The sequence below is a fragment of the Pseudomonas sp. MPDS genome (assembly GCF_013283895.1).
Classification (GTDB): Bacteria; Pseudomonadota; Gammaproteobacteria; order Pseudomonadales; family Pseudomonadaceae; genus Aquipseudomonas; species Aquipseudomonas rhizophila.
The window spans coordinates 5440001-5901373 of sequence record NZ_CP054128.1; the positions used below are offsets into that span (position 1 = coordinate 5440001).

At 61.0% G+C, this 461373-nt stretch carries 387 protein-coding genes, 8 tRNA genes, 4 rRNA genes, 5 pseudogenes and 1 riboswitch (1 of these 405 running past the window's edge); of the genes and pseudogenes, 185 read left to right on the plus strand and 219 right to left on the minus strand.

All coding sequences use genetic code 11. The annotated features are described in order from the left end of the window. The 7 genes from HQ912_RS24195 to HQ912_RS24225 all read right to left on the minus strand — a co-directional run. A 16S ribosomal RNA gene (locus HQ912_RS24195) occupies positions 1–719 on the minus strand; it reaches 818 nt to the left of the window's first position. 541 nt (positions 720–1260) lie between these two features. After that, entirely contained in the window at positions 1261–1881 is a 621-nt protein-coding gene (msrQ, locus tag HQ912_RS24200; protein ID WP_047229828.1) for a protein-methionine-sulfoxide reductase heme-binding subunit MsrQ, read from the minus strand. Continuing rightward, the gene (gene msrP, locus HQ912_RS24205) at positions 1881–2894 is read right to left on the minus strand and encodes a protein-methionine-sulfoxide reductase catalytic subunit MsrP (protein ID WP_047229829.1); all 1014 of its coding nucleotides are present in this window, start codon (positions 2892–2894) and stop codon (positions 1881–1883) included. Before msrP ends, msrQ begins: the two co-directional genes overlap by 1 nt. A 63-nt stretch (positions 2895–2957) precedes the next feature. Next, positions 2958–3815 (minus strand): CDP-diacylglycerol--serine O-phosphatidyltransferase, encoded by an 858-nt coding sequence (gene pssA, locus HQ912_RS24210; RefSeq protein WP_076386334.1) that lies wholly within the window; start codon positions 3813–3815, stop codon positions 2958–2960. Positions 3816–3958: 143 nt separating this feature from the next. Beyond that, positions 3959–4975, minus strand: coding sequence for a ketol-acid reductoisomerase (ilvC, locus tag HQ912_RS24215; RefSeq protein ID WP_003228216.1), 1017 nt, complete (start codon positions 4973–4975; stop codon positions 3959–3961). Between the two features lie 45 nt (positions 4976–5020). After that, on the minus strand, positions 5021–5512 hold the full coding sequence (ilvN, locus tag HQ912_RS24220; protein WP_003205610.1) for an acetolactate synthase small subunit: 492 nt from the start codon (positions 5510–5512) through the stop codon (positions 5021–5023). 2 nt (positions 5513–5514) lie between these two features. Continuing rightward, the gene (locus tag HQ912_RS24225; protein WP_047229879.1) at positions 5515–7239 is read right to left on the minus strand and encodes an acetolactate synthase 3 large subunit; all 1725 of its coding nucleotides are present in this window, start codon (positions 7237–7239) and stop codon (positions 5515–5517) included. 400 nt (positions 7240–7639) lie between these two features. Here HQ912_RS24225 and HQ912_RS24230 point away from each other — a divergent pair, with 400 nt between their 5' ends. Further along, positions 7640–8062, plus strand: a complete 423-nt coding sequence (locus tag HQ912_RS24230; protein ID WP_409078025.1) for a DUF4124 domain-containing protein — start codon at positions 7640–7642, stop codon at positions 8060–8062. Positions 8063–8069: 7 nt separating this feature from the next. Here the strand turns inward: HQ912_RS24230 and HQ912_RS24235 are convergent, their stop codons facing one another. The 3 genes from HQ912_RS24235 to mrcB are packed head-to-tail and all read right to left on the minus strand — an operon-like array spanning position 8070 to position 11453. Then, a complete protein-coding gene (locus tag HQ912_RS24235; protein ID WP_047229832.1) occupies positions 8070–8399 on the minus strand; it encodes a YqcC family protein in 330 nt (109 codons plus the stop codon). Then, entirely contained in the window at positions 8399–9118 is a 720-nt protein-coding gene (locus HQ912_RS24240; RefSeq protein WP_047229833.1) for a tetratricopeptide repeat protein, read from the minus strand. Before HQ912_RS24240 ends, HQ912_RS24235 begins: the two co-directional genes overlap by 1 nt. Before the next feature lie 16 nt (positions 9119–9134). Then, the gene (gene mrcB, locus HQ912_RS24245; RefSeq protein ID WP_047229834.1) at positions 9135–11453 is read right to left on the minus strand and encodes a penicillin-binding protein 1B; all 2319 of its coding nucleotides are present in this window, start codon (positions 11451–11453) and stop codon (positions 9135–9137) included. A 127-nt stretch (positions 11454–11580) separates the two neighbouring features. Here mrcB and HQ912_RS24250 point away from each other — a divergent pair, with 127 nt between their 5' ends. The 3 genes from HQ912_RS24250 to HQ912_RS24260 all read left to right on the plus strand — a co-directional run bounded on the left by HQ912_RS24250 (position 11581) and on the right by HQ912_RS24260 (position 14052). Then, entirely contained in the window at positions 11581–13137 is a 1557-nt protein-coding gene (locus HQ912_RS24250) for an AAA family ATPase (RefSeq protein ID WP_076386338.1), read from the plus strand. A gap of 91 nt (positions 13138–13228) precedes the next feature. Continuing rightward, the gene (locus HQ912_RS24255) at positions 13229–13570 is read left to right on the plus strand and encodes a pentapeptide repeat-containing protein (RefSeq protein ID WP_047229836.1); all 342 of its coding nucleotides are present in this window, start codon (positions 13229–13231) and stop codon (positions 13568–13570) included. Positions 13571–13779: 209 nt separating this feature from the next. Beyond that, positions 13780–14052 carry a TfoX/Sxy family protein gene (locus HQ912_RS24260; RefSeq protein ID WP_047229837.1) on the plus strand — a complete coding sequence of 91 codons (273 nt, stop codon included), beginning with the start codon at positions 13780–13782 and terminating at the stop codon, positions 14050–14052. Positions 14053–14234: 182 nt separating this feature from the next. Here HQ912_RS24260 and HQ912_RS24265 read toward each other — a convergent pair whose 3' ends face one another. From HQ912_RS24265 to HQ912_RS24280, 4 genes are read right to left on the minus strand one after another with little or no spacing between them, the layout of a single operon-like run. Continuing rightward, the gene (locus HQ912_RS24265) at positions 14235–15122 is read right to left on the minus strand and encodes a ChaN family lipoprotein (protein ID WP_173407387.1); all 888 of its coding nucleotides are present in this window, start codon (positions 15120–15122) and stop codon (positions 14235–14237) included. Between the two features lie 21 nt (positions 15123–15143). Then, positions 15144–15911, minus strand: a complete 768-nt coding sequence (locus HQ912_RS24270) for a heme ABC transporter ATP-binding protein (RefSeq protein WP_173407388.1) — start codon at positions 15909–15911, stop codon at positions 15144–15146. Next, complete coding sequence (locus HQ912_RS24275; RefSeq protein WP_173407566.1) at positions 15911–16894, minus strand: FecCD family ABC transporter permease; 984 nt, start codon at positions 16892–16894, stop codon at positions 15911–15913. The genes HQ912_RS24270 and HQ912_RS24275 overlap by 1 nt, the downstream gene beginning before the upstream one ends. A 50-nt stretch (positions 16895–16944) precedes the next feature. Further along, on the minus strand, positions 16945–17823 hold the full coding sequence (locus tag HQ912_RS24280) for a hemin ABC transporter substrate-binding protein (protein ID WP_173407389.1): 879 nt from the start codon (positions 17821–17823) through the stop codon (positions 16945–16947). Positions 17824–18087: 264 nt separating this feature from the next. Between HQ912_RS24280 and HQ912_RS24285 the strand changes: the two genes are divergently transcribed. Further along, positions 18088–18411, plus strand: coding sequence for a Rieske (2Fe-2S) protein (locus HQ912_RS24285; protein ID WP_047229841.1), 324 nt, complete (start codon positions 18088–18090; stop codon positions 18409–18411). On the opposite strand, the gene sfsA is transcribed toward HQ912_RS24285, so the two are convergent. Further along, complete coding sequence (gene sfsA / locus HQ912_RS24290; RefSeq protein WP_107322945.1) at positions 18361–19101, minus strand: DNA/RNA nuclease SfsA; 741 nt, start codon at positions 19099–19101, stop codon at positions 18361–18363. The two genes, HQ912_RS24285 and sfsA, sit on opposite strands and share 51 nt — an antisense overlap. Further along, positions 19101–20273 (minus strand): pyridoxal phosphate-dependent aminotransferase, encoded by a 1173-nt coding sequence (locus HQ912_RS24295; RefSeq protein WP_139051179.1) that lies wholly within the window; start codon positions 20271–20273, stop codon positions 19101–19103. Before HQ912_RS24295 ends, sfsA begins: the two co-directional genes overlap by 1 nt. Before the next feature lie 342 nt (positions 20274–20615). On the opposite strand from HQ912_RS24295, the gene dksA reads away from it, so the two are divergent. The 15 genes from dksA (at position 20616) to HQ912_RS24370 (ending at position 40740) form a co-directional block, all read left to right on the plus strand. Next, positions 20616–21059, plus strand: a complete 444-nt coding sequence (gene dksA, locus HQ912_RS24300; protein WP_047229844.1) for an RNA polymerase-binding protein DksA — start codon at positions 20616–20618, stop codon at positions 21057–21059. Positions 21060–21292: 233 nt separating this feature from the next. Next, positions 21293–22183: a tRNA glutamyl-Q(34) synthetase GluQRS gene (gluQRS, locus tag HQ912_RS24305; RefSeq protein ID WP_173407390.1), complete on the plus strand. Its 891-nt coding sequence runs from the start codon at positions 21293–21295 to the stop codon at positions 22181–22183. Between the two features lie 77 nt (positions 22184–22260). Next, positions 22261–22437: a hypothetical protein gene (locus HQ912_RS24310; protein ID WP_003176118.1), complete on the plus strand. Its 177-nt coding sequence runs from the start codon at positions 22261–22263 to the stop codon at positions 22435–22437. Continuing rightward, the gene (locus HQ912_RS24315) at positions 22421–25375 is read left to right on the plus strand and encodes a sensor histidine kinase (RefSeq protein ID WP_160893587.1); all 2955 of its coding nucleotides are present in this window, start codon (positions 22421–22423) and stop codon (positions 25373–25375) included. Before HQ912_RS24310 ends, HQ912_RS24315 begins: the two co-directional genes overlap by 17 nt. 22 nt (positions 25376–25397) lie before the next feature. Continuing rightward, positions 25398–26828 (plus strand): sigma-54-dependent transcriptional regulator, encoded by a 1431-nt coding sequence (locus HQ912_RS24320; protein WP_076386346.1) that lies wholly within the window; start codon positions 25398–25400, stop codon positions 26826–26828. A gap of 715 nt (positions 26829–27543) precedes the next feature. Beyond that, positions 27544–28941 carry a polynucleotide adenylyltransferase PcnB gene (locus HQ912_RS24325; RefSeq protein ID WP_173407391.1) on the plus strand — a complete coding sequence of 466 codons (1398 nt, stop codon included), beginning with the start codon at positions 27544–27546 and terminating at the stop codon, positions 28939–28941. A 3-nt stretch (positions 28942–28944) separates the two neighbouring features. Beyond that, positions 28945–29430 (plus strand): 2-amino-4-hydroxy-6-hydroxymethyldihydropteridine diphosphokinase, encoded by a 486-nt coding sequence (gene folK / locus HQ912_RS24330; RefSeq protein ID WP_173407392.1) that lies wholly within the window; start codon positions 28945–28947, stop codon positions 29428–29430. 402 nt (positions 29431–29832) lie between these two features. Beyond that, a complete protein-coding gene (panB, locus tag HQ912_RS24335; RefSeq protein WP_047229849.1) occupies positions 29833–30633 on the plus strand; it encodes a 3-methyl-2-oxobutanoate hydroxymethyltransferase in 801 nt (266 codons plus the stop codon). After that, positions 30630–31490 carry a pantoate--beta-alanine ligase gene (gene panC, locus HQ912_RS24340; protein WP_047229850.1) on the plus strand — a complete coding sequence of 287 codons (861 nt, stop codon included), beginning with the start codon at positions 30630–30632 and terminating at the stop codon, positions 31488–31490. Before panB ends, panC begins: the two co-directional genes overlap by 4 nt. A 243-nt stretch (positions 31491–31733) precedes the next feature. Further along, positions 31734–32114: an aspartate 1-decarboxylase gene (panD, locus tag HQ912_RS24345; RefSeq protein ID WP_047229851.1), complete on the plus strand. Its 381-nt coding sequence runs from the start codon at positions 31734–31736 to the stop codon at positions 32112–32114. Positions 32115–32430: 316 nt separating this feature from the next. After that, the gene (gene pgi / locus HQ912_RS24350; RefSeq protein ID WP_076386350.1) at positions 32431–34095 is read left to right on the plus strand and encodes a glucose-6-phosphate isomerase; all 1665 of its coding nucleotides are present in this window, start codon (positions 32431–32433) and stop codon (positions 34093–34095) included. Positions 34096–34300: 205 nt separating this feature from the next. After that, positions 34301–36238: an acetate--CoA ligase gene (acs, locus tag HQ912_RS24355; RefSeq protein WP_047229853.1), complete on the plus strand. Its 1938-nt coding sequence runs from the start codon at positions 34301–34303 to the stop codon at positions 36236–36238. Positions 36239–36372: 134 nt separating this feature from the next. Next, on the plus strand, positions 36373–37389 hold the full coding sequence (locus HQ912_RS24360) for a class I SAM-dependent rRNA methyltransferase (RefSeq protein ID WP_047229854.1): 1017 nt from the start codon (positions 36373–36375) through the stop codon (positions 37387–37389). Positions 37390–37508: 119 nt separating this feature from the next. Beyond that, positions 37509–40442 carry a DUF748 domain-containing protein gene (locus HQ912_RS24365; protein ID WP_047229855.1) on the plus strand — a complete coding sequence of 978 codons (2934 nt, stop codon included), beginning with the start codon at positions 37509–37511 and terminating at the stop codon, positions 40440–40442. Between the two features lies 1 nt (position 40443). Further along, positions 40444–40740: a DUF2845 domain-containing protein gene (locus HQ912_RS24370; protein WP_047229856.1), complete on the plus strand. Its 297-nt coding sequence runs from the start codon at positions 40444–40446 to the stop codon at positions 40738–40740. 322 nt (positions 40741–41062) lie between these two features. Here HQ912_RS24370 and HQ912_RS24375 read toward each other — a convergent pair whose 3' ends face one another. Continuing rightward, on the minus strand, positions 41063–41416 hold the full coding sequence (locus HQ912_RS24375; RefSeq protein ID WP_047229857.1) for a BON domain-containing protein: 354 nt from the start codon (positions 41414–41416) through the stop codon (positions 41063–41065). Between the two features lie 280 nt (positions 41417–41696). Next, the gene (locus HQ912_RS24380; RefSeq protein ID WP_047229858.1) at positions 41697–42116 is read right to left on the minus strand and encodes a pilin; all 420 of its coding nucleotides are present in this window, start codon (positions 42114–42116) and stop codon (positions 41697–41699) included. A 225-nt stretch (positions 42117–42341) separates the two neighbouring features. Between HQ912_RS24380 and pilB the strand changes: the two genes are divergently transcribed. Genes pilB through yacG form a run of 5 tightly spaced genes read left to right on the plus strand, consistent with a single transcriptional unit; the run spans position 42342 to position 46965 of the window. Beyond that, positions 42342–44042 (plus strand): type IV-A pilus assembly ATPase PilB, encoded by a 1701-nt coding sequence (gene pilB, locus HQ912_RS24385; RefSeq protein WP_047229859.1) that lies wholly within the window; start codon positions 42342–42344, stop codon positions 44040–44042. Between the two features lie 2 nt (positions 44043–44044). After that, positions 44045–45262, plus strand: coding sequence for a type II secretion system F family protein (locus HQ912_RS24390; RefSeq protein WP_076386354.1), 1218 nt, complete (start codon positions 44045–44047; stop codon positions 45260–45262). Position 45263: 1 nt separating this feature from the next. Continuing rightward, positions 45264–46133, plus strand: a complete 870-nt coding sequence (locus HQ912_RS24395; RefSeq protein ID WP_047229861.1) for a prepilin peptidase — start codon at positions 45264–45266, stop codon at positions 46131–46133. Between the two features lie 11 nt (positions 46134–46144). Continuing rightward, positions 46145–46768: a dephospho-CoA kinase gene (gene coaE, locus HQ912_RS24400; protein WP_047229862.1), complete on the plus strand. Its 624-nt coding sequence runs from the start codon at positions 46145–46147 to the stop codon at positions 46766–46768. Then, a complete protein-coding gene (gene yacG, locus HQ912_RS24405) occupies positions 46765–46965 on the plus strand; it encodes a DNA gyrase inhibitor YacG (RefSeq protein ID WP_047229863.1) in 201 nt (66 codons plus the stop codon). Before coaE ends, yacG begins: the two co-directional genes overlap by 4 nt. Before the next feature lie 32 nt (positions 46966–46997). Here yacG and HQ912_RS24410 read toward each other — a convergent pair whose 3' ends face one another. Both HQ912_RS24410 and HQ912_RS24415 read right to left on the minus strand, forming a co-directional pair. Beyond that, positions 46998–47213 carry a hypothetical protein gene (locus HQ912_RS24410; RefSeq protein WP_076386357.1) on the minus strand — a complete coding sequence of 72 codons (216 nt, stop codon included), beginning with the start codon at positions 47211–47213 and terminating at the stop codon, positions 46998–47000. Positions 47214–47276: 63 nt separating this feature from the next. Continuing rightward, positions 47277–47963 carry an energy-coupling factor ABC transporter permease gene (locus tag HQ912_RS24415; RefSeq protein ID WP_047229865.1) on the minus strand — a complete coding sequence of 229 codons (687 nt, stop codon included), beginning with the start codon at positions 47961–47963 and terminating at the stop codon, positions 47277–47279. Between the two features lie 145 nt (positions 47964–48108). On the opposite strand from HQ912_RS24415, the gene HQ912_RS24420 reads away from it, so the two are divergent. Genes HQ912_RS24420 through HQ912_RS24435 form a run of 4 tightly spaced genes read left to right on the plus strand, consistent with a single transcriptional unit; the run spans position 48109 to position 50844 of the window. Next, entirely contained in the window at positions 48109–48735 is a 627-nt protein-coding gene (locus HQ912_RS24420) for a DUF1780 domain-containing protein (RefSeq protein ID WP_047229866.1), read from the plus strand. Further along, a complete protein-coding gene (locus HQ912_RS24425) occupies positions 48732–49259 on the plus strand; it encodes an MOSC domain-containing protein (protein WP_107322954.1) in 528 nt (175 codons plus the stop codon). Before HQ912_RS24420 ends, HQ912_RS24425 begins: the two co-directional genes overlap by 4 nt. Positions 49260–49311: 52 nt before the next feature. After that, positions 49312–49485, plus strand: coding sequence for a DUF3094 family protein (locus tag HQ912_RS24430; RefSeq protein ID WP_076386361.1), 174 nt, complete (start codon positions 49312–49314; stop codon positions 49483–49485). 60 nt (positions 49486–49545) lie between these two features. Next, complete coding sequence (locus HQ912_RS24435; RefSeq protein ID WP_047229869.1) at positions 49546–50844, plus strand: NAD(P)/FAD-dependent oxidoreductase; 1299 nt, start codon at positions 49546–49548, stop codon at positions 50842–50844. Positions 50845–51001: 157 nt separating this feature from the next. Here HQ912_RS24435 and HQ912_RS28235 read toward each other — a convergent pair whose 3' ends face one another. The 9 genes and pseudogenes from HQ912_RS28235 to rluD all read right to left on the minus strand — a co-directional run bounded on the left by HQ912_RS28235 (position 51002) and on the right by rluD (position 57879). After that, the gene (locus HQ912_RS28235) at positions 51002–51865 is read right to left on the minus strand and encodes a methyl-accepting chemotaxis protein (RefSeq protein WP_371517269.1); all 864 of its coding nucleotides are present in this window, start codon (positions 51863–51865) and stop codon (positions 51002–51004) included. Further along, a pseudogene (locus tag HQ912_RS28240) lies at positions 51857–52627 on the minus strand (MCP four helix bundle domain-containing protein); the annotation flags it as partial. The gene HQ912_RS28235 and the pseudogene HQ912_RS28240, both read right to left, overlap by 9 nt. A 144-nt stretch (positions 52628–52771) precedes the next feature. Further along, positions 52772–52848, minus strand: a tRNA-Pro gene (locus HQ912_RS24445). A 94-nt stretch (positions 52849–52942) separates the two neighbouring features. Next, positions 52943–53018, minus strand: a tRNA-Lys gene (locus tag HQ912_RS24450). A 5-nt stretch (positions 53019–53023) separates the two neighbouring features. Then, positions 53024–53100 (minus strand) — tRNA-Pro (locus HQ912_RS24455). Between the two features lie 7 nt (positions 53101–53107). Next, a tRNA-Asn gene (locus HQ912_RS24460) sits at positions 53108–53183 on the minus strand. Between the two features lie 316 nt (positions 53184–53499). Beyond that, positions 53500–56064, minus strand: a complete 2565-nt coding sequence (gene clpB / locus HQ912_RS24465) for an ATP-dependent chaperone ClpB (protein WP_047229871.1) — start codon at positions 56062–56064, stop codon at positions 53500–53502. A 130-nt stretch (positions 56065–56194) separates the two neighbouring features. Next, positions 56195–56920, minus strand: coding sequence for a peptidoglycan editing factor PgeF (gene pgeF, locus HQ912_RS24470; RefSeq protein ID WP_076386367.1), 726 nt, complete (start codon positions 56918–56920; stop codon positions 56195–56197). Next, a complete protein-coding gene (rluD, locus tag HQ912_RS24475; protein WP_047229873.1) occupies positions 56917–57879 on the minus strand; it encodes a 23S rRNA pseudouridine(1911/1915/1917) synthase RluD in 963 nt (320 codons plus the stop codon). Before rluD ends, pgeF begins: the two co-directional genes overlap by 4 nt. A gap of 151 nt (positions 57880–58030) precedes the next feature. Here rluD and HQ912_RS24480 point away from each other — a divergent pair, with 151 nt between their 5' ends. The 4 genes from HQ912_RS24480 (at position 58031) to HQ912_RS24495 (ending at position 62329) form a co-directional block, all read left to right on the plus strand. Continuing rightward, positions 58031–59047, plus strand: coding sequence for an outer membrane protein assembly factor BamD (locus HQ912_RS24480; RefSeq protein WP_047229874.1), 1017 nt, complete (start codon positions 58031–58033; stop codon positions 59045–59047). A gap of 123 nt (positions 59048–59170) precedes the next feature. Beyond that, complete coding sequence (locus HQ912_RS24485) at positions 59171–59404, plus strand: PP0621 family protein (protein ID WP_047229875.1); 234 nt, start codon at positions 59171–59173, stop codon at positions 59402–59404. Then, the gene (locus HQ912_RS24490) at positions 59394–60986 is read left to right on the plus strand and encodes a nitrogen regulation protein NR(II) (protein ID WP_173407393.1); all 1593 of its coding nucleotides are present in this window, start codon (positions 59394–59396) and stop codon (positions 60984–60986) included. The genes HQ912_RS24485 and HQ912_RS24490 overlap by 11 nt, the downstream gene beginning before the upstream one ends. Beyond that, on the plus strand, positions 60983–62329 hold the full coding sequence (locus HQ912_RS24495; RefSeq protein WP_076386371.1) for a sigma-54-dependent transcriptional regulator: 1347 nt from the start codon (positions 60983–60985) through the stop codon (positions 62327–62329). The genes HQ912_RS24490 and HQ912_RS24495 overlap by 4 nt, the downstream gene beginning before the upstream one ends. A 50-nt stretch (positions 62330–62379) precedes the next feature. Here HQ912_RS24495 and HQ912_RS24500 read toward each other — a convergent pair whose 3' ends face one another. The 8 genes from HQ912_RS24500 to HQ912_RS24535 form a co-directional block, all read right to left on the minus strand. Beyond that, positions 62380–62745, minus strand: a complete 366-nt coding sequence (locus HQ912_RS24500) for a DUF6124 family protein (protein ID WP_173407394.1) — start codon at positions 62743–62745, stop codon at positions 62380–62382. A gap of 1247 nt (positions 62746–63992) precedes the next feature. Beyond that, positions 63993–65093: a glycine oxidase ThiO gene (gene thiO, locus HQ912_RS24505; RefSeq protein WP_047230179.1), complete on the minus strand. Its 1101-nt coding sequence runs from the start codon at positions 65091–65093 to the stop codon at positions 63993–63995. 55 nt (positions 65094–65148) lie between these two features. After that, on the minus strand, positions 65149–65550 hold the full coding sequence (locus HQ912_RS24510) for a type IV pilin protein (RefSeq protein ID WP_076386375.1): 402 nt from the start codon (positions 65548–65550) through the stop codon (positions 65149–65151). Positions 65551–65560: 10 nt separating this feature from the next. Then, positions 65561–68662, minus strand: coding sequence for a pilus assembly protein (locus HQ912_RS24515; protein WP_160893360.1), 3102 nt, complete (start codon positions 68660–68662; stop codon positions 65561–65563). Further along, positions 68649–69128 carry a PilX N-terminal domain-containing pilus assembly protein gene (locus tag HQ912_RS24520; RefSeq protein WP_076386379.1) on the minus strand — a complete coding sequence of 160 codons (480 nt, stop codon included), beginning with the start codon at positions 69126–69128 and terminating at the stop codon, positions 68649–68651. Before HQ912_RS24520 ends, HQ912_RS24515 begins: the two co-directional genes overlap by 14 nt. Positions 69129–69137: 9 nt before the next feature. After that, positions 69138–69851: a PilW family protein gene (locus HQ912_RS24525; RefSeq protein ID WP_160893358.1), complete on the minus strand. Its 714-nt coding sequence runs from the start codon at positions 69849–69851 to the stop codon at positions 69138–69140. Continuing rightward, positions 69848–70309, minus strand: coding sequence for a type IV pilus modification protein PilV (pilV, locus tag HQ912_RS24530; protein WP_047230174.1), 462 nt, complete (start codon positions 70307–70309; stop codon positions 69848–69850). Before pilV ends, HQ912_RS24525 begins: the two co-directional genes overlap by 4 nt. Further along, the gene (locus HQ912_RS24535) at positions 70306–70779 is read right to left on the minus strand and encodes a GspH/FimT family protein (RefSeq protein ID WP_047230173.1); all 474 of its coding nucleotides are present in this window, start codon (positions 70777–70779) and stop codon (positions 70306–70308) included. The genes pilV and HQ912_RS24535 overlap by 4 nt, the downstream gene beginning before the upstream one ends. Positions 70780–70893: 114 nt before the next feature. Here HQ912_RS24535 and HQ912_RS24540 point away from each other — a divergent pair, with 114 nt between their 5' ends. Continuing rightward, entirely contained in the window at positions 70894–71409 is a 516-nt protein-coding gene (locus tag HQ912_RS24540) for a GspH/FimT family pseudopilin (RefSeq protein WP_076386386.1), read from the plus strand. Here the strand turns inward: HQ912_RS24540 and ispH are convergent. The 6 genes from ispH to murJ form a co-directional block, all read right to left on the minus strand. Continuing rightward, on the minus strand, positions 71386–72333 hold the full coding sequence (gene ispH, locus HQ912_RS24545; protein ID WP_047230171.1) for a 4-hydroxy-3-methylbut-2-enyl diphosphate reductase: 948 nt from the start codon (positions 72331–72333) through the stop codon (positions 71386–71388). The genes HQ912_RS24540 and ispH overlap by 24 nt on opposite strands. A 128-nt stretch (positions 72334–72461) precedes the next feature. Continuing rightward, the gene (gene fkpB / locus HQ912_RS24550) at positions 72462–72905 is read right to left on the minus strand and encodes an FKBP-type peptidyl-prolyl cis-trans isomerase (RefSeq protein ID WP_173407395.1); all 444 of its coding nucleotides are present in this window, start codon (positions 72903–72905) and stop codon (positions 72462–72464) included. Continuing rightward, positions 72898–73419: a signal peptidase II gene (gene lspA / locus HQ912_RS24555; protein ID WP_047230169.1), complete on the minus strand. Its 522-nt coding sequence runs from the start codon at positions 73417–73419 to the stop codon at positions 72898–72900. The genes fkpB and lspA overlap by 8 nt, the downstream gene beginning before the upstream one ends. Continuing rightward, entirely contained in the window at positions 73412–76243 is a 2832-nt protein-coding gene (ileS, locus tag HQ912_RS24560; RefSeq protein ID WP_173407396.1) for an isoleucine--tRNA ligase, read from the minus strand. Before ileS ends, lspA begins: the two co-directional genes overlap by 8 nt. Positions 76244–76256: 13 nt before the next feature. Next, positions 76257–77195: a bifunctional riboflavin kinase/FAD synthetase gene (gene ribF / locus HQ912_RS24565; RefSeq protein WP_047230167.1), complete on the minus strand. Its 939-nt coding sequence runs from the start codon at positions 77193–77195 to the stop codon at positions 76257–76259. Positions 77196–77325: 130 nt separating this feature from the next. Next, positions 77326–78864 carry a murein biosynthesis integral membrane protein MurJ gene (gene murJ / locus HQ912_RS24570; protein ID WP_047230166.1) on the minus strand — a complete coding sequence of 513 codons (1539 nt, stop codon included), beginning with the start codon at positions 78862–78864 and terminating at the stop codon, positions 77326–77328. Positions 78865–79118: 254 nt separating this feature from the next. On the opposite strand from murJ, the gene rpsT reads away from it, so the two are divergent. Continuing rightward, positions 79119–79397: a 30S ribosomal protein S20 gene (gene rpsT / locus HQ912_RS24575; RefSeq protein ID WP_003185593.1), complete on the plus strand. Its 279-nt coding sequence runs from the start codon at positions 79119–79121 to the stop codon at positions 79395–79397. Positions 79398–79577: 180 nt separating this feature from the next. On the opposite strand, the gene HQ912_RS24580 is transcribed toward rpsT, so the two are convergent. The 5 genes from HQ912_RS24580 to rplU form a co-directional block, all read right to left on the minus strand. Further along, on the minus strand, positions 79578–80042 hold the full coding sequence (locus HQ912_RS24580) for a CreA family protein (RefSeq protein WP_076386392.1): 465 nt from the start codon (positions 80040–80042) through the stop codon (positions 79578–79580). A 9-nt stretch (positions 80043–80051) separates the two neighbouring features. Continuing rightward, positions 80052–81170 (minus strand): glutamate 5-kinase, encoded by a 1119-nt coding sequence (gene proB, locus HQ912_RS24585; protein WP_047230164.1) that lies wholly within the window; start codon positions 81168–81170, stop codon positions 80052–80054. A gap of 278 nt (positions 81171–81448) precedes the next feature. Further along, positions 81449–82672 (minus strand): Obg family GTPase CgtA, encoded by a 1224-nt coding sequence (gene cgtA / locus HQ912_RS24590; RefSeq protein ID WP_047230163.1) that lies wholly within the window; start codon positions 82670–82672, stop codon positions 81449–81451. 190 nt (positions 82673–82862) lie between these two features. Then, on the minus strand, positions 82863–83120 hold the full coding sequence (rpmA, locus tag HQ912_RS24595; RefSeq protein ID WP_003205738.1) for a 50S ribosomal protein L27: 258 nt from the start codon (positions 83118–83120) through the stop codon (positions 82863–82865). Between the two features lie 35 nt (positions 83121–83155). Continuing rightward, positions 83156–83470: a 50S ribosomal protein L21 gene (rplU, locus tag HQ912_RS24600; RefSeq protein ID WP_003176051.1), complete on the minus strand. Its 315-nt coding sequence runs from the start codon at positions 83468–83470 to the stop codon at positions 83156–83158. Between the two features lie 239 nt (positions 83471–83709). On the opposite strand from rplU, the gene HQ912_RS24605 reads away from it, so the two are divergent. The 3 genes from HQ912_RS24605 to HQ912_RS24615 all read left to right on the plus strand — a co-directional run bounded on the left by HQ912_RS24605 (position 83710) and on the right by HQ912_RS24615 (position 85668). Continuing rightward, on the plus strand, positions 83710–84678 hold the full coding sequence (locus HQ912_RS24605) for a polyprenyl synthetase family protein (RefSeq protein ID WP_047230162.1): 969 nt from the start codon (positions 83710–83712) through the stop codon (positions 84676–84678). Positions 84679–84866: 188 nt separating this feature from the next. After that, positions 84867–85208 carry a zinc ribbon domain-containing protein YjdM gene (locus HQ912_RS24610; protein ID WP_076386396.1) on the plus strand — a complete coding sequence of 114 codons (342 nt, stop codon included), beginning with the start codon at positions 84867–84869 and terminating at the stop codon, positions 85206–85208. A gap of 202 nt (positions 85209–85410) precedes the next feature. Then, the gene (locus HQ912_RS24615) at positions 85411–85668 is read left to right on the plus strand and encodes a hypothetical protein (protein WP_047230160.1); all 258 of its coding nucleotides are present in this window, start codon (positions 85411–85413) and stop codon (positions 85666–85668) included. A 127-nt stretch (positions 85669–85795) separates the two neighbouring features. Here HQ912_RS24615 and HQ912_RS24620 read toward each other — a convergent pair whose 3' ends face one another. The 4 genes from HQ912_RS24620 to HQ912_RS24635 form a co-directional block, all read right to left on the minus strand. Further along, positions 85796–86413 carry an FKBP-type peptidyl-prolyl cis-trans isomerase gene (locus tag HQ912_RS24620; RefSeq protein ID WP_025215564.1) on the minus strand — a complete coding sequence of 206 codons (618 nt, stop codon included), beginning with the start codon at positions 86411–86413 and terminating at the stop codon, positions 85796–85798. Positions 86414–86618: 205 nt separating this feature from the next. Further along, the gene (locus HQ912_RS24625; protein WP_047230159.1) at positions 86619–87107 is read right to left on the minus strand and encodes a TIGR00645 family protein; all 489 of its coding nucleotides are present in this window, start codon (positions 87105–87107) and stop codon (positions 86619–86621) included. Positions 87108–87239: 132 nt separating this feature from the next. Next, positions 87240–87581, minus strand: a complete 342-nt coding sequence (locus HQ912_RS24630) for a hypothetical protein (RefSeq protein WP_047230158.1) — start codon at positions 87579–87581, stop codon at positions 87240–87242. 346 nt (positions 87582–87927) lie between these two features. Then, positions 87928–90366: a Lon protease family protein gene (locus HQ912_RS24635; RefSeq protein WP_047230157.1), complete on the minus strand. Its 2439-nt coding sequence runs from the start codon at positions 90364–90366 to the stop codon at positions 87928–87930. Positions 90367–90638: 272 nt separating this feature from the next. Here HQ912_RS24635 and HQ912_RS24640 point away from each other — a divergent pair, with 272 nt between their 5' ends. The 4 genes from HQ912_RS24640 to HQ912_RS24655 all read left to right on the plus strand — a co-directional run bounded on the left by HQ912_RS24640 (position 90639) and on the right by HQ912_RS24655 (position 94104). Further along, the gene (locus HQ912_RS24640; protein ID WP_047230156.1) at positions 90639–91127 is read left to right on the plus strand and encodes a DUF3015 domain-containing protein; all 489 of its coding nucleotides are present in this window, start codon (positions 90639–90641) and stop codon (positions 91125–91127) included. 89 nt (positions 91128–91216) lie between these two features. Next, positions 91217–93070: a DUF4105 domain-containing protein gene (locus HQ912_RS24645; protein ID WP_173407397.1), complete on the plus strand. Its 1854-nt coding sequence runs from the start codon at positions 91217–91219 to the stop codon at positions 93068–93070. Positions 93071–93188: 118 nt separating this feature from the next. Beyond that, a complete protein-coding gene (locus tag HQ912_RS24650; protein ID WP_047230154.1) occupies positions 93189–93542 on the plus strand; it encodes a hypothetical protein in 354 nt (117 codons plus the stop codon). 70 nt (positions 93543–93612) lie between these two features. Then, a complete protein-coding gene (locus tag HQ912_RS24655; protein WP_047230153.1) occupies positions 93613–94104 on the plus strand; it encodes a GreA/GreB family elongation factor in 492 nt (163 codons plus the stop codon). A 383-nt stretch (positions 94105–94487) separates the two neighbouring features. Here the strand turns inward: HQ912_RS24655 and ettA are convergent, their stop codons facing one another. Continuing rightward, entirely contained in the window at positions 94488–96152 is a 1665-nt protein-coding gene (gene ettA / locus HQ912_RS24660) for an energy-dependent translational throttle protein EttA (RefSeq protein ID WP_047230152.1), read from the minus strand. Between the two features lie 270 nt (positions 96153–96422). On the opposite strand from ettA, the gene HQ912_RS24665 reads away from it, so the two are divergent. The 6 genes from HQ912_RS24665 (at position 96423) to HQ912_RS24690 (ending at position 105606) form a co-directional block, all read left to right on the plus strand. Further along, on the plus strand, positions 96423–100271 hold the full coding sequence (locus HQ912_RS24665) for an EAL domain-containing protein (RefSeq protein WP_047230151.1): 3849 nt from the start codon (positions 96423–96425) through the stop codon (positions 100269–100271). Positions 100272–100510: 239 nt separating this feature from the next. Beyond that, positions 100511–101764: a serine hydroxymethyltransferase gene (gene glyA, locus HQ912_RS24670; RefSeq protein WP_047230150.1), complete on the plus strand. Its 1254-nt coding sequence runs from the start codon at positions 100511–100513 to the stop codon at positions 101762–101764. A gap of 200 nt (positions 101765–101964) precedes the next feature. Beyond that, positions 101965–102495 (plus strand): hypothetical protein, encoded by a 531-nt coding sequence (locus HQ912_RS24675; RefSeq protein WP_047230149.1) that lies wholly within the window; start codon positions 101965–101967, stop codon positions 102493–102495. Positions 102496–102786: 291 nt separating this feature from the next. Continuing rightward, positions 102787–104100: a C4-dicarboxylate transporter DctA gene (locus HQ912_RS24680; protein ID WP_076386402.1), complete on the plus strand. Its 1314-nt coding sequence runs from the start codon at positions 102787–102789 to the stop codon at positions 104098–104100. A 59-nt stretch (positions 104101–104159) separates the two neighbouring features. Beyond that, positions 104160–104864 (plus strand): FadR/GntR family transcriptional regulator, encoded by a 705-nt coding sequence (locus HQ912_RS24685; RefSeq protein WP_047230147.1) that lies wholly within the window; start codon positions 104160–104162, stop codon positions 104862–104864. Between the two features lie 22 nt (positions 104865–104886). Continuing rightward, complete coding sequence (locus tag HQ912_RS24690) at positions 104887–105606, plus strand: GntR family transcriptional regulator (protein ID WP_173407398.1); 720 nt, start codon at positions 104887–104889, stop codon at positions 105604–105606. Here HQ912_RS24690 and yjiA read toward each other — a convergent pair. The 3 genes from yjiA to HQ912_RS24705 form a co-directional block, all read right to left on the minus strand. Then, the gene (gene yjiA, locus HQ912_RS24695) at positions 105598–106566 is read right to left on the minus strand and encodes a GTPase (RefSeq protein ID WP_173407399.1); all 969 of its coding nucleotides are present in this window, start codon (positions 106564–106566) and stop codon (positions 105598–105600) included. The genes HQ912_RS24690 and yjiA overlap by 9 nt on opposite strands. Positions 106567–106876: 310 nt before the next feature. Continuing rightward, positions 106877–107074, minus strand: a complete 198-nt coding sequence (locus tag HQ912_RS24700; protein WP_047230563.1) for a YbdD/YjiX family protein — start codon at positions 107072–107074, stop codon at positions 106877–106879. 16 nt (positions 107075–107090) lie between these two features. After that, complete coding sequence (locus HQ912_RS24705; RefSeq protein WP_076386404.1) at positions 107091–109157, minus strand: carbon starvation CstA family protein; 2067 nt, start codon at positions 109155–109157, stop codon at positions 107091–107093. 159 nt (positions 109158–109316) lie between these two features. Between HQ912_RS24705 and HQ912_RS24710 the strand changes: the two genes are divergently transcribed. Then, positions 109317–109685: a PilZ domain-containing protein gene (locus HQ912_RS24710; RefSeq protein WP_107322961.1), complete on the plus strand. Its 369-nt coding sequence runs from the start codon at positions 109317–109319 to the stop codon at positions 109683–109685. Between the two features lie 31 nt (positions 109686–109716). Here the strand turns inward: HQ912_RS24710 and radA are convergent, their stop codons facing one another. From radA to katB, 3 genes are all read right to left on the minus strand, one after another. Continuing rightward, a complete protein-coding gene (radA, locus tag HQ912_RS24715) occupies positions 109717–111084 on the minus strand; it encodes a DNA repair protein RadA (protein ID WP_030140305.1) in 1368 nt (455 codons plus the stop codon). Between the two features lie 43 nt (positions 111085–111127). Further along, complete coding sequence (locus tag HQ912_RS24720) at positions 111128–111679, minus strand: ankyrin repeat domain-containing protein (protein ID WP_372241376.1); 552 nt, start codon at positions 111677–111679, stop codon at positions 111128–111130. 148 nt (positions 111680–111827) lie between these two features. Then, positions 111828–113369, minus strand: a complete 1542-nt coding sequence (gene katB / locus HQ912_RS24725) for a catalase KatB (protein WP_173407400.1) — start codon at positions 113367–113369, stop codon at positions 111828–111830. Positions 113370–113651: 282 nt separating this feature from the next. On the opposite strand from katB, the gene mscL reads away from it, so the two are divergent. Further along, on the plus strand, positions 113652–114065 hold the full coding sequence (mscL, locus tag HQ912_RS24730) for a large-conductance mechanosensitive channel protein MscL (protein WP_047229580.1): 414 nt from the start codon (positions 113652–113654) through the stop codon (positions 114063–114065). Between the two features lie 56 nt (positions 114066–114121). On the opposite strand, the gene HQ912_RS24735 is transcribed toward mscL, so the two are convergent. Continuing rightward, positions 114122–114898, minus strand: a complete 777-nt coding sequence (locus HQ912_RS24735; protein WP_076386408.1) for a ferredoxin--NADP reductase — start codon at positions 114896–114898, stop codon at positions 114122–114124. A gap of 291 nt (positions 114899–115189) precedes the next feature. On the opposite strand from HQ912_RS24735, the gene HQ912_RS24740 reads away from it, so the two are divergent. The 3 genes from HQ912_RS24740 (at position 115190) to HQ912_RS24745 (ending at position 117224) form a co-directional block, all read left to right on the plus strand. Further along, entirely contained in the window at positions 115190–115744 is a 555-nt protein-coding gene (locus HQ912_RS24740; protein ID WP_260990054.1) for an autoinducer binding domain-containing protein, read from the plus strand. A 32-nt stretch (positions 115745–115776) separates the two neighbouring features. Continuing rightward, positions 115777–115902: a LuxR C-terminal-related transcriptional regulator gene (locus HQ912_RS27960; RefSeq protein ID WP_260990097.1), complete on the plus strand. Its 126-nt coding sequence runs from the start codon at positions 115777–115779 to the stop codon at positions 115900–115902. Positions 115903–116084: 182 nt separating this feature from the next. Continuing rightward, entirely contained in the window at positions 116085–117224 is a 1140-nt protein-coding gene (locus HQ912_RS24745) for a methyltransferase (RefSeq protein WP_107322962.1), read from the plus strand. Between the two features lie 20 nt (positions 117225–117244). Here HQ912_RS24745 and HQ912_RS24750 read toward each other — a convergent pair whose 3' ends face one another. Genes HQ912_RS24750 through HQ912_RS24760 form a run of 3 tightly spaced genes read right to left on the minus strand, consistent with a single transcriptional unit; the run spans position 117245 to position 119881 of the window. Next, a complete protein-coding gene (locus HQ912_RS24750) occupies positions 117245–117409 on the minus strand; it encodes a DUF2474 domain-containing protein (protein ID WP_076386412.1) in 165 nt (54 codons plus the stop codon). Positions 117410–117430: 21 nt separating this feature from the next. Next, complete coding sequence (cydB, locus tag HQ912_RS24755; protein WP_173407401.1) at positions 117431–118438, minus strand: cytochrome d ubiquinol oxidase subunit II; 1008 nt, start codon at positions 118436–118438, stop codon at positions 117431–117433. 3 nt (positions 118439–118441) lie between these two features. Further along, positions 118442–119881, minus strand: coding sequence for a cytochrome ubiquinol oxidase subunit I (locus tag HQ912_RS24760; protein WP_047229575.1), 1440 nt, complete (start codon positions 119879–119881; stop codon positions 118442–118444). A 505-nt stretch (positions 119882–120386) separates the two neighbouring features. Here HQ912_RS24760 and HQ912_RS24765 point away from each other — a divergent pair. Beyond that, on the plus strand, positions 120387–121625 hold the full coding sequence (locus HQ912_RS24765; protein ID WP_173407402.1) for an MFS transporter: 1239 nt from the start codon (positions 120387–120389) through the stop codon (positions 121623–121625). On the opposite strand, the gene HQ912_RS24770 is transcribed toward HQ912_RS24765, so the two are convergent. The 5 genes from HQ912_RS24770 to HQ912_RS24790 all read right to left on the minus strand — a co-directional run bounded on the left by HQ912_RS24770 (position 121622) and on the right by HQ912_RS24790 (position 126750). After that, complete coding sequence (locus tag HQ912_RS24770; protein ID WP_047229573.1) at positions 121622–123823, minus strand: xanthine dehydrogenase family protein molybdopterin-binding subunit; 2202 nt, start codon at positions 123821–123823, stop codon at positions 121622–121624. The two genes, HQ912_RS24765 and HQ912_RS24770, sit on opposite strands and share 4 nt — an antisense overlap. Then, entirely contained in the window at positions 123823–124812 is a 990-nt protein-coding gene (locus HQ912_RS24775; RefSeq protein WP_047229572.1) for an FAD binding domain-containing protein, read from the minus strand. The genes HQ912_RS24770 and HQ912_RS24775 overlap by 1 nt, the downstream gene beginning before the upstream one ends. Further along, the gene (locus HQ912_RS24780) at positions 124809–125330 is read right to left on the minus strand and encodes a (2Fe-2S)-binding protein (protein WP_047229571.1); all 522 of its coding nucleotides are present in this window, start codon (positions 125328–125330) and stop codon (positions 124809–124811) included. The genes HQ912_RS24775 and HQ912_RS24780 overlap by 4 nt, the downstream gene beginning before the upstream one ends. A 322-nt stretch (positions 125331–125652) precedes the next feature. Continuing rightward, positions 125653–126219, minus strand: coding sequence for a DJ-1 family glyoxalase III (locus HQ912_RS24785; RefSeq protein WP_047229570.1), 567 nt, complete (start codon positions 126217–126219; stop codon positions 125653–125655). Between the two features lie 75 nt (positions 126220–126294). Then, complete coding sequence (locus HQ912_RS24790; RefSeq protein ID WP_076386416.1) at positions 126295–126750, minus strand: DUF4879 domain-containing protein; 456 nt, start codon at positions 126748–126750, stop codon at positions 126295–126297. 204 nt (positions 126751–126954) lie between these two features. On the opposite strand from HQ912_RS24790, the gene HQ912_RS24795 reads away from it, so the two are divergent. From HQ912_RS24795 to HQ912_RS24810, 4 genes are all read left to right on the plus strand, one after another. Further along, the gene (locus HQ912_RS24795; RefSeq protein ID WP_173407403.1) at positions 126955–128250 is read left to right on the plus strand and encodes an NCS2 family permease; all 1296 of its coding nucleotides are present in this window, start codon (positions 126955–126957) and stop codon (positions 128248–128250) included. Next, on the plus strand, positions 128247–129326 hold the full coding sequence (trmA, locus tag HQ912_RS24800; protein ID WP_173407404.1) for a tRNA (uridine(54)-C5)-methyltransferase TrmA: 1080 nt from the start codon (positions 128247–128249) through the stop codon (positions 129324–129326). Before HQ912_RS24795 ends, trmA begins: the two co-directional genes overlap by 4 nt. Before the next feature lie 295 nt (positions 129327–129621). Next, on the plus strand, positions 129622–130062 hold the full coding sequence (gene aroQ, locus HQ912_RS24805) for a type II 3-dehydroquinate dehydratase (protein WP_014340320.1): 441 nt from the start codon (positions 129622–129624) through the stop codon (positions 130060–130062). A gap of 5 nt (positions 130063–130067) precedes the next feature. After that, positions 130068–130919 (plus strand): shikimate dehydrogenase, encoded by an 852-nt coding sequence (locus tag HQ912_RS24810; protein WP_409936834.1) that lies wholly within the window; start codon positions 130068–130070, stop codon positions 130917–130919. Positions 130920–131029: 110 nt separating this feature from the next. On the opposite strand, the gene HQ912_RS24815 is transcribed toward HQ912_RS24810, so the two are convergent. From HQ912_RS24815 to HQ912_RS24825, 3 genes are all read right to left on the minus strand, one after another. Then, entirely contained in the window at positions 131030–131707 is a 678-nt protein-coding gene (locus HQ912_RS24815; RefSeq protein ID WP_047229564.1) for a TetR/AcrR family transcriptional regulator, read from the minus strand. Positions 131708–131811: 104 nt separating this feature from the next. Further along, positions 131812–133713: a 3-dehydroshikimate dehydratase QuiC gene (gene quiC / locus HQ912_RS24820; RefSeq protein ID WP_047229563.1), complete on the minus strand. Its 1902-nt coding sequence runs from the start codon at positions 133711–133713 to the stop codon at positions 131812–131814. A gap of 128 nt (positions 133714–133841) precedes the next feature. Next, positions 133842–133982, minus strand: coding sequence for a hypothetical protein (locus tag HQ912_RS24825; RefSeq protein ID WP_157952141.1), 141 nt, complete (start codon positions 133980–133982; stop codon positions 133842–133844). A gap of 3 nt (positions 133983–133985) precedes the next feature. Here HQ912_RS24825 and HQ912_RS24830 point away from each other — a divergent pair, with 3 nt between their 5' ends. Continuing rightward, entirely contained in the window at positions 133986–135323 is a 1338-nt protein-coding gene (locus tag HQ912_RS24830) for an MFS transporter (protein ID WP_107322969.1), read from the plus strand. Between the two features lie 136 nt (positions 135324–135459). On the opposite strand, the gene HQ912_RS24835 is transcribed toward HQ912_RS24830, so the two are convergent. Both HQ912_RS24835 and HQ912_RS24840 read right to left on the minus strand, forming a co-directional pair. Beyond that, the gene (locus HQ912_RS24835) at positions 135460–136338 is read right to left on the minus strand and encodes a DMT family transporter (protein ID WP_047229561.1); all 879 of its coding nucleotides are present in this window, start codon (positions 136336–136338) and stop codon (positions 135460–135462) included. Positions 136339–136389: 51 nt separating this feature from the next. Beyond that, positions 136390–137166 (minus strand): IclR family transcriptional regulator, encoded by a 777-nt coding sequence (locus HQ912_RS24840; protein WP_047229560.1) that lies wholly within the window; start codon positions 137164–137166, stop codon positions 136390–136392. Positions 137167–137399: 233 nt separating this feature from the next. Between HQ912_RS24840 and HQ912_RS24845 the strand changes: the two genes are divergently transcribed. Continuing rightward, the gene (locus tag HQ912_RS24845) at positions 137400–138284 is read left to right on the plus strand and encodes a neutral zinc metallopeptidase (RefSeq protein ID WP_173407405.1); all 885 of its coding nucleotides are present in this window, start codon (positions 137400–137402) and stop codon (positions 138282–138284) included. Next, entirely contained in the window at positions 138284–139231 is a 948-nt protein-coding gene (locus HQ912_RS24850) for an alpha/beta hydrolase (RefSeq protein WP_173407406.1), read from the plus strand. Before HQ912_RS24845 ends, HQ912_RS24850 begins: the two co-directional genes overlap by 1 nt. A gap of 140 nt (positions 139232–139371) precedes the next feature. Here HQ912_RS24850 and HQ912_RS24855 read toward each other — a convergent pair whose 3' ends face one another. The 4 genes from HQ912_RS24855 to HQ912_RS24870 form a co-directional block, all read right to left on the minus strand. Next, positions 139372–139965 carry an HAD family hydrolase gene (locus HQ912_RS24855; protein WP_047229557.1) on the minus strand — a complete coding sequence of 198 codons (594 nt, stop codon included), beginning with the start codon at positions 139963–139965 and terminating at the stop codon, positions 139372–139374. After that, the gene (tesB, locus tag HQ912_RS24860; protein WP_047229556.1) at positions 139962–140831 is read right to left on the minus strand and encodes an acyl-CoA thioesterase II; all 870 of its coding nucleotides are present in this window, start codon (positions 140829–140831) and stop codon (positions 139962–139964) included. Before tesB ends, HQ912_RS24855 begins: the two co-directional genes overlap by 4 nt. A 102-nt stretch (positions 140832–140933) precedes the next feature. Beyond that, positions 140934–141503, minus strand: a complete 570-nt coding sequence (locus tag HQ912_RS24865) for a GNAT family N-acetyltransferase (RefSeq protein WP_047229555.1) — start codon at positions 141501–141503, stop codon at positions 140934–140936. A gap of 200 nt (positions 141504–141703) precedes the next feature. Next, positions 141704–142369, minus strand: coding sequence for a GntR family transcriptional regulator (locus tag HQ912_RS24870; RefSeq protein ID WP_076386424.1), 666 nt, complete (start codon positions 142367–142369; stop codon positions 141704–141706). Positions 142370–142646: 277 nt separating this feature from the next. Between HQ912_RS24870 and HQ912_RS24875 the strand changes: the two genes are divergently transcribed. From HQ912_RS24875 to HQ912_RS24910, 8 genes are all read left to right on the plus strand, one after another. After that, a complete protein-coding gene (locus HQ912_RS24875; RefSeq protein ID WP_047229583.1) occupies positions 142647–143879 on the plus strand; it encodes an NRAMP family divalent metal transporter in 1233 nt (410 codons plus the stop codon). 28 nt (positions 143880–143907) lie between these two features. Then, positions 143908–144678, plus strand: coding sequence for a LamB/YcsF family protein (locus HQ912_RS24880; RefSeq protein WP_160892561.1), 771 nt, complete (start codon positions 143908–143910; stop codon positions 144676–144678). After that, the gene (locus HQ912_RS24885) at positions 144675–145481 is read left to right on the plus strand and encodes a putative hydro-lyase (protein ID WP_107322972.1); all 807 of its coding nucleotides are present in this window, start codon (positions 144675–144677) and stop codon (positions 145479–145481) included. Before HQ912_RS24880 ends, HQ912_RS24885 begins: the two co-directional genes overlap by 4 nt. A 9-nt stretch (positions 145482–145490) precedes the next feature. Continuing rightward, on the plus strand, positions 145491–147107 hold the full coding sequence (locus HQ912_RS24890) for a 5-oxoprolinase/urea amidolyase family protein (protein WP_173407407.1): 1617 nt from the start codon (positions 145491–145493) through the stop codon (positions 147105–147107). Then, positions 147104–148843 carry a biotin carboxylase N-terminal domain-containing protein gene (locus HQ912_RS24895; protein WP_173407408.1) on the plus strand — a complete coding sequence of 580 codons (1740 nt, stop codon included), beginning with the start codon at positions 147104–147106 and terminating at the stop codon, positions 148841–148843. The genes HQ912_RS24890 and HQ912_RS24895 overlap by 4 nt, the downstream gene beginning before the upstream one ends. A gap of 152 nt (positions 148844–148995) precedes the next feature. Continuing rightward, complete coding sequence (locus HQ912_RS24900; protein ID WP_047229549.1) at positions 148996–150237, plus strand: OprD family porin; 1242 nt, start codon at positions 148996–148998, stop codon at positions 150235–150237. Positions 150238–150293: 56 nt separating this feature from the next. Further along, the gene (locus HQ912_RS24905; protein ID WP_173407409.1) at positions 150294–152177 is read left to right on the plus strand and encodes a methyl-accepting chemotaxis protein; all 1884 of its coding nucleotides are present in this window, start codon (positions 150294–150296) and stop codon (positions 152175–152177) included. A gap of 76 nt (positions 152178–152253) precedes the next feature. After that, on the plus strand, positions 152254–153495 hold the full coding sequence (locus HQ912_RS24910) for a TIGR03862 family flavoprotein (protein ID WP_173407410.1): 1242 nt from the start codon (positions 152254–152256) through the stop codon (positions 153493–153495). Positions 153496–153607: 112 nt separating this feature from the next. On the opposite strand, the gene HQ912_RS24915 is transcribed toward HQ912_RS24910, so the two are convergent. Both HQ912_RS24915 and yedA read right to left on the minus strand, forming a co-directional pair. Next, positions 153608–154945 carry a DEAD/DEAH box helicase gene (locus HQ912_RS24915; RefSeq protein ID WP_047229546.1) on the minus strand — a complete coding sequence of 446 codons (1338 nt, stop codon included), beginning with the start codon at positions 154943–154945 and terminating at the stop codon, positions 153608–153610. A gap of 57 nt (positions 154946–155002) precedes the next feature. Beyond that, positions 155003–155905, minus strand: a complete 903-nt coding sequence (gene yedA / locus HQ912_RS24920) for a drug/metabolite exporter YedA (protein WP_076386438.1) — start codon at positions 155903–155905, stop codon at positions 155003–155005. A gap of 161 nt (positions 155906–156066) precedes the next feature. Here yedA and HQ912_RS24925 point away from each other — a divergent pair, with 161 nt between their 5' ends. After that, positions 156067–156519, plus strand: coding sequence for an Lrp/AsnC family transcriptional regulator (locus HQ912_RS24925; protein WP_047229544.1), 453 nt, complete (start codon positions 156067–156069; stop codon positions 156517–156519). Positions 156520–156652: 133 nt separating this feature from the next. Here HQ912_RS24925 and HQ912_RS24930 read toward each other — a convergent pair whose 3' ends face one another. From HQ912_RS24930 to HQ912_RS24940, 3 genes are all read right to left on the minus strand, one after another. Then, positions 156653–157264 (minus strand): PolC-type DNA polymerase III, encoded by a 612-nt coding sequence (locus tag HQ912_RS24930; protein ID WP_047229543.1) that lies wholly within the window; start codon positions 157262–157264, stop codon positions 156653–156655. Positions 157265–157286: 22 nt separating this feature from the next. Next, positions 157287–157766 (minus strand): NYN domain-containing protein, encoded by a 480-nt coding sequence (locus tag HQ912_RS24935; RefSeq protein WP_003185707.1) that lies wholly within the window; start codon positions 157764–157766, stop codon positions 157287–157289. A gap of 125 nt (positions 157767–157891) precedes the next feature. Then, a complete protein-coding gene (locus tag HQ912_RS24940; protein ID WP_047229542.1) occupies positions 157892–158653 on the minus strand; it encodes a DUF2076 domain-containing protein in 762 nt (253 codons plus the stop codon). Between the two features lie 178 nt (positions 158654–158831). On the opposite strand from HQ912_RS24940, the gene HQ912_RS24945 reads away from it, so the two are divergent. Together HQ912_RS24945 and HQ912_RS24950 are read left to right on the plus strand one after the other, a co-directional pair. Then, positions 158832–159494 (plus strand): hypothetical protein, encoded by a 663-nt coding sequence (locus HQ912_RS24945; RefSeq protein WP_173407411.1) that lies wholly within the window; start codon positions 158832–158834, stop codon positions 159492–159494. Positions 159495–159585: 91 nt separating this feature from the next. Then, a complete protein-coding gene (locus HQ912_RS24950) occupies positions 159586–160665 on the plus strand; it encodes an endonuclease/exonuclease/phosphatase family protein (RefSeq protein WP_047229540.1) in 1080 nt (359 codons plus the stop codon). A 59-nt stretch (positions 160666–160724) separates the two neighbouring features. Here HQ912_RS24950 and HQ912_RS24955 read toward each other — a convergent pair whose 3' ends face one another. From HQ912_RS24955 to hrpB, 3 genes are all read right to left on the minus strand, one after another. Continuing rightward, positions 160725–161882 (minus strand): L-talarate/galactarate dehydratase, encoded by a 1158-nt coding sequence (locus HQ912_RS24955; protein WP_173407412.1) that lies wholly within the window; start codon positions 161880–161882, stop codon positions 160725–160727. A gap of 162 nt (positions 161883–162044) precedes the next feature. Beyond that, positions 162045–163097, minus strand: a complete 1053-nt coding sequence (locus tag HQ912_RS24960) for a LacI family DNA-binding transcriptional regulator (protein WP_047229538.1) — start codon at positions 163095–163097, stop codon at positions 162045–162047. Positions 163098–163207: 110 nt separating this feature from the next. Next, positions 163208–165724 (minus strand): ATP-dependent helicase HrpB, encoded by a 2517-nt coding sequence (gene hrpB / locus HQ912_RS24965; protein WP_076386450.1) that lies wholly within the window; start codon positions 165722–165724, stop codon positions 163208–163210. 95 nt (positions 165725–165819) lie between these two features. On the opposite strand from hrpB, the gene HQ912_RS24970 reads away from it, so the two are divergent. Beyond that, complete coding sequence (locus HQ912_RS24970) at positions 165820–166239, plus strand: hypothetical protein (RefSeq protein ID WP_047229536.1); 420 nt, start codon at positions 165820–165822, stop codon at positions 166237–166239. Positions 166240–166267: 28 nt separating this feature from the next. Beyond that, positions 166268–167161: a cation diffusion facilitator family transporter gene (locus tag HQ912_RS24975; protein ID WP_047229535.1), complete on the plus strand. Its 894-nt coding sequence runs from the start codon at positions 166268–166270 to the stop codon at positions 167159–167161. A gap of 135 nt (positions 167162–167296) precedes the next feature. Here HQ912_RS24975 and HQ912_RS24980 read toward each other — a convergent pair whose 3' ends face one another. Next, positions 167297–168277 (minus strand): DUF6515 family protein, encoded by a 981-nt coding sequence (locus tag HQ912_RS24980; protein WP_173407413.1) that lies wholly within the window; start codon positions 168275–168277, stop codon positions 167297–167299. A 415-nt stretch (positions 168278–168692) separates the two neighbouring features. Here HQ912_RS24980 and HQ912_RS24985 point away from each other — a divergent pair, with 415 nt between their 5' ends. Continuing rightward, positions 168693–169172: an Lrp/AsnC family transcriptional regulator gene (locus tag HQ912_RS24985; protein WP_047229533.1), complete on the plus strand. Its 480-nt coding sequence runs from the start codon at positions 168693–168695 to the stop codon at positions 169170–169172. Positions 169173–169265: 93 nt separating this feature from the next. On the opposite strand, the gene HQ912_RS24990 is transcribed toward HQ912_RS24985, so the two are convergent. Together HQ912_RS24990 and HQ912_RS24995 are read right to left on the minus strand one after the other, a co-directional pair. Beyond that, positions 169266–170177 carry a LysR family transcriptional regulator gene (locus HQ912_RS24990; protein WP_076386452.1) on the minus strand — a complete coding sequence of 304 codons (912 nt, stop codon included), beginning with the start codon at positions 170175–170177 and terminating at the stop codon, positions 169266–169268. A gap of 109 nt (positions 170178–170286) precedes the next feature. After that, positions 170287–170877, minus strand: a complete 591-nt coding sequence (locus HQ912_RS24995; protein WP_047229531.1) for an NAD(P)H-dependent oxidoreductase — start codon at positions 170875–170877, stop codon at positions 170287–170289. Positions 170878–171073: 196 nt separating this feature from the next. Here HQ912_RS24995 and HQ912_RS25000 point away from each other — a divergent pair, with 196 nt between their 5' ends. Next, complete coding sequence (locus tag HQ912_RS25000; protein ID WP_047229530.1) at positions 171074–171388, plus strand: putative quinol monooxygenase; 315 nt, start codon at positions 171074–171076, stop codon at positions 171386–171388. Here the strand turns inward: HQ912_RS25000 and HQ912_RS25005 are convergent. Next, on the minus strand, positions 171378–172142 hold the full coding sequence (locus tag HQ912_RS25005; RefSeq protein WP_076386454.1) for a sulfite exporter TauE/SafE family protein: 765 nt from the start codon (positions 172140–172142) through the stop codon (positions 171378–171380). The two genes, HQ912_RS25000 and HQ912_RS25005, sit on opposite strands and share 11 nt — an antisense overlap. 217 nt (positions 172143–172359) lie before the next feature. Between HQ912_RS25005 and HQ912_RS25010 the strand changes: the two genes are divergently transcribed. Together HQ912_RS25010 and HQ912_RS25015 are read left to right on the plus strand one after the other, a co-directional pair. Beyond that, positions 172360–173244, plus strand: a complete 885-nt coding sequence (locus tag HQ912_RS25010) for a LysR substrate-binding domain-containing protein (RefSeq protein ID WP_173407414.1) — start codon at positions 172360–172362, stop codon at positions 173242–173244. Between the two features lie 97 nt (positions 173245–173341). After that, complete coding sequence (locus HQ912_RS25015) at positions 173342–173686, plus strand: cupin domain-containing protein (RefSeq protein WP_173407415.1); 345 nt, start codon at positions 173342–173344, stop codon at positions 173684–173686. An 88-nt stretch (positions 173687–173774) separates the two neighbouring features. Here the strand turns inward: HQ912_RS25015 and mmsB are convergent, their stop codons facing one another. Together mmsB and HQ912_RS25025 are read right to left on the minus strand one after the other, a co-directional pair. After that, entirely contained in the window at positions 173775–174662 is an 888-nt protein-coding gene (gene mmsB, locus HQ912_RS25020; RefSeq protein WP_047229526.1) for a 3-hydroxyisobutyrate dehydrogenase, read from the minus strand. A 10-nt stretch (positions 174663–174672) separates the two neighbouring features. Further along, positions 174673–176199 carry a CoA-acylating methylmalonate-semialdehyde dehydrogenase gene (locus HQ912_RS25025; RefSeq protein WP_047229525.1) on the minus strand — a complete coding sequence of 509 codons (1527 nt, stop codon included), beginning with the start codon at positions 176197–176199 and terminating at the stop codon, positions 174673–174675. 143 nt (positions 176200–176342) lie between these two features. Here HQ912_RS25025 and HQ912_RS25030 point away from each other — a divergent pair, with 143 nt between their 5' ends. After that, on the plus strand, positions 176343–177290 hold the full coding sequence (locus tag HQ912_RS25030; RefSeq protein WP_107322983.1) for a LysR family transcriptional regulator: 948 nt from the start codon (positions 176343–176345) through the stop codon (positions 177288–177290). Here HQ912_RS25030 and HQ912_RS25035 read toward each other — a convergent pair. The 13 genes from HQ912_RS25035 to HQ912_RS25095 all read right to left on the minus strand — a co-directional run bounded on the left by HQ912_RS25035 (position 177287) and on the right by HQ912_RS25095 (position 197890). Next, positions 177287–177790 (minus strand): OmpA family protein, encoded by a 504-nt coding sequence (locus HQ912_RS25035; protein WP_107322984.1) that lies wholly within the window; start codon positions 177788–177790, stop codon positions 177287–177289. The two genes, HQ912_RS25030 and HQ912_RS25035, sit on opposite strands and share 4 nt — an antisense overlap. A gap of 3 nt (positions 177791–177793) precedes the next feature. Then, complete coding sequence (locus HQ912_RS25040) at positions 177794–179062, minus strand: diguanylate cyclase domain-containing protein (protein WP_107322985.1); 1269 nt, start codon at positions 179060–179062, stop codon at positions 177794–177796. Next, positions 179059–179634, minus strand: coding sequence for a YfiR family protein (locus HQ912_RS25045; RefSeq protein ID WP_173407416.1), 576 nt, complete (start codon positions 179632–179634; stop codon positions 179059–179061). Before HQ912_RS25045 ends, HQ912_RS25040 begins: the two co-directional genes overlap by 4 nt. 139 nt (positions 179635–179773) lie before the next feature. Next, positions 179774–181870, minus strand: coding sequence for an exodeoxyribonuclease V subunit alpha (gene recD, locus HQ912_RS25050; RefSeq protein WP_173407417.1), 2097 nt, complete (start codon positions 181868–181870; stop codon positions 179774–179776). Then, positions 181867–185556 (minus strand): exodeoxyribonuclease V subunit beta, encoded by a 3690-nt coding sequence (gene recB, locus HQ912_RS25055; protein WP_173407418.1) that lies wholly within the window; start codon positions 185554–185556, stop codon positions 181867–181869. Before recB ends, recD begins: the two co-directional genes overlap by 4 nt. Next, positions 185553–189005, minus strand: coding sequence for an exodeoxyribonuclease V subunit gamma (gene recC / locus HQ912_RS25060; RefSeq protein ID WP_076386462.1), 3453 nt, complete (start codon positions 189003–189005; stop codon positions 185553–185555). Before recC ends, recB begins: the two co-directional genes overlap by 4 nt. A 154-nt stretch (positions 189006–189159) precedes the next feature. Next, a 5S ribosomal RNA gene (gene rrf, locus HQ912_RS25065) occupies positions 189160–189275 on the minus strand. Positions 189276–189425: 150 nt separating this feature from the next. Continuing rightward, positions 189426–192317, minus strand: a 23S ribosomal RNA gene (locus tag HQ912_RS25070). Between the two features lie 248 nt (positions 192318–192565). Continuing rightward, positions 192566–192641, minus strand: a tRNA-Ala gene (locus tag HQ912_RS25075). Positions 192642–192668: 27 nt separating this feature from the next. Further along, a tRNA-Ile gene (locus HQ912_RS25080) sits at positions 192669–192745 on the minus strand. A gap of 65 nt (positions 192746–192810) precedes the next feature. Further along, positions 192811–194347, minus strand: a 16S ribosomal RNA gene (locus HQ912_RS25085). Together the 16S, 23S and 5S rRNA genes with 2 tRNA genes alongside form the textbook arrangement of a ribosomal RNA operon. A gap of 627 nt (positions 194348–194974) precedes the next feature. Next, positions 194975–196468: a CoA-acylating methylmalonate-semialdehyde dehydrogenase gene (locus tag HQ912_RS25090; protein ID WP_047227436.1), complete on the minus strand. Its 1494-nt coding sequence runs from the start codon at positions 196466–196468 to the stop codon at positions 194975–194977. Between the two features lie 72 nt (positions 196469–196540). Next, positions 196541–197890 carry an aspartate aminotransferase family protein gene (locus HQ912_RS25095; RefSeq protein WP_076386464.1) on the minus strand — a complete coding sequence of 450 codons (1350 nt, stop codon included), beginning with the start codon at positions 197888–197890 and terminating at the stop codon, positions 196541–196543. A gap of 122 nt (positions 197891–198012) precedes the next feature. On the opposite strand from HQ912_RS25095, the gene HQ912_RS25100 reads away from it, so the two are divergent. From HQ912_RS25100 to HQ912_RS25125, 6 genes are all read left to right on the plus strand, one after another. Then, positions 198013–198933 (plus strand): LysR family transcriptional regulator, encoded by a 921-nt coding sequence (locus tag HQ912_RS25100; protein ID WP_047227434.1) that lies wholly within the window; start codon positions 198013–198015, stop codon positions 198931–198933. A 131-nt stretch (positions 198934–199064) separates the two neighbouring features. Then, complete coding sequence (locus tag HQ912_RS25105) at positions 199065–199715, plus strand: TetR/AcrR family transcriptional regulator (RefSeq protein WP_047227433.1); 651 nt, start codon at positions 199065–199067, stop codon at positions 199713–199715. A 7-nt stretch (positions 199716–199722) separates the two neighbouring features. Beyond that, positions 199723–200304: an IMPACT family protein gene (locus HQ912_RS25110; protein WP_076386466.1), complete on the plus strand. Its 582-nt coding sequence runs from the start codon at positions 199723–199725 to the stop codon at positions 200302–200304. A gap of 537 nt (positions 200305–200841) precedes the next feature. Beyond that, positions 200842–202395 carry an ABC transporter ATP-binding protein gene (locus HQ912_RS25115; protein WP_173407419.1) on the plus strand — a complete coding sequence of 518 codons (1554 nt, stop codon included), beginning with the start codon at positions 200842–200844 and terminating at the stop codon, positions 202393–202395. 10 nt (positions 202396–202405) lie between these two features. Next, on the plus strand, positions 202406–203512 hold the full coding sequence (locus HQ912_RS25120; protein ID WP_173407420.1) for an ABC transporter permease: 1107 nt from the start codon (positions 202406–202408) through the stop codon (positions 203510–203512). Next, positions 203512–204438: an ABC transporter permease gene (locus HQ912_RS25125; protein WP_047227429.1), complete on the plus strand. Its 927-nt coding sequence runs from the start codon at positions 203512–203514 to the stop codon at positions 204436–204438. The genes HQ912_RS25120 and HQ912_RS25125 overlap by 1 nt, the downstream gene beginning before the upstream one ends. A 66-nt stretch (positions 204439–204504) precedes the next feature. Here HQ912_RS25125 and HQ912_RS25130 read toward each other — a convergent pair whose 3' ends face one another. Further along, a complete protein-coding gene (locus HQ912_RS25130; RefSeq protein ID WP_047227428.1) occupies positions 204505–204945 on the minus strand; it encodes a hypothetical protein in 441 nt (146 codons plus the stop codon). Between the two features lie 81 nt (positions 204946–205026). Between HQ912_RS25130 and HQ912_RS25135 the strand changes: the two genes are divergently transcribed. The 3 genes from HQ912_RS25135 to HQ912_RS25145 all read left to right on the plus strand — a co-directional run bounded on the left by HQ912_RS25135 (position 205027) and on the right by HQ912_RS25145 (position 207681). Continuing rightward, entirely contained in the window at positions 205027–205377 is a 351-nt protein-coding gene (locus HQ912_RS25135) for a MerR family transcriptional regulator (RefSeq protein ID WP_173407421.1), read from the plus strand. 25 nt (positions 205378–205402) lie between these two features. Next, positions 205403–206089 carry an SDR family oxidoreductase gene (locus HQ912_RS25140; protein ID WP_047227426.1) on the plus strand — a complete coding sequence of 229 codons (687 nt, stop codon included), beginning with the start codon at positions 205403–205405 and terminating at the stop codon, positions 206087–206089. 233 nt (positions 206090–206322) lie between these two features. Then, positions 206323–207681 carry an 8-oxoguanine deaminase gene (locus tag HQ912_RS25145; protein ID WP_047227425.1) on the plus strand — a complete coding sequence of 453 codons (1359 nt, stop codon included), beginning with the start codon at positions 206323–206325 and terminating at the stop codon, positions 207679–207681. 103 nt (positions 207682–207784) lie between these two features. On the opposite strand, the gene HQ912_RS25150 is transcribed toward HQ912_RS25145, so the two are convergent. Then, on the minus strand, positions 207785–208876 hold the full coding sequence (locus HQ912_RS25150) for a calcium:proton antiporter (RefSeq protein WP_047227424.1): 1092 nt from the start codon (positions 208874–208876) through the stop codon (positions 207785–207787). Between the two features lie 291 nt (positions 208877–209167). Between HQ912_RS25150 and HQ912_RS25155 the strand changes: the two genes are divergently transcribed. From HQ912_RS25155 to HQ912_RS25165, 3 genes are all read left to right on the plus strand, one after another. Next, positions 209168–210250, plus strand: a complete 1083-nt coding sequence (locus HQ912_RS25155; RefSeq protein WP_076386480.1) for a BMP family ABC transporter substrate-binding protein — start codon at positions 209168–209170, stop codon at positions 210248–210250. Between the two features lie 142 nt (positions 210251–210392). Next, a complete protein-coding gene (locus HQ912_RS25160) occupies positions 210393–211358 on the plus strand; it encodes a 2-oxoglutarate and iron-dependent oxygenase domain-containing protein (protein WP_107321495.1) in 966 nt (321 codons plus the stop codon). Between the two features lie 83 nt (positions 211359–211441). Next, the gene (locus tag HQ912_RS25165) at positions 211442–212395 is read left to right on the plus strand and encodes an adenosine deaminase (RefSeq protein ID WP_076386484.1); all 954 of its coding nucleotides are present in this window, start codon (positions 211442–211444) and stop codon (positions 212393–212395) included. Positions 212396–212515: 120 nt separating this feature from the next. Here the strand turns inward: HQ912_RS25165 and HQ912_RS25170 are convergent, their stop codons facing one another. The 3 genes from HQ912_RS25170 to HQ912_RS25180 form a co-directional block, all read right to left on the minus strand. Further along, positions 212516–213898 (minus strand): MFS transporter, encoded by a 1383-nt coding sequence (locus tag HQ912_RS25170; RefSeq protein ID WP_047227420.1) that lies wholly within the window; start codon positions 213896–213898, stop codon positions 212516–212518. Positions 213899–213986: 88 nt separating this feature from the next. Continuing rightward, positions 213987–214721, minus strand: a complete 735-nt coding sequence (locus HQ912_RS25175; protein WP_047227419.1) for an ArsR/SmtB family transcription factor — start codon at positions 214719–214721, stop codon at positions 213987–213989. Positions 214722–214922: 201 nt separating this feature from the next. Next, on the minus strand, positions 214923–215852 hold the full coding sequence (locus HQ912_RS25180) for a LysR family transcriptional regulator (RefSeq protein WP_047227418.1): 930 nt from the start codon (positions 215850–215852) through the stop codon (positions 214923–214925). Between the two features lie 112 nt (positions 215853–215964). On the opposite strand from HQ912_RS25180, the gene HQ912_RS25185 reads away from it, so the two are divergent. Together HQ912_RS25185 and HQ912_RS25190 are read left to right on the plus strand one after the other, a co-directional pair. After that, positions 215965–216978, plus strand: coding sequence for a zinc-binding alcohol dehydrogenase family protein (locus HQ912_RS25185; protein WP_047227417.1), 1014 nt, complete (start codon positions 215965–215967; stop codon positions 216976–216978). Positions 216979–217200: 222 nt separating this feature from the next. Next, entirely contained in the window at positions 217201–217371 is a 171-nt protein-coding gene (locus tag HQ912_RS25190; RefSeq protein WP_171061426.1) for a hypothetical protein, read from the plus strand. A gap of 1 nt (position 217372) precedes the next feature. Here the strand turns inward: HQ912_RS25190 and HQ912_RS25195 are convergent, their stop codons facing one another. After that, positions 217373–218575 carry a multidrug effflux MFS transporter gene (locus HQ912_RS25195; protein WP_047227416.1) on the minus strand — a complete coding sequence of 401 codons (1203 nt, stop codon included), beginning with the start codon at positions 218573–218575 and terminating at the stop codon, positions 217373–217375. A 96-nt stretch (positions 218576–218671) separates the two neighbouring features. Next, positions 218672–218869, minus strand: a complete 198-nt coding sequence (locus HQ912_RS25200) for a heavy-metal-associated domain-containing protein (protein ID WP_047227415.1) — start codon at positions 218867–218869, stop codon at positions 218672–218674. 148 nt (positions 218870–219017) lie between these two features. On the opposite strand from HQ912_RS25200, the gene HQ912_RS25205 reads away from it, so the two are divergent. The 3 genes from HQ912_RS25205 to cueR all read left to right on the plus strand — a co-directional run bounded on the left by HQ912_RS25205 (position 219018) and on the right by cueR (position 222333). Next, on the plus strand, positions 219018–219401 hold the full coding sequence (locus HQ912_RS25205) for a hypothetical protein (protein ID WP_047227414.1): 384 nt from the start codon (positions 219018–219020) through the stop codon (positions 219399–219401). Positions 219402–219529: 128 nt separating this feature from the next. After that, positions 219530–221923, plus strand: a complete 2394-nt coding sequence (locus HQ912_RS25210; RefSeq protein ID WP_047227413.1) for a heavy metal translocating P-type ATPase — start codon at positions 219530–219532, stop codon at positions 221921–221923. Beyond that, the gene (cueR, locus tag HQ912_RS25215) at positions 221920–222333 is read left to right on the plus strand and encodes a Cu(I)-responsive transcriptional regulator (RefSeq protein WP_047227412.1); all 414 of its coding nucleotides are present in this window, start codon (positions 221920–221922) and stop codon (positions 222331–222333) included. The genes HQ912_RS25210 and cueR overlap by 4 nt, the downstream gene beginning before the upstream one ends. A 470-nt stretch (positions 222334–222803) precedes the next feature. Here the strand turns inward: cueR and HQ912_RS25220 are convergent, their stop codons facing one another. Beyond that, the gene (locus HQ912_RS25220) at positions 222804–223697 is read right to left on the minus strand and encodes a PA4780 family RIO1-like protein kinase (RefSeq protein ID WP_047227411.1); all 894 of its coding nucleotides are present in this window, start codon (positions 223695–223697) and stop codon (positions 222804–222806) included. Positions 223698–223923: 226 nt separating this feature from the next. Further along, positions 223924–224715 carry a helix-turn-helix transcriptional regulator gene (locus tag HQ912_RS25225; RefSeq protein ID WP_173407422.1) on the minus strand — a complete coding sequence of 264 codons (792 nt, stop codon included), beginning with the start codon at positions 224713–224715 and terminating at the stop codon, positions 223924–223926. A gap of 79 nt (positions 224716–224794) precedes the next feature. Between HQ912_RS25225 and HQ912_RS25230 the strand changes: the two genes are divergently transcribed. Further along, positions 224795–225823, plus strand: coding sequence for a bile acid:sodium symporter family protein (locus tag HQ912_RS25230; RefSeq protein WP_047227409.1), 1029 nt, complete (start codon positions 224795–224797; stop codon positions 225821–225823). Here the strand turns inward: HQ912_RS25230 and HQ912_RS25235 are convergent. Continuing rightward, positions 225810–227087 (minus strand): acetyl-CoA C-acetyltransferase, encoded by a 1278-nt coding sequence (locus HQ912_RS25235; protein ID WP_173407423.1) that lies wholly within the window; start codon positions 227085–227087, stop codon positions 225810–225812. The genes HQ912_RS25230 and HQ912_RS25235 overlap by 14 nt on opposite strands. Before the next feature lie 145 nt (positions 227088–227232). Between HQ912_RS25235 and HQ912_RS25240 the strand changes: the two genes are divergently transcribed. Next, the gene (locus HQ912_RS25240) at positions 227233–228585 is read left to right on the plus strand and encodes a 3-oxoacyl-ACP reductase (RefSeq protein WP_173407424.1); all 1353 of its coding nucleotides are present in this window, start codon (positions 227233–227235) and stop codon (positions 228583–228585) included. A 2-nt stretch (positions 228586–228587) separates the two neighbouring features. Next, positions 228588–229442 (plus strand): MaoC family dehydratase, encoded by an 855-nt coding sequence (locus tag HQ912_RS25245; RefSeq protein WP_160893690.1) that lies wholly within the window; start codon positions 228588–228590, stop codon positions 229440–229442. Between the two features lie 295 nt (positions 229443–229737). Here HQ912_RS25245 and HQ912_RS25250 read toward each other — a convergent pair whose 3' ends face one another. The 4 genes from HQ912_RS25250 to HQ912_RS25265 are packed head-to-tail and all read right to left on the minus strand — an operon-like array spanning position 229738 to position 232010. Beyond that, the gene (locus HQ912_RS25250; protein ID WP_047227405.1) at positions 229738–230295 is read right to left on the minus strand and encodes a DUF4136 domain-containing protein; all 558 of its coding nucleotides are present in this window, start codon (positions 230293–230295) and stop codon (positions 229738–229740) included. Positions 230296–230315: 20 nt separating this feature from the next. Further along, on the minus strand, positions 230316–230933 hold the full coding sequence (locus HQ912_RS25255; RefSeq protein ID WP_076382818.1) for a DUF4136 domain-containing protein: 618 nt from the start codon (positions 230931–230933) through the stop codon (positions 230316–230318). A 25-nt stretch (positions 230934–230958) separates the two neighbouring features. After that, positions 230959–231708, minus strand: coding sequence for a methyltransferase (locus tag HQ912_RS25260; protein ID WP_173407425.1), 750 nt, complete (start codon positions 231706–231708; stop codon positions 230959–230961). After that, on the minus strand, positions 231705–232010 hold the full coding sequence (locus tag HQ912_RS25265) for a MazG-like family protein (protein WP_076382820.1): 306 nt from the start codon (positions 232008–232010) through the stop codon (positions 231705–231707). The genes HQ912_RS25260 and HQ912_RS25265 overlap by 4 nt, the downstream gene beginning before the upstream one ends. A gap of 164 nt (positions 232011–232174) precedes the next feature. Here HQ912_RS25265 and HQ912_RS25270 point away from each other — a divergent pair, with 164 nt between their 5' ends. Next, entirely contained in the window at positions 232175–232468 is a 294-nt protein-coding gene (locus HQ912_RS25270; protein WP_047227401.1) for a hypothetical protein, read from the plus strand. A gap of 210 nt (positions 232469–232678) precedes the next feature. Then, positions 232679–234028, plus strand: coding sequence for an MATE family efflux transporter (locus HQ912_RS25275; RefSeq protein ID WP_173407426.1), 1350 nt, complete (start codon positions 232679–232681; stop codon positions 234026–234028). A 5-nt stretch (positions 234029–234033) separates the two neighbouring features. Here the strand turns inward: HQ912_RS25275 and HQ912_RS25280 are convergent, their stop codons facing one another. From HQ912_RS25280 to HQ912_RS25305, 6 genes are all read right to left on the minus strand, one after another. After that, positions 234034–234831 (minus strand): DUF4123 domain-containing protein, encoded by a 798-nt coding sequence (locus tag HQ912_RS25280; RefSeq protein WP_173407427.1) that lies wholly within the window; start codon positions 234829–234831, stop codon positions 234034–234036. Next, positions 234828–236144 carry a type VI secretion system Vgr family protein gene (locus HQ912_RS25285; RefSeq protein ID WP_173407428.1) on the minus strand — a complete coding sequence of 439 codons (1317 nt, stop codon included), beginning with the start codon at positions 236142–236144 and terminating at the stop codon, positions 234828–234830. The genes HQ912_RS25280 and HQ912_RS25285 overlap by 4 nt, the downstream gene beginning before the upstream one ends. Before the next feature lie 234 nt (positions 236145–236378). Next, a complete protein-coding gene (gene speA / locus HQ912_RS25290) occupies positions 236379–238292 on the minus strand; it encodes an arginine decarboxylase (RefSeq protein ID WP_047227397.1) in 1914 nt (637 codons plus the stop codon). A 223-nt stretch (positions 238293–238515) separates the two neighbouring features. Continuing rightward, positions 238516–238887: a translation initiation factor Sui1 gene (locus HQ912_RS25295; RefSeq protein ID WP_047227396.1), complete on the minus strand. Its 372-nt coding sequence runs from the start codon at positions 238885–238887 to the stop codon at positions 238516–238518. A 171-nt stretch (positions 238888–239058) separates the two neighbouring features. Then, entirely contained in the window at positions 239059–239616 is a 558-nt protein-coding gene (locus tag HQ912_RS25300) for an NUDIX hydrolase (protein ID WP_047227395.1), read from the minus strand. Between the two features lie 3 nt (positions 239617–239619). After that, on the minus strand, positions 239620–240687 hold the full coding sequence (locus HQ912_RS25305) for a DUF2333 family protein (RefSeq protein ID WP_047227394.1): 1068 nt from the start codon (positions 240685–240687) through the stop codon (positions 239620–239622). 285 nt (positions 240688–240972) lie between these two features. On the opposite strand from HQ912_RS25305, the gene HQ912_RS25310 reads away from it, so the two are divergent. The 5 genes and pseudogenes from HQ912_RS25310 (at position 240973) to accC (ending at position 247525) form a co-directional block, all read left to right on the plus strand. Further along, positions 240973–242643, plus strand: a complete 1671-nt coding sequence (locus HQ912_RS25310) for a PleD family two-component system response regulator (protein ID WP_047227393.1) — start codon at positions 240973–240975, stop codon at positions 242641–242643. A 1492-nt stretch (positions 242644–244135) separates the two neighbouring features. Further along, a pseudogene (locus tag HQ912_RS28245) lies at positions 244136–244642 on the plus strand (methyl-accepting chemotaxis protein); the annotation flags it as partial. Positions 244643–245189: 547 nt separating this feature from the next. Next, the gene (gene aroQ, locus HQ912_RS25320) at positions 245190–245642 is read left to right on the plus strand and encodes a type II 3-dehydroquinate dehydratase (protein ID WP_018605716.1); all 453 of its coding nucleotides are present in this window, start codon (positions 245190–245192) and stop codon (positions 245640–245642) included. Between the two features lie 48 nt (positions 245643–245690). Next, positions 245691–246152 carry an acetyl-CoA carboxylase biotin carboxyl carrier protein gene (gene accB, locus HQ912_RS25325; RefSeq protein ID WP_047227391.1) on the plus strand — a complete coding sequence of 154 codons (462 nt, stop codon included), beginning with the start codon at positions 245691–245693 and terminating at the stop codon, positions 246150–246152. 17 nt (positions 246153–246169) lie between these two features. After that, positions 246170–247525, plus strand: a complete 1356-nt coding sequence (gene accC / locus HQ912_RS25330) for an acetyl-CoA carboxylase biotin carboxylase subunit (RefSeq protein WP_047227390.1) — start codon at positions 246170–246172, stop codon at positions 247523–247525. Between the two features lie 81 nt (positions 247526–247606). On the opposite strand, the gene HQ912_RS25335 is transcribed toward accC, so the two are convergent. Further along, entirely contained in the window at positions 247607–251788 is a 4182-nt protein-coding gene (locus tag HQ912_RS25335; protein ID WP_260990055.1) for a dermonecrotic toxin domain-containing protein, read from the minus strand. On the opposite strand from HQ912_RS25335, the gene prmA reads away from it, so the two are divergent. The 8 genes from prmA (at position 251774) to HQ912_RS25375 (ending at position 262146) form a co-directional block, all read left to right on the plus strand. Beyond that, a complete protein-coding gene (prmA, locus tag HQ912_RS25340) occupies positions 251774–252652 on the plus strand; it encodes a 50S ribosomal protein L11 methyltransferase (protein WP_047227388.1) in 879 nt (292 codons plus the stop codon). The genes HQ912_RS25335 and prmA overlap by 15 nt on opposite strands. 30 nt (positions 252653–252682) lie before the next feature. Next, positions 252683–253927: a DUF3426 domain-containing protein gene (locus tag HQ912_RS25345; RefSeq protein WP_173407429.1), complete on the plus strand. Its 1245-nt coding sequence runs from the start codon at positions 252683–252685 to the stop codon at positions 253925–253927. A gap of 185 nt (positions 253928–254112) precedes the next feature. Beyond that, entirely contained in the window at positions 254113–255120 is a 1008-nt protein-coding gene (dusB, locus tag HQ912_RS25350; protein WP_047227386.1) for a tRNA dihydrouridine synthase DusB, read from the plus strand. Next, positions 255117–255437 (plus strand): DNA-binding transcriptional regulator Fis, encoded by a 321-nt coding sequence (fis, locus tag HQ912_RS25355; RefSeq protein ID WP_025211617.1) that lies wholly within the window; start codon positions 255117–255119, stop codon positions 255435–255437. The genes dusB and fis overlap by 4 nt, the downstream gene beginning before the upstream one ends. A gap of 83 nt (positions 255438–255520) precedes the next feature. After that, positions 255521–257128: a bifunctional phosphoribosylaminoimidazolecarboxamide formyltransferase/IMP cyclohydrolase gene (gene purH / locus HQ912_RS25360; protein WP_047227385.1), complete on the plus strand. Its 1608-nt coding sequence runs from the start codon at positions 255521–255523 to the stop codon at positions 257126–257128. A gap of 188 nt (positions 257129–257316) precedes the next feature. Next, on the plus strand, positions 257317–258612 hold the full coding sequence (purD, locus tag HQ912_RS25365; RefSeq protein ID WP_047227384.1) for a phosphoribosylamine--glycine ligase: 1296 nt from the start codon (positions 257317–257319) through the stop codon (positions 258610–258612). Between the two features lie 99 nt (positions 258613–258711). After that, complete coding sequence (locus tag HQ912_RS25370; protein WP_173407430.1) at positions 258712–261486, plus strand: hybrid sensor histidine kinase/response regulator; 2775 nt, start codon at positions 258712–258714, stop codon at positions 261484–261486. A gap of 63 nt (positions 261487–261549) precedes the next feature. Beyond that, positions 261550–262146, plus strand: coding sequence for a MarC family protein (locus HQ912_RS25375; protein WP_047227382.1), 597 nt, complete (start codon positions 261550–261552; stop codon positions 262144–262146). 54 nt (positions 262147–262200) lie between these two features. Here the strand turns inward: HQ912_RS25375 and HQ912_RS25380 are convergent, their stop codons facing one another. From HQ912_RS25380 to cobG, 5 genes are all read right to left on the minus strand, one after another. Then, entirely contained in the window at positions 262201–269274 is a 7074-nt protein-coding gene (locus HQ912_RS25380) for a TcdA/TcdB pore-forming domain-containing protein (protein ID WP_173407431.1), read from the minus strand. A 465-nt stretch (positions 269275–269739) separates the two neighbouring features. Beyond that, positions 269740–271431: a precorrin-3B C(17)-methyltransferase gene (cobJ, locus tag HQ912_RS25385; protein WP_173407432.1), complete on the minus strand. Its 1692-nt coding sequence runs from the start codon at positions 271429–271431 to the stop codon at positions 269740–269742. Continuing rightward, positions 271431–272165: a precorrin-2 C(20)-methyltransferase gene (locus HQ912_RS25390; protein WP_080962883.1), complete on the minus strand. Its 735-nt coding sequence runs from the start codon at positions 272163–272165 to the stop codon at positions 271431–271433. The genes cobJ and HQ912_RS25390 overlap by 1 nt, the downstream gene beginning before the upstream one ends. Next, a complete protein-coding gene (locus tag HQ912_RS25395; RefSeq protein ID WP_047227378.1) occupies positions 272162–272788 on the minus strand; it encodes a precorrin-8X methylmutase in 627 nt (208 codons plus the stop codon). Before HQ912_RS25395 ends, HQ912_RS25390 begins: the two co-directional genes overlap by 4 nt. Next, positions 272781–274100: a precorrin-3B synthase gene (cobG, locus tag HQ912_RS25400; protein WP_231990601.1), complete on the minus strand. Its 1320-nt coding sequence runs from the start codon at positions 274098–274100 to the stop codon at positions 272781–272783. Before cobG ends, HQ912_RS25395 begins: the two co-directional genes overlap by 8 nt. A gap of 405 nt (positions 274101–274505) precedes the next feature. On the opposite strand from cobG, the gene HQ912_RS25405 reads away from it, so the two are divergent. The 23 genes from HQ912_RS25405 to ureC all read left to right on the plus strand — a co-directional run bounded on the left by HQ912_RS25405 (position 274506) and on the right by ureC (position 297628). Next, on the plus strand, positions 274506–275411 hold the full coding sequence (locus HQ912_RS25405) for a zeta toxin family protein (protein WP_173407433.1): 906 nt from the start codon (positions 274506–274508) through the stop codon (positions 275409–275411). Between the two features lie 277 nt (positions 275412–275688). After that, positions 275689–276900 (plus strand): precorrin-6y C5,15-methyltransferase (decarboxylating) subunit CbiE, encoded by a 1212-nt coding sequence (gene cbiE / locus HQ912_RS25410; protein WP_076382854.1) that lies wholly within the window; start codon positions 275689–275691, stop codon positions 276898–276900. Then, complete coding sequence (locus HQ912_RS25415; protein WP_173407434.1) at positions 276893–277990, plus strand: cobalt-precorrin-5B (C(1))-methyltransferase; 1098 nt, start codon at positions 276893–276895, stop codon at positions 277988–277990. The genes cbiE and HQ912_RS25415 overlap by 8 nt, the downstream gene beginning before the upstream one ends. After that, the gene (locus HQ912_RS25420; protein WP_173407435.1) at positions 277987–278709 is read left to right on the plus strand and encodes a cobalt-precorrin-6A reductase; all 723 of its coding nucleotides are present in this window, start codon (positions 277987–277989) and stop codon (positions 278707–278709) included. Before HQ912_RS25415 ends, HQ912_RS25420 begins: the two co-directional genes overlap by 4 nt. Before the next feature lie 319 nt (positions 278710–279028). Continuing rightward, positions 279029–279433: a DUF2946 domain-containing protein gene (locus HQ912_RS25425; RefSeq protein ID WP_076382856.1), complete on the plus strand. Its 405-nt coding sequence runs from the start codon at positions 279029–279031 to the stop codon at positions 279431–279433. 47 nt (positions 279434–279480) lie between these two features. Then, a complete protein-coding gene (locus HQ912_RS25430; RefSeq protein ID WP_047227371.1) occupies positions 279481–279960 on the plus strand; it encodes a copper chaperone PCu(A)C in 480 nt (159 codons plus the stop codon). 12 nt (positions 279961–279972) lie between these two features. Next, entirely contained in the window at positions 279973–280410 is a 438-nt protein-coding gene (locus HQ912_RS25435; RefSeq protein ID WP_370695172.1) for a DUF2946 domain-containing protein, read from the plus strand. 84 nt (positions 280411–280494) lie between these two features. Further along, positions 280495–282621 (plus strand): TonB-dependent copper receptor, encoded by a 2127-nt coding sequence (locus tag HQ912_RS25440; RefSeq protein ID WP_173407436.1) that lies wholly within the window; start codon positions 280495–280497, stop codon positions 282619–282621. Positions 282622–282786: 165 nt separating this feature from the next. Continuing rightward, positions 282787–284166 carry a PepSY domain-containing protein gene (locus tag HQ912_RS25445; protein WP_173407437.1) on the plus strand — a complete coding sequence of 460 codons (1380 nt, stop codon included), beginning with the start codon at positions 282787–282789 and terminating at the stop codon, positions 284164–284166. A 202-nt stretch (positions 284167–284368) separates the two neighbouring features. Then, entirely contained in the window at positions 284369–285157 is a 789-nt protein-coding gene (locus HQ912_RS25450; protein WP_173407438.1) for an ABC transporter ATP-binding protein, read from the plus strand. Next, on the plus strand, positions 285154–286101 hold the full coding sequence (locus tag HQ912_RS25455) for an ABC transporter substrate-binding protein (protein WP_173407439.1): 948 nt from the start codon (positions 285154–285156) through the stop codon (positions 286099–286101). The genes HQ912_RS25450 and HQ912_RS25455 overlap by 4 nt, the downstream gene beginning before the upstream one ends. After that, positions 286098–287108: a FecCD family ABC transporter permease gene (locus tag HQ912_RS25460; RefSeq protein WP_092395852.1), complete on the plus strand. Its 1011-nt coding sequence runs from the start codon at positions 286098–286100 to the stop codon at positions 287106–287108. The genes HQ912_RS25455 and HQ912_RS25460 overlap by 4 nt, the downstream gene beginning before the upstream one ends. A gap of 243 nt (positions 287109–287351) precedes the next feature. Then, complete coding sequence (gene urtA / locus HQ912_RS25465) at positions 287352–288617, plus strand: urea ABC transporter substrate-binding protein (protein WP_058545695.1); 1266 nt, start codon at positions 287352–287354, stop codon at positions 288615–288617. A gap of 163 nt (positions 288618–288780) precedes the next feature. After that, positions 288781–290283: an urea ABC transporter permease subunit UrtB gene (gene urtB / locus HQ912_RS25470; RefSeq protein WP_173407440.1), complete on the plus strand. Its 1503-nt coding sequence runs from the start codon at positions 288781–288783 to the stop codon at positions 290281–290283. Continuing rightward, complete coding sequence (gene urtC / locus HQ912_RS25475; RefSeq protein ID WP_047227363.1) at positions 290283–291359, plus strand: urea ABC transporter permease subunit UrtC; 1077 nt, start codon at positions 290283–290285, stop codon at positions 291357–291359. Before urtB ends, urtC begins: the two co-directional genes overlap by 1 nt. Then, entirely contained in the window at positions 291359–292219 is an 861-nt protein-coding gene (gene urtD, locus HQ912_RS25480) for an urea ABC transporter ATP-binding protein UrtD (protein WP_047227437.1), read from the plus strand. Before urtC ends, urtD begins: the two co-directional genes overlap by 1 nt. A gap of 132 nt (positions 292220–292351) precedes the next feature. Next, positions 292352–293050: an urea ABC transporter ATP-binding subunit UrtE gene (gene urtE, locus HQ912_RS25485; RefSeq protein WP_047227362.1), complete on the plus strand. Its 699-nt coding sequence runs from the start codon at positions 292352–292354 to the stop codon at positions 293048–293050. Positions 293051–293080: 30 nt separating this feature from the next. Beyond that, complete coding sequence (locus HQ912_RS25490; protein ID WP_047227361.1) at positions 293081–293932, plus strand: urease accessory protein UreD; 852 nt, start codon at positions 293081–293083, stop codon at positions 293930–293932. Positions 293933–294099: 167 nt separating this feature from the next. Further along, positions 294100–294402, plus strand: coding sequence for an urease subunit gamma (gene ureA / locus HQ912_RS25495; RefSeq protein ID WP_047227360.1), 303 nt, complete (start codon positions 294100–294102; stop codon positions 294400–294402). A gap of 9 nt (positions 294403–294411) precedes the next feature. After that, positions 294412–294945 (plus strand): GNAT family N-acetyltransferase, encoded by a 534-nt coding sequence (locus tag HQ912_RS25500; RefSeq protein ID WP_047227359.1) that lies wholly within the window; start codon positions 294412–294414, stop codon positions 294943–294945. Between the two features lie 5 nt (positions 294946–294950). Then, the gene (locus tag HQ912_RS25505) at positions 294951–295484 is read left to right on the plus strand and encodes a GNAT family N-acetyltransferase (protein WP_003197345.1); all 534 of its coding nucleotides are present in this window, start codon (positions 294951–294953) and stop codon (positions 295482–295484) included. Further along, a complete protein-coding gene (locus HQ912_RS25510) occupies positions 295481–295786 on the plus strand; it encodes an urease subunit beta (RefSeq protein WP_014336352.1) in 306 nt (101 codons plus the stop codon). Before HQ912_RS25505 ends, HQ912_RS25510 begins: the two co-directional genes overlap by 4 nt. 141 nt (positions 295787–295927) lie before the next feature. Next, positions 295928–297628 (plus strand): urease subunit alpha, encoded by a 1701-nt coding sequence (gene ureC, locus HQ912_RS25515; RefSeq protein ID WP_047227358.1) that lies wholly within the window; start codon positions 295928–295930, stop codon positions 297626–297628. A 140-nt stretch (positions 297629–297768) separates the two neighbouring features. Here the strand turns inward: ureC and HQ912_RS25520 are convergent, their stop codons facing one another. Both HQ912_RS25520 and HQ912_RS25525 read right to left on the minus strand, forming a co-directional pair. Next, a complete protein-coding gene (locus tag HQ912_RS25520) occupies positions 297769–298068 on the minus strand; it encodes a chaperone modulator CbpM (protein WP_047227357.1) in 300 nt (99 codons plus the stop codon). Between the two features lie 50 nt (positions 298069–298118). Then, positions 298119–299060 (minus strand): DnaJ C-terminal domain-containing protein, encoded by a 942-nt coding sequence (locus tag HQ912_RS25525; RefSeq protein WP_047227356.1) that lies wholly within the window; start codon positions 299058–299060, stop codon positions 298119–298121. Between the two features lie 297 nt (positions 299061–299357). Between HQ912_RS25525 and HQ912_RS25530 the strand changes: the two genes are divergently transcribed. After that, positions 299358–300632 (plus strand): Hsp70 family protein, encoded by a 1275-nt coding sequence (locus tag HQ912_RS25530; protein WP_076382874.1) that lies wholly within the window; start codon positions 299358–299360, stop codon positions 300630–300632. 132 nt (positions 300633–300764) lie between these two features. Here HQ912_RS25530 and HQ912_RS25535 read toward each other — a convergent pair whose 3' ends face one another. From HQ912_RS25535 to HQ912_RS25550, 4 genes are all read right to left on the minus strand, one after another. Then, on the minus strand, positions 300765–301778 hold the full coding sequence (locus HQ912_RS25535) for an AI-2E family transporter (protein ID WP_047227354.1): 1014 nt from the start codon (positions 301776–301778) through the stop codon (positions 300765–300767). A 231-nt stretch (positions 301779–302009) separates the two neighbouring features. Continuing rightward, a complete protein-coding gene (locus HQ912_RS25540; protein ID WP_047227353.1) occupies positions 302010–302300 on the minus strand; it encodes a PsiF family protein in 291 nt (96 codons plus the stop codon). A gap of 213 nt (positions 302301–302513) precedes the next feature. Further along, positions 302514–303404 carry an esterase/lipase family protein gene (locus HQ912_RS25545; protein ID WP_047227352.1) on the minus strand — a complete coding sequence of 297 codons (891 nt, stop codon included), beginning with the start codon at positions 303402–303404 and terminating at the stop codon, positions 302514–302516. A 69-nt stretch (positions 303405–303473) separates the two neighbouring features. Next, positions 303474–304112, minus strand: a complete 639-nt coding sequence (locus HQ912_RS25550) for an FMN-dependent NADH-azoreductase (RefSeq protein WP_047227351.1) — start codon at positions 304110–304112, stop codon at positions 303474–303476. Positions 304113–304250: 138 nt separating this feature from the next. Here HQ912_RS25550 and HQ912_RS25555 point away from each other — a divergent pair, with 138 nt between their 5' ends. Next, complete coding sequence (locus HQ912_RS25555; protein WP_047227350.1) at positions 304251–305192, plus strand: LysR substrate-binding domain-containing protein; 942 nt, start codon at positions 304251–304253, stop codon at positions 305190–305192. Positions 305193–305248: 56 nt separating this feature from the next. Further along, positions 305249–305779 (plus strand): bacterioferritin, encoded by a 531-nt coding sequence (locus HQ912_RS25560; protein ID WP_047227349.1) that lies wholly within the window; start codon positions 305249–305251, stop codon positions 305777–305779. A 109-nt stretch (positions 305780–305888) separates the two neighbouring features. Here HQ912_RS25560 and HQ912_RS25565 read toward each other — a convergent pair whose 3' ends face one another. After that, positions 305889–307964, minus strand: coding sequence for an AsmA family protein (locus HQ912_RS25565; protein ID WP_076382880.1), 2076 nt, complete (start codon positions 307962–307964; stop codon positions 305889–305891). A gap of 386 nt (positions 307965–308350) precedes the next feature. Between HQ912_RS25565 and HQ912_RS25570 the strand changes: the two genes are divergently transcribed. The 7 genes from HQ912_RS25570 (at position 308351) to HQ912_RS25600 (ending at position 313601) form a co-directional block, all read left to right on the plus strand. After that, entirely contained in the window at positions 308351–308815 is a 465-nt protein-coding gene (locus tag HQ912_RS25570; protein ID WP_047227347.1) for a hypothetical protein, read from the plus strand. Positions 308816–308972: 157 nt separating this feature from the next. Further along, positions 308973–309605, plus strand: a complete 633-nt coding sequence (locus tag HQ912_RS25575; protein ID WP_047227346.1) for a TetR family transcriptional regulator — start codon at positions 308973–308975, stop codon at positions 309603–309605. A gap of 271 nt (positions 309606–309876) precedes the next feature. Beyond that, complete coding sequence (gene ureE, locus HQ912_RS25580; protein ID WP_047227345.1) at positions 309877–310377, plus strand: urease accessory protein UreE; 501 nt, start codon at positions 309877–309879, stop codon at positions 310375–310377. Further along, entirely contained in the window at positions 310374–311048 is a 675-nt protein-coding gene (locus HQ912_RS25585) for an urease accessory protein UreF (RefSeq protein ID WP_076382884.1), read from the plus strand. Before ureE ends, HQ912_RS25585 begins: the two co-directional genes overlap by 4 nt. Positions 311049–311057: 9 nt before the next feature. Then, positions 311058–311672 (plus strand): urease accessory protein UreG, encoded by a 615-nt coding sequence (gene ureG / locus HQ912_RS25590; protein WP_047227343.1) that lies wholly within the window; start codon positions 311058–311060, stop codon positions 311670–311672. A gap of 45 nt (positions 311673–311717) precedes the next feature. Then, a complete protein-coding gene (locus HQ912_RS25595; RefSeq protein WP_047227342.1) occupies positions 311718–312290 on the plus strand; it encodes a HupE/UreJ family protein in 573 nt (190 codons plus the stop codon). Between the two features lie 180 nt (positions 312291–312470). Next, positions 312471–313601 carry an AGE family epimerase/isomerase gene (locus HQ912_RS25600; RefSeq protein ID WP_047227341.1) on the plus strand — a complete coding sequence of 377 codons (1131 nt, stop codon included), beginning with the start codon at positions 312471–312473 and terminating at the stop codon, positions 313599–313601. A 117-nt stretch (positions 313602–313718) separates the two neighbouring features. On the opposite strand, the gene HQ912_RS25605 is transcribed toward HQ912_RS25600, so the two are convergent. From HQ912_RS25605 to HQ912_RS25640, 8 genes are all read right to left on the minus strand, one after another. Continuing rightward, positions 313719–314483 (minus strand): SDR family oxidoreductase, encoded by a 765-nt coding sequence (locus HQ912_RS25605; RefSeq protein WP_047227340.1) that lies wholly within the window; start codon positions 314481–314483, stop codon positions 313719–313721. Positions 314484–315335: 852 nt separating this feature from the next. Continuing rightward, a complete protein-coding gene (locus HQ912_RS25610; RefSeq protein WP_076382886.1) occupies positions 315336–316052 on the minus strand; it encodes an ABC transporter ATP-binding protein in 717 nt (238 codons plus the stop codon). Beyond that, on the minus strand, positions 316049–316921 hold the full coding sequence (locus HQ912_RS25615; RefSeq protein ID WP_047227338.1) for an ABC transporter ATP-binding protein: 873 nt from the start codon (positions 316919–316921) through the stop codon (positions 316049–316051). Before HQ912_RS25615 ends, HQ912_RS25610 begins: the two co-directional genes overlap by 4 nt. Further along, positions 316918–318198: a high-affinity branched-chain amino acid ABC transporter permease LivM gene (livM, locus tag HQ912_RS25620; protein ID WP_047227337.1), complete on the minus strand. Its 1281-nt coding sequence runs from the start codon at positions 318196–318198 to the stop codon at positions 316918–316920. The genes HQ912_RS25615 and livM overlap by 4 nt, the downstream gene beginning before the upstream one ends. A gap of 2 nt (positions 318199–318200) precedes the next feature. Beyond that, positions 318201–319115, minus strand: a complete 915-nt coding sequence (locus HQ912_RS25625) for an ABC transporter permease subunit (protein ID WP_047227336.1) — start codon at positions 319113–319115, stop codon at positions 318201–318203. A gap of 170 nt (positions 319116–319285) precedes the next feature. After that, complete coding sequence (locus HQ912_RS25630) at positions 319286–320422, minus strand: branched-chain amino acid ABC transporter substrate-binding protein (RefSeq protein ID WP_173407441.1); 1137 nt, start codon at positions 320420–320422, stop codon at positions 319286–319288. Positions 320423–320787: 365 nt separating this feature from the next. Beyond that, positions 320788–322071, minus strand: a complete 1284-nt coding sequence (locus tag HQ912_RS25635; RefSeq protein ID WP_173407442.1) for an NAD(P)/FAD-dependent oxidoreductase — start codon at positions 322069–322071, stop codon at positions 320788–320790. Between the two features lie 156 nt (positions 322072–322227). Beyond that, positions 322228–323718, minus strand: coding sequence for an aldehyde dehydrogenase family protein (locus tag HQ912_RS25640; protein WP_047227333.1), 1491 nt, complete (start codon positions 323716–323718; stop codon positions 322228–322230). Between the two features lie 177 nt (positions 323719–323895). Between HQ912_RS25640 and HQ912_RS25645 the strand changes: the two genes are divergently transcribed. The 3 genes from HQ912_RS25645 (at position 323896) to nadE (ending at position 327102) form a co-directional block, all read left to right on the plus strand. After that, a complete protein-coding gene (locus HQ912_RS25645) occupies positions 323896–324801 on the plus strand; it encodes a LysR family transcriptional regulator (RefSeq protein WP_047227332.1) in 906 nt (301 codons plus the stop codon). 244 nt (positions 324802–325045) lie between these two features. Then, positions 325046–326251, plus strand: a complete 1206-nt coding sequence (gene pncB, locus HQ912_RS25650) for a nicotinate phosphoribosyltransferase (protein ID WP_173407443.1) — start codon at positions 325046–325048, stop codon at positions 326249–326251. A gap of 23 nt (positions 326252–326274) precedes the next feature. Further along, positions 326275–327102 (plus strand): ammonia-dependent NAD(+) synthetase, encoded by an 828-nt coding sequence (nadE, locus tag HQ912_RS25655; protein ID WP_047227330.1) that lies wholly within the window; start codon positions 326275–326277, stop codon positions 327100–327102. A 170-nt stretch (positions 327103–327272) separates the two neighbouring features. Here nadE and azu read toward each other — a convergent pair whose 3' ends face one another. After that, on the minus strand, positions 327273–327719 hold the full coding sequence (gene azu / locus HQ912_RS25660) for an azurin (protein WP_173407444.1): 447 nt from the start codon (positions 327717–327719) through the stop codon (positions 327273–327275). A gap of 156 nt (positions 327720–327875) precedes the next feature. Between azu and HQ912_RS27965 the strand changes: the two genes are divergently transcribed. The 3 genes from HQ912_RS27965 (at position 327876) to HQ912_RS25670 (ending at position 328913) form a co-directional block, all read left to right on the plus strand. Next, a complete protein-coding gene (locus HQ912_RS27965; protein WP_257220608.1) occupies positions 327876–328001 on the plus strand; it encodes a hypothetical protein in 126 nt (41 codons plus the stop codon). A 61-nt stretch (positions 328002–328062) separates the two neighbouring features. After that, positions 328063–328650: a TIGR00730 family Rossman fold protein gene (locus HQ912_RS25665; protein ID WP_047227328.1), complete on the plus strand. Its 588-nt coding sequence runs from the start codon at positions 328063–328065 to the stop codon at positions 328648–328650. A 68-nt stretch (positions 328651–328718) separates the two neighbouring features. Beyond that, positions 328719–328913, plus strand: coding sequence for a hypothetical protein (locus HQ912_RS25670; protein WP_173407445.1), 195 nt, complete (start codon positions 328719–328721; stop codon positions 328911–328913). A 107-nt stretch (positions 328914–329020) separates the two neighbouring features. On the opposite strand, the gene HQ912_RS25675 is transcribed toward HQ912_RS25670, so the two are convergent. The 14 genes from HQ912_RS25675 to rnr form a co-directional block, all read right to left on the minus strand. Further along, a complete protein-coding gene (locus tag HQ912_RS25675; protein ID WP_047227326.1) occupies positions 329021–329914 on the minus strand; it encodes a transglutaminase N-terminal domain-containing protein in 894 nt (297 codons plus the stop codon). Further along, positions 329914–332400, minus strand: coding sequence for a circularly permuted type 2 ATP-grasp protein (locus HQ912_RS25680; protein ID WP_173407446.1), 2487 nt, complete (start codon positions 332398–332400; stop codon positions 329914–329916). The genes HQ912_RS25675 and HQ912_RS25680 overlap by 1 nt, the downstream gene beginning before the upstream one ends. 101 nt (positions 332401–332501) lie before the next feature. Further along, positions 332502–335777 carry a DUF2126 domain-containing protein gene (locus tag HQ912_RS25685; RefSeq protein ID WP_139048556.1) on the minus strand — a complete coding sequence of 1092 codons (3276 nt, stop codon included), beginning with the start codon at positions 335775–335777 and terminating at the stop codon, positions 332502–332504. A gap of 175 nt (positions 335778–335952) precedes the next feature. Further along, complete coding sequence (locus tag HQ912_RS25690; protein WP_076382894.1) at positions 335953–336414, minus strand: hypothetical protein; 462 nt, start codon at positions 336412–336414, stop codon at positions 335953–335955. Next, the gene (locus HQ912_RS25695) at positions 336415–336876 is read right to left on the minus strand and encodes a hypothetical protein (protein WP_047227322.1); all 462 of its coding nucleotides are present in this window, start codon (positions 336874–336876) and stop codon (positions 336415–336417) included. It abuts the gene before it with no gap. Beyond that, on the minus strand, positions 336876–337793 hold the full coding sequence (locus HQ912_RS25700) for a hypothetical protein (RefSeq protein ID WP_047227321.1): 918 nt from the start codon (positions 337791–337793) through the stop codon (positions 336876–336878). The genes HQ912_RS25695 and HQ912_RS25700 overlap by 1 nt, the downstream gene beginning before the upstream one ends. Before the next feature lie 256 nt (positions 337794–338049). Continuing rightward, positions 338050–340350 (minus strand): YgiQ family radical SAM protein, encoded by a 2301-nt coding sequence (locus HQ912_RS25705; protein WP_047227320.1) that lies wholly within the window; start codon positions 340348–340350, stop codon positions 338050–338052. Between the two features lie 220 nt (positions 340351–340570). After that, positions 340571–341968, minus strand: a complete 1398-nt coding sequence (gene dnaB, locus HQ912_RS25710) for a replicative DNA helicase (RefSeq protein WP_027911801.1) — start codon at positions 341966–341968, stop codon at positions 340571–340573. Between the two features lie 136 nt (positions 341969–342104). Next, positions 342105–342551: a 50S ribosomal protein L9 gene (gene rplI / locus HQ912_RS25715; RefSeq protein WP_047227319.1), complete on the minus strand. Its 447-nt coding sequence runs from the start codon at positions 342549–342551 to the stop codon at positions 342105–342107. 18 nt (positions 342552–342569) lie between these two features. Then, complete coding sequence (locus tag HQ912_RS25720) at positions 342570–343463, minus strand: hypothetical protein (protein ID WP_173407447.1); 894 nt, start codon at positions 343461–343463, stop codon at positions 342570–342572. A gap of 36 nt (positions 343464–343499) precedes the next feature. Then, the gene (rpsR, locus tag HQ912_RS25725; protein ID WP_002551829.1) at positions 343500–343730 is read right to left on the minus strand and encodes a 30S ribosomal protein S18; all 231 of its coding nucleotides are present in this window, start codon (positions 343728–343730) and stop codon (positions 343500–343502) included. A 28-nt stretch (positions 343731–343758) separates the two neighbouring features. Continuing rightward, a complete protein-coding gene (gene rpsF / locus HQ912_RS25730) occupies positions 343759–344187 on the minus strand; it encodes a 30S ribosomal protein S6 (RefSeq protein ID WP_003186395.1) in 429 nt (142 codons plus the stop codon). 302 nt (positions 344188–344489) lie between these two features. Beyond that, positions 344490–345257 (minus strand): 23S rRNA (guanosine(2251)-2'-O)-methyltransferase RlmB, encoded by a 768-nt coding sequence (gene rlmB / locus HQ912_RS25735; RefSeq protein WP_047227317.1) that lies wholly within the window; start codon positions 345255–345257, stop codon positions 344490–344492. Beyond that, on the minus strand, positions 345254–347872 hold the full coding sequence (gene rnr, locus HQ912_RS25740; protein ID WP_047227316.1) for a ribonuclease R: 2619 nt from the start codon (positions 347870–347872) through the stop codon (positions 345254–345256). Before rnr ends, rlmB begins: the two co-directional genes overlap by 4 nt. A 226-nt stretch (positions 347873–348098) precedes the next feature. Here rnr and HQ912_RS25745 point away from each other — a divergent pair. Both HQ912_RS25745 and HQ912_RS25750 read left to right on the plus strand, forming a co-directional pair. After that, a tRNA-Leu gene (locus HQ912_RS25745) sits at positions 348099–348185 on the plus strand. A 175-nt stretch (positions 348186–348360) separates the two neighbouring features. Continuing rightward, positions 348361–348447 (plus strand) — tRNA-Leu (locus HQ912_RS25750). Between the two features lie 224 nt (positions 348448–348671). Here the strand turns inward: HQ912_RS25750 and HQ912_RS25755 are convergent. The 12 genes from HQ912_RS25755 to HQ912_RS25810 form a co-directional block, all read right to left on the minus strand. Further along, on the minus strand, positions 348672–350606 hold the full coding sequence (locus HQ912_RS25755; RefSeq protein WP_047227315.1) for a methyl-accepting chemotaxis protein: 1935 nt from the start codon (positions 350604–350606) through the stop codon (positions 348672–348674). A gap of 150 nt (positions 350607–350756) precedes the next feature. After that, positions 350757–352049: an adenylosuccinate synthase gene (locus HQ912_RS25760; protein WP_003186407.1), complete on the minus strand. Its 1293-nt coding sequence runs from the start codon at positions 352047–352049 to the stop codon at positions 350757–350759. 54 nt (positions 352050–352103) lie between these two features. Continuing rightward, positions 352104–353291 (minus strand): ATP phosphoribosyltransferase regulatory subunit, encoded by a 1188-nt coding sequence (locus tag HQ912_RS25765; protein WP_047227314.1) that lies wholly within the window; start codon positions 353289–353291, stop codon positions 352104–352106. A 313-nt stretch (positions 353292–353604) separates the two neighbouring features. Beyond that, positions 353605–354474, minus strand: a complete 870-nt coding sequence (hflC, locus tag HQ912_RS25770) for a protease modulator HflC (protein WP_047227313.1) — start codon at positions 354472–354474, stop codon at positions 353605–353607. Further along, positions 354474–355646 (minus strand): FtsH protease activity modulator HflK, encoded by a 1173-nt coding sequence (gene hflK / locus HQ912_RS25775; RefSeq protein WP_047227312.1) that lies wholly within the window; start codon positions 355644–355646, stop codon positions 354474–354476. Before hflK ends, hflC begins: the two co-directional genes overlap by 1 nt. 85 nt (positions 355647–355731) lie before the next feature. Then, entirely contained in the window at positions 355732–357033 is a 1302-nt protein-coding gene (gene hflX, locus HQ912_RS25780; protein WP_160893732.1) for a ribosome rescue GTPase HflX, read from the minus strand. A gap of 12 nt (positions 357034–357045) precedes the next feature. Further along, the gene (gene hfq / locus HQ912_RS25785) at positions 357046–357306 is read right to left on the minus strand and encodes an RNA chaperone Hfq (protein WP_047227310.1); all 261 of its coding nucleotides are present in this window, start codon (positions 357304–357306) and stop codon (positions 357046–357048) included. A 91-nt stretch (positions 357307–357397) separates the two neighbouring features. After that, positions 357398–358369, minus strand: a complete 972-nt coding sequence (gene miaA, locus HQ912_RS25790) for a tRNA (adenosine(37)-N6)-dimethylallyltransferase MiaA (RefSeq protein ID WP_047227309.1) — start codon at positions 358367–358369, stop codon at positions 357398–357400. Then, positions 358369–360282: a DNA mismatch repair endonuclease MutL gene (gene mutL, locus HQ912_RS25795; protein WP_076382898.1), complete on the minus strand. Its 1914-nt coding sequence runs from the start codon at positions 360280–360282 to the stop codon at positions 358369–358371. The genes miaA and mutL overlap by 1 nt, the downstream gene beginning before the upstream one ends. Then, entirely contained in the window at positions 360279–361709 is a 1431-nt protein-coding gene (locus HQ912_RS25800) for an N-acetylmuramoyl-L-alanine amidase (RefSeq protein ID WP_047227307.1), read from the minus strand. The genes mutL and HQ912_RS25800 overlap by 4 nt, the downstream gene beginning before the upstream one ends. After that, positions 361709–362179: a tRNA (adenosine(37)-N6)-threonylcarbamoyltransferase complex ATPase subunit type 1 TsaE gene (gene tsaE / locus HQ912_RS25805; RefSeq protein ID WP_047227306.1), complete on the minus strand. Its 471-nt coding sequence runs from the start codon at positions 362177–362179 to the stop codon at positions 361709–361711. The genes HQ912_RS25800 and tsaE overlap by 1 nt, the downstream gene beginning before the upstream one ends. After that, entirely contained in the window at positions 362167–363666 is a 1500-nt protein-coding gene (locus HQ912_RS25810; RefSeq protein WP_173407448.1) for an NAD(P)H-hydrate dehydratase, read from the minus strand. Before HQ912_RS25810 ends, tsaE begins: the two co-directional genes overlap by 13 nt. 63 nt (positions 363667–363729) lie before the next feature. Here HQ912_RS25810 and queG point away from each other — a divergent pair, with 63 nt between their 5' ends. Then, complete coding sequence (gene queG / locus HQ912_RS25815) at positions 363730–364809, plus strand: tRNA epoxyqueuosine(34) reductase QueG (RefSeq protein ID WP_173407449.1); 1080 nt, start codon at positions 363730–363732, stop codon at positions 364807–364809. On the opposite strand, the gene HQ912_RS25820 is transcribed toward queG, so the two are convergent. Next, entirely contained in the window at positions 364791–365405 is a 615-nt protein-coding gene (locus HQ912_RS25820) for a trimeric intracellular cation channel family protein (RefSeq protein ID WP_171061284.1), read from the minus strand. The genes queG and HQ912_RS25820 overlap by 19 nt on opposite strands. Before the next feature lie 260 nt (positions 365406–365665). Further along, entirely contained in the window at positions 365666–366208 is a 543-nt protein-coding gene (gene orn / locus HQ912_RS25825) for an oligoribonuclease (protein ID WP_047227302.1), read from the minus strand. A gap of 252 nt (positions 366209–366460) precedes the next feature. Between orn and rsgA the strand changes: the two genes are divergently transcribed. Further along, complete coding sequence (gene rsgA / locus HQ912_RS25830) at positions 366461–367492, plus strand: small ribosomal subunit biogenesis GTPase RsgA (protein WP_092395734.1); 1032 nt, start codon at positions 366461–366463, stop codon at positions 367490–367492. A 168-nt stretch (positions 367493–367660) separates the two neighbouring features. On the opposite strand, the gene motB is transcribed toward rsgA, so the two are convergent. Both motB and motA read right to left on the minus strand, forming a co-directional pair. Then, the gene (gene motB, locus HQ912_RS25835) at positions 367661–368698 is read right to left on the minus strand and encodes a flagellar motor protein MotB (protein ID WP_107321460.1); all 1038 of its coding nucleotides are present in this window, start codon (positions 368696–368698) and stop codon (positions 367661–367663) included. A gap of 1 nt (position 368699) precedes the next feature. Then, the gene (gene motA / locus HQ912_RS25840; RefSeq protein ID WP_047227299.1) at positions 368700–369551 is read right to left on the minus strand and encodes a flagellar motor stator protein MotA; all 852 of its coding nucleotides are present in this window, start codon (positions 369549–369551) and stop codon (positions 368700–368702) included. A gap of 166 nt (positions 369552–369717) precedes the next feature. Between motA and HQ912_RS25845 the strand changes: the two genes are divergently transcribed. The 4 genes from HQ912_RS25845 to HQ912_RS25860 all read left to right on the plus strand — a co-directional run bounded on the left by HQ912_RS25845 (position 369718) and on the right by HQ912_RS25860 (position 374950). Then, on the plus strand, positions 369718–371256 hold the full coding sequence (locus HQ912_RS25845) for an HDOD domain-containing protein (RefSeq protein ID WP_047227298.1): 1539 nt from the start codon (positions 369718–369720) through the stop codon (positions 371254–371256). A gap of 42 nt (positions 371257–371298) precedes the next feature. Further along, on the plus strand, positions 371299–372114 hold the full coding sequence (gene rhdA, locus HQ912_RS25850; protein WP_047227297.1) for a thiosulfate sulfurtransferase: 816 nt from the start codon (positions 371299–371301) through the stop codon (positions 372112–372114). A gap of 19 nt (positions 372115–372133) precedes the next feature. Further along, positions 372134–372994, plus strand: coding sequence for an archaetidylserine decarboxylase (asd, locus tag HQ912_RS25855; protein WP_047227296.1), 861 nt, complete (start codon positions 372134–372136; stop codon positions 372992–372994). 195 nt (positions 372995–373189) lie between these two features. Then, positions 373190–374950 carry a hypothetical protein gene (locus tag HQ912_RS25860; protein ID WP_047227295.1) on the plus strand — a complete coding sequence of 587 codons (1761 nt, stop codon included), beginning with the start codon at positions 373190–373192 and terminating at the stop codon, positions 374948–374950. A 92-nt stretch (positions 374951–375042) separates the two neighbouring features. On the opposite strand, the gene serB is transcribed toward HQ912_RS25860, so the two are convergent. Beyond that, positions 375043–376257, minus strand: a complete 1215-nt coding sequence (serB, locus tag HQ912_RS25865; protein WP_173407450.1) for a phosphoserine phosphatase SerB — start codon at positions 376255–376257, stop codon at positions 375043–375045. Between the two features lie 133 nt (positions 376258–376390). Here serB and HQ912_RS25870 point away from each other — a divergent pair, with 133 nt between their 5' ends. Further along, on the plus strand, positions 376391–377908 hold the full coding sequence (locus HQ912_RS25870; RefSeq protein WP_047227293.1) for an AhpA/YtjB family protein: 1518 nt from the start codon (positions 376391–376393) through the stop codon (positions 377906–377908). Positions 377909–378145: 237 nt separating this feature from the next. Here the strand turns inward: HQ912_RS25870 and HQ912_RS25875 are convergent, their stop codons facing one another. The 6 genes from HQ912_RS25875 to HQ912_RS25900 all read right to left on the minus strand — a co-directional run bounded on the left by HQ912_RS25875 (position 378146) and on the right by HQ912_RS25900 (position 385363). Then, complete coding sequence (locus HQ912_RS25875) at positions 378146–378850, minus strand: membrane integrity-associated transporter subunit PqiC (protein ID WP_047227292.1); 705 nt, start codon at positions 378848–378850, stop codon at positions 378146–378148. 179 nt (positions 378851–379029) lie between these two features. Then, positions 379030–381294: a DNA topoisomerase IV subunit A gene (parC, locus tag HQ912_RS25880; protein ID WP_047227291.1), complete on the minus strand. Its 2265-nt coding sequence runs from the start codon at positions 381292–381294 to the stop codon at positions 379030–379032. Positions 381295–381304: 10 nt separating this feature from the next. Then, positions 381305–381826, minus strand: a complete 522-nt coding sequence (locus HQ912_RS25885) for a TIGR02281 family clan AA aspartic protease (RefSeq protein ID WP_173407451.1) — start codon at positions 381824–381826, stop codon at positions 381305–381307. Next, positions 381823–382809, minus strand: coding sequence for an esterase-like activity of phytase family protein (locus HQ912_RS25890; protein WP_076382908.1), 987 nt, complete (start codon positions 382807–382809; stop codon positions 381823–381825). Before HQ912_RS25890 ends, HQ912_RS25885 begins: the two co-directional genes overlap by 4 nt. Then, a complete protein-coding gene (parE, locus tag HQ912_RS25895; RefSeq protein WP_047227288.1) occupies positions 382809–384713 on the minus strand; it encodes a DNA topoisomerase IV subunit B in 1905 nt (634 codons plus the stop codon). Before parE ends, HQ912_RS25890 begins: the two co-directional genes overlap by 1 nt. Before the next feature lie 41 nt (positions 384714–384754). Beyond that, positions 384755–385363, minus strand: a complete 609-nt coding sequence (locus tag HQ912_RS25900; protein WP_047227287.1) for a YqiA/YcfP family alpha/beta fold hydrolase — start codon at positions 385361–385363, stop codon at positions 384755–384757. Positions 385364–386057: 694 nt separating this feature from the next. Here HQ912_RS25900 and HQ912_RS27970 point away from each other — a divergent pair. Further along, positions 386058–386360 (plus strand): IS3 family transposase, encoded by a 303-nt coding sequence (locus tag HQ912_RS27970; protein WP_047230570.1) that lies wholly within the window; start codon positions 386058–386060, stop codon positions 386358–386360. Continuing rightward, positions 386357–387193 (plus strand): IS3 family transposase, encoded by an 837-nt coding sequence (locus tag HQ912_RS25905; protein WP_047230569.1) that lies wholly within the window; start codon positions 386357–386359, stop codon positions 387191–387193. The genes HQ912_RS27970 and HQ912_RS25905 overlap by 4 nt, the downstream gene beginning before the upstream one ends. 255 nt (positions 387194–387448) lie before the next feature. Here the strand turns inward: HQ912_RS25905 and HQ912_RS25910 are convergent, their stop codons facing one another. The 4 genes from HQ912_RS25910 to HQ912_RS25925 form a co-directional block, all read right to left on the minus strand. Beyond that, positions 387449–387805 carry a DUF6124 family protein gene (locus HQ912_RS25910; protein ID WP_047230571.1) on the minus strand — a complete coding sequence of 119 codons (357 nt, stop codon included), beginning with the start codon at positions 387803–387805 and terminating at the stop codon, positions 387449–387451. A 911-nt stretch (positions 387806–388716) separates the two neighbouring features. Then, on the minus strand, positions 388717–389532 hold the full coding sequence (gene cpdA / locus HQ912_RS25915; RefSeq protein ID WP_047225882.1) for a 3',5'-cyclic-AMP phosphodiesterase: 816 nt from the start codon (positions 389530–389532) through the stop codon (positions 388717–388719). 123 nt (positions 389533–389655) lie between these two features. Then, on the minus strand, positions 389656–390108 hold the full coding sequence (locus tag HQ912_RS25920) for a DUF1249 domain-containing protein (protein WP_047225883.1): 453 nt from the start codon (positions 390106–390108) through the stop codon (positions 389656–389658). Continuing rightward, positions 390099–390716 (minus strand): NUDIX domain-containing protein, encoded by a 618-nt coding sequence (locus tag HQ912_RS25925; protein ID WP_076382912.1) that lies wholly within the window; start codon positions 390714–390716, stop codon positions 390099–390101. Before HQ912_RS25925 ends, HQ912_RS25920 begins: the two co-directional genes overlap by 10 nt. Before the next feature lie 214 nt (positions 390717–390930). On the opposite strand from HQ912_RS25925, the gene HQ912_RS25930 reads away from it, so the two are divergent. Then, positions 390931–391677, plus strand: coding sequence for a DUF3298 domain-containing protein (locus tag HQ912_RS25930; RefSeq protein WP_076382914.1), 747 nt, complete (start codon positions 390931–390933; stop codon positions 391675–391677). Here HQ912_RS25930 and cytX read toward each other — a convergent pair. Continuing rightward, positions 391646–392938 (minus strand): putative hydroxymethylpyrimidine transporter CytX, encoded by a 1293-nt coding sequence (gene cytX, locus HQ912_RS25935; protein ID WP_047225886.1) that lies wholly within the window; start codon positions 392936–392938, stop codon positions 391646–391648. The two genes, HQ912_RS25930 and cytX, sit on opposite strands and share 32 nt — an antisense overlap. A gap of 169 nt (positions 392939–393107) precedes the next feature. Next, positions 393108–394997 (minus strand): phosphomethylpyrimidine synthase ThiC, encoded by a 1890-nt coding sequence (thiC, locus tag HQ912_RS25940; RefSeq protein ID WP_047225887.1) that lies wholly within the window; start codon positions 394995–394997, stop codon positions 393108–393110. A 175-nt stretch (positions 394998–395172) separates the two neighbouring features. Next, positions 395173–395278, minus strand: a riboswitch (TPP riboswitch). Between the two features lie 154 nt (positions 395279–395432). Between thiC and HQ912_RS25945 the strand changes: the two genes are divergently transcribed. Further along, positions 395433–396872, plus strand: a complete 1440-nt coding sequence (locus HQ912_RS25945; RefSeq protein ID WP_047225888.1) for a TolC family outer membrane protein — start codon at positions 395433–395435, stop codon at positions 396870–396872. A 125-nt stretch (positions 396873–396997) separates the two neighbouring features. Here the strand turns inward: HQ912_RS25945 and waaA are convergent, their stop codons facing one another. Further along, positions 396998–398272 (minus strand): lipid IV(A) 3-deoxy-D-manno-octulosonic acid transferase, encoded by a 1275-nt coding sequence (waaA, locus tag HQ912_RS25950; protein ID WP_047225889.1) that lies wholly within the window; start codon positions 398270–398272, stop codon positions 396998–397000. A 22-nt stretch (positions 398273–398294) separates the two neighbouring features. After that, positions 398295–399185, minus strand: a complete 891-nt coding sequence (locus HQ912_RS25955) for a LysR family transcriptional regulator (RefSeq protein WP_047225890.1) — start codon at positions 399183–399185, stop codon at positions 398295–398297. A 104-nt stretch (positions 399186–399289) separates the two neighbouring features. On the opposite strand from HQ912_RS25955, the gene HQ912_RS25960 reads away from it, so the two are divergent. The 4 genes from HQ912_RS25960 (at position 399290) to HQ912_RS25975 (ending at position 402812) form a co-directional block, all read left to right on the plus strand. Next, complete coding sequence (locus tag HQ912_RS25960) at positions 399290–399622, plus strand: DMT family transporter (RefSeq protein WP_047225891.1); 333 nt, start codon at positions 399290–399292, stop codon at positions 399620–399622. Between the two features lie 205 nt (positions 399623–399827). Beyond that, the gene (locus HQ912_RS25965; RefSeq protein ID WP_076382920.1) at positions 399828–401003 is read left to right on the plus strand and encodes an NAD(P)/FAD-dependent oxidoreductase; all 1176 of its coding nucleotides are present in this window, start codon (positions 399828–399830) and stop codon (positions 401001–401003) included. Then, a complete protein-coding gene (locus HQ912_RS25970) occupies positions 401000–401812 on the plus strand; it encodes an aldo/keto reductase (protein WP_047225893.1) in 813 nt (270 codons plus the stop codon). Before HQ912_RS25965 ends, HQ912_RS25970 begins: the two co-directional genes overlap by 4 nt. A gap of 34 nt (positions 401813–401846) precedes the next feature. Beyond that, positions 401847–402812: a hypothetical protein gene (locus HQ912_RS25975; RefSeq protein WP_047225894.1), complete on the plus strand. Its 966-nt coding sequence runs from the start codon at positions 401847–401849 to the stop codon at positions 402810–402812. Between the two features lie 152 nt (positions 402813–402964). On the opposite strand, the gene hldE is transcribed toward HQ912_RS25975, so the two are convergent. The 5 genes from hldE to HQ912_RS26000 form a co-directional block, all read right to left on the minus strand. Continuing rightward, positions 402965–404386 carry a bifunctional D-glycero-beta-D-manno-heptose-7-phosphate kinase/D-glycero-beta-D-manno-heptose 1-phosphate adenylyltransferase HldE gene (hldE, locus tag HQ912_RS25980; protein WP_047225895.1) on the minus strand — a complete coding sequence of 474 codons (1422 nt, stop codon included), beginning with the start codon at positions 404384–404386 and terminating at the stop codon, positions 402965–402967. 90 nt (positions 404387–404476) lie between these two features. After that, complete coding sequence (cysC, locus tag HQ912_RS25985) at positions 404477–405088, minus strand: adenylyl-sulfate kinase (RefSeq protein ID WP_173407452.1); 612 nt, start codon at positions 405086–405088, stop codon at positions 404477–404479. Continuing rightward, the gene (locus tag HQ912_RS25990) at positions 405081–405785 is read right to left on the minus strand and encodes a sulfotransferase family 2 domain-containing protein (RefSeq protein ID WP_173407453.1); all 705 of its coding nucleotides are present in this window, start codon (positions 405783–405785) and stop codon (positions 405081–405083) included. The genes cysC and HQ912_RS25990 overlap by 8 nt, the downstream gene beginning before the upstream one ends. Before the next feature lie 179 nt (positions 405786–405964). Next, complete coding sequence (msbA, locus tag HQ912_RS25995; protein ID WP_047225897.1) at positions 405965–407770, minus strand: lipid A export permease/ATP-binding protein MsbA; 1806 nt, start codon at positions 407768–407770, stop codon at positions 405965–405967. A gap of 15 nt (positions 407771–407785) precedes the next feature. Then, positions 407786–408958, minus strand: a complete 1173-nt coding sequence (locus HQ912_RS26000) for an O-antigen ligase family protein (protein WP_047225898.1) — start codon at positions 408956–408958, stop codon at positions 407786–407788. A 111-nt stretch (positions 408959–409069) separates the two neighbouring features. Here HQ912_RS26000 and HQ912_RS26005 point away from each other — a divergent pair, with 111 nt between their 5' ends. After that, positions 409070–409675 (plus strand): lipopolysaccharide kinase InaA family protein, encoded by a 606-nt coding sequence (locus HQ912_RS26005; RefSeq protein ID WP_047225899.1) that lies wholly within the window; start codon positions 409070–409072, stop codon positions 409673–409675. Here the strand turns inward: HQ912_RS26005 and HQ912_RS26010 are convergent. The 13 genes from HQ912_RS26010 to glnE form a co-directional block, all read right to left on the minus strand. Next, on the minus strand, positions 409661–410764 hold the full coding sequence (locus tag HQ912_RS26010; protein ID WP_047225900.1) for a glycosyltransferase: 1104 nt from the start codon (positions 410762–410764) through the stop codon (positions 409661–409663). The two genes, HQ912_RS26005 and HQ912_RS26010, sit on opposite strands and share 15 nt — an antisense overlap. 48 nt (positions 410765–410812) lie before the next feature. Then, entirely contained in the window at positions 410813–411577 is a 765-nt protein-coding gene (locus HQ912_RS26015; protein WP_047226185.1) for a hypothetical protein, read from the minus strand. A gap of 56 nt (positions 411578–411633) precedes the next feature. After that, positions 411634–412590: a glycosyltransferase gene (locus HQ912_RS26020; protein WP_047225901.1), complete on the minus strand. Its 957-nt coding sequence runs from the start codon at positions 412588–412590 to the stop codon at positions 411634–411636. A 115-nt stretch (positions 412591–412705) separates the two neighbouring features. After that, on the minus strand, positions 412706–413836 hold the full coding sequence (locus tag HQ912_RS26025; protein WP_047225902.1) for a glycosyltransferase: 1131 nt from the start codon (positions 413834–413836) through the stop codon (positions 412706–412708). Continuing rightward, complete coding sequence (locus tag HQ912_RS26030) at positions 413820–415577, minus strand: carbamoyltransferase (protein ID WP_047225903.1); 1758 nt, start codon at positions 415575–415577, stop codon at positions 413820–413822. Before HQ912_RS26030 ends, HQ912_RS26025 begins: the two co-directional genes overlap by 17 nt. A 252-nt stretch (positions 415578–415829) precedes the next feature. Continuing rightward, positions 415830–417269, minus strand: a complete 1440-nt coding sequence (locus tag HQ912_RS26035; protein WP_173407454.1) for a lipopolysaccharide kinase InaA family protein — start codon at positions 417267–417269, stop codon at positions 415830–415832. Beyond that, positions 417269–418021 (minus strand): lipopolysaccharide kinase InaA family protein, encoded by a 753-nt coding sequence (locus HQ912_RS26040; RefSeq protein WP_076382930.1) that lies wholly within the window; start codon positions 418019–418021, stop codon positions 417269–417271. The genes HQ912_RS26035 and HQ912_RS26040 overlap by 1 nt, the downstream gene beginning before the upstream one ends. Next, on the minus strand, positions 418018–418752 hold the full coding sequence (locus HQ912_RS26045; protein ID WP_076382932.1) for a lipopolysaccharide kinase InaA family protein: 735 nt from the start codon (positions 418750–418752) through the stop codon (positions 418018–418020). Before HQ912_RS26045 ends, HQ912_RS26040 begins: the two co-directional genes overlap by 4 nt. Beyond that, positions 418752–419558: a lipopolysaccharide core heptose(I) kinase RfaP gene (gene rfaP, locus HQ912_RS26050; RefSeq protein WP_047225907.1), complete on the minus strand. Its 807-nt coding sequence runs from the start codon at positions 419556–419558 to the stop codon at positions 418752–418754. The genes HQ912_RS26045 and rfaP overlap by 1 nt, the downstream gene beginning before the upstream one ends. Next, positions 419555–420679: a glycosyltransferase family 4 protein gene (locus HQ912_RS26055; protein WP_047225908.1), complete on the minus strand. Its 1125-nt coding sequence runs from the start codon at positions 420677–420679 to the stop codon at positions 419555–419557. The genes rfaP and HQ912_RS26055 overlap by 4 nt, the downstream gene beginning before the upstream one ends. Continuing rightward, positions 420679–421737, minus strand: a complete 1059-nt coding sequence (waaC, locus tag HQ912_RS26060) for a lipopolysaccharide heptosyltransferase I (RefSeq protein ID WP_047225909.1) — start codon at positions 421735–421737, stop codon at positions 420679–420681. Before waaC ends, HQ912_RS26055 begins: the two co-directional genes overlap by 1 nt. A 1-nt stretch (position 421738) precedes the next feature. Further along, positions 421739–422773 (minus strand): lipopolysaccharide heptosyltransferase II, encoded by a 1035-nt coding sequence (gene waaF, locus HQ912_RS26065; RefSeq protein ID WP_107321432.1) that lies wholly within the window; start codon positions 422771–422773, stop codon positions 421739–421741. A gap of 327 nt (positions 422774–423100) precedes the next feature. Then, positions 423101–426040, minus strand: a complete 2940-nt coding sequence (gene glnE, locus HQ912_RS26070; protein WP_173407455.1) for a bifunctional [glutamate--ammonia ligase]-adenylyl-L-tyrosine phosphorylase/[glutamate--ammonia-ligase] adenylyltransferase — start codon at positions 426038–426040, stop codon at positions 423101–423103. 383 nt (positions 426041–426423) lie between these two features. Between glnE and aceE the strand changes: the two genes are divergently transcribed. The 5 genes from aceE (at position 426424) to msrA (ending at position 436044) form a co-directional block, all read left to right on the plus strand. Further along, a complete protein-coding gene (gene aceE / locus HQ912_RS26075; RefSeq protein ID WP_047225912.1) occupies positions 426424–429069 on the plus strand; it encodes a pyruvate dehydrogenase (acetyl-transferring), homodimeric type in 2646 nt (881 codons plus the stop codon). A gap of 11 nt (positions 429070–429080) precedes the next feature. Then, positions 429081–430724: a dihydrolipoyllysine-residue acetyltransferase gene (gene aceF / locus HQ912_RS26080; RefSeq protein ID WP_173407456.1), complete on the plus strand. Its 1644-nt coding sequence runs from the start codon at positions 429081–429083 to the stop codon at positions 430722–430724. A gap of 310 nt (positions 430725–431034) precedes the next feature. Further along, positions 431035–432429 (plus strand): alkaline phosphatase D family protein, encoded by a 1395-nt coding sequence (locus HQ912_RS26085; RefSeq protein WP_173407457.1) that lies wholly within the window; start codon positions 431035–431037, stop codon positions 432427–432429. 194 nt (positions 432430–432623) lie between these two features. Next, positions 432624–435317 (plus strand): putative bifunctional diguanylate cyclase/phosphodiesterase, encoded by a 2694-nt coding sequence (locus HQ912_RS26090; protein WP_047225915.1) that lies wholly within the window; start codon positions 432624–432626, stop codon positions 435315–435317. Between the two features lie 79 nt (positions 435318–435396). Continuing rightward, on the plus strand, positions 435397–436044 hold the full coding sequence (msrA, locus tag HQ912_RS26095; RefSeq protein WP_047226186.1) for a peptide-methionine (S)-S-oxide reductase MsrA: 648 nt from the start codon (positions 435397–435399) through the stop codon (positions 436042–436044). 118 nt (positions 436045–436162) lie between these two features. On the opposite strand, the gene HQ912_RS26100 is transcribed toward msrA, so the two are convergent. The 3 genes from HQ912_RS26100 to HQ912_RS26110 form a co-directional block, all read right to left on the minus strand. After that, complete coding sequence (locus tag HQ912_RS26100; RefSeq protein ID WP_076382940.1) at positions 436163–437002, minus strand: 23S rRNA (adenine(2030)-N(6))-methyltransferase RlmJ; 840 nt, start codon at positions 437000–437002, stop codon at positions 436163–436165. A 94-nt stretch (positions 437003–437096) separates the two neighbouring features. Continuing rightward, positions 437097–437831: a DUF4123 domain-containing protein gene (locus tag HQ912_RS26105; protein ID WP_076382942.1), complete on the minus strand. Its 735-nt coding sequence runs from the start codon at positions 437829–437831 to the stop codon at positions 437097–437099. Further along, positions 437828–439885 (minus strand): type VI secretion system tip protein VgrG, encoded by a 2058-nt coding sequence (locus tag HQ912_RS26110; RefSeq protein ID WP_107321428.1) that lies wholly within the window; start codon positions 439883–439885, stop codon positions 437828–437830. Before HQ912_RS26110 ends, HQ912_RS26105 begins: the two co-directional genes overlap by 4 nt. Before the next feature lie 266 nt (positions 439886–440151). Between HQ912_RS26110 and HQ912_RS26115 the strand changes: the two genes are divergently transcribed. Further along, positions 440152–440646 carry a DUF2165 family protein gene (locus HQ912_RS26115; protein ID WP_107321427.1) on the plus strand — a complete coding sequence of 165 codons (495 nt, stop codon included), beginning with the start codon at positions 440152–440154 and terminating at the stop codon, positions 440644–440646. 91 nt (positions 440647–440737) lie between these two features. Here the strand turns inward: HQ912_RS26115 and putP are convergent, their stop codons facing one another. Next, positions 440738–442222 carry a sodium/proline symporter PutP gene (gene putP, locus HQ912_RS26120; RefSeq protein ID WP_047225920.1) on the minus strand — a complete coding sequence of 495 codons (1485 nt, stop codon included), beginning with the start codon at positions 442220–442222 and terminating at the stop codon, positions 440738–440740. A 466-nt stretch (positions 442223–442688) separates the two neighbouring features. On the opposite strand from putP, the gene putA reads away from it, so the two are divergent. Together putA and HQ912_RS26130 are read left to right on the plus strand one after the other, a co-directional pair. Next, complete coding sequence (putA, locus tag HQ912_RS26125) at positions 442689–446642, plus strand: trifunctional transcriptional regulator/proline dehydrogenase/L-glutamate gamma-semialdehyde dehydrogenase (RefSeq protein WP_047225921.1); 3954 nt, start codon at positions 442689–442691, stop codon at positions 446640–446642. Positions 446643–446887: 245 nt separating this feature from the next. Next, positions 446888–448690 (plus strand): acyl-CoA dehydrogenase, encoded by a 1803-nt coding sequence (locus HQ912_RS26130; protein ID WP_107321426.1) that lies wholly within the window; start codon positions 446888–446890, stop codon positions 448688–448690. Positions 448691–448854: 164 nt separating this feature from the next. Here the strand turns inward: HQ912_RS26130 and HQ912_RS26135 are convergent, their stop codons facing one another. Continuing rightward, positions 448855–449157 (minus strand): cell division protein ZapA, encoded by a 303-nt coding sequence (locus HQ912_RS26135; RefSeq protein ID WP_047225923.1) that lies wholly within the window; start codon positions 449155–449157, stop codon positions 448855–448857. Continuing rightward, the gene (locus HQ912_RS26140) at positions 449154–449384 is read right to left on the minus strand and encodes a hypothetical protein (protein ID WP_047225924.1); all 231 of its coding nucleotides are present in this window, start codon (positions 449382–449384) and stop codon (positions 449154–449156) included. Before HQ912_RS26140 ends, HQ912_RS26135 begins: the two co-directional genes overlap by 4 nt. Before the next feature lie 324 nt (positions 449385–449708). Between HQ912_RS26140 and HQ912_RS28250 the strand changes: the two are divergent. From HQ912_RS28250 to selO, 5 genes and pseudogenes are all read left to right on the plus strand, one after another. Beyond that, positions 449709–450365, plus strand: a pseudogene (locus HQ912_RS28250) (MCP four helix bundle domain-containing protein); the annotation flags it as partial. A 303-nt stretch (positions 450366–450668) separates the two neighbouring features. Next, positions 450669–451268, plus strand: a pseudogene (locus HQ912_RS28255) (methyl-accepting chemotaxis protein); the annotation flags it as partial. Positions 451269–451526: 258 nt separating this feature from the next. After that, positions 451527–453269: a potassium/proton antiporter gene (locus HQ912_RS26150; protein ID WP_107323221.1), complete on the plus strand. Its 1743-nt coding sequence runs from the start codon at positions 451527–451529 to the stop codon at positions 453267–453269. 34 nt (positions 453270–453303) lie between these two features. Further along, positions 453304–456666, plus strand: coding sequence for a mechanosensitive channel MscK (gene mscK, locus HQ912_RS26155; RefSeq protein WP_173407458.1), 3363 nt, complete (start codon positions 453304–453306; stop codon positions 456664–456666). Between the two features lie 37 nt (positions 456667–456703). Continuing rightward, entirely contained in the window at positions 456704–458167 is a 1464-nt protein-coding gene (selO, locus tag HQ912_RS26160; protein ID WP_173407459.1) for a protein adenylyltransferase SelO, read from the plus strand. Positions 458168–458291: 124 nt separating this feature from the next. Here selO and HQ912_RS26165 read toward each other — a convergent pair whose 3' ends face one another. The 4 genes and pseudogenes from HQ912_RS26165 to HQ912_RS26180 all read right to left on the minus strand — a co-directional run bounded on the left by HQ912_RS26165 (position 458292) and on the right by HQ912_RS26180 (position 460504). Continuing rightward, on the minus strand, positions 458292–458693 hold the full coding sequence (locus tag HQ912_RS26165) for a type II toxin-antitoxin system HigA family antitoxin (protein ID WP_047225929.1): 402 nt from the start codon (positions 458691–458693) through the stop codon (positions 458292–458294). Continuing rightward, a pseudogene (locus HQ912_RS26170) lies at positions 458690–458986 on the minus strand (type II toxin-antitoxin system HigB family toxin). Before HQ912_RS26170 ends, HQ912_RS26165 begins: the two are co-directional and overlap by 4 nt. Positions 458987–459151: 165 nt before the next feature. Then, on the minus strand, positions 459152–459433 hold the full coding sequence (locus HQ912_RS26175) for a hypothetical protein (RefSeq protein ID WP_047225931.1): 282 nt from the start codon (positions 459431–459433) through the stop codon (positions 459152–459154). 165 nt (positions 459434–459598) lie between these two features. Beyond that, complete coding sequence (locus HQ912_RS26180) at positions 459599–460504, minus strand: LysR family transcriptional regulator (RefSeq protein WP_188252209.1); 906 nt, start codon at positions 460502–460504, stop codon at positions 459599–459601. Between the two features lie 156 nt (positions 460505–460660). On the opposite strand from HQ912_RS26180, the gene ycaC reads away from it, so the two are divergent. Further along, the gene (gene ycaC, locus HQ912_RS26185) at positions 460661–461287 is read left to right on the plus strand and encodes an isochorismate family cysteine hydrolase YcaC (protein ID WP_047225933.1); all 627 of its coding nucleotides are present in this window, start codon (positions 460661–460663) and stop codon (positions 461285–461287) included. Positions 461288–461373 lie beyond the last annotated feature (86 nt).

A 461373-nucleotide genomic window follows, 5' to 3' on the forward strand; every position in this document is an offset into this window, starting at 1 on the left:
CCACTGGTGTTCCTTCCTATATCTACGCATTTCACCGCTACACAGGAAATTCCACCACCCTCTACCATACTCTAGCTCGACAGTTTTGAATGCAGTTCCCAGGTTGAGCCCGGGGATTTCACATCCAACTTAACGAACCACCTACGCGCGCTTTACGCCCAGTAATTCCGATTAACGCTTGCACCCTCTGTATTACCGCGGCTGCTGGCACAGAGTTAGCCGGTGCTTATTCTGTCGGTAACGTCAAAACACTAACGTATTAGGTTAATGCCCTTCCTCCCAACTTAAAGTGCTTTACAATCCGAAGACCTTCTTCACACACGCGGCATGGCTGGATCAGGCTTTCGCCCATTGTCCAATATTCCCCACTGCTGCCTCCCGTAGGAGTCTGGACCGTGTCTCAGTTCCAGTGTGACTGATCATCCTCTCAGACCAGTTACGGATCGTCGCCTTGGTGAGCCATTACCTCACCAACTAGCTAATCCGACCTAGGCTCATCTGATAGCGCAAGGCCCGAAGGTCCCCTGCTTTCTCCCGTAGGACGTATGCGGTATTAGCGTCCGTTTCCGAGCGTTATCCCCCACTACCAGGCAGATTCCTAGGCTTTACTCACCCGTCCGCCGCTCTCAAGAGGTGCAAGCACCTCTCTACCGCTCGACTTGCATGTGTTAGGCCTGCCGCCAGCGTTCAATCTGAGCCATGATCAAACTCTTCAGTTCAAACATCTTTGGGTTTTGAGAAAACCCTAAACTTGGCTCAGCAATCGTTGGTTACATCTTTGATTTCTCGCGGAGTAACTTGTGATGCTGATAATCTGTTGACTAGCAGTCTGACTCCACAAGCACCCACACGAATTGCTTGATTCAGTTGTTAAAGAGCGGTGGGTTGAGCCTTTCGTCTCAACCGAGGCGCGCATTCTACAGCGCCCGGTGTATCTGTCAAGCGGTTATTTTAAGAAGTTTTCAAAGTTTCCTCTGCAACTTCAACCACTTGCGCTTCCGATCTCTCGTTAGCGGGAGGCGAATTCTACAGCGTTACTCGCTGCTGTCAACACCTCTTTTTGACGCTTTCGATCGAGAAGATCGAATCGTTAACGGAGCCAGAAAAACCGCCCCACCAACTGCTTCCCAAGCTTCGATGACCTGAAGCCCTGCGCTGCCTAAAATCGTTTAACTCATTGAAACTCAAGGAGTTTTTCGTTTCGACTGCGCCGGAAGTGGGGCGAATTATAGACGTCCAGGATTTGCCGTCAAGCGTTAATTACGCTTTTGTTGCAGAAGGTGCTTTGCGTCCAATTAAACGCGGTATCCGGCGCGTAACCACAGGAATTCGAAGCATCAAAAGCACAGCACCTATAAAGGCGTAAATCGACCACTCCTTAAGATCCGCCCGCACAATCCACAACATATGCAGCAATCCAAGGCCCAAGATCGGATAAACCAGGCGATGCAGTTTTTTCCAGCGCGCGCCCAGTCGCCGCTGACTGTAGCGATTGGAAGTAATCGCCAGCGCCAAGAGCCCCAGAAACCCGAGCGCTCCTACGATAATATAAGGTCGCTTGCTCAGCTCGACGCCCAGTTGCGACCAATCGAACCCCAGGATGAACGCCGTATACCCACTCAAATGCAGCACCACATAAGCAAAGCACCACAATCCCAGCTGACGCCTGACCGCGATCCACCCTGCCCACCCCGTGAGTTTCTGCAACGGCGTCATGCTCAAGGTGATCAACAACAAAATAAGCGTGCCCAACCCGAGCCGATCCACCAGCACCTTGCCTGGGTCAGGCCCCAACTTATTCATCAACGCTTCGTAGAGCCAGAGCAACGGCCAAACCGCCGCCGCGACAAAGACGCCGATTCGCCAGACTGGAAAACGCATCAGTAGTCCTTCCTCAAGTCCATCCCTGCATATAAAGAAGCGACTTCATCCTGATAGCCGTTGAACATCAACGTATCGCGCACGTTAGGACTGAACAGCCCGCTCGGCAGACGGCGCTCCCGTGCCTGGGTCCAACGCGGGTGATCGACCGTCGGATTGACATTGGCGTAAAAGCCGTACTCGTCGGACGCAATGCTCTGCCAGGTGGTCTTGGGCTGCTCGCTGACCAGACTGATGCGCACAATGGACTTCACACTTTTGAACCCGTACTTCCACGGCACCACCAAGCGCAACGGTGCACCGTTCTGATTCGGCAACTCTCGCCCATACATCCCAACCGCCATGATTGCCAGCGGATTCATCGCTTCATCCAGTCGCAAGCCCTCGACATAAGGCCAGTCGATCAAAGCAAACCCTGAGCGCTGCCCTGGCATAGTCTTGGGATCCTGCAGGGTTTCGAAACGAATGTACTTGGCCTTGGAGGTCGGCTCGACCTGCTTGAGCAACGCCGAAATGGGAAAGCCAATCCATGGGATAACCATGGACCAGGCCTCCACGCACCGCAGGCGATAGATTCGCTCCTCCAACTGGTAAGGTTTCATGAAGTCTTCCAACGCATAGCGCCCCGGCTTGCCCACTTCCCCATCGACCACCACGCTCCAGGGCTCGGTTTTCAAGGATCCGGCATTGGCCGCCGGATCACCTTTGCCGGTTCCGAACTCATAGAAATTGTTGTAATGGGTGGCGTCTTTAAAAGGGGTGATGGACTCATCCTTGACCGTAACCGCGCCCCATTGGGTGGACGGCAGCTTCTCGGCAAACCACGACGGCGCCTTGCCGGGCTCGACATCCGCATAACGCGCAACATCGGCAGCACTGGCCCAACGCGGAAGACCGCTGACGGCAAGCCCCGCCATGGCGGCCCCAAGCATTTGGCGACGGGATAGATAGAGGGATTCTGGCGTGACGTCCGACTCAAGGCAGTCGGACGACTTGGGGATCTTGATCAGCATGACAACTCCGCAGCATTGGAGGGCAGATGCACCAATAGACTGCGGAGTATGAGGGAAATTACATCACTCGGCTTTTTTGTGTCGGCGCAGGCGCAACAGGTATTGAACCGGGCCGGAAGCGGCATAGGCGAGGAATACCAGCAACAAGATACGTGGCGGATCACTGAAGACCACCGCGAACACCAGCACCACCGCCAGAATCGCAACGAACGGCACTCGCCCTTTGAGATCCAGCTCCTTGAAGCTGTTGTACTTGATGTTGCTGACCATCAGCATACCGGCCGCCGCTACCAGCAGCGCCACAAGGAACGACATCTTCGATCCCTGGATACCGTAGTCGCTGAAAGCCCAAACAACACCGGCTACGACACCCGCAGCGGCAGGACTCGCCAAGCCGATGAAGTAGCGCTTGTCAGCCGTACCGACCTGGGTATTGAAACGTGCCAGACGCAACGCGGCACCGGCGACATAGATGAAAGCGACCATCCAGCCAACCTTGCCCATGTCCCCCAGCGCCCAACCGAACGCCAGCAAGGCCGGGGCCACGCCGAAAGCGACCATGTCCGACAGCGAATCGTACTCGGCACCGAACGCGCTCTGGGTATTGGTCATGCGGGCCACACGCCCGTCCAGGCCATCGAGCACCATGGCGACAAAGATCGCGATGGCAGCGAAGGCAAAGTAACGACTCGCCCCGGCGCTATCGCCGGCGCTCAAGGCCGCTTGGGCGCTCATGGAGCTGATGATGGAATAGAAACCGGCGAACAGGTTCGCGGTGGTGAACAGATTCGGCAGCAGATAGATGCCACGGTGCCGGACCTTACGGCCTTCAGCGTCATGTCCTTCTTCGACGTGCTCATCGATGGGCAGCAGGCTTTCGGCGTCAGGAGCCTGGTTGGGCTCGTCGGGGCGTTCGCTCATGGACAGTACCTTGCAACGGTGTGAAAAATTCGACAGGTGTCTGGGACGAGGGTTCGGCCGCAAACGATGCAGCTTTATACCAGAAGCCACCGCCCAAACGAAAAAACGCGGCCAGGGCCGCGTTTTCCGATCAAGCTCGCGACTTAGTTCTTGGCTTTGTCGACGATCTTGTTGGCACCGATCCACGGCATCATCGAGCGCAGCTGCTCGCCAATGATTTCGATACCGTGAGCGGCGTTGTTGCGACGCTTGGCGGTCATCGAAGGATAGCCGGTAGCGCCTTCGCTGATGAACATCTTGGCGTATTCGCCGTCCTGAATACGTTTCAGGGCGTTACGCATGGCCTGGCGGGATTCGGCGTTGATCACTTCCGGACCCGTCACGTACTCGCCGTATTCAGCGTTGTTGGAGATCGAGTAGTTCATGTTGGCGATACCGCCTTCGTACATGAGGTCAACGATCAGCTTCAGTTCGTGCAGGCATTCGAAGTAGGCCATTTCCGGCGCGTAGCCAGCTTCAACCAGGGTTTCGAAACCGGCCTTGACCAGCTCGACAGTACCGCCGCACAGAACGGCTTGTTCGCCGAACAGGTCGGTTTCGGTTTCGTCCTTGAAGGTGGTTTCGATGATGCCGGTACGGCCGCCGCCAACACCGGCAGCGTAGGACAGAGCGACGTTCTTGGCGTTGCCGGAGGCGTCCTGATAGATCGCGATCAGGTCAGGGATACCGCCGCCCTTCACGAATTCGGAACGAACGGTGTGGCCCGGGGCCTTCGGCGCGATCATGATCACGTCGAGGTCGGCGCGTGGCACTACCTGGTTGTAGTGAATCGCGAAACCGTGGGAGAAGGCCAGGGTGGCGCCTTTCTTGATGTTCGGTTCGATTTCGTTCTTGTACAGCGAAGACTGGAACTCGTCCGGGGTCAGGATCATGACCAGGTCGGCGGCGGCAACGGCAGAAGCCACGTCGGTGACTTTCAGGCCATGGGCCTCGGCCTTGGCAACGGTGGCCGAGCCTTTACGCAGGCCGACGGTCACGTCAACACCGGAGTCCTTGAGGTTGCACGCCTGGGCGTGGCCTTGGGAACCGTAACCGATGATGGCGACTTTCTTGCCCTGGATGATCGACAGGTCGCAGTCTTTATCGTAGAAAACTTTCATGAATTACCCCTATTTCCGGCCATTCAGGCCATTCGCTAATTTGGTTTAGATGCTCAGTACTTTGTCGCCACGGGCAATCCCGGTGACGCCACTGCGTACGGTTTCCAGAATCGAGGCAGTGCCGATCGATTGAATGAAGCTGTCGAGCTTGTCGCTGGTACCGGTCAACTGAACGGTATAGACGCTGGCGCTGACATCGACGATCTGCCCACGATAAATATCGGTAGTGCGTTTGATCTCGGCGCGCTGGGCACCGGTGGCCTTGACCTTGACCAGCATCAGCTCGCGCTCGATGTGCGCGCTTTCCGACAGGTCCACCAGCTTGACCACCTCGATCAGCTTGTTCAGGTTCTTGGTGATCTGCTCGATGATTTCATCGTGCCCCACAGTGGTCAGCGTCAGACGCGACAGGGTCGGGTCTTCGGTTGGCGCCACGGTCAGGCTTTCGATGTTGTAGTTGCGCTGCGAAAACAGGCCCACTACGCGAGACAGAGCACCCGGTTCGTTTTCCAGAAGCAGGGAAATAATATGTCGCATGATTAGGTACGCTCCGTCTTGCTCAGCCACATATCGCGCATGGAGCCGTCTTTGATCTGCATCGGGTAGACGTGCTCGCTGGTATCGACCTTGATATCGAGGAACACCAGGCGATCCTTCATGGCGAAAGCTTCTTCGAGCCCGGACTTCAAGTCCTTCAGGTCAGTGATGCGGATGCCCACGTGACCATAGGCTTCGACCAGCTTGACGAAGTCCGGCAACGACTCCATGTAGGAGTGCGAGTGACGGCTGCCGTAGCTCATGTCCTGCCACTGGCGAACCATGCCCAGTACGCCGTTGTTCAGGTTGACGATTTTCACCGGCAAACCGTACTGCAGGCAGGTCGACAGCTCCTGGATGTTCATCTGGATACTGCCCTCGCCCGTGACACAGGCGACGTCGCTATCCGGAAAGCTCAACTTGACGCCCATGGCCGCCGGGAAACCGAAGCCCATGGTGCCCAGACCACCGGAGTTGATCCAGCGGTTGGGCTTGTTGAACTTGTAGTACTGCGCGGCGAACATCTGGTGCTGGCCCACGTCGGAGGTCACAAAGGCATCGCCCTTGGTCACTTCGCACAGGGTTTCGATTACGGTCTGCGGCTTGATCACGCTGCCGTCGCCCTTGTCGTAAGGGAACAGGCCACGATCACCGCGCCACTCATCAACCTGCTTCCACCAGCTGGCCACGGACTCCTTGTTCGGAGCCTCGCCGATTTCCTTGAGGATGGCGACCATTTCGCTCAGCACGCTCTCCACAGGACCGACAATCGGCACGTCTGCCTTGATGGTCTTGGAGATCGACGCCGGGTCGATGTCGATATGGATGATCTTGGCGTTCGGGCAGAATTTCGCCGGGCCGTTGATGACACGGTCGTCGAAACGCGCGCCGACCGCCAGAATCACATCGGCATGGTGCATCGCCAGGTTGGCGGTATAGCTGCCGTGCATGCCGAGCATGCCGATGAACTGACGGTCAGTGCCCGGGTAGGCGCCCAACCCCATCAGCGTATTGGTGACCGGCAAGTTGAGCATTTTCGCCAATTCGGTCAGCGGCGCGGAGCCACCACCGAGGATGACGCCGCCACCCGAGTACAGCACCGGACGCTTGGCCGCCAGCAGCATTTCGGCTGCCTTGCGGATTTGCCCGGAGTGACCGCGCACAGCCGGGCTGTAGGAACGCAGCTTGGCTTTCTTGGGGAAAATGTATTCGAACTTCTCGGCCGGGTTGGTCATGTCTTTCGGGACATCGACCACAACCGGGCCCGGACGACCGGATTCAGCCAGGTAGAACGCCTTCTTCATGACCTCCGGGATCTCCGAAGCGTGCTTGATCATGAAGCTGTGCTTCACGATCGGCCGGGAAATACCGATCATGTCGGTTTCCTGGAACGCGTCGGTGCCGACCATGGTGCTGGGCACCTGACCGGAGATGATCACCATCGGGATAGAGTCCATGTACGCCGTGGCGATACCGGTGATGGCGTTCGTGGCGCCAGGGCCGGAAGTCACCAGGACCACGCCGGCTTTACCGGTGGCACGGGCATAACCGTCAGCCATGTGGGTCGCCGCTTGCTCATGACGAACCAGGATGTGGGTCACTTCCGGTTCTTTGAACAGGGCATCATAGACATGAAGAAGAGCACCACCGGGGTACCCGTAGATATATTTGACGCCTTCGTCACGCAAAAAGCGGACGAGCATCTCACCGCCAGATAAAAGCTCCACGTTGTTCACCTCTAAAACGCCAGAATACCGGCCCACAAAAAGGGACGGGTCTTAATAGGTTTACTTCTCGGCAGAGCATGAGCGACGGTGGTCGCCGACTACGTCAGCACTGACTGAGCAAGTATTGGGATCGTCCCAAGTGTTGCGGGCCTTTCCCACCCAGCGCGAGGTAACGCGTTGCGGGTGTAACAGGTCGGCGCGGATGTGCGCCTCATGATCTGCCGAGTGGGCCTGCTTCTGGCAGTCCCTCTACAGCGGACTTTGGATTCTTCTGTTTCGCCCTCTGCAAGTCAAGCCGTCAATGTGCTTTATTCGAAGTAAGCGCATGAGAACGCAAGAAAAAACCTTTAAACAGCAACTGTGTTAGCTTCAATTGCGCAACCCATGACAAGGAAACAGCATGCGAATGTTCTTCTTGACGGCCAGCCTGCTGGTTGGCCTGAGCCCGATGTGCATGGCCGGTCAGGTCTATAAATGGGTGGACGCCCAAGGGGTTACCCACTTTGGCTCCCAGCCACCGCCTGAAGGACAGGCCACGACGGTGATCAAGTCCTCCCCTTCCGCCGCCAAGCCAGCAGCCCCCCCGCCTGCCGGGGTCATTGGTGACCAGAAGGCGATTGACCAACAGGTCAAGCAACAGATTGCCGAGCAGCAAGCCCAGCTCAAGGCCTTCTGCGAACAGACTCGGACCAATCTGGCGCAACTGCAGAACAACCCGCGGGTACGCGAGGATGTGGAAGGGGAAATGCGCCGCCTCACAGAAGAGGAGCGGCGCCAGCGCATCGACGAAACCCGCAAGCAGATCGAGGAGCACTGCCAATAAATGGCGGTCAGTTAACGTCGCTGATCAATTGGTCGAACTGCGCCAACAGTCGCTGCAACTCCACGCCTTGCCCCGGCCGCTGGGCATAGACCATTTGAGCCATCTCCAGGATGCCCGAGGCGTTGGGCAGCGGCAGGTCATTTTCCAGGATGGCTTTCATGCGCGGCAGGAAAATCCATTGCAGCCATTGCTCGAAGTCCAGCGTGTCGACCGCGAACGGCTCGACACTGGCCAACGCCTCGGCCGACGGCGAAACGCTGCTCCACCAGCCCTGGACCCGCAACTCGCGCTCAATCAGCAGCAACTGATCGGCGATCTTGGGAAAACGCGTATCCATCAGAGCGAAACCTTGGCCTTCTGACGGGCCAATGCCGCGCCGGCGGAGTCGCCTTGTTTCTCACGGGCCTGAGCGATCAATTCCCACAGGCTGGCCTGAAGCGCCGGACGACCGTTGGCGAATGTCAGGCCACGGCGGGCCAGTTGCTCGGCTTGCGGCGCATCGCCCTGGGCCATGCGCACCTGGGCCAGGCGATAGAGAACCTGGGGTTCACGCGGCGCAACACGCTGGGCTCGCTCAAGGCTGGAGGACGCACCATTGAGGTCACCACCGGCCTGTTGCTGTTGGGCTGTGGTGAGCAATGCCAGTACTGGACCGTCCAATTGTTCATCAGCGGACAGACCTCCCGAACTGGTCGAGGGAATGCTGCTCGGTGCAGAAGGCATGTTGAAGCTGCCCTGGTCGATTGGTGAAGTATCGATAGGGCCCGGCGTGATCGGCCCTGGCGTGATCGGTGTGCTGCTGATCGGTGCCGACGTCGTGGCGCCGCCACCGGGCACCATCACGACGACACCGGTATCGCCCTGGGGAATCGCCTGGACCTGTCCCTGCACCGGCCGCTGCACCGTCGTTTGACGGAAGCCGCCATTGGCCGAGACCCGCTCGCTATTGGAAACGGCAGTGCCGGAATCGACAACCGGAATCGAACCGCGTTGTACGGTAGAGCAACCGCTGAGCAATGCCACGGCCGTAACCGCTGGAATCAACCACTTGTTCACTTGAAACCCTCTTTGCTTAATTCATCCAGTCCTTGACCCAATCCATGACCGATTCGGCGGGGTTTGGAATGCCACAGGCTGCACCGGGTGGTGGTTCGCTGCCGCGAATATACGGCATCTGCACCGCGCCCGGGCAACTGGCGTCGGAGCCTTGACCGGTGCGCGAATCCACCCAGGCCTGAACGATATTGTCTGGTTGCGGCATGTCCAGCGGCAACGGATCGGCCTTGCGCATGAAACTGGTCCAGACCTGCAATGCCCCGGTGGCGCCAGTGAACGGGGTCTTGCCATTGTCGTCACGGCCGAGCCAGACCACTGCCAGCAGGTCCTGGCTGAAACCGGCAAACCAGCTGTCGCGCGAGTCGTTGCTGGTACCGGTCTTGCCCGCCAGGGTCAGGTTACGCGGTAGTACGTTATAAACCGAACTGCCGGTGCCTTCACGCATGACCCGTTGCATGGCGCTCTGGATCAGATAAATGGACGCGGGATCAAAACGCTGTTGGATCTGGAACGGATAGCGCTTGAGCGGCTCGCCGTCGGCGGTAAGCACGCTGCGAATGCCGCGCATCGGCGTGTTGAAGCCACCGTTGGCCAGTGTCTGGTACATGGCTGCCACTTCAATCGGCGTGAGGCCACCGGCTCCCAGCAGCATCGATGGGAATGCCGGGAATTCGCGACTGACACCCAGGCGGGCCAAGGTCTTGAGGACATTCGGCACGCCGATTTCAAGCCCGAGGCGAGCCGTCGACAGGTTGTAGGAATGCGCAAGCCCCTGGTACAGGAACACCGTACCGTGGGAGCGGCGATCATAATTTTGCGGCTTCCACACCTGGCCGTCCGCGCCCTTGACCGAGAACGCCTCGTCGGACAGCCAACTGGTCAGGGTGTACTGGCTCGGTTTTTCCAGGGCGGTGAGGTAGACCGCCGGCTTGATCAGGGAGCCGATCGGGCGGACCGCATCGAGCGCCCGGTTGAAACCGGCAAAACTGGCCTGCCGACTGCCGATCATGGCCTGGACTTCGCCGGTTTCCGGGTTGGTCACCACCATCGCGGCTTCCACTTCATCAGAGCCCTTGCGCCCGGCCAGTCGCTTGAAGGTGTCATTGACCGATGCTTCGGCCTTCATCTGCAGGATCGGGTCGAAACTGGTGAAGATCCGCAGGCCTTCTTCGGTCAAGTCTTCGTCGCGGTAGTCCTCACGCAGTTGACGCTTGACCAGGTCCATGAAACCAGGAAACGAGCTGTCGGCCAGACTGCCGCGCTTGGTTACGCCCAAAGGCATCTTCTTCGCCGCTTCGACTTGCTCGGCCGTCGCCACGCCTTGCTGTTGCAGCAAGTCGAGTACCAGATTGCGCCGCTCGAGGGCGCGCTCCGGATTACGCCGCGGGTTGTAGGAGGACGGCCCTTTCACCATCCCCACCAGCAATGCCACCTGATGCAGCTTGAGCTCGGACAGCGGCTGGCTGAAGAAGAACTGGCTGGCCAGGCCGAAACCGTGAACCGCCCGCTGGCCGTCCTGACCGACGAAGACCTCGTTGAGGTACGCCTCGAGAATCTCCCGCTTGTCGTAGTGCAGTTCCAGCAACAGCGCCATCATGGCTTCGGTAAGCTTGCGGCTGAGGCTGCGCTCGTTGGTCAAATAGAAGTTCTTGACCAATTGCTGGGTCAAGGTACTGCCGCCCTGGCGCATACGGCCCGAGGAGGTGTTGACCCAGATGGCCCGGGCAATCGACTTGGGCGAGACGCCGAAGTGATGGTAGAAATCGCGGTCCTCGACAGCGATCAGCGTATCGAGCAGGAACGGCGGCACCTGGTCGATCTTGATCAGGATCCGGTCTTCAAGGTTCTTGGGGTAGAGGCCACCGATCAGCAGCGGTTCAAGGCGCACCACCGACAGCTTCGCATTGTTGGCACCGGTCAGCGCAGCCACGTAGTCGCCGGAGAAGCGCACTCGCACCGCCTGCGCCTGCTCCATGCCTTCATAGAACTGGAAACCACGGGTATTGAGGTCGACGGTATTGCCATTGACGGACGCGGCACCCGGGCCATTGGCAACGCTTTCACGGCGATAGCCGAGGGCATCGAGCTCGGTCAGGAAATCGTCCCGACTCAGCTTTTGTCCGACGAACAGCTCCAGGGGCCTGGCGTAGACCTTGGCCGGGATGGTCCAGCGCTTGCCGGAGAACTTCTCCTGGACCACGGCATCGAGGTAGACCGCAAAGCCAGCGAGCACGACGAGGCCCACCAGGCTGAGTTTAAGGGCCCAGCCCAGCCAGGGCCGCAAGCGACTGGCGGGTGGTTTCTTGGGGGTACGGGGGGATCGGGTACGAGTCATGGCGGCGGATTATACGCACTTTGCCGCGGTTCAACATGACCACACAACGGCCCCCTCCTGTTTGCGTTAACGCGGCTTGCCGCCATAATGACGGCCTTGAATTTTCCCAGTCTCTGAAGGATCGCCCGTGAGCCAGTCCCTGATCGCTGCCCTGCAAAACCCGGCCCTCTATCCGCATCCCGTCGAAGGGTTCCAGGTCATCGAGACCCACATTTCCTGGGTATTGCTCACCGGGCCGTATGCCTACAAATTCAAAAAACCGGTCAATTTCGGCTTCCTTGATTTCACCAGCCTCGAGGCACGCAAGCATTTCTGCGGGGAAGAACTGCGCTTGAACCAGCGCCTGACCCAGGATCTGTACCTGGAAGTCATGCCGATTACCGGCACCCCGCAAGTGCCGCAACTGGGTGGCGAAGGTCCGGCCATCGAATACGCCCTGAAGATGCGTCAGTTTCCCCAGAGCCAACTGCTCAGCACGCTCCAGGCCAACGGCGAACTGACCACCGCGCACGTTGACGAAATGGCCGCGCAGATCGCCCGCTTCCATCTCTCTACGCCCACCGTGCCTGCCGAAAACGCCGCCGGCACCCCCGACAGCGTTATGGCACCGGTGCGGCAGAACTTCGAACAGATTCGTCCGTTCCTCAGTGACAAGGCTGACCTGTTGCAGCTCGAAGCCCTGCAAGCCTGGGCCGAAAGCAGCTTCGAACGCCTCAAACCGCTGTTCACCCAACGCAAAGCCGAAGGTTTCATCCGCGAATGCCACGGTGACATCCACTTGGGCAACGCCACGGTGATCGATGGCAAGGTAGTGATTTTCGACTGCATCGAGTTCAACGAGCCGTTCCGCTTCACCGATGTCTATGCCGACACTGCATTCCTGGCGATGGACCTGGAAGACCGCGGCCTCAAGTCGCTGGCGCGACGTTTCGTCAGCCAATACCTGGAGCTGACCGGCGACTATCAAGGCCTGGAGCTGCTGAACTTCTACAAAGCCTACCGCGCCCTGGTCCGCGCCAAGGTCGCGCTGTTCAGCATGCCGGCCGAAGCCGACCCGGTGCAGCGCGCCACAACCCTGCGCCAATACCGCAACTACGCGAACCTGGCCGAAAGCTACAGCACCATTCCCTCGCGCTTTCTGGCCATCACCCACGGCGTTTCGGCCGTTGGCAAAAGCCATGTCGCGATGCGCCTGGTGGAAGCCCTGGGCGCCATTCGCTTGCGCTCGGACGTTGAGCGCAAGCGTCTGTTTGGTGAGCAGCAAGTGCCCAATGATCCACAAGCCGGCATCTATAGCAGCGGCGCCAGCGACGCCACTTATGCCCGCTTGCATGAAATCGCCAGTGTCATCCTGCATGCCGGCTTCCCAGCAGTGATCGACGCCACGTACCTCAAACACGATCAGCGCGATGCTGCGGCGAAAGTTGCCGAGGCCACGGGCGCTCCGTTCCTGATCCTCGATTGCAATGCGCCACAAGCGGTTATCGAGAGCAGGCTGGCGCAGCGTCAGGCCGATCAGACAGATCCGTCCGACGCAAATCTGGCCGTTATCGCCGCCCAACAGGCCAGCCGCGAAGCACTCACCCCTGCGGAAATCCTGTGCAGCAAACGGGTCCAGACCAATGAAAGCGGCACGCTCGACATCGTGGTCGCGCAGATTCGTCAACGCTTGCCAGGCCTGTAAAAAACTATTTCGGCCGTGGAGTCTGCCCACCCTTCACGGCCGTCAAACAGTGGCACTATACTGGCGTCATAAAACCAACAGGTGATATGAAATGAGCCTACCCAAGCTTCTCAGTACCCCGCTTTATGCTTTGCTGCGCGAAGACGACATTGCCGGTTTCAACAACGAACGGCCACAAGGCCCGGTTGATATGCGTGGCGGCGATTTTCGTGGTCTGGATCTGCGAGAGCTCAATGCCGACGACGTGGATTTCACCGACGCTTACTTCCGCTCCGCGGATTTGCGCGGCATCGATTTTCGCAAGTCGTCCCTGGAAGGTGCCAGCCTGGCCCATGCGCAAATATCGGGCGCCTATTTCCCGGCAGAACTGTCTGCCGACGAAATTCTGATGTCGATGAACTTTGGCACCCGGCTGCGCTACCGCACCCGCTGAATCGGGCCGAATCTGCCGTCAACCCAATTGATCTCCAGCGCCCCCGCCTGCGCTGGACGCTGCATCTTGCCGCGCGCCCCCACCTATCGTGCGTAATGCATTAGAAGCTTTTGCTTCAAATCCCACCAAAGAATCACGTTTTTCCTACTGACCGCTACACTCCTGAGAAGCTTGCCCACTGCACCAGTCGGCCGTCGCAAGGAGGTTCGATGAATGATGAACTGCAACACCTGAAGAACCTGGGCAAGACATCAGCCCAGTGGCTGCATGCCGTGGGCATCCACAGCGCCTCGGATCTGCGTCGCCTCGGAGCGGTTGATGCCTATCGCGCAGTACGCACTCGCGGGTTCCGGGCTTCGAAGGTGTTGCTCTATGCCATTGAGGGCGCATTGATGGATGTGCACTGGAATGACATCCCCGCCGAACGCAAGGAAGCCTTGAACAAACAATTGGACGCCGTTTCGACGCGTCACAAAGCCTGACCATTCTCCTTGTTTGTCGCCACACGGCCTCCGGTTGAAAGTTATTTGGGCCAATTTAAAAAACAACGTTTGACATGGTAATGAGAATCGCTATGATTAGCGCATCCGGTCGCGAGACTGGTCGATATTTGAATAGCCCTTGGTTCGGACTCTCAGATATCTCCTCATCAGGCTAATCACGGTTATTTGACCCGACTTTTGTCGGGTCTTTTTTTGTCTGGAGGAAATGCGCTGTGTTCACGCATCTGCGCGCAGTAATCCTCAGGGGGAGCGGCCTTGGTGTACCACACGTAATCTGCCATGACCGATGTCATCTCGCTGCCCTCCTCGGCCAGCATCAGGACGGTGGGCGCCTCACTGGCCCCCAAGTCCAGCACATGCAGCGGCACCCCGACGTCTTTTCGTCCATGCCAGGCACCGGCGAACAACAACGCAGGCAATGGCGCAGCCAGCAGACGTTCGGCCATGCGTCGGTCACGTTGTTGCTGGACAGCCAGCATCGCCGGCATCTGAGATTCGGGCAGCAGGCCGCAATGGGATTGGCGAATCTGCTCCAGCAACTGATCCTTCACACTTGCCGCATTCGCACGGGCGCCTCGCAAGTCCGGCGCCTGCCGGTAGACGCGCTGGATCTCGGCGGCGTCCAGATTGGCGGCCAACAACGGATAGCGTTGCGTCAGGGCGAACTCCACGACCGGACCATACAGGCTCCAGTCCCATCCCGGCGACCAATCCAGGGCACCGGGAAGATCAGTTGGCAAGGCAGGTAACTGGCGGACCGCGTCAACGCGAGGCTGCTGGTGGGGTGTCAGCATTTCCAGCAGGAGGCTGCCCTGGGCCCGTTGCGCGGTCAGGGCCTGAAGCAGCCATAGCTGCAGCGCGTGGTGATCCGGATTGTCGTGCTGCTCGCCGACCACCACTCGCGGCGCCCGGGCCAGACGCTCGATCAACGCTTGAGGCGTGACGGCCCGGCCATTGTGCAAATCAAGGATCTGCCCGTCGACCGGGGGCGGCGCGGTGCTCTGACAGGCCGTCAGCACACTCAATGCCAGAATCAGGATCAGGCGCACGTCTACATCCTCAGGCAACCCTCAGCGGGCGATGATCAATGGATGTCCGCGCTCCGGATGGGGTTGCACCAGCACTTCCAGGCCAAACACCGCTTTGAGCGGTTCCGGGCGCAGCACTTGCTGCGGCGTGTCCAGGGCCACCGGCCGGCCAGACGCGAGCAACAACAGGCGATCACAATAACGCGCCGCCAGGTTCAGGTCATGCAGGATCACCAATACGGCCGCGCCGCGATCGGCAAACTCACGCACCGCTTGCAGGATGGTGTGCTGGTGCAGTGGATCGAGCATCGAGGTCGGTTCGTCGAGCAGCAGGGTCTGCCCCGCTTCCCCTGGCCACAACTGTGCCAAGACCCGCGCCAGGTGCACCCGCTGACGCTCGCCCCCCGACAGCGCCAGGTAACTGCGACCGTGCAGATGTGCCGCGTCTGCAGCGTGCAACGCCAAGGCAACGATTTGCTCGTCACGCACTCGACCACACTGATGAGGCAGGCGCCCCATGCCGACTACTTCCTCGACTCGGAAAGCAAAATCCAGGGTCGATGACTGCGGCAATACCGCCAGGCGGCGGGCACGCTCGGCGCCGTCCCACTGGGACAAAGGCCGATCATCGAGCCAGACCTGTCCCTGCGCAGGAGGCAATTGACCGCACAGCCCCGCCAGCAAAGTACTTTTACCTGCACCGTTGGGCCCGAGCACCCCCAGCACCTGGCCGGGATGCAGCTCAAGATTGACATCAGCCAACACGGTCTTGCGACCCCGCTGGATGTGCAGGTTCTGCGCTCGTAACATCAGGCGCGTCCTCGCAGCAATAAATAGAGGAAGAACGGCGCCCCGATGAATGCCGTGACGATGCCGATCGGCAGTTCCGCCGGAGCCAGCGCCAGACGCGCCACCAGATCGGCGAACAGCAGCAGGCTCGCCCCCGCCAGCACCGAAGCCGGCAACAGAACGCGATGATCGGGGCCGGCCATCAACCGTACCAGATGCGGCACTACCAGCCCGACAAAGCCGATCATGCCCGCCGCCGCCACTGCCGCGCCAACCCCCAGGGCCGTGCAAAACACCAGTTCACGCTTGAGCCCTTCGACATCAGCGCCCAAATGGGCGGCTTCTGACTCACCCAGCAACAGAGCATTGAGTGCCCGGGCCCGTCGTGGCAGCCAGAGTGCTACGCCAACGCTGACCAGCAACAGCGGCCACAACCGCGCATAGCTGGCACCATTCAGGCTCCCCAGGTTCCAGAACGTCAAGGTGCGCAGGGTCGCGTCGTCCGCCAGGTAAGTGAACAAGCCCACCGCCGAGCCGGACAGCGCGGTCAGGGCGATACCGGCCAGGAGCATGGTCGCGACATGGGTCTGGCCGTTGCGCCGGCCGAGGCGATAAACCAATGCCGTAACCCCAAGCCCGCCGAGGAACGCACATAACGACAACACATAGGGGCCGAACGCTTCGGGCAAGCCGCCCAGCGCCGAGCCGCCAACAATGGCGAACGCCGCGCCCAGTGCCGCACCGCTGGACACCCCGACCAGCCCCGGGTCGGCCAACGGGTTGCGGAACAGCCCCTGCATCGCCACCCCGGATAATGCCAATACCCCGCCCACCGCCAGCCCCAGCAGGGTGCGTGGCAGACGGATCTGACCGAGGATCAGTTCGGCCTGCTCCAGACCTTCGGCGGCCACTGGCAAGCCCATCAAGCGCAACGCGGCGCGCAAGGTATCGAACAGCGGCAAACTCACCGGCCCCAGGGCCAGGGACAGCCAGATCGCCAGCAGACACAACAGGCCCAGGCCAATAAACAAGGTGCGCGGTTTGACCAGAGGGGTCATGGTGCCTTGGCCGGTTCGGTCGGGTAAAAACCGGCCGTCAGCTTCACCAGACTTTGCGGCAACCGCGGGCCTAGCCCGCCGACCAACAGTGTCGGGTCAAGCTCGATAACGCGCCCGGCCCTGGCGGCACGGGTGGAGGAAAGAATCGGATTTTCCCTGAACAACGCCGCACGCGCTTCTTCGCCACTCAACGCGCGATCGGCGAACACCAGTACTTCGGGATTCAGGCTGGCCAGGCTCTCCACCGAAAATGCCTTGTAACCATGGTGTGTCGCCAAGTTGTGACCGCCGGCCTGCTGCACCAGCCAATCGGCGGAGGTGCCCAGGCCTGCGACCATCGGCTTGCCGCCGGAGCTTGCGACCAACAGCAACACGCCGGGGGCCTGTTGCTCAAGCTGGATTTTACTCACTCGAGCTTTCTGTTGGCTGAGCTGCTGTTGATAACTGTCGAACAACTGCGCGGCTTTGGCCTCGGCGCCCAGCAGTTGACCCAGGTGCCGCAGATTGCCCTGAAGGGTCGACAGGTCGGGCGTGGCCGAGAACAGTTCAACCTGTACCCCGGCGCTGCGGATCTGCGACAGCACCGGTGGCGGCCCCATTTCTTCGGTGCCTACGAGGATCTGCGGACGCAGGCTCAATACCCCCTCGGCCGACAGCTGTCGCTGATAGCCTATGCTGGGCAAGCCTCGCAAGGCTTCGGGATGCTGGCTGGTGGTGTCCACACCCACCAGTTTCGACTCACCGCCCAGCGCGCTGACCCATTCGGACACTGCCCCGCCGGCACTGACCCAGCGCTGCGGCAGTTCAGCCGCCACCAAGCCCTGGCTGGCCAACATGACGACACAGAGCGTGACAACACGGATATTCAGGCGCATCGGGCAGCTTCCTCGAAGAAATGTTCACAGGGCCGAGCATGAACCCCGCAGGCAAAGTATCCTCAGCCCCCTGCGAAGGAGGCGCCATTTGATAATTGTTTTCATTTGGACGTCAAGCATGAACCTTTGGGGGGGTTGCCTCTGTGGGAGCGAGCCTGCTCGCGATTAGCGGTGTGTCGACCCATTGCTGCTGGCTGATCGACCGCTATCGCGAGCAGGCTCGCTCCCACACAAACTCGCCCACTCATAACCATAGAGACCCACATGAAGTTTCTTTGTACCGGCGCCGAATTGCCCGACAACAGCAGTCGCGGTTTCGACCTCGATGGGCGCAAGTTGTTGGCGGTGCGTCGCGCCGGCCAGGTGTATGTCTATCTCAACCGCTGCCCGCACCGCGGCGTACCGCTGGAATGGCGGCCCGATGAGTTTCTCGACCCCAGCGCCAGCCTGATCCAGTGCGCCACCCACGGCGCACTGTTTCTGATTGAAAGCGGTGAATGCGTCGCCGGCCCCTGTGCCGGGCAGTCCCTGGCTGCGTTAGAGAGCCGGGAGGACGAGCAAGGCATCTGGGTCGAGCAGCACCGGTAACGGCCGATCCACCCACATTTGCTCGGGCGTCAGCGTCACCCCGTAGGCCAGCACTTCCACGCCCGCGGCCACAGCGTCGCGCAACGCCGCCGCGTACAGCGGGTCGATTTCCTGTGCCGGGCGCACGGCGTCGATCCCGCTCAGGTTGACACAATACAACTGCACCGCCCGCACGCCGTCCCGGGCCAGGTGAGCGAGTTCGCGCAGATGCCTGGCTCCCCGCTGGGTCACCGCATCAGGAAACGCCGCCACGGTCGTGCCGTCAAAACCCAACGTGACACTTTTGACTTCGACCCAGGCGGAGCCTTCGTCGTAGTCCAGTCGAAAATCGATACGACTGTTTTCCTGACCGTAAGCCACTTCACGCTTGAGCCCGGTAAAACCGTTCAGCTCGCTGATGACCCCGGCACGCAGGGCCTCTTCGATTAGCGGGTTGGCTCGCGCGGTATTGATGCAGGCCAACCGCCCCTGGGGGGTTTCGCCTATTTCCCAGGTGCCGGGCAATTTGCGCTTGGGGTCGCTGGAACGACTGAACCAGACTCGCGCACCTTCGGCCATGCAATTGAGCATCGAACCGGTGTTGGGGCAATGAATCGTCAGCAGTTCGCCATGAACGGTCTCGATATCGGCAAGAAAACGCTTATAACGTCGAATCAGCCGGCCTTCTTCCAGCGCAGGTGAAAAAAGCATCAGCCTTGCCAACTCCGCAGTCCGCGCTCGATTCGCTCCACCGCTTCCTGGAGCCGCGGCAAGCTCTGGGTGTAGGCGAAACGCACATGGTGCCCAGCCTGATGGCGACCGAAATCCAGCCCCGGCGTGAACGCCACATGCTCGGTCTCCAGAAAGTGCTGGCAGAACGCAAAAGCATCGCCGCCGAATGCACTAATGTCGGCATACAGGTAAAACGCCCCTTCCGGCTCCACTGCGATGCCGAACCCCAGATCACGCAAGGCCGGTAGCAGAAAGTCGCGCCGCAGCGCGAACTCGGCCCGGCGCTGCTCGAATATCTCGATTGTCGCCGGTTCGAAACAGGCCAACGCCGCGTACTGGGCCATGCTCGGCGCACTGATGTAAAGGTTCTGCGCCAGCTTCTCCAGCTCACCAACAGCCGCCGAAGGGGCCACCAGCCAGCCCAGCCGCCAGCCGGTCATGCCGAAATACTTGGAAAAGCTATTAAGGACGAAAGCTTCGTCGTCGACTTCCAGCACGCTCGCGGCATCGGTGCCATAAGTCAGGCCGTGATAGATCTCATCCACCACCAAGTGACCGTTGTGGCCCTTGATTGCCTTGGACAGGCCGGCCAGTTCGTCCCGGCTGAGAATCGTCCCGGTCGGGTTGGCCGGCGACGCGACCAGCGCACCCACGCTGTTCGAGTCCCAATAGCGGTTCACCAGGTCCGGGGTCAGCTGGTAGCGCACGTCCGGGCCTACCGGCACCAATTGAGCCGTACCTTCCACCAGCCGCAGAAAGTGGCGATTGCAGGGGTAACCGGGGTCCGCCAACAGCCAGTGCTTGCCCGGGTCCACCAGCAACGCGCTGGTCAGCAGCAACGCGCCGGATCCGCCCGGCGTGACCAGGATGCGCCGTGGGTCTATGTCCACACCGTAGCGCTGCCCATAGAAACCGGCGATGGCTTCGCGCAGCTCGGGGATGCCACGGGCCGCCGTGTAACGGGTCTTTCCCGCCGCCAGCGCGGCCTGGCCGGCCTGGATGATCGGCTCAGCCGTGGTGAAGTCCGGCTCGCCGATCTCCAGGTGGATGACATCGTGCCCGGCGGCCTGCAGCTCATTGGCACGGGCCAGGAGCGCCATCACATGGAAAGGTTCGATGGCGCGGCTACGCGCACTGTAGGGCTGAGCCATTAGCCTTCCTTCTGGTAAAAAAGAACCGATTCTACCTAACTCTCCGGCCAACCCAGAAACAACTGCGCAAGCGAGCACGAACTCAGGGTCCGGCCGCTTGCAGCAAATGTCTCCAGCGATCGGCTCAGGCTTGACTAGAATCAAGCATTGAGCAGGTTTGTCACTCCACCGGACTGAACTTGACCACGCTTTGCAAGCCCCGGCCACCGCAGGCTCGACAACCGGGAGTAGCGCGGCCCGATTTGATCTGGTAAGTTCGCCCGCTTGCAGCCGCAGGGCCGGCAGGTGTCGGTGATGGAGCAATCCTGCGTAGTGGATTACAAGAGTAGAGGCGGTCCATTCATGCCCACCCAAGCAAAGCAGAATCAAAATCAGTCGCTCAGCGGGTTTGAGCCGTACGTGCCGCAAGCTGGCGAAGAGTACATGGGCGCCCCCATGCGCGCGCACTTCACCAAGATCCTGAACAAGTGGAAACAGGACTTGATGCAGGAAGTCGACCGCACTGTGGATCACATGAAAGACGAAGCGGCGAACTTCCCTGACCCGGCCGACCGTGCCAGCCAGGAAGAAGAATTCAGCCTCGAACTGCGCGCCCGCGACCGTGAGCGCAAGCTCATCAAGAAAATCGACAAGACGTTGCAACTGATCGAAGACGAAGAATACGGTTGGTGCGAGTCCTGCGGCGTCGAGATCGGCGTCAAGCGGCTGGAAGCACGTCCGACCGCCGACATGTGTGTCGACTGCAAGACCCTGGCGGAAATCAAGGAAAAACAGGTCGGCAAGTAAATTGCCTGGGCTGTCATCGAAAAACGGAGCGTTCACACGCTCCGTTTTTTGTTTCTGATACTTACCGCACACCCGGTTCCCTTGTGGGAGCGAGCCTGCTCGCGATAGCGGTGGGTCAGCCACATCAATGCCCACTGATAAGACGCTATCGCGAGCAGGCTCGCTCCCACAGAGGGGTGGCTTCGTCAGCAGGATATGTATTCCAACAGCCCGGACCCAGTAACATTCGCTTTATGACCGCCACTGCCCCCTACATCGGCCGCTTCGCCCCCACACCCAGCGGCCACCTGCACTTTGGCTCCCTGGTCGCCGCGCTGGCGTCCTATCTGGATGCCCGGGCCGCGGGCGGGCGCTGGTTGCTGCGCATGGAGGACCTTGACCCACCACGGGAAGAGCCTGGCGCGCAAGCGGCAATCTTGAAGGCACTGCAAAGCTACGGGTTTGAATGGGACGGCGAGATGGTCCGTCAGAGTGAGCGCCATGAGGACTACGACCAGGTCATCAATCGCCTGCTCAGCCAGGGTCTGGCCTATGCCTGCACCTGCTCGCGCAAACAACTGGAGCCGTATCAGGGCATTTATCCGGGCCTGTGCCGCAACGCCGGTCACGACACCAAAGACGCGGCCATCCGCCTGCGCGTTCCCGAGCTGGCGTATCACTTCAACGACCGAGTACAAGGCCCGTTCCGCCAGCACCTGGGCCGTGAAGTCGGCGATTTCGTGATTCGCCGTCGCGACGGGCTCTATGCTTATCAACTGGCGGTGGTGCTGGACGACGCCTGGCAGGGGGTCACCGATATCGTGCGCGGTGCCGACCTGCTGGACTCCACGCCACGTCAGCTGTACCTGCAAGAGCTGCTTGGCTTGCCACAACCGCGCTACCTGCATGTGCCGCTGATCACCCAACCGGACGGACACAAACTCGGCAAGTCCTACCGTTCGCCACCGCTGGCGGCCGATCAGGCCACGCCATTGTTGTTGCGGGCACTGCGCGCGCTGGGCCAACAGCCAGGCCCCGAACGGGTCGACGCCAGCCCCCGGGACCTGCTGGACTGGGGCATTCGCCATTGGGATGCGGGGAAGATACCGCGCACTTTGACCCTGCCAGAGGCGCAAATACGTTGACGGCGCTTGCAGCTTGGCCCCCATCCGTTACCATCGCCGCACGTTTTCGGGCACGCGTTTAAAAAAGAGAGGCCGGGATGTACATCTATCGCTTGGTCCTGCTCCTGGTAGTGGGGATTTATCTGTTCTCCCCGGCCATCATGGATTGGTGGATCGACGCCACGGGTGCCTGGTATCGGCCCTATCTGCTTTGGCTGATCCTGATCGTCGTGACCTTCATCCTGCAGAGCCAAAAAGATGCCGATGAGCTTTAGCCTGACCCAGATGATCCTGATCAGCGCAGCCTACCTGGCAGTGCTGTTCGGCGTCGCCTGGATCAGCGAACGGGGCATGATCCCCCGGGCGATCATCCGCCACCCGCTGACCTACACCCTGTCGCTGGGCGTCTATGCCAGCGCGTGGGCGTTCTATGGCACGGTCGGGCTGGCCTATCAGTACGGCTACGGTTTTCTGTCCAGCTACCTGGGTGTATCGGGGGCATTCCTGCTGGCACCGGTGCTGCTCTACCCGATCCTGAAAATCACCCGCACCTACCAGCTATCATCCCTGGCCGACCTGTTCGCCTTTCGCTTTCGCAGCACCTGGGCCGGCGCGCTGACCACGATTTTCATGCTGGTGGGCGTATTGCCGTTGCTGGCCCTGCAGATCCAGGCGGTGGCCGACTCCATCAGCATCCTCACCCGCGAACCGGTGCAGCACCGGGTCGCACTGAGTTTCTGCGCGCTGATCATTCTCTTCACGATTTTCTTCGGTTCCCGCCACATCGCCACCCGGGAGAAACACGAAGGCCTGGTGTTCGCCATCGCCTTCGAATCGGTGATCAAACTGATCGCCATCGGCGGCGTCGGCCTCTATGCCCTGTACGGCGTATTCGATGGCCCGCAACAACTGGAGCTGTGGCTGCTGCAGAACCAGACCGCCCTCGCCGCCCTGCACACACCCCTGCAGGAAGGCCCGTGGCGCACGCTGTTGCTGGTGTTCTTCGCGTCAGCGATCGTCATGCCGCACATGTACCACATGACCTTTACCGAAAACCTCAACCCGCGCTCGCTGGTGAGCGCGAGCTGGGGCCTGCCGCTGTTCCTGCTGCTGATGAGCCTGGCGGTGCCGCTGATCCTGTGGGCCGGACTGAAGCTGGGAGCCAGCACCAATCCTGAGTATTTCACCCTCGGCATCGGCATCGCCGCCAACAGCAAGGCCCTGGCGTTGCTGGCCTACATCGGTGGCCTGTCGGCGGCCAGCGGCCTGATCATCGTTACCACGCTGGCGCTGTCGGGCATGGCGCTCAACCATCTGGTGCTGCCGCTCTACCAGCCGCCAGCCGAGGGCAATATCTACCGCTGGCTGAAATGGACCCGCCGCGCACTGATCGTCGCTATCATCATGGCCGGCTACGGCTTTTACCTGATGCTGGGCGACGGACAGGACCTGGCCAACCTCGGCATTGTCGCGTTCGTCGCCACCTTGCAGTTCCTGCCCGGCGTACTGTCGGTGCTGTATTGGCCAACAGCCAACCGCCGTGGTTTTATCGCCGGTCTGCTCGCGGGGATCCTGGTGTGGCTGGTCGCCATGCTGTTGCCACTGCTGGGCAACATGCAGGGCTTCTATATCCCGTTGCTGAACATGATCTACGTGCTCGACGACACCAGTTGGCACATGGCGGCCATCGCCTCGCTGGCGGCGAACGTGCTGATGTTCACCCTGATTTCACTGTTCACCAACGCCAGCAGCGAAGAGGCCAGCGCCGCCGAAGCCTGCGCGGTGGACAACGTTCGCCGCCCTCAGCGCCGGGAACTGCACGCCGCCTCACCCCAGGAGTTCGCCACGCAACTGGCCAAGCCCCTGGGCGCCAAGGCCGCGCAAAAAGAAGTCGAACAGGCCCTGCGCGACCTCTACCTGCCCTTCGATGAACGCCGTCCATATGCCCTGCGTCGCCTGCGGGACCGGATCGAAGCCAACCTGTCCGGCCTGATGGGCCCCAGCGTGGCCCAGGACATGGTCGAGACGTTCCTGCCCTACAAGGCCGGCGGCGAGAACTATGTCACTGAAGACATCCACTTCATCGAGAGCCGCCTGGAAGACTACCACTCGCGCCTCACCGGCCTGGCCGCCGAACTGGACGCCTTGCGCCGTTATCACCGCCAGACCTTGCAGGAACTGCCGATGGGCGTGTGCTCCCTGGCCAAGGACCAGGAAATCCTGATGTGGAACAAGGCCATGGAGGAACTGACTGGAATCGCCGCCCAGCGCGTGGTCGGTTCACGCCTGAGTACCCTGAGTGAGCCGTGGAAAGGCCTGCTGCAAGGCTTCATCGACCTGCCGGATGAGCATTTGCACAAGCAGCACCTGGCCCTCGACGGCCAGACTCGCTGGTTGAACCTGCACAAGGCGGCGATCGACGAGCCGCTGGCGCCGGGTAACAGTGGCCTGGTATTGCTGGTGGAAGACCTCACCGATACTCAGATGCTCGAAGACAAGCTGGTCCACTCCGAACGGTTGGCAAGCATCGGTCGGCTGGCCGCCGGGGTGGCCCACGAAATCGGCAACCCGATCACCGGCATCGCCTGCCTGGCGCAAAACCTGCGCGAAGAGCGCGAGGACGACGGCGAACTGACGGAAATCAGCGGCCAGATCCTCGAACAGACCAAGCGTGTGTCGCGTATCGTCCAGTCACTGATGAGCTTCGCCCATGCCGGCGGCCACCAGCACAACGACGAGCCCGTCTGTCTGGCCGAAGTGGCCCAGGACGCCATTGGTCTGCTGGCCCTGAACCGGCGCAATTTCGAGGTGCAATTCTTCAACCTGTGCGACCCGGATCACTGGGTCGACGGCGATCCCCAGCGGCTCGCCCAGGTACTGATCAACCTGCTCTCCAACGCCCGCGACGCCTCACCTGCGGGCAGCGCGGTGCGGGTCAAGAGCGAAGCCAGCGAACACACGATCGACCTGATCGTCGAAGACGAAGGCAGCGGTATCCCCCAGAACATCATGGACCGATTGTTCGAACCTTTCTTCACCACCAAGGACCCGGGCGAAGGCACCGGTCTGGGCCTTGCACTGGTCTATTCCATCGTTGAAGAGCATTATGGACAAATCACCATCGACAGCCCGGCCGATGTACAAAGCCAACGCGGCACCCGTATACGGGTGACCTTGCCGCGTCATGTCGAAGCGACGTCCGCTGTGAACTGAGACCGTCGAGAGAATCGAATCAATGCCGCACATTTTGATCGTCGAAGACGAAACAATTATCCGCTCCGCCTTGCGCCGCCTGCTGGAACGCAATCAGTACCAGGTCAGCGAAGCCGGTTCAGTGCAGGAAGCACAAGAACGTTTCAGCATTCCAACGTTTGACCTGATCGTCAGCGACCTGCGCTTGCCTGGCGCCCCCGGCACCGAACTGATCAAGCTCGGCCAGGGCACGCCGGTACTGATCATGACCAGTTACGCCAGCCTGCGCTCGGCGGTGGACTCCATGAAAATGGGCGCGGTGGACTACATCGCCAAGCCGTTTGACCACGACGAGATGCTCCAGGCCGTGGCCCGCATCCTGCGCGACCGACAGACGGCGGCCAGCCATGCGCCGGAACCGGCGAGCAAGGCGACAGCCTCCACCAAAGGCGGCGCCGGCAACCATAACGGCGAAATCGGCATCATCGGCTCCTGCCCGCCCATGCAGGACTTGTACAGCAAGATCCGCAAAGTGGCGCCCACCGACTCCAATGTCCTGGTCCAGGGCGAGTCCGGCACCGGCAAGGAGCTGGTAGCCCGGGCGCTGCATAACCTGTCCCGACGGGCCAAGGCCCCGATGATTTCGGTGAACTGCGCGGCGATCCCGGAAAGCCTGATCGAGTCCGAACTGTTCGGTCACGAAAAGGGTGCGTTCACGGGTGCCAGCGCCGGGCGCGCCGGGCTGGTGGAAGCGGCGGACGGCGGGACGCTGTTCCTCGATGAAATCGGTGAACTACCCCTTGAAGCCCAGGCACGTTTGCTGCGGGTGCTTCAGGAAGGCGAGATCCGTCGGGTTGGGTCGGTGCAGTCGCAGAAAGTCGACGTGCGCCTGATCGCGGCCACGCACCGCGATCTCAAGAGCCTGGCGAAGATCGGCCAGTTCCGTGAAGACCTGTATTACCGTTTGCACGTCATCGCCTTGAAGCTGCCGGCCCTGCGCGAGCGTGGCGCCGACGTCAACGAAATCGCCAATGCTTTCCTTGCCCGCCAGAGCGCGCGGGTCAACCGCACCGATCTCAAGTTCGCCCCGGATGCCGAGCAGGCCATCCGTCACTACGCCTGGCCGGGTAACGTTCGAGAGCTGGAAAACGCGGTAGAGCGAGCAGTGATCCTCTGCGAGAGCCCGGAAATCTCGGCCGACCTGCTAGGCATCGACATCGAGCTCAGTGACCTGGACGATGACGAGTTCATCGGCCTGGCCCCGCAACAGGGTGGTGCCAACAACTCCAGTCACGAGCCTACCGAAGACTTGTCCCTGGAAGATTACTTCCAGCATTTCGTCCTCGAACACCAGGACCACATGACTGAGACCGAACTGGCGCGCAAACTGGGGGTTAGCCGCAAATGCCTGTGGGAACGCCGCCAGCGCCTGGGTATCCCACGCCGCAAGACCGGGGTCGCCAGCGAAAGCTGAGGTGCGCGGGTAACACCGCCCAATGTGAAAAAACTGTTACCTCAGCTTTTTCACGTAACAGAAGCCGGGGTTTACGGTAACGAAACCCCGGCTTTTTTTCGCCCCGAAATAACCAACAACCCCGCCAGCCTCCCGACTTTGCTGGGGTTCGCAAAAGTTGGCACGCACCCTGCTATAGCTTTGGTACAAGAACAATAACAAACCGTGTAAACGACAATAAAAATAAGACGAATCGACTCACGCACAATAAAAACAAGACGGCGAGAGGCGCAGCTAACTGATTCTTTTGGAGAGGCGTTGTATTTGGGGCTTGCCCCACAACCAGGCCGAGAACAATAAAACTGTCCCAAGACAGGTGCCTGAACTGGTTGGATCGATTGATCACTGCAACACAGCGACCAAAGCAATCCGTTTGCTCTTGACTCCCGAATGGGAGTGTCACGCAGGGAAAACCTCGTGGCGCGGGCACTCAACAAAAACAAGAAGCCCGAAATCAATAATAAAAACAGAGCACGCAACTAATTCTGGGGGAGCTTCGGCTCCCCCTGTGGTTTCCGCCATTCCCCTTCCCTTAAAGCCTACAAGGCTTGTCGCTCAAGCTTGCAGCTCAAAACTGCTCCGTCCTACACCATCCCTCGACTAAATGCTAGAATCCCCGCCCATCATGCGGTCACTCTTCGTTTTTGGCCGAATATTCCTTCAAACAGTGCATCCCATGCTGAAGAAGCTGTTCCAGTCATTCCGTTCTCCCTTGCGTCGTACGCAACACATTCGCAGCACGCCTGAAGTGCTCAACAGTGGCCAGCATTCGTTGCAAAAGGCCCAGTTCAGCCGTTACGCGGTGAACATCGTCGAACGCCTGCAGAACGCCGGCTACCAGGCTTATCTGGTGGGCGGATGTGTGCGTGACATGCTGCTCAACATCACGCCCAAGGATTTCGACGTCGCCACCAGCGCCACGCCGGAACAGATCCGCGCCGAATTTCGCAACGCACGGATCATTGGCCGGCGCTTCAAGCTGGTCCACATCCACTTCGGCCGCGAAATCATCGAAGTGGCGACATTTCGCGCCAACCACCCGCAAAACGATGAAGACGAAGACAGTAGCCAGTCTTCGCGCAACGAGAGCGGGCGCATCCTGCGCGATAACGTCTACGGCACGCTGGAAGAAGACGCGCAACGCCGCGACTTCACCATCAACGCCCTGTATTACGACCCGGTCAGCGAACGCATCCTCGACTACGCCAATGGCGTACACGACATCCGCAATCGCCTGATCCGCCTGATCGGCGACCCCAAGCAGCGTTACCAGGAAGACCCGGTGCGCATGCTGCGAGCCGTGCGTTTCGCCGCCAAGCTGGATTTCGGCATCGAAAAACACAGCGCCACGCCGATCCGCGAATTGGCACCGATGCTGCGGGAAATCCCGTCGGCCCGTCTGTTCGAGGAAGTGCTCAAGTTGTTCCTGTCGGGCAACGCGGCGGACACCTTTGAAATGCTGGTGGACCTGCAACTGTTCGACCCGCTGTTCCCGGCCAGCGCCGAAGCGCTGGAGCACAACCCGACCTACACCCACACCCTGATCAGCGAAGCGTTGATCAACACCGATCTGCGCATCAAGCAGAACAAACCGGTGACCCCGGCCTTCCTGTTTGCCGCACTGCTCTGGCCTGCCCTCCCGGCCCGAGTGCTGCGCCTGCAGGAGCGCGGCATGCCGCCAATCCCTGCCATGCAGGAAGCCGCCCACGAGCTGATCAGCGAACAGTGCCAGCGTATCGCGATTCCGAAACGCTTCACGATGCCGATCCGCGAAATCTGGGACATGCAGGAACGCCTGCCACGGCGCAGCGGCAAACGTGCCGACCTGCTGCTGGACAACCCGCGTTTCCGGGCTGGCTACGACTTCCTGCTACTGCGTGAAAGCGCCGGCGAACAAACCGATGGCCTCGGTGAATGGTGGACTGACTACCAGGACGCCAACGACAGCGAGCGCCGCGACATGATCCGCGAACTCAGTGGTAAGGACGACGGTGCCAGCGGCCCGCGCAAGCGTCGTCGCAGCAGCGGCGCCAAGCGTAAACGTGCCGGTGTCCCGAGCGCTTCGGACGAGTAATCGATGGAGCGCATCTACATCGGCATGGGCAGCAACCTCGCCGAGCCCGCCGAACAATTGCGCAGCGCTGTCCAGGCGCTGGCGCAACTGCCCGACACGCAACTGGCGGGCGTGTCAGCGTTCTACCAGAGCGACTCCCTGCTGCCCGGCCAGCCACGCTACACCAATGCGGTCGCGGCGCTGGACAGTCGCCTGGCGCCGCTGGACCTGCTCGATGCGCTGCAAGCCATCGAAACCGGGCAAGGTCGCGAACGCCTGGAGCGCTGGGGTCCGCGCACCCTGGACCTGGACATTCTCCTGTTCGGCGATCGCCTGATCGACGAGCCCCGCCTGAAAGTCCCTCACTACCACATGCACGCCCGGGCCTTCGTACTCTATCCCCTCGCAGAACTGGCACCCGCCGACCTGCGCCTGGCCGATGGAAGGCTGCTCAAGGACCTGCTTGCAGCGTGCCCGTTTGTCGGCCTGGAACGCTTGCCCTCCAACTGACGTAGATAGCCTGTGGGAGCGAGCCTGCTCGCGACAGCGGTGATTGAACCAATGCAAATGTCGACTGACACACCGCAACCGCGTGCAGGCTCGCTCCCACAAGATTCGGACCCTACAGTCACTTTCGAGACTCTCCCCCACGCTGAAACGCATCAGTAATCCCGGTAACACCCGGCGGTAACACATCCAATTGACTTCCCGGGTACTCCTCACGACTATAGGCGTCCCGTCGCCGCCAACGCGGCGCTAAAGGGCGCAATCCAGGCCTTACAAGCACCACGCATAGAGGGTGCGCCTGTATAAATGACGAATCATGCGCGTTACTCGCAGTAGTTCAAGGAGGTGTTCTCAGTCAGGGAAACCGATTGAGAACATCCCCTGGCGCCTAATGAGGACTTTTTCATGCCAGCTATTACCCTGACCACGCTGCAAGGTCTCAAGCAAAAAGGTGAAAAAATCACCATGCTGACCTGCTATGACGCAACTTTCGCCCACGCCTGCAATGAGGCCGGTGTCGAAGTGCTGCTGGTGGGCGATTCCCTCGGCATGGTGCTGCAAGGTCACGACAGCACGCTGCCGGTGACCACCGCCGAGATGGCCTATCACGTGGCCGCCGTCAAACGCGGTAACACCGATGCACTGATCCTTGCCGACCTGCCATTCATGGCCTACGCCACCCTCGAACAAACCATGACCAACAGCGCCATGCTGATGCAGGCCGGCGCCCACATGGTGAAAGTAGAAGGCGCGTTGTGGCTGGCCGATTCCATTCGCCTGCTGGCCGAACGCGGCATCCCGGTGTGCGCACACCTGGGCTTGACGCCCCAAGCGGTGAACATCCTCGGTGGCTACAAGGTTCAGGGCCGCAATGAAAACCAGGCCCGTCAGATGCGCGCCGATGCGATCGCGCTGGAGCAGGCGGGTGCCGCGATGTTGCTGCTCGAATGCGTGCCCAGCGAACTGGCGGAGGAAATCACCCAGGCGGTGAAGATCCCGGTCATCGGCATCGGCGCGGGCAGCGCCACCGACGGCCAGGTACTGGTGCTGCATGACATGCTCGGCTTGTCGATCACCGGTCGCGTACCCAAGTTCGTGAAGAACTTCATGGCCGGGCAAGCGACCATCCAGGCCGCCCTGGGCGCCTACGTTGCCGAAGTCAAAGCGGCGACCTTCCCTGGCGTCGAGCACGGATTTTCTGCATGAACACCGTCAAAACCGTACGCGAACTGCGGGCCGCCGTGGCCCGCGCCCGCAGCGAAGGCAAACGCATTGCTTTCGTGCCGACCATGGGCAACCTGCACAGCGGCCATATGGCGCTGATCACCAAAGCGGCGCAGCGGGCCGACTTCGTGGTGGCGAGCATTTTCGTCAACCCGCTGCAATTCGGTGCCGGCGAAGACCTGGACAAATACCCGCGCACTTTGGCTGCCGATCAGGAAAAACTGCTCCAGGCCGGCTGCCATCTGCTGTTCGCTCCAACCGTCGAAGAAATGTACCCCGACGGCATGGCCGGACAGACCCGGGTCAGTGTCCCGCAACTGTCCGAAGGCCTGTGCGGCGCCAGCCGTCCGGGGCATTTCGAGGGCGTGGCAACGGTGGTCAGCAAACTGTTCAACATGGTCCAGCCTGACCTTGCGGTGTTCGGCCAGAAGGACTTCCAGCAACTGGCGGTGATCCGCGCGCTGGTCCATGACCTGAACATGCCGATTCAGATCATCGGTGAGCCGACCGTTCGCGCCGAAGATGGCCTGGCGCTGTCGTCACGCAACGGCTTCCTCAGCCCTGAACAACGCGCGGTGGCACCCGTGGTCTATCGCAGCCTGAGCCAGATTGCCGAGGCGATCAGGCTGGGGCGGCGGGATTTCCCGGTGCTGGTGGCCGAGCAGGTCAAGCAACTGGAAACTGCCGGCTTGCGTCCTGATTATCTGGAAGTCCGCCACGCCCGTACCTTGCGTCCGGCCACGGCCGAGGATCGTGATCTGGTGATTCTGGTTGCCGCTTTCCTGGGCACCACCCGGTTGATCGATAACCTGCACCTGGACCTCGACGCACTCGCCTGAACACGCCCTAGCCCCAATGGGGGCCCTGTGGGAGCAAAGCTTGCTCGCGATAGCAGTCTAAAAGTCGACATATGTGTTGAATTTGACGGTGTCATCGCGAGCAAGCTTTGCTCCCACAGCCTTCGCTTCCACAAGGGATAGACGGTGTTTTACAGACTGCATTCTCACATCTCTTGTGTATTGCTGCCTCCAGAGCCTTCGGGCAAACTGCCCGCCGTTCGGACCCGACCAGAGGAAACATTCATGCACGCCATCATGCTCAAGGCCAAGCTGCACCGCGCCGAAGTCACTCACGCCGTGCTCGACTACGAAGGCTCCTGCGCCATTGATGGTGAGTGGCTGGACCTGTCGGGTATCCGCGAATACGAACAGATCCAGATCTACAACGTCGACAACGGTGAACGCTTCACCACCTATGCGATCCGTGGCGAAGAAGGCTCGCGAATGATTTCGGTCAACGGCGCTGCGGCGCACAAGGCCAAGGTGGGTGACCGGGTGATCATCTGCGCCTACGCCCATTACAGCGAAGCCGAACTGGCCAACTTCAAGCCCCGCATGCTGTACATGGCCCCGGGCAACGAACTGAGCCACACCAGCAATGCCATCCCGGTTCAGGTCGCCTGACCGAACCCTGTGCCGCTCCCTCGGTGTGCAAGCTTGGGGAGCACGCTTAGCTCCCACAGCGGGCATTCCCCAGAATAGGGACTTTGTGCCAGGGAACATCGCCGCGCTTCCGTCTGTCGGACCAATCCCGCCCCTGTTGTATAAAAAAGTACCGGGAAACGGTCTGACAAAGCCAAGACAGATCGCAACGCGAGGTTTACTGTAGTCGCCCTGTGCCCATAGATCGTGTCGACACAGTTGTCCGGACGCCCCCAGAGGCCATGCCGGAATTTTTAGTGTACAAAAGGTCGTTCAAGTAAAAAGGAAACCCGCAGCGATGGCGTATTACCGAACCCCTCACGACGTGACCGCTCTGCCTGCCTGGCAAGCGCTGAATGACCACCGCAAAGCCATGCAGGATTTCAGCATGCGCGAAGCGTTCCATGCCGATCCGCAGCGTTTCAATCAATTCACTCTGTCGAGCTGCGGCCTGTTTCTCGACTACTCAAAGAACCTGATCAACGCCCAGACCCGTGACCTGCTGGTGTGCCTGGCCAATGAAGTCGACCTCAAGGGCGCGATCAAGGCGCTGTTCGAAGGCGAAATAGTCAATGCCTCCGAGAGCCGCCCGGCCCTGCATACCGCGCTGCGCCGCCCTGTGGGCGATAAACTGCTGGTGAACGGCACCGACGTCATGCCCGACGTACACAAGGTGTTGAACCAGATCACTGATCTGGTGGGGCGCATCCATGACGGCCTGTGGCGCGGCTACACCGAGAAACCGATTACCGACGTGGTGAACATCGGCATCGGTGGCTCTTTCCTCGGCCCGGAACTGGTCTCCGAAGCGCTGCTGTCTTACGCGCAAAAAGGCGTGCGCTGTCACTACCTGGCGAACATCGACGGCAGCGAGTTCCATGAACTGACCATGAAGTTGCGCGCCGAGACCACGCTGTTCATCGTCTCGTCGAAATCCTTCAACACCCTCGAAACCCTGAAGAACGCCCAGGCTGCCCGTGCCTGGTACCTGGCCCAGGGCGGTTCCGAAGCCGAGCTGTACCGCCACTTCATCGCCGTATCGAGCAATAACGCCGCCGCCGTGGCCTTCGGCATCCGCGAAGAAAACATCTTCCCGATGTGGGATTGGGTCGGCGGGCGCTACTCGCTGTGGTCGGCCATCGGCTTGCCGATCGCCCTGGCCATCGGCATGTCGAACTTCAAGGAATTGCTCTCCGGCGCCTATTCCATGGACCAGCATTTCCAGAGCGCGCCGTTCGAACAGAACATGCCGGTACTGCTGGCGCTGCTGGGCGTGTGGTACGGCAACTTCTGGGGCGCGCAAAGCCACGCGATCCTGCCGTACGACCACTACCTGCGCAACATCACCAAGCACTTGCAGCAACTGGACATGGAATCCAACGGCAAGAGTGTGCGCCAGGACGGCACGCCGGTGTCTACCGACACAGGTCCTGTGATCTGGGGCGGCGTCGGTTGCAATGGTCAGCACGCCTACCACCAGTTGCTGCACCAGGGCACCCAGTTGATCCCGGCAGACTTCATCGTGCCGATCGTCAGCTTCAACCCGGTTTCCGATCACCACCAGTGGCTGTACGCCAACTGCCTGTCCCAGAGCCAGGCACTGATGCTGGGCAAGACCCGCGCCGAAGCCGAAGCGGAACTGCGTGACAAAGGTGCGAGCGAAGAAGACGTGCAGAAACTGGCCTCCCACAAGGTGATCCCGGGCAACCGTCCGAGCAACACCTTGGTGGTCGAACGCATCAGCCCACGTCGCCTTGGCGCATTGGTAGCGCTGTATGAACATAAAGTGTTCGTGCAAAGCGTGGTCTGGGGTATCAACGCGTTCGACCAATGGGGCGTGGAGCTGGGCAAGGAATTGGGCAAGGGCGTCTACAACCGTCTGGTGGGCAGCGAAGAAAGCGCGGCCGAAGACCCTTCGACCCAGGGCTTGATCAACTACTTCCGCGGGCGTCATCGCGGCTGATCCTCAAGTAGTTATCAAGGCCCGCGTTAGCTTTGTGGGAGCGAGCCTGCTCGCGATGGCGGTGGATCAGTTGACACAGATGTTGACTGACACAGCGCCATCGCGAGCAGGCTCGCTCCCACAGTTGATTTGTACATGACTTGAACCCTCCGGCTACTCGGCGCATCTTTATGACTTGTCGCAAAAACAAGAATAAGGAACCGTCATGTTCGATATCAGCCAGTACCCCCAAGCCGATGCCGTCCGCCGGGCTGCGCAACTGAGTCAGGACGAGTACACGCGGCTCTACAAAGAATCCATCGAACATCCCAGCGCTTTCTGGGGCGAGCAGGCCACGCGCTTTCTCGACTGGATGACGCCTTGGCAAACCGTCCAGCGCTATGACCTCAAGATCGGCGACGCCACCTGGTTCGCCGGGGGCAAGCTGAACGTCAGCGCCAACTGCATCGACCGCCACCTGGAGACACGTGGCGACCAGACGGCGATCATCTGGGAAGGCGACAACCCCGCCGAATCGGCAGAAATCACCTACAAAAAACTTCATCACCATGTTTGCCGCCTGGCCAACGTGCTGAAAAGCCGCGGCGTGAAGAAAGGCGATCGGGTCTGCATCTACATGCCGATGATCCCTGAAGCGGCCTACGCCATGCTTGCCTGCACACGGATTGGCGCGGTGCATTCGGTGGTGTTCGGCGGTTTTTCACCGGACTCGCTGCGCGACCGGATTCTCGACGCCGATTGCCGCACCGTGATCACAGCCGACGAAGGCGTGCGCGGCGGACGATTCATACCGCTCAAACGCAACGTCGATAAGGCCCTGGAAAGTTGCCCGAACGTCAGCACCGTGCTGGTGGTCGAGCGCACCCAGGGCGAAGTGGCCTGGGTCGAAGGCCGCGACCTGTGGTACCACCAGGCCATGCACGACATGAGCGACGATTGCCCGCCGGAACCGATGGACGCCGAGGACCCGCTGTTCATCCTCTACACCTCCGGCAGCACCGGCAAGCCCAAGGGCGTACTGCACACCACAGGTGGTTATCTGCTGCAAGCGGCGATGACGTTCAAGTACGTGCTCGATTACCGCGACAACGAAGTGTTCTGGTGCACCGCCGACGTCGGTTGGGTCACCGGTCACAGTTACATCGTCTACGGCCCGCTGGCCAACGGCGCCACCACGCTGATCTTCGAAGGCGTACCGAGCTACCCCAGCAGTTCGCGCTTCTGGCAGGTGATCGACAAACATCAAGTCAATATTTTCTACACCGCGCCGACGGCCCTGCGAGCGCTGATGCGCGAAGGTGCCGGACCGTTGCAGGAAACGTCGCGCAAAAGCCTGCGATTGCTCGGCAGCGTCGGTGAGCCGATCAACCCGGAAGCGTGGGAATGGTACTTCAACGTGGTCGGCGAACAGCGCTGCCCGATTGTCGACACCTGGTGGCAGACCGAGACCGGCGGCATCATGCTCAGCCCGCTGGTGAGTGCGCCGCGGCTCAAGCCGGGCTGCGCCACCCGACCGATGTTTGGCGTGCAACCGGTGTTGCTGGATGAAACCGGCAAGGAAATCCATGGCGCCGGCAGCGGTGTGCTGGCGATCAAGGCGAGCTGGCCGGGGCAGATTCGCAGCGTTTATGGCGACCACTCCCGCATGGTCGACACCTATTTCAAGCCCTACCCCGGCTATTACTTCACCGGCGACGGCGCCCGTCGAGACGAAGATGGCGATTACTGGATCACCGGGCGCATCGACGATGTGATCAACGTCTCCGGTCACCGCATCGGCACTGCCGAAATAGAAAGTGCCTTGGTGCTGCACGACAACATCGCCGAAGCGGCAGTGGTCGGTTACCCCCACGACCTCAAAGGCCAGGGCATCTACGCTTTCGTCACGCCGATGGACGGAATCGAGGCCAACGACGCGTTGAAAAAGGAATTGCTGGACCACGTCAGCAAGGAGATCGGCAGCTTCGCCAAACCGGAACTGATCCAGTGGGCGCCGGCACTGCCCAAGACCCGCTCGGGCAAGATCATGCGGCGCATCCTGCGCAAGATTGCCTGCAACGAGCTCGACAGCCTCGGTGATACCTCGACCCTGGCCGATCCAAGCGTGGTGGAGGGGCTGATCGACAAGCGCCTTAATCGCTGAGCGAATGACTCGGTTCCCCTGAGGCATCGAGTCCTTGCGTCGCTGGACTGTGGGAGCACAGCTTGCTCCCACAAATCCCCTCGCCACAGAAACTGCTAAACTCCCGCGCCTCATTTCCTTAAGGCGCGCCCGGCATGTCTTCCTTGAATCAGGCGCTGCGCGCCGCCCTCGATCAGCGCCAGGACCTGCTCGGCCAATTGCACCAGCAAGGCACCGATTGCTATCGCTTGTTCCATGGCAGCCAGGAAGGCGCCCCTGGCCTGACGGTCGACCGCTACGGCCCGCAATTGCTGGTGCAAAGTTTCCATCAGTCACTGGAACGCGATGCCTTGCTGCAATTGCACGGTATCGTCAACGAGTGCCTGGGCCTGGACACCCTGCTGGTCTACAACGATCGCGCCCGGGGCAATTCGCGCGTCGACCGCCAGGACACCGTTTACCAGGCTGACGAAGCCGCCCTGCAAGACCTTGTCGGCCGTGAATGGGGCCTGAACTACCGCGTGCGCGGGCGCCATGCCGGGCAGGATCCATTGCTGTTTCTCGACCTGCGCAACGCCCGGGGCTGGGTCAAGGAACACAGCCGTCACAAAAGCGTGCTGAACCTGTTCGCCTACACCTGCGGCGTCGGCCTGAGCGCCGCGGCCGGTGGCGCGCGCGAGGTGTGCAACCTGGACTTTGCCGAAGGCAACCTGGCGGTGGGGCGCGAGAACGGTTTGCTCAACCCTGATCTGCCGCCCATGGATTTCGTGCAATCGGATTACTTCCCGGCCATCCGCCAACTGGCCGGCCTGCCCATCAGTCAGCGACGCGGGCAGAAGCTGCCAGGTTATGTGCGCCTGGAGCAACGCCAGTACGACCTGGTGTTGCTCGACCCGCCCGCCTGGGCCAAGAGCGCGTTCGGCACTGTCGACCTCTTGCGCGATTACCAGAGCCTGCTCAAGCCGGCGCTGCTCACCACCGCTGAAAATGGCGTGCTGATCTGTTGCAACAACCTGGCAAAAGTCTCCATGGACGACTGGCGCGAGCAGGTGCTGCGCTGCGCGGAAAAGGCCGGCCGCCCGGTGCGCGAATGGAAAATACTGACACCCGGCAGCGATTTCCCCTCGCGGGACCAGCAGCCGCCACTCAAGACGTTGATCCTTCAGCTCTGAACCAGCGGTTCAACTCCTACGCCGAAAACGGACAAATCTGATAAATCACAGTGGCTTCGGAACCGTAAACGCATGCCATACTCCAAGGCACTCCGAATTCACACCAGATGAAGCCGCACATGCCCAAAGGATTGATTCGCGCTTTCGGCGCCCTGTTGACCGTACTGGCCCTCTACAGCCTGCTGGGTTTTCTGATATTACCCGGTGTCGCCTTGCGGATCGCCAATCAACAACTGGCCGACCATGCAACGGTGCCAGCCCAGATTCAGCGTATCGAGCTCAATCCCTTCAGCCTCGAAGTCACGCTTTGGGGCCTGAATGTCGGCGAACCGGGCAAGGAGCAGGTCGCCTTCGAACGGCTGTACACCAACCTGCAGCTCGACAGCCTCTGGTCCGGCGCCCTGCACCTGACCGATATCGAGCTGGACAAGCCCAAGACCGAGATCATGTTCGCCAAGGACGGTCAGTTGAACCTGTTGGGCCTGTTCAAGCTGCCGGCCAGCGAACCCACCCCGGCCGACCCCGACGCCAAGCCGTTTCCCCTGCGAATCGACCGGATCAAACTGGCCGGCGGTTACCTGCATTTTCAGGACCTGCGTCCCAGCGAGCCCATCGAGTTTCTGTACGACACCCTTGATTTCGAGCTCAAGAACCTCAGCACACTGCCCGATGACAACGCCGACATGACCCTGGTGGCCGTCAGCCCTCAAGGCGGCCGGGTCGACTGGACCGGCAACTTCAGCCTCACGCCGATCGCCTCCGAGGGCAAGATCAAAGTCACCGACGGCCAGATGAAAGTCTGGTGGCCCTACGTACGCGACGCGGTACCGCTGGTGCTGGAAAACGGCGTGCTGAACCTGAGTACCGACTACAAGCTCAACCTGGCCAAGGGCACCGAACTGCTGCTCAACAACGTGGCCGTCAGCGTGGCCCCCTTCTCCATCAAGGCGCCGGATGGCCGTCCATTGGCGAAGCTCGAACGCCTGGATGTGAGTGATACAACCGTCGACCTGGCCAAGCAACAAGTCATCGTCGGCAAGATCCGCAGCCAGAAGCTGGAAACCTGGGCCGCGCGCGAGGCGGATGGGCAACTGGACTGGCAAAAACTCTTCGCCAGTCAGCCGGCCAAACCGCAGGTCAAGGTCGAACCGGCGTCGGCCCCGGCAGCCGCCGATTCGCCCGAGCCTGCCCCCCAGGCACCGAGCAAGCCCTGGCAGGTGCTGTTGAAGGACGTGCAACTGCGCAATTACCAGGTGCACCTGGCCGACCGTCAGGCGCAGCCGGCGGTGGCCCTGGAGGTCGGCCCGCTGAACCTCGACCTGCAGAACTACGACACCCTCAACGGCTCACCCTTTACCCTCAAGCTGGATACCGGGATAGGCAAACAGGGCAAGATCCTGGCTGACGGCGAGGTCAACCTGAACCCGATCACCGCCCGGCTCAAGGTCAAGACCCAGGACATCGACCTGCGGGTCGCCCAGGCCTACATCAACCCGTTCATTCGCCTGGAACTGCGCTCCGGGATGCTCGGCAGCGACCTGGCGGTGGACCTCAAGAGCACCGAGCCGCTGGCATTCGCCGTCACCGGTCGCGCCCAGGTCGATCAACTGCACACCCTCGATACCCTCAGGACCCGGGACTTCATCAAGTGGAAACAGTTGGTGCTCGAAGGGCTCAACTATCAGCACGGCGACAGCCTGTCGATCGACAAGGTCAACCTGTACCAGCCTTACGCGCGATTCATGATCAACCCAGACCGCACCACCAACGTCGATGACCTGCTGATCCCGCAACCGGCCGACAGTGGTACGAACAACAGCCCGGCAAAACCGGCATCCCAGGAGAAACCGCTGGGCATCCACGTCGGCGGCATTGCCATCAACGATGGCTCGGCCAACTTCGCCGACTTCAGCCTGACGCCGAACTTCGCCACGGCCATCCAGCAGCTCAACGGCCAGATCGGCACCATCGACAGCCGCCAGGCCAAGCCGGCCACCGTGGACATCAACGGCAAGGTCGACCGCTACGCGCCTGTCACCATCAAAGGGGCGCTCAACCCCTTCGACCCGATGGCCAGCCTCGACATCGCCACCAGTTTCAAACGGGTCGAACTGACGACCCTGACACCCTATTCCGGCAAATTCGCCGGCTATCGCATCCGCAAGGGCCGACTCAACCTCGACCTGCACTACCGGATCACCAAAGGCAAGTTGCTGGCCGATAACAAAGTGGTGGTCGAGCAACTGCAGTTGGGGGAAAAGGTCGACAGCCCGGACGCCGTGAGCCTGCCGCTCAAGCTGGCCGTCGCGCTGCTGAAGGATTCCGAAGGCAGGATTTCCATCGAGCTGCCGGTTTCCGGCGACCTCAATGACCCGCAATTCAGCGTGATGCCGATTGTCTGGCAAACCCTGCGCAACCTAGTGGTACGGGCGGCCCAGGCGCCATTCAAACTCATCGGTGGGCTGGTGGCCGGGGGTGCCTCGCAAGACTTGGGCAGCGTGTCATTCGCCCCGGGCTCAAGCGAACTGAACCCGGACAACGAAGGCACGCTGCTCAAGTTGTCCGAAGCCCTCGGTAAACGTCCGGAGTTGCGCCTGGAGATCGAAGGCACCGCCGCCCAAAGCAGCGACGGTCCGCTGCTCGCCGCCCAGCGTCTGGAACGCGAATACCAGTACAACTACTACAAGATGCTGCAGCGCAGAGGCGACAAAGTCCCTGCCAAGGCCTCGCTGCTGGAGGTGCCCGAGGATGAAAAGGCACCGCTGCTCGAAGGCATCTATCGCACCCGTCTCAAGACCCAGCCACCGGTCGAATGGACGCAACTGGATAAAAAGGCGCGCACGGAAAAACTGCGCGAAGGCGTGATCTCGTTCTGGAGTGGCAACGAAGTGCTGTTGCGCCAGCTGGGACAGGAGCGCGCCAGCAGCATCAAGGATTTCCTGGTGGACAAAGGGCAATTGGCTGATGACCGTGTGTATTTCATCGACGCCAGCCTCGGTCAGGCCGAAAGCGACGGGCGCGTGATCACCCCCATGCATCTGGATGCCGAATAAGATGAAACGTCTGTACGGGCTTAGCCTGATCTTGCTGCTCGCCAGCGGCCAGACGTCGGCAGCCGATACATTGCGCTGTGGCAGCCAGTTGATCAGCGTCGGTGACCGCTCCAGCGAAGTCCTGCAAAAATGCGGGCAACCCGCGGCGCGGGATGACCTGGGCTACAAACGCAGCGTCAATCGCCGGGAAGAATACCCGGTGGAAGAATGGACCTACGGCCCCAACAGTGGCATGTACCAGTACCTGCGTTTCGAGGGGAATCGGTTGGTGCAGATCACCAGCAAGCGGGGGCGCTGAGCGGTTCTGTCATTCAGTTGAGATGGCGTGGGATGTGCCGCCGCCAATCGCGAGCAGGCTCCCTCCCACATTCGAACGCATCTTGCCGAAGAAGCTCGTCCACTGTGGGAGCGAGCATGCTCGCGAAATCGGCCAGTCGATTTCCCAGATGGGTCCCTGAATACTTTTCCATTGCGCAATAGAACAGGCCCCCGGCACGAATGCCGGGGGCCTGTAATGGCCACTTCCGTGTGGCCTTCGCATGAACTCCAAAGCAACGGCAAACGTATGTCTCAGCCCGCTTGCCGTGCCTTCTCCCGGTCCAGGCGAGAAGCCTTGAGTCTTACTCGGATTTCAGGCCGTCAGCCGAAACGTCTCGGACGCCTTTGATTTTCTTGGTAATCGCCACGGCGGTGTCTTTTTGCGCGTCGGTCAGGACAGTAGTCGACGACAGCGACACTACGCCTTTATTGGTTTCTACCTTGATATCGGAACCTGGGATGCCTTTTTCAGTGACCAGATCGGCTTTGACCTTGGTGGTGATCCAGGTATCAGAAACATCTTCTTTGGCTTCTGTCACTTCACCAGCAGCCAGCATCATCGGAGCCTGAGTTGCTTGAGTGGTCTCGGCGAAAGCGCTAGCCATGGTCAGAGTCAGGGCGGTGGCAGCTGCGGCAGTGATAGCGAACTTCTTCATACGAGTAACTCCTGTTTTTCTCAAAAACTGCCGGAGGTGTTTCCCGGCAGGGTTATCAGGAGTAGTGCGAAGGCTGTGCCAGTTTTCACGAATTAATTAATTCTTTTAAAATCAACTAGTTAAGCGAAACGGCAATTTTCACAATCATGCAAAATGCATGGCCTGCTGATTTGGGACATGCAAGTTGCGGCTTTTTCGGCGCTCCCTAAGTTTATGAATTGTTGAGGTTTTCCTGGGCAAGGGGAAAAGCCCCTCGCCACCGGCTCAACCAGACCCAAAATCAGGGTGCAGCGGCCCCCGTGCAACCGGCGGGCAAGAATTCCTGGACGGCCGTCGAAGCGCAGGTCCAGACACCGGCTGCTGAACGGGAAAGGGTGATTGCCTTGCCGAGAACGGGAGCTGGCGCATTCAGCAGGGTGCATGCAATGGTTCCGGTTCCGTCCGCTGCAGTACCTGAAGCGGTCAGGGTGCAATTGCTGGTGGGCGATGTTCCGCCGATGTTGGCTAACGTCGGGTTGGTTCCCTGGTTCATGACGTCCTCGAACGGCACCTTCAACGCGGAGACTTCCGCCAGCCCCGCCGTAGCTTTCGCCCGCGCTTGATACTTGGAATACTGCGGCAACGCAAACGTCGCCAGGATGCCGATGATCGCTACAACGATCAGCAACTCGATCAAGGTAAAACCGTTTTGCTTATTCATAGATAATCTCCAAATCATGAGGTGGAGTCTCATGACCTGAGGAGGCCATTGCATGGCATGTGCCAACCCTGTCGCGCCCGCTGGCAAGGGACTTCGACCCGCAGCGCCCCTATGTCCTACCCCAACAAGCGCACTATCTGACGTTTTTTGTCACTGCGCCCCCGCTGGTTTGGTCTGGATGCTTGACTAGGCTATAAGTCATGAACTGTCCGCGTCGGGATTCCCATGAATGACATCGCCTTAAGCGGTCTGGCCAAGCAATTGGTGCTGGCCGAACTGATCACCGAGCAAAGTGCGCAGCAGGCGTACCAACAAGCCCAAAGCAGTCGCATGCCCCTGGTCAGTTACCTGGTGCAGAACAAACTGGTCCAGAGTCGCCAGGTGGCGGAAATTGCCTCGGAGCATTTCGGCGTGGCCCTGCTGGACCTCAACAGCCTGGACAAGGAAACCCAACCCACCGGCCTTGTCAGCGAAAAACTGGTGCGCCAGCACCACGCCCTGCCGCTGTGGCGGCGTGGCAACAAGCTGTTCGTGGGCATCTCCGACCCCACCAATCACCAGGCCATCAATGACATTCAGTTCAGCACCGGCTTGACCACCGAAGCCATTCTGGTGGAGGACGACAAGCTCAGCGACGCCATCGAAAAGTTTTTCGAATCCACCAGCACCGGCCTGGAAGGCATGGGCGATGTCGACCTCGACGGCCTGGACATCGAGTCGATCGATGATCACAAGCAAGACTCCATCGCCGGCCAGGACACCGACGATGCGCCGGTGGTGCGGTTCGTCAACAAGATGCTGCTGGACGCGATCAAGGGCGGCTCCTCCGACCTGCACTTTGAACCCTATGAAAAAATCTACCGGGTGCGGGTGCGTACCGACGGCATGCTGCGAGAGGTGGCCCGCCCGCCGATCCAGTTGGCCACCCGCATCGCCGCGCGCCTGAAGGTCATGGCCAGCCTTGATATTTCCGAGCGGCGCAAACCCCAGGACGGGCGCCTGAAAATGCGCCTGTCGAAAAACAAGTCCATCGACTTCCGGGTCAACACCCTGCCGACGCTCTGGGGTGAAAAAGTGGTGATCCGGATCCTCGACCCCTCCAGCGCGCAGATGGGTATCGATGCCCTGGGCTACGAGCCGGACCAGAAAGAGCTGTACATGGCGGCGCTCAAACAACCACAAGGGTTGATTCTGGTGACCGGGCCCACCGGCTCTGGCAAAACCGTGTCGCTCTATACCGGGCTCAATATCCTCAACACTGTGGACATCAATATTTCCACCGCTGAGGATCCGGTGGAAATCAACATGGAAGGCATCAACCAGGTCAACGTGAATCCGCGCCAGGGTCTGGATTTCGCCCAGGCCCTGCGCTCGTTCCTGCGCCAGGACCCGGACGTGATCATGGTGGGCGAGATCCGCGACCTGGAAACCGCCGAAATCGCCATCAAGGCCGCCCAGACCGGACACATGGTGCTCTCCACCCTGCACACCAACAGCGCCGCCGAAACCCTGATCCGCCTGCACAACATGGGCATTCCCGGCTTCAACATCGCCACGGCGGTCCACCTGATCATCGCCCAGCGACTGGCGCGCAAGCTGTGCCCGCATTGCAAAAGGGCCATCGAGATTCCCGAGGAAACCCTGCTCAAGGAAGGCTTTCCGCGGGAACGCATCGGCTCGTTCACGATCTATGAGCCGGTCGGTTGCGAACAGTGCAACAACGGCTACAAGGGGCGCGTGGGGGTTTACGAAGTGGTCAGGAATACGCCCGAGCTGCAACGGCTGATCATGGCCGAGGGCAACTCGTTGGAAATCGACCTGCAAATGCGCAAGGACGGTTTTAATGACCTGCGCGCCTCGGGACTGCTCAAAGTGATGCAAGGCATCACCAGCCTCGAAGAAATCAACCGGGTCACCAAGGATTGAACATGGCGGTCAAGGCAATAAAAACCGACGTTTACACGTGGGAAGGCAAAGACCGCAAAGGCACGAAAATGACCGGCGAACTGACTGGGCAGAGCCCGGCCCTGGTCAAGGCCCAGTTGCGCAAACAAGGCATCAACCCAGGCAAGGTTCGCAAGAAGTCCACCTCGATATTCAGCAAGGGCAAGCGTATCAAGCCATTGGATATCGCCCTGTTCACTCGTCAGATGGCGACCATGCTCAAGGCCGGCGTGCCCTTGTTGCAGGCGTTCGACATCATTGGCGAAGGCTTCGACAACGCCAACATGCGCAAGCTGGTGGACGAGGTGAAACAGGAAGTCGCCGCCGGCAACAGCTTCGCCGCGTCGTTGCGCAAGAGCCCGCAATACTTCGACGAACTGTACTGCAACCTGGTGGACGCCGGTGAACAGGCCGGCGCCCTGGATACGCTGCTGGAGCGCGTCGCGACCTACAAGGAAAAAAGCGAAGCCCTCAAGGCCAAGATCAAGAAGGCCATGACCTACCCGGCCGCTGTGGTGCTCGTCGCCGCCGTGGTCACGGGTATTCTGCTGGTCAAGGTGGTGCCGCAGTTCGAATCGGTATTCTCCGGGTTCGGCGCCCAACTGCCGGCCTTCACGGTGATGGTCATCGGCCTGTCGGAGTTCATGCAGCAGTGGTGGTGGATGCTGCTGGGCGGCGCGGTGGCGGCGTTCTTCGGTGTCAAACATGCACTCAAGCGCTCCCAGGGCTTGCGTGACTGGCGCGATAAATGGCTGCTCAAACTGCCGCTGATCGGCACCCTGATGTACAAATCCGCCGTGGCCCGCTACGCCCGGACCCTGTCCACGACATTCGCGGCCGGCGTGCCGCTGGTGGAAGCCCTGGACTCGGTATCAGGCGCCACCGGTAACGTGGTGTTCAAACGCGCGGTACAACGCATCCGGCAGGATGTCTCGACCGGCATGCAATTGAATTTTTCCATGCGTGCTTCAGGCATATTCCCGAACATGGCGATCCAGATGACCGCCATCGGCGAGGAGTCCGGCGCGCTGGACGACATGCTCGACAAAGTGGCGAGCTTTTATGAAGCCGAGGTGGACAATCTGGTGGACAATCTCACCAGCCTGATGGAACCGTTCATCATGGTGGTCCTGGGGGTGGTCGTCGGCGGCCTGGTGGTTGCCATGTACCTGCCCATCTTTCAACTCGGCTCTGCGATCTGACATGCCCCTGACCGAATTTTTCGCGCTGTATCCCCTGGCCTTTGTGCTCGCCGCTTTACTGCTCGGACTGATCATCGGCAGTTTCCTCAACGTCCTGGTGTGGCGCCTGCCCAAGATGCTCTCGCGCGAATGGCGGCTGCAAGCCCATGACTTGCTGGGCCTGCCCGCCGAAGCCCCTGGCCCGGTCTACAACCTGATGCTGCCGCATTCCCAGTGCCCGCACTGCGGCCACCGCATCCGGGCCTGGGAAAACATTCCGCTATTGAGTTACCTGGCATTGCGCGGTCGTTGCTCCAGTTGTGCCGCGCCCATCGGCCGGCGCTATCCCCTGACCGAACTGGCCTGCGGCATCCTGTCGGCGTTCGTCGCCTGGTATTTCGGCTTTGGCTGGCAGGCCGCAATGGTGATGGTGCTGACCTGGGGCCTGCTGGGCATGAGCCTGATCGATGCCGAGCACCAATTGTTGCCTGACACCCTGGTGCTGCCGTTGTTGTGGCTGGGCTTGATCGTCAACAGCTTCGGGTTGTTCGTCCCCTTGAATCAGGCGATGTGGGGCGCCGTGGCCGGCTATCTGGCGCTGTGGTCGGTGTTCTGGGTGTTCAAATTGATCACTGGCAAGGAAGGCATGGGCTACGGGGATTTCAAGCTGCTGGCGATGCTGGGCGCCTGGGGTGGCTGGCAGATCCTGCCACTGACGTTGCTGTTGTCATCGCTGGTGGGCGCCGTTATCGGGGTCATTGTGCTGCGCCTGCGTGATGCTCCGACATCGACGCAAATCCCCTTTGGGCCCTATCTGGCCATTGCCGGCTGGATTGCCTTGCTCTGGGGTGGTCAAATAACCGACTTCTATTGGCAGTCTGTCGGTTCCTAATGTCGATTTTAATGAATAGCCCCGCAGAAAAACCCTGGATTCTCGGCCTGACTGGCGGTATCGGCAGCGGCAAAAGCGCGGCGGCCCAGCACTTTATCGACCTGGGCGTACACGTCGTCGACGCCGATCACGCGGCGCGCTGGGTGGTCGAACCCGGACGCCCGGCGCTGGCCAAGATCGCCGAACATTTTGGCCCCGGCGTATTGCAGGCCGACGGCACACTGGACCGAGCGGCCCTGCGCCAACTGATTTTCGAAGATGCCGAGCAACGCCGCTGGCTCGAGGCGCTGCTGCATCCGTTGATCGCCGAGGAAATCGCTCATCATCTGGCCCAGGCACAATCACCCTACGCGATTCTGGTGTCGCCGCTGTTGATCGAGTCCGGCCAGTACGCCATGACCCAGCGGATCCTGGTGATCGATGTACCGGAACAACTACAGATCGAACGCACCTTGCAGCGCGACAAGACCAGCGAGCAACAGGTCCAGGCGATCCTCAAGGCCCAGTCCAGCCGTCAGGATCGCTTGAGCCATGCCGACGACGTGGTGGTCAATGACCGCGACCTCGCCTGGCTGCACAGCGAGGTCGAGCGCCTGCATCACTTTTACCTTACTTTGCGTGGAGGCCAGTCATGAGCCAAACCCCAACCGTTGATTGCCCAACCTGTGGCGCCCCTGTGGAATGGAGCCCGGAAAACACCTTCCGGCCCTTCTGCTCCGACCGCTGCAAACTGATCGACCTGGGCGCCTGGGCGTCGGAAGAACACAAGATCCCGGTCAGCCCCGATGCCGAGGACGACCTGTTCAGCGAAGAGTTCGAGCCTCGCCACTAGGGAGCCATGAGTTTCCCCACCGCGTTGTCGCCTTAAGGCCGCATGAAGCCGTAGTCCTGTTCATCGTCGAGATTCTCCGCCAGGAAACTCAGTTCATCGGCCAGGTCTTCAGCACTGCGCACCGCCTTGCTCTGCTGCACGATCGCACTGAGCAAGGCCCGCAGGCTAAGGCCCGGGTCGAAGCCGATTTCCACTGCCGCATCCTGGCTGCGCCTGATCTCTTGTCTCGCCCACTCATAAACACTCATGGTTGTGCTCCTGGAATTTTTCTAGAGCATGAAGCGCACCCGGCTGCTCAGCCTTGATGTGAATCAAGGCTTGTCGTCATCCTTCCAGGGGGCCGACAGATAGCGCGTACGGTTGAAGGTCTCCAGCCATTCGGGGCTGAACACCACCAACGCACTGACCACCATGCCGTTGATAAACGCCTCGGGAAAGATGATCAGCCAGAGGTAGCCGATGAAATCTTCCAGCCAGTAAGGCATGGCGAACACTCCGTCGTACCACAGCAGGCCAAGCCCCACCAGCAGGCACAACAACGCCGAAAGCGCGGCGGCGAGAAATCCCGAACAGAAGATGTACACGAACAGATTGCGCGGTTGGGCGCGTTCCACCAGGATCGCGCAGCACTCGGTGACCAGCACCGGCAGCAAAATCAGCAACGCACCGTTGATACCCACCGCCGCCATGTCCTGGCGTCCCAGCAGCACCAGGGCCAGCTGGGCGCAAAGGCCGCCGAGAATCGCCAGCGGCCAGTCCAGCAGCAGTGTCACGGCGGTCATGCCGATGAAGTGATACGAGACGCCGGTATCGAAATCCCGTCGCACCAGCCACAACATGAACACGGCCAGGACTGTGCCGAACAGCAAGTGCTGGCGACGGCTGTCGGTGAACAGCTCCACCCATGGCGCCCGTGCTACGGCCCAGGCCAGCACCGGCACATAAATCAGCCAGCCGACCGTCAACGTCTGCGCAGACAGCAGTTCGGCACCGATCATGGCGCTACTCCTCTGGCTTGTCCTTGCATCAAAGACTCCATGATCACCTCAGGATTCAAGCCAGCAGTCTACACCCCACCCTTAACCGGCCATAAATCAATGCAACGCTTCCAGCTTGTCGCAATTGAACGCTAAGCTTGGGCTCATGGATGATTCAGATTATTTACGCCTGCTGACCATCGCGGCCGAGCAAGCCAACGCCTTTCTCTCCAATGCCCGCAAATGGGAGCGTGAGCGTTGGGTCTGCCAGCGTCTGCTGCAAGGGCTGAACGTACCCTATCGCGCCGACGAGTTCGCCCCTGCGGGAGAGCCGCCGGACGTATTGTTTCGCGATGCCAACTTCGAGGTGTTTTTTGTCCTCGACGAAGGCCGTCGCCTCAATGACGAATGGCGCGACGAGCTGCAGCGCCGCCGTAGCGCTTTCTCCCTGAGCCAACTGGTGCGCCGCGAAGCCAAGCCCCGACGCATCCCGGCCAATGAATTCCTGCTGCGCCTGGCCCCGACCCTGCGCAAGAAAGCCCACAACTACACCGAACGCGGCATGGATCTGGGGGAGCTGGACATCATCGCCTTCGCCAGCCTCAAGCGCGAAGTGCTGGACCTCAACAGCCATTTCCCGCCGCCGACCGAATACCTGCGCCAGGGTTGGCGCTCGCTGTCGCTGGTGGGGCCGACGTTTGCCCGGGTGCTGTTCGCCCATCCCGATGCGCCGGATTTCCTGCGCAGCAATCTGGGGCGCAGCATCGTGTTCGATGTCGGGATCAGCCTGTGAGCCCACTGCAGGAACTGATTGCCGCCGTGCCCCAGCAAGGCCGCGTACGCTGGATAGGCGTGCGACCCCAGGGCCATGCACCCATGATTGAACTCGACGCCGTGGAGGCCCGTCTGGAGGCCGGCCTGACGGGCGACCATGCCCGTCCCGGCGTGCGCAATGCACGGCAAGTCACCTTGATTCAGTGGGAACACCTGGCCGTGATCGGTTCACTGATGGGCCGCCCGGTGGATCAGCCGGTGTTGCCGCAAGAGCTGCGACGCAACCTGGTGGTCAGCGGTATCAATCTGTTCAGCCTCAAGGGCCGGCGCTTTCGCATCGGCCAGGCCATCTTCGAAACCACCGGCTGGTGCCAGCCGTGCGCGCGACTGGAGCGTAACCTCGGCGAAGGGACGTTCCAGGCCGTGCGCGGCCATGGCGGAATCACCGCACGGGTGTTAAAAAGTGGAATCATTCGCCTGGACGACAGCTTGAGTGTCGAACCTGTTCCGGCGAGCGGCTACGCTGCTTTCAATGCCGGATAGCCAGACGCTGTAGCGTCTATACCTTTCGCAACGTCTACCTGCCGAGGCCTTTATGACCAGCCGCCTGAACCCGGAAGACCAGAAGCATGTCGAAGAGTACCTGCAACTGTCCCAGCACCGAGTCGAGCGCCGGCCTTTCCGGCCGTGGATGCTCCTGGTGGTGGTACTGGCCATCACCATCGGCCTGGGCCTGTTGAGCCGACTGATCAGTTACCTGACGCTATGAGCCGCTTGATGCTCGCGCGGGTAACGGCACCGATTTCCTTTAGCCTTGCGAGATATCCCCATGACTCATCGTATTGTCATCGTTGGCGGCGGCGCCGGCGGTCTGGAGTTGGCTACCCGTCTGGGTAAGACTCTGGGCAAGCGCGGCACGGCCAGTGTGATGCTGGTCGACGCGAACCTGACCCATATCTGGAAACCGCTGTTGCACGAAGTGGCTGCCGGTTCCCTGAACTCCTCCGAAGACGAACTCAACTACGTCGCCCAGGCAAAATGGAACCATTTCGGGTTCCAGCTGGGGCGCATGAGCGGTCTGGATCGCGAGCGCAAGAGCATCCAGCTGGCCGCCACCTATGACGAGGCGGGCCTGGAACTACTGCCGGCTCGTGAACTGGGTTACGACACTCTGGTGATCGCCGTCGGCAGCACCACCAATGACTTCGGCACCGAAGGCGCGGCGCAGCATTGCCTGTTCCTCGACACGCGCAAACAGGCCGAGCGTTTCCATCAGCAATTGCTCAACCATTATCTGCGCGCCCATGCCGGGCAAACCGACGTGGTCGAACGCATCAGCGTTGCCATCGTCGGCGCCGGTGCGACGGGGGTTGAACTGGCGGCCGAGCTGCACAACGCCGCCCATGAGCTGGCAGCCTATGGCCTGGACCGGATCAAACCGGAGAACATGCACATCACCCTGATCGAAGCCGGACCGCGAGTCCTGCCGGCCTTGCCGGAGCGCATCGGCGGCCCTGTGCACAAGACCCTGGAGAAACTTGGGGTCAATGTCATGACCAACGCCGCTGTTGGCCAGGTGACAGCCGACAGCCTGATCACCGTCGATGGCAAGGTCATCGACGCGAGCCTGAAAGTCTGGGCCGCCGGGATTCGCGCCCCGGACTTCCTCAAGGAAATCGACGGTCTGGAGACCAACCGGATCAACCAGCTGCAGGTGCTGCCGACGCTGCAGACCACCCGTGACGAGAACATCTTCGCCTTCGGCGATTGCGCCGCCTGCCCGCAACCCGGCAGCGATCGCAACGTTCCGCCCCGTGCCCAGGCCGCGCATCAGCAAGCCTCGCTGCTGGCCAAATCCCTGAAGCTGCGGATCGAAGGCAAGGCCCTGCCGGAATACAAATACACCGACTACGGTTCATTGATTTCGCTGTCGCGCTTCTCAGCGGTGGGTAACTTGATGGGCAACCTGACCGGCAGTGTGATGCTCGAAGGCTGGCTGGCGCGGATGTTCTATGTCTCGCTGTACCGCATGCACCAGATGGCGCTGTACGGCATGTTCCGCACGGCCATGCTGATGCTGGGCAGCAAGATCGGGCGTGGGACCGAGCCTCGGCTGAAGCTGCATTGAGTCAGCAGTACTGACATCGAATGATCCACCGTCATCGCGAGCAAGCTCGCTCCCACAGTTGATCGCGGTCATCCTGTGGGAGCGAGCTTGCTCGCGATGGGGGCGGTACAGTCAATACTTGAGCTCGGGCAGGATCACTGTCCGAGCCATCCATCGATCAAACCTGAAACCGCTGCACCATGGTGCGCAATGAATTCGCCAGTTGCGACAACTCATGGCTGGACGCGCTGGTCTGGTCCGCACCGGTGGCCGAGCGCACCGACAGATCCCGAATGTTCACCAGGTTGCGATCCACCTCCCGAGCCACTTGCGCCTGTTCTTCAGCGGCGCTGGCGATCACCAGATTGCGTTCGTGGATCTCGTTGACCGACGCCGTGATGGTCTGTAGCGCCTCCCCTGCCCGCTCCGCCATTGCCAGAGTGCTGGCGGCGCGACTGGAGCTGGCCTGCATCGAATCCAGCGCCTGGGTGGCGCCGCTGCGCATGCCCTGGACCATCTGCTCGATTTCCTGGGTCGATTGCTGCGTGCGATAAGCCAGCGCCCGCACCTCATCGGCCACCACCGCAAACCCACGACCGCTTTCGCCAGCCCGGGCCGCCTCGATGGCCGCGTTGAGGGCCAGCAGGTTGGTCTGCTCGGCGATGGCCCGGATCACGTCCAGCACCTTGCCGATATCCTGCGATTGGTTGGCCAGGGACTGCACCAGGCCGCCAGTCACCTGCACATCACTGGCCAGGGCGCCGATGGCGTCGACCGTGTCGCTGACCCGCTGCTGCCCAAGGGACGCCGACTCACTGGACTGACGCGTGGCATCGGAGGTGGAAACCGCATTGCGCGCGACTTCCTCCACGGCGGTGGTCATCTCGGTGACGGCGGTGGCGGCCTGTTCAATTTCGTTATTCTGCTGTTGCAGGCTGTGGGTGCTATCGACCGTGACCGCGTTCAGCTCATCGGCGGCGGTCGCCAGTTGGGTAGCTGAGCCGCTGATGCCCTGCAAGGTTTCACGCAGGTTCTGCTGCATGGTCGCCAGCGCCTTGAGTAAGCGGCTGACTTCGTCGCTGCCGTGGGTCTTGATCGGTCGGGTCAGGTCACCTCGGGCGACGTTTTCGGCGGCATTCAACGCCTCGCCCAAAGGCTTGACGATACTGCGAGTAAGCAGCATGGCCAGGGCCACCGTCGCCAAGGCGGCGAGCACAATGAACAGGCTGACGATCATCCGGGAATTGACGTAGTGTTCCTGGGACTTCTGGCTCTCGATGGAGACTTGTCTGGAGAACAGTTCCGCCAGATCGTTGAGCTGTTTGCCGGAACCGTCCACCACGGTCTTCATGTCCACCAGCAGCAGCTTGATCAACTCGTCCCGACGCCCCTGCTCTGCCAGGGCGAAGGATTGGGCGATGCCCGTGCGGTAAGCAGCAAAGGTTTGCTTGAACTGGTCATAAAGCGCCTTGCCTTCAGGCGTGATGACGAGCTTTTCGTAACTGACGATTTTTTCGCTCAGTTCTTTGTCGCGGGTGTCCATTTGCCCACGGTACACCGGGATGTTCTTCGGGTCCTGGTCCAAGGCCATGCGCAGGGAAATGGTGCGGATGCGCAACATCAATTCACGGATCTCGTCACCGCCGCGAATACTGGGCAACCACTGAGTTTCTACCGCGACTTCACTGTCACGGATACTCGACATCTGTCCAAGCGCAAACACCCCGAGCAACGCCACCAACACGGCGATCAAAGCGAACCCCAACGCGGCACGGGGGGCGATATTCAGTTGACGAAGAACCATGGGGAGCGCCTTTTTTATTTTGGCCTGAAGTGGGGCCACGCCCCTGTCGGTGGGTTATCGGCAGGTTGTACGATGACTTAAGGCAATCTGCTTTATCGCAGGCAAAAAAAATCCCCGTATCTTTCGATACGAGGATTTTTAATATGGTCGGGGTAAGGGGATTCGAACTCCTGACATCCTGCTCCCAAAGCAGGCGCGCTACCGGACTGCGCTATACCCCGGTAAAAAAAAGGCGACCTTCGCAAGTCGCCTTCCTCGATCAGCGCTTTTGGCCTCTGATCTTAAGATTCGATTCCAGCGAACTGGTTTCAAAAATGGTGGGTCGTGTGGGATTCGAACCTACGACCAATTGGTTAAAAGCCAACTGCTCTACCAACTGAGCTAACGACCCAAAAATGGTCGGGGTAAGGGGATTCGAACTCCTGACATCCTGCTCCCAAAGCAGGCGCGCTACCGGACTGCGCTATACCCCGATTGAAATGGCTCCGTGACCAGGACTCGAACCTGGGACCCAATGATTAACAGTCATTTGCTCTACCGACTGAGCTATCACGGAACTGATATTTCAAGTTACTGCTATTTGAAGCTACAACATTGAAGCCAGCTTCAACCTCTTCTACCCGTTCGCATCGCTGCGTTCGTGTGTCTGAGGCGCGCTATTCTACAATCTTAAAAACCTCTGTCAACCCCTTAAATTGCTTTCAAGACAATGATTTGCAACTTATTTCGGGTTGCTTCTCACAGAGAAGTGGCCCTTGGGGGTGACGTACTGCGGGGCGCACTTTACAAGCCTTTTCCTTTGAGTTCAACGGCCTGATGAAAAAAATGGCCTCGCAGTGCGAGGCCATTCCAATCACCCGATCCGCAGGCTTTCAGTTGAAGACGATTTCGTCGTTCTCCACCGTGCCGGTCACGGTTTCGCCCGGCATGAAGCGCCCGGACAGAATCAACTGTGCCAGCGGGTTTTCGATCCAGCGCTGGATGGCACGTTTGAGTGGCCGCGCGCCATAGACCGGGTCGTAACCCACCGCGATCAGCTTATCCAGTGCCTCGTCACTCAATTGCAGCTTCAGCTCGCGCTCGGTCAGACGGCTACGCAGACGTCCCAGCTGGATCTCGGTGATGCCCGCGATCTGATCACGAGCCAGCGGCTCGAAGATCACCACTTCGTCCACCCGGTTGATGAACTCCGGTCGGAAGTGAGTGGAGATTGCATCCATCACCGCCGCGCGTTGCGCCTCGCGATCACCCACCAGCTCCTGGATCTGCGCCGAGCCCAGGTTGGAGGTCATCACGATCACGGTATTGCGGAAGTCCACCGTGCGTCCGTGGCTGTCGGTCAAACGACCATCCTCCAACACTTGCAGCAGAATGTTGAACACATCCGGGTGGGCCTTCTCGACTTCATCGAGCAGGATCACCGAGTACGGCTTGCGTCGCACAGCCTCGGTCAGGTAACCGCCCTCTTCGTAGCCGACATAGCCCGGTGGTGCGCCGATCAGCCGCGCCACGGAATGCTTCTCCATGAACTCGGACATGTCGATGCGCACCATGGCCTCTTCGGTGTCGAAGAGAAACTCGGCCAGCGCCTTGCACAACTCGGTTTTACCGACACCGGTCGGGCCGAGGAACATGAACGAGCCACTCGGACGGTTAGGGTCCGACAGCCCGGCTCGAGACCGGCGCACGGCGTTGGAAACCGCCACTACCGCTTCTTCCTGACCGATCACGCGCTGGTGCAGCAGGCTTTCCATCTTCAGCAGTTTGTCGCGCTCGCCTTCGAGCATTTTCGACACCGGAATGCCGGTCCACTTGGAAACCACTTCGGCAATTTCTTCTTCGGTGACCTTGCTGCGCAGCAACTGGTTTTCGCTCTTGCCGTGCTGGTCGACCATTTGCAGGCTGCGCTCCAGATCCGGGATCACCCCATATTGCAGCTCGGCCATGCGGTTGAGGTCGCCTTTACGACGGGCCGCTTCCAGTTCCTGGCGGGACTGTTCGATCTTTTGCTGGATCTGCGCCGAGCCCTGGACTTCAGCTTTCTCCGAATTCCAGATTTCCTCGAGATCGGAATACTCGCGCTCGTGGCGAACAATCTCTTCCTGCAACCTTTCCAGGCGCTTCTTCGCCGCTTCGTCGCTTTCTTTCTTCAAGGCCTGGGATTCGACCTTGAGTTGAATCAGGCGCCGCTCCAGACGATCCAGCACTTCCGGTTTGGAATCGATTTCCATGCGGATGCGGCTGGCGGCTTCGTCGATCAGGTCAATGGCCTTGTCCGGCAACTGACGGTCGGTGATGTAGCGATGGCTGAGCTTGGCCGCCGCAATGATCGCGCCATCGGTAATCGCCACCTTGTGGTGAACCTCATAGCGTTCTTTAAGGCCACGCAGGATGGCAATGGTGTCTTCTTCGCTGGGCTCTTCCACCAGCACTTTCTGGAAACGCCGCTCCAGCGCCGCGTCCTTCTCTATGTATTGGCGGTACTCGTTGAGCGTTGTCGCACCGACGCAATGCAGCTCGCCACGGGCCAGCGCAGGCTTGAGCATGTTGCCGGCGTCCATCGAGCCTTCGCCCTTGCCCGCACCGACCATGGTGTGCAACTCGTCGATGAACAGAATGATCTGCCCTTCCTGCTTGGACAATTCATTAAGCAAGGCTTTGAGCCGCTCTTCGAACTCGCCGCGGTACTTGGCACCGGCAATCAACGAACCCATGTCCAGGGACAACAGTCGCTTGCCCTTGAGGCCATCCGGCACTTCGCCATTGATGATGCGCTGGGCCAGGCCTTCGGCGATGGCGGTTTTACCCACGCCAGGCTCACCGATCAGCACCGGGTTATTCTTGGTGCGACGCTGCAGCACCTGAATTGTGCGGCGGATTTCGTCGTCACGGCCGATCACCGGGTCAAGCTTGCCTTCCTCGGCACGCTTGGTCAGGTCGACGGTGTATTTGTCCAGCGCCTGGCGGGACTCCTCGTGGTTGGCGTCGTTTACCGCTTCGCCGCCACGCAGGTTGTTGATGGCATTTTCCAGGGCCTTCTTGCTCACGCCCTGGCCGAGCAACAGCTTGCCCAGCTTGCTGTTCTCGTCCATGGCGGCAAGCAGCACCAGCTCACTGGAGATGAACTGATCGCCCTTCTGCTGGGCCAGGCGGTCGGCCTGGTTGAGCAGGCGCGCCAGATCCTGGGACATGTTCACGTCCCCTGTCGGATTCTGGATCTTGGGTAGCTGGTCGAGCTCTTTGGCCAGCTCTTTACGCAGGCTGCTCACGTCAAAGCCCACCTGCATCAGCAGTGGCTTGATGGAGCCGCCCTGCTGCTCGAGCATGGCTTGCATCAGATGCGCCGGCTCAATGCCGGGATGGTCCAGGCCGACAGCCAATGACTGGGCATCGGACAGGGCCAATTGCAACTTACTGGTTAAACGGTCAATACGCATGGGTCACCTTCCTTTTGAGCAGGCCGGACCTTAAAAACATCCTGAATGAAGAAACCTGCCAGATACCGCTATAGATGTGGACGATTCTGGAAGATTCAAGCAGTGCGCTATTGATACAGATCAGAGAAGTCTAGCGGTCGAGCCAGATCAGGGAGGCGAAGCGACCGGTACGCGAGTTGCGCCGATAGGAAAAGAAGCGTGGGTCGGTCACCGTGCACTGGCCGCCACCATAGACCGCCGTGACACCGCGCACCGCCAGCCGTTGGCGGGCCAGTGCATAAATATCGGCCAGGAACTTGCCGGCAGTGTCGCCAGGCACGAAGGCGTCTGCCGCCCTAGGCAGTTGCGCCATGAACGCTTCACGCACCTCTGGCCCCACTTCAAAGGCTTGCGGACCGATGGCCGGGCCGAGCCAGGCAAGGATTTCGTCGGCCGGGACCTGGAGACTGTCGAGAGTCGCTTCCAGTACGCCGTTGGCCAGCCCGCGCCAACCGGCATGGGCTGCCGCGACGCGGGTGCCGGCACGGTTGCAGAACAGCACCGGCAGGCAGTCCGCCGTCATCGCCGTGCAGGCGATACCCGGTGTGGCGGTCCAGCTGGCATCGGCGATGGCCACCTGAGCCGGATCAGCCTCGACCACGGTAATACCGTGGACCTGCTGCAACCAGGCCGGACGGATGGCAAATCGATCGGTGAGGCGGCGACGGTTCTCAGCGACGGCCGTGGGCTCATCGCCCACATGGTCGCCCAGGTTGAGGCTGTCGAACGGCGCCAGGCTGACGCCGCCGGTCCGGGTAGTGACGCAGGCCTTTACCCAGGCCGGCGCGGGCCAGTCGGGTATCAGCCAGTCATTCATCCGATGAACGCCTCGCGGTCCTGCTTGAGCAACGTCAGCAGCCAGACGAAGTCATCCGGCAGCGGCGATTCCCAGCTCATGCGCTTGCCGGTGGTCGGATGATCCAGCTCCAGGAAACGTGCATGCAGCGCCTGGCGCGGGAAGTTTTTCAACGACTCGACCATGGTGATGCTCGCGGCCGGCGGAATGCGGAAACGTCCGCCATAGGCCGGATCGCCCACCAACGGGAAGTTGATGTGGGCCATGTGCACGCGGATCTGGTGGGTACGACCGGTTTCCAGCTTGACTCGCACATGCGTATGGGAACGAAAACGCTCCAGCACGCGATAGTGGCTGACCGCCTGCTTGCCGCCTTCCATCACCGCCATGCGCTGGCGCTGCTGGCCGTGACGGCCGATGGGGGCGTTGATCTTGCCACCGGCGGTGACCACGCCGATCACGATGCATTCATAAATGCGGCTGACGCTGCGACTTTGCAGCTGTGTGACCAGTTGTGTCTGCGCCTGAATGGTCTTGGCCACCACCATCAGACCGGTGGTGTCCTTGTCCAGGCGGTGCACGATGCCAGCGCGGGGCACGTTGACGATGTCCGGCACGTGGTGCAACAAGGCGTTGAGCAGGGTGCCATCGGCATGACCGGCGGCCGGATGCACCACCAGGCCCGCAGGCTTGTTGATCACCAGGATGTCGTCGTCTTCATAGACGATGTCCAGGGCAATGTCCTGGGCGACCCATTCTCCCTGGGCCTCCTGCTCGGCAGTCAGTTCGAGGATGGCGCCGCCATGGACGATGTCGCGCGGGCGGATCACCGCCCCATCCACAGTCAGGCGGCCGTCCTTGATCCAGGCGGAAAGGCGCGAGCGCGAGTGCTCGGCGAAGAGTTGTGCGGCGACTTGATCGAGGCGTTGGCCGCCCAATTCGGACGGCACCTCTGCGCGAAGTTCTATTTTATCGGACATGCTCGGACTAGGCGTCGGCACAGCCTTTGGTTTCGGCTGCGCGCTTGTGGTTAAATACGGCGTCTTTTGCCCCGAGGCTTCTCAACGGGGCGCTCATCATAACAGGACGGCCCCGCCCAAGACAGCGGCCGTCATAGGGACGCAAGCCGCCATGCAAGTGAAACACCTGCTGCTGATCGCCATCCTCGCATTGACTGCTGCTTGCTCGTCGAAGGAAGTCGTAGACGAAAACCTGAGCGAAGTCGAACTGTACCAACAGGCGCAGACCGACCTGGACAACAACAGCTATACCAGCGCCACGGCCAAGCTCAAGGCGCTGGAGTCGCGGTATCCGTTTGGTCGCTATGCCGATCAGGCCCAGCTGGAGCTGATCTACGCCAACTACAAGAACGCCGAGCCGGAAGCTGCGAAATCCGCCGCCGAGCGCTTCATTCGTCTGCATCCGCAGCACCCGAACGTCGATTACGCTTACTACCTCAAGGGCCTGACCTCCTTCGACCAGGACGTCGGCCTGCTGGCGCGCTTCCTGCCGCTGGACATGACCAAGCGGGACCCGGGCGCCGCGCGCGACTCCTACAACGAGTTCGCCCAGCTGACCAGCCGTTTCCCCAACAGCCGTTATTCGCCGGATGCCAAGCAGCGCATGATCTACCTGCGCAACCTGCTGGCCGCCTACGAAATCCACGTGGCTGACTACTACCTGACCCGTCAGGCCTACGTCGCTGCCGCCAACCGTGGCCGCTACGTGGTGGAAAACTTCCAGGAAACCCCCTCGGTGGGCGACGGCCTGGCAGTGATGACCGAAGCCTACCAGCGCCTGCACCTGGACGACCTGGCCGCCACCAGCCTGGAAACCCTCAAGCTCAACTACCCGGATCACCCGTCCCTGGAGGATGGTCAGTTCACTCCACGGGTTGACGAGGCCGACAACCGTTCGTGGCTGAGCAAGGCGACCCTGGGCCTGATCGAATCCCGTCCACCTCTGCCGCCGGGCGAAACCCGCGCCAACCAGGACGTTCAGCGCCAGTTCCAGGATGCCAAGGAAGCCATTCCAAACGAGCTCAAGCCCAAGGACGAAAATGGCGACGTGCTCGAAGAAGAAGAGCCTGAGAGCGAATCCAGCGATCGCTCCTGGTTCAGCTACATGACCTTCGGCCTGTTCGACTGAGGCCAGGTGTCAGCAAAAGGGAGGCCCGCGGGTCTCCCTTTTTTGTGCCTGGATTTTATAGCGCTGTGCGCCGTTCCTGTCCTTGGCTAAACTGCCTGATCATTAGCCAAAAAGCCGCCCATCATGCTTCGTTTACTGTTCTGGATCGCCCTGATTGCCGCCGCGATATGGTTGTGGCGCAAGTTCAAGGGGACCTCTGCCGCGCCGAACTCCCCTCGGGAACAGGACGCACCACCCATGGTCCGTTGCGCCCATTGCGGCGTGCACCTGCCGCGAGATCGGGCACTGGCCCTCGAACAACAGTGGTATTGCAGCCAGGCTCACCTCGAGCAAGGCCCGGGCACTCGTGACCGCTGAGCAAGCCTCAAGCCCTCGCGTCAAACAGGCGCAGCGCCTGCTGCGTCTCTATCACCTGTACCGTCTAAGCATCGGCATCACCCTGGTGCTGCTGATCTCCAGCAACATGGACAACCGCCTGCTGGAGTTCGCCAACGACGATTTGCTGCGCAGCGGCAGCTGGTTGTACCTGGTGCTGAATATCCTGCTGGTGGTGTTTCTTGAAAATACCCGCCGCCCGGCCCGGCTGTTCGGCCTGGCTCTGACCGACGTGCTGTTGTTGTCGTGGCTGTTCTACGCTGCCGGCGGTGCCCCCAGCGCCATCGGCAACCTGCTCATCGTCTCGGTGGCCATCGGCAATACGCTGTTGCGAGGCCGAATCGGCCTGTTGATTGCCGCTGTCGCCACGCTGGGCATCGTCGGATCGAGCTTCTTCCTAGACCTCAGCGACTCGAGCCGTCCCAGCAGTTATCTGCAGGCCGGCACCCTGGGGGCCTTGTGTTTTGCCGCCGCGCTGCTGGTACAAGGCCTGACCCGACGCCTGGAAGCCAGTGAAATCCTCGCCGAACAACGGGCCAGCGAAGTGGTCGGCCTGGAAGCGCTCAACGCACTGATCCTGCAACGCATGCGCACCGGCATCCTGGTGCTCGATGGCCAGCGCCGGGTGCAATTGGCTAACGAAAGCGCATTGAGTCTGTTAGGCATGCACGATCTGGTCGGCCAGCGGCTCGACGACTGCTCCGGCGCCCTGGTGGAGCGGCTGCAGCTGTGGTTGAACAACCCCAGCCTGCGTCCGCAAAGCCTGACCATTAACGGCACCGGCCTGACCTTGCAACCGAGTTTCATTGCCCTGGGGCATCACGATCAGCATCAGATCCTGGTCTTCCTCGAAGACCTGGCCCAAGTGGCCCAGCACGCCCAGCAGTTGAAACTCGCCTCCCTGGGGCGCCTCACCGCCGGTATCGCCCATGAAATCCGCAACCCGTTGGGGGCGATCAGCCATGCGGCTCAATTGCTGCGCGAGTCCGAGGAACTGAACAGCGCGGATCGGCGTCTGACGCAGATCATCCAGGATCACTCCCAACGAATGAACCGCGTCATTGAAAACGTCCTGCAACTGTCCCGCCGCCAGCAGACCACGCCGCAGCGCCTGGATCTGCGGATCTGGCTCGACCAGTTCGTCCGACAAGCCCGGGAAAACGCGGCTGAGCATCAGCACTTGCACCTGAGCATCGACCCGGGTGACTACCTCACGCTGATGGACCCCGATCAGTTGACCCAGGTGCTCGACAACCTGCTGCGCAACGCCTGGCGTCATAGCGCGATGGCCCATGAAGAGGCCGAGGTCTGGCTGAAGCTGTTCATCGCCCCCCACAGCCAGCTGTCCACGCTGGACATTATCGACAACGGCCCCGGCGTGACACCGGACCAGCAAGCGCATTTGTTCGAACCTTTCTTCACCACCAGCAGCCAGGGCACCGGCCTTGGGCTCTATCTGTCCCGTGAGCTGTGCGAAAGCAACCAGGCCCGCCTAGACTTCAAACCACGCCAAGGCGGCGGCTGCTTTCGCATCACTTTTGCTCACGGACGGAAACAGATTTGACTACGCGCTCACGGCAACGAATCCTGATCGTCGATGACGAACCGGACATCCGCGAACTCCTGGACATTACCCTAGGCCGGATGAAACTCGACACCCGCAGCGCCGAGAACCTTGCCCAGGCCCGGGCCCTGCTGGCTGAAGACACCTTTGACCTGTGCCTGACCGACATGCGCCTGCCCGACGGCACTGGCCTGGAGCTGGTGCAACATATCCAGCAACGCTACCCGCAATTGCCCGTGGCAATGATCACCGCCTACGGGAGCCTGGAAACCGCCATCGACGCCCTCAAGGCCGGCGCCTTCGACTTCCTGACCAAACCGGTCGACCTGGGTCGGCTGCGTGAGCTGGTAACCAGCGCATTACGCCTGCCGTCGGTCGCCATCCCGGCGGCGTCCATCGAGCGCTGTCTGCTGGGCGATTCCCCGCCGATGCACAACGTCCGCAAACAGATCGAAAAACTCGCTCGCAGTCAGGCGCCGGTCTACATCAGCGGGGAATCGGGTTGCGGCAAGGAACTGGTCGCCCGGTTGATCCATGAGCAAGGCCCGCGTTCCGCCCAGCGTTTTGTGCCGGTCAACTGTGGGGCGATTCCCACTGAGCTGATGGAAAGCGAGTTTTTCGGCCATCGAAAAGGCAGCTTCAGCGGCGCCATCGAAGACAAACCCGGACTGTTCCAGGCCGCCCACGGCGGGACCTTGTTCCTTGACGAAGTGGCCGACCTGCCCCTGGCGATGCAAGTCAAATTGCTGCGGGCCATCCAGGAAAAAGCCGTGCGGGCCGTTGGTGGCCAGCAGGAAGAAGTGGTGGATGTACGAATTCTTTGCGCCACCCACAAGGACCTGGACGCCGAAGTCACCGCCGGGCGCTTTCGCCAGGACCTGTACTATCGACTCAACGTCATCGAACTGCGCGTCCCGCCGCTGCGCGAACGCCGCGAAGACATCGAATCGCTCGCCAATCACACCCTCCAGCGCCTGGCCGCCAACACCGGCAGCCCCGCAGTCAAGCTCCATCCCCAAGCCCTGGACGCCCTTCGAAACTACCGCTTTCCGGGCAATGTTCGGGAACTGGAAAACATGCTCGAACGCGCCTACACCCTTTGCGAGCACCAGTTGATCGAAGCCCACGACCTGCGCCTGGCCGAGGGCATCAGCACCACCGACGCAGGCAGCCCCGACCTGATGCGGGTCGATAACCTGGAAGACTATCTGGAGGACGTCGAACGCAAACTCATCCTCCAGGCTTTGGAGGAAACCCGCTGGAACCGCACGGCGGCGGCCCAGCGGTTGAAGTTGTCGTTTCGGTCGATGCGGTATCGGTTGAAGAAGTTGGGGTTGGATTGAGGCGCGGTCCTGATGCTCCTACTTACCCCGTGTTTGCCTTGGCAGCTCTTCTAGCCTTCCGCCACCGGCACCCGCTCATCCAGCACACGGTTGGCCAACAACTCGCTCAGCTCAATCAACTGTTGCACTCCCAATGCGACATGCCGTCGCGAGCCTTCGAGTTCGAAGGCCAGGTCGCTGACGGTTGCGTTGGCTGAGGCCAGGGTTTCGCTGAGGTTGGCGAGCAGGCATTCGGTGTCGATGCCGTCCACGACGGTGAATAGATGGTTTGAGGCGGGTTTCTTTTTGGCTTCGGGCTTTGGGCCGAGGTAATAGTCGAGGGCGCGCTTGGCGGCTTCATCAAGCTGTTTTGGGTTAAGGCTGGAGTATGGGGACTCGTTATTGGTTTCTGAAGCGGATGGAGATTTGTCACACATTGCGGTACTCCAAAGGAAGGAATGGATTACCAAGTTTGCGGGCCGCGACGCCCGGTCGCTGAATTGGCAGCGACGGGAAAAGGTTAACGAGAGACCTTCCCACCCGGCAACCGCCAGAACTCGTCGGAAAATTCGGCTCGAATTAGGGGCCTTGTCCGACCATTCCCACAAATTCTGGTTGGCTGTGAAGGCGCTATTGTGAGTGTGTATATCCATTTCTGCGGTAACGGCTACTTAGGGTTCCGCCCTTACGGCGGGTCACTTTCGAAAAGCGCGAAAGTAACCAAAGCGCTCATGCCCCACCACTCGGCACCTCGCTTAGGCTCGGTGTGCCCTCACTCCGGCATTGCTCCGTGGGCCCGCCGCGAAGGGCCATCCATGGCCCAGCGCGGCTATCCCGGCATCCATGCCGGGATGCCCACTCCACAATGCCTGCGTTCGGCCAGCGTGGTTAACGGGGCGCCGAGATCAACGTCCTCCGCGAGGCGGCCTGACAGCCGGCCTGGTTTTGGGCGAACGCGTTTCTCCTGTGGGAGCGAGCCTGCTCGCGATAGCGACACCTCGGTTGCATCGAGGGTGGATGGGCTGACATCGCGAGCAGGCTCGCTCCCACACTGGGATAGGGCTACGCCCGCAAGAGACAGGCCGGCTGTCAGGCCGCCTCGCGAGCAGGCTTTGCTCCCACAGGTCCGGCTCAACATGTCTGATGGGTGTACACCCGCAAAAAACAGGCCGACTGTCAGGCCGCCTCGCGAGCAAGCTTTGCTCCCACAGGTCCGATGGGTGTACACCCGCAAAAAACAGGCCGGCTGTCAGGCCGCCTCGCTTTTGCTTTTGATCTGGGGCGCCCCGTTAACCACGCTGGCCGAACGCAGGTATTGTGGAGTGGGCACCTCGGCATGGATGCCGAGGTAGCCGCGCTGGGCCATGGATGGCCCTTCGCGGCGGGCCCACGGAGCAATGCCGGAGTGAGGGCATGCCGAGCCTAGGCGAGGCACCGAGTGGTGGGGCAAGAGCGTTTTGGTTACTTTTGCGCTCTTCAAAAGTGACCCGCCGTAAGGGCGGAACCATAAGTAGCCGTTACCGCAGAAACGGATATATACCCAACCAACAAAACCCTGGCCGGCTGTCAGGCCGCCATCGCGAGCAGGCTCGCTCCCACAGTTGGATCCGGGTACAACCGTGAGAGACAGGCCGGCTGTCAGGCCGCCTCGTCACCAAGCTCACCCCCAAGCCAAAGCCGAACCCTACAACCGCCCCGCCGGCGCATACGGCGCAGGATCAATCACCGGCTCACGCCCCAACATCACATCAACAAACAACCGACACGACGCCGGAGCCAACACCAACCCATTGCGATAATGCCCACAGTTCAACCACAACCCCGAGAACCCCGGCACTTCACCAATATAGGGAATGCCCTCCGGCGATCCAGGCCGCAAGCCGGCCCAATGCCCGACCACCTCGGCGTCCGCCAGCGCAGGAATCAGCTGCTGCGCCGACGCCTTCAAACTATCGAGCGCAACATCGGTCGGGGTCTTGTCGAAGCCTTCGCGCTCCAGCGTACTGCCCACCAGAATATGCCCGTCGCGACGCGGAATCGCATAACGGCCCTTGGCCAGGACCATGCTCGATAGAAAATCCGACGCACATTTGTACAGAATCATCTGGCCCTTGACCGGCTCGACCGGCAACTTCAGCCCCAGAGTCTTGAGCAATTCACCGCTCCAGGCGCCCGCCGCCAGGACCACCTGATCGCCAAGGATCGGCCCCTCGGAGCTGTTAACCCCCACAATACGCCCACCGTCGCGGATGAACCCGCCGACCTCGCATTGCTCATGCAGCGTGACATTGGGTAGCGCCAGCAACGCAGCCTTGAGGGACTTCACCAACCGGGGATTGCGCACATTGGCCACATCGGCCATGTGGATCGCCCGGGAGAAACCCGCGCCCAGTACTGGCACCGCGTCATGGACAGCCGAGATTTCCACAGCCCGCAACGGGCGCCCTTCCCGCTCGGCCCAGGCCAGTGCTTCGGCCTGATCGTCCAGGTCCAGCCAATACAGACCGGTGACATGCACCTGCGGATCAACCCCCGTGGCCGCGAACAGACGCTGGGCCAGCTGTGGATAAAAGTCCTGCGACCAGTGGGCCAGTGCGGTGACCGCCGGGCTGTAGCGCCAGGGGTACAGCGGCGAAACAATACCGCCGCCGGCCCAGGACGATTCCTGGCCGACACTGGAGCGGTCCAGCAGCACCACGCGCTGCCCTTCGGACGCGAGATTGAACGCCGTCAGCAGGCCAATGACTCCGCCGCCGACAATCACCACTTGCTGTTGCCTGGTCATGTTCTATTTCAACTCACAAGACAAAGGGCGCAGGACAGCGCCCGAAAAAATAAACTCAGCGACCCCAGCAATCCTTGGCAGTCAGCCCGGCAGCAGCGTTGATGATGCTTCGCGCGCCCGTGTTGTTGATGGTGAAATCACCGCACTTGTCGGTGGCCATGGACGAGGCGCTGTTGCGCACGGCAGTCAGGGTGAAACTCTGATCCATGAGCGTCTGGGTAATGGTGTAGAAATCATTACCGCTGCTCAGCCCGGTCGCGTTGGTGTAGACATTGTTCTTGGAGTAATGGCGCTCAAGAATCTGCGCCTGCTCCGATAGCAGCCCGGCGATTTCGGCCCTTCGGCCCTTTTTCATGTATTCGGTCAGGCTCGGATAGCCGACGGTGATCACGATACCGATGATGGCGATCACGATCATGATTTCGATCAAGGTGAAACCCCGGTTGGATCTGCGCATACCTTATCTCTCATTGTATTTGCCGCCACATGATGCGGCGGCTGCCGCCGACGGATTTCCCCAGCAGGTCGGTGATACCGCCACCGGAGTCGTTCACGATCATGTTGGTGGCCCCGTTGGCACTGACGACAGCGCTCAAGGTCGGGATCCCGCCCGTGAAAATCACTCCGCTGGAGACCGTGTCGAGGCTGTTGAGCATGCCGTCACCGTTGGTGTCGAGCACCGCGTAGTTGAGCATCTTACCGTTGAACGCATCCACCTCGATCAGTTTGCCAGTACCAAAGCTGGCGCAGGGATCGGTGGTGTCCACCGCGGCCGTGGTGAAAACCACGCGCCCGAGCACCAGACTGGCCGGGTTGATCACCCGTTCCCCAGTCAATGCGTTGTTGTACACCAAGGGCAGATACCAGCCATTTTTTGCAGGATACGTCACGTCGGTCTGGCTGGTCGTCACGAATTGCCCGGTGCTGCCTGAGAACACCCCGGTGATCGACTGGGCTTGCAGGCTCGAAACCGGGATTTGTCCGGTACCGCCGACGGCGTCCCAGATCGAATAGAACCCCTGCAGATCCTTATTGAGCTTGTCCACCGCTTCGTTGAATTTGCCCGTGCCGAAAAAAACCTGGGTCCCGCCTTGAGGGTTTTCCGCCAGCAACGGCTGGACGGTGATGGGCTGGGTTGCACCACCGGGCGCGGTGAACAACGGCTGCCCGGCAAACGCAACGCCCCAGGCGGTGGGGGAAGTGCCGCTGAGGTCGAATTTCCACATCCGCCCTTTCAAATCGCCACCGTACGCGGCCTGCACCACGTTCTGGGAATTGACCCGAAGCTTGACCGACGACAGGCCGTTACCCGTCTCGCTGTTATTGACCGTGATTTTCCTGATCAGCGAGCCATCACGGATATCCACCACGTACAGCGCCGCTACGCCGGTGTTGCTGCCATAGCCATTGGCGATGAACGCGGCCCAGCGACCATCGGCCAGGCGCGCGACTTCGGGACGCGCATAGGCGTAGCCCAGGTCATTGAAGGCGTTGGCCGTATTGGCGACGGTCGGTGCGCTGATTTCCCACAACGCCCGGAGCGCATTGCCTGCCGCGGCGTCGAACAATTGCACCGCATAGAACGCTTTGCCCCCGGCTCCAGTCCCGCCCAGGGCAACGGTCTTCCAGGCATTGCCCAATTGCGCATCGAATACGCCGATCTGCCCATCCACCAGGAACTTGTGACTCACGCCGTTGATGTAATTGGTGTCAGCGATGTCCCGCAACGAGGGCAGGACGCTCGAGGGCATATAAGCGTAACGCCGCGTGCCGTTTGCGCTGTTGATGACGCTGAAGAAACCATCGTTGGCATTCACCACGAGATTGGCGTTCATGTTCGCCGCCTTGGTTGCCAGGTAAGTGCTGTAGCTGGTGTCGTTCAGCAGGTCCGAGGCGGTCTGGTCGTTCGGCGAGGCCAGGAGCAGTGGCGAGTTGATAATGTCCCCCAGCAACGCGCTGCGCACCTTCAGCCCGGTTTTATTGACACCTTTGCTCCATTCCACCAGATCGCTGCCGGTGATCCCCGTGGGCAGGCCCTGGCTGAGGCTGGTTTGCTGGGCCGGTGAAAAGTTGCCGTAGGCCAAGGTTACCGGCGTGTTGGTCGCGGTGTTCCAGGACTGATAGGTCGGTGCCGTGGCACCCGGCACGATGCTGGTGTTGGTGGTCCATTGCACGGCCGCCGTATCGACCGTCCCCGCCGAGGTAAAACCGAATGCGCGGATGGTGCCTCGCCAGTCCTTGGGGTCATAGGTGGTCTGGTAATAGCTGGAGGTGGTGGACAACGTTGCACCGTTGGTGGTGCCGCCGCCCCCCGATCCGGCCTTGGAGGTGATGTCACTCAAGGCCGATGACAAGGCCGAGTTCAGGCCTTCGCTGTCGGACGCTGGATAATATTTACCCGCGCCGTAGCGAGCGGCGTCGGACAGCATCGTATTGGTGACGGCAAAACCCACGGTGTAGGTATTGAGGTACTGCCGGGGAAAATCCGTGGCATTCCAGCTCTGGCCAGTGACGTCGGTGCCGGTGGAACGCATGTCGATGTCGAAAGCGAACTTGGCGATATCGTCCAGATAAAGCGTATCGCCCTCAGCGTCACCGTTGCGGTCAGCACCATCGTTGGTACTGATGCCATCCCAGTTCGGCAGACGGGATCCGCCTAACGGATCGTTGGTGGGAAAGGTACGGTCGTAGGTGGGCAAGCCGTCGGTGATCACCACACCGAAATTCTTCTGGCACCGGTACTGGATCGGGCTGGTGTAGGTGCTGGGGCTATTGTTGTGGTACGGCGCCATGCCCCTGAAATAACGGGTGACCTCGTAATAGCTCTCGGCCAATGGCGTATTGGCGACCGCGCCCAGACCGTTGATGGCGTTGATCAGGGCACTGTAGTTGGCGTTGGCCTGGGTCTGGGTCACGCTGCCGCTGACGGGTGACAGATCGCTGACGACACGGGCGATGTAGCCCCCCGGGCCGGAGTTGCTGAAGTTGGGAGGATTGAAGGTGGCAAGCCCGATGCGCAAGGCACGGTTGTTGGCGACCAGGTCGTTGGAGACATCCCGTGCCACGTTGATTCGATAATCCCTGGGGATTGAGCCATTGGTGTAGTCCCGGTTCGAGCCGTTGGCCAGGGTTACCAGATACGCCAGGTACTTGGCGGTGTAGCGTGTATCGCCCCCACCCACCGGGTCTGGCAGCCGCAGACAGATCCGGCCAAGGCCGGGCCGGTAGAAACCGTACCAGCCAGACGAGCAACCGCCCCGCAACAGGCTCATTAACAGAATGTTCGAGTCATCCAGATCCAGTTCATACCTATCGTTGCAATTGCTACTGGCGCTGCATGCATAAGTGCGCGTTTGCGTCACCGTCGGATCAAACCCCGACGCCCAAATGATGTTGTTCATACTCCCCGAGTCATCGATCAGCAGCATCACGTTGGGCGTGACTGCGGCGGCACTCAGCAACGGCGAATCCGAAGGCGTGAAAGCATAGGCCGGTGCAGCCAGGTACAGGCTGAGCAGCACACCCCACAACGCCTGCTTCCAATCGCGACGCACCTTAATATTTCGCATAGATGCTCTCCACGACGCTGCGCTGGTTATTTCCCACCACGGCCACCGCCGTGATCCGGTACAGCGTCGCCGACGTATTGATCGGCACGTTGACCGCCGTCAGCGTGGTGCCCAGATTCTGCACGCCATAGAACCCGCCAGGGACGGCGATCCAGGTCACCCCCGACGATGAATTGCGCCCGGCCGTCGTGAGGGTTGCCGATTCAGCCGGCGGCGCACACTGGGTCGCGGTGGTACACACCGGCAGGGAGTAGGCCTCGGCCTGTACCGCGCTTTCACCAACCCGCAGCGCTGCCTCGGCCAACTGGAAGGACTGGTTGCGTAGCATGACGCTACTGGTCATTTTTTCCTGAAGGGTGGCGCTCTGCATCGACGACAGGCCGATCAGCGTCAGGAGCAGCAGGAAAACCAGGCTGACCAGCAATGCCATACCGCGCTGGCGATGCTTGATGGGCGTTGAATTCATCAGTCGCCCTCACAGAAGCCGGTTGCGCAAAGCGGCAACCACGTTGAAGGTCTGCTCACGCACGTTGTTCTTCGGATCAAAGAGCGTGAGGGTCAGGCGCACGCTGCGGATCAGGGCCGGATTGCTCGGGTTGCGGCTGTAGCTCGATGCCGCGATGTCTGTCGCGCTGCTGGCCACCCCAAATGTCACATCGAATGCCCGGACGTTATCCACCAGCACCGCCTGGGTCGGGTTGCCAGCCCCGGTGCCCATCAACAACTGGTTATTGCTGAAACTGTAGACCAGCCGCCGTATCGGAAACGCCATTTGCCCGGCCGCCGGTATCCGCGCCCCGGTATAGGCGGTCGCCGTGTTGCGACAATCCGAGATCACGGTCCAGGTCGGCACGCCGCCGCTGTTGCCGACATCCGTCGTCACCAGGGTCAGCTTCAGATTGGCATTGTCCCAGCTGATCGGCGTGACCTTGCTGGCATTGAAATCCCCCGCCGAGGACGCGTCGAGGACGGTCTCCAGGCAACCGAACATGCCCACCATACGAAGCTCCTGGACCATCTTGCTCAGAGCGAACCGCGCATCCTCCTGCATCACCGCCGCCGCACCCTGGCTGACGTAGGTGTTTTTGGCGGCGATGAAAATCTGCACCACACCCAGCACGACAATCAGGCTGAGCACCAAAGCGATCATCAGCTCAATCAGGCCGAATCCCCGGCAATGCCTGTTCATGGCGTCGCCCCGGGTGGGTCGACGGCGACGCGACTGGTCAGCACGAAACTGCGTCGCGCCTCGGCGGCGTTGGTCGTGTTGGCGGCCCGGGCGTCATCCCAGGAGATGGTAATGGTGTAGACCCGCTGGTGCAGCGCAACAGTGCCGGTGGCCGTGGCGCCGCCGAAGCTGACGATGTTGGTCTTGAAATCGTAGAGATCCTGGTCCCGGGCTACGTTGAGATTGGGTGAACTGGGCGGCGTAACCGTGTAATCGGCGCCGGAGTTGGCACGAATGCGGTCGAGCATGTCGTAGGCGATGAAGCTGGCCTGGCTGGTCATGCGCGAGCTGTCGGTATATTTGAGGGCATTGAGCTGAACCATCGCCGCTCCCAGCAAGCCCACGCCAAGAATCAGCACCGCCACCAGCACCTCGATCAGTGTCATGCCATCCTGTGCCTGTTTACTGCAACCCTTCATCCGCAACTTCCACCCAATACGATTCGTCCATTGAGGCAAACACTCAGTGTCCTGCTCTGCGCCCCCCTTACATAATTGAAAGTCACCGGCGTGGCCGGTGCCGACAACCCGCCGAGGTTGTTGAAATCAATGCTGGTCACGTCTGAGGTTAGCGTCAGAGTCGCGCCGCTGCTCATCGCTGGAACAACCCGCAATACATTGGGCTCAGCGCCAGTACTGTCATACACCGTCAGCTCGCTGCTCCATACGCTGCCCTGGACCGTGGGGCGAATCCGTGTGGTGACACCACGGTCGATCGCCGTCATCCGGGCGAAGTTCAGTGCCCGGCGCAGGTCGTCAATATCGGTATCGGCCTTGGTGCCCTGCACCGAACCGGTAAGGGCCGGTACCGCCAGGGTGATCAGGAGCAGCAGCACGCCAAGGGCGACCAGCACCTCAATCAGCGTGAAACCTTTTGTACGAAGATCCATCGATGCCCTCCGTCGCCATTGGCTATACCTGCTTCTACACGCTAGAACAAACGACTGCCTGTGGCGAGGGAGCTTGCTCCCTCTCTACAACAAGCTCTCCAGGGAGGAGACGTCATGTATCAACAGGGCTTTAGCCTGATCGAACTGCTCATGGGACTGGCGATTGCCGCGATTGTTCTGCCGTGGGCCGGTTCCGGATACAAAGCCCTGGTGGAATCCACTGACCGCGACGACGCCGCACGGCTGCTGGCCAGCGGTCTGCGCAGCGCCCGCAGCGAAGCAATCACGCGCAATCGGACAGTGACGATTCAAGGAATAGACAACGATTGGAGCCTGGGCTGGCAAATCATGCTGGACGGCGATGACCAGCCACTGCTGACGCAGCACAGCCGCCATGCTCGAATCATTGGCAACGGGCCGGTAAAACACTCGGTGAGATTCGCAAGCCAGGGGGAGCCGCTCCTGCCCAGCGGCGCATTTCAGGCGGGAACGTTACACGTTTGTGCACACCATAAGCCGGTCAGTCACCACCAGGTGGTCCTGTCGCGCAGCGGCCGCGTCAGCCTGCGCAGCGAGAAAACCGAGCAGGCCTTGTGCGAAATGGACTCAAAGCAAGGAGCGCACGCGTAGTTCCTTGGGCATGGAGAAGGTGACGTTCTCCTCGCGACCGGACAATTCATCGGCACCGGTTGCCCCCCAGGCCTGCAGTTGCTGGATCACGCCGCGCACCAACACTTCCGGCGCTGAAGCACCGGCGGTAATGCCGATACGCTCGACGCCGTCAAACCAGCTGCGCTGCATGTCTTCAGCGCCGTCGATCAGGTACGCCGGAGTGGACATGCGCTCGGCCAGCTCACGCAGGCGATTGGAGTTGGAGCTGTTCGGGCTACCGACTACCAGCACGACATCACACTCGTCGGCCAGTTGCTTGACCGCATCCTGACGATTCTGGGTGGCGTAGCAGATGTCATCCTTGCGTGGCCCACCGATGGCCGGGAAGCGCGCACGCAGGGCGTCGATCACTCGACTGGTATCGTCCATGGACAGGGTGGTCTGGGTGACAAACGCCAGCTTTTCCGGGTTACGCACCTGAAGGGCGGCGACGTCCTCTTCATCCTCGACCAGGTAGATCGCGCCACCATTGCTGGCGTCGTACTGGCCCATGGTGCCTTCGACTTCCGGATGGCCCTCGTGGCCGATCAGAATGCACTCACGACCGTCACGGCTGTAACGGGCCACTTCGATATGGACCTTGGTCACCAAGGGGCAGGTCGCGTCGAATACCTTCAGGCCACGGCCGGCGGCTTCGGTACGCACTGCCTGGGAAACCCCGTGGGCACTGAAGATCACGATGACGTCGTCTGGCACCTGGTCCAGTTCCTCGACGAAGATCGCCCCGCGGCTACGCAGGTCTTCGACGACAAATTTGTTGTGGACCACTTCATGGCGCACATAGATGGGCGGCCCGAAGACTTCCAGGGCGCGGTTGACGATTTCGATCGCCCGGTCCACGCCGGCGCAGAAGCCACGGGGGTTGGCGAGTTTGATTTGCATGCTGTGCCTCGTGTCTGTGGGAGCGAGCCTGCTCGCGATGCGGCAGAACAGTCAACTCGATGGTGGCTGTGATTCAGCCATCGCGAGCAGGCTCGCTCCCACAGGTATGGTGGGGGCGGTAACTGCCGTTAAATCTCAACTGCCTTGACGTCGAGGATTTCCACTTCGAAGTTCAAGGTCTTGCCCGCCAACGGATGATTGAAGTCCACGGTCACCTGGGCGTCGTCGAACGCCTTCACCACGCCCGGCAGTTCGGTATTGGCCGCATCGTTGAAGATCACCAGCAACCCTTCGGACAGTTCCATGTCCTGGAACTGGGAGCGTGGCATGGTCTGCACGTTTTGCGGGTTGGGCTGACCAAAGGCGTTTTCCGGTGGAACCACCACGGTGCGCTTGTCACCGGCCTTGAAACCGAAGATCGCCGCCTCGAAGCCCGGCAGCAGGTTGCCGTCGCCAACCTTGAACACGGCCGGAGCCTTGTCAAAGGTGCTGTCGACGGTGTCGCCGTTTTCCAGGTGCAGGGCGAAGTGAAGCTTCACTTCAGTGTTTTGAGCGATACGCTGCTCAGTCATGGACGGCTTCTCCGGGTTTCTTGCTCTTGAACATGTCCAGGGCGAGCATTACGGCGCCCACGGTGATGGCGCTGTCGGCAAAGTTGAACGCCGGGAAGTACCAGCGGTTCTGCCAATGCACCAGGATGAAATCGATCACGTGGCCCAAGGCAATCCGATCATAAAGATTGCCCAGCGCGCCCCCAAGCACCAATGCCAGCGCCACGGCCAGCCAGGTCTCATCGCGCCCCAGGCGTTTGAGCCAGACCACCAGCACGCCGCTGACCACGACAGCGATCAGGGCGAACAGCCAGCGCTGCCAGCCCGAACTGTCGGCCAGGAAGCTGAACGCCGCGCCCGTGTTGTAAGCCAGGGTCCAGCTGAAGTAGTCGGGGATGACCACGATCTGCTGGTACATGGTCAGCGAGTTTTCGAAGTGGAACTTGCTGGCCTGGTCAATGACCAGCACCAGCAAGCTCAACCACAGCCAGCTCAGCCGGCCGAAACGGCTCGCCACGTTAGACGCACTAGGCATAGTGACGAACCTCACCAGTGCCGCTGATGTTGTCGACGCAACGGCCGCAGATCTCCGGATGCTCCGGATTCACGCCGACGTCTTCGCGGCAGTGCCAGCAACGGGCGCACTTGGTGTGGTTCGACTTGACGATCTTCAGCTTCAGGCCGCTGACTTCAGTGACGACCGCATCGGCCGGCGCCTGCACCAACGGTGCGACACTGGCGGTGGAAGTGATCAGCACGAAACGCAGCTCGTTGCTCAGCTTGGCCAGATCGGCACTCAGGGCTTCTTCGGCGTAGAGCGTCACTTCGGCCTGCAGGTTGCCACCGACGGCCTTGGCCGCGCGCTGGATCTCCATTTCCTTGTTGACCGCCGCCTTGACCGCCATGATCCGGTCCCAATAGGCACGGTCCAGCTCGAAACCTTGCGGCAGTTCGGTCAGGCCTTCGTACCAGGTGTTGAGCATCACCGACTCGTTGCGCTCGCCCGGCAGGTACTGCCACAGCTCGTCGGCGGTGAATGCGAGGATCGGCGCGATCCAGCGCACCAGCGCTTCGCTGATGTGGAACAGCGCGGTCTGGCACGAACGGCGCGCCTTGCTGTTGGCGCCAGTGGTGTACTGACGGTCCTTGATGATGTCGAGGTAGAAACCACCCAGCTCCTGCACGCAGAAGTTGTGGATCTTGGAGTAGACGTTCCAGAAACGGTACTCACCGTAATGCTCCTGCAATTCGCGTTGCAGCAGCAGGGTACGGTCCACGGCCCAGCGGTCCAGCGCGAGCATTTCTTCGGCTGGCAGCAGGTCGGTGGCCGGGTTGAAACCGGTCAGGTTCGAGAGCAGGAAGCGCGCGGTGTTACGGATCCGCCGGTAGGCGTCCGCGCTGCGCTGCAGGATCTGCTCGGAAACGGCCATCTCGCCGGAATAGTCGGTGGAGGCGACCCACAAGCGCATGATGTCGGCGCCCAGGGTGTCGTTGACCTTCTGCGGGGCGATCACGTTGCCCAGGGACTTGGACATCTTGCGGCCGGACTCATCGACGGTGAAGCCGTGGGTCAGCAACTCGCGGTACGGTGCGTGGTTGTCGATAGCGCAACCGGTCAGCAACGAGGAGTGGAACCAGCCGCGGTGCTGGTCCGAACCTTCCAGGTACAGGTCGGCACGCGGACCGGCTTCATGGCCCATCGGGTGCGAGCCACGCAGCACATGCCAGTGGGTGGTACCGGAATCGAACCAGACGTCCAGGGTGTCGCTGATCTTGTCGTACAGCGGCGCTTCGTCGCCCAACAGTTCGGCGGCGTCCATCTTGAACCAGGCTTCGATGCCTTCGACTTCGACGCGCTTGGCCACCATTTCCATCAGTTCGACGGTGCGTGGGTGCAGTTCGCCGCTTTCCTTGTTCAGGAAGAACGGGATCGGTACGCCCCAGTTACGCTGGCGGGAGATGCACCAGTCAGGACGGTTGGCGATCATCGAGTGCAGGCGCGCCTGGCCCCAGGCCGGCACGAACTTGGTGTCCTCAATGGCTTTGAGGGAGCGCTGGCGCAGGGTGTCGCCAGTGGCTGGCTGCTTGTCCATGCCGATGAACCACTGCGCGGTGGCGCGGTAGATCAGCGGAGTCTTGTGGCGCCAGCAGTGCATGTAGCTGTGTTCGATGACGGTGGTGTGCAGCAGCGCGCCGACTTCGGTCAGTTTGTCGACGATGGCCGGGTTGGCTTTCCAGATGAACTGGCCGCCAAAGAACTCCAGCGACGGCACGTACACGCCATTGCTCTGTACCGGGTTGAGAATGTCGTCGTTGACCATGCCGTACTTCTTGCAGGTCACGAAGTCGTCAACGCCATAGGCCGGCGCGGAGTGAACCACACCAGTGCCTGCGCCCAGCTCTACGTAGTCGGCCAGGTACACCGGCGACAGGCGGTCATAGAACGGATGACGGAAATTGATCAGTTCCAGCGTCGAACCTGGCGCGGTAGCCAGCACCGAGCCTTCGAGGTTGTAGCGGGCCAGGCAGGACTCGACCAGTTCTTCGGCCAATACCAGCAGCTTGTCGCCAACATCGACCAGGGCGTAGTTGAATTCCGGGTGAACGTTCAACGCCTGGTTGGCCGGGATGGTCCACGGGGTGGTGGTCCAGATCACGATCGACGCCGGTTTGCTCAGCTTGCCCAGGCCGAAAGCGGCGGCGAGCTTGTCTTCATCGGCGATCGGGAACGCGACGTCGATGGTCGACGACTTCTTGTTTTCGTACTCGACTTCCGCCTCGGCCAAGGCCGAACCGCAATCGAAGCACCAGTTCACGGGCTTGAGGCCCTTGAACACAAAGCCGCCCTCGACGATTTTCGCCAAGGCCCGGATTTCGCCGGCTTCGTTTTTGAAGTCCATGGTCTTGTAAGGGTTGGCGAAGTCGCCCAGCACGCCGAGGCGGATGAATTCGGACTTCTGCCCTTCGATCTGCTCGGTGGCGTAGGCACGGCACAATTCGCGGGTCTTGTCCGCGCCCAGGTTCTTGCCGTGGGTCACTTCAACCTTGTGCTCGATCGGCAGGCCATGGCAATCCCAGCCCGGGATATACGGCGCGTCGAAACCCGACAGGGTCTTGGAGCGCACGATCATGTCCTTGAGAATCTTGTTCAGCGCGTGACCGATGTGGATCGTGCCGTTGGCGTACGGAGGGCCGTCGTGCAGGACGAACTTCGGACGATCCTTGCCAATCTCGCGCAACTTTCCGTACAGGCCAATGCTGTCCCAACGCTGCAGAATCTGTGGTTCGCGCTGAGGCAGGCCGGCCTTCATAGGGAAGGCGGTGTCCGGAAGGTTTAGCGTGGCTTTATAGTCGGTCATTTAAGGCTCTTCATTAGCGATTGGCGCTGGTTGCGACAAGGGCACGGGCGGCGGCGATATCTGCATGGATCGCCGTCTTGAGCGCCTCCAGAGAGGCAAAACGCTGCTCTTCACGCAGCTTTTGGTGGAAAACCACCGTCAAACGCCGGTCATACAGATCGCCGGCAAAATCCAGAACATGTACTTCGAGGTGGGCCTTGCCATCCCCTTGGACCGTGGGCCGGACGCCGATATTGGCGACACCGGGCCAGGTCTTGCCGTCGATCTCGACACTCACCAGGAACACCCCGGTCAGCGGTACACGACGACGCTTGAGTTGCACGTTGGCCGTCGGCGTGCCCAGTTGGCGCGCCAGTTTCTGCCCGTGCAGGATCCGTCCGGCAATCCGGTATGGCCGGCCGAGCAAACGCTCGGCCAATTCGAAGTCGGCAGCCGCCAGGGCATTGCGGACCTGGGTACTGCTGACGCGCATGCCATCCATCTCCACGGTCTGCGCCGCTTCGACGGTAAAGCCCCGGGCCTTGCCGGCCTGTTGCAGGTAATCGAAATCCCCTGCCCGGTCGCAGCCGAAACGGAAATCATCACCGACTTCCAGATGTTTTATGTCCAGACCGCCCACCAGGATGGTCTCGACGAATTCGGCGGCACTGAGTTTGCTCAGGCGCTGATTGAAGGCCAGGCACAAGACCCGGTCGACGCCTTCGGCGGCCAGCAGATGCAGCTTGTCCCGCAGCCGGGCCAGACGGGCCGGCGCGGTGTCCGGGGCGAAAAATTCCCGGGGTTGCGGCTCGAAGATCACCACGCAACTGGGCACGCCCAATTCCTGGGCACGCTCGCGCAACCGCGCCAGGATAGCCTGGTGGCCACGGTGAACACCGTCAAAGTTGCCAATAGTGGCGACACAGCCCCGATGCTGGGGGCGCAGGTTGTGGAGGCCTCGAACCAGCTGCATAACGCGCTTCTTGCTCATAAAGTGGCCGATTATAACCACACCCGGCGGCCGACGACAGGCAACACCGTAACCCAAAGTGATCGAGCCGACAAAACCACTGCCCGGCCCGGGATTATCGAGGGTAAACCCCTCAGCTCAAGCCCTTGCGGTTGAAGTCGCGCAGGCGAAAGCCCATCAGCAGCAGCATGCCGAAATACGCCACCACACCCGCCGCGACCAGTACACCCAGGCGCAGGAAACGCTCGAGCATCTGTCCTTCACCCCAGGCTGGCATGAAATGCATCGCCCCCAGCAGCACCGCCGACATCACCCCCACGGCCACCAGCAGCTTGAGGCCGAACTTGCCCCAGCCCGGCTGCGGCTGATACATCTTCTGCTTGCGCAGTTGGTAAAACAGCAGCCCGGCGTTGAGGCACGCGCCGGCACTGATCGCCAGGGCCAGGCCAGCGTGGGCCAGCGGGCCGATCAGCAACAGGTTGAACAATTGGGTCATCACCAGGGTAAAAATGGCGATTTTCACCGGCGTGCGAATGTTCTGCTGGGCGTAGAAGCCTGGCGCCAGCACCTTGATCACAATGATCCCGAGCAAGCCCACCGAGTAAGCGATCAGCGCACGCTGGGTCATCAGCGCGTCAAAAGCGTTGAACTGGCCGTACTGGAACAACGAGACGGTCAGCGGCTCGGCCAGGATGCCCAGCGCCAGGGCACAAGGCAACACCAGCACGAAGCACAGGCGCAGGCCCCAGTCGAGGATGCGCGAGTACTCCTGGCGGTCCTGGCTGGCGTAAGTCTTGGCCAGGGTCGGCAACAGGATCGTGCCCAGGGCCACGCCCAACACACCGGACGGCAACTCCATGAGGCGGTCGGCGTAGTACATCCACGACACCGAGCCGGCCACTAGGAACGAGGCGAAAATGGTGTTGATGATCAGGGAAATCTGACTCACCGAAACCCCGAGGATCGCCGGCAACATCTGCTTCATCACCCGCCACACGCCGCTGTCGCGCAGATTCAGGCGCGGCAGCACCAGCATGCCGATTTTCTTCAGGTGAGGCAGCTGATACAGCAACTGCGCCAGGCCACCCACCAGCACCGCCCAACCAAGTGCCATCACCGGCGGGTCGAAGTACGGTGTCAGGAACACCGCAAAGACGATCATGCTGACGTTGAGCAGGGTCGGCACGAAGGCTGGCACCGAGAAACGGTTCCAGGTATTGAGGATCGCCCCGGCCAGGGACGACAGGGAAATCAGCAATATATAAGGAAAGGTCACCCGCAACAGGTCCGAGGTGAGCTGGAATTTTTCCGGGGTATCGGTAAAACCCGGAGCCGTGGCCCAGATCACCCAGGGCGCGGCGAGCATGCCGGCGGCCGTGACCAGTGCCAGCACCAGCGTCAGCAAACCCGTGACATAGGCAATGAACGTGCGAGTCGCCTCGTCGCCTTTCTGGCTTTTATATTCCGCCAGGATCGGCACGAAGGCTTGGGAAAACGCCCCTTCAGCGAAGATCCGCCGCAACAGATTGGGCAACTTGAAAGCGATGAAGAAGGCGTCGGTGGCCATCCCGGCACCGAATATCCGAGCGATCAGCGTGTCACGAACGAACCCCAGGACGCGTGAAAGCATCGTGATAGAGCTGACGGCAGCCAACGATTTGAGCAGATTCATGAAAAGAGTTTTTGCCTGTCGATAAACAGCAGGCGAACAACGCGCCCACTTATGCGATACTCCGCGCCGCTAAACAGTGCAGAGCCAAAGCCCGCGAGTTTACAGGTCGCACGCCGGAAAGAAATCATCCGGTGCGTTGTACCTGCCATTCAGCGGAACGCGTCACCCGCCCTTGACAAGACATCAACTCATCGGCATGATTCGCGGCCTATTTTGTTTGCTATTTCCTAAAAAGTCTTTCGAGGAGCTCGACGGTGGCCAACACACCTTCCGCCAAAAAACGTGCAAAACAGGCTGAGAAGCGTCGCAGCCACAACGCCAGCCTGCGTTCCATGGTCCGTACCTACATCAAAAACGTAGTTAAGGCCATCGACGCAAAAGACGCTGAAAAAGCACAAGCTGCTTACGTTCTGGCTGTGCCAGTTATCGACCGTATGGCCGATAAAGGCATCATCCACAAGAACAAGGCTGCTCGCCATAAGAGCCGCCTGAATGGCCACGTAAAGGCCCTGAACGTTGCCGCTGCTGCCTAAGCGACGCGCTCGTTAAAAAACCGACCTTAGGGTCGGTTTTTTATTGCCTGGGATTTACCACACATATCGCAAAAATGTGGGAGCGAGCCTGCTCGCGATAGCTGACTAACACTCAATACAAGTTGACTGTTATATAGCTATCGCGAGCAGGCTCGCTCCCACACTGGGATTTGCGTCAGGTTATTGGGTACGAGCCCACGGCAGGATCGGGATCGCCGTCACCGCATTCTGCGGACTGCCTTCGATCACACGGTCGCTGTAGACCAGGTACACCAGCGTATTACGCTTCTTGTCGAGGAAGCGCACCACCTGCATGGTCTTGAATACCAACGACGTGCGCTCCCTGAACACCTCCTCGCCGTCCTTGAGCTCCCCCTTGAAGCTGATGGGACCGACCTGGCGGCAGGCAATGGATGCCTCGGCGCGATCCTCAGCCAGACCCAGACCACCCTTCACACCACCGGTCTTGGCCCGGGACAGATAGCACGTCACCCCGTCCACCTTCGGATCATCGAAGGCCTCAACGACGATCCGGTCATTTGGCCCGACAAACTTGAACACCGTCGACACTTGGCCAATTTCCTCAGCCGAGGCCAGCAGCGGCAATGCCACCAGCAAGCCGATCAATCCTTTTGCCAAACCCATGATTTTTCCTTAGACGAGAATCAGGTTGTCACGGTGAACCAGCTCTGGCTCGGCCATGTAACCCAACAGACCGACAATCGCATCAGACGATTGACCGATGATTTTTTGTGCTTCGAGCGCGCTGTAGTTGGCCAGGCCGCGAGCGATTTCGCGACCATCCGGCGCCACGCACACCACCATTTCGCCGCGACGAAAACTGCCCTGGACCAGCTTCACGCCCACCGGCAGCAGACTTTTATTGCCCTGGGACAGCGCCGACACCGCCCCCGCATCCAGCACCAGCGTGCCACGGGTTTGCAGATGCCCGGCCAGCCATTGCTTGCGCGCCGCCAGCATGCCGCGCTCAGGGGACAACAATGTGCCAATGCGCTCGCCCGCCTTCAGGCGATCCAGCACTCGCTCCAGCCGACCACCGACAATGATGGTGTGAGCCCCGGAGCGAGCAGCCAGACGGGCGGCGCGCAGCTTGGTCTGCATGCCGCCACGCCCCAGCGCACCACCAGTACCGCCTGCCACCGCGTCCAGCGCCGGATCATCGGCACGGGCTTCGTAGATCAGCTTGGCATCAGGATTGTTGCGCGGGTCGGCGTCGAACATGCCGTCGCGATCCGTGAGAATCACCAGCAGGTCCGCTTCCACCAGGTTCGCCACTAACGCGGCCAGGGTGTCGTTGTCGCCGAAACGAATCTCGTCGGTAACCACAGTGTCGTTTTCGTTGATCACCGGGATGACTTTCAGCTCGACCAGCGCACGCAAGGTGCTGCGGGCATTGAGGTAGCGCTTGCGGTCGGACAGGTCGTCATGGGTCAGCAGGATCTGCGCCGTATGGCGACCGTGCTCGGCAAAGCTCGACTCCCAGGCCTGCACCAGCCCCATCTGACCGATGGCGGCAGCGGCCTGCAACTCGTGCATCGCGCTGGGTCGCGATGTCCAGCCCAACCGGCTCATGCCAGCGGCTACAGCCCCCGAAGAGACCAAGACCAGTTCGACGCCAGCCTCATGCAAAGCCACCATCTGCTCGACCCACACCGCCATTGCCTTGCGATCCAGACCCTTGCCATCCGCCGTCAGCAATGCGCTGCCGATCTTCACGACCCAGCGCTGCGCACCCGTCACCTTGCTCCGCATCATCTTCAACCTTTGCCAGCGAACGGCGCGACCCAGCACCGCCCATGGGATTATTCGTATTTGCGTTTTACAGATACCAAAACGCCGCTCGAATGAGCGGCGCCTTGGAAACCGGCTGGTTGCGATGATAACACCGCGCTGAAACACTTAAACCTGTGGGAGCGAGCTTGCTCGCGATTGCATTGGGTCAGCAATATTGATACCGGCTGTCACACCGCTATCGCGAGCAAGCTCGCTCCCACAGGTCCTGGCTTCAACTGAGTGACATCAGCACACGATCAGTCGCGAACGTAGATGATTTCCGGACCGTCTTCGTCATCCACATCCTCTTCGTCCCAATCGTCGTCACCGATGTCATGGACCGACTTCACGCCGCTGCGACGCAGGGCACGCTGATCATCCAGCGCCTGCAACTGAGCACGCGCCTCGTCTTCGATACGCTGATCGAGCTCGGCCAGTTCTTCCTTGTAGGCAGGGTCATTGGCCAGGCGATCGGCACGATCTTCCATGTAACGCATGATGTCGTGGCACAGGCGCTCGGTGCCTTCTTTGGCAATGGCCGAGATCACGTAGACCGGACCTTCCCACTCCAGGCGATCGACGATTTCCTTGACCCGCTCCTCGTGCTCTTCTTCGAGGATCTGGTCGCACTTGTTCAGCACCAACCAGCGATCACGCTCTGCCAGGGCCGGGCTGAACTTGGTCAGCTCGCTGACAATGACTTCGGCCGCATCAGCAGCACTGGTTTCATCCAGCGGCGCCATGTCCACGAGGTGCAGCAACAGCCGGGTACGGGACAAGTGCTTGAGGAAGCGAATCCCCAGGCCGGCGCCATCGGACGCACCTTCGATCAGCCCCGGAATGTCCGCAACCACAAAGCTCTTCCAGCGGTCGACACTGACCACGCCCAGGTTCGGCACCAGGGTGGTGAACGGGTAATCGGCGACTTTCGGCTTGGCTGCCGATACCGAGCGAATGAAGGTGCTCTTGCCGGCGTTCGGCAGACCCAGCAGGCCCACGTCGGCCAGCACTTTCATTTCCAGCTTCAGGTCACGCTGCTCGCCTGGCTTGCCTGGCGTGGTCTGGCGCGGCGCACGGTTGGTACTGGACTTGAAACGGGTGTTACCCAGACCGTGCCAGCCACCATGGGCCACCAGCAGACGCTGGCCAGCCTTGGTCAGGTCGCCAATGACTTCCTGGGTGGCGGAGTCGATCACCGTGGTGCCGACCGGCACGCGCAGGATCAGGTCTTCGCCCTTTTTGCCGGTGCAGTCGGTGCTGCCGCCATTGGAGCCACGCTCAGCATCGAAGTGACGGGTGTAACGGTAGTCCACCAGGGTGTTGAGGTTTTCGTCGGCGAGCATGTAGATCGAGCCGCCATCGCCGCCGTCACCACCGTTCGGACCACCGTTCTCAATGAATTTTTCTCGACGGAAACTCATGCAACCATTGCCGCCGTCGCCGGCCTTTACTCGAATCGATACTTCATCAACAAACTTCATGACACACGCCTCTCGCCATACGGACGAGCCAAAAAAACAAGACATAAGACTCTTGCAAAAATGAGCGCAGCGACCTGATGACACGCCCCAACCGCAGCGCCGACAGCCCATACAAACAGTTTTGCAAGAGACTCACCCCACAAACGAAAAAGCCCCGTCGCAAGACAGGGCTTTTCCAGCGGTCTCGCAATTAAGCTGCGATAACGCTTACGTAACGACGACCGAAGGCGCCTTTTACTTCGAACTTGATCACGCCTTCGACTTTAGCGAAGAGGGTGTGATCCTTACCCATGCCTACGCCGTAGCCAGCGTGGAATTGGGTGCCGCGCTGACGCACGATGATGTTGCCCGCTTTGATAGCCTGGCCGCCATACATCTTGACGCCAAGGCGTTTGGCTTCTGAGTCGCGACCGTTACGGGTACTACCACCAGCTTTTTTGTGTGCCATGAGTTCAATTCTCCTAGTGAGGAATTAGGCTGAAATTAAGCCTGAATACCGGTGATTTTGATCTCGGTGTACCACTGGCGGTGGCCCATACGCTTCATGTGGTGCTTACGGCGACGGAACTTGATGATGCGGACTTTATCGTGACGACCTTGGGAGATCACTTCAGCCACAACGGTAGCGCCAGCAACGACTGGAGCGCCGATATTCACGTCATCGCCATTGGCGACCAACAGAACGCGATCAAAAGTCACGGATTCGCCAGTAGCGATTTCCAGTTTTTCGATCTTCAGGTATTCACCTGGGGCGACCTTGTATTGCTTGCCACCAGTAACAATTACTGCGTACGACATGGTATTTCTCCGATAATCCTGCTCACCCAGCGCTTTATAAGAAGAGGTATTGGCTGGCATGGCTGCATGGGCTGGAAGGCCCGGATGCAATTGCGTAAGGCAGGTGCTGCCCAGGAAGTTCAGGGTGCGCGATTGTACGCAAGCCGCAAGCGCCTTGCAAGAGGCCGTCCATCGCGCCTTGACAGGCCCAGGCGTGGGTCCTAGCATGCCGCGCAACCCTTCTGGAGCACCTGTCGCTGATGCAACCCCAAGCTTTCTACCGCGCGGTGGCGGACGATTTTAGCGCCGTCGACGGCATCATCAAGAAGCAGCTGACTTCCCGAGTGCCGCTGGTATCGAAAATCGGCGATTACATTACTTCGGCCGGGGGCAAACGCCTGCGTCCTTTGTTGGTGCTGTTGTGTGGCAAGGCCTTGGGCCGCGAAGGCGACGACATGCGCCTGCTGGCCGCCACCATCGAATTCCTGCACACCGCGACCCTGCTGCATGACGACGTGGTCGACATGTCCGGCATGCGCCGCGGCCGCTCGACCGCCAACGCCATGTGGGGCAACGCCCCAAGCGTGCTGGTGGGCGACTTCTTGTATTCGCGCTCGTTCGAAATGATGGTCGAGCTGGGCTCGATGCCGGTGATGAAGATCCTGTCCCAGGCCACGCGCATCATCGCCGAAGGCGAAGTGCTGCAGCTGTCCAAGGTGCGCGACGCCAGCACCACGGAAGAAACCTATATGGAAGTCATCCGCGGCAAGACGGCGATGCTCTTCGAAGCCTCGACCCACAGCGCCGCAGCCCTGGCCGGCGCCAGCGCCGAGCAAAGCGAAGCGTTGCGCACCTTTGGCGATCACCTGGGCGTGGCCTTCCAGTTGGTGGACGACCTGCTGGACTACAAGGGCGACGCCGAGACTTTGGGCAAGAACGTCGGGGACGACCTGGCCGAAGGCAAGCCGACCCTGCCGCTGATCTACACCATGCGCGAAGGCACCCCTGAGCAGGCAGCACTGGTACGCCAGGCGATCCAGAAAGGCGGGATCGAAGACCTGGAGAGCATCCGGGAAGCGGTTGAAGCCTCCGGCTCGCTGGACTACACCGCGAACCTGGCCCGTGACTACGTCGCCCGCGCGATCAAATGCCTCGACGCCCTGCCGGCCAGCGAATACCGCGATGCGCTGGTGGAACTGAGCGAGTTTGCGGTGGCTCGCACCCATTGATGGCATGAAGCCCCTGTGGGAGCGAGCTTGCTTGCGATAGCGTTGGGTCAGTAAGCTTGATGCTGATTGGCAGACCGCTATCGCGAGCAAGCTCGCTCCCACAAGGGTATTTCACTGCCCTGCCCTTCGCGGCCTAAAACCCTATATAATGTGCGCCCTTTTACCCTCCTGATACCCAAGGAACCTTAGTGAGCACGTTGCCTCCCTGCCCGAAATGCAATTCCGAATACACCTACGAAGACGGTACTCAACTGGTCTGCCCGGAGTGTGCCCACGAATGGTCTGCCAGCGGTGAAGCTGAAACGGCGTCCGATGAGACGGTGAAGAAGGATTCGGTCGGCAATGTCCTGCAGGACGGCGACACCATCACTGTGATCAAGGACCTGAAGGTCAAAGGCACGTCGCTGGTGGTCAAGGTGGGCACCAAGGTCAAGAACATCCGTTTGTGCGATGGTGATCACGACATCGACTGCAAGATCGACGGCATCGGCCCAATGAAACTCAAATCCGAGTTCGTCAGAAAAGTCTGAGCCGTGTGTATTCCATCCCACGCCCCGCGTGGGATGGTGCTTCACCCTCCCCGCTCCACCCCCCATTTGCGCCTCCGAGCCAAGCGCGAGCCGATTGAGCTGCCGCAACCCACCGTCAGAAAAACAATTCGAAAACCAATAGAGCCTTGCTATTTAGCGAATAAGAATTATTCTCATAACGCCCATCAAGGAGATGAGAACCATGACTTATTTGATCGATGCCTGGTTGGACCGCCCACACCCTTACCTGAGAATCCTGCATCGGGAAACCGGGGAAGTCTGTGCGGTGCTTGAAGAAGAAGCCCTGAACGAATTGCAGGACCAGGGGGATCTGGACCTCAACAGCCTCAATTCCAGCGAACCGCTGGTGCTCAAGGAACTGGTGCGCAATCTATTTCTGTTCTGTTACGCCCGGGCGTTGCGCCCTACGGCGGATTTCAATGGCAGGTTTCATGGATGAAGCGCGCAAACCCTGTGGGAGCGAGCCTGCTCGCGATAGCGGTGTGACACTCAACATCAATATTGACTGACCGACCGTCATCGCGAGCAGGCTCGCTCCCACAAAAGCCTGCTTAAGCGTTGATGCCTTACAGAACGTCCAACAGCTCGACGTCAAACACCAGTACGCTGTGCGGCGGAATGCTGCCAACGCCTTGAGCGCCGTAGGCCAGTTCGCTTGGCACGTACAAACGCCATTTGCTGCCGGCGTTCATCAATTGCAGGGCTTCGGTCCAGCCTGGGATCACGCCACCCACCGGGAATTCGGCAGGCTGGCCACGATCGTAGGAGCTGTCGAACACAGTGCCATCGATCAGGGTGCCATGGTAATGGGTACGCACCTGGTCTTCACGGCTCGGCTTGGCGCCTTCGCCCTGAGTCAGCACTTCAAATTGCAGGCCCGAGGCCAGGGTGGTGATGCCTTCGCGCTTGGCATTTTCAGCCAGGAATGCACGACCTTCGCCAGCGGCGGCTTCTGCCTTGGCGGCAGCTTCGGCCTGCATGATTTCGCGAATGACTTTGAAGCTGGCGGACATCTCGTCCTGGCCCACACGGCTCGGCTTGCCGGCGAAAGCGTCGGTCAGGCCAGCCAGGATTGCGTCCAGGCTCACGCCCGGTGGCGGGTTGTCGCGCAGTTGGTCGCCCAACTGACGGCCAATGCCGTAGCTGACGCGGGTTTCGTCGGTGGACAGGTTAACTTCGGACATGATGCTGCTCCGCTGTGCGGACGGCTCGGGAATTTGCCGTGCTTGACACAGCGCCTCCCGGAGCGCCCGGAACCAAAAGGGCGAGCAGACTAGCACAGATGCCGCAGCGGGTGACGAGCCCCCTGATCAAAGCGCCGCCACCAGAAACGACAACGCCCGCCTGCTTTGCAGCAGACGGGCGGTGCGCCGCAGCGATGAACGGACCTCAGTGCTTGGTCAGTTTATCCAGGTAACCCATGGCAAACGCCGAAACCACGAAGGTCATGTGGATGATCACGTACCACATCAGGTGCTCGGGATCGACGTTCTTGGCATCCATGAAGATGCGCAGCAGGTGAATCGAGGAAATGGCAACGATCGAGGCCGCGACCTTCATTTTCAGCGAGGACGAATCCATGGTCCCGAGCCAGTTGAGCTTTTCCTTGTCGGAATCGATGTCCAGTTGCGAGACGAAGTTCTCGTAGCCGGAAATCATCACCATCACCAACAGGCCGCCCACCAGCGCCATGTCGATCAGCGACAGCAGCACCAGAATCAGCTCGGATTCGGCCATGGCAAACACATTGGGAATGATGTGAAAGACTTCCTGGAAGAACTTCAGGGCCAGGGCCAGCAAGCCGAGGGACAGCCCGAAATAGATCGGCGCCAGCAGCCAACGGGAGGCGTACATTGCATTTTCGATAAAGCGTTCCATTGAGTCTCACACCAGGGCTGAAAAATCGCGGCGAGTATATCAGTCACGACCTGGGTCATAAACGCCAGGCCCATCCGCGACTTCAGCCCTTGGAGCTAAACCGTACTGCCAGCGCCCGCACGATGACGGCTTTCAATGCAACGGGCGAAACTCGAAGCCGTCAACGCTGCGACAACGGCCTCCATTGATTTCCCGCAATTGGGCCTGCATGTGCAGGCACCAGATCTGCGGGTCGTCGGCCAGCTCATAACCATGCGTTGTCAGGCTTTGCACAATGGTGTCGAGAATGGACTCAGCGGCATTCGGGCCGGGAAAAGGGCCTTGGGCCTTGATGGCCGAAGGTTGTTCGCCAGCCATTCCGGCGGCGAAGAGCAAGGTCCACATACCGGTATCTCCCGCCAGCGGACGGATGGCGCATTCGATACGGGTCACAAGGCCCAGGCATTGACGAGTGAGGCAAAGGTTGCGCGACATGGCGGCGCCCCTCGATAGATCCGGTATTCAGCCTCAGGACAAGGCTGTTTCGATCCGATGATGGCTCTCGTTATCCTTGAACTGAGGATAGAAGAAAAGTTCCGGCCGCAAGTCCCGCCGAGACCAGAATGCGCCGAATGGTCATAGTGTGAATATTGACGCCAAAGTGGTGGCACTTTTTAGCCATCACCACAAACAATTGTGGGAGCGAGCCTGTGGGAGCAAAGCTCGCTCGCGATGACGTCGTCACAGACAACACCTCTGTTGGCTGTAAAACCGCTATCGCGAGCAAGCTTTGCTCCCACAAAGCTCGCTCCCACATTGACTTACTCCGACCTGGAACGCATCAAGCCGGCTTGGCCTCCGCCAGCGCCTGTTGCGCCAGTTCCTTTTCCGCTTCCTTGATGTCGTCTTCGCTGATCATCTCCGCGATCACCCGCAGCCGTTCCACCACCCGGGCATTGACGCTCCCTTCGGGGAACTCACCGTTTTCATCCGGCTCGCCGGCAGGCTCACCCACCAGCAGGCTCAGGGCTTCGTCGGCCTGGCGCACCGCATAAACGTGGAACTGCCCGGCGCGCACGGCGGCGAGCACCTTCTCGTCGAGCATCAGGGTGGCGACGTTGGCCTGGGGGATGATCGCACCCTGCTCGCCGGTCAGCCCACGGGCTTCGCAGAGGCGGAAGAAGCCTTCGATCTTCTCGTTGACCCCGCCCACCGCCTGCACTTCACCGAACTGGTTGATCGAGCCGGTGATAGCGAAACACTGCTTGAGCGGCGTCTTCGACAAGGCAGAAATCAGCGTACACGCTTCCCCCAGGGACGCGCTGTCGCCGTCCACGTAGCCGTAGGATTGCTCCAGGGCGATGCTGGCCGAGATCGCCAGAGGAAACTCCTGAGCGTACCGGCTGCCTAGGTAACCGGTGAGGATCATCACGCCCTTGGAGTGGATCGGCTGGCCGAGGTTGACCTCTCGCTCGATGTCGACGATGCCGCTGCCGCCGGGGTAGACCGTGGCGGAAATCCGCGCCGGCACGCCGAACGCCGAATCCCCCACCTCCAGCACCGTCAAGCCGTTGCACTTGCCTACGGCCGCGCCGTCGGTGTCGATCAGGATGATTCCCGCCAGCATGTCGTCGAGGATCCGCGCCGAGACGCGCCCGGTGCGGGTGGCCTTGGCCTTGAGGGCGCGTTCGATGTGACCGGCATCAGTCATCTCGTCACCGGCCAACTGACGAATGAAATCCGCCTCGCTGACCAGCTGGAACAGATCGCCAATCCGCGCCGACAAACGCCCCTGATGTTCGGCCAGGCGCGCACTGTAGGTCGCCAGGCGCGCCACCGCATCGGCGGTCAACGGGGCCATGCCCTCCTCCGAAGTACGGGTCTTGAGCAACTGGGCGAACTGCTCCAGGCTTTCATCCCCCATCGGAATGTCTTCGTCGAAATCCACCAGCACGCGAAACATTTCCTGGAAGTCCGAATCCAGGTCCTGCAAGGCGTAGTAGAGCTGGCGGGCGCCGATGATCACCACTTTGACTTGCAGTGGAATGTGCTGCGGGGTCAGGGTGACCGTGGCCAGACGCCCCAGCTCGCCCAGTGGCGACTCCATTTTCAGTTTGCGCGATTGCAGGGCACGTTTTAGTGCATCCCACACGAACGGCTCGCCAAGCATTTTTTCTGCTTCAAGGATCAGGAAACCACCGTTGGCCCGGTGCAACGCCCCCGGGCGCAGTTGTCGATAGGTGGTGTAGAGCGCGCCCTGGTCAGTGCTGTATTCAATGCGCCCAAACAGGTTGTCGTAGGTCGGGTGCGGTTCAAACACCACCGGCGCGCCACCGCTGGTTGGGTGCCCTACCATCAGGCTCGGGGCGTATTGCTCCTCCAGGAGCTTGCGGGCAATGGCGTCGGTCTTGCTGTCGTCCACCAACTGCTCGACCACCGTTTTGAGCAAGTAGACCTGCATGGCTTGCAAGTAGCCGCAGACCGCGGCGTTCTCTGCGTACTTTTCCGACAGCGGCGCCAGCAACGGTTGCAGGGCCAGGGTGATGGTTTCTTCGTTAAGTTGACGCAACTGGTTGCTGGACTCGCGCTTCCACTGCGGCAGGCTGGCGAGCTCTTCGTTCAGGCGTTCTTCCAGGCCCGAGATGTCGTCATGAAAACGCTCGCGCTCGGACTCCGGCAACTGGGCGAATTCCGCTTCGTCCAGGGCCTTGCCCTCGCTCATCGGCGTGAAGGCGATGTTGCTGCTGTCACGGTACAGGGCGACATCCTTCTCCAGCGCCAGGCGCTCGATGACATCCAGGGCGCGGTCGTAGCGCTGGTTGAAAGCACGGTCGATGGCGCTTTTCTTCTGTTGATAGGACGGATGCTCGAACACTGCCGGGAAAGTCGCCAGGAGGTTGTCGATCAGGCCGTTGATGTCGGCGATGAAAGCCCCCGCCGTACCCGATGGCAGCTCCAGGGCGCGGGGTTCGCGGGGCTCATCGAAATTATTGACGTAGACCCAGTCCGCCGGGGTCTGCATACGCTTGCCTTCGGCCTTGAGATAACGCTTTACGAACGAAAACCGGCCAGTGCCGGGCTCTCCCATGACAAATACGTTGTAACCGGGGCGCGGCATGGCCACGCCGAACTGCAATGCTTCGACCGCACGCTCCTGGCCAAGCACACCGCGGAAGGGTTCCAGATCATTGGTGGTAGAGAAGCTGAACTGTTCAGCGGAAAACGGGCGGGTCAGCGCTTCGGGCGCTAGACGCAAGCTGGCAGCAACAGGATCAGGCATCGGGCTTCCTTACATCAGGCGGGGCAGATAGCGGCATTCTGGCGCTGCCTGCACCTGACTGGCAAGAAGCGCCTCAGGCCAAAGCATAGTCCAGGGGCATCCCCTGAGCCCGAGCCCGTAAATTCATGACACTGCTGTTACTTTTTGCAAAATGTCACGGAACCCCAGGATCGTGCCTAAACTCCAAATTGCGCGGCTGGAACAATAACCGGCCCACTGGCCTGTAGGGTCAGACCCTGTCCATTGGTATGCACATAAAAGAGAACATAGCTATGAAACGGATTCTTCTCGGTACTCTCTTCACCGCTGTATCCCTCAACGCCATGGCTCAGGCGCCAGGCGGTCCGGATTGCGGCTGGGGCAACATGCTGTTCGAAGGTCAGCGTGGCACCCCAGCTCACTTCCTGGCATCCACCACCAACGGCACCTCGGGCAACGCCACCTTCGGCATGACATCCGGCACCAACGGTTGCTCGACCAACGCGGCACTGACCTACGGTGGCAAGTCCTGGCTGGCCATGAATGGCATGATGAACGAGCTGTCCGAAGACATGGCCAAGGGCCAAGGCGAAGCGCTCACCACCTACGCCGTAGTACTGGGCGTGGCACCGGAAGACCGTGCGCATTTCTCCGCTGTCACTCACGAGCACTTCCAGCAGATCTTCAGCAAGGCTGATGTGACCGCAGAAGACGTGCATACCAACACCCTGGCCGTGCTGAAAAGCGACCCACGCCTGGCCAAGTACGCCACTCCAGCTTAAGCTCGACACCACTCGCTCCTCTCGGGGAGCGGGTTTTCTTTTTGGGGCCCCTTCCGGTCTTTATTTTTCGATTGTCCAAGTAGCCAACTATGCTCAAACGCCTTGCCTGGCTGGCGCTCTGTGTGTGCGCCCCGTTGTCCGCCGCACCTCATGTCGACCCTCAACGCTTGCAGCAACTGGCCAACGACCGTTTCTGGATTTCCCTGGGCCACTACGAAACCGCCAAGCTCGGTGGCTGGCGCAGCTATATCAGCGACAAAGAGTTTTTCCTCGCTCCCGACGGCAACGAACATCCCGACCACGAACTGGCCGCCACGGTGCAAGCGCTGTACGGCCCGGCCAGTGCTGGTCAGCAACACGCCCAATGTGTGTACCCGGCGCGAACACGCTGGCTGAAGGCGCAGCTCAACCTGACGGATCTGCCGACGGTTGACTGCAGCGAATTCACCCAATGGTTCAAGGATGTCGCGCCCCACAGCGCGGTGATGATTTTTCCGGCCGCCTACCTGAACAGCCCTTCTTCGATGTTTGGCCACACCCTGCTGCGCATCGACCAGGCCGATGTGCAAAGCGACAAGACCGCGCTGCTCAGCTATGCGATCAACTTCGGTGCCTATATCGAAGGCTCGGACAACAGCATTCTGTATGCCTGGAAAGGCCTGATGGGCGGTTACCCGGGCCTGTTCGCCCTGGTGCCCTATCAGGAAAAACTCTCCGAGTACCGCAGCCTGGAAAACCGCGACCTGTGGGAATACCGCCTCAATCTGAGCCAGGTGGAAACCGAGCGCATGGTCGAGCATGTGTGGGAACTCAAGCAGATTGAGTTCGACTATTTTTTCTTCGACGAAAACTGCTCCTATCGCCTGCTCGAACTGCTGCAAGTGGCCCGTCCCAGCCTGCGGCTCACCGAACAGTTCCCGTTGACGGCGATTCCCACCGACACCGTGAAGGCGGTGAAAGAAGCCGGCCTGGTGGAAAGCATCGAATACCGGCCCTCCCGTGAGCGGGAACTGCTCAGCCGCGCCGAACCACTCATCGACGACGAGCAGCAGTGGGTGCTGAAAGTCAGCGCCGACCAGAAACAACTGCAGACTTCAGCATTCAAGGCATTGCCTCGCGCTCGCCAGGCGCTGATCATCGACGCCGCCTATCGCCTGGAGCGCTACCGCGCCAACGGCCAGGAACGCGACCCACAGCGCGCCCAGCGCAGTTTCGAACTGTTGCGGGCGATCAACCAGAACCCCGCGCCGGAACTCGACATCCCGCAACCGGGCCTGCCCGAGGATGGCCACGAGTCGCGCACCTGGCAGGCTGGCCTCGGCACTCGTGGCGACCGGGCGTTCGGCGAATATGGCCTGCGCATGGCCTATCACGACCTCAACGACAACGCCGAGAGTTTCCCGTTGGGCGCACAGATCGAGATCCTGCAACTGAAGCTGCGCCAGTACGAAGGCAATGACTGGCAGGTGCAACAGCTGGACCTTGCGACCATTCGCTCCCTGACTCCGCGCAACGAACTGCTGCAGCCGCTGTCCTGGCAAGTCACCGGCGGCCTGGAGCGGGTGCCGGGCAAGCACGACGACGAAACCCTGGTCAGCCACGTCAATGGCGGAGCCGGCGGCACCTGGGCACTGGGTGACGACATGTTGGGGTTCGCCTTGGGCACGGTGCGGGTCGAACACAACAACGACTTCGCCCAGTTCATCGCTCCGGCCGCAGGCTTCAACACTGGCGTGCTGTGGAAAAACCCGCTGGGCAACTTGAGCCTGGAGGCCAAAGGCGACTATTTCATCAACGGCGAAGTGCGCCGTAGCGTGAGCCTGAACCAGCAGTGGGAACTGTCACGCAACCTCGGTCTGCGCCTGAGTGCCCAGCGCGAGTTCAGCCATCTGGCGTCACCGGAGAACGAAGTGATGCTGGAGGTGAAGTGGTATCACTATTGACCGGGGCATACCCCGCACTCACCTAAGCGAACAGATTCATCACAGCGCTTTCACATCGGCCTGACGAATCCACTTCTAAACTTCTCTTATGAGTGGATCAGGCAGGAATGCAAAAAAAATGAGGCGCGCGGTGGTGCTGAGTGTGGTGATGTTGCTCGGTGGCTGCGAAACCACCCACGAAAACCTGATCGCCCGGGGTTACCCTCCGGCATTCGCCGACGGCTTTGATGACGGTTGCAGCAGCGGCCGGCAGGCAGCCGGCGTGATCACCGGCCAGTTCAGGAAGGACGTGCCACGGTATCTCAAGGACGCTCCCTATGCCGAAGGCTGGAGCGACGGTTTCCGTCAATGCCAGGCCATGCGCGAAAGTGAGGAGCGTAACGCTTACCGCGAACGCCATTGGGACGAGCGAGAACGGGCCTGGCAGCAGCAGAAGGACCAGGACGCAGCCCGGGCTTATCGCTCACAGTGAGTCGCGTACAGACATCCGCTGAAACCAAAAGCCTGCGACCATGGCCCAAACTCCAATAGAGGAGAACATCATGAGTCGCGCCTTCGTCAATGAGGACAACGCCGCTGCCCAGGCCGATCAGCCGGTCGAACGCCAGGTCAGCGCGCAACCCAATTACGTCACGCCCGCCGGACTCGCCCAATTACAGGCCCGGGTCGCTGAGCTGCAGGCGCTGCACAGCCAGCAGGTGGCCAGGGGAGAACTGGCGGACAAGCAGCGAATCGCGGATATCGAACGGGATCTGCGGTATTTCAATCAGCGTTTGCAAAGCGCGCAGGTCGTTACGCCAACCTCATTGGATCAGGTGCGGATCGGGCATTGGGTGACCTTTGTCGATGAGCATGACCACGAGCAGCGAGTGCAGTTGGTGGGTGAAGATCAGGCCGATGCGGCCAGCGGACTGGTCAATTGGGGCTCGCCGCTGGGGCGGGCGTTGCTGGGGACGAAAGTTGGCGATGAAGTGATCTGGAAACGGCCGGTGGGGGATTTGACCATTGAAGTGGTGGCGATAGAACCGGGGTGATCTTGCCGGCCTCATCGCGAGCAGGCTCGCTCCCACAGGAATCGCGCCCCACCGTGCAGCTTGTGACTGACCCAAAACCAGCGTGGGAGCGAGCCCCACCGTGCAGCTTGTGACTGACCCAAAACCACTGTGGGAGCGAGCCCCACCGTGCAGCTTGTGACTGACCCAAAACCACTGTGGGAGCGAGCCCCACCGTGCAGCTTGTGACTGACCCAAAACCAGTGTGGGAGCGAGCCCCACCGTGCAGCTTGTGGCTGACCCAAACCAGTGTGGGAGCGAGCCTGCTCGCGATGGCGGCGGGTCAGGCAACTTACGCTGGCTGATCCACCGCTATCGCGAGCAGGCTCGCTCCCACAGGGTTTGTCGCTCGGTCGCCGGCCGAATCAGGCCAGCTTCTTGTGCCTTACGCGGTGCGGCTGGGCAGCGGCTTCGCCCAGGCGTTTCTTGCGATCGGCCTCATACTCGGTGTAGTTGCCTTCGAAGAACACCGCTTGCGAGTCGTCTTCGTACGCCAGGATGTGGGTCGCCACACGGTCGAGGAACCACCGGTCGTGGGAGATCACAATCGCTGCGCCCGGGAAGTCCAGCAGGGCTTCTTCCAGGGAACGCAGGGTTTCGACGTCGAGGTCGTTGGACGGTTCGTCGAGCAGCAGGACGTTGCCGCCCTCCTTCAAGGTCAACGCCAAGTGCAAGCGACCGCGTTCACCACCGGACAGGTCCTTGACGAACTTCTGCTGGTCGCCGCCCTTGAAGTTGAAGCGCCCCACGTAGGTGCGCGACGGAATTTCATAGTTGCCGATGCGGATCTGGTCGGAACCGTCGGAGATCTGCTGGAACACGGTCTTGCTGCCGTCCAGGTCTTCGCGGCTCTGGTCGACACAGGCCAGCTGCACGGTTTCGCCGATTTCGATGGTGCCCGAATCCGGTGTTTCCTTGCCCATCAGCATGCGGAACAGCGTGGATTTACCCGCACCGTTACCACCGATCACACCGACAATGGCGCCTTTGGGCATGGCGAACGACAGATTGTCGATCAGCACGCGGTCGCCATAGCCCTTGGTGACGTTCTTGAATTCGATGACCTTGTCGCCCAGGCGCGGACCGGCCGGGATGTAGATCTCGTTGGTTTCACTGCGCTTCTGGAATTCCTGGGACTGCATTTCCTCGAAGCGTTGCAGACGTGCCTTGGATTTGGACTGGCGGGCCTTGGCGCCTTTGCGCACCCACTCCAGTTCTTCCTTCATGGCTTTTTCATGGGCCGACTGCTGCTTGGATTCCTGGGCCAGACGATCGGACTTGGCTTCAAGCCAGCCCGAGTAGTTGCCTTCGTAAGGAATACCCGCGCCGCGGTCCAGTTCCAGGATCCAGCCGGCGACGTTGTCCAGGAAGTAACGGTCGTGCGTGATCGCGACCACAGTGCCCGGGAAATCGTGCAGGAAGTGTTCGAGCCAGGCGACAGAATCGGCGTCCAGGTGGTTGGTTGGCTCGTCGAGCAACAGCATGTCCGGCGCCGACAGCAGCAGGCGGCACAGAGCCACACGACGCTTTTCACCACCAGAGAGGTGTTCAACCTTGGCATCCCAGGCCGGCAGGCGCAGCGCATCGGCGGCGACTTCCAGCTGGCGATCCAGGTTATGGCCATCGCTGGCCTGCAGGATCGCTTCGAGCTTGGCCTGTTCGGCGGCCAGCTTGTCGAAGTCGGCATCCGGTTCGGCGTAGGCCGCGTAGACCTCGTCCAGGCGCGCCTGGGCATCCTTGATCACGCTGACCGCCTCCTCGACCACTTCCCGTACGGTCTTGGTCGGATCCAGCTGAGGCTCTTGAGGCAGGTAACCGATGTTCAAGTCGGGCATCGGACGGGCTTCACCGTCGAACTCGTTGTCGACACCGGCCATGATTTTCAGCAGCGTGGACTTACCCGAACCGTTGAGGCCCAGTACGCCGATCTTGGCCCCGGGGAAGAACGACAGTGAAATGTTTTTCAGGATTTCCCGCTTCGGCGGAACAACTTTGCTCAGCCGATGCATGGTGAAGACGTATTGAGCCATGGTGAACCTAGCGTCAGTGACAGGTGAAAAGAACGAGCCAGGCCATGCGCGGCGCCGGCGCTTGACGGTTATCAATGCCGGCGGGCAGATAAAGCCTGGGGATCGGAGCTTGCGCGCTCTTGTTTGACCGGCAAAGCTACCTCAACCATCGGTCAAGGTCCAGCCACCAGGGGCTGGCACTTTGCCACAAGTCAAGGCATGCTAGCCGCCCTTTGGGCGTCCGGCTTATAGTGCACGTCGCGCCAGTCCAGCAAACTGCAGGATTACAGCTTGTCCAACGTCACGCCGACCCTGTCCCCACGCGCACCGACTGCTGCGAGCGGCTCGCCCCTGCGCGGGACATTGAAGGGCGCGCTGGCCACACTGGTGCTCTTGCTGCTTGGATTGCTCTTCTGGCAGTTGCTTGATCAATTGCGCGAAACCCAGCAGCAACAGCGCCAGTACACCATCGATTACACCGCCGACCTGGCCGCGCAAGTCAGCCTGAACATGGCCTTGAATGCGCAGATCGCCCTCAACCTGCTACCGATCGTCGAACAACCGCAGAGCGCCGACGAACAGCAGGCCCTGTTGCGCAAACTCCAGCAATCGTTGCCCGAGCTACGCAGCCTGGCGTTGCTGAGCCCTTCCGGCCGGGTGCTCAGCGACAGTGATCCTGCCAGCCACGATGCCGATTACCTGGCAGAGCTGGTACGGCGCAGTCGGGCCCAGGCGCACTATTTCAGCAATGCCGACGACGGCTCCGTGGTGCATCTGTTGTTGCACCAGGCCAGCGGCAGCAGCCGCAGCTATTGGGCGCTGCGCCTGACCCCAACCTTCTTCTCGACCCTGACCAAGCAGGCCGATACAGGCATGCGCCCACTGTGGCTGGTGGAAAACCGCCTCAACCAGCAAATCATCAGCCGGGACGAAAGCCTGCCCTCGGCCAGCCCTACCCGGCTGTCCCCGGATGATCTGAGCAACACCGTGCTGACCGTGCCCCTGAGCAGCAGCGACTGGCAATTGCGTGGACTGTTCGACCGACGCCAGGTGCTGGAGCAATTGCTGCCGGCCTTCATCGGCAAATGCCTGCTAGGCCTGGCGTTTTCAATGCTGCCGGTGATCGCGCTCTTGAGCATGCGCCGTCGCCAGCGTCAGTTGCACGAGGGCCGCCGACGCTACCAGGATATTTTCGAAGGCACCGGCGTCGCGCTCTGCGTGCTTGACCTGTCGAGCCTCAAGGCATTTTTTGAAAGGACCGGCCTGCGCAACGGCGACCAGTTGCGCGCCTGGTTGGCCATCCCTCACCAGCTTGAACAACTGCAGCAGGAAGTTCACGTCACCGAGGTCAATCAGATGGCGTTGAAGCTGCTCAACGTCAACTCCTGCGAGCGGGCCTGGCAACTGCTGGTCGGCAATGCTGCCCAGGACAACAACCCGGTGGGTTCGAAGCTGCTCGAAGCGCTGCTCGACCAGCACAAGCAGTTGGAGCTGGAAATCAAGCTGCAGGACGCCCATGGCCGTGATCAGCACCTATGGCTGGTGCTGCGTCTGCCGGAAAAACAGCAGGACTACAACGCCGTCATCCTGAGCATCAGCGACATTACCAGCCGCAAGCTGATCGAACTGTCGCTGCTCGAACGCGAAGGCTTCTGGTCCGACGTGGTGCGCACCGTACCGGACCATCTCTATGTGCAAGACGTGATCAGCCAGCGGATGATCTTCAGCAACCATCACCTGGGACAGACCCTGGGGTACGACCGCACCGAACTGCACCAGATGGGCGAATACTTCTGGGAAATCCTGCTGCACAGCGAAGACGCCGACCACTATCACAACTTGCGCCAGGCACAACGCCAGGCCGGGTATGCGCAACTGCTGCAATGCCAGCTGCGCTTTCGCCATCGCAATGGCAAATGGCGGCGCTTCGACATTCGCGAACAAGCCCTGGCCCGGGACCGGCACGATCAGGTGACACGGATCATCGGCGTAGCCAAGGACATCACCGAACAGATCGAAGCCAGCGAATCGCTGCGCGACAGCGAACAACGCTACCGGATGCTCGCCGAAAGCATCAGCGACGTGATTTTCTCCACCAACAGCAAGCTTTCGCTCAACTACGTCAGCCCCTCGGTGCAAGCAGTGCTGGGCTACAGCGCTGACTGGATATTCCAGAACGGCTGGCAATCGACCATCGCCAACCCGCAACAACTGACCGGCATCTACACCTTGATGGATCGGGTCAGCAAAGCCCTCGACAAGCCTGAGCAACTGGCCGAGTTGCGCAACCAGATGCAGACCCAGCTGTTTCTGTTCGACTGCCTGCGCGCCGACGGGCGCAAGATCCCCATCGAGCTGCGGCTGGTACTGGTGTGGGATGAGCACGGCGCGTTCGAAGGCGTGCTGGGCGTGGGCCGCGATATCAGCCAGCAACGACGCGCCGAAAAAGACCTGCGCATGGCCGCCACGGTATTCGAGCATTCGACCTCGGCGATCCTGATCACCGACCCGGCCGGTTACATTGTCCAGGCCAACGAAGCCTTCAGCCGCGTCAGCGGGTATGCGGTGTCGCAGGTGCTGGACCAGTTGCCCAACATGCTGACCGTGGACGAGCAGCAGGAAGCCCACCTGCGCTACGTGCTCAAGCAGTTGCAGCAACACAGCACGTGGGAAGGCGAGGTCTGGCTCAAGCGCCGCAATGGCGAGCACTATCCGGCCTGGGTCGGCATTACGGCGGTGCTGGACGATGAAGGCGACCTGGCCAGCTACGTGTGCTTCTTCAGCGACATCAGCGAACGCAAGGCCAGCGAACAGCGCATCCATCGCCTGGCCTACTACGACGCGTTGACCCACCTGCCCAACCGCACGCTGTTTCAGGATCGCCTGCACACCGCGCTGCAATCGGCCGAGCGCCAGAAAAACTGGGTCGTGCTGATGTTCCTCGACCTGGACCGCTTCAAGCCGATCAACGACTCCCTGGGCCACGCCGCCGGCGACCGGATGCTCAAGGAAATGGCCACGCGGCTGCTCGGCTGCGTGGCCGACGACGACACCGTGGCGCGCATGGGCGGCGACGAATTCACCCTGCTGCTGCAACCGCGTTCCAGCCGCGAAATGGCGCTCAACCGGGCGATCAACGTGGCCGAGCAGATCCTCGCCAGCCTGGTCCGACCGTTCGTACTGGAAGGTCGGGAGTTCTTCGTCACCGCCAGCATCGGTATCGCCCTGAGCCCTCAGGACGGCAACGAGCTGAGTCAGCTGATGAAGAACGCCGACACGGCCATGTATCACGCCAAGGAGCGCGGCAAGAACAACTTCCAGTTCTACCAGGCCGACATGAACGCCAGCGCCTTGGAACGACTGGAGCTGGAAAGCGACCTGCGCCACGCCCTGGAGCAGAACGAGTTCGTGCTGTATTACCAGCCACAGTTCAGCGGCGACGGCAAACGCCTGACCGGCGCCGAGGCCTTGCTGCGCTGGCGCCATCCACGACGCGGGCTGGTGCCGCCAGGGGACTTCATCCCGGTCCTCGAAGAGCTCGGGTTGGTGGTGGACGTCGGTGACTGGGTGATCAGCGAAGCCTCTCGGCAGCTCAAGACCTGGCACCAGGCCAAGGTCCGGGTGCCGAAAGTCTCGGTCAACATTTCGGCCCGGCAGTTCTCCGATGGCCAGCTCGGCACGCGCATCGCCAACATCCTGCGTAGCACCGGCCTGCCGCCGGCCTGTCTGGAACTGGAACTGACCGAAAGCATCCTGATGCGTGAAGTCAGCGAGGCGATGCAGATCCTGGCCGGGCTGAAAAACCTGGGCCTGAGCATCGCCGTGGATGACTTCGGCACCGGTTATTCGTCCCTCAACTACCTCAAGCAATTCCCCATCGACGTGTTGAAAATCGACCGCACCTTTGTCGATGGCCTGCCATCCGGCGAACAGGACGCCCAGATCGCCCGGGCGATCATCGCCATGGCCCACAGCCTCAACCTGGCGGTGATTGCCGAAGGGGTCGAAACCCACGAGCAACTGGACTTTCTGCGCGAGCACGGCTGCGATGAAGTCCAGGGCTACCTGTTCGGCCGGCCGATGCCGGCCAACCGGTTTGAGGCGCAGTTCAGCAATGATGCGCTGTTCATGCTCGACTGAAAGCTTGTGCTGGCCGGGCGGGCCTCATCGCGAGCAGGCTCGCTCCCACACTTGTTTTTGGCTGTCCTTGGAATAGACATACACCACAGCCCCCCTGTGGGAGCGAGCCTGCTCGCGATGAGGCCAGTACAGGCAGCGTGAATCCCATTCGTCCGCGACATGACGTCCTTTCATATGCCTTCCAAAACCGGTTGGGTTAGAATGCCCCCCTTTTCTGCCCCCGATCCTTGAGGACCGCCATGTTCAGCCGTGATTTGACTATTGCCAAGTACGACGCCGATCTCTTTGCCGCCATGGAGCAAGAAGCTCAGCGCCAGGAAGAGCACATTGAGCTGATCGCTTCGGAAAACTACACCAGCCCCGCGGTGATGGAAGCTCAAGGCTCGGTACTGACCAACAAGTACGCCGAAGGCTATCCAGGCAAGCGCTACTACGGTGGTTGCGAGTTCGTCGACGTGGTCGAGCAACTGGCCATCGACCGCGCCAAGGAACTGTTCGGTGCCGACTATGCCAACGTCCAGCCTCACGCCGGTTCCCAGGCCAACGCCGCTGTCTACCTGGCGCTGCTGTCGGCCGGTGACACCATTCTGGGCATGAGCCTGGCCCACGGCGGTCACCTGACCCACGGCGCCAGCGTTTCGTCCTCGGGCAAGCTGTACAACGCCATCCAGTACGGCATCGACGGCAATGGCCTGATCGACTACGACGAAGTCGAGCGCCTGGCACTCGAGCACAAGCCGAAAATGATCGTGGCCGGTTTCTCCGCCTACTCGCAGATCCTCGACTTCCCACGTTTCCGCGAAATCGCCGACAAGGTCGGTGCCTACCTGTTCGTGGACATGGCGCACGTTGCGGGCCTGGTTGCCGCTGGCGTCTACCCCAACCCCGTGCCATTCGCCGACGTCGTCACCACCACCACCCACAAGACCCTGCGCGGTCCACGTGGTGGCCTGATCCTGGCTCGTGCCAACGCCGACATCGAGAAAAAGCTCAACTCCGCCGTATTCCCGGGCGCCCAGGGTGGCCCGCTGGAACACGTGATCGCCGCCAAGGCGATCTGCTTCAAGGAAGCGCTGCAGCCTGAGTTCAAGGCTTACCAGCAACAAGTGGTGAAAAACGCCAAGGCCATGGCCGGCGTATTCATCGAGCGTGGCTTCGACGTAGTATCCGGCGGGACCGAGAACCACCTGTTCCTGCTGTCGCTGATCAAACAGGACATCTCCGGCAAAGACGCCGACGCAGCGCTGGGCAAGGCGTTCATCACCGTGAACAAGAACTCGGTGCCCAATGACCCACGCTCCCCGTTCGTCACCTCCGGCCTGCGCTTTGGCACCCCGGCCGTGACCACTCGTGGTTTCAAAGAAGCCGAGTGCAAGGAGCTGGCTGGCTGGATCTGCGACATCCTGGCGGACCTGAACAACGAAGCGGTGATCGACGCCGTTCGCGAGAAGGTCAAGGCGATCTGCAAAAAGCTGCCGGTATACGGTGCTTAATCAGCCCGTTACACCTCAGTAAGAAAGGCCTCCATTGAAAGATGGGGGCCTTTTTCATGGGCGCAAACAATTACCCCAAATAACTAACCCCCACGCTTATCTAATGTCTTGCAATACACACACCACCACCGACAGCTAATAAATCAATAATATCGCTCCATAACTGCACACTTCATAAACCCAACGAGGAGTCGAATCACATGGACCGTGATCAATCTTTTAACGCCACACTTCGAATGTTTGACAACCACGTCAACCTGCTTGAAATACTTCATGGCAAACCCGCGATGGCCACCGTGAGTTTATTCAGCGGCGGCTTCTTCACCGGCCGCCCGCAAACCCATGACCACTCCAGCCTGCTCGGCATGCGCCCCAAAAATCAGGGTCAATCCAGCAACCCATTGAAATTGCATTTGCGACACACCCCGAACGGCTACAACCTGGTCATTAAAAACACAGGGGAACATGAAAACAAACTTATCGGTAAACGCTGGCTTGAGGTTCTCGGCGCACAGGACTCCGGCACGGATGATCCGATGCTCTTTACCCTCGTTGATCATCAGAACAACGCCATCACCCGGCAGAATATTTCCACGCCGCATTTACCTGTCTCGTTCATGACAAAAAATAAAAAATATATCGGCGGATTGAAAGTTCGAGGCTCGCCTTATATTTATCTCGCCGAGACAGAAGAAAAATCGAAAGTGACATTCATCCTGAGTGTTCTTTAAAGAACATGTCGATATCTTTGTGGCGAGTGGGCTGATCCCTCGCCACAGGGAGCTGTGGCGCACTGCTTGCCACCCACATTTTTTCACTGCAACAAACGGCTCAAGCACAAGGGTTCCGGCCTAACTGGTAAGACCGGTCATGCCAAATCTCTACAGATCAGCTTGCGCAGCAGCGAAAACAGGGCCTAGACTGCGCCTGCACTGGACAAACCGGTAAGACCACAATAATGAAGTCCTGACGCCAACAGCTCTATTGACGGCGAAAAGGACACCGAACCAGGAATCCCTCCCATGCTCAAATGGTGCTCGCGTTCGATCTTCCTTCAAGTTGTCCTCGGATTGGTGCTCGGCATCGTCTGTGGACTGACCCTTCCCGAATACTCCGCACAGCTCAAACCCCTCGGCGACGGCTTTATCAAGCTGATCAAGATGCTCATCGGCCTGATCGTGTTCTGTGTGGTAGTCAGCGGTATCTCGGGTGCCGGAGACCTCAAGAAGGTCGGGCGCATTGGCCTCAAGTCGGTCATCTACTTCGAAGTATTGACCACCATCGCCTTGGTCATCGGTCTGGTGCTTGCCTTCAGCACCGGTATCGGCAGTGGTGCGAACATCCACCTGGAACAACTCTCCAGCGCGGACATGGGGGATATCGCCCAGCGTGGCGAGCACCTGGTCACCACCACCCAGTTCCTCATGAACCTGATCCCAACCTCGGTGCTCGGGGCCTTCGCTGAAAACAACATTCTGCAAGTGTTGTTGTTCTCCGTGCTGTTTGGCAGCGCCCTGAACCTGGTGGGCGATGCAGCGTCCGGCATCTCGCGGCTGATCAACGAACTCAGCCACGTGATCTTCCGCATCATGGGCATGATCGTGCGTCTGGCCCCCATTGGGGTCTTCGGGGCCATCGCCTTCACTACCAGCAAATATGGCCTGGACTCGCTGCAACACCTGGGCAGCCTGGTGGGCCTGTTCTACCTGACCTGCATCGCCTTCGTTGCGCTGATCCTCGGCTTGGTGATGCGTGTCTCGGGCCTGCCGATGTTGCCGTTTCTCAAATACCTGCGTGAAGAGCTGCTTATCGTGCTCGGTACGGCCTCTTCCGACGCCGTGCTGCCACAGATCATGCGCAAGCTTGAGCACCTGGGGATCGGCAGTTCCACCGTCGGCCTGGTGATTCCGACCGGCTACTCGTTCAATCTGGACGGTTTTTCGATCTATCTGACCCTGGCGATTGTGTTCATTGCCAACGCCACCGGCACACCTCTGGCCATGAGTGATTTGCTGACCATCCTGCTGGTGTCACTGATCACCTCCAAGGGCGCCCACGGGATTCCCGGCTCGGCGCTGGTGATCCTGGCTGCCACGTTGACGGCCGTCCCGGCGATCCCGGTGGTTGGCCTGGTGCTGGTACTGGCGGTGGATTGGTTCATGGGCATCGGCCGGGCCCTGACCAACCTGATTGGCAACTGCGTGGCCACCGTGGCGATTGCCCGCTGGGAAAAAGACATCGATGTCCCTCGGGCGCGCAAGGTACTGTCCGGCCAACACGGTTATACCTTCCAATCCAGGAAACCGGTGGGCACTGCCCATCAGCAGCAATTCTGAAAGACTGCGGTGCCGGCCCGCGAACCGGTACCGCCTGATTGATTTTCGAGGAGTCACCAGTGATCAGTTCATCAACCGTCGTCAATTCCGTAGTGGAGAAACTACGTGCCGCCCTCGCTCGGGGCCAATGGCGCTCGGGCGACATGCTGCCCGGCCAGCGCGAGCTGGCCGAGCAATTGGGCATCAGCCGACCAAGCCTGCGCGAAGCGGTGATTGTCCTGGAAACCCTGGGGCTGGTGCGTTCGATGCCCGGCAAGGGCGTCGTGGTGCTGGAGGCCAACTTCACCGACACCGCCAATGAAGGCAGCGCCATGGCCGGCGCCAGCCTGGAGGACGTGCTGCAACTGCGCTACACCCTGGAGCCTTTCATCGTCGGCCTTGTGGCGCAATCCATCAGCAGCAAGGAGGTCGGCCAGTTGCGCCTGACCCTCATGGACATGCGCGAAGCGTTGGAGGCCAACGACAGCGACGCTTGCGCCAACGCCTACATTGCCTTCCATGAAGAGCTGTTTGCCTTGACGTCCAACCCGATTTTTCAAAACGTGGTCCAGCAGACCAGCAACGCGCTCAAGCAAAGCGCCGATGTGTTGCGCAATTCACCCCAGCATCTGGCCGAACGCCTGGAGGAAAACGAAGCCGTGGTGCGCGCCATCCGCGCCAAGAACAGCGCCCAGGCCAGCACCGAAATGCGCCGGCATATCCTCAGGGAAGGCCAGCGCATGGGCATCGAACTGAACATTCCGGACGACAACCTCGGCACTTGAGCCACACCCTGCGGAGACCGCCATGAACAACCTCATGCCCCACCCGGATCAGCCTGAGCGTAACGTGCTCGCGTCCCTGTCGCTGCCCGGTCGGGCCGGCAAACCGTCGGTGGACGATATCTACCCGCGGATCTTCGACGCCATCCTCGAACAACGCATTGCTCCGGCCAGCCGTTTCACCGAGGAAAGCCTGGGGGATGTGTTCGGTGTCAGTCGCAGCATCATTCGCCGTGTCCTGGCGCGCCTGTCCCACCAGCAAGTGGTGATCCTGCGGCCCAACCATCGGCCCCAGGTGGCGGCACCGGACCTGGAACAGACCCGGCAAATCCTGCATGCCCGGCGCCTGGCCGAACAGACCCTGGTGCGCCTGGCCTGCAAGGCGCCGCAGCCCAAGGACCTGCAGCGCCTACGCGATCTGATAGAGCGCGAGCGCCAGTGCCTGGATCGCGGCGAACGCGGCCCGGCGATTCGCCTGTCCGGCGAGTTTCACCTGCAATTGGCGACCATGGCCGGGAATGCGCCGTTGGCGCAGTTTCTCGGCAGCCTCGTGCCATTAACCTCGCTGGCCCTGGCGCGGCATGAGCTCAAGTCCCGCAGACATTGCGCCTGGCAGGAGCATTTGGCGATCGTAGACGCGATAGAACGTGGCAACGCTGATCAAGCGTTGCAACTGATGAGCGAGCACCTGGACCATCTTGAGCAAAAGCTGCTGATGGCCGCAGGCACCGGGACGTCAAAGTAGCGCGGCTTCGAAGCCTGCGCGGATCTTCTCTTCGGGCAACTCGTCGGCGATGAACACAATGACGCTCTCCCGTGCTTCGCCTGGCGCCCATTCGGTGTCCCAGTCAAAACCGTACAGTTTGAGTACGCCCTGGAACACCAGTCGTCGGGATTCGCCAGCGATGCTCAGTACCCCCTTGTAGCGCAGCAACTGCTTGCCGTGCTCCTCCAGCAACTGGTTCATGAACTCGCTGAGTTTGTCGATATCCAGCGGTTTGTCGGTGCGAAGCACGAGGCTGCTTATGCGATCCCCGGTGCTTGCCTTGCCCACCGGTCGCAGGCTGAACCCCGCCCCCAGGTCTGCGTTGAGATTGAAGCCGCGGATGTCGAGCAGTTCGGCCAGATCGATCTTGCCGTGCTCCACCACCCTGATCGGCGCCCGTCGGTTGATCCGCGTCAGTCGTTCGCCAAGGGCTTGGACATGGGCTGCGTCCACCAGATCGGTCTTGCTCAGCAGCAGACGGTCGGCAAACCCGACTTGGGCCTGGGCAATGGCCTGGGTCAGGTGGATCTCGGCGTGAGCGGCGTCCACCAGGGTCAGGATACCGTCGAGGATGTAGCGCTCGCGCAGGTCCTCATCGATAAAAAATGTCTGGGCCACAGGGGCCGGATCGGCCAGACCGGTGCATTCGATCACCAGGCGATCAAAGGCAATTTCGCCGCTGTCCAGCCGTTCGAGTAGCAGGTACAGGGCTTTGGTCAGGTCAGTGTGAATGGTGCAGCACACGCAGCCATTGGTCAGGGTCATGACTTGCACCGGCTCATCGCCCAATAGCTGGGTGTCGATGCCGGCATCGCTGAATTCATTCTCGATCACGGCGATTTTCAGGCCGTGCTCGGCCTTGAGCAAATGACGCAAAAGCGTGGTCTTGCCGGCGCCGAGGAAGCCGCTGAGGATGGTGACCGGGATGGGAGAGGACAACGTAATTCTCCTGTTGCGAAATTAAAAGAAGAGCACAGCCCCCATGTGGAGGCGAGGCAAACTGTTGCGATGCCTTCGCGAGCAGGCTCGCTTCCACAAGGGGATCGGTGGTGTATGCAAATGTTGAGATCCCCCCAAAACAACTGTGGGAGCGGTGGCATATGCAAATCCCGAGGCCATCCTAAAACAACTGTGGGAGCGAGCCTGCTCGCGATGGCGGTGGATCAGTCAACATCATCGTAACTGACCCGACGCCATCGCGAGCAAGCTCGCTCCCACAGGGTTACCTCATCAACCTGAAATCAGTTGATCAACAGCACTTGGGCCCGGCCTTGCCACCGTATCGGGCTTCCTGGCGTTCGCGGAAGAACGCCTCGTAGTCCATCAACGGTTTGTCCGGGTGTTTGCTTTGCATGTGCTCGACGTAGTTGTCGTAGTCGGGCATGCCGACCATCAGGCGGGCGGCCTGACCGAGGTATTTACCGAGGCGACTCAAGTCATTGAACATCGTTGCAATCCTCGATTCAGGCGTCCGGCACGGCCTGGAAGGGCGCTTCTTTATCCGTGCGTTCCTTGTGACCCCAGGCAGCGATGCCGACCTTGAGCGCGTAGAACAGGATGCTGAAGACCACCAGCAGGAACAACACCGTCAGCGTTGCGTTGGTGTAAGCGTTGTACACCACGTGCTGCATCTGCTCGATGCTCTTGGCCGGGGCCAGGATCTGGCCGGCGGCCAGGGCATCGTTGTATTTGCGCGCCAGGGCCAGGAAGCCGATCGCCGGGTTGGCGTCGAACAGCTTGATCAGGCCCGCCGTGGTGGTGCAGATCAGCAGCCAGACCGCCGGCAGCATGGTCACCCAGACGTAGCGCTGGCGCTTCATCTTGATCAGTACCACGGTGCCGAGCATCAGGGCGATACCGGCCAGCATCTGGTTGGAGATGCCGAACAGCGGCCACAAGGTGTTGATGCCGCCCAGCGGATCGATCACGCCCTGGTACAACAGGTAGCCCCACAGCGCCACACAGCCGGCGGTGGCGATCAGGTTGGCAACCCAGGATTCGGTCCGCTTGAGGGCCGGGACGAACGAGCCCAGCAGGTCCTGCAGCATGAAGCGCCCGGCACGGGTGCCGGCGTCTACCGCCGTGAGGATGAACAGCGCCTCGAACAGGATTGCGAAGTGGTACCAGAACGCCATGGTGTTCTCACCCGGCAACACCGAGTGCAGGATCTGCGCGATCCCCACCGCCAGGGTCGGCGCACCGCCGGCACGGGCCAGGATGGTGGTCTCGCCGATGTCATTGGCCACCGCCTGCAGCGCTTCGGGGGTGATTGCAAAGCCCCAGCTGCTGACAGTCTGCGCCACGCTCACCACATCACCGCCGACGATCGCCGCCGGGCTGTTCATGGCGAAGTACACACCCGGCTCGATCACCGAAGCGGCGACCATTGCCATGATGGCCACGAACGACTCCATCAGCATGCCGCCGTAACCGATGTAGCGGGCGTTGACTTCGTTATCGAGCATCTTCGGCGTGGTGCCCGAAGAGATCAGCGCGTGGAAACCCGAAACCGCGCCACAGGCGATGGTGATGAACAGGAACGGGAACAATCCGCCCTTCCACACCGGGCCCGTGCCGTCGGTGAACTGGGTCAGTGCCGGCATTTTCAGCTCGGGCATGGTGACCAGGATGCCGATCGCCAGGGCGACGATGGTGCCGATCTTCAAGAAGGTGGACAGGTAGTCGCGCGGCGCCAGGATCAGCCAGATCGGCAACACCGCGGCAACAAAACCGTAGCCGATCAGCATCCAGGTGATTTGCACGCCGGTGAAGGTGAAGGCCTCGGCCCAGACCGGGTCTGCGGCCACTTGCCCGCCGAGCCAGATCGAACCCAGCAGCAACAGCACGCCGATGAGGGAGATTTCACCGATGCGGCCCGGGCGGATGTAGCGCATGTAGATGCCCATGAACATCGCGATCGGGATGGTCGCCATCACCGTGAAGATCCCCCACGGGCTCTCGGCCAGGGCCTTGACCACGATCAGCGCCAGCACCGCGAGGATGATGATCATGATCAGGAAGCAGCCGAACAGCGCGATGGTGCCGGGAACGCGGCCCATCTCTTCGCGGACCATGTCGCCCAGGGAGCGACCGTTACGACGGGTGGACAGGAACAGGACCATGAAGTCCTGCACGGCACCGGCCAGCACCACCCCGGCGATCAGCCAGAGCGTACCGGGCAGGTAGCCCATCTGCGCCGCCAGTACCGGCCCGACCAGCGGCCCCGCACCGGCAATGGCCGCGAAGTGGTGGCCGAACAGGATGTGTTTGTTGGTCGGGACATAGTCCAGGCCATCGTTGTTGAGCACGGCGGGGGTGGCCCGGCGCGCATCGAGTTGCATCACGTTATTGGCGATGAACAGGCTGTAGTAGCGGTAGGCGACCAGGTAGATGGCCACGGCTGCGACGACGATCCAGAGGGCGTTGATCGCCTCTCCCCGACGCAATGCCACGACGCCCAGGGCGCTCGCTCCCAAGACGGCCAGCAGTAGCCAGGGTATGTGGCGCAGCAGGCTATTATTATTTGTCATTTTTATATTCCGGCCAGGGTGGACAAGAAAGACAGCCATCGGAGTTTAGCGCTAACGAGAACAAAGGCCACCCCCGACATTTGTCTGCCAGCAGCCCAACGGTGACGACGGCGCGCCAGTTGGGTCTATAGTCAATCAATCTTCAGAAAGGAATACGTAATGAGCGAACGCCGCCGCTTCGTACGAATCGAGTTCCATGCCCGAACCGAGCTGAGTCAGGGCAAGGACGAGGACAAACTGACTTGGCCGGTCGAACTGCTGGACCTGTCTCTCAAGGGCCTGCTGATCAAAAAGCCCGAGCCCTGGCTTGGCAATCCCGAGAAGACTTTCGTAGCCGACATTCACTTGAGCAACGACGTGGAAGTGCAGATGGAGGTTCGGTTGACCCACGACGACCATGGCCATCTGGGCTTTGTCTGCGAGCATATCGACCTGGACTCCATCGCCCATCTGCGCCGGCTGGTGGAGTTGAACCTCGCCGATCAGGCTGAGCTTGAGCGGGAATTGGCGGCGTTGGTACATATTTGAATAACCCTGCACCACGCAGCAGGCCTCGGAGTTATTCGAACAATGCATCCAGCGCCTGTTCCAGGCGAGTCACGGCAATGATCTGCAACCCGGCAGGCGCTTCCTTCGGCGCGTTGCCCTTGGGCACGATGGCGCGTTTGAAACCGTGCTTGGCCGCCTCCTTGAGCCGCTCCTGTCCGCTGGGCACCGGCCGGACTTCCCCCGACAGCCCCACTTCACCGAACACCAGCAGATCATGGGGCAGCGGCCGATTGCGCAAGCTGGACATGACCGCCGCCATCAACGCCAGGTCAGACGCGGTTTCCAATACTTTGACGCCGCCCACCACGTTGAGGAAAACATCCTGATCGTGGGTAGGAATGCCACCGTGTCGATGCAGGACCGCCAGCAACATGGCGAGCCGATTCTGATCCAGCCCCAAGGTGACCCGACGCGGGTTCGCCAAATGGCTGTCATCCACCAGCGCCTGAACCTCCACCAGCATCGGTCGGGTGCCTTCCCAGGTCGCCATGACCACACTGCCCGGCACTTCTTCCTGGGCGCGCGTGAGAAAAATCGCCGAAGGATTCGAGACTTCTTTCAAGCCTCTGTCGGTCATGCCGAACACACCCAATTCATTGACGGCGCCAAAGCGATTCTTCACTGCCCGCAACAAACGCAGGCGACCGTCGGATTCGCCCTCGAAATACAACACGGTATCCACCATGTGCTCCAGCACCCGCGGGCCTGCCAGCGCGCCTTCCTTGGTGACGTGCCCCACCAGGAAAATCGCCGTACCGCTCTGCTTGGCATACCGCACCAGCAACGCCGCGCTTTCACGCACCTGTGACACGCCGCCCGGCGCCGATTGCAGTTGTTCGGTGAAAATCGTCTGGATCGAGTCGATCACCATGACCTTGGGTTTTTCCAGGCGGGCCGTGGCGATGATGGTTTCGATGCACGTCTCGGTCATGACCCGCAGTTGATCCTGGGGCAGCCCCAGACGCCGGGCGCGCATGGCGACTTGCTGCTGAGATTCCTCGCCAGTGACGTACAGCGCCGGCATGCGCGTGGCCAGGTTGCACAAGGTTTGCAACAGGATGGTGGACTTGCCGATGCCCGGGTCCCCGCCAATCAGCACGACCGAACCGTCCACCAGACCACCGCCCAATACGCGGTCCAGCTCGCCGGACGCGGTGGAAAACCGTGGAATTTCCTCGACGCTGACTTCGGCGAGGGTCTTGATTTGCGCCTGCTGACCGGCCCACCCCGTGCGACCGGTGGGGGCTGCGGCACCGCCACTCTCCACCATGGTTTCGGTCAAGGTGTTCCAGGCACCGCACTCACTGCACTGGCCGGCCCATTTGGGAAAGGTCGAGCCGCACTCGGTGCAGCCATACATGCGCTTTGCCTTGGCCATCTGAACTCCGGGATAAAAACCGCGATGATAGCCCACGCGGGGGTCAGCGCGGGGCCGGCATTCTGATTTCACCGTTGGCCAGGTTCGCCGCGGTATTGCCCAGCGGATCCTGGGCCTGCAGGTCCGCCCCTTTGGCCGCCAAGGCGTCGAGCAACTCGACGCGCTTGAACAGGCCGGCGTACATCGCTGCGGTCTGTCCGGCGCCGTTGCGCTGGTCCGGGTTGCAATCGGTGGACAACAAACGGCGCGCGATCTGCACTTGGCCCTTGAAAATGGCGCCCATCAGCGCCGTGTTGCCCCGGTTGTCCTGGGTGCAGGCATCGGCGCCAGCGGCCAGCAGCCGCTCCACCGCCGCGCCATGGCCGTGGTAAGCGGCCAGGATCAGCGCGGTGTAGCCCTTTTCGTCCTGACGGTTGAGCGAGTAACCGGCCTCGATAAAGGTCTCGAGCATCGGCACGTCGCCCCGGCGGGCGGCGTCGAAGTAATAAGTTTGCAACTGCTCTTGGACAGCAACCGGGTCGGTGGGCATGGGCTGATCGGCCCATACGCTCAACGACCCGATTGCGAGCATCGAAAATAGGAAGTTACGCAGCATGACGTCTCCTTGGCGCAAGGCTGTAGATGCAGGGCTGTGGGAGCATGGCTTGCCCGCAACGCAGACGACTCGGTCTGGCTTCAGACCGCAGCGCCTGCTTCGCGAGCAAGCTTTGCTCCCACGGGTTATGCACGTGCCAGGCTGTGGATCAGTCGCTGAGTTTTTCCGCCAGCGCCTTGACCCGGGTCAGATCGCCTTTGGCGACACGGGCTACACCGGTGCCGTATTCAGGATCAGCCTTGTAGAGGAACGACAGGATGATGTGCTTGCTCTCCTCATCGGTGGTCGCCAGCGATCCGCCGAAGCTTTCGATCAGGTCATTGCGCTCTTTCTGGTTGAACGAGCGGTACAGGTCACCGGCTTGCTTGAAGTTCTGCTCACGCTGGATCTTCGCCTGCTGGGTACTGCCAGTCAGCGCGGTCTGGCTGTAGCGTGCCGTTGGCTGTTCCTGGCGAGGCATCAGGCGGCTCGGCTGATAATTCACGCTGGTGCTGGTGGCGCCCGAATTCATCGCGCCGTCCTGGTTGCCATTGTTGACCGCCACCTTCGGCGCATTGATGGGCAACTGAAGCGCGTTGGGTCCCACTCGATACATTTGCGTATCGGCATAGGAGAACACCCGCCCCTGCAACAGTCGATCTTCCGACGGCTCGATGCCCGGAACAAGATTGGCCGGCGCCATCGCCACTTGCTCGGTTTCCTGGAAAACATTCGCCGGGTTACGGTTCAAAACCATTTGCCCGACTTTGCGTTCAGGCACACCCGGCCAGATTTTTGTCGCATCAAGAGGATCGAAATCAAACGTGGAAAGGTCCTGCGGGTTCAACACCTGAACGTACAAGTCCCATTTCGGGAAGTCGCCCTTATTAATATGACTCACCAGATCGTTAGTCATATGGCTGTAATCTTGCCCCTGAACTTTCACAACTTCTTTCGGATCGAGATTTTTCAGGCCCTGCAAACTTTTCCAATGAAACTTTACGTAGTGAACTTCACCCTTTGCATTCACCAACTTGTAGGCATGCACACCGTTACCGTCCATTTCACGATAACTGGCCGGCGTGCCGGAATTGGAATACAACTCGGTCAGCGTGCGCGTTGCTTCGGGCACGTGAGAAAAGAAATCGAAACGGCGGGCGTCATCATCCAAGTTGGTCCGAGGGTCGGGTTTGAAAGCATGGACCATGTCTGGAAACTTGATGGCATCGCGAATGAAGAAGGTCGGGAAGTTGTTACCCACCAGATCCCAGTTACCCTCGGCCGTGTAGAACTTGGTGGCAAAGCCACGGGGGTCACGCAGGGTTTCCGGCGAATGGTTGCCATGCACTACAGCAGAAAAACGCACGAACACCGGCGTGGCCTGGCCAGCGGCGAAGACTTTGGCCTTGGTCAGATCACTGAGGTCGTCGGTGACTGTAAATGTGCCATGGGCACCGGTTCCTCGTGCATGCACCACGCGCTCGGGGATGCGCTCGCGGTCGAAGCGCTGGAGTTTCTGGATCAGTTGCACGTCTTGCAACAAGGTCGGCCCGTTAGGACCGGCTGTTTGCGAGTTCTGGTTGTCGCCCACGGCCGCACCGTTATCGCGGGTCAGGGTGGCCGCGTTGACGGACAAGGACAACAGGCTGGCGGTGAGCACAAAAAAAGCACGGCGAGGGGTAAAAGTCCCGCCGCCAAGGGAAATGTTCATAGGCGTTTCCTCTGATGTTATAGAGCGCATCCATGTGCGCCTTGCAGAGGCTAGTGCTCTAAAAAGAAAAACCTAAATAGAAATGCCGCACCGATCCGATAGAAAAATCCTTATAGGGAATCGGCTCGGGACCGCGTATCACGCGCGATTGATGGCACTTTGTAAACTTTTCCTCCTGTCCCGAGTCGATAACTGAAGCTTTGTAAGCAGGCGTTTCGAGCAGGACGCGTTTGGCTGATTTACACTGCCACCATCCACTTCATCTGTCACAAGGAACAACTCATGGGCGTGATTAACGAGTTCAAGGCCTTCGCGGTCAAAGGCAATGTCGTCGACATGGCCGTCGGGATCATTATCGGTGCTGCTTTCGGCAAAATCGTTTCGTCCTTCGTTGGCGACGTCATCATGCCTCCGATCGGCCTTTTGATTGGCGGGGTGGACTTCAGCGACCTGGCCATCACACTCAAGGCGGCACAAGGCGATGCGCCGGCGGTGGTATTGGCCTATGGCAAATTCATTCAAAGCACCATTGATTTCATCATTGTGGCGTTCGCCATTTTCATGGGCGTCAAGGCCATCAACCGTCTCAAGCGCGAAGAAGCCGTTGCTCCCAGCGCGCCACCGGTTCCGACCAAGGAAGAACTGTTGCTGAGCGAAATTCGCGACCTGCTCAAGGCCCAGAACGAGAGGCCCTGACTCACGCTTCGCCGCCTGTGGCGTGGGTTTTTATCTCCTCGCCACAGGCGCCTTTTCTACCAATAGTTTTCCACGGCCACCTGACCTGGCCGACGGCTGAGACTCAGTTGCAGGCCCCTGGCCTTGAGCAGCTTGCGCGTGTCATCAATCATCTGCGGATTGCCGCACAACATCACCCGCGAGTGTTCCGGCGTCAGCTCGATGTCAGCCGCCCTTTCCAACTCGCCATTTTCGATCAGTGTCGTGATTCGTCCGCTGAGCGCACCGGGATGCTGTTCACGGGTGACGGTCGCGATGAAACGAAACTTGTGGGCGTAGCCGGCCAGGTAGTCGCGCTGGGTCAACCCTTTGATCAGCTCCTGATATGCCAGCTCCCGTGCCTCGCGGACGCTGTACACCAGGACGATCGTCTCGAATTTTTCCCATGCTTCGAAATCCTGGAGAATCGAGAGGAACGGTGCGACGCCCGTTCCCGTGGACAGCAGCCACAAATCGCGCCCGTCAACGAAACGATCAAGCGTCAGGTAGCCAAAGGCCTGGCGATCAACCAGCAGGCTGTCGCCTGGCTGCAGCCGACTCAGTTCGCTGGTGAACTCGCCGTCCGGTACCACGATGGAAAAAAACTCGAGGAATTCATCGAACGGCGAAGACACCATGGAATATGCCCGCCAAACGATGGTGCCATCCGCTTTAGCGACCCCGAGCCGGGCGAACTGCCCCGCCCGAAAACGAAAACCGCGATCCCGTGTGGTACGCAACGTAAACAAATGAGGTGCCACGGGCTGCACATCGAGCAAGGTTTGACGGGTGAACTTCTCTGAGCTGTCGATCATGAGCCACTCCAACGAGACAAGACTTACAGTGTCCCGCAAAGTGAGCCCCTTCACCACTGACAACGAGTAGTGGCACTTTAGCTACTAATGCCTCCGTCGCCGAGCATATCTTCTACCAGACTTATACAAAACTATCCCAACTGTAAAATCATACTCAAAAAGTTTATTTCTTAAACATTTCAAACTGTAAGCAAATAAAAAAAAGCTCACTGCAATTTAAGAATAGTCCTACACTAAAAATTCGCATCATGGATTGGATCCGCATGGACGAACTCAACCCAGGAGAGAGCGATGGACAAGTGGAAGGACTTGCTGTTGAGGAAGTTATCCTGTGAAAAGGACTTACAGACGGCCTATCGTCTAGTCCTGAATTTCTTTAACAATCAGGGATTTGAATATTGTGCATTCTCAGCCTATCTCGGAAGCCCGGACAAGCATACCAACAAGGTAAACCTGAATAACTACCCTTATGGATGGGACAGACTATATGAACAGAACGGCTATGCATCGAACGACCCACTAGTAGCACATTGCAATCAATCACCGCTTCCAATCTTGTGGGATGAGACTGTTTTTGCTCAGGCCCCCAAGTTGTGGCGAGAACTTAATCGACAGGGACTCAAGTATGGCTGGACCCAGGCCGTTCATGATGAACAGGGGCACACTGCAGCCTTTTCAGCCTGGCTCGGACTCATTGCCCCATCGATATCGACGAGCATTACGCAAATCTGGGCTATGCCATTTTCGCCAGTCAAAGATTGCATGCGCTGGCCAGCAAAAAACTGGCTGACGCTGCCGCGACTCCACAAAAATGTCATTTATCACCCAGAGAGATCGAAGTATTGAGGTGGTCGGCCGAAGGCAAGACGGCTTCGGAAGTGGGCAGAATCCTCTGCCTCTCCGAGCGCACCGTGAACTTCCATGTGTGCAGTTGCATGCGAAAGCTGAACGTCAACAACAAAATCTCAGCGGTAGCCAAGGCGGCCCACATCCATGTGATCTGAACCGTGCGGCGCACTTACCAACCTGAAAAAACCCGCGAGTAATGCCTGGAAAAAAAACGTACCATTTACGGCTCCACTTGAATGATGACGCGCCCAGTACGCGACGAAGTTCATTCAGGCGGTCCCGCTGAGACACCTGCCCCGGGGCAGCGGGACATTCGTTGATCTCCAGAGTCCCAGCCATGCCCTTGCTCGACAGTCCCTTCGCCCAACTTGACCTGATCCGCCAACCCGAACAGCAGAACGAACCGCTGCAAGCCTTTGACGCAGCCGACGAATACCTGCTCGCGTATCTGGCCGAGCAACAGCCGCTCGCCGATACCCGGGTCCTGGTCCTCAATGACAGCTTTGGTGCCCTGGCGGCGAGCCTTGCCGGCAAGGTTGAAGTCATCAGCAGCAGCGACTCGTACCTGGCCTTGCAGGCGCTGGAGAAAAACCTGGTGCGCAACGGCCTGCCCTTTGATGCAGTGCCGACGTTGCCGGCCAGTGAACCGTTGACCGGACCTTTCAACCGCGTCCTGATCAAAGTGCCGAAAACCCTGGCCCTGCTGGAAGAACAGTTGATTCGCCTGCAAGGCCAATTGGCCCCCGGCGCCCAGGTGATTGCTGCTGCGATGGTCAAGCATCTGCCACGGGCCGCCGGTGACCTGCTGGAACGCTACGTTGGCCCGGTGCAGGCCTCGCTGGCAGTGAAAAAAGCTCGCTTGTTGATCGCCACGCCAGAAGCGCTCCAGCCAGAAACCCGAGTGCCGACCGCATCCCCCTACCCCACGCGCTATTGGTTGGAAGAGCCAAAGATCGAATTGCTCAACCACGCCAACGTGTTCTGTCGCGAAGGCCTGGACATCGGCACCCGGGCATTTCTGCCGCATCTGCCAAAGAACCTGGGCACCGCCCGCGTCGCGGACCTGGGGTGCGGCAACGGTGTACTGGCAATCGCCAGCGCCCTGCAGAATCCCGAGGCCCACTACACCCTGGTGGATGAATCGTACATGGCCGTGCAGTCGGCCGCCGAGAACTGGCGCGCCGCCCTGGGCGAGCGTGAGGTGACCATACGAGCTGGGGACGGTCTGGCCGGGCAAGAGGCGCAGTCATTGGATGTAGTGCTGTGTAATCCGCCTTTCCACCAACAGCAGGTGGTGGGCGACTTCCTCGCCTGGCGGATGTTTCAGCAGGCGCGCGAAGCACTGGTGGTCGGCGGCGCGCTGTACATCGTCGGCAATCGGCACCTGGGCTACCACAGCAAACTGGCGCGGTTGTTCCGGGGTGTCGAACAAGTGGCCGCAACCCCGAAATTCGTCATCCTCAAGGCCCGCAAATAATTTGACCCTGCCCGGGAGCGTCAGTGGGTGGTCAGCCCTGCGGCGTTCATGAACATCCGCATCAGGCTGGCGACGATAAACAGCGCCAGTACACTGCCGGCCCAGATCAGCGCCAGCCAGCCAAGTCGCTGCCAGAGCGGCTTCTTTTCAGCCGCTTCGATGTCTTTCAAATCAGGCTTGGCCATTTTCAATGCCTCGCAGGTCAATCAATGGTAGCCGTCGTCATGGGTCACCTTGCCCCGGAACACGTAGTAGCTCCAGAAGGTGTACACCAGAATCAAAGGAATGATGAACAGCGTCCCGACCAGCATGAACCCCTGGCTCTGTGGCGGTGACGCCGCGTCCCAGATGGAGATGGATGGCGGCACGATGTTCGGCCACAAGCTGATGCCCAGACCGCTGTAACCGAGGAAGATCAGCGCCAGCGTCAGAATGAACGGCGTATAGTTGGCGTTGCGGGCAACGGCGCGAAACAACCCGTACATGGTCACCAGCACCAGGATCGGTACCGGCAGGAACCAGAACAGATTCGGCAGGGTAAACCAGCGCGCCGCGATATCGACGTGAGCCAGCGGAGTCCAGATACTGACGATACCGATCACCGCCAGCACCCCGAACGCCAGCGGCCTGGCCAGGTTATGCATCTGCTCCTGCAACTTGCCTTCGGTTTTCATGATCAGCCAAGTGCAGCCGAGCAAGGCGTAGGCGACGATCAAGGCCAGGCCACAGAAGACGGTGAACGGTGTGAACCAGTCCAGGGAGCCGCCGGCGAACTGGCGATCGACCACTTCGAATCCATCAATGAACGCCCCCAACGCCACTCCCTGGAAGAAGGTGGCCGTCAGGGAACCGCCGATGAACGCCTTGTCCCACAGATGGCGCTTGTGAGCCTTGGCCTTGAAGCGAAACTCAAAGGCCACGCCGCGGAAAATCAGCCCGATGAGCATCAGGATCAGCGGCAGGTACAGCGCCGAAAGCACTACCGAATAAGCCAGCGGAAACGCCCCGAACAGGCCCGCGCCACCCAGCACCAGCCAGGTTTCGTTACCGTCCCAGACCGGCGCTACGGTGTTCATCATCACGTCACGATCACGCTCGGCCTTGATGAAGGGGAAAAGAATGCCGATCCCCAGGTCAAAGCCATCCATGATCACGTACATCATGATGCCGAAGATGATGACCACGGCCCAGATCAGCGGAAGATCAATACCCATGACTCAATTCCCCTTGTGCGAGCTGTCGTTGTGGTCCACTTCGTCGTCGCCATCATCGGCGGCCGACAATGGACGGGCCGGGGTACGTTTCTGACCCGGGCCACCGTCGGCCGGCTCATCTTCATGGGCTTCCGGCCCTTTGCGCACCAGGCGCATCATGTAGCTCAGCCCCGCACCGAACAGCGCGAAATACACCACGACGAACAGCACAAGCGTGATGCTCATCTGCGCAAAGCTGTGGCCGGAGGAAGCATCGGCCGTGCGCATCAGGCCGTAGACCACCCAGGGCTGGCGACCGATTTCGGTGGTGAACCAGCCTGCCAGGATCGCGATCAGGCCGGACGGCCCCATCCACAAGACCATGTGAAGGAACGGTCGAGACTGGTAGAGCCGGTCGTTGCGGCGCAACCAGAGACTGCACAGACCGGTGAAAATCATCAGCAGCCCCAGGCCCACCATGATCCGGAACGACCAGAACACAATGGTCGAATTCGGTCGGTCTTCAGGCGGAAACTCCTTGAGGGCCGGCACCTGCTTGTCCAGGCTATGGGTCAGGATCAGGCTGCCCAAGTAGGGGATTTCCACGGCGAACCGGGTCTTTTCCGCCTGCATGTCCGGCCAGCCAAACAGGATCAGCGGGGTAGGCTCATTGCCGACGTTTTCCCAGTGACCTTCGATGGCCGCGATCTTGGCCGGTTGATGCTTGAGGGTGTTGAGGCCATGGAAGTCGCCAATGACGGCCTGGATCGGCGCCACCAGCAACGCCATCCACATCGCCATCGAGAGCATGCGGCGAATGGCCGGGGTATCCCGACCGCGCAACAAGTGCCAGGCCGCCGACGAACCGACGAAAAACGCCGTGGCGACAAACGCTGCCGTGGACATGTGCAACAGGCGATAGGGGAACGAGGGGTTGAACACCACCGCCAGCCAGTCCACCGGGATGACCCGGCCATCGATGATTTCGTAGCCCTGGGGAGTCTGCATCCAGCTGTTGGAGGACAGGATCCAGAACGTCGAGATCAGCGTGCCGATCGCTACCATGACTGTGGAAAAGAAATGCAGACCGCGCCCGACGCGGTTCCAACCGAACAGCATCACCCCCAGGAACCCGGCTTCGAGGAAGAACGCCGTGAGCACCTCGTAGGTCAGCAGCGGCCCGGTGACCGCGCCGGCAAAGTCAGAGAAACGGCTCCAGTTGGTGCCGAACTGATAGGCCATGACCAAACCGGATACCACACCCATGCCGAAGTTGACGGCAAAGATCTTCGACCAGAAGTGGTACAGGTCGCGGTAGGTGTCGTCGCGGGTCTTGAGCCACAAGCCCTCGAGTACCGCCAGGTAACTCGCCAGGCCGATGGTGATGGCCGGGAACAGGATATGGAACGAGATGGTGAACGCGAACTGGATTCGGGCGAGATCGAGCGCCTCCAAACCGAACATAAGTCTTCCTCTGTCAGGTAAAACCGGCTGCGGGCGGGGCTTGCATCGCAACCTCCAGGGATATGGAGTGCGATGCTTTTCAAATCGTTCTTTTTTTAAACCGTCACAACGCAGGAACGTGGCCGGATGGCCGCCAGCCCAAGCCCCCGAAGGGTATTGACCTGGATCAAGCAATGCTCAAAGAGTAGTCGCATTATGGCCGCCGGACGGCGTGGTCTTTTGTCGCGTGACAGGTTGTCTCAGTGCTGCAATCCTGCTCTAAGCCAAGATTTCTTGAATCTTGAGGAGTGCACTGTTGTGGCGAGGGGATTTATCCCCGCTCGAGTGCGCAGCGCTCGCAAAAGCTTGGGGCCGCTTCGCACCCCAGCGGGGATAAATCCCCTCGCCACAAAAAAAGCGTGCTATGTAAAAAGTAGATGCTTGGCTAACTATTTTTCCAGCAACCGCAACCTCCAGTTACAACTCGGTGATAATCTCGATGCCCTCATCACCGGACCCGTCATAGATGCCCAGCCAAGCGCCATTGCTGCTCCGCCACCACCGCCCCTTCATCGCCTTCTGGCTGGCCCGGATTTTCACCGCCAGTGGCTTCCAGATGCTCACCGTGGCCATCGGCTGGAACCTCTATCAACTGACCGGCAACGTATTGGACCTGGGTCTTGTAGGGTTGGTGGAGTTTGCTCCGCGTGTGCTGTTCATGCTGCACACCGGGCATGTGGCCGACCGCTATGATCGCCGCAAGGTCGCGGCGATCTGCCAGTCGTTGCAGGCGATGATTGCCCTGGCGCTGGTCATCGGCAGCGCCACTGATAACGTCACGCGGGAGATGATCTTCATCCTCGCCTTCCTGCTGGGCGCCGCCCGCTCCTTTGAGATGCCGACCACCCAAGCGCTGCTGCCGAGCATCGTGCCGGCCGCGCTGTTTCCCCGCGCCGTGGCCGCCGCGCAGTCGGCCCAGCAGTCCGCGACCATCGTCGCCCCGGCACTGGGCGGTCTGCTCTATGCCTTCGGCAGCGTCTGGGTCTATGGGCCGACCGTGTTGCTCTACGTCATCGCCTGCTGCCTGATGCTCAACCTGCCCGCCCGCCAGACGCCGCTGAACAAAGGCAAGGCAACCATGGATTCGTTGCTGGCCGGGATTCGCTTCATCCGCAGCCGCCCGGACATTCTCGGGGCGATTTCGCTGGACCTGTTCGCGGTACTGCTGGGCGGCGCGACCGCGCTGTTGCCGGTGTTCGCCAAGGATATTCTGCTTACCGGTCCCTGGGGCCTGGGCCTGCTGCGCTCGGCTCCGGCGGTGGGGGCCTTGCTGATGTCGCTATGGCTGGCGCGGTTTGCCGTGGAGCGCAAGGTCGGTCGGGTGATGTTCACCGCCGTGGGCGTGTTCGGCGTCGCCACCATTGCCTTCGGCCTCTCCACTTCGTTCTGGCTTTCCCTGGCGGTGCTGGTGGTGCTAGGCGCGGCGGACATGATCAGCATGGTGATCCGCGCCTCCTTCGTGCAGTTGGAAACGCCAGACGAAATGCGCGGCCGGGTCAGCGCCGTGAACGGACTGTTCATCGGTGCCTCGAACCAGTTGGGCGAGTTCGAGTCCGGCCTGACCGCCCACTGGTTCGGCACCGTGCCGGCGGTGGTCATGGGCGGTGTCGGCACACTGCTGGTGACCGGGGTCTGGATCAAACTGTTCCCGACCCTGGCCAACCGTGACCGGATGCACGAACCGGTGGACGCTGCGAAAACCTAAAGCAATTTATCCAGCTTGATGGGAAAGTCCCGGACCCGTTTGCCGGTGGCGTGATAAATCGCATTGGCCACGGCCGCCGCCACACCAACGATGCCAATCTCACCGACGCCCTTGGAGCCGAGGGCATTGACGATCTCGTCGTGCTCGTCGACAAAAACCACGTCAATGTCCCCGATGTCGGCGTTCACCGGCACATGGTATTCCGCCAGGCTGTGATTCATGTGCCGGCCCAACGCATGGTCAGTCAAGGTTTCTTCGTGCAAGGCCATGCCGACGCCCCAGACCACGCCGCCGAGGATCTGGCTGCGCGCGGTTTTCGGGTTGATCACCCGTCCGGCGGCGATGGCGCTGACCACCCGATTGACCTTCACCGTGCCCAAGTCCTCATCCACCAGCACTTCGACAAACACCGCCGAATGCGTGGCCGTAGCGTAGGCTTGGCGTTTTTCCTCCGGCTCGGCAGTAACCTGAACCTGCAAGGGCGTCTCGCCGCTTTTTTGCGCCAACTCTGCCAACGAGACACAGTCCTCGCCCAACCGTAGCTGACCGTCGGCAAACGTCACTTGCTCAAGGGTCGCGCCAGCAAAGGCCGGACAGCTCTGCCGCGCCACAGCCAGGAGTTTTTCCTTCAGGGCTTCACAGGCCTGCTGCACAGCGGTGCCCACCGACGAGACGGTGAACGAGCCGCCCTGCAGCGGCGCAGTCGGCAGCGACGAATCACCGAGGATAAAGGTGACGTTTTCCAGGGAAACCCCTGACGCTTGGGCGGCGATCTGGGTCATGACTGTGTAGGTGCCAGTACCGATGTCAGTGGTGGCACTGCTGACGGTCAACTGACCGTTGGCATCCAGCGAGGCCCGAGCGCTGGCCTTCTGCTGCATGGCCTCCCACACACCGCCCGCCATGCCCCAACCGACCAACTGCCGACCTTCACGCATGCTGCGCGGTTCCGGGTTGCGCTTGTCCCAGCCGAAACGACGGGCACCTTGGGCATAGCATTCACGCAACTCCTTGCTGGAATATGGTTTACCTTCATTCTCGTTACGCTCGGCATAGTTGAGCAGCCGCAGCTGGATCGGGTCGATCGCCAGGGCACAGGCCAGTTCATCCATGGCGCACTCCAGGCCGATCAGTCCCAAGGCAGCGCCAGGGGCGCGCATGTCCAGCGGCGTATAGACGTCCAGCGGCACCAGTTTGTAGGTCAATTCAACGTTGTCGCAGTGATAGAGCATGCCGCTCCACTCCACCACATGCTCGGTGAAATCTTCAAAGCGCGAGGTCTGGCCGATGGCGGTATGCGCCACCGCCAACAGTCGCCCGTTGGCCGCGGCCCCCAGTTGCAGGCGCTGAAAGGTCCGTGGTCGATAGCCAAAGGTAAACATCTGCTGGCGCGTCAGACTGACCCGCACCGAGCGTTTGAGCGTCAGCGCTGCCATCACCGCCAGGGGCAGTTGGTACTGTGGCCGCAGCCCGGAACCGAAGGCGCCGCCCACATAGGCGGCAAACACTCGCACCTGCTCTTTCTCAAGCCCGAAGACCTTTTGCACATAGGCTTGACAGTTTTGCGTGCCTTGGGTCTTGTCGTGGATGTGCAGGCTGCCGTCAGGCTGATACAGCACGGTGGAGGCATGAGGCTCCATCGGGTTGTGGTGTTCGATCGGTGTGCTGTAGGACACGTCCACACTGAGGGCCGAACTGGCGTACTCGCCCTGAAAATTCCCACGGGGCTTGGGCAATTCTGCCGGCGCCGGATGGGCTTCGTTTTGCAGGATTGCCAGATCGGTCTGATGGTCCCGGGCTTCATATTCGATTTCAATAAGCGAACCGGCGTAACGGGCCAGCTCGAGGTTTTCAGCGACCACCAAGGCCAACGGCTGGCCGCTGTAGAGTACCTGATCGTTGTACAGCGGTCGGAACGGCGAACCCTCTGCCGCATCGGCGTCCTCGTAAGGCTCGTCGTAGCTGGCGATCCTGGGGCGGTTGGTGTGGTCGATCACCGTGACCACCCCGGGCAACGCCAACGCTCGGGTGGCATCGATGCGCAGCACGCGGCCACGGGCGATGCTGCTGGAGACGACGCTGCCGTGCAGCAAACCGTCCTCGGGGTATTCGCCGGCATATCGGGCCTGGCCGGTGACCTTGAGCAGGCCATCGACCCGGTCAAGTGGTTGCCCTATGGATTTGCTCGAAGCATTCATCAGGCTTGTCCTCCCACCAGTGCGGCATCGCTCAAGGCGCGGACCACCGCCCGGCGCGCCAGTCTGACCTTGAAGCCGTTATGTTCCAGCGGCTCGGCGTTTTGCAACAGCGCGTCAGCGGCAGCAGTGAAGGTTTCGCGGCTGACGGTCTGACCGGTCAGCCAGCTCTCCACGGCCCGGTCGCGCCAGGGTTTGTGGGCCACGCCGCCGAGGGCCAGGCGCGCCTGGCGGATCACCGGCCCGTCCAGCTCGAGCGCCGCCGCTACCGAAACCAGCGCAAAGGCGTAGGAGGCCCGGTCCCGAATTTTCAAGTAATGGCTGTGTTCAGCGAAACCGGCGGCAGGCAACTCAATGGCGGTGATCAGTTCATCATCGGCCAGTTGGTTGTCCCGTTCCGGGGCATCGCCGGGCAGACGGTGAAAGTCAGCGAACTCGATGGTCCGTGCCCCGCCCCGGCCGATAACATGCACCACGGCCTCCAAGGCAGCCAGTGCCACGCACATGTCGGAAGGGTGCGTGGCGACACATTGATCACTGGCGCCGAATATCGCGTGCATACGGTTCAAGCCGTCCCGAGCCGGACAGCCGCTGCCTGGCCGTCGCTTGTTGCACGGCACGTTGGCGTCATAGAAGTAATAACAGCGGGTGCGTTGCAGGAGGTTACCGCCGGTGCTGGCCATGTTGCGCAACTGCGGCGAGGCGCCCGCCAGGATTGCCTGGGAAAGCAGCGGATAGCGGCGCTGGATCCAGGGATGCCAAGCCAGATCGGCATTGCTCACCAACGCGCCGATCATCACCCCACCGGAAGGGGTTTCGCTGAGGTCCGCCAGGGGCAGCCCGGTAATGTCGATCAGGTGCTCGGGGCGGGTGAGGTTTTCTTTCATCAGGTCCAGCAGGTTGGTGCCACCGGCAATGAAGCGTGAAACCGGGCTCGACAAGTCGACGGCGGCCTGCACGGTGTCGGGCTTGCTGTATTGGAAAGGGTTCATTGATCACCTCCCTGCTGACAGAGCGGCAATGCCTCTTCGATAGCGTCACGAATGTTGTTGTAGGCGCCGCACCGGCAGAGATTGCCGCTCATCAGTTCGCTGATCTGCGCCCCAGTCTGTGCCCGGCCTTCATTGGCCAATCCCACCGCGGAACAGATCTGCCCAGGCGTGCAGTAACCGCACTGGAAGGCGTCGTGCTTGATGAAAGCCTGCTGCATGGGATGCAACTGATCACCGTTGGCCAACCCCTCGATGGTGGTCAGCTCAGCGCCGTCGCACATCACCGCCAGGGTCAGGCAGGCGTTGATCCGCTTGCCATCGCGCAGCACCGTACAGGCACCACATTGACCGTGGTCGCAACCTTTCTTGCTGCCCACCAGATCCAGTTGCTCACGCAGCAGGTCCAGCAGCGTGGTCCAGGGCAGCACGTGCAGTTCGCGCGCCTGACCATTGAGCGTCAGGCGGATCGGATGGCGGACGAAGGACGCCGGTGTCGCTTCGGACAGGGTCGCGCTCATAAACACCTCACGGTTGGTCGTACACTCGCGGCGTTTTCGCAAACCGCCGTCATAAGGGGTACGACTTCGGGGTGGGGTGAGCGTTCAAGGCAAGTTAGCGACGTTGGAAGCCAGCGCCTTCAGTGGGTCGGCTTGCATTGATGTTGAATGTACTGACGCCATCGCGAGCAGGCTCGCTCCCACATTGGTTCTCGGGTGTTCATAGATGCTGCCTCCACCACAAATCCCTGTGGGAGCGAGCCAGCTCGCGATAGCGGTGGGTTAGCTTGCATTGATGTTGAGGAGCAAGCTTTCTCGCCACAGGCCGGTGGCTTGAAGAGTGTCAGGCCAGCAACTCCGCCGCCACCACGCCCCTCACGCCCTTGCCACAGAGCTGTTCCACCAGCGTCAAGGCAAACGCCAGCGCTGCAGCCGAGCCTTGGGCGGTGATGCAGTTGCCGTCCACCACCACCGGCTGATCGACAAAATTGCAACCGGACAGTTGCTGGCTCACGGCGGGCAGGCAGGTCATGCGGCGCTGGCGCAGTACGCCGAACGCCTGCAAGGCAAGGGCCGGGGCTTCGGCGATGGCGGCGAAGAAACGTCCAGTGGCGGCCTGGTCCTTGATCAGTTGTCGCAGTGGCTGATGGGCCGCCAGGTGTTGGGCGCCGATGATGCCGCCGGGCAGGACGATCAGATCAAAGTCCTGTGCCAACAAGTCCACCAGCATACCGTCGGCGGTCAGGCGCGTGCCGCGGGCACAGGTGAGCATCCGCCGCCCTTCGATACTTGCCACCACCACTTCGACCTGAGCTCGACGCAGCACGTCGATCAGCGTAACGGTCTGCAAGTCGTCGACACCCTCGGCGACGGCTATCAGGGCTCGGGGGATCTTGGTTCCAGGCATCATCGGTGTTCTCCGCTGGGTGGTTTATGAAGCCTAGTCAGGTTTTCCGGGCCGCGTGCGGCTTGTCAGGCTGGAAGGTCATTTGATGTACAGCTGGGTCGACATCCGGTTGCCTGGTGCGTTGATCGACTGGTTGCTGAAGCTGAAGGTGCCTTCCTGCTTGCCCTTCAGATCGAAGACATACAAATAGCCAACCGTTTTGCTCCGCACGGAACAATCATTCAGGTTGCCATTGCTGAACGCACAGACCGGCGAGCGGGTGCCATCGACTTCAAAACCGTCCAGCGTGACGTGAGGCTGACGGCCATACCCCACCTCCAGCACATAGACCTTGATACTCGGGCCGCTGTGATTGCAACGGGTCTGCTCTTGCCCTTGGGCGATGTCCTCGAAACCGCAGGCGGGCGACTCGACCTTGAGCACCTTGACCTCGCTCAGGGGCGGCGCCGAAGCGGCATTGACGGCCTGCCCGGGTAACCCCAGGCCCAGCGCACACCCCCATGCGACCAATAGGTGTTTTTTCATACGATGCATAAAGACCTCCCGGAACCGCGCGCAGTATGGCCGACTTGGCGCTTGGGCAAAACATCGACGACGATCGCAGCCACAGCGCCACGCTGCTGGTATGATGCGCGGCTTTTTCCGACCCACAGAAAATTCCCGAGCGCCCCTGGCGGTCTGTGCTTTGCTGTTGAGGTCGATACATTCACGGCGCCCGGCGCGCCACGGGGAGCAGACATGCTGGAAAGGCTGTTTCAACTCAAGGCACACAACACCAACGTGCGGACCGAGATTCTGGCGGGCGTCACCACCTTCCTGGCCATGGCCTACATTCTGTTCGTCAACCCGAGCATCCTCGGCGAAACCGGCATGGACAAAGGTGCGTTGTTCGTCGCCACCTGCCTGGCGGCGGCCATCGGCTCCACCACCATGGGCCTGATCGCCAACTACCCGATCGCCCTCGCGCCGGGCATGGGCCTGAATGCGTTTTTCACCTACACCGTGGTCCTGCACATGGGCCATACCTGGCAGGTGGCGCTGGGTGCGGTGTTCATTTCCGCCGTGTTGTTCTTCCTGCTGTCGATCTTTCGTATCCGCGAGTGGATCATCAACAGCATCCCGCTGCCCCTGCGCTCGGCCATCGCCGCCGGTATCGGCCTGTTCCTGGCGCTGATCGCCCTGAATAACGCCGGCATCGTGGTGAAAAACCCGGCAACCATGGTCGGCCTCGGTGATTTGAAACAACCCGCGCCGATCCTCGCTACCCTCGGCTTCGTCCTGATCGTCGCCCTCGAAGCGCTGAAAGTGCGCGGTGCAGTGCTCATCGGCATCCTGGCGGTCACCGTCGTTTCGATCCTGATGGGCTTCACCCCGTTCGACGGCGTGATGTCGATGCCGCCATCCCTGGCCCCGACCTTCCTGCAACTGGACATCAAGGGCGCCCTGGACATCGGTCTGGTGAGCGTTATTTTCGCCTTCCTGTTCGTCGACCTGTTCGACAATTCCGGAACCCTGATCGGCGTCGCCAAGCGCGCCGGACTGATGGGCAAGGACGGCCACATGCCGAAGATGGGGCGGGCACTGATCGCCGACAGCACCGCCGCCATGGCCGGTTCGCTGCTGGGCACCTCCACCACCACCAGCTACATCGAGTCGGCGGCGGGCGTCAGCGCCGGCGGCCGCACCGGCCTGACCGCCATCGTCGTGGCGATCCTGTTTCTGCTGGCGCTGTTCTTCTCGCCACTGGCCTCCAGTGTCCCGGCCTTCGCCACCGCACCGGCGCTGTTGTTCGTCGCCGTGCTGATGACCTCAGGCCTGGCGGAAATCGACTGGGACGACATCACCGTGGCCGCTCCCGTGGTGATTACCGCGCTGGCGATGCCGTTCACCTATTCCATCGCCAACGGCATTGCCTTCGGCTTCATCGCCTGGACCGCCATCAAACTGGTGTCTGGCCGTGGCCGTGAGCTGAACCCGGCGCTGGTCATCCTGTCGATTCTGTTCGTGATCAAGTTGGGTTGGTTCAACGCATGACTTTTGATTCCCAGGCCTACGCCGCCCAACTCCAGGACAAGGTCAGCCGCTTGCGTGACCTGCTGGCCCCGTTCGATGCGCCGGAGCCAGCGGTGTTCGACTCACCGCTGGAGCACTTCCGCCTGCGGGCCGAATTCCGCCTGTGGCGCGAGGCCGGCGAACGGCATTACGCGATGTTCTCCCAGGACGACAAGCGCACGCCGATCCTCATCGAGCAGTTTCCCATCGCCAGCCTGCGCATCAACCAGTTGATGCCGCAACTCAAGGCGGCCTGGCAGGCCAGCGCGCCGCTGAGTCACAAGCTGTTCCAGGTGGAGTTCCTGACCACCCTGGCCGGCGATGCGATGATCACCCTGTGTTACCACCGCCCGCTGGATGAGCACTGGCAAGCAGCGGCCACGAAACTGGCGAGCGACCTCGGTGTGAGCATCATCGGTCGCTCCAAAGGCAAACGGGAAGTGATCGGCCATGATTACGTGGTGGAGAAACTCGCCGTCGGTGGCCGCACTTTCAGCTATCGCCAACCTGAAGGCGCCTTCACCCAGCCCAACGGCACCGTGAACCAGAAGATGCTCAACTGGGCCTACGAGGCCTTGGGCGAGCGCAGCGACGACCTGCTGGAGTTGTACTGCGGCAACGGCAACTTCACCCTGCCTTTGGCCACCCGCGTGCGTAAAGTGCTGGCGACCGAAATCAGCAAGACGTCGGTGAACGCCGCGCTGAGCAACCTCAGCGAAAACGCTGTGGATAACGTGACTCTGGTGCGCCTGTCCGCTGAAGAACTGACCGAAGCCCTGAACGAAGTCCGCCCGTTCCGTCGCTTGCACGGCATCGACCTCAAGAGCTACGCATTCGGCAGCGTCTTCGTCGACCCGCCCCGCGCCGGCATGGACCCGGACACCTGCGAACTGACCCGGCGTTTCGAGAACATCCTCTACATCTCGTGCAACCCGGAAACCCTCGCCGCCAACATCGCGCAACTGCACGACACCCACCACATCACGCGCTGCGCGATGTTCGATCAATTCCCTTGGACCCATCACATGGAATCCGGGGTGTTGTTGACGCGGCGCTAAACGCTGCGGGGCTGGACAGGGCAAAGCTATGTGGGAGCAAGGCTTGCCCGCGATACAGGCAATGCGGTCGTTCAGAATTTGAGCCGCCTGTATCGCGGGCAAGCTTTGCTCCCACAGATAAATCCCCTCGCTACCATTGCCCTCCCTCACCTCCCGACCAAGATCATGTTCGATCATCGAACACTTATTGCCCGATGCCATCGGCTTTGTTTGACCAAATTAACCATCTAGTACAATTTATCTCCACCGGCTGAAATCCGCCGACACCAACAATAAAAATTGTGGAGAAATTGCGATGCCTCCGATCGTTCTGGTGCTCAACGGCCCGAACCTGAACCTGCTCGGCACCCGCGAGCCGGCGACTTATGGCCACGAAACCCTGGCGGACATCTCCGCACTGTGCGGCCGCGCCGCTGAAGAATTCGGCCTGGCGGTGGAGTTTCGCCAGACCAATCAGGAAGGCGAATTGCTCGACTGGGTGCATGGCGCCCGCGGTCGGTGTGCCGGCATCGTCATCAACCCGGCAGCCTGGACCCACACCTCGGTAGCGATCCGTGATGCGCTGGTCGCCAGCGAAGTCCCGGTGATCGAGGTGCACCTGTCCAACGTTCACGCCCGCGAAACGTTCCGTCATCACTCCTTTGTTTCATCGGTCGCCATCGGTGTGATGTGCGGGTTTGGCAGCCATGGTTATCGCCTGGCGCTGGAGCATTTCAGTCAGCGGTTGAAGGGTTGATGAGCATGTCGAATATCACCGTGCTTGCCGGCCTGATTGGTGCGGGCATCCAGGCGTCGCGCACCCCTGCGCTCCATGAGCGCGAGGGCGATGCCCAGGGCATGCGTTACCTCTATCGACTGATCGACCTGGACGCCCTGGAACTCGACAGCGGCGCCCTGCCCGATTTGCTCAAGGCCGCCGAGCGCATGAACTTCACCGGCCTGAACATCACCTTTCCCTGCAAACAGGCGATCATCCCGTTGCTCGACGAGCTGTCGCCCGAGGCCAGGGGCATTGGCGCGGTGAATACCGTGGTGTTCAAGGAGGGCAAACGCATCGGCCACAACACCGACTGCCTGGGGTTCGCAGAAGGGTTTCGCCGCGGCCTGGGTGAAGTGGCTCGCAAGCACGTGGTCCAGATGGGTGCCGGCGGCGCAGGCGCGGCGGTGGCCCACGCGCTGTTGGCAGAAGGCATACAGACGCTGAGCATTTTTGATGTTGAAGTCAGCCGTGCCGAAGCACTGGCAAACAACCTGAATCAACACTTCGGTCCTGGCCGCGCCCGGGCCGGACATGATTTGCCTACGGCGATGGCCGAGGCGGACGGCCTGGTGAATACCACGCCCATGGGCATGGCGAAACTGCCGGGCATGCCGGTGCCGGTGGAGCTGCTGCGGGGCCAATTGTGGGTCGCGGAAATTGTCTACTTCCCCCTGGAAACCGAACTGCTGCGCAACGCCCGCGCTCTGGGTTGCCGCACGCTGGATGGCGGCAACATGGCCGTGTTCCAGGCGGTGAAGGCGTTCGAGCTGTTCAGCGGCGTAGCGCCGGATGCGCAGCGGATGCTGGAGCATTTCCAGAGCATGAATCACTGAAACCACCCTTGTGGGAGCGAGCCTGCTCGCGATAGCGGTGAATCAGTCAGTGTTGATGTGACTGACATACCGCTATCGCGAGCAGGCTCGCTCCCACAAAGGTTTCAAGGTCAGGCCTGCAGATACCGCAACACCGACTCACAAATCATCTGGCGATGACGCTGCTTGATCGCTTCGTCCGGCAAATCGATCTGAAAAATCTCACCGAATGTGTGGCGGTTGGACACGCGGTAAAAGCAGAACGAACTGATCAGCAGATGCACATCCAGCGGTTCCAGGCCGGCGCGGAACACCCCCTCTTCGGCACCTCGGCGCAGGATCACGCCCAAGGAATCAAGGATGGTATTGGTCATTGCCTTGATGGCGCCCGATTGCTTGACGTACTCGGCGTTGTGAATGTTTTCGATGCAGACGATGCGCACGAAATCCACATTGCGGTCATGGTGGTCGAAGGTGAATTCCACCAGGCGCCGGATCGCATCGACCGGGGCCAGTTCCGCCAAGTGCAGGCGGCTCTCAGTGTTGCGGATATCGCCGTAGAGTTTTTCCAGCACCTCGACGTACAACTGCTCCTTGCTGCCGAAGTAGTAGTAGATCATGCGCTTGGAGGTGTGGATGCGCTCAGCAATGGCGTCGACCCGAGCGCCGGACAGGCCCTGCTGGACGAACTCGACGATGGCTTCCTGAAGAATGTTTTCCCGGGTTTTCTCCGGGTTGTTCTTGCGACTCTTGCGCGGCTCGACGACAGGTTCGTCGAGGTCTGCGGAAAGCTCTGAATTCGTAGTCATTGCGGGGCTCACGGCCATCACTGCACAGGTTGGCGATTATGGGCCGCACCGCGCAGTCAAGCCAAGCCACGGGGTTGCCCTTTACCGCCGCGTTTACGATTTGCCTACAACTTGGCGTGCCGCAAGCCACCGCTGCGGGACTTGGCCATGGCTGCCAGCCTTACCGCGACATTGGCGGCGCCGTAGCCGGCATAGCCGTTCTTGCGCTGGATGATTTCAAAGAAGAAGCGCCCTTCGAACGGCTCGGTGTAGACGTGAAACAATTCACCGCCCTGGGCATCTCGGTCGTACAACACGTTGAAATAAGCCAGCTCGCTGAGAAACTCATCATCGAAATCGAAACGCGCCGCGAGGTCATCGTAATAGTTGAGCGGAATGTCCAGCAGCGGCACGCCGGCCTCTTTGGCGCGGCTGACCTGGGCAAAGATGTCATCGCAGTCGAAGGCGATGTGGTGCACGCCGGAGCCGCGATAACTGGACAGCGCATGGGAGATCGCGGTGTTACGGTTCTCGGAAATATTGAGCGGTAAGCGGATCGAACTGCAACGGCTACGCAGGGCGCGACTCTTTACCAGGCCATACGGATCGGGCAACACCACTTCGTCGTCGGCTTCGAAATCCAGCAGGCTCTTGTAGAACAGCACCCAGCTGTCGAGGCTATCGGCCGGCAGCGCCATCGCCATGTGGTCGATGCGCTTGAGTCCGGCACCGATGACAGCGCCCGGTTGCAGGTTGAAATCGGTGCCGTAGACGTCGGCGTCCTGATCCACCAGGTAAATCAGGCTGCCGTCCGGTGCACGCACCGCCGCCAACTCCAACTCGTTGGGCCCCACCAGGCCGCGATAAGGCTGGCCCTTGTAGGCCACGGCCCGCTCCAGGGCGCTGGCGCTGTTTTTGACCCGCACGGCGGTGGCGCACAGCGATGGCCCGTGAGCTTCGAAAAAGCTGTGGGCAAACGAATAGGGTTCGCAATTGAGGATCAGGTTGATGTCGCCCTGGCGCAGCAGGCTCACGTTCTTGGAGCGATGCTGGCCGGCCTTGACGAACCCCAACCGTTCCAGCCAATGGGACAGCTTCGCGCCAAGACTGTCGTCCACGGCAAACTCAAGGAATTCGATACCGTTGTATTCGCTGGCCGGTGGTGTGGCGAACAGGATGTCAGCATGGCTTGCCGGTGCGGCCTCTTCGGCCAGCCGCTGGCGGGTCTTCTCCTCCAGGTACAGCAACGAACGCAGGCCGTCGGCGGCATTGGCCCGTGGTGGCGCGGCGCGGAAACCGTCGTTGAAAATCTCCAGCGACAATGGCCCGGTGTAGCCACTCTTGATGATCGGTGCCAGGAAGCCCGGCAGATCGAACTCGCCCTGGCCCGGGAAGCAACGGAAATGCCGGCTCCATTCCAGGACATCCATCGCCAGGATCGGCGCATCGGCCATTTGCACGAAGAAAATCTTGTCGCCGGGGATCTGGGCAATCGCACTCGGATCGCCCTTGAGGGACAAGGTATGGAAGCTGTCGAGCAACACCCCCAGATTGGGGTGATCGGCCTGACGCACGATGTTCCAGACCTGTTGATAAGTATTGACGTGCCGGCCCCAGGCCAGCGCCTCGTAACCGATGCGCAAGCCTCGCGCCCCGGCTCGTTCGGCCAGCAATCGCAGGTCATCCACCAAAATCTGCTCATCACCCAGGCTGTCGGCCGAGGCATTACTGCACACCAGCACCAGGTCGGTGCCCAGCTCCTGCATCAGGTCGAACTTGCGCTCGGCCCGCTCCAGATTGCGCGCAAGGCGTTCGCGACGGCAACCTTCAAAATCCCGAAACGGTTGGAAAAGCGTGATGGCGATGCCCAGGTCGGCGCACATCTGCCTGATTTCCCGAGGGCTGCCATCGTAATAGAGAAGGTCGTTCTCGAAGATCTCCACGCCGTCGAAACCGGCGGCGGCAATGGCTTCAAGTTTCTCCGGCAGGGTACCGCTCAAGGACACGGTGGCAATGGAACGCTGCATGACTTCGGCTCCCGGGACAGGCATCGGCTACACACAGGTGTGCCGCTTTTGAAAGAGTGAGCCGATTATTGAGCTGGAGGTTTGTTTCAGCAATTTAATATGTACCAACCGGTTAGTTTTTTGGGCGATTATCGAACACAATGCCCGATCAGCGAATTGACGGTTTTTTGCTCACTGCGCACCATCGGCCCCTCATTGAGGCCGCCCTGATCGTCGGCACCTTTGAACAGACCCAGACCACACCATAAGAATTTCAAAAACGGGTACACGCTATGATTCCTTCCCAAAGCTCCCGCCTGCCCCCCGTCCTGGGTGCCACCACCGCTGGCGTCGGTGACAAGATCCGCGGCGCCCTGGCCGTGGGCAAAACCCGTTGGGGCATGCTCGCCCTGGTGTTTTTCGCCACCACCCTGAACTACATCGACCGCGCCGCACTGGGCGTGATGCAGCCCATTCTCGCCAAGGAAATGAGCTGGACGGCGATGGATTACGCCAACATCAACTTCTGGTTCCAGGTTGGTTATGCCATCGGTTTCGTGCTGCAAGGCCGACTGATCGACCGGATCGGCGTCAAGCGCGTGTTCTTTTGCGCCGTACTGCTCTGGAGTCTGGCGACCGGCGCCCATGGCCTGGCCACGTCGGCGGTGGGCTTCATGGTCTGCCGATTCATCCTGGGCCTGACCGAAGCCGCCAACTACCCGGCCTGCGTGAAGACCACACGGCTATGGTTCCCGGCCGGTGAACGGGCCGTGGCGACCGGTATTTTCAACGCCGGAACCAACGTTGGCGCGATGTTCACGCCAATGCTGCTGCCGCTGGTCCTGCAGGTGTGGGGCTGGCAGGCTGCGTTCCTGTGCATGGCCGCGCTGGGCGGGATCTGGCTGGTGTTCTGGGGCCTGAAATACTTCAACCCGGAGGATCATCCCAGCGTCAAACAGGCGGAACTGGACTACATCCAGGCCCAGGACGAACCCGATCAGGTCCGCGTGCCCTTCTCCCGTATCCTGCGCATGCGCGGCACCTGGGCGTTCGCCCTGGCCTACTCGATCACCGCACCGGTGTTCTGGTTCTACCTCTACTGGTTGCCGCCGTTCCTGAACCAGCAATACAACCTGGGCATCAACGTGACCCAGATGGGCATCCCGCTGATCATCATTTACCTCACCGCCGATTTCGGCAGCGTGGGCGGCGGGATTCTGTCCTCATTCCTGATCGGCCGCGGCCTGAACCCGATCAAGGCACGGCTGATTTCCATGTTGCTGTTCGCCTGCTGCATCATCGGCGTGATCCTGGCCGCCGGTTCCAGCAGCCTGTGGATGGCGGTGTTTGCCATCTCCCTGGCCATCGGCGCGCACCAGGCCTGGACCGCCAACATCTGGAGCCTGGTGATGGACTACACGCCCAAGCACATGATGAGCACGGTGTTCGGCTTTGGCGGCATGTGCGCCGCCGTCGGCGGGATGTTCATGACCCAGTTGGTGGGCCACATCCTCACGGTGACCCACAACAACTACACCGTACTGTTCACCCTGATCCCGGCGATGTACTTCATTGCCCTGATCTGGTTGTACTTCATGGCACCACGCAAGGTGCCGACGCTGGAAAGCTGATACCAGTCAGCCCGGGATTCATCCCCATGTGGGAGCACGGCTTACTCCCGATGCAGGCACCTCGGTTCACTCAGGACCGTATCGTCTTCACCGCGGGCAAGCCTTGCTCCCACAATCGATCCCACCACGGCGCGCGTTAGCTCCGCCGCTGTTGCCACGCCGCCGCCAGCCCGCTGAGGCAGATCAGCACAATGCCGAACACCGTGGTCAACGTTGGCGTATGGCTGAACAGCAACCAACCCAACAGGCCGGCAAATACGATCTGGCAATACCCGAACGGTGCCAGCAGCGCCGGGGCGGCGAAGCGGAAGGCCTGGGTCAGCATCAGGTGCGCCGTCATCCCACACGCTCCCAACGCAAGCATCATTGCCCCATGCACCAGGCTTGGCACCTGCCAGAAGAACGGCACCAGGGCGCTCATCACCAACGTATTGCACAAGCCGGCGAAGAAGTTGCTGGTGGTCGGGCTGTCAATCTCACTGAGCTTGCGAGTGAGCAGTTGATAGAAACAGAAAAACAGCGCCGAACAGAACGGCAATAACACCGCTGGCGTAAACAGGTCACCGCCCGGATGGACAATGATCAACACCCCGATAAAGCCGAAGATCACCGCGATCCACTGGCCGCGTGTCACGTGTTCGCCCAGCAAAGGCACCGACAATGCAGTGACCAGCACGGGCGCCAGGAAGTTGACCGCGGTCGCCTCCGCCAAAGGGATGTATAGCAGCGCCGTGGTGAAGAACAGGCTGGTGCCCAACAGACACAACGCACGCGCCAACTGCCATAACGGACGCTTGGTACGCAGCACCCGCAGCCCCGAACGCGGCAGGAAAATCCCGGCCATCAACAGCGTGTGCACGACATAACGCGCCCACACCACCATGATGATCGGATAGAACCCTGAAAGGTATTTGGACAAGGCGTCATGGCTGGAGAACAGGAACGTCGCGCAGAGTATCAACAGGATGCCCTTGAAGGCCTGATTGACGCCGGAAAGCGGAGTGCTGACGGTCATGTAGGAATCCTGTGTTGCTTGATGTAGGGAGCCGATGTCTGCGACGGCGATTCAGCTGAACAACTCCGATGCCTGGCTGGCGTGTGACAACTCCTCGGTAAACGCAAGCAAGGTCGGCGCCAGCTCATGCAGCCTCGATCGCGTCATCCGGGCGGTGGGGCCGGCGATGCTGAGCACGCCCAAGACCCGGCCATCCAGCGGATGACGCACCACGGCTGCAATGGCAGAGGTGCCGACCGCCGAACTTTCCTCGACACAGGCATAGCCCTGCTCCCGGGCCTGACGCAGGTATTGAAGCAGTTCAACGCTGTCACGCGGCGCGTTGGGGCCCACGTCCGCCGGCATTTTCAGGGCCTGGCGGTCCACCAGCGACAGCGCCTCGGCATCGCTCATGCACGCCAGCCAGGCATGGCCCGACGCGGTATAGACCAATGGCGTCTCGCGGCCCATGTCAGGGTCGTAGCGCAACCCGGAGCGAGCGCCCTGGGACTTGGCAATCCAGGTCTGGCGATCACCCTCGATCACACCCAGGCGTACCAGTTCACCGCTTTCCCGAGCCAGACGATCGAGCACCGGCTGCACGATGTCGGCACCACTGCGCGACAGGTAGCGAAAGCCCAAGGCGACCAGGCGGGTCGACAAGTGATAACGCAGGTTCTCGGGATTCTGGCGCACGTAACCCAGGCGCGTCAGTTCAGCAAGCAGGCGGTGCGTGGCGCTCTTGGGAATCTGTAATTGTTCGGCCAACCCTTGCAGAGCCCAGCCGTGGGGATCGCTGGCGAGACTTTCCAGCACATTGAAAACCCGTTCGATTTGACTGCCGGCCATGAAAAATCCAGAGAAGAGAGGCTGATTCCAAAATATGCGAAGTGTAATGCAAATTCTGGAACCCGACATTCATTGTTGACGGATGAACCAAAACCCGTGGCGATTGCCTGAGAGCTCAGGCGTACAGCCTGCGCCTTCAAACGCTAGACTCACTGCGAATGTCTGTCCGTGAACTGGCGGCAACCCCACTCAGCGGCAACACTCTTCACACGGTCAATCAGAGGATTTCCCACATGTTATGGAAAAAAGGTCGCCGCAGTGACAACGTGGTGGACGCCCGCGGTGACGGTGGCGGCGGTGGTGGGATGCGTTTCGGTGGCGGCAAGGGGCTGAGCCTGACGGCCATTGTCCTGATCGTCGGTATCGGCTGGATCACCGGCCAGGACCCCATGCAGATTCTCGGGCAACTGGCCGGGCAGATGGACCAGACCTCGGCCCCCTCCTCCCAAACCCGGCAGGCGCCGCCCGCGAACGATGAACAGGCCGAGTTCGTGCGCTCAATCCTGGGTGATACCGAAGACACCTGGGGCCAGGTCTTCCAGCAGGCCGGGCGCCAGTACCAGCAACCCAAACTGGTGCTGTTCAGCGGTCGGGTCAACTCGGCCTGCGGCCTCGCTTCATCAGCCACCGGCCCGTTCTATTGCCCGGCCGATAAACAGGTCTACCTGGACATGAGTTTCTTCCAGGAAATGTCCCAACGGTTCTCCGCCGCTGGGGATTTCGCCCAGGCCTACGTCATCGCCCATGAGGTCGGGCATCACGTTCAGACCCTGCTCGGGGTGTCGGCAAAAATCCAGGAGGCTCGCCATCAGGGCCGCCAGATGGAAGGCGATGGTGGTCTGCTGGTCCGTCAGGAATTACAGGCCGACTGCCTGGCGGGCGTCTGGGCCAACCATGCACAGAAGCGCCTGAACTGGCTGGAGCCGGGGGACATTGAAGAGGCCTTGACCGCCGCCAACGCCATCGGTGATGACCGCCTTCAGCAGCAGGGCCAGGGCCGGGTAGTGCCGGACTCCTTCACCCACGGCACCTCGGCGCAACGGGTTCGCTGGTTCAAGACCGGGTTTGCCCAGGGTCAGGTCAGCCAATGCGACACCTTCGCGGCAAAAAATCTGTAATGAAGTGGGGCGCCCTCCTCAGCCTGCTGCTGTGCTGCACTTTTACCCAGGCAGACGAACAGGGCGTGGGCGTGGTCGCTCAAGGGCGACTGCAGCTCAAGGGCGGCGCCATGGTCGTCGGCGTGAGTCCACCCCCGGCGTCTATCCAGCGCGTGTTGATCATCCTCCATGGCCGGCTGCGCAACGCCCAGACCTATCTGCACAGCGCCGAAAAGGCCGCCGCACACGCCGGTCAACTGACCACGACCCTGATCATCGCCCCGCAGTTTCTCAACGAACATGACGTTGCCCGCCATCAGTTGCCCAATGACCTGTTGCGCTGGCAAGGCAACGACTGGATGGCCGGCGGCTTATCCACGGGGCCCAAGGCGGTCAGTTCCTTTCAAGTCATCGACGACATCGTCGCCCGGGTCAGTGACCGGCAGCAGTTTCCCGAGGTGAAAGAGATCGTCATCGCGGGCCATTCCGGCGGCGCGCAGGTCGCGCAGCGCTACGCCCTGCTCGCTCGCGGTCAAACCCGGATCGCCCCCAGATTCGTCATCGCCAACCCGTCCTCCTATGCCTATTTCGATGCGCAGCGCCCCATGGCCTTCGACCCGGCCGGTTGTCCCGGCTTCAACCATTGGAAGTACGGCCTGCAGAACTTGCCCGCCTATGCCGCCGGGCAACCCCCCGCTCAACTGGAAGACAACTACATCAAACGCGACATCGTTTATCTGCTTGGGCAACAAGACATCGACCCTGAGCACCCTGCGCTGGATAAAGGCTGTGAAGCGCAGACCCAAGGGCCGTATCGGTTACTGCGCGGGCAGTTCTTTTTCGACTACCTGACCCGGCGTCATCCCGAGGGGCTGAGCCAGCGGCTGATCGAAGTGCCGGGGGTGGGGCATAACGGGGATGGGATGTTCAATTCGGCTGAGGGGCAGAAGGCGCTGTTTGGTCAGTGAGTTCTGTAGGAGTAGACAGGGCCTCATCGCGAGCAGGCTCGCTCCCACAAGGGGATCGGTGTCGATCAAAAGTGGGTCCACCGCAGATCTACTGTGGGAGCGAGCCTGCTCGCGATAGCTATCTATCAGCCAACCCTCTTTCAAGCCGACAGCATCCGCCGCAACTCCCCGCAATCACGCGCATGCCAGTCCGCCAGCTCCGGCCAAGGATTGTCCGGCAGGTTCACCAGCACCGTCCGCGCACCCGCCGCACGGCCGCAGTCCAGGTCGAAACGGTAGTCACCCACCATCACCATCGCCTCAGGCGCCACACTCCAGGCCTCGGCCAGTTTCAACAGGCCGCCGGGATGGGGCTTGGGCGGCGCTTCGTCGCGGCCCAGGACATCTTCCACGGCGAAACAGTCCGCCAGACCGATAGCTTGCAGGGTCACGTGGGCCAGTTCGCGAGCGTTGCGCGTCAGGATCCCCAGGCGGTAACCCCGCTGCGCCAGCTCGCGTACCAGCTCGACCGCTCCCGGCGCAGGCCGGGAGCCCAGCGCCAGGTCCCGCTCGTGTTCCAGCAACCAGGCATGCTTGGCTGCGGCTTCGTCGGCCGGCAATGCCGCCAGGTGGGTCAGAATGTCGTCTTCGGCCGGGATCGCCAGGGCCACGCGAATCGCCGCAAAATCATGCACGGCGATGGTCAGCGTACCGTCCATGTCGAACACCCAGTGCCGCACATCCGCCAGACTCATGCCCAGTCCTTGCGGTGGCGAATCAGGCCTTCCTGGGTCACCGACGCCACCAGTTGTCCGGCGCGATTGAACACGCTGCCACGAGAGAACCCACGGGAGTTGCCGGCCCACGGGCTGTCCATCGCATAGAGCAACCAGTCATCGGCACGCAGGTCGGCGTGGAACCACAAGGCGTGGTCGAGGCTGGCGACCTGCATGTCCTTTTGCCAAACCGATTTGCCGTGGGGCAGCATCGAGGTGGTCAACAGACCGAAATCCGAGGCGTAGGCCAGCAGGTATTTATGCAGGGCCGGTGAGTCCGCCAGGGCACCATCGGCCCGGAACCACACGTACTTGACCGGATCGGCCGGCTGCGGATTGTAGGGATCTTTCTCGGTGACCGGGCGCACCTCGATCGGTTTGGGGCACAGCAGTTTTTCCCGCATGTGCTCGGGCAGCAGGTGCGCCCGCTGCTGGGTCAGTTCCAGCTCCGAAGGCAGGTTCTCCGGCCCGACCACCTGGGGCATAGAGTTCTGGTGCTCAAAACCCTGCTCGTCGTATTGAAACGAAGCGCTGCACGTGAAAATCGGGTTGCCCTTCTGGATCGCCGTGACCCGGCGGGTGCTGAAACTGCCGCCGTCACGCACCCGGTCCACCTGGTAGACCACCGGCAAGGCCGCATCGCCCGGACGCAGGAAATAACCGTGCATCGAATGCACATGACGGGCCTCTTCCACGGTCTGGCTGGCCGCCGACAGTGACTGGCCAAGCACCTGGCCGCCGAACAACTGGCGAAACCCCAGGTCCTGGCTGCGACCGCGAAACAGGTTCTCTTCGATGGGTTCCAGGGTCAGCAGGTCGACCAGATCTTCCAACACGTGGCTCATTCAGACTTTCCTCACACAGCTCAACCGCGCAGTCGGTGCTGCGACGGTGGATCGATTGTTGGCCCGGGCCATTGTGGCGGGCATTGTAAACGTCCGTGTCGGCTAACCGTGCAGGGTCTGTAGCCACTGTTCACGGTTGATACGATAGAGCACATGTTGACGCAATGGATGACCGACGGCGAGCTTTGGGTGTTCAAAGTCATCGGCCGGGTCATGATGCATGCCGATGGCTTGCATGACTTTCTGCGATGGCAGGTTATCGACGGCGGCGAACGCCACCACCTCATCCAGCCCCAGGCGATCAAACGCACACCGCAGGGCCGTCCATGCGGCTTCGCTGGCATAACCCAGGCCCCAATGCTCACGGGCCAGACGCCAGCCGATCTCGATCGCCGGAGTGAAGTGCGCGTCGAACCCGACCACGCCCAGGCCGGTAAAGCCGATAAAGGCCCCGGTGTCCTTGCGCTGCAGGGCCCACAAACCAAAGCCATGCTCGGCAAAATGCCCCCGCACGCGCCCGATCAGTGCGGCGCTTTCCAGGCGGCTCAGGGGCGCCGGAAAATAACGCATCACCTGCGCATCGGCAGACATGGCGGCAAACTCCGGCAAGTCCGCGTCGCGCCACTGGCGCAGTATCAACCGCGCGCTTTGCAGTTCCAGTATCGGCTCCATTTGCTTCCTCTCCATGCCCCAACGCCTACTCAAGCGAAATCGCCACGCCCAAATAAACGGCCCACGGCCGCTGCCGGGATCAAGGTGGGAGACGCAGGCGCCGTGCCCAGCTTGATCGAGTGAGCCACGCGGCTGCGCCAGGTATCAATTATCGACAGGCTTGGCTTGGCTGGCGAGGAGTTCGTCGCGCTCGTAGGGTGCTACCGGTTCAGACTGCGTTCGTAAGCGGCCAGAACGGTGCGCTCCGACTGCACCAGATAGGCTTCAAGCAGCCGGGTTGCCTCCTCTGATCGCCCTTCTTCGATACAACGCAGGATTGAAACGTTCATATCGACATAGGGCATATGCAGGAACTCCGGATCTTTGAGCAGGCCGAATGCCAGCCGCAGCTCGGCTGATATCTGACCGTAGAACACCACCAATCGCGGGCTGTCGGCGAGTTCGACGATAGCCTTGTGGAACATCATGTTGGCGGTGCCGACAGCCTTCCAGTCCTTGACTTCACGCGCTCGCATGCCCGCCTCCACCGCCTCACGCATATGCAGCGTTCCCGGATGCAGCGGGTAACCCTGGGCAATGGCCTTGCATTCGATAAAGCGACGGACACGATAGATGTCGATGATCGACGCCATATCGGGCACCGCCACGCTCACCCCGCGATTGGGCTCATGTTTGAGCAACCCCTCGCGGGTCAGGACCCTGAACGCTTCCCTCAAGGTGTTGCGGGAAATCTGCAGGCTTTCGGCCAGGGCCGCTTCGGACAATCGTTGACCCGGAACCAGTTCACCTTCGACCAGCATTCTGCGGACCTCCTGGGTAATGGATTCTCCCAGCGAGCGAGGAAGGGAAGGTGAAACGTCGTTCATGTGCAATCCAGAATAAGAATAAGAGAAAGTCACTTTGATGTTCCATGAGAGCCCCGCCCATGGCAAGGAGCAAGGGTGTCGCCTGCATCATTAAGTAACACCCACGAGTGACAAGGTTACAATTTGGTGCGAATTGTAGCCTTACACTAAACTGATTGTTGAACAATTCAGACGCTATAGATCAACACTTCTAGGCCGATGTTTGAGTCCTGGCACGCTCGTTGCTCAATAAAAAATATCTCCCACCGTAGGAATTGATGCCGTGACACAGACAGCCGTGACACAGACCGCTCAAGATTTTACAAAGACGCGACGCGCTTCCCTGATCGCAGCAATTTTCATGATGGCAACGTCCGCCATCGGCCCTGGCTTCATCACCCAGACCGCCACGTTCACGGCCAAAATGGGTGCGGCATTTGCGTTCGGTATCCTGGCGTCGATTCTGATCGACTTCGTGGTTCAACTTAACGTCTGGCGTATCGTCACCCTGACCCGAATGCGTGCCGCAGACGTGGCCAACAACGCGATTCCAGGCAGTGGTTACCTGCTGGCGGTGCTGGTGATTTTCGGCGGGCTGGTGTTCAACGTCGGCAACATCGCCGGTGCCGGGCTGGGCCTGAACGCGTTGATGGGGCTTGATGCAAAATGGGGCGGCGGTCTCAGCGCCTTGCTGGCTATCGGCATCTTCCTTTCCCACCGCGCCGGAGTGGCCGTCGACCGGCTGATCGTCGTGCTGGGTCTGGTAATGATCGCCCTGACCCTGTTCGTGGCCTTCGCTTCCAACCCGCCACTGGGCGAAGCCCTCTATCAAACCGTCCTTCCGGACCAGATCAACTTCGCCACCATTACCACCATTGTCGGCGGCACGGTCGGCGGTTACATCACTTATGCGGGGGCTCACAAACTGCTGGACCGCGGGACTACCGGGGTAGAAAACCTCCAGGCAGTGACCAAGGCAGCCTTGGGCGGCATCATGGTCACCGGCCTCATGCGCTACATCCTGTTTCTCGCCATCCTCGGCGTCGTTGCCAGCGGCGTAGTCATCGACACTTCGGGCCAGGGCGCCAATCCGGCCGCACAAGCCTTCCAGGCAGCAGCCGGGCAGTTCGGCCTGCGCGTCTTCGGTCTCATCCTCTGGGCCGCCAGTATCACCAGCGTGATCGGCGCCGCTTACACCTCCATTTCCTTTGTCACCGTGTTCAAGCCGGACATCACTGAGCAGGGGCGCAACCGCGCCACCACCGTGTTCATCGCTCTGTCGCTGCTGATCTTTGCCCTGATGGGAACGGCTCCCGCCGCACTGCTGCTCTTCGCGGGCGGTTTCAATGGCCTGATACTGCCAATCGGCCTGAGCATCTTTATCTACGTCGGCTGGCGCCGGTCCGACCTCATGGGCGGTTACCATTACCCACGCTGGCTGTTGGTGCTGGGCGCCCTGACCTGCCTGCTGACCTGGTACATGGCAATCAAATCCGTTGGGCCGATCTTCGCCTTCCTCAACGTTGCCTGAGCCCGATAACGAACAAGGAGTCACGTGAATGCCAACCATAGATATCAACAGCGACCTGGGCGAAAGCTTTGGCGCCTGGCACATGGGCGACGATGCCGCGATGCTCGATGTCGTGACCAGCGCCAATGTCGCCTGCGGTTTCCACGCCGGTGACCCGGCCGGCATCCTGCGGACACTGAAAGCGGCGGCGGCCAAAAATGTCACCATTGGTGCCCATGTCGCTTACCCGGACAAAGTGGGCTTTGGCCGCCGAAACATGGACGTGGCCAGCGATGAGCTGACGGCCGACGTGATCTACCAGATCGGCGCGCTGCAAGGCCTGGCCAAAGCCGCCGGCACGTCGGTGCGCTACGTAAAACCCCACGGCGCCTTGTACAACACCATTGCTCACGATCGCCGTCAGGCGCTGGCCGTGATCGAAGCCATCCGCGCGATCGACTCCAACCTCATATTGGTTGCCCTGGCCGGCTCTAGCCTGATTGAACTGGCCCGTAACGAGGGTTTGCAGTGTGTCGCCGAAGCCTTCGCTGACCGCGCCTATACGCCACAGGGCACCCTCGTCTCTCGCCGCGAACCAGGCGCGGTGCTGCACGATCCCAAGCTCGTCGCCCAACGTATGCTGCGCCTCGTTGAAGACGGCTGCCTCGAAGCGATCGATGGCAGCCTGACCAAAATCCAGGCCGACTCGATCTGTGTCCATGGCGACAGCCCCGCAGCGGTGGAAATGGCCCGCGAGCTGCGCCGGGTATTGGAACAGGCGCACATGTCCTTGCAGCCCTTTGCCGGAGCACGCCCATGAACGCCCTTGATCTCGCCCGCCAGGCGGCCATCGCCGCTGCCCGGGATGCACGCAGCACTTACCGTAACGGCGAGGTCGCCCCCACGGCGGGTATCGCGCCGGGCATGACCCAGGCCAACCTGATCGCCCTGCCGCGCGCCTGGGCGTACGACTTCCTGCTGTATGCCCAGCGCAATCCCAAAGCCTGCCCGATCCTTGACGTCAGCGACGCCGGCAGCCCGAGTACGCTGCTGGCTGAAGGGGCGGACCTGCGCACTGACATCCCGCTGTACCGCATCTGGCGTGATGGAAAGCTGGCCGAGGAAGTCAGCGATGCCACTCAGGCCTGGGCTGAACACGACGACATGGTGGCCTTTTTGATCGGCTGCAGCTTCACCTTTGAAACCGCCCTGCAAGAGGCCGGCATCGAAGTGCGGCATATCACCGATGGTTGCAACGTACCGATGTACCGGACCAACCGTGCCTGCCGCCCGGCCGGACGTCTACAGGGTGAAATGGTGGTATCGATGCGACCGATCCCCGCCGATCGCGTGGCTGAGGCGAGCACTATTTCCGGACGCTATCCCTCAGTCCATGGCGCCCCGGTGCACATCGGCGAACCCGCGCTGCTCGGCATCCAGGACCTGGGGCGCCCCGATTTCGGCGATGCCGTACGCATCGAACCCGGCGAGATCCCGGTGTTCTGGGCCTGCGGCGTCACTCCCCAGGCCGCGGTCATGGCCTCGGGCGTGCCCTTCGCCATCACCCATTCGCCGGGCCATATGTTCATCACCGATGTGCCTGACAGCACCTACCACGTCTAGGAGTCTCCCGTGCGTTTTCTACCGGTCAACCTGGACGCCCTGCTTGTCGAATTGAAAGACCTCGACGAGACACTGGCGTTGTTCGACGCCCTGATGGCCGAGCCGATTGCTGGCGTGGAGGAAATCATTCCTGCCGCACGAACGCTGCTGATCCAATTTCGCCCCAGCGCCATTGCGCAGCAGGCGCTCGTCAATCGTATCGCTAGCCAAGACCTGAGCCAGCGCCGCGCGATCGAGCATCGCCGGGTGGAAATTCCCGTCCATTACAATGGCGAAGACCTCGACGAGGTCGCCACGCTGCTGGGGATCAGCCGCGCCGAGGTGGTCCAACGCCACACCGCCCATGACTACAGCGTGGCCTTCTGCGGATTTGCGCCGGGCTTCGCCTACCTCACCGGCGGTGCGGGTTTCCAGGTGCCTCGCCGACAAACTCCACGCACCCGCATACCCGCGGGTGCGGTTGCCCTGGCGGGGGAGTTCAGCGGTGTTTATCCGCAAGCCAGCCCCGGTGGATGGCAGATCATCGGCGTCACGCCTCTGCAGATGTGGGACCTGAACCGCGCTGAATCGGCCTTGCTGCGTCCAGGCTATAAAGTGCGCTTCACCGATGCTGGCCCGCTCCCGGCGGGTGGCCTGCCCGCCCCCACGGCACCGGCAAGTGCCGCCGCGCCCAGCGGCGCCTATCTGGAAATCATCACCCCCGGTTTGCACAGCGTACTGCAGGATATGGGCCGTCCAGGCCAGACCGGCCAAGGCGTATCCCGTTCCGGCGCGCTGGACCTGGGCGCGCTGCGGGCAGCCAACCGCGCGGTCGGCAACCGCTCGGACATGGCCTGTGTGGAGTCGGTACTCGGCGGCCTGAGCTTCGTTTGCCATGGCCGTGCCGTGATCGCGGTCACCGGTGCGCAAACCCCGGTCACAATCACCAACGCCAGTGGCCTGCAATGGCAGGCAAGTCACTACCAGCCCATCGAGCTGGACGCGGGTGACCGCGTCAGCCTGGGTTCCCCCCTCGCGGGGCTGCGCAGCTACCTGGCGATTCGCGGCGGCTTTGACGTCACTCCGGTGCTGGGCAGCCTGTCCACAGACACCCTGGCCCAGGTCGGTCCCCCGGCACTCGCCGCCGGCGACCTATTGGGCTTTACGACACTGACAACGGGAACCAGCGTATCGCTGAACGAAGCCCCAGCCTTTGAGCTGCCTACAGCTACCAACATCGTCACCCTTGACGTGGTCATGGGACCGCGTACCGACTGGTTCACCGAAGACGCCATCCAGCGTCTGAGCAGCCAGCTCTGGCGCGTCACCTCACAGTCCAACCGCGTCGGTATTCGTCTGGCCGGTGAAATACCGCTAGCGCGCAGCAACCACCATGAGTTGCCCAGCGAAGGCACCTCCGTGGGCGCCATTCAGGTCCCGGCCAGCGGCCAACCGGTTCTGTTTCTCGCCGATCACCCGTTGACCGGTGGCTATCCAGTGATCGCCGCAGTCGCCAGCTACCATCTCGACCTGGCTGGCCAGATCCCTATCAATGCGCAGATTCGCTTCAACCCTGTGGACGGCTTCAAAGAGATTCAACCCGCTACGCAAGCTTCTTCAACTGCCGATGTGAAAAAAATTCCATGAAAAAATTACTGATTGCCAACCGTGGTGAAATTGCCGTCCGCATCGCCCGCGCCTGCCGCGACTACGGCGTGCAGTCTGTCGCGGTCTATGCCGACGCGGACATCGACGCCCTGCACGTGCGCCAGGCCGACGAAGCCTACTCACTGAATGGCCAGCGCCCGGCCGAAACCTACCTGGATATCGGCAAACTGATTGCCGTGGCCAAACGCAGCGGCGCCGATGCCGTGCACCCCGGCTATGGTTTTCTGTCTGAACGGGCCGACTTCGCCCGGGCGGTGATCGACGCAGGGTTGATCTGGATCGGTCCCAACCCGCAGACCATCGACGTGCTCGGCGACAAGGTCGAGGCGCGAAAAATTGCCCAACTGGTCGGGGCGCCTCTGGTAGCCGGTACGCCTGGCCCGGTCGAAAGCGCCGCCGAAGTATTGGCCTTTGCCGAACAGCACGGCCTGCCAATTGCCATCAAGGCTGCCTTTGGCGGCGGTGGACGCGGCATGAAAGTCGCCTGGCGCATGGATGAAGTGGCTGAATTGTTCGCCTCCGCCGTGCGCGAAGCGCAAGCGGCCTTTGGTCGTGGCGAGTGCTATGTCGAACAGTTCCTCGACCGTCCTCGGCACATCGAAGCGCAGATCCTCGCCGACAAACACGGCAAGGTCGTCGTCGTCGGCACGCGTGACTGCTCCTTGCAGCGGCGCAATCAGAAGCTGGTGGAGGAAGCGCCGGCGCCCTTTATCAGCGACGAACAGCGCCACCGTATTCATCAATCCGCTCAGGATATCTGCGCCAAAGCCGGCTACGTCGGTGCCGGCACGGTGGAGTTCCTGCTCAGCCAGGATGGCACCCTGTCGTTCCTTGAGGTCAATACCCGCTTGCAGGTCGAGCACCCGGTGACCGAAGAGACCACTGGGGTGGATCTGGTGATCGAACAACTGCGGATCGCCGACGGTTTGCCGTTGTCCTTCAGTGAGACGCCGACCCCACGTGGCCATAGCTTCGAATTTCGCATCAATGCGGAAGACCCAGGCAAGGGCTTCCTGCCCACCGCCGGTCAGATCACCGATTTCCTGCCACCGTCTGGCCCGGGTGTGCGCCTGGACAGCGGCGTGATAAGCGGCTCGCGAGTGCCCAGCACCTTCGACTCGATGATGGCCAAACTGATCGTCACCGGCGCTACCCGCGAACAGGCTATTGTCCGCGCCCGACGCGCCTTGGCGGAATTCAACATTGAAGGCATTGCCTCGGTGCTGCCGTTCCACCGGGCGGTGATGGACCATGACGACTTCACCGGTGCCGATAAATTCGCCGTGCACACGCGCTGGATCGAAACCGATTTCGCCGAACAGATCACGCTCGCCCCACGTACCGCGGTATCGGCCGACCCAGGCATCCTGCGCACGTTTGTCGAGATCGACGGCAAGCGCCACGAACTGGGCCTTCCGGCTGCGCTGCTGCGAGGCGTCAGCCTGAACGCAGCGGGTACCGCCAGCGAAAACACGGCCCCCTCCGAGGTCACTGATCCGCAGGCGGTACTGACGCCCGTGGCGGGTAATCTGCATACCTGGGTCGTCGAAGACGGCGAGTCGGTGAGCACCGGGCAAGTGATCGCGGTTGTAGAAGCCATGAAAATGGAAACCTCGGTCCTCGCACCTTGTGAAGGCCAGGTGCAGATCGCCAAACAGGCCGGCGACTATTTTGAAGCCGGCTCCGTCATTGGCCGCATCAAAACAGCTCTCTGATTTAAAACTTTTCTTTTCGCAGTCAGTACGCGCAACGGGGTAATAACCCGGTTGCCGCGTGCTGCCCGCAGAAAACTGTAGATGTAACTTTGCAATCAAAATAACGATAAAACCCAACACATAAATCTGCTGTTATCTGGAGCATAAAGAGCATGTCAATCAATAAGACTTTGGCTATTGCGGGTACTTGCGCGTTGATTTTCCCTTTTACGGCATCTGCAGATTTTATTGCCGACAGTAAGGCCAGTGTGGAACTGCGTAACTTCTACTTCAATCGTGACTTTCGCAACGGTCCTCCCACGGCCCAGCGGGACTCGGCAAAAGAATGGGCCCAGGGCGCCATGCTGCGATTCGAGTCAGGTTATACCGCCGGCACCGTGGGCCTGGGCATCGACGCGGTTGGCATGCTCGGCCTCAAGCTTGACGGCGGTGATGGTTCCGGTGGCACGGGCCTGTTGCCGGCTGACCTTAGTTCGAAAAACGGCCGCGGCTCACAGGACGAATATTCCAAACTTGAGTTGACGGCCAAGGCGAAGGTGTCGGAAACCGCTCTAAAGGTTGGCTCACTCGCCTTCCGTACGCCCGTGGTATCGAGCAATGACACACGCCTGTTGCCCTCCACCTTCGAAGGCGCGCTACTGACCTCCAAGGACATTGATCAGTTGGTCCTGCAAGGCGGCAAGCTGGAGCAAATCAAGTTCAACAGTTCCTCGAACTATCAGGACTTCACGGGTAACCGCATCGGCGGTGTCAGTGATGACTTCCGCTTTGCCGGCGGTACTTACAGTTTCAACAAGGCCCTTAGCACAAGTCTGTTCTACGGCAATCTGGAAAATGTCTACCGACAGTTCTTTGGCGGCGTCGTCTATGAAATCCCTCTTGCCGCACAACAGTCGCTGAAGTTCGATCTACGTTATTCGAAAAGTACCGATGACGGTAACTTCCGCCCCCTCGATAACCGCGCCGCGAACGGACTGGTTGCCTACACCCTGGGCGCCAACGTGTTCACCGCCGCCTATCAGCGCATGAGCGGTGACGATCCCTTCCCGTACATTGCCAATAGCGACCCTTACCTGGTCAACTTCGTCCAGATCAATGACTTTGCCAACACCCAAGAGCGCTCCTGGCAGCTGCGTTATGACTACAACTTCGCCGCGCTGGGCATTCCCGGGCTGACGTTCATGAGTCGTTATGTCCAGGGTGACAACGCGTTGGTCGGGGGCAGTAATACGGGCAAAGAGTGGGAGCGCGATACGGATATCGGTTACGTGGTCCAAAGCGGTTCGCTGAAAAACCTCGGGGTCAAACTCAGAAACGCTACGGTTCGTTCGAACTTCAGCAATGACCTGGATGAAACCCGCCTGATCGTCAGTTACACATTAGCCCTTTGGTAATTCGCTGACGGCGACCTTTGTCCCTGCGCAACCGATCCTTATTCAGAGAAAGCGCAATGAAAAATCTCAGGTTTAACCAGAAGATACTACTGATTGCTTCGTTGCTTATCATGACGGTGTTTTCCACATTCACCGTATTGAATGACGTTCGGTTGCGTGACGACAACGTAAAAAAAATCGAGGAACACACTCGAGCGCTCTCGACATCGATGGCACATGATATCCAGAGCTGGCTGGACGGAAGACTGATTCTGCTGAAGGGATTTGCCGAACTCATCGGCCACGATCCCTCGCCGCAAAACATACTCGACAAGTTGCAAAGCCAAGTGCTCATGAGCCAGTTTATCGCCGGTTATGTGGGCACCCGTGACGGTGGGTTCCAGATCCATCCCCCGCGGGAGATGCCAGCCGATTACGACAGTCGGCAACGGCGCTGGTACATAGACGCCGTAGACCATGGCGTGGCAATGACCGAACCCTACGTAGGGGCCGGGATCGACTACCCGATTATCACCCAGGCGGTCGCCCTCCACGCCGGGCAGCAAACGCTCGGCGTCCTGGGCGCCAGTCTGAACATCGAGACGATTTCCCAAACGCTCAACGCGCAAGCCTTCGAGGGCAGTGGATACGCTTTTCTGGTGAGTAAGGAAGGCAAAATACTGGTTCACCCCGACAAGGCACTGATCGGCAAGACACTGTCCGATCTGTTTCCGGGCAATACCCCGACGCTCAATGATCGATTGGTGGAAGCCACTACGGTCGATGGCGTGAAATTCACACTGTTCTCTGCGATCAAAGGCCTGCCGATGAAAGACTGGTACATCGGCATCGTCCTGGACAAACAGGCAGCCATGGCCAGTCTTGCTGCGTTCCGCAGTTCGGCGATCATCACCACAATCGTTGCCGGTCTGGCCACCCTGTTGCTGCTCGGGCTGCTTATTCGCGTGTTGATGAAGCCCCTGCGCCTTATCAGTCACGCGATGGAAGATATCGCCCAGGGCGACGGAGACCTGACCCGACGCCTGTCGATCCTGTCGAATGATGAATTCGGCCAACTGGCCGTGAGTTTCAATCGCTTCGGCGACCGGATCCATGCCTCCATCACCGAAGTCTCATCAACGACGAACTCCCTGAAAGAGGCCACCCGCAAGGTCCTGACGGCCTCCAACTCCTCGGTTGGGAAATCGGAACACCAATCCGGCTTTACCAGCAACGTGGCGGCGGCCATTGAGGAGCTTGGGGCGTCGGCGCAAGAAATCGCCTCGAGTGCCTCGGCGGCGTCCAGAGGCGCCTCGAGCGCCAGGGCGCAGATCGATTCGAGCTGCATGCTCGTCGAGAACACGGTCAATGCGATGAGTTGCCTGCAAGAAAACATCGAAGAAACCCGCGCACAGATCGAAGAGCTCAACGCCAAAAGCGCCAATATCGGCAAGGTGCTGGAGGTCATCTCGACGATCTCCGGAAAAACCAACCTGCTGGCCTTGAACGCTGCCATCGAGGCAGCCCGGGCCGGAGCGGCCGGGCGCGGGTTTGCCGTGGTGGCGGACGAGGTCAGAAGCCTTGCCCACCACACCCAGACAGCGACCGAAGAAATCAGGGCGGTGATCGAGGCACTGCAGGAGGGGGCTACCCAGGCTGCCAAGACCATGCTGCGCAGCCATGAAATCGGCAGCCAAAGTGTACGTGTGGCAACCCAGGCCGGGGACAGCCTGCTGACCGTGGTGTCACGCATCATCGAGATCGATGAGATGTGCCTGACGGTCGCCGCTGCAACCGAGGAACAAACCAGCGCTGTCGACCAGCTCACTCGGGATGTTCATGAGATCAGCCAGTTGAATCGCCATGCCACCGACAACTTGTGCTCGACCCTCACGGCGTGTGGAGAACTGGATTTTGAAGTCGGACGACTCCGGAGTGTGGTCGATACTTTCAAGTTGTAGACACACACGCCATGCCCCTCGGCCAGTGAACCGAGCTGATAGAATGCCCGCCCTGATCCGCCAGACATAGCTCACCATGACCCAAGCGCCCAAGCCTTCCATCCCAAACGTCGCCATCATCGGCGGCGGCCCTGCCGGCCTGATGGCGGCCGAGGTGTTGAGCCAAGCCGGGATCCAGGTCGACCTGTACGACGGCATGCCTTCGGTGGGCAGGAAATTCCTGCTGGCCGGTGTCGGTGGCATGAACATCACCCACTCGGAAGACTTCACGCCGTTCCTGTCCCGCTACGGCGAGCGCGCGCCCAATATCGCCCCGCTGCTGCGGGCATTCGGCGCCAACGAGTTATGCCAATGGATTCACGGATTGGGCATCGAGACCTTTGTCGGCAGTTCCGGGCGGGTATTTCCTACCGACATGAAAGCCGCCCCGCTGCTGCGCGCCTGGCTCAAACGCCTGCGCGATGCCGGCGTGATGATCCATACCCGCCATCGCTGGCTGGGCTGGAACCCCGACGGCAGCTTGCTAGTCGCCGCTGCGGACGGCGAAAAAACACTGCGCCCCACTGCGACATTGCTGGCGCTGGGCGGTGGCAGTTGGTCACGCCTGGGCTCCGATGGTGCCTGGATGCTGCCACTGGAACAGCGCGGTGTAGGCCTTGCGCCCTTGCAGCCGAGCAATTGCGGATTCGAAGTGCCGGCCTGGAGCGATCTGATGGTCAGCAAATTCGCCGGCGCCCCGCTGAAAAATATCGCCATCGGCCTGAATGACGATGTACCGCGCCTCGGTGAATGCGTGATCACCGCCACCGGCATCGAAGGCAGCCTGATCTATGCCCTGTCGGCGCCGATTCGCGAAGCCATCAACCAGCACGGTAGCGCGACGATCCATCTGGACCTGCTGCCGGGCCGGCCTGTGGATAAAATCCAGCAAGCCCTGAGCAAGCCACGCGGTTCACGCTCAATGGCCAAGCATCTGCACAGTCAATTGGGTATCGACGGGGTCAAGGCTGCGTTGCTGCGCGAGCAAACGCCTGCCGATTGTTTCGCCGACCCGGCGCGGCTGGCCCAGGCAATCAAGGCCTTGCCCATCACCCTGGTGAAACCCCGCCCGCTGGACGAAGCCATCAGCAGTGCCGGTGGCGTGACCTTCGAAGCCCTGGACGAACGCCTGATGCTCAAGCAGATGCCTGGCGTGTTCTGCGCCGGGGAAATGCTCGACTGGGAAGCACCGACCGGCGGCTATCTGCTCACGGCCTGCTTTGCCAGCGGCCGGGCGGCTGGGCTGGGAATGTTGGAGTGGTTACAGCGCAAGGTTTGAAAACCCAGGCGCGGCCATCGCGAGCAGGCTCGCTCCCACATTTGATTTGTGTACACCGTCAATGTGGGAGCGAGCCTGCTCGCGATGGCGGCCTGTCAAACGCTGCGGGTCATCAAGGCTTACGCTTGCGCGGCCCGGTATTGAACACCGGCACTTTACGCACTGGCTTGACCGAGGGCTCCACGGGCGAGGCGTCGCCGCTGTCGACCCACTTGCCCAGGTTGCGCTTGCCGCCACCGCCCGAGGCTTTCGGTTTCTTCGGTTTTTTCGGCTTCTTGATAACCTGGCCGCTGGCATCGGTCTCCGGCACCCGATGTTCAGGCTCGAAGTCCTGTTCCATCTGCCGTGGCAACGTCTGACGGGTCAGGGTTTCGATGGCTGACAGCAGATTCACTTCATCGGCGCAGACCAGGGAAATCGCTTCCCCGGTGGAACCCGCCCGGCCAGTACGACCGATACGGTGGATGTAATCCTCGGCGACAATCGGCAAATCGAAATTCACCACCAGCGGCAAGTCTTCGATATCCAGCCCACGAGCGGCGACGTCGGTGGCCACCAGGATCTGGATCTCACTGGCCTTGAAACGGTCCAGCGCGCGCTGGCGGGTGGCCTGGGGTTTATCGCCGTGGATGCCGTCGGCATTGACACTCATGCCCTGGAGTTTTTCCACCAGCGCATCGACACCGTTGCGGGTCTTGGCAAATACCAGCACCTGTTTCCACTTGTTCTTGCGCATCAGGTGCACAAACAACTCTGGCTTGCGCTTCTTGTCCACCGTCACCACCCATTGCTTGACGGTGTTGGCGGCCACGTTGCGCGGGCTCACTTCGATGCTCAACGGGTCGTTGAGCATTTGCCCGGCCAGCAAGCGGATCGCGTCGGAGAAGGTTGCCGAGAACAGCAGCGTCTGGCGCTTCTTCGGCAGCGCTTTGTAGATATTCGCCAGTTCCTCGGAGAAGCCCAGGTCGAGCATGCGGTCGGCTTCGTCCAGCACCAGGGTCTGCAGCTGATTGAACTTCAGCGCGTTCTGGCGGAACAGGTCGAGCAAGCGTCCCGGCGTGGCGACCAGCAGATCAACCCCTTTGCGCAGCTTCATCATCTGCGGGTTGATGCTGACACCGCCGTACACCGCATAGGTGCTCAATGGCAGGTTCTGCGCGTATTGGCGCACGCTTTCGTGGACCTGCTCGGCCAGTTCACGGGTCGGCACCAGAATCAGCGCCCGTACCGAGTTGGCGCTGACCTTCGGCCCCTCGGTGGTCAGCAACTGCAACAGCGGCACGGCGAAACCGGCGGTCTTGCCGGTGCCGGTCTGGGCCGCGGCCATCAGGTCGCGACCGGCCAACACCGCCGGCATGGCTTGGGCCTGCACCGGGGTTGGGGTCTGGTAGCCGAGCGTCTCGAGGGCGCGCAGCAAGGGTTCGATCAGGCCAAGGGTGGCGAAAGTCATGGAAGTACCGTAGGAAAATCAGCGCAAGGTGTGCAATGCGCGGCAGTTTACCCTAAATCAGGATTCGGCCGGCGCAGGCTTGGGTTTGCGCCACTGGGGCAATCCAATCAACACCACGGCACTGATGATCACCAACATCGCCAGGGCCTCTTCGATCCCGATGGTTTCACCGGCGAACACAATGCCCAGCAACACCGCCACCGCCGGGTTGACGTAGGCATAGCTGGTGGCCGCCGCCGGACGTACGTGCTTGAGCAGGTACATGTAGGCGTTGAAGGCAATGATCGAACCGAAGCAGGTCAGGTAAGCCAGCGCGATCCAGCCTTCCAGCGGCGGCATGCTGTCCAGGTGTTCGCCGCTGGCCACGCTGCCGATCAATAGCACCACACCGCCCACCAGCATTTCCACGGCACTGGCCATCGCCCCCGCCGGCAGCGGCAAGTGCTTGCTCAGCACCGAACCGAAGGCCCAGGACGCCGCCGCGAACAGCAGCAAGGTCGCGCCCAATGGGCTCGATTGCAGGTTGGAACCGAGGTTGAGCATGGCAATGCCGATCAACCCCAGCACAATCCCCGCCCACTCCAGACGGGTATTACGGGCGCCCCAGAAATATCCGCAGAGCAAGGTAAATAACGGCACCGTCGCCACGGCCAGCGCCGCCACCCCGGACGCCACACCCGTGTGTTCGGCGACACTGACCGCGCCATTGCCGAAACTGAGCAACAACACGCCGATGACAGCCCCCGCCTTCCACTGCGCCCAAGTCGGTGCCGGCGCCCCACGCCAGCGCAGGAAACCGTACATCAGCGAGCCGGCGATCACGAAGCGAATCCCGGCCAGCAGCAGCGGCGGCCAATGCTCCACACCGATGCGAATCACCAGGTAGGTCGACCCCCAGATGACGTACAAGGCAAAAAATGCAGCGATCAATGGCAAGGGGAAACGGCGTGGGCCAGGCATGGTCAGCTCGAAGTCAGGACAATGAAAGACGCTATTCTAGAAAGGCGACAGGCGGAAAATAAGTTACAAAACCTGTTTATCCGAACCGTACACTTTTAAAAACACGGAGATCAGCGTTATAAACCGTACTTTCGAAAGTCAGCCCCTTGGAAGCCCGAACCGTGGATAAATACGACCGCATGCTGCTCAGCGCCCTGTTGGAAAACGGTCGTGCGTCCTATGCCGAACTGGCCCGCAAAGTGAACCTGTCGGCCCCGGCCGTGGCCGAGCGGGTCAGCAAGCTGGAAACCAGCGGCGTGATCACTGGCTACCAGGCGAAAGTCGACATGGCGAAAATCGGCTTGCCGGTGCAGTGCGTCATCGAACTGCGCATGAACCAGCACGGCAACCAGAAGACTTACGATGAACTGTGCAGGATCCCGCAACTGACCGAATGCCACCGGGTGACGGGCGACCCGTGCGTGATCATGCAGGCGGCGGTCGGCTCGATGCCGGAACTGGAAGAGCTGATCAACCGCATCGCCAAGTTCGGTTTCAGCAAGACCTCGATCGTGCTGTCCAGCGCGATTGAAAAGCGGGTGCCGTTGGGGCAGTTGGAAGGCAACGGGAAATAATCGCGCCAACACACATCAGAACGGTGGGAGCGAGCCTGCTCGCGATGGCGGTGTATCAGTCAACTTAGTTGCCGACTGAACCGACGCTATCGCGAGCAGGCTCGCTCCCACAGTGGCTTGTTGGGGGGTGTTTTCAGAACCCGCGATGCCGCTTGAGGTGCTCGTTGATCTTCGCCGCCGGCACTTTCTGCAAACTGCACAGCAAATCGTGGGACAACTCCCGCAGCCCGTGCTGTTGCCGCAGTTGCGTCGCCAGGTGCGCGGTGAGGTTGGCGGCCATTTCGGCGTCGGCCATGGCCCGGTGAGCCTGGCCCGTGTGGGGCAGGCCGGCGAAGGTGTTGAGCGTGCCGAGCTTGTGGTTCGGCGCCGTCGGCATCAGGCGCCGGGCCAGCAGCAGTGAACAGGCAAAATTCTGCAAGCGGGTGCGTTTGATCCGGCCTAGCTCGAAATCCCAGAACTTCTGGTCGAATGCGGCGTTGTGGGCCAGCAGCGGCGTGATGCCGACGAACTCGTTGACCTCGTTCATCACCTTTTCCGCCGGCGGGGCGCTGCGCAGCATGGCGTTGCTGATGCCGGTCAGTTGCTCGATGAACGCAGGCACGCGCACACCGGCGTTCATCAGGCTCTGATAGCGATCCACAATCCGGCCCTGTTCGAGAATCACCACGGCGATTTCGGTGGCCCGGCAACTGCTGCTCGGCGTGATGCCGGTGGTTTCAAAGTCGATGACTGCGATGCGTTCCAAACCTGTCTGAACTCCGTAAAAATCAATTCTTGAGCAGCAACGCGCCTTCGATCGGCACGTAGCGGCTGGCGGCGCGAATCAGCGAGTTGGCCGTCAGCCCCGGTACGCCATAAGCCACCGCCTGGACCCCGTGTTTGCTGATGATGCGTTCGAGCAGCATGTCGAAATCGCCATCACCGGAGGCCAACACCACTTCGTCAACGTGATCAGCGGCGTCCATGATGTCCAGGGTGATGCCCACGTCCCAGTCACCCTTGGCCGAGCCGTCGCTGCGCTGGATGTAAGGCTTGAGCTTCACGACAAACCCCAGGTTGCGCAGGATCTGCTGGAATTGCTGCTGCTTGCTGTCGCCGCGATCGATCGCATACGCGTAGGCCTCGACGATCTGCCCCTGCTTGCTGACATCGGCCCACAAGGCCGCGTAGTTGAAATGGCAACCATAAGCCTGGCGCACGGTGTAGTAGAGGTTCTGGACATCGGCGAACACTGCGATTTTTTTCACCGCGTTTCCTCTTGAATGCACAAGCCGGCAGAGCGGGCCCGAAAAGTTGCCCAGTATGCCAGCCCAGAGGAATGTTCCGCGAATAATCGGTCCGAGGCACCTGGGCGCCCCGGACGAATGGCAGGTCAGACGAAGGAGTCGTCATCGCCGAAGAAGGATGAATCGTCGCTGTAGTCGGCGTCGGCGAAACCGCCCTGGTCGTTGCCATAGGCATCGTTACCAGCGACGTTTGAGTCATTGCCCCAGCCGCTGTCACTGCTTGCCGTGTCGTTGACCGGTTGGGCCGGCTCTGGCTCGATGACCTCGACGACTTCCTGAGGCTGCTGGGCACCGTGGAACAGACTGCTGATGCCCTGGGCGAGCATCACGCCCCCGGCCACACCAGCCGCGGTTTTCAGCGCGCCGCTCATGAAGCTGCCGGCCCCTGGAGCCTGCTGTTGCGCGGCGCCGTAGTTAGCGGGCGGCGCGGCGTAGTTCTGCTGGGGTGGCGCATTGAAGCCAGGCCGCGCCGGTTCGCGCCAGCCGCCACCGCTGGCGGGCGAAGCGCCTGGAGCGGACGTTGGCCGTGGGTCGCGCGAGCTGCCACCGAAAATACTCGAGAGAAAACCACCACCGCTGGGCGCTGGAGGCTGTTGCCGGACCTGTTGCAGGTCCGCTTGCAACTGCTCGACCTGCTGGGTCAGTTGCCTGTTCTGCTCGTCGAGGCTTTTGAGCGCCGTCTCTTGCACCAGAATCGCCTGGGTCATGAAATAGCCCGCCGCGGGCTGGCGGGTCATATGTTCCTTGATCCGCGCCTCGGCCTGGACATCGCGCGGGGCTGCATCCTTTTCGGCCTGTTGCAGCCGTGAAAACAGTCCATCGATCAGGGTTTGTTCTTCGCTGTTCATGGCGACCTCATCAGATTGCCGGGTAGAAAAACCATGCCGGCCCTACAGGACCGGTGCCAGCCAGTAATGGGGCTGGGCACAGAGGTTTCAATGGTCTTTACCTGATGTTTACGTTTGCTTGTGCAGGCGCCTGATCGGTTAAAGTGTCGGACCGCTTTTTGACCTGCGATACCGACTCATGAATCCGTTTGACGTGCTGCGCGACTCTTTGTATTTCTTCAAACGCCATCTTGGCCGGATCGCCCAGCTGTGCCTGCCGCTGGTGATCCTCGAGGCCGTGCTGCAACAAGGCGTGGACAGCGCCGTGGGCCCCGAAGGTTTTTCCGGCTACAGCCTGATCGTCGGGCTGCTGATATACCCGCTCTACACCGCCGCGCTGATTCTGTTTCTCGACGCTCGCAGTCGCGGTGAATCGCCCCGTCCCCGTGACCTTCTCGCGACGGCCCTGACCCTGTGGCCACGCTTTGCCCTGCTGACCGCACTCAATACGTTGCTGATTCTGGTGGGCATTTCGTTGTACTTCCTGCCGGGCCTTTGGCTGATGGTGGTCCTGGCCTTTGGCGAATACCTGCTGGTGCTGCGCGGCCTGACTCCGCTGGCAGCAATGAAGGAAAGCCTGCGCCTGAGCCGCGGCAGTTTCTGGCGCATCCTGTTGTGCATTCTTTGCGTGATGGTCCCGCTCTGGCTGCTCAAGGGCGCCAGCCTGTCGGTGTACCCGCCGCCCCAGAACCCGTTGATCACCTTGCTGATCGACAGCGTTCACAGTTTCCTGCAGCTGTTCACCACCGTGGTGCTGTTCCGGATGTTCATGCTGGTCGCGGCAAAACCTGACAGCCGTTGACGACTGCTGCGCAGGTTACGGGCTTGGGCTCGGCAACTGCTCTCGGTTATGCTCGGGATCACTTTTGCGTATTGCCCATTTAAGTCGAGCCATGACCCGTCTATTGCGCTACACCTTGCTGGGCCTGTTGTTGATTCTCGGCCTGGCCGCCCTGTCGATCTATAGCCTGACCTGGCGCCCACAATCCCGGGAAGCACTGCCGGTCAGTTGCCCCGCCAACACCGCAACGCTCGTGCCTGGCCAGGCCTTGAAGGTGATGACCTGGAACGTCCAGTTCCTGGCCGGCAAGCGCTACGTGTTCTGGCACGACCTGGCCCAGGGTGACGATGAAAGCCCGACCCTCGAAGACATGGCCTTCAGCCTCGACGAAGTGGCAAGGGTCATTCGCGACGAGCAACCGGACGTCGTGTTGCTCCAGGAACTGGACGACGGCGCCAAGGCGAGCGACTACCAGAACCAGCTCAAGTTGTTGCAGGAACGATTGACCGACCTGTATCCGTGCAGCACCAGCGCCTTTGACTGGAAAGCCGATTTCATCCCCGACCCGCATATCTTCGGCAGCGTCGGCCGGCAGTTGGCGACGTTGAGCCGTTACCGCATCGATCAAGCGGAACGGGTGCAGTTGCCAGTGGCCGGGGCCAATTTCATCAGCCGTCAGTTCCAGCCGAAAAACGCTTTGTTGGTCAGTCACCTGCCGCTGAGCAGTGGTGGCCACCTGGTCGTGCTCAACACCCACCTGGAACGGGCCACGCAGCCGGATGAAACCCTGCCGAACCAGGTCAAGGCCGTGAGCAAGGTACTGGACAAACTTGAATCGCGAGGCAAACCCTGGCTGATCGGTGGCGACTTCAATCTGCTACCCCTGGGCCAATACCGGCGCCTGCCAGCCGCGCAGCGCACGCCCTACTCCGCCGACAGCCCTCTGCACCTGCTGTGGGACAAATACCCGATGATCCCCACCAACAACGAAGCTAGCGGCATCGATCGCAGCCACTGGCTGACCCACTACCCGAACGACCCCGGCCTCAACGGCCCTGACCGCACTGTCGACTACCTGTTCTACAGCCCTCGGATCAAGCGGGTCGAGGCTCGGGTGCGGCAAGACGATACCTTGCGTATCTCCGATCATTTGCCGGTGATTGCCCGATTCCTGTTGCCGGCCACGCCGTGATGCCAAGCCACATTCGCCGTCAGACGAGTGTGGCGCTGGTCCGCGTAACCCACGCTTGATCAGGGTCGAGTACCTGTCTCGGCTTCCTGAACCGTCCAGGGTTTGACTTGTTCGCTCAGCGTCAGTCCCAAACCGGGGCGAGTGGGCACCAGCATCCGACCGTCGCGGGTTTCCAGGCGCTCGTTGAACAGCGGCTCAAGCCATTCGAAATGCTCGACCCAGGGCTCGGTCGGATAAGCGGCTGCCAGGTGAACGTGCAGTTCCATGGCGAAATGGGGAGCCAGCATCAGGCCCGCCTGCTCGGCCATTGATGCGACCTTCAGGTAAGGGGTGATGCCGCCTACTCGTGGCGCGTCGGGCATCAGGAAATCAGCGCCGCGCTGTTTGATGAACTCGGCGTGTTCAGCAACGCTGGTGAGCATTTCACCCGTGGCAATCGGTGTATCGAACTGCTGCGCCAACGCGGCATGGCCTTCAGCGTCATAGCAGTCCAGCGGCTCTTCAATCCAGATCAGGTTGTACGCTTCAAACTGCCGACACATGCGCTGGGCCGTCGGGCGATCCCATTGCTGGTTGGCATCCACCATCAACGGGAAGTTGTCACCCAAGTGCTTGCGCACCGCACTGACCCGTTCAATGTCGATGGCGCAATCCGGTTGCCCGACCTTCAACTTGATGCCGCCAATTCCCTTTTCTCGCGAGAGGTCGGTGTTCTTCATCAACTGATCAAGCGGGGTGTGAAGGAAGCCACCGGAAGTGTTGTAGCAACGCACCGAGTCACGTTGAGCACCGAGCAAGCGCGCCAGCGACAGGTTGGCGCGCTTGGCCTTCAGATCCCACAACGCCACGTCGAACGCCCCGATGGCCTGGGTCGACATACCGCTGCGGCCCACCGACGCGCCAGCCCAACACAGCTTGGTCCAGAGTTTGGCAATGTCACTGGGGTTTTCCCCGATCAGCGCCGGGGCGATTTCCTTGGCATGAGCGAATTGTCCCGGCCCGCCGGCACGCTTGGAGTAACTGAAACCCAGGCCCTGATGCCCATCGACGGTCTCGATTTCGGCAAACAGGATGGCGATTTCAGTCATCGGCTTTTGCCGTCCGGTAAGGACCTTGGCATCACTGATGGGATTGGCCAGCGGCAGGATGACCGAAGCGACACGAACCCAGGCGATTCGGTCGTCATCGGAGGACTTGAGCGATTGTTGTACGAGCATGGGGCTCTCCTTGGACAGGCTCTGAAGGCGACGATGATTGCGCAATCATCAAGAGACATAAAAAAGACCTTCGTCGATGCTTCAGAAGGTCTCTTGTCTCGATACTACACTGATTGCGCAATCATTCAATCCCGTAAATCCCCGGAAAATCCACTGCCAGGCTCAGGTACTGGCGCGGTCGATGAACGTGAAGCCGGTGTCAATTCGCACGGGTTTGAGATGGGCGCCGGGATTGTCGAATCGTTCAAGCAGTGCTTCAGCCACTTGCAGGCCAATCCTGCCGCCGTCGACGCTGACGGTCGACAGCGCCGGGTAAACCTGCGCCGCGCTGCTGAGATCCCCGAAGCCCATGACGGCCAGCTCAGCGGGCACCTTCAAGCCAAGGCTGGCGGCTTGCGCCAACACACCTTGAGCCACGGTATCGGAGCTGCACACCACGATGTCGGGGCGCACCGGCAGATCCAGCAGCCGCCGCAGCCCCTCGCGCCCCACCTCCAGCGTGGCGGGGGGCGCCAGGACTTCCATGGGCACCTCTTCAATGCCCTGGCGCTGCAGCTCGGCGATAAGACTGTTGCAGCGACGCAGGCCACGCGGGTCGCTGATGGTCACCACGGAAAAGCGCTGGTAACCCTTTTCAAGCAAATGTCGCGCGGTCTCTTGCCCGACTTTTTCATGGGAGAAGCCAACCAGCATGTCCAAAGGGTCTTCACTCAGATCCCAGGCCTCGACCACGGGAATTCCCGCCTGGGCGAGGCGCAAGCGGCTTGATTCGGTATGAAGCGTACCGGTCAATACGATGCCGTCCGGACGACGACCGAGTACGGCTTCAAGCAGTTTCTCTTCCTGCTCCGCGCTGTAGCCGGTCAGACCGAGCAGGGTTTGATAGCCCGCTTGGGTCAGGCGGTCCATCAGCGATTGCACGGTGTCTGCAAAAATGGAGTTAGCGATGGTTGGAAGGAAAATCGCCACCAGGCGACTTTTGTTGCTCGCCAGACTACCCGCCAGCATGTTCGGCACATAGCCCGATTGGCGCACCGCTTCGCGGACCTTCTCCCGCGTGTTCTCGCTCACCAGTTCCGGGCGATGCAAAGCCCTGGAAACGGTCATTGGCGAGACGCCTGCAATCTTTGCCACATCGATCAACGTCAGGCTCGAACCCCTGGTGGCCAAGGTCATCGGTGCCTGGGAGGTGGGCGCTGCTGGTTTCTTTGCCATGAACTGTTCCGAATCTGAAGCCAAGTAACCGGGACTGCGTATAAAGCAGTTGATGGGTCAGTGAATCTACCATTTGCGCCCCCGTGCTGGCGGGCCAAACCGGCGGTTTATCACTTGCGGGGTTTGATCCGGGCCGTGGCTTCGGCCACCAGCGGATCGTCCGGCCAGTAATGCTTGGGATAACGTCCCTTGAGGTCTTTCTTTACTTCGGCATAGGTGCTGCGCCAGAAATTCGCCAGATCCTGGGTCACCTGCACCGGTCGCCGCGCCGGTGACAACAGGTGCAGTTTGACGACCTGTCGGCCGCCGGCAATGCGAGGGGTGTCGGCCAGGCCGAACAGTTCCTGCAAGCGTACCGCGAGAATTGGCGGGTGTTCGCTGTAGTCCAGGCGAATCGACGAGCCCGAGGGCACGCTCAGATGATGGGGTGCCCATTCATCCAGCCGCTGCGGCAAGGGCCAGGGCAGCAGGTTGTGGACGATACTCGACAGGTCCAGGTTGGCGAAATGGCTGAGGCGTGACACGCGTCCCAGGTACGGCATCAACCATTGCTCAAGCGTGTTCAGTAGCGCCCCGTCGCTGACATCTGGCCAATCACTCTCGCTCTTGGCCTCCAGATCGAGCCGGCGCAACAGTGCCACCCGCGCCTGCCATTGCCGCAGCTCCGGCGTCCAGGGCAGCAACTCCAGTCCCTTGCGCCGTACCAGGTTCACCAGCGCCTGGCTGCGCGCCGACTCATCCAGCCCGGTCAGTGGCTCACGGCTGAGCACCAGTTCGCCGACCTTGCGCTGGCGCTCGGCCCGCAGCACGCCCTCACGCTCGTCCCAATCCAGTTGATCCACCGTGCGCACCTGTTCGGCCAGCACCGAATCAAACAGCGCCGGATCGAAGTCCGTCGCCAGGTAGATCCGTTCTTCCCGCTGCCCCTGACGGCTGCCCAGGTCGGCGATCACCAGCCACGGCTGTTTCATCAGGCTGTCCGCTTCGGCAAACAACGCTGCACGGCCGTTGGCCAGGCGATACTCCGCCCCGCCGGGCCGCCGCTGTTGAGCGACGCGATCCGGGTAGGCCAACGCCAGTAAAGCGCCCAGCCAGCGCGGATGTTCGGGGTCGGCGACGGCGTCTTCGGCCTTGCCCCGCAGGTAACCGCGATATTGCCGGGCCAGTTGCCGCGCCCGCTGTACCCCGCCCTGGGCGCCACGGGCCGCCCGCTCTTCACCGGACAGCAACGCCAGGCGCGTGTGCAGGTCCGCCCCGGCGCCGCGCAGAATGTCTCGCTCACCCAACAGCGCCGCGACGTTGCACGCCATGTCCGCCAGCCCCAGCGACTGCCCCCGCAGCAGCAAATGCGCGATGCGCGGGTGAGCCGGCAGTTCGGCCATGGCTTGGCCATGACGGGTCAGTTGCTCGCCGTCCAGCGCGCCCAGGCGTTGCAGCAGCTCCTGCGCCTGGGCATAAGCGGCGGTGGGCGGGATGTCGAGCCAGACCAATTGCTGCGGCGTCACGCCCCAACGCCCCAATTGCAGAGCCAGCCCGGCCAGGTCCGCCGAAAGAATCTCTGCGCTGCCATAAGCGGCCAGTTGTTCGTGCTGGTCTTCGGACCACAACCGATAGCACACCCCCGGCTCCAGACGCCCGGCCCGCCCGGCCCGCTGAGTGGCGCTAGCCCGGGAAATCCGCTGGGTGTCGAGGCGAGTCATACCGCTGCCCGGATCGAAACGCGGCACCCGCGCCAATCCGGCATCGATCACCACCCGCACGCCATTGATGGTCAGGCTGGTTTCGGCGATGTTGGTGGCCAGCACCACTTTGCGCTGGCCGGGCGGCGCCGGGTCGATGGCCGCGCGTTGGGCGGCGAGGTCCAGCTCGCCATGCAACGGACAGAGCAGCACATTGCCGCCTTCACCCAAGGCATCGGCCAGTTGCTGATGAACCCGGCGGATCTCCGCTTGCCCAGGCAAGAACACCAGCACGCTGCCGGTTTCATCGTGCAGGGCTTCGAGCACGGTCTGCACCAGGCGCGGCTCGATGAACTCGCCGGGCTGGAACGGCCGGCCCCAGCGCACCGTCACCGGGAACATGCGCCCCTCACTGCGCAGGATCGGCGCGTCGTCCAACAACCCGGCCAGGCGCTCGCCTTCCAGAGTCGCGGACATCAGCAGGATTTTCAGCGGCTGGTCGTCGCGAAACAGCTCGCGGCCATTGAGACTCAAGGCCAGGGCCAGGTCGGCGTCGAGACTGCGTTCGTGGAATTCATCAAAAATCAGCAGCCCCACACCCTCCAGCGCCGGGTCGTCCTGCAAGCGGCGGGTGAGGATGCCTTCGGTGACCACTTCAATGCGGGTCTTGGGGCCCACCTTGCTGTCGAGACGAATTCGGTAGCCGACGGTTTCACCGACCTTTTCCCCCAGCTCGCTGGCCAGTCGCTCGGCCGCCGCCCGTGCCGCCAGGCGCCGGGGCTCAAGCATCAGAATCGTCTGCCCGGCCAGCCAGGACTCATTCAACAGGGCCAAGGGGACGCGGGTGGTTTTACCAGCGCCGGGCGGCGCTTCGAGCACGGCTTCGTGACGCGACGCCAAGGCTTGACGCAGGGCAGGTAAAACTTCATCAATCGGCAAAGAAATCATGCTGGCTCCAAAACAGAGGGCCGAGTATAACGGCGAACTGTTTAGCGTGGTCTGGACTCCAACCAGCAACGCCTTTACCTGCTCAGGAGATTGCTATGCGTATTCCCTTTCGCGTGATCGGCGGCGTTCTGGTCGCCTCCCTGCTGACCCAGATCAGCGCCTGCGGCTCGATCTTCTACCCCGACCGTCGCGGCCAGATCGACGGCAAGATCGACCCGGCGATTGCCGCGCTGGACGCCGTCGGCCTGCTGTTCTACATCATCCCCGGCCTGATCGCGTTCGCCGTGGACTTCGCCACCGGGGCGATTTATTTCGAGCCCGGCAGAAGCGTCCAGATCGAGCCAGAAAAACTCAAGCCGGCGATCAACGCCGACGGCAGCGTCAACAACCAAAAGCTGCAAGCGATTTTGGAGAGCGAACTGGGCCGCAGTTTCCCCCTGGACGACCCACGTTTGATCCAAAGCAAGGGCAACGCCCAGCAACTGGCCGCCCTCGGGCTTAAACCGGCCGCGTGATGGGCGCTATTGAAGGAACGACCGCGCCATGACCACCAGCACCGAACATGCCCGTCTGCTGCGTCTGGCCACCCGTGCTTCGGTGGCCGTGGCGCTTATTCTGGTCATTGCCAAGGCACTGGCCTGGTGGCTGAGCGGCTCGGTGAGCATGCTCGCCGGCCTGACCGACTCGGCGCTGGACGGCGTCACGTCGCTGCTCAACCTGCTGGCGGTGCATTACGCATTGCGCCCCGCCGACGAGGACCATCGTTACGGCCACGGCAAAGCCGAGTCCCTGGCCGGCATGGCCCAGGCATTGTTCATCGGCGGCAGTGCGGTGTTGATTGCGCTACAGGCGTTTGAGCGTCTGAAAAACCCGGTCCCGGTGGAAGCGGCCTGGCTCAGTGTCGGCGTGATCGTATTCTCCCTGGGGCTGACCCTGGCCTTGTTGGCGCTGCAACATCGGGTCGTCCGCGCCACCGGCTCCAACGCCGTGCGCGCTGACTCGCTGCACTATCGCTCGGATCTGTTGCTCAACGGCAGCATCCTGGTCGCCCTGGTGCTGGCCGGGTTGGGCTGGCATCAACTGGATGCCTGGTTCGGCCTGGGCATCGCCGTCTACATCCTGTGGAGCGCGATCCAGATCGCCCGGGAAAGCTTCGCGGTATTGATGGATGAGGAACTGCCGCCCGACGTCAGCCAGCGCATGCTGGAACTGGCCTGCGCGGTGCCCGGGGTACTGGGTGCCCACGATCTGCGCACGCGGATCTCAGGTAACCATTGGTTCGTGCAACTGCATCTGGAACTGCCGGGAGAACTGACCCTGTCCGTAGCCCACGGCATCAGCGACCAGGCCGCCGATGCCATACACCGCGCCTATCCGAAGGCGGAAGTGTTGGTGCATGCCGATCCGTCGGAAGTGGTGAAGCGCACCAGCGCCTGACGCCGAACACAGAACCCCGTGGCGAGGGAGCTTGCTCCCGCTGGCCTGCGCAGCAAGCCCAAGATTTTACGGTCGCTGCGCAACCGAGCGGGAGCAAGCTCCCTCGCCACAGGGGAGTGTTTTTCTTTCGAGTGATCAGTACGTCACCTGATACCCACGACTGCTCAAGCAACTCCCTTGGGCCTGACGATAGATCTGTACCACTTGCGGCGCGGGCGGGTAGGTGTAGTTGCGCGGATCGAAACCGCTCTGCTGCACCGCCCAGCGATAGCATTCGTAGCCATCCTGATTGACCTGCTCGGGAGACTGGCCGTTGGCTGGATAAGCCACCACATCGTAGCTGTTGCCTTGGGGCTGGGGCTGCGGGTTGCTCACCGGCGCGTCAACGACGACGTAGTCCCGGGTGTTGGCTTCGTAGATGTAATAGGCACCGGCGGCGAGGAAAAACAGCGAACCGCCGATCCAGACTTCCCGGGCATAATCGGGCAGATAACGGGTACGGATTCCGCGCGGCGGCTCAATCACGATATAGCGCGGCCCTTGGGGGCGATACCAGTAACCGCCCGAATAAAAATAGTCATGGCCACGGTAAGGCACGCGGTAGTGACGATCCGGAAAACGATCGATTACATACCCAGGACGATATTGCGGCCCCGGCCCCCAGCCGTTGCCATGACCGTCCGGCCGACCGGACCAGTGCTGATCAGGGCGAGGGTCATGGCTGGGGCGTGGCCCACCGCTCGGATAACCATCACTGCGGCGCGGAATATCGCGGTAGTAACCCGGCCTCGGCTCCTGAGTCTGGGTCACGCTGTCGGGGCGGCCCTGGATCGGCAGGCTGTTACCCGGTGGCTGCGGCGGACGACCATTGGGGTCTTGCGGCGGGCGGTTGTAGGGCTGGCCGCCTTGAGCGTGAGGCTGGACCTCAAACTGGCGGCTGTTGTCGCCGCGAATGATCTCGTTGCTCTGTGGCCGGGGTTGGCCTGAATAACCCTGGCCATTGCCACCTCGCCCGTCCGGGCCGCCACGATTTTGCTGATCGTCGGCCACTCCCTGCGCACTGACACTTGCCCACAACAGACCAACACCTGCCAAACGCCAGATGCGCGACTTCATGAAATTCCTCACAACGGTTCAGGGCCTGATGAATGAGACTGGAAAAGCCTAGGCCGGTTCTGCGACAGATTATCAGTCGCCGCCATTATTTCGCAGGCATAAAAAAGGGAGGCCCGTCGGCCTCCCCTTGAGAACTTCGTCCGTGCGCGACGCTTTTGACGTCGGCTCACCTCACGCCGTCTTCTGGACAGTGTGCAGCTCGGGGGTCTGCCAGACACCGGTGGGTGCTGCGACCGCGGCCGGCCGGATTAGGCGGGCCGCACTGGACTGTTTGTCCGAGCAGTGATCTTGGTGATAAGAATAGGCTCGGAGCACCGACGAATGATTGCGAAGATTGCGTAAATAAACATCACTTGCGCAATTTTTTACCTGCGATAGATAATATCCAGCAATTATCCAGACAAAGGCCCGACCAATGAGCAAACTCGACCGTTACGACCTGAGCATTCTGGCGGAATTGCAGCGCGACGCGCGCATCTCCAATCAGGAGCTGGCCGAACGCATCGGCCTGTCGCCGTCCCCCTGCTCGCGGCGGGTCAAGCAATTGGAAGACGACGGCTACATTACCCGTCAGGTCGCCCTGCTCGACCGCAAAATGCTCGGCCTGAGCCTGACGGCCTACGTGCTCATCGGCATGGACCGCCACACCCCTGAACGTTTCGAGAACTTCGAAGCCGCCATCCGCAATTTGCCCCAGGTGTTGGAATGCAGCCTGGTGACCGGCATGGATGCGGATTACCAGCTCAAGGTCGTGGTGCCGGACATGGACCATTATCAGAAACTGCTGCTGGGGCACCTGACCCGGATTGACGGGGTCACCAGTGTGCGGTCCAGCTTCGTGTTGAACCAGGTGCTCAACAGCACCGAACTGCCGCTGACTCATCTGCGCGGCTGACGACAAACGAGCGCCGCTTCACAGCCGCTCACCGACGTACGCGCGCATCGGCCAGCCCCCGAACCCAAACCACACTCGCCTTGAAGCCACGAATCAGCCTTTGAATTCCCGCGAGGCGTATTCGGCGAGCTTGCCCTGGATGAAGTCCAGAAAGCACTGGATCCTCAGGGCCAGTTGGGAGTTGCGGTAATACACCGCGTTGATCGGTTGGCGATATCCGCTGTTGGCATCGGCCAGCAGCACCTTGAGCTGGCCGGCACGGATGTCTTCACGGGTCATGAAGTCCGACAGGCACGCTATGCCCTGCCCTTGCAGCGCCAAGTGACGCACGGTTTCGCCACTGGACGCGCTGATGGCAGGCTGGATCGGCCAACGATCACCGTGCTCGTGACGCAGCGGCCACTGATTGAGGCCCTCATTCTGGGCAAACCCCAACAGTGCATGCCGGGCCAGTTCGGCGACAGTGGCAGGTGTACCGTGCTGCTTCAGATAGGCCGGGCTGGCCAGGATATGCAGCGGACTGCACCCCAGGGATCGGGCATGTAGCGTCGAGTCGCTGAGGGTGCCGATGCGGATCGCTATGTCGGTACTTTGCTCGAGCAAATCGATGATCAGGTCGTTGCTGTTGAGTTCGAGCTGGATATCCGGGTAGAGCCCGCGGAACTCTTCGATATGCGGCACGATAGCGTGCAACATGAAAGGCGAAGCCGCATTGATCCGCAACCGCCCCGCCGGGTTTTTCTGGCGAGACGACAGGCGCTCCTCCAGCTCATCCATCTGGTCGAGAATGCCCTTGGCCTGCTCGAAGAAATACTTGCCCTCTTCGGTCAGGTCCATGCGCCGCGTGGTGCGGTTGATCAGCGTGGTATCGAGCTTGGCTTCCAGGCGCGACAAGGTACGACTGACCGCAGACGGCGTCTGCCCGACCTGCTCGGCGGCGGCGGATATCGACCCGCACTCGATCACGCAGACGAAAATCTGCAATTCGTCGGATCTGGCTTTCACGTATCCCCCTGTCGACTGCGCTCTCTTGTGGCGAGGGAATCTATCCCCGCCGGGCCGCAAAGCGGACCCGAGCCCCAGGATAGTATCGGGATACGGGACAAAAGAAAGGTCACGCCTTCAGGCCGAACACCTCAATCAAGTGCTGCTCATAACGCGCCACATCGGCCTCGATATTCGGGCGTTTCATCACGTCCACAGACAGGAAGGTTGGCAATCCGCTCATGCCCAGGAACTGGTTGGCCTTGTGGAACGGAAAGTACACAGCGTCCACACCCTTGGCTTCAAAGAAGTCGGTCGGGTCATCGAAGGCTTGCTGCGGGGCGTTCCAGGTCAGCGACAACATGTATTGCTTGCCCTGCAACAAACCACCGCTGCCGTATTTCTGCGAAGCATCGGAGCGGGTGCGGCCGTCGCTGGCATAGAGGCTGCCATGGCCTTCGGTGAAGACCTCATCGACGTATTTCTTGACGGTCCACGGCGCGCCCATCCACCAGCCTGGCATCTGGTAAATGATCACGTCGGCCCAGAGGAATTTGGCAACTTCTTCCTTGATGTCGTAACCACCGTCGATGAACGTGGTTTTCACATCGAACCCGCCACGGTCCAACACGCTGACCGCCGCATCATGGAGGGTGGCGTTATAGCGACCGTCGGAGTGAGCGAATTGTTTACCACCGTTGAGCAGCAGGACTTTTTTCATGGAGAGCCTCATCGGATTCCAGGGGACACGGTTGAACGGTCACCCAATGGAAAGATTGAAAATGATGGCGGCAGAGTACCGATGAGCTTGCGGCGGAGTAAGCACTGCAACGGCAAAACTGATTTGACCTATACGCACGAATAGGTAGCCAATTCTTGCCGTAGCATTCGCATACTTTTATTCAGGAGCCTCTCCGATGAGCGAATTGCACGGTTTCATCCTGCACGCCAAGACCCGTCCGGAAAAAGCCGAAGCCTTCGAAACGCTGTTTCGTGCCTACGTGGAACCGAGCCGTGCCGAACCCGGTTGCATCGAATATCACATGCTGCGAGACCGGCAAGACCCGACCCTGTTTATCTTCTATGAGATCTGGCAATCCCAGGCTCATCTGGACGTGCATTCGAACCTGCCGCACATGAAGCAGTTTTTTGAGCAGCGCATGGAATACCTGGAGCGCGATTTCGAGATCCGCCGCGTCGACATGCTCAGCCCGTCCTCGGCTAGCCGCTGATCAGCAAATGGCCGCCGAGCACAGCGAGGCCAATGAAAAACACCCGCCTGAACAGCACGGCGCTGATGCGCTGACGCAGCCATTGCCCCAGCCACATCCCCAACAGCGCTGGCGCCAGGGCCAGCACCGAAGCACTTAATTCGCCACCGCCCAAGGCGCCGCGCCACAGCAGGCCGGCCGCCAGGGCCAGTGTCGAAACCGTGAATGACAACCCCAACGCCTGCACCAGTTCGTCCTTGCTCAAGCCCAACGCTTGCAGGTACGGCACCGCCGGGATGACGAACACACCTGTCGCACAAGTGATGAGGCCAGTGAGCAGACCGCAGAACGGTGCGAGCCACGGCTCAACACTGGAAGCGACCCGCAATGTCGGCAGCAACAACCCGCTCAGCGCGTACAGCAATAACGCGCCACCCAATGCTCGCACCGCCCAAGGTCCCCCCACCGTATCGAACCACAACGTGCCCAGAGCGGTGCCGATGCAAATCGCCAGCAACAGTGGCCACAAGCGCCTGATCAGGGTTTGCAGATGACCACCAAAGGTCAGTTGCCAGATATTGGTCAGCGTGGCCGGGATGACGAGCAACGCCGCAGCCTGTGTCGGAGCCATAGCCAGGCCGAGCAGGCCCATGGAAATGGTCGGCAGGCCGAGGCCGATCACACCCTTGATGGTGCCGGCCAGCAGGAAAGTGCCTATGACCAGCAAAGAAAGGGCAGGGCCGAGATTTTGATAGAAAGCCATGAGTGTGTTCATGGGGCTATCGTGGGCCCTGGCGGTCGGGTTTTAAATCTGCCATATACTGAGATAGCCTCTGGCCGAGCAAGAGGCTGAAGAATTTGCTGAGGCTGTAGACGCCATCGCGAGCAGGCTCGCTCCCACCTTGGATCCTGCATTGTTCTCGTGGGAGCGAGCCTGCTCGCGATGACAATGTTCCAGACACCCCAGAACCCGGCACAGGATCACATCCCCCATGCACTTCGACCTCACCGACCTGCGCCTCTACCTGCACATCCTCGACACCGGCAACATCACTGCCGGCGCTGCCCGCAGCCATCTCTCCCTGGCAGCGGCCAGTGCCCGGGTCCGGGCCATGGAGGCCTCCCTGGGGATTGAATTGCTCGAACGCGGGCGGCGCGGTGTAACACCCACATCGGCCGGCCAGGCACTGGCGCAACATGCCCGGGTGTTGCTGCAACATGCCGAACACCTGCAACAGGACCTCGGCGAATACGCCCGCGGCGTCAAAGGCCGGGTGCGGTTGTTGTGCAACACCAGCGCCATGACCGAATACCTGCCGGAATTGCTGGCCGAGTTTCTCAAGGCCCATTCCAACCTCGACATCGATCTGCAGGAATTGCCCAGTTCACGGATCACCCATGCGCTGCGTCAGGGTGCGGCGGACCTGGGTATCATCTCCGACGCGGTGGACATCGCCGGCCTTGAAACCCGGCCCTTCCGCGATGATCCGCTGGTATTGATCCTGCCCTCGGAACATCCCCTGGCTGACGGTCGTCCGCTGAACTTCAATGAGACCCTCGGCCATGATTATGTAGGCCTGAACGCGTCCAGTGCGCTGGCGATCTACCTCGAAGAACAGGCGCTGCACAGCGGACGACGCATGCACATTCGCATTCGCGCCGACGGTTTTGATGGCGTGATTCGCATGGTCGCTCATGGTGCGGGCATTGCCATCGTGCCAAAGGCCGCGATCGCGCGGCGCCCGCCCGAACCTTCCTGGCAATGGGTCTCGCTGCAAGAGGCCTGGGCTCAACGCTCACTGCGGCTGTGCGCCCGCCGCTTCGACAACTTGCCCGCCTACGCCAAAGCCCTTGCCACGCACCTGACCGCTCGCTGATGCGCGCTTCTGGATAGGCCGGTGTCGAGCACAGGCATCTGCCCGATCATGTCGCGCGTTAGGGTGCCTGCTCTCTTCTGTCCCTTTCGGAGTTCACATGACCGCCCCCATCACCGTCCTGCGCGATACCCATCCGCTGCCCGTACTCGATGCCTGCAAATGGGAAAAACTCGAAGGCGATCCGCACACCGTCAACCTCAACGTCTACACCAGCGAAGACGGCAGCAAGATCATGGGCACCTGGATCTGTACACCGGGCAAGTGGCGCGTCGACTATGTGAAGTGGGAGTACTGCCATTTCCAGGAAGGCTACTGCATCATCACCCCCGATGGCATGGAGCCGATCCATCTGCGGGCCGGTGACATCTTCGTCATCGAGCCTGGCATGAAAGGCACGTGGGAAGTGGTCGAGACCGTGCGTAAATACTTCGTCTTCGCCTGAAACAAAAAACCGAGAGACCACCCGACATGGTCTCTCGGAAAACAGCTTTCCAAATTGCACAGGCTCTGTGGCGTCGGTGCCCCAGCTCTTATTGCGGCTTGCGATAGCTGTTAACAATCGCCGAAAAATCCTTGCCGCCCTCGCCCCGCTGACTCATCGCCTGGTACAACTGCTGCGCAACCGCGCCTAGCACCACCGGCTGATGAACCTGCCGCGCCGCTTCGGTAGCCAGGCCCAGGTCCTTGAGCATCAGCTCGGCACCAAAGCCCCCGGTGTAGCCACGGGACGCCGGTGCTGTTTCGATCACGCCAGGCCACGGGTTGTAGGTGTCTGAACTCCAGCAACGGCCTGTTGAGCTGTTGATGATCCCGGCCAGTACCTGCGTATCGATCCCCAGGGCATCGCCCAGGGCCATGGCTTCGCTGACGCCTACCATGGAAATCCCCAACAGCAGGTTGTTGCAGATCTTGGCGATCTGCCCGGTGCCGACGTCGCCGCAATGCACGATATTACGGCCCATCTGCGCCAGCACCGGTTGCAGGGTGGCGAACAATTCAGCGGTGGCACCCACCATGAAGGTCAACGTGCCGGCCGCTGCGCCACCGGTGCCGCCGGAGACTGGCGCGTCGGCCATTGCTACGCCTTGTTTGGCGGCTGCGGCGGCAACATCGCGAGCGGTCTGCGGGTCGATGGTGCTGCAATCCACCGCGGGCGTACCGGCGGCGATGCCGGCCAGTACACCGTCGTCACCCAGCCAGACACTGCGTACATGAGCAGCAGCCGGCAACATGGTGATCACCAGGGCCACGCCCTGGGCCGCATCGCGAGGTGAGGCGCTGATGGTGCCGCCCAATGTGGCCAGTTCAGCCAGCACCGTCTGGTTCAGGTCGAACAGGTTCAGCGAGTGGCCGGCCTTGAGCAGATTGCGCGCCATGGGGGCGCCCATGTTGCCCAGACCGATAAATGCGATCTTCATGTCCGGCTCCTTAACGCAGATTGATGGTGGTGTTCACACCGTCATTGACGCTGTCATCATCGAACCAGCGTGCGGTAACGGTCTTGGTCTGAGTGTAGAACTGCACCACTTGTTTGCCGTATGGACCCAGGTCGCCAAGCTTCGAACCACGGGAGCCGGTGAAGCTGAAAAACGGCACAGGTACCGGAATCGGGATGTTGATCCCCACCTGACCGACGTCGATTTCGCTCTGGAATTTACGCGCCGCCGCCCCGCTTTGCGTGAACAGGCCGGTGCCGTTGCCAAACGGGTTGGCATTGACCAGGGCGATTGCCTGATCAAGGGTGTCGACTTCCAGCACCACCAACACCGGGCCGAAGATTTCTTCGGTGTAAATACGCATCCTGGTAGTCACGCCGGAAAACAGGGTCGGGCCGACGAAGTTGCCTTGCTCGAAACCCGGCACGCTGATGTCACGGCCATCAAGTTCCAGCTTGGCCCCTTCCTGTACGCCACTCTCGATCAATTCAAGAATCCGCGCCTTGGCCCGCTTGGAAATGACCGGGCCGACATCCGTGCCCGGCTCACTGCCGGCGTTGACCTTGAGCTTCTGCGCCAGAGCCTTGAGCTCGGGCAGCCATTGTTTGGCCGCGCCCACCATGACCACCACCGAAGTGGCCATGCAACGCTGGCCCGCCGCCCCGAAACCGGCGCCGACCAAAGCATTGAGGGTCTGTTCGCGATTGGCATCAGGCAACACCACCGCATGGTTCTTGGCGCCCATCATCGATTGCACGCGCTTGCCATGCCGACCCGCCAGGTCATACACGTGAGTGCCGACCGCCGTTGAGCCGACAAAGGAAACCGCCTTGATGTCCTTGTGGGTGCAGAGGGCATCCACCACATCCTTGCCGCCATGCACCACGTTGAGCACGCCCGCCGGCACGCCAGCCTCGATGGCCAGCTCCACCAGCAGCATGGTCGACAGCGGGTCCTGCTCCGACGGTTTGAGCACGAAGGTGTTACCGCAGGCGATGGCCATCGGGAACATCCACAGCGGAATCATCGCCGGGAAATTGAACGGGGTAATGCCCGCGCACACACCAATCGGTTGACGCAACGTGTAGGTATCGACGCCGCCGGCAACGTTCTCGGCAAACTCGCCCATTTGCAGGGTGCCGATGGAACAGGCGTGTTCGACCACTTCCAGGCCACGGAAAATATCGCCCTCGGCATCAGCGATAGTCTTGCCCTGCTCGGCGCTCAGTACGGCGGCGATGCGTTTGGAGTGCTCGCGAATCAGCGCCTGGAGCTTGAGCATGATGCGCATCCGCGCACCGATGGGGGTCAGCTTCCAGGTCTGGAAAGCACGCTGGGCGGCGGCAATGGCGGCATCGACTTCCGACGCCGTGGCGAACGGGACTTTCGCCAGTACCTGCTGGGTGGCCGGGTTGACGATGTCGTGCCATTCGCTGGACTGGGATTCAACCCACTCGCCGTCGATCAACAATTTTACGGTTTGCAGGGCAGTGTCGCTGGGCGTAAGGGAAACGTTCATGCTGGCCTCCGGGACTTGTTCTTATAGAGAGCGCTGGTTCAGCACAGATCAAGGTGCATAGACAGACACCTTGGTGATGAGACGGTTTTTGGAGTATAGATGTGCAAACTTCTAATAAGAACGCACATAAAAACCGGTCCATCATGCAAAAAAACATCACCTCCCTGGGGTCGCTGAATTGGGACGACCTCAAGTTTTTCCTCGAAGTGGCCCGCACCCGCAAGGCCAGCACGGCGGCCAAGCGCCTGGCCGTCGACTACACCACGGTGTCGCGACGCATCAGCTCGCTGGAAACGTCATTGGGGACGCTGCTGTTCGAAAAATCCCGGACCAACGGTTTTGTCCTGACCGCCGAAGGCCAGCGTCTGCTGGGTTACGCCGAATCGATCGAAAGCACCCTGCACATGGCCTGCGAACAGGTGTCAGGCTCTGGGGTGGCGTTGTCCGGCCACGTGCGCATGGGCTGTACCGAGGGCTTCGGCAGCTTCTTCATCACGCCGCAACTGAGTCATTTCGTCGATGCCTACCCGGCCATTTCCGTGGACATCCTGCCGCTGCCGCACTTCATCAGCCTTTCCAAGCGCGAAGCCGACATCGTCATCGCCCTCGAACGCCCCGAACATGGCCCGTATGTGTGCTGCAAACTGTGCGACTACCGACTGCAGCTCTACGCCACCCAGCCATACCTGGACAGCCATCCTCCCATCCACCGACCGGCGGACCTGAGCAAGCATTCGTTCATCAGCTACGTGGATGATCTGGCGTTCAGTTCCGAGCTGCTCTACTTGGCGAATGTATTGCCAGGCGCCCATGCTCACCTGCGCAGCACCAGCGTGATTGCGCAGTTCGTGGCAGCGCAGCAAGGACGATCATTGGCGATCCTGCCGTGCTTCCTCGCCGCCCAGGATCCGCGCCTGCTGCCGGTGCTGCCGGAGGAAATCACCGTCACCCGGCAGTTCTGGATGTACTGCCGGGAGGATTTGAGGAAGCTCAAACGCATCACGCTGTTGTGGGATTACATCCGCGAAGTGACTGAGCAGAATCAGCCATTGTTGATGGGCGAGAGCCGAGAGATGGTATTCGCCGACTAGTCGGCGATGACCACGATGGCGACGCGACGGTTTTCGGTGCGCCCCTCGACCGTGTCGTTGGAGGCGACTGGCCTGCTACTGCCCAGCCCCCGTGTTTGAACGTTTTCTTCGCGCATGCCCACGCCAATCAATACCTTGCTCACGCTGTAGGCCCGACGTATCGACAGTTGTTCGTTATAGGTTTGCGAGCCTGATGCGTCGGTATGACCATCGATCCGCACCCGCTCGATTCCGGCCCCCAGCAGAGCCTTGCCGATTCGCTCGACAATCTCGGTACTGGCCGGGTTGAGGGTTTCCACATCGCTGCCAAACAGTACTTTGCCGGACAGGCCGAAAGCCCATCCCTCATCGGTCAATTCGAACCCTTGTTGTTTGAGCACGGCGACTTGCGCCGGGGTAAGACCTTTTTGGGGTGTCGTCTGGCAGCCGGACAGGGCCAGAACGGTGATGAACAAAAGCGCGGCGAAGCGCTGCAGGGAGAGTTGAGGATATAGGCGCACGAGTCAGCTCCTGGCTTGAAGATCAGCAACCGGGTGCTCCGACCCAGCCGTGTGTTGACCGCCTCTGGCGAGGCGTTTGGCCTGATACATCGCCGCATCGGCGGCGTTGAGCAAGGCGCCTGGTGTAGCGCCATGATCAGGATAAACGGCGATGCCGACACTCAGAGAGGTCAGCACCGAGGCATTGCCGGGCAATTGAATGGGCATTTCCATGCTGGCTATGATTTTCTCGGCAATCCGTTCGGCATCCTCGGTCCGGTGCAAGGGTGCAAGCAGCACGGCAAATTCGTCCCCGCCCAGGCGCGCCACCAAGTCACCTTCACGCAACTGCGCCCGGACCCGTGTCGCCACCGCCGTCAGCACCGCATCACCGGCAGCATGGCCGAAGTTATCGTTGATACCCTTGAACCGGTCACTGTCCAGATAGAGCACGGCGACCTGCTCGTCGAGTTTGTTGGCATTGCGCAGTGCACGGATCAGCCGGCCTTCGAAAAATGCCCGATTCGGCAATCCGGTCAGGCTGTCATGACTGGCCTGGTGAGCCAGGGTTTCGTTCTCGCTTTGCAGGTGGGTTTGCCAGGACTCCAGCTCATCAAGCAGCGCGTTGAAGTCATTGCCCAGGTTATCCAGTTCGGCGATAGCGGCCGGCGGTACGCGTCGGTCGAGGGCGCGTTCGCTGCGCGCGGCATGGGCCACCTCGGCGAGGCTGCGCAGCGGCCCGGTGATTGCGCGTAACTGACGCCGCGCCAGATACAACGCCACCCAGGCGCTCACCGCCGTGCACAAGACAATTCCCGCCAGGCCGCTGAGCAAAAACCGCAAAAGACTGCCGCCATGCCCCGACAGTAGAACTGCGCCTATATTCTGTCCCTGATGGATAATTGGCAGGCTGATGGGCTTTTCCAGGAAGGTTTTGGCGATGTGCCTTTCCAATTCCGACAACAAGCCGGTTTCCGGTCGCTGCCAGCGAGCCAGCAGACGCCCATGCTCGTTGAACACCTCGGCATCGGCGACCTCTTCGGTGGAGGCAATCACAGCCAGCGCCTCGGTCGCCGCCACTGAGTCATCGAACACCACGGCCGCTTCAACGGTATAGCTGATCGAGCGGGCGATCAGGTGCAGGTTGTGATCGGCATAGACTCGCAGCGCAAGTACACCGAGCAACGTCAGGGAGACACTGGCCATGGTGATCGCCACCAACGCGACAATCAGGTGACCGCGACCAATGACCGAGCCCAGTGTGGGACGGATCCGTGCCGTGGGCAGATTCATGGGGCTGCTGGCCTGCGACGTGAAAGCTGCAAAACGCTGGGGTGAATGCGCACGCCACTGCGCGCCACCGAATCCAGGTTGACCTCGAACGAGACCTGTTCGTCAGCGACCCGCAGACAGAACAGGCTGCCGACGGTGCACTGATCGCCGCCTTCACTGATGCTCAACACAGGTTTACCGATCAAGGACGCGAACAGCCGGGTGCGCTCGTCATGGGTCAATCTGCCGATGTAGATCGCGTTGCAATCAGTGGCAATACTGGGGTGGTCGGCCAGCACCCGCTGCACAGTCACAGGCCGGCCAGTGGCCTGAGTCGTACCCTTGACCAAATCGTCTGTGTATTGAGTCGGCCCGACAATGCACAGCTGCAATTGCGCTGGTTCCACGGGCCAGCGGGCGTAGCTGAGAATTCCCAACACAACCTGGGTGACGGATTCGGCCCGCTGTTCAGCCCGGGTCGTGGTGGCCTGATCCTGGGCGACAACCACAGGCGCCAGTGAGCACAGCAGGCCGGCAAGCAAATATTGCCTCCAGCCCTTGCGGCGCACTGTCTCCTGAACAGCCACACTCATGGAAAGTCTCTTGGTCGATGCAATAAGTGCCGGAAAGATAGCACAGTGCCAAAAAGCCAGCGAGGCAGCGTCCTACGGCGCTTACGACACAAGCGTGCAGAACAGCCGCCCTGGACACTGAATCGCGAAAGTCGATCGCTCAGACAGCTCCTTCCAGCGCCAGCATCAACCCGCTCAAGCGCTTGACCTTGCGCTGAACCGCCTCTTCAAAGACGCCCGCTCGCGGCTCAATCAGACTGAACCAGTGCTTGCCCCGAGTAATGGCGGTGTACACCAATTCTTTCGTCAGCACCGGGTTCAGCGCATCCGGAAGAATCAAAGCCGTATGGGCGAACTCCGAACCTTGGGATTTGTGCACCGTCATGGCAAAGACAGTTTCTACATCGTTCAGGCGACTGGGCAGTACAAAACGCACACCGCCCTGGCCATCGTTACGAGGGAACGCCACCCGCAGAACCTGCTTGCCGGCGTCCGGCCCATCACGCTCGGGCAGTTTGAGCGCGATACCGATATCGCCATTCATCAGGCCCAACCCGTAGTCGTTGCGGGTCATCAGAACCGGGCGCCCTTCGTACCATTGATGATCGCTGTCGATAAGCTGGGCCTTGAGCAGTGCGGCGGTGATGCGCTGGTTCAACCCCGCGACGCCCCACGGGCCTTTGCGTACGGCACAAAGCAGCTGGAACTCGTCGAAAGCCGACAGGACTTCCCGAGCCCAATCGGTCCAGCAGCTGTCCTCAAGCGGTCGGGATATGGCCGGGCGGCGCTGACGCAACAGGCTCAAGTAATGCCGATAACCCTTCGGCCCTTCTGCCTTGCCGTCGAGTAACAAGCGCTCCAGCGCCCCATCGTGTTCGCCCCTCAGCGCCAGGGAAAACAGGTCGCTGAACTTGCCTTCGAGTAGCAGTTGACGGGCCTGTTCCGGTTGCTGCTGGTTGACCCGACGCGCCAGTTGACCGATCCCACTGCCCTCACCGAAGCGCCGCGAATGCCTGAGCATGACCACTTGCTGGGCCAAGGCATGAGTGCCATCGAGGTCTTGCCGCAGATCACTGGCCGCCAGGTTTTCACCGCTGACCGACTCCAGCCAGGCAAGGGTCCGGGGGCTGTACCAACCCTCCTCGGCGTCCCGACACAGGTCCCCCAGTACCGCACCGGCCTCAACAGAAGCCAGTTGGTCCTTATCACCCAGTAATACCAGTCGCGCATGAGTCGGCAGCGCATCCAGCAGATTGGCCATCATCTCCAGATCGATCATGGAGGCTTCATCGATCACCAACACATCCAGTGGCAAGCGATTGCCCCCATGATGGCGAAAATGTCGGGTGCCAGGCCGACTGCCCAACAAGCGATGGACCGTGGTGACATCGCAAGGAATGCGCTCGCGCACGGCGTCAACCACATCGAGGGTGCGAACCTGCTGGCTGATGGACTCGGTCAGACGCGCCGCCGCCTTGCCTGTGGGCGCGGCCAGGCGGATCCGCAGCGGTTTGCCTGCCTCGACAGCGGGCGCCTGAAGCAAGGCGAGCAAGCGCACAACCGTGGTGGTCTTGCCGGTACCCGGGCCGCCAGTGATGATACTGAAGGCTCCACGGGTCGCCAGCGCACAGGCCAGTTTTTGCCAATCGATCGGGCCAGCGGCGTTGGCCGGCCCGAACAACCCGTTCAAACGCTCGCGAAGATCATCAGGTGCCGCTTCATGTTCGGCAAGCCGTTGTCGCAACGCCTCATCGATCCGCCGCTCATAAGCCCAATAACGACGCAGATAAAGCCGCTTACCTGATAACACCAAAGGGCGCTGCCGCGCTTCTTCATGCTCATCGACGGCCAAGGCCACCAGAGCACTGGAAGCCAGGACCTTGCACCAGTGAGCCCCATCGAGGGTCCGTAGTATTTGCGAGGGCAACAACTCTACCCCCGTTTGCGAGTCGCCTTCAGGCGGCAGTGACAGGGCGAAATCCGGCTCCTTGAGCGTTTCGAACAGATCCAGGCAGACATGCCCGTGACCCAACTGATGGCTGGTGAGCGCCGCAGCAAGCAGCACCAACGGATCATCTTCAGGCGCGAGCTCATGGAGGAAGGCGACGAATGCCTTGTCCAGGGCGCGCAACCATCCTCGCTCGACCCAGCGGGTGAGCAACAGCAGCAAGTCATCCGCACGGCTCAGCGGCGCCAGATCCATCAGGCTCTCGTCATCAGACGATTTGGGTAACAGATCGGCAAAAGAACGTTTCATAGCAGCTCCCCCTGTTCCCATGCCGGTTCAGCCTTTGGCTCGCAAACCCCTTGGAACATGCGGTCCAGTTGCTCGATCAGCACCCGTGGAGGCTTGGTGAAGTAAACGCCTTGACTGGCTGAGCGGGTACCGCGCAGGAACAGATACAACGCCCCGCCGACATGCCGATCGTAGTCATAGTCGGGCAGGCGCGCCTTGAGCTGACGGTGCAGGGCCAACAGGTACAACACGTATTGCAGGTCGTAGCGATTGTCGAGGATTGACTGTTCCATGGCCTGCTCGGTGTAGGCCATGTCATCGACACCCAGCCAGTTGGACTTGTAATCGGCCACGTAATACCGGCCCTCGTGCTCGAACGTCAAATCGATGAAGCCCTTGAACATCCCGTTGAGCAACACCGGCTCAGCGGCCACGCGAGCGACACCGCCATGGGTAAATTGGCAAACCAGTTGGTCGAGCTTGAGCACATCGACCTTGTGGCTGGCAAACCAGAACTCCATCTCGACCTGAAACCGGGACAGGTTCTCGAGCACCACCGGCGCCTGGTCACCACCTATGTGCATAGGCAGTTTGATCAGGTGTTGCAGCCAGTCAACCAGGGTAGCGATCCAGCCTTTCCAACCTCGACGATTGCAGCGCCGGGCTATGGCATCCTCAATGGCGGTTGGCGTAGCTTCAAATCCTTCGCCAGCGGCCCACTCCAGCAGGCCATGAAGGAATGTGCCGGGACCAGGGCCGCGAGGGAAGCGGTGAATATCGCCACCCACGGCAACAATTTCCCTTGGGGCATCGGGGTCAAGCCGCTCATCGTCGAACAGCTTCTGAGCCTGCGGGTTCTCCGGCGCATCATTGCTGCCCGCACTCAGGCTTTCCCCGATACGCAAGGCGCTGTAGGAGGCGATCCACCAGTTTTCGCTGGCTTTGCGTACGGGTATCAAAGGTTCAAGCAATACCGCTTCGTTGCGTGGCGGCCGGTAATGCTCGTCGGTGGCCTGGGGCATCTCCTGATAGCTGACCATTGCGCTGCCTTGCTGCAGGTCCTCCAGCCAGCGCCTCAACTCCACCGACTCGACTAACGGTACACCACCGCCCAACAGATAGCCCAATGCGGACAAGTGCAGGATCGAGCTGTTGTTATTGCCCCGCTTGAGATCAGCCACACCCAGCCAGCAAGCGTGTTGTGCGCGGGTCAGGGCCACGTAGAGAAGCCGCAGATCCTCGGCCAGACGCTCGTCATCGGCCTTGGCGATCAACTCGGCGGTAGGCTTGAGGCTGATCTGTGCCTTGCAGGCTTCATCGTGGTAATGCAAAGGCAACCGACTGCCATCCACCGGTTTCGTCGAACAGATGAAGGGCAAAAACACCAGTGGATATTCAAGTCCCTTGGACTTGTGAATCGTGACCACCTTGACCAGTTGCTCATCGCTTTCCAGGCGCAGGATCTGTTCTTCACCAGCCTGCCCGGACAGCGCCAAGTGCTCGGACAGATGCCGAATCAAAGCTTGCTCGCCATCCAGCTCACCGGCGGCCTGTTGCAACAGCTCGCAAAGATGCAGCAAATTGGTCAGCACCCGCTCGCCGTCGCTGCGCGTCATCAAGGCCTGGGGCAGCTCGAAATCATGTAGCAGGCGACGCAGCATGGGCAACACGCCCTGGGTACGCCAGACCGTACGATAGCCCCGGAACTGCATGACCCGACGCTCCCAGGCCAGCTCATCCTGATTGAGACGTTCCAGCTCCGTCAGCGCAAGATTCAGCGTGATGCTGGCCAGCGCTGCCCGCAGTGGCCGCTCGACATCCGGCTCGGCGCAGGCCCTGAGCCAGATCAGCAGGTCCCGCGCTTCCTGTGAAGCGAAGACCGAGTCTTTGTCGGACAGATAGACACTGCGCACTCCCCGCGCGGACAGCTCGTCGCGCACGGCCTGAGCTTCTTTGCCGTCACGCACCAGGATGGCGATATCCGCCGGGCGTAATCCCTGGAGCGTCTTTTCATCGACCGTAAAGCCATCGCGCCCCGATTGGCCGCCATTGAGCAACGCCGTGATCTCACTGGCACAAGCCGCCGCCATGTGCTTCCGATACACCGCCCCGGAAAGCGGCTGATCAGAAGACAGGTGCCAGATATTCATTGCGGCAACGGGTAGCCCGTTGACTTGCAAGGACTCCTTGCGCCCTTGGGACTCAACGGGCTGGAACGGCACCGGGTTCTTGCCCGACGGTTCACGAAACAGAAAAGCACCGCGCCCTTCAGGGCGAGATTCGGCGTTCTGGAAAATATGGTTCACCGCACTGACCATGGCGTGGCTGGAACGGAAGTTTGTTCCCAGCGTATGCAGCCTGCCGGCGGTGGCTTCGCGGGCGCGCAGGTAGGTATAGATGTCAGCGCCGCGAAAAGCGTAAATGGCCTGCTTCGGGTCTCCGATCAGGAACAGCCCGGTGTCGGGGTTGCTTTCAGCGATGTGGTAGATGCTTTCGAAGATGCGATATTGAATCGGGTCGGTGTCCTGGAACTCATCGATCAGCGCCACCGGAAACTGTTCGCGGATCAAGCTCGCCAGCCGCTCTCCGCCCTCGGCCTGAAGGGCCGCGTCCAGACGCAGCAGCATATCGTCGAAACCCATCTCCGCACGGCGCCGTTTCTCCGCCTCAAAACGTGCCCCCACCCATTGCGCGGCATGTTGCAGCACCGCGGCATCGGGGGTGGGCAAGGCCTCCAGGCTGGCCTTGAGACCAGACATGGCGTCCAGCCCGGGATGACTGGGCACTTCGCCTTTCCAGGCCTCGGCCATGCCCTCGGGGGTCAGGCGTGTGAATCCGCTGCCGATGTCCAACAGCTCAAGGCTTTCGTCCTCCACCCAGGCATTGATTTTCTGGAACCACGGTTCGAAGTACCGGGCCTGCATCTTGCGCCCGTCGACGCTTTTGTTGGCGACACCTTGCTGACAGATCTCCAGCAGCTCCACGGCCCATTGCCGCCACGGCGCCTTGAGATCGAGCAAGGCGGCGCTGCGCTCCTGAAGCGATGCGGCGATCAGTTCGGCCGGTTCAAGCCCCTCAGCAGCATCGCGTTCGCTGGAAAACAGTCCTCTGACTCGCGGCAGCAGCGCAGCGGGCCCGCCCCAATGTGTCCGCACCCAATTCAGCGCCTCGCCTTGCATCGAGTAGCAGAACAGCCGCCAATAGTCGCGCAGCACTTCGCCGAGCAAGTCGCTGTGATCGGTTTCCAGGGTCTGGGTAAACAGGCTACCGCTGTCAAAAGCATGTTCACGCAGCATGCGCTGACACCAGCTATGGATGGTCGACACTGCTGCTTCATCCATCCATTGCGCAGCGATGTCCAACCGGTTCGCACAGCCAGACCACTGCGTTGCATCGAACTCATCCCGCAACTCGGCGATCAGCGAATCCGGGGCGGCAATTTCATCACGAAAGAAGCGCGCCGCCTGGGCCAGACGCATGCGGATACGTTCACGCAACTCCTTGGTGGCAGCGTCCGTAAAGGTCACCACCAGGATCTGCGGAGGAAGCAGTTCGCGACCAAAGCCGGTAGCCGGGCCGCCATGCCCCAGTACCAGACGCAGGTACAACGCCGAAATGGTAAAGGTCTTGCCGGTACCGGCGCTGGCCTCGATCAATTGACTGCCACGTAGCGGGAAGGCCAGGGCGAGTGGAGGCTGGCGAGTCATGAGCTTACCTCCTCGCCGGCCAATGAACGCCATGGTGCTTCGAGCAGTGGCCGGTAAAGAGCATCGCACCAGTCGGGGAATGTCTCGTCGGCCGTCAAGGCATCGAAGTCAGCAAACTGCCGGGCCAACGCCGGACTTTCCCGCCGCTCACCCTCAGAGTTCTGCCCGTCGCCTTCGTAGGCTTTTCGAGCAGCCGCATCGGCTTTGGCTGGATCGCTCTGGCCGAGCCAGGCGAAGGCGGTCTTCACGGCGACGGGAAGCGGCTGACGCATACCCGCCTGCCAGGCTTGCAATAGATCGCCGAGCAACCGTCGTGCCACGGGCTCTTCAAAAGGAGCCAGCAGCAAGCTGTCATCACTGGCCACCAGTGCCGTCGTCATCGAAAAGCCGTTAGCGCACGCAACAAGATGATTGACCCAAGGACGAATCAGACGATGCCATTTACGGGTCTTGGGGGAGCCAATACCGTTGGGTATCGCGCTGATGGTGAGAACCGCTCCATCAGCACGCTGGTGCAGGCCACTCAGCCAGCCCTCGACGCTCACGCCATGCAATTGCAAGCTGACAGGCAAGGCACTGGTCAACGGCGTGGGCCATAACGCCAGAAGCTGCTGGTAACGCTGGAGCAAATCAGGCAAGGGTTCGATCAATTCACGTTGCATGCATTCACCGAAACCGGCCATCGGTAACAGGCCGCTGTTCTGCAGTCTTTTGGCATGAGTGGCCAGTGCCAGATCCGGTTGATCGAGGCGAACCAGGGCGGCCTCCAGCAAGCTGTCGCTCAGGCTGTAGCGTTGCAGCGCATCGAGAACGAAGGGTTCGTCATCTGCCAAAGGGGCCTCGATGGCCTCGAAGAATATTTTGAGTCGTTGACTGAAGAAGTGCCGGACGGGATTGCGCAGAAAGTCCTGCAGTTGCCCAAGGCCCAAGGGCTCTTCCTGAACATAGGGTTCCAGCACCTGGCTTTGGGCGGCGTGTTCGTGGGCACCGTGGAGCATTCGCCATTCACTGGCGTAACTGAACAATGCACTGCCTTGATGAAAATAACGAGCACTGAACGGTTGCAGCGGATGTTCCTGGGTCAACGCCTCAAGAAGGTCCCCGCGGTCATCCGCCAACCGCCAACCGCTGGCGAGATGATCCCGCAGTTGGCCGACCAATACTGAAGCAGGACGGTCGCTGTTGTCGCGGATGCTGCGTCCGACCCAACTGATATAGAGCTTTTCCCGGGCTGAAAGCAGTGCCTCCAATAACAGATATCGATCATCTTCGCGTCGGGAACGATCCCCGGGGCGATAGTCGCTGCCCATGAGATCGAAATCCAGGGGCGGTTGTGCTCGCGGGTAATCACCATCGTTCATACCCAGCAGACACACCAGTTTGAAAGGAATCGCGCGCATCGGCATCAGGGTGCAGAAGTTGACCGCTCCGGCCAGGAAACGCTGGGACAGTCGGCCCTGATCCAACCCTGCCAACCAGGCCTCACGGACAACAGTCAGGGGCAACTCATCCTGCAAGGCAACCGACTCACAGGTCTCCAGCCAGGTTTCACGCAAGTCTTCGAGTTGGGCCAGCAGATAGTCGTCATGTTCGTTGCTCGCCTGGAAAAACAGTTGCATCAGATCATGCAGGCGCGAGCCCCATTCTTGCGGTGATGCAGGCCGGGTGAGTTCCTGATGAGCGACTTGCAAAGCATCCAGCAACGCAACCAGAGGACCGATCAACGCCGCATCCAGGCCACCAATTTCATCATAGGGTTCGATGCCGTCATAAGCGCCCGCGCTGCCGACGGCATACCCCAGCAGCATGCGCCGAAGACCGAAACGCCAGCTGTTCTGCTCAAGCTCCGCGGGTAATCCCAGTCCGGCACGATGTTCGGCACTCATGCCCCAGCGGATACCGGCACCCTCGATCCAGCGGTGCAGCGTAGGCAAGTCAGCTTCATCGATACCGAACCGCTCACGCAACGCCGGAACATCGAGCAGATCGAGGATTTCGCTGACCGGAAAGCGGCTATCCGGCAGCTTGAGCAAGTGTTCGACAGCGATCAATAACGGATCACGTCCACGCTGGCCCTGATCAGTGAGGGTGAAAGGAATGAAACGGGGATCAGTTCTTTCAAGCTGACCGAACACAGCGCGTATATGCGGTGCGTAGCTGTCGATGTCCGGGACCATGACGATGATATCCCGGGGGCGCAGGCTCGGATCCGCACTAAAGCGGGCCAGCAGCTGATCGTGGAGGATTTCAACCTCGCGCTGAGCACTGTGGGCTACATGGAAACGGATAGACCCGTCCTGCTCCGTATCCACCGCTGGCCAGTGTTCCCGGGTTTCGTTCAGGGGGCGCAGCTCGAGAATGTCATCCTGCAGTTGGCCGAGAAGGGTCGTGGGATTCCCCTCGCTGAACAGGTCGATCCGTCCATCGCGAAATACCGAGCGATAACTGTTGGGGTCGTCGTAGCTGTCGAGCAGGTTGATATAGTCACGCCCCTGCTTGCCCCACGCTGCCAATAATGGATGAGCATGCTGGTGCAAGGTCTGCGGGTCGAGGACAACGGGCATTCCGGCCTTGCGGGCCTGCCGTTTGTATTGGTGGCGTAGCAGGTCTTTGTCGGCCACGATGTCCGCCCAATGGTGGCGACATGGGTTATGAACGCACAGCAGAACCTGGCTAAACCGTGACAGACCGGCAAGTGCTTCAAGGACTTGGGCCGGCAGAGAAGAAATGCCGAACACTATCACCCGCGCGGGCAGGTTCCTGGGAGCCACTTCCAAACTGTTGATACGCTCGATGTACCGTTGATGAACCCCAGCACGGCTTTGGGCCATGCCTTGCTCCCCTACATCCATCAAAAGGGCCCGCCACAGTTCGGCCTGCCAACAGTTTTCTGGCGCGAGCGGCTTGATTTCGCCCCGGACATTTCTTGTCTGGTGCCGACCTTCCGCCCAGTCCTCCAGCCAATCCGCCCGGTACACCTGGTATTGGTCAAACAGATCGGCAAGACGCTCGGACAACTGATAACGCTTGCGCAAGTCGGTGTCGTGGGTAAGGAAACGCCGCAGGGGCTCGAAATGGGGCTGCTCGATCAACTGTGGCAGAAGGCGCATCAGCCGCCATGTAAGTGGAGCCTTATCAAGCAACGACTTGGCCGGAATTTCGTCACGTCCCAGGACCGTTCGATAGAGTTGCCACATGAAACTGCCGGGCAACTGCACATCAATGGCGGCGGCGATACCGCAGCCACCGGTATCGTCATCTTCCGGATCCTCAGCCAATGCCAGCTTCAACCATTGGGCGATGCCATTGCTTTGAACCAGCGCGATTTCATTTTCAAGAGGCCCCAGCGGGTAGCGCCGCATCAAGCTGATCACCAGGCTGCGCAACTCATCCAGGCGATTCCCGTGGACCACCATGAAAGCAGGGCTTAAGGACGTCGCGTCCGGCATAAAGGCATCCTTGAAAATGCAAAAGCTAGGGCCGAACCTTAGCACTGTCGGGGGGCTGTGACAGCCGGGAGGTGTCCGTGCTTGTCGTAAGAACTTTCCTGCGGGCAAAACAAAACCCCTACCTGCATCAGCAGATAGGGGTTTCGGAATTTAATCTTGACGATGACCTACTCTCACATGGGGAAACCCCACACTACCATCGGCGATGCATCGTTTCACTACTGAGTTCGGGATGGGATCAGGTGGTTCCAATGCTCTATGGTCGTCAAGAAATTCGGTAGCCAGCGCGTGCCTTGCGGTCACGTTCCAGCGAATGGGTATGCGATAGGTTTGTGTGTTGTGCGAACTTTCGGTTCATAGCGTCTTCACACACCGCAATCTGGTGCCCTGTATCGGGTCAGCAAATTGCTTGGGTGTTATATGGTCAAGCCTCACGGGCAATTAGTATGGGTTAGCTCAACGCCTCACAGCGCTTACACACCCCACCTATCAACGTCGTAGTCTTCGACGGCCCTTCAGGGGACTCAAGGTCCCAGTGAGATCTCATCTTGAGGCAAGTTTCCCGCTTAGATGCTTTCAGCGGTTATCTTTTCCGAACATAGCTACCCGGCAATGCCACTGGCGTGACAACCGGAACACCAGAGGTTCGTCCACTCCGGTCCTCTCGTACTAGGAGCAGCCCCTCTCAAATCTCAAACGTCCACGGCAGATAGGGACCGAACTGTCTCACGACGTTCTAAACCCAGCTCGCGTACCACTTTAAATGGCGAACAGCCATACCCTTGGGACCGGCTTCAGCCCCAGGATGTGATGAGCCGACATCGAGGTGCCAAACACCGCCGTCGATATGAACTCTTGGGCGGTATCAGCCTGTTATCCCCGGAGTACCTTTTATCCGTTGAGCGATGGCCCTTCCATACAGAACCACCGGATCACTAAGACCTACTTTCGTACCTGCTCGACGTGTCTGTCTCGCAGTCAAGCGCGCTTTTGCCTTTATACTCTACGACCGATTTCCGACCGGTCTGAGCGCACCTTCGTACTCCTCCGTTACTCTTTAGGAGGAGACCGCCCCAGTCAAACTACCCACCATACACTGTCCTCGATCCGGATAACGGACCTGAGTTAGAACCTCAAAGTTGCCAGGGTGGTATTTCAAGGATGGCTCCACGCGAACTGGCGTCCACGCTTCAAAGCCTCCCACCTATCCTACACAAGCAAATTCAAAGTCCAGTGCAAAGCTATAGTAAAGGTTCACGGGGTCTTTCCGTCTAGCCGCGGATACACTGCATCTTCACAGCGATTTCAATTTCACTGAGTCTCGGGTGGAGACAGCGCCGCCATCGTTACGCCATTCGTGCAGGTCGGAACTTACCCGACAAGGAATTTCGCTACCTTAGGACCGTTATAGTTACGGCCGCCGTTTACCGGGGCTTCGATCAAGAGCTTCGCGTTAGCTAACCCCATCAATTAACCTTCCGGCACCGGGCAGGCGTCACACCCTATACGTCCACTTTCGTGTTTGCAGAGTGCTGTGTTTTTAATAAACAGTCGCAGCGGCCTGGTATCTTCGACCGGCGTGGGCTTACGCAGCAAGTGCTTCACCCTCACCGGCGCACCTTCTCCCGAAGTTACGGTGCCATTTTGCCTAGTTCCTTCACCCGAGTTCTCTCAAGCGCCTTGGTATTCTCTACCCAACCACCTGTGTCGGTTTGGGGTACGGTTCCTGGTTACCTGAAGCTTAGAAGCTTTTCTTGGAAGCATGGCATCAACCACTTCGTCACCCAAAGGGTAACTCGTCATCAGCTCTCGGCCTTAGAATCCCGGATTTACCTAAGATTCCAGCCTACCACCTTAAACTTGGACAACCAACGCCAAGCTGGCCTAGCCTTCTCCGTCCCTCCATCGCAATAACCAGAAGTACAGGAATATTAACCTGTTTTCCATCGACTACGCTTTTCAGCCTCGCCTTAGGGACCGACTAACCCTGCGTCGATTAACGTTGCGCAGGAAACCTTGGTCTTTCGGCGTGGGTGTTTTTCACACCCATTGTCGTTACTCATGTCAGCATTCGCACTTCTGATACCTCCAGCAAGCTTCTCAACTCACCTTCACAGGCTTACAGAACGCTCCTCTACCGCATCACCTAAGTGATACCCGTAGCTTCGGTGTATGGTTTGAGCCCCGTTACATCTTCCGCGCAGGCCGACTCGACTAGTGAGCTATTACGCTTTCTTTAAAGGGTGGCTGCTTCTAAGCCAACCTCCTAGCTGTCTAAGCCTTCCCACATCGTTTCCCACTTAACCATAACTTTGGGACCTTAGCTGACGGTCTGGGTTGTTTCCCTTTTCACGACGGACGTTAGCACCCGCCGTGTGTCTCCCATGCTCGGCACTTGTAGGTATTCGGAGTTTGCATCGGTTTGGTAAGTCGGGATGACCCCCTAGCCGAAACAGTGCTCTACCCCCTACAGTGATACATGAGGCGCTACCTAAATAGCTTTCGAGGAGAACCAGCTATCTCCGAGCTTGATTAGCCTTTCACTCCGATCCACAGGTCATCCGCTAACTTTTCAACGGTAGTCGGTTCGGTCCTCCAGTTAGTGTTACCCAACCTTCAACCTGCCCATGGATAGATCGCCCGGTTTCGGGTCTATTCCCAGCGACTAGACGCCCTATTAAGACTCGCTTTCGCTACGCCTCCCCTATTCGGTTAAGCTCGCCACTGAAAATAAGTCGCTGACCCATTATACAAAAGGTACGCAGTCACCCAACAAAGTGGGCTCCCACTGCTTGTACGCATACGGTTTCAGGATCTATTTCACTCCCCTCTCCGGGGTTCTTTTCGCCTTTCCCTCACGGTACTAGTTCACTATCGGTCAGTCAGTAGTATTTAGCCTTGGAGGATGGTCCCCCCATATTCAGACAAAGTTTCTCGTGCTCCGTCCTACTCGATTTCATGACTAAGAGATTTTCGCGTACAGGGCTATCACCCACTATGGCCGCACTTTCCAGAGCGTTCCGCTAATCTCAAAGCCACTTAAGGGCTAGTCCCCGTTCGCTCGCCACTACTAAGGGAATCTCGGTTGATTTCTTTTCCTCAGGGTACTTAGATGTTTCAGTTCCCCTGGTTCGCCTCTTGCACCTATGTATTCAGTACAAGATAACCATCTTATGATGGCTGGGTTCCCCCATTCAGACATCTCCGGATCAAAGTCTGTTTGCCGACTCCCCGAAGCTTTTCGCAGGCTACCACGTCTTTCATCGCCTCTGACTGCCAAGGCATCCACCGTATGCGCTTCTTCACTTGACCATATAACCCCAAGCAATCTGGTTATACTGTGAAGACGACATTCGCCGAAAATTCGCATGCTCTAAGAGCAACTCACAAATTTTACCTTAGCCTGATCCGTTACCAGTGAAAGTAACGTCCAGTCTATCTTTCTATCACATACCCAAATTTTTAAAGAACGATCTAATCAAAAGACTAGAAATCAACATTCAGCACCGTCTTGGTGGAATGCTCATTTCTAAGCTTTAAACGTTGGTGCCAATCTGTAATGGTGGAGCCAAGCGGGATCGAACCGCTGACCTCCTGCGTGCAAGGCAGGCGCTCTCCCAGCTGAGCTATGGCCCCGTATCGCTACAGGGAACACCATGAAATTGGTGGGTCTGGGCAGATTCGAACTGCCGACCTCACCCTTATCAGGGGTGCGCTCTAACCAACTGAGCTACAGACCCAATCGTCTTCTTCAATGAATCAAGCAATTCGTGTGGGAGCTCATGAAGCAGCTGCGGTCGTCGATTAAGGAGGTGATCCAGCCGCAGGTTCCCCTACGGCTACCTTGTTACGACTTCACCCCAGTCATGAATCACACCGTGGTAACCGTCCCCCCGAAGGTTAGACTAGCTACTTCTGGTGCAACCCACTCCCATGGTGTGACGGGCGGTGTGTACAAGGCCCGGGAACGTATTCACCGCGACATTCTGATTCGCGATTACTAGCGATTCCGACTTCACGCAGTCGAGTTGCAGACTGCGATCCGGACTACGATCGGTTTTGTGGGATTAGCTCCACCTCGCGGCTTGGCAACCCTCTGTACCGACCATTGTAGCACGTGTGTAGCCCAGGCCGTAAGGGCCATGATGACTTGACGTCATCCCCACCTTCCTCCGGTTTGTCACCGGCAGTCTCCTTAGAGTGCCCACCATTACGTGCTGGTAACTAAGGACAAGGGTTGCGCTCGTTACGGGACTTAACCCAACATCTCACGACACGAGCTGACGACAGCCATGCAGCACCTGTCTCAATGTTCCCGAAGGCACCAATCCATCTCTGGAAAGTTCATTGGATGTCAAGGCCTGGTAAGGTTCTTCGCGTTGCTTCGAATTAAACCACATGCTCCACCGCTTGTGCGGGCCCCCGTCAATTCATTTGAGTTTTAACCTTGCGGCCGTACTCCCCAGGCGGTCAACTTAATGCGTTAGCTGCGCCACTAAGAGCTCAAGGCTCCCAACGGCTAGTTGACATCGTTTACGGCGTGGACTACCAGGGTATCTAATCCTGTTTGCTCCCCACGCTTTCGCACCTCAGTGTCAGTATCAGTCCAGGTGGTCGCCTTCGCCACTGGTGTTCCTTCCTATATCTACGCATTTCACCGCTACACAGGAAATTCCACCACCCTCTACCATACTCTAGCTCGACAGTTTTGAATGCAGTTCCCAGGTTGAGCCCGGGGATTTCACATCCAACTTAACGAACCACCTACGCGCGCTTTACGCCCAGTAATTCCGATTAACGCTTGCACCCTCTGTATTACCGCGGCTGCTGGCACAGAGTTAGCCGGTGCTTATTCTGTCGGTAACGTCAAAACACTAACGTATTAGGTTAATGCCCTTCCTCCCAACTTAAAGTGCTTTACAATCCGAAGACCTTCTTCACACACGCGGCATGGCTGGATCAGGCTTTCGCCCATTGTCCAATATTCCCCACTGCTGCCTCCCGTAGGAGTCTGGACCGTGTCTCAGTTCCAGTGTGACTGATCATCCTCTCAGACCAGTTACGGATCGTCGCCTTGGTGAGCCATTACCTCACCAACTAGCTAATCCGACCTAGGCTCATCTGATAGCGCAAGGCCCGAAGGTCCCCTGCTTTCTCCCGTAGGACGTATGCGGTATTAGCGTCCGTTTCCGAGCGTTATCCCCCACTACCAGGCAGATTCCTAGGCTTTACTCACCCGTCCGCCGCTCTCAAGAGGTGCAAGCACCTCTCTACCGCTCGACTTGCATGTGTTAGGCCTGCCGCCAGCGTTCAATCTGAGCCATGATCAAACTCTTCAGTTCAAACATCTTTGGGTTTTGAGAAAACCCTAAACTTGGCTCAGCAATCGTTGGTTACATCTTTGATTTCTCGCGGAGTAACTTGTGATGCTGATAATCTGTTGACTAGCAGTCTGACTCCACAAGCACCCACACGAATTGCTTGATTCAGTTGTTAAAGAGCGGTGGGTTGAGCCTTTCGTCTCAACCGAGGCGCGCATTCTACAGCGCCCGGCGTATCTGTCAAGCGGTTATTTTAAGAAGTTTTCAAAGTTTCCTCTGCAACTTCAACCACTTGCGCTTCCGATCTCTCGTTAGCGGGAGGCGAATTCTACAGCGTTACTCGCTGCTGTCAACACCTCTTTTTGACGCTTTCGATCGAGAAGATCGAATCGTTAACGGAGCCAGAAAAACCGCCCCACTAACTGCTTCCCAAGCTTCGATGACCTGAAGCCCTGCGCTGCCGAAAATCGTTTAACTCATTGAAACTCAAGGAGTTTTTCGTTTCGACTGCGCCGGAAGTGGGGCGAATTATAGACTTCCAGGATTTGCCGTCAACACCTATTTTCATATTTCTGTCACAACAGCCAAAAGCCCCGCAAACACAGAGGCCGGTGTCCAAAGACACCGGCCTCTTCACCCACCTACCGCTTACAAGCTCGGGAAGGCGAACTGTGACGCCTCGTGGCTGGCACGCTGCGGCCAACGCTGGGTAATGGCCTTGCGACGGGTATAGAAGCGCACCCCGTCCGGACCATAGGCATGCAGATCGCCAAACAGCGAACGCTTCCACCCACCGAAGCTGTGGTAGGCCACGGGCACCGGCAAAGGAACGTTGACGCCTACCATGCCGACTTCGATTTCATCGCAGAACAACCGCGCCGCCTCACCATCACGGGTAAAGATGCATGTGCCGTTGCCATACTCGTGATCGTTGATCAGTTGCATCGCCTCTTCCAGGCTGTTGACCCGGACGATGCACAGCACCGGCCCGAAAATCTCTTCTTTATAGATGCGCATCTCAGGCGTCACGCGATCAAACAGGCAGCCGCCCAGGAAGAACCCCTCCTCATGCCCGGCCACGCTCAAACCGCGACCATCGACAACCAGCGACGCACCCGCCGATACGCCATCTTCTATATAGCCGCTGACCTTGTCGCGATGCTGACCGGTCACCAATGGCCCCATGTCCAGTCCGCACGACGTACCCGCGCCGATTTTCAGTGACTGGATCTGCGGCACCAGCTTGGCGACCAGCGCATCCGCCACCTGATCGCCCACACACACCGCCACGGAGATTGCCATGCAGCGTTCGCCGCACGAACCGTAGGCCGCCCCCATCAGCGCACTGACGGCGTTATCCAGATCCGCATCCGGCATCAAGACCGCATGGTTCTTCGCCCCACCCAGTGCCTGCACGCGTTTGCCGCGCCGGGCGCCTTCGGCATAGATGTATTCGGCAATCGGCGTGGAGCCGACAAAACTCAGCGCCTTCACCTCCGGCGCTTCGATCAGTGCGTCCACTGCAGCTTTGTCGCCATGCACCACGCTCAACACGCCTTTGGGCAGCCCGGCTTCCAGAAGCAATTGGGCGATCAGCAACGTCGAACTAGGGTCACGCTCGGACGGTTTGAGGATGAAGCAGTTGCCACAAACGATCGCCAGCGGGTACATCCACAGCGGCACCATCGCCGGGAAGTTGAATGGCGTGATGCCCGCCACCACGCCCAAGGGCTGGAAGTCTGACCACGCGTCGATGTTCGGTCCTACGTTACGGCTGTATTCGCCCTTCAGAATTTCCGGTGCCGCACAGGCGAATTCGACGTTCTCGATCCCGCGCTTAAGCTCTCCAGCCGCGTCTTCCAGGGTCTTGCCGTGCTCTTCGCTGATCAACTGGGCGATGCGCGACTCGTTCTGCTCCAACAACTGCTTGAACCGGAACATTACCTGCGCTCGTTTGGCCGCCGGTGTGTTGCGCCAGGCAGGGAAAGCCGCCTTGGCGGCGTCGATAGCCTGCTGGACCGTCGCACGATCGGCCAAAGGCACCTGATGAATCGCCTGGCCGGTGGAAGGGTTGAACACGTCGGCGGTACGAGCGCTGTCGCTCAACAGTTCGCCATTGATCAAATGCGCAATGAGGCTCATGGGGACTCCAGAATGTTATCCGCAGGCGCCCGCTGCCGGACGCCCGTATTGAAAGCTATATAGAGGGACGCGTCAGTCGAGTTTGTTCAGCACTTCACCGACCGCATCGAACAAGCGATCCAGATCCTGTGGCTTGCTGTTGAACGTTGGCCCGAATTGCAGAGTGTCACCGCCGAAACGCACGTAGAACCCCTTTTTCCACAACGCCATGCCAGCCTCGAACGGGCGCACGATCGCGTCGCCATCGCGGGGCGCAATCTGGATTGCCCCGGCCAGGCCATAGTTGCGGATGTCGATGATGTTCTTCGCCCCCTTCAGGCCATGCAAGGCCTTCTCGAAATGCGGAGCCACCTCGGCCACGCTCTGCACAAGGTTTTCCTTTTGCAGCAGATCCAGTGCCGCCAAGCCTGCCGCGCATGCCACCGGATGCGCCGAATAGGTGTAGCCATGGGGGAATTCCACTGCGTACTCAGGCGTCGGCTGGTTCATGAACGTCTGGTAGATCTCGGAGCTGGCAATCACCGCGCCCATGGGGATCGCGCCATTGGTAACCTGCTTGGCAATGCACATGAGATCCGGGGTTACGCCGAAACTATCGGCACCGAACATCGAACCGGTACGGCCGAACCCGGTGATGACCTCGTCGAACACCAACAAGATGCTGTGCTGATCGCAGATTTCCCGCAGGCGCTTGAGATAACCCTCAGGCGGCACCAGTACGCCAGCGGAGCCGGCCATCGGTTCAACAAACACCGCGGCGATGTTGGAGGCATCGTGCAGTTCGATCAGCTTCAACAGCTCATCGGCCAAGGCGATACCACCCTCTTTTGGCATGCCACGGGAATAGGCATTGCTTGCCAGCAGCGTGTGGGGCAAGTGATCGACGTCCATCATCGCCTGGCCGAACAACTTGCGGTTGCCGCTGACGCCGCCGAGGCTGGTACCGGCGATATTCACGCCATGGTAACCACGAGCACGGCCGATCATCTTGGTCTTGGTCGCCTGGCCCTTGAGACGCCAGTAGGCGCGGACCATTTTCACCGCGGTATCGGCACACTCGGAACCGGAGTCGGTGAAAAACACATGGTTGAGGTTGCCCGGTGTCAGGCTGGTGATTTTTTCTGCCAGCTGGAACGACAGCGGGTGGCCGTACTGGAAGCCCGGCGAGTAGTCGAGGGTGCCCAGCTGTTTGGCGACTGCTTCCTGGATTTCCTTGCGGGTGTGCCCGGCGCCGCACGTCCACAGGCCCGACAGCGAGTCGTAGACCTTGCGCCCTTTGTCATCCACCAGCCAACTGCCTTCGGCGGCGACGATCAGACGTGGATCGCGCTGGAAGTTGCGGTTGGCGGTGTAAGGCATCCAGTGGGCATCAAGCTTGAGCTGGCTGGCCAGGGAGCCGGCAGCATGTTCGGGCATGTTCATCGACAGAACCTCGCAGGAGAGAAGCGACAGGGATCCAAAGGCGTTCTTGCAGCTAACTTGCCACGGCGATAAAGTCGATGAAATCCAACTTTTCTAACCTTCAGTCAGCAGATCACTAAACTATGAGCGCGCGTCGTCCCGATCCACTGGCCCAGGTCAGCGACTTTGATATTCGTCTGTTGCGCATTTTTCGCAGCGTGGTGGAGTGCGGTGGATTCTCCGCAGCGGAGACGGTGCTTGGGATCGGTCGCTCCGCCATCAGCCAGCAGATGAGCGACCTTGAGCAGCGTCTTGGCCTACGGTTGTGCCAGCGCGGACGGGCGGGCTTTTCCCTGACGGAGGAAGGCCGCGAGGTCTATCAATCAGCGTTGCAACTATTAAGTGCACTGGAAAGCTTTCGCACCGAAGTCAACGGCCTGCATCAACATTTGCGCGGCGAATTGATCATTGGCCTGACCGATAATCTCGTCACCCTGCCCCACATGCGCATCACCCATGCCCTGGCCCAATTGAAGGAACGCGGTCCAGACGTGCAGATTCAGATTCGCATGATCGCTCCCAACGAAGTCGAGCAAGGCGTACTCGACGGCCGATTGCATGTCGGCGTGGTGCCCCAGGCCAGTGCCCTTTCCGGGCTGGAGTATCAACCGCTCTACAGCGAACGTTCGCTGTTGTATTGCGCGGTCGGGCATCCGTTGTTTTATGTGGATGACCAACAACTGGACGACGCTCGCCTCAACAGCCAGGATGCCATCGCACCGACCTTCCGCCTGCCCGCCGAGATCCAGGCCCACTACCAGGCACTCAATTGCACTGCCAGTGCATCGGACCGCGAAGGCATGGCGTTCCTGATTCTTACAGGGCGCTACATCGGTTACCTGCCGGATCATTACGCCAGCCTGTGGGTCCAGCAGGGACGGTTGCGCGCCCTCAAACCCACGGCCCGTTTCTATGATTTGAGCCTGGCGTCAGTCACGCGCAAGGGGCGTCGGCCTCATCTGGTGCTGGAGAGCTTTCTCCAGAGCCTGGCGGCAACCCGCTAACCCTTGGTCCGACATTGGCTGGGTTAGCCTGCCCCCAGCGAAAGGCTTTTAGCATGATGGCACTTGTCGGATCGCTGCCGGTGCGCTATCAACGCATTTGCTTGCCCCACAGACCCAGCCCGGAAACGCCCATGACCTTTGAAGTCCCTGCCCACGGTGGCAAGCCCACCAGCCGCATTCGTCAAAAAAACGAAGAGACCATCCTCAAGGCCGCCGAAGATGAATTCGCCCGTCACGGGTTCAAAGGCACCAGCATGAATGCCATTGCCTTGAAGGCCGGGCTGCCCAAGGCGAACCTGCATTATTACTTCACCAACAAGCTTGGGTTGTACGTGGCGGTGCTGAGCAACATCATCGAGTTGTGGGATAGCACCTTTAATACCCTCACCGCCGAGGATGATCCGGCCGAAGCCCTGACCCGCTACATCCGCGCCAAAATGGAGTTTTCCCGCCGCCATCCCCAGGCGTCCCGGCTTTTCGCCATGGAGGTGATCAGCGGTGGTGAATGCCTGACTGAATATTTCAACCAGGATTATCGCACCTGGTTCAACGGCCGCGCGGCAGTGTTCCAGGCCTGGATCGATGCCGGCAAGATGGACCCGATCGACCCCGTGCACCTGATCTTTCTATTGTGGGGAAGTACTCAGCATTACGCCGACTTCGCCACCCAGATCTGCCGCGTGACCGGTCGCAGCAAGCTGACCAAGCAGGACATGATCGATGCCGGCGACAACCTGATCCGCATCATTCTCAAGGGCTGCGGCCTGAAACCAACCTTTTAAGACCCTCATGCCTTTTACCCTCACCGGCTTTTGTGAATACCGCGAAGAGATTCGCAAAAGCCGCTTCATCACCCTCGCCGCCCCTATCACCAGCCCTGCCGACGCAGTGGCCTTTATAGAGCAGCACAGCGATCTGAACGCCACACACAACTGCTGGGCCTGGAAACTCGGCGACCAATACCGCAGCAACGACGACGGCGAACCGGGTGGCACCGCCGGGCGGCCGATCCTGGCGGCCATCGAAGCCCAGGCTTGCGATCAGGTCGTGGTGCTGGTGATCCGTTGGTACGGTGGAATCCAGTTGGGCACCGGAGGCTTGGCCCGGGCCTATGGCGGGGGCGCGAACAAATGCCTGCAAAACGCCGAGAAGGTTGAGTTGATCAGCCGTGTGGCGCTGCGCTGCACCTGCGGTTTCGCGGAACTGGCCCTGGTGAAACTGCGGGTCGCCGAATGCGGCGGATTGGTGAACACCGAGAGCTTTACAGCCAATGGCGTGGACTTGCAGGTGGCCGTGGGTGAAGCGCAGATCGAAACATTGCAAAAGCAATTGGCCGACCTGAGCCGTGGACGGATTCTGCTGGCCCGTTGAGCGCGAGGGGGTCTGCGACTTTTCAGGGCAAACGCCATCGTGCGACTTGCCCACATCCACTGTGCACCCGACTGTGGATAACCTGAGCACATTCCGCTGTAACCCTTCTGTCATGCGGCTTTGCGGCTGTTGTTCGTTTTTTGATCAAAGCACTGTTTTCTGTAGGAATTCTTCAGAAAAACAAATGCTTGCGAGGTTTTATCACCTTTAGAAGAAAGCCGGGCGCTGGTTATGCCGGACCTTCAGGCTTGCGCACAATAACTGTGGAACATCCTGTGGATAACCCGTTCATGGCTCACGCCGTCCCATGAAAGGCATGGCTCGCAGCCGCCTGATCATTTTTTAACCACCCGTTTCGGGGCACAAACAACGCCTCTATCACCTGCTCGCCCCATTGCGGTGCCCTATCCACAGCGAGGGTGTTGGCGAGTAAGCCAAGCCGATAGGCAAAGCGCGGGGCTCGCTGACATTTCCTGACCTACTGGCCAGGAAATTGCTTTATCCACAGGCATTCATGTCCCCTGACCCGAGCCTGTCATGTCCGACCCCGATTCCATCCCGCGCCTGCAATTGCGCAAGATCAGCAAACGCTACCCAGGTTGCCTGGCCAATGACGCCATCGACCTGAGCATCCAGCCCGGCGAGATCCACGCGCTGCTCGGCGAAAACGGTGCTGGCAAAAGCACCCTGATGAAGATTATCTACGGCGTTACCCAAGCCGATTCGGGCGAGGTGATCTGGCAAGGCCAACGGGTCGACCTGCGCAACCCGGCCCAGGCCCGTAGCCTGGGCATCGGTATGGTGTTCCAGCATTTCTCGCTGTTTGAAACCCTTACCGTGGCGCAGAACATCGCCCTGGCCATGGGCGCGGCAGCCGGCACACCGGCGCAACTGGAGCCGCGAATCCGCGAAGTTTCCCAACGCTACGGCATGGCCCTGGAGCCGCAGCGGTTGGTCCACAGCCTGTCGATTGGCGAACGTCAACGGGTGGAGATCATTCGTTGCTTGATGCAGGACATCCGTCTGCTGATTCTCGATGAACCCACCTCGGTGCTGACGCCCCAGGAAGCCGAAGAACTGTTCGTGACCCTGCGGCGCCTGGCGAGCGAAGGCTGCAGCATTTTGTTCATCAGCCACAAGTTGGGCGAGGTCCGCGCGTTGTGCCACAGCGCGACGGTGCTGCGTGGCGGACGGGTGTCAGGGCATTGCACACCAGCACTGTGCTCGGACCGGGAACTGGCACAGTTGATGGTCGGCGAAGCGGCCGGGCTGATCGCGGACTACCCCAAGGTCAGCGCGGACAAAGCGTTCCTTGAGATCCACAAACTGTCATGGCCAAACCCAGACCCGTTCGGTTGCTCGTTACGGGATATAGACCTTGAGGTACGCAGCGGCGAAATCGTCGGTATCGCCGGAGTGGCGGGGAATGGGCAGGACGAGTGGCTGGCATTACTCAGCGGTGAAACGCAACTGCCCCGCCACAAAGGCGAGACGATCAGGTTCGATGGGCAACCGGTGGCGCATCTGCGCCCCAATGCCCGGCGCCGCCTCGGGCTGGCATTTGTTCCAGCCGAACGCCTGGGCCACGGCGCCGTGCCGCAATTGAGCCTGGCGGATAACGCCCTGCTCAGCGCCTTCCAACAAGGACTGATCCGTTGCGGCCTGATTCAACGGCGCAAGGTCGAGCACCTGGCCGAGGAGATTATCCGTCGTTTTGGGGTGAAGACGCCCGACACCAGAACCCCGGCGCGCAGCCTCTCGGGGGGCAACCTGCAAAAATTCATCCTCGGTCGGGAAATCCTTCAACAGCCCAGGCTGCTGGTGGCGGCGCATCCGACCTGGGGCGTAGACGTCGGCGCAGCGGCGACCATCCACAGGGCCCTGATTGCCTTGCGCGATGCGGGTGCCGCCATCCTGGTGATCTCCGAAGAACTCGACGAACTGTTCCAGATCAGCGACCGCCTCGGCGCTTTGTGTGGCGGGCGTTTGTCCGCCTTGAGGCCCACTGTCCAAACCCGGCTTAGCGACGTCGGCGGCTGGATGGCCGGCCAGTTCGACGCCCCTCAATCCCCTGATCCCGCGACGGTCTAACGGAGTTTTTATGCTGCTGTCTCTTGAACCCCGCGGCCAACAATCGCGCCTGATGCTCTGGTGCTCGCCGCTGCTGGCCGCCGTATTGACCCTGGGCTGTGGCTCGCTGCTGTTCGCCGTCCTGGGGCATGATCCGTTGCAAACCTTGTACACCTTGTTGATAGCCCCGATCAGTGATCTATACGGTGTGTCCGAATGGCTGGTCAAAGCCTTGCCGATCCTGCTCTGCGCCCTCGGCCTGGCGGTGGCCTACCAGGCACGAATCTGGAACATTGGCGCCGAGGGACAATTGCTATTGGGCGCCCTGGCCGGCAGCGCCGTCGCGGTGAACATCATCGGCATGCAAAGCCGCTGGGCACTGGTGCTGATTCTGCTGACCGGCACCCTCGCCGGTGCCGCCTGGGCCGGGCTCACGGCGTGGCTACGCACGCGCTTCAATGCCAATGAAATCCTGACCAGCATCATGCTCAATTACATCGCACTTAACCTGCTGCTGTTCTGCGTTCACGGACCGCTGAAAGACCCGGCCGGGTTCAACTTTCCGGAGTCGGCGATGTTCGGCGATGCCAGTCGCCTGTCATTGCTGGTGGAAGACGGGCGGCTTCATGCCGGGTTGTATTTCGCTCTGCTGGCACTGGTGGCGGTCTGGGTGTTGCTGCAGAAAAGTTTTGTCGGGTTTCAGATCAAAGTGCTGGGCCTGGACGCTCGGGCCGCCGGCTTCGCCGGCTTTCGCCAGAAGCCGCTGGTGTGGCTGGCGCTGTTGATCAGCGGTGCACTGGCCGGGCTCGCCGGTGTCTGCGAAGTGACCGGGCCAATCGGCCAACTGGTGCCGCAAGTGTCACCGGGCTACGGCTATGCGGCGATTACCGTGGCGTTCCTGGGACGTCTGAATCCCATCGGCATTCTGTTCGCCAGCCTGCTGATGGCCTTGTTGTACATCGGCGGCGAAAGCGCGCAGATGTCGCTGAACCTTCCCCAGGCAATCACCCAGCTGTTCCAGGGCATGATGCTGTTTTTCCTGTTGGCCTGCGACGTACTGATCCTGTATCGGCCGCGCCTGAACCTGCGCTGGGCCCGGCGCACCCGGACCACCGCCGTACAGGCAGGAGCGCTGTGATGGATATCGACCTGTTGAGCAATATTTTCTACGCTATGATCCGTTGCGGCACACCGTTGCTGCTGGTGGCTCTGGGTGAGCTGATCTGCGAGAAAAGTGGTGTTTTGAACCTGGGCCAGGAAGGCATGATGCTGTTCGGCGCGGTGATCGGTTTTATCGTCGCGTTCAACAGCGGCAACCTGTGGCTTGGCGTGCTGCTGGCGATGGCCGCCGGGATGCTGTTGTCGGCGCTGTTCGCGTTGGTAGCGCTGGTGTTCAATGCCAATCAAGTGGCCACCGGGTTGGCGCTGACGATTTTCGGCGTGGGGCTGTCGAGTTTTGTCGGGGCGGCCTGGGTCGGCAAGCCGCTGGCGGGGTTCGAGCCGCTGGCGATTCCCTACTTGAGCGACATCCCGTTGATCGGGCGGATGCTGTTTGCCCAGGATCTGCTGGTGTACCTGTCTTTTGCGCTGTTCGCCCTGGTGGCCTGGGTGATTGTGAAAAGTCGCGTCGGGCTGATCATCCAGGCGGTGGGGGAAAATCCCGATGCCGCCAGTGCCATGGGCCTGCCGGTGTTGCGGGTGCGGACCCTGGCGGTGCTGTTCGGCGGTGCCATGGCCGGGCTGGCGGGTGCCTACCTGTCGCTGGCGTACACGCCGATGTGGGCCGAAAACATGAGCGCCGGGCGCGGCTGGATCGCCCTGGCGCTGGTAGTGTTCGCCAGTTGGCGAGTCTGGCGCCTGCTGCTGGGCGCCTACCTGTTCGGCCTCGCCAGCATCCTGCACCTGGTGGCCCAGGGCTTGGGGCTGGCGATTCCATCGAGCTTGCTGGCGATGCTGCCGTACGTCGCGACCATTGTGGTGTTGGTGTTGCTGTCCCGGGACGCGGTGCGCACGCGGCTGTATGCGCCGGTGTCGCTGGGACAGCCTTGGCAGGCAGGGCATTGAGGTAGACGGCGGCGCGCCTATCGCGAGCAGGCTCGCTCCCACATTTGATCGGGGTGACCGTCAGTTTCAGGCTCGCCCCATCTCTCCCTGTGGGAGCGAGCCTGCTCGCGATGAGGCCCGAACAGGCAATACCTGAACCAAGCCCCACACCAACTCGAAAAACAGGAAAACCCACAACACCGCACTGGCCCCATGAAGCAGTGCATACAGCATCCAGGCGGAAAACAAAAACCGCCCCGCCGCGTCATAACGCCCGTACAGCGGCTGCGGATCACGAATCCGCAGCACCGCCCACACGCAAACAATCGAGCCCAGCAGATTCACCATCAGCACATGCGCCGGCGCAAACGGCGGCAGTTCTCCAGGCAGATCAAATAACTGAGTCATACTCATCAACACACCATGCAACGCCGCAAAGCTCCACGGCGTGGCCAGCACGGCCGACACGATAAGGTCGTACCAGGCGCTGCCGCGCACCACCCGGCGATATTGCATCAAAGTCCACATACACCTTGCTCCAGATAATTGGGAAGCAAAGAGCCTAAAGCCTGGGGTATGCTCCAAGGTCAAGCCCTTCGGAGACCCACCATGCGCATCGGTGAACTCGCCCGAGCCTGTGCCGTCAGCCGTGACACCCTGCGCTTCTACGAGCAGCGCGGCCTGATCGCGGCGCAGCGCAGCGCCAATGGCTATCGCCACTACCCCGCCGACATGGTGCAACTGGTGCTCTACATCAAGACCGCCCAGCGCCTGGGTTTTACCCTGGGCGAGATCGGCGCCAGCGTCGCCGCCCTGTGGCAGGCGCAGGACCCTGACTGCGCCGTGACGCAATTGCTGCAAGAAAAACTGAACCTGATCGAAACCCGTATGACCGAACTCGACGCGTTGCGCCATGAGCTGAAACAACGGCTCGGGCAACGCTGTCCATTAAATCCGTGACCTTTTTTCATCAAGGATGCTCCTCATGAATTCGGCAAAAAACGCATTGATCATTGGCGCCTCCCGGGGCCTGGGCCTCGGCCTGGTGAAGACGCTGCTCAGCGATGGCTGGAGCGTGACCGCCACCGTGCGCAACCCGCAGAACGCCGAGGCGTTGAAGGCACTGGGCCCAGTGCGGATCGAAAAGCTCGACATGGACGACCAGCAAGCCGTCATCACCCTGAGCCAGCAGCTCAAGGACGAAACCTTCGACCTGTTGTTCGTCAATGCCGGCGTCAAAGGCCCTGACAACCAGAGCCCCGGCGGTGCGACGCTGGCCGAAGTCGGCCAGTTGTTCTTCACCAACGCCGTGGCACCGATCAATCTGGCCCAGCGTTTCGTCGGTCAGATCCGCGACGGCAGTGGCGTGCTGGCATTCATGAGCTCCGTGCTGGGCAGCGTGACCATGCCTGACGCCCCGGAACTGGCGCTGTACAAGGCCAGCAAGGCGGCGCTCAATTCGATGACCAATAGTTTTGTCACTCAATTGGGCGAGCAGACATTGACGGTTCTGTCGCTGCACCCGGGCTGGGTGAAGACCGACATGGGTGGCGAAGGGGCGGACATTGATGTCGAGACCAGCACCCGCGGCCTGATTGATCAGGTCAATGCCTTTGCCGGCAAGGGTGGGCATCATTTCGTCAACTACAAGGGCGAGACGATTCCCTGGTAACCCAAGCCTTCCCCCTGCTCGCGATTGCGGCCTGACATTCACCATGATGTCGACTGACACACCGCTATCGCGAGCAGGCTCGCTCCCACATGGCTCCCGTTCAACTCTGGAAATGTGCCCCGCAACCTGAGTAAACTCAGCACCTCGCCCTACCCAACGGGCGACCCTGGATCAGCAGACAGGGCATCACTGAGCTGGCTAACCTGAACCCACTTTCAGAGGAGCCGGCCACCATGCCTGCGACCCGTACCTGGTTAAAAAATCCCCTCGCCATCTTCACGGCCAACGACCTTGATGCCCGTGGCGGTCTTGTCCTGCAAAACGGCGTGATCGTCGAATTGCTGAGGGCCGGCCAGCAACCCGCCCAGCCCTGCGACACAGTCTTCGACGCCGGCGAACATGTGATCCTGCCGGGGCTGATCAACACCCATCATCATTTCTACCAGACCCTGACTCGCGCCTGGGCACCGGTGGTGAACCAGCCCCTGTTCCCGTGGCTGAAAACCCTCTACCCGGTATGGGCGCGGTTGACACCGGAAAAGCTCGCTCTGGCGAGCAAAGTGGCGCTGGCCGAACTGTTGCTTTCAGGCTGCACCACAGCGGCCGATCACCATTACCTGTTCCCCGAAGGCTTGGAAAATGCCATCGATGTGCAGGTACAAAGTGTCCGTGAACTGGGCATGCGCGCGATGCTGACCCGCGGTTCCATGAGCCTGGGTGAAGCCGACGGTGGCTTGCCGCCACAACAGACCGTGCAGCAGGGCCACGTGATTCTCGAGGACAGCCTGCGGTTGATCAGCCAATACCATGAGCGCGGCGACGGGGCGCAAATCCAGATTGCCCTGGCGCCTTGTTCACCGTTTTCGGTCACGCCTGAAATCATGCGCGCCAGCGCCGAGCTGGCGGAGAAACTCGACGTACGCCTACACACTCACCTGGCCGAAACCCTCGACGAAGAGGACTTCTGCCTGCAACGCTTCGGCCTGCGCACCGTGGACTACCTGGACAGCGTCGGCTGGCTCGGCCCGCGCACCTGGCTGGCCCACGGCATTCATTTCAATCCTGAGGAAATCACCCGTCTCGGCGCCGCCGGCACCGGCATCTGCCATTGCCCAAGCTCCAACATGCGCCTGGCCTCGGGCATCTGCCCTACCCTGGAACTCACCGCCGCCGGCGCACCGCTGGGCCTGGGTGTGGACGGCTCGGCCTCCAACGATGCCTCGAACATGATCCTGGAAACCCGCCAGGCGTTGTACATTCAGCGCCTGCGCTATGGCGCGCAGGCGATCACCCCGCAGCGAGTGCTGGGCTGGGCGACCCGCGGCTCGGCACAACTGCTGGGGCGCAACGATATCGGTGAGCTGGCGGTGGGCAAACAGGCTGACTTGGCGCTGTTCAAACTCGACGAACTGCGCTTCTCCGGCAGTCACGATCCGGTTTCGGCCCTGCTGCTGTGCGGCGCGGACCGGGCGGACCGGGTGATGGTCAGTGGGCAATGGCGGGTCATCGACGGACAGGTCGAAGGGTTGGACCTGAAGGGGTTGATTGCTGATCACAGCCAGGCGGCGCGGGAGTTGATCGCCGGCGCCTGACCGGACGCTATCGCGGGCAAGCCTTGCTCCCACATCAAGGGTGGATGTATGAAGCAGCCTTGCCGTGAGACCAGTGGGAGCAAGGCTTGCCCGCGATACTCTTCTAGAGTCCCAGCAACGACAACATGATAAACGTCGCGAACAACACAAAATGGGTCATGCCTTCAATGGCATTGGTTTCCCCATCGTTGAGGTTGATGGCGCAGACGATCAAGGTGATGAAGATCATCACCGTCTGCACCGGGGTCATTGCCATCTGGAACGGCTGGCCGGTGTAGAGCGCCATCGCTTCCATCACCGGCACGGTGAGGATCACGGTGGACAGCGAAGCCCCCAAGGCGATATTCACCACCGACTGCATACGGTTGGCCAACGCCGCGCGCAAGGCGGTGAGGATTTCCGGTGCCGCGGAAATGGCAGCCACCAGAATCGCCGTAACCACCGGCGGCGCCCCTGAACCTTCCAGCCCCAGGTCGATGGCTTTGGACATGACCTCGGCCAACGCTCCGATCACTACGACGCCAAACACCAGCGCCGCGATGGAGAACGTCAGGCTGATGGGTTTCGGCTGGTTTTCCACCGGCTCTTTCCGACGGCGTTTTTCCGGGTAGCTGTAGCTGAAAAAGTAACTGTGAGGCCCCACCTGCATGCGCAGGAACAGGGTGTACAGCACGATCATCGCGCCGATGGTGAATGCCGAATAGAGCTTCCAGCTCTCTTGGGGAATGAACTCCGGCACCACCATCGATACGCCCATGGCGGTGAGAATCATCACGCTGTAGGTGCGCGCCGAATCATCGTTGTAAGCCTGCTCGCCATGCTTGATTCCGCCCATCAGCGCCGCAAGGCCAAGAATGCCGTTGATATCGAGCATCACCGCAGAATAGATGGTGTCGCGCACCAGCGTTGGCGAGGCTTCGTTGCTCATCATGATCGCCAGGATCACCACTTCTACCAGCACCGCCGACAGGGTCAGGATCATCGTGCCGTAGGGATCGCCGACCTTCTCTGCCAGCAGCTCGGCGTGATGGGCCACACGCATGGAAGCCGCGACGATAAAGCCGATCAGGACCAAACCGCCGAGCAACGCCACGATCTGTCCGCTACCCAACAGCCAGTGCTCCAGCGGATAGGCGAGCACCGCGGCGATCAGCGCCAGCAACAGCAGTTTTTCTTGCTTGATCAAAGTCAGCATCGCGGGCCTATCACCGTGGGCGGGGTCATGAGCTACTGACTGTAGGGGGCGGCGAACGTTCGGGCGAAGTGACGCACCAGGGAGTGGCGAGTGGGTGGCAGGTGCACCTTTATCGATCTCAAGGACCTCATCGCGAGCAAGCTCGCTCCCACAGGTATTGCGTTGTCCTTGTGGGAGCGAGCTTGCTCGCGATGGCTGCCTCGAAAAGATCACAGATTTTGTTGTCCTATTGGTCAGCATTTTGCATTAGCGCTGTTCAGCCAACCTCACAACAAAATGGAGTTCGAGTTCATGCACAAGCGTCCCTTGAAGATGTTGCTTTGCGCCGTCGCTGCGACTGTCGGTCTGAGCGCCGGCCTGAATGCCAGCGCTGCCGACCCGCTGAAGGTCGGTTTCGTCTATATCGGCCCCATCGGTGACCACGGCTGGACCTACCAGCATGAACAGGGACGCAAGGAACTGGTGGCGAAACTCGGCGACCGAATCACCACCAACTACGTGGAAAACGTGCCTGAAGGCGCCGACGCCGAGCGGGTGATCCGCAACATGGCCAAGGACAAGTACGACCTGATCTTCACCACGTCCTTCGGCTACATGAACCCGACACTGAAGGTCGCCAAGCAATTCCCCAAAGTGACCTTCGAACACGCCACCGGCTACAAGCAGGACAAGAACCTGGGCACGTACCTGGCTCGCACCTACGAAGGCCGCTACGTCGGCGGTTTCCTCGCGGCCAAGATGACCAAGACCAAAAAGATCGGCTACGTCGCCTCCTTCCCGATCCCGGAAGTCATCCGCGACATCAACGCCATCCAACTGGCCCTGAACAAATACAACCCCGGCACCGAAATCAAAGTGGTGTGGGTCAACTCCTGGTTCGATCCGGGCAAGGAAGCCGATGCCGCCAACGCACTGATCGACCAGGGCGTGGATGTGGTGTTCCAGCACACCGACAGCCCGGCGCCGATCCAGGCCGCCGAGCGGCGCGGCGTCTATGCCGTCGGCTACGCTTCGGACATGGCCCACTTCGGTCCCAAGGCGGTGCTGACCTCGATTGTCAACGACTGGGGCCCGCACTACATCCAGGCCACCCAAAGCGTGCTCGACCATAGCTGGAAATCCCAGGACTACTGGGGCGGCCTGAAGGAAGGCACGGTGAAACTGCCGATCAGCGACCTGGTGCCAGCGGCGGTCAAAGGCGAAGCCGAGCAGATCATCGCCGACATCGAGAGCGGTGCTTTCCATCCGTTCACCGGGCCGATCAAGGACCAGGCCGGCGTCGAGAAAATCCCGGCGGGCGTGAGCGCTACCAATGTGGAACTGGCGTCGATGAATTACTACGTCGAAGGTATGAAGGCTGAGATTCCCAAATAACTGACGAGTCAACACAAAACCCTGTGGGAGCGAGCCTGCTCGCGATAGCGGACTGACATTCAACGTTGATGTCGACAGACAAATCGCTATCGCGAGCCGGCTCGCTCCCACATCGGCCCCCTCACACAATCAGGAAAGCCGCATGAACAGCCTTCCCATCATCGACATCAGCCCGCTCTACGGCGATAGCCCCAGCGCCTGGCAATCGGTCGCCAACCAGATCGACCAGGCCTGCCGCCAGTGGGGCTTTTTCTACATCAAGGGTCACCCCATCAGCCCGGCTCGCATCACCGAAGTCCTGGACCATGCCCAACGCTTCTTCAGGCTGCCGGTAGAAGAAAAACTCAAGATCGACATCACCCAGACCCGCCATCATCGCGGCTACGGCGCCGTCGCCACCGAACAACTGGACCCGGCCAAACCCAGCGACCTGAAAGAAACCTTCGACATGGGCCTGCACTTGCCGGCCGATCATCCCGACGTGCTGGCGCACAAGCCTCTGCGCGGTCCTAACCGACACCCGGATCTGGCGGGCTGGGAACCCCTGATGGAGCAGCATTACCGCGACATGCAGGCCCTTGCCCAAACCCTGCTGCGCGCCATGACCCTGGCCCTCGGCATCGAGCGGGACTTCTTCGACACGCGCTTCACCGAGCCTGTGAGCGTGCTGCGCCTGATTCACTATCCGCCGCGTCACACCGCCAGCTCTGCCGAACAGCAAGGTGCCGGCGCCCATACCGATTACGGCTGCATCACCCTGCTCTACCAGGACGCCGCTGGTGGCCTGCAAGTGCGCAACGTCAACGGCCAATGGATCGACGCGCCGCCCATCGACGGCACGTTCGTGGTCAACCTCGGCGACATGATGGCGCGCTGGAGCAACGACCGTTACCTGTCCACCCCCCACCGGGTGATCAGCCCGCTGGGGGTAGACCGCTACTCGATGCCGTTCTTTGCCGAGCCGCACCCCGACACGCAGATCCAATGCCTGCCCGGTTGTCAGGATGAGGGCCACCCACCGAAGTACCCGACCACCACCTGCGCCGAATTCCTGCTGTCACGCTTCGCTGACACCTATGCTTATCGGCGGGAACAACAGGCGGTGTAGTGGATCAGCCGGTCAGGTTTTACCAGACATTGCGGCCAGCCCCTGTAGAATGCCCGCCATCGATTCGCTGATGAGAAAAGAACATGTACGACTGGCTGAACGCCTTGCCCAAGGCTGAACTGCATTTGCATCTGGAAGGCTCGCTGGAGCCCGAGCTGCTGTTCGCCCTGGCCGAACGCAACAAGATCGCCCTGCCGTGGAGCGACGTGGACACCCTGCGCAAGGCCTATGCCTTCAACAATCTGCAGGAATTCCTCGACCTGTATTACCAGGGCGCCGACGTGTTGCGCACCTCCCAGGATTTCTACGACCTGACCTGGGCCTACCTGTTGCGCTGCAAGGCGCAGAACGTGATTCACACCGAACCGTTCTTCGACCCGCAGACTCACACCGACCGTGGTGTCCCGTTCGAAGTGGTGCTCAACGGCATCGCCGCGGCCCTCAAGGACGGTGAACAGCAACTGGGCATCACCAGCGGCCTGATCCTGAGTTTCCTGCGCCACCTGAGCGAAGAACAGGCCGAGAAAACCCTCGACCAGGCGCTGCCGTTCCGCGACGCGTTCGTGGCCGTGGGTCTGGACAGTTCAGAAATGGGTCACCCGCCGAGCAAGTTCCAGCGGGTATTCGACCGTGCACGCAACGAGGGCTTCCTGACCGTTGCCCACGCCGGTGAAGAAGGCCCGCCCGAGTACATCTGGCAAGCCCTGGACCTGTTGAAGATCCAGCGCATCGACCACGGCGTGCGGGCCATTGAAGATGAACGACTGATGCAGCGGATCATCGACGAACAGATCCCGCTGACGGTCTGCCCGTTGTCCAACACGAAGTTGTGTGTGTTCGACGACATGTCACAACACAACATCCTCGACATGCTCGAACGCGGTGTGAAGGTGACGGTCAACTCCGATGACCCGGCGTACTTCGGCGGCTACGTCACCGAAAACTTCCACGCGCTGCACACCCACCTGGGCATGACCCAGGACCAGGCCACACGCCTGGCGCAGAACAGCCTGGATGCACGGCTGGTAAAACCCTAAGACGGGTGATGCCCCCTTGTGGGAGCGAGCCTGCTCGCGATAGCAGCATGACATTCGACATCGATGTCGCCTGACTTACCGCCATCGCGAGCAGGCTCGCTCCCACAAGAGTGAAGTGGTTTAACCGGCCACCGTACCCTCGCTCAACTCCTCCAATGTCTTGCCCCGCGTCTCCACGCCAAACAACCAGACCACCCCCGCCGCCACGGCGAAGCACAGCGCGCCCAGGGCGAACACACCGCCCTGTCCGGTAATGGGAAACACCAACCCGGTGACCAGGGGCCCGAGCAGCGAACCAATGCGACCGACAGCCGAGGCAAAACCTGAGCCCGTGGCCCGTGCCGAGGTGGGGTACAGCTCCGGCGTGTAGGTGTAGAGCACCGCCCACATGCCGAACAGGAAGAACTGCATCAAAAGCCCGGTGCCGATGAGCAGGCCCACGTTGCCGCCAAACACCGCGCTCTGACCATAAAGAAACGCCATCACCCCGCCACCCAGCAACGTGACCACGCACACCGGTTTACGTCCCCAGCGCTCCACCAGCCACGCCGCCATGAGGAAGCCGGGAATCCCGCCCAAGGAAATCAGCACGGTGTAATACACCGACTGGGTCACGGCGAATCCGGACTGCTGCAACAAGGCACTGAGCCAGGACGTCAGGCCATAAAAACCGAGCAAGGCGAAAAACCAGACGCTCCAGATCATCATCGTGCGCTGGCGATACAGCGGTGACCAGATCTGCGCCAGGGCCGAAAAGAAATTGCCCGGCGCGCTCTCGCCCCTCGGCAGACGAATCGGTTCAGGCAATTCTCCACGTCCCAACGAGGCTCGGACCTTGTCTTCGATTCGCTTGAGCACGGCGTCCGCCTCGTCCCCCCGGCCGGCCTGTTCCAGCCAGCGCGGCGACTCGGGAATGAAGAAGCGAATGACCAGGACGAACACCGCCGGCACCGCCAACACCAGGAAGATGTCGCGCCAGCCGATCACCGGCAACAGGAAATACGACAGCACGCCCGCCGCCACGAAACCCAACGGCCAGAAGCCATCCATTAACGCGATATAGCGGCCTCGGCGTGTGGCCGGGATCAGTTCCGAGAGCATCGACTGAGCGATCGGAAACTCCATGCCCATGCCGATACCCAGCAGGATACGGAACAGCATCAGTGAATCGACGCTCTGGGCGGTCGAGCACAAATAACTGGCGACGCCCCACAACACGATGCTCCACTGGAACACCGGCTTGCGCCCGAACCGATCGGCCAGCATGCCCGACAGCGATGCTCCCAGTACCATGCCAAAGAAACTGGAGCTGGCGAGCAAACCTGCCTGGGCGGTGCTTAAGCCAAACTCGGCTTTGATCGAGCCCAGCAGGAACGTCATCATGGCCAGGTCCATGGAGTCGAAGAAAAACGCCAAGGCAATAATGATGAAAATAATCCGGTGGTAGCCGCTGATGGGCAGTCGCTCCAGACGTTCCGCCGCGCTGTAGCCGTGAGTATCCATGCTGTTTCCCCCAATCCAAAAAAATCCCAGGTTCGAGTGTGCGCGAACCTTGCTGGAGGCTATTGCTGAATACGACCTGTCGGCAGCCCTAGAACGCCATTTCCACGGTGTCCTGCGTGGCGAACCGATGGATTTCCTGCTGGCCAAGCACCGTTACCTGCAAGGCCCTGGAGTCGTTGGGCAAGCTCAGCCAACCGGACTGCATGAACAGTTGCAGCAACGCAGCACCCAAGGCGCCCCCCAGGTGCGGACGTCGCTCGCTCCAGTCCGGGCAGGCACAAGCGGTGCGGGCGTTGCGGTGGGCCAGCGCCTGGATGAACAGGCCGTGCCCGGCCAGCTCATTGGCACCTTTGTGAGTCACGATCACCCGCTGGTCGCCCTGCTCGATCCATCCGGCATCCAGCAGGCGCTGATACAGGTCGGCCGCCAGGGTGCCGCCCAGATGGTCTTCGCAAAGCCTGGCCCTCATCAACGAAGCGGGAGCCGACGGGGCCTTGCCCGGCATGACTCCGCGCTTGAAGACTTCCGGAAGCTGGCGCGGCGTACTGGCCAGGGTCGCGCTGGCCAGCGCTTCGACGGCAGCGCCGATCTCGGGTGCCGCCAGGCGGAAAAACCGTTTGCGGCCACGGGCTTCGACTTTCAACAGGCCACCGGCGGACAGACGGCCCAGATGAGCGCTGGCCGAAGACGGCGACAGCCCGGCCAGCAACGCCAGCTCTTCAGCCTGCCGCGCAGTGCCGTCCATCAAGGCCCACATCATTGCGCTGCGTTTTGGGTCGGCCAGCAGCGTGGCGATCTGGCTGATGCAAGGTGCATGTTCCATGTATTCACTCCCTGTTGAATCATTCGTCTACTGCTCTGGCGCTAGTGACCAGCAATGGGGCCGCCCAAAGCGGCTCGACCGCCGCAAATCGCGCGCCGCTTCAGGCGGCCGCTAGTATAAGCGTGCGGATCGAGGTTTCCTGTCCTCCGGAAACCTTTGGAGGCGATTGTTCGTGAGGGAAAAGTCTCTATTTACGCGCGACTAATGGTCGTCCCCCGTCGAGAGGGCAAATTGTGCCGTCAACCGGCCACAACGCAGCTTGAGCATTTCCCGCAGCAGATTGATGGGTTTGCTCAGTTGCGCTCGGTGAGCACACAGCAGATTGAGCGGCGCGCGTTCGCATTGCAGATGCGGCAGAAGGATTTTCAAACGTCCGGCCAACACATCGGTTGAAACGTCCAGCCAGGACTTGTAAGCGATCCCCGCGCCTGCCACCGCCCAGCGACGCACCACATCGGCATCGTCGCTGAAGCGGTCGCCGCTGACGGTCAGGCTCATTTCCCGTTTGCCGTCATGAAAACGCCAACGGTCATGAACCCGCGTGCCGAGCATATACAACAGACAATTGTGCTGGGCCAGTTGCTCCAACTGAACAGGTTCGCCATGCCGAGCCAGGTAACTGGGCGATGCACACAGCACCCGGCGGTTATCCGGCGCGACCGGCAGGGCCACCAGGCTCGAATCTTCCGGCTCGCCATAACGCAACGCGACGTCCACCGGCTGCTTGAACAGATCAGCGATGCGATCACCCAGCAGCAGTCGCACGGTCAGCCCCGGATGCTCCTCCTGGAACGCGTCCAGCCAGGGCAGCAGCAGGTTGCGTCCCAAGTCCGAGGGGGCGGACAACTGCAACACCCCGCTGACCTGGTCCTGGCCGCTGGTCAATAACCTGCGTCCTTCGTCGAGGCTGCTCAGCGCCGCGCGGGCATACTCAAGGAAGCCTTCGCCCTCGGCCGTCAGGCGCAAACTGCGGGTAGAGCGCGCCAACAGCCGGGCGCCCAAGTGTTGTTCTATCCGCTTCAATGCGGCGCTGGCCACCGCCGCCGACAGGTCCATGACCCTGGCCGCGGCAGACAGGCTGCCCAGGTCTGCGGCCCGGACGAACAACTGCAAGTCGTCGAATCGAAGCATGACGGCCTCATTATCAAAAAAACATTGAAAGAGCCTGTTCTTTTAGCCGGTTTTATCTCGGCGATAAATAGCTAACCATTGGCTTCATCGAACTCACTTCAAGGAGCCGCCTATGAAAGCCATCGCCTACTACCATTCGTTACCGATCACCGACCCGCAATCGCTGCAGGACATTGAACTGCCGGAACCCACCGCCGGCCCTCGGGACCTGCTGGTGGAAGTCAAAGCCATTTCGGTCAACCCGGTCGACACGAAAATTCGCCAGAACGTCCAGCCTGAAGACGGCGCAGCCAAAGTGCTGGGTTGGGACGTGGCCGGCGTGGTCAAGGCGGTGGGCAATGAGGTCACGCTGTTCAAGGCGGGCGACAAAGTGTTCTACGCCGGCTCCATTGCCCGCGCCGGCGGCAACAGCCAATTGCATGTGGTGGATGAACGTATCGTCGGCCAGATGCCCAAGACGCTCGGTTTCGCCGAAGCCGCTGCCCTGCCGCTGACGGCCATTACCGCGTGGGAATTGCTGTTCGAGCGCCTGCAAATCCAGGAAGGCCAGGAGGATCAGGGGCAAAGCCTGTTGATCGTCGGCGCTGCAGGAGGTGTCGGCTCGATACTGACGCAACTGGCCAGCCAGCTCACCGCACTGAAAGTGATTGGCAGCGCTTCCCGGCCGCAGACACAGGACTGGGTAAGAGGCCTGGGTGCCGATCTGGTCGTGGACCATAGCCATCCGCTGAGCGATGTATTAAAGCAGGCAGGCCAGGCTCAGGTGACCCATGTCGCCAGCCTGACCCACACCGATCTGCATCTGGATCAATTGGTGGAAGCCCTGGCGCCCCAAGGCAAACTGGCGCTGATCGATGATCCCAAGGCGCTGGATGTGACCAAGCTCAAGCGCAAGAGCCTGTCGTTGCATTGGGAGTTCATGTACACCCGCTCGCTGTTCGAAACGGCGGACATGATTGAGCAACATAACCTGCTCAACCGCGTCGCCGCGCTAATCGATGCCGGCACATTGCAGACCACCGTGGGCGAGCACTTTGGCACCATCAACGCCGAAAACCTGCGCCGGGCCCATGCCCTGCTGGAAAGCGGAAAAGCCAAAGGCAAGATTGTGCTTGAAGGTTTCTAACCACCGATAAGGGGGCGTTTTTCGTAGAGGCAAAGCTTGCTCGCGATGAAGGTCGCGCGGTTCCCCGTCAGGCCAAGTCGTCGCGTATCGCGAGCAAGCTTTGCTCCCACAAAAAAAACCTGCACCGTCAGTCTGAGAATTGACCCTTGTCACAATTGCGATCGCATTCAGGTCTACACTCGAGGCCTTTGCAGCACAATCTTTTACGTGAGGAGGTCAGCAATGAAGATCCTGATAAAAGAAGTGGCAAAATCCCAGTGGCAAGTGCGTCTTGACCAACACGTCGTGACCTTCCGCACCGAGGCCGAGGCCCAGGCTTTCGCCACCACCCTGCAAGCGCGTATTCACGCACCTCACCGCTACCCTGAACAGCAGCAGCGAGCGGCCGGCTGAATCAGTCCTGGCCACTGGCTTGTGCCAGTGTCCGGGCCTGTTGCAGGCGGCGGGTCAGCATCGCTGCACCCACCACCAATAACCCGCAAAGGCTGATGACCATCGCCATCGGCACGGCACTGCCATCGTGCAGCGCCGCCACCAATGCGGCGGCACCGGCGGCCACCGAAAACTGCAGGCATCCCAGCATCGCCGACGCGCTACCGGCACGAGCACCCTGTCCACTCATGGCGCAAGCCGAGGCATTGGGCAGGATGCAACCCAGGCTGGCGATGCAAATGAACAGCGGAATCAATAACGGCCACAACCGCTCAGGGTGCAAAGAACTGACCGCCAACAAACACAGCCCGGCGGCGAGATAGACCCACACCGCGCGCGACAGCAGGAATGCCGGCTCACGTTTGGACAACAACCGGGCGTTGACCTGTGCCACCAGGATAAAACCCGCCGCGTTGGTTCCGAACAGCCAGCCGAAGTGTTCGGCCGGCACACCGTAGAGCTTGATGAAGACGAAAGGCGAACCGGCAATGTAGGCAAACATCCCGGCGATAGCGATGCCTCCCGTCAAGGCATGCCCGAGGTAGACCGTGTCGGTCAACAGTCGACCATATTGGCGCAACGCCCCGGACAATGGTTGACGCGGCACATGGGCCGGCAGACTTTCCGGCAGCCACAATGCCACGGCCGTCGCCGCCAGTGCGCTGAACAGCGTCAGGGCAATGAAGATCGATTGCCAGCCATGCAGGTTCACCAACAGCCCGCCAAGCATTGGCGCGAGGATCGGCGCCAGCCCCATCACCAGCATCAGTTGCGAGAACACCTTGGCCGAGCCCACCGCGTCGCATTTGTCGCTGACCACCGCCCGGGAAATCACCATGCCGGCGCATCCGCCCAGAGCCTGGACGAAACGGGCACCGATCAGCCATTCCAGACTCGGCGCATAGGCACAGGCCAGAGAAGCCAGGGTGAACAGACCGACGCCCGTCAGCAATGGAATGCGCCGGCCGAAGCGATCCGCCACCGGCCCATAAGCCAGTTGCCCGATGGACAATCCGAGGAAATAAGCCGCCAGGGTCAGTTGGATGTGATTTTCGTCGGTGCCGAAGGCAGTCGCCATGGCCGGGAAAGCCGGCAGATAGAAATCGATCGCCAAGGGACCGAATGCGCTCAAGGCGCCAAGAATCAGAATGGTACGGAAGTTCATCGGGCGTCCAGGTTCAGGCGTCAGTCAGCAGCCCGACAGTCTAGCCCTGCCGGGCGCTCTTGAACATTCCGATAGGTCGCTAACTATTAAAAAATCTCAGGCGGGACTGGCCTCGTACCCCTCCTCTTTAATGGCTTGGAGCACGGCATCGACCGACAACGAACTCTGGACCTGAACGGTCCTGGCGCCCAGATCGATCTGCACCTGCGCCGCCGGATCCTTGGCCTGCACAGCCTGGGTGATGGCCTTGACGCAGTGACCGCAGGACATTCCCTGAACATTGAATGTTTGCATGAGATGACTCCTTGGGATTGAGGTTGCCAGCAGTTTCAAGCTTGCCATCATGGAAAGGTCAAGTTCTGACGAAAACTGCCGGGCTGGCAATCGCTGCCAAGCTCGGCCAAGCTGCACACATCAAGGATTTCACACCGGAGGTTCAGCCATGCGCTGGTCAGCGTTCAGCCTGTTTTGCATGCTCGGTTTGTCAGCGGTGAGCCCTCAGGCGTTGGCCGTCGGCGAAGACTACGGCGTGCTGATCATTTCCCGCGAGCGCCTGGAAGTGCCGACTTCCTGCGAAATCGGCATCTATATCGGCGATCAGCTCTCGGGGCGTTTGTTCCAGGAACAGAGCACCTCCTTCAACCTGCCACCCGGAAAATTCTCCTTGCGCTTGAAGCTGCTGCCAGGCCAGGCGCCGGGCTGCAGCCCGGGCATGCTTGCGCCGGGGTCGCAGGATGTGACGCTCAAGGCTGGCGACATACTGAAGTTCCGCATTGCCATGACCCAGGAAGGGATGTATCTCAAGCCGGCTGAGCTGGGTTATTGACCCCTTAGATAAAAAGTGGGAGCAAGCCCGCTCCCACAAAGTGTGTGTGCAAGCGTTTGGATTAGCGCTTGACCTTCCCGGCGTGGCAAGGTTGATCCTGTAGTCATTCACTACAGGGAGCCTGTCCGATGTCTGAATCCACCCTTTTCGATCTGCCGATTGCCGGGATGACCTGTGCCAGCTGCGCCGGGCGGGTCGAGCGCGCCTTGAGCAACGTCACAGGGGCCAGCGCCGTCAGCGTGAACCTGGCGACCGAACAGGCGCGGATCCAGGCGCCCGAGGGCAGCCTGCCAGCCTTGATGCAGGCCGTCGAACAGGCCGGCTACAGTGTCCCCGTCCAGACGCTGGAACTGTCCATCGAGGGAATGACCTGTGCCTCATGCGTCGGCCGGGTCGAGCGTGCCCTAAGCAAAGTCGCCGGGGTGAACCGTGTCAGCGTCAACCTCGCCAACGAACGGGCCCACCTGGACTTGCTCGGCCGGGTCGACCCGCAAACCCTGATCGATGCGGTCAAGGGCGCCGGTTATGACGCCAGTGTCTGGCAGGCCGAGCAACCCCATGACGCACAAAGCAATCGCCTGAATCGCGAGCGCCTGGCCTTGGTGCTGGCGATTTTGCTGTCCGTACCGTTAGTGCTGCCCATGCTTTTGCAACCGTTTGGCGTGCATTGGATGCTGCCGGCCTGGGTTCAATTCGCTTTGGCGACGCCGGTGCAGTTCATTTTCGGTGCGCGCTTCTATATCGCGGCCTACAAGGCCGTGCGTGCCGGGGCCGGGAACATGGATCTGCTGGTGGCCCTGGGCACCAGCGCGGGTTATGGCTTGAGCATTTATGAATGGGCCATTGCCCGCCCTGGCAGCATGCCGCACCTGTATTTCGAGGCCTCGGCCGTGGTGATTGCCCTGGTATTGCTCGGCAAATACCTGGAAAGCCGCGCCAAGCGCCAAACCGCAAGTGCTATCCGCGCCCTCGAAGCCTTGCGACCGGAGCGGGCGATTCAGGTCATTGACGGGCAGGAGCGGGACGTCGCCATCAGCGCCCTGCGCTTGAATGATCGGGTGCTGGTCAAACCCGGCGAACGCTTCCCGGTGGATGGCGAAGTGCTGGAAGGCCAGAGTCACGCTGACGAAGCCTTGATCAGTGGCGAAAGCCTGCCGGTGCCCAAACAGCCCGGCGACAAGGTGACGGGCGGTGCCATCAACGGCGAAGGCCGCCTGCTGGTGCGCACCCTGGCCCTGGGCACGGAAACCGTCCTGGCGCGCATCATCCGCCTAGTGGAAGACGCCCAGGCGGCCAAGGCCCCCATTCAAAAGCTGGTGGATAAAGTCAGCCAGGTCTTCGTGCCGGTCGTGCTGGTGCTGGCATTGGCGACGTTGATCGGCTGGTGGTTGTATGGCGCCCCCCTGGAGACGGCACTGATCAACGCTGTCGCCGTGCTGGTGATCGCCTGCCCGTGCGCCCTCGGTCTGGCGACACCCACGGCAATCATGGCCGGCACCGGGGTGGCTGCCCGCCATGGAATCCTGATCAAGGATGCCGAGGCCTTGGAGCGCGCCCATGAAGTCGACACCGTGGTGTTCGACAAGACCGGAACCTTGACTTCCGGCACACCACGCATCGCCCACTTGAGCGCTCTGGACGGTGACGAAGACAAGCTGCTGCAAATGGCCGGCGCCCTGCAACGCGGCAGCGAACACCCCCTCGCCAAGGCGGTGCTGGATGCGTGTGCGGAGCGCGGCCTGGTTGTCCCGGACATCAACGACAGCCAGTCGCTGACCGGACGCGGTATTGCCGGCAGCCTGGACGGACAGCGTCTGGCCCTCGGTAACCGACGTTTGCTGGACGAACTGGGCCTGGCCCCCGGTTCGCTGAGCGAGTCGGCCCAGGCCTGGGAGACCGAGGGCCGAACCCTGTCCTGGCTGATTGAGCAAAACGCAACGCCACGGGTGCTGGGCCTGTTCGCTTTCGGCGACACACTCAAGCCCGGCGCCCTGGCGGCCGTACACGCCCTGAATGAACGCCATATCAGCAGCCACCTGCTGACTGGCGACAACCGCGGCAGTGCCCGGGTGGTGGCCGAGGCATTGGGCATCGCCAACGTTCATGCCGAAGTACTGCCGGCCGACAAGTCCGCCATCGTCCAACAGTTGAAGACCCATGCGGTGGTGGCCATGGTAGGCGACGGCATCAACGACGCCCCGGCCCTCGCCGCCGCGGACATTGGCATTGCCATGGGCGGCGGCACCGACGTGGCAATGCACGCCGCCGGTATTACCCTCATGCGCGGTGATCCACGGCTAGTGCCCGCGGCGCTGGAGATCAGCCGCAAGACCTACGCCAAGATCCGTCAGAACCTGTTCTGGGCATTCGTCTATAACTTGATCGGTATTCCCCTGGCGGCGTTCGGCTTCCTCAACCCGGTGCTGGCCGGCGCGGCCATGGCCTTGTCGAGCGTCAGCGTGGTGAGCAACGCGTTACTGTTGAAACTCTGGACACCCAAACACCTGGAGGACAAGCGATGAACATCGGCCAAGCGGCCCGCCAGAGCGGCCTGAGTGCGAAGATGATCCGGTACTACGAATCCATTGGCCTGCTCAAGGCGGCTCATCGCACCGACAGCGGCTACCGGATCTACGGTGCCGATGACCTGCACACCCTGGCCTTTATCAAGCGCTCCCGGGACCTTGGGTTTTCATTGGAAGAGGTCGGCAAATTGCTGACCCTCTGGCAGGACCGCCAACGCGCCAGCGCCGACGTCAAGGCCCTGGCCCGGCAACACATCGACGAACTGAACCAGAAAATCCGCGAACTGGCCGAACTGCGCGACACCCTCCAGGACCTGGTGGAACACTGCCACGGCGACCACCGCCCGGACTGCCCGATTCTCAAGGAACTGGCGTCGGGGTGTTGCGAGAAGACAGTGCATGCTTGAGCGAAGGTGAGAGTGAGCCTGCTCGCGATGACGTCGGCACATCCTACATCCATGCAGGCTGATACACCGCTATCGCGAGCAAGCTCGCTCCCACAGGGGATTTGTGCAGGACGCAGGATCCATATACCCCCGAGAACCAATGTGGGAGCGAGCCTGCTCGCGATGACGCCGGCACATCCTACATCCATGCAAGCTGATACACCGCTATCGCGAGCAAGCTCGCTCCCACAGGGGATTTGTGCAGGACGCAGGATCCATATACCCCCGAGAACCAATGTGGGAGCGAGCCTGCTCGCGATGACGCCGGCATATCCTGCATCCATGCAAGCTGATCCACCGCTATCGCGAGCAGGCTCGCTCCCACAGGGAGTTGGTGGCGGACGCAGGTGTTGAGGGCCTCACAAAAACACTGTGGGATTTTTTGGGCGGCCACAAAAAACCCGGCCTGGGCCGGGTTTCTGGTCAAGCGGTCACTGCATCCAGGGCGGAGGCGGTTCTTCGGTTTTGCCGGGTGGAGCGTCGTCAGCGGCACGGACGGCCTGGCGGCGTTCCTCGTCCAGACGGGCAGCCTCGATTTCACGCATGATCCCGCCGACATCCGCCAGCTCTTCCGGCTCATCGAACTCGCCGGTCAGCACGCTGGCCGGGTGCAAGGTGCCGGCCTCATACAACGCCCACATTTCCTTGGCGTACCGGGTGCGCTTGAGCTCCGGGGCAAACCGGCCGAAGTAGGACGCCATGTTGCCCACATCCCGCTCCAGCATGCTGAAGGCGTGATTGTTGCCAGCGGCGTCCACCGCCTGCGGCAGATCGATGATCACCGGGCCCGTCGGCGTAAGCAGCACGTTGAACTCCGACAGGTCACCGTGCACCAGACCGGTACACAGCATCAACACAATCTGGGAGATCAGGAACGCGTGATACTCACGAGCCTGATCCGGCTCCAGTACCACATCGTTCAGACGCGGTGCCGCATCGCCGTATTCGTCAGCCACCAGCTCCATCAGCAGCACGCCTTCGAGGAAGTCGTACGGCTTGGGCACTCGCACGCCCGCACCGGCCAACCGGAACAGCGCCGCCACTTCGGCATTCTGCCAGGCGTCTTCAGTTTCCTTGCGCCCGAACTTGGAGCCCTTCGCCATGGCCCGGGCCTGGCGGCTGTTACGCACCTTGCGGCCTTCCTGGTATTCGGCCGCCTGACGAAAACTTCGCTTGTTCGCCTCCTTGTAGACTTTGGCGCAACGTAACTCGTTGCCGCAGCGCACCACATAAACAGCTGCTTCTTTACCACTCATGAGTGGGCGCAGCACCTCGTCGACCAGACCGTCCTCGATCAGGGGTTCAATGCGTTTTGGAGTCTTCATCAGCTTTTATTGTGGGTCCTTTATTACCGAACACGCGAATGACAGTCGTTATACGGCAATCCTCCCTCCACGGGGAGGGGTTGCCGACTTATGAACCCTTCGATGCACACAATGTGCCGGATTAAATCGACCGAGCCGAATCATAGCCGAGACAGCGCATAGCGTTGGCAACTGAATGCAAAGGCATTTGCGACAAGAGCTGACAGCCATGCCCAGTGCAGCTGATTCAATGTTTAAACAACTCCCCCGGGGTCAATCCAAACATCCCCTTGAACGCCACTATGAAAGCGGACGTGGAATCGTAGCCACAGGACAACGCCGCGCTGGTCACGCTATCGCCTTTTTCCAACGACCCCAGGGACGACAACAGCCGCGTACGCTGGCGCCAGGCGCGAAAGCTCAGGCCGGTTTCGCGCTGGAACAGACGCATCAGGGTTTTTTCCGATGTGCCCAGGCGCTCGGCCCACACTTGCAAAGTCACGTTCTGGTCGGGCTGTTCGATCAGCTCGTTGCACAACGCCAGCAGACGCGCATGCCGGGGAAGTGGCAGGCAAAAGCCAACCTCCGGCAGTGCTGCCAACTGGTGAAGCAACACTTGCACCAGTCGTGCGTCCTGGGTATCGCCCTGGGAGTAATCGGCCGGCAACTGACAAAAAGCCTTGATCAGCTCCCGCGCCAGCGGCGTGACCTCCAGCACCCGGCAACGCTCATCGGCCCACGGGCAGGCGTCGCGGTGGACATAAAGGCTGCGCATTTCCGCCCGGGTGGAGGTCATCACATGATGCTCCAGGTCGGCAGGAATCCAGATGGCCCATTGTGGCGGGGCGAAAAAACTGCCTTCGGCGGTGTGCACACCCAGCACGCCACTGATGGCGTAGGAAAACTGCACCCAATCATGACGATGGGCCTGGGTCCACGAACCGGCGCTCAAGCTTTCGACACGGGCATAAAGCGGCCTGGGCAATTCCGTCAGGTCGGGAATGCGTCTTTCGAGTTGTTGGTGTCCGTTAGTCGGCATGGATTGGCCTTATGTCGCAAGACGGCTGCAAGTGCCGACGTTAGGCTAAGTCGACTTTTCTTACAACTTGCGGTGCCGTATGCACATTTTCAGACACCTCAAACGCCTGGTAACCGACTGGTTCCTGTGCGGCATGCTGCTTGCCACGTTGCTGGCGTATCTGTTTCCCAGCTTTGGCGCCACGGGTGGCGCCATGCATGCCGAGTGGGTGGTCAATATCGGCATCTTTGTCGTGTTCTTCCTGCACGGGATAAACCTGTCCGGCGAGCAGATCCGCCACGGTCTGAGAAACACCCGACTGCACGTGATGGTGCAGCTCTTTACCTTCGGCGTGTTTCCGTTGATCTGGCTGGTCAGCGATTGGCTTCTGGGCCGCCATGTGCCGTCACTGCTGATGCTGGGGTTCTTCTACCTGTGCGTCCTGCCCTCGACCATTTCATCCTCGGTGGCCCTGACCGGCAGCGCCGGCGGTAACGTACCGGCGGCGATTCTGAACGCGAGCCTGTCCAGCGTGCTGGGGATTTTCCTGACGCCACTGCTGGTCAGTTTCGTGGTCGGCAGCGGCGCCGGGGGTATCGATCTGGGTGCGACTTTGCTCGACCTTTGCCTGATGTTGCTGCTGCCGCTGGTGCTCGGACAGTTACTGCGGCGCTGGCTGGCCGGTTTTTTCGGGCGGTACAAACGCTACACCAGCATCATCGACAAACTGGTGATCCTGCTGCTGGTCTACGCGGCGTTCTGCAATTCGATGGTCTCCGGGATCTGGCAACAACAAGGCAACACTGTGCTGCTCAGTGCATTGCTTGGCAGTGCCGTGTTGCTGGCAATCATTTTGTGGATGACCACCCGCACCGCCCGGGCCCTGCGGTTCAGCAACGCCGATGAGATTGCCGCGGTGTTCTGCGCCAGCAAGAAATCCCTGGCGGCCGGGGTGCCGATGGCCGCGTTGATTTTCGGCAACAACCCCGGCCTGGGGCTGATCCTGTTGCCGATCATGATCTATCACCCGTTGCAGTTGATCGTCTGTTCGATCCTGGCCGAGCGCTACGCCAACCGCCAACGGGAACTCATTCATCAACAACGCGAGGCGTCCCTCAACGCTCGATGATTGCCGTCACACCCTGGCCACCGGCCGCGCAGATGGAAATCAGACCGCGGCCCCGCCCCGCCGCGTCCAGCAACTTGGCGAGGTTGGCGACGATTCTTCCACCCGTGGCGGCAAACGGGTGGCCGGCGGCCAGGGAGCTGCCTTTCACGTTCAGCCGTCTGCGGTCTATGCTGCCCAACGGACCGTCGAGGCCCAGTCGCGTCTTGCAATAATCCGGGTCTTCCCAGGCTTTGAGTGTGCATAACACTTGAGCGGCAAATGCCTCGTGGATCTCGTAGTAATCAAAGTCCTGTAACGTCAGGCCGTTGCGCGCCAGTAACCGAGGCACGGCGTAGGCCGGCGCCATCAACAACCCTTCTGCTCCGTTGACGAAATCCACCGCTGCCGTTTCGCCGTCGCGCACATACGCCAGGATCGGCAACCCCCGGGACTTGGCCCACTCTTCGCTGCCCAGCAACACCAGTGACGCGCCATCGGTCAATGGCGTGGAGTTGCCCGCCGTCATCGTGCCCTTGGCGCTTTTTTCGAAGGCCGGCTGGAGGGCGGTGAGTTTTTCCAGGGTCAGGTCCGGACGCAGGTTGTTGTCCCGTGTCAGGCCGAGAAACGGCGTCATCAAGTCGTTCTGCCAGCCTTCGGCGTAGGACGCGGCCATTTTCTGATGACTTTCCAGGGCCAATTGGTCCTGCTCCTCCCTGGGAATCTGCCAGGTCTGAGCCATCAGTTCGCAATGCTGGCCCATGGACAGGCCGGTTCGTGGCTCGCCGTTGCGCGGCAGTTCGGGAACGAGGTGCTGGGGACGCAGTTGCAGGAAGGTCTTGATTTTCTCAGCGGTGGTTTTGGCGCGATTGGCTTGCAGCAGGATTCTGCGCAGCCCTTCGTTGACGCCAATCGGCGCATCCGAGGTGGTGTCTACGCCGCCGGCAATGGCACTGTCGATCTGCCCGAGGGCGATCTTGTTGGCCGTCAACAGCACAGTCTCCAACCCCGTGCCGCAAGCCTGTTGCAGATCGTAGGCCGGGGTGGTGGGCGATAGCCGCGAGCCGAGCACGCATTCGCGGGTCAGGTTCAGATCCCGGGAAAGCTTGAGCACCGCACCGGCGGCCACCTCACCGATGTGCAGGCCATGCAGGTTATAGCGCTCGATCAGCCCCTCGAGCGCGGCGGTCAGCATCGCCTGGTTGCTGGCGGTGGCATAGGCCCCGTTGGAGCGGGCGAAGGGGATGCGGTTACCACCAATGATCGCGACGCGGCGTAGCTGTGTCATGAAGAACTCCCTGTGTATGTCCGGATGCGCCAATGGGCCTGCGGAAACCCGGCTCCCGCACAAGCTTAGGCTTTATCTGGCCAATCGAACGACTGATTGCCAATCATGGTCCACACTTTGAACCTCATCAGCCGGAGTGTGTTCCATGTCAGACCGTTATATCGACTTCGCCAATTCGCCCCTGGGCCTGCGTCTGGTCGGTGCGCTGGGCCTGCCATCGCCGGCCCGCCTGGAGCGCTGGCAGGCCGGGCGGCTGCGGCCGATCGAAGGTGCGTTGCTGTTGGGCGGCGGGCCGTTGACCGAACAGATCGGCGCATTTGCCAAGCGCCTGACCGATGCGATCTTCATCTACGGGGGCGAACCGACACTGGCCACCGAATGGATCCCCGGTCACGGTCCGAAAATCAAGGCGGTGGTGTACGACGCCAGTCATCTGGCGCAGGCCGACCAGCTCAAGCAACTGCGCGAGTTCTTCCAACCCCTGATGAAGAACCTCGACCACAGCGCCCATGTCGTCATCCTCGGCCGCGCTCCGGAAAGTCTCGCCGATCCGTTTGCCGCCAGCACGCAGCGGGCCTTGGAGGGCTTCAGCCGTTCCCTGGCCAAAGAGTTGCGCCACGGCGGGACGCTGCAATTGCTGTATGTGGGTGACGGCGCCGAGGCCCAACTGGAAGGTGCGCTGCGGTTTTTCCTGTCGCCCAAGAGCGCCTACGTTTCCGGGCAGGTCATTCGCCTTGATGCCTGCCAGGCCCAGGTCCAGGACTGGACGCGTCCGCTCACCGGCCTCAAGGCTCTGGTCACCGGCGCGGCCCGGGGGATCGGCGCCTCCATTGTCGAAACCCTGTCCCGCGATGGCGCCGACGTGATCCTGCTGGACGTCCCGCAGGCCAAGGCCGATCTCGAAGCCCTGGCTGCACGCCTTAGCGGGCGCAGCGTGACGCTGGACATTTGTGCTGAAGACGCCGCTACACAGTTGACTGAACACCTGCCCGACGGCATCGACATCGTGGTGCACAACGCTGGCATCACCCGGGACAAGACGCTCGCCAACATGACCCCGGAGTTCTGGGACGCGGTGCTGGCGGTCAACCTCAACGCGCCGCAGGTGCTGACCAAGGCCCTGCTCGACAGTGGCACCCTGCGGGACAATGGCCGAGTAATTCTGCTGGCGTCCATCAGCGGCATCGCCGGCAATCGCGGCCAGACCAACTACGCAGCGAGCAAGGCCGGATTGATCGGTCTGGCCCAGGCCTGGGCGCCGGTCCTGCAACCTCGGGGGATCAGCATCAATGCCGTAGCCCCGGGTTTCATTGAAACCCGCATGACCGCCGACATCCCTTTCGCCCTGCGCGAAGCCGGGCGGCGCATGAGTTCCCTGGGCCAGGGCGGCCTGCCACAGGACGTCGCCGAAGCCGTGGCCTGGCTCGCCCAGCCGGGGACGGGCGCCGTTACCGGCCAAACGCTGCGGGTGTGCGGGCAAAGCCTCCTGGGAGCATGACCATGACGATCCAATGGCATGAAGTAAACGCCGCGCCCGGTATGTCCTCGCTGTACGTGAAAGCCGCGACACGGCGCAAGGTCACTGGAAAAACCTTGCCCCAGGACGGACTGCGCCAAGTGATACAGGTCGATCCGCAACGCCTGGCGACCTATCGCAAGGTCTGCGGTTTTGCCGAAAACGGACTGCTGCCGCCGACCTACCCCCACGTACTGGCGTTTGCCCTGCAGATGCAATTGCTCACCGCCCGGGACTTTCCGTTCCCGTTGCTGGGGCTGATCCACTTGAGCAATCGCATCCGTTTACTGCGGCCCATGGGCGGGGTCAGCCAAGTGCAGGCTCGCGTCAACGTGCAGAATCTGCAAGCTCACCCCAAGGGCGCGGTGTTCGACCTTGTGACTCGCATTGATGATCAATTGGGGCCGTTGTGGGAGGCCGAGAGCCAGATGCTTTGCAAGGGCGTCCAGCTTGACGGCGCGTTGGTGGAAGAGCCGCTGCAAGAGATTCAGGCATTGACTGAAGTGGCGCACTGGACCGCGCCGGCTGACATTGGCCGGCAATATGCCAAGGTGTCCGGCGATTACAACCCGATCCACCTGAGCGGCCTCAGCGCCCGGCTGTTCGGCTTCCCTACCGCCATCGCCCACGGCCTGTGGAACAAGGCCAGGACCCTGGCGGCGCTGGACGAACACTTACCCGATGCCAACGTCGAGATCGATGTCACCTTCAAGAAGCCGGTGCGCCTGCCCAGCGAAGTGACACTGCTGGCGAGTGCCGCGGGGTCCAGCGGAGACTTGCGATTGATCGGTTCGGGGGACTTGGAGCATATGGTGGGGAGCTGGCGGCCGGCTGGCTGAGGACCGGCATCTTTGTTGAATGTGCGATGGCTATCGCGAGCAGGCTCGCTCCCACATGGGTTCTCGGGCGTTCATGGGGCCTGCGTTCGAAACAAATCCCCTGTGGGAGCGAGCCTGCTCGCGATAGCGGTGGGTCAGCTTGCATCGATGTTGAATGGGCCGCCGTCATCGCGAGCAGGCTCGCTCCCACATGGGTTCTCGGGCGTTCATGGGGCCTGCGTTCGACACAAATCCCCTGTGGGAGCGAGCCTGCTCGCGATAGCGGTGGGTCAGTTGGCGTCGATGCTGAGTCCGCCTACCGCGGCGGATAGTTCGCCAGGATCCGCGCAACCGTCTCACGCACTGCGGTGCTGCGATCCGTCGGATTGGGCGAGTTGCTGAGCATTCGTTCATCACTGCCACGCCACACCAGCTTGCCGTCCTTGCCATCGAGCAGGTCAATCTGCACCGTGGCGACCTTGTAGCTGATGTTGCGGGTTTCGTTGTACATCGGCCCGCCCCAATAGCCATTCCAAGGGCTGCCCCAACCACCGCCGTAGTTGGTCGTAATCTGTTGCTGGCGATCCTCGACGATCAGGTAGGCCTGGACCATCACATCCCCTCGCCCGCCAGCCTGGGCCGGGCGCAGACCGCGCTGGTCGAGTTGATCGGCAACCGCCTGACGGATCCGCTGTTCGGTCAGGTCGCTCTTGATGCGCGGATCATCGGGACGATATTGCAGCGCCGGCTCTTTCCAGCTCCAACTGCGGTAAGCCGAGAAATCCCGGCTGGTGTCAAAGTCGTGGTTGACCGGGGTACCCGCACAGGCGCCGAGCAACAGGGTAAAAGCCAGTAGAGCGATACGGCGAAACATGGTTTTTCTCCGTTGCGTAATCAACTTGGAGGATAAGCCGACAGGGCTTTTTCCACCGCTTCGCGAATGGCATCGGTGCGCGCGCTCTGACTGCCGCGCTGGCTGGTCTCGGCGCTGGCGCTCCACACCGGCTGACCATTACGGGCATCGAACAGGTCCACTCGCACCACCACGACCTGCTCCCGATAAGTGCGCACCACCGGCACCGAGTGATACATGCCATAGCCGGGGCCGTAGCGGTCGTAACGGTTGTAGCCGCCGTAGTAACCGGAATCATAGTCGTCCCGAACCTGACGCACGCGCGTTTCCAGGCGCAGGTCGGCACTGACGAACAGGTCGGCCGGGCGGTTGTCATGCAATGGACGCAGGCCGCGTTGATCCAGGGCGTTGCTCACCGCTTCAGCCACCTGGGCCGAGTCCGCCCAAGCGGTGCCCGGTGGCAGTCGCCCGTTGAGCCAGGCCCAACTGCGATAGCGCCCGTAGTCACGGGGTGGCGCGGGGTAAGCGCTGCGGTCAAACACCGTGGCGGCCTGCGGCGGCGCCGGTGGCAGCGGGTTAGACGTGGCGACATACGGGTTGCTGCCCTGGCAGGCAGCCAGTCCCAGGCACAACACCAACAACCCTGAACGACCTTTCATTTCGCGCTCCGATTGCTCTTTCAGATCAGAGGGGACGGCAGACCCAGTGCAGATAACGCCCCAACCCGGCAAACGCCGGATGGCGGCGGTGAGCCAGCTCCATCTCCAGCAACTGCACCAGCTCCACGCGGCCCTGGAACTCCACCGGCATGTAGTCATGGAAAACCCGCACACCACTTTGAGTTTCGACCTGCCACACGCCTTCAAGTTGCGCCGCCAATTCCCGCGGATCAAGGGGTTGTTGCGGGGTCAGGCTCTGTTTTTCACCGGCCATGTCATTTTTGCGCAACTTGCGAAAATGCCCCTTGAGCAGGTTGCGATAAACCAGCGCGTCGCGGTTGTAGAACGCCAGGGACAACCAGCCGCCCGGGACCGTGAGTTGATGCAGCACCGGCAGGATCGCATGGGGTTCGGCCAGCCATTCCAGCACCGCGTGGCACAGCACCAGGTCGTAAGGCTCAGTGAGCTGGTCGGGCAGCGCCTGCCACGGTGCCTGAATGAACGTTGCGCTCTGACCGGCATCGGCGAATCGCTGACGGGCACCTTCGAGCATGGGCTCGGCTGGCTCGGCCAGGGTCACTTGATGGCCGCGCTCGGCCAGCCACAACGACATGTGGCCCAAGCCGGCGCCTATGTCCAACACACGCAACGGACGCTCAGGCAAGGCTTCAAGCAGATCGGCCTGCAGTACCGCCAGACGGATCGCACCTTTGGCCCCACCGTAGATTTTTTCGGCGAAGCGCGTGGCGAGCTGATCGAAATGACGGTCGCTCATTGGCCGAACCGCCGCTCGCTGTCGGCCAGCTTGCTGCGCACCACGGCCTCCATGTCCAACCCCAGCTCGCTGCACAGCAGCAACAAGTACAACACAATGTCACCGACTTCCTGCCCAGCGTGGGCCAGCTTGTCCGCCGGCAACTGGCGCGACTGGTCCTCGGTCAGCCACTGGAAAATCTCCACCAGTTCAGCCATTTCCACACTGGCGGCCATGGCGAGGTTTTTCGGGCTGTGAAATTGCCGCCAATCGTTATGGTCACGAATGGCATGCAGGCGTTCGGTCAGTTCAACAAGGTTCATCGGGGTCTCCTGAATGCGCATAGCTTCGGGGGGATGACGAGGGAAGGCAAGCGTCTCGGTACGAAGCGGCGTTTTGCCCCATAATCGAACGATCTTGGCCTTCAGCCGCTCTTACAACCAGAAGCCCAAGGCTCGATTCCGATCTCTCTCATCAGGATGTACACATGCAGGTAGAAAGCTTTTTCGAATGGCTCGGCCAGGCGCTCGGTTCGGTGATCCGGTTTATCGTCGACCTGCTCAGCGGCCTGTTCAACACCCTGGCCAATGCTGGCGGCAACTTTGTCGATGGCCTGTCGCGCACACTGGGCATGGACACCTCGATCATCAGCATCATTGCGCTGATCCTCGGGCTGATGCTGCTGTACTCGGCAATCCGCGCCTTCATGCGGGCATCGATCATCCTGGGCATTATCTGGTTGGTGCTGGGGTTGTGGTTGTTGAGCTGGATCATTCACTAGGGCCGAGAGCACTGTGTGGGAGCAAGGGCTTGCTCGTGATACAGGCGCCTCGGCGCCCTGAAAGACCGCGTCATCTTCATCGCGGGCAAGCCTTGCTCCCACAGAGTTTCTTGAGATCGAACGCGGAGCGTCCCTAGAGGCATTCCCACGCGGAGCATGAGAACGATCATGCGAGAACCCGCTACAATCGCGCTCCGCCAAGGAGCTCGCATGTCCAACCTGATCACCGACTGGCGCGACCGTCTTACCCACCGCCGGGTATGGGCGCTGGCCGCGCCGATGATTCTCTCGAACATTTCCGTGCCGCTGGTGGCACTGGTGGACAGCACCGTCATCGGCCACTTGCCCCATGCCCATCAGTTAGGCGCGGTGGCGGTCGGGGCGAGTTTGTATACGGTGCTGGCCTGGGCCATGGGTTTCTTGCGCATGGGCACCACCGGGTTCGCCGCCCAGGCAGCCGGGCGTGGGGATGGAGCGGCGTTGCGGCAGGTGCTGCTGCAAGGTCTGCTGCTGGCGATGGGGTTGGCGCTGGTGCTGGGGGCAGTCGGCGTGCCGTTGAGTGGCGTGGCGTTGCATTTCATGCAGCCATCCGCCGAGCTTGAGCAGTTGACCCGGGACTTTTTCCACACCCGGCTGTTTGGCTTGCCAGCGGCGCTGGCCAGTTATGCGCTGGTGGGCTGGTTTCTAGGTGCTCAGAATGCCCGGGCGCCGTTGGCGATCCTGCTGGTGACCAACCTGGTGAACATCGCCCTGAACCTGTGGTTCGTGATCGGCCTGGACTGGGGCGTGACCGGTTCGGCCCGGGCGTCGGTGATTGCCGAGTGGACCGGCGCCCTGGTCGGTCTGATCCTGGCGCGCAACACGCTGCAGGCCTGGCCGGGGCAGATCGCCTGGGCGGCCTTGGGGGTGTGGCAAAGCTGGCGTCCGTTGCTGGCGGTGAACCGGGACATTTTCATTCGCAGCCTGGCGCTGCAAGCGGTGTTCTTCCTGATCACGGTGCAAGGCGCGCGTCTGGGGGATGCGACCGTGGCAGCCAACGCGCTGCTGCTCAATGGTCTGCTGCTGACAGCCCACGCCCTGGACGGTCTGGCCCATGCCGTCGAAGCGCTGTGCGGTCACGCCATCGGCGCCCGCGACCGCCTGGCCCTGCGCAGCTCGCTGGTGGTGGCCTGCGGATGGTCATTGATTGCCAGCGTGGGGTTTGCCTTACTGTTTCTGCTCGCCGGCCACCTGTTCATCGATATGCAGACCGATATTCCGGACGTGCGCGACACCGCTTACCGCTACCTGCCTTACCTGGCAGCGCTGCCGTTGATTGCGGTCTGGAGTTATTTGCTCGATGGCCTGTTCATCGGCGCCACTCGTGCCAGGGAAATGCGCAACGGCATGCTGTTGACCCTGTTGCTGGTGTCGCCGTTTGCCTGGGTACTGCAAGCGCTGGGCAACCACGGGCTGTGGATCACTTTCCTGCTGTTCATGGCTTTGCGCAGCCTGACCCTGGGTGCTTTCGCCTGGCGCATGCAACAGCGCGATAGCTGGTTCGGTGCCGGCGCCCATTGACCTTTTCAACCTTGATTGTCCTGCCACAGCCGCCGCAGGTGATCCAGGCGTTCGCGCTGCGAACCGCCTTTGAGCCCCGGCACGGGTCGGGCATTGGGGTACTGCAGGCGCAGCCATAACCAGTCGTCGAGTACCGGTCGTTCGGTGAACCCCAGGGTCAGCCCTTGCTGCAAGTCCTCCCAGAGCAGGCGGAAATCCCGTCCGGTAGAACAAGACCACTGCCAGACGTGGCGTTCCAGCAGACATCGCTGCAACTGACTCTGCTGCCAATGGCTGAGACTGTGTTCATTTTCCAGTGCCGGTACTGCCAGCCCCGGATTGCAGAGTTGCTGCCAGCCCTGGCTGCCGATGGTCCTGTCGCCCCAGGTCCCGCCGAACCAGCGCACCAGGCTGATCGGCCCCAGCCAGCAACTGAGTTCCCGAGGATCGCAACCGTCGAAGAAATAACTGGCCGTGTGAGGGTTGTAATAGTTCAGCAAGGCCTTGTGATGCAGGCCTAACGTCACCGTCAACATGCGCCGCAGATGCGCCAGTAATTGCGCCTCTGACGCTCGGCTGACCAACAACAGCCCCGGCCAGGCGCCGGCATCCAGGTGACACAGGCTGGCCAGTGCCGGCGATTGCTGCAAATCCACCAGCAACGGACCATGCTCCCTCAGCCCGTGCAATTCGGTGCCTTCGAACAAGGCAAAGCGCCGGATCTCGGCGAACTGCTCCTGCAAACGCTGCGCGGCGTCCGGCGCACCGGGTACGTCGAGCAGCAGCCATTGCGGTGCTGATGCAGACATGGCGGCAGCACTCATGGAGCAGCGCCCGCGCCAAGCTGCGTGAGCATGCGGCAGGTGCACAACGGCTGGCTACAGGGGTTGAAGCTGCCGCCTCCGGGCAACAGACACAACAACACCAACGGCTCGGCACTCTGGATCGCCGCCAACAGAAGCGGGTCGAAGCCAGAGCCCTCATGGACTGGTTGGGACGTTTCACTCAGGGGGGATTCATCCGCGTCTTCCCGAGATGCCGGCGCGTCGAGCAAGGCGCTGATCAATGGACGATCCGGGTCGCCCTCGATAAAACTCACCAGCACCTCAGTGCCCTTGCCAATGGCGTGCCCCCATGCGGCCAGCTCAGGGGCCAACGGCAGCCAGCAATGACTGGGACTGGCTCCCTCCCCCTGATAGACCCAGTCGAACTGCACCGCCACTCGCCCCGCCACCTGCATCTGCGGCTCATCGACCGTGACCACCCAGCCGCGCTGCCGACTCAGCATGCGAGGTTTTGCCGCAACCCCGGTCGCCACGAACGGCCATCCCGCAGGAATGGCGCGAAAATGGTTGCCATACACGCCGGCCTGCGCGCGATGCTCGACTTTCGTCAACAGCCAGGGCTGGTTCCAGCCTTCGACAGGGTGCCCTGCCAGCGACAGCGTCCGGCCGCAATGCAGCCCCATCAGATCGCTGCGGCCCAAGGCTACCTGCTCCCCCGAAACATCGCTTTGTACACGCCAGTTGCGCACCGCCGGAGCCGTTCCCTCGAGCCCGTAAAGCGTCTCGCCATCGGGCAGGGAATCGTCCGTGCTGTCAGCAAAAACCAGGCAATGCCCATCCCGAGCCTGCTCGAAATGGAAGTAAATGCCCGCCTCGGCGCACACGCGTTGGAGAAATTGCAGATCTGACTCCCGATATTGGGTACAGAAATCGCGCAGCGGATAATCACCACTCAAAGCCAGGCACACCTGGCGTCCGGCAATGCCGTGGGCCTTGAGCACCTGGCGAATGATTTGCGGCACTGAGCGGGCACTGAACACCCGCTGGCTGAATCGTTGCGCCAGGCACGCCAGCTTCGGCCCGATGCGTACCCGGCAACCAGCGCCCTGACGATGCTGGACAAGCTCGTGAATCTGCCCATGGATGCCCCGCCCTCCAGCGTCGAAACTCAACCAGACGCTGCGGTAGAGCAACCCGGCAAGGTCCAGGGGCGTATCGCCGATCAACAGCTCCACATCAAAGACAAAGGGTTCGCTGATGGCTTCGCTGCCCGTGAAGGCCACGACAACAAAGGATTCGGGCAGACCGGCTATCTCCAGACGAAATGACGGCTCGCTGGCTGGATCGGACATCGGCGTTTCTCTACAGGAGGGGCGGCTGAGGATTCTCGCTGAGAGCCATGGCCGAGTAGAGAGCCCAAGTACAAGTTAGGAAAGGGACTACACGAAATAAGGACACCACCGGTTAAATGCACCAGTGTTCGGAAATAACAGCGGCACAAATAAAAACGCCCTCCGGGACTATCCGAAAAAACCCGCAGCACACGGTGTATTTTCTGACAGTCCCGGAGGGCGTTCAGGCCGCCATCAGGAAGACAGGTAGGACGACCGCGTCAACCCCAGGCGCAGGGCATCCAGGAACTGGGTGCGTTCCGCGGCGCTGATACGGGCGCTGGCGCATTTGTCGCGGTAGTGGGTCATCAACTCCTCCGGCGACAGGTGCACGTAGCGCAGCATGTCTTCGATGGTGTCGTGGGTTTCGATACCGGCGTGGTACACGCTGCCGTCGGCATTCTGGTAGATGTTCACCGAGTCGGTGTCACCGAACAGGTTGTGCATGTCGCCAAGGATTTCCTGGTAGGCACCCACCAGGAAGATGCCCAACAGGTAATCTTCGCCCGGATTGAGGGAATGCACCGGCAGGCTGGTTTCAATGCTCTGCTCGTCGACGTACTGCTTGATCTTGCCGTCGGAGTCGCAGGTCAGGTCTTGCAGCACGGCGCGGCGCAACGGCTCTTCATCGAGGCGATGCAGCGGCAGGATCGGCAGCACCTGACCGATGGCCCAGGTGTCCGGCAGGCTCTGGAACACCGAGAAGTTGCAGATGTACTTGTCGGCGAGCTTGTCGTTGAGCTCATCCAGCACCTGACGGTGGGAGCGCTGGCGGGCCTTCAACGAGTTATGCAGGCGACGGCACACCGCGAAGTAGCACTGCTCGGCCAGGGCTTTTTCCGCCAGGGTCAGCTTGCCGTCGGCGTACTGGGCGGCCACGTCACTCATGTAGTGGGTGGCGCGCCAGTAGGTCTCGGTGACCATCTCGATATCGGTCGGGCCCAGCAGGTCAACCAGCCACTGCACGGTCTCCGGCAGGCTTTCCTTGTTTTCGATCACCGGCACGTCGTCGTGGTGTTTCTCGACGTCGGTCACCTGCACCACCAGCATCGCGTGGTGGGCGGTCAGGGAGCGACCACTTTCCGAGAATATGTGCGGATGCGGCAGGCTCTGGGCATCGCAGAACTCCTTGAGCATGCCAACCACGACACCGGCGTAATCGTCCATGTCGTAGTTGATCGAACTGGCATTGCGCGAGTGCGTACCGTCGTAGTCCACGCCCAGGCCACCGCCAACATCGATGTGATCCACCGGCAGGCCGAGGTTGCGCAGCTCACCGTAGTAGCGGATCGCTTCCTTGAAGCCATGCTGGTAGTCCGCCAGGTTGGCGATCTGCGAGCCCATGTGGAAATGCAGCAGGCGGATGCCCTGATCCAGGCCAGCGGCGCGGAAGCGCTCGACCACCGACAGCAGTTGCGCGGCAGACAAGCCGAACTTGGACTTTTCGCCACCGGTATCGGCCCACTTGCTCGACGCCAGGGACGACAGGCGTACCCGCAGGCCGACCTGTGGCTTGACCTTGAGCGACGCGGCTTCTTCGATCACCAGGCCGACTTCGGATTCTTTCTCGATCACGATGAAGACGTTATGGCCCAGTTTCTGGCCCATCAGCGCCAGGCGAATGAACTCGCGGTCCTTGTAACCGTTGCAGACGATAGTCCCGCCCTTGGGCGCCAGGGCCAGCACTGCCAGCAGCTCGGGCTTGGAGCCGGCCTCAAGACCGATGGAAACGTTCTGGGTGGCGATGATGTTTTCGATCACCGCTTCCTGCTGGTTGACCTTGATCGGATAGAGCGCGGTGTACTGGCTCTGGTATTCCAGGCGCGCGATGTTGCTGTCGAACGCTCCGGTGAGCTGGCGCACGCGGTCTTGCAGGATGTCGGGGAAGCGCACCAGCAAGGGCAGCGACAGGCCGCTCTGGCGCAACTGGTCGACTTGCTCGAACAGGTCGATGGGCGAACTGCCTGGACCGTTCGGACGGACTTCGACGCGACCGGCGTCATTGATCGCGAAATACCCGGCCCCCCAATGGCGGATCCCGTAAACACTGCGGCTGTCCGCAACTGTCCATTGGCTGCCATCGTCTTTGCGTGTGCGTCGTACGGACATCGAAGTCCCCTATAAAGAAGTCAAAATGCACCATCCGGTAGGAGGCTGGAGCAGTCTAGAGAATGGAAATGACGATTTGCCTGTAAGCAAGGTAGACCCTGCTCACAGCGCTGAGTTTAGAAACCCGTTCAGAACAGGCTCTGTGAAAACCATGTGGGCGACTTCGAACCGTGCTTCGTAGAAAGGGTTCGAATCAAGCCGAGGGTGGTTTTCACAGAGGCTGCTAGCCGCCGGACTTTTTCGCCTTGAAGCCGTGTCGGGTCAGTTCCGCCAGCAGCAGCTCGACGTGATCGCCCTGGATCTCGATGATGCCGTCTTTCAAAGCACCACCGGTGCCACAGCGTTTCTTCAACGTGGTGGCCAGTTCCTTGAGCGCGTCCTCGGCCAGCGGCACGCCAGTGATCGTGGTCACCGTCTTGCCGCCGCGACCTTTGCTTTCACGGCGCACGCGAGCGATACCGTCACCTTCCGGGATGGTGGTCTGTTTGCAGATGCAGGCATCCACCGGCTGGCGGCAATCAGGGCAATGACGACCGGCGTCGGTAGAAAATACCAGGCCGCCCAAGGCGGCGAAGGATGCGGCTTTTTTGGCCACCGGCAATCCTCTTGGGAGGACAAAGACTGGCCGGGCAAAAGTAAGTGCCCCGACCGCGAAGCCCCACTCAGGCAGGGGCAGCGCTACTGGATCGCAGACAGCGATTCAGCTTGAAAAGTCGCGCAGTGTAACGGCAAAAAGCTAACTTGCTAAGGGCCAATCGGCGCCAATTTAGCGCTTCTTTGCGACATCATCGCCATGGGCTCGCAAATAGCGCTCCAGTGCCGCCAGAGAGTCCGGGCAGTAAGGCTTGTGCTGGATTTCATCGAGCACCTGGTCGACCGGCAGGAAACGCGCCTCGAGTACCTCTTCAGGTTGCAGAATCAGCGGCCCGTCCCACACGGCCGAGAACGCCGAGCACCACAGGCGACTGCCGCTGTCTTCGAAATAAAAATGGTCATGGGCCGTCAGTTCGACGCCGCTCACGCCCAACTCTTCCGCCAGCTCTCGAGCCGCCGACTCGGCGTAGGTCTCGTTGGCCTGCACCATCCCGCCGGCCGCCACGTCCCAGAAACCCGGATAGATCGCCTTGCTCAGGGTCCGCCGATGAACGCACAACTCACCGGCAGAGTTGAACAGCATGATGTAGGTGCCGCGTCCGATCAGACCGCGCTCACGCAGGTCCGAACGCACCAGGCTGCCAAGCAGGTTGTCGTCTTTATCGACCCAAGCGATGAGCTCGGCATCCGAGGCCACTCGATGAGCGACCTCCCGCGGGCTTTCTTCCATCTGTCAGCCCTGGTTCAGCAGTTGCCGCAAGTCGATCACCGCCGCGTTGGCGCGGGAAATGTAGTTGGCCATCACCAGCGAATGGTTCGCCAATACACCGAAGCCGCTGCCGTTGAGGATCATCGGGCTCCAGACCGGCTCCTGGGAGGCTTCGAGTTCACGAATGATCTGCCGCACGCTGACCGTGGCGTTTTTCTTTGCCAGCACATCGGCGAAATCCACTTCGATTGCGCGCAGCAAATGCGACAGCGCCCAGGCCTGGCCGCGAGCTTCGTAGAACACGTTGTCGATCTGCATCCACGGGGTTTCGACCACCTCCTCGTCCACTTGCGGTACCTGGCCCGGGGCCGTGACTTCGGTTTTCAGCGAGGTGTTGAGCTTGACCCGGCCCACGCTGGCCGACAGGCGCTGGGACAGCGAACCCAGACGAGTGCCGACATCGCCCAGCCAATTATTCAGGTTATCGGCGCGGGCATAGAACAGCGCGCTTTTCTGGTTCGGATCGGACAGGCGCGCCTGATAGCGGCTCAGCAGAGTGATGCCTTCCTGGTACTCCGACTCACTGGAGGGCAGCACCCAGCTGCGGTTATCGAAGTTGAAGCGCGGCTCGGCCTTGGCCAGGTCGGCGTCCTCGGCGGACTGGGACTGGGATCGGGCGAAGTCCTTGCGCAGAGCGCGGCTCAGGTCGCGTACCTGCACCAGCACGCCATATTCCCAGCTCGGCATGTTGTCCATCCACAGGCCCGGCGGGAACCGGTCGTTGGAAATGTAGCCACCTGGCTTGGTCAGCAGCGTTTCGGCCACGGTCTTGAGGGTCTCGACGGTGGTGTAGCCGATCACCATTTGCCGGCCTTCCTTCTCCGCGGCCGCCTGGGCGTTCTGCTGCACGGGGAACAGGGCGGGCTCCTGGCTCCAGTACCAGCCGACGGCAATGGTCACCAGCAAGTACAGGCCGACCAGGGTGGCCAGTGCCCGGCTGAAAAAAAGCCCACCCAGGTAGCTGCGGGTGGCCGATTTCGGCTCGGCGGCACGTTCAGGCGCGCTGCCCGCGCGGTTTTTCCAGTCCAGCATGGCGATGTCCCTTCAATCACTTGAGTTCACGGTTCGACCACAACCCTACGCCATCGTGCCTGATTTGAAACGCGATAATGCGGCGCAAATCATGCCGACCACGACAGGGCAATCGAACGGCCACTATAAAGGAAGCGCTGTCACCAGCCTACGAAACTGACCGGTCATAAACTGAATACCCTCCCAAGACAGATTATTGACGTATGACACTCATGCGAATGAAAAGAGGTGCTAGCATAGAGCCACCAGTCGATCTCAGCATGCACCCTAACTAGTAGTCAGGATATGACCGAGCCAGAAGACCCCAGCCGTGAGCGCCTCAAGCACCACTTTGCCCAGCGGGTAATTCACCAGGCTCGTCAGATCCTGGAGATCTGGCAGCGCCTGCAACGCAGTGAATGGTCAGGCGTCGACCTGTCGGAGCTCAGCGAAGCCAACCTGCGTTTGCTGCGCTTTGCCGAGCGCTTCGAGCAACCGGAGCATTGCCAGCTCGCCCAGGGCATCAGTCAATCGCTGCAAGCGGTGGAAGCCAATCGCGGGCGTCTGAGCAGCCACCTGATCACTGAAATCAATCGACTGATGCAGCGCCTGTCCCGCACCGGCCTGCGCCATGGCGATCAGCTCGAACAGACCTTCCTGCCGCCGCTGCGCAAACCCATCTACGTGATGTTGCAGGACCATGACCGCGCCGAGCGGCTGGCCAAGCAGTTGGAGTTCTTCGGCCTCAGCGCCCAGGCGCTCGACAGCGTGGCGGCGTTTCGGGCTTCGATGGTCGAGCGCCTGCCGGCCGCAATTGTCATGGACGTGGACTTCAGCGGCCCCGGCATCGGCCTGAAACTGGCCGCCGAAGCTCAGGAAGGTCTGGAGCAGCCGTTGCCGCTCTTGTTCTTCAGCCTGCTGGAAACCGACACGCCGACACGCCTGGCGGCGGTGCGCGCCGGCGGGCAGGAGTTCCTCACCGGCACCCTGGAAGCCTCGAGCCTGCTGGAAAAGATCGAAGTGCTGACCTGCGTTGCCCAGTACGAACCCTACAAAGTGCTGATCATTGATGACTCCCGTGCCCAGGCCCTGCACACCGAGCGCCTGCTCAACAGCGCCGGTATCGTCACCCGCACGCTGATCGAACCGATCCAGGCCATGGCCGAGCTGGCGGATTTCCAGCCTGATCTGATCATCCTCGACATGTACATGCCCGCCTGCACCGGCACGGAGCTGGCGAAGGTGATCCGCCACAATGACCGCTATGTCAGCGTGCCGATCATTTACCTGTCCGCCGAAGACGACCTGGACAAACAGCTCGACGCCATGAGTGAAGGCGGCGACGACTTCCTGACCAAACCGATCAAACCCCGGCACCTGATCACCACCGTGCGCAACCGAGCGGCCCGGGCGCGCAACCTCAAGGCGCGGATGGTCCGCGACAGCCTCACCGGTCTTTACAACCACACCCATATCCTGCAATTGCTCGAAGACTGCTGCTTCCGCGCTCGCCGCGAAGGCAAGCCGTTGAGCTTTGCCATGCTGGACATCGACCATTTCAAACGGGTCAACGACAGCCACGGCCACCCCATGGGCGACCGGGTGATCAAAAGCCTGGCGCTGTTTCTCAAGCAGCGTCTGCGCAAGACCGACTTCATCGGCCGTTACGGCGGTGAAGAGTTCGCCATCGTCATGCCGGACACGGATATCGATGCGGCCTATAAGGTACTGGATGAAATCCGCCAGCGTTTTGCCGAAATTCACTACCCGGCGCAGCCCCAGGACCTGTGGTGCACCTTCAGCGCGGGCGTGGTGCAGATGAGCGAAGAGTCCGACAGCCTGATGATGGCCAGCCAGGCGGACGAAGCGCTGTACCGCGCCAAGCACGCAGGGCGCAATCGGGTACAAAGCGCGCGGCAATCAAAGCAAAGTGCCACCTTTTCATCGGAATCCACCGATTCAGTCATAAACCTGTAACCCAAACGCAATAACTTCAAGCACTTACGATTCTGCCCTTGGTAGACCCTTGATGCGCCTGAAGCTGCTGACCAATCTCAATACCCTTCTTTTAGTTGCCGTGTGCCTTGGCCTGGCTTGCACCCTGTGGTGGTCGCAAATCGCCCTGGAGCGCCCCTATCTGTTGATGGAGCGCTACCTGAGCCTGTCGCGGCAGTTCCAGGGCGAGGTGGCGCGCAACATCGAAGATTACCTGGCCAGCGGCGACGCCTTGCGCCTCAGCGCAGCGACCCAGTCCATTGATACCTTGCAAAAGGACCTGGACCAATTTCCGCCCGAGTTGGCCAAGAGCTTGCGCCCAAGCCTGTCCAGCCTCGACGGCTTCAGCAAGACCGATCTGCTGGCCGCCGGTAAGCTGGCGGGCGATCCGCAAGCCCTGCTGTTGCAGGCCGAACGGGAGCTGAGCGCGAGCCTGGACCGCCTTGCGCAATACGCCAATGGCGCCCCGGCCTACCTGCCGCCGTTGTTCGCCGCTTCGCAACATCTGGGCCGACTGTCCCTCGCCCGGGACAAACTGGTCAGCAGCGGACGCAGCGAATTGGCCGCCGATGTCGAACGGGAACTGCAGAGCATCCGCACACAGGCCGAGAGCCTCGACAGCCTGCCGCTGCTGGGCGTGACAGCCAGCAACGAAGCGCAGGGCGATGATTTCGCTGCGCTGATGGGCTTGCAGACCCAGGAAGAAACCGTCGCCGAAGACGCCGGCATCGCCCTCAAGCGCGAACTCAACAGCCTGCTCGGCCGCTACCCTGCCGAACTGGGGCGCACTCGCGCATTGATCCAGAAGCGCACAGAACTGAGCGGCGCCACGCACTTGAAAATCGCCGATGTGCAACAGGCGATCGATGCCATGGAGTCGGCGGTTCGCGCCCAACATGGCCAGATCCAGGGCGAAGTTCGGCTGATTCAGGGATTGATGATCGGCCTGATCCTGCTGATCGCATTGCTCATCGACACCTTGCAGCGGCGCCTGGCCCGGACTTTGACGAATCTGGCACCCGCCCTGTCGACTTGGGCCGAAGGGGATTTCAGCCGCGACATTCATGTGGGCGCCAGCAACCGCGAGTTACAAGACATCCAGGCCTCGCTCAATCGCTTGCGGGCGTATCTGGTGGATCTGGTCGGCACCATTCGCCTGAATGCCGAGCAGGTCGCTGGCAGCAGCCGGGCACTGGCCGAGCTGAGTGGAGAATTGCACAGCGGCGCCGAGCACCAGGCCGGTGACACGGCGCTGATTCGCGACTCTCTCAGCGAACTGGAAGCGACCATTCAACAAGTAGCCGGTGACGCCAGCCAGGCCGCCGACGCCAGCCGTAGCGCCGGGCATGCTGTGGAGCAAGGACAGAAAGTCATCGGCCTGAGCCTCACCGGCCTGCATGCGCTGGTGGGCGAAGTGCAAGGCAACGCACAAATGATCGAACAACTGGCCGAGGAATCGGCCACCATCGGCGGCGTGCTGACAGTGATTCGCTCGATTGCCGATCAGACCAACCTGCTGGCCCTCAACGCCGCCATCGAAGCCGCACGCGCCGGAGACATGGGAAGAGGTTTCGCGGTGGTGGCCGAAGAAGTCCGCTCCCTGGCCCAACGCACGGCGGGCGCCACTGCCGAGATCCAGGAACTGATCGCCCGCCTGCAACTGGCCGCGCGCCAGTCGGTGGACGGCATGCGCGCCCAGGTCGAACACGCCGAAGCCACCGCCAACCAGGCACAAGCGGCCGACGGCGCACTGGATAAAATCGTCGGGGCCATCCAGACCATTTCCGAAACCGCAGTGCGCATCGCCGACGTCACCGCCCAACAAAGCGGCGCCGTCAGCGAAATCCGCGATCACAGTGAGCGGATTCATCAACTGGGTGGGGATAATCTGCTGCGCATTGGTCAGGGGCGGGAACAGGGCGACAACCTGCTGGTGTTGGGTGGGCGGCTGCACACGGCGGTGCAGGCATTTCGGGTTTAAGCAGCACAGATCCCCTGTGGGAGCGGGCCTGCTCGCGATTGCAGTGGGTCAGCTTGCAGAAATATTGAATCTATCGCCGCCATCGCGAGCAGGCTCGCTCCCACACGGGTTTCGGGTTATTCCCAACATTGATATTCACCACAGATCCCTGTGGGAGCGGGCTTGCTCGCGATAGCGGTGGGTCAGCTTGCATCAGTGCTGAATGTGCCGCCGCCATCGCGAGCAAGCTCGCTCCCACGCGGGTTTCGGGTTATTCCCAACCTTGATGTTCACCACAGATCCCCTGTGGGAGCGAGCCTGCTCGCGATTGCAGTGGGTCAGCTTGCAGAAATATTGAATGTATCGCCGCCATCGCGAGCAGGCTCGCTCCCACAGGGTTTAGCGCAGGCATCCTAGGGGCGGGTGACCGGATCTTGGAGCATGGTCACAAATTTCGCGCAAACATCGGTCATCGTGCTGGCTATTGCAGAGAACTGGACAGTCATAAAGGCTTTGCGGCATAGTCGCCGGGTTCTGACACCTGCTCACAGATAACAAGGAACAGCAGATGGCGACCCTATTGGTCCTGCACGGACCCAACCTGAACCTGCTGGGCACCCGCGAACCGGGCGTCTACGGGGCCGTGACACTGGCCCAGATCAACCAGGACCTGGAACAGCGGGCCCGCAATGCCGGCCATCATTTGCTCTACCTGCAAAGCAACGCCGAATATGAATTGATCGACCGCATCCATGCCGCGCGTGGCGAAGGTGTGGACTTCATTTTGATCAATCCCGCTGCTTTTACGCACACAAGCGTCGCATTACGTGACGCGCTGCTGGCAGTGAGCATCCCATTCATCGAAGTGCATTTGTCCAACGTGCACAAACGCGAACCTTTCCGCCATCACTCCTACTTCTCCGATGTAGCGGTGGGAGTGATCTGCGGCCTTGGCGCCAGCGGTTACCGACTGGCTCTGGAGGCCGCCCTAGAGCAGCTTGAAAAACAGGCAACAGCTTGAACAACAAGCGTTAAACGCCCCTGACCGACCCTTGGGAGTTGATGATTCATGGATATCCGTAAAGTTAAGAAACTGATCGAATTGCTGGAAGAGTCCGGCATCGACGAGCTCGAGATCAAGGAAGGCGAAGAGTCCGTACGCATCAGCCGTCACAGCAAGACCCCGGCCCAGCAGTTCTACGCGCCGGCACCGATGCAGGCTCCAGCCGCCGCGCCTGCTCCGGCAGCAGCGCCAGTTGCCGCCGCTCCAGCAGCACCTGCCGCGCCAACGCTCAACGGCACCGTTGCCCGTTCGCCAATGGTAGGCACGTTCTATCGCAAGTCTTCCCCGTCCTCGCCGTCCTTCGTTGAAGTCGGCCAGACCGTGAAGAAAGGCGACACCCTGTGCATCGTCGAAGCCATGAAGATGATGAACCACATCGAAGCTGAAACCAGCGGTGTGATCGAATCCATCCTCGTTGAAGACGGCCAGCCGGTTGAGTACGACCAACCGCTGTTCACCATCGTTTGAACCGCGGAGAGCCTTTGATGACTGCGAAGTTGGAAAAAGTTCTGATCGCTAACCGCGGTGAGATCGCCCTGCGGATTCTGCGTGCCTGCAAAGAGATGGGCATCAAGACCGTCGCCGTTTACTCCAAGGCCGACAAAGAACTGATGCACCTGGGCCTGGCGGACGAATCCGTCTGCATCGGTCCGGCGTCGGCTGCGCACTCTTACCTGCACATCCCGGCGATCATCGCCGCCGCTGAAGTGACCGGCGCCACCGCCATTCACCCTGGCTACGGTTTCCTGGCGGAAAACGCCGACTTCGCCGAACAGGTCGAAAACTCCGGTTTTGCCTTCATTGGTCCGAAAGCCGACACCATCCGCCTGATGGGCGACAAGGTATCGGCCAAGCACGCCATGATCGCCGCCGGCGTACCTACCGTTCCAGGTTCCGACGGCCCGCTGCCTGAAGACGAAGAAACCGCCCTGCGCATTGGCCGCGAAGTCGGCTATCCGGTGATCATCAAGGCTGCCGGTGGTGGCGGTGGTCGCGGCATGCGTGTGGTACACAAGGAAGAAGACCTGATTTCCTCGGCGAAACTGACCCGCTCCGAAGCGGGCGCGGCGTTCGGCAACCCGATGGTCTATCTGGAAAAGTTCCTGACCAACCCGCGTCACGTCGAAGTCCAGGTGCTGTCCGACGGCCAGGGCCAGGCCATCCATCTGGGCGACCGCGATTGCTCGCTGCAACGTCGTCACCAGAAGGTCCTCGAAGAAGCACCGGCACCGGGCATCGACGAGCAGGCTCGCGCGGAAGTCCTGGCACGCTGCGTCAAGGCCTGCATCGACATCGGCTACCGCGGCGCCGGCACCTTCGAGTTCCTCTACGAGAACGGTCGTTTCTACTTCATCGAAATGAACACCCGTGTTCAGGTGGAGCACCCGGTTTCGGAAATGGTCACTGGTATCGACATCGTCAAGGAGATGCTCAGCATCGCCGCCGGCAACAAACTGTCGTTCACCCAGGATGACGTGGTGATCCGCGGCCACTCGCTGGAATGCCGGATCAACGCCGAAGACCCGAAAACCTTCATGCCAAGCCCAGGCACGGTCAAGCATTTCCATGCTCCAGGCGGCAATGGCGTTCGCGTCGACTCGCACCTGTACAGCGGTTATGCGGTTCCGCCGAACTATGACTCGTTGATCGGCAAGCTGATCACCTACGGCGCAACCCGTGACGAAGCCATGGCGCGCATGCGCAATGCGCTGGACGAAATCGTGGTGGACGGGATCAAGACCAACATCCCGCTGCACCGCGACCTGGTCCGCGACGAAGGCTTCTGCAAAGGTGGCGTCAACATCCATTACCTGGAACACAAGCTGGCTGATCAGGCTTGATGTCCCGAGTGATGTAAAAAAGACCCCGGTCCATTGGCCGGGGTCTTTTTTTGCCTGCCTTTCACAATGGCGGCGAATGACTCAGCTCAGCGCTACCGTAGGGAGTGCCTGTGCTTCGATCTGCGCCCTCGTCGCCGCCCTGCCCTGCTGGGTGCGAACGCCACCATTGGCATTGGCTACCAACGGCTCACTACGCAAGCGCGTCATGAACCCACGCGCACGCACCGACACCGGGTCGGAACTCTGTTTCGCCCTCGCCAGCACCGGTATGTAGTAGCGCTCAACCTGACTCTGTGATGTCTTGAACACCGACGTCACCCCAGTGCGCAGATCCAGCGACACACCATAGGTATTACCGAAGCAGGAAGAATACGACCAGTGATCCCAGGTTGGCTGCAGCCCCTGGCGCCTCATCACCGATCTGACCGGCTCGCCAATATCAGCGCCTGTCAGCCAATCGCCGCCCACCAGAATGGCGCGAATATCCTTCGCTGCCCCTCCCAAACGCTGCTTCACTTCGCGAACACTGCGCTCGATCAGTGCGCGGATGTTGTGATCGAAATGAATGACCGCCCCGACCTTGGTGGTCGGGTTGTACAACGAAGCGATCACGCATGTCTGGGCGTTCAGGGAGAACAGATAGTTGTCTGCCGCCGTCTCGCTGAACCTGGCGACCACCGCCTCGCCCTGCAACGCGCCCCGCGCCACGTCCGGGAAGACATGCCCGGGAAACGCTTCGCGAAGATCGCTCACTCGCCCAAGGTTACGCACATCATCATTGCCGCCACTCATTCCAACGGGTTTACGCGCCCACTTGCCATTCGCCATCCTGTACACGGGCGGTTTGTAAAACGCGCCGGGATAACGGGCATCCACCAGGCACAGACCATCGAAGTATATATTCCCCCTCACCTGGTAGTACCTGCCCTTGTCGAGTATGTAGAAAGCATTTCGCGGCTGCGTAGCGCTGGACGGGCTGAGATAGGTGCCTTTGAAAGCCCCCTCGGTCACCTGCTGCAAATTCTTCGGCGTTTCCCTGACCGCCTGTTTCGGATCGAAACGGATCGGCTGGATCAGCGGCCCGCTCTCCCTGGCAGCGACTGATGTCACCTGCCTCAGGCGCTGAGCGGCCAAGGACATGGGCCTTACGGCGAGCTTCAGACTCCTGACAGCCTGACCGAGCAGCCGGGTCATGCTCATTGCCCCAAGCATGCCGAACAACGCGCCCCAGGTCGCTTGCAGCCAATGGCCGAGGGCGCGATCCGTGTCGCCCTGCCCATGCGCCTCGATCGCCTGCCTGGAACTGAGGGCAATGAAGCCGGCATCCAGCAACAGGGCAAAGGGCGGGTAAACCATGCACACCGGCGCGGAGGCGAAGAGCAGGCCCTTGAGCACCTGATCCCTGATCACCTCGCCGCGACTTTTCGTGACATCTTCCACGTCCGTGACAGCACGCTCGATGTAGGCATCGAACTGCGACGAGATATCCATTACCCGATTGAATTCGCGCAATACTTCGAGGCCACGGGTCGTGGTCGCCAAAGCCGTCAGCGAGCGCCTTACCGCGGCACGAGCACCAACGGCCACCCGCTCCAGCACGTAATCACGCAGGCGTGCGGCGATCGCCCCGGGGAAGTCCTGGTATGGGCGAAACGTGACGCCGTCGGGAGCGTCGGGCGTGTACAGCCAATAGGCGCCTTTGGGATCAAAGTAGGCAAAGACATAGACGCCCAATACCACATGACCGCCGACGGTAAACCGGATCAGACCTTCGCGCTGCACCACTGCCTGCGAACTCACTGAGCCGGTCACCGGCGTCGACTCACTCAGCAGCGTGATTTGCCGGGTGAGCCACCAGAACTCACGGGCGTTCAACAAGGACTTGCCCGTCGCGATCCGCAGGTCGCGATCCATCCGAGTCAGCAACAGGTTGCGGTAGGCATTGCGCCGCTTGGTGTATTCGGCAGCGCTGGCATCAAGGAACCTGGCGCGGATCTGCCGCGCATACTGCTCGCCCACGTAGGCCCGCCGGATGTAGGTCGCCAGCTCCGCACTGCGAACCTGCCCCAGGTCCTGCCCGATCGATGACCGCACGCCTTTTCTGGGGTTGTCGATGCCCGAGTTGTCGTCATACCCATGGATGGCCAGCTCCAGCAAGCTGGCAACCTGGGTCTTGCCACTCGCCAGCCCGGGTGTGTAGTCGATGAGCACCGTGGCAGGATCGACCGGTTCCTGCACCCCCTTGCTACGCATGTACGGTGCGATGGCTTGGGTGACGGTACGTTTGGCGAAGTCCACAAAGACCTCATAGCCGGCGATCTGCTCGTTGAAGACCTGCTGATGAACCAGGAGCTCCTGGCTCAAGCTGCTGATGATGCGTCGGGAGTCAAGCGGCAGGGCCGCGTACCACTGGGGCGATTCGTCCTGCTCCACCTGCGCCAGGTTGTTGGCCAGGCCCATTGCAACAGACGCCTCAAGGCAGGCTTTGAAGGCCATCGCAGTGCTCCTGAGGTCTTTGTTCAGATCCCATGCCGTCGGCTTGTCCGCCACGCCGGCAAAGTACTCCCGAGCCACATCACGCCCGGCGGCAGAGAGTTGTTGCAACAGGTATTCGCGACCCGCCTGGCTTTCAATCCAGGCGCCTATCTCTGCATTCACGGACCGAAGCGAGGGCAACTCGATCCACTCCTGCCCATCTGGCTTGCCGGGGGCGTACAACAACAGATCACTGACCTCGCCCGACCGGTCCTCGCGGTAGAACAACAGAAGATCGGAACACTTCAGTGCGTTTGGAAGCGCAAGGCAGGCCACACGCCAGGCACTGGCCGATTGCGCCGACGTCTCGTTTGCCCATAAGGTTTTGAGCGCCTCGTGATGGCTCACCTTCAAATGGCCCGCACAACGTGCCACGAACGCGCTTTGCTCCAGGCGCGCCACGAACCAATCGAGCATGGCGTCCTTCAGGTCTGCCCGGCCATATTGGCTGACCAATGCTGCCCCATACCCAGCGGGGGCATCCACGTCTGCCAGCAGTTGGGTAATGAACGCCGGCGAAAGAGGCTGGTTGCGCAGCATGGCGCCATTTTCCACCAGGAACACCGATATAGCGTCCGATCTTATCGGACCTGCCGCCAGCAATTCGCTCAGGCTATGGGTCTGCACCGGCTGGTCAATGATCCCTCGCCACTGCAACTGCACTCGAATGCCGTCAGGCTCGACTTCCATGTCCAGTTCACGCCTGACATAGTCCCTGGCCAGCCGCCGGGCAAACGCCTGCAGCGAGCCCAGGCCGTCGAGCAGCTCATCCACCAGCGCCTGCGCCTGCGAGGTCCGTGCCTCAAAAGCCTTCAACTGTTTACGCTCGACTTCACTCAGCGCCTTCAGCCAGCCAGGCAATTGCCCCCCAGCGATTGCCTGAAGACTCCGCCGTTCCTGAGCGGTTGCCAACGAGGTGATCTGGTTTGTGAGACGCCAGTGCGCCTGAAGGTTTTCAAGCTTCTCCCTCAGCTCATCGACGTCCACCCCCGCCAGTTGCTCCGGCTGGAAAATCCTATCGATCCGGGCCAGGTATTCAGCGAGCCTGTGCTTGACCACCTCCTCAAGAGAGGCGTCGCTCCCGGCCATGCGCCAGTGACGTTGCAGATAGTCTTTGTAGTGATGGGTAAAGCCCGCAGCGCTTGCTTCCACCACCTGCACGATGACTTCCCGACGCTCAGCCGCAAACCCCGGATCAGTCCCGCCGGGCCAGCGATAAGGAGCATCCTGTTCTTCATCAAAAGCCACCGGCGTCTGGTCGATCATCCGTTGCAGCACCGCATCGAGCAGGGTGCCGATGAAGTATGGATCGATGTTGCCCTGGTAATAATGGGTGCGCAGTTGGACCAGCAGGTACTCTTCCAGCACCTCCAGCAAGGGCATCTGAGCGTGTAATCGCTGGTCGATAGCCGCCTGCCAACGTGCCAACTTCTCCAGAATGACTTGTGCTGTTTCCGCCTGCGGGGAAGAGACCGTCCCCGCGCCGCTCGTGTTGCTGTGCCGTTCGGCAGTGTTGTCCATCACATTCCTCCCTGTTGTGTGGACCCGCACCTTATCCGCCCTGCATTGCCCCCATGTCATACATATATATATCGAAACACCACGCCGGCGGCACGAGACTCGCTTATCCACTTTGATGGCGACCTGGCGTACACTGCGCGCCTTTGCAGCCCCGCGCTGCCTCCTGTAGATTTTTTTCCAAAGGTGCCCGCCATGCCTTGGCTGCAAGTACGTCTGGCCATCAGCCCGGAACAAGCCGAAACCTACGAAGACGCGTTTCTTGAAGTAGGCGCCGTATCGGTAACCTTCATGGACGCCGAAGACCAGCCGATCTTCGAGCCGGAACTCAATACCACGCCGTTATGGTCCCACACTCACCTGCTGGCCCTTTTCGAAGGTGGCACCGAGCCGGCCAGCGTGCTGGCACATCTGGAGCTGCTCACCGGCAGCCCGTTGCCCGAGCATCACAGCGAAGTGATCGAAGACCAGGATTGGGAACGCAGCTGGATGGATAACTTCCAGCCGATGCGCTTCGGTCAGCGCCTGTGGATCGTGCCGAGCTGGCATGCCGCGCCGCAGCCGGATGCGGTGAACCTGCTGCTGGACCCAGGGCTGGCGTTCGGCACTGGCACGCACCCGACCACCGCGCTGTGCCTGGAATGGCTCGACGGCCAGGACCTTAAAGACTGTAACGTGCTCGACTTCGGCTGCGGCTCGGGGATCCTGGCCATTGCCGCGCTGCTGTTGGGCGCCAAGGAAGCGGTCGGCACTGACATCGACGTCCAGGCCCTGGAAGCCTCCCGCGACAACGCCGGGCGCAACAACATTGCCCCAGAGCTGTTCCCCCTGTACTTGCCGCAAGACCTGCCACAGGTTCAGGCCGACGTACTGGTGGCCAACATCCTGGCCGGTCCGCTGGTGTCCCTGGCGCCGCAGTTGTCGAGCCTGGTCAAGCCGGGCGGACGCCTGGCGCTGTCGGGCATCCTGGCCGAACAGGGTGAAGAAGTCGCTGCGGCCTATGCCGCGGACTTTGATCTGGACCCCATCGCCAATCGCGATGGCTGGGTGCGCATCACCGGTCGTCGGCGCTAGAATGGCCGCCTGTATCAACCGGATTGCCGCATGACTGACAGTTTCGTCACCCAGTGCCCGCATTGCCACACCAGTTTTCGCGTCAGCCATACTCAATTGAGCGTGGCCCGCGGGGTGGTTCGCTGTGGCTCGTGCCTGCAAGTGTTCAATGCCGCACGGCAATTGCTGGAACAGCATACTGCCAAGGAAACCGTCACGCCCCTGGCACCGCCAATCAAGACGCCCGCCGCCGAATCCCCGCCCCGTGCGATCAGCCAGAAGCAATGGACCGCCGCCGAGCTGGACCTCGATGATCTGGACAAGGAACTGGCTCGACTGGAGCGGCGTGACAAGCGTGCGCCGGATACCTTCGGCCGACGTCGTGAAGACAACCTGAGCGCGCAACGCGACCCGCTCTCGAACGATCAGGAGCCTTGGTCCGACAGCCTGTACAGCGAATCCGCCAGCGAGCGCGACGAAACGGCCCTACAAACCCCGGTCGAACCGTTCGAGCCCCATGAACCGGCCCGCCCACCGCGCACCGAACCGTCCTTGTCCTTGCCCCTGACCCTGGAACCGCTGGAACCGGACGACGAGCCGGTCACCCCGCTACGCCTGGAGCCGGACGACGAGCCCCACGAACACCTGGAAAGTCTGTCTGCCAGCGATGATCACGATGATCACGACGAAGCACCGTTGCAAGCGGTGCCGACGCGCAAGGCACGCGAGCGCCATGAATCCGGATTACGCGCCGAGGCCCTTCAGGACCTGGATGACGATCCGCTGCAACTGGACTGGCGCAAGCGTCGCTCGCCCTGGGGCCGGCGTTTGCTGTGGGGCCTGTTGATCCTGTTCGCCGCCGCGGCCCTGGCCGGCCAGTACATCGCCTACCACTTCGAAGAACTGGCCCGTCAGGATCAGTATCGCCCGTGGTTCCTGCAGATTTGCCCGACCATCGGCTGCGACGTGCCGTCCAAGGTCGACATCGGCAAAATCAAAAGCAGCAACCTGGTGGTGCGCAGCCATCCGGAGTTCAGCGGCGCCCTGGTGGTGGACGCAATCATCTACAACCGTGCGCCGTTCTCCCAGCCTTTCCCGCTGCTGGAGCTGCGTTTCGCCGACCTCAACGGGCATCTGATCGCCAGTCGCCGTTTCAAGCCCGGTGAATATCTGGGCGGCGATGTCGAAGGCCTGGGGGAAATGCCGCCGCAGACGCCCATTCATATTGCCCTGGATATCCTCGACCCGGGACCTAAAGCGGTGAACTACAGCCTGAGCTTTCATTCACCAGAGTGATGCACACCAGGGCCGGGCGATTGGCGGCAGCTTTCTGACTCAGCGCACCCGAACCAAACCGCTGGCGATAACAAAATAGCTGTTCAGATTTTATCCAATTCGACCTTTATCCAGTCATCGAGAGCGGGTATCATGCCAACCCTTTTTCGAAGTCTCATGATCCGGCCCCACTTCAGGGAAGTCCTATGTCGGCGGTACGCATCGGCCCATATACATTACAGAACGGCCTGGTTCTCGCCCCAATGGCGGGCGTCACCGACCAGCCCTTTCGTCAGCTGTGCAAGCGACTGGGCGCCGGGCTTGTAGTTTCGGAAATGGTCAGCAGCGACATGAGTTTGTGGAACACCCGCAAATCGCGTCTGCGCATGATCCACGAAGGCGATCCCGAGCCCCGCTCGGTGCAGATCGCCGGTGGCGATGCCCAGATGCTGGCGCAGGCGGCCCGGGCCAATGTCGAGCTGGGCGCACAGATCATCGACATCAACATGGGCTGTCCGGCGAAGAAGGTCTGCAACAAGGCTGCAGGCTCGGCACTGTTGAAGGATGAAGCGCTGGTCACCGAGATCCTGCAGGCGGTCGTCGCCGCAGTCGATGTGCCGGTGACCCTGAAGATCCGCACCGGGTGGGACCGGGAGAACAAGAACGGCCTGACGGTGGCCAAGATCGCCGAACAGGCAGGCATCACGGCGTTGGCGGTGCATGGCCGCACCCGTGCCGACCTGTACACCGGCGAGGCCGAGTACGACACCATTGCCGCGATCAAGCAGGCGGTGTCGATGCCGGTCTTTGCCAACGGCGATGTCGACTCGCCCGAAAAGGCCCGGTACGTGCTGGACGCGACGGGTGCCGACGGGTTGTTGATCGGCCGGGCTGCCCAGGGGCGGCCATGGATTTTTCGTGAAATCGAACACTTCCTGCGCACCGGCGAAAAGCTCGCTGCGCCGCAACTGTCCGAGGTGGAACGTATTCTGCTAGAGCATCTGGCCGCGCTGCATGCCTTCTACGGAGAAGTCATGGGTGTACGCATCGCTCGCAAGCATGTGGGCTGGTATCTCGCAACCCTGCCGGGCGCCAGGGAGTTTCGCGCCCGTTTCAATCGTTTGGATGGTACGCAAGCACAATGCGCCGACGTTCAGGCGTTCTTCGCTGAGCGTTACAAGAGCCTGACAGGGGACGAAGGGGTGGCCGCATGACGATGATGACCGAGACTTTAGTGAGTGGAATAACACCCGTGAGCGACAACGTAAATTTGAAACAGCACCTCAATACGCCCAGCGAAGAAGGTCAGACCCTTCGCGGGAGTGTCGAGAAGGCGCTGCACAATTATTTCGCCCACCTTGAGGGCGCTGCCGTCACGGATGTGTACAACCTGGTGCTTTCGGAAGTCGAGGCACCTCTGCTCGAGAGCGTGATGAACTACGTCAAGGGCAACCAGACCAAGGCCAGTGAGCTGCTGGGCCTGAACCGCGGCACCCTGCGCAAGAAACTCAAGCAGTACGATCTGCTGTAAGCATTCAATCAAACCAGAAAGGCGCCCGCGTAAAAAACGGTCGCCTTTTTTGCTGACTTCCCTTGCTTTTGATGGAAATTGAAATGACCGACCAGACCACCCGCCTGCCGATCCGCCGCGCCTTGATCAGCGTTTCCGACAAGACCGGGATCCTCGAATTCGCCCGCGAACTGCAACAGCTGGGCGTCGAGATACTCTCCACCGGCGGGACCTTCAAGCTGCTGCAGGACAATGGCGTCGCCGCAGTGGAAGTCGCGGACTACACCGGTTTTGCGGAAATGATGGACGGTCGGGTCAAGACCCTGCACCCGAAGATCCACGGCGGGATCCTGGGTCGTCGCGGCATCGACGACGCCATCATGAACGAGCACGGCATCAAGCCGATCGACCTGGTGGCCGTCAACCTCTACCCGTTCGAAGCCACCATCAACAAGCCAGGTTGCGACCTGCCGACCGCCATTGAAAACATCGACATCGGCGGCCCGACCATGGTCCGCTCGGCGGCCAAGAACCACAAAGACGTGGCCATCGTGGTCAACGCCAGTGACTACGCCAGCGTGCTGGAAAACCTCAAGGCCGGTGGCCTGACCTACGCCCAGCGTTTCGACCTGATGCTCAAGGCCTTTGAACACACCGCCGCCTACGACGGCATGATCGCCAACTACATGGGCACCGTGAACCAGGCCGCTGAAACCCTGTCGACCGAAGGCCGAAGCGAATTCCCACGCACCTTCAACACCCAGTTCATCAAGGCCCAGGAAATGCGCTACGGCGAGAACCCGCACCAGAGCGCGGCGTTCTACGTGGAAGCCAAGCCGGCCGAAGTCGGTATCGCCACCGCCACCCAGTTGCAAGGCAAGGAACTGTCGTTCAACAACGTGGCCGACACCGATGCGGCGCTGGAATGCGTCAAGAGCTTCGTCAAGCCCGCCTGCGTGATCGTCAAGCACGCCAACCCGTGCGGCGTGGCCGTCAGCCCGGACGCCGAGGGCGGCATCCGCCAGGCCTACGAACTGGCCTACGCCACCGACACCGAATCGGCCTTCGGCGGCATCATCGCCTTCAACCGTGAACTGGACGCCGAAACCGCCAAGGCCATCGTCGAGCGTCAGTTCGTCGAAGTGATCATCGCCCCTTCGGTCAGCGAAGAAGCCCGTGCCATCGTCGCCGCCAAGGCCAACGTGCGCCTGCTGGCCTGCGGTCAATGGTCGGCCGACCGCGCGCCGGCCTGGGACTACAAGCGTGTCAACGGCGGCCTGCTGGTACAAAGTCGCGACATCGGCATGATCGGCAGCGAAGATTTGAAAGTGGTGACCAAGCGCGCCCCAAGCGAGCAGGAAATCAACGATTTGATCTTCGCCTGGAAAGTCGCCAAGTACGTCAAGTCCAACGCCATTGTCTACGCCAAGAACCGCCAGACCATCGGCGTCGGCGCCGGCCAGATGAGCCGCGTGAACTCGGCCCGCATCGCCGCGATCAAGGCTGAACACGCCGGTTTGCAGGTACAGGGCGCGGTCATGGCCTCCGATGCGTTCTTCCCGTTCCGCGACGGCATCGACAACGCGGCCAAGGTCGGCATCACTGCGGTGATCCAGCCGGGTGGTTCGATGCGTGACGCTGAAGTGATTGCCGCGGCTGATGAAGCCGGCATCGCCATGGTATTCACCGGCATGCGCCACTTCCGTCACTAACAAGACAACGGCCGCACTGAAGCCGGCATCTGCTGCGTTGGAGCCGACCTCGATGATGCTCATTGCCAAAAGGCAACTCCGCTCATCGAGGTCGACTCCGCCTTGCATCTACCGACTTCATTGCGACCTCCTATGGCGCAAAACGCCCTAGGCTCCAAACAGAATCAGCGTCATCCGAGGTTTTTGAAATGAATGTTTTGATCATTGGCAGCGGTGGCCGTGAACACGCCCTGGCCTGGAAAGTGGCTCAGGATCCGCGTGTGCAGAAGGTTTTCGTGGCACCGGGCAATGCCGGTACCGCCATCGAAGCCAAATGCGAAAACGTCGCCATCGACGTGCTGGCCCTGGAACAACTGGCCGACTTCGCCGAGAAGAACGTCTCACTGACCATCGTCGGCCCGGAAGTGCCGCTGGTCGCCGGCGTGGTCGACCTGTTCCGTTCCCGTGGCCTGGACTGCTTCGGCCCGACGTCCGGAGCCGCACAGCTGGAAGGCTCGAAAGCCTTTACCAAGGATTTCCTGGCACGTCACAAGATTCCGACCGCCGACTACCAGAACTTCACCGAGATCGATCCGGCCCTGGCTTACCTGCGCGAAAAAGGCGCGCCGATCGTGATCAAGGCCGACGGCCTGGCCGCCGGTAAAGGCGTGATCGTAGCCATGACCCTGGCCGAAGCCGAAGACGCCGTGCGCGACATGCTGGCCGGCAATGCCTTCGGGGACGCCGGTTCCCGGGTGGTGATCGAAGAGTTCCTCGACGGCGAAGAAGCCAGCTTCATCGTCATGGTCGATGGCAAGAACGTCCTGCCAATGGCCACCAGCCAGGACCACAAACGTGTTGGCGATGGCGACAGCGGCCCGAACACCGGTGGCATGGGTGCCTACTCCCCTGCCCCGGTGGTCACTACCGAGGTCCATCAGCGGGTCATGGACCAGGTCATCTGGCCGACCGTGCGCGGCATGGCCGAGGAAGGCAACGTCTACACCGGCTTCCTGTATGCCGGCCTGATGATCGACAAGGCTGGTAACCCAAAAGTCATCGAATTCAACTGCCGTTTCGGCGATCCTGAGACCCAGCCGGTGATGCTGCGCCTGCAATCGAGCCTGGTGCTGCTGGTCGAAGCGGCCCTGGCCCAGGCTCTGGACAAGGTCGAAGCCCAGTGGGATCCGCGTCCGAGCGTCGGTGTGGTACTGGCAGCCGGGGGTTATCCGGGCGACTACGCTAAAGGTAATGCGATACAAGGCCTGGAGGCTGCAGCCGGGCTTGAAGGCAAGGTTTTCCATGCGGGGACCGCGCTGAAGGATGGCCAGGTGGTCACCGCCGGCGGTCGCGTACTTTGCGCCACCGCCATGGGGTCCAGTGTCGACGCGGCTCAGCAGCAGGCCTACAAGCTTGCCGCCGAGATCGACTGGGAAGGCTGTTTCTACCGCAAGGACATTGGCTACCGTGCCATTGCCCGCGAGCGTGGCGAAAATCTGGAATAACCCGGCCATTCAGACCGGCAAGCGCCCATGGCCCTTGCCTGTCTGCTCCGGCGCCGCGCATAGTTATAATCTGGCATCAACCTACGAAGGGATTTCGCCGTGCGCTGGCTCAGGATTGCCATAGGTTTAACCGTCACCCTGCTGACACTGCTCTGCACGCTCCCGGCTCAGGCCGCGCCAGGCAGTGGCTGGGCGGTATTGCTCGACGAACAGGGCGACCTGAAGCTGAGCGACATCCGTTCTGCCCGCTACACCAATCAATTCAGCCCCATCGACCTGGACCGCCTGAAGGCCGCCGAGCCGGGTGGGGCATTGTGGTTGCGTTTCCGGCTGGCCCCCGACCCACATGAACAAATACTGCGTATCTTTGCACCCGACCTGTCTCGCCTGAACCTCTATGTGCTGGACGGCGATACCCTGGTGGACCAACAGGTCGGCGGCGATGCCCTGCCCCGTATCGAACAACCCCTGCCCAGCAGCGATTACATGCTGGCCCTGCCGCGCAGCGACAAACAGCTGGACGTCTACCTGCGCCTGGCGTCCCGGCACGAACTGCGGCCCTATGTCACCCTGGAAACGGCGATTCAGGCGGCGGCCAACCAGAACCAGACGCTGATCTACGGGTTGCTGTTCGGCTGCATCGCGATGCTGATCCTGCACAACCTGACCCGCTACGCCTATACCCGCTCACGCAGTTGCCTGTGGCTGGCGGCCTGCGAAGGGTTGTTGATGCTCAGCCTGGTGCTGCTGTTGAACCTGGCTGGAGCCTGGCTGCCCGACTGGCCGGCCATTCAGACGCCGGGGGCCTATCTGGCCCTGCTGCTGACCGCGCCCTGCGGCCTGATGTTCGCCTACCGCTTCTTCGCCCCCCAGGGGCCGCACCCGTTGAACCGGCTGCTGCTGGGAGACATCGTGTTCATCACGCTCTGCAGCCTGCTGCTGTTGTTCGTGAACACACTGCCGCTCAATATCATGACCTATGCCCTGGTCGCGCTGGCCGGCCTGAGCATGCTGTTTGTCAGCGCCTGGCACTGGCAAAAGGGCTATCGCCCGGCACGGCTGTTTGTCGCCGCCATGGTGGTTTTCAACCTGGGCACGCTGATCATCCTGCCGGCCCTGCAAGGGCTGACGGAAGTCGCTCCCCAGGGCCTGATCATCACCCTGCTGGGGTTCATCTGCGTCAGCGGACTGCTGATGAGTGTCGCCCTGGGTGAGCGCCAGCGCTCGATCAACGAGAGCCGTTTCAGCATCAGCCGCGACCTGGCGGCGAGCAATGCCGAGATCAATGCCAAGGCCGAGTTCCTGGCCAAGATCAGCCACGAAATCCGTACGCCGATGAACGGCGTACTGGGCATGACCGAACTGCTGCTGGGCACGCCGCTGTCGGTCAAGCAGCGCGATTACGTGCAGACGATCCACAGCGCCGGCAACGAACTGCTGACCCTGATCAACGAGATCCTCGACATTTCCCGGCTGGAGTCCGGGCAGATCGAACTGGACGACGTGCAGTTCGACCTCAATGCGCTGATCGAGGACTGCCTGAGTATCTTCCGCGCCAAGGCCGAACAGCAGAATGTCGAACTGATCAGCTTTATCCAACCCCAGGTGCCGCGAGTGATCAGCGGTGACCCGACACGGTTGCGCCAGGCGCTACTGAGCCTGCTGGAAAACGCCCTGAAAAAAACCGACGAGGGCGAAGTGTTGATCGTCGTTGCGCTGGACGAGCGCAGCAATCAGCCGCGCCTGCGCATCGCGGTGCAGGACAGCGGAACACCCATGGACGCCGAAGAGCGCGACACGCTGATGCATGCCGAATTGCACAGCAAGAACTTCCTCTCGGCCACCCGCCTGGGCGGCAACCTAGGCCTGGTCATCGCCCGTCAATTGATCATGCTGATGCACGGCGAGTTCGGCATCAAAAGCGGCAGCAACCAGGGCAGTACCTTGTGGCTGACCTTGCCCCTGGACCCGGATCGCCTCGAACATCCGACTTCCGACCTCGACAGTCCGCTGCAAGGGGCGCGGGTGTTGATCGTCGACGACAATGACACTTGCCGCAAAGTGCTCGTGCAGCAATGCAGCGCCTGGGGCCTGAACGTCAGCGCCGTACCATCGGGCAAGGAAGCCCTGGCGCTGCTGCGCACCAAGGCGCACCTGCGGGACTACTTCGACGTGGTGCTGCTGGACCAGAACATGCCCGGCATGACCGGCATGCAACTGGCGGCCAAGATCAAGGAAGACCCGAGCCTGAATCACGACATCCTGTTGATCATGCTCACCGGCATCAGCAACGCGCCGAGCAAGGTCGTGGCTCGCAACAGCGGGGTCAAGCGCATCCTCGCCAAACCGGTGGCCGGCTATACCCTCAAGACTACCCTGGCGGACGAACTCAACCAGCGCAACAAAGGCCAGGCGCCGAGCATTCCGATGGGCGCCGGTCCTGTCGTTCCGGTAAAAGTGCCCAGCGACTTCCGCATCCTGGTGGCCGAAGACAACAGCATTTCCACCAAGGTCATCCGTGGCATGCTCGGCAAGCTCAACCTGCAACCCGATACCGCCAGCAACGGCGAGGAAGCCCTCAAGGCCATGAAGGAGCAGCGCTACGACCTGGTCTTGATGGACTGCGAAATGCCTATCCTCGACGGCTTTTCCGCCACCCAGCAACTGCGTGCCTGGGAAATGGGTAACCAGCGAACCCGCACCCCCGTGGTCGCGCTCACCGCGCACATCCTGGCCGAACACAAGGAGCGCGCCCGTCAGGCCGGGATGGACGGCCATATGGCCAAACCGGTGGAACTGTCGCAACTGCGCGAGCTGATCGAACACTGGGTGGCCCAGCGCGACCAGCAGAATCGTACAGCGCAGACGTCCTGAGCCGACAGACACCAAAACGCCTGATAGACTCCCCGACGTCTTTCTCCGCCTTGAGCCTCGACCATGCTTCATGTGTTGTTCAGCGTTTATCTGAAGATGCTGGTGCTCTACAGCCCCTTCTTCGTGCTGTCGTGTTTTATCGGCCTGACTCGCGGCTACTCGCGCAAGGAACAACGGCGCCTGGCCTGGAAAGTCGCGATCGCGACGCTGGTGTCCAGCGTATTGCTGTATTTGTTCGGACGGGTGATTTTCAGCGTGTTCGGCATCACCGTGGATGCGTTCCGAATCGGCGCCGGCAGCGTGCTGTTCATTTCGGCGCTGGGCATGGCCCAAGGCAAATCAGCCGTACAGACAGATAATGTTCAGCAGGACGTGACCATTGTCCCGCTGACCATTCCGTTGACGGTCGGCCCCGGCACCATTGGCGCCCTGCTGGTGATGGGCGTGAGCCAGCCGCACTGGGACGACAAACTCATGGCCATCATCAGCATCGCCCTGGCCAGCTTTACCGTCGGCGTGGTGCTTTACCTGTCCAGCCGCATCGAGCGGATTCTCGGTGACCAGGGCTTACAGATTGTCAGCCGCCTGATGGGGTTGTTTGTCTGCGCGTTGGCCGCGCAGATCATCTTTACCGGGGTCAGAGGCTATCTGGTGCCCTGACACAGCAGCGGTCTGCTTGCGACGTAAGACCCCAGCGAGAATATCGGACCGTGGTCAACTCACCAGATTGCTTTCCTCCTCATACGATACGTGTGACAACTCTTTGAGCGCGACACCGTTGCTGGCATTCTGCAAAGCACCCAACTGCTCAATCAGTGTCGAGACGGTGTAATGCCGGTTTCCTCCAAAGCTGAGCACGACTTCTCCGCGCAAGTTGACATCCGCCGCATACACTTCACGAAAAATCACACTGTGCCCACTGTTCGGGTCGATGATCACCAGATGTTCATGGATGGGGCTCAGCAACAACTGGTCAGGCTCATCGTGCTCCCAGATCAACTTACCGGGGATTGTCTGCGCGCTGCCCAGCGAGTGCCGGCAATCGAGAATGACCGACTTGACTCTCAACCAGGCCGCTTTCGACAACCTGTAACTCACCGCGCCTTGTCCCATGCGCAGGACCAGAGTCGTAACATCGTCCGGCATCAGCGCAAGAAGATCATCAACCTTCATCTGGCCCTCAATAGCCAGAACCTCGGCATCACGCCGGATGTAACTGAGTGGCCCAAGATGCTCCATACCCGGCAAGGTCAGCAGCTTTCCGTTCCTGCTTTCATGAAGCAGCACGTTGCTCCGCTGCTGGGTGCCCAATAGTTCAAAGGACTCTGGAATGACCGTCTTGGGAACCCGAATCACACGCTCGGTCTCGGCGACGAACCATTGCAGGTTACCGGGCTCCTCCACTGACAGCAGTGCGCTGCGAAATGGCTGGGCCGCCAGCTGTTTGAGGCCCTCGAGCTTCCGGCCACCTTGTGCGACGACCCATTCGTGAGTGACGCCGGTAATCAACGCCGGCTCCCGGTCTCGCAGCACAACCACCACGCCCTCGAATGTCACGCCACGCAGCCCCACTCCTTCGACCGTCAGTTCGACAAACTGCCAGGGCGCCCATGCACGCTCCGCGGCGGGTAATGCATCAGCCTGCAGCAACTGCGAACCCTGGCCAAAAGCGGACTCCAGTTTCTGCGGATCGATGAATGCCTGGCGATAGACTTCGCCACTCGATACATCGAACAGCCAGGCCGCTTCGCTATCCGGGGTAACGCCGAGCAGGCGCACTTGCTTTGCATGCCCCCATTCAGCCAGCAACAATCGGTTGCCGACGTACCAGGCACACAACCTCGCGTCACCGTTCAAGTGGGTCAAGCCGATCAGGGCAAAGCTGTCGGTTGCGTATTGCCGGGCCAAGGGCTCCAATGCGGACCACCAGTGCGCCCGATCCTTGAGCCACACTTCACTCAAACCGCCCAAGGCCAGTCTGCCCTGGCTCGTCAGGTTGAAGAACAGGCCCTCTGACGTCAGGGCGACGTAGCCGCCGTCAACCGCCATGACGTTTTCCAGCTTCTGCGGGCGCATCCATGTTTCGGACCAGTGTCCCTTTCCCGCCACCTCGGTACGTTGCTTGCGACACAGTTCCTGTCTGAGCCGGTCATAGATGACAAACACATCGCTGTCGCCCGCCGGTGTCAGCAACGTCAGGTCAGTCATGTGCTTGATCGAGTCGGCCCAGCCACGGTGATGGTTGCGGCGGGGTGAGGGACGGATGATCAAGTGATCGCTGCGGCGAACCCAGGCCATGTCCCGCCACTGCGCCTCGGGCTTCCAGCAAACCGAAACAAAGGGGGCAGGCCGCCAGTTGACGGTGATGAAGCTGTCCTTTTCGCTGGCGGACGGGGTAAAGGGGTAGCCGTTACCAAGGATCAGCGACCAGTCGGCCAGTGTTTCGCTGGCACTCAGGACCGACTCCAATGCCAGGTCCAGGTCCCGAGTGATCGAACTGAGCAGCAGTTGCCCCTCATGTATCACATAAACCAGAACATCGCGGGCCTGATCCTTGCGGGTGATTTGCTGAACGACATGAATCACCCCCTGAGCATCCACCTCGACGCGCTTGATGGTGCTTGCGACATTGCTTGCGCCCCACAGCCAATAACGATGGCTCAACAGCCCGGTCACCGCGTCGACTTGCCAGATGATCAGGTTCTGCGGGTCGTAGAAGTAACAGGAAGCACCCGCCACCGCCCCCAACACAGCGCCATCGACACCCGGCATATCGTCACGGATGTACAGGAAGCGGTCCTCCTTCGCGTCGTACCAGGCCGTAACGTAGCGGGGTTCGTCCGGTGCCTCGAACGGAATCAGATAATGGTGCACCGCCGTATACGGCATCACCAGGCGGTGCTTTTGAGCCAGAGTCTTGAGGTGTCCCTGCAACGCCTGTCGACTCATGCCCGGAGGCACATCCTGCTCGACGAGGGTGAGTTTGCATGCCTGCAGCTCAACCTGAAACACTTGATTGTCGGAGATCTTGAGCACAATTTCATGGCTCCCCGTTCCCGTTAGCGTCACCTGGAGCTCACCGATAAACAGTTTCCCTGAACCCTCGAAACGGATGTCGCTCTCGCCGACCCAAGGGGCGCCCAATACCCAACTGGACTTCTGCGCAGGCCCCGACTCAAGGATCAGGCCCACGCCGGGATTGAGTCCCAACGCGCAGCGTTTTCCGGCACCCCGAATCCGATAGGCAACCTTTGCGTGCCAGACGGCAGGGAGAACGGGCACCACCAGCGAGCGATCGACGGAATCGAGCCACACATCGATCACTGTTGGCCGATAGTCAGGCACCATGCGGTAGAGGATGTAGTCGCTGGGAAACGAATAGAACGAAAACAGGAACAGCCAGCCACCATCCGCTTTCCTTTTTTCCAGACGCCGGGCCGTGTCGAAACCGGTGTCATGGCGCAGGCTCGCGAAGGGCAGCGCCTTGTACTCGTAGCGATAACAGGTTTGCGGTGTGCAAGGCAGGACGACGACCTGGTCTGCCGGCGGCGTGAACTTGACCCGACCTGGCAGATTCAGCTCTCGACGGATATCGATTGCCCGGCGGTAATCGTCATCAAAGGTCGGCACGCCGAAATGATCACGTAGCGGATACAGCCTGGGGCTGTCCAGCACGAGCTCGGAGCGGGTCAGGTCCAGCGTCTGAACGATCAACGAAGAACGCGGCAGCCATGCCCCACTGGGGGCATCAAAGTGATAAGGCTGAAGATGAGCTTTTGTAGCCTCATCGAAGAAAAGCCCGACTTGCTTGGCTTCTTCAGCAATGGTGGCGAAACCCTGGGCCAGCGCGGCCACCCCCACCGCCAGCCCGCCCAGCATCACCGCGGCGCCGCCCAGAAACGCTCCGGCGGTGGTGGCACCGGCGGCGTAAGCGCCTACCGACAACGCCAGACCGGCCGAGTCGAACGCCAGTTGGGTGCCGAACTGCGCGCGTTCCACTTCGTTTCGGGCAGTCGACAACTGATAGATGTCGAAGCCGACATTCGCCAGTTGCAGCAGCCCCCCTGTCGCTTCGCTCACGCTGCTTCCCACCGCCGCCTTCACCACTGGCGCGACGGTACGGGCAATCAGTTTTTCTTCAGCCAGTGCCTGACGCACCAGCCCCACCAGGCCCGCGATATCCACCACGTTGCCGTGAACCAATTGCGCGTAATTGACATAGCCATGCAAGCGCACCGCCAGCGTCAGGGAGCGATCAGGCCCTTCCTGCCGTCTCAATGCATTCATCAATGCCTGTATGGCGAAACCGGCGTTCAGGGTATGGACGCTGCCCACTTCGGTGGGATCGCTGGGCACGGACGGTTTATTGGCCAAGGCTGAAAAACGTTCCGAGAGGTAGCTTTTTATACGCAAGAGTCGATGGTCGTCAGTGACGACCCGTACCAGGTGCTCGGGACTCTCAGGATCGATCAGGCTTATGCGGTACGATCCGTTCGACATGACCTCCAGGGTTTCGAACAACGGCACAAGGCCTGATGCCAATTGACCCGCCTGCTGAAGATGGGCCGTTGCCTGCGCGATCTGTTGCCCCCACCACTGGCCATCCAGCGCCAGCAGACAGTTGCCCAGTCGAGGATTACTCTGCAGCGACTGCCCCCGGGCATTGGCCAGGCGCTGCCTGACCGGGCGCAGCGCCTGCCCGGGCAGCGCGCCGGGTTGCAGCAGTTTGGAAACTTCAATTGCACCAGACAATGCCAGGCTCGCCACCTTGGCACCGTCCAGGTCGATGAGATCGAAGGTCGGGCGCGCCGCATCGCCATACGCGGCGTAATAACTGGCCATCTCGTGCTGAAGGAAGAACTGCTCCAAGGCTTGCCTGAAGCGTGTCGCCTGCTGGAACTCGAATACGCCAAAGTTCGGATCGTAGAAGTGATACGTACTGCGCTCCCCCTCTAGGGTCTTGGCCACCAGCATGGCGTGATTGTCGGAGTTGAGCATCAGCGTGCTGGTCGTTGTCCTGGCTTGCAGAATGTCCACCACCGCATTCAGATCCGAGCGCGCCAACCCACGGCCGACGTCGCCGATCTGCACGTCGCGCAACGACTCCACGCAGTTGAGGAACGTCTGCGAATCACTGGCCTGAGGCTCGATCACCCCCAGGTAGAACCGCTCACGCAAGGTGTTGACCGCAACCTTGTCCTGCGACAAGGCAGCTGCCATTGCCAGGGCCAAGGGATAACAACGTCCGCCCACCCTGTCGCCATCGCCCTGGAGCAGCAGATCCTGAGGTACAAGCTTGATTGTGTCGGCATCGAAATCGTCCAGGACAGTACCGAGGCGTTCAACGACCCGGACACGGTATTCAAGCTTCGCCACCTGGCGGATCCGGGCGACGTGCTGGCCCCATTGGCGCAATGTCAAAGGCTGCTCCAGGGCGTTTTTCTTCAGGGCCAGGGCGGTCTCCTCATGCCCTGGCGGATACTCGGCCGCACTGGCAAGCCCGACCAGAAAAGCCGGCGCCTTACGTTGGTACAACGCATGCTCGATCGTTGCATAGCCGCCGGCGCTTCCCTGGTTCGCGACGTTGTTGGCCAGGTTATCCAACTGCGGGCGTACCGCATCGAAGCTGCGATTATCCAAGGCCGTCGCACCGGTCAAGCCCCCCAGCAGCAGACGTTGCAGGGGACTCAATTGAGCGACTTCAAAATCACCTTTGGCGAGGCGCTCCAGAAGCTCAACGACGGACAACCGGCGCGTTTGCTGATCGCTCAACGATGCTGGCGGTAACGCACTGGCGCTTTGGGCGAGGATCGACTGACGTTCATCAAAACCCAGCGGTATCGCCTTGTCGAAAATCACCGTCCCGTCATGGCCCAGACTCATCATCTGCATGAACGGCTTACCCAGCTCATCGGCAAGATGCTGCAAAAGCTCGGTGGACAACACATGTCGCCCCTCGATCACCGGCCAGCCTTCATCGAACTGGAGCGTACGGTATTTGAGCAGCTCGGCCATATCGCCGGCATAACGAGCCTTGAACCGGCCCTCTTGCCAGCGTTTTTTCTCGTTAACGAGCCATTGCCCGGTGTCACTTTCGTTTTCCTTCCAGGAGTGATCCAGCTCCTCCTCGGTGGCCCCATTGACGCTGCCGACGGCGGCGATGGCCGCCTCCGCGCGCCACTGCTCGGCGGTTCGCGGGGTGAAATGCGCCCGGTGGTAATCGGCCATCCCCTCGCGCATGGCGGCTGGGCCGGTCAGGTAGATCGTCACTTCGCTCTGGGGGCGGATACCGTCGCTGTAGTAAATGGCGGCCGCCTCCACCAGAAACGCCGCGGCCATTTCCGCTTCCGGCGACAGTTCGTGAAACGCACCGAAAACCTGCGTTGCGGCCTGACGCGCAAGGCCGATCATGCTCTGGGCATCGGTAAGGGCAACGTTTTGCTCATCGGCCAGGCGCGCGGTGGCATCGACGATTTCATAGTTGAGCCTGAAACGCTCGAGCACGGTTTTGAGCATCGCCGCCCCAGGGTGGCCCATCAAAAAAGCGTTGCTCAACGAGTTTCGCGCGGCAACGGCGCGCAGCTCGTACGGACGCGCCAGACGCTCCACCGGCGGGCGAAAAACGCGGTTCAACTCGGGCTGGCTTTTAGCGAACCGCTCCAGCGCATCGCGATGCTGCGACGGGATCGCGTGGAGATAATCCGTGTACTGGCTGCGCAATGCCTGACGGCCGGGCATCCAATCCGGGTTTCGATCAAGCAACAACTGCAACACCCCCAGGCGCGCGTCGGTCTTGAACTCACGAATGTCCACCTCCCCCAGTTTCTCCAGCAAGGGCGGCAGGTGATCGATATCGACATAGCTGCCCCCTTCGGCGAACAGGGCTTCGACACGCACAATGTCGGAGCCCCCGGCAAACATGCCACGCAGACTGATCTCGCGCTCGTAGATATCCCGCAAGTGAAGGGGTGCTTGACCGGCGGCAACGTCGCGCAGGCTCAGGCAACCCTCAGCCAAGGCCGTGAGGCTGAGGCGGTTATCGTTCATCAGGGTATTGAGCCGCGCCTTATCCTGGCCGTAGGCGCGAACCAGCAGATCGATTCGAGCCTCATCGGCACTGCCGCCGTTCTTCACAACCTTGGTGATATGCGCATACATCTGCTGCTTCAGGACGATGGCGCGTTCTTCATAACGGTCGCCCAACTCCAACGGATCGACACTGGCCTGCCCGCCATTGAGCATGGCATCGGCCTTCGCGGCTTCGACAATGATCCGGTTGGTCTCATAGGCCAGCAGCGCGTCGCTGTCATACCAGAGACTGAGGCGATAGCCCTGCGGGCCCATCACCTTTTTCCAGATATTGATGTAATCACGCTGAATCGCCCCGACGCCGCCCCCAAGCCAGACAAAATGCAGGTTTTTCGGCACTTCGGTAGCGGGTAGTTTCAACTGCTCGAAGCTGTTGTGCAGGCGCGCTTCGAAACCCTCGATTTTGTTTTGTATCTGCGCCAGGTTCGCAGGCCCGGCGCCATCGGTGCTCAGCGGCTCCGGCGCACGACGGCGCCGGCTGTTTCCCTGCAAGGTTCCCACCGCCTGCTTGAGCAGCCCCAACGGTTCCAACATGCGCGCAGAATCCAACAAGGCGATACAACCAAAGTAATACCGAAGTACCGAATCATATTGTTCGGAACCCTTGTACGGTATTAATGCCCGTTCAAGATCCTTTAGTTTCAACAAACTCACAAAATCGACGTAGTCATCCGCCGATGAGCGCTCAGGTTCACTCATAAACAATACTTCCATTTATCGTATATAAATACAGGACAGCCTTGCACGATGACCGCCGACAAGCGCTTCCAAGCACTCGGGCAGCCTCTGCATCAAGTCATCCAAAGAAATAATCTTGTCAGGAGAATTTGCGCGCTCTCTCCTGCAATAGATAAGTAGCAGCCATCCCCAGTGCGCCCCAACAACAGCGTTCACTCAGGCCGCAAACAGCACTTTACAGTCCCAATCAATTTCAAAGCGGAAGCAAACATAGCCCACACTTCGAACGCTGTTCAACTCACAAGGAATTCAATAAGTTTCCGAACACAATGACTTAGCGCTCGCGCATCGAATATTTATTTCATTATTCAAACAAACAGGTATTCGCGACGTCTACAGCGTCAAACAGCGGGTCGTCTTGTACCCACGAAGTCTCGAACATGACGAAGTCAGATAGAGGCGGCCCAGGCGGGCCGCCGGGTTTTATCAGAGCGGTTTGCTGCCATACCAACGCGGCGTGTACACCCAGTCGCCCCCTTCGGCGCGCGGGAATACACACGTGGTGGAGGAACCGATCAGCACCATGGTGCGCATGTCCACCTGGTCCGGGGTCAACTGTCCCAATGTCGTGACCCGCAGGGTCTGGCCCGGACGACCGATATCACGCCCCAACACCACCGGCGTGTGCGGCGTGCGATGTTGCGCAACGATCTCCAGCGCTCGCCCCAGCTGCCACGGTCGGGAACGGGAGATCGGGTTGTAGAACGCCAGGGCCAGGTCTGCTTCAGCCGCCAGATCCAGGCGTTTCTCGATGATCGACCACGGTTTGAGATTGTCCGACAGAGACATCACGCAAAAATCATGACCCAGCGGCGCACCGGCCTGGGCGGCGGTGGCGAGGGAAGCCGAGACGCCCGGAAGGATTTGCAGGTCGACGCTATGCCAATGGGCATCCGTCGACTCGTGCAGCGCTTCGAGCACCGCGGCGGCCATGGCGAACACGCCTGGATCGCCGGACGACACCACCACCACGGAACGGCCCTGGGCCGCCAGTTCGAAGGCATGACGGGCACGCTGCATTTCTTCGCGGTTGTCGGTGCAGTGCTGCACCTGATCGGACCGGAAGGGACCGGCCATGCGCACGTAGGTTTCGTAACCCAGCACATCGGTGGCACGGTCGAGTTCGGCGCGCACGGCCGGCACCATCAACTCGGCAGCGCCGGGGCCAAGGCCGATCACGGCAAGACGCCCGCGCGGGCGGCCGATCTGTTCGGGGTCAAGGGGCTGCTCAGTCACGGCGATGGCATGGCTGCCCATGACCTGTAGCGATGCCGGTTGGCCGAGGGCATCGCTCAACCCTGTTTCGAGGTTGCCATTGATTGCGGCAAAACGCAGCGGCACACCCAAGGCCGATGCCGTTTCGTGCAGCTCAGGACGGGCCATGTCGCTGTCCGCCGCCAACAGGCACGCCAGCGACTGCGGCGCGAGGCCGGCCTGCTCCAGTATCGCGCCGATGTCCGCCGACGCCCCTGCACTCAACGCCACCAGCACATTGCGCGGATAAATACGCAGCTCATCCGCCGCCGGTGTACCCGCAGCACTGTCGATACGGATCGCCAACCGTGCCCGTTCATCCTCGGGTAACTGCGCCTGAGCCAGCCACGGCGCGGCGCCTTCGATGCGCACCAATTCACCTGCCAGCAGATCGGAGACAAAACGCTTACCTTGCTCCAGATCGCCGAGGCTGTAGCCACTCGGCGGATTGAGCAGGCAGGTGCCGAAACGCAATTCGCCGCTGGTGGTGATCGCCGGGGTGACTTGCAGTGCTGTGGCGATATCACGGGCCATGACATTGACCCCGCCCAGCCCGCCAAGCAGCGGCACCACCGCGCTGCCGTCCTCGGCCACCGCCAGCACCGGCGGCTCGACGCCTTTTTCCAGCAGCAGCGGCGCCAGCGTGCGGATGACGATGCCGGCCGCGCACAGGGCGATGATCGGCGTGTCCTGTTGATAGAGTTCGCGCAGCGTTGTGCCGAACTCGGTGTATTGACGATCCACACCCTCGACCCGTCCGCTCAGGCCGTGAATCAGGGCGTCAGGGTAGCGCTGCTGGATCCGCCGGGCGGTGGCGAGACTCCCCGGGCCGAGGATGACAATGGCCGGCACTTTGGAAGTCATCAACCCTGCCACCGTTCGCCGGGCACGATGATCAGCGAGAAGTACGGCGAGGACATCGGCTCGACTTCATCCAGCGGCACGATCTTCTGGTTGGCCATGGTTGCCCGCTCGACGTACAACGCCCGACCGTCCAGGCCCAGTTCCTGGAGCACCTGCCGAACCTTGGGGAAGTTACGCCCCAGCTTCATGATGACCGCCGCATCGGCGTCGGCCAGGCGGCGCTTGAGTTCCTCAAAGGGCAGCACGCCAGAGAGCACCGACAGGCTCTGGTTGCGATAGACCAGCGGCGCACCCAGCACCGAGGCGCCACCGAGCATCGAGCACACGCCAGGAATCACCTCGGCGTCATAGCGCTCGGCCAGGCGATCGTGCAGGTACATGTAGGAGCCGTAGAAGAACGGATCGCCCTCGCAGATCACCGCCACATCACGACCGGCATCCAGATGCACGGCCAACTGCTCGGCAGCGGTGTCGTAGAAGTCGGCGATGACCTGTTCATAGGACAGCGGGGCCGGCAGCGCTTCGGTAGTCACCGGATAGACCAGCGGCAGCAACGTCTGCGCCTCCTGCAAATGCGCCTCGATGATGCCGAAAGCGTTGCCCTTCTTGCCCTTGGCGACAAAGTACGCCACCACCGGCGATTCGCGCAGCAGGCGCAGGGCCTTGACCGTAATCAGTTCCGGGTCACCGGGGCCTACGCCGAGGCCGATCAGACGTCCAGGCTGCTGCATCATTCAATCTCCGTAGCGAGGGCGTTGACGGCGGCGGCGGCCATGGCGCTGCCGCCGAGCCGGCCTTGCATGATCACGAACGGCACGCCACGGCTGTTGGCTGCCAGCATCGCCTTGGACTCGGCGGCCCCGACGAAGCCCACCGGGAAGCCCAGGATCAGTGCCGGTTTCGGCGCGCCGGCATCGAGCATTTCCAACAGGTAGAACAGCGCGGTCGGCGCGTTGCCGATCACCACGACACTGCCTTCCAGATGCGGACGCCAAAGCTCCAGGGCGGCCGCCGAACGGGTGTTGCCCAATTCAAGGGCCAACGCCGGCACGCTCTCGTCGCGCAAGGTACAGATCACCGGATTGTTCGCTGGCAGGCGAGCCCGGGTCACGCCTTCGCTGACCATCCGCGCATCGCACAGGATCGGCGCACCGGCGGCCAGCGCCTGGCGTCCCGCCGTGCCGGCGCCCTCGGAAAACTGCAGGCCATCGACGGCCTCGACCATGCCGCAGGCGTGAATCACCCGCACCGCGAGTTTTTCCAAGTCGGCCGGAATGCGCGCCAGGTTGGCTTCGGCGCGAATGATCGCGAAGGAGTTGCGATAGATCTCCTGACCGTCGCGGATGTAATCAAGCATCAAGGGGGCTCCGGGGGCGAGCGTCGAGCCAGTGGCCGAGCGCTTCAATAGTTAGATCGTGCGCCTGCAACGCGCCGAAACCCGGCAGCGTCGCATCGCGAAAATACAGGTCGTAACGACCGGGGGCGACCGCCAGCAAGGTGGCGGGCGCGACATGGGCCGCTGCGCAGGAACGCGGACAGCCCGAGAGATGGATCTTCAGGGCACGGCCCTGGCGTTGCAGCAGCTCGGCCAATTGACGAGCATCGGCCTTGGTGTCGGCCAGGGCTTTGCCACAGCCACTGGAGCCGGTACACGCGATGAGTTGCGCCAGGGGTTGCTCGAGCGAGCACAACAGCCCCAACTCCTCGAGCCGCGCCAGCACATCGGGCGCATCCTCGCGGCGCACGTTGGGCAGCAACAGGCTCTGCCAGGGGCTGAAACGCAGGCTGGCGTCGCCCTTGTCCCGCGCCAATTGCGCCGCTGCGCGCAGCATGACGGCGTCGAGCCGGCCCAGAGGTGCCGCCGCGCCAACGTAGACCCGGTCGTCGTGCTGGGAATGGATGCCGATGTGCAATCCGTCGATGGACTCGCCCCGCCGCCAATCCGGAGGGGGCTGCAACGCCACGCGGCGGGCCAACTGGACGAGGAACTCACCCCTCGGGATTTCGGCCAGCACGTGACGCATGCGCGTCTGGTCGGGACGGGCCAGGTCGAGAAACAACTCCAGCACCGCCACCACCAAATCATGTCCCTGGGCCAGGCGCACAGCGCCGTCCGGCTTATCCAGCGGGGTGCCGGCCAGCCCGAAGGCCAGCCACGGTTCGCCGTTGCGAACCAGCGCCGAGAGCCACAGGTCATGGTGATGTTCAAGCATCGCCAACCCTTCCCCGCCGTCCAATTGCACGGCGAACTTGGCCGACAGTTCATGGAAGCGTTCATGGGTTTGCAGGGTGAAAAGAATCCGCGCGGCCAACGGACGGGTATCGAGCAGCATCTGCCGGTCGATCCCGGCCGTGGGGCTGAGCATCAGGTTGCGCACGTCATCGCCGGCTAGTTTGCGGGGGCCAAGTCCGGCGTTCAGCAAGGGCTCGATCAACGCATCGTGCTGGGGCCCAATCCCACGGATTTGCAGGTTGGCGCGGTTGGTCGCCTCGATGACGCCACCGGCGAACCGCTCGGCCGCCAACGCCACGGCGTCGGCCTGATCCGCCTGGATGGAACCACCGTCGAGCTTGATCCGGCAGATCCCTCCGTCCAGCGCCTGGACGACACGCAGCAACCCCGGACAACCCGAGGGGCGTATGACGCTGGATGATGGACGTTCGTTCAAGGGCAAACCGGTCGATAAGGCACGCCGCAACGGCGAGGGCCCGCCATTATGCCTGCTTTGCCGGGGGGCATGGAAAGCTTGCTGGTCGGATTGCGGGCATCGCGCTGCGCCAGGGAGCCGATCACGGCCACAAAACGGGGGGAGCGAGCCTGTTCGCGATAGCGGTCCACCTGAAAGGGTGATGTTGAATGTGTCAACGCCTTCGCGAGCAAGCCCGCCAAAGGGGTTCGGTGTCAGGCACGCTGACGTAAGTTTCCGGCGCCTTCCATGTAGGGATTTTTACCTTAAAAAACAGGCACATATCTTGGAACACATGCTCATTTGAACAAGCCGCAAAACCCCGCTTTATTCAAAGGGCAACCACTCACTTCACTTCATGGGAATCTTTGATAAGGACATCAGGATATGCCACACACATCGAATTACGCCTACACCCCGGAACAGGTCACGACCGCATTCACCGGGATCACCGACACGCTGTTCAATGGCATTACGGTCGAGTCCGTCCCCAAAATGCTGATCGTCGCCGGATCGCAGGGATCGGGTAAAACCTATCTGCTGGAAAAAAGCCTCCTGCCCTCCCAACGCTACGACAATCATGTGCGCCTGTACCTGCCCGAGTACCGGGAAAAACACCCTCACTACGCCGAAATGATCAAACACGGTGTGCTGCATGCTTATGAGCATACAGAGGCCTTTGTTCGAGAGGTTTGCTCGAAAATCTTCGCAGAGGCGTTCAGGAAAAAATACAACATCATCATGGAATGCGCGTTCGACAGCATCGATTTCGCGGCCTTCCCGGCGATGGCCACGGCAGCGGGCTATCAGCTGGAAACCCACATCATCGCCTGCATAAAAGAGTTCGCTCATCTATCGAGTATCAAAAGAGCCCTCAGAAGCCTGGAAAAACAGGAGCTGGAAAGGTTCGTCACGCTATCGGCGCTCAATGCCAGCCTGGGCAACGCCCAGCCGACCCTGCTGGCTATCGAGACGGCGGCCAAAGCAGTCAGCGGCTCGCAGATATGCTTGTACGAGCGCGGGTTCGGCCCTTTGAAGGAACGGATCCTGCGCACCCAAAGCACCTATACCCTCGATCCGGACGGGACTTTGCTCATCGCGGGACCGAAGGTGGTTTATGCAAATGCCTTCGAGATCATCACCAACAACCGCCTCCACCTCATCGGCGACCGCGAAGAAATGGTAAAGGAGTGCCACCTGACACTGCTCAAGACCCAGCCCCATGCTGAACACGTACCCGACTCGGTCTACAACGATCTGTATGCCTATATCCTCAAATACGTCTACCGATGAATCGGCTGCCTGCTTGAGAAGGTGATGTTGAATGTGCCGGCGCCATCGCGAGCAAGCTCGCTCCCACAGGGGACCTGTGGCAAACACAGACCTTGTGCCTCCCCCGATCAAAACTGTGGGAGCGAGCCTGCTCGCGAAGCGGTCTGTCTGAATCGGTGCCGCACGCCGGCAGGCTCCCAACAGCCCACGCCATAACCGAAGGCGCACGGTATGATGGCGGCCCGGTTCGCGTGCGCAACAAGCCCGCCGATCAAACCTATCCATTCGAGGAACAGAGATGACCCCCTGGCTGACCGTAGTGGGCATCGGTGAAGACGGCTTCAAGGGCCTGGGCCGAGCGGCTCGCCACGCTTTGCTGCAGGCCTCGCGTATTCTGGGCAGTGAGCGCCAGTTGGCGCTATTGCCGCTGTGCATCCGCGGTGAACGGGAGCTGTGGCCCAGTCCATTTTCCCTCGAACCGCTGCTGGCACGGCGCGGAGACCCCGTGTGCGTGCTGGCCAGCGGCGATCCCATGTTCTATGGCGTAGGCGCCAGCCTCGCCAAACACCTGCCTGGCGAGCAGATGCGGGTCATTCCAGCGCCATCGTCCTGTTCGCTGGCGGCGGCCCGCATGGGTTGGCCCTTGCAGGAGGTGGTCACCCTGTCGCTGGTGGCACGGCCCCTGGCGGCACTCAGCGCTCACTTATCCACAGGCGTCCGGCTGTTGCTGCTGAGCAACGACCGCCACAGTCCTGCCGCCGTGGCGGCGCTACTTCGCGAGCGCGGCTTCGGCCCCAGCCCCATGACCGTGCTCGAACATCTGGGCGGCGCCGCCGAACGGCGGATCGAAAGCTGTGCGGCACAATGGTCCGATCCCACCGTCGCGGACCTGAACCTGATCGCCATCGAATGCCGCGCCGAACCCTCGGCGTTGCGCCTGTCGCGCCTGGCCGGTTTGCCGGACACTGCGTTTGAACATGACGGCCAGCTCACCAAACGTGACGTGCGCGCCATTACCCTCGCCCGTCTGGCCCCGATGCCCGGTGAATTGCTCTGGGATGTGGGGGCGGGCAGCGGCTCCATCGGTATCGAATGGATGCGCGCCCACCCCAGTTGCCGAGCCCTGGCCATCGAGGCCGACGAAGGCCGCCAAGGGTTGATCGAACGAAACCGCGACACCCTAGGCGTGCCCGGTCTGCAACTGATCCGCGGGCGGGCACCGCAGGCTCTGGAAGGACTGGAGCCGCCGGACGCGGTATTCATCGGCGGCGGCGTAACCCGCGAGGGCGTGCTCGACGCTTGCTGGGCTCGACTCAAGCCCGGCGGACGGCTGGTGGCCAACGCCGTGACGCTGCAGAGCGAGATGACGCTGATGAACTGGCGCGAACTTCATGGCGGCGAACTGACCCGTATCCACATCGCCCAGGCCCAGCCATTGGGCGAGTTCGACACCTGGCGCCAGGCATTGCCCATCACCTTGCTCGACCTGGTCAAACCCTTCGATGCGTGACGAAACCGCCGAACAACCCGCGCCCCTGCGCAGCGGCCTGACCACCGGCAGTTGCGCCACCGCCACCAGTCTGGCGGCCGCCCGGCTGCTGCTTTGCGGCATCCAGGCCGATGCCGTGGAGATCGTGCTGCCCAAAGGCAAGCACGTGCAGATGCGCCTGGAATTCTGCCGCCTGACCGAGCAAGGCGCCGAAGCCGGGACGATCAAGGACGCCGGCGATGACCCGGACGTGACCCACGGCGCGCTGCTGTTTTCCCAAGTGCGGCTGACAGCCGAGCCTGGGGTGCGCTTCATTGCCGGACGTGGCGTGGGCACCGTGACGCGGCCAGGATTGGTATTGGACGTCGGTGAGCCGGCGATCAATCCGGTACCACGTAAAATGATCGGCGACCACCTGGGACGGCTGGCCGAGCAAGCCGGGTATGCCGGCGGCTTCGAGGTCACGGTCAACGTTGAGGGCGGCGAAGCGCTGGCGCTGAAAACCATGAATCCCCGGCTGGGGATCCTCGGCGGCCTGTCGATCCTCGGCACCAGCGGCATCGTCCGACCATTCTCCTGCGCGGCCTACATTGCCTCGATCCACCAGGGCATCGACGTGGCGAAAACCAACGGTTACCTGCACATCGCCGCCTGCACCGGCAACGCCAGCGAAGACACCATGCGCCGGGTCTACAACCTGCCGGAAATCGCCCTGATCGAAATGGGCGATTTTGTCGGGGCGGTGCTCAAGCATGTGCGCAAGGTGCCCGTGGAGAAACTCAGCCTCTGTGGCGGCTTTGGCAAAATCAGCAAATTGGCCGCCGGTCACATGGACCTGCACAGCCGTCATTCAAGTATCGACCTGCCACAACTGGCGCAATGGGCAGCCGCCATCGGTGCCGATGAGGCATTGCAGCAAGGCATTCGCCAGGCCAACACCAGCCAGCAAGCCCTGGCGATGGCCAGCGCCGCTGGCATCGCCCTCGGCGACGCAGTCTGCGAACACGCCTTGGCCTTCGCTCGCGGCATCGTACCAGCCCAGGTCCAGGTCGAAGTCTTCGCCATCGACCGCCAGGGCGGCGTCGTCGGTCACGCCGGAGTTTTCAAATGAACCGCATTCTGCTGCTGGGGGGTGTCACCGAAGCCCTGGCCATCGCCCGCACCCTGGGCCCAACACACCTCTACAGCCTGGCGGGGATCGGCCGCGTTCCCACCGACCTGACCTGTCAGGTGCGCGTCGGCGGCTACGGCGGCGCCGAAGGGCTGACGCAATTCATTCGTGACCAAGGCATCGACCTGTTGCTGGATGCGACCCACCCCTACGCCGCACAGATCAGCCACAACGCCGCCCACGCAGCCCGCGCTTGCGGCATTCCCTGCTGGGCCCTGCGCCGTCCGGCATGGCAACCCCAGGCCGGGGATGACTGGCGCGAAGTGGCCGACTGGGCCGAACTGATCCAGGCCCTGCTGCCGTTCCACCGCCCCCTCTTCACCCTTGGCCGCGAGCCGCTGCAACACCTGCACGAAATCCCGCCCGAGCAATTCTGGACCCTGCGGGCCCTGGAGGTTTACCCCGGTAATGAGCGCTGCGAAGTCATAGGTGCCCGTGGACCGTTTCATATTGACGGTGAGCGCGAACTGTTCGAACGGCGGCGGATCGATGTGCTGATCAGCAAGAACAGCGGCAGCACGGCCACCGAGCCGAAGCTGGAAGTAGCGCGGGAGCGGGGGCTGCCGGTGTTGGTGTTGAAGCGGCCGGTGTTGCCGGGGGTGGATCGGGAGTTTGGGACGGTGGGTGAGGTGCTGCAGGGGCTTCGGCATTTGGTCTGACAGTCCCCTGCACCCAGGGCCGCTTCGCGCCCCAACGGGGATAAATCCCCTCGCCACAAAGAGTGCGCACACCCCTAGATTTTCAAAGGAATGCTATGGCCCTGACACGAAGCTATAAACACATGATGAAGCCCCTACTCTGCTTTTGAACGCAGAGCCGGAGATGATCAAAATCCCTTGCCATAAAAGCACTCCCTTGAAGATCTGTTGCTACTGTTAACCCAAGCCCTGCGACCCTACACCGCACGTGCTCTTTTTACTTATCAACCCCGATCAGGCTAAATACCGCCACCTGATCGACCATCGAGCGGATTGCCCCATGTCCCGACAACGGCTTGCATTTGCCTGGATCGCCTGCTTCGCAGTGCTGTTCAACATGCTTGCCATGCCGCTTTCCGGCAGCGGTGGTGCGATGGCACAGGCCCAGTCGCCAGCCGAGCAATTGCTGTGGGGCAGTTTCTGCTCTTCCAGCGGAACGAAACTGGTGGCGATTTCCCTGGGCAAGTTCGAGCAGAGCACGCCGCAGAACGACGATCACTCGACGATGCAGCATTGCTGGTGCTGTGCGGGGTCGCCGCCCTTGGTGGCGCTCACCGGGCACGAGCCGCAGTTGTACCTGAATGCTCAGCCGGCCCATCGCGGCGCTGCCCACCCACTGCTCGACAGCCCCACACCGCGCCAGCAATGGCCGAGCCTCAATCCCCGCGCCTCACCTCTGGCCTGATTCTTCCCGCATGCCCCTGCGCCCTGAATCGTTCCGGAGAATGACCCATGCTGAACAGACTTATCCTGCTGGCCGCCCTGCTGCTTCCCGTCGGCTTCGCCCAAGCTCACCAGTACAAAGCGGGCGAGCTTGAAATCGCTCATCCATGGTCCCAGGAGTTGCCGCCCAATGCGCCGACCGTGGCCGCGTATTTCGTGATTCACAACAAGGGCACAACCGCCGACAAACTGCTCAGCGTCGATTCGCCGATTGCCGACAAAGCCGAGCTCCACGAACACGTGATGCAAAACGACCTGATGAAAATGCAAGCGGTGCCCGTCGTTGATATCGCCCCCGGTGCGACTGTCACCTTCGCGCCGATGGCTTATCACGTGATGCTGCTGGGGCTGGAGGATCGCAGCCTGCTCAGCGACGGCAAACGCTTCCCTCTGACCCTGCATTTCGAAAAAGCAGGGGATGTCACGGTCGATGTCGCGGTGCAGAAAAAAGCCCCCGACAGCAGCAAAACCCAAACGCACGCCCACTGATCACCTTTGCCCATGCGAACGCCCCGCGCCAGGTCGGTCATGCCCCGCCGTCAGCTGATGAGCCTGACACGCGGCAGCTGGATCAGCCTGTTCGCCATGCTGATGATCTTTATCGGTCCGCTGATTTCTCAGTCGATGCCGATGGATCAGCGCATGTCTTCGTCCATGACCATGAACATGGAAATGGACATGTCGGCGGGCGTTCACGCCGAGCATGAAGCAGCGAAAGCCGAACATTGCCCGCCCCAGAGCGAGCATCACGTACTGTGGGAAAAGTGTGGTTATTGCAGCCTGCTGTTCAATTGCCCTGCGCTGACGGGGGGGCATAGCTTCGCCGTCTTCGATACCCCGCCACCCCACACCTACACCAGCCCCTCACCACGCCTGGGCCATGCCCGAACGTCATTCTTCCCCGGTGCCCGCACCCGCGCACCGCCCCTCGTCGCGTAGACCCCGACACTTACCTCACCCGGTCGCAAAAGACAGCCCCAGGTTGCCCGACCGTGTCGTTTACGTCTGTTCGATGGAATCATCATGTCCAGGTTTTCTGCCGGCATCGCATTGGGCGCAGCCCAGGTTCGCTGCTCCCCGAACGAGCCACGGGTTCGTTTTCGCTACACCGCCACCGCACTGTGCGGCCTGCTGCTCACGCCCTGTGCGCTGGCCGACGAGCATGCTCACCACGAAGCTCAGATCGAAGAGCTGAGCCCGACGGTCATTACCGCCGTCGCTCCCAGCTCGCCCCTGACCGTGGTCACCAACCCCAAGGATCCGCGCCAACCGGTGCCGGCCAGCGACGGCGGCGATTATCTCAAGACCATTCCCGGCTTCGCCCTGGTGCGCAACGGCGGCACCAATGGCGACCCGGTACTGCGGGGCATGTTCGGCTCGCGGCTGAACATTCTCACCAATGGCAGCATGCTGCTGGGCGCTTGCCCGGGCCGGATGGACGCGCCGACGTCCTATATTTCGCCGGAAACCTACGACAAACTCACCGTTATCAAGGGCCCGCAAACCGTGCTCTGGGGCCCTGGTGCATCGGCCGGGACCGTGCTGTTCGAACGCGAGCCGGAGCAGTTCGGCGAACTGGGCACCCGGGTCAACGCCAGCGTACTGGCCGGTTCCAACGGGCGCTTCGACAAGGTCGTGGATGCGGCCGCCGGCGGGTCTTTGGGTTACGTGCGGGTGATCGGCAACACCGCTCATTCAGACGATTATCGTGACGGCAACAACGACACGGTGCCGTCGCGCTACGACAAGTGGAACGGCGACGTGACGCTGGGCTGGACGCCGGATGCCGATACCCTGCTGGAACTGACCGCTGGCAAGGGCGACGGTGAAGCACGCTACGCCGGACGTGGCATGGATGGCTCGCAGTTCAAGCGTGAAAGCCTGGGCTTGCGTTTCGAGCGTTCGAACATGGGCGATGTGCTGGATACGCTCGAAGCGCAGGTCTACTACAACTACGCCGACCATGTGATGGACAACTACACGCTGCGCACGCCGTCCGGCACCGGGATGATGGCCGGCCCCATGGCGTCCAACGTCGACCGCCGCACCCTCGGCGCACGCATCAAGGCCACCTGGCGCTGGGCCGATGTGCAATTGATCAGTGGCCTGGACGCCCAGACCAACGAGCATCGCCAACGCAGCAGCATGGGCATCGACACCTACAAGAAACGGCCGCGCACCAAGGACGCCGACTTTCATAACTACGGCGTGTTCAGTGAGTTGACCTGGTACGCCGCCGACCGCGACCGGCTGGTCAGCGGCGCCCGCCTCGACCGCGCCTCGGCCAAGGATTACCGCCAAAGCATCGGCTCCGGCATGTCCGTCCGGCCCAATCCCACTGCCGACCAAACCCGCGCCGACACGCTGCCCAGTGGTTTCGTACGCTACGAACACGATCTGGCCGACAGCCCTACTACCCTCTATGCGGGCCTGGGCCACGCGCAACGTTTCCCGGATTACTGGGAGCTGTTTTCGGCCAACGCCGGCCCCGCCGGTTCGCTGAATGCTTTCGACTCGATCAAACCGGAGAAAACCACCCAACTCGACTTCGGCCTGCAGTACAAAACCGAAACCCTCGAAGCCTGGGCGTCGGGTTATGTCGGGCAGGTGCGCGACTACATCCTGTTCGATTACACGCCCGGCATGATGGGCACCACCTCCCGGGCCGAGAACATTGATGCACGGATCATGGGCGGTGAGCTGGGCGCGGCCTACAAGCTGACCGAGCGCTGGAAAGCCGATGCAACATTGGCCTACGCCTGGGGCAAAAACAGCAGCGATGGCAGCGCCCTGGCACAGATGCCGCCGCTCGACGCCCGCCTGGGCCTGACCTACAGCGAAGATCGCTGGAGCGCCGGTGCCCTGTGGCGCGTGGTGGCCGCGCAAAACCGTGTCGACGAGAACAAGGGCAACGTGGTGGGCAAGGACTACGGCAAGAGCTCCGGGTTCGGGGTGTTCTCCCTCAACGGTGCCTACCGCATCAATAAACACTGGAAGGTCAGCAGCGGCGTCGACAACCTGTTCGGCAAAGCCTACGCCGAACATCTGAACCTGGCCGGCAACGCCGGGTTCGGCTACCCGGCGAGTGACCCGCAAGCCATCAACGAACCGGGGCGCACGCTCTGGACCAAGGTGGATATGAGTTTCTGAAAGCATCGCGGGCAAGCCTTGCTCCCACAGGTAGTTCATTGCTGAGGGGCACAACTTGTCCCACTGCACTGACAAGTACTGTGGGAGCAAGGCTTGCCCGCGATCGGTTGCGCAGCAACCGCAAAAAACATAACGATCACATTTGCCCTGCGGAGCGCTTCTAAAATGAGCCAACCGAAACCCAATTTCTACAACCTGGCCTGGCGCTGGCATTTTTATGCCGGGCTGTTCGTGGCGCCGTTCATGGTGATGCTGGCCCTGACCGGCATCATTTACCTGTTCAAGCCGCAACTCGACCCTCTGATGTACGGCAGCCTGCTGAACGTGCCGGCCGGCCATCACACGATGGCGGCGGACGACCTGCTCAAACAGGTCAGGCAAGCCTACCCTCAAGGCCAGGTCAAACAGTACCTGCCGCCGATCAATGCCGAGCGCAGTGCGCAATTCGTGGTGATCGAAAAGGGCCGCGAGCTTAACGTGTTCATTGACCCGTACCATGGCGATGTCCTCGGTGAACAGGACGCCAAGGACAACCTGCAAGCCATCGCCCGGGCCATCCACGGTGAGTTGATGATCGGCACCGTGGGTGACCGACTGGTGGAAATGGCCGCCGGCTGGGGCGTGGTCCTGGTGGTGTCGGGCCTGTACCTGTGGTGGCCTCGCGGGCAGTCGTCGGCCGGAGTGTTGTGGCCACGCTGGAGCGCTCGCGGTCGTTTGTTCTGGCGCGACCTGCATGGGGTCGTCGGCTTCTGGGGCGCGGCGTTTCTGCTGGTGATGCTGCTCAGCGGCATGACCTGGACCGGCTTCTGGGGCAAGCAATATGCTGACCTCTGGAACCGCTTCCCGGCTGCCATGTGGAACGACATGCCCAAGTCCGACGTCGCCGCCGGCAGCCTCAACAATGCGCACCGCCAGACCGTACCCTGGGCCGTGGAAAATACCCCGATGCCGATGTCCGGCGACCATGCCGAACACATGGCCCACGGCGGCGCCCATGAAGGTCCCGCCGCGCCGACCATAAGCCTGCAAGCGGTGCAGGACATCGCCACCGAACGCAAAGTGGAACATGGCTACAGCATCACCCTGCCGACCACCGCCACCGGCGTATTCACCATCGCTGTATTCGCCGACGACCCGCGCAACGACGCGACCCTGCACGTGGACCAGTACACCGGCAAGGTCCTGGCGGATGTGCGTTGGGAACATTACGGCGTCGTCGCCCGCGCCACCGAAACCGGCGTGATGCTGCACGAAGGCAAGATGTTCGGCCCGCTGAACCAGATCATCGTGCTGCTGATTTGCCTGATGATCCTGCTCAGCGCCGTCAGCGGCGTGGTGATCTGGTGGAAGCGTCGGCCCCAGGGCAAGTTCGGCGTACCGGCGCTGCGTCACGACTTGCCGACCTGGAAGACCGGGGTGTTCATCATGCTGGCCCTGGCGGTGGTGTTTCCGCTGGTGGGCGCGTCGCTGCTGGTGATGGGGTTGCTGGATCGGCTCGTCACCCGTTTCAATCGCCAGCCTGAGGTGGTTTCATCTTCAAGTTGAAGACAGCGCGTTAACGAAAGACGGCGCGAAACCTCTACAATCGCGCCCGCCTTGCGAATTGTGAACACGGTGTTCCTGTGGGAGCGAGCCTGCTCGCGATAGCGGTCTGTCAGCCACCTCTGCGCAGGCTGATCCACCGCTATCGCGAGCAGGCTCGCTCCCACAGGGGGCTGTGTCTCGATCCAACCATTTGAGTAGCTGCATGACCGCACTAACCCTCTCCCACCTCGCCTGGACACCCCTGGGCCATGGCCACTGCCATCATCAGTTCCAGCTGCGTGACGCCACGTTGCAGGTGGGTGCCGGGGAGTTTGTCGGGTTGATCGGGCCCAATGGCAGCGGCAAGACCAGTCTGTTGCGCTGCGCCTATCGGTTCAGTCAGCCGGAGGCGGGAGAGGTCAAACTTGACCATCACAACGTCTGGAAACAGTCCTCGCGCTGGTGCGCCCAACGCATCGCTGTGGTGTTGCAAGAGTTTCCCGACGCCTTCGGTCTGACGGTCCAGGAAGTGGTCGCCATGGGGCGCACGCCACACAAAGGCCTGTTCGATGGCGACAATCAGCGAGACCTGAGCCTGGTCAGCCAGTCACTGGAATCGGTGGGGCTGCAAGGTTTCGGCGACCATGCTTTCGCCACACTCTCGGGCGGGGAAAAGCAACGGGTGATCCTGGCTCGCGCCCTGGCGCAGCAGCCGCAGGTGCTGATCCTCGATGAGCCGACCAATCACCTCGACCCGCGTTATCAACTCCAACTGCTGCAACTGATCAAACGCCTGGGGATCGGCACCCTCGCCAGCATCCACGACCTGAATCTGGCCGCTGCGTTCTGTGATCGGCTCTACGTCATCGACCACGGACACATCGTCGCCAGCGGCACGCCCAAGGAAGTGCTGACGGTCACGCTATTGCGCGACGTCTTTGGTGTGCAGGCGCTGATTGACGAACACCCCTTGGCCGCCCACCCCCGAATCACCTGGATAACCCAACCATGATCTTGCGTTCCCTGCTGCTTCTGCCGCTGCTGCTCGGCAGTGCACATGCTTTGGCCGAGGCCACCCGCTACCCATTGACGATCCAAAGCTGCAATCGCGAAGTCACCTTCAACCGAGCGCCGAAACACGCCGTCAGCCATGACATCAACATGACCCAGATGATGCTCGCCCTGGGGCTCAAGTCGCGCATGGTGGGCTACAGCGGCATCAGCGGCTGGAAGTCCGTGACGCCCGACATGGAGAAAATCCTCGATGGCCTGCCGGAGCTGGCGGCCAAATACCCGTCTGTGGAAACCCTGCTCAATGCCAACGTGGATTTCTTCTTTGCCGGCTGGGACTACGGCATGCGGGTGGGCGGCGACCTGACGCCGCAAACCCTGCAACCGCTGGGCATCAATGTGTACGAGTTGACCGAATCCTGCGCGTTCGTGATGAAACGCCCGCCGGCCACCCTGGAAGACACCTATAACGACCTGCGCAACCTGGGAAGGATTTTCGATGTGCAGGATCGCGCCAATGAGTTGATCGCCTCGATGCAGGCCCAGGTGACGCAAGTGCGCAAGCAGTTGCCTGCTGATCAGCCCCGAGTGTTCCTGTACGACAGTGGCGAAGACCGCGCCATGACCTCCGGCCGTCTCGGCATGCCACAGGCCCTGATCGATGCGGCCGGCGGGCGCAACATTCTTGATGACGTGCAGACCAGTTGGACCCGGGTGAGCTGGGAGAACGTGGTCGAGCGCAACCCCGAAGTGATCGTGATTGTCGATTACGGCGAAGTCAGCGCCGAGCAGAAGCAGCAATTCCTGCTGAACAACCCGGCCCTGCAATCGGTGGATGCGATCAAGCACCGGCGCTTCATCGTGATCCCTTACGTTCAGGCCACGCCGGGTATCGATAACGTATTAGCGGTGCAAACCCTGGCAAAGGGTTTTCACCGTCCATGAGCAATCGTCGCTATGGCGCGTTGCTGGTGTGCCTCGGTGCACTGATGCTGGTGTCGTGCGTGGTGTCCCTGGGGTTCGGTCCGGCGCGGGTGCCGGTGGCTGTGGTCTGGGACATCCTGCTGAACAAGGCTTTCGGTGTGGGTGACGTGTATTGGTCGCCCGGCCAGGAACATATCGTTTGGCTGATCCGCGTCCCGCGCCTGCTGCTCGGTGCCTTGGTGGGCGCGGGGCTGGCGTTGATCGGTGCGGTCCTGCAAGCGGTGACGCGCAACCCCCTGGCCGACCCGCACCTGCTGGGCGTCACGTCCGGCGCGACCCTGGGTGCGGTCATTGTGGTGCTGCATGTCGGTGAGATCATTGGTCTGCTGACCCTGCCGCTGGCCGCATTTATCGGCGCATTGTTGAGCATGTTGCTGGTACTGGCCATCGCCAGCCGCCAAGGCCGTCTGGAAAGCGATCGCTTGTTGCTGTGCGGCGTGGCGGTGTCATTCGTGATGATGGCGGCGGCCAACCTCTTGCTGTTTCTGGGTGACCATCGCGCCAGTTCCGCAGTGATGTTCTGGATGCTCGGCGGCCTGGGCCTGGCGCGCTGGGAATTGCTGGCGGTGCCGGCGGCCAGTGTGTTGCTGGGGCTGGGATTGCTGCTGGGCATGGCCCGGCCGCTGAATGCACTGATGGCGGGCGAACAGACCGCCGTGACCCTGGGCCTGAACGCGGCGAAGGTGAGGTTGTGGATTTTCCTGATCGCCTCGCTGATGACCGGCGTGCTGGTGTCCATCAGCGGCTCGATCGGTTTTGTCGGGCTGATGGTGCCGCACATTGCCAGGCGCCTGGTGGGTGCCGAACACCGTCGGCTGCTGCCTGCGTGTGTTCTGCTGGGCAGCCTGTTCCTGGTGTGGGTGGATGTGGCGGCCCGGACCCTGATCGCACCGGAGGACTTGCCCATTGGCGTCGCCACTGCCGCTATCGGTGGCCTGTTCTTCATCGGCCTGATGCGCCGTCGCTGAATCCACCCCTGTCTCCCTGACTTGCAAATAACAGGGGAACTGCAAGCCTTCGCCCCAATGTGGCGCATCTGATCGCACCAGCGCCTAGGCCGCGGTCGCTAGTGGTGCATTCGCACTTTTACCCCAGCGCGCCAACCCCGCATTCTCAATGCCTTTGCTCAACCGGGCACACCCCTTGCAAAAGCCCCTTCAGCGTCCGCATCTGCCATCGAAAAAAACTCATAATTGCACGGAGATCGCACAATGAAGCGTCGTAGCTTGATCAAGGCTTTTACACTCTCGGCAAGCATTGCCGCGATGGGCATGGCCTGGACCGTCCAGGCCGCCGAAACCATCAAGGTCGGCATCTTGCATTCATTGTCCGGCACCATGGCGATCTCCGAGACGTCCCTCAAGGACATGGCGCTGATGACCATCGACGAGATCAACGCCAAAGGTGGGGTCAACGGCAAGCAGCTCGAAGCGGTGGTCGTGGACCCGGCCTCGAACTGGCCGCTGTTCGCCGAAAAAGGCCGTCAATTGCTGACCCAGGACAAGGTCGCGGTGGTGTTCGGCTGCTGGACGTCGGTGTCGCGCAAATCCGTGTTGCCGGTGTTCGAAGAGCTCAACGGCCTGCTGTTCTACCCGGTGCAATACGAAGGCGAAGAGATGTCGCCGAACGTCTTCTACACCGGCGCGGCGCCGAACCAGCAGGCCATTCCGGCGGTGGAATACCTGATGAGCGAAGAAGGCGGCAGTGCCAAGCGCTACTTCCTGCTGGGCACCGACTACGTCTACCCGCGCACCACCAACAAGATCCTGCGTTCGTTCCTGCATTCCAAAGGTGTGGCAGACAAGGACATCGAAGAGGTCTACACCCCGTTCGGCCACAGCGACTACCAGACCATCGTGGCCAACATCAAAAAGTTCTCGGCCGGCGGCAAGACCGCGGTCATCTCCACGGTCAACGGCGACTCCAACGTGCCGTTCTATAAAGAACTGGCGAACCAGGGCCTGAAAGCCACCGACGTACCAGTGGTGGCGTTCTCGGTGGGCGAAGAAGAGCTGCGCGGCATCGACACCAAGCCGCTGGTGGGTAACCTGGCGGCGTGGAACTACTTCGAGTCCGTGGATAACCCGGCGAACAAGAAATTCGTCGATTCCTGGAAGGCCTATGCCAAGGCCAAAAACCTGCCAGGCGCCGACAAAGCCGTGACCAACGACCCGATGGAAGCCACCTACGTGGGCATCCATATGTGGGCGCAAGCGGTTGAAAAAGCCAAGTCCACCGACGTCGACAAAGTCCGCGAAGCCCTGGCCGGCCAGACCTTCGACGCACCGTCGGGCTACACCCTGACCATGGACAAGACCAACCACCACCTGCACAAGCCGGTGATGATCGGCGAGATCCAGGCCGACGGTCAGTTCAACGTGGTCTGGCAGACCGAGGGCCCGATCCGCGCCCAGCCGTGGAGCCCGTTCATCGAAGGCAACGACAAGAAGCCTGACTATGCGGTGAAGAGCAACTGAGCCCATGGGTGTCGGTCCTGGATCCCGGGACCGACACACAACCTTGTGGGAGCGAGCCTGCTCGCGATAGCGGTGGGTCAGCTAGAAATGATGTGACTGACTCTCCGCTATCGCGAGCAGGCTCGCTCCCACATAAGAAAGAAGTTCGCGCAAGGCCAAGCATATGCCCACCGCCCTCTACCGCCTCATCCTCGCCCTGGTGCTGCTATTGCCACTGGAGGCCCACGCCGGTGATGCCGAAGATTTCCTCGCCGCCAAGCCGCCCCAGCAAGCCACGCTGCTGGAAACCTGGGCCGCGCAGCCGGAACCTGAGCGTGTCGAACTGATCAACGCCTTGCAACAAGGCCAGTTGACCGTCGACGGCCAGCCCAAGACCCTGCGTCTGAACAACCGCTTGCGAGGGTTGATTGAAACCGCCCTGGCCAGCCATCAACTATTGGCCGCTGACGCCAGCGTGCGCCTGAGCGCCGCCCAGCAACTGCAAAAAAGCGCCCGCCCGGCCCAACTGGCATTTCTCGATCGACAACTGGCCGGCGAGCAGGACGAAGACGTGCATGCAGCCCTGAGCCTGGCGTTGGCGAACCTGCAACTGGTAGACCCCAACCCGTCGGTTCGCCTGGCTGCCGTCCGGCTACTGGGGGAAACCGGCGATCCGTTGGCCCGCACCCGCCTCGAAGGCCTGCTCGAACCCGGCGTTGAAACCGACGCCACGGTACGCACCGCCGCCGAAACCAGCCTCAGCCAGGTCAAGCGCAAGCTGCTGATCGGTGAATTGCTGGGCCAGGCCTTCAGCGGCATGTCCCTGGGCTCGATCCTGCTCCTGGCCGCCCTGGGCCTGGCAATCACCTTCGGCCTGCTGGGGGTGATCAACATGGCCCACGGCGAGATGCTCATGTTGGGGGCCTATTCCACCTACGTGGTGCAGATGCTGTTCCAGCGCTTCGCCCCGAATGCCATCGAGTTCTACCCGTTGATCGCCCTGCCGGTGGCGTTTTTCATCACCGCCGCCATCGGTATGGCTTTGGAGCGCACGGTGATTCGCCATCTCTACGGAAGGCCATTGGAAACCCTGCTCGCCACCTGGGGCATCAGCCTGATGCTGATCCAACTGGTGCGCCTGGTGTTCGGCGCGCAGAACGTTGAAGTCGCCAACCCGGCCTGGCTGTCCGGCGGCATCCAGGTACTGCCGAATCTCGTACTGCCCTACAACCGCATCGTGATCATCGCCTTCGCCCTGTTCGTGGTGGCGCTGACCTGGCTGTTGCTGAACAAGACCCGCCTGGGCCTGAACGTGCGCGCGGTGACCCAGAACCGCAACATGGCCGCTTGCTGCGGCGTGCCCACCGGCCGCGTGGACATGCTCGCTTTCGGCCTCGGCTCGGGCATCGCCGGGCTTGGCGGCGTGGCCCTGAGCCAGATCGGCAACGTCGGCCCGGACCTGGGCCAGAGCTACATCATCGACTCGTTCCTGGTGGTGGTGCTCGGTGGCGTCGGTCAGTTGGCCGGCAGTGTGTTCGCCGCGTTCGGGCTGGGCATCGCCAACAAGATTCTTGAACCGCAGATCGGCGCCGTGCTCGGCAAGATCCTGATCCTCGCGCTGATCATTCTGTTCATCCAGAAGCGTCCGCAAGGCCTCTTCGCGCTCAAAGGACGGGTAATCGACTGATGAACCAGCCCCTGATGCTCACGGCCGCGCAAAAGGCCGGCCCGAAAGTCACCCTCGCCGTCGGCGTGGTGATCCTGGCAGTGCTGTTGAGCCTGCCGCTGCTGTCGCTGTTGGCAGTGGATAACCCGCTGCATGTCTCGGCTTACACCCTGACCCTGGTGGGCAAGATTCTCTGCTACGCCATCGTCGCCCTGGCGCTGGACCTGGTCTGGGGCTACGCCGGCCTGCTCTCCCTGGGCCACGGTCTGTTCTTCGCCCTGGGCGGCTATGCCATGGGCATGTACCTGATGCGCCAGGCCGCCGGTGACGGCTTGCCGGCGTTCATGACCTTTCTGTCGTGGAGCGAATTGCCCTGGTACTGGAGCGGCACCGACAGCTTTGTCTGGGCCATGTGCCTGGTGGTGCTGGCACCGGGGTTGCTGGCGCTGGTGTTCGGCTTCTTCGCCTTCCGCTCGCGGATCAAGGGCGTGTATTTCTCGATCATGACCCAGGCCCTGACGTTTGCCGGGATGCTGCTGTTTTTCCGCAACGAAACCGGGTTTGGCGGCAACAACGGCTTCACCAACTTTCGCTCGATCCTGGGCTTTGGCATCACCGAGCCGGGCACCCGAGCGGTGCTGTTCCTGGCCACGGTGCTGCTCTTGGTGGCGAGCCTGTTCATCGGCTGGCGCCTGGCCCGCAGCAAGTTCGGCCGAGTGCTGACCGCCCTGCGCGACGCGGAAAACCGCCTGATGTTCTGCGGCTACGATCCCCGTGGCTTCAAGCTGTTCGTCTGGGTATTGAGCGCGGTGTTGTGCGGCCTGGCCGGGGCGTTGTATGTGCCGCAGGTGGGCATCATCAACCCCAGCGAGATGTCGCCGACCAACTCCATCGAGGCCGCCGTGTGGGTGGCCCTTGGCGGGCGCGGCACGCTGATCGGGCCGCTGCTGGGGGCCGGTGTGGTCAACGGCATGAAGAGCTGGTTCACCGTGGCCTTTCCCGAGTACTGGCTGTTCTTCCTCGGCGCGCTGTTCATCGTTGTGACCCTGTATCTGCCCAAGGGTGTGATCGGGCTACTCAAGAAAAGGGGCGAATGATGCGAATCACACCCACAGCCGATTTCATGCTCGAACCCATACTGGATCCCAACAAAGACCAAGGCAGCAGTCGCGACGCCATCGGCCTCGGTCAGGCCGCCGGCAAGGGCCTGAACACCCGTCACGGCACCATCCTGACCCTGGAAGACATCAGCGTCAGTTTCGACGGTTTCAAGGCCCTGAACGCTCTTAACCTGTACATCGGCGTCGGCGAATTGCGCTGCATCATCGGCCCCAACGGCGCGGGCAAGACCACGCTGATGGACGTGATCACCGGCAAGACCCGGCCCAGCCACGGCAAGGCCTGGTTCGGTGAAACCCTGGACCTGACGAGCATGAGCGAAGTGCAGATCGCCCAGGCCGGCATCGGTCGCAAATTCCAGAAACCCACGGTGTTCGAAGCCTTGAGCGTGTTCGAGAACCTGGAGCTGGCGCTGAAAACCGACAAATCGGTGTGGGCGAGCCTGCGGGCCAAACTCACTGGCGAGCAACACGAGCGCATCAGCGAAGTGCTGGAGACCATCCGCCTCACGACGTCGGTCAATCGCGCCGCCGGGTTGCTGTCCCACGGGCAGAAACAGTTTCTGGAGATCGGCATGCTGCTGGTGCAGGACCCACAACTCTTGCTGCTCGACGAACCCGTGGCGGGCATGACCGACGCCGAAACCGAGTTCACTGCCGAGCTGTTCAAATCACTGGCGGGCAAGCATTCGCTGATGGTGGTGGAACACGACATGGGCTTCGTCGGCGCGATTGCCGACCACGTCACCGTGCTGCACCAGGGCAGCGTGCTGGCCGAAGGGTCGCTGGCGCAGGTGCAGGACAATGAGCGGGTGATCGAGGTGTATCTCGGGCGCTGAGGCGCAAAATTGCTTTTTATGTGGGAGCGAGCCTGCTCGCGATGGCGGTGTGTCAGTCAGCATCCATTCTGAATGTTCTGACGCTATCGCGAGCGGGCTCGCTCCCACAGGGGTTCGAGGAGAATCTGGAAAATGCTGCAAGTCGACAAGCTGCACCAATACTACGGCGGTAGCCACATCCTGCGCGGCCTGTCATTCGACGTGAAGGTCGGCGAGGTGACGTGCCTGCTGGGCCGCAACGGCGTGGGCAAGACCACCCTGCTCAAATGCCTGATGGGCCTGTTGCCGGCCAAGGAAGGGGCGGTGAGCTGGGAAGGCAAACCCATCACCACCTTCAAACCGCACCAACGGGTGCACGCCGGTATTGCCTACGTGCCTCAGGGCCGGGAGATTTTCGGACGGCTGACGGTGGAAGAAAACCTGCTGATGGGCCTGTCGCGTTTTCCCGCCGCCGAGGCCAAGGAGGTGCCGGCGTTCATTTACGAATTGTTCCCGGTGCTGCTGCAAATGAAACAACGCCGTGGCGGTGACCTGTCCGGTGGCCAGCAACAGCAACTTGCCATTGGCCGGGCCCTGGCCAGCCGTCCGCGCCTGCTGATTCTCGACGAGCCCACCGAAGGCATTCAACCGTCGGTGATCAAGGAGATCGGCGTGGTCATCAAGAAACTGGCGGCCCGGGGCGACATGGCGATTTTGCTGGTGGAGCAGTTCTACGACTTCGCCGCCGAACTGGCCGATCAATACCTGGTGATGTCCCGGGGCGAGATCGTGCAGCAGGGGCGCGGAGAAAATATGGAAGCCGAGGGTGTGCGCGGGCTGGTTACGATCTAGTCTGTAGCGCTCTAACGATAATCGGAAATCATGAACCTACCTGTCTCCTTACTGGCGCCTTCGGCCCTGTTCACCCCCAGCTGGCATGCCGAGCTGGAACTGGGTTATGCCCGGTTCGGTGACTGCACGCGTCCGGTGCAGCGCCGCCACAAAGGTCCGCTGCGGGTGCAAAAACACCTGTACGCCGAGGGCCCCGAAGTGTGCCAACACATCATCGTCCACCCGCCCGGCGGAATTGCCGGCGGTGATCGGCTGGACATCGCGGCCCACGTCGGCCCCGCTGCGTGGGCGCAGTTGACCAGTCCCGGCGCGGCCAAGTGGTATCGCGCCGCCGGCCCGGCCTATCAGCAACTGAACCTGAGCGTGGCCGCGGGGGCGACCCTGGAATGGCTGCCCCAGGAAACCATCGTCTTCAGCGCCGCCCAGGCCGAACTCAGCACCAGCATCGACCTGCAGGGTGACGGGCGCCTGTTCTACTGGGACATGGTGGCCCTCGGCCGGCCGGCCAGCGGTGAACGATTTGACCTGGGGCACTTCCAGTCGCGGCTGGACATCCGCCGCGACGGGCAGTTGCTCTGGCATGAACGCCAGCGCATTGTGGGCGGTGACGGATTGCTCGACTCGCCCATCGGGCTGGGCGGCGATCCGGTGTTTGCCACGTTGTTGGTGACCGGGGAAATCGATAGTGCGTTGCTGGAACAGTGCCGATCTCTGGGCCATGACGTGCGCGGCGACCTGACTCAATTGCCCGGCCTGATCGTGGCCCGGTGTCTGGCGAGCGAGGCGCTGCTGGCGCGGGGTTGGTTGATTGAATTGTGGCGTTTGCTCAGGCCTGCATTGCTTGGAAGAGAGGCCATGCCGCCCAGAATCTGGAGTACATGAATCTGCTTTCCTGTGGGAGCGAGCTTGCTCGCGATGGCGATGGAACATTCAACATTAATGTCGACTGACACACCGCTATCGCGAGCAAGCTCGCTCCCACAAAGGATCTCCCACAAGGAGATCTGTGTTTACAGCAAGAATTTTTTATCTGCCCTTATGGATTGCACATGGACCTGACCCCACGCGAAAAAGACAAGCTGCTGATCTTCACCGCCGGCCTCGTCGCCGAGCGACGGTTGGCTCGCGGCTTGAAGCTCAACTACCCGGAGGCGATGGCCTATATTTCCGCCGCCCTGCTCGAAGGCGCCCGCGATGGCCAGACCGTGGCCGAGCTGATGCATTACGGCACCACGCTGTTGACCCGCGAACAGGTAATGGAGGGCATCCCGGAAATGATCCCGGAGATCCAGGTCGAGGCGACGTTTCCCGACGGCACCAAACTGGTCACTGTCCACCAGCCGATCGCGTGAGGCCGCACCATGACCTATGACATTCGAGACGCCCGCCACGCCGACTTGCCAGCGATCCGTGACATCTACAACGACGCGGTGCTGAACACCACGGCGATCTGGAACGAACAGGCCGTGGACCTGGGCAATCGCCAGGCATGGTTCAGCGCCCGTCAATCGCAAGGCTATCCGGTGCTGGTGGTGGTCGATGACGAAGATAACGTCCTCGGCTATGCCTCGTTCGGCGACTGGCGACCCTTCGATGGTTTCCGGCACACCGTGGAGCATTCGGTGTACGTACGTGATGACCAACGCGGCAACGGCTTGGGCTCACTGTTGATGACGGCCCTGATCGAGCGCGCCAGGGCGTGCGGCAAACACGTCATGGTCGCGGCCATCGAAAGCGGCAACGCCGCCTCGATTCGCCTGCACGAGCGGGCTGGCTTCATCACCACCGGGCAGATGCCCCAGGTGGGCACCAAGTTCGGCCGTTGGCTGGACCTGACTTTCATGCAGTTGATCCTCAACCCAGGGGCGCTACCGCCTGCCGTCGACAAGGAGTGATGCCTATGAACCCCGCCCAGTTGCGCCGAGTCCACGCCGAGAGCTTTGCGCACTACCGCCAGGGCCTGATTGATCTGTTGCTCGACGCCGTCGGCTATGGCGCCAGCGTGGGGTTCATGGCCGATCTCGATGCGGTCCAGGCACGCGCCTATTTCGATGAGGTTCAGGCCAGTCTCAATCAGGGCCACTTGCTGCTGTGGGTGGTGGTCAAGGATGAACAGGTGCAGGCCAGCGTCCAACTTGCCCTGTGCCAGAAACCCAACGGCCTCAACCGTGCCGAAGTGCAAAAGCTGCTGGTGCGCGGCGAGGCTCGCCGCCGCGGCCTGGGCCAGCAATTGATGAGCGCCCTGGAACTCGGCGCCCGCCAGCACAAGCGCGGCCTGTTGTACCTCGACACGGAGGCTGGTTCCGAGGCCGAGGCATTCTACCGCGCCATGGGCTACACCCGCGTCGGTGAACTGCCCGACTACTGCCAGAGCCCGGACGGGACGTACACCCCGACCGCCATTTACTACAAGACTTTGGGGCAACCGCAATGATTCCAGGCCAATACCAGGTCCAGCCCGGCGACATCGAACTCAACGTCGGTCGCCGCACCCTCACCCTGAACGTCGCCAACAGCGGCGACCGGCCGATCCAGGTCGGCTCGCACTATCACTTTTTCGAAACCAACGACGCCCTGACCTTCGACCGCGCCGCCAGCCGTGGCATGCGCCTGAACATTCCGGCCGGCACCGCGGTGCGCTTCGAACCGGGCCAGAGCCGCGAGGTGGAACTGGTGGATTTGGCGGGGCATCGCCGGGTGTTCGGGTTTGCCGGGCGGGTGATGGGCGACCTTTAAGCCATAGGGTGCCAGCACCGGCCCCATCGCGAGCAGGCTCGCTCCCACAGGGGAATGCGATCAACTGTGGGAGCGAGCCTGCTCGCGATGAGTGAGCGAAGCGAACGGTTTCCACATTCAATTGAATTCCAAGGCAAGCACATGAAGATTTCGAGACAAGCCTACGCCGACATGTTCGGCCCCACCGTCGGCGACAAGGTCCGCCTGGCCGACACCGAACTGTGGATCGAAGTGGAAAAGGACTTCACCACCTATGGCGAAGAAGTGAAATTCGGCGGCGGCAAGGTGATTCGCGACGGCATGGGCCAGAGCCAGCTGCTGGCCGCCGAGGTCGTCGACACGCTGATCACCAACGCGCTGATCATCGATCACTGGGGCATCGTCAAGGCCGATGTCGGTCTCAAGGACGGGCGCATCAAAGCCATCGGCAAGGCCGGTAACCCGGACATCCAGCCCGATGTGACCATCGCCATTGGCGCCAGCACCGAAGTGATCGCCGGTGAGGGCATGATCCTCACCGCCGGCGGTATCGACACCCACATTCACTTCATCTGCCCGCAGCAGATCGAAGAAGCCTTGATGAGTGGCGTGACCACCATGATCGGCGGCGGTACGGGCCCGGCCACCGGGACCAATGCCACCACCTGCACCTCCGGGCCGTGGCACCTGGCGCGCATGCTCCAGGCCGCCGACGCTTTCCCAATGAACATCGGCTTCACCGGCAAGGGCAACGCCAGCCTGCCAGAGCCGTTGATCGAGCAAGTCAAGGCCGGTGCCATCGGCCTGAAGCTGCACGAAGACTGGGGCACCACGCCGGCAGCCATCGACAACTGCCTGAGCGTGGCCGATCAGTACGACGTGCAGGTGGCGATCCATACCGACACCCTCAACGAATCGGGTTTCGTGGAAACCACCCTGGCCGCGTTCAAGGGCCGCACCATCCACACCTATCACACCGAAGGCGCCGGTGGCGGCCATGCGCCAGACATCATCAAGGCCTGCGGCTTTGCCAATGTGTTGCCCAGCTCCACCAACCCGACCCGGCCATTCACCCGCAACACCATCGACGAACACCTGGACATGCTGATGGTCTGCCATCACCTGGACCCGAGCATCGCCGAAGACGTGGCCTTCGCTGAAAGCCGCATCCGTCGTGAAACCATCGCCGCCGAAGACATCCTCCACGACCTGGGCGCGTTCTCGATGATCAGTTCCGACAGCCAGGCCATGGGCCGCGTCGGTGAAGTCATCACCCGCACCTGGCAGACCGCCGACAAGATGAAAAAGCAACGCGGCGCCCTGCCCGGCGATGGCGAAGGCAACGACAATTTCCGCATCAAGCGCTACATCGCCAAGTACACCATCAACCCGGCGATCACCCATGGCATCAGCCATGAAGTGGGCTCCATCGAAGTGGGCAAGTGGGCCGACCTGGTGCTGTGGCGCCCGGCGTTCTTCGGCGTCAAGCCGACCCTGATCCTCAAGGGCGGGGCGATTGCCGCCAGCCTGATGGGCGACGCCAACGCCTCGATCCCGACACCGCAACCGGTGCACTACCGACCGATGTTCGCAAGCTTCGGCGGCTCGCGGCACGCCACCAGCCTGACGTTCATCAGTCAGGCCGCCGCCGAGGCGGGGCTGCCCGAACAGCTTGGACTAAAGAAGAGAATTGCCGTGGTCAAAGGCTGCCGGAATGTGCAGAAAACCGACCTGATCCACAACGACTACCTGCCGAACATCGATGTCGATCCACAGACCTACCAGGTCAAGGCCGATGGGGTGTTGTTGTGGTGTGAACCGGCTGATGTGCTGCCGATGGCGCAGCGCTATTTTCTGTTTTGAATGGAGTGAGGACCTGAGAGCAAGACTTGTGGGAGCAAAGCTTGCTCGCGATACAGGTGCCTCAACTCTTGAGAACCGAGTTGAATTCATCGCGGGCAAGCCTTGCTCCCACAGGTTGGCGCTTGTTCATTGAGCGTTTTTTACTCCACCAACCGCCCCAACCGCTGCTTGAGCATGCGGTTTTCGCTGCGCAGTTGCTGCACTTCTTCCAGCAGGTCCAGCGCCAGGGCGACACCTTCCCATTCCAGTTCCAGCTCGCGGCGCAGCTTGGCCGCACGCCGGGCCAAGACCAGTTCGTAATCGGTGAAGCGCCAATCCGCCGGGGCCGCGCCATGGGGTTCGAGAATGCCATGCTCGACGATTTCGATCACATGGACATCCGCCAACGCAGCGGCCTCGCAAAATTCCATCAGGTTCAGTTCAATGATCGGGTTGTTCATGGTCTGCTTCTCCCAATGCTTTAACTGTCGAGTCTAGCGCCTCAAAACAGTCAGAAATTCTCCCGCGGATCGAACGCAGCCTTCTTCGCCAGCTCCGCCCACAACGCCTTGACTGCCTCGTCGCTGGCCTTGGGCATCACGGCCTTGAGCTGTACGAACAGGTAACCGCGCTCGCCGGCCTTGTTGCGCAGGCCGTGGCCCTTGGCGCGCATGCGCTGGCCATTCTGGCTGCCGGCCGGAACCTTGAGGTTGATCTTGCCCGTGAGGGTCGGCACCGCCACTTCAGTGCCCAGTGCCAATTCCCACGGCGCCAGGGGCAACGTGATGATCAGATCCTGGCCTTCGACGTCGAACTTGGGGTGCGGGGCAAAACGAATGGTCAGGTACAAATCGCCATTGGCACCGCCGCCAATACCCGGCGCACCCTGGCCCTTGAGGCGGATGCGTTCGCCGTCGGTCACGCCCAGGGGAATCTTCACGTTCAGGCTTTTGCTGGTATTGCTGACGTGCTGGCCGGCGGCGTTGTACTGCGGCACCTGGAAGCTGACCTTCTTCGATTCGCTCGACAGGGTCTCTTCCAGGAAAATCGGTAGTTCCATTTCCACGTCTTGCCCTCGACGGCCGGTGCTGCGGCCTGACTGTCCGCCACCGAAACCCGGCCCGCGATTACCAAAAATCGAGCTGAAGAAATCCGAAAAATCGCCGGTGTCCTGTCCACCGCCAAAGCCGCCCCGGCTTTGCCAGCCCGGCGGTCCCTGGAAAGGCTGGCCGTGCTGGCCATAGCGACGCAGGTCATCGTACTCGGCGCGTTTATCGGCGCTCTTCAGCGCTTCATAGGCTTCGGAGACGTCCTTGAATTTGGTCTCGGCATCCTTTTCCTTACTCACATCCGGGTGGTATTTGCGGGCCAGTTTGCGATAAGCAGCCTTGATCGTGGCGTCATCAGCCGTCGGCTCCACACCCAGAATCTTGTAATAGTCTTTGAAGTCCATCGAAGGATCACCATCCGTTATCGATATCGCACCGCCACCCGCAGCATGCTCGTGATACAAGTCCTGGGGTTTGACCGATCTCAAGGTTTGTGACCGGGCGGCGCTTCAGAAGTTTATCGGCAGCCGGTGGCGGTTCTTGTACTCGCCTTGTGGCTGCCAGGCCCATGCCAGCAAGTTTGGGGGTGCGACGCTGTCTTTCAAGGCCAGAGTTTACGAATTAGCAGATAACCGGCCTTCGAATCCGTGCCGCACTGACATACACTGCGCGGCCGTTTTTTCAACTGGAATCCGAAAGACATGAAAAACGCATCTCCGGCCCGTGCCTGCGGCATCGACTTTGGCACGTCCAACTCCACTGTCGGCTGGCTGCGCCCCGGCATGGAAACGCTGATTGCGCTGGAGGACGACAAGATCACCCTGCCCTCGGTGGTCTTTTTCAATCTCGAGGAACGCCGCCCGGTGTATGGCCGCCTGGCCCTGCACGAGTACCTGGAAGGCTACGAAGGCCGGCTGATGCGCTCGCTCAAGAGCCTGCTGGGGTCCAAGCTGATCAAGCACGACACCAGCGTGCTGGGCACGGCCATGCCGTTCAAGGATCTTTTGGGACTGTTCATCGGCCAGTTGAAGAAGCGCGCTGAGGCCACCGCCGGTCGGGAATTCGAAGAAGTGGTACTGGGTCGCCCGGTATTTTTCGTCGACGACGATGAAATGGCCGATCAGGAAGCGGAGAACACCTTGGTGGACGTGGCCCGCGCCATCGGCTTCAAGGAAGTCTCGTTCCAGTATGAGCCCATCGCGGCGGCCTTCGACTATGAGTCGACCATCGAGAGGGAAGAGCTGGTACTGATCGTCGACATCGGTGGCGGTACTTCGGACTTCTCCCTGGTACGCCTGTCGCCCGAGCGGCGCACCCATGACAACCGTCACGCCGACATCCTCGCCACCGGTGGCGTGCACATCGGCGGCACCGACTTCGACAAGCAGCTCTCGCTGGCCGGCCTGATGCCGCTGTTCGGCTACGGCAGCCGCATGAAAAGCGGCGCCTACATGCCCACCAGCCACCACATGAACCTGGCGACCTGGCACACCATCAACGCGGTGTACTCGCAGAAATCCACCCTGGCTCTGGGCAGCATGCGCTACGACATCGAAGACACCGGCGGCATCGACCGGTTGTTCAAGTTGATCGAACAGCGCGCGGGGCACTGGCTGGCGATGGAAGTGGAAGAAACCAAGATCCAGCTGACCCACTCCGACCAGCGCCATTTGCTCCTGGACCGGATCGAGGCAGGCCTGAGCGTGGACCTGAGCCGGGAACTGTTCGAATCGGCCATCGACGGCCTGCTGGAGCGGGTGCGCGGCAGCGTCACGCAATTGCTCAACGATGCCAACGTACGCGTCGATCAGGTGGATACGGTGTTCTTTACCGGTGGCTCCAGCGGCATCCCGGCACTGCGCAACAGCGTCTCGGCGATGCTCCCCCTGGCCCGGCATGTGGAAGGCAATATCTTCGGCAGTATCGGCAGCGGGCTGGCGATCGAGGCGATGAAGCGTTACGGCACGCAGGTCTGATTCAAGTTCTGCGGCGCATCTATCGCGAGCAGGCTCGCTCCCACATTGAACCGCATTCCCTCTGAAGGAACTCGCTCAACGGTGGGAGCGAGCCTGCTCGCGATGGCGTCAGAACAGGCGACGCCGATCAGATCAAACCATCCCCACCTGCTTCAACTCACTCTTCAAGTAAGCATAATAAATCGGCCCCGCCACCACGCCCGGCAGGCCGAACGCGGCTTCGAACACCAGCATCGCCATGAGCAATTCCCAGGACTTGGCGCTGATCTGCCCACCGACGATGCGGGCATTGAGGAAGTATTCGAGCTTGTGGATCACGATCAGGTAACCCAGCGCCGCCATTGCCACCCAGATCGACAGCGACAAGGCGACGATGGTGATCAGGGTGTTGGACATCAGGTTGCCAATGACCGGCAGCAGCCCCAACAGGAACGTCATGACGATCAGGGTCTTGGTCAGCGGCAGGTGGATGCCGAACAGCGGCAGCACCACCGCCAGGAAAATCCCGGTGAAGAAGGTGTTGAGCAGGGAAATCTTGATCTGGGCGAACACAATGTTGCGGAACGCCTTGACCAACAGGCTCAGACGGTCGAACAGCGCCGCCGCCAGGGGCTTGCGCTTGGTCAGGTCGGGGATGCGCTGCAGGGCGACGATAGCCCCCAGGACCATGCCGATCAACAACGTCACGAACATGTGGGCCGCATCCTTGCCCACCAACTGCAGCTCGCTCAGGTGCTTGCTCATCCAGTCGCCAATGGCCACCCGAAACTCGGCCGCGCTGGCCGGCAGGTAGGCGTCGATGAACGGTGGCAACTGCCCCCGGGCGCGGTCGACCACCGTCATGAACATGTCCAGGGATGCGCCAGGGTTTTCCGCCTCATGGAGCAGGAAACTGAAGGCCCCGGCGAAAATCAACGACAGCACACTGACCACCAGCGTGCCCAGCAGCGCCACCGCCAACCAGCGGGCCCGCCGGCCCTCGATCAGCCGTTGCAACTGCGGGGTGAGCATGTTGACCAGCTCGAACACCAGCAAACCGGCCAAAAGGCTCGGCAACAGGCGCAGTGGCAGCACCAGCAACAACCCACCAAAAATGATCACCCAACTGATCACCAACAAGACATGACGCTGAGAAAACGTTGGCATACAGCCTCAGAACAAAACGGCGTGAAAGGATCGGCAGTCTGCCAGCGTTCCACCAACAGCACTAGGGATTGTATCGGCTGACCTCGATCACAGTGCAGGTGTTTTTTGTAGCGCCTTTGCCGGCCCCATCGCGAGCAGGCTCGCTCCCACAATGGACCGGGCAGTGCAAATCAACTGTGGAAGCGAGCCTGCTCGCGATGAGGCCTTCACCGTCTGAAAAAATCCCGGCGGTTATTTTTTCTTCAGACACTCACTCATGAACGCTTTACGCGCATCGCCTTTCAGTGCCTGGGTCGTGGCCGTGGCGTTGCAGGTTTTCATGCGTTCCTGCGGGGTGCTGGCATCGACGGGGGTGGCCTTGAGGCAGTTGCTCATGAAGGCTTTGCGCTCGTCGCCCTTGAGGGCCTTGGCGGTGGCGTCGGCATTGCAGGTGGTCATCTTGTTCTGTTGGGCCGTGGCGGCGAAACCCTGGGAAGACAGCAGCAACCCGATCACCAACAAAGGAACACGCAGCATCTTCATGATGTTTTCTCCTGGCTGCCGCACGATGGGTACGGCGATGAGGTGCAGTGTAGACAACGCCTGTTACACCTTCATCTGCGCGAATTTCCGTGCCTGATTGACCGTCATCGCGAGCAGGCTCGCTCCCACAGTTGACCGCACTCCGCCAGAAGAAACCCAATCCGAATGTGGGAGCGAGCCTGCTCGCGATGACGGACAACCCGACCTGAAGCCCTACACGCCGGCAGCCTTCAACCGCTGCGCATGCTCGACGAACAAGCGAACCGGCTCGGCGCCCTTGCCCACCAGCCCCAGCGACTGGTTGATGATATCGAAGTGATCCAGCGGATAGTCATCGCCGATCACCGTGCCCAAATGCGAGCTGTAACGCCCGACCATGCCGTCGCACTGCCCGGCCTCACGCACGAAAGTGCGGGCGAACAGCCGGCAGCTCCGGTGGGTGCCATCAAACAGGTTACGCCCCCTGTTGGTCTTGCCTGGCTGCAAGGTTCCGGACCAGGAGTAATAACGCACGCCATTGACCACTTCCGGTCCGTTCCCGCCCCACGTTTCCGGCAGGCCCTGGGGATACTGCTGGTTGAACAGGGCCACGCCCGCGGTAGTGAGAGAGGCGTGGGACGCCTGGATATCCACCGGCAACCGGGGCCCGCGATAACCGGTTTCCAGCAGGCTCATCAGGGCGCCGATCAACCGCAGCAAAGCACTGAGCAGGCGACCCTTGGCGCTGTTGGCCGGGTAATGGGCCTGCAGGTAATCAGCCAGCTCGGACCCATGGTTGGTGCCGGCCACCGAAGTGACCGATGCCACCAGGTCCGGGCGCTTGGCCGCCGCGTAGCGTGCCGTGAGGGCGCCCTGGCTGTGGCCGATCAGGTTGACCTTCTGCGCACCGGTTTGCGTGAGGATCTCCTCGATCCGCGCGAGCAACTGCTCGCCGCGCACCTCGGATGAGTGCAGCGGTGACACCTGCACAGCAACCACCACTGCCCCACCCCGGCGCAACGCCGAGACGATCCCGTACCAATACGGATACAGCACCAGACGAATGAACCCGAGCATTCCGGGGACCAGCACCAGCGGGTAACGAGTGGCGCACTGTTGTGACATGGCGACATCCTTGATCAATAGGTGGTCAGCATCGGTATCGATGATGACCAGTCTATGACACCCGCGCCATCAGAACGTCTGCGCCAACCCCAGCAAGCGTTGCTCGGCCTCGGCACAGGATTGGGCGAAACTGCGCTCAGCCGACTCCTCACCTTCGGCGGCAACCACCGTCACATCGGTGATACCGATAAAACCCAGCACGGTGCGCAGCAGCGTGTCGGCGTGGTTCATCCCTTCAAGCTGACCACCCGGCCCGAAACCGAAGTCGCCACGACTGGTCACGATCAGCGCTTTCTTGCCCAGTACCAGCGGTTCGTACTGCGACACACCGTTATCCAGGCTGTGGTTGAACGTCAGCCCGATCCGCACGATCTGGTCGATCCAGGCTTTTACACCGCTGGGCACGCTGAAGTTGTGCATGGGCGCGGAGATGACCAACCGATCATGGGCCTGCAATTCCGTCACCAATGCATCACTGAGTGCCAGATCCGCCTGCATGGTCAACGGTCGGGCTTGCGGTTCGGGGTAGAACGCCGCCGCGATGAACGCTTCGTTGACCGGAGGAATCACGGTGCGCCCCACTTCGCGCCGGCTCAACTGGGAGTGCGGATGGGCCGCCTGCCAGGCCGAGACAAAGCTTTCGGTCAAGCGTCGGGAGTGAGAACGCTCGCCACGAGGGCTGCCATGCACGACAAGAATTTTGCTCATCTGAATCTCCTTGGGTTGCGACTACAATCAATAGAACCTTTCGGCTTAAAGCTTGATGTCCAACGCGGTAGCCGGGCAAATGAGGGCTCGTCACGCAAGATGAGTTAATTTCACCCATGGCACTTCAGGAGATCAGTAATGTTTGCCACGCTGCCCCTCAACGCACTGCGGGCCTTTGAGTCTGCCGCACGGCTGCTCAGCTTCAAGGCTGCGGCGGCGGAGCTGTCGGTGACACCCACAGCGGTTTCCCATCAGATCCGCGCCCTGGAAACCTGGCTAGGTGTGCAGCTGTTCGAACGCCAGCCGCGCCAGGTGCGGCTCACCGACGGCGGCCAACGCTTGTTCCACAGCCTGCACGGGGCCCTGCTGGAAGTGGCGCAAAGCGTCGACACCCTGCGCCCGCAACGCACCAACACTCACCTGACACTGTCCACCACCGCAGCGTTTGCCACCCTGTGGCTGGTGCCGCGCCTGGGCCGGTTTTATGCGCGTCATCCGAATATCAACGTGCGCCTGGACACCCACTGCGAAGTGGTCGATCTGCATCAGGACGCCAGCGTCGATCTGGTGGTGCGCTACAGCCTGGACAGCTACCCGAACCTGTACGGCCTGTGCCTTTTCGATGAACACTTCGGCGTGTACGGCTCGCCGGAACAAGTGGCCCTGGCCGCGCAGAGGCAGCCCACGCTGATCAGCGTGCGCTGGCACAATTCCAAACTGTATGCCCATGGCTGGGAAGCCTGGTGCGCTCAGGCCGGCGAAACCTGGCTGGCCCGGCAACCTTGCATGCGCGAGTACGATGAGGAGCATTACGCCCTGCAAGCGGCGATAGCCGGGCAAGGCCTGGTACTGGCGAGCAACATCCTCGCTTCCGAAAGCCTCGCCAGTGGCCTGTTGGTGGCTTATCGGCCGCAGATTCAGGTCAACGGCGCTGGCTACAGTGCCCTGTGCGTTCCAGGCCGTGAACGCCATCCGCCGGTGCGGGCATTCTTCCAGTGGCTGGAGGAAGAGGCGCGGCAGTCCGCTCATGCACTGAAAAATTCGGTAAAACTTTTCGAGGATCGCGTCACTCAGATTTAGAGCGATCACGCCAACAGAGCGTGACGCCCTACCGGATCAGCCTCCAGGAGAATGCTATGAGTGACATGCACCTATCCGATGTAACCACCCTGCGCGAACGGGCACGGCAGAACGTGCAGAACGGCGCGGTGACCGAGGGCTACAGCGCCGATCGACCGGAAGTCATTCGCCTGCTCAATGAAGCGCTAGCCACGGAGCTGGTGTGCGTGCTGCGCTACAAGCGCCACTACTTCATGGCCACCGGCCTCAAGGCCAGCGTGGCGGCCAGCGAGTTTCTCGAACACGCCAACCAGGAAGCCGAACACGCCGACAAGCTCGCTGAGCGCATTGTGCAGTTGGGCGGCGAGCCGGAGTTCAACCCCGACCTGTTAACCCGTAACTCCCACGCCCAGTACGTGGCGGGGAACACCCTCAAGGAAATGGTCTACGAAGACCTGGTCGCCGAACGGATCGCCATCGACAGCTACCGGGAAATCATCCAGTACATCGGCGAAAAGGACCCGACCACCCGGCGAATCTTCGAAGACATCCTGGCTCAGGAAGAAGAGCATGCCGATGACATGGCCGACATCCTGGCCGATTTGTAATACCGCTATCGCGAGCAGGCTCGCTCCCCCATTGAATCGTGTCCTGTCGCGGTCGATGTGGGAGCGAGCCTACTCGCGATGGGGCCAGTAACCTCACCGCAAAGCCTGGCTAGCGGGTTGGTTTGACCGTCACCGGTGCCTTGCCGGCCTTCATCTGCTCCAGCAACGGCGCACACTGGTTCGGCTCGCCACCGCTGGGCGCAACCAGGGCCAACAACCCGGCCGCCGGCGCGGCAATGACGCCCAGCGCCACCATCCCGGCCCCACGCAGCATCAACGGCACGGCCTTGACGCCCGCCGCGGGCTTGGCGAAGGTGCCGCGCACGTACAAGGGCGAGCGCAGGGAAATCAAGCGCCAGCCCTTGGACTCCGGAGTGATGGTCAGGTCCAGTTGTTCGGTGGCCATGTTCGCCGTGCCATCGACATAAATGATCGCGTTCGCCGTGTCGAACACGAACAGGCGAGTGGTCGCCAGGCCGGTCTTGATGTCGAAGTCCGCCGCCGCGCAGTTGATCTTCACTTCCTCGTCGCCAAAGATTTTCCCCACCACATAGTTACCGACGTTCAGCCCCGCCAGTTCCATCAGCTCCCGACTGATGGCGCCGTCGTTGATGAGCATTTTCAACGTGCCGTTGGAGGTGCCCAGCAACGCCGCCACCGAATTGCCACGGCCGGTGATATCGGCATCGCCGTTCAGCTCACCGAAGCTGGTTTTCATCGGCGCGAAACCGGGGAACAACTCCTTGAGCTTGAAACCCCGCGCCGTCAGCTTCGCCTGTCCCTCAAGGGGCCGGGTGCGGCCGTTGAGGCGGATCTGCGCGTCGAGCCGGCCACCGGCCACACCGAAGCGCAGGGGCTCAAGGCTTAGTTGGCCGTCGTTGAGCACCAGATGCGTGTAAAGGTCGGTGAACGGTAACTGCTCACTGTGGACGATTCGTTTGCCAGTGAACTCCACATCGGCATCCATCACGCCCCAGCGCTCGGTACGAAACTCTTCCACGGGCAGCACTTTGTCGGACGGCTGTTTGCTCGCGCCGCCTCGGGCCTTTTGTTCGGCGTTGGAATCGGCGCCGATCAGGGGGGCCAGGTCGCTGAACAACAGTTGATTGGACACCAGCGCGCCACTGAGTTTTGGCCGCGGCTGGCTGGCAACGTAGGCCAGGTCACCGTGAATATCGCTATCGCCGATCTTGCCGTTGAAGGCCTCATAACGAAACAGTGCCCCGCCGGGCTCGTGGAGTTTGGCGATCAGGCGGCCATCGGTGGAATAGGGCGGCGAATCCGGCAGGGTCACGCCGGTCAGCGGATAAAGATTGGCCAGGCTGTTCCCGGCCAGCTTCAAGCGCAGATCCAGCGCCCCCAGGTTCATCGGGTCGGTCAGCGTGCCGGCCAGTTCGACACGGGTATCACCGATCTTCGCCTGAGCCTGCAACGGAAAAGGTTGCGAGGCATCCTGCAGAGCCAACAGGCCACCGACCTTGCCGGAGCCTGCCAGGTTCTGCCCGTGGTACTGGCCGTTGACCTTGAAGGCAAACGCATAATCCTGGGGAGCCGCACCTGCGTCCCGGGCTTTTTTCGCAGCATTGTCGCCGACGATATCGCTGAACGGGATGGGTTTGCCCAACGGGTCGATCAACAGGTCCAGGCGGGTTTTCAGCGTCTGGTCATCAATAGTGACATGGCCTTTGTCAAAGCCGATGGTACCAATGTCCACGACCCAGCTGGACGGCTCGGCGTCGGGGTCTTTCGGATCGAACTCGAACGTCCAGTTGGCGCGACCATCGGCCAGGCGTTGCAGGTTGGCGTCGGGCTCGGTCAGGTCGATGCGGGGAATTGCCACTCGCCGGGCCAGCAAGGCCAGGGGCGAAATGCGTAATTCGACGCGCTTGAGCGTGACCATTTGCGCAGTTTTCGACCAGTCCGGGTTGCCCAGGCTCAAGTCTTCGGCCACCACATGGGGCCACGGCACCCAGGCCCGCCAGCCGCCTTCCAGCGGTTCGCGCTGCCAGACCACCGCCAGGTTGCCATTGATGGCGAACGGGCGATGCAACTCTTCGGAAACCTTGGCATTGAGCGGCGGCTTTATCCGGTTCCAATCGAAGAACGCGATGACCAGCACCAATACGGCCAGCAGGAAAACAAGGCTGGCGAAGGTCCAGGCGAAGATTTTTGAGGTGCGCGTCATGCACAAGGCTCCTGATGACAAATCTGCGTCCGGACGGCGACGCCTTGGAAACACGAGCCTGTAATCGGCTCGTTGTGAAGAGTAGGACTGGCGATACGGCCAACTGGTTTAACACTTTGGGCGACGGGCGGTACAAAAAACTGAAAAAATCCTGACCAAACCGCCAACTACCTGTTACCGCCCCCGCACTTTTGCGTGGCATCAATGGGTACAAAATACCCACTGCGGTGCAAAACCACGCCTCGCAAAGGCCCGTTCTAGAGCCTTTCCACAGAACAATCAATTCCGTTGATTATTACCATTGCCTTTATGAACTTTTATATCGACTTATCGAGAGTAGCATTGCCTCCGTACCCACTTTATCGCCCTCCCAAGGAGCAATGATCATGAAACGCCAATTACTGATGAGCCTCACCCTTTCAATGCTGGCCTCCACTGCTTTCGCACTGCCAGCCTCCGAACAAGCCACGCCGCAGGTTAAAGACAGCCGTTCGGTCTATAGCCAGACCGTTGCTGAAGATGGCTTCGACCAGACCCGTCAAGGTCAGGAAGTGGCTGAAGGCGGCTACGAACGTACCCCTCAAGGTCAAGAAGTAGCTGAAGGCGGCTACGAACGTACCCCTCAAGGTCAAGAAGTAGCCGAAGGCGGCTACGAACGTACCCCTCAGGGCCAGGAAGTGGCTGAAGGTGGCTACGAACGTACCCCTCAGGGTCAGGAAGTCGCTGAAGGTGGCCGTGACCGCCTGGAAGAAAAAGGCCTGGTTGAAGGTGGCTACGAGCGCACCCCACAGGGCGCCATTGCCGAAGGTGGTGGTGACCGTGTGATCGAACGCAACAGCGCAGTGAGCTGAGCCCATGGTGGCCTGGAAAAAAGCCCGATTCCTGCAATCGGGCTTTTGACTTTCCGAGAACCTCGTTTTCCCCGCTATATCCCCCTCTACCGTTCGACGTCGGCAAAGCCGATTTGCTAGAGTGCGTCGCTTCCGTGAATCAGAAGTCAGCCCTGCGATGCTGCCCCGCGCCGAACAGAAACAACAGACCCGCAATGCCTTGATGGATGCAGCCCGTCATTTGATGGAGTGCGGCCGAGGGTTCGGCAGCCTGAGCCTGCGCGAAGTCGCCAGGACCGCCGGCATCGTACCCACCGGGTTCTACCGGCATTTCGACGACATGGACCAACTGGGCCTGGCTCTGGTCAGCGAAGTCGGTCAGACCTTTCGCGAAACGATCCGGCTGGTACGCCACAACGAATTCGTCATGGGCGGCATCATTGATGCCTCCGTGCGTATTTTCCTCGACGTGGTCCAAGCCAACCGTTCGCAATTCCTGTTTTTGGCCCGTGAGCAATACGGCGGCTCGCTGCCCGTGCGCAAGGCCATCGCCTGTCTGCGTGAAGGCATCAGCTCGGACCTGGCCGCCGACCTGGCATTGATGCCCAAGTTGCAGCACCTGGACCTTGCCGCTTTGAGCGTAATGGCCGACCTGATCGTCAAAAGCGTGTTCGCCACCCTGCCTGACATTATCGACCCACCCGCTCACGCTCTCCCCGAACACCTCACGCCCCAGGCGAAGATTACCCAGCAACTGCGGTTCATCTTTATTGGCCTCAAACATTGGCAAGGGCTGGGCAGTACCGAGTAGCCACCGAGACGTTTCCTTTGTGGGAGCGAGCCTGCTCGCGATAGCGGTGGGTCAGTCAGCGTTGATTTTCTGATGCACTGATATCGCGAGCAGGCTCGCTCCCACAGTGTTTCGCGAAAGCTGCAAAATGGTGCGCGATATCGACAAGCGCACCATAACGGCACGCAATCCGCCCCATCCTGAAACGCCGTCCCAGCTATTTCCTACACCTTCTTCGATTGGCAAGCCCCTTGCTCTAAACACAGCACCGTTCATTGCTGGAAGCACTCCGATGCTGGTGATTCACCGCAGAATCGACACTCAACCCCGCTGGGACGCCGAGCTGCACCTGACCTTCGACGCCCGCAGCAAAAGCCGCCTGCGCTGTTTCAGTGCCGAGGGTGAAGATGTGGGGTTGTTCCTTGAGCGAGGTCAGCCGCCGTTATACGACGGCGAATGCCTGCAAGCTGAAGACGGACGCATCGTGCGCGTCTGCGCCCGCCCCGAACAATTGCTGCATGTCACCTGCGCCAATGCATTTGAACTGACCCGCGCGGCCTATCACCTGGGCAATCGCCATGTCGCCCTGCAAGTGGGCGATGGCTGGCTGCGCCTGCTGGACGATTACGTGCTCAAGGCGATGCTCGAGCAACTGGGTGCCAGTGCCGAAAACATAGAGGCTCCGTTCCAACCGGAACACGGCGCGTATGGCGGCGGCCATCATCATTCCCGACACGGCGACGAAGATTTCAACTACGCGCCACGCCTGCATCAGTTCGGCGTACGCACATGAACCCGGCGTGGGCGCTGCTGCGTCTGGCCAGCCCGCAATTGCCGATCGGCGGCTACAGCTATTCCCAGGGATTGGAGATGGCAGTGGATAACGGCCAGGTCAAAACCTGCGACGACGCCCGTCGCTGGATCAGCGATCAGTTGCTGTTGAACCTGGCACGCTTCGAGGCGCCTTTGCTACTGGCCCACTGCACCGCCGCCGCCGCCGACGACTGGGACGCCTTGCTGCAACACTGCGAGGAACACCGCGCCAGCCGGGAAACCCGCGAGCTGCATCAGGAAAGTCGGCAGATGGGTTATTCGTTGCAGCAGTTGCTGGGCGGCCTGCCGGAACTCGATGCCGCGGCACGGCGCTTTCTTGAACAACGTACTGAACCGCACCTGGCCCTGGGCTGGGCCTTGGCCGCCCGCGCCTGGAACATCAGCCCCCAGGACGCCCTGGCCGCCTGGTTATGGAGCTGGCTGGAAAACCAGTTGGCCGTCCTGATGAAGACCCTGCCCCTGGGCCAGCAAGCCGCCCAGCGCCTGACCAGCGAACTGCTGCCACTGCTGCAACAGGCTCAACACAACGCCTCGAACATTGATCCCGACCATTACGGCAGCGCCACGTTTGGCCTGTCCCTGGCGTGCATGGCCCATGAGCGCCAGTACAGCCGCCTGTTCCGTTCCTAGGAGACCCTCATGAATACACAACCTCTGCGCGTCGGTATCGGCGGCCCGGTAGGCTCCGGCAAAACCGCCCTGACCCTGGCCCTGTGCCTGGCCCTGCGTGAACGCTACAACCTGGCGGTGGTCACCAACGACATCTACACCCGTGAAGATGCCGATTTTCTGGTGCGTAACGAAGCCTTGGCGCCGGAGCGGATCATCGGCGTGGAAACCGGCGGTTGCCCGCACACGGCGATCCGCGAAGACGCCTCGATCAACCTTGAGGCCGTGGATCAATTGAACCGACGGTTTCCGGGGCTGGATCTGATCCTGGTGGAATCGGGCGGCGATAACCTTTCGGCGACCTTCAGCCCAGAGCTGTCGGACCTGACCATTTATGTGATCGATGTCTCGGCCGGCGACAAGCTGCCGCGCAAAGGCGGACCGGGCATCTGTAAATCCGACCTGCTGGTGATCAACAAGATCGACCTGGCGCCACTGGTGGGTGCGTCCCTGGAAATGATGGACAGCGACACCCGTCGGATGCGCAACGGCAAGCCGTTCGTGTTCAGCAACCAGAAAACCGGCCAGGGCCTGGAGCAGATCATCGCCTTCATCGAACGCCAGGGCCTGCTGACCGCCGCCTGATTTTTCAACTTCAACTGTTCACACGCTCAACAAGGAAGCTTATCCATGACATTCAAACGCCTGCTTGGCGCCCTCGCCCTGTTGCTGACCCCGGCCTTGGCCTTTGCTCACCCTGGCCATGGCGATAACGGCCTGATGGCCGGCCTCGGTCACCCCATCGGCGGGCTGGATCATCTGCTGGCCATGCTGGCGGTCGGCTTGTGGGCCGCCCAACAACAAGGCGCGGCGCGCTGGGCGCTGCCGTGCACCTTCGTCGTCAGCATGCTGATCGGCGGTTTGCTGGGCTTTGAAGGCCTGGACCTGCCTGCGCTGGAAAGCGGGATTGCCGCCTCGGTGCTGGCCTTGGGCCTGGCGGTGGCACTGGCGGTGCGCCCGCCGCTGAGCCTGGCGATTGGCGCGACGGCGGTGTTCGCGCTGTTCCATGGCGTGGCCCATGGTCTGGAACTGCCGGACATGACAAGCCCTTGGGCTTATGCGGCCGGTTTTGTCGCGGCGACGGCGGCGTTGCATGGCGCAGGCTACGCCGTGGTTCGCGTCTTGCCGCAAGCGGCCGCCCCTCTGGTGCGTCTGGCCGGAGCGGGTTCGGCGGCGGCTGGAGTGTGGTTGTTGGCGGGTTGATTTTCAGCACCCATCAAGGCTAATCGCGAGCAGGCTCGCTCCCACAGGGTATGGCATACGCCAATAAATGTGGGAGCGAGCCTGCTCGCGATGACGGACTGGAAGGCCTCGCCTCTCTCGAACTTGCCACTCTGCTACCATGTCGCGCAATCACCCCTCCAGCCGTGACGACGTCCACCAATGCCCGATGCTTCCCGCCCCGCTCCTGCACCTGAACTGACTGCCCTGTTCGCCACGGTACGTCAGCACTTTCACGACGTGATCGTGCCGATGTGGCAAGGCCCGGGATGGAATGCCGAGCTGGCGCTGCCCTATGAATCCCTCGATACCCGGCACAAGCCGCTCGAGCCCCAGCGCTACCGGGCGATGGCCTGTGCGCGACAGCTATACGTGTTCGCCAGCCTGATCGGCGAAGCGCCACAGGCCGAAGAACGGGCTGGCGCACTGTTCCGCTCCCTGCAGCGGCACTTCCATGATGGCGAACATGGTGGCTGGTTCTACAGCATTGACCCCCAAGGCGTACCGCTGGACACCGGCAAAGACCTTTACACCCACGCTTTCATCCTGTTTGCCTGCGCCCATTACTGGAGCAAGGTTCGCGAGCCGCTGGTGGAGTCGGTACTCAACGCGGCCCTGGAAGTCATCGCCCGGCGCTTTGCGACCGGAGACGGCCTTTACGAGGCCAGCCTGGGACGCGATTGGTCGACCCGCGCATCCGGCCCGCTGCAAAACCCGTTGATGCACCTGGCCGAAGCCTTCCTCGCCACCCTCTCGGTTCGCGACGACATCAACGTGCGCCAGGCATTGCTGGCCCTGTGCGATGCCATGTTCAAGCACTTCATCGACCCGCAGCAGCGCGTCATGATGGAGAAACCGGTCAAGGCTGTGGATAACTGGTTTGAGCCAGGCCATCAGTTCGAGTGGTATTACTTGCTGGCCTCATCGCCCTTGTTGCGCGGCGGCAAGTTGCACACAGCCCTTGATAGCAGCTTCAGCCGTACCGAACAGCAAGGCGTGAGCCCGCAGTCCGGCGCGGTGTGCGCCATGCTGAGCCTGGGATCACAGGTACCGCGGGACGCCACCCAGCGCATCTGGGCTCAGGCGGAATATTTGCGGGCACTGACATTACGCCCGGGCAATCAGGGCGCATTGCTGCATCAACTACGGGCGTTGCAGCAGCACTTCCTGCATGCCAAAGGCTGGAACGAATGCCTGGACGCCGACGGCACTGTCAGCCGCCAGGACATGCCATCGACCACGCCGTATCACCTACTGACCTGCTACCGCGGGCTGGCTGATTATCTGGCCTGACCGGTAAATCGCTATCGCGGGCAAGCCTTGCTCCCACAGACATTTGGCCGACCTTGCCCCATAGATGAGTCAACTCTTTGGGAGCAAGGCTTGCCCGCGATGAACGATAACGCGGTCTTACGCCTTGTTGCGCTCAATGGCAAACCCGGCCCAGGTCTGGCTCACAGGCATCAATTCCAGGCTGTTGATATTGATGTGGGCCGGAGTGTTGAGCACCCAGAAAATGGTGTCGGCGATATCCTGCGGCTGGATCGGCTCGGCCCCGGCATAGGTCGCGTTGTAGCGTTCCTGGTCACCCGCAAAGCGCACCAGGGAAAACTCGCTCTCGCACAGACCCGGCTCAATGTTGCTTACCCGCACGCCAGTGCCTTGCAGATCGCAACGCAGGTTCAGGGAGAACTGTTTGACGAACGCCTTGCTCGCCCCGTACACGTGGCTGCCAGGGTACGGATAGTTGCCGGCGATGGACCCCAGGTTGACGATCCCGGCACCACGGCCATGAGCGATCAGCCGCGGCAACAGCAGGCGGGTGCTGTAGATCAAACCTTTCACGTTGGTATCGACCATCGTGTCCCAGTCATCGAGGTCGCACTTGGGCGCAGGATCAACGCCCAGCGCCAGACCGGCGTTGTTGATCAAGCCCCGCAATTTGGCGAAGGACGGTGGCAGGTTGGCGATCGCCTCCTCCATGGCTGTGCGGTCACGCACATCAAGCACCAGACCATGGACTTCAGTCTGCTTCGACAACTCGGCGCACAGGGCAGTGAGGCGTTCTTCACGACGACCGGTCAGCACCAGTTTCCAGCCTGCTTCGGCAAAACGACGGGCACAGGCTTCACCGAAACCGGACGTTGCGCCGGTAATAAACAGGGTGTTGGACATCGTGTTCTCCTTGGGGCTCAAAACGGCCAATGAATGGAAATCGGCCCACAGCATGCCCGGCCTGGCACAGCATGGGCAAGACTTCTGGAAGCGAGGTTTCATTCGAGCATTGCTCATAAAACAACCAATCGGCGCCAGGCCTTATGAAACAAGGGCCACAGGCGGTTGCCCGCACCTTATCCACAGGCGGGTCCACAGCAATCGGGGGCAAGTGCAAACTCCCCAAGCCGCTGTGCATAAGGCTTTGCGAGGGATTTGGAAAATTTTTTCCCTTGACCCTGCAATGCAGGTTGTGCAGATCGACTTATCTGCTATAAGCCGACAGTAAAAAGAACGATGGCTTCAAGCCAGCAAATTCGGCCCTCAGCGCGGTCTTTCCAGAGTTTAATCACAGACTTATCCACAGGCTTGCGCACAGATTTCCAAGCCTTTGGCGACCCTCATAAAAGTGTTGACAACCCTCGTACCCGCTTGACCGAAAACCCCTGATCAAAAAACAACCACACGCCTGAAAGCCACGTATTCAGAGGCTTGCAGCCAGCTACTCCCACGTTACCCACAGCCGGTTCCACAGCAAACGGGGACAAGTCAAAACCGTGACAAAACAACTGTTTGCGGCGACTTTATGTCGCGGTTTCGCAGGGGCTCAGGATTGTTGTCCACAATTCTCGGGCACAGCGCCAAACCCTGTGGGAGCGAGCCTGCTCGCGATAGGGTCATGTCCGATATAAAGAGGTTGGATGGTCCGGCGCCATCGCGAGCAGGCTCGCCCCCACAAGGGGAATGGTGGTGGCTTTGAAAGATAAAAAAACCGGCGATTCAATCGCCGGTTTTTTCATGGCTGGCCTTGTGTCAATGGCCGCCCAGATACGCGTTGCGCACCTCTTCGTTGACCAGCAGTTCCTTGCCGGTGCCGGTCAGGCGGATTTCACCGTTGACCATCACATAGGCCCGGTCCGACAGCCTGAGGGCGTGGTTGGCGTTCTGCTCCACCAGAAAGATCGTCATGCCGGTGGACGCCAGTTCCCGCAAGGTGGCGAAGATCTGTTTGACCACGATCGGCGCCAATCCCAGGCTGGGTTCATCGAGCAGCAACAACTTGGGCCGGCTCATCAGCGCCCGGGCGATGGCGAGCATCTGCTGCTCGCCCCCGGACATGGTCATGGCCCGCTGGTTGCGCCGCTCCTTGAGCCGCGGGAACAGCTCGAACATGCGCTGCATGTCTTCGCTGGCGTGCTTGTCACCGATGGGAATGGTGCCCATCAACAGGTTTTCCTCAACGGTCATGTCAGGGAATACCCGCCGTCCTTCCGGCGATTGCGCGATGCCGTTGGAGGCGATGTAGTGGGACGACTTGTGCGTGATGTCCACGCCCTGGTAGATAATCTGCCCACTCGCCGCCCGCGGCTGGCCGAAAATCGACATCAGCAACGTGGACTTGCCGGCACCGTTGGAGCCAATCAGGCTGACGGTTTCACCTTCCCCAATGTGCATCGAGACTTTTTTCAGGGCCTGGATCGGCCCATAGAATACGTCCAGCTCCTTGAGTTCGAGGATAGGTCCACTCATACCAGCTCCTCTTCATCGGCACCCAGGTAGGCCGCGATCACCTTCGGATCGTTGCGAATCGCCTCGGGACCGCCCTCGGCGATCACGTTGCCGTGGTCCAGCACCACGATGTGGTCGGAAATGCTCATTACCATGCCCATGTCGTGTTCGATCAGCACCACGGTCAGATCGTGCTCGTCGCGCAGCAGCCGGATCATCGCGCTCAGCGCTTCGGTTTCCTGAGGGTTTAGGCCGGCGGCCGGTTCGTCGAGACAGATGATCTGCGGGCGGGTGCACATGGCCCGGGCAATTTCCAAGCGCCGTTGCTGGCCATAGGAAAGTTCGCCCGCCAGCCGGTTGGCGCAATCCACCAGGTCCACCACTTCCAGCCAGTAGAAGGCGTGGTCCAGGGCATCGCTTTCTGCCTGGCGGTAACCCTTGGTGTTGAGCACGCCCGCCACCAGACTGCGATTGACCCACATGTGCTGAGCCACCAACAGGTTCTCCAGCACGGACATTTCCTTGAACAGGCGAATGTTCTGGAAGGTCCGCGCCAGGCCTGCACGGTTCACCAGGTGGGTGCCGCCGAACATCTTGTAGAACACCCGGCTGGCGAAGGATTTGGGGGACACGAAGTCAGTGGGACGAAACGGTTCGCCCAACAGCTTGATGACATCGGTCCGCTCGCCGCGCACATTGAGCTCGATTTTGCCGCCTGTGGCCTTGTAGAAACCGGTCAGGCAGTTGAACACCGTGGTCTTGCCCGCACCGTTGGGGCCGATCAGGGCGAAGATCGAGTTGCGCTTGACTTGCAGGCTGACGTCGCTGAGGGCCTTGATCCCACCGAATTGCATCATCAGGTTTTCAACGGTAAGCACGACTTCGCTCATGGCGCTACTCCCTTACGCGGCGTCACCCCGGTACGACTGATGCGAATCAGGCCGCGCGGGCGCCAGATCATCATCAACACCATCAGCACGCCGAACAGCAGCACCCGGTATTCCGAGAAGCTGCGCAGCAACTCCGGCGCCACGGTGAGGACAAATGCAGCGATGACCACGCCCACTGTCGACCCCATGCCGCCCAGTACCACGATCGCCAGAATCAGCGCCGACTCGAAGAAGGTGAACGACGAGGGGTTGACGAAGCCCTGGTAACTGGCAAAGAACACGCCTGCCAGGCCCGCCGTGGAAGCACCAATGGTGAACGCCGAGAGCTTGACCAGCACATGGTTCAGGCCCATGGAGCGGCAGGCGATCTCGTCTTCGCGCAAGGCTTCCCAGGCGCGACCGACCGGCATGCGGGTCAGGCGATGCTTGACGTAGAGCACCAGCAACACGGTGATGAACAGGACGATGTAGATGAACAGGAATTTGACGTTGGGGTTGTAGGCAATGCCGAAGAACTCGTGGAACGGCACCCCGCCCTCCTTCGCTCGCCGGCCGAACTCCAGGCCGAAGAAGGTCGGCGACGGCACCGGCATGCCATTCGGCCCGCCGGTAAACGACAGCCAGTTGTTGAGCACCAGCCGGATGATCTCGCCAAAACCCAGGGTCACGATGGCCAGGTAGTCACCGTGCATTCGCAACACGGGGAATCCTAATATGCACCCGGCCATCGCCGCCGCAATCGCCGCCAGCGGCAGCACCGTCCAGAACCCCAGCCCCAGGTATTGGTAACCCAGCGCCAGGCCATAGGCGCCGATGGCATAGAACGCCACGTAACCCAGGTCGAGCAGCCCGGCCAGGCCGACCACGATGTTAAGCCCCAGGCCCAGCAGTACATAGATCAGCCCGAGGATGACCACCGTGAGCACGTATTTGTTGGCAAAAAACGGGAACACGATGGCAATCACGATCAACGCCGGGATGATCCAGCGCAGGCGCGACTTGTAGTCTGGCGGCAGCACATGCACGCCGGAGCTGGTGCTTTCGAACCCCTGGAGAATCTTCAGACCCTTGGGGGTTTGCAGAAACAGGCTCAAGGCAAAGCGCCCGACCATCACGATCGCCACCAGCCAGCCCACGCGGGCCGGTTGCAGGTTGAAGCTGTAGCCGTCGAGCACCACGCCGACAATCGGCCCGAACACGATCAGCGAGATCAGGCCAGCCAGGATCGCGTCGATGACGCTCTTTTTGATATCAATCGGTTTATTGGCAGCAGACATACTTATACCTTCGCCACGTGTGGGCGACCCAACAGGCCTTGGGGACGGAAAATCAGAATCAGCACCAGCAGCGAGAAACTGAACACGTCTTTGTAGTCAGAGTTGATCAGACCGGCGAACAGCGACTCGGAGATGCCGAGGATGATCCCGCCCAGCATCGCCCCAGGCAGGGAACCGATGCCGCCGAGTACCGCCGCGGTGAACGCCTTGATGCCGATGATGAAGCCGGCATAGAAGTCGAAGGTGCCGTAGTTCATGGTGATCAGCACACCGGCCAGGGCCGCCATGGCCGCACCGATGACGAACACATAGGAAATCACCCGGTCGGTGTTGATCCCGAGGATGGAGGCCATCTTGCGGTCTTGCTGGGTCGCGCGGCACATACGGCCGAGCTTGGTGTACTTGATGATGTAGGTCAGCAAGGCCATCCCGGCGAATGCGGCGACCAGGATGAAGATCTTGGTGTAGGTCAGCTGGACGAAGCCGCTGCCGATGTCCACGCGCATGGCGCCTTCGAGCAACGTGGGCACGCCCTGTTGGCGAGCGCCCTGGCTGATCTGGGCATAGTTCTGCAGGATCAGCGAAATGCCGATGGCACTGATCAGCGGTGCCAGGCGAGTGGAGTTACGCAGGGGTTTGTAGGCGACGCGCTCGATCACCCAGCCGTAGACGCCGGTCACCACCACGGTGAACACCAGCGTGCCGAGAATCATGAGGGGGAAGGATTCGATACCGAACCAGGCCAGCAGAGCCAGACTGATCGCCGCGAGGTACGCAGAGATCATGTAAACCTCGCCGTGGGCGAAGTTGATCATGCCGATGATGCCGTAGACCATTGTGTAGCCGATGGCGATCAGACCATAGACCGACCCGAGGGTCAGGCCATTGATCAGTTGCTGCAGGAAAATACCATCCATAACGCAATCTCACGCATTTGAGAGACTGCACGCACACCGCTGCGACGGACCGGGGTTCAGCCGCCGACGCTGCACGATGTGCGCGCAGCTCTCGGGAGAAAAGACAGGTACTGCATGAATACGGATAAACCTCCCGGCACCTGGGGCGCCGGGCGATTCAGCCGTTCATGTCACTTCTGTTTTTCCAGCTGATGGTATTTGCCGTCCTTGTCCCACTGGTAAACCACGTAGTCGGAGACTTTCAGGTCACCCTTGGAGTCCCACTCCTTCTTGCCCATCACGGTCTGGACCGGATTGGCCTTGAGCCATTCGGCCGCGGCTTCGCCGTCATTTTTCTTGGCGCCGTTGAAACCGGCCGCCAAGGCCTGGACCGAGGCGTAGGCGTACAGGGTGTAGCCTTCCGGCTCGGTGCCCTTGGCACGGAACGCGTCCACCACGGCCTTGCTGTCTGGCAGCAGGCGTGGGTCGGCGCCGAAGGTCATGTACACACCATCCACGTATTGCGGGCCGCCGGCGGTGGTGACCAGTTCGTCGGTGACGATGCCGTCGTCGGACATGAATTTCACGTCCTTGAGGCCTTGCTCACGCAACTGGCGGACCAGTGGGCCGGCTTCCGGGTGCAGACCGCCGAAGTAGACCACGTCGGCACCGGCCGAACGGATCTTGGTGACCACGGCGCTGAAGTCTTTCTCGCCACGGGTCAGGCCTTCGTACAGCACCGGCTCCACGCCACGCTTGGCCAACTGCGCCTTGGTAGCATCCGCCAGGCCCTGACCGTAGGTGTCCTTGTCGTGCAGGACGACCACTTTCTTGCCCTTGAGCACGTCAACGATGTAGTCGCCGGCGACGATGCCCTGCTGGTCGTCACGACCGCACATACGGAACATCGCGCTCAGGCCGCGCTCGGTGACCTGCGGGTTGGTGGAACCCGGAGTGATGGAGATGATGCCGGCATCGCCGTAGACCTCGGACGCCGGGATGGTGGACGAGGAACAGAAGTGACCGACCACGCCAAGAACCTTGTCCTGATCGACAAAGCGGTTGGCCACGGCCACGGCCTGCTTCGGTTCGCAGGCGTCGTCGCCCTGTACCAGAATGATTTTCTCGCCGTTCACGCCACCCTTGGCATTGATCTCGTCTGCCGCCGCTTGTGCGCCTTTCATGTACTGCTCGCCAAATGCCGCGTTGGCACCGGTCATCGGACCCGCTACGCCGATCTTGACGTCGGCCTGAGCAAACGCAGAAACACCCAGCGCAGCTGCCACTGCGAGGGCCAGAAAGCCTTTCTTGTAAAACGTCTGGGACATGAGGTGGTGCTCCAAGGTTTTTTTTAGTTGGCACTGCGACTTCACTGAAAAGCTCAGAGCAAGCGCCGTGCCATCGGTTTTTTATTCTTAAAAAAGTCGCTGCTTTATTGTTATTTCGACTGTTTCGAGCCCTTTTTTATTGGGCGTGCAACCGTCTAAACCGCACAAGGTACAACCATAGAACCAAATGGGTACAACCCTCCCTGAGCCATCATTGCAACCATCACACGAAACGACGTGCAACCCACCTGTAACAACCCGCGTCACCGAACTGCACACTGGCGGTGCACAACTGCTACAACCCGCACCATAACAGGCTAGACGTTGTGGTGGAAAACGAGCGCTGCGGCAACATTTTTCAACATTCAGATCACAATTCGCAGGCACTGGCCGGCGTGATACAGCGAAAAACCCGCTTCATACAAGCAGCTGCGCAAGCCTGTCCCGGCCAGTGGCCGCATGGCGGCGAAGGGAATCGGCAGCGCGCTGGCGTCGCCGTGACACAGATAGTCGGCAAAGGCTTTGCCCACTACTGTGCCAGTCGTCACGCCGCGGCCGTTGTAACCCGTCACGGCCACCAGACCGGGGGCCGGCTCGAACAGGCGCATCAGGTGATCGGGGGTGAAGGCGATACACCCGGTCCAGGTGCATTCCCATTCCACCGGCTTGAGGTAAGGGAAATAGTGCTGTTGCACCCGGTCGGCCCACGCCTTGAGGAACCAGGTGGGTTTGCGATTGCCATTCCCCAGGCTACCCAGCAACAGACGCCCGTCCTTGTCCCGACGAATGCTGCTCAAGACCTGGCGGGTGTCCCACGAGCCCTGGCCGCCTGGCAGAATGCGCTGCGCCGCTTCGTCGGTCAGCGGAGCGGAGGCAACCTGATAGTAGTAACCGGGAAAGAAATTGCGCCGCAGCTCCGTCCAGTCACCTTCGGTGTAGGCATTGGACGCGATCACCACTTGCTCGGCCAGTACCGAACCCTGGGCAGTTTGCACCGACCAGCGCTGCCCTTGGCGTTCCAGGCGCGTGACGGGGGAATGATCAAACAACTGGCCACCAAGGTCGCTGGCAGCCTTGGCCAGCCCACTGGTGTAGGCCATCGGATTTAGCGTGCCGGCACGCCGGTCGAGCAATGCCGCAGCGATTTTCGAGGTGCCCGTGGCCTGGGCACACGCCTGGCCGGTGAGCAACTCCACCGGGGCGCCACGGCGCTTCCATTGTTCTTCACGACTGCGCAGGTCCGCTTCGCCCCTGGCGTTGTGAGCCATGTGCAGCGTGCCTTCGCGGCGCAGCTGGCAATCAATGTTGTATTTATCGACGAGGCTGAACACCAGCGCCGGCGCCGCCCCGAGCATGCGATTGAGCTGGCTGCCCACCGCTTCGCCGAAGCCGGCTTCTATCTCATCCGGCGGGATCCACAAGCCGGCGTTGACCAATCCGACATTGCGCCCCGACCCACCATGCCCGGCCCGATGGGCCTCCAGCCCAGCCACGCGCTTGCCTTGTTCGAGCAAATGCACCGCCGCCGACAAACCGGTAAAACCTGCGCCGATCACGCAGACATCCACCGTGATTTCGCCGGTGAGGGCGGTATTTTCAGGTCTTTGCGGCGTCAGTTTTTCCCACAGACATTCTTCGCGTAACGGCATTGCCAGACTCCGGAAATGAAACCCAACCACTGCACATAAACTCATGGTGGGAGCGAGCCTGCTCGCGATGCGGTTTACCTTGCAACATCCATGTTGGCTGATCCGACGCTATCGCGAGCAGGCTCGCTCCCACAGGGGACACTCGTTGACACGACCTCAGTCGAAGGTAATCCCCTGCGCCAACGGCAGCTCCAGCGAGTAGTTCACGGTGTTGGTCTGGCGACGCATGTAACCGCGCCATGCATCGGAGCCTGACTCACGTCCGCCGCCAGTCTCTTTCTCGCCGCCGAACGCGCCGCCGATTTCCGCGCCGCTCGGGCCGATGTTGACGTTGGCGATGCCGCAGTCGCTGCCCACTGCTGACATGAATTGCTCGGCTTCACGCACGTCCGTGGTGAAGATGCAGGACGACAGGCCTTGAGGCACCGCGTTATTGAGTTGCAGGGCCTGGGCAAAATCCTTGTAGCCGACCACATAAAGGATCGGCGCGAAGGTTTCGTGGCACACCACATCGCTCTGCTCCGGCATCTCGACGATGGCCGGCGAGACGTAATAGGCATTCGGGAACTGGTCTTCAAGCTGACGTTTGCCACCAAATACTCGCCCGCCTTCGCTCAAGGCCTGCTCCAGTGCATCCTGCATGTTTTCGAAGCTCTGCTTGTCGATCAGCGGCCCGACCAGGTTGCCTTCCAGCGGATGGCCGATGCGCACTTTCGAATAAGCGGCCTTGAGCCGGCTGACGATCTCTTCTTTCACTGACTCATGGGCAATCAGGCGGCGCAGCGTCGTGCAACGTTGGCCGGCGGTGCCGACGGCGCTGAACAGGATGGCGCGCACGGCCATGTCCAGATCGGCGCTGGGGGCCAGGATCATCGCATTGTTGCCACCCAGCTCGAGGATGCTGCGGGCAAAGCGCGCGGCGACTTTCGGCGCCACTTCACGGCCCATGCGGGTGCTGCCGGTGGCGCTGATCAACGCCACGCGCGGATCGTCCACCAGCGCTTCGCCGGCATCGCGACCGCCGATGATCACTTGACTGAGGTACGGTGGCGCATCGCTGAAGTTCTTCAGCACACGTTCGAACAACGCCTGGCAGGCCAGGGCGGTGAGCGGGGTCTTTTCCGAGGGTTTCCAGATCACCGCATTGCCGCAAACCAGGGCCAGCGTGGTGTTCCAGGCCCAGACCGCCACGGGGAAGTTGAAAGCGCTGATCACGCCGACCACGCCCAGCGGATGCCAGGATTCACGCATGTGGTGGCCCGGACGCTCGGAGGCGATGGTCAGGCCGTACAGCTGACGGGACAGACCGACTGCGAAGTCGCAGATGTCGATCATCTCTTGCACTTCACCCAAACCTTCCTGGGTGATCTTGCCGGCTTCCCAGGACACCAGCTCGCCGAGGTCGGCCTTGTACTCGCGCAGCAGATCACCAAATTGACGTACCAACTCGCCGCGGCGAGGGGCCGGCACCTGGCGCCACAGGTCGAACGCATGCTCGGCGCGGCTGACCTGCTGCTCAACCTCTGCGGCGCCCTCCCAGTTCACGGCGCCGATGCGACTGCCGTCGATGGGCGAATGCACCGGTTGTGTGCCGCTCTGGTACAAGGCCGGTTCGACACCCAGACGATCAAGCAATGCAGCAACCATGGTTAATTCCTCAAACAAAAGACAAAGAATTGGCAGCCGGACGATCACGGCTGATCAGACCTGTAGTTGTAGCTGGCCCGAGACTTGCCAACAAACGACCTTTAAGCGAGATATCATTCCGTTTATTCATGCTGGCCATGACCGGATAAGCAGCGCCACAAGAAATAAGGCCTCATCATGATCAATAAACGCTATTTGCCGTCGATCACGGCGCTACAGTGCTTCGAAGCGGTGACCCGACACCTGAGCTTCACTCGCGCCGCCGAAGAGCTGAACCTGACTCAGAGCGCCGTCAGCAAACAGGTCGCACAGTTGGAGGAACTGCTACAGCATTTGCTGTTTCGCCGCGTACGTCGACGCTTGCAGCTGACACCGGCCGGGGATTTGTACCTGGGGGAGGTACGAAAAATCCTTACGCAGGTGGAGATGTCGACCCACTACTTGCGCTCCTACGGCGGCGATACCGAAGTCCTACGGGTTTCCACACCGCCAACCTTCGGAGCTCGCTGGCTGGTCCCACGGCTCAAAGGCTGGCGCCTGCGGCACCCGAAAATTCATCTGGACCTGTGCAGCGAGCAGGAGGCCGACGACTTGCTTCAGGGGCGCAGCGACCTGGCGTTCTATTTCGGCCAGGGCTCACGGCCCGGCGCCGAATCCCTGAAACTGTTCGGCGAAGAACTGGTGCCGGTCTGCGCGCCTGGCAATCTGCCGGCCCAGCCCTTCAGCGACCCGACGCAACTGACCGATCTGGTGCTGCTGCAAAACGCCTCACGCCCCCAGGCCTGGCACGACTGGTTCGCCAGCCAGGGTTATCACACCGAACACAGCTACCACGGGCCGCGCTTCGAAACGTTCTACATGTGCATCCGGGCCGCCCAGGTTGGCTGCGGCGTCGCCCTGCTGCCGCGCTTTCTGGTGGAAGAAGAACTGGCTGACGGCAAGCTGGTGATCCCCTGGCACTATGCGATGCCCAGTACCGATGCCTATTACCTGGCCTATCCTGAACATTCGGCGGAAGTGCCCAAGGTCAGGCTTTTTGTGGAGTGGATGCTGGAGCAGATCGAGGCCTCAATGGCACCTTGAGCATGGCTATCGCGGGCAAGCCTTGCTCCCACAGGGGGTGTGCACAGCTGCCGGTCGCCCACTCTCTTGTGGGAGCAAGGCTTGCCCGCAATGAGGCCCGTTGGCATATCCAGACACTCCAGCGGGGTACCCGCCGTTAAAAAATCGCTGGCAATACTCACCAGGGTTATGCGCCACTAGCCCCTTCACCACCAACCGCTTCACCCCGCTGCCCGCCGCAGCGGCCTGTCTGGAGATTCCCGCCATGAGCGAGAGTGTATTTGCCGATCGCATCGTGCAGAACCTGCTCGACACCGACTTCTACAAACTGACGATGATGCAGGCGGTGCTGCACAACTACCCCAACGTCGAAGTCGAATGGGAATTTCGCTGCCGCAACAGCGAAGACCTGCGCCCGTATCTGGCGGAGATCCGCTTTCAGATCGAACGCCTGGCCGAGCTGAATCTGAGCGTCGACCAGTTGGGCTTCCTGGAGCGCATCAGCTTCCTCAAACCCGATTTCCTGCGTTTTCTGGGCCTGTTCCGTTTCAATCTGCGCTATGTGCACACCGGTATCGAGAACGGCGAGCTGTTTATCCGCCTGTGTGGGCCATGGTTGCATGTGATTCTGTTCGAAGTGCCGCTGCTGGCCATCGTCAGCGAGGTACGTAATCGCTATCGCTACCGCGAGATCGTTCTGGAGCAGGCGCGCGAACAGCTGTATCGCAAGTTCGACTGGCTGACCGCCAACGCCAGCGCCGACGAGTTATCCGAACTGCAGGTCGCGGACTTCGGCACCCGCCGGCGGTTTTCCTATCGCGTCCAGGAAGAAGTCGTCAACGTGCTCAAGCACGATTTCCCTGGACGCTTCGTCGGCACCAGCAATGTGCACCTGTCCCGCGAGCTGGACATGAAACCCCTGGGCACCATGGCCCACGAATGGATCATGGCCCATCAGCAACTGGGCCCGCGGCTGATCGACAGTCAGATCGCCGCCCTCGATTGCTGGGTGCGTGAGTACCGGGGCCTGCTGGGAATCGCACTGACCGATTGCATCACCATGGACGCTTTCCTCAAGGACTTCGATCTGTTCTTCGCCAAGCTGTTCGACGGCTTGCGCCATGACTCCGGGGACCCGGTCATCTGGGCCGAAAAAGCCATTGCTCACTACCACAAGCTCGGTATCGACCCGATGAGCAAGACGCTGGTGTTCTCCGATAGCCTGACACTGCCCAAATGCCTGGAGATTTTTCGGGCATTGCGTGGTCGCATTAATGTCAGCTTCGGTATCGGCACCAACCTGACGTGTGACATCCCGGGTGTGGAGCCGATGAGCATCGTGCTTAAAATGATCAGCTGTGACGGGCAACCCGTGGCCAAGATTTCAGACGAGCCCGGCAAGACCCACTGCAAAGACCCGAATTTCGTCGCTTACATGCGACACGTTTTCCAAGTACCTGCCGCCCTTTGACACACCAAGCAAGGAGTGAATTCATGCAAGCCGTACAGCGTGAGATTGCTGAACAGCTCAAGGTTCAGCCACCGTTCGCCGATGACGCTGCCCTCAAGGCCGAAGTCGCTCGTCGGGTGGGCTTTATCCAGGATTGTCTGGTCAACTCCGGACTCAAGACCCTCGTACTGGGCATCAGCGGCGGGGTCGATTCGCTGACCGCCGGCCTGTTGGCCCAACGCGCCGCGCGTGAACTGCGGGAGAAAACCGGCAACGCCGCCTACAAGTTCATTGCCGTGCGCCTGCCGTACGAAACCCAGTTCGACGAACATGAAGCCCAGGCCTGCGTGGACTTCATCGAGCCGGACGAGCGCCATACCGTCAACATCGGTCCGGCGGTCAAGGCACTGGCCAAGGAAGTACTGGCGTTCGAAGGCAAAGGGCCGGGCTCCCGGGATTTCGTGCTGGGCAATACCAAGGCGCGGATGCGCATGGTGGCGCAGTACACCATCGCCGGTGCCGAGCAAGGCCTGGTCATCGGCACCGACCATGCGGCCGAAGCCGTGATGGGTTTCTTCACCAAGTTCGGTGACGGCGCCTGTGACCTGGCGCCGTTGAGCGGCCTGGTGAAAAACCAGGTCCGGGCTATTGCCCGAGACTTCGGTGCGCCGGAATCGCTGGTGGAAAAAGTCCCCACTGCCGACCTTGAGGACCTGTCGCCCGGCAAGCCCGACGAAGCCGCCCACGGCGTGACCTATGGCGAGATCGATGCGTTCCTGCATGGGCTGCCGGTGCGCGAAGAAGCCGCTCGAATCATTTGCGAGACCTATCGCAAGACCGAGCACAAGCGGGTGATGCCGTACGCGCCGTGACCGGCAATCCCTGTGGGAGCGAGCCTGCTCGCGATAGCGGTGGGTCAGTTTGCATTGATGTTGAATGTGCTGCCGTCATCGCGAGCAGGCTCGCTCCCACAGGAGGTGCGGTTATCGGCCAGGCACAAAAAAGCGCCCTGAAACGGGCGCTTTTTTTATGCCTGATGTGATTACTTCAGGGTAACCGTGCCTTTCATCATCGAGATGTGGCCCGGGAACGAGCAGAAGAAGCCGTATTTCTCATCGGCGCTCAGTTTCGATACATCGAAAGTCACCGAGTCCTTCTCCTTGGCCCCAATGAGCTTGGTGTGAGCGATGATGCGCGCATCGCCTTCTTTGAGGTAGTTCTTGTCGATGCCGGCTGCCAGGCCATCGGTAGCAATCGGCTGCATGTCAGCCTCTTTGCTCAGTACCCAGTTATGGCCCATGACGTTCTTCGGCAAGTTGCCTGAGTGAGTCAGTTCAACGGTGAAGGTCTTGCAGCTCTTGTCGATCTCGATGGCCTTGGTGCTGAAGGACATCTGGTCGGTCGAGTCGATGGTGGTCTTGCACTCGGCTGCCATCAGCTGGCTGCTGGCCAGCGTCAACAGGGATACTGCAGCAAGTTTGGCAAACATGGTGAATCTCCAAGGCATGGTTAGAAAAATTCCGTCAATGGGGAAGACTGCCTGAATTTCAGACAAGTTCCTATGACCTGAGTCAAAGATTGTATACAACTTAAGGCTATCAGCCTGATGAGCATAATCAACCAGCCAAAGGTATGAGGCGGCCATATGATCAGCTCCATCACCTCTCTGGAGTACCGCATCATGAACCTCAACGGCCTGCTGTGCAGCTTGCTTGCCGCCTACGCCTGCGGTGCCAGTGGCACCTACGAAAAACCCCGGCGCGAGGTTTAATTGCTTTGCGCAGCCAAAGCCAGGCTTTACTCTGGTCCAGTTACTGACCACGGAGTAAGGCATGTCTTTAGCGTCTGTTTGTGTATTTTGCGGCGCCAGCACCGGTAGCCACCCAGCCTATCGTGAAGCGGCGCAGGCCTTGGGGCGTGCGTTGGCAGAACGAAAACTGACCCTGGTCTATGGCGGCGGCGCGGTCGGCTTGATGGGCATCGTCGCCGATGCGGCCCTGGCGGCCGGCGGCGAAGTGATTGGTATCATCCCGCAGAGCCTCAAAGACAAGGAAATCGGCCACAGCGGCCTGACCCGCCTGGAAGTGGTGGACGGCATGCACGCCCGCAAGGCACGCATGGCTCAGCTCAGCGATGCCTTCATCGCCCTGCCCGGCGGCCTTGGCACGCTGGAGGAGTTGTTCGAAGTCTGGACCTGGGGCCAGCTCGGCTATCACAACAAACCGCTGGGGCTGCTGGAAGTGAACGGTTTCTACAGCAAACTCACCGGTTTTCTTGATCATATCGTCGGCGAAGGCTTCGTCCGTGGGCCCCACCGTGACATGCTGCAAGTGAGCGAATCACCCCACCACCTGCTCGATGCGCTGGACGAATGGCAACCGTCGGTGCAGCCAAAGTGGGCCGAACAAAAACCCAGCTAACGGCTCGACCCCGATACAGGGCAGAATACGCGCCGCTCAACCTCACCTTCGACCCCAGAGGATCGCCCATGGCCAAACCCAATTATTCCTTCGCCAAACGTCAGAGAGACTTGGCCAAGGAGCAGAAGAAAGAGGAAAAGCTTCAGCGCAAGAAAGCTACCGCTGAAGAAGAAGAAGCAGCAGCACTGACCCCGGATACCGAAGGCGACGTGGCAGCAGACGTAGATGTTGATGCACCGAAAGATCAGACGCCCGACGCCTGATACCCTCAGGGCCCGATGATCTGATCCGGCCCCCCGGTTCTGTGTCCAGGGTCGGCAGCCTCGCTGCCGGCCCTCACAGCCCAGTCCGTTCCCACACTGGGATCTGTTTACGATTCAAGCGGCATCACCGTCACCCGCACTTCGGGGTCATGATCACCGCCGCCCAGAATGACTCCCCGCAACGGCGACACATCGGAAAAATCCCGGCCCCAGGCCAATGTGATGTGTTCCAGCGCCGGCTGAACGTTGTTGGTCGGGTCGAAGTCCACCCAGCCCAGCACCGGGCAAAACACCGAGATCCAGGCGTGCGAGGCATCGGCACCGATCAACCGTGGCTGACCCGGCGGCGGTTGAGTCAACAGGTAGCCGCTGACGTAACGCGCCGCCAACCCGCGGGAGCGCACGCAGGCCAGCATCAGGTGAGCAAAGTCCTGGCAAACGCCCCGCCGCCGTTCCAGCACCTCCACCAGCGGCGTTGCCACCTGGGTGGCTTCGGCATCGAAGGTGAACTCCTCGAATATTTTCTCCATCAGCGCCCGCACGCCGAGCATCAATGGGCGCCCCGGCGCGAAACAGCTTTCGGAAAACTCGACAAAGCTGCGCTTGAGGTGCACATAGGGTGACTCGAAACGATAGCGGCACGCATCCAGCAACGGAGCAGCCATTGGCCGGCCGCTGTAGGTCAACGCATGACGGGTTGACTCCCAGGCGGGGGACAAACTGAAGTCCAGCACAGGACGCGCCAACACTTCCACGCTCAGACGCGCGTTGACCAGCAACTCGTCATGGGGCCGTTCGAACGCCAGGCGGGTCAGTGGGTTGCCGAACACATCCAGCTCATCGCGGCGGGTCGTCGGCTCCGGGCTGATCAACAACTGCTGCTCGGTGCAACGCTGCCACTCACAGGGGCGCGGCCACAGGTGAGCAAGCTGCTGGGCCAGGGATACCGGGCTGTCGTAATGGTAGTGGGTGTCGTGGAATATCTGGTAACGAGCGCTCATCAGACGGACACCGTACGCTGGCTGACGTCATCGACGTGAGCGAAATGACGCAAGGCCAGGCGATCGGACACCTGGCCGCTGACGTCGGCCACTTCCTGCAACAGATCGGCCAAGCCATCGAGGGCTGCGCGCAGGCTGGCCTCGCCGAACAGCGGACTCTCCAGGCAACGCAGGTCAAAGCATGACAGGCGAGCGACCAGCTCTGGCAAGGCGGTTTCCCTGGGCGCGCCGAAGTCATCGTTCAAGCGCTTGAGGGTACGGGCCACCAGTTTCAACTGGAAGAGCACCGCGTGAGGGTTTTGTTCGTCCAGCAACAGCAGGTCGAGCACCGGAATCAACTGGGCCACCGCCAGGTAACGCGAACGATAGGTGATGCTGCTGTTGCCCAGTTCCAGCAACCAGTCCAGCCCCGCCTGGTCGAACACCGCCTCGCCTCGCAGGAACGCCGCCAGGCTGCTGCTGAGAAATTGCAGGCGCTCCAGACGACGACCGATCATCAGGAAACGCCAGCCCTCGTCGCGGGTCATGTCGTCCAACGCGAATCCGGACAACGCCGCCAGGGACATCACCAAACGGTTGAGAAAATCCAGCAACTCACCGAAATCCGGCTCCGCGGTTTCCAGCTCCATGGCTTCGCGCTGCAGCTCCACCAGTGCCTGCCAGTTCTCCCGGGACAGCTTGCCGCGAACCTGGGAGGCCGCCCACTGCAATCGCTGCAGGTTGGAACGCAGGCTGAACGACCAATCGTCCCCCAACAAGGCCGCCAGCAGTCGCTCGGGCAGCTCGCCCTCCTCCGGCAACAGCATCAGGCTTTCCCCCAGGGACACCGCCGACAGCAGCGCTTGCGGGTCGTCGCCATCGACATAGCGCGCCAGCATGATCCGCAGCAGCCGCGCACTGTCGTCACAGCGCTCGCAGTAGCGACCGAACCAGAACAGATTTTCCACGACGCGGGACGGCAGATAGGGATCACGCCGAACCAGATCGTGGACGCCCACGGTTCGCTGGGCCTTCCATTGTTCGCCACTGGGCGGCTGTTCTCCCAAGACCCAAGTGTCCTTACTGGCGCCACCTCGCTGCATCGATACCACTTCGGCGTCGGCCTCGGCCGCCACGCGGGTCAGGCCGCCCGGCAGCACCCGATAGTCATCCTCCCCGGAAACGGCATACACGCGCATGCCGATGGCCCGCGGCTGAAGCTGACCGTCTTCGGCCTGCCAGACCGGTGCCTGGGACAGCTGCGCCAGTTCCTGGGCGACATAGGCGTAGGGACGCGCCTGCATGCGCGCGGCCAGAAGTGCACGCTGTTGTTCGTTCAGGTCGCGCCCCAATACCGGGCTGAAACTTTGGGAAGGAAACGCCGGTTTGATCAGCAAATGCGGCAGTTTTTCCAAGGCCTGGGCCAGCACCGGCGGCTCACCGCACCACCAGGTGGCGATGGACGGCAGTATCAGTTCCTCACCGAACAGAAACTGGCTGATCTTTGGCAAAAAGCCCAACAAGCCCGGTGATTCCAGCACGCCGCTGCCCAAGGCATTGGCCACCAGAACCCGGCCCTGGCGCACCGCCTCCAACAATCCCGGTACACCCAAGGCCGAATCGGTGCGCAGCTCCAACGGGTCGCAGAAATCATCGTCGAGCCGGCGCATGATGGCGTGAACCCGTCGTAGCCCGCTCAGGGTCTTGAGGTACACCGTGGCGTCGCGAACGGTCAGGTCGCTCCCTTCCACCAGCGGATAGCCCAGCTGGCGCGCCAGGTAAAGGTGTTCGAAATAGCTTTCGTTGAACCGTCCAGGCGTCAACAGCACCACCAGCGGCGACTCGCCATCACTGGGGGCCTGACGCGCAAGGGTCTGCTGCAAGGTGCGGAAGAAACCGGCCAGGTGCTTGACCTTCAGGTCACGATACAAGTCGGGAAAGGCGCGGGAGACGATCATGCGATTTTCCAGCGCATACCCGGCCCCCGAAGGCGCCTGGGTTCGATCCGCCGTGACCCACCAGCGACCGTCGGGCGTACGGGCCAGGTCCACGGCATACAGGTGCAGGAAAATGCCGTCCGGCGGCGTGATGCCCTGGCACGGCCAGAGAAAATTGTTGTGCCCGAACACCAGTTCCGCCGGCAGCAGCCCCTCACTGATCAGCCGTTGCGGCCCGTACAGGTCGGCCAGTACTGCGTTGAGCAAGCGTGCACGCTGGGCGATGCCCGCCGACAGGTGCTTCCACTCCTGCGCATCGATCACGTGGGGCAGCAGGTCCAGCTCCCACGGCCGGTCGGCGCCCTTCGGGTCCGCATAGACGTTGTAAGTGACACCGTTTTCCTGGATCTGCCGGGCCAACAGTGCCTGACGCTGGAGCAGTTGGGCCGGCGTACTGCGCTGCAAATGGTCGAGCAGGCGGCGCCAGTGCCCGCGCACCGCGCCGCTGTCGTCCAACAGTTCGTGATAGGTGCCCGTCGTCAGCGGGTAACGGTCAAGCAGGTCAGGCATGGAAAGCTCGGCAGACAGCAATGAAACGTGAGACTAGCGCAAGCGCATGACACCCGGATAGTTGAAATATCCGGGTGTCGTGTACGACTTAGGGAGCGCTCTCAAAAACGTCGCAGATCGAGCGTGAGGGGAAACTCGTCGTCCACTGTCAGGTGAGGTATCGGAAGTTTCCCAGGCGTGTGTCCGAGACGGAAAAAACGCGCCATTCGCCGGCTCTCCGCCTCATTGGCATTCACCGGCAGGCTGTCGTAATTACGTCCCCCCGGATGGGCCACATGATACTGGCACCCCCCCACCGAACGTTGCGTCCAGGTGTCGAGTAAATCGAAGACCAACGGCGCATGGACCGCAATGGTCGGCTGCAGGCAGTTGGCCGGTTGCCAAGCGCGAAAACGCACCCCGGCGACAAATTCGCCGACCCGGCCGGTGGCTTGAAGCGGCACCGGAACACCGTTGCAGGTCAGCAAATACCGTTGCGGCGCCAGGCCGCTAAGCTTGACCTGCAAACGTTCAAGAGAAGAGTCCACATAGCGCACGGTGCCGCCCGCTGCCCCCTCTTCTCCCAGTACATGCCAGGGTTCAAGGGCCTGGCGCAATTGCAGTTCGATGCCGCTGACCGCGTAATCACCCACCTTGGGAAAACGAAACTCCAGGTGCGCGGCGAACCATTCGGCCCGCAGCGGGTAACCGGCGGCGTTCAGTTCATTGATGACGTCGGCAAAATCCTGTTCGATAAAATGCGGCAACAGGAAGCGGTCATGCAGTTCGGTCCCCCACCGCGCCAGCTTCGCAGGCAGGTAGGGCTCACGCCAGAACCGCGCCACCAGCGCCCGCAGCAATAGCTGCTGGGCCAGGCTCATACGGGCGTGGGGCGGCATTTCAAAAGCCCGCAGCTCCAATAGACCGAGACGCCCGGTGGCGCCGTCCGGCGAATAGAGCTTGTCGATGCAAAATTCGGCACGATGGGTGTTGCCGGTCACGTCGATCAACAGATTGCGCAACAGCCGATCAACCAGCCAGGGCGGGCACTCTTCGCCAGGTTGCGGCATTTGTGCGAAGGCAATTTCCAGCTCATACAACGCATCGTTGCGCGCTTCGTCCACCCGGGGCGCCTGGGACGTCGGGCCGATGAACAAGCCGGAAAACAGGTAGGACAACGACGGGTGGTTATGCCAGTAGCTGATGAGACTGCGCAGCAGGTCAGGGCGCCGTAGAAAGGGAGAGTCGGCCGGGGTTGCGCCCCCTAGTACGAAATGGTTGCCACCACCGGTGCCGGTGTGCCGACCGTCGATCATGAATTTCTCGGTGGTCAGCCGTGTCTGTCGCGCCTCTTCGTAAAGAAACTCGGTGCGCTCGACCAGTTCATCCCAGGTCGCGGACGGCTGCACGTTAACCTCGATCACACCCGGATCGGGGGTGATGCGAAAGTTACTCAGGCGCGGGTCGCTCGGTGGCTCGTAGCCTTCCAACAGTACCGGGCAATGCAGCTCCTCGGCTGTCGCTTCGATGGCGCTGACCAGTTCCAGATAATCCTCGACCCGCTCCAGGGGCGGCATGAACAGGTACAAACGCCCCTCGCGAGCCTCGGCACAAAACGCCGTGCGGGTCAGCCAGTCGGCGGATTCGTCAATCTGCGGGGCACGATCCTGCTCGGTTGCCGGCTCACCATGACGAGCCAGGCGTTCAGCATCGGGCAGCGCCGGCAGGTCCTGGTTCGGGTCGGTGGGATGAATGAAAGGGTATTCGGCCGCTGTCACCCAGGGCTGGGAAGCCAATGGCAGGCGGTAGCCCAAGGGCGAATCCCCCGGAACCAACCGGCAGTGACTATCGCGCAGGTACCATCGACCGCTTTGCCATTGATCGCCCTTGGCGGTACGCGCCAGCGGCAGGACCTGCCCGATCACTTTATCCAGGCCCTGACTGAAGACCTTGCGCAACCGTTCCCGCTCCAAAGCATCTTCCAGGCGGGGGTCCTGGGCCGTGACGTTCGATGGCAATGCACCTTCGCGCCAGAGGTAATAGAAATTGTCCTCGTAGGCTGGGAACACGAATCGCGCAGGAATTTTCAAACGCTCGGCAACGCTTGTCAGAAAGCGCCCGGCCATTTCGCCGTCGGCGCCGTAGTCCTGCTGCTCGTCAGCGATCAACGCACTGTTGTGCCAGATCGGCACTCCGTCACGCCGCCAATAGCAGTTGAGCGACCAGCGCGGCAACTGCTCACCGGGGTACCACTTGCCCTGGCCAAAATGCACAAGCCCCTGGGGCGCATAATGCTTGCGCATGCGCTGGAACAGCTCGGCGGAGAGGCGACGTTTGTCCGGCCCCAGCGCGGCGGTGTTCCATTCGGCGCCGTCCGGGTCATCAATCGAGACGAAGGTCGGTTCGCCCCCCATGGTCAGGCGCACATCGCCTTCCAGCAGGTCGGCATCAATTTTCCGGCCCAACGCCTGAATCGCCAGCCACTGCTCTTCGGTGTAGGGCTTGGTGACCCGTGGCGCTTCCCAGATCCGCTCGACGGACATTTCGTGGCTGAATTCGCACTCGCACGGTTCCACCAAGCCACTGATGGGCGCCGCCGAGGACGGATCGGGACTACAGGCCAACGGGATATGCCCTTCACCGGCGAACAACCCGGACGTCGCATCCAGGCCGATCCAGCCGGCACCGGGCAGGTAGACCTCGCACCAGGCATGCAAGTCGGTGAAATCCACCTCGGTACCGGACGGACCGTCGAGGCTTTTCACGTCGGCGGTCAACTGGATCAGGTAGCCGGAAACGAACCGCGCGGCCAGGCCAAGGTTGCGCAACAACTGCACCAGCAACCAGGCCGAGTCGCGGCAGGAACCGGACGCATGCTCCAGGGTGTGCTCCGGGGTCTGGACGCCCGGTTCCATACGGATCAGGTAGTTGATGTCTTCGCTCAGGCGCTGGTTGAGCGCCACCAGGAAATCCACCGCCGGCAACGGCGTGCGGTCGATGCCGTCCAGATAGGCCTGGAATCTCGGCGTCAACGGCAGGGTTTCAAGGTAAGGCGCCAACTCCTTGCGCTCGTCGGCGGCATAGGTGAACGGGATTTTTTCCGCGTAGGGCTCCAGGAAAAAGTCGAACGGATTGAACACCGCCATTTCAGCCAGCAGATCGACTTCAATGCGCAGCTCCCGGGTTTTCTCGGGAAACACCAACCGCGCCAGGTAATTGCCCTGGGGATCCTGCTGCCAGTTGATGAAGTGCTGATCGGGCGCGACCTTCAGCGCATAAGAAAGAATGCGCGTGCGGCTGTGGGCCGCCGGGCGCAGGCGAACGATCTGCGGACCGAGCTCGACAGCGCGGTCGTACCGGTAATGCGTGACATGGTGCAATGCGACGTGAATCGACACGACGTACCTCCTGCGAGCCTGGGCGTTATCGAAAGCGGCGCAAGACTTATGCCATGCAGGCAAGCCGGACACTTTCTTCGTCTACTCAAGGCAGTAGAGCACTAAAAGCGCGCGATGCTCGCATTCGGGTGCAAAGCTAAGCACATAAATGTGGCAGCGGCGGTAGCGAATCGACTCAACGCCGTGAGCGGGAGGCTTTGGCGGCCTGGATGAAGAGTTCGCGTTGGCGGCGGACTTCTACCAGCTTGCTGCGCATTTCGCGGTGACGTTTGCTGTTGAGCAGTAGCAGCCCGAGCAATGGAAAAAACAGACCCGCCGCATAAACGAATCGATTCGGGCGATAACCAATAGTCGGCAAGACACACAACAGACAGACCACAAAAAGCCCGGCAAACACCCAGACCCAACCCGCTCTGCCGCGCACGACCATAAAGTTGCTATGGACCAGAACCAACGTACAAATAGCAATGCATACAGCGGAAATTTTCGCTTGGCTCGACAACGTAGCGCGCACAAAAAAACTGTCGAGAAGAGCAAAGAGCGCCAGTAAACACGATATTTTCGCCACGAATATCGTTGCGATGAAGGTCGGAAAGTAGCGCTTCATAAAATGGATGAAAGTCGGATAGTTTTCCATCTAGCGTCCTTTCCTTTTCTTCTGTAAACGGACGGCAGACCTTATCGCCATACGCTCCTCGCGCAACTCCGACAATTTCTGGCGCATCTCTCGATGGCGCTTACTGTTGAGCAATAGCAGCCCCAGCAACGGGAACAACAACCCCGTCACATAGGCAAAAGGATGCGGCTTGTAGCCGTAGGTGGGGAGGACCGTGAAGAGACACGCCAGATAGAACACAACGATGGCACGAACACCCCATGACCGCCCCCTGATCATGACGAAATGGCTCAACGCCAAGAGCAAAGAGAGGATCAACGCAACCAGAAAAGAATACTTGGCCCGTTCAGGATCGCCTCGAAAGTAAGTGCTAGAGACTAATGAAATTGAAGCGGAAACCGCGAAACAGGCTAGAAAAAAAGCGCAGATGAAGGTTGGAAAATAATGAGCGAGGAAAGCGTTCAATGAATGCTTGCGGTCCATTATTCAACTTCCTCATACAGCCCCACGGCAATTGTCTTCAGGTTCCCAGACAAGCTACTGCCCGTTAAGCCGATGGCGGCCCCCAGAGAGTCGCGAATCTGGGTCACGGTCGCGTGATTGATCTGGGTAGCCGTGAAACGCTTTGCAAGCGTCCCCGAACGCTGGCGAAGCTTCAATAGTTTGTTAGTCAGGCTTGGGTCCTTCAGTGTTAACAACTCTTTGGTCAATGCCTTTCTTTGCTGACGAGTCAAACCTTTGGAAAGCTCGTACCAACTCCTGCCAGTCGAGACCTTCCTCGCTTGCAAGAGTTTGAGCGTTGTTAAAGTGGATGCCCCGGCTCCCAGCAATGACGCGGCATCCAACACTGGCATTGCGTAGCGATACCAGTCCTCACTGTCCATATCATCATTAGCTGCTGGATCGTTGAGTTCGTTGTAGGTACGCATGCTCCCAACCACGCACTGCGCAGTACTGGCAGCGGCGGCGGTTGCCCCCACGGCTGTGACAACCAGGCTTGCACCCGCTGTAAATGGAACTGCGATCGTGCCACTGAAAACCACAATCCAGCCCAGAATGGCGCCAGCGCAGGATAACGTCGTATTGACAGCCTCTCCCACTAAACGAGACTCACGCGGGTTGTTCTTTACCTGATCAGCAAACTGAGCCGGCGCAATGTACTTCTGCGCCTCGCGCAAGATGATCCGCTTGGGCTTGATACTGCAAATCGGCTTGAACTCGCGCAGGGTCACCACGTTGAATTCGGCATCGATGTACACCACGCCAGCGCCGACGATACTGGGATCGGCGTCGATGGCCGCGAACAGGCGCGGCAGGTTGATCTGGCTTTCGATGCGTTGGCGGGCCATGAACTGGGAGGGGCTGTAGTCCATGCCGATACCCGGTAAAGGGGTACTCATATGAATCGTCCTTGAAAATCCGAGGGTGAGAACTTTATTGCCTGTGTGGCCGTGATTGCGGGCAAGCCGGGCTCTGCCAGGGCCAACACTGACATCTGTGGCGAGGGAGCAAGCTCCCTCGCCACAAGAGCGGTGTTTGGCTTTATTGCACGGAACTGACTGGCATTGGCGGTCGCCACGATAGCAAACGAGTAGCACAGCCGCTAGAAAGCAAAACGCCAGCTTTTAAGCTGGCGTTTGCAATGTGGCTTGGCGATCAGCGCGGTACGACTGGCTTGCGCGCCGGTTTCGGCCCTTTGCCCTTGGCGGCGTCCTTGCGCTCCTTGGCGGCCTGCTGGTTGCGGGCGAATGCCGCGGCCTTGGCCTGCTCGCGCTTGTCCCACGGGTTGCCGCCGTCGCTGGCGCGCGGTGGCAGACCGGTGTGCTGGGTCAGGATCTTGGTGGTTTCCTTACCTACCTTGTGGCTGCCAGCCGGCGTCGAGTTCTTGCGACGGGCGCTCTGGTAGCTGTCGGTGGCTGGCTGGTGCAACGGAATCAATTGATTCTTGCCCGGCCCGATCAGGTCGGCGCGGCCCATGCGGGTCAGCGCTTCGCGCAGCATCGGCCAGCCCTTGGGGTCGTGATACCGCAAGAAGGCCTTGTGCAGGCGGCGCTGCTCCTCGCTCTTGACGATGGTCACCGCGTCGCTCTTGTAGGTGACCTTACGCAGCGGGTTCTTGCCCGAATGGTACATGGCCGTGGCGGTGGCCATCGGCGACGGATAGAACGCCTGCACCTGGTCAGCGCGGAAACCGTTGCCCTTGAGCCACAGCGCCAGGTTCATCATGTCTTCGTCGGTGGTGCCCGGGTGGGCGGCGATGAAGTATGGAATCAGGTACTGCTCTTTGCCGGCTTCCTTGGTGTACTTCTCGAACATCCGCTTGAATTTGTCATAGCTGCCGATGCCCGGTTTCATCATCTGGTTGAGCGGACCTTCCTCGGTATGTTCCGGGGCGATCTTCAGGTAGCCACCCACGTGGTGGGTCACCAGTTCCTTGACGTATTCCGGCGACTCGACCGCCAGGTCGTAACGCAGGCCGGAGGCAATCAGGATCTTCTTCACCCCAGGCAATGCCCGGGCGCTGCGGTACAGCTGGATGAGCGAAGAATGGTCGGTATTGAGGTTCGGGCAGATACCGGGGAACACACAGGATGGCTTGCGGCACGCGGATTCGATTTCCGGGCTCTTGCAGGCAATGCGGTACATGTTCGCGGTCGGGCCGCCGAGGTCGGAAATGACGCCGGTGAAGCCCGGGACCTTGTCGCGGATCTCTTCAATCTCGCGAATGATCGATTCTTCAGAGCGGTTCTGGATGATCCGGCCTTCGTGCTCGGTGATCGAGCAGAAGGTGCAGCCGCCAAAGCAGCCACGCATGATGTTCACCGAGAAACGGATCATCTCGTAGGCCGGGATCTTTTCCTTGCCGTACGCCGGGTGCGGAACACGCGCGTAAGGCATGCCAAACACGTAGTCCATTTCCTCAGTGGTCATCGGAATGGGTGGTGGGTTGAACCAGACATCGACTTCACCATGCTTCTGCACCAGAGCACGGGCGTTGCCCGGGTTGGTTTCCAGGTGCAGCACGCGGTTGGCGTGAGCGTAGAGCACCGCATCGCCACGAACCTTTTCCACCGACGGCAGACGAATCACGGTCTTGTCGCGAGTCATGCGCGGGCTCGCCAGAATCTGCACGACCTTGGCTTCGCTCGGGTCTTCAACCGGACCTTTCTCTTGCTCGATGGCGCAGGCAGCGGTGTCCTGGGTGTTCACATACGGGTTGATGATCTTGTCGATCTTGCCCGGGCGGTCGATGCGGGTGGAATCAACCTCGTACCAGCCTTGCGGGGTGTCGCGGCGGATGAACGCGGTGCCACGGACATCGGTGATGTCTTCAATCTTGTGGCCATAGGACAGGCGCTGGGCGACTTCGACAATCGCCCGCTCGGCGTTGCCGTAGAGCAGGATGTCGGCGCAGGCGTCGATCAGGATCGAGTTGCGCACCCGGTCCTGCCAGTAATCGTAATGGGCGATGCGGCGCAGGGAGGCTTCGATACCGCCGAGCACGATCGGCACATGCTTGTAGGCTTCCTTGCAGCGCTGGCTGTAGACCAGGCTCGCACGGTCCGGCCGCTTGCCCGCCATGCCACCCGGGGTGTAGGCGTCGTCGGAACGGATTTTCTTGTCGGCGGTGTAGCGGTTGATCATCGAGTCCATGTTGCCGGCCGCGACGCCAAAAAACAGGTTCGGCTCGCCGAGCTTCATGAAGTCGTCTTTGGACTGCCAGTTTGGCTGGGCAATGATCCCGACGCGAAAGCCCTGGGCTTCCAGCAGCCGACCGATGATCGCCATGCCGAACGACGGGTGATCGACGTAGGCATCACCGGTCACGATGATGATGTCGCACGAATCCCAGCCGAGCTGATCCATCTCCTCCCTGCTCATGGGCAGGAACGGCGCTGGGCCGAAACATTCGGCCCAGTACTTGGGATAGTCAAATAACGGCTTGGCTGCTTGCATGTCGATGACCGGTATGAAAGATGAAAAATCGCGGGCGCGGAATATAGCACAAAATTTGACCAATTCCGACGACTATGGTCGGAAATGGTGACGCCCTCATCGCGAGCAGGCTCGCTCCCACATTGAATCGCATTCCCTTTGAAGGAACTCGGTCAACTGTGGGAACGAGCCTGCTCCGGGCGGCGTTCCGACGATGGGGCCAGTTCAGGCGACGACGAACTTACTCATCATCATCAAAATTGTAGCTACCCGGCGCCAGGTTCTCGAATCGGGTGTATTTACCGATAAAGGCCAGGCGAATGAAGCCGATCGGGCCGTTACGCTGCTTGCCGATGATGATTTCAGCGATGCCCTTGTGCTCCGTCTCCGGGTGGTACACCTCGTCACGGTAGACGAACATGATCACGTCGGCGTCCTGCTCGATCGCTCCGGATTCACGCAAGTCGGAGTTCACCGGGCGTTTGTTGGGGCGCTGTTCCAGGGAACGGTTCAACTGAGAGAGCGCCACCACCGGGCAGTTGAATTCCTTGGCCAGGGCCTTGAGGGAACGGGAGATTTCGGAAATCTCGTTGGTCCGGTTGTCGCCACTGGAGCCCGGAATCTGCATCAACTGCAGGTAGTCGATCATGATCAACGCGATATCACCGTGCTCACGCACCAGGCGACGGGTCCGGGCGCGCATTTCCGAAGGGCTGATACCGGCAGTATCGTCGATGAACAGCTTGCGGTCGTTGAGCAGATTGACCGCCGAAGTCAGGCGCGGCCAGTCGTCATCTTCCAGTTGGCCGGAACGGACCTTGGTCTGGTCGATACGCCCCAGGGACGAGAGCATACGCATGATCAGCGATTCACCTGGCATCTCCAGGGAGTACACCAGTACGGCCTTGTCGCTGCGCAGCACGGCGTTTTCCACCAGGTTCATCGCAAAGGTGGTTTTACCCATGGACGGACGGCCGGCGACGATGATCAGGTCCGATGGCTGCAGGCCGCTGGTCTTCTCATCGAGGTCGGTGTAGCCGGTGGACAGGCCGGTGATGGCGTTGTCGGTGTTGAACAGGGTGTCGATGCGGTCGATGGCCTTGGTCAGCAGATCGTTGACGCTCACCGGGCCACCGGTTTTTGGCCGGGCCTCGGCGATCTGGAAGATTTGCCGTTCCGCTTCATCGAGGATCTCGGCAGCGGTTCGGCCTTCCGGGTTGAAGGCGCTGTCCGCGATTTCGGTGCTGATACCGATCAATTGGCGCAAGGTCGCCCGTTCGCGCACGATCTGGGCATAGGCCTTGATGTTGGCGACAGACGGCGTGTTTTTTGCCAACTCACCCAGGTAACCGAGGCCGCCAACCTGAGACGTCTGGCCTTCCTTGTCCAATTGCTCGGCCAGGGTCACCACGTCGATCGGCATGTTCTGATCGGCCAATCTTGCGATGGCACGGAAAATCAGGCGGTGGTCATGTCGGTAGAAATCGCCGTCGGATACTTGATCGAGCACGCGTTCCCAGGCGTTGTTGTCCAGCATCAGACCACCGAGCACGGCCTGTTCGGCCTCGATGGAGTGCGGAGGCACCTTCAGGGCTGCGGTTTGCAGATCGTATTGCTCGGGAGCGGTGATTTCGTTCATGGCCACTTGATTCTTTTGGAAACGCAGGGGGTTTTGAAAATCAGCAATTGCAGAAAGACAAAGGGCACGACCTGTAAACAGGATCGTGCCCGATGTTACCGACTAGTACCCGAGGGTGCCAGCCGACAGGTATTGCTTAAGCTGCTACCACGACAACGCGTACGGTGGCTTCAACTTCGGCGTGCAGGTGCACGGCTACGTCGAATTCGCCTACGTTGCGGATGGTGCCGTTCGGCAGACGAACTTCGCTCTTCGACACTTCAACGCCAGAGGCGGTCAGTGCGTCAGCGATGTCGTGAGTACCGATCGAACCGAACAGCTTGCCTTCGTCGCCAGCGGTGGCAGTGATGGTCACTTCCAGCTCGGCCAGTTGGGCAGCACGGCTTTCAGCCGAGGTCTTACGGTCTGCTGCGGCTTTTTCCAGCTCAGCGCGACGCTCTTCGAACGCGGCCAGGTTGGCAGCGGTCGCAGCGGTGGCTTTGCCGTAAGGCAGCAGGTAGTTACGACCGTAACCGGCCTTAACGTTTACTTTGTCACCCAGGTTGCCCAGGTTGGTGACTTTTTCCAGAAGGATCAGTTGCATGTGAAAATCCTCTAACTTTTAACCTTCACCGTTCGCGTTGTCGGCGTCTTTCGGCGCCATACGACCGCGAAAATCAATCAGGCTGTCGACGATGGCCAGGACCACCAGCAACGGATAGATCAGCTGCATGAACAGCAACAACGTGACGTACAACCCCACCAGCCAGAACCTGGCCAGTCGCTTTTGCGCCACCAGCCCGTGAATCAGGGCCAGAGCGGCAAATACCAGCGGTACACTGCACAACGGCGTGAGCATGGCCATCTGCGGACCGAAGTTCGGCCCCAGAAGCATGCCCGCCAGCAGCAACATCGCCAGCCCAAGCGGGAAACGGATGGCGCGAAATTCGCGACCAAAACCACCCGGGTTGTACAACAACGCCTGCCAGTAGCGCCCGATAATCAGGCTCAGCACACTGACGATTTGTAACAAGGCCGCAATCAGGCCGGTCAGGACCGGTGCGATCAGGGACGCGAAACGCGCTTGCTCCTCTACCGACATCTGCTGGTAGAGATCACCGAGGGCCTCGGGCAGGATTTTTATCAAAGCCTGCGACAGCATCTCGATCTGGGGCGCGAAAGCCACCCCGAGCGCCACTGAAAACACCACTCCCATCGCTATGCTGACCAGCAGCACGCGGTTCCAGGATTCGCTTGCGCGCAACACCAACGCCAGCGCCGAAGACCCCAGCAGCACCATCAGTGCCCGCGGGTCAGCGGAATACAACCACCAGAGCAAAGCCGGCAGCAGTCCCAGAGCAAGAACGCCAAGGGCGTCCTTCAATCCGCGCCGCAGGAGTACAAGACTCACCGCGGCAGCACCCAACCAATACAACAACGGCAATGCCGCGCATCCAGCCACTACCAGAGTGGCCTGCATACGACCGCGCATGATGAACTCAGCTAAGGCGCGCATGCATTCAATCCTTTGCTACGTGTCGACTGCCCGGTCTCAGCGGCCGTGGCTGTCGGTGTAGGCCAGCAGGGCCAGGAAGCGGGCGCGCTTGATAGCGGTGGCCAGCTGACGCTGATAACGAGCTTTGGTACCGGTGATACGGCTTGGAACGATTTTGCCGGTCTCGGATACGTAGGCTTTCAGAGTGTTGAGATCTTTGTAATCGATCTCTTTCACGTCTTCAGCGGTGAAGCGGCAGAATTTACGACGACGGAAGAAACGTGCCATGTGATTGGCTCCTTAAAAGGTCCGTGGATTACTCGTCAGCGTTATCGCTGTTGTCGCTGTCGCTATCGCTGTCATCGCCATCGGCGCTGTCAGAGTGCTCAGGACGGTCGCGACGCTCACGGCGCTCACTGCGGTTTTCTTCAGCCTTGAGCATCTCGGATTGGCCGGTGACGGCTTCTTCGCGACGGATGACCAGGTTACGGATCACTGCATCGTTGTAGCGGAAGTTGTCTTCCAGCTCGGCCAGGGCCTTGCCGGTGCATTCAACGTTCAGCATCACGTAGTGAGCCTTGTGAACATTGTTGATTGCATAGGCCAGTTGACGACGGCCCCAATCTTCCAGACGGTGGATTTTGCCGCCGTCTTCTTCGATCAGCTTGGTGTAACGCTCAACCATGCCGCCGACTTGCTCGCTTTGATCCGGGTGGACCAAAAAGATGATTTCGTAATGACGCATGAATGCTCCTTACGGGTTGTAGCCTGCCGCTCAAAAACGGTCAGACAAGGAGTGAATGACACTTATGGACTTGTGGACGCTAGACACATAAGTGCCTGCCATCACAGCAAGGGGCGCAATTGTAGAGAAGGGCCGAGGGCGGCGCAAGGTGATTGGTGATTATTTGAACAACCACCAATCCTTACCCACACAAACCAATGTGGGAGCGAGCCTGCTCGCGATGAGGGCGCTCCATTCAACATTTGCGTTGAACGGCACTCCGCTATCGCGAGCAGGCTCGCTCCCAAAGGAATACAACTGGATCAGGACTTCTTGGCGGCCGCAGCAGCCTTGACGCTACGCTGGCGCTGAGCCTCGAACAGACACACGCCGGTCGCGACCGAAACGTTGAGGCTGCTGACACTGCCGGCCATCGGCAGCTTGACCAGGTAGTCGCAATGCTCGCGGGTCAGGCGCCGCATGCCCTTGCCTTCGGCCCCCATGATCAGGATCGTCGGGCCCGTCAGGTCCTGGTCATAAATGCTGACCTCGGCCTCGCCCGCCGTGCCGACCACCCACAGGCCACGCTGCTGGAGTTTCTCCAGGGTACGCGCCAGATTGGTCACGGCCACCAACGGGATAACTTCCGCCGCGCCACAGGCGACTTTACGCACCACCGGCGTCAACGTCGCCGACTTGTCTTTAGGTACGATCACCGCCAATGCACCCGCCGCATCGGCCGAGCGCAGGCAAGCGCCAAGGTTGTGAGGATCGGTCACGCCATCCAGTACCAGCAACAATGGCGCGCCTTCGGTGCGATCGAGCAACTCGTCGAGCATCGCCTCGCCCCAGACCTGGCTCGGGCTGACCTCAGCCACCACCCCCTGGTGCACACCTTCGACCCAGGCGTCCATTTCCCGCCGTTCAGCCTGGCCGACCGCTACGCGATTCTCGCCCGCCAGCTCGATCAGGGTCTGGACCCGCGGATCACTGCGGCCTTCCGCCAGCCAGATCTGCTTGACCCGCTTGGGATGGTGACGCAGCAATGCTTCCACGGCATGCACACCGTAGATTTTTTCCAACTGACTCATGACTTGGCCTTGGGTTTACGCGCCCCGCCGCTCTTGGCTGGGGCCGAGCCCGCTTTCGGCGGGCCTTTACGGTGTTTGCTCGGCTTGCCGGTCGCCTTGTCCGGCGCCGACCGTCCGGTCTTTCCCCCAGACGCCGCTTTACCGCCGCTCTTGGCTTCGGCGAGCAACGCCTGTTTCATCTCACGACTTTTGCGCAGCTCGGCGTTTTTTGCCGCCGCATCGCTTGGGCGATAGGCTTCGACGGCCTTTTCCTTGGCCGGGCCGCGACGCCCGGACTTGGCCGCAGCAGGCTCGGCGGCGGTCTTGGCCGCAGGCGCAGAAGTTTCAGTGCCGCGCTTCTTGCGGCCAATCGGCGCGCTGATGGTTTTTTCCGCCATCTCGAAGTCGATCTTGCGCTCGTCGAGATCAACGCGCATGACCCGCACTTCGACCGTATCGCCAAGACGGAAGCTGCGGCCGGTGCGCTCACCCGCCAAGCGGTGATGCACGGGGTCGAAGTGGTAGTAATCGCCCGGCAGCGCGGTGACGTGCACCAGGCCTTCGACGTAGATGTCGGTCAGCTCGACGAACAGGCCAAAACCGGTCACGGCAGTGATCACGCCCGGGAACGACTCACCCACGCGATCCTTCATGAACTCGCACTTGAGCCAGTTCACTACGTCACGAGTCGCTTCATCGGCACGGCGCTCGCTCATTGAGCACTGCTCGCCGAGTTGTTCCAGGGCCGCCTCGTCGTAGGGGTAGATGCGCGCCTTGGGAATGGTCATCGCACCGGCACGTTTGACGTGCGGGGTGTCCATCTTCGAGTGGATCACGCTGCGGATCGCCCGATGCGTGAGCAAGTCAGGGTAACGACGGATCGGCGACGTAAAGTGGGTATAAGCTTCGTAATTCAGGCCGAAGTGGCCCTGGTTATCGGCGCTGTATACCGCCTGGCTCAACGAGCGCAGCATCACGGTCTGGATCAGGTGGAAATCCGGACGATCCTTGATACTGGCCAGCAGGGCCTGGTAATCCTTGGGCGACGGACCGTCCTTGCCTTTGTGCAAGGACAGGCCGAGCTCACCGAGGAAGGCCCGCAGTTTTTCCAGGCGCTCCGGCGGCGGGCCATCGTGGACCCGGTACAGCGCAGGAATCTCGTGCTTCTTCAGGAACTCAGCAGTGGCGACGTTGGCGGCCAGCATGCATTCCTCGATCAGCTTGTGGGCATCGTTGCGCACCGTCGGACGAATCTCGGCGATCTTGCGCTCGGAGCCGAAGATGATCCGGGTTTCCTGAGTTTCGAAATCGATCGCGCCACGCACGTGACGGGCCGCCAGCAGCACTTTGTAGAGCGAGTACAGCTCTTTGAGATGCGGCACGACATCGGTGTATTCGCCACGAAGCTTGCGCGATTCGGCAAGTTTCGGGGTTTCCAGCATCGCGCTGACCTTGTTGTAGGTCAGGCGGGCGTGGGAATGGATCACCGCCTCGTAGAAGCAGTAGTCGGTCATCTCGCCGGATTTGGAGATGGTCATCTCGCAAACCATGGCCAGGCGATCGACGTGAGGATTGAGCGAGCACAAACCGTTGGACAGTTGCTCTGGCAGCATCGGTACGACGCGCTCGGGGAAGTACACCGAGTTGCCGCGTACCTGGGCTTCGGCGTCCAGCGCCGAACCGAGTTTCACGTAGCTGGAAACATCGGCAATCGCCACGTACAACTTCCAGCCGCCGGAGAACAGGCGCAGCTTGCCAGGCTTGGCTTCGCAGTAGACCGCGTCGTCGAAGTCCCGGGCGTCTTCGCCATCGATGGTGACGAATGGCAGGTGACGCAGGTCGATGCGCTTCTCTTTGTCTTTCTCTTCGACTTCCGGCTTGAGCTTGGCGGCTTCTTTCAGGACCGCTTCAGGCCATACGTGCGGGATGTCATAAGTACGCAGGGCGACATCGATTTCCATGCCCGGCGCCATGTAGTTGCCGACCACTTCCACCACATCGCCCTGGGGCTGGAAGCGCGGGGTTGGCCAGTGGGTGATTTTCACCTCGACGAACTGACCGACCTTGGCGTTGGCATTGCGGCCCGGGGTGACCAGCACTTCCTGCTGGATCTTCGGGTTGTCGGCGACGACAAAGCCGATGCCACCTTCTTCAAAGTAACGGCCGACGATGCTTTCGTGGGCACGGGACACCACTTCGACGATCACGCCTTCACGGCGGCCGCGGCGGTCCAGGCCGGAAACCCGGGCCAAAGCCCGGTCACCGTCGAACACCAGACGCATCTGCGCCGGGCTCATGAACAGGTCGTCGCTGCCGTCGTCCGGAATCAGGAAGCCGAAACCGTCACGGTGACCGGCGATGCGGCCCAGGATCAGGTCAAGCTTGTCCACGGGCGCATAGGTGCCGCGCCGGGTGTAGATCAACTGCGCATCGCGCTCCATGGCGCGCAGACGGCGGCGCAGGGCTTCGAGCTGGTCTTCGGTGGTCAGACCGAACTCTTCGACCAGTTGCTCGCGGCTAGCAGGCGAACCCCGATCGGCGAGATGCGCCAGGATCAGTTCGCGGCTAGGAATAGGGTTTTCGTATTTTTCCGCTTCACGAGCGGCCTCGGGATCGAGGGACTGCCAATCGGCCATTAGAGAGTTTTCACCTTGTCTATATGCGGGTTAGTTTGGCATAGGCGTAATGAAACGGGAAATTTCAAGCATCCAATGCCTTTTTCTGAAGCCTTTTGACCCCTCTTGAAGCCCGGAAATGCACCGCTCGTGAAATTTAGCGGTTTTTTTCTCGTGAGGGGTTTACAGTTAAAAACACGCTCCGTATAGTGCGCGCCATCGACGACGCACACGCGTTGCCGATACTGCCCAGATGGTGAAATTGGTAGACACGCCAGCTTCAGGTGCTGGTGACCGCAAGGTCGTGGAAGTTCGAGTCTTCTTCTGGGCACCAATTTCGAGCGACAGATCAATGATCTGCCAGCTCCCCAAAAACCCGCGAAAGCGGGTTTTTGCATTTTCGGCCCCTGGAATCTGACTGGTAATTACTAAAACAAAAACAGGGGTTTACAGATCAAAACTCGCTCCGTATAGTGCGCCACATCGACAGCGGCAACGCTGAAGATGCTGCCCAGATGGTGAAATTGGTAGACACGCCAGCTTCAGGTGCTGGTGACCGCAAGGTCGTGGAAGTTCGAGTCTTCTTCTGGGCACCAATTCAAGCTTCAAGGTTACGGCCTTGAACTCACAAAAACCCGCGAAAGCGGGTTTTTGCGTTTCTGGGGTTGGCGATTTATTCGCTCACGACAAGATGCCTCTGAGCCACTGAAACCGCTATCGCGAGCAGGCTCGCTCCCACACGGGATCTCCAGCGCTCACAGATACTCTGTTCACAGTGGATCAATGTGGGAGCGAGCCTGCTCGCGATGAGGCCAGCCCATCAAGCCCGGAACTGCCCCAGGCTCGCCTTCAACTGCGCCGCCAGACTATCCAATACCTTGCCACTGGCCGTGGTCTCGACCACAGCCTGAGCCGCTTTCTCGGCCTGGGCGTGAATGGTTTCCACCCGCCCACGCACCGCTTGCGCACCTTGCGCCTGGTGAGCCGCCGCTTGCGTGGCCAGACCGATGGCCGCATGCACCTGCTCTACAGAGGTCTGTACCGACTGCTGCAAGCGCGCGCTGTCACGCAACACCAACAACCCCTCACTGGCCTGACGCCCGGCCTGGCCGATGGCAGCCACCGCCTCGCGAGCGCCCTGCTGCAGCGCGACGATATGCGCCTGGATGTCGCCGGTCGAACTCTGGGTCTTGCTTGCCAGCGCCCGCACCTCGTCGGCAACCACTGCGAACCCACGCCCGGTTTCCCCGGCCCGCGCCGCTTCGATGGCCGCGTTCAAAGCCAGCAGGTTGGTTTGCTCGGCAATGCCGTGAATGACCGTGAGCACCACTTCGATCTGCTCGCTCTGTTGCGCCAGCCGCTCGATGACTTTTGCCCCCGTGTCGACCTGCCCGGCCAGCGCTTCGATCAAACCACCGACCTTGGCCGAGGTTCGGGTGTTTTCGTCGGTGGCCTTGCGAATCTCCACCACCTGCTGCAAGGCAGCCTGCATCGCCTGACTTTCCGATTGCGCTTCATCGGCCATTTGCGACAACGCTCGCAGGCTCTCGGCCACTTCATCACGCTGCATTCCGGCCGCCGCATCGGCACCGGAGTTACGCAAGGTCATTGCACCGATTTCCACACCGGTGCGCTGGGCCACATCCCCCGCCTCTCGCACGATGGGCTGCAACTTATCCACAAAACGATTGACCGCCGAGGCCATCTCGCCGATTTCGTCCTTGCTGCTGATTTGCACGCGCTTGGTCAGGTCGCCCTCACCCGCCGCCAGATCGTTCATCGCGGCAATCAACAGTTTCAAACGATTGACCACTCGCCGCCCCAACACCACCGCCAGCAGCACCAGCACGCCAAACCCCACCAGCGCTAGACCCAGGCCGATCCGCCAGCGCAAAGTGCCCGCAGCGTCCTGTACGGTGGTGGCGGTGTTGGCCTGCATTTGCGTCGCGGTGGACTGAGCCGACTCCAGGCGCCCGCGCATTGCCGTGGCGCTGTCGGCTGCCGCCCCCTTGAGGCTATCACCCACCAACTGGTCACCACTGGCGATCAAGGCCGAGAAGCGCTGGTCCAACGCCTCCAGGTCAGCTTCAACGGAGGCCGTGGAAACGCCCATCAACACCTTGCCGATCTCTACGCCGTTGGGGTTGATCGAGGCCTCAAGGTAATACACCGAAGGGTCGTTCTTCGCCGCGTCCAACACCTTGTCCAGCGCCCGGTCGCCCTGGCCTTTCTCCAACAAAGCCTTGTTGATCGGGTTCTCCCGATTCAGGTAGCGAGTCAGGTGCTGGCCGGTGGCGTCGTCATAAATGACGAAGAGTACGTTGGGATTGCGCTGGGCCCGACGGGCAAACTCGGAGAGCGCAGGCACGTCGCTGTCCCACATGGCGCGGGGCGCAACCGAAGCCAGGAGTTGCGCCATATCATTGGCAGAGTCCTTGAGCGATTTTTCCAGCGTCGCCCGCAACTGTGCCTGCTCATCCTTCAGTCGCGCAGATAAACCGGCGGTGAGGCGCTGACGAGTGCTGGCAGACAAGCTGTCCAGGCTCGACGTGACTTCACGCCCGGCCTGCTCCAGTTCGCCAGACAACTTCTGGCTGTCGCCGCCGAGCCGCGCCTCCAGATCAGCCTCCAGCGCAGTGACCGTGCTTCGCGTCAGCGCGACAGCGACCAGCACCTGCACCAAAAGGGCGACACCAAGAGTAACGAACACAGGCCGCAACAGGCGGCTTTGTAACAATGAGAGAACGGCCGACACAGGGAATCCCTCTACTAACGCCATTAATTTGATGGCACTTCACAAGAAGCACTTATTATTCATGGTGTATAGCAAGTGTCGTGCCGTCTGGCAGGCAGAAACGACAAAGGACCCAAACGAGGGTCCTTTGTGTTTTACATCAACGGCTTATCAGGCAAACGGGTGACGCAGAACGATGGTTTCGTTGCGGTCCGGCCCCGTCGAAATAATGTCGATCGGTGCACCGACCAACTCTTCGACGCGCTTGATGTAATTGCGAGCCGCTACTGGCAGCTCTTCCAGGGTCTTGGCACCCACGGTCGACTCAGTCCAGCCTGGCATCTGCTCGTATACCGGCTCCAGACCGATGTAGCTGTCAGCGTCAGTCGGTGCGTCGATGACCGCGCCGTCCTGATTCTTGTAGCCCACGCAGATGTTGATGGTTTCCAGGCCGTCCAGTACGTCCAGCTTGGTCAGGCACAGGCCCGAGATACTGTTGACGTCGATGGCGCGACGCAGGATGACGGCATCGAACCAGCCGCAACGACGGGCACGGCCAGTGGTGGCGCCGAACTCATGGCCACGCTTGGCCAGGAACGCACCAACATCATCGAACAGCTCGGTCGGGAACGGACCCGAACCGACGCGAGTGGTGTATGCCTTGGTAATACCGAGGATGTAATCCAGGTACATCGGGCCGAAACCCGAGCCGGTGGCGATGCCGCCGGCAGTGGTGTTGGAGCTGGTGACGTACGGGTAGGTACCATGGTCGATGTCCAGCAGCGACCCCTGGGCACCTTCGAACATGATGTCCTTGCCAGCGCGACGCAGCTCGTGCAGCTCGGCAGTGACGTCGAGCATCATCGGCTTGAGCAGCTCGGCGTACTCCATGCATTCATCCAGGGTCTTCTGGAAGTCGATGGCCGGCTCTTTGTAGTAATTGACCAGAACGAAGTTGTGGTAGTCCAGCAACTCGCCCAGCTTGGCGGCGAAGCGCTCACGGTGAAACAGGTCACCGATGCGCAGGCCACGACGGGCCACCTTGTCTTCGTAGGCCGGGCCGATGCCGCGACCGGTGGTGCCAATCTTCAGCTCGCCACGGGCCTTTTCGCGGGCCTGGTCCAGCGCAACGTGATAGGACAGGATCAGCGGGCAGGACGGGCTGATACGCAGGCGCTCGCGCACCGGTACGCCTTTCTCTTCCAGCTTGATGATTTCCCGCAACAAGGCGTCAGGGGCAACCACCACCCCGTTGCCGATCAGGCACTGCACGCCTTCGCGCAACACGCCCGACGGAATCAGGTGCAGTACGGTTTTCTCACCGTCGATCACCAAGGTGTGACCTGCGTTGTGGCCACCCTGGTAGCGCACTACGGCGGCAGCATGTTCGGTCAGCAGATCAACGATCTTGCCTTTGCCCTCATCACCCCACTGGGTGCCCAGGACTACGACATTCTTACCCATAACACTTGTCCTCATTCGCGCAAACTTGGTGCCGGCCGCGGCCGGCAGGAAAACTCAAGAAGCCAGCGGCAATACTTGCCAAAGCCCGTTCTGCTGAATCAATTGCCGGTCGCAGTCCGCTTCACGGGCGGCGGCCAAAGGCTGCCCAGGCAAGGCCTGGACGACACGCTGACCCTCACTGCGCAACTGGCAGACCGTCTGCCAGAGTGCTGCATCCGTACTGTCAGGCATCCAGATACCGCCAGACGGTAGCTCGACTTCAGCACGCCCCAGGGTCACCAGGGTTTTCAAATCGGTAGAGAAGCCGGTCGCCGGACGGGCACGACCGAAGTCGGCGCCAATATCATCGTATCGACCGCCCTGAGCGATGGACTGGCCAACCCCCGGCACGAACACCGCGAACACCACACCGGTGTGGTAGTGATAACCGCGCAGTTCACCCAGGTCGAAGTACAGCGGCAACTCGGGGAAACGCACCGACAGTCGCTCGGCAATCGCCAGCAAATCGTCCAGTGCCGCGAGCACCGGCGCCGGCGCATGGGCCAGCCGCTCGCGGGCAGCGGCCAGCACTTCGCGACCGCCGCACAGATCCACCAGCGCCCGCAACATGCCGGACAGATCGGCCGGCAGGCCTTCGGTCAGACTGATCACTTCATCGATGGCCTTGCGCTGCAAGGCATCGAACAACTGCTGCTCCACTTCGCCGGACAAACCGGCCGCACGCGCCAGGCCACGATAGATGCCAACGTGGCCCAGGTCCATGTGGACATCCGGTACGTCGGCCAGTTGCAGCATGGCAAGCATCAGGCTGATGACTTCCACGTCGCTGCTCGGGCTCGCATCGCCATACAACTCGGCACCCAGCTGGATCGGACTGCGCGAAGACGACAGGGCGCGCGGCTGGGCGTGCAGCACACTGCCGGCATAGCACAGACGGCTCGGACCTTCACGACGCAGGGTGTGGGCGTCGATACGCGCCACTTGCGGCGTGATGTCGGCACGAAAGCCCATCTGCCGGCCCGACTGCGGGTCGATAACCTTGAAGGTGCGCAGATCCAGGTCCTGGCCCGCGCCGGTCAGCAGGGATTCCAGGTACTCGATATGCGGGGTAACGACGAATTCGTAACCCCAGCTCTGGAACAGATCCAACACCTGCCGACGCGCTACTTCAATACGCGCAGCTTCCGGTGGCAGTACTTCTTCGATGCCATCTGGCAGCAGCCAGCGGTCTACCGTTGCCATTACGCCATTCCCCTATGGTCCGGGCGGCCAGCCCTCGGGCAAGCCTTGAGTGAAGCAGAAAGTGCCCGCCACATGCGCAAACCCCGCGCATGAGCAACGTGACGAATGGCCTGTAGTCGGCCTCGCCAAGCACTTTCCTCGAAAAACCTGTCGAGCCGTTCAACCCGACGCCTGCAACAAAAACCGCAATCGAACGTGCAGACGCAAAAAAGCCGGGAATTTCCCGGCTGCCGCATCATACACACGTTTTCCCAAAGGATCACCCCGCCCGACGCTTTAGCCGCCGGGCGGAGTGCTTCAGGTCAACGTCGCATCAAGGCTTGGACTTTTCCAGGTACTGGAAGAAGTCGCTGCTTGGGTCAAGGACCAGGACGTCGGATTTGTCCGCAAAGCTTTCACGGTAGGCACGCAGGCTACGGTAGAACGCGTAGAACTCCTGATCCTGACCATAGGCCTTGGCGTAGATCGCAGCGGCCTGGGCATCACCGTCACCGCGCAGCTCTTCCGATTCACGGTAGGCTTCGGCCAGCAATACGCGACGCTGACGATCGGCGTCGGCACGGATGCCTTCAGCCAGCTCGTTACCCTTGGCGCGGTGCTCGCGAGCTTCACGCTCACGCTCGGTGCTCATCCGCTCGAACACACTGCGGTTCACTTCCTTGGGCAGGTCGATGGCCTTGACCCGGACATCGACAACTTCGATACCCAGCTCTTTTTCCGCCATCGCGTTCAGCGAACGAGTGATGTCGGCCATGAGCGCATCACGCTCACCAGACACGACTTCATGCAGCGTACGCTTACCGAACTGGTCACGCAGGCCCGACTCAAGACGACGGGACAGACGCTCGTCGGCAATCTGCTTGAGACCGGAAGTCGCGGTGTAGAAGCGCTCGGCATCTTTCACGCGCCACTTGGCGTAGGCGTCCACCATCACGGCTTTCTTTTCCAGCGTCAGGAAGCGTTGTGTCGGTGCATCCAGTGTCATCAGGCGGGCATCGAACTTACGCACCTTGTTGACGTACGGCACTTTCACATGCAGGCCCGGCTGGACATCCGCCTGGACCACGCGACCGAATTGCAGCAACACCGCACGCTCGGTCTGAGCCACGATGTAGAAGCAGTTCCAGGCAGCGATCGCCACGACGACACCGACAATAAGGGCGATCAGCGATTTATTGCTCATCAGCGACTCTCCCTGGTACGTGCTTGCTGTTGCTGCTGCTCCGCCGCCGCGCGGGCATTGGCTTCATTGCTGGCCGCTGCCGTGCTGGACGGTGGCGTGCCGGTTTTACGACCGCCTTCGACCATCTTGTCCAGCGGCAAGTACAGCAGATTGCTCTGGCCGTTCTTGTTGCCGGTCACGAGGACCTTGCTGGTGTTGCTGAAGACTTCCTGCATGGTGTCCAGGTACAGACGCTCGCGGGTGACTTCAGGCGCCTTGCGATACTCGCTCACCAGTTTGGTGAAGCGATCCGCCTCACCCTTGGCGCGGGAGACCACTTCGTCGCGGTAACCGTTGGCATCTTCAATGATGCGCTGGGCCTGACCACGGGCTTCCGGCACGACGCCGTTGGCGTAGGTCTCGGCCTGGTTGCGCGAACGCTGCTCGTCTTCACGGGCACGGATCACGTCATCGAAGGCTTCCTGGACTTCACGCGGTGCCGCTGCGCTCTGAACGTTGACCTGGGTAACGGTGATACCGGTGCGATAGGTATCGAGGAACCTTTGCAGGCGCTCCTTGATTTCGCTGGCCATCAACTCACGACCTTCAGTCAGCACCTGGTCCATGGCGGTAGAGCCCACCACATGACGCAAGGCACTTTCAGTGGCGTGCTGCAGGCTGATTTCCGGTTGGTCGACGTTCAGTACGAAGTCTTGCAGATTGGAAATCTTGTATTGCACGGTCAGCGGCACTTCGACGATGTTCTCGTCTTCGGTGAGCATCTGGCCCTGCTTGGTATAGGCACGCTCACGCGTGACGTTTTCCATGAACTTCTTGTCGATCGGCGGGAAATAGATGTTCAGACCCGGACCGACAGTCTCGTAGTACTTGCCAAAGCGCAGCACCACGGCCTGCTCCTGCTCGTCCACGACATATACCGCGCTGTACAGCCAGACAGCCGCGAGCACGACGAGACCAATGCCGAGCAGGCCATAACCGCCACCCTTGCCCGAACGGCCACCACCATCGTCACCGCGTTTCTTACCACCACCGAACAAACCGTTCAGGCTTTCCTGCAGCTTTCGGAAGGCCTCGTCGAGATCCGGCGGCCCTTTGCGGTCGCCGTTGTTACGACGTTTTCCACCCCAGGGATCCTGATTATTCGAGTTGCCACCCGGCTCATTCCAAGCCATAGCGCTCTCCATCTGATAAAGCAAAGACGCACCCACGGCGCGCCGACCAATGCTACAGAATGCCTGACACAGCTTTCTCAGGCTTTTATTGCAAAGTGTGTTGCTCGATGAATTCCATCGGCTGCAGCCCTTCGCGACTGACCAGTCGATTGAGCTCCGCCCGAGGCAGGCGAACCGCCAGCAGGCAGACGCCTTCTTCGTCGTGTTCTTCTTTCTGCACCGCTCCGAGCTCAAAGAACTGGGCCCGCAGCCGAGCGAAACGTTGCGGCAACTTCAGCGTGCCAACAAACAAGTCGTTGCCCAGCAGCTCCGCCACGGCCTGCTTGAGCAGGTCGAGGCCGGAGCCGTCGCGGGCCGATAACCAGACCCGCTGCGGTTTGCCATCGGCATCACGCTGGATCTGCGGCTCCACGCCTTCGAGCAAATCGAGTTTGTTGTATACCTCGAGGATCGGCAAGTCCTGGGCTCCGATCTCGCCCAGCACCACCATGACCTGCTCGATCTGCAGCATCCGGTCCGGCTCGGCGGCATCGATCACGTGCAGCAGCAGGTCGGAGTTGCTCGACTCTTCGAGCGTAGCCCGGAAAGCCTCCACCAGCTTATGCGGCAAGTGCCGAATGAAGCCCACGGTGTCGGCCAGCACAATCGGCCCGAGGTCGTCCAGATCGAGCCGGCGCAGGGTCGGATCGAGCGTGGCGAACAACTGGTCGGCGGCGTAGACATCGGACTGGGTCACGTTATTGAACAGCGTCGATTTGCCGGCGTTGGTGTAACCCACCAATGAAACCGTCGGGATATCAGCACGCTTGCGGCCACGCCGGGATTGCTCGCGCTGGCTGCGGACCTTTTCCAGACGCCCCTTGATCTGGCGCAGGCGAACCCGCAGCAGGCGCCGGTCGGTTTCCAGCTGGGTCTCACCCGGACCGCGCAGACCGATCCCCCCCTTCTGCCGCTCAAGGTGGGTCCAGCCACGAACCAGGCGCGTACTCATGTGCTCAAGCTGGGCCAGTTCGACCTGGAGCTTGCCTTCATGGGTACGGGCGCGTTGGGCGAAGATATCGAGAATCAACCCCGTCCGGTCGATCACGCGACACTCGAACACACGCTCGAGGTTACGTTCCTGACTGGGCGTGAGGATGTGATTGAAAATCACCAGGTCGACCTGCTCGGTTTTGACCAGGTCGCGCAATTCCTCGACCTTGCCGCTACCTATCAGGTATTTGGCGGTTGGCCGATGACGCGGCACGTTAAAAAACGCGACGGTCTCGGCGCCGGCCGAAAGTGCCAATTCCTGAAACTCCTGCGGATCTTCGCGCGCCTCAGGGTCTTGTCCATCCAAGTGAACGAGAATGGCCCGCTCACCCCCACCGTGGCGCTCAAAGAACAAAGGAGACTCCTATCAAGCGTTACCCGGTTCAGCGTCACCGGCTTCGGATTCGGTTGCGCTAGGCAGACGAATCGCACGCACAGGCACTACTGTCGAGATCGCGTGCTTGTAGACCATCTGGCTGACGGTGTTTTTCAACAGGATGACGAACTGGTCGAAAGACTCGATATGGCCTTGCAGTTTGATCCCGTTGACCAGATAGATGGACACCCCAACTTTCTCTTTACGTAAAGTGTTCAAGTAAGGGTCTTGTAGCGAATGCCCTTTTGACATGTGCCGCACTCCTTTAAGGATCAATAATTAAAATCGGAATCAGATGGCTTGGGCCGTCACACCCCCAAGGATAGACGGCAATTGCAAGGACTCAGCTCAATATGGAGATGGTCCCAAGGTATTTCAAGGCGCGCGGCAGATTGTCGCAATCAAGACTGTCAAGCCAATGCAAGTCAGTCCAGCTCCGCAGCCAGGTGAACTGGCGTTTCGCCAATTGGCGCGTGGCAATGATTCCACGCTCCTGCATCTCGGCTGACGTCAGCTTGCCGTCCAGATAGTCCCAGACCTGTCGATAACCCACCGCACGTATAGACGGCAACCCGGCATGCAGGTCACTTCGCTCACGCAGGGCTACGACCTCGTCTATGAATCCCTGTTCCAACATTAATGTGAATCTTTGTTCAATTCGCCGATGCAGCACTTGCCGGTTCGCCGGAGCGATGGCCAGATTGGCGACAGTATAGGGCAATTGTTGCATTCCCGAAGCGGCTGCTTCAGTACTTTGCGCAGATTGTCGCTGTCGCAGGGCCGTCATGCTCTGCCCGCTGACCCGATAGACCTCCAGCGCCCGGCTGAGCCGTTGCGGGTCGTTGGGGTGAATGCGGGCCGCCGACTCCGGGTCGATGACCGCCAGTTGCTCATGCAGGGCTTGCCAGCCAAGGCGTGCAGCCTCTTCTTCGATCTGCGCGCGCACGCTGGGATCGGCAGCCGGCATGTCCGCCAGCCCCTCGACCAGAGCCTTGTAGTACAGCATCGTGCCGCCCACCAGCAGCGGAATCTTGCCTCTGGCGGTGATGTCGGCCATGGCCTGAAGGGCATCGCGACGAAAATCCGCTGCCGAGTAAGCTTCGGCCGGATCCAGGATGTCGATCAGTCGGTGCGGGAACTCGGCCAGCAGCTCTTTTGACGGCTTGGCCGTGCCGATGTCCATGCCCCGGTAGACCAAGGCCGAATCGACGCTGATCAGCTCGCAGGGCAGCACTTTGGTCAACTCAATGGCCAGGTCGGTCTTGCCGGCTGCGGTCGGCCCCATCAGAAAGATCGCAGGTGGTAACTGGCTCATCAACGACCGCGCAGGAACAGTTTGTCCAGGTCGTCCAGGCCCAGTTGGGTCCAGGTCGGCCGGCCATGGTTGCATTGGCCGCTGCGCTCGGTGTTTTCCATATCCCGCAGCAGGCCATTCATTTCCGGCAAGGCCAGACGCCGGTTGGCGCGGATTGCGCCGTGGCAGGCCATGGTGCCGAGCAGTTCGTTCAGGTGCGCCTGGATCCGGTCGCTGGTGCCGTACTCCATCAGGTCCGCCAGCACGTCGCTGACCAGTCGGTTGGCCTCGGCCTGCTTCAACAACGCCGGGATCTGCCGGATCGCCAGGGTTTCCGGGCCCAGGCGCTGCAGCTCAAAGCCCAGGCGCTGGAACCAGCTCACATGCTCCTCGGCGCAATCGGCCTCACGCTGACTGACCGCCAGGGATTCAGGCACCAATAGCGGTTGCCCGCTAAGGCCTTCGCTGGCCATGGCGATCTTCAGCCGCTCGTACATGATCCGCTCGTGGGCGGCATGCATGTCTACCAGGACCAGGCCCTGGGCATTTTCCGCGAGGATATAGATGCCTTTGAGCTGCGCCAGGGCATAACCCAGTGGCGGAATGTCACCCTGGCCGTCCGGCAACGCCGCCGCACCGGCCTCAGGCAGGGGCTTGAAGAACTCGCGATAAGCCGCCTGAGCTTCGGCGGCGGGCACGCTCGATTGCGCACGCGGGGTGTATTGGTACTGGTAACCGCTGCCCGCGCCGGTCCCGGCGGCGTTGTAGGTCGGCTGGGGCTGGGGTTGCTCCAGCAGTGCGTTGGCGGCCAGGCGCATTTCGCCCTGAGGCCCGAATTCGCCAGCCTCCAGCCCCGTTGGCCGGACCATGCCGGCAACTGCCGCCGGTGCCGCCAATTGATCTTCGGGGCGCACATCGCCCAAGGCGCGGTGCAAGGTGCCGTAAAGGAAATCGTGCACCATGCGCCCGTCACGGAAGCGTACTTCATGCTTGGTGGGATGGACGTTGACGTCCACCACCGCGGGATCGACTTCGAAAAAAAGCACGAACGTTGGATGCCGACCGTTGAACAACACGTCGCGATAGGCCTGGCGCACCGCATGGGCCACCAGCTTGTCGCGCACCGCCCGCCCGTTCACGTAAAAGTACTGCAAGTCCGCCTGGCTGCGAGAAAAAGTCGGCAGCCCGACCCAGCCCCACAGGTGCAGGCCATTGCGCTCCACTTCGATGGGCAGAGCCTGCTCCAGGAACCCGGCACCGCACACCGCGCCGACGCGTCGAGCACGGGCCGCATCATCATGGGCCTCGTGCAGGCTGAGGATGGTCTTGCCGTTGTGGCGCAAATGGAACGCCACGTCAAAACGCGCCAGCGCCAGACGCTTGATGACTTCCTGCAAATGATCGAATTCGGTCTTCTCGGCCTTGAGAAACTTGCGCCGCGCCGGGGTATTGAAGAACAGGTCGCGCACTTCCACCGAGGTGCCCACCGGATGGGCCGCGGGCTGGACGCGAGAGGCCATGTCCCGGCCTTCGGTCTCGACCTGCCAGGCCTGGTCGGCTTCGCGGGTACGCGAGGTGAGCGTCAGGCGCGACACCGAACTGATGGAGGCCAGCGCCTCGCCACGGAACCCCAGGCTCATGACCCGCTCGAGGTCTTCCAGATCGCGGATCTTGCTGGTGGCGTGGCGCGCCAGGGCCAACGGCAGGTCGTCGGCAGGAATGCCGCCACCGTCATCGCGCACACGCAGCAGCTTGACACCGCCCTGCTCGACATCCACATCGATGCGCCGGGCCCCGGAGTCGAGGCTGTTCTCCAGCAACTCCTTGATCACCGAAGCCGGACGCTCGACCACCTCACCGGCAGCGATCTGGTTCGCCAGCCGGGGGCTGAGCAGTTCGATGCGGGCAGTGCTGCCGGTCAGTTCATCGCTCATTGCTTGACCACCACTTCGTTGCCGGGAATGGTCAGGGTCTGGCCGATCTTGAGCTCGTCGCTCTTGAGATTATTGGCACTGCGCAACGACGCGGGCGACACCTGATAGCGCACCGCGATCATTGCCAGGGTTTCGCCAGGATTGACCCGATGGTCTCGCGGCCCCTGGGCGATCTTGCCGGAGTCTCGTAGCCAGGCGATGTAGGTGCCCGGTGGCGGGTTCTGCTGGAAGAACTGTCGCACGCCGCTGCTGATGGAACGGGCCAGGGCCTGTTGGTGGCTGGAGGATGTCAGCTTCGAGGCTTCGTTGGCGTTGGAGATGAACCCGGTTTCCACCAGAATCGACGGGATATCCGGTGACTTGAGCACCATGAACCCGGCCTGCTCGACGCGTCGCTTGTGCAGCGGCGTGACACGTCCAATGTTGCTCAAGACTTTTTGACCGACGTTCAGGCTGGACGTCAGCGAGGCGGTCATCGACAAATCGAGCAGCACGCCGGCGAGCATGCGGTCCTTGTCATCGAGGCTGACGTTACCGGCACCGCCAATCAGGTCGGAACGGTTTTCGCTGTCAGCCAGCCAACGGGCGGTCTCGGAGGTGGCCCCCCGGTCAGACAGGGCAAACACCGAGGCCCCGAACGCGGCTTTTGAAGGGGCGGCGTCGGCATGGATCGAGACGAACAGGTCCGCGCCCTTCTTGCGGGCGATTTCGGTACGGCCACGCAAGGGGATGAAATAGTCTCCGGTACGGGTCAGCTCCGCGCGAAAGCCCTTCATACCATTGACCTGGCGCTGCAACTCACGGGCGATGGACAGCACCACGTCCTTTTCACGCTGCCCTCGCGAGCCAGAGGCACCCGGGTCCTCCCCCCCGTGACCGGCATCGATCACAACGATGATATCGCGCTTGCCGGAAGGCGCCGGCGGTAGCTTGAGAGCAGGCTCGGTCGGCGTGACCGGCACCGCCGGCACTGTGGCGACTTTGGTCGGCGGCGCAGGCGGTGGCGCGGCATCGCCCGGGTTGTCGAACAAGTCCACCACCAGTCGGTTGCCGTACTGGGCGTTGGGCGCCAGGGTGAAGCTTTTCGGGGTAACCGCCTTATTCAGATCGACGACCACCCGCAGGTCAGTCGGCGTGCGCTGAGCCGAGCGAATGGCCGTGATCGGCGTGTTGGCGGTGGCGGCTGTCAGCGGCGCCCCCAGGGATGCGCCATTGATGTCGATCACCAGGCGATCCGGAGCGGTCAGGGTGAATACGCTGTGCTGCACCGGCCCCGTCAGGTCGAACACCAGACGAGTGTTGTCCGGCGCCCGCCACAGACGAACGCTGCTGACCTTCGTCTGTGCCACAGCATCGACGGCCAGTGCCGTAAGCAACATTCCTACGACAGCAACCACCGCGCGAAAGCGCATACCAAACCCCATCATCAATTAGTTTCCAGTGCCAAAGCGGCACACCACGACTCGCCACGCGAGCCTTGCGGCGTCAGTATCAACGAACGCCCGCCGTTCTGCGCGCCAATGGTAATGGTCAGGTCGGGCTTTGGCAAAAAGCCTGCACCCTTCTGGGGCCATTCGATCAGACACAAGGCGTCATCTTCGAAGTAATCGCGGATACCGAGGAATTCCAACTCTTCAGGGTCCACCAGTCGGTACAGGTCAAAATGGAAGGCACGAATGTCGCCGATTTCGTAGGGTTCAACCAACGTGAACGTAGGACTTTTCACTGCGCCGACGTGTCCCAGACCACGAATAATGCCGCGGGACAAGGTGGTTTTTCCCGCGCCGAGGTCGCCCTCCAGAAAAATCAGACCATGGCCTGCCGTGGTACGCGCAATGCGCGCCCCCAATTGCGTCATGGCTTGTTCGTCCGCCACGTACAGGGTTACTTCAGACACGGTGAATGCTCCTCCAACAACTGACGAATGGCCGGGATCAGATCGGTCGCCGCCAATCCCCGGCCCGACTGACCGGCTTGCGCACCGGCATTGGCATGCAGCCACACCGCCAGGCAGGCGGCGTCAAAGCCATCCATGCCTTGGGCGAGCAACGCACCGACCACCCCGGCCAGCACATCCCCGAGGCCTGCCGTGGCCATGGCCGGATGGCCCTGGCTACAAACCGACAGGCGACCGTCTGGACTGGCAATCAGGCTGCCAGCGCCTTTGAGAATCACTGTGGCCGCGTATTGTTTGCTCAATGCGTGGGCCGCCGCCGGACGATCGACCTGCACCTGAGCCGTGGAGATACCCAGAAGCCGCGCCGCCTCGCCCGGATGAGGGGTGATCACACAGTGCGCGGGCAAACTGACCGCACCACTGCTCAGCAGGTTCAGCGCATCGGCATCCCACACCTGGGGCAGCAATGCGTTGGCCGCCGCCGACAACAAGCTACGTCCCCACGCAGCCTGACCGAGGCCCGGCCCCACCACCAACACACTGACCTGCTCAAGCAACCCCATCAATTGGTTTGCTGAGTGGGTGCCCTGCACCATGACTTCGGGTAAACGCGTCAGCGCAGCGGACACATGCTCGTTGCGAGTGGCCATGGACACCATCCCCGCGCCGCAACGCAGGGCACTCTCGGCGCTCATCTGGATAGCCCCGCCAAAACCTCGATCGCCGCCGATCAATAGAACATGACCGAACTTGCCTTTGTGGGATGCGCGCGCGCGCGGCGTCAGACCCGGCAGATTAGCGGGCTGCAGAAGCCGGGCCGTGGCCGGCGCCGCCTCGACGATGTCGGAATCGGCATGCAGATCATTGAATATCAGTTCACCGACCCGGTCCGCCGCATCGCCTGTGAACAGGCCCAGCTTCAGGCCGATAAAGGTTACGGTCAGGTCGGCCGTCACTGCCGTACCCAGCACCCGTCCCGTGTCGGCACACAGCCCCGAAGGGATATCCACCGCGGCCACTGGCAGGCCACTGACATTGATGGTGTCGATTGCCCGAACGTAGGGCTCGCGTACTTCGCCACTCAATCCCGTGCCGAGCAAGGCGTCGAGCAGCACACCGCGCAAGTCGGACTCGTCCGACCATGGCTCCACCGGCACACCCACCGCCACCGCCTCGGCGTGGGCATTGGCGGCATCCCCCTGCAAACGCCGGGGCTCACCCACCGTCAGCACCCGCACTGACCAGCCGGCACGGCGGGCCAGGGTCGCCACCAGATAACCGTCGCCGGCGTTGATGCCATGCCCGGCCAGCACGGTCAGCTCGCTGGCGTCTGGCCAGTGCCGGACAATGGCGCGCCAGGTGGCGCGGGCGGCTCGCTGCATCAATTCGAAGCCAGTCGTGCCTGCCGCAATCAGCTGTGCGTCAAGGGCCCGGACCTGCGCGGCACTGTACAGCGCGTCGGGAAAATCATCTTTAGTGTGCGGCATGCGTCTTCGGGCTCCGATGTCTGGCAGAATTATACGCATCTCAGCTCCGGTTTCTCTCGCCTCATGCCCGTCATTCCCACAGACCTCCCCGCCCTCGCCCAATCCATCAAGGACTGGGGCCGCGAGCTGGGTTTCCAGCAAGTCGGCATCAGCGGCCTGGACCTTGCCGAGCATGAGCAACATTTGCAGCGCTGGCTCGACGCGGGCTATCACGGCGAGATGGACTACATGGGCGCCCACGGCAGCAAACGCTCGCACCCCGAGGAACTGGTGCCGGGCACATTGCGTGTGGTTTCCCTGCGCATGGACTACCTGCCGGGCGACACGCAAATGGCGCAGATGCTCGGCCAACCGGAAAAAGCCTACGTCTCGCGTTATGCATTGGGCCGCGATTACCACAAATTGATCCGTAAACGCGTGCAGCAACTGGCAGAAAAAATTCAGGCGATCATTGGTCCCTTCGGTTATCGCGCCTTCGTTGACAGCGCACCGGTGCTGGAAAAAGCCATCGCCGAGCAGGCAGGGCTGGGCTGGATCGGTAAAAACACCCTGGTACTGAACCGCAAGGCCGGCAGCTATTTCTTCCTGAGCGAACTGTTCGTCGACCTGCCGCTGCCGGTTGACCCGCCCCACGCCAGCGAACACTGCGGAAAATGCACCGCATGCCTGGACATCTGCCCTACGAATGCCTTCGTCGGCCCCTACGTCCTGGATGCCCGACGCTGCATTTCCTACCTCACCATCGAACTCAAAAGCGCCATCCCCGAGGAACTGCGGCCATTGATCGGCAACCGGGTGTTCGGTTGCGATGACTGCCAGATCGTCTGCCCGTGGAACCGCTTCGCCCGACCATCCGGAGAAAGCGACTTCAAACCGCGACACAACCTGGACAACGCCGGGTTGGCCGAGTTGTTCATGTGGGACGAGGAAAAATTCCTCAGCAGTACCGAGGGCTCGCCCCTGCGCCGCGCCGGGTACGAACGCTGGTTGCGCAACCTGGCGGTGGGGCTGGGGAATGCACCTTCAACCATCCCGGTCATGCAAGCGCTTGAAGCGCGGCGCGATTACCCATCGGAACTGGTGCGCGAGCATGTGGAGTGGGCGTTGCGCCAACACGCCGAGCGTCAGACCTCGTCGTTGTAGACGAACTTCGGCATTTCCCAGTGAAAGCGGATCGCCAGGAGCCGCAACAGGAAACCGCCGAACAAGGTGATGAGGATCGCCTGTTCACTCGGCAACTGCAGATAGACACACAGCATGTAACACCACGCTGCGGCAAACGAAACGCTGGCATAGAGCTCGCGACGGAAGATCAGCGGGATATCGTTGCAAAAAATGTCACGCAGGATGCCACCAAAAACGCCGGTAATCACGCCACTGACCGAAGCCACCAACATGCCATGGCCCATTTCCAGGGCGGTCATGCAGCCGATCAGGGTGAACGCCACCAGGCCCACGGCGTCGAGCACCAGGAATAACGAGCGCAAATGGCGCATCCAGCGCGCCAGGATCACCGTCAGCATCGCCGCCGCGGTGGTCAGCACCAGATATTCCGGGTGCCTGACCCAGGTGAGCGGGTAATGACCGAGCAGCACATCGCGCACCGAGCCGCCACCCAACGCGGTGACGCAGGCGATCAGCACCACGCCGAACCAGTCCATGCCACGACGCCCGGCAGACAAGGCCCCAGTCATGGCTTCGGCGGTGATGGCGATCAGGTAAAGCATCAGCAACATGATGGCGGTCCTTGCAGGAAGGCGCGCAGTCTAGCCAGTTTGGGCAGGCACCAAAAGAGGGCGCGACACCGTCTTCTGCCTGAGCGCCATGCCGCCCGTTCAAACTACCCCTGTGGCGAGGGAGCTTGCTCCCGCTCGGCTGCGCAGCATTCGCCAAACCGGACAACTCGATCTACCTGAAGCTGTTGGGCCTGCTTCGCAGGCCAGCGGGAGCAAGCTCCCTCGCCACAAAAGCGTGCTCGCACAACAGCCGAGGAGCCGACTTAGAACTTGATGAAGTGCTTACGGTAGTGCTGCAGCTCGGCGATGGACTCGCGGATATCGTCCAGGGCCAGGTGGCTGCCGCCCTTCTGGAAGCTGTCACGCACCTCAGGTGCCCAGCGGGCGGCCAGTTCCTTGAGGGTGGAGACGTCCAGGTTGCGGTAGTGAAAGTAGCTTTCCAGGGATTTCATATGGGTATAGAGAAAGCGACGATCCTGGCAGATGCTGTTGCCACAGATCGGTGACTTGCCCTTGGGCACCCACTGCTCAAGAAAGGCGATGGTTTGGGCTTCGGCCTCAGCCATGCTGATTTTGCTCTCGCGCACCCGTTGGGTCAGGCCTGAGCCGCCGTGCTGGCGAGTGTTCCACTCGTCCATACCCGCCAGGACCTCGTCGCTGTGATGGATCGCGATCACAGGGCCTTCGGCCAGGGTGTTGAGATCACTGTCGGTGACGATGGTGGCCATTTCGATGATGACGTCGGTGTCCGGGTTCAGACCGGTCATTTCAAGGTCGATCCAGATCAGGTTCTGCGGGTTCTGCATGGGGGAGCTCCTCGGCGTAGCTGCGCAGTTTAGCTTAGGCTTTGAACGAAAAGTGCCTGCGCGACGATCATGCTGCGTTGAAAACAGCCTCGGAATGCTCATTGACCACCAGTCAACGCCGCTTCCTCGCCTGTTTTCGCCCTGCCTGCTCGCTGCTCGGCGACTTTTCGTTCAAACCCGAGGCTGGGCCTTGAGCGTGCTAAACTCGCGGCCGTTTTTACCTAATCGCTGCATTCTTCATACGGAACACCCATGGCCAAACGCCAACTCAATCGTCGTCAAAACTGGCGCATCGAAAAGATTCAGGGCGAGCGCGCCGCCCGCGCCGCCAAACGCGAATCCAGCGCGGTACAAGCGCTGGAGGGCGGCGATCTGGGCCCTGAACAGACCGGTCTGGTGATCGCGCACTTCGGTGTACAGGTCGAGGTCGAGGCCCGTGAAGGCGAATTGGCCGGCCAGGTATTCCGCTGCCACCTGCGAGCCAACCTGCCGGCCCTGGTCACTGGTGATCAGGTGGTCTGGCGTGCCGGCAACCAAGGCATCGGCGTGATCGTGGCTCAACTGCCGCGCCACACCGAACTGTGCCGTCCGGACAGCCGAGGCCAGCTCAAGCCGGTGGCGGCCAACGTCGACATGATCGTCATCGTCTTCGCCCCGCTGCCCGAGCCCCACGCCAACCTGATCGATCGCTATTTGGTCGCGGCCGAACACGCCGGCATCCGCCCCTTGTTGCTGCTCAACAAATTCGACCTGATCGATGAACACAACGCCCCGGCGCTGAACGCATTGCTCTCGGTCTATCGGCAATTGGGCTACCCGGTGCTGGAAGTTTCGGCTCACCACGGCGATGGCATGGAGAAATTGCAGGAACAACTGGACGGGCGCATCAGCGTGTTTGTCGGCCAGTCCGGTGTCGGCAAGTCGTCGCTGGTCAACAGCCTGCTGCCGGAAGTCGAGACGCGCGTCGGGCCGTTGTCCGAGCTGTCCGGCCAGGGCACTCACACCACCACCACGGCGCGGTTGTTCCACTTCCCCGGCGGCGGTGAATTGATCGACTCGCCGGGCATCCGCGAGTTTGGCCTGGGCCACGTCAGCCGAGCCGACGTGGAAGCGGGGTTCATCGAGTTCAACGACCTGATCGGCACCTGCCGTTTCCGCGACTGCAAGCACGACCGCGAACCCGGTTGCGCCCTGCTCAAGGCGCTGGAAGACGGTCGTGTGCAGCAGCAACGGATGAACAGCTATCGCTCGATCATCGCCAGCTTGCCGGAAAGCAGTTACTGATCTGAAAGGAAGGCAAGCCGGACACAGTTGTGGCGAAGGGATTTATCCCCGCAGGGGCGCGAAGCGCCCCCCCTTTATCACCCCGAATATCAGATGAAAAAAGAGGGGCTGCTTCGCAGCCCAACGGGGATAAATCCCCTCGCCACAGGTTTACGCTCGCCAGTCAGGTCACTGCGCAGGCGGCTCGGCCGGTTTCGGCGCGAGATCATCGAACAGATTCAGACGTTCGCGCACCTCATGGGCGGGAACAGGCTGCTGGTCCGCCGGCAATGCGTTCGGATCCGCCGCCGCGCCGGGCGTAACCGGCACTTCACCCGGCGCGCCGGCGCCCTGGGCCGGGTCCGGCGCCGGGTCATCGGTTTGCGAACCTTCGATGGCTTTCTGGGCCTTCTTGGTCAACACCACGATATCGATCCGCCGGTTGACCGGGTTGAACGGGTCTTTGCGGTCGAACAGCGCCGAGGAGGCATAACCGACCACCCGCGCCACCTGCTCGTCCGGATAACTGCCGGCCACCAGGGCCCGACGAGCCGCATTGGCGCGATTGGCGGAGAGTTCCCAGTTACCGAAATCGCCTTTGCCGATGAAGGGCTTGGCATCGGTATGACCACTGATGCTGATCTTGTTCGGCACCGCTTTGATGGTGTCGGCCATGGCCAGCAGAATATCTTCGAAATAAGGTTTCAGGCGCGCGCTGCCAGAGTCGAACATCGGACGGTTCTCGGCGTCCATGATCTGGATGCGCAAGCCGTTCGGCGTGATTTCGAACAGGATCTGGTCCTTGAACTTCTGCAGTTGAGGGTTCTCTTCGACTTTGTTCTGCAACTCTTGCAGCAACAACTCCAGACGCTCTCGCTCGACCTCCTCGGCCATGCCTTCGGCGTCATTGGCGTCTACCTTCGCCTTGTCGGGCTGAGGCTGGGATTCGACTTCAGGGTTGAGGGTGTTTTCCGGCGCCAGGACCGGCGAGCCGCCCAGGTCGATGATATACGGCGTGCCGCTTTCGGAAAAACCCACCGGGTCCTTGAAATAACCGGCGATGGCGATTTTCTGCTCTGGAGTCGCGGTGGACAGCAGCCACAGCACCAGAAAGAACGCCATCATCGCCGTCGCGAAGTCGGCGAAGGCGATTTTCCAGGCGCCCCCGTGATGCCCGCCGGCTATGCGCTTGACGCGCTTGATAATGATCGGCTGGTTGTTTTCCATCTTAGCGACCGCGAACCGCTTGTTCTAACTCGGCGAAGCTTGGACGGTGCGCCGGGTACAGGACCTTGCGACCGAACTCCACAGCCAGCGATGGAGGCATGCCCGAAGCCGAGGCCACGAGCGATGCCTTGATGGCTTCGTAGACATTGAGTTCTTCCTTGGCGTCGTGGGCCAGGGAATGGGCCAACGGGCCAAAGAAGCCATACGCGGCGAGAATACCGAAGAAGGTACCTACCAGTGCCGCACCTACGTGCAGGCCGATAGATGCCTGGTCGCCTTCGCCCAGGGAGGCCATGGTCACCACGATGCCCAATACCGCCGCGACGATACCGAAACCCGGCATGCCGTCGGCGATGCCGTTGACCGCGTGAGACGGGTGCTCCAGATCTTCCTTGAGGCTGTACAGTTCCATGTCGAACAGGCCTTCGAGCTCATGGGGAGCCATGTTGCCGGACGACATGATGCGCAGGTAATCACAGACGAACGCCGTCATGCGCTCATCCTTGAGTACCGTGGGGTACTTGGCGAAGATCGGGCTGGACGCTGCGTCTTCGATATCCCCTTCGATCGCCATCATGCCTTCGCGGCGGCTCTTGTTGAGGATCTCGTAGATCAGCCCCAGCACCTCAAGGTAGAAAGTGTGGCTGAAACGCGAGCCGAACATGCTCAAGGACTTCTTGAGCACGTGCATCGTCATGTAGCCGGGGTTGGCTTGCAGGAATGCGCCAAGGGCCGCGCCGCCGATGATCAAGACCTCAAAGGGCTGGACCAGGGCGGCAATCTTGCCATGGGAGAGCACGTATCCGCCCAGAACGCTCGCGAACACGACAATGATGCCGATAATTTTAGCCATAGATAGAAAGTACTTATTTAAGTCGGGTTCAAGGTCATATTCGGAAGCTGAAAAATCTCTTCTTCTACTTATCGGCAAAACTGCGCCAGACTATAGCCAGTTCAGGCGAAAAGCCAATTTGCCCCGTTCCGGGCGTAGATACTCCCTATGATGATCGCGTCCAGCCATGGCTAATGAAACGAAGGTTCCAACTCCACGACCGAACACGCTCGAAGGCTGGGTCAAGCTGCTCGAGGGCGTCCATCTGCCAGTGCCGCAAGCCAGTCATGACCTGGTCTGCAAAGCCATTGCCGACAGCCGCCGCTCACTGCGCGACATTGCCGAGCTGATCCAGGACAGCCCCGCCCTGGCGCTGAGCGTCATTCGTGAAGCCAACCATCACACCCATGGCAACTTTGCCGAACCGGCAGAAAATCTCGAAGTGGCCATCAACCGCCTCGGCCTCAAGCGCACCGAAGAACTGCTCGCCCGACTGCCCTCGTTGCCGGAACAGCAAATCCCCCTCGCGCTGCGCCAACTGCAATTGATCAGCCAGCACGCAACGCAACAGGCCAATGGTTTTTTTGCCAGCCGCCTGGCGCGGCTATGGCAAGACATCCACTGGGGCAGCCTGCTGTTTCTGTCACCGCTCTGGCCGCTGGCCCTGACTCATCCGGGATTGCTGGGCGAGTGGGAATTGCGGGTTGTCCATAAAGGCCAGTCAGCGAGCAAAGTGGAGCGCGAGTTGTTCGGCGTCAGCCTGCTGAAAATCTGCCTGGCGCTGGTAGAGACCTGGCGCCTGCCGGTCTGGGTGGCGCAGGGCTACCGCCTGCTGCTCAACGAACGCCGCGAGCTGGTGAAAGTCCTACGCATCGCCCGGGACAGTGAACACCCGCTGCGCCAGCAGAATCGCCTGGACGATGACCCGACCCTGCGGCGCTGGCTCAATCAGCCAGCCAACACAGTGCTGCTAGCCAACGGCCTGGCCCTTTCAGCGCAACAGGCGTGGGACGGCCCTCACAGCACCCGCTGGCAATATCTGACAAGTTTGTATCTGCAGATGTCCATGGATGACGTCCAGCAGCAATTGCACCAGCAAGCCGTCATCAGTGCCCGCCACAACACCATGCCGGACCTCTGGCATCCGGCTGTGGCGTTGATCTGGCCCTGGGGCAGCCGACGCGTCCACCCGGGGCTGCTGCCGGCCGCCCCGCCCAGCGCCGAAGACCTGACCCAGTGGCGCAAGCAATGCGCCGAATTGCTGCTGGAACCGAGCCCGTTCAGCAACGCCATGCACCTGACCACCTCGGCACGGGACGCCTTGGTGGCCTGCGGCATGCGGCGAGTGATGATTCTGATGGCCGACCGCAGCCAGACCAGCTTGCGCGTGCATCAGATCGCCGGCCTGCCCAAAGAAGCGGCGGCCATGAGTTTTTCCATCAGCCAAAGCAAAGTGTTGCAACGGTTGCAGGCCCAGCAGGCCCAGGTTCGCCTGAACCCGGACAACAACGCTCAGTTTTCGGCGTTGCTGCCGCCGGGCCTGCGCAGCCTGTTTCGCGGCGAACACCTGCTGTTGCGTTCACTGACCTGCAACGGCCGGGTGATCATGCTGGTGGCGGTGGACCAGGGCGGCGGGCCCTTCTCGGACGTGACGGTGCAGGCCTTCGGCAAAACCGTGCAGTGTATCGAACGCGCCTTGCACAGCTTTACCAACCGCGGTCGCTGATCTTGATACAATCTTTTCCCTTTGCGCCCCTGGAGACCTCACATGCCTGACTTCTCTGGCTTGCCGCTGGTAATCGAGCCGAGCGACCTGCTGTCGCGCCTCGACGCCCGCGAACTGATTCTGGTGGACCTGACCAGCGCCGCCCGCTACAGCACCGGGCACATCCCTGGCGCACGCTTCGTCGACCCCAAGCGCACCCAACTCGGCCAGCCCCCGGCACCAGGTCTGCTGCCAGCAAAAGCCGACCTCGAGGCGCTGTTCGGCGAACTGGGGCACAACCCGAATGCGGTCTACGTGGTCTATGACGATGAAGGCGGTGGCTGGGCCGGGCGCTTTATCTGGCTGCTGGATGTGATCGGCCATTCGAACTACCACTACCTCGACGGTGGTTTGCTGTCGTGGCTGGACGAAGGCCTGCCGGTGTCCACTGAAGTGCCGCCGCCCGCCACAGGCCCGGTGAGCCTGACCCTGCACGATGAACCCACCGCCACCCGCGAATACCTGCAAAGCCGCCTCGGTGCCGCTGACCTGGCGATCTGGGACGCACGCGGGCCGCTGGAATATTCCGGCGAGAAAGTCGTCGCAGCCAGGGGCGGACATATTCCCGGCGCGATCAACTTCGAATGGACCGCCGGCATGGATCAGGCACGCAACCTGCGCATCCGCAGCGACATGCCGCAGATCCTCGAACAGTTGGGCATCACGCCTGACAAAGAAATCATCACCCATTGCCAGACCCACCACCGCTCTGGCTTCACCTATCTGGTGGCCAAGGCGCTCGGTTATCCGCGAGTCAAAGGCTATGCCGGCTCCTGGGGCGAATGGGGCAACCACCCTGATACCCCCATCGAGCTCTGAAGGTTCTTAAGGACAGTTAATGAAAAACCGCTTGTTCATCCTCAGCCAATACCTGCTACCCCACCACCTGCTGTCTCGGCTGGCCGGCTGCATTGCCGAATGCCGCGTGCGCTGGTTCAAGAATGCCTTCACCCAATGGTTCGCCAAACGTTATCAGGTGGACATGTCCCAGGCGCTGGTCGAAGACCTTACGGCCTACGAGCACTTCAATGCGTTCTTCACCCGAGCGCTGAAAGAAGGCGCCCGCCCGCTGGACCCAACACCGGGAGCGATCCTCAGCCCCGCCGACGGTGCCGTCAGCCAACTCGGTCCCATCGAGCACGGCCGGGTATTCCAAGCCAAGGGCCACAGCTTCAGCGTGCTGGAACTGCTGGGCGGCGATGCAGCCAACGCAGCGCCGTTCATGGGCGGCGATTTCGCCACCATCTACCTGTCGCCCAAGGACTATCACCGCGTGCACATGCCACTGGCCGGCACCCTGCGGGAAATGGTCTACATCCCGGGACGGATTTTCTCGGTGAACCAGACCACCGCCGAAAACGTTCCGGAACTGTTCGCCCGTAACGAGCGCGTGGCGTGCATTTTCGACACCGAGCGCGGGCCGATGGCCGTGGTGCTGGTGGGCGCGATGATCGTTGCCTCCATCGAAACCGTCTGGGCCGGCCTGGTGACGCCACCCAAGCGCGAACTGAAAACCTTCCGTTACGACGAAGCCGCCCGGGCGCCGATCCACCTGGAGAAAGGCGCCGAGCTGGGCCGCTTCAAACTGGGATCGACCGCCATCGTGCTGTTCGGCCCGAATCAGGTGCAATGGGTCGAAGACCTGGTGGCCGGTTCGCCGGTGCAGATGGGCCAGGGGTTGGCATTGCCAAAAGCCTGATTCACGCCCTTGGAAGCCGGCTTGTGGGAGCAAGGCTTGCCCGCGATGAACGATAACGCAGTCTGAAACAAAGACCGCGGCGCCTGCATCGCGAGCAAGCTTGGCTTCCACAGCACATCCAGCGCGGCGCGCTTCTCTGTCAGCTGCTAGAGTTGGGAACATCCCTTTCATTTCCCGCCGGAGCCCATCCACGGCATGAATGAGACCAGCCCTCTCCAGCTTTCGCGCGTTCTGACACCGACCCAGTCGCGCCTGTCGTTCTGCGACGCCACGCCGCGCGACCTCAAGCGCTGGATCGCCAACCTGCCCAAGGCCAATATCGGCGAAACCGCACGCCTGTTGTACCAGGCCATCGGCGAACTCAACCAACTGATCACCCCCAGCGATAATCGCCTGCAACTGCTCGAATTGTTGCGGCCCGAGGTGTATTACGTCTGCAAACACCTGGAGCGGCATTTTTTGCAACAGGCCATCGTTCTGGATGAGCGCTCGCGCAAGATCGTCAACCTGTGCCAGGCCCTGCAAACCCAATTGGCCATGGGTTACAAACAGATCGTCGCGCGCATCTCGCCGAAATACTCCAAGGACCGCGCCCGGCTGCTGAGCACCGCGCTGCAACGCGCGATGCATGCCCTGGACGGCACGCTGCTGCGTATCAGCCAGTTGTATAGCCCGGTACCCGAAGGGCTGTGGCTCGATTTGCATCAGTTGTACCGAATCGCCTGCCACCATCGGCTGCAACACCTCAGCGTCAGCGATGAACTGGCCAGCCAGGTGCACCAGTTGAATGTCGAGCAAACCTACGTGGTCGCCCTGCTGCTGGGCACCTCACGCAGCAATCAACTGCGCCAGGGCCAGATTGCGCGACTCGTCGAGGTGCTCGAATCCTGGAGTCAGAAGGTCACGCTGGACCCGGCCACCACCGCCACGAGCCTGTTCGCCGTTGCACCGCAACTGGATATCGGGCCGCGCTATCGCTCCAAGTTCAGGGCCGAGCAACAGCCCAGCCTGCTGGGTTTCGATCCGCAGCCGCTGGTGCGCGCCATTGCCACTCATCTGGAGCAACCCGACGATCACACCTTGCCCGTGCCTGGCGCAATGAACGCCGACACCTTGCATCACCTGCAAGCGGCCTGGGGCGAAGCGGTCGAACGCAGCTTCCAGCGCACGGAGGGCAACGGCACGCTGACGCTCTGCGTGGGCATGAGCGCTTTGCACTATTACCTGGGCGGCGAGCGCTCTTTCAGCGAAATCCTCAAGGACTCTGCAACGCGCAAGGCCCGGTTCGAGGCCACACCGACCAAGACCAACGACACCTGGAGCCAGGCTTTCGACGCAGCTGCGGCCGGTGACAGTGATCTGTTGCCCTATGAAGAAATCGAGTACCCGGTCAATCCAGCCGATGACGACGGCGCCAGCTCCGACAACCAGCACCACTTCGCGACCTACGACCTGCCCATCATCAATCACAGCCCCGGAGGTTACTGCCTCGGCTGGCCGAAGGAGGTGCCTGAGCAACTGCAGGCCGGGGAAATGGTCGGCATTCGCGACACTAACGATCAAGCCTGGAGCATCGCCGTGGTGCGCTGGATCAGGCAAGTGCGCAATGGCGCCATGCAAATGGGTATCGAGCTGGTCGCGCCCCATGCCCAGCCTTGCGGGCTGCAACTGGTACGAGAGAAGGATGAGCATGGTCACTACCTGCGAGGGCTGCTGTTGCCTGAGATCAGCGCCATTGACCTGCCTCCCACCATGATCGCGCCCCGCCTGCCTTTCCAGGAAGGCCAGCAAGTGTTGATCAACACCAACGGCCAGGAACGCCGCGCCAGCTTGGACCGACGGGTGACCAGCACGCACAGCTTCAACCAGTTTGCTTATCGACAGGAGGACTCAGCGACCACCGGAGATGGCCACGACAATGAAGGGGATTTTGATTCGTTGTGGAAGTCGCTTTAGACCGCCAACACATAACCCTTTGCGAAGAGAGAGCTCTCTGTGGGAGCAAAGCTTGCTCCCACAGATAAATCCCCTTGCCACAGGAGATTGAGTCAGAGCTGCCCGTCGCGATCCCTGAAGCCCAACAGATACAACACCCCATCCAACCCGAGGGTGGAGATCGCCTGCCGGGCCGACTGCTTGACCAGCGGCTTGGCGCGGAACGCCACGCCCAGACCGGCGATCGCCAGCATGGGCAAATCGTTGGCGCCGTCGCCCACGGCGATGGTCTGTTCCAGGCGCAGGCCTTCCTTCTCGGCCAGTTCGCGCAACAGATCCGCCTTGCGCTGGGCATCGACGATCGGTTCGACGGCCACGCCCGTGACCTTGCCATCCACGACTTCCAGTTCATTGGCGAACACATAGTCGATGCCGAGTTTGGCCTGCAACTGCTTGGCAAAGTAGGTGAAGCCCCCCGACAGGATCGCGGTCTTGTAGCCCAGACGCTTGAGTTCGGCGAACAGGGTTTCGGCGCCCTCGGTCAGGCGCAAGGAAGCGCCGATGGAGTCCAGCACGTTGACGTCCAGGCCCTTGAGTAGCGCCAGGCGCTCCTTGAAGCTGGCGCGAAAATCCAACTCGCCGGCCATGGCTCGCTCAGTGATGGCCGAGACCTTGTCGCCCACACCCGCGGCCTTGGCCAGTTCGTCGATGACTTCGGCTTCAATCAGCGTCGAATCCATGTCGAATACCGCCAGGCGACGGTTGCGGCGGAACAGCGAGTCTTCCTGGAACGCGACGTCGACATTCAACTCCTGGGCCACGCTGAGGAACTCGGCACGCAGCGCCTGGGGATCGGCCGGCTCGCCGCGCACGGAGAATTCGATGCAGCCCTTGCCCTTGTCATCCGGCGTATCCAGCGGCATGCGCCCGGACAAACGGTCGATGTGGTCGATGTTCAGGTCGTATTTGGCAGTGATCGAACTGACCCGCTGCAATTGCTCGGCGGTAACCTTGCGGGTCAACAGGGTCACGATGTGACGCTTCTTGCCCTGGCCATTGACCCAATGCTGGTAATCGGCTTCGGACACCGGGGTGAAACGCACCTGTTGGTCGAGCTTGTAGGCGGTGAACAGGATGTCCTTGAGCACCGACTTGCTTTGCTCGGCGTCCGGGATTTCAACCAGGATGCCGAACGACAGTGTGTCGTGAATCACCGCCTGACCAATGTCGAGAATGTTCACACCACCCTGGGCCAGAACGCCGGTAATGGCCGCAGTCAGACCCGGACGGTCACTGCCAGTGATGTTTATCAGGACGATTTCGCGCAAGGCGCACCCCCGCAGGTGGAAAAAAACCGCATTCTACCCACTTTCAGTGACCATCGGGCACCGTCGGTGCTTTGCCGGTCATGGGCCTGTCGCTATACTGCGCGTCAATTTCACGGACAAAGAGCCGAGCTCAGTGAACCGGCCCACGCCAGTCAAAACCGACAATTTCTTTCTGCTGATCTTCCGTGCACTGCGCCACCGTCGCGTGCCGATTGCATTGCGCATTGCCAGCCATAACGTGATCCTGGTCGCCCTGGCCCTGGTGATCTATGCCTGTGTGATGGGCCTGCAGTTCAAGCAGGCAATGCACGAGCAGGCCGATGCCCTGGGCGAGAGCCTGACCACGCAGACCGCCACGTCCGCCACTGAGCTACTGGTGTCCAACGACATCCTCAGCCTCAACGTGCTGCTCAACAACCTCACCAAAAACAAACTGGTGGCCCACGCCGCCATTTATAGCGTGGACAACCGCATCCTCGCCGAAGCCGGCCAGCGTCCCAAGCCGGGCCTGCTGGGCGAATCCGGCGGCATGTACCAGAGCAGGATCACTTTCCAGGACGTGACCGCCGGGCAACTGCGCATCAGCCTGGACATGGACCAGTTCCAGCAGCCGATGACCATCAGCCTGCAAAGCATGGGCATCCTCAGCGCGATATTGCTCGCGCTGGCGCTGGCCTTGAGCTTGCGCCTGGGACGGCACATCTCTACGCCATTGCTGCAACTGCGGGTCTGGCTGCGGGATATCGACGAGCACACCCCAGCGACCCAGCGCCAGGACGAAATTGGCGATCTGGCTCGGCAACTGCACGCCAGCTTCGCCCCGGAACCTGCCCCCGTGCCGGAGCCTGAAGACATCGACTACAGTGACGACGACGAAGCCGAACCAGGTTTCGAAGTGCGTAACCTGCGGGACCCGGACTTCGATGAAAGCCAACCTCTACCCGCCTCCAGGCCCGGGCCACGCCGCGTGGTCCGCACGGTAGAGGACGATGAAGACGACGATGCTTTCGCCGACCTGCGTGACGACTCAATCGCCGATGAGCCGCAATCGGTCGCCAGACCCGTCGCCTCGGACCTGCCCCAACACAGTGCCGTGCTGGCCGTGCAACTGGGCGCCCAGGACCAACTGCGCCGACTGCCCCAGGCGCGCCTGAAGGAACTGCTTGAGCGTTACCGCGACTGCCTCGACCAAGCCGCATCGCTGTATCAGGGCCAACTGCACACCCTGAACGATGGCAGCACGCTGATGCTGTTCCACACCGAGGACAGCGGTGATGACTACCTCACCAACGCCATTTGCTGCGGTGAGTTGCTCAGAGCCCTGGGACACCAGTTGCAGATCGAAGTCGCCGACAGCGGCATCACCCTGCAATTGCAGTTGGGCCTGACCTTGGGTGACGGGCTGTTCGGCCTGAGCCAGATCGACCTGCTGCTGACCGAAACCGCCCAGGACGCCCTGGCCCTGTCGCAGCACAGCCGCAACTTGCTGCTGGTGGAGCGCAAGATCAACGACGATGCCCTGATCCGCCAGCGCGCCCGCATCCGCCCTATCGCCAGCCCGGAAGGCGCATGCTGCGTCGAGCGACTGATGGAGCCCTATCCGTCGATGCTGGAGCGACAACTGGCGCGGATGCATGAGCGTCAGGCCTGAGCCTCAACACCTGAAATGACGAAGCCCGCAGATGAGTGATTGTCTGCGGGCTTTTTTGTGGCCTTCGCCTACCTCATCGCGAGCAAGCTCGCTCCCACAGGGACCTCTGCTAGCCACAGATCCAGTGTGGGAGCGAGCCTGCTCGCGATGAGGCCGGCATAGACACCCGAGACTGCACCCCACAGAAACAACAAAGCCCGCATCAACGCGGGCTTTGTTTTGCATCCAGTTCAACCATCAGAACCTGAACACTTCCATGTCCGTACGGATCGGCAAGGCCATTGGAATCTTGTCCTTTTCCTTCTCGACCTTTTTGGTCGCTGCAGGAGCAGATTTGCGAGGCACCTCTGCGACAGGCGGCTGGTTGGCCAAAGGCTTGAGCGCCACGGACAGTTGCTCGGCCAGACGTTGCAGCAGCACGCCCTGAGCCTGGACCTGCGCAGCGGTACCGCCGGCATGTTGCTCCTGCAGATGAATGATCCGGTTCTCGCGAACCTTTCCGCGACGATCGATCAGGCGCCACTGGGCATCCAGTACCGCCGGTTGCGATTCGCCCGAATCCAGCCGAGTAATCGACAGCAAGACCTGAACATCCGGGGTAAAGCCCTGGGTGGCCGGCGCGAGTACTACGCGCTGGCTGTCCAGATGCCCGGCGACCTGACGCAGCAACAGCTGGTCAATGTCCGACGACAGGCTGCCGGCCCAACGACCGTCGGTGGCGGCCTGCAGGCTGCCGTCCGGTTGGCGTTGCAATAGGGTTTCACGTTGCAGGTAATCGGCAATCAATACCGGGCCCAGTAATACCGCCATGCCTGCGCTTTGTGCAGGCTGGGCCGGGTTTCCGCTGTCGAGTTGATACAGCGACACTGGCTGATTGACGCTACAGCCCGCCAGGCCAAGCAGGCCGGCGAGCCACAAAATAGGAAGGCGCAGAGCAGTCATCGTCCCGTCCAGGTGGCGGCCACAAGGCTTACCACAGTGAAAAAATACTCGGTCAATATGAAGAACGCTCGGCCACGCCGGCGCTTGAAAGGGCCTATCATCCGTGAATATGCGCTCCGACTCCAGCGCGAAAGTGCCGATCTGCGGCTTTTAATCGCAGACCGAGCGCTCTAGCACGCTTAATTGAGGTTTTCGACGAGCAGTGCATCGACCCGCTGAAACCCTCTCGGAAGCTTGTTGCCCCGCCGACCGCGTTCACCTTTGTAGTGTTCAAGATCGTCTGCCTTCAACGAAAGCGTACGCTTTCCAGCCTGCAGCACAAGCGTGGCGCCTTCCGGCAACACTGCAATATCCGTGACATATTCCTCACGACTTGCCACCCGTTCGCCGGAAATACCGATGATCTTGTTGCCTTTACCTTTACCCAACTGTGGCAAGTCACTGATTTTGAAGACCAGCAACCGACCTTCGGTCGTCACCGATGCCAGCCAGTTGTTCTCACGATCGGACACAGGTCGCGGCGCTATGACCTTGGCGTTATTCGGCAGGCTCAACAACGCCTTGCCCGCCTTGTTCTTGGCTTGCAGGTCCTCACCCTTGACGACAAACCCGTAGCCGGCGTCCGACGCAATAACGTACAGCCCGTCATCATCAGGCATCAGCACGCATTCAAAAGTTGCACCCGGTGGAGGAGTTAATCGACCGGTCAGTGGCTCGCCCTGTCCGCGAGCCGATGGCAGGGTATGCGCCGGCACCGAATAACTGCGCCCGGTGGAGTCGACGAACACCGCAAACTGGTTGGAACGCCCGGCCGCCAGGGCCTTGAAGCCATCCCCGGCCTTGTAGGAAAGCCCCGTCGCGTCAATATCATGACCTTTGGCAGAGCGTACCCAACCTTTTTCTGACAGCACGACAGTCACTTTCTCGTTCGGCAGCAGATCGTGCTCACTCAGCGCCTTGGCTTCGGCGCGCTCGACGATAGGCGAGCGACGGTCGTCGCCGTAGGTTTCGGCGTCCTTGAGCAGTTCGGTGCGCACCAGCTTCTTGAGCTTGGCTTCGCTGCCCAGCAAGGCTTGCAGCTTGGCCTGCTCCTTGAGCAGTTCATCCTGCTCGGCCCGCAGCTTCATCTCTTCCAGCCGCGCCAGTTGCCGCAGGCGGGTATCGAGAATGTAGTCGGCCTGGATTTCGCTCAAGGCGAAACGCTCGATCAGGCTGGCCTTGGGGTGCTCCTCGGTACGGATGATATGAATCACTTCATCCAGGTTGAGGTAGGCAATCAGCAAACCGTCCAACAGGTGCAGGCGACGTTCGACCTTGTCCAGGCGAAATTGCAGGCGCCGGCGCACGGTCTTGACCCGGAACTCCAGCCATTCCACCAGCAGCGCCCGCAGGTTTTTCAGCTGTGGCTTGCCGTCCAGACCGATGATGTTGATGTTGACCCGGTAGCTGGACTCAAGATCGGTACTGGCAAACAGGTGCTGCATCAGCGCGTCATGATCAACCCGACTGTTGACCGGAATAATCACGATCCGGCAGGGGTTCTCGTGGTCGGATTCGTCGCGCAGGTCAGCGACTTGCGGTGCTTTCGACGGTTTTGCCTGCATCATCGCGGCAATTTGTTCCAGCACCTTGGCCCCGGAAACCTGGTGCGGCAGGGCGGTGACGATGATGTCGCCATCTTCGATGTGGTACACCGCGCGCATACGCACCGAACCGCGACCGGTTTCGTAGATCTTCAGCAGGTCGGCGCGCGGGGTGATGATTTCCGCTTCGGTTGGGTAGTCCGGGCCCTGAATGTGTTCGCAGAGCTGCTCCACCGTGGCTTTGGGCTCGTCCAGCAAGCGCACGCACGCGGTGGCCACTTCCCGCAGGTTGTGGGGCGGCACATCGGTGGCCATGCCCACAGCGATACCGGTGGTGCCATTGAGCAGGATGTTCGGCAAACGCGCTGGCAACACCAGGGGTTCATCGAGAGTACCGTCGAAGTTCGGCCCCCAGTCCGCGGTGCCCTGGCCCAGCTCGCTGAGCAGCACTTCGGAATAACGCGACAGCCGTGCCTCGGTGTAACGCATGGCAGCAAAAGACTTGGGATCGTCTGGCGCACCCCAGTTCCCCTGGCCGTCCACCAGGGTGTAGCGGTAGCTGAACGGCTGGGCCATCAGCACCATGGCTTCGTAGCAGGCCGAGTCACCGTGGGGATGGAACTTACCGAGCACGTCACCGACGGTACGCGCCGACTTCTTGTGCTTGGAATCGGCATCCAGCCCCAGCTCACTCATGGCGTAGATGATCCGCCGCTGAACCGGCTTCAGACCGTCGCCGATGTGCGGCAAGGCGCGGTCCATGATCACGTACATGGAGTAATTGAGGTAGGCATTTTCGGTGAAGTCAGCCAGCGACCGGCGCTCTACGCCGTCTAAGCTGTCTGCAAGAATGTCGCTCATGCGGGCCTCATCAGTTCGTTGTCTGGCGCAGCAACATGGTGCCGCCGCGCTGGGTAAATTCAAGTTTGTTCAGGGCGCTCATGCCCAGCAGCACTTGCGTGCCGCCCAGGCCTGGCGCCACCAGGGCACGGACATCGCGCAATACGATGTCACCCAATTGCAAACGGTCGATACGGGTGCGATAACCCTCGCTCAAACCGTTGGCGGTGCTCAACATCACACCGAAACCTTTTTCCAGCTTGAGGCGCGCGGCCAGCTCCTGCGGGATCGCCACGTCCGTGGCGCCGGTGTCGAGCATGAAGTCCACCGGTTGGCCGTTGATCTGGCCGCTGGCGACAAAATGCCCCTGTTTATTGCTGACCAGCTTCACCTCGATAAAACCTTCACCCTTTTGCGAATACACCTCGGTATTGGGATTCTGCGCACGCTGCTCCCACTGGGCAAAAAACCGCGTCGCCAGAAACAGCGCCGCGCACCAGGCCAGTATCATCAACACCCGGCCGGCGCGCTTGCCCGGCGGTTGCTGGCTCATGGCGTGGCGCCCCAACCACCGTCCGGCGCGGCAAAGCGCCAGATGATCGGCCGCCGTTCACCGTCGGCCCGTGCCCCGTCGTTGTTATCCAGACCAACCCAGGCGCCCTCGGCATCCACCACCAGCGCTTCGGCCAAGCCGTAGTTCTGTGAATAACGACGGTTTTCCTGCAACGCCTCGGCGGCGAACGACCAGCAACGCTCCACTTGAGCGGTTTGCGAGTCACGCCGGCAGATCTGATAAGCGTTGCGCTCCAGGGTAAACAGCTTGCCGTCGAACAGTGACAGATCGGCGAAATCCCGTGATACCGCCCGGGCATTGAGAAACTGCTCAGGTTGCATCTGCTTCCCCGCTTCACTGAGCAACACGCAGTTGCCATCACACTCCCACACCGCTTGCTGACGCTTGATCAGCAACAACCCGCGACGCTCCCGCTCAGCGGCCAGCCATAGCTGATCACCGGCCGGATTGATCGCCAAGCCTTCAAACAACGCATTGAAATGCAGCAACATGCCGCTGGCCCGCGCCTGGCGGATCATCGCCGGTCCGATTTTCAACCAGGACGCGGCGCCCGTCGGCGACACCTGCAACACCGCGGCATGGGATTCACTGACCACGTAGCGATTGCCGGCACTATCACAACTGATGCCTTCGAAATCCAGTTCGCCACCGCGCAGGTACGACGCCGCCCAGGTCCGCGATCTCAAACCCCACGGCAAACCGCTGTCCGGCACCGGCGGCACCTCGATTTCAACGGCTTCTGCCTGCCAGACCGGCGCATCAGAAGACTTGAGACGGTAGATCCGATCGTCATCGCGATCCGACACCGTCCACATTTCACCCCCGCACACGGCCAGCCCGGACAAGTTACCGCCACGCAAATCCTCGACGGCATGCTCGGACAGCAACTTCAACTGCGGTGCAGGACCTGCGACCACCACCCCCGCCCACAGCAACAACGCCAGGGCGAAACCGTTGCGCATCAGGCCAGCACCTCGGCCAGGTCCCCTTTGGATTCGAGCCAGGACTTGCGATCGCCAGCGCGTTTTTTCGCCAGCAGCATGTCCATCATTTCCGAGGTCGCTTCGAAATCATCCAGGGTCAACTGCACCAGGCGGCGCGTGTTCGGATCCATGGTGGTTTCGCGCAGTTGCGGCGGGTTCATCTCGCCAAGGCCCTTGAATCGGGTGACCTGCGGTTTGCCGCGTTTCTTTTCGGCCACCAAACGATCAAGAATGCCATCGCGCTCGGCTTCGTCCAGGGCGTAGTAAATCTCTTTGCCCAGGTCGATACGGTACAGCGGCGGCATCGCCACGTAGACGTGACCGGCGTCCACCAGCGGGCGGAAATGCTGGACGAACAACGCGCAGAGCAACGTGGCGATGTGCAGACCGTCGGAGTCGGCGTCGGCGAGGATGCAGATCTTGCCGTAACGCAGTTGGCTCATGTCCGCGGCGCCCGGATCGACACCGATGGCCACGGCAATGTTATGCACTTCCTGGCTGGCCAGCACTTCGCTGCCGTCCACTTCCCAGGTGTTGAGGATCTTGCCGCGCAACGGCAGGATCGCCTGGAACTCTTTGTCCCGCGCCTGCTTGGCCGAACCGCCGGCGGAATCACCTTCCACCAAAAACAGCTCGGAACGCATCGGGTCCTGCCCGGCACAGTCAGCGAGCTTGCCGGGCAACGCCGGCCCCTGGGTGATGCGCTTGCGCTCGACCTTCTTGCTGGCCTTGAGGCGCCGGCCGGCGTTGTTGATCGCCAGTTCTGCCAGGGCCAAGCCGGTTTCCGGGTTAGCATTGAGCCACAGGCTGAACGCGTCCTTGACCACCCCGGAAACAAACGCCGCCGCTTCGCGGGACGACAGACGCTCTTTGGTCTGGCCGGAGAATTGCGGCTCCTGCATCTTCATCGACAATACGAAGGCAATGCGCTCCCAGACGTCTTCCGGCGCCAGCTTCACGCCACGGGGCAGCAGGTTGCGGAACTCGCAGAACTCGCGCATGGCGTCGAGCAAACCCTGGCGCAACCCGTTCACGTGGGTGCCACCCTGAGCGGTGGGGATCAGGTTGACGTAGCTTTCCTGGACGCTTTCGCCGCCTTCGGGCAGCCACAACAGCGCCCAGTCCACCGCTTCCTTATTACCGGCCAGGCTGCCGCAGAATGGCTCGTCCGGCAGGCGTTCGAAACCGTTGACCGCGTCCACCAGGTAAGAACGCAGGCCGTCCTCGTAATGCCACTCGACTTTCTCGCCGGTGGCCTTGTCCTCGAAACTGACCAGCAGCCCCGGACACAACACGGCCTTGGCCTTGAGCACGTGCTTGAGGCGGGTGACGGAGAATTTAGGCGAATCGAAATACTTCGGGTCCGGCGCAAAATACACGCTGGTCCCGGTGTTGCGCTTGCCGACGGTGCCGACCACTTCCAGTTCGGTGGCCTTGTAGCCGTCGGCGAACGTCATCTGGTATTCGTTGCCGTCACGCTTGACCCGCACGCGGACCAGGGTCGACAAGGCGTTGACCACGGAAATACCCACCCCGTGCAAACCGCCGGAGAACTGGTAGTTCTTGTTGGAAAACTTGCCGCCCGCGTGGAGCTTGGTGAGGATCAACTCGACGCCGGATACGCCCTCTTCAGGGTGAATATCCACCGGCATACCGCGACCGTCGTCGCTGACTTCCAGCGAGTGATCGGCGTGCAGGATGACCTGCACCGAACGGGCGTGCCCGGCCAAGGCTTCGTCGACACTGTTGTCGATGACTTCCTGGGCAAGGTGGTTCGGCCGACTGGTGTCGGTGTACATGCCGGGGCGCTTGCGCACCGGGTCGAGGCCCGAGAGGACTTCGATGGCGTCTGCGTTATAAGAGCTAGCGCTGGGAGTGGCCATGGGGTCTCGTCGTCAGTGTTCAATGAAAAAGAGGCGATGGCTCACAGCGACGTGAAGTCGATCGCCTGGTACAAATCGGCGCCAATGCCGGCAAAACTCAACAGTGCCGGCAACTGCTGGGCAAACCCTTGAAAACTGTGGTCGCCGCCGGCCTGGATGCGCAAGGCACAGGCGCGGTAATACTGCTGGGCGTGGCGATAATCCAGCGTTTCGTCACCGGTTTGCAACCATACCTGATACCGCTGCGGATCCTGGGGCGCCGGCACTTCCAGTTCGGCCAGGGCCGTGACGTGGTCGTGGGTCAATTCCCAGGTTTCATCGGTGTACAAATTCTTCTGCGTGCCCAGGTAACCGTCGAACATCCGATGGGGGCTGACTGCAGGGTTGACCAGCAGGGCCTTGAGCCCGTGGCGCTCGGCCAAGTGAGTCGCATAGTAGCCGCCGAGCGAGCTGCCGACCAGCAGTGGGCGGCCCAGTTGTGCAATCGCCTGTTCCAGCTGACCGATGGCCTGGCGGGGGTGGTGATGCAAGGCGGGCACCTGTAGCTGGTCGCTGAGGCCGAGGCGTGCCATTACTTCGATCAACTGACTGGCCTTGGTCGACGCTGGGGCGCTGTTGAAGCCGTGGATGTAAAGGATCGAACCCGACATTGCCGACTCCCTGGGTGTTGGGCAAAGGGCGGAGTTTACAGGGAGATTGCGGTGATTGGGGGGGATTTGCCCGTGTTGTCGCCTCCTATGATCCGTCGATCACAGCACCTGTGGGAGCAAAGCTTGCTCGCGAGGCGGCTTTGTAGCCGATCTGTTTCTCCCGGTTGTACTTCGATCAAACTGTGGGAGCGAGCCTGCTCGCGATGGCGGTCTGATTGAGTACATATCCATTGCTGCGGTAACGGCTACTTATGGTTCCGCTCTTACAGCGGCTCACTTTTGAGAAGCGCAAAAGTAAGCAAAACGCTTTTGCCCCACCACTCGGCACCTCGCCTAGGCTCGGCGTGCCCTCACTCCGGCATTGCTCCGTGGGCCCGCCGCGAAGGGCCATCCATGGCCCAGCGCGGCTATCCCGGCATCCATGCCGGGATGCCCACTCCACAATGCCTGCGTTCGGCCAGCGTGGTTAACGGGGCGCCCAAGATCAACGTCCACCGCGAGGCGGCCTGAGAGCCGACCTGGCTTAGGGTGATCGCGTTTCTCCTGTGGGAGCGAGCTTGCTCGCGATGGCGATGGGTCTGCTTGCATCAATGCTGAATGTGCCGCTGCCATCGCGAGCAGGCTGAACTGGCCTAATGATTTTGGACACTTCAATCGGGCGCTATGATGGCGCCCAAATCTGAGGTGTTTGGATATGCGCAAATCTTATTCCAGTGAGTTCAAGCTCAAGGCTGCCAGCATGGTGCTGGACGAGGGCCAGTCCGTTCCCGAAGTCTGTGCCAGCCTGGATATTGGCCCTACCGCCTTGCGCCGTTGGGTCGACCAGGTTCGCAAAGAGCGCTTGGGTTCGACCCCCGAGGGGGCTAAGGCGATTACCGCCGATCAGCGAGAGATTCAGCAGCTCAAAGCGTTGCTCAGGCAAAAAGACCTGGACATTGAAATCCTAAAAAAGGCCAGTGCTCTCCTGCTTTTGGACTCCAAAGATCATTCTCGTTGATCAACGAGCTGGACGAGCAGTACGGCGTTAACAATTGCTGTCGGGCGTTTGGGGTCAACCGCAGCAGCTTTTACGCCTGGCGTCAGCGCCAAGGCAAGGTGAAGCCTGAGCGGGAGAAACTCAAAGCCGTGCTGGTCGAGCATCACAAGGAATCCAGAGCATCCGCCGGGTCTCGCACCCTTTCCAAGGAACTGCAAGCAAAGGGGCATCGTGTCGGGCGACATCTGGCTCGCAGTTTGATGCGCGAAGCCGGTGTTGCCAGTCATCAGCGGCGGCGGCACAAGTACAAATCTTCCGGCGTGGAAGCGCTGGTAGCGCCGCATGTGCTCAAGCGCAAGTTTGATGTCACGGCGATCAACCAGGTGTGGTGTGGAGATGTGACGTACATCAAGGTGGGTAAGCGCTGGATGTATTTCGCGGCAGTGTTGGATTTGTTTGCTCGCCGGATCGTGGGGTGGTCGTTTTCAATGATTTCCGATGCCACGCTGACCTGCGAAGCGTTGCGAATGGCGGTTCAATTGCGAGGCTGTCCAAAAGAGGTGCTGTTTCATTCTGACCAAGGTTGCCAATACACCAGCCACAAATTCAGGAATGAGATGCGCAAGCATGGACTCCTGCACAGCATGAGTCGTAAAGGTGAGTGCTGGGACAACGCCCCGATGGAGCGTTTCTTTGGGAGCCTGAAATCAGAGTGGGTGCCAGACGATGGCTACAGCTCGGAGCATGAAGCCCGCGTGGATGTGCAACGTTATGTGATGCGATACAACAACGTCAGGCTCCATAGCTACAACGACTACCGGTCGCCGGTAGCCATGGAGAAACTGGCGGCGTGAAACCTTAACTGGTGTCCAGAATTACTTGACCAGTTCAGGCTCGCTCCCACAGGGATTTGTGGTGAATGCGATACCTGAGAACAACTCGAAAAAAATGTGGGAGCGAGCCTGCTCGCGATGGCGGTGGACCAGCTTGCATCAGCGTTGGATGGACCACCATCTTCGCGAGCAAGCTCGCTCCCACAGTTGGATTGAAGTACTGCCACCGGAGACAGGTCGGCGATAAGTGCTCCCCCACAATGCTTCCGCTCGGCGCTAGCGCGGATCGACGATATCCAACGCCCGGTTCGCCAACAATTCACTGAGTTCGATCATCTGCTGGACTCCCAGGGCGAAATGCCGACGCGAGCCTTCCAGGTCGAAGGTCAGGTCGCCGAGCATGGCGTTGGCGGAGGCTAGGGTTTCGCTGAGGTTGGCTAGGAGGGTTTCGGTGTCTGCGCTCTCCGCGACGGAGAACAGTTGGCTTGAGGGTTGTTTCTTCTTGGGTTGGGGCTTGGGGTCGAGATAATGGTCGATGGCGCGCTTGGCGGCTTCATCGAGTTTTTGGGGATCGAGACCGGCGTGGGGTGATGAGGGATCAGTTTCGGGGGGATTGGGTGTGGCTTTGAACATAGGGTGACACTCCGTTTACTGGTTGGAGCTACCACGTTCGTTTCCAAGCGAGGGGGTGGCAGCCGTACGCAGGTTGGAAAACCGGGGTAAACGAGCCCGACAGACCCGAAGGTCTCCCGCGCACAGCCGCCATAACGAAAGCATGGTCAAAAAACGACCGCAAGCATACGTTATGAAGGGCGCTTTCGCGCCGTCTACTTATCGGATTTCCAAGCCCGGCCGCTGAATTTGCAGCGACGGAAAAAGACTAGCGACAGCCCTTCCCACCCGGCAACCGCCAGAGTTCGTCGGAAAAATCTACTGCAGCCCGGAGGCCTGTCCGACCATTCCCACAATCCTGGTCGGCTGTCAGGCCGCCATCGCGAGCAGGCTCGCTCCCACACTGATTTCGGTCGCTTATAAGATCAGTGCCCACCGCCAATCTTGTGGGAGCAAAGCTTGCTCGCGATAGCGGTGAGTCTGCTTGCATCAATGCCGAATGTACCGCCGCCTTCGCGAGCAAGCTTTGCTCCCACAGGTCCAGCTCAAACAAGTCTGATGGGTGTACACCTGCAAGAGCCAGGCCGGCTCTCAGGCCGCCTCGCGGTGGAGGTTGATCTTGGGCGCCCCGTTAACCACGCTGGCCGAACGCAGGCGTTGCGTAGTGGGCAACCCGGCATGGATGCCGGGTTAGCCGCGCTGGGCCATGGATGGCCCTTCGCGGCGGGCCCACGGAGCAATGCCTTCGTTCGGGCATGCCGAGCCTAGGCGAGGCACCGAGTGGTGGGGCAGAAGCGCTTTGGTTACTTTCGCGCTTTTCGAAAGTGACCCGCCGTAAGGGCGGAACCATAAGCCGCCGTTACCACAGCAATGGATATGTACTCAGTCAAGCCGCCATCGCGAGCAAGCTCGCTCCCACAGTTGGGCCGAACTTAATACCCGTTGGAGCCATAGTCCGGGGTAAACGCAAACCCAACCACCCGCTCAACCCCCGTCTCCAACCGCCCATCCGGCAAAAGCCGCAACCACCGATACCCCGGCGCCTGCCCCCCCACCGCAAAATCCTCACTCCCCGGCTCAAACTGAATACAGGTCGAAGGCGAAGCCAACAAACGAATCCCCTCACGCACCTGATCAACCTCCTGATGCACATGCCCCCACAGAACAGCACGCACCTGAGGAAACCGATCCAACACCGCAAACAGCGCCTCAGGATTACGCAACCCAATCGGCTCCATCCACGCACACCCAATCGAAACAGGATGATGATGCAGGCACACCAAGTGATGTCGCTCCGGCGCCTCGCTCAAGGCATTGGCCAACAGAATCAACTGCTCCTCAGCCAAAAACCCCGGCACAGAACCTGGCACGGCAGAATCGAGCATCGTCACCCGCCAATTGCCAATGTCCACCACCGGATCGAGCAACGTACTCTTGACCGCCGCCTCAAGCATCACCTGCGGCTCATCATGGTTACCGGGAATCCAACGCGCCGGCGCGTCGATACGCGCACTCAGTTGCCGAAACGCCTCATAGGACTGCAGCGTTCCGTCCTGGGACAAATCCCCAGTGGCAAGCATCAGGTCAATGTTCGGCTGCTGCTTGAGCACCAAGTCAATGACCGCCCGCAGGCTGTCGCGGGTGTTCATGCCCAGCAACGAAGCGTCGGCCTCGGCAAACAGGTGACTGTCAGACAGTTGGACCAGCAGCGCCGTATCGGCGGTGGTCAAGGTGGATACGCTCGGCAAATCGCTCTCTCCCAGGCGCGACTACGCCATTGGATGAAGCGGCAATTATGCTGGGGAAGATCGAAAGGGGAAACCCGCGAACCGGAACCGGTTCACAACCAGTGTCCAGTTTTTGACCGGCAGCTACCGAACAACCTCGAATTCGTGGCCCAGCGCCAGGCAATGACTCAGCCATTCCCCCAGAAACAGGTTCAACTGGGCCTTTTCATCCGGTTGGTGCATCGACGCATTGGGATAAGGATAGATGCCGCGAAAACGTCGCGCATGTTCGGCGCTCACGACTTCGGCCATGCGCGCATCGTGATAGACCTGCACTTCCAGTTGCGGCACCGGCAACCAGGGCAGGCTGTGTTCCTGGCGCACTTGCAAGGTGGTGGTGTATGGGCAGGTTTGCAGCACTTCAATGGCCAGCACGCCGAGCATCTGGTCGCCATGGGTCACGGCGATGCGCCGGGGCGCGGGGTCGTTGCGCATGTCCGGCAACAAGCGCATCAGGCGGGCGTAGTTGGCCTCGCAGGCGGCCTGCAACCCGACCAGATCGACGCGATAACGGTCGCGCAGCTTGCTTAAGACCATAGCCCCCTCACTTCATCGCGATTCAAGGCCAGCCATTGCAAGGCAATGATGCTGGCCGCGTTGCAGATCTGCCCGTCGCGCACTGCTTGCAAGGCATCTTCAAAAGCCCAGACCTTCACACGAATGTCCTCGGCTTCTTCCACAAGCCCATGCAGGCCACCGGCCCCCGCACTGTCGCAACGCCCCAAATAAAGATGCACGAATTCATTGCTGCCGCCCGGCGATGGAAAATACTTGGTCATCGGCCAGAGCGCAGCGAAGACAAGCCCAGCTTCCTCCTGCGCTTCGCGATGAGCAACTTCTTCCGGTTGCTCGTCCTTGTCGATCAGGCCGGCCACCAGTTCCACCAGCCAGGGGTTGGTGGTCTTGCCAATGGCGCCGACGCGAAACTGCTCGATCAGTACCACCTCATCGCGTTGCGGATCGTAGGGCAGCACGCACACCGCGTCATGACGCACGAACAGTTCACGGCTGATTTCACGGCTCATGCCACCGGCAAACAATTCGTGGCGCAGGTGGACGCGATCGAGTTTGTAGAAACCCTGAAAGCAGTTTTCACGCTTGACGATGTCCACGGCGCTCGGTGTGGCGTTGGCGAAATCGGTCATGACAGTCCTCGTTTGCAGCGGATCGATGCGAGGTTCCAGCCTCGGCTTCGCGCCATCCTAACGCGCCCGTACCGTTTGATGCAGCCCCTTTCCCGTCATCGGGATAGACGGCTGCCCTCAAAGCCACTCTAATGAGCTTAGTGGCGAACTGATTGCCCTGCCGACAGTCGAAGCGGGTAACTTTTCGCCTTTCCCTGTTTCATGAAGGACGCCCATGTCGCTTTTCAAAACCCTTTGCGTGGCCACTATTGCCCTGACCCTGGGCGCTTGCCAAAGCCTGTTCCAACCCAACTACCGCGCTCCGCTGGAAACCACCCGCGATGCCTCGGAACAACTGCAACCAGGATGCGCCAGCGCCGACTGCCCCTTGGTCAACATTGACACCCTGCGCTTTCCCGCCGAGCCGGCCTTGGACGGCATTATCGAGAAACGCCTGCTGCAAATGACCCGCACCACACCGGACGCTCCGGTGGCGCCGACGCTGGCCGCCTACCGCGAGCAGTTTTTGCGCAGCGCCGCGCCGCGCAACAGCAGTTACTTGCAAGCCAAGGTACGGGAGCAGCATGACGGCTTGGTGATCATCGAATTGTCCAGCTACCTGGACACTGGCGGTGCGCACGGTACACCGGGTCGTGGTTTCATCAACTATTCACGCCAACAGCACAAGGTATTGACGCTGTCGGACATGCTGCTGCCGGGCCAGGAAGAGGCGTTCTGGAAAGCCGTGCAGGTCGCCCACAACAGCTGGCTGATCAGCACCAAACTGGATCAGGAACCGGAGTTCGTGAAGCAGTGGCCGTTCCAGAAAACCCCGAACGTGGCGCTGACCTACGGCGGCGTGATCCTCAAGTACCAAGTGAGCACCATCGCGCCATACGCCCTGGGCCACATCGAACTGAAGATCGCTTACCCGCGCCTCAATGGCATCCTCAAGCCCGAGCTGTTTCCCGGCCGTAGTTGAAAGCCCGGCCCAGTATCAGTTGCAGCAACCCTGCCAGGACCAGCGACGGCAGGGTGGCGCCGATGTCCGGGTAGAAGTTGGCCAGCAGGTGATAGGTGCTCACCCCGCCCAGCCAGGCCAACAGTGCCGGCCAGCACAACGCCGCTGACACGACCCGGCTGGCGCGCTTGCGCAGGATGAAGTGGTCCACCAGCACCACCCCGAACAGCGGTGCGAACACCGAGCCGATCAGCAACAGGAAATTCTGATACTGCGCCAACGGCGCGAAGCAGGCGATCAAGGTGCAGACCACGCCAATCGCCAAGGCCAGGTGCTCGACTTTCAACCCCGTCAGCATGCCGCTGGACACCGCCGCCGAGTGGATATCAGCGAAGGCATTTTCCGATTCATCCAGCAAAATCAGCAGCAGCGGGATGCCCAGCCCGGCGCCCGCCAGGGCCAGCAACAGCGCGTTGACTTCACCGCTCGGCGCGAACGCCAGGGTATAGGCCACGCCCAGGCTCATCAGCCAGAAATTACCGATAAAGAACCCCAGCGCGGTGCCGCCGAAGACGTTTTTTGCGCGTTTGCCGAAGCGTGAGTAGTCGGCAATCAGCGGCAACCAGGACAGCGGCATGGCTATCGCAATGTCGAAACCGACGGCAAACGGCATCGAACCATCTCCCGCCCGCGCCCACAACGCCGCCAGATCAGCCTTGGCAAACAGGTTCCAGGTCAGCCAGATGCACGCCGCCAACAGCAGCCAGATGCCCCACTTGCGCAGGACCTTACGCACGAACGTCAGCGGCCCGCTCACCGCCAGCAGGGTCGCCAGTGCGCCGAAAAACAACGTCCACAGCAGAGGGTTCGAGCCCAGGCTGCCCTCGCTGAAGGCCCGGGCGCCGAGCAGGCTGGCGGCGTCACGCATGACGATGATTTCGAATGAGCCCCAACCGATCAACTGCAACAGGTTCAACACCGCCGGCACGCTCGCACCCTTGCCACCCAGGCTGAGCTTGAGGGCGGCCATGGCCGACAGGCCGGTGTCGCTGCCGATCACCCCGACGGCCGCCAGCAGCAAGACGCCCACCAATGTGCCGAGGAAAATCGCCAGCAACGAACCGCTCAGGCCCAGGCCCGGCGCGAGCAAGGCGCCGACCTGCAAGACCATCAGGCCGATGCCGAGGGAGAACCACAGGGAAAACAGATCGCGGGCGCCGAAGACGCGCCTGTCCAAGGGGACGGCGGCGTCGGGGGAGTAGGTGCTGGGTTGGATGTTCAAAGTTGTTATCTCGGGGGATATTTGTTGTTCTGGCGATTGCTATCGCGAGCAGGCTCGCTCCCACAGGAGATTTGCGGCGAACACAAAATTTGTGAACAACCGAGATCCACTGTGGGAGCGAGCCTGCTCGCGATGACGGCGGTGAAGTCACCGCCGCCCTCAGCATTGATCAGACTTTCTTATAAAGCTGACTACCTTCCTTCTTGAACCGCTCAGCCTGTTCCGCCAAGCCCTGGGCGACATCGACATCCACCGCTTCAATGCGCTGGTTGGCCGCGTACTCGCGCACTTCCTGGGTGATTTTCATCGAGCAGAACTTCGGCCCGCACATCGAGCAGAAATGCGCGACCTTGGCCGAATCCTTCGGCAGGGTTTCATCGTGGTACGAGCGGGCGGTGTCCGGATCCAGGCCGAGGTTGAACTGGTCTTCCCAGCGGAACTCGAAACGCGCCTTGCTCAAGGCGTTGTCGCGGATTTGCGCGCCTGGGTGCCCTTTGGCCAGATCGGCCGCATGCGCGGCGATCTTGTAGGTGATGATCCCGGTCTTCACGTCATCCTTGTTCGGCAGTCCCAAGTGTTCTTTCGGGGTGACGTAGCAGAGCATGGCGCAACCGAACCAGCCAATCATCGCCGCACCGATACCGGAGGTGATGTGGTCATAGCCCGGCGCAATATCGGTGGTCAGCGGGCCGAGGGTGTAGAACGGCGCCTCGTCGCAGCACTCCAGCTGCTTGTCCATGTTCTCTTTGATCAACTGCATCGGCACGTGGCCCGGGCCTTCGATCATGCACTGCACGTCATGCTTCCAGGCGATCTTGGTCAGCTCGCCGAGGGTTTCCAGCTCACCGAACTGCGCTTCGTCGTTGGCGTCGGCAATCGAACCCGGACGCAGGCCATCGCCCAGCGAGAAGCTGACGTCGTAGGCCTTCATGATTTCGCAGATGTCTTCGAAGTGGGTGTAGAGGAAGTTCTCTTTGTGGTGCGCCAGGCACCACTTGGCCATGATCGAACCACCACGGCTGACGATGCCGGTGACGCGCTTGGCGGTCATCGGCACATAACGCAGCAGCACGCCGGCGTGGATGGTGAAGTAGTCGACGCCCTGCTCGGCCTGTTCGATCAACGTGTCGCGGAACAGCTCCCAGGTCAGGTCTTCGGCCACGCCGCCGACTTTTTCCAGGGCCTGATAGATCGGCACGGTGCCGATCGGAACTGGCGAGTTGCGGATGATCCACTCGCGGGTTTCGTGGATGTGCTTGCCGGTGGACAGGTCCATGACCGTGTCCGAACCCCAGCGAATCCCCCAGGTCAGCTTCGCCACTTCTTCTTCGATGGACGAGCCCAGTGCGCTGTTGCCGATGTTGCCGTTGATCTTCACCAGGAAGTTACGGCCGATGATCATCGGTTCCAGTTCGGTGTGGTTGATGTTGGCCGGGATGATCGCGCGCCCCCGGGCGATTTCGTCACGCACGAATTCCGGGGTGATGACTTTCGGCACACTGGCACCGAAGCTGTGGCCGGCGTGTTGCTGGTCCAGCAGGCCGGCGGCGCGGGCCACTTCCAGCTTCATGTTTTCGCGGATGGCGACGTATTCCATCTCAGCGGTGATGATGCCTTTGCGCGCGTAGTGCATCTGGCTGACGTTGGCGCCGGGTTTGGCGCGACGCGGGTTGTTCACATGGGCGAAGCGCAGTTTGGTCAGCTCGGGATCGGCCAGGCGTTCCTGGCCGAAGTTGGAGCTCAGTCCCGCCAGGCGCTCGGTGTCGCCACGGGCTTCGATCCACGGTGAGCGCACATCGGCCAGGCCTTTGCGTACGTCGATGATCACATTCGGGTCGGTGTAGGGACCCGAAGTGTCGTACACCACCACGGGCGCATTGATTTCGCCGCCAAAGTCGGTGGGGGTCACGTCGAGGCTGATTTCGCGCATGGGCACGCGAATATCCGGGCGGCTGCCCTGGACATAGATTTTTTGCGAGCGGGTAAAGGGCTGAACCGATTGCTCATCGACCTTGGCCGAATCACTGAGGTTGGTCGCGTTTTTTGATTTTGTCGTCATCACGGGCTCTCCAGACACACATCCAGGCAGTGGATTTTTGTCGGAGCGAACCTGTAACGAATGGACGCGTCCCTGCACGAGAGTGCGGACGCTGTGCTTGCTGCTCGAGGCTGCTCGAAGATCGAAAGTCGATTGTCGAACAACATCCCGGACGAAGCACAAGAGGACTCGCCGGGTGACGAGAAATCTTGTTCCCTACGCAGGCGCTAACCTGATCAGGTTCAACGGGATCCGAAATTATTCGATCTCAGCCTCATAGCAAGGCACCCCGACAAGAACCCGGCCAGTCTAGACACAACCACGCCAGAACGCCATCGCCAGGGCAAAAGGCGTGATGAATGGCGCATATACAGGATTGTTGCCGTGCGCGGGCGCAACTACACTCGCTACGCCGCGCCTCTTGTGCGCAATCATTTGAGAAGTAGGGAACGCCTCATGCTGCGCAAACTCTCACTGGCCCTTGCCGTGTCTTGTGCGTCCAATGGAATGGCCTGGGCTGCCGAAGCGCCCTTGACCACCAAAACCGATCTGGTGAGCGTGTACCAGGAAGCGGTGGACAACAACGCCGACCTGGCCGCCGCCCGCGCCCAGTATGGCGCCCAGAAAGAAGTGGTGCCCCAGGCGCGCGCCGGGTTGCTACCCAACCTGTCGGCCGGTGCCGACCTGAACAACACCCGTACCGAGCTCGACGAGCCCGCCATGACCGCCTCCCGTAGCGGTACGGTCTACCAGGCCACGCTGTCCCAGCCGATTTTCCGTGCCGATCGCTGGTTTCAGTTCCAGGCGGCGAAGTCGGTCAACGAACAAGCGTCGCTGCAACTCTCGGCCACTGAACAGAACATGATCCTGCAAAGCGCCGAGAGCTATTTCAACGTGCTGCGCAGCCAGGACAACCTGGCCTCGACCAAGGCCGAGGAAGCGGCGTTCAAGCGTCAGCTCGACCAGTCCAACGAGCGCTTCGACGTGGGTCTGTCGGACAAGACCGACGTGCTGCAATCCCAGGCCAGCTACGACACCGCGCGAGCCAACCGGATCCTGGCCCAGCGGCAGGTCGACGACGCCTTCGAAGCCCTGATCACCCTGACCAACCGTCAGTACAACTCGCTCCAGGGCATCGTCCACACGCTGCCGATCCTGCCGCCGGCACCGAACGACGCCAAGGCCTGGGTCGATACGGCCGCCAAGCAGAACCTCAATCTACTGGCCAGCAACTACGCCGTCACGGCCGCCGAGGACACCCTGCGTCAGCGCAAGTCCGGGCATGCCCCGACCCTCGATGCGATCGCCCAATACAAAAAAGGCGACAACGATGGCCTCGGTTTTACCAACCCCAGCCCCACCGGTCAGCGTTATGGTGGCGATGCCGAGCAACGCACCATCGGCCTGCAATTGAGCATCCCGATCTACAGCGGCGGGCTGACCAGCTCTCAGGTTCGCGAATCCTACTCGCAACTGACTCAGACCGAACAACAGCGCGAGGCCCTGCGCCGGCAGGTGGTGGAGAACACCCGCAACCTGCACCGGGCGGTGAATACCGATGTGGAACAGGTCCAGGCCCGCCGCCAGTCCATCATCTCCAACCAGAGCGCAGTGGAAGCCACGGAGATCGGTTACCAGGTGGGCACGCGCAACATCGTCGATGTACTCGATGCCCAGCGTCAGCTGTACACCTCGGTGCGCAACTACAACAACGCCCGCTACGACTACATCCTCGACAACCTGCGGCTCAAGCAGGCAGCGGGTACGTTGAGCCCGTCGGATCTGCAGGACCTGTCGCGCTATCTCAAACCCGACTACAACCCGGACAAGGACTTTCTACCGCCGGATCTGGCACAGGCTGCGGCGGAGCAACTGCGCTCGCGGCCGACGCAGTAACCCCTCGGAGGGAAGCCCCCTCAGCAACCTCCCTGTGGGAGCAAGGCTTGCCCGCGATGAATACAACTCGATCGCCCTGGAACCGGGGCGCTTGCATCGCGAGCAAGCGTTGCTCCCACAGATACTCAGTCGATCAACCGCCCCAACCCCTCCAGTAACCGCTGCAACGCGCCCTGATTGGTGCGCATCACCGCAAGCCCCGCCTCGGCCATGCGCTGGGCATCGCGAGGCAGTTCGAACAGGCGTTGTACCGCCAAGGCCAGGCTTTCGGCGTCTTCGACTTCCGTCAGCGCCCCGGCCTCGCGCAGTTGCGCGGCAATTTCGAGGAAGTTGAACAGGTGCGGCCCGCTGAGCACCGGTTTGGCCAGTGCCGCCGGTTCCAGCAGGTTATGGCCGCCGTTGGGTACCAGGCTGCCGCCGACAAACGCGCTGTCGGCCAGCGCGTAGAGAAACAACAGCTCGCCCATGGTATCGCCCAACAGCACCGTGGTCTGGGCAGTGACAGGCTGTGCGCTGGAACGCCGCACCGTGGCGAAACCTTCGTTCTCACACAATTGATGCACTGAATCGAAACGCTCGGGATGGCGCGGCACCAGGATCAGCAACGCATCGGGATAACTGGCGAGCAACCGACGGTGGGCGGCCAGCACCACCTCATCTTCGCCTTCATGGGTACTGGCGGCGATCCACACCGGGCGCTCCGTCGCTTGCCACTCATGGCGCAAGGCGCTGGCGCTTTCCAGCAGTTGCGGATCGATGGTCAGGTCGAACTTGATCGAACCGGTGACCTCGACGGTTTGCGCCCGGGCACCCAACTGGCGCAAGCGCTCGGCCTCGGCTTCGGTCTGGACAGCGAACAGGCTCATCTCGGCGAGCATTGGCCGGGTGAGTTTGGGCAAACGTGCATAACCGCGCGCAGAACGCTCCGACAGTCGTGCGTTGGCCAAGGCAACAGGAATGCCGCGCCTGGCACATTGATGAATGTGGTTGGGCCACAACTCGGTTTCCATGATCACCGCCAGCACCGGCCGAACCCGATCGAGGAAACGGTTGGCCGCGCAGGGCAAGTCGTAGGGCAAATAGCAATGCTGGATGCGTGGCTCGTTGGCGAACAACGCCTGGATGCGCTCGGAACCGGTGGGCGTCATGCAGGTGACCGTGATCGGCAGCTGTGGATAACGTTGCAGCAAGGCGCGGATCATCGGCGCGGCGGCAATGCTCTCGCCCACCGACACGGCGTGGACCCAGATGCCTCCCGGCACCATCACCGGCAACCCCCAGGAAAAACGCTCGCCGATGCGCCGGGCGTAGGCCGGCGCCTTGCGTGCCCGCAACCAGAGCCGAATCGCTACCAGTGGCAGCCCCAGATAAAACAATGCGCTATAGAGAGTTCTGTTCATGGCGGCGGAGTTTATCGGGTTTTCAGCCGATCGCCTGCAACTGCACGGCAAAACGTTCCGCCAGCCAGCGCGCGGCCGGGCCCAACGGCTCATCGCGGCGCCAGACCAGCTCCACCACCAGGGCCGGCGGGGTCCACTCACTGTTGAGCTCGACCATATCCCCCAGGTACGCCGGGTACTGCACCACATGCCGTGGCAGCCACGCCCAGCCCAGGCCGCTTCTCAGCCATTCGGCCAAGACGTAGAAACTGTCGGCGCGCCAGACCTGCGGGCTGGCCTGTTCACTCCCGGGGTAGACACTGGACTGGGTCGCCATGAGCAATTGCCGATGCCGGGCCATTTCCAGGCAGGTCACGTAATCATGGCTCGCCAGTGGATGCCCCCTGCCACAGACCGTGACCATCTCGACGCTGCCCAGCACCCGGCGCTCCAGCGCTTCGGGGATCTGGTCGTGATAAAACAACAACCCCAGGTCAGCGCGGCGCTCCACCAGTTTGCGCGCCACATCGCCCTGCGCGGCGCTGGCCAGTTGTACCTCGAGGGTCGGGAACCGCTCGGCCAGGGCCGCCAGGCTGTCGATGACCGGCTGATAGGGCATCGCCTCATCCTGAGCCAGGCGCAACATCGCCTCCTGACCGCGCATCAGGGCCAGGGCCCGGCCATTGAGACGCTCACACTGGCGCAGCACTTCCCGCGCCTCTTCCAACAAGGCCTCGCCGGCTTCGGTGAGCTTCGGCTGGCGGCCACTGCTGCGCTCGAACAGCGTCACGCCCAGGTCGGTTTCCAACAACGCAATCGCGCTGCTAATGGCCGATTGAGCCTTGCGCTGGTCCCGCGCCACGGCGGAAAACGAACGTTTCTCGGCGACACCGACAAACAGCCGCAGCTGCTCCAGATTCCACAGAACACTCATGCCCCGACCTATCTCGTATACAGATAGGTAATGACTTTACCCCATCTGACCGTGCCCTAAAATGTCCACACAGAAAGACGCACCCTTCAAGAGGATTTTCGCCTATGAACGCTTACTACTACCTGGCCATCGCCATCTGCGCCGAAGTGATCGCCACCGTGTCGATGAAAGCGATCAAAGGCTTGAGCACACCCCTGCCTCTGCTGCTGGTGATCGCTGGCTACGGCATCGCATTCTGGATGCTGACCCTGGTGGTGCGCACCGTTCCGGTGGGCGTGGCGTATGCGGTCTGGGCCGGAATGGGGATCGTCATGGTCAGCGTGGCGGCGCTGTTCATCTACGGGCAGAAGCTGGACGTGCCGGCGATGCTGGGGATGGCGTTGATTGTACTGGGGGTGGTGGTGATCCAGCTGTTTTCCAAGACTGCCGGGCACTGAAAACATGGATTAGTGGGGCTGATAGCACATGTGCGGCAAGGAGAAATCTGTGGGAGCAAGGCTTGCCCGCGATAAAATGACGCGGTCTCTCTGGAACCGAGGCGCCGGTATCGCGAGCAAGCGTTGCTCCCACAGGTTGAGCGGCGAAAACTCCATCCATCGAGTCTGTATACTGCGCCCTCGTCTTGAACACTGAGGTCGCTGCATGCCATCCGTTATTTCCACCGACGTTCTGATTGTCGGCGCCGGAGTCGCCGGCCTCTGGCTGAATGCGCGCCTGCGCCGCCAGGGCTTTTCGACTGTGTTGGTGGAAAGCGCCAGCCTCGGCGGCGGGCAGAGCATCAAATCCCAGGGCATCATCCATGGTGGCGCCAAGTACGCCTTGCACGGTGCCCTCACCGGCGCCTCGGAAGCCATCGCCGACATGCCGCGCCGCTGGCGCGAAGCCCTGGCCGGCGAGGGCGAACTGGATCTGTCCGGCGTGCGCCTGCTGTCCGAAGCTCACTACCTCTGGTCTCCCGGCACCCTGGCCGGCAACCTCACCAGCTTCTTCGCCAGCAAGGCCGTGCGTGGGCGGGTCGATCAGGTCAAGGGCGAGCAACTGCCGCCGGCCCTGCAAGACAAGCGCTTCAAGGGCAAGGTCTATCGCCTGGCCGAGTTGGTGGTGGACGTCCCCAGCCTGCTTGCGCGGCTGGCAGATCTGGCCGGCGATGGTTTGCTGGCCGGCAAAGATATCGAGCCGTTGCGCGACGGCGACGAACTGATCGGCCTCAAGGTTGATGGCCGCGAGATCCGCGCCCAGCGTATCGTCCTCAGCGCCGGGGCCGGCACCGCCGATCTGCTCAGTGCCCTGGGCCTGGAGCAACCGGCCATGCAGCGTCGGCCATTGCACATGGTGCTGGTCAAGGGACCGAGCCTCAAGCCGCTGTACGCTCACTGCCTGGGGGGCGGGCCGAAGCCGCGCATCACCGTGACCACCCACCCGGCCGCCGATGGCCAATGGGTCTGGTACTTGGGCGGCGACATTGCCGAAGCCGACGGCGTGGCCCGCGAGCCCGCCGCGCAGATTGCTACCGCCCAGAAAGAACTTGGCCAATTGCTGCCCTGGGTCGACCTCAGCGCCGCACAATGGGCCACGCTGCGGGTCGACCGCGCCGAACCGCTGCAATCGGGCCTGACCCGCCCGGACAACGCCTTTCTCGCCGAACAGGATCGCCTGCTGGTGGGCTGGCCGACCAAACTGGCCCTGGCCCCGGACTTTGCCGATCGAGTGATCGCCACGCTGCAACGCGATGGCATCACCCCCAGCCATCCGGCGCCATTGCCGGACCTGCAGAAACCGCCCATGGGCATCCCGGCCTGGGAGCAACTGCTGCCATGAGCCAACCGACCCTGCACGACTTGCATCGCCCGCTGGGCAATAACGGCCCGCGGGTTTCACCCCTGGGCCTGGGGACCGTCAAGCTCGGCCGCGACCAGGGGGTCAAATACCCCAACGGTTTCCAGATTCCCGATGACGACGAAGCGCGCATGCTGCTCAAACTGGCGCGTGACCTGGGCATCAACCTGATCGACACCGCGCCGGCCTATGGCCGCAGCGAAGAACGCCTGGGCCCGTTGTTGCGCGGCCAGCGTCAGGATTGGGTGATTGTCAGCAAGGTCGGTGAAGAGTTCAGTGACGGCCAGTCGCACCACGATTTCAGTGCCGCCCACACCCGACTCTCGGTGGAACGCAGCCTCAAGCGCCTGGAAACGGACTACATCGACATGGTGCTGGTGCACTCCGACGGCAACGACCTGGCGATCCTCAACGACAGCGAGGTCTACCCAACCCTGGCGGCGCTCAAGCGCGAGGGCAAGATCGGCGGCTTCGGTTTTTCCGGCAAAACCGTCGAGGGCGGTTTGAAAGCCCTGGAGCAAGGCGATTGCGCGATGGTCACCTACAATCTGAACGAACGAAACGAGAAGACTGTCATTGACTACGCAGCCTTGCATGGCAAGGCCATTCTGGTGAAGAAAGCCTTGGCCAGCGGTCACGTCTGCCTGAACCCTGGCGTGGACCCGGTCCGGGCCAGCTTCGAACTGTTGTTTGAACATCCCGGTGTCGCCAGTGCTATTGTCGGCACCATCAATCCGCTGCACCTCGCCCATAACGTCGCGACCGTAGCCAAGGTCCTACGTAAAAACTGACGCCGCCCTGCGCGGCCTTAAGGAAGGAGCCGACATGCCGCGCACGCTCATCAGAAAAAACCCCAGCAACTTCAAGACCCTGCCCCTGTTCGTCGAAGCGACACCCGAAGGCCTGACTTACCAGAGCGTCGGGATGCCATTGAATTTTTCCCAGACCTTGCAGCGGCGCCGTCCGGTGACGGTGGACGACCCCGAGCGTTTTTCCCTGGAACTGGCAAACCTCGGTGTCTCGGTGCGCCTGACCCTGCACTGGCAGAACCGCGACTATTGGGTGCTGGTGCGCCAGCGTCGACAGGACCGCGGCGACGTGGTGCTCAAGTTGATTTCCGGTTATGTCCCGGCCCATGAGCTGAACCTGCCGCTGCTCACCGCCATCAGTGAAATTGCCGAAGAATGCCTTCTGGAAACCCCCGAGGGCTGGCTTGGCGGACGCTTCAATGACACCTGGTTGCCCGCGCCCTACGCCACCGCCCTGCATTATCGTGAAGCCTTGCCGTTTCGCCTGACGCCGCTGTCCGGTTCGGCCCGCCCAGTGCGCAGCGCCAACCTGCAACTGATCGAGCGACCACGCGCCTACGTGCACCTGCCGACGGCCTCGCTGCAACTGATTTACGATTTGCGCCTGGATGTGCCTAAGGAAGCCAAGTCCCTGAGCCTGTTTCATGTGGATGAGCGCCTGGAGGGAGACCAACTGGTGGCGCGCCTGGACCGCAAGCGACCCGATCTTTACCTGATGCCGCTACAGGACGGCCAACCCTTGCCCGAGCTGTACACCTTGAAGAAGGATCAACTGTACCCGGCCAGCACCCGCGGGCTGTACCTGGCGGAGAGTTTTGCCAGGCAGGACGGCTGGCTGGTACGAGACGAGCGGATTCGCTGGAAGGATTGGCTGCACCAGCAAGGGCTGACGCCACCGGGCAAGGAGTCGGGGCTGACCCGGCTGAGGGGCAAGGCCCGGCAATTGCTCAAGAAGATTGTGCCGCGCAAGGTGGCTCGTTAACGTCATCGAGTTGGTGATGGGCCCTGTGGGAGCGAGCCTGCTCGCGATGGCGTTGGACCCGTCAGCCTCGATTTGGCTGACACATCGCTATCGCGAGCAGGCTCGCTCCCACAGGTTGGCGCATTGCCTGACACATTGTCACCAGCAAAGGCTCAGTGATTGCGGATCTTTTCCACAATCGCCGTCGTCGAGCTGTTTTCCACCAGCCCCAACACCTTCACAGTGCCGCCGTAGGCCGCGACAATGTCCGCTCCCACGACCTGATCGATCCCGTAATCACCGCCCTTGACCAGCACATCCGGCTTGACCTCGCGCAGCAGGTTTTCCGGCGTGCCTTCGCTGAAGCTGATCACCCAATCCACCGCGCCAAGACCAGCCAGGACCGCCATGCGCCGGTCGACGCTGTTGATCGGCCGCCCAGGTCCTTTGAGACGACTCACGGATGCATCGTCGTTGACCGCGACGATCAGGCGATCCCCCTGGGCCCGGGCCTGCTCGAGATAGGTCACGTGGCCGGCATGCAGGATGTCGAAGCAGCCGTTGGTGAAAACGATTGTCTCGTTGTGGGCACGGGCGTCGTCGACGGCCAGCAGCAATTGCTCCAGGCCCAGCACGCCCCGCTCGGAGCCTTCTTCGCGCTGGATCGCGCGGCGTAGCTCCGGGGCGCTGATGGCGGCAGTACCGAGCTTGCCGACGACAATGCCCGCCGCCAGGTTCGCCAGGGCCACCGCATGGGGCAGTTCCTCGCCGGCGGCGATGGCTGCGGCCAGGGTGGAAATGACGGTATCGCCGGCACCAGTCACGTCGAACACTTCACGGGCACGCGCCGGCAGGTGCAACGCCGGATGATCGGGACGCAACAGGGTCATGCCATGTTCGCCACGGGTCACCAGCAAAGCGCCGAGGTCGAGGTCTTGCATCAGCTGTGCGCCTTTGCTCACCAGTTCGTGCTCATCGGCGCAACCGCCGACGATGGTTTCGAATTCGCTGAGATTCGGCGTGATCACGCTCGCGCCGCGGTAGATCGAGAAATCCTTGCCCTTGGGGTCAGCCAGTACCGGAATGCCACGGGCACGAGCGGCCTGGATCAGCGCCTGATGGTTTTTCAACGCACCTTTGCCGTAGTCCGACAACACCAGCACCTTGACGCCTTCGAGCAGGTTATCGACCTCCGCCCCGAGGGCCAGGGGATCGGTGGCGAACGGTTCTTCGAAATCGATCCGCAACAGTTGCTGGTGACGGCTCATGACCCGCAGCTTGACGATGGTCGGCTGGTGCGCAACCCGCTGGAATATCGCCCGCACGCCGGCGCCATTGAGGCTATTGGTCAGGCTGTCGGCGGCTTCGTCGTCACCGGTCACCCCCACCAGAGAGGCCGGTGCACCAAGGGCGGCGATGTTCAAGGCAACGTTGGCGGCACCACCGGGACGGTCCTCGATGTGTTCGACCTTGACCACCGGAACCGGCGCCTCAGGGGAAATCCGTGAGGTACCGCCATGCCAATAGCGGTCGAGCATGACATCGCCGACCACCAATACAGGGGCTTGATCGAATCGCGGCATGGACAACTTCATGGAGCATCCCACATACAAAATGAACAGGGCCGCGATATTAGCACAGGGTTGGCGAAGGCTCGTCCATGGCCCTCCTGACCTGCGCTTTTTTCATTCCTTTTGCAGCAGTGCCGAAAGTCGGCCAACGGCTTGGGCCAGTTCCACCTCGCTGGTATCGATCTCACAGTCGGGCGACAGCGGCGCCTCGTAGGGGCTGTCGAGCCCGGTGAAATTCTTGATCCGCCCGGCGCGCGCTTCCCGATACAACCCCTTGGGATCACGCTGGGCGCAAACTTCAAAAGGCGTGCTTACATAAACCTCCAGAAAGACGCCCTGAGGGAACAATTTTCGCGCCGTCTCCCGATCAGCGCGAAACGGGGAGATTGCTGCCACTATCACGATCAGGCCGGCATCGACCATCAAGCGCGCCACTTCGCCAATCCGGCGGATATTTTCCTTGCGCGCCTCGGCGTCCATCCCCAGGTCACGGCACAACCCCCGGCGCAGGTTGTCGCCGTCGAGCAGGCAGGTGTGCAAGCCTTGCTGGTTGAGCTGCACCTCCAAAGCATTGCCCAGCGCAGACTTGCCCGCACCTGATAGCCCAGTCAGCCAGATACAACGCGGCCTCTGGGACTTGATCGCGGCCCGGTCCTTTGGCGCAACAGCCAGTGCGCAAGGGCCAATCTCTGACTTTGGCATCAACACCTTTGACGTTTCATTCATAGCCGAGCATCTCGTAGTCACGTTGATACACTCGCCGTACCAAACGGCGGGTACGCACAGAGCAGATTTCCCGGACCGGCAACGCCACGCGTTGCTGGGTACGATTTACGTGGGGCAACGTTGCAGTCAACCCCAAATGCTCGCACACCCTTTGATAATCACGGCTCAGGTACTCCTGATAACCGATGAAGTCCATCGCCAAGTGGCCAAGGGAGTCGGTGAGGAAATCCGTCTGGGCGGTGAAATGCAATTGCCGTGTAATGTTTTCCGGATGCAGCCAGCGGGCGACGAAATCATCGAAGTCCCGATAATGACTTACCAGGTTTTGTGCGGCATGATCGCGTGCTCCCAACGTATTCCCTCGCAGGAAAGCATAGGCCGAATATGTGCGCTCCAACGGGTCACGGACAAAAGCAAATTTGAAGCTGCCCGCGTACTGCTCTGGAAATTGCTCCTGGTACCAGTACAGCGGCAAGTGACCCGGGCTGTAGCCATCGAACATGCCCGTGCAAATGCTGCTTCCGGCGCACTTGGGCACATGGATGAACAGACAAGCGCGCTGCGTGAAGGCTTTGGGGAAGCGGCAGTTGGCTGACATCGATTTGTTCACGATCTGTCGGTCAACCACCGACAAGCGTCCCAACAAGAAGGAGCGCTGCGACTTGGGCAGCAGCTTCCAGAGATAACGTTGCAGCATTCGAATACCCGCGCGCCGGGGGTTACCCCCTAATGATCCAAAATTCGTTCAGCAGGACTTCCTGTAGTCGGAACCATATCAAGCGCGGGTCATAGATTTATTGTGGGTTGGTCACTACAAGTAAGCGATTAGATACAAATGCCTGCAGGAGCACAGCCCCCCACAGGCTTGACCCGTACTCAGGCGATGTCCTGAGTGGGAGCGTCCAATCCCATGGCGTGGAGACGAGCATAATAGCCATTCTGCGCCAATAGCTCGCTGTGAACACCACGCTCGACAATCCGGCCCTGATCCATCACCAGGATCAGATCGGCCTTTTCGATGGTCGACAAACGATGCGCAATGACCAGCGTAGTGCGGCCTTTCATGACCTGATCCAGCGCGGCCTGGATATGCCGTTCGGACTCGGTATCCAGGGCCGACGTGGCTTCATCGAGAATCAGCAACGGTGCGTTCTTCAATAGGGCCCTGGCAATGGCCAGACGCTGACGCTGCCCGCCGGACAACAGCACGCCGTTTTCACCCACCTCGGTGTCCAGCCCCTTGGGCAGCTGCGCAATAAAGTCCATGGCGTAGGCGTCTTCAGCCGCCTTCTCAATATCGGCCCGTGGCGCGCCGGCCAAATCCCCGTAGGCGATATTGTTGGCCACCGTGTCGTTGAACAGTGTGACGTGCTGGGTGACCTGGGCGACATGTCGACGCAGGTTGCGCAGGCGATAGTCTTCTATTTCCACCTCGTCGAGAAAAATCTGCCCGACGTCATGGTGATAGAAGCGCGGGATGAGGCTCGCCAGGGTCGACTTACCGCTACCTGAACGCCCCACCAGTGCAATCATCTGCCCAGGTGCCGCCGTGAAACTGATGTCCTTGAGCACCTCCCGATCAGCGCCAGGGTAGGTGAAACTCAGATTGCGAACCTCCAGACGGCCGCTGACGCGCTCCTTCTCGACCGTTCCCCTGTCGACTTCCGGCTCGACGTCCAGTTGTTCAAAAATGCTTTCAGCACCGGCCACGCCTTTCTGGATGGTGGAGCTGACTTCCGAAAGCTGGCGAATCGGCTTGGGCAACAAGCCCGCCGCGGTAATGTAGGCCACCAGATCGCCGGCCGTCGCATCGCCACGCAGAAAAAGCACCAGGAACATCAGAGCCGCCATGGCGGTGTAAATCACCAGTTGCAGCATGGGTGTATAGACAGCGCCGGTGCGAGTCATGCGCAGTTGTTTATCGGTATTACCCTGGCTGGCATTGGCAAAGCGCTGCTTTTCGTAGCCCTCGCCACCAAAACTGCGCACTACGCGGTACCCCTGGATGGTCTCGGACGCGACATGAGTAACGTCGCCCATGGCCACCTGGATTTTTTTACTTTGCTTGCGGAATTTTTTACTGGCGCTGCTCACCATTAATGCAATCAAAGGCAGGATCGCCAACATCACCAGCGTCAGCTTCCAGTTCATCCAGACGAGGTAAGCGAAGAGGAAGACCACAGTGAGACCTTCACGAATCACCACCTTGATAGCATCGGTGGCGGCGCCGGTAACCATGGTGACGTTAAACGTGATTCGGGAAATCAGATGCCCGGAGTTGTGCGTATCGAAGTAGCGGTTAGGCAGCACCAACAGCTTGTTGAACAGTTCGACCCGCAGGTCGTGCACCAGTCCCAGGGATACCCTGGCCAGGTAATAGTTTCCCAGGAACGACCCCAGGCCCTGCCAGGCAGCGATCAGAATGATCAGCAGCGGCACCGCCATCAGCAGTTTCAAGTCCTTGAGATACGGAACGGTGGGAAAGAGCACCGCATTGGGATTGCTCAGACCATCGACAAAATATTTGAGAATCCCCGCCAACATGGGTTGGGTGGACGCAAATATCACGAAGCCCAGGATACTCAGTAGGAAAATGCCAGCGTAGGGTTTGACGTATCCCAGCAAACGAAAATAGATCTTCAGGCTGGAATCCTGTTCCGTTTTGGGCGGTGCGTCACTCATTGTCGAGCTCACTGATTAAGAAGAACACGGAACTTTATCACAGGCGCCCGGCTTGGCCCGTGCCCAGACCAAAACCCCGGCCAAGCCGATCGGCAGCCAACTGATGAACCATTCCGCGCGAGGGGTTCCTGTCAGGCTCGCGGCGTCGAACTGCATCGCCAGGAATGAAAATACCCACATGCCCAGCACGCCTCGGCCCAGCAGGGTGTCCCGGGCACGCCAGGCTTCACGCAGCACAGCGAACCAGACAGTGCACCAAAGCAGCAGCCCAGGCAGCCCGAGCTGAATGGCAACGTGGCTGAACAGGTTATGCGCGTGATCAAAAGAGTGGCCTGGAGTCGCGACCCTGTAGTCACCCGCCAACCCCAAGCCACCCCACGGCCGTTCGGCGATCATATGCAGGCTCGACATTAAAATCTCGGGCCGATAGGACGCACCTCTGGCCATCACCAGCGGCTCAAGCAACCAGAAGGTCAGCATGGCCAGCACCACAGTCATGGCGGCGATGACCCGTGTACGCTGGTCGGTGCAGTAAAGAGGCATTGCCAGCACACTTAGCAACAAGGCCAGGGCCGCGCCGCGACTCTGGGACATCACAACAAAGACACCCAGCACAGCCAACGCCAACGCCCAAAGTACCTGCAACCCGATATGGCGCGGCACCCAGTGCAGCATCCAGACCGCCGCCAGCCCAATCACGTAGGTGCCCAGGATCGGATGGGAAAGCTTGCCCAACCCCTCCAGGCGCGCCACCCAGTTGCGCCCTTCAATGCCGTAGAAGTCGACAATCGACACCAGCGCGACGAGCGCAAGCCCCAGCCCTCCCCACTGCATGATACGAATCACTCGCTCGGGCTGACGATTGGCAAGGATTGGGAAAAACAACAGGAACGCCAGGATATAGAGCAGTCGCTTGGCTTCGCGGCCTGGCTCCGGCACCTCGGACCATAACAGTGTAATCAGCGCCCAGGCCGCCAACGCCAGAAGCGCCAGGTAAATCAACCGCTGGGCACGCCACACCTCCAACAGCCGATGGCGCGCTGACCAAGCGAAGATAATCACCGGCAACCAGAGAAACGCGATCAAACCTTGCTGATAGACCTTGTTGGTCGGTGCCAGGGCTATCGCCATCAAAAACCATAACAAGCCAAAGGCCATCCACACCTGTGCCCAACGCGTCGCGTACATCTATCGCTCCTAAACGGTCTACCAGCCAAAACCGGCATGGTTAAAACACAAACTTTTGGGCATCATGGCCCGCTACGGCACCGGTTCTTTTTTCAACAAGGCTTTCCTACGATGCAATCCTCACGGCTTCCCCAAGCCGCTTTGAATCAATTGATTGAAGGCGCCAGTATTCTGGAGGCCGACGGCCACGGCCCGAAAGTCTATCTGTTGCAGGATGGGAATATCCTCAAATTGTTTCGCCTCAAGCGGTTTTTTTCTTCGGCCCTTTTACGGCCTTATTCAGCGCGGTTCATCAACAACGCGACCCGATTGCAGGAACTCGGCGTGCCTACGCTCGAAGTGCTGGCCTTCTACAAATTGCAAAAGCCCGGCATGACCGCCGTGCTGTATCGACCTCTGCCAGGAAAAACCCTGCGTCAACTATCGAATCAGGAAAACTTCAGTTGGCAGCAGACCCTTCCGACACTGGTCGAGCTGATTCGCAGCCTTCACGCTCGTGGCATTTATTTTCGCTCATTGCACCTGGGTAACATCGTCGTCACTCCTGAGAACAAGCTGGGACTGATCGACGTGGCCGACATGCGCTTCCTGCGCTCCCCACTGCCACGCCGCCTTGTGCGTCGCAACCTGCAACATTTCGCTCGTTATATTGCCAGGGAGAACCTGAACGAGAGCTTTCCCATGCAGGCACTGGAAAGCGCCTTACTGTCTGCCTGAGATCAACTCCCGAGCAGTCTGGCTGAAACTCAGCCAAGCCTGCTCAGGGGCCAGCGCCTGGTACTGGGCCTGCGCCACGGCGTCGGCTGGAGCCTGTGAGGCCAGCGTAATCACCTCACTCCATGCCACTTCGTCATTGACCGGTGCGTACCAGCCGGTATCCCCCAGTTGCTCACGGAATACAGCGATTTCGCTGGCCAGTACCGGGATGCCTGCCAGTATTGCTTCCTGAAGGATCAGACCAAGCCCTTCGTCGAGTGACGGAATCAACACCCAGTCGAATGCCTTATAAAGCGTCGCGACATCCTCCAGATGCCCAGTCAACAAGACCTTGCCAACAAGATCCGGCTGGGCGATCCGAGCCTGGAGCGCATCGCGTCTCGGCCCTTCACCTACAATGACCAAGCGCCAATCGCCATGGCCCGACGCCGCTCGCGCGAACGCGTCCAACAAGCTGGCAAATCCCTTTTTACCCACCAGCCGGCCGACGGCACCAAATACACGCCGATCTGCAGAGGACAAACCCAAACGAGCGCGAGCCTCCTCACGGGACTTGAGTGAAGCCTGAAAGGCAACCGGATCGAACGCGCTGCGTAATGCAACGACCGGCAGGCCGAGTTCGTCCTGCAGCGACGTAGCCAAGGTCTCGGAGACTGCCGCCAGACTCAGGCGCGAAGCGGGAAACCCGCGCAGCAACTCACGGCTTGTAATGTGCAGGCGTGTCGCGCCATGGAAGATCACCACCACGCGGATCTGAGGCATGTCCTTGAGCACAGGCAAGAGAGTCCGGGCCACGCCCAGGCCATCGAGCAATACCACGCGGGCATCACTGTCGAGCAAAGCCTCCCGAAAACGGCTTCGCATCCAGGGTCTGAACAGGCGCCAGATGTGCCGCCCCTTGAGTCGGGCTGACGTCAGATTCCACTCATGCGCGGGCCCGACATCGACCTGACAGTCAGAAGCCGCCCCCTGCAAAAGCCAAGTTTTTACGGGCATCCCAGGCTCGATTCGCGAAAGGATCTGATGATGGACCTTGTGTACCGAAGCAAACGGCAAACCGCCTGCCCACATAACATTGATAATGCTCATCAAGCAGCAAACCTTTTATCGCCGACCAGGATTCGTGCTTCGAGACATCTAATAATTGATAATCCAGCCAACGCAGACTCCGAGCAAAAGAACCAGAAAGAGCTTGATTTGCTCTCTGCGTCTGCGACGCGCTTTGCGCTGACGCTCGACAGGGACTTCGACATGGACGCCGAATCCGGTATGCAAAACAGCATCCCCTTCCAGCGTGACCGCCGTCAAGTTCAGTTGCGCATAGCGAAGCGACAGTGCCTTCTCGCCGCCATAGCCCGCAAACGGGGCACACAGCTGATACTCCTTCAGGCGTCGCAGGCCGGGATTGAGGGAAAAACTCTGCCACTCGGGCTTGTCGGATATAAGCGGATAACACGGCACGCCGCCGACGATCTCACGCTCGCCCAGGCGAATGTAAGGGCTGTGTACACACAGGTCGTAAACATAGTTGCGCAGCCATACCTGTAGGATCTCTGGACGTAATTCGAGAATCTTGCGCGAGTCTTCTACAAAGGCCGGGCGATAGAACTCCCAGTCGTCTTCACAGTGAAAGATGTAAGGGGTCTTCACATGCCCGTACGCCAGGTCAATAGACGCCAATTGCCCCAGCTTCGGTCGATTGACTAATACGGTACAGCGATCCTTCCAATGCGCTGGGATAACTGCATTTACGCCCTCGTCGCCGGCATCTTCGGTAATGAAGACTTCACGAATCGGCGCGGTGTTGAAATGGTCGAAGCTCTCAAGGGTTCGCTTGAGCAGATCGAGCCGACCGCAACTGGTCACCACCAGGGTAATGTCACTTTCGTCGGAAAACTGCACCTGAAATACCATTTAGTCAAACGCCATCCGAACGCCAGATGGCTGAACGGTTCCCGTCAAACGCCCAATTTCAGGCGCAATTTTTCCAGCAGACTCAACGGTGCACGAGGCCGCAAGGGCGGCTCCAGTGCCTCAACGATTTTTTGCCCGATGCGTGCGAAACTGAACTGTTCCAGCGCCAGCTCATGGCCGTTGCGCGCAATACGATGGGCCAGTTCGGGGTCAGCTCGCAGTCGGTAAAGCTTTTCCTGAAGCTGCGCAACGTCGCAATACAACACCACGTTATGCATGTCCTGCAACCCCAGCGCACGCGCTTCATCGACCCCCTGATCGAAAGCCAGCAGCACACAACCACAGGCCATGGCTTCGAAATTCTTGATCATGAACTCGCCCATACCCACATCGGCGCTGACAAAAAAACGAATGCGGTTCAGGGTCTCGCAATACTCTTCCCCGGACTTGGTGCGGGTTACCACCAGCGGCTCAACGCGTGCCAACTCATCCAGCAGTATCTTGCGCCCACTGTAGGCGGCGCTGTTGGTGCTTCCTACAAAGGCCAGTTCGATATCCCGCTCGCGATTCTGATTTTGCAATAACGATTGATCGTAGCCTTTGGGTACGAACACCGCATCGAAACCTTCGGTGCGAAGACGTTGAGCAACCATGAAACCGGAGCTGATGACCCGCACCCATGGCAGACGACGATAATGGGCACTGAACTTGCCCGTGTATTTGCACGCAATGTAGTTCTGATAGGCGTCGTGTTCCAGGATCACCAGATTCGGGATCGTGCGAATGAATGCCGCCTGGCGGATCTCCTGCTTGAAGCGCAGGAAAAATACGATCCGATCGTAACGCGATACGTCCACGTGACGCCGGAAATACCCTCGCAAGTTACGCTGCTCATTGCTGTCGAGCCAGCGCAGGTCACACTCGCAATGGGCTGCCACGCCTTCATAGAGGCGGTCCAGGATGGCCCGCTGCTCTTTCTGGACCAAAAATAAAACTTTCATCGTCTTCCTTGCGGCACCGAACGACTTGATAAATAACCCGGTATCGCGCCGGGCGGACTTCCCCGCCTCATCATGCGAGGCTGCTACGCCGACGCCAACTGCGGATCTTATTGGATCAGGCCCTTGACGCCAGTTCGGCGACCATAGGCAAACGCCAGAAAGCCTCACGAGCAGCCCGATCGGAAAAGCGTTCACGCAAGCGATCAAGCATCAGCTCTGCACACCTGCGACGCTGCAACTCGTCCATGGCCGCCAAGTGTTGCAGTCCCTGCGCCATATGCTCGGCATCGCCTAGCGGAAATAAAATGCCGACACCCTCCACCACTTCCTTTGCTCCACCGCAGGCGGTGGCCAGTAGCGGCACACCGGCGGCCATGGCTTCGAGCAGCACCATGCCGAACGGCTCATGGTCAGAACTCAGAGCGAATACATCAAAGGCGCGAAAATAGCGACGCGCTTCAGGCACCTGACCGAGGAACAGCACACGGTCGGCAATGCCCAGTTCCAGCGCCAGTTCCTTAAGGTCTTGTTCCAGACGGCCCTTGCCGAGAATCACCAACTGGCTATTGGCGGGCAAATACTCCAGCGCCAGGGCAAAACCTCGCAACAGCGTGGCCTGGTCCTTGTCCGGGTGCAGACGGCCAACATTGCCGACAATCCAGGCCTGGGCATCCAACCCCAGGCTATGCCGCGCTTCGTCCCGGGACACCAGGCCAGCCTGTACGGCTTCCAGGTCGATACGGTTGTAGAGGGTCTGGATCCGGCTAGCCGGCCATTTCGGCAAGAGACGACGAATGTCGTCACGCACTGCATCGGAGACACCAAGCAGGCTCAGGCGTTTGCGGAAAAACTGGACGAACACCCGTCTGGTCAACCGCTGATAGTCCCCCAACGCGTGGTGCACTCCGATCACCGGCAGACCGGTAGCGAGCAAGGTGATGTAGATCGGCTTAAAGCGATGGGCGATGCAAAAACTGAAATTGCGCGAGGCGGCAATCTTTCTCAAATCGCTGATCGCGCCCAGCTTCAAGCCTCTGATGGCACTGGAGCTGTACTCCATGAACAGCACCTCGTCAGAGGCGCAACGGGCGGCCACTTCCGTATCGGCCGCCCCGGTAAGAAACACTGTCGTCACGCGATAGCCAGTGCCTGCGAACAGACTGGCATACTGACGGGCGCAGTCGAGGAACGGCCCATCGTAACCGTGACAGAACTGCAATACATGCCGCTCAGCCGAACGTGTCATATGCATCCACGCCGTCTTTGACCACCAGAATATCCTCCATGATCAGGTATTGCAGGTCAGAGCCAAAGAACATATTCAGAGCGTCCGTAGGCGAGCAGATCATCGGTTCGCCACGGCGGTTGAGTGAGGTATTCAGGGACACGCCGTTGCCGGTCAGTACTTCCAGGGCCTTCATCATGTCGTAATAGCGTGGGTTGTATTCACGCTTGAGTACCTGGGCCCGGGATGTTCCGTCTTCGTGGACGACTTCCGGCACGCGGGTTTTCCACTCTTCAGCCACTTCGAAGGTGAACGTCATGAACGGCGCGGGATGATCGACCTTGATCATCTGCGGTGCGACCGTGTCGAGCATCGACGGGCAGAAAGGCCTCCAGCGCTCGCGGAACTTGATCTGTTCGTTGATGCGATCGGCCACGCCGCTGGCGCTCGGGCAACCGATGATCGAGCGACCGCCCAAGGCACGCGGGCCAAACTCCATGCGCCCTTGGAACCAGGCCACCGGGTTGCCGTCGACCATGATCTTGGCGATGCGCTCAGGGGTGTTGTCGATCTTGCGCCACGCAGGCTTGCTCGGATGGCGGGCGCAGGCGGCGATGACGTCTTCGTTGCTGTAGGCCGGGCCGAGGTAGACGTGTTCCATCTTCTCCACCGGCACGCCACGGGCGTGGGACACATAAGCTGCCGCCCCCACGGCGGTGCCGGCATCGCCGGAAGCCGGTTGCACGAACAGTTCCTTGACGTCGTCACGGGCGATGATTTTCTGGTTCAGCTTGACGTTCAACGCACAGCCACCGGCGAACGCCAGCTTGCCGGTTTCCTTGAGCACGTCGCCCAGATAGTGGTCAATCATCTGCAGCGCAAGCTTCTCGAACAGCGCCTGCATGCTGGCCGCGTAGTGGATGTACGGCTCGTCGGCGATGTCGCCTTCACGTTTCGGGCCGAGCCATTCGATCAGCTTCGGCGAGAAGTAGAAGCCCTTGCCCTTCTCTTTATAGCGCCGCAGGCCGATCACGTTGGCGTAGTCGGTATTGATCACCAGTTCGCCGTTTTCAAACGAGGCCAGACGCGAGAAGTCGTACTTGCTGGCATCGCCGTAAGGCGCCATGCCCATGACCTTGAACTCACCGTCGAGCATCTCGAAACCCAGGAACTCGGTGATCGCGCCATACAGGCCGCCGAGGGAGTCCGGGTCGAAGAATTCCTTGATCTTGTGGATCTTGCCGTTTTCGCCGTAGCCGAAGAAGGTCGTGGCGTATTCACCCTTGCCGTCGATGCCCAGGATCGCGGTTTTCTCCTGGAAGCCCGAGCAGTGGTACGCACTGGAGGCGTGGGCCAGGTGGTGCTCGACCGGCTCGATCTTGATCTTTTTCGGATCAAAACCCAGCTGCTCCAGGCACCAGACAATCTTGCGGCGATAGCGCTTGTAGCGACGGTTGCCCATCAGGATCGCATCGAGGGCGCGATCCGGGGCGTACCAGTAACGCTTGGCGTAATGCCAGCGCGCTTCGCCGAACAGGCTGATCGGGGCGAACGGGATTGCCACCACGTCGACGTCGGACGGCTTGATGCCGGCCTGTTCCAGACAGAACTTCGCCGACTCGTAGGGCATGCGGTTCTTTGCATGTTTATCGCGTACGAAGCGCTCTTCCTCGGCCGCCGCGATCAGCTTGCCGTCGATGTACAGCGCTGCGGAGGGATCATGGCTAAGGGCGCCGGACAGGCCAAGAATCGTCAATGCCACAGGGGTCTAGCCTCTTAATGTCTGCATGCGAGGCGACAAACGCCTCGAAAAAAGATGTGCCGCACGCCGGGGCGCGGGGCAGCTAAAGGGCGGGATTATAGCTTAAAAGCGTTGGCAAGCCTCGTAGGAGCTGCCGAAGCTGCGATCTTTTGATTTTGATCTTTCCCTTGAACCTCAAGGGGTAAAACAAAGATCGCAGCCTTCAGCAGTTCCTACACAGAAGACGTGCCAAAGCAGCTATCGGGGCACCCTTCAAAAGCTTTTGGGCAACCGCTGATCAATCACCTGATACAACGCACTGTCTTGCGGCCAGTTGCGCATGAACCGCGCACGATCCCTGGCATAGGCGGGGGTGAAGCTGGAGAGGCTGCGGTGCTGGCACATGGAGTCCAGGTCGATCAGCGCCCAGCGATCGTCCTGCCAGAGCAGGTTGTGGCCCTTGAAATCGCCGTGACTGATACGCTCGCGGATCAGGCCGGCGAACAACCGGTCCAGCGCCAGCAACTCAGGCTCGGGAGCGGCGCCGTTTTCGACGTAAGGGGCCAGGCGTTCGATGATGTCAGGCCCCGACAGGTGCTCGGTCACCAGGTAGGCGCCGCGACGCAGCCACAGAAAACGCTTTTCCAGCAGCGCCAGCGGCTTGGGCGTGGCGATACCGAGGAACGTCAGGCGATGACCTTCGCGCCAGGCATGCCAGGCGCGGCTCGGACGCCAGAAGCGCTTGAGCCAGTGGGCGAAGTTTTTGATGTTGTAGCGCTTGATCAACACAGAGCGCCCGTCCACATCGACTTTACCAACGCTCGCCGACCCACCGGTCTTGTATAAGTGGCCTTGGTCAAGCAAGGCATCGGCCTGCTCCAGTACCGGCGCCATGACCGCCTCTTCATCACGACGAATCGCTCGCAAACCGAACGGACCACGCTGCACGCTGAACAGACTGCACTCACGCCCGACTTTTTCCAGAAAGTCATTCAGGCGCCAGGCGTACACCTTGTCGATCTGTTTTTGCAGCGCCTCCATGGGCAATGCGTGCTCGGCGTTGCCCAGCAGGTAATGCACCAACAACTCTTCGTTGAAAGGCTCGAGGGATTTGGGCAACTGGGCGAAAAATACCCCCAGGTTTTCGAGCACTTTGTTGCGCGACAATGGCTGGCCCGGGGTTTCGGCGCGGATGCCGCCTCCGTCGATCAAATAGAGTTTGCCGCCGTGACGCAACAGATTGTCCAGGTGCAAATCTTCCTGCCACAGGCCTTTGCTGTGCAGTTGTGCAATCGCTCCCAACGCCTCGGCCAGTACCGCCGTTTGTTCGTCGGCGAGCAGTGGCAGGCCCTCGACCTGTTTCCAGGCGTCCCCGAGGCTTTCGGCCCCCTCGAGCAATTCGAACAGCAGCCAGCCACCCTCGCCTTCTTTCAGGCCATCGGCCAGCAACAGCGGCGTAGTCAGCCCCTGCTCGGCCAGCAGGCGCACGCCTTGCAGTTCGCGGTGAAAGTGCCTGCCCGCTTTACTGCCGACCAGCAACTTGGCCAACACCGGACGACCGCGCCAGACGCCAGCACCGACGTAGCGCTGTCCCGGCAACACACGCAACAGGGAAAGCAGCTGCAATTGCGCCGGGCCGGCGGCGTCCGCCAGCTCCAGGCTCAAAGGCAGGCTGGGACTGCGGCCGGCGTTCTTCAATTCGGATAAATGCATCAACGAGCCTCCTTATGGCTGCGCCGGGCGGTCAGACGAGTCATCCAGCGGTCAACCAGTGCACTCTTGAGCGGTTGATCCAGGTAGGTGCAGAGCATCTGGCGCACATCGTCGTCACTCCAGGCTCGCGCGCGACGCAGCAAGGGCTCCAGGTCCTTGATTCGATCCCGCTGACCGAACAATAGCGGCCGGGTCTTTTCGAGGTCGATCAACTGCGCCTGATAGCCACTGGCGGTGGCTTGCAGAAAAATGTGCTTGGGGTAGAAGCAACCATGGACCTGGCGCATGCCGTGCAGGCGTCGCGCCAACTGCCCGCAAGCCTGCAGGACGGTGGCGCGTTGCGTCGCCGCCAGGCTGGACCAGCGTTGCAGCAATGAATCCAGGTCATCCCAACCGTCCAGGGCACGCGTCAGCAGAATCGCCCGCACCTCCCCGCCCACATTGCGCTGACCATAGAACACCGCTTGCAGGGCCGGAATCCCCAGTTGGCGGTAGCGGCTGATATTGCGAAACTCCCGGGAAAAGCTGGGCTCGCCGAAGGGGTGGGACCACGTCCTGGTGAGGTAATTACTCTGGCGCTTGAGGTAATAACCCCGCCCTTCCAGTTCCAGCCGGAAGACACTGCTCCAACCGCCGCCCGCGGTGTTGGGTTCATCCACCGCATCCAATTGCAGGTCCCAAAGGGCTTCGAAGCTATCCAGGCCGTGGCGTTGCAACAATGACTGGTCTTCAGTCGCCAGAAAATCAGTCATTCACGCCCCTCGAAAAATCTCACTACGTGACGGATGCGCTTCTTGTCACACGCATCGAGCCGGTTACGCTGGCGATACTGCAGGTAAAAACGCAGGCGCTGAGTGGCCGACAAATGATACTTGGCGACCTTGTCCAGGCACGCCAGGTCCTTGGTGATGCGATAGTTGAGCCAGAAGCCGCGCCAGAAATCGCCGTTGGGGCAATCGATAAAGAACAGCCGTGACTGCTCGTCGATCAGCAAGTTGCGCCATTTCAGATCGTTATGGGTAAAACGATTTTCGTGCATGGTCCGGGTATAGCCGGCCAGTTGCCGACTCACCCCGTCGACCCAGGCACGATTGGCCAGCCTTGGATCGTGACGCCTTGCCAATGCCGAGAGGTCTTCGGTGCCCGGCAGCTCGCGCGTGATCATCGCGCCACGGTCATAGGCTGCGCCACGTCGCTCCAGCCCCCAGGCCACGACTTCGGCAGTGGGGATGCCCCACTTGGCGAAGCGCTTGAGGTTCTGCCATTCGGACTTGACCCGCGGCTTACCCAAGTATCGCCGCAGCCCCTTGCCGGCCCCGGTGTAGCGTTTGACATAGTAATTCACGCCGCTGCGCTGTACCCGAATCACCTCGGACAGCGGGTCCCGCGTCAGACGCTCGCCCTCGAGGGCGAACACTGCATCAAGACTGCCGAAATCCTCTGCCAGCTCAGCGTAGGAAGGCTCCAGTACCCAACCCGACATCAGAGCGCGCCCCCGTACCGCAGCTTGCGCGCATAAAGCCGGTTGGCTTTGCCTTCGAGCCAGGTCAGCAGCGAAGCTTCTTCGGCCAGGATCCGCCGTAGCGGCTGCTGGAAATAGCCCTTGAGGAAGCGCAACTTGTCACGACGGGTCAGACCGATGTCCAGTGCAGAGAAATACAGCGCCGCCAGGTCCTTGTTGCGCCAACGAAGGGGGATGGCCGGACGGATCTGCGCACGGTGCAGGTCGATCACAGAAAGTTTGAAATCCGTGGCGGTCACGGGCTTATCGGTGTGCAGCAGAAAGTGGCAGATGTAGCAGTCGCGATGGTTGACCCCGGCCCGATGCATCATGCCGGTCATGCGCGCCACTTCGGCGATCAGGGCTCGCTTGAGCTTCGGCTGTGGCGGCTGCTTGACCCAGTCCATGCTGAGATCTTCGAGACTGACGGTCGGCGCCAGTTCTTCGGTGACGATGAACGAATGCTGGTCGGCCGGGTTGCTGCCTTTCTCGCCATAGGCGACGGCGGTCATGGTTGGCACACCGACTTGCTGCAAGCGCTGGATGGCTTTCCATTCCTGTCCCGCCCCCAGTACCGGCAACTTGGCGGTCAGCAGGTTCTTGAAGATCTCGCGCCAACCGATGCCACGGTGGATTTTCACGAAAAAGCCACGACCATCCACCTCCGTGCGCAAGGTGCGCCGGGCTTCCAGTTCGCGATAGACCTCGCCCTTGAGCGCCTCGACTTCGGCGAACGCATCGCGTCCGGCCCAAAGGCTCTTGAACGGTTCGGCCAGCATCAATTTCATTGTGCGTGCTCCGCCAATATCACATCGGCCGCGTGCTGCGGCATGCTGTAGAGGTCGGCCGTCTCGGCGAAGGCCAGACCGTTGCGGCTCCAGGCCGCGCGTGCGTCGGCGTCACCCAACATCCGCCCCAGGTACTCGGTGAGCTGCGCCTGTTCGAACGGCTCGTCCAAGACCAGGCCACTGTCGGCCTCGGCGATGTAATGGGCGTATCCACACACCGCACTGACCAGCACCGGCAAGCCGGCCACCAGCGCTTCAAGCAGTACGGTGCCGGTGTTCTCGTTGTACGCCGGGTGGATCAACAGGTCGGCGCCCAACAGGAAACGCGGAATGTCGCTGCGGCCCTTGAGGAAGCGTACGTTGTCACCAAGCCCCAACGCGGCGCTCTGCAATTGGAATACTTTGGGGTCGTCCTGGCCGATTACAAACAGGCGGGTGCGTTTTTTAAGCTGCGAAGGTAGCGCGGCCAGGGCCTTGAGGCTGCGATCCACGCCCTTGGTCTTGAACCCGGAACCGATCTGCACCAGCAGCAGGTCATCATCGGCCAGATCGAATTCGGCACGAAACGCGGCGCGAACCTCATCGGCGTCGGCGGGCCGGCGACGATCCTGGGCGATGCCCGGTGGCAGCAGGTGAAAGCGCTCCAGCGGCGTGGCGTAGTGCTTGATGAACAAAGGCTGTTGCACTTCGGAAATCATCAGTATTTCGGTCTTGGCATCCTTGGCGAATACCGCTCGCTCGTACTCGGAAAAGTGGCGGTAACGCCCCCAACGCCGGTACAGCGAATTGCGCAGGTTCTGCGCCTTGTCTTCAAAGCAGCCGTCAGCGGCGTAATACACGTCCAGGCCGGGCATTTTGTTGAAGCCGATCAAACGGTCGACCGGACGCTTGGCCAGGTCATTTTCCATCCACGCACTGAGTTTTTCATTGCGACGGTGATTGAACAGCGCCTTGACCGGCGCCACCAGCACTTCGAAGCCCGGCGGGACGTCACCTTCCCAGATCAGCGTGTAGACGCGGATCTGGTGACCACGCCGCTGGCATTCCAGGGCGATGCGCATGAAGTCACGCTGCAGGCCGCCGAAAGGGAAGTATTTATAAAGGACAAAAGCCAATTGCATCAGCGCGGCTCCTCAGCCAATAACGTGCTCAAGTGGCTGGCAACACGCTCGGGATTCAGACGCGTGAAGCACAGAGGCTGCTCGCGTTTCAGGTCAAACCGACGGGCATCTTCGGCGGTCGGCGGATAAGTGCATTGTTTCTGCATGCAGGGCGCGCAAGGGAAATCACTGGCAAGGTGAATCTGCCCCTTGCCATAGGCACCGGTCAGCACCGGATTGGTGGGGCCGAGCAGTGAAATGGTCGGTACATCCAGGGCCGCGGCCAGATGGCCAAGGCCGGTGTCCACGGCCACACAGGCCTGTGCGCCGGCCAACACCTTGCCCATCCCACCCAGATTCAGCTTTGGCAATACCAGGGCGTTGCGCAGGCCATTGGCAATCCGCTCGGCCCGGGCTTTCTCCAGCGGGCTGCCCCATGGCAGCTTCACCACGACGCCGAACTGGCCCATGCGCTCAACAAGTTGACGCCAGTAGAGCTCAGGCCAGTGCTTGGATTCCCAAGTCGTGCCGTGCAGGAACACCACGTAAGGGTAACTGCGCGGCAATTCAACCAGGCGATCGACATTCAGGCCGTAGCTGCCCATGGTTTTGGGCAGGTCATAACCCAGTGCCACAGCAAACAACTGGCGCACGCGCTCTACCGCATGCTGACCGCGAGCCACGCCCAGGCGACGGGAATAGAAGCGCGCTGCAAGGGGTTCGCGGGCCGATTCTTTATCCAGGCCTGCCACCGGGGCCTTGACGTAGCGGGTCAGCCAGGCGCTTTTCAGCAGGCCTTGGGCGTCGATCACCAGATCGTACTTCTTGGCACGCACGCTTTGTTTGAAACGTCGCCACTCGCCGCTTTTGATGGTTTGCCAGAGGTTCTTGCGCCAGCGACGAATCGCCACCGGAATGACTGTATCCACCGCCGGATGCCAGGTAGGAATTTCGGCAAAGCCTTCTTCCACCACCCAGTCGAACCTGATGCCGGGAATCGCCCGCGCCGCGTCGGTCAGCGCTGGCAGGGTGTGAACCACATCCCCCAGCGAAGAGGTCTTGATCAGCAATACCCGCAAGTTACTGAACCTCCACCGGTGCGCCCTGCAAACGCCCCAGGGCATCGTTCACCGACGGCGGCATGAGCTGGCGCAGGCAGTTGTAATGACCGAAGCGACAGGTGCGGTCGAAGCACGGGCTGCATTCGATGCCCAGGCGTACGACTTCGACTTTTTCGGCCAGCGGCGGCGTAAAGCCCGGCGAAGTGGAACCGTACACGGCCACCAGTGGCCGGTTCAGGGCGGCGGCCACGTGCATCAGGCCGGAGTCGTTGGACACCACCGAATCGGCGCAGGACAACAGGTCGATGGCTTCGGCCAGGGAGGTATCGCCGCTGAGGTTCACCGACTCCTCCCGCAGGCCCGGGATCAGGCGCGAGCGGATGTCCTCGCCCACCGAATGATCGTTTTTCGAACCGAACAACCAGACCTGCCAGCCTTCGCGAATCTTCGTCTCGGCGACCTGGGCGTAATGCTCCGCCGGCCAGCGCTTGGACTCACCGAATTCGGCGCCTGGGCAGAGAGCCAGTACCGGGCGGTCCAGGCTCAGACCGAACTTGGCCAGCGCCGCTTCGCGGGTCACCGGGTCGATCGCAAGGCTTGGGCGCGGATACGGCTTGGGCAACTCGGCACCTGGCTCGTAGGCCAGGGCCATGAAGCGCTCGATCATCAGCGGGTAGCGTTCTTTGTCCAGCGTGCGCACGTCATTGAGCAAGCCGTAGCGGAACTCGCCACGCCAGCCGGTGCGTTTGGGGATACTGGCGAAGAACGGCACCAGTGCCGATTTCAACGAATTGGGCAACAGGATCGCCTGGTCGTACTGACCGGCCAGGGACTTGCCGATGCGTCGACGGGTCGCCAGCTCCAGCACACCGTGGCCGAGCGGGAAGCTCAAGGCCTTGCGCACCTGGGGCATGCGCTCAAGAATCGGCCGACTCCACTCGGGGGCCAACACGTCGATTTCGCACTGTGGGTGGCGCTGCTTGAGGCACTGAAACAGTGTCTGCGCCATCACCATGTCACCGACCCAACTGGGCCCTACGATCAGAATATTCATGTGGCTTCCAAAAACGATGCGGGGAGGCCTACGCCTCCCCGCCTCGACAATCACTGTGGCTTAGGACGTTGCCTGCTGCCGTCACTCTACAACTGCGGGAGCGAGCCTGCTCGCGATGAGGCTCTCACATCCAATATCAATGTCGCCTGACACTCCGCCTTCGCGAGCAAGCCCGCTCCCACAGGGAAATTCATCTACTTCAAGTATGGTGCAGCACCACAAATCCATTGTGAGAGCGAGCCTGCTCGCGATGGGGCCGGCACATCCAACATCAATGTCGCCTGACACTCCGCCTTCGCGAGCAAGCCCGCTCCCACATTTAAATCTTCAGCTCAGCCCCAGTTCTCGCCAGATTCGCAGCACCTGCCTGCGCTCATCCACAAACTGGTCACCTGTAATCACCCCGGCGTCTTTCTGTAGAGCCTGGCGGTGGGCGGCTGAGCGGTAGGCTTTGTAGGCCTCGCGCAGCAGGGTAGCGTCTTCGACCGGCATCAGCCCGACTTCCTGCAACCCTTCCAGAATGCGAATGTTATCGGTGTAGCGCAGCAGCGATGGGTGCTCCTCGGACCACGCCAGGGCCGCGTATTGCACCATAAATTCAATGTCGACGATACCTCCGGCATCCTGCTTGAGGTCGAACGGCGCGGTGGCTTCAAAGGCATTCGCTGCGGTTCCGGCAGCGGTGACCTTGCTGCCGAGGTTATCGCGCATCTTGGCGCGCATCTCGCTGACTTCCTGGCGCAGCGTCGACAAATCACGCTTGCGCCCCAGCACCTGGGCACGAACCTTCTCGAACGCCTGACCCACGTCCTGACTGCCCACCAGCACCCGAGCCCGCACCAAAGCCTGATGCTCCCAAGTCCAGGCCTCGTTCTCCTGATAGCGTGCAAAAGCCCCGAGGGAGCTGACTAGCAACCCCGACGCCCCGGACGGCCGCAAGCGCATGTCCACTTCGTAGAGCTGTCCAGAGTTGGTCTGGGCCGTCAGCAAATGGATGATTCGCTGGCCGAGCCGGGTGAAAAACTGCGCGCCGTCGATGGGTTTCGGGCCATCGGTTTCCGCCTGCGGATCGCCATCGTGGATGAACACCAGATCCAGGTCGGAACCATGCCCCAATTCCAGACCGCCGACTTTCCCATAACCGACAATGATGAAGCCCGGATCGCACAGGCTGCCGTCAGTGCGCAGCGGCACGCCATACTTGGCCACGGTCTGGCGCCAGGCCAGGGCCAGCACTTGTTCAAGAATTGCTTCGGCGAGCCAGGTCAGGTAATCGCTGACTTTCATCAACGGCAGGCTGCCGGCGATTTCCGAGGCGGCCACCCGCAAACGGTGCGCGAGCTTGAAATGCCGCAGGGCCTCCATCTGCTGCTCGAGATCATCCTCGGGGATGCGTGTCAGGCGTTCACGCAACTCCGCCGCCAGTTCCGGCGCCAGGGGGGGCTTGAAAAGTCGCCCCTCGTTGAGCAATTCATCAAGCAACAGGGGAAAGCGGGTGATCTGCTCGGCAATCCACGGGCTCGCCGCGCACAGCGTCAGCAGGCGTCGCAGGGCGCCGGGATTTTCCGTCAACAGCACCAGATAGGCCGATCGGCGCGCCACGGCTTCCACCAGCGGCAATACGCGCTCAAGCACCAGATCCGGATTGGCATGCTCCACCGCCTGGGCCAACAGGCGCGGAATGAATGCATCCAGACGCTCGCGCCCCAGACGCTGCATGGCGCGCAATTGCGCACTGCCGCGCAGGGCGGCCAGGGCTTTGAGCGCCTTGGGTGCGTCGGCGAAGCCGCCCTCATCCAGTTGACGACACGCCGCCCCTTCATCCTGGCTGTCTTCCCACAGCGGCAACCATTCGCCGCCCACCGTCACTTCGCTTTCGCCGTCCTGCTCTTCATCCGGGTCGGCGATGACCTGGCCGAAGTGCCAGGCTACGCGACCGCGCCAGTACATCAATTGCTCATGGAAGGCCGCCCAGTCGGCAAAACCCAGCATGAACGCAATGCGCGCCTGATCCTGCGGGGTGTCCGGCAGCATCTGGGTCTGGCGGTCGGCGATGGCCTGGATCGCGTGCTCGGTGTAACGCAAAAATTCATAACCCTGGCGCAGCTCATCGACCACCTTGGCCGGCAGATAGCCCTGGCCTTCCAGGGTCGCCAGCACTTTCAACAGCGGGCGCTGCTGCAAACTCAAGTCACGACCGCCATGGATCAACTGGAACGCCTGGGCAATGAACTCCACCTCACGGATGCCGCCCGAACCCAGCTTGATGTTGTCGGCCATGCCCTTGCGCCGCACTTCCTGCTGGATCAACTGCTTCATGGTGCGCAGCGCTTCGATGGCGGAAAAATCCAGGTAACGGCGATAAACGAACGGACGCAGCATGTCGAGCAGTTGCGCGCCGGCCACCTGGTCTCCCGCCACCACCCGCGCCTTGATCATCGCGTAGCGTTCCCAGTCACGGCCCTGATCCTGGTAATACTGCTCCAGCGCGTTGAAACTCAGCACCAGCGCTCCGGCCGAACCATAAGGGCGCAGACGCATGTCGACGCGGAATACGAAGCCGTCGACGGTCATCGGGTCCAGGGCCTTGATCAGGCGCTGCCCCACACGAATGAAAAACTCCTGGTTATCCAGGGCCCGCTTGGCGCCAACGGTCTCGCCGCCCTCGGGGTAGGCGAAAATCAGATCGATGTCCGACGACAGGTTCAGCTCCACCGCACCAAGCTTGCCCATGCCCAGGATAACCATGTGCTGCGGTTCACCGCTGCGCCGCCCGGTAGGCGTACCGAATTGCTGACTATGGCGCTGGTACAGCCATTGATAGGCCTGGTCGATGCAGGTATCGGCCATGTCGGAGAGATCGCGACAGGTCTGGACCAGGTCGGCCTGGCGGGTCAGGTCGCGCCAGATGATCCGCACCTGTTGGCGGCTGCGCTGGCGACGCAGGATGCGACCCAGTTCGTCTTCAGTCTCGGCGGCCTGGACGGCTGCGCCAATCTGAGCGCACATTTCGCCGGGAGCCAGGTGGCGGTCCAGTTCGCCGCTGCGCACCAGTTCCAGCAACATCGAGGGGTCACGAACACTCTGCTCGATAAAAAAATCACTGGCGGCGGCGACACGGTTGAACTCGCTCCAGCGTTCGGGCGCCCAGGTGGACAGCCCGTGGTCGTCGTCCAGGGAAGCGACCGCCGCACGGAACGACTGCTCGGCACGACTGACCAATGACTGGAGAATTGCCGGAACTTCGGTAAGCGGGGGCAGGCTCATGGTCTATCCTTGATCGGCGCGGGGAAAGGCTGGATGTAGTGTTTTTTCAACTGCCACTACCTGATCGACTGTCGAACAAAGATGATAAATAGCTGAAAATCTGATTTTATTGGCAGCCGACATCAAGTTTTTACCTGTACGAGTTGGCTAACGACCAACAGTAACGATTATTCTCACAACGAAACGAGGGGCCATAAGCCGCTCATGTGTAGTTTTACTACTCGTCTATACATTCGAAAGGCTGAAACGGCCGACGATTTGTAGTAAAACTACACGCCGCCGAAACAACCTTCGGCAATCCAAGAATTTATACCGTCTGCCCACAAGGCCAGTCGCAAACTCAGGCAACCGATTCTGGTAGCCTTTCCGCCCTGGAGCAAGCCATGCAAGACCTCGATCCCGTCGAAACCCAGGAATGGCTGGACGCCCTGGAATCGGTTCTCGACAAAGAAGGCGAAGACCGTGCTCACTATCTGATGACCCGTATGGGCGAACTCGCAACCCGCAGCGGTTCGCAATTGCCTTACGCCATCACCACGCCATACCGCAACACAATCCCCGTTACCCACGAAGCACGCATGCCCGGCGACCTGTTCATGGAACGCCGCATTCGCTCGCTGGTACGCTGGAACGCGATGGCCATGGTGATGCGTACGAACCTGAAAGATTCTGACCTGGGCGGTCACATCTCCAGCTTCGCCTCCAGCGCAACCTTGTACGACATCGGCTTCAACTATTTCTTCCAGGCCCCGACCGACGAACACGGCGGCGACCTGATCTACTTCCAGGGCCACACCTCGCCAGGCGTTTACGCCCGTGCATTCATGGAAGGCCGCATCAGCGAAGAGCAGATGAACAACTTCCGCCAGGAAGTGGATGGTCAGGGCCTGTCGTCCTACCCGCACCCTTGGCTGATGCCTGATTTCTGGCAGTTCCCGACGGTATCCATGGGTCTGGGCCCGATCCAGGCCATCTACCAGGCGCGTTTCATGAAGTACCTGGAAGCCCGTGGCTTCATTCCCGAAGGCAAGCAGAAAGTCTGGTGCTTCCTGGGCGACGGCGAGTGCGACGAGCCGGAATCCCTGGGCGCGATCTCCCTGGCTGGCCGCGAGAAGCTGGACAACCTGATCTTCGTCATCAACTGCAACCTGCAGCGCCTCGACGGCCCCGTTCGCGGCAACGGCAAGATCATCCAGGAACTCGAAGGCGTGTTCCGTGGCGCCCAGTGGAATGTGACCAAAGTCATCTGGGGCCGTTTCTGGGACCCACTGCTGGCCAAGGACGTCGACGGCATCCTGCAGCGCCGCATGGACGAAGTCATCGACGGCGAATACCAGAACTACAAGGCCAAGGACGGCGCGTTCGTCCGTGAGCACTTCTTCAACACGCCTGAACTCAAGGCAATGGTTGCCGATCTGTCCGACGACGAGATCTGGAAGCTCAACCGTGGCGGCCACGACCCGTACAAGGTCTACGCGGCGTACCACGAAGCAGTCAACCACAAGGAACAACCGACCGTCATCCTGGCCAAGACCATCAAGGGTTATGGCACCGGTGCCGGCGAAGCGAAAAACACTGCGCACAACACCAAGAAAGTCGACGTCGACAGCCTGAAGTTGTTCCGCGACCGCTTCGACATCCCGGTCAAGGACGAGGAACTGGAAAACCTGCCGTTCTTCAAGCCGGAGCCCAACAGCGCCGAAGCCCGCTACCTGAGCGAGCGTCGCACCGCACTGGGTGGTTTCGTGCCCCAGCGCCGCGCCCAGAGCTTCAGCGTGCCGACCCCATCGCTCGATACCCTCAAGGCGATCCTTGACGGCTCGGGCGACCGTGAAATCTCCACCACCATGGCCTTCGTGCGGATCCTCGCGCAATTGGTCAAGGACAAGGAAATCGGCCCGCGCATCGTTCCAATCATCCCGGACGAAGCCCGTACCTTCGGTATGGAAGGCATGTTCCGTCAGTTGGGCATCTACTCCTCCGTCGGCCAGCTCTACGAGCCAGTCGATAAAGACCAGGTGATGTTCTACAAGGAAGACAAGAAGGGCCAGATCCTCGAAGAAGGCATCAACGAAGCAGGCGCCATGAGCTCCTTCATCGCTGCCGGTACTTCGTACTCCAGCCACAACCAGCCGATGCTGCCGTTCTACATCTTCTATTCGATGTTCGGTTTCCAGCGTATCGGCGACCTGGCCTGGGCCGCTGGCGACAGCCGGACCCGTGGCTTCCTGATCGGCGGTACCGCCGGCCGGACCACGCTCAACGGCGAAGGCCTGCAACACGAAGACGGTCACAGCCACATCCTGGCTGCCACCATCCCGAACTGCCGCACCTTTGATCCAACCTACGGCTACGAGCTGGCGGTGATCATCCAGGACGGCATGAAGAAGATGACCGAAGAGCAACAGGACGTCTTCTACTACATCACCGTGATGAACGAATCCTACCAGCAGCCAGCCATGCCGGCCGGCGTGGAGGAAGGCATCATCAAGGGCATGTACCTGCTCGAAGAAGACACCCGCGAAGCGGCGCACCACGTCCAGCTGATGGGCTCCGGCACCATCCTGCGCGAAGTGCGTGAAGCAGCGAAGATCCTGCGTGAAGAGTTCAACGTCGGCGCTGACGTGTGGAGCGTTACCAGCTTCAACGAACTGCGTCGCGATGGCCTGGCCGTGGAGCGCAGCAACCGTCTGCACCCGGGCCAGAAGCCGAAACTGAGCTACGTCGAAGAATGCCTGAACGGCCGCAAAGGTCCGGTCATCGCTTCTACCGACTACATGAAACTGTTCGCCGAGCAGATCCGTCAGTGGGTTCCTTCCAAGGAATTCAAGGTGCTGGGCACCGACGGTTTCGGTCGTAGCGACAGCCGCAAGAAGCTGCGTCACTTCTTCGAAGTCGACCGTAAGTTCGTTGTGTTGGCAGCCCTGGAAGCCCTGGCTGACCGTGGCGATATCGAACCCAAGGTGGTGGCCGAGGCCATCGTCAAGTTCGGCATCGATCCGGAAAAACGCAACCCACTGGACTGCTGAGGAGAATTTCCGTGAGCGAACTCATTCGCGTACCTGACATCGGCAGCGGTGAAGGTGAAGTAATTGAACTGTTTGTGAAGGTCGGCGACCGTATCGAAGCCGAGCAGAGCATTCTGACGCTTGAATCGGACAAGGCCAGCATGGAAGTGCCTGCGCCGAAGGCCGGCATCGTCAAAAGCCTGAAAGTGAAGCTGGGCGATCGCCTGAAAGAAGGCGACGAACTGCTGGAGCTGGAAGTCGAGGGCGCCGCTGCGGCGCCTGAGGCGGCGGCTCCTGCTGCCCCGGCGGCGGCTGAAAAGCCTGCCGCCGCACCGGTTGCCGAGGCGGCTCCCGCCCCTGCCGCCGCGCCTGCCGCTGCCACGGTCCAGGACATTCATGTTCCGGACATTGGCTCCTCGGGCAAGGCCAAGATCATCGAAGTGCTGGTCAAGGTCGGCGACACCGTCGAAGCCGACCAGTCGCTGATCACCCTGGAATCCGACAAAGCCAGCATGGAAATCCCGTCGCCGGCCGCCGGCGTGGTGGAAAGCGTCGAGATCAAGCTGGAAGACGAAGTGGGCACCGGCGACCTGATCCTGAAGCTGAAAGTGGCCGGTGCTGCGGCACCTGCTGCCCCAGCCCAGGCTGCTGCGCCTGCCGCCAAGGCCGAAGCCGCTCCAGCTCCGGCTGCCGCGCCTGCCGCGTCTGCCGCCAAGGCCGAGACAGCTCCTGCTCCTGCCGCCACACCTGCACCCAGCGGTGCCAAGGTGCATGCCGGCCCTGCGGTGCGTCAGCTGGCCCGTGAATTTGGTGTCGAGCTGTCCGCCGTCAGCCCAAGCGGCCCACATGGCCGCGTGCTGAAAGAAGACGTGCAGACTTACGTCAAGGCCATGATGCAGAAGGCCAAGAACGCTCCGGCCGAAGGCGCTACCGGTGGTGCGGGCATCCCGCCGATCCCGGCAGTGGATTTCAGCCGCTTCGGCGAAACCGAAGAAGTGGCAATGACTCGCCTGATGCAAATCGGCGCGTCGAGTCTGCATCGCAGCTGGCTGAACATTCCACACGTGACTCAGTTCGACCAGGCCGACATCACCGAACTGGAAGCTTTCCGCGTCGCGCAAAAAGCCGTGGCCGAGAAGGCTGGCGTCAAGTTGACCGTGCTGCCACTGCTGCTCAAGGCCTGTGCGCACCTGCTCAAGGAATTGCCGGACTTCAACAGCTCGCTGGCCCCAAGCGGCAAGGCTGTCATTCGCAAGAAATACGTGCACATCGGGTTTGCCGTCGACACCCCGGAAGGCCTGCTGGTACCGGTCATCCGCAACGTCGACCAGAAGAGCCTGCTGCAACTGGCTGGCGAAGCCGCTGCCCTGGCCGAAAAAGCCCGGAGCAAAAAGCTCACCGCCGACGACATGCAGGGTGCCTGCTTCACCATTTCCAGCCTCGGCCACATTGGCGGTACCGGCTTCACGCCGATCGTCAACGCGCCGGAAGTGGCGATCCTGGGAGTCTCCAAAGCCACCATCCAGCCCGTCTGGGACGGTAAAGCCTTCCAGCCGAAGCTGATGCTGCCACTGTCGCTGTCCTACGATCACCGTGTGATCAACGGCGCCGCCGCTGCACGCTTCACCAAGCGTCTGAGCGACCTGCTGGGCGACATCCGTACCATCTTGCTGTAACACCGGGCGGCCCTCCCCACGGAGGGCCCTTCGGACCGCTGTTTTCCGAGCGCCACGCTCGTACCTCAACCCCGCCCGTTTGGCGGGGCTTTTTTTTGCCTGAAATAAAGTCGAACTTGCAGAGCAGCCCGTTCCAGGGCCCAACTTTCCTACTGCACTTCACCTAGATGACTACGTCATCTATTGGACGTTTCCCACAACACGCGCCCCCTCTCATATCAATATTTATCCCATGCATCGCTTTAGGATGAGTTCAGGGAAGCCATTAACTACTTACCTAAAAAACTTTAACTTCGAATGGACTCGAATGATGTTCAAACCCACTGTTGGCCCTATTGTCGGCCACACGACACCTCATCACACGCGGATATTCCTGCGAGGGGATAACGATAAGAACAGCCTGGTATTTGCCGCCATCCGTTACCGGCGCCAGGGAGATTCAATCTGGTCGAAAGGACACTTTGTTCAGTTGCATGCTTACCGCGACATGTCCGATGTCATCGTATTGAAGAACCTTCAAGCCGATACCGCCTATGAATACCAAGCCGGCTGGTTCAGCCGCCTGAGCCCTACTCATACAATCGAAACCGTCCAGGAACTGCCGCTGCAATGGCCTCGGGATATTTACCAGATGCGCACGCCGTCCAGCAAAATCAGTGCACCGCGCAGTTATATCGTGGGTTCCTGCCGCTACCTGCGGGTGACGGCCGGCGTCCCCTCCAGACCTGAACTGGGCGACCGGACTTTCGCTGGCATCAACCGCATCGTGGCCCAGGCCGACCCGCCGATCAGTGCTGTAGTGATGACCGGCGACCAGGTTTATCTAGACGATTTGAATATTGTCGCCCCGGACCGGAACCCAAAGGATATTCTTTTCAAATACCGCACCGCCTTTTCCCAGCCGCATATTAGAAAGTTGATGGCGGGAACACCGAGCTACATGATTCTCGACGATCATGAAATCAAAGATAATTGGCCTGCCAGCAAGAAAAAAGGCGACGAAAACTTTTATGCCAATGCCATGGATGCCTATGCGCTTTATCAAGCCAGCCATAGTCCGGCACATGAACTGTTAAGTGACGGAACATTAAGCAAACCATTGAGACAATGTTGGTATCAGTTCGCTCACGGCGATATCGAATGGTTCGTCACCGACAGTCGGACCCAGCGCAATCTGTCGGCGGATGATCGACGTATCCTGGATCAAGCGCAGGAACGATCGCTGATCAAATGGCTGGTCAACAGTCCGGCGCGGGTCAAGTTCATCGTGACCGGCGTGATGTTCTACCCGGACCGCAAGCTCAATACCTCGGACGCCTGGCAGGCCTTCCCGGAACAGCGTCTGCGCCTGCTGGAAACCGTTCGCCGCCATCGGATCAAGAACGTTATTTTCGTGTCCGGCGACGTCCATGGCTCTCTCACCAGTCGCCTGAGTCACAGCCAGGACCCTGACTTCGAGGTACATACCATCGTTTCCTCGCCGTTTTGCAACAGCAAACTGCTTCCTTATGCCAGCGCCGCGAGTTTTATTTTTGGTGATGCCATGGCTCGGACGCCCAGCGGGGACTATCGCTATGGGTTGAGCGGCAAGGTCATCAGCCAGGACAACTTCGCCCACCTGAAAGTCACGGCGCAGAGCGTTCAGGTCACGTTTCACGACCGTGATGGCAGCCCATTACAGACAGTAGATATCCCGCTGCGCTGACGGGTGGTATAACCACCCATGCCGTCTGATCGGCGGGCGACTGGAGAAATCCCTTCGTCGGCCGATAAAAGGTTTATAGCACTTGGCCTTCATCTCTCTTGTCAGCCAGTGCCGCAATGATGCAACCTTGCGGCAGTCCGTAATAACGAGGGCGTCAGCCCGGCGCGATCAGCATTTTCGAAGCGAGTTTCCCCATGAAAAGCCAACCCGATGCCGCCAGCCGTATGGCGGCCGAGGTAGTGACGCAGTTACCGGTGCCCTCGCGGCTCGGCATGCTGCGTTTCGAACGGCTGAATGAAGCAAGCTGGGCTCTGCTGTTCCTCGACCCCAACTGCGAGCGTTACTTCGGTCTGCCGGCCGTCGAGCTTTGCTCGCTGGTCAGTTCGCCCTACGCCAGCCTGATGGAGCCCGAAGCGCGCTATCAACTCCACGATGCGATCCAGCAGCAGTTGGCCCAGGCCCCGCATTACCTGATCCGCTACACGCTCCACACCGCCAAGGGCGCCATGAATATGCTGGAAATGGGCGAGCCCTATAAACAGCACAATCGCCATCTACTACGCGGCTACCTGCTGGCCGTGGACGATTTGCTGGCAAGCGAGCCGTCGATGCCGGCCCTGGACCTGGAAACTCAAAACTCGCGCCTGCAAATTGCCCTGGAACTGAACCAGCGCGCCCAGCAGGAGCAGCTGCAACACCTGGACCGGGTGCGCGCCCAGCAGGACCTGATCCTGCTGCTGACCCGCCAGCGCTACAGCGCCAACAATTCCCTGCAGGAAGCCGCCGAGCTCATCACCCGCAGCGCCTGCGACATCTACCAGATTGATTGCGCCAGCATCTGGAACCTGGAAGATGGCCAGTTGGTGCCGATTTCGGCTTATAACCGCGCCTCCCAAGACTACTTTCTGCCGGACGTGATCAACGCCAACGAGTTTCCTGACTACATGGAGGCGCTGCAGACCTGCCGCGCCATCGACGCGCACAATGCGATGCGCGACCCGCGTACCCGGGAAATGGCCGCAAGCCTGCGCACCCGTGAAGTCAACGCCATGCTCGACGCCAGCGTTCGTATCGACGGCCAGGTGGTGGGCGTACTGTGCCTGGAGCAGATAGGCGTCACCCGCGCCTGGCAGTCCGACGAGATCGCCTTTGCCGGTGAACTGGCTGACCAGTTCGCCCAGGTCATCAACAACCACAACCGCCGGACCGCCACCAACGCCCTGCACTTGTTCCAGCGCGCCGTGGAGCAGAGCGCCAACGCGTTCCTGCTGGTCAATTGCGACGGCGTGGTGGAATACGTCAACCCCAGCTTCACCGCCATCACCCAATATTCCACCGAGGAAGTCCACGGCCAGCGCCTGTCGGAACTACCGGCCCTGGAAAACCTCAGCGAGCTGCTGTTCGATGCACCGTCGGCCCTGGCCCAGAGCAATAGCTGGCAAGGTGAATTCAAGAGCCGGCGCAAGAATCTGGAACCCTACTGGGGCCAATTGTCGATTTCCAAGGTCTATGGCGATAACCGTGAACTGACCCACTACATCGGCATTTACGAAGACATCACCCAGACCAAACTGGCTCAGCAGCGCATCGAGCGCCTGGCCTACACCGACAACCTGACCAACCTGGGCAACCGCCCGGCGTTCATCCGCAACCTCGATGAACGCTTCGCCCGGGACAGCGATTCGCCCATCAGCCTGTTGCTGGTGGACATCGACAACTTCAAGCGCATCAATGACAGCCTCGGCCATCAGACCGGCGACAAGCTGCTGATCAGCCTGGCCCGCCGCTTGCGCAACAGCTTGAGCCCCAGCGGCAGCCTGGCACGGTTCGCCAGTAATGAATTCGCCGTACTGCTAGACGACACCGACCTGGAAGCCGGGCAGCAGATCGCCAGCCAGTTGCTGATGACGCTCGACAAGCCGATGTTCGTCGATAACCAACTGATCAGCGTGACCGGCTCCGTGGGCCTGGCCTGCGCGCCACTGCACGGCCGCGACCCCCAGACCCTGATGCGCAACGCCGGACTCGCCCTGCACAAGGCCAAAGCCAACGGCAAGCATCAGGTCCAGGTATTCACCGAGGCGCTGAACGCCGAGGCCAGCTACAAGTTGTTCGTGGAAAACAACCTGCGCCGCGCCTTGACCCAGAACGAGCTGGACGTGTTCTACCAGCCAAAACTGTGCCTGCGCAGCGGTCGCTTGCTGGGCATGGAGGCGCTGCTGCGCTGGAACCATCCCGAGAAGGGCATGATTCGCCCGGACCAGTTCATCAGCGTGGCCGAAGAAACCGGCCTGATCATCCCCATCGGCAAATGGATCGCCCGTCAGGCATGCCGCATGAGCAAGCAATTGACCGCCGCCGGCCTGGGCAACCTGCAAGTGGCGATCAACCTCTCGCCCAAGCAGTTCTCCGACCCGGACCTGGTCGCCTCGATCGCCAGCATCCTCAAGGAAGAACAACTGCCGGCCCGCCTGCTGGAACTGGAACTGACCGAAGGCCTACTGCTGGAGGCCACCGAAGACACCCACCTGCAGCTCGACCAACTCAAGCGCCTGGGCCTGACCCTGGCCATGGACGACTTCGGCACCGGTTACTCATCCCTGAGTTACCTGAAAAAATTCCCGATCGACATCATCAAGATCGATCGCAGCTTCATCCACGAGATCCCGGACAACCAGGACGACATGGAAATCACTTCCGCGGTGATCGCCATGGCCCACAACCTGAAACTCAAGGTGGTGGCCGAAGGTATCGAAACCGCACAGCAACTGGCGTTCCTGCGGCGCCACCGCTGCGACGTCGGCCAGGGCTACCTGTTCGACCGACCGATCCCCGGCGCGGAGCTGATCGAGAAGCTCAAGCGTTATCCGCGCGGCCCAATTGCCTGACAAGCGGTGTAACACTCGGGCACACTGACGGTCTCATTGCTTACATTCGCTCAACTCAATCTGACTGAGAGGACTGATGATGGTCTTGCGCTCGGAAATCCTGGTGAACAAAAACGTGCTCCCTACTCAAGAACAAGCTCTGCCTGGCCGCGAAACCCCAATGACCGTGCCGGAAAAACACTTCGTCCACGATGCGCCGCTGCTGGGTCCGTTTGCCATGGACGTGGATTTCGCGATCTTCGGCCTGGGCTGTTTCTGGGGCGCGGAACGCAAGTTCTGGCAGCGCGAAGGCGTGGTCAGTACAGCGGTGGGTTACGCCGGTGGCTTTACGCCGAACCCGACGTACGAAGAAGTCTGCTCGGGCCTTACCGGCCACAGCGAAGTGGTCCTGGTGGTCTACGAGCCAGAAAAAGTCAGCTACGAGCAGCTTCTGAAGATGTTCTGGGAGCTGCACAATCCGACCCAGGGCATGCGCCAGGGCAATGACATCGGCACCCAGTACCGCTCGGTGATCTATGCCACCAACCCAACCCAACTGGCTGCCGCCAAGCACAGCGCGCAAGTATTTCAGGCTGAATTGACCAAGGCCGGTAAAGGCGTCATTACCACCGAGATCGAAGAAGCCCCGACGTTCTTCTTCGCCGAGGCTTATCACCAGCAATATCTGGCGAAGAACCCTGAAGGTTATTGCGGAATTGGCGGTACGGGCGTGACTTGCCCGATCTGACTTTTTGCCGCTGAAAAGCTTCGCGAGCAAGCCCGCTCCCACATGGTTCTGAGTCTGACCAATGTGGGAGCGGGCTTGCTCGCGAAGGCGCCCTATCAGACGGTATCAATGCATCTGATCAGCTTTCAGCGATCAACCAATCCATCTGCCAGCCGCCCTGGGTCTGCCCAAGCTTCTTCGACAACCAAGGCAGCAGCTCGCGCAATTCCTCCTCCAGCCCCCATGGCGGATTGGCAATCGCCAAGCCGGAGCCGTTCAGGCTATTGGGCGTGGCCAGCGGATGCACCAGCAATTCCACTCGCAACAATTTCGGCGCACCGGTGCCGGCCAGGTCCTGGTAGAAACGGCGCAACATCCGCTGGTCTTTCACCGGGTACCAGATTGCTGCCACTGTCTGGCGCATCCGGCCGATGGCCTCCTTGAGTGACGCGGCGCAGCGTTGCATCTCATCAAGCTGCTCAAAGGGCGGATCGATCAACATCAGGCCGCGCTTTTCCGCCACCGGCAGCAGCGCCCGGGGCACATGCCAGCCTTCGCCCAGGTGCACCGCCACGCGACGATCGCCTTTCATGTTGTCCTTGAGCAGCACACCGTCTTCTGGATGTTTTTCGTTCAGAAGTACCCGATCCTGCGGACGGGTCAGGCGCCGCGCCAGTTCCGGTGACCCCGGGTAGTAACGCAACTGCCCGTCCGGGTTCATTTCATGCAGCACTTTCATGTAGTCGGCGGTCAGCGCGGGCAGATCCTCCTGGCCCCACAACCGCGCGATGCCTTCAAGGTATTCGCCGGTACGATTGGCCTGATCGCCCTGCAAGTCGTACAGACCGATGCCCGCATGGGTATCGAGATAGGCGAAGGGCTGCTCCTTGCGCGACATCAAAGCGATGAGACGGGTCAAGGTCAGGTGTTTGAACACATCGGCGTGATTGCCGGCGTGGAAGGCGTGGCGATAATTCATGGCGGCTCCTGCGAAGGCCGAGGAGTTTACCTTGAAGCGCGCCCAACGTCAGGGGGTCGCAGCCGAACGGAAGGGCCGTGACCACACCCGGTGGTCATCTGCCCAACTCCTGCATCAAGTATTCTTGCAGGGGGGCTTTTGGCCCATGGACCATCCCTGGCGCCCCAAGAAAATGCCTGATCTTGCAGCGCAGGATGCTTTCGTCGGCCTGTTCGAACAGATACGGATGCTCTTCGCTCAACCACTTGAGCAGGTTATTGAGCAGACAGTCCGTCGTATCCCCGGCCAGTTCCTGCAACAACAGCGCAGGCACTTCCCACCAGGGGAACGCCCGGGCCGGGCGCAGGGCATTTCCCGGGATCTCGAAAGACCGACCGTTGATCAGGCAACGGCTGATGGCGGGCAACAGCTGGCTGACCTCCACCGCATCCGATCGCAGGATCGGCTGGATAAAACGCCCATCCCAAAAGCGGAAAAAAACCGACTTGCCACCGGGCAGCAGAACCTGGGTGAGCCCACGCAGATGTTCGGCAAGGCTTTGCTGGCTGCAAGCGGTCACCGCCAGCCAGCCCCAATCAAGCGAGTCGGTCGTCGCGACCCAGTCAAGAAACTCGCTGTCCGGGGCGACAGCTCCGACATAGGGCATGACCGTTTCCCAGTCGGCGTAAGGCGTATCGGCCCAGATCGGGCTGGGCGCCACCGTCATCGAACGCCTCCAGGCCATCAGCGGCCCGGCGGTGCTGGCGCTGCTGAAAATGGCGTAGAGCTGCTCGGATGCCTGCAAGGGCTGTTGCTCAAGCCAGGCGCGGGGAGATTGACCGGTACTCATGGACGCTCCTGGACACCAGCCCGCCTGGGCATCACCGGCAATGGTTCGCAGACGCCTCCTTTGCAACGCTCACACTCCTCACAGAATGGCGCCTGGCCCTGCAGGCTGAAAACTTGCGCGAGGGAAAGTTGCGCGGCTGCGGCCGCGACATGTGTTTCGGGACTGCCGGGTAAACCTGGCGCGGCACTCCTGGCCGTCATCGGTGCCCCACCCACCTGGATCGGCACGCTGCTGAAGATCCCCCCAGCCCCGATGTTGATCCAATGCCCACCGGCCTGAATGGTCGCGCTGACGCCGCCATCCAGCACCACTTGCTGCCCGGCGCTGACGTGAAATTGCTGGGTGGCATTGAGGGCCTGACTGGTTACCCGTATATGCCGCTCGCCGGCCACCACCAGATGATCATCCTGCCTGACCTCAACCTGGCGCTGACCATGGGTGATGCGCAACTCATCGGCCTTGAGCTCATGCCGCGCGGTGCCGGTGACAACGATGCTGCGTTCGTGATCAACCTGAACCCGCTGATCATGCAGCACATGCTGGGTCCAGTTGCGTTGAGCCCGCAGGTAAATCTCCTCGGCGCCCTGGCGATCCTCGATGCGCAATTCGTTATAACCGCCCCCGCCAGGGCTGCTCTGGCTGCGCAATATGCTGCGGGTTTTATCGGCCGGCAGGTCCAGGGGCACCGGGGTCGCGCCGTTCGGCAGGCAGCCCACGACCAATGGCTTGTCCACATCACCGTCGATGAAACCCACCAGCACCTCCATGCCGACCCGGGGAATCATCACGCTGCCATAGCGATCATGGGCCCAACCCGTGGCCACCCGTAGCCAGCAACTGGAGTGCTCGTCGCGCTGACCGTGGCGATCCCAGATCAGTTGCACCTTGACCCGTCCGTATTCGTCGCAATGGATCTCGCTGTCCACCGGCCCCGTCACCACCGCCGACTGATAACCGTGGGCGGCTGGCTTTTCGTGGGACAGGGGCGGACGAAAGAAAACATCCCAGGGGGTGGCGAGGAACGTATTGCTGTAGCCCTGGAACTCATCCGGACTGTCACCGACCGTTTCCTCCAGCACTTGTGGCTGGCGCCCATGGTGGGTGACTTGCGTGAGCAGCCAGAGATCGTTCCATTGCGCTCGAGGATGCCCGTTGATTTGGAGGAAGTGCCCACTGACGAGTGCGCATTGGTCGCTGCGCCCCTCGGCCAGACGGTGGTCGGCGCCATGGCGCTCCAGTGCGCGCCGGGTAAGGTGCCGGCCATGGTCGCGATCGGAAAACCGGCCGGGGTAGTGATACGCCTCCAGAGCCGGTTGCTGCTGACTGTCCAGACTGGTTTGCAACAGCAGACCGGGCTTTTGAAAATCGTAGTCACGCAGCGTCACCGCCGTGGTCCGGGTCTGTAGACGCACAGCCAGGCGCTTGATCGCCGGCTCGCTGGCGGCCATGCCACTGCCGGGCAGATACAACGTCGCCTCGGGCAGGCGGGGAAACACCGTCTGGTCGTCACCGAACACCAACAGATGGCCGTCGCGGCTGTGCCGGAAGTGATAATGGATCCCGGCCTCGGCGCAGATCCGCCCGATGAAGGCCAGGTCGCTTTCACCAAACTGCACACAGTATTCGCGTTCGGGGTATTGCCCACCGAGGTTGAACTGGAACGCGTCACCCTGAATCCCGTGATCCGTCAGGATCAGGGTAATGATTGCCGGCACGCTCAGGTGCTGGAAAATCCGCTGGTTGATTCGATGGTCCAGGTAAGCCAGGCGTGGTACCAGTCTGATCTGGTAACGGGTCAAGCGCTTGCCCGAGTCGCCTTGGGCCGCGCTATAAACCTGGCCGTGTATGCCCCGCCCCTGATCATCAAAAGCCAGAAAGGCCTGACGATGCAGGAGCTCTTCCAGCGCCAGATCCGGCCGCTCACTGACCAGTTCCAGATCAAAGCAATAGGGTTGACTGATGGCTTCCTTGCCCCTGAACTCAAGCACCTTGAGTTCATTCGGCCCGCTGTCGAGTGCCAGGGTGAAACGTGGTTGGTTGGCAGGCGCGAACATCCGATGTGCCTCTGCTGAATAAAAGCGGGCGATTCTGCATGAGCACCAGGGAGAGTTGATCGGACCTCAGGAAAAACAGAATTGCCTTACATTCAAGGAGATTAAAGCCGCATTGTCCGCTGCGTTTTCCGACAGACATTCCGCGCATGGTGGTGACCGAAGTCGCCGCAGGAAACAATCAGCAAATTCCTACAACCTGACGGCCTCAGGACCGCACTGGGCCGTGCTAACGTCCTTTCGTCGCAAAAAAGCAAAGGACGCAACCCATGACGACTCGCTACGCAAAAATCGCAATGACCCTGGCTCTCGCCGCTTTCGCCTTGCTGACCGTGTTCAACAACATCACGGACTACCATTCCAACTTCAATTTCGTCCATCACGTGCTGAGTATGGACACCACCTTTCCCGACAATGCCGCGCGCTATCGCGCCATCGACCAGCCTTGGGCATGGCACGGCGCCTACTGGCTGATCATCCTTGGCGAAGCGCTCACCGCAGGCTTGCTGGGCTATGGCGCGCTCGAACTATGGCAGGCACGTAAAACCCCGAGCGTGGTTTTCGCTCAGGCCAAACGCTGCGCCATCATCGGTTTGACGGTGGGTTTCTTCGTCTGGTTCTTTGGCTTCATGGTCGTCGGCGGGGAATGGTTTCTGATGTGGCAATCAGAAATCTGGAATGGCCAGGACGCAGCCTTCAGGTCCTACATGGCGCTACTGGGCGTGCTGATATTTCTCAATCAGCCCGACACAGAGCTGGACTGATGCCCATAAAAAACGGCCCGTCTCCATGGGAGGACGGGCCGTTTCTCTATTCAGAAGCTTCGCGCGAGCCGTCAAGGCCTCGCTGGAGGTCTTACTGGTTCAGGCGGAAATCTTTCTCAGCCGCTTCGAAGCGCTGCAGCATACCGGCGGTAGGCGAGCCCATCTTGCTGACGAAGTAGATAGCCAGGCTGGCGAAGATGAAGCCTGGGATGATTTCGTACAGGCCCAGCAGCTCGAAGTGTTTCCAGACGATCACGGTGATCGCTCCCACCAGGATGCCTGCCAGCGCGCCGTTACGGGTCATGTTTTTCCAGATCACCGAGATCAGGACAACAGGACCGAAGGCAGCACCGAAACCGGCCCAAGCGTAGCTCACCAGACCCAGGACACGGTTCTCCGGGTTGGCAGCCAGGAAGATGGCAACCACTGCCACCAGCAACACCATGGCGCGACCGACCCAGACCAGCTCCAACTGGGAAGCATGCTTGCGCAGGAAAGCCTTGTAGAAGTCTTCGGTCAGGGCACTGGAGCACACCAGCAACTGACAGCTCAGGGTGCTCATGACAGCTGCCAGGATCGCCGACAGCAGCACACCGGCCACCCATGGGTTGAACAGCAGCTTGGCCAGCTCGATGAACACACGCTCAGGGTTCTCGGTCACGGGGCCGGCCACTTCCGGGTGCGCCGAGAAGTAAGCGATACCGAAGAAACCGACAGCCACGGTGCCGCCCAGGCAGAGAATCATCCAGGCCATCGAGATACGACGAGCCTTGGCGATGGACTTGACCGAGTCAGCAGCCATGAAACGCGCCAGGATGTGCGGCTGGCCGAAGTAGCCCAGGCCCCAGCCCATCAGCGAGATCACGCCGATGAACGTGGTGTTTTTCAGCATGTCGAAAGCAGTAGGATCTTTCGCTTCGATGGCCAGGAACGTGGTGTCCACGCCGCCGGTCGCCAGCAGCACGATGATCGGCGTGAGGATCAGCGCGAAGATCATCAGGGTCGCTTGTACGGTGTCGGTCCAGCTCACGGCCAGGAAGCCACCAATGAAGGTGTAGGCAATGGTTGCCGCCGCACCGGCCCACAGCGCTGTCTCGTAGGACATGCCGAAGGTGCTTTCAAACAGACGGGCACCGGCCACGATGCCGGAAGCGCAGTAGATGGTGAAGAACACCAGGATCACCACCGCAGAGATGATCCGCAGCAGGCCGCTGGTATCTTCAAAACGGCTGGAGAAGTAATCCGGCAGTGTCAGCGCGTCACCGTTGTGCTCGGTCTGTACCCGCAGGCGACCGGCCACGAACAGCCAGTTCAGGTAGGCACCGATGATCAGGCCGATGGCGATCCAGCCTTCCGACAGGCCGGACATGTAGATAGCACCGGGCAAGCCCATCAACAGCCAGCCGCTCATGTCGGAGGCACCGGCGGACAATGCAGTCACGACGCTGCCCAGGCTGCGACCGCCCAGGATGTAATCGGAAAGGTTATTGGTGGAGCGATAAGCCATCAGGCCGATCAGGACCATTACAGCGATATAGATCACGAAAGTGATCAGGGTGGGATTACTAACACTCATGAGTTACGCCCTGGCTTTGTTTTTATGTAGCGGTGGCAGTAGGAAGCGTCGACAAGACAACCATAGACCTTGCTTGACGTTTCCAGGACCCGCGAATTTATGACTGATGTTTCCCCAGGAAAGCCATCAGCCGATGCCCCTCGGCTTCGAGCCGGTTGCACCTTGGCGACGAATGCTATTCAACAAATGAAATAAGGTGCAACCAGTTTCGCTCGATTCAGTTGCACCCAGTCGGTTTTTTCGCCAAATGACCGTTTTTTGCTCCCTTTTAGTGCGATATCAACCTTTGGCTAGAAGCCAATGCACTAAGCAGAAGCACCGCTCACGCCGCGAATTTTGCTTTCCTGATGAGCTGCTTATTTTTTCGACGAAAAAAGGTTGCACCCGGTTGCACCTCGGCCAGCTCGCAGCTAATCTTGCCGCCAGCTGATGCCACGCAATACGTGGTAAACATGAGGATAAAAATATGGCTACCACCACCCTTGGGGTCAAACTCGATGACCCAACCCGCGAACGCCTCAAGGCGGCCGCAACCTCGATTGATCGCACGCCCCACTGGCTGATCAAGCAGGCAATTTTCAATTACCTGGAAAAACTCGAGGGTGGTGCAACCCTGACCGAACTGAACGGTTCGACCCGCGCCGACAACGATGAAGCCGGCGACGTCCAGGTCGACCACGCGCACCAGTGCTTCCTGGAGTTTGCCGAAAGCATTTTGCCGCAATCGGTCCTGCGCGCCTCTATCACCGCCGCTTACCGTCGTCCGGAGCCGGAAGTGGTGCCGATGCTGATCGAGCAGGCGCGCCTGCCGGCAGACATGGCCGAAGCCACCAACAAACTGGCCTCCTCGATTGCTGAAAAACTGCGCAACCAGAAGAGTGCCGGCGGCCGTGCCGGTATTGTTCAGGGGCTGTTGCAGGAGTTTTCCCTGTCGTCCCAGGAAGGCGTGGCGCTGATGTGCCTGGCCGAGGCGCTGCTGCGTATCCCGGACAAAGGTACTCGCGACGCACTGATCCGCGACAAGATCAGCACCGGCAACTGGCACCCGCACCTGGGCAACAGCCCATCGCTGTTCGTCAACGCCGCCACTTGGGGCCTGCTGCTGACCGGCAAACTGGTCGCCACCCATAATGAAGCGGGCCTGACTTCCTCCCTGAGCCGCATCATTGGCAAGAGTGGCGAGCCGATGATCCGCAAGGGCGTCGACATGGCCATGCGCCTGATGGGCGAGCAGTTCGTCACCGGTGAAACCATCGCCGAAGCCCTGGCCAACGCCAACAAATTCGAGACCAAGGGTTTCCGCTATTCCTACGACATGCTGGGTGAAGCCGCACTCACCGAACATGACGCCCAGAAGTACCTGGCCTCGTACGAACAAGCCATCCACTCGATCGGCAAGGCGTCCCACGGCCGCGGGATTTATGAAGGTCCGGGCATTTCCATCAAGCTCTCGGCCCTGCACCCCCGCTACAGCCGCGCCCAGTACGAGCGCGTCATGGAAGAGCTGTACCCGCGCCTGCTGTCGCTGACCCTGCTGGCCAAGCAATACGACATCGGCTTGAACATCGACGCCGAAGAAGCCGACCGCCTCGAACTGTCCCTGGACCTGCTGGAACGCCTGTGCTTCGAACCACAGCTCACCGGCTGGAACGGCATTGGCTTCGTGATCCAGGCGTACCAGAAGCGTTGCCCGTACGTGATCGACTACGTCATCGATCTGGCCCGCCGCAGCCGTCACCGCCTGATGATCCGCCTGGTGAAAGGCGCCTACTGGGACAGCGAGATCAAACGCGCCCAGGTCGAAGGCCTGGAAGGCTATCCGGTCTACACCCGCAAGGTGTACACCGACGTTTCCTACATCGCCTGCGCCCGCAAACTGCTGTCGGTGCCGGAAGCCATCTACCCGCAATTCGCCACGCACAACGCCCATACCCTGTCGGCCATCTACCACATCGCCGGTCAGAACTATTACCCGGGCCAGTATGAGTTCCAGTGCCTGCACGGCATGGGTGAACCGCTGTACGAACAGGTTGTAGGCAAAGTTTCCGAAGGCAAGTTGAACCGTCCGTGCCGCGTGTACGCTCCGGTCGGCACCCACGAGACGCTGCTGGCTTATCTGGTTCGTCGCCTGTTGGAAAACGGTGCCAACACCTCGTTCGTCAACCGCATCGCCGACCAGTCCATTTCCATTCAGGAGCTGGTGGCCGATCCGGTAGCCAGCATCGAGCAGATGGCAACCCTGGAAGGCGGCTTCGGCCTGCCGCACCCGCGCATCCCGCTACCGCGTGACCTGTATGGCAGCGAACGCGCCAACTCCAGCGGCATCGACCTGGCCAACGAACATCGCCTGGCCTCGCTGTCCTGCGCCCTGCTGGCCACCGCCCATAACAACTGGAAAGCCGCGCCGATGCTCGGTTGCGCAGCCAGCGAAGAAGCACCGGCACCGGTGCTGAACCCGTCCGATCACCGTGACGTGGTCGGCCATGTGCAGGAAGCCACGGTCGCTGACGTCGACAACGCCATCCAGTGCGCCCTCAACGCGGCGCCGATCTGGCAGGCCACGCCACCGGCCGAGCGCGCTGCGATCCTGGAGCGCGCCGCCGACCTGATGGAAGGCGAGATCCAGCCGTTGATGGGCCTGCTGGCCCGCGAAGCCGGCAAGACCTTCGCCAACGCCATCGCCGAAGTGCGTGAAGCCGTGGACTTCCTGCGTTACTACGCAGTGCAGGCCCGCAACGACTTCACCAACGATGCCCACCGCCCACTGGGCCCGGTGGTCTGCATCAGCCCGTGGAACTTCCCGCTGGCGATTTTCAGCGGACAAGTGGCCGCCGCGCTGGCCGCCGGTAACCCGGTACTGGCCAAGCCTGCCGAGCAGACGCCGTTGGTGGCTGCCCAGGCCGTGCGCCTGATGCTCGAAGCCGGTATTCCGGAAGGCGTGCTGCAACTGCTGCCGGGCCGTGGCGAAACCGTCGGTGCCCGCCTGGTGGGTGATGATCGGGTCAAAGGCGTGATGTTCACCGGTTCCACCGAAGTCGCTCGTCTGTTGCAGCGCAACATCGCCGGGCGCCTGGACAACCAGGGGCGTCCGATCCCGCTGATCGCCGAAACCGGTGGCCAGAACGCGATGATCGTCGACTCCTCGGCCCTGACCGAACAAGTGGTCATCGACGTGGTGTCTTCAGCATTCGACAGCGCCGGCCAGCGTTGCTCCGCCCTGCGGGTCCTGTGTTTGCAGGAAGACTCGGCCGACCGCGTCATCGAAATGCTCAAGGGTGCCATGGCTGAATCGCGTCTCGGCAACCCGGAGCGCCTGTCGGTAGACATCGGCCCGGTGATCGATGCTGAAGCCAAGGCCGGTATCGAGAAACACATCCAGGCCATGCGCGACAAAGGTCGCACCGTGTACCAGATGGCAATCGCCGACAGCGCCGAGTGCAAGCGCGGCACGTTTGTGATGCCGACCCTGATCGAGCTGGAAAGCTTCGACGAGCTGCAGCGTGAGATCTTTGGTCCGGTGCTGCACGTAGTGCGCTACAAGCGCAAGGAACTGGATCAACTGATCAACCAGATCAATGCCTCCGGTTATGGCCTGACCCTGGGCGTACACACCCGCATCGACGAGACCATCGCCAAGGTGATCGATAACGTCCATGCCGGTAACGTCTATGTGAACCGCAACATCGTGGGTGCCGTGGTCGGCGTGCAACCGTTCGGTGGCGAAGGCCTGTCGGGCACCGGTCCCAAGGCCGGTGGTCCGCTGTACCTGTACCGCCTGCTGTCGACACGGCCTACCGATGCGATCCAGCAGTCGTTCGTCCGTGACGACGCCCTCAACGCGCCAGACCTGCGCTTGCGTGACGCCATGAGCAAGCCGCTGACCGCCCTGCAAGCCTGGGCAGACAGCCAGAAACTCGCCGAATTGAGCGCCCTGTGCGTACAGTTCGCGGCTCAGTCGCAAAGCGGTATCACCCGCCAACTGACCGGCCCGACCGGCGAACGCAACAGCTACGCCATCCTGCCCCGCGAGCACGTGCTGTGCCTGGCGGACGTAGAGGGCGATCTGCTGACGCAACTGGCCGCGGTGCTGGCGGTAGGCGGCTCGGCTGTTTGGCCGGAAACCGACACCAGCAAAGCTCTGTTCGCACGTTTGCCGAAAGAAATTCAAGCGCGCATCCAGCGGGTTTCCGACTGGGCCAAGGACGAAGTGGCTTACGACGCCGTCCTGCATCATGGCGACTCGGATCAACTGCGCAGCGTTTGCCAGCAAGTGGCCAAGCGTGCCGGCGCCATTGTCGGAGTCCAAGGCTTGTCCCAGGGCGAAACCAACATTGCACTGGAGCGTCTGGTGATCGAACGGGCGTTGAGCGTCAACACCGCTGCGGCGGGTGGCAACGCCAGCCTGATGACCATCGGCTAAACCGCTGTAGACCAGGCATCTGCAATGGGTGCCTGGTCATCAAAATCCCTGTGGGAGCGAGCCTGCTCGCGATAGCGGTGGATCAGTCGACAACATTCCTGACTGACCCACCGCTATCGCGAGCAGGCTCGCTCCCACATTTTGATTAGCGTCGCCCTCTCTCCTCCATCACCCAAATCAATCATCCTGTTCAGCCTCTATTGCCACGCCTAGACTCGGCCCATTCCCAAAAAAGGTAAGCCGCCATGTCCGAGACGTTGCTCAGTTCCCGAAATCTGGCTTTCGAGCTGTATGAAGTCCTTGATGCCGAGGGCTTGACCCAGCGCGAGCGGTTCGCCGAGCACAATCGCGAAACCTTCGACGCGGCCATCGGCACCGCCCGCAGCATCGCCGAAAAATATTTCGCACCGCATAACCGCAAGAACGATGAAAACGAGCCGCGCTACGAGGACGGTCAGGCGATCCTGATTCCGGAAGTAAAGCCGGCGGTGGATGCCTTCCTGGAGGCCGGTTTTCTCAATGCCGCACGCAGTTTCGACGCCGGCGGCATGCAATTGCCGACGCTGCTGTCCCAAGCCTGCTTCGCGCACTTTCAGTCGGCCAACGCCGCTTCGACCTCTTACCCGTTCCTGACCATGGGCGCGGCGAACCTGATCGAAAGCTTCGGCAGCGAGGAGCAGAAACAACGTTTCCTGCAACCGATGATCGATGGTCGCTTCTTCGGCACCATGGCCCTGACCGAACCCCACGCCGGATCTTCGCTATCGGATATTCGTACCCGTGCGGAGCCGGCATCCGACGGCACTTATCGGCTCAAGGGCAACAAGATCTTCATCTCCGGCGGCGATCATCCGCTGTCGGAAAACATCGTGCACATGGTCCTGGCGAAACTGCCGGACGCGCCACCCGGCGTTAAGGGCATCTCGCTGTTTATCGTGCCCAAGTTCCTGGTCAACGACGACGGCAGCCTCGGCCAGCGTAACGACGTGCTGCTGGCCGGGCTGTTCCACAAGATGGGCTGGCGCGGCACCACCTCCACGGCGCTGAACTTCGGCGACAACGGCGAATGCGTCGGTTACCTCGTGGGGAAACCGCACCACGGCCTGAGCTACATGTTCCAGATGATGAACGAAGCGCGGATCGGCGTTGGCATGGGTGCGGTCATGCTGGGTTACGCCGGCTACCTGTATTCCCTTGAATACGCCCGCGAACGTCCGCAGGGCCGGGTGCCCGACAGCAAGGACCCCACCACCGCTCCCGTGGCGATCATCCAGCACGCCGATGTACGTCGCATGCTGCTGACCCAGAAGGCCTACGTTGAAGGCGCATTTGACTTGGGCCTGTACGCCGCACGCCTGTTCGACGACACCACCACCCTTGAAAGCGAAGCCGAGCGCAGACGCGCCCATGAGTTGCTGGATCTGCTGACCCCCATCGTCAAATCCTGGCCATCGGAGTTTTGCCTGAAAGCCAACGAACTGGCGATCCAGATTCTGGGGGGCCACGGCTATACCCGCGAATACCCGGTCGAACAGTATTACCGCGACAACCGCTTGAACCCGATTCATGAAGGTACTCACGGCATCCAGTCCCTGGACCTGCTGGGCCGCAAACTGGCGCAAAACGGCGGTGCAGGGCTCAAGCAACTGATCCGCCTGGTGGCCGACACCAGCGAACGCGCCCAGGCGTACGAATCGTTGACGCCTTTGCGTCAGCCGCTGGAAGCCCTGGTGGCGCGCCTGCAAACGGTGACCCTGGGCCTGCTGACGGACCTGGCCCAAGGCAAGGTCAACAGCAGCCTCGCCAACTCGGCGCTGTATCTCAAGGTGTTTGGGCACATGGTGATTGGCTGGCGCTGGCTGGAGCAGGCGATTCGGGCCGAGGAAGGCCTGGCCAAGGGGAACGCGACGGACACCGACTTCTATAAGGGCAAGCTGCAAGCGGCGCGGTATTTCCTGACCTGGGAAGTGCCGGGTTGTCAGCATGAGCTGGCGCTGCTTGAGGCGCGGGATGATACCTGCCTTGGGATGCGGGAGGAGTGGTTCTGATCCAGTTCTTGCGGCGCGGCTGAAACCCAATCGCGAGCAGGCTCGCTCCCACAGTGAATCGGCGGTGAACACGGATATTGCGTTCACTCAGCCCCATGTGGGAGCGAGCCTGCTCGCGATGACTTAAGTACAGACAACGACGCTTTGTAAGCCAAGTTGCGACTTCAAGCCTGCTGAATCGTCTTGGAAATGACCTCGACCGTGGCGCTGACTTGCTCTTGGTAACGGTCGAGTTCCGCTTGATGTTGCTTCTGCATTTCCATCTGCTGCGAGCACAGGTTCATGGCCGCCAGCACCAGCAGACGATCACCGATCAGCGTCGGGTATTTCCTTTTGGTGTCGGCCAGAGCGGCCTTGAGCATCGAAGCGGCGTCCAGCAGGGCCTGTTCCTGCCCGGCCGGCGCCTTGATTGAATAGTCCTCTCCCAGAATCGAGACGACCGTCACCCCGTCGGCGCCATGCTTCATGCGCTGACAGGACCGGCGCTGGCGCGCTCGATCAGGGCCTGGATGCGCGCGGCGGTGGTGCCGTGCAGCTCTTCCTGTTCCATCAGGCTCAGTTGCAGGCTTTCATTTTCATCCTTGGCCTTGGCCAGTTCCGCGTTCAGGGTCTCATTCAGGCCGGCCAGTTGACGGTTCTGTTGCACCAGGTCGTTGACCAGTTGTTCCAGTTGGCTGAGGGATGTTTCCAACATATTGATTTCCAGGCTTTTTCAAGGGGGCGCGTACGATAAAGAAAAGTCACCGTCAATGCCACGACTTGGGGCGGCGGTGCTTCGCTGGCGAGCTGTAAAGACTGTGAATGGAAGATCTGGTTCCCGCCCTTCGTCGCGCAGCAGGCGCTGCCCTGCGACAAAAGCACGCAGCGACTCAAGACTTTAGTCGTATGACCGATAAGTCAGGGAACACCTGTCACCACCCCCGCACGGACGCGCCCCCTTCCGGTACTTTCCATGTCCCTACGTAATATGAATATCGCGCCGCGGGCGTTCCTGGGGTTTGCCCTGATCGGCGCCCTGATGCTGGCCCTCGGGGTGTTCGCCCTGAGCCAGATGAGCAAAATCCGTGCATCCGGCGAAAGCCTCGTCCAGAACAGCGTGCCCAGCATCAAGGCCCTGGATGAATTCACCTCGCTGACCCTGCGTCTGCGCGTGCTGTCCTATCGCTTGCTGGTCAACCGCGAACCGGACGTCCAGCAGAAAACCTTCAGCTTGTTCGAGCAACGCAACCAGCAGATCCAGACGGCTCAAAGCGCCTACGAAAAACTCATCAGCTCCCCGCAAGAGCGGGCCGCCTACGATCAATACGTTCAATTGCTGGGCCAATACCGCCAGCTCGAAGAGCGGATGAAAACGTTGTCGCGCAACAATCAGCTCGATGAACTGCGTGCATTGCTCAACACTGAACTGCTGAGCAACTCAGACGCCATCAACGCGGCGATCGCCCGCTTGGTGGACATCAACAACCAGCAAGCCGAGGCCCTCAATCAGGGTGCGACCCAACAATATTCAACGGCCTTCAATTGGGTGGTCACGCTGCTGGTCATCGCCACCGGCCTGACCCTGCTGTTCGCCTGGCTGCTGACCAACAGCATTACCCGTCCGATCGGCAGCGCCCTGGACGCCGCCGAAGAAATCGCCAAGGGCAACCTGACCCGACCGATTACCGTGGATGGCAACGATGAAGCCGGTCGCCTGCTGCGGGCGATGTCGACCATGCAGGACAAACTGCGCGACACCCTGCAACGGATCTCCGGCTCGGCCACCCAACTGGCTTCCGCCGCCGAAGAGCTCAACAGCGTCACCGACGAAAGCGCCCGTGGCCTGACCCAGCAGAATAATGAAATCGAACAGGCCGCCACCGCAGTCAACGAGATGACCAGCGCCGTCGAAGAAGTGGCGCGCAACGCGGTCAGCACCTCCGAAGCCTCGAAAGACGCCACCGCCTCTGCCGGTGACGGTCGCGACCTGGTACAGGAAACTGTCAGCGCCATCGAGCGCATGAGCGCCGATGTGCAAAGCACCGCCACGTTGATCGGCGACCTGGCCAACGAGTCCCGTGACATCGGCAAGGTGCTGGACGTGATCCGCGGCCTGGCTGACCAGACCAACCTGCTGGCCTTGAACGCCGCCATCGAAGCGGCCCGTGCCGGTGAGGCCGGTCGTGGTTTCGCCGTGGTGGCCGACGAAGTGCGCGCTCTGGCCCATCGCACCCAGCAGTCGACCAGCGAGATCGAACGCATGATCGGCAGCATCCAGAGCGGCACCGAACACGCCGTGGATTCGATGCGCAACAGCACCGAACGTGCCGAGTCGACGCTGAACATCGCCCGTGGTGCCGGCCTGTCCCTGGACACCATCAACACCGCCATCGTCGAAATCAACGAACGCAACCTGGTGATCGCCAGCGCCGCCGAGGAACAGGCCCAAGTGGCCCGTGAAGTGGACCGCAACCTGGTGAACATCCGCGACCTTTCGGTGCAATCGGCCACTGGCGCCAACCAGACCAGCGCCGCCAGTGCCGAACTGTCGCGCCTGGCCGTGGACTTGAACAGCATGGTTGGGCGGTTCAGCCTTTAAGCGAAACCTGCCCTTGCGGCGTGGGGATTTATCCCCGCTGGGCTGCGAAGCGCCCCCCAATACTGTACTGCCATGCAGTCAGCAGGCGAGCGCTTCGCACTCGATCGGGGATAAATCCCCTCGCCACAAGGGCTGTGCCCTGCCCCCAATCCGCCAACCTTTTTTGACAGCATCACATTTCAACAGGTTAGAATCGCTGGCACGCAGACTGCATGGTCAGTTTGCGCCCGCCCCCCACGCTTGCTCGGAGTACTGCCTTTGACTGCGACGACCATCAACAGCCTGTTCTTGATCGGCGCGTTGCTGGTAGGTGCGAGCATTCTGGTCAGTTCTCTTTCGTCCCGCCTGGGCATCCCGATTCTGGTGATCATCCTGGCCGTGGGCATGGTTGCCGGTGTCGACGGCGCCGGGATTCTGTTCGATAACTACGCCACGGCCTATCTGGTCGGCAACCTCGCGCTGGCGGTCATTCTGCTGGACGGCGGCTTGCGCACGCAGGTGTCGAGCTTTCGCGTGGCGTTGTGGCCAGCATTGTCGCTGGCCACCGTTGGCGTCCTGATCACCACCGGGCTGACCGGCCTGGCGGCGGCGTGGCTGTTCAATCTGAACCTGATGCAAGGTCTGCTGATTGGCGCCATCGTCGGCTCGACCGATGCCGCGGCGGTGTTTTCGCTGTTGGGCGGCAAGGGCCTGAACGAGCGGGTCAGCGCGACACTGGAGATCGAGTCCGGTAGCAACGACCCCATGGCGGTGTTCCTGACCGTAACCCTGATCGGCATGCTCGCCAGCGGTGAAACCGGTCTGCATTGGAACCTGCTGGGGCACTTGTTGCGTGAATTCGGCATCGGCGGGGTGATCGGCCTGGGTGGTGGCTGGCTGATGCTGCAACTGGTCAACCGCATCAACCTGGCCAACGGGCTCTACCCGATCCTCGTCATCAGCGGCGGCCTGGCGGTGTTCGCTCTGACCAATGCCCTGCACGGCAGCGGCTTCCTCGCGGTTTACCTGTGCGGCCTGGTGATCGGCAACCGCCCGGTGCGCAGCCGTCATGGCATCCTGCACATGCTCGATGGCATGGCCTGGCTGGCGCAGATCGGCATGTTCCTGGTGCTGGGGCTGCTGGTCACGCCCCATGACCTGTTGCCGATCGCCCTGCCGGCCCTGGGCCTGGCCTTGTGGATGATCCTGATCGCACGTCCGCTGTCGGTGATGGTGGGGCTGTTGCCGTTCAAGGCTTTCCATGGCCGCGAGAAAGTGTTCATTTCCTGGGTCGGCCTACGCGGCGCGGTGCCAATCATCCTGGCAGTGTTCCCGTTGATGGCCGGCCTGCCCAACGCCCAGCTCTACTTCAACCTGGCGTTCTTTATCGTGCTGGTGTCGTTGCTGGTGCAGGGTACGAGCCTGCCGTGGGTCGCCAAACTGTTGCACGTTACCGTCCCCCCAGAACCCCTGCCGATCTCCCGGGCAGCGCTGGAGGTCCACGTCACCAGCGAGTGGGAACTGTTCATCTATCGCCTCGGCGCGGAGAAATGGTGCATCGGCTCGCCCCTGCGGGATCTGAAAATGCCCGACGGTACACGGATCGCAGCCCTGTTCCGTGGCCAGCAACTGCTCCATCCGTCGGGTAGTACGGTGCTGGAAGTCGGTGATTTGTTGTGTGTGATCGGCCATGAACACGATTTGCCGGCCCTTGGAAAACTGTTCAGCCAGGCACCGCAAAGGGGCTTGGATCTGCGCTTCTTCGGCGACTTCGTACTCGAAGGAGACGCCCAGCTGGCCGCGGTTGCGGCCCTGTACGGGCTGAAGCTGGACGGCATCGATCCGGACATGTCCCTGGGCCGTTTCATCGCCCAGAAAGTCGGTGGCGCGCCAGTAGTCGGTGACCAGGTGGATTGGAACAACACCCTTTGGACCGTTGCGGTCATGGACGGGAACAAGATCGGCAAAGTGGGCGTCAGATTCCCCGAAGGAAGTCGCCCGGGTCCCGGCTTGTTCCTCTAAACTGCTCCCACTTTCACTTGCTCGACCGGTCTCTATGCCTACCCTGCGCTCCTTTTTAACCATTGCCCTGCTGGGCCTGAGTCTTTCCGTCTGCCCACTGCAAGCCGCCGAACCGCTCACCAGCGCTTCGGTCCAGGCCAGCCTGGACAAAATCGCTGACCGCAAACTGCCGGAAGCCGAGCAGAAGGCCTTGCAGGAGACCCTGCAAAAGACCTTGGCACAGCTCACCAGCAAGGCCGAATACGAGCAGAAGCTGGTCGATCTCAAACAGCAGCTGGCCAGTGCCCCCAAGCAAAACATTGAAAACCAGCGCGAGCTGGCCCGGCTCAAGAGCACCCCCGTGGTGCCGGTGGCGCAGCGTTACGCCAACCTGCCGGTGCCCCAGCTCGAACAGATGCTGACGGACCGTTCCACCCAGCAGAGTGACCTGCAAAAAGCCCTGGCCGATGCCAACAGCCTGATCATCACCGCCCAGACCCGCCCCGAGCGCGCCCAGGCCGAAATCGCCAGCAGCCAGACCCGCATCCAGCAGATCAACACCATCCTCAAGACGGGCAAGGATGCCGGTAAAACCCTGAACGGCGAACAGCGCGACCAGCTCAACGCCGAACTGGCCGCACTCAATGCCCTGATTCCGCTGCGGCGCCAGGAACTGGCCGGCAACAGCCAGTTGCAAGACCTGGGCAACAGTCAGCACGACTTGCTGACGGAAAAGATCGACCGCATGGAGCAGGAAATCCAGGACCTGCAGACGCTGATCAACCAGAAGCGACTGGCCCAGTCCCAGGAAACGGTGACCCAGCAATCCATCGAAGCCCAGAAGGCCGGCGGCAGCAGCCTGCTGGCGACCGAAAGCACGGCCAACCTGAAACTTTCCGACTATCTGCTCAAAAGCACCGACCGCCTCAATGAGGTCACCCAGCAGAACCTGCAGACCAAGCAACTGCTGGACAGCGTTACCCAGACCGACGCGGCCCTGGACGAGCAGATCAGCGTACTCAAGGGCAGCCTGCTGCTGTCCAAGATTCTCTACAAACAGCGCCAGACCCTGCCGCGCCTGGTACTGGACAAGAATCTGGCGGACCAGATTGCCGACATTCGCCTGTACCAGTTCGAAGTCAGTCAACAACGCGAGCTGCTGAACAACCCAAGCGCCTATGTCGACAATCTGCTGGCCTCGCAGCCTGCCGAGCAAGTCACGCCGCAACTGCGCAAGACCCTGCTGGAACTGGCCCTGACCCGGGTCGACCTGCTGGAAAGGCTGAACCGCGAGTTGAGCGCGGTGCTTAACGAATCCATCACCTTGCAGCTCAACCAGAAGCAACTGCTCAGTACCGCCCAAAACTTGCGGGCGACCCTGGAAGAGCAAATGTTCTGGATTCCCAGCAACAAGCCGCTGGATTTCGAATGGATGCGGGGCGTGCCAGCGCGCCTGGAAAAACAGGTCGACTCGCTACCCTGGGCCTCGAGTCTCAGTGAGCTGGCGGACGGCCTGACCCAGCGGCCGCTGCTGTTCCTGCCCCTGGCGCTGCTCATCGGTGCTCTGCTGTGGCGACGCAAGAATCTGTATGCCCGGTTGAACAAGGTTCACCAGGACGTCGGCCACTTCAAGCGTGACAGTCAGTGGCACACCCCCCAGGCGATTCTGATCAATATCCTGCTGGCGATGCCGGTAGCCCTGGCGCTGGCCCTGTGCGGCTACGCCCTGCAGATCGACGCCCGGGGCCAGAACGCCAACCTCGGCGCGGCGCTGCTGCAGATCGGCCAGGCCTGGCTGGTGTTCTATACCGCCTATAGGGTGCTGGCGCCCGGTGGCGTGGCCGAGTTGCATTTCCGCTGGGAAAAACCCCAGGTCGAATTCCTTCAGGGCTGGATCCGTCGACTCGGGCTGGTGGTACTGGCGCTGGTCGCGGTGGTGGCCGTGGCCGAATTGCAACCCTCGGCCCTGGCCGACGATGTATTGGGCATGCCGGTGGTGCTGACCTGCTACGCCCTGATGGCCTGGCTGCTCAGCCGGCTGTTGCTCAGCAGCCCGACCCACCAGAACACTTCGCTGTTCCGCAAGGCCGTCGGGGTGATGTTCACCGCGCTGCCCATCGCCTTGTTCGTAGCCGTGTGCTTCGGCTACTACTACACCGCGCTCAAACTCAGCGACCGACTGATCAATACCCTGTACCTGCTGATGTTCTGGCTGGTGATCGAAGCCACCTTCGTGCGCGGCCTGTCGGTCGCGGCGCGGCGCCTGGCCTACCAGCGCGCCCTGGCCAAGCGTCAGGCGACCAAGGAAGCCGGTGATGGCGAAGCAGTGGTCGAGGAGCCGACCCTCGACATCGAAAAGGTCAACGAACAGTCCCTGCGCCTGATCCGCCTGGCGCTGCTGGGCGGTTTCATCGCCGCGCTGTATTGGGTCTGGTCGGACCTGATCAGCGTGTTCTCCTATCTGGACAACATCACCCTCTACGAATACACCAGCGGCACCGGCGCCAACATGAGCATGGTGCCCATCAGCATCGGCGATATGCTCGGCGCGCTGATCATCATCGGCATCACCTTTGCCCTGGCGCGTAACCTGCCGGGCCTGCTGGAAGTGTTCGTGCTGTCGAAACTGGACCTGGCCCAGGGCAGCGCCTATGCCGCCACCACGCTGCTGTCCTATGTGATCGCTGGCATAGGCTTCGTCACCACACTCTCCACCCTGGGCGTGAGCTGGGACAAACTGCAATGGCTGGTAGCCGCGCTCTCGGTGGGCCTGGGCTTCGGCATGCAGGAAATCTTCGCCAACTTCATCTCCGGGATCATGATTCTGTTCGAGCGTCCGGTGCGGATCGGCGACACCATCACCATCGGCAACCTGTCGGGCACGGTCAGCAAGATCCGTATCCGCGCCACCACCATCACCGACTTCGACCGTAAAGACATCATCGTTCCGAACAAAACGTTCATCACCGGGCAGTTGATCAACTGGTCGCTGACCGACACCGTCACCCGGGTAACCCTCAAACTGGGGGTCGACTACGGCTCAGACCTTGATCTGGTCAAGGAACTGCTGCTCAAGGCTGCCCGCGAGAACCCGCGCGTGCTGAAAGAACCAGAACCGCTCGTGTACTTCCTCAACTTCGGGGAGAGTACCCTGGACCATGAGCTGCGCATGCATGTGCGCGACCTGGGTGACCGCAATCCTGTGCTGGACGAGATCAACCGGTTCATCAGTCGCGAATTCAAGAAGCAGAACATCAGCATTGCCTTTCGGCAGGTAGAAGTTTCCTTGAAAAATCTTCAAGGCCTGGAATACAAGCTGACACCTGTCTTGCCTGGAGACAAAACCGCGACGCCTGAGCCTCCCCTCACGCCAGGGCCCAAGTCCTTGCCAGAGCCGCCGGCAGCCACCCTCGACTGATCGCGCGAAGCCTGCGGGCATCGCGCCGGAGACGGCCATGAAAACCCTGGAAACATTGACCTTCGATAACCGCTTCGCCCGTCTTGGCGACGGTTTCTCGGCCCACGTGCTACCCGAGCCCATCGACAATCCTCGGCTGGTCGTTGCCAGCCGCCAAGCCATGGCGTTGCTGGACCTGGACCCAGTCGAAGCCCAGGCGCCGCTGTTCGCCGAGCTGTTCGGCGGACACAAGCTGTGGGCTGAAACCGAGCCCCGGGCGATGGTGTATTCGGGCCACCAGTTCGGCCATTACAACCCACAACTGGGGGACGGCCGCGGGTTGCTACTGGGAGAGGTATACAACGAGGCCGGGGAACACTGGGACCTGCACCTCAAGGGTGCCGGCCAGACACCGTTCTCACGCATGGGCGACGGACGGGCGGTATTGCGCTCCTCGATCCGCGAGTTCCTGGCGTCCGAAGCGCTGCACGCCCTAGGCATACCGACTACACGCGCCTTATGCGTGATCGGGTCCGACACCCCGGTATGGCGCGAAAGGCAGGAGCGCGCCGCCATGGTGTTGCGTATGGCGCCGAGCCATGTGCGCTTCGGGCATTTCGAATACTTCTACTACACCAAAAAGCCCGAGTTGCATGCCACCCTCGCGGAGCATGTGCTGAACATGCACTTTGCCGAGTGCCGCGAACAACCGGAGCCGTACCTGGCGATGTTCCGCGAAATCGTCGAGCGCAACGCCGAACTGATCGCCAAATGGCAAGCCTACGGCTTCTGCCACGGTGTGATGAACACCGACAACATGTCGATCCTGGGCATCACCTTCGATTTCGGGCCGTTCGCCTTCCTCGACGACTTCGACGCCAACTTCATCTGCAACCACTCCGATGACCAGGGCCGCTACTCGTTCAGCAACCAGGTGCCGATCGGCCAATGGAACCTCAGCGCACTGGCCCAGGCCCTGACGCCGTTCATCAGCGTCGAGGCCCTGCGTGAAACACTCGGTTTGTATTTGCCGCTGTACCAGGCCCACTACCTGGACCTGATGCGCCGCCGCCTGGGCCTGACCAGCGCCGAGGAGGATGACCAGAACCTGGTGGAGCGCCTGCTGCAATTGATGCAAAACAGCGGCGTCGACTACAGCCTGTTCTTCCGCCGGCTAGGCGATCAGTCCCCCGAACAGGCCGTCGCCGCCCTGCGCGATGACTTCGTCGACCTCAAGGGCTTCGACGCCTGGGGCGAGCTATACGTTGCCCGCGTCAGCCGCGAAGGCCCTGTCGATCAAGACCTGCGTCGCGTCCGCATGCACGCGGTGAACCCACTGTATGTGCTGCGCAACTACCTGGCGCAGAAAGCCATCGACGCCGCCGAGGCAGGCGACTACGAAGAAGTCCGCCGCCTGCACACGGTGCTGAGCAGGCCGTTCGAAGAACAGCCGGGCATGGACAGCTACGCGCAACGCCCGCCGGAGTGGGGCAAACATCTGGAGATCAGTTGTTCGTCGTAAAACCTTCAGTCCTGCGAGGGCAAGGCATGTGGGAGCAAGGCTTGCCCGCGATGAAAGCAACTCGGTCTTCCCCATAAACCGAGGAGCCTGTATCGCGAGCAAGCTTTGCTCCCACAGGGAAACGTCAAATAAAGGTTTCAACCGACACGCCGAAGCGCCCCGCCAGCCAGCGGATCTGCCTCAAATTGAGCTGGCGCTTGCCGCTCAACACCTCCGATACCACCGACTGGGTGCCGACGCCCGGCAAGTCGCTCTGGCTCATCCCATGCTCGCGCATCAGGTAGCGAAGTGTCTCGACGCCGCTGGCCTTGGGCATTGGCCGATGTTGGTGATCCCAGGCCTCGATCCATTCGCCGATGATGTCCACCAGGCTCATAAGGGGATGGGCTTCGTCTTCACCAATCAATTCCAGCAATTCATCGAGAGCTGCGACCAACCGGTCGTAGTCCTCCTCGTTCCCGGGTTTGCGCAGCAGGGGCGACACAAACTCCCAATGGGCGGCGACTTGTTCGATTAGTGCACTCATCCCTTTTCCTCCTTCCACTTGCCTTTGTCGTATTCCTGATGATCCAGCACGCATTTGATGTACAAGCGCTGAGGCCGATAGCGAACCACGGCAATCAATCGCAATTTATTGCCACCAATATCGAATACATGTAGCGGACCGACCTTGTCGGTTGCGGGAAAAATGGATTTCATCGCAGCGAAGTCAGCCGGGCTGTTGCGTTTGATAAGCCGATACCATTGATCCAGCGAATTGGCTCAGTGCGGCCATTTTTCCTTGGCCTCCCAGATGCGCTTCTCAGTGATCACATGCATGCAATGTCCTTATCGCATTTTGCTATGGAGGAGTTAAACACAGATCGGACGCATCGCAAATTGCGATAGAGCCAAATAGACAGAAGGTTGCCGAAGTGTTTTTTTAGCCTAGTCACCCAAGGCTTCAAGACTTCGGCAAAAAATGTGAGCGGATGTGAGCCCTGCTCACCCCACCTTATCGTTGCCCTGCTCAGGCGTCTCGATGCCCGGTTCTGCCTCGCCACTCTCTGCTTCACCAGCCGGTTTGGCCGGCGGTTTTTTCTCGGGGTAGCCGGGCATGCCGCGGGCGTCTTCGGGAGTCAGTTCATCCCGTTCGTGGCGACGGTCGATGGCGTAGGACGGGGCGGCGTTCGGGTCTTCGTCGCGGCCGGCGGTGCCGAGGACGAAGCCGTCGTCGTTAGGGTTGGTGGGTGCCTGGGGGATAGTTGGGTCTTGAGGATTGCTCATGGGGCCTCCTGGGTTGCGAACAGGTGCTGTGTGTTTTTTGAGGGCCTGGGGCGTTTTCAGTGCGGCGCACCTGATGAATGGCAGTCTTGATAAATGTCCTGGGAAAATGCCTGGATCGTGAGTCCGCTCCCACAAGGGAAATCCGGTGGTAATGCTGCCTGCGCCCTACGCCATATCACTCTGGCTGAATTCTTCGGCCAGAAAATCAATCAGCGTGCGCACCGACGGCAGCAACCCGCGCCGGGAGGCGAAGATCGCATGGACGATCCCGCACTTGGGCGTCCAGCCCGGTACCAATTCCACCAGCCGGCCAGCAGCCAGGTCTTCGCGCACCACCACGGCAGGCAGGTGAGCGATGCCGATACCCGCCAGTACCGCGTGACGCAGGGCCAGCAGGTCATCGGTGACCATGCGTGGTTCATGGCGAATCAACGCGCTGGCGCCGTCCGGGCCGAACAATTCCCACTGGTATTCACGCTGCGCCGCCCCCCAGTGCACGCTCGGCAAACCGTGCAGGTCCGCCGGTGAAGCGGGTGAGGACAGACGCTCGCGGTAGGCCGGGCTGCCTACCAGGCACTGGGTGCTATTGCCCAGTACTTTCATGACCATGTCGGTGTTTTCCAGCGGCGGAAAGCGTACCCGCAACGCGATATCGAAACCCTCATGGATCAGGTCGACCCGGCGGTTGGTGCTCTCAATGAACAACTCCACCCGTGGGTACTTGAGCATGTAGCGGGTCAGCATCGGCCCGACCCAGCTGTTGAGCAACGCTGTCGGGCAACTGATACGCACCAGGCCCTGGGGCTCGGAGCGGTTGCGCTCGATCACTTCGGCCGCGCTCTCGGCCTCGACCCGCATCGCCAGGCAGCGCTGGTAGTAGGCCTGGCCGATCTCCGTCAACGAGCAATGACGACTGGAGCGATGGATCAACCGCACCCCAAGGCGTTCTTCCAGTTGGGCAATGCGCCGGCTGAGCTTCGATTTGGGCATGTCCAGCGCTCGGCCGGCGGCGGCGAAACCGCCGTGCTCGACCACTTGGGTGAAGTAGTAAAGCGTGTTGAGGTCTTCGATGATCGTTCTCCAAATAGAACGCTAAGGCTGATTTTTGCAGTCTAGCGCATCAAAGGTGCCAGTTTTAATCTATGTCCATCGCTTAGCAACACACCAACACTGAAAACTTTAACCACGCCGAACCGCTCGGCAGCCAAAACTTAGAGGACTAACGCCATGACCACTTCCTACAAGCGTCTCGACAAAGATAACGCCGCCGTTCTGCTGGTGGACCACCAGGCTGGCCTGCTGTCGCTGGTGCGTGACATCGACCCGGACCGCTTCAAGAACAACGTGCTGGCCCTGGCCGACCTGGCCAAATACTTCGAGCTGCCGACCATCCTCACCACCAGTTTCGAAACCGGCCCCAACGGCCCGTTGATGCCCGAGCTCAAGAGCCTGTTCCCGGACGCGCCGTACATCGCCCGCCCCGGCCAGATCAACGCCTGGGACAACGAAGATTTCGTCAAGGCGATCAAAGCCACCGGCAAGAAGCAACTGATCATCGCCGGCGTCGTCACGGAAGTCTGTGTAGCCTTCCCGGCACTGTCGGCCCTGGCCGAAGGTTTCGAGGTGTTCGTGGTCACCGATGCCTCTGGCACCTTCAACGAGCTGACCCGTCAATCGGCCTGGGACCGCATGTCCTCCTCGGGTGCGCAATTGATGACCTGGTTCGGTCTGGCCTGCGAACTGCACCGCGACTGGCGCAACGATGTGGAAGGGCTGGCGACCTTGTTCTCCAACCACATCCCGGACTACCGCAACCTGATGACCAGCTACAACACGCTGACCAGCGCGAAGTAACCGGCAACGCGTAACCCCTGTGGGAGCGAGCCCGCTCGCGATGACGGTCTGACAGTCAATGACGTATTGACTGTCAGGCCGCAATC

What these genes read in the sequence shown, in the direction of transcription:
- HQ912_RS25960 (WP_047225891.1), top strand. Translation starts at nt 399,290, where the DNA reads ATGAACGCTTACTACTACCTGGCCATCGCCATCTGCGCCGAAGTGATC.
- HQ912_RS25625 (WP_047227336.1), bottom strand. Translation starts at nt 319,115, where the DNA reads ATGGATGGTATTTTCCTGCAGCAACTGATCAATGGCCTGACCCTCGGG.
- parC (WP_047227291.1), bottom strand. Translation starts at nt 381,294, where the DNA reads ATGAGCGACATTCTTGCAGACAGCTTAGACGGCGTAGAGCGCCGGTCG.
- HQ912_RS25665 (WP_047227328.1), top strand. Translation starts at nt 328,063, where the DNA reads ATGTCTTTAGCGTCTGTTTGTGTATTTTGCGGCGCCAGCACCGGTAGC.
- azu (WP_173407444.1), bottom strand. Translation starts at nt 327,719, where the DNA reads ATGTTTGCCAAACTTGCTGCAGTATCCCTGTTGACGCTGGCCAGCAGC.
- mutL (WP_076382898.1), bottom strand. Translation starts at nt 360,282, where the DNA reads ATGAGCGATGAACTGACCGGCAGCACTGCCCGCATCGAACTGCTCAGC.
- HQ912_RS25225 (WP_173407422.1), bottom strand. Translation starts at nt 224,715, where the DNA reads ATGCCGACTAACGGACACCAACAACTCGAAAGACGCATTCCCGACCTG.
- accC (WP_047227390.1), top strand. Translation starts at nt 246,170, where the DNA reads ATGACTGCGAAGTTGGAAAAAGTTCTGATCGCTAACCGCGGTGAGATC.
- HQ912_RS25565 (WP_076382880.1), bottom strand. Translation starts at nt 307,964, where the DNA reads ATGACGCGCACCTCAAAAATCTTCGCCTGGACCTTCGCCAGCCTTGTT.
- fis (WP_025211617.1), top strand. Translation starts at nt 255,117, where the DNA reads ATGACGATGATGACCGAGACTTTAGTGAGTGGAATAACACCCGTGAGC.
- coaE (WP_047229862.1), top strand. Translation starts at nt 46,145, where the DNA reads ATGAATAGCCCCGCAGAAAAACCCTGGATTCTCGGCCTGACTGGCGGT.
- HQ912_RS24855 (WP_047229557.1), bottom strand. Translation starts at nt 139,965, where the DNA reads ATGAGTCTGGCGGATGTGCGGCACTGGGTGTTCGACATGGACGGTACG.
- purD (WP_047227384.1), top strand. Translation starts at nt 257,317, where the DNA reads ATGAATGTTTTGATCATTGGCAGCGGTGGCCGTGAACACGCCCTGGCC.
- HQ912_RS25450 (WP_173407438.1), top strand. Translation starts at nt 284,369, where the DNA reads ATGACCGCACTAACCCTCTCCCACCTCGCCTGGACACCCCTGGGCCAT.
- HQ912_RS25425 (WP_076382856.1), top strand. Translation starts at nt 279,029, where the DNA reads ATGTCCCGACAACGGCTTGCATTTGCCTGGATCGCCTGCTTCGCAGTG.
- HQ912_RS25460 (WP_092395852.1), top strand. Translation starts at nt 286,098, where the DNA reads ATGAGCAATCGTCGCTATGGCGCGTTGCTGGTGTGCCTCGGTGCACTG.
- nadE (WP_047227330.1), top strand. Translation starts at nt 326,275, where the DNA reads ATGCAAGCCGTACAGCGTGAGATTGCTGAACAGCTCAAGGTTCAGCCA.
- HQ912_RS24315 (WP_160893587.1), top strand. Translation starts at nt 22,421, where the DNA reads ATGCCGATGAGCTTTAGCCTGACCCAGATGATCCTGATCAGCGCAGCC.
- HQ912_RS24515 (WP_160893360.1), bottom strand. Translation starts at nt 68,662, where the DNA reads ATGCGAAATATTAAGGTGCGTCGCGATTGGAAGCAGGCGTTGTGGGGT.
- HQ912_RS25845 (WP_047227298.1), top strand. Translation starts at nt 369,718, where the DNA reads ATGGCTAATGAAACGAAGGTTCCAACTCCACGACCGAACACGCTCGAA.
- HQ912_RS25570 (WP_047227347.1), top strand. Translation starts at nt 308,351, where the DNA reads ATGAAACGCCAATTACTGATGAGCCTCACCCTTTCAATGCTGGCCTCC.
- HQ912_RS26105 (WP_076382942.1), bottom strand. Translation starts at nt 437,831, where the DNA reads ATGAGTACCGGTCAATCTCCCCGCGCCTGGCTTGAGCAACAGCCCTTG.
- HQ912_RS25390 (WP_080962883.1), bottom strand. Translation starts at nt 272,165, where the DNA reads ATGATGCAGCAGCCTGGACGTCTGATCGGCCTCGGCGTAGGCCCCGGT.
- HQ912_RS25445 (WP_173407437.1), top strand. Translation starts at nt 282,787, where the DNA reads ATGAGCCAACCGAAACCCAATTTCTACAACCTGGCCTGGCGCTGGCAT.
- HQ912_RS24710 (WP_107322961.1), top strand. Translation starts at nt 109,317, where the DNA reads ATGAGCGAACGCCGCCGCTTCGTACGAATCGAGTTCCATGCCCGAACC.
- msrA (WP_047226186.1), top strand. Translation starts at nt 435,397, where the DNA reads ATGGTCTTGCGCTCGGAAATCCTGGTGAACAAAAACGTGCTCCCTACT.
- HQ912_RS24510 (WP_076386375.1), bottom strand. Translation starts at nt 65,550, where the DNA reads ATGCGCAGATCCAACCGGGGTTTCACCTTGATCGAAATCATGATCGTG.
- HQ912_RS25765 (WP_047227314.1), bottom strand. Translation starts at nt 353,291, where the DNA reads ATGGCAACGGTAGACCGCTGGCTGCTGCCAGATGGCATCGAAGAAGTA.
- HQ912_RS25305 (WP_047227394.1), bottom strand. Translation starts at nt 240,687, where the DNA reads ATGCTGGACTGGAAAAACCGCGCGGGCAGCGCGCCTGAACGTGCCGCC.
- HQ912_RS25040 (WP_107322985.1), bottom strand. Translation starts at nt 179,062, where the DNA reads ATGAATCTGCCCACGGCACGGATCCGTCCCACACTGGGCTCGGTCATT.
- urtC (WP_047227363.1), top strand. Translation starts at nt 290,283, where the DNA reads ATGAACCAGCCCCTGATGCTCACGGCCGCGCAAAAGGCCGGCCCGAAA.
- ribF (WP_047230167.1), bottom strand. Translation starts at nt 77,195, where the DNA reads ATGCAGCTGGTTCGAGGCCTCCACAACCTGCGCCCCCAGCATCGGGGC.
- HQ912_RS25375 (WP_047227382.1), top strand. Translation starts at nt 261,550, where the DNA reads ATGCTTCATGTGTTGTTCAGCGTTTATCTGAAGATGCTGGTGCTCTAC.
- HQ912_RS24620 (WP_025215564.1), bottom strand. Translation starts at nt 86,413, where the DNA reads ATGTCCGAAGTTAACCTGTCCACCGACGAAACCCGCGTCAGCTACGGC.
- pilV (WP_047230174.1), bottom strand. Translation starts at nt 70,309, where the DNA reads ATGAAGGGTTGCAGTAAACAGGCACAGGATGGCATGACACTGATCGAG.
- purH (WP_047227385.1), top strand. Translation starts at nt 255,521, where the DNA reads ATGACCGACCAGACCACCCGCCTGCCGATCCGCCGCGCCTTGATCAGC.
- ilvC (WP_003228216.1), bottom strand. Translation starts at nt 4,975, where the DNA reads ATGAAAGTTTTCTACGATAAAGACTGCGACCTGTCGATCATCCAGGGC.
- HQ912_RS24480 (WP_047229874.1), top strand. Translation starts at nt 58,031, where the DNA reads ATGCAAGTGAAACACCTGCTGCTGATCGCCATCCTCGCATTGACTGCT.
- HQ912_RS24795 (WP_173407403.1), top strand. Translation starts at nt 126,955, where the DNA reads ATGCTGGAAAGGCTGTTTCAACTCAAGGCACACAACACCAACGTGCGG.
- HQ912_RS24790 (WP_076386416.1), bottom strand. Translation starts at nt 126,750, where the DNA reads ATGCATCGTATGAAAAAACACCTATTGGTCGCATGGGGGTGTGCGCTG.
- HQ912_RS26175 (WP_047225931.1), bottom strand. Translation starts at nt 459,433, where the DNA reads ATGAGCAATCCTCAAGACCCAACTATCCCCCAGGCACCCACCAACCCT.
- HQ912_RS24955 (WP_173407412.1), bottom strand. Translation starts at nt 161,882, where the DNA reads ATGCTCGTACAACAATCGCTCAAGTCCTCCGATGACGACCGAATCGCC.
- msbA (WP_047225897.1), bottom strand. Translation starts at nt 407,770, where the DNA reads ATGAGTGACGCACCGCCCAAAACGGAACAGGATTCCAGCCTGAAGATC.
- HQ912_RS24905 (WP_173407409.1), top strand. Translation starts at nt 150,294, where the DNA reads ATGAAAAATCTCAGGTTTAACCAGAAGATACTACTGATTGCTTCGTTG.
- HQ912_RS24260 (WP_047229837.1), top strand. Translation starts at nt 13,780, where the DNA reads ATGAATGATGAACTGCAACACCTGAAGAACCTGGGCAAGACATCAGCC.
- HQ912_RS24525 (WP_160893358.1), bottom strand. Translation starts at nt 69,851, where the DNA reads ATGAACAGGCATTGCCGGGGATTCGGCCTGATTGAGCTGATGATCGCT.
- HQ912_RS25615 (WP_047227338.1), bottom strand. Translation starts at nt 316,921, where the DNA reads ATGAGCGAAGTCGTGCTTACCGTTGAAAACCTGATGATGCAATTCGGT.
- HQ912_RS25635 (WP_173407442.1), bottom strand. Translation starts at nt 322,071, where the DNA reads ATGCCGTTACGCGAAGAATGTCTGTGGGAAAAACTGACGCCGCAAAGA.
- HQ912_RS25345 (WP_173407429.1), top strand. Translation starts at nt 252,683, where the DNA reads ATGACTGACAGTTTCGTCACCCAGTGCCCGCATTGCCACACCAGTTTT.
- HQ912_RS24655 (WP_047230153.1), top strand. Translation starts at nt 93,613, where the DNA reads ATGAGTCGCGCCTTCGTCAATGAGGACAACGCCGCTGCCCAGGCCGAT.
- ureG (WP_047227343.1), top strand. Translation starts at nt 311,058, where the DNA reads ATGAATACACAACCTCTGCGCGTCGGTATCGGCGGCCCGGTAGGCTCC.
- HQ912_RS26005 (WP_047225899.1), top strand. Translation starts at nt 409,070, where the DNA reads ATGCAATCCTCACGGCTTCCCCAAGCCGCTTTGAATCAATTGATTGAA.
- HQ912_RS24865 (WP_047229555.1), bottom strand. Translation starts at nt 141,503, where the DNA reads ATGGAGCCGATACTGGAACTGCAAAGCGCGCGGTTGATACTGCGCCAG.
- HQ912_RS25505 (WP_003197345.1), top strand. Translation starts at nt 294,951, where the DNA reads ATGAACCCCGCCCAGTTGCGCCGAGTCCACGCCGAGAGCTTTGCGCAC.
- recC (WP_076386462.1), bottom strand. Translation starts at nt 189,005, where the DNA reads ATGCCGGACGCGACGTCCTTAAGCCCTGCTTTCATGGTGGTCCACGGG.
- HQ912_RS25280 (WP_173407427.1), bottom strand. Translation starts at nt 234,831, where the DNA reads ATGAGTGCTGCCGCCATGTCTGCATCAGCACCGCAATGGCTGCTGCTC.
- HQ912_RS25235 (WP_173407423.1), bottom strand. Translation starts at nt 227,087, where the DNA reads ATGACACAGCTACGCCGCGTCGCGATCATTGGTGGTAACCGCATCCCC.
- HQ912_RS24705 (WP_076386404.1), bottom strand. Translation starts at nt 109,157, where the DNA reads ATGACAAATAATAATAGCCTGCTGCGCCACATACCCTGGCTACTGCTG.
- HQ912_RS24775 (WP_047229572.1), bottom strand. Translation starts at nt 124,812, where the DNA reads ATGAACCCTTTCCAATACAGCAAGCCCGACACCGTGCAGGCCGCCGTC.
- HQ912_RS25900 (WP_047227287.1), bottom strand. Translation starts at nt 385,363, where the DNA reads ATGTCGGGTTCGATCCTTTACATCCACGGCTTCAACAGCGCCCCAGCG.
- katB (WP_173407400.1), bottom strand. Translation starts at nt 113,369, where the DNA reads ATGAACATTTCCCTTGGCGGCGGGACTTTTACCCCTCGCCGTGCTTTT.
- HQ912_RS25560 (WP_047227349.1), top strand. Translation starts at nt 305,249, where the DNA reads ATGAGTGACATGCACCTATCCGATGTAACCACCCTGCGCGAACGGGCA.
- HQ912_RS26010 (WP_047225900.1), bottom strand. Translation starts at nt 410,764, where the DNA reads ATGAGCATTATCAATGTTATGTGGGCAGGCGGTTTGCCGTTTGCTTCG.
- panB (WP_047229849.1), top strand. Translation starts at nt 29,833, where the DNA reads ATGCCAGCTATTACCCTGACCACGCTGCAAGGTCTCAAGCAAAAAGGT.
- HQ912_RS25105 (WP_047227433.1), top strand. Translation starts at nt 199,065, where the DNA reads ATGACCTTTGAAGTCCCTGCCCACGGTGGCAAGCCCACCAGCCGCATT.
- HQ912_RS25490 (WP_047227361.1), top strand. Translation starts at nt 293,081, where the DNA reads ATGAACCTACCTGTCTCCTTACTGGCGCCTTCGGCCCTGTTCACCCCC.
- HQ912_RS25555 (WP_047227350.1), top strand. Translation starts at nt 304,251, where the DNA reads ATGTTTGCCACGCTGCCCCTCAACGCACTGCGGGCCTTTGAGTCTGCC.
- HQ912_RS24645 (WP_173407397.1), top strand. Translation starts at nt 91,217, where the DNA reads ATGCTCAAACGCCTTGCCTGGCTGGCGCTCTGTGTGTGCGCCCCGTTG.
- acs (WP_047229853.1), top strand. Translation starts at nt 34,301, where the DNA reads ATGTTCGATATCAGCCAGTACCCCCAAGCCGATGCCGTCCGCCGGGCT.
- parE (WP_047227288.1), bottom strand. Translation starts at nt 384,713, where the DNA reads ATGGCCACTCCCAGCGCTAGCTCTTATAACGCAGACGCCATCGAAGTC.
- HQ912_RS25165 (WP_076386484.1), top strand. Translation starts at nt 211,442, where the DNA reads ATGTACGACTGGCTGAACGCCTTGCCCAAGGCTGAACTGCATTTGCAT.
- HQ912_RS25430 (WP_047227371.1), top strand. Translation starts at nt 279,481, where the DNA reads ATGCTGAACAGACTTATCCTGCTGGCCGCCCTGCTGCTTCCCGTCGGC.
- HQ912_RS24980 (WP_173407413.1), bottom strand. Translation starts at nt 168,277, where the DNA reads ATGAAGTCGCGCATCTGGCGTTTGGCAGGTGTTGGTCTGTTGTGGGCA.
- HQ912_RS24950 (WP_047229540.1), top strand. Translation starts at nt 159,586, where the DNA reads ATGACCCGTCTATTGCGCTACACCTTGCTGGGCCTGTTGTTGATTCTC.
- HQ912_RS24430 (WP_076386361.1), top strand. Translation starts at nt 49,312, where the DNA reads ATGACCAGCCGCCTGAACCCGGAAGACCAGAAGCATGTCGAAGAGTAC.
- ilvN (WP_003205610.1), bottom strand. Translation starts at nt 5,512, where the DNA reads ATGCGACATATTATTTCCCTGCTTCTGGAAAACGAACCGGGTGCTCTG.
- HQ912_RS24320 (WP_076386346.1), top strand. Translation starts at nt 25,398, where the DNA reads ATGCCGCACATTTTGATCGTCGAAGACGAAACAATTATCCGCTCCGCC.
- HQ912_RS25180 (WP_047227418.1), bottom strand. Translation starts at nt 215,852, where the DNA reads ATGCTTCGATTCGACGACTTGCAGTTGTTCGTCCGGGCCGCAGACCTG.
- HQ912_RS25875 (WP_047227292.1), bottom strand. Translation starts at nt 378,850, where the DNA reads ATGACTGCTCTGCGCCTTCCTATTTTGTGGCTCGCCGGCCTGCTTGGC.
- HQ912_RS25140 (WP_047227426.1), top strand. Translation starts at nt 205,403, where the DNA reads ATGAATTCGGCAAAAAACGCATTGATCATTGGCGCCTCCCGGGGCCTG.
- HQ912_RS24870 (WP_076386424.1), bottom strand. Translation starts at nt 142,369, where the DNA reads ATGAACGACGTTTCACCTTCCCTTCCTCGCTCGCTGGGAGAATCCATT.
- HQ912_RS24650 (WP_047230154.1), top strand. Translation starts at nt 93,189, where the DNA reads ATGAGGCGCGCGGTGGTGCTGAGTGTGGTGATGTTGCTCGGTGGCTGC.
- HQ912_RS25260 (WP_173407425.1), bottom strand. Translation starts at nt 231,708, where the DNA reads ATGAGCGACCGTCATTTCGATCAGCTCGCCACGCGCTTCGCCGAAAAA.
- HQ912_RS24520 (WP_076386379.1), bottom strand. Translation starts at nt 69,128, where the DNA reads ATGAATTCAACGCCCATCAAGCATCGCCAGCGCGGTATGGCATTGCTG.
- HQ912_RS25800 (WP_047227307.1), bottom strand. Translation starts at nt 361,709, where the DNA reads ATGATGGGGTTTGGTATGCGCTTTCGCGCGGTGGTTGCTGTCGTAGGA.
- rnr (WP_047227316.1), bottom strand. Translation starts at nt 347,872, where the DNA reads ATGGCCGATTGGCAGTCCCTCGATCCCGAGGCCGCTCGTGAAGCGGAA.
- HQ912_RS24390 (WP_076386354.1), top strand. Translation starts at nt 44,045, where the DNA reads ATGGCGGTCAAGGCAATAAAAACCGACGTTTACACGTGGGAAGGCAAA.
- HQ912_RS24295 (WP_139051179.1), bottom strand. Translation starts at nt 20,273, where the DNA reads ATGGCTCAGCCCTACAGTGCGCGTAGCCGCGCCATCGAACCTTTCCAT.
- HQ912_RS26100 (WP_076382940.1), bottom strand. Translation starts at nt 437,002, where the DNA reads ATGAATTATCGCCACGCCTTCCACGCCGGCAATCACGCCGATGTGTTC.
- HQ912_RS24370 (WP_047229856.1), top strand. Translation starts at nt 40,444, where the DNA reads ATGAAACGTCTGTACGGGCTTAGCCTGATCTTGCTGCTCGCCAGCGGC.
- HQ912_RS24915 (WP_047229546.1), bottom strand. Translation starts at nt 154,945, where the DNA reads ATGACTTTCGCCACCCTTGGCCTGATCGAACCCTTGCTGCGCGCCCTC.
- HQ912_RS25605 (WP_047227340.1), bottom strand. Translation starts at nt 314,483, where the DNA reads ATGTCCAACACCCTGTTTATTACCGGCGCAACGTCCGGTTTCGGTGAA.
- HQ912_RS24900 (WP_047229549.1), top strand. Translation starts at nt 148,996, where the DNA reads ATGTCAATCAATAAGACTTTGGCTATTGCGGGTACTTGCGCGTTGATT.
- hfq (WP_047227310.1), bottom strand. Translation starts at nt 357,306, where the DNA reads ATGTCAAAAGGGCATTCGCTACAAGACCCTTACTTGAACACTTTACGT.
- HQ912_RS25810 (WP_173407448.1), bottom strand. Translation starts at nt 363,666, where the DNA reads ATGCCGCACACTAAAGATGATTTTCCCGACGCGCTGTACAGTGCCGCG.
- hrpB (WP_076386450.1), bottom strand. Translation starts at nt 165,724, where the DNA reads ATGATTTCTTTGCCGATTGATGAAGTTTTACCTGCCCTGCGTCAAGCC.
- HQ912_RS25005 (WP_076386454.1), bottom strand. Translation starts at nt 172,142, where the DNA reads ATGAACACACTCATGGCTTTCTATCAAAATCTCGGCCCTGCCCTTTCT.
- HQ912_RS24375 (WP_047229857.1), bottom strand. Translation starts at nt 41,416, where the DNA reads ATGAAGAAGTTCGCTATCACTGCCGCAGCTGCCACCGCCCTGACTCTG.
- dnaB (WP_027911801.1), bottom strand. Translation starts at nt 341,968, where the DNA reads ATGAACGAAATCACCGCTCCCGAGCAATACGATCTGCAAACCGCAGCC.
- HQ912_RS26040 (WP_076382930.1), bottom strand. Translation starts at nt 418,021, where the DNA reads ATGACTGATTTTCTGGCGACTGAAGACCAGTCATTGTTGCAACGCCAC.
- HQ912_RS25110 (WP_076386466.1), top strand. Translation starts at nt 199,723, where the DNA reads ATGCCTTTTACCCTCACCGGCTTTTGTGAATACCGCGAAGAGATTCGC.
- HQ912_RS25885 (WP_173407451.1), bottom strand. Translation starts at nt 381,826, where the DNA reads ATGAGCCAGCAACCGCCGGGCAAGCGCGCCGGCCGGGTGTTGATGATA.
- cueR (WP_047227412.1), top strand. Translation starts at nt 221,920, where the DNA reads ATGAACATCGGCCAAGCGGCCCGCCAGAGCGGCCTGAGTGCGAAGATG.
- rlmB (WP_047227317.1), bottom strand. Translation starts at nt 345,257, where the DNA reads ATGAGTCAGTTGGAAAAAATCTACGGTGTGCATGCCGTGGAAGCATTG.
- HQ912_RS25705 (WP_047227320.1), bottom strand. Translation starts at nt 340,350, where the DNA reads ATGCAAGCAGCCAAGCCGTTATTTGACTATCCCAAGTACTGGGCCGAA.
- gluQRS (WP_173407390.1), top strand. Translation starts at nt 21,293, where the DNA reads ATGACCGCCACTGCCCCCTACATCGGCCGCTTCGCCCCCACACCCAGC.
- HQ912_RS25395 (WP_047227378.1), bottom strand. Translation starts at nt 272,788, where the DNA reads ATGCTTGATTACATCCGCGACGGTCAGGAGATCTATCGCAACTCCTTC.
- recB (WP_173407418.1), bottom strand. Translation starts at nt 185,556, where the DNA reads ATGACTCGCCAGCCTCCACTCGCCCTGGCCTTCCCGCTACGTGGCAGT.
- HQ912_RS25575 (WP_047227346.1), top strand. Translation starts at nt 308,973, where the DNA reads ATGCTGCCCCGCGCCGAACAGAAACAACAGACCCGCAATGCCTTGATG.
- HQ912_RS25440 (WP_173407436.1), top strand. Translation starts at nt 280,495, where the DNA reads ATGTCCAGGTTTTCTGCCGGCATCGCATTGGGCGCAGCCCAGGTTCGC.
- HQ912_RS25640 (WP_047227333.1), bottom strand. Translation starts at nt 323,718, where the DNA reads ATGGTTGCTGCATTGCTTGATCGTCTGGGTGTCGAACCGGCCTTGTAC.
- HQ912_RS25890 (WP_076382908.1), bottom strand. Translation starts at nt 382,809, where the DNA reads ATGCGCAACGGTTTCGCCCTGGCGTTGTTGCTGTGGGCGGGGGTGGTG.
- HQ912_RS25595 (WP_047227342.1), top strand. Translation starts at nt 311,718, where the DNA reads ATGACATTCAAACGCCTGCTTGGCGCCCTCGCCCTGTTGCTGACCCCG.
- HQ912_RS25220 (WP_047227411.1), bottom strand. Translation starts at nt 223,697, where the DNA reads ATGAAGACTCCAAAACGCATTGAACCCCTGATCGAGGACGGTCTGGTC.
- motB (WP_107321460.1), bottom strand. Translation starts at nt 368,698, where the DNA reads ATGGAAAACAACCAGCCGATCATTATCAAGCGCGTCAAGCGCATAGCC.
- HQ912_RS24830 (WP_107322969.1), top strand. Translation starts at nt 133,986, where the DNA reads ATGATTCCTTCCCAAAGCTCCCGCCTGCCCCCCGTCCTGGGTGCCACC.
- HQ912_RS25145 (WP_047227425.1), top strand. Translation starts at nt 206,323, where the DNA reads ATGCCTGCGACCCGTACCTGGTTAAAAAATCCCCTCGCCATCTTCACG.
- HQ912_RS25095 (WP_076386464.1), bottom strand. Translation starts at nt 197,890, where the DNA reads ATGAACATGCCCGAACATGCTGCCGGCTCCCTGGCCAGCCAGCTCAAG.
- queG (WP_173407449.1), top strand. Translation starts at nt 363,730, where the DNA reads ATGCCCGTCATTCCCACAGACCTCCCCGCCCTCGCCCAATCCATCAAG.
- HQ912_RS24235 (WP_047229832.1), bottom strand. Translation starts at nt 8,399, where the DNA reads ATGGATACGCGTTTTCCCAAGATCGCCGATCAGTTGCTGCTGATTGAG.
- HQ912_RS25000 (WP_047229530.1), top strand. Translation starts at nt 171,074, where the DNA reads ATGAGCGAATTGCACGGTTTCATCCTGCACGCCAAGACCCGTCCGGAA.
- HQ912_RS24270 (WP_173407388.1), bottom strand. Translation starts at nt 15,911, where the DNA reads ATGTTACGAGCGCAGAACCTGCACATCCAGCGGGGTCGCAAGACCGTG.
- recD (WP_173407417.1), bottom strand. Translation starts at nt 181,870, where the DNA reads ATGAAACGTTCTTTTGCCGATCTGTTACCCAAATCGTCTGATGACGAG.
- HQ912_RS25455 (WP_173407439.1), top strand. Translation starts at nt 285,154, where the DNA reads ATGATCTTGCGTTCCCTGCTGCTTCTGCCGCTGCTGCTCGGCAGTGCA.
- cydB (WP_173407401.1), bottom strand. Translation starts at nt 118,438, where the DNA reads ATGGGTATTGATCTTCCGCTGATCTGGGCCGTGGTCATCATCTTCGGC.
- cysC (WP_173407452.1), bottom strand. Translation starts at nt 405,088, where the DNA reads ATGAATGAAACGTCAAAGGTGTTGATGCCAAAGTCAGAGATTGGCCCT.
- radA (WP_030140305.1), bottom strand. Translation starts at nt 111,084, where the DNA reads ATGGCCAAGGCAAAGCGCATGTATGGCTGCACCGAGTGCGGCTCGACC.
- cbiE (WP_076382854.1), top strand. Translation starts at nt 275,689, where the DNA reads ATGACCCCCTGGCTGACCGTAGTGGGCATCGGTGAAGACGGCTTCAAG.
- motA (WP_047227299.1), bottom strand. Translation starts at nt 369,551, where the DNA reads ATGGCTAAAATTATCGGCATCATTGTCGTGTTCGCGAGCGTTCTGGGC.
- HQ912_RS24535 (WP_047230173.1), bottom strand. Translation starts at nt 70,779, where the DNA reads ATGGATCTTCGTACAAAAGGTTTCACGCTGATTGAGGTGCTGGTCGCC.
- pgi (WP_076386350.1), top strand. Translation starts at nt 32,431, where the DNA reads ATGGCGTATTACCGAACCCCTCACGACGTGACCGCTCTGCCTGCCTGG.
- HQ912_RS24280 (WP_173407389.1), bottom strand. Translation starts at nt 17,823, where the DNA reads ATGCGCCTGAATATCCGTGTTGTCACGCTCTGTGTCGTCATGTTGGCC.
- mrcB (WP_047229834.1), bottom strand. Translation starts at nt 11,453, where the DNA reads ATGACTCGTACCCGATCCCCCCGTACCCCCAAGAAACCACCCGCCAGT.
- HQ912_RS26110 (WP_107321428.1), bottom strand. Translation starts at nt 439,885, where the DNA reads ATGTTCGCGCCTGCCAACCAACCACGTTTCACCCTGGCACTCGACAGC.
- HQ912_RS24945 (WP_173407411.1), top strand. Translation starts at nt 158,832, where the DNA reads ATGAATCCGTTTGACGTGCTGCGCGACTCTTTGTATTTCTTCAAACGC.
- HQ912_RS25010 (WP_173407414.1), top strand. Translation starts at nt 172,360, where the DNA reads ATGCACTTCGACCTCACCGACCTGCGCCTCTACCTGCACATCCTCGAC.
- pilB (WP_047229859.1), top strand. Translation starts at nt 42,342, where the DNA reads ATGAATGACATCGCCTTAAGCGGTCTGGCCAAGCAATTGGTGCTGGCC.
- aceE (WP_047225912.1), top strand. Translation starts at nt 426,424, where the DNA reads ATGCAAGACCTCGATCCCGTCGAAACCCAGGAATGGCTGGACGCCCTG.
- HQ912_RS25700 (WP_047227321.1), bottom strand. Translation starts at nt 337,793, where the DNA reads ATGAGTACCCCTTTACCGGGTATCGGCATGGACTACAGCCCCTCCCAG.
- cgtA (WP_047230163.1), bottom strand. Translation starts at nt 82,672, where the DNA reads ATGAAGTTTGTTGATGAAGTATCGATTCGAGTAAAGGCCGGCGACGGC.
- ileS (WP_173407396.1), bottom strand. Translation starts at nt 76,243, where the DNA reads ATGACCGACTATAAAGCCACGCTAAACCTTCCGGACACCGCCTTCCCT.
- HQ912_RS25285 (WP_173407428.1), bottom strand. Translation starts at nt 236,144, where the DNA reads ATGTCCGATCCAGCCAGCGAGCCGTCATTTCGTCTGGAGATAGCCGGT.
- HQ912_RS26130 (WP_107321426.1), top strand. Translation starts at nt 446,888, where the DNA reads ATGTCCGAGACGTTGCTCAGTTCCCGAAATCTGGCTTTCGAGCTGTAT.
- HQ912_RS25405 (WP_173407433.1), top strand. Translation starts at nt 274,506, where the DNA reads ATGCCACACACATCGAATTACGCCTACACCCCGGAACAGGTCACGACC.
- HQ912_RS25760 (WP_003186407.1), bottom strand. Translation starts at nt 352,049, where the DNA reads ATGGGTAAGAATGTCGTAGTCCTGGGCACCCAGTGGGGTGATGAGGGC.
- HQ912_RS26000 (WP_047225898.1), bottom strand. Translation starts at nt 408,958, where the DNA reads ATGTACGCGACGCGTTGGGCACAGGTGTGGATGGCCTTTGGCTTGTTA.
- aroQ (WP_018605716.1), top strand. Translation starts at nt 245,190, where the DNA reads ATGGCGACCCTATTGGTCCTGCACGGACCCAACCTGAACCTGCTGGGC.
- selO (WP_173407459.1), top strand. Translation starts at nt 456,704, where the DNA reads ATGAAAACCCTGGAAACATTGACCTTCGATAACCGCTTCGCCCGTCTT.
- HQ912_RS25150 (WP_047227424.1), bottom strand. Translation starts at nt 208,876, where the DNA reads ATGCTGACTTTGATCAAGCAAGAAAAACTGCTGTTGCTGGCGCTGATC.
- HQ912_RS25190 (WP_171061426.1), top strand. Translation starts at nt 217,201, where the DNA reads ATGAAGATCCTGATAAAAGAAGTGGCAAAATCCCAGTGGCAAGTGCGT.
- glyA (WP_047230150.1), top strand. Translation starts at nt 100,511, where the DNA reads ATGTTCAGCCGTGATTTGACTATTGCCAAGTACGACGCCGATCTCTTT.
- miaA (WP_047227309.1), bottom strand. Translation starts at nt 358,369, where the DNA reads ATGAGCCAGTTACCACCTGCGATCTTTCTGATGGGGCCGACCGCAGCC.
- HQ912_RS25860 (WP_047227295.1), top strand. Translation starts at nt 373,190, where the DNA reads ATGAATGAGACCAGCCCTCTCCAGCTTTCGCGCGTTCTGACACCGACC.
- HQ912_RS24960 (WP_047229538.1), bottom strand. Translation starts at nt 163,097, where the DNA reads ATGGCAAAGAAACCAGCAGCGCCCACCTCCCAGGCACCGATGACCTTG.
- HQ912_RS26115 (WP_107321427.1), top strand. Translation starts at nt 440,152, where the DNA reads ATGACGACTCGCTACGCAAAAATCGCAATGACCCTGGCTCTCGCCGCT.
- ureE (WP_047227345.1), top strand. Translation starts at nt 309,877, where the DNA reads ATGCTGGTGATTCACCGCAGAATCGACACTCAACCCCGCTGGGACGCC.
- msrQ (WP_047229828.1), bottom strand. Translation starts at nt 1,881, where the DNA reads ATGCGTTTTCCAGTCTGGCGAATCGGCGTCTTTGTCGCGGCGGCGGTT.
- sfsA (WP_107322945.1), bottom strand. Translation starts at nt 19,101, where the DNA reads ATGCTTTTTTCACCTGCGCTGGAAGAAGGCCGGCTGATTCGACGTTAT.
- HQ912_RS25250 (WP_047227405.1), bottom strand. Translation starts at nt 230,295, where the DNA reads ATGTTTCGCCGTATCGCTCTACTGGCTTTTACCCTGTTGCTCGGCGCC.
- glnE (WP_173407455.1), bottom strand. Translation starts at nt 426,040, where the DNA reads ATGAGCCTGCCCCCGCTTACCGAAGTTCCGGCAATTCTCCAGTCATTG.
- HQ912_RS25100 (WP_047227434.1), top strand. Translation starts at nt 198,013, where the DNA reads ATGAGCGCGCGTCGTCCCGATCCACTGGCCCAGGTCAGCGACTTTGAT.
- HQ912_RS24325 (WP_173407391.1), top strand. Translation starts at nt 27,544, where the DNA reads ATGCTGAAGAAGCTGTTCCAGTCATTCCGTTCTCCCTTGCGTCGTACG.
- clpB (WP_047229871.1), bottom strand. Translation starts at nt 56,064, where the DNA reads ATGCGTATTGACCGTTTAACCAGTAAGTTGCAATTGGCCCTGTCCGAT.
- HQ912_RS24995 (WP_047229531.1), bottom strand. Translation starts at nt 170,877, where the DNA reads ATGAAAAAAGTCCTGCTGCTCAACGGTGGTAAACAATTCGCTCACTCC.
- HQ912_RS25945 (WP_047225888.1), top strand. Translation starts at nt 395,433, where the DNA reads ATGCTGCGCAAACTCTCACTGGCCCTTGCCGTGTCTTGTGCGTCCAAT.
- rluD (WP_047229873.1), bottom strand. Translation starts at nt 57,879, where the DNA reads ATGTCCGATAAAATAGAACTTCGCGCAGAGGTGCCGTCCGAATTGGGC.
- HQ912_RS24630 (WP_047230158.1), bottom strand. Translation starts at nt 87,581, where the DNA reads ATGTCGCGCAACCTTTGCCTCACTCGTCAATGCCTGGGCCTTGTGACC.
- HQ912_RS25585 (WP_076382884.1), top strand. Translation starts at nt 310,374, where the DNA reads ATGAACCCGGCGTGGGCGCTGCTGCGTCTGGCCAGCCCGCAATTGCCG.
- HQ912_RS25230 (WP_047227409.1), top strand. Translation starts at nt 224,795, where the DNA reads ATGCACATTTTCAGACACCTCAAACGCCTGGTAACCGACTGGTTCCTG.
- HQ912_RS25680 (WP_173407446.1), bottom strand. Translation starts at nt 332,400, where the DNA reads ATGCCTGACCTGCTTGACCGTTACCCGCTGACGACGGGCACCTATCAC.
- putA (WP_047225921.1), top strand. Translation starts at nt 442,689, where the DNA reads ATGGCTACCACCACCCTTGGGGTCAAACTCGATGACCCAACCCGCGAA.
- HQ912_RS24975 (WP_047229535.1), top strand. Translation starts at nt 166,268, where the DNA reads ATGACCACCAGCACCGAACATGCCCGTCTGCTGCGTCTGGCCACCCGT.
- HQ912_RS24615 (WP_047230160.1), top strand. Translation starts at nt 85,411, where the DNA reads ATGACTTATTTGATCGATGCCTGGTTGGACCGCCCACACCCTTACCTG.
- HQ912_RS25500 (WP_047227359.1), top strand. Translation starts at nt 294,412, where the DNA reads ATGACCTATGACATTCGAGACGCCCGCCACGCCGACTTGCCAGCGATC.
- HQ912_RS24835 (WP_047229561.1), bottom strand. Translation starts at nt 136,338, where the DNA reads ATGACCGTCAGCACTCCGCTTTCCGGCGTCAATCAGGCCTTCAAGGGC.
- HQ912_RS25270 (WP_047227401.1), top strand. Translation starts at nt 232,175, where the DNA reads ATGCAGGTAGAAAGCTTTTTCGAATGGCTCGGCCAGGCGCTCGGTTCG.
- thiO (WP_047230179.1), bottom strand. Translation starts at nt 65,093, where the DNA reads ATGACCAGGCAACAGCAAGTGGTGATTGTCGGCGGCGGAGTCATTGGC.
- HQ912_RS25645 (WP_047227332.1), top strand. Translation starts at nt 323,896, where the DNA reads ATGATCAATAAACGCTATTTGCCGTCGATCACGGCGCTACAGTGCTTC.
- panC (WP_047229850.1), top strand. Translation starts at nt 30,630, where the DNA reads ATGAACACCGTCAAAACCGTACGCGAACTGCGGGCCGCCGTGGCCCGC.
- HQ912_RS24700 (WP_047230563.1), bottom strand. Translation starts at nt 107,074, where the DNA reads ATGTTCAATGACTTGAGTCGCCTCGGTAAATACCTCGGTCAGGCCGCC.
- HQ912_RS24415 (WP_047229865.1), bottom strand. Translation starts at nt 47,963, where the DNA reads ATGATCGGTGCCGAACTGCTGTCTGCGCAGACGTTGACGGTCGGCTGG.
- dksA (WP_047229844.1), top strand. Translation starts at nt 20,616, where the DNA reads ATGCCCACCCAAGCAAAGCAGAATCAAAATCAGTCGCTCAGCGGGTTT.
- waaF (WP_107321432.1), bottom strand. Translation starts at nt 422,773, where the DNA reads ATGAATATTCTGATCGTAGGGCCCAGTTGGGTCGGTGACATGGTGATG.
- yacG (WP_047229863.1), top strand. Translation starts at nt 46,765, where the DNA reads ATGAGCCAAACCCCAACCGTTGATTGCCCAACCTGTGGCGCCCCTGTG.
- accB (WP_047227391.1), top strand. Translation starts at nt 245,691, where the DNA reads ATGGATATCCGTAAAGTTAAGAAACTGATCGAATTGCTGGAAGAGTCC.
- HQ912_RS25380 (WP_173407431.1), bottom strand. Translation starts at nt 269,274, where the DNA reads ATGAGTGAACCTGAGCGCTCATCGGCGGATGACTACGTCGATTTTGTG.
- HQ912_RS25965 (WP_076382920.1), top strand. Translation starts at nt 399,828, where the DNA reads ATGCCATCCGTTATTTCCACCGACGTTCTGATTGTCGGCGCCGGAGTC.
- HQ912_RS24310 (WP_003176118.1), top strand. Translation starts at nt 22,261, where the DNA reads ATGTACATCTATCGCTTGGTCCTGCTCCTGGTAGTGGGGATTTATCTG.
- HQ912_RS25205 (WP_047227414.1), top strand. Translation starts at nt 219,018, where the DNA reads ATGCGCTGGTCAGCGTTCAGCCTGTTTTGCATGCTCGGTTTGTCAGCG.
- HQ912_RS25155 (WP_076386480.1), top strand. Translation starts at nt 209,168, where the DNA reads ATGCACAAGCGTCCCTTGAAGATGTTGCTTTGCGCCGTCGCTGCGACT.
- rfaP (WP_047225907.1), bottom strand. Translation starts at nt 419,558, where the DNA reads ATGAAATTGATGCTGGCCGAACCGTTCAAGAGCCTTTGGGCCGGACGC.
- urtE (WP_047227362.1), top strand. Translation starts at nt 292,352, where the DNA reads ATGCTGCAAGTCGACAAGCTGCACCAATACTACGGCGGTAGCCACATC.
- rsgA (WP_092395734.1), top strand. Translation starts at nt 366,461, where the DNA reads ATGGCCAAACGCCAACTCAATCGTCGTCAAAACTGGCGCATCGAAAAG.
- ureA (WP_047227360.1), top strand. Translation starts at nt 294,100, where the DNA reads ATGGACCTGACCCCACGCGAAAAAGACAAGCTGCTGATCTTCACCGCC.
- HQ912_RS25120 (WP_173407420.1), top strand. Translation starts at nt 202,406, where the DNA reads ATGCTGCTGTCTCTTGAACCCCGCGGCCAACAATCGCGCCTGATGCTC.
- HQ912_RS26020 (WP_047225901.1), bottom strand. Translation starts at nt 412,590, where the DNA reads ATGAAAGTTTTATTTTTGGTCCAGAAAGAGCAGCGGGCCATCCTGGAC.
- HQ912_RS25695 (WP_047227322.1), bottom strand. Translation starts at nt 336,876, where the DNA reads ATGGACCGCAAGCATTCATTGAACGCTTTCCTCGCTCATTATTTTCCA.
- urtA (WP_058545695.1), top strand. Translation starts at nt 287,352, where the DNA reads ATGAAGCGTCGTAGCTTGATCAAGGCTTTTACACTCTCGGCAAGCATT.
- HQ912_RS24850 (WP_173407406.1), top strand. Translation starts at nt 138,284, where the DNA reads ATGAAGTGGGGCGCCCTCCTCAGCCTGCTGCTGTGCTGCACTTTTACC.
- HQ912_RS25530 (WP_076382874.1), top strand. Translation starts at nt 299,358, where the DNA reads ATGAAAAACGCATCTCCGGCCCGTGCCTGCGGCATCGACTTTGGCACG.
- lspA (WP_047230169.1), bottom strand. Translation starts at nt 73,419, where the DNA reads ATGCCTAGTGCGTCTAACGTGGCGAGCCGTTTCGGCCGGCTGAGCTGG.
- yedA (WP_076386438.1), bottom strand. Translation starts at nt 155,905, where the DNA reads ATGCCTGGCCCACGCCGTTTCCCCTTGCCATTGATCGCTGCATTTTTT.
- hldE (WP_047225895.1), bottom strand. Translation starts at nt 404,386, where the DNA reads ATGAAGTTGTCCATGCCGCGATTCGATCAAGCCCCTGTATTGGTGGTC.
- HQ912_RS24675 (WP_047230149.1), top strand. Translation starts at nt 101,965, where the DNA reads ATGGACCGTGATCAATCTTTTAACGCCACACTTCGAATGTTTGACAAC.
- HQ912_RS25175 (WP_047227419.1), bottom strand. Translation starts at nt 214,721, where the DNA reads ATGGAACATGCACCTTGCATCAGCCAGATCGCCACGCTGCTGGCCGAC.
- HQ912_RS25275 (WP_173407426.1), top strand. Translation starts at nt 232,679, where the DNA reads ATGTCCAACCTGATCACCGACTGGCGCGACCGTCTTACCCACCGCCGG.
- asd (WP_047227296.1), top strand. Translation starts at nt 372,134, where the DNA reads ATGAAAAACCGCTTGTTCATCCTCAGCCAATACCTGCTACCCCACCAC.
- HQ912_RS25675 (WP_047227326.1), bottom strand. Translation starts at nt 329,914, where the DNA reads ATGAGCGCTCGTTACCAGATATTCCACGACACCCACTACCATTACGAC.
- cobJ (WP_173407432.1), bottom strand. Translation starts at nt 271,431, where the DNA reads ATGACTTCCAAAGTGCCGGCCATTGTCATCCTCGGCCCGGGGAGTCTC.
- rpsR (WP_002551829.1), bottom strand. Translation starts at nt 343,730, where the DNA reads ATGGCACGTTTCTTCCGTCGTCGTAAATTCTGCCGCTTCACCGCTGAA.
- HQ912_RS25690 (WP_076382894.1), bottom strand. Translation starts at nt 336,414, where the DNA reads ATGGAAAACTATCCGACTTTCATCCATTTTATGAAGCGCTACTTTCCG.
- HQ912_RS25115 (WP_173407419.1), top strand. Translation starts at nt 200,842, where the DNA reads ATGTCCGACCCCGATTCCATCCCGCGCCTGCAATTGCGCAAGATCAGC.
- HQ912_RS25990 (WP_173407453.1), bottom strand. Translation starts at nt 405,785, where the DNA reads ATGCTGCAACGTTATCTCTGGAAGCTGCTGCCCAAGTCGCAGCGCTCC.
- hflC (WP_047227313.1), bottom strand. Translation starts at nt 354,474, where the DNA reads ATGAGCAATAAATCGCTGATCGCCCTTATTGTCGGTGTCGTCGTGGCG.
- HQ912_RS24255 (WP_047229836.1), top strand. Translation starts at nt 13,229, where the DNA reads ATGAGCCTACCCAAGCTTCTCAGTACCCCGCTTTATGCTTTGCTGCGC.
- msrP (WP_047229829.1), bottom strand. Translation starts at nt 2,894, where the DNA reads ATGCTGATCAAGATCCCCAAGTCGTCCGACTGCCTTGAGTCGGACGTC.
- HQ912_RS25545 (WP_047227352.1), bottom strand. Translation starts at nt 303,404, where the DNA reads ATGTCACAACAGTGCGCCACTCGTTACCCGCTGGTGCTGGTCCCCGGA.
- mscL (WP_047229580.1), top strand. Translation starts at nt 113,652, where the DNA reads ATGGGCGTGATTAACGAGTTCAAGGCCTTCGCGGTCAAAGGCAATGTC.
- HQ912_RS25930 (WP_076382914.1), top strand. Translation starts at nt 390,931, where the DNA reads ATGTCGCTTTTCAAAACCCTTTGCGTGGCCACTATTGCCCTGACCCTG.
- HQ912_RS24640 (WP_047230156.1), top strand. Translation starts at nt 90,639, where the DNA reads ATGAAACGGATTCTTCTCGGTACTCTCTTCACCGCTGTATCCCTCAAC.
- HQ912_RS25300 (WP_047227395.1), bottom strand. Translation starts at nt 239,616, where the DNA reads ATGGAAGAAAGCCCGCGGGAGGTCGCTCATCGAGTGGCCTCGGATGCC.
- HQ912_RS25525 (WP_047227356.1), bottom strand. Translation starts at nt 299,060, where the DNA reads ATGGACTTCAAAGACTATTACAAGATTCTGGGTGTGGAGCCGACGGCT.
- HQ912_RS26025 (WP_047225902.1), bottom strand. Translation starts at nt 413,836, where the DNA reads ATGACACGTTCGGCTGAGCGGCATGTATTGCAGTTCTGTCACGGTTAC.
- putP (WP_047225920.1), bottom strand. Translation starts at nt 442,222, where the DNA reads ATGAGTGTTAGTAATCCCACCCTGATCACTTTCGTGATCTATATCGCT.
- HQ912_RS25670 (WP_173407445.1), top strand. Translation starts at nt 328,719, where the DNA reads ATGGCCAAACCCAATTATTCCTTCGCCAAACGTCAGAGAGACTTGGCC.
- HQ912_RS25170 (WP_047227420.1), bottom strand. Translation starts at nt 213,898, where the DNA reads ATGGATACTCACGGCTACAGCGCGGCGGAACGTCTGGAGCGACTGCCC.
- HQ912_RS24605 (WP_047230162.1), top strand. Translation starts at nt 83,710, where the DNA reads ATGCAACCCCAAGCTTTCTACCGCGCGGTGGCGGACGATTTTAGCGCC.
- HQ912_RS24410 (WP_076386357.1), bottom strand. Translation starts at nt 47,213, where the DNA reads ATGAGTGTTTATGAGTGGGCGAGACAAGAGATCAGGCGCAGCCAGGAT.
- aroQ (WP_014340320.1), top strand. Translation starts at nt 129,622, where the DNA reads ATGCCTCCGATCGTTCTGGTGCTCAACGGCCCGAACCTGAACCTGCTC.
- HQ912_RS25255 (WP_076382818.1), bottom strand. Translation starts at nt 230,933, where the DNA reads ATGAAAGGTCGTTCAGGGTTGTTGGTGTTGTGCCTGGGACTGGCTGCC.
- HQ912_RS24895 (WP_173407408.1), top strand. Translation starts at nt 147,104, where the DNA reads ATGAAAAAATTACTGATTGCCAACCGTGGTGAAATTGCCGTCCGCATC.
- HQ912_RS26140 (WP_047225924.1), bottom strand. Translation starts at nt 449,384, where the DNA reads ATGTTGGAAACATCCCTCAGCCAACTGGAACAACTGGTCAACGACCTG.
- HQ912_RS24580 (WP_076386392.1), bottom strand. Translation starts at nt 80,042, where the DNA reads ATGGGTTTGGCAAAAGGATTGATCGGCTTGCTGGTGGCATTGCCGCTG.
- rplI (WP_047227319.1), bottom strand. Translation starts at nt 342,551, where the DNA reads ATGCAACTGATCCTTCTGGAAAAAGTCACCAACCTGGGCAACCTGGGT.
- HQ912_RS26090 (WP_047225915.1), top strand. Translation starts at nt 432,624, where the DNA reads ATGAAAAGCCAACCCGATGCCGCCAGCCGTATGGCGGCCGAGGTAGTG.
- trmA (WP_173407404.1), top strand. Translation starts at nt 128,247, where the DNA reads ATGACTTTTGATTCCCAGGCCTACGCCGCCCAACTCCAGGACAAGGTC.
- HQ912_RS25520 (WP_047227357.1), bottom strand. Translation starts at nt 298,068, where the DNA reads ATGAACAACCCGATCATTGAACTGAACCTGATGGAATTTTGCGAGGCC.
- HQ912_RS25925 (WP_076382912.1), bottom strand. Translation starts at nt 390,716, where the DNA reads ATGACCGATTTCGCCAACGCCACACCGAGCGCCGTGGACATCGTCAAG.
- HQ912_RS24810 (WP_409936834.1), top strand. Translation starts at nt 130,068, where the DNA reads ATGTCGAATATCACCGTGCTTGCCGGCCTGATTGGTGCGGGCATCCAG.
- HQ912_RS24365 (WP_047229855.1), top strand. Translation starts at nt 37,509, where the DNA reads ATGCCCAAAGGATTGATTCGCGCTTTCGGCGCCCTGTTGACCGTACTG.
- ycaC (WP_047225933.1), top strand. Translation starts at nt 460,661, where the DNA reads ATGACCACTTCCTACAAGCGTCTCGACAAAGATAACGCCGCCGTTCTG.
- HQ912_RS25160 (WP_107321495.1), top strand. Translation starts at nt 210,393, where the DNA reads ATGAACAGCCTTCCCATCATCGACATCAGCCCGCTCTACGGCGATAGC.
- HQ912_RS25210 (WP_047227413.1), top strand. Translation starts at nt 219,530, where the DNA reads ATGTCTGAATCCACCCTTTTCGATCTGCCGATTGCCGGGATGACCTGT.
- HQ912_RS24985 (WP_047229533.1), top strand. Translation starts at nt 168,693, where the DNA reads ATGAGCAAACTCGACCGTTACGACCTGAGCATTCTGGCGGAATTGCAG.
- HQ912_RS25920 (WP_047225883.1), bottom strand. Translation starts at nt 390,108, where the DNA reads ATGGTCTTAAGCAAGCTGCGCGACCGTTATCGCGTCGATCTGGTCGGG.
- hflK (WP_047227312.1), bottom strand. Translation starts at nt 355,646, where the DNA reads ATGGCTTGGAATGAGCCGGGTGGCAACTCGAATAATCAGGATCCCTGG.
- HQ912_RS26035 (WP_173407454.1), bottom strand. Translation starts at nt 417,269, where the DNA reads ATGCATTTATCCGAATTGAAGAACGCCGGCCGCAGTCCCAGCCTGCCT.
- HQ912_RS24910 (WP_173407410.1), top strand. Translation starts at nt 152,254, where the DNA reads ATGACCCAAGCGCCCAAGCCTTCCATCCCAAACGTCGCCATCATCGGC.
- HQ912_RS25245 (WP_160893690.1), top strand. Translation starts at nt 228,588, where the DNA reads ATGACGATCCAATGGCATGAAGTAAACGCCGCGCCCGGTATGTCCTCG.
- tesB (WP_047229556.1), bottom strand. Translation starts at nt 140,831, where the DNA reads ATGAGCCACGTGTTGGAAGATCTGGTCGACCTGCTGACCCTGGAACCC.
- HQ912_RS25535 (WP_047227354.1), bottom strand. Translation starts at nt 301,778, where the DNA reads ATGCCAACGTTTTCTCAGCGTCATGTCTTGTTGGTGATCAGTTGGGTG.
- HQ912_RS24735 (WP_076386408.1), bottom strand. Translation starts at nt 114,898, where the DNA reads ATGATCGACAGCTCAGAGAAGTTCACCCGTCAAACCTTGCTCGATGTG.
- HQ912_RS25435 (WP_370695172.1), top strand. Translation starts at nt 279,973, where the DNA reads ATGCGAACGCCCCGCGCCAGGTCGGTCATGCCCCGCCGTCAGCTGATG.
- pgeF (WP_076386367.1), bottom strand. Translation starts at nt 56,920, where the DNA reads ATGAATGACTGGCTGATACCCGACTGGCCCGCGCCGGCCTGGGTAAAG.
- mscK (WP_173407458.1), top strand. Translation starts at nt 453,304, where the DNA reads ATGCCTACCCTGCGCTCCTTTTTAACCATTGCCCTGCTGGGCCTGAGT.
- HQ912_RS25610 (WP_076382886.1), bottom strand. Translation starts at nt 316,052, where the DNA reads ATGAGTGGACCTATCCTCGAACTCAAGGAGCTGGACGTATTCTATGGG.
- quiC (WP_047229563.1), bottom strand. Translation starts at nt 133,713, where the DNA reads ATGCAGCGTTCCATTGCCACCGTGTCCTTGAGCGGTACCCTGCCGGAG.
- HQ912_RS24500 (WP_173407394.1), bottom strand. Translation starts at nt 62,745, where the DNA reads ATGTGTGACAAATCTCCATCCGCTTCAGAAACCAATAACGAGTCCCCA.
- HQ912_RS24840 (WP_047229560.1), bottom strand. Translation starts at nt 137,166, where the DNA reads ATGGCCGGCAGTCAAATCGAACGGGTTTTCAATGTGCTGGAAAGTCTC.
- rpmA (WP_003205738.1), bottom strand. Translation starts at nt 83,120, where the DNA reads ATGGCACACAAAAAAGCTGGTGGTAGTACCCGTAACGGTCGCGACTCA.
- HQ912_RS24940 (WP_047229542.1), bottom strand. Translation starts at nt 158,653, where the DNA reads ATGAACAGCGAAGAACAAACCCTGATCGATGGACTGTTTTCACGGCTG.
- HQ912_RS24970 (WP_047229536.1), top strand. Translation starts at nt 165,820, where the DNA reads ATGCGTATTCCCTTTCGCGTGATCGGCGGCGTTCTGGTCGCCTCCCTG.
- HQ912_RS25310 (WP_047227393.1), top strand. Translation starts at nt 240,973, where the DNA reads ATGACCGAGCCAGAAGACCCCAGCCGTGAGCGCCTCAAGCACCACTTT.
- livM (WP_047227337.1), bottom strand. Translation starts at nt 318,198, where the DNA reads ATGTCTGCTGCCAATAAACCGATTGATATCAAAAAGAGCGTCATCGAC.
- pssA (WP_076386334.1), bottom strand. Translation starts at nt 3,815, where the DNA reads ATGAGCGAACGCCCCGACGAGCCCAACCAGGCTCCTGACGCCGAAAGC.
- HQ912_RS24625 (WP_047230159.1), bottom strand. Translation starts at nt 87,107, where the DNA reads ATGGAACGCTTTATCGAAAATGCAATGTACGCCTCCCGTTGGCTGCTG.
- HQ912_RS25025 (WP_047229525.1), bottom strand. Translation starts at nt 176,199, where the DNA reads ATGAACGTTTCCCTTACGCCCAGCGACACTGCCCTGCAAACCGTAAAA.
- HQ912_RS25550 (WP_047227351.1), bottom strand. Translation starts at nt 304,112, where the DNA reads ATGAGCAAAATTCTTGTCGTGCATGGCAGCCCTCGTGGCGAGCGTTCT.
- HQ912_RS25720 (WP_173407447.1), bottom strand. Translation starts at nt 343,463, where the DNA reads ATGCGCGCCTTAGCTGAGTTCATCATGCGCGGTCGTATGCAGGCCACT.
- HQ912_RS28235 (WP_371517269.1), bottom strand. Translation starts at nt 51,865, where the DNA reads ATGCAGCAGAACCTGCGTGAAACCTTGCAGGGCATCAGCGGCTCAGCT.
- HQ912_RS25265 (WP_076382820.1), bottom strand. Translation starts at nt 232,010, where the DNA reads ATGAACCTTGTTGAACTGACCGAACGCCTGCATGCCATTCGTGACCAT.
- HQ912_RS24285 (WP_047229841.1), top strand. Translation starts at nt 18,088, where the DNA reads ATGAAGTTTCTTTGTACCGGCGCCGAATTGCCCGACAACAGCAGTCGC.
- pncB (WP_173407443.1), top strand. Translation starts at nt 325,046, where the DNA reads ATGAGCGAGAGTGTATTTGCCGATCGCATCGTGCAGAACCTGCTCGAC.
- HQ912_RS25420 (WP_173407435.1), top strand. Translation starts at nt 277,987, where the DNA reads ATGAACCGCATTCTGCTGCTGGGGGGTGTCACCGAAGCCCTGGCCATC.
- HQ912_RS25125 (WP_047227429.1), top strand. Translation starts at nt 203,512, where the DNA reads ATGGATATCGACCTGTTGAGCAATATTTTCTACGCTATGATCCGTTGC.
- HQ912_RS26055 (WP_047225908.1), bottom strand. Translation starts at nt 420,679, where the DNA reads ATGCAATTGGCTTTTGTCCTTTATAAATACTTCCCTTTCGGCGGCCTG.
- HQ912_RS27965 (WP_257220608.1), top strand. Translation starts at nt 327,876, where the DNA reads ATGATCAGCTCCATCACCTCTCTGGAGTACCGCATCATGAACCTCAAC.
- ettA (WP_047230152.1), bottom strand. Translation starts at nt 96,152, where the DNA reads ATGGCTCAATACGTCTTCACCATGCATCGGCTGAGCAAAGTTGTTCCG.
- HQ912_RS26085 (WP_173407457.1), top strand. Translation starts at nt 431,035, where the DNA reads ATGTTCAAACCCACTGTTGGCCCTATTGTCGGCCACACGACACCTCAT.
- HQ912_RS24540 (WP_076386386.1), top strand. Translation starts at nt 70,894, where the DNA reads ATGTATCAACAGGGCTTTAGCCTGATCGAACTGCTCATGGGACTGGCG.
- HQ912_RS25415 (WP_173407434.1), top strand. Translation starts at nt 276,893, where the DNA reads ATGCGTGACGAAACCGCCGAACAACCCGCGCCCCTGCGCAGCGGCCTG.
- HQ912_RS24780 (WP_047229571.1), bottom strand. Translation starts at nt 125,330, where the DNA reads ATGAGCGCGACCCTGTCCGAAGCGACACCGGCGTCCTTCGTCCGCCAT.
- HQ912_RS25600 (WP_047227341.1), top strand. Translation starts at nt 312,471, where the DNA reads ATGCCCGATGCTTCCCGCCCCGCTCCTGCACCTGAACTGACTGCCCTG.
- fkpB (WP_173407395.1), bottom strand. Translation starts at nt 72,905, where the DNA reads ATGACTGAGCAGCGTATCGCTCAAAACACTGAAGTGAAGCTTCACTTC.
- HQ912_RS24380 (WP_047229858.1), bottom strand. Translation starts at nt 42,116, where the DNA reads ATGAATAAGCAAAACGGTTTTACCTTGATCGAGTTGCTGATCGTTGTA.
- HQ912_RS24635 (WP_047230157.1), bottom strand. Translation starts at nt 90,366, where the DNA reads ATGCCTGATCCTGTTGCTGCCAGCTTGCGTCTAGCGCCCGAAGCGCTG.
- HQ912_RS25135 (WP_173407421.1), top strand. Translation starts at nt 205,027, where the DNA reads ATGCGCATCGGTGAACTCGCCCGAGCCTGTGCCGTCAGCCGTGACACC.
- HQ912_RS25910 (WP_047230571.1), bottom strand. Translation starts at nt 387,805, where the DNA reads ATGTTCAAAGCCACACCCAATCCCCCCGAAACTGATCCCTCATCACCC.
- urtB (WP_173407440.1), top strand. Translation starts at nt 288,781, where the DNA reads ATGCCCACCGCCCTCTACCGCCTCATCCTCGCCCTGGTGCTGCTATTG.
- HQ912_RS24395 (WP_047229861.1), top strand. Translation starts at nt 45,264, where the DNA reads ATGCCCCTGACCGAATTTTTCGCGCTGTATCCCCTGGCCTTTGTGCTC.
- HQ912_RS24360 (WP_047229854.1), top strand. Translation starts at nt 36,373, where the DNA reads ATGTCTTCCTTGAATCAGGCGCTGCGCGCCGCCCTCGATCAGCGCCAG.
- folK (WP_173407392.1), top strand. Translation starts at nt 28,945, where the DNA reads ATGGAGCGCATCTACATCGGCATGGGCAGCAACCTCGCCGAGCCCGCC.
- HQ912_RS25195 (WP_047227416.1), bottom strand. Translation starts at nt 218,575, where the DNA reads ATGAACTTCCGTACCATTCTGATTCTTGGCGCCTTGAGCGCATTCGGT.
- HQ912_RS25130 (WP_047227428.1), bottom strand. Translation starts at nt 204,945, where the DNA reads ATGTGGACTTTGATGCAATATCGCCGGGTGGTGCGCGGCAGCGCCTGG.
- rplU (WP_003176051.1), bottom strand. Translation starts at nt 83,470, where the DNA reads ATGTCGTACGCAGTAATTGTTACTGGTGGCAAGCAATACAAGGTCGCC.
- ispH (WP_047230171.1), bottom strand. Translation starts at nt 72,333, where the DNA reads ATGCAAATCAAACTCGCCAACCCCCGTGGCTTCTGCGCCGGCGTGGAC.
- HQ912_RS25240 (WP_173407424.1), top strand. Translation starts at nt 227,233, where the DNA reads ATGTCAGACCGTTATATCGACTTCGCCAATTCGCCCCTGGGCCTGCGT.
- HQ912_RS24420 (WP_047229866.1), top strand. Translation starts at nt 48,109, where the DNA reads ATGGATGATTCAGATTATTTACGCCTGCTGACCATCGCGGCCGAGCAA.
- HQ912_RS24765 (WP_173407402.1), top strand. Translation starts at nt 120,387, where the DNA reads ATGCCCAGCCAAGCGCCATTGCTGCTCCGCCACCACCGCCCCTTCATC.
- HQ912_RS25975 (WP_047225894.1), top strand. Translation starts at nt 401,847, where the DNA reads ATGCCGCGCACGCTCATCAGAAAAAACCCCAGCAACTTCAAGACCCTG.
- rhdA (WP_047227297.1), top strand. Translation starts at nt 371,299, where the DNA reads ATGCCTGACTTCTCTGGCTTGCCGCTGGTAATCGAGCCGAGCGACCTG.
- HQ912_RS24770 (WP_047229573.1), bottom strand. Translation starts at nt 123,823, where the DNA reads ATGAATGCTTCGAGCAAATCCATAGGGCAACCACTTGACCGGGTCGAT.
- orn (WP_047227302.1), bottom strand. Translation starts at nt 366,208, where the DNA reads ATGCAGAACCCGCAGAACCTGATCTGGATCGACCTTGAAATGACCGGT.
- proB (WP_047230164.1), bottom strand. Translation starts at nt 81,170, where the DNA reads ATGCGGAGCAAGGTGACGGGTGCGCAGCGCTGGGTCGTGAAGATCGGC.
- HQ912_RS24740 (WP_260990054.1), top strand. Translation starts at nt 115,190, where the DNA reads ATGGACAAGTGGAAGGACTTGCTGTTGAGGAAGTTATCCTGTGAAAAG.
- HQ912_RS27970 (WP_047230570.1), top strand. Translation starts at nt 386,058, where the DNA reads ATGCGCAAATCTTATTCCAGTGAGTTCAAGCTCAAGGCTGCCAGCATG.
- HQ912_RS24230 (WP_409078025.1), top strand. Translation starts at nt 7,640, where the DNA reads ATGCGAATGTTCTTCTTGACGGCCAGCCTGCTGGTTGGCCTGAGCCCG.
- prmA (WP_047227388.1), top strand. Translation starts at nt 251,774, where the DNA reads ATGCCTTGGCTGCAAGTACGTCTGGCCATCAGCCCGGAACAAGCCGAA.
- HQ912_RS25970 (WP_047225893.1), top strand. Translation starts at nt 401,000, where the DNA reads ATGAGCCAACCGACCCTGCACGACTTGCATCGCCCGCTGGGCAATAAC.
- mmsB (WP_047229526.1), bottom strand. Translation starts at nt 174,662, where the DNA reads ATGAAGATCGCATTTATCGGTCTGGGCAACATGGGCGCCCCCATGGCG.
- HQ912_RS25630 (WP_173407441.1), bottom strand. Translation starts at nt 320,422, where the DNA reads ATGTCCCAGACGTTTTACAAGAAAGGCTTTCTGGCCCTCGCAGTGGCA.
- ureC (WP_047227358.1), top strand. Translation starts at nt 295,928, where the DNA reads ATGAAGATTTCGAGACAAGCCTACGCCGACATGTTCGGCCCCACCGTC.
- HQ912_RS26135 (WP_047225923.1), bottom strand. Translation starts at nt 449,157, where the DNA reads ATGAAGCATGGCGCCGACGGGGTGACGGTCGTCTCGATTCTGGGAGAG.
- HQ912_RS24815 (WP_047229564.1), bottom strand. Translation starts at nt 131,707, where the DNA reads ATGACTACGAATTCAGAGCTTTCCGCAGACCTCGACGAACCTGTCGTC.
- HQ912_RS24720 (WP_372241376.1), bottom strand. Translation starts at nt 111,679, where the DNA reads ATGCTGCGTAACTTCCTATTTTCGATGCTCGCAATCGGGTCGTTGAGC.
- HQ912_RS25045 (WP_173407416.1), bottom strand. Translation starts at nt 179,634, where the DNA reads ATGAGTGTGGCTGTTCAGGAGACAGTGCGCCGCAAGGGCTGGAGGCAA.
- murJ (WP_047230166.1), bottom strand. Translation starts at nt 78,864, where the DNA reads ATGAATCTGCTCAAATCGTTGGCTGCCGTCAGCTCTATCACGATGCTT.
- HQ912_RS24690 (WP_173407398.1), top strand. Translation starts at nt 104,887, where the DNA reads ATGAACAACCTCATGCCCCACCCGGATCAGCCTGAGCGTAACGTGCTC.
- waaA (WP_047225889.1), bottom strand. Translation starts at nt 398,272, where the DNA reads ATGAACAGAACTCTCTATAGCGCATTGTTTTATCTGGGGCTGCCACTG.
- urtD (WP_047227437.1), top strand. Translation starts at nt 291,359, where the DNA reads ATGCGAATCACACCCACAGCCGATTTCATGCTCGAACCCATACTGGAT.
- HQ912_RS24845 (WP_173407405.1), top strand. Translation starts at nt 137,400, where the DNA reads ATGTTATGGAAAAAAGGTCGCCGCAGTGACAACGTGGTGGACGCCCGC.
- rpsF (WP_003186395.1), bottom strand. Translation starts at nt 344,187, where the DNA reads ATGCGTCATTACGAAATCATCTTTTTGGTCCACCCGGATCAAAGCGAG.
- panD (WP_047229851.1), top strand. Translation starts at nt 31,734, where the DNA reads ATGCACGCCATCATGCTCAAGGCCAAGCTGCACCGCGCCGAAGTCACT.
- HQ912_RS24885 (WP_107322972.1), top strand. Translation starts at nt 144,675, where the DNA reads ATGAACGCCCTTGATCTCGCCCGCCAGGCGGCCATCGCCGCTGCCCGG.
- HQ912_RS24760 (WP_047229575.1), bottom strand. Translation starts at nt 119,881, where the DNA reads ATGTTCGGTTTGGAGGCGCTCGATCTCGCCCGAATCCAGTTCGCGTTC.
- HQ912_RS24750 (WP_076386412.1), bottom strand. Translation starts at nt 117,409, where the DNA reads ATGGCCAAGCCTGATTTGAAAGACATCGAAGCGGCTGAAAAGAAGCCG.
- HQ912_RS25185 (WP_047227417.1), top strand. Translation starts at nt 215,965, where the DNA reads ATGAAAGCCATCGCCTACTACCATTCGTTACCGATCACCGACCCGCAA.
- HQ912_RS26045 (WP_076382932.1), bottom strand. Translation starts at nt 418,752, where the DNA reads ATGTCGGGTTGGGTACTGGAGCCTTCCTACGCTGAGCTGGCAGAGGAT.
- speA (WP_047227397.1), bottom strand. Translation starts at nt 238,292, where the DNA reads ATGTCCGTACGACGCACACGCAAAGACGATGGCAGCCAATGGACAGTT.
- HQ912_RS25955 (WP_047225890.1), bottom strand. Translation starts at nt 399,185, where the DNA reads ATGAGTGTTCTGTGGAATCTGGAGCAGCTGCGGCTGTTTGTCGGTGTC.
- HQ912_RS25030 (WP_107322983.1), top strand. Translation starts at nt 176,343, where the DNA reads ATGCAAAAAAACATCACCTCCCTGGGGTCGCTGAATTGGGACGACCTC.
- thiC (WP_047225887.1), bottom strand. Translation starts at nt 394,997, where the DNA reads ATGACGACAAAATCAAAAAACGCGACCAACCTCAGTGATTCGGCCAAG.
- HQ912_RS24745 (WP_107322962.1), top strand. Translation starts at nt 116,085, where the DNA reads ATGCCCTTGCTCGACAGTCCCTTCGCCCAACTTGACCTGATCCGCCAA.
- HQ912_RS25200 (WP_047227415.1), bottom strand. Translation starts at nt 218,869, where the DNA reads ATGCAAACATTCAATGTTCAGGGAATGTCCTGCGGTCACTGCGTCAAG.
- HQ912_RS25540 (WP_047227353.1), bottom strand. Translation starts at nt 302,300, where the DNA reads ATGAAGATGCTGCGTGTTCCTTTGTTGGTGATCGGGTTGCTGCTGTCT.
- dusB (WP_047227386.1), top strand. Translation starts at nt 254,113, where the DNA reads ATGTCGGCGGTACGCATCGGCCCATATACATTACAGAACGGCCTGGTT.
- HQ912_RS26165 (WP_047225929.1), bottom strand. Translation starts at nt 458,693, where the DNA reads ATGAGTGCACTAATCGAACAAGTCGCCGCCCATTGGGAGTTTGTGTCG.
- HQ912_RS24680 (WP_076386402.1), top strand. Translation starts at nt 102,787, where the DNA reads ATGCTCAAATGGTGCTCGCGTTCGATCTTCCTTCAAGTTGTCCTCGGA.
- HQ912_RS25015 (WP_173407415.1), top strand. Translation starts at nt 173,342, where the DNA reads ATGACCGCCCCCATCACCGTCCTGCGCGATACCCATCCGCTGCCCGTA.
- HQ912_RS24435 (WP_047229869.1), top strand. Translation starts at nt 49,546, where the DNA reads ATGACTCATCGTATTGTCATCGTTGGCGGCGGCGCCGGCGGTCTGGAG.
- HQ912_RS25090 (WP_047227436.1), bottom strand. Translation starts at nt 196,468, where the DNA reads ATGAGCCTCATTGCGCATTTGATCAATGGCGAACTGTTGAGCGACAGC.
- HQ912_RS24785 (WP_047229570.1), bottom strand. Translation starts at nt 126,219, where the DNA reads ATGATGCCTGGAACCAAGATCCCCCGAGCCCTGATAGCCGTCGCCGAG.
- HQ912_RS25510 (WP_014336352.1), top strand. Translation starts at nt 295,481, where the DNA reads ATGATTCCAGGCCAATACCAGGTCCAGCCCGGCGACATCGAACTCAAC.
- HQ912_RS24485 (WP_047229875.1), top strand. Translation starts at nt 59,171, where the DNA reads ATGCTTCGTTTACTGTTCTGGATCGCCCTGATTGCCGCCGCGATATGG.
- HQ912_RS24880 (WP_160892561.1), top strand. Translation starts at nt 143,908, where the DNA reads ATGCCAACCATAGATATCAACAGCGACCTGGGCGAAAGCTTTGGCGCC.